At 62.6% G+C, this 454,540-nt stretch carries 418 protein-coding genes, 11 tRNA genes, 3 rRNA genes, 1 pseudogene and 1 riboswitch (1 of these 434 running past the window's edge); of the genes and pseudogenes, 236 read left to right on the top strand and 197 right to left on the bottom strand.

The genetic code is table 11. The features are described 5' to 3' along the window. Positions 1-52: 52 nt before the first annotated feature. A complete protein-coding gene (locus AB1N67_RS23675; protein WP_043208202.1) occupies positions 53-295 on the top strand; it encodes a DUF2789 domain-containing protein in 243 nt (80 codons plus the stop codon). Between the two features lie 70 nt (positions 296-365). Then, positions 366-1,004, top strand: coding sequence for a hypothetical protein (locus AB1N67_RS23670; RefSeq protein ID WP_043208204.1), 639 nt, complete (start codon positions 366-368; stop codon positions 1,002-1,004). Between the two features lie 88 nt (positions 1,005-1,092). On the opposite strand, the gene AB1N67_RS23665 is transcribed toward AB1N67_RS23670, so the two are convergent. From AB1N67_RS23665 to AB1N67_RS23595, 15 genes are all read right to left on the bottom strand, one after another. Continuing rightward, entirely contained in the window at positions 1,093-1,530 is a 438-nt protein-coding gene (locus AB1N67_RS23665; protein ID WP_043208206.1) for a CBS domain-containing protein, read from the bottom strand. Between the two features lie 114 nt (positions 1,531-1,644). Then, positions 1,645-2,919, bottom strand: coding sequence for a VWA domain-containing protein (locus AB1N67_RS23660; RefSeq protein ID WP_367863429.1), 1,275 nt, complete (start codon positions 2,917-2,919; stop codon positions 1,645-1,647). A gap of 8 nt (positions 2,920-2,927) precedes the next feature. Continuing rightward, positions 2,928-4,169, bottom strand: coding sequence for a VWA domain-containing protein (locus AB1N67_RS23655; RefSeq protein WP_367863428.1), 1,242 nt, complete (start codon positions 4,167-4,169; stop codon positions 2,928-2,930). A 42-nt stretch (positions 4,170-4,211) separates the two neighbouring features. Further along, on the bottom strand, positions 4,212-4,715 hold the full coding sequence (locus AB1N67_RS23650; protein ID WP_070572065.1) for a hypothetical protein: 504 nt from the start codon (positions 4,713-4,715) through the stop codon (positions 4,212-4,214). 10 nt (positions 4,716-4,725) lie between these two features. After that, on the bottom strand, positions 4,726-5,472 hold the full coding sequence (locus tag AB1N67_RS23645) for a hypothetical protein (protein WP_232095262.1): 747 nt from the start codon (positions 5,470-5,472) through the stop codon (positions 4,726-4,728). A 17-nt stretch (positions 5,473-5,489) separates the two neighbouring features. Then, positions 5,490-7,037, bottom strand: coding sequence for an SUMF1/EgtB/PvdO family nonheme iron enzyme (locus tag AB1N67_RS23640; RefSeq protein WP_182816741.1), 1,548 nt, complete (start codon positions 7,035-7,037; stop codon positions 5,490-5,492). Continuing rightward, entirely contained in the window at positions 7,027-8,250 is a 1,224-nt protein-coding gene (locus AB1N67_RS23635; RefSeq protein WP_182816739.1) for an ABC transporter permease, read from the bottom strand. The genes AB1N67_RS23640 and AB1N67_RS23635 overlap by 11 nt, the downstream gene beginning before the upstream one ends. Further along, positions 8,234-8,932 carry an ABC transporter ATP-binding protein gene (locus AB1N67_RS23630; RefSeq protein ID WP_182816737.1) on the bottom strand — a complete coding sequence of 233 codons (699 nt, stop codon included), beginning with the start codon at positions 8,930-8,932 and terminating at the stop codon, positions 8,234-8,236. The genes AB1N67_RS23635 and AB1N67_RS23630 overlap by 17 nt, the downstream gene beginning before the upstream one ends. A 6-nt stretch (positions 8,933-8,938) precedes the next feature. Continuing rightward, positions 8,939-10,891: a vWA domain-containing protein gene (locus tag AB1N67_RS23625; protein ID WP_070572061.1), complete on the bottom strand. Its 1,953-nt coding sequence runs from the start codon at positions 10,889-10,891 to the stop codon at positions 8,939-8,941. After that, positions 10,888-11,934 (bottom strand): hypothetical protein, encoded by a 1,047-nt coding sequence (locus AB1N67_RS23620; protein ID WP_367863427.1) that lies wholly within the window; start codon positions 11,932-11,934, stop codon positions 10,888-10,890. The genes AB1N67_RS23625 and AB1N67_RS23620 overlap by 4 nt, the downstream gene beginning before the upstream one ends. A gap of 5 nt (positions 11,935-11,939) precedes the next feature. Further along, complete coding sequence (locus AB1N67_RS23615) at positions 11,940-14,648, bottom strand: putative virulence factor (RefSeq protein ID WP_182816730.1); 2,709 nt, start codon at positions 14,646-14,648, stop codon at positions 11,940-11,942. Continuing rightward, positions 14,645-17,725: a virulence factor SrfB gene (locus AB1N67_RS23610; protein ID WP_367863426.1), complete on the bottom strand. Its 3,081-nt coding sequence runs from the start codon at positions 17,723-17,725 to the stop codon at positions 14,645-14,647. The genes AB1N67_RS23615 and AB1N67_RS23610 overlap by 4 nt, the downstream gene beginning before the upstream one ends. A 17-nt stretch (positions 17,726-17,742) precedes the next feature. Next, positions 17,743-19,182 carry an SrfA family protein gene (locus AB1N67_RS23605; protein WP_196167971.1) on the bottom strand — a complete coding sequence of 480 codons (1,440 nt, stop codon included), beginning with the start codon at positions 19,180-19,182 and terminating at the stop codon, positions 17,743-17,745. A 211-nt stretch (positions 19,183-19,393) separates the two neighbouring features. Then, the gene (locus AB1N67_RS23600; RefSeq protein ID WP_367863425.1) at positions 19,394-21,127 is read right to left on the bottom strand and encodes a dipeptidase; all 1,734 of its coding nucleotides are present in this window, start codon (positions 21,125-21,127) and stop codon (positions 19,394-19,396) included. Positions 21,128-21,324: 197 nt separating this feature from the next. Then, a tRNA-Arg gene (locus AB1N67_RS23595) sits at positions 21,325-21,401 on the bottom strand. A 185-nt stretch (positions 21,402-21,586) separates the two neighbouring features. Here AB1N67_RS23595 and AB1N67_RS23590 point away from each other — a divergent pair. The 8 genes from AB1N67_RS23590 to AB1N67_RS23555 all read left to right on the top strand — a co-directional run bounded on the left by AB1N67_RS23590 (position 21,587) and on the right by AB1N67_RS23555 (position 28,838). Next, positions 21,587-22,336 carry a GntR family transcriptional regulator gene (locus tag AB1N67_RS23590; protein WP_367863424.1) on the top strand — a complete coding sequence of 250 codons (750 nt, stop codon included), beginning with the start codon at positions 21,587-21,589 and terminating at the stop codon, positions 22,334-22,336. Continuing rightward, positions 22,333-24,057, top strand: a complete 1,725-nt coding sequence (locus AB1N67_RS23585) for a fumarate reductase/succinate dehydrogenase flavoprotein subunit (protein WP_367863423.1) — start codon at positions 22,333-22,335, stop codon at positions 24,055-24,057. The genes AB1N67_RS23590 and AB1N67_RS23585 overlap by 4 nt, the downstream gene beginning before the upstream one ends. Before the next feature lie 113 nt (positions 24,058-24,170). Continuing rightward, on the top strand, positions 24,171-24,416 hold the full coding sequence (locus AB1N67_RS23580; protein WP_043208219.1) for a ferredoxin family protein: 246 nt from the start codon (positions 24,171-24,173) through the stop codon (positions 24,414-24,416). A gap of 123 nt (positions 24,417-24,539) precedes the next feature. Continuing rightward, positions 24,540-25,946 (top strand): ABC transporter substrate-binding protein, encoded by a 1,407-nt coding sequence (locus AB1N67_RS23575; protein ID WP_324722973.1) that lies wholly within the window; start codon positions 24,540-24,542, stop codon positions 25,944-25,946. Between the two features lie 15 nt (positions 25,947-25,961). Beyond that, positions 25,962-26,744 carry an ABC transporter permease gene (locus AB1N67_RS23570; protein WP_250034189.1) on the top strand — a complete coding sequence of 261 codons (783 nt, stop codon included), beginning with the start codon at positions 25,962-25,964 and terminating at the stop codon, positions 26,742-26,744. Beyond that, complete coding sequence (locus AB1N67_RS23565; protein WP_043208223.1) at positions 26,744-27,601, top strand: ABC transporter ATP-binding protein; 858 nt, start codon at positions 26,744-26,746, stop codon at positions 27,599-27,601. The genes AB1N67_RS23570 and AB1N67_RS23565 overlap by 1 nt, the downstream gene beginning before the upstream one ends. Further along, positions 27,598-28,563, top strand: coding sequence for a HEAT repeat domain-containing protein (locus tag AB1N67_RS23560; protein ID WP_043208225.1), 966 nt, complete (start codon positions 27,598-27,600; stop codon positions 28,561-28,563). The genes AB1N67_RS23565 and AB1N67_RS23560 overlap by 4 nt, the downstream gene beginning before the upstream one ends. Beyond that, positions 28,563-28,838: a gamma-butyrobetaine hydroxylase-like domain-containing protein gene (locus AB1N67_RS23555; protein ID WP_043208227.1), complete on the top strand. Its 276-nt coding sequence runs from the start codon at positions 28,563-28,565 to the stop codon at positions 28,836-28,838. The genes AB1N67_RS23560 and AB1N67_RS23555 overlap by 1 nt, the downstream gene beginning before the upstream one ends. 84 nt (positions 28,839-28,922) lie before the next feature. Here AB1N67_RS23555 and AB1N67_RS23550 read toward each other — a convergent pair whose 3' ends face one another. Further along, entirely contained in the window at positions 28,923-29,786 is an 864-nt protein-coding gene (locus AB1N67_RS23550) for an ABC transporter ATP-binding protein (RefSeq protein WP_182816710.1), read from the bottom strand. Further along, positions 29,783-31,375, bottom strand: coding sequence for an ABC transporter permease (locus AB1N67_RS23545; RefSeq protein ID WP_367863422.1), 1,593 nt, complete (start codon positions 31,373-31,375; stop codon positions 29,783-29,785). Before AB1N67_RS23545 ends, AB1N67_RS23550 begins: the two co-directional genes overlap by 4 nt. A gap of 299 nt (positions 31,376-31,674) precedes the next feature. On the opposite strand from AB1N67_RS23545, the gene AB1N67_RS23540 reads away from it, so the two are divergent. Together AB1N67_RS23540 and AB1N67_RS23535 are read left to right on the top strand one after the other, a co-directional pair. Next, positions 31,675-32,736 carry an ABC transporter substrate-binding protein gene (locus AB1N67_RS23540; protein WP_102081130.1) on the top strand — a complete coding sequence of 354 codons (1,062 nt, stop codon included), beginning with the start codon at positions 31,675-31,677 and terminating at the stop codon, positions 32,734-32,736. A 34-nt stretch (positions 32,737-32,770) separates the two neighbouring features. Beyond that, positions 32,771-33,676 (top strand): TauD/TfdA family dioxygenase, encoded by a 906-nt coding sequence (locus tag AB1N67_RS23535; RefSeq protein WP_102081129.1) that lies wholly within the window; start codon positions 32,771-32,773, stop codon positions 33,674-33,676. 169 nt (positions 33,677-33,845) lie between these two features. On the opposite strand, the gene AB1N67_RS23530 is transcribed toward AB1N67_RS23535, so the two are convergent. Continuing rightward, entirely contained in the window at positions 33,846-34,760 is a 915-nt protein-coding gene (locus tag AB1N67_RS23530) for a LysR family transcriptional regulator (RefSeq protein ID WP_043208237.1), read from the bottom strand. A 193-nt stretch (positions 34,761-34,953) separates the two neighbouring features. Between AB1N67_RS23530 and AB1N67_RS23525 the strand changes: the two genes are divergently transcribed. From AB1N67_RS23525 to AB1N67_RS23505, 5 genes are all read left to right on the top strand, one after another. Beyond that, on the top strand, positions 34,954-37,299 hold the full coding sequence (locus tag AB1N67_RS23525; protein ID WP_182941990.1) for a TonB-dependent receptor: 2,346 nt from the start codon (positions 34,954-34,956) through the stop codon (positions 37,297-37,299). 16 nt (positions 37,300-37,315) lie between these two features. After that, positions 37,316-38,992, top strand: a complete 1,677-nt coding sequence (locus tag AB1N67_RS23520; RefSeq protein WP_367863421.1) for an aryl-sulfate sulfotransferase — start codon at positions 37,316-37,318, stop codon at positions 38,990-38,992. A gap of 300 nt (positions 38,993-39,292) precedes the next feature. After that, complete coding sequence (gene gabD / locus AB1N67_RS23515) at positions 39,293-40,735, top strand: NADP-dependent succinate-semialdehyde dehydrogenase (RefSeq protein ID WP_043208245.1); 1,443 nt, start codon at positions 39,293-39,295, stop codon at positions 40,733-40,735. A gap of 180 nt (positions 40,736-40,915) precedes the next feature. Next, on the top strand, positions 40,916-42,193 hold the full coding sequence (gabT, locus tag AB1N67_RS23510) for a 4-aminobutyrate--2-oxoglutarate transaminase (protein ID WP_043208247.1): 1,278 nt from the start codon (positions 40,916-40,918) through the stop codon (positions 42,191-42,193). A 138-nt stretch (positions 42,194-42,331) separates the two neighbouring features. Further along, entirely contained in the window at positions 42,332-43,540 is a 1,209-nt protein-coding gene (locus AB1N67_RS23505) for an HDOD domain-containing protein (RefSeq protein ID WP_367863420.1), read from the top strand. 14 nt (positions 43,541-43,554) lie between these two features. On the opposite strand, the gene AB1N67_RS23500 is transcribed toward AB1N67_RS23505, so the two are convergent. After that, complete coding sequence (locus AB1N67_RS23500; protein ID WP_043208359.1) at positions 43,555-44,586, bottom strand: sensor domain-containing diguanylate cyclase; 1,032 nt, start codon at positions 44,584-44,586, stop codon at positions 43,555-43,557. Between the two features lie 98 nt (positions 44,587-44,684). Then, entirely contained in the window at positions 44,685-45,869 is a 1,185-nt protein-coding gene (desA, locus tag AB1N67_RS23495; protein ID WP_043208250.1) for a delta-9 fatty acid desaturase DesA, read from the bottom strand. Between the two features lie 150 nt (positions 45,870-46,019). Here desA and dibA point away from each other — a divergent pair, with 150 nt between their 5' ends. Continuing rightward, positions 46,020-47,915: a phosphodiesterase DibA gene (gene dibA / locus AB1N67_RS23490; protein WP_043208252.1), complete on the top strand. Its 1,896-nt coding sequence runs from the start codon at positions 46,020-46,022 to the stop codon at positions 47,913-47,915. A gap of 98 nt (positions 47,916-48,013) precedes the next feature. Here the strand turns inward: dibA and AB1N67_RS23485 are convergent, their stop codons facing one another. The 9 genes from AB1N67_RS23485 to tcyJ all read right to left on the bottom strand — a co-directional run bounded on the left by AB1N67_RS23485 (position 48,014) and on the right by tcyJ (position 56,919). After that, positions 48,014-48,658 carry a methionine ABC transporter permease gene (locus tag AB1N67_RS23485; protein ID WP_043208255.1) on the bottom strand — a complete coding sequence of 215 codons (645 nt, stop codon included), beginning with the start codon at positions 48,656-48,658 and terminating at the stop codon, positions 48,014-48,016. After that, positions 48,648-49,754, bottom strand: coding sequence for a methionine ABC transporter ATP-binding protein (locus AB1N67_RS23480; protein ID WP_090344305.1), 1,107 nt, complete (start codon positions 49,752-49,754; stop codon positions 48,648-48,650). Before AB1N67_RS23480 ends, AB1N67_RS23485 begins: the two co-directional genes overlap by 11 nt. A 1-nt stretch (position 49,755) precedes the next feature. After that, positions 49,756-50,556 (bottom strand): MetQ/NlpA family ABC transporter substrate-binding protein, encoded by an 801-nt coding sequence (locus AB1N67_RS23475; RefSeq protein ID WP_043208259.1) that lies wholly within the window; start codon positions 50,554-50,556, stop codon positions 49,756-49,758. Further along, complete coding sequence (locus tag AB1N67_RS23470) at positions 50,549-51,937, bottom strand: LLM class flavin-dependent oxidoreductase (RefSeq protein ID WP_336201944.1); 1,389 nt, start codon at positions 51,935-51,937, stop codon at positions 50,549-50,551. The genes AB1N67_RS23475 and AB1N67_RS23470 overlap by 8 nt, the downstream gene beginning before the upstream one ends. Beyond that, the gene (locus AB1N67_RS23465; protein WP_090344310.1) at positions 51,937-53,142 is read right to left on the bottom strand and encodes an SfnB family sulfur acquisition oxidoreductase; all 1,206 of its coding nucleotides are present in this window, start codon (positions 53,140-53,142) and stop codon (positions 51,937-51,939) included. The genes AB1N67_RS23470 and AB1N67_RS23465 overlap by 1 nt, the downstream gene beginning before the upstream one ends. Before the next feature lie 97 nt (positions 53,143-53,239). After that, the gene (locus AB1N67_RS23460; protein WP_367863419.1) at positions 53,240-54,466 is read right to left on the bottom strand and encodes an SfnB family sulfur acquisition oxidoreductase; all 1,227 of its coding nucleotides are present in this window, start codon (positions 54,464-54,466) and stop codon (positions 53,240-53,242) included. A 235-nt stretch (positions 54,467-54,701) separates the two neighbouring features. Then, on the bottom strand, positions 54,702-55,457 hold the full coding sequence (gene tcyN / locus AB1N67_RS23455) for an L-cystine ABC transporter ATP-binding protein TcyN (RefSeq protein WP_043208268.1): 756 nt from the start codon (positions 55,455-55,457) through the stop codon (positions 54,702-54,704). A 2-nt stretch (positions 55,458-55,459) separates the two neighbouring features. Continuing rightward, entirely contained in the window at positions 55,460-56,128 is a 669-nt protein-coding gene (gene tcyL / locus AB1N67_RS23450) for a cystine ABC transporter permease (RefSeq protein WP_043208270.1), read from the bottom strand. After that, on the bottom strand, positions 56,125-56,919 hold the full coding sequence (gene tcyJ, locus AB1N67_RS23445) for a cystine ABC transporter substrate-binding protein (RefSeq protein WP_043208272.1): 795 nt from the start codon (positions 56,917-56,919) through the stop codon (positions 56,125-56,127). The genes tcyL and tcyJ overlap by 4 nt, the downstream gene beginning before the upstream one ends. A 292-nt stretch (positions 56,920-57,211) precedes the next feature. On the opposite strand from tcyJ, the gene epsC reads away from it, so the two are divergent. Together epsC and betT are read left to right on the top strand one after the other, a co-directional pair. After that, a complete protein-coding gene (gene epsC / locus AB1N67_RS23440; RefSeq protein WP_043208361.1) occupies positions 57,212-58,144 on the top strand; it encodes a serine O-acetyltransferase EpsC in 933 nt (310 codons plus the stop codon). 335 nt (positions 58,145-58,479) lie between these two features. Further along, on the top strand, positions 58,480-60,441 hold the full coding sequence (betT, locus tag AB1N67_RS23435) for a choline transporter BetT (RefSeq protein WP_178113783.1): 1,962 nt from the start codon (positions 58,480-58,482) through the stop codon (positions 60,439-60,441). A 74-nt stretch (positions 60,442-60,515) separates the two neighbouring features. Here betT and tauD read toward each other — a convergent pair whose 3' ends face one another. The 4 genes from tauD to tauA form a co-directional block, all read right to left on the bottom strand. After that, on the bottom strand, positions 60,516-61,349 hold the full coding sequence (gene tauD, locus AB1N67_RS23430) for a taurine dioxygenase (RefSeq protein ID WP_090344316.1): 834 nt from the start codon (positions 61,347-61,349) through the stop codon (positions 60,516-60,518). A 41-nt stretch (positions 61,350-61,390) separates the two neighbouring features. Next, positions 61,391-62,230 carry a taurine ABC transporter permease TauC gene (gene tauC, locus AB1N67_RS23425; RefSeq protein ID WP_090344319.1) on the bottom strand — a complete coding sequence of 280 codons (840 nt, stop codon included), beginning with the start codon at positions 62,228-62,230 and terminating at the stop codon, positions 61,391-61,393. Then, positions 62,227-63,021, bottom strand: coding sequence for a taurine ABC transporter ATP-binding subunit (gene tauB, locus AB1N67_RS23420; RefSeq protein WP_043208280.1), 795 nt, complete (start codon positions 63,019-63,021; stop codon positions 62,227-62,229). Before tauB ends, tauC begins: the two co-directional genes overlap by 4 nt. A gap of 162 nt (positions 63,022-63,183) precedes the next feature. Beyond that, positions 63,184-64,155, bottom strand: coding sequence for a taurine ABC transporter substrate-binding protein (tauA, locus tag AB1N67_RS23415; protein WP_367863418.1), 972 nt, complete (start codon positions 64,153-64,155; stop codon positions 63,184-63,186). A gap of 498 nt (positions 64,156-64,653) precedes the next feature. Between tauA and AB1N67_RS23410 the strand changes: the two genes are divergently transcribed. The 10 genes from AB1N67_RS23410 (at position 64,654) to AB1N67_RS23365 (ending at position 73,775) form a co-directional block, all read left to right on the top strand. Continuing rightward, complete coding sequence (locus AB1N67_RS23410; RefSeq protein WP_043208282.1) at positions 64,654-65,970, top strand: OprD family porin; 1,317 nt, start codon at positions 64,654-64,656, stop codon at positions 65,968-65,970. Positions 65,971-66,132: 162 nt separating this feature from the next. After that, positions 66,133-66,771 (top strand): peroxiredoxin, encoded by a 639-nt coding sequence (locus tag AB1N67_RS23405; protein ID WP_043208283.1) that lies wholly within the window; start codon positions 66,133-66,135, stop codon positions 66,769-66,771. Positions 66,772-66,898: 127 nt separating this feature from the next. Further along, a protein-coding gene (locus AB1N67_RS23400) for an IS3 family transposase (RefSeq protein ID WP_102081846.1) occupies positions 66,899-68,118 on the top strand; the annotation gives its coding sequence in 2 pieces (ribosomal slippage) (positions 66,899-67,247 and positions 67,247-68,118; 1,221 coding nt in all). Between the two features lie 418 nt (positions 68,119-68,536). Continuing rightward, positions 68,537-68,788, top strand: coding sequence for a DUF3077 domain-containing protein (locus tag AB1N67_RS23395; RefSeq protein WP_043208284.1), 252 nt, complete (start codon positions 68,537-68,539; stop codon positions 68,786-68,788). A 266-nt stretch (positions 68,789-69,054) separates the two neighbouring features. Beyond that, complete coding sequence (gene ssuE, locus AB1N67_RS23390; RefSeq protein ID WP_070090814.1) at positions 69,055-69,648, top strand: NADPH-dependent FMN reductase; 594 nt, start codon at positions 69,055-69,057, stop codon at positions 69,646-69,648. 92 nt (positions 69,649-69,740) lie between these two features. Beyond that, a complete protein-coding gene (locus tag AB1N67_RS23385) occupies positions 69,741-70,706 on the top strand; it encodes a sulfonate ABC transporter substrate-binding protein (protein WP_070572025.1) in 966 nt (321 codons plus the stop codon). A gap of 59 nt (positions 70,707-70,765) precedes the next feature. Next, positions 70,766-71,914, top strand: coding sequence for an FMNH2-dependent alkanesulfonate monooxygenase (gene ssuD / locus AB1N67_RS23380; protein ID WP_367863417.1), 1,149 nt, complete (start codon positions 70,766-70,768; stop codon positions 71,912-71,914). A 10-nt stretch (positions 71,915-71,924) separates the two neighbouring features. Continuing rightward, positions 71,925-72,719, top strand: a complete 795-nt coding sequence (gene ssuC / locus AB1N67_RS23375) for an aliphatic sulfonate ABC transporter permease SsuC (RefSeq protein WP_043208290.1) — start codon at positions 71,925-71,927, stop codon at positions 72,717-72,719. Beyond that, a complete protein-coding gene (gene ssuB, locus AB1N67_RS23370) occupies positions 72,716-73,528 on the top strand; it encodes an aliphatic sulfonates ABC transporter ATP-binding protein (protein ID WP_043208292.1) in 813 nt (270 codons plus the stop codon). Before ssuC ends, ssuB begins: the two co-directional genes overlap by 4 nt. A gap of 31 nt (positions 73,529-73,559) precedes the next feature. Continuing rightward, positions 73,560-73,775 (top strand): molybdopterin-binding protein, encoded by a 216-nt coding sequence (locus AB1N67_RS23365; RefSeq protein WP_003255829.1) that lies wholly within the window; start codon positions 73,560-73,562, stop codon positions 73,773-73,775. A gap of 113 nt (positions 73,776-73,888) precedes the next feature. Here AB1N67_RS23365 and AB1N67_RS23360 read toward each other — a convergent pair whose 3' ends face one another. From AB1N67_RS23360 to AB1N67_RS23345, 4 genes are all read right to left on the bottom strand, one after another. Further along, complete coding sequence (locus AB1N67_RS23360) at positions 73,889-74,515, bottom strand: TetR/AcrR family transcriptional regulator (protein WP_250034172.1); 627 nt, start codon at positions 74,513-74,515, stop codon at positions 73,889-73,891. Next, positions 74,515-76,092: a glutamate--cysteine ligase gene (gene gshA, locus AB1N67_RS23355; protein WP_167358080.1), complete on the bottom strand. Its 1,578-nt coding sequence runs from the start codon at positions 76,090-76,092 to the stop codon at positions 74,515-74,517. Before gshA ends, AB1N67_RS23360 begins: the two co-directional genes overlap by 1 nt. A 274-nt stretch (positions 76,093-76,366) precedes the next feature. Continuing rightward, positions 76,367-76,750, bottom strand: coding sequence for a PaaI family thioesterase (locus AB1N67_RS23350; protein ID WP_052352403.1), 384 nt, complete (start codon positions 76,748-76,750; stop codon positions 76,367-76,369). Continuing rightward, positions 76,750-79,071 carry a Tex family protein gene (locus AB1N67_RS23345; RefSeq protein WP_043208296.1) on the bottom strand — a complete coding sequence of 774 codons (2,322 nt, stop codon included), beginning with the start codon at positions 79,069-79,071 and terminating at the stop codon, positions 76,750-76,752. Before AB1N67_RS23345 ends, AB1N67_RS23350 begins: the two co-directional genes overlap by 1 nt. A gap of 231 nt (positions 79,072-79,302) precedes the next feature. On the opposite strand from AB1N67_RS23345, the gene ompR reads away from it, so the two are divergent. Beyond that, positions 79,303-80,043 carry a two-component system response regulator OmpR gene (gene ompR / locus AB1N67_RS23340; protein ID WP_043208299.1) on the top strand — a complete coding sequence of 247 codons (741 nt, stop codon included), beginning with the start codon at positions 79,303-79,305 and terminating at the stop codon, positions 80,041-80,043. A gap of 123 nt (positions 80,044-80,166) precedes the next feature. Then, positions 80,167-81,480 (top strand): ATP-binding protein, encoded by a 1,314-nt coding sequence (locus AB1N67_RS23335; RefSeq protein WP_070572020.1) that lies wholly within the window; start codon positions 80,167-80,169, stop codon positions 81,478-81,480. Positions 81,481-81,511: 31 nt separating this feature from the next. Here the strand turns inward: AB1N67_RS23335 and rimK are convergent, their stop codons facing one another. Both rimK and AB1N67_RS23325 read right to left on the bottom strand, forming a co-directional pair. Beyond that, positions 81,512-82,417, bottom strand: coding sequence for a 30S ribosomal protein S6--L-glutamate ligase (gene rimK, locus AB1N67_RS23330; RefSeq protein WP_043208300.1), 906 nt, complete (start codon positions 82,415-82,417; stop codon positions 81,512-81,514). Then, the gene (locus AB1N67_RS23325; RefSeq protein ID WP_043208301.1) at positions 82,414-82,896 is read right to left on the bottom strand and encodes an ATP-dependent zinc protease; all 483 of its coding nucleotides are present in this window, start codon (positions 82,894-82,896) and stop codon (positions 82,414-82,416) included. The genes rimK and AB1N67_RS23325 overlap by 4 nt, the downstream gene beginning before the upstream one ends. A gap of 109 nt (positions 82,897-83,005) precedes the next feature. Here AB1N67_RS23325 and AB1N67_RS23320 point away from each other — a divergent pair, with 109 nt between their 5' ends. Further along, the gene (locus tag AB1N67_RS23320) at positions 83,006-83,407 is read left to right on the top strand and encodes an RNA-binding S4 domain-containing protein (RefSeq protein WP_043208302.1); all 402 of its coding nucleotides are present in this window, start codon (positions 83,006-83,008) and stop codon (positions 83,405-83,407) included. Between the two features lie 31 nt (positions 83,408-83,438). Here the strand turns inward: AB1N67_RS23320 and AB1N67_RS23315 are convergent, their stop codons facing one another. Further along, positions 83,439-84,239 carry a phosphatase PAP2 family protein gene (locus AB1N67_RS23315; protein WP_043208304.1) on the bottom strand — a complete coding sequence of 267 codons (801 nt, stop codon included), beginning with the start codon at positions 84,237-84,239 and terminating at the stop codon, positions 83,439-83,441. A gap of 108 nt (positions 84,240-84,347) precedes the next feature. On the opposite strand from AB1N67_RS23315, the gene hslO reads away from it, so the two are divergent. The 3 genes from hslO to AB1N67_RS23300 all read left to right on the top strand — a co-directional run bounded on the left by hslO (position 84,348) and on the right by AB1N67_RS23300 (position 87,582). Next, the gene (gene hslO / locus AB1N67_RS23310; protein WP_043208307.1) at positions 84,348-85,247 is read left to right on the top strand and encodes an Hsp33 family molecular chaperone HslO; all 900 of its coding nucleotides are present in this window, start codon (positions 84,348-84,350) and stop codon (positions 85,245-85,247) included. A 179-nt stretch (positions 85,248-85,426) separates the two neighbouring features. Continuing rightward, the gene (locus tag AB1N67_RS23305; RefSeq protein WP_367863416.1) at positions 85,427-86,968 is read left to right on the top strand and encodes a phosphoenolpyruvate carboxykinase; all 1,542 of its coding nucleotides are present in this window, start codon (positions 85,427-85,429) and stop codon (positions 86,966-86,968) included. Positions 86,969-87,147: 179 nt separating this feature from the next. Next, on the top strand, positions 87,148-87,582 hold the full coding sequence (locus tag AB1N67_RS23300; protein ID WP_250034168.1) for a thioesterase family protein: 435 nt from the start codon (positions 87,148-87,150) through the stop codon (positions 87,580-87,582). A 66-nt stretch (positions 87,583-87,648) separates the two neighbouring features. Here AB1N67_RS23300 and AB1N67_RS23295 read toward each other — a convergent pair whose 3' ends face one another. Further along, entirely contained in the window at positions 87,649-88,131 is a 483-nt protein-coding gene (locus AB1N67_RS23295) for a glycine zipper domain-containing protein (protein WP_043208314.1), read from the bottom strand. 245 nt (positions 88,132-88,376) lie between these two features. Continuing rightward, positions 88,377-89,216 carry a formate dehydrogenase accessory sulfurtransferase FdhD gene (fdhD, locus tag AB1N67_RS23290; protein ID WP_043208317.1) on the bottom strand — a complete coding sequence of 280 codons (840 nt, stop codon included), beginning with the start codon at positions 89,214-89,216 and terminating at the stop codon, positions 88,377-88,379. A gap of 173 nt (positions 89,217-89,389) precedes the next feature. Between fdhD and lysM the strand changes: the two genes are divergently transcribed. Then, entirely contained in the window at positions 89,390-89,830 is a 441-nt protein-coding gene (lysM, locus tag AB1N67_RS23285; RefSeq protein WP_043208319.1) for a peptidoglycan-binding protein LysM, read from the top strand. 78 nt (positions 89,831-89,908) lie between these two features. Here lysM and yrfG read toward each other — a convergent pair whose 3' ends face one another. Beyond that, entirely contained in the window at positions 89,909-90,571 is a 663-nt protein-coding gene (gene yrfG / locus AB1N67_RS23280) for a GMP/IMP nucleotidase (RefSeq protein WP_043208322.1), read from the bottom strand. 64 nt (positions 90,572-90,635) lie between these two features. Between yrfG and nudE the strand changes: the two genes are divergently transcribed. Further along, positions 90,636-91,202, top strand: a complete 567-nt coding sequence (gene nudE / locus AB1N67_RS23275) for an ADP compounds hydrolase NudE (RefSeq protein ID WP_043208324.1) — start codon at positions 90,636-90,638, stop codon at positions 91,200-91,202. Then, on the top strand, positions 91,199-92,032 hold the full coding sequence (cysQ, locus tag AB1N67_RS23270; RefSeq protein ID WP_367863415.1) for a 3'(2'),5'-bisphosphate nucleotidase CysQ: 834 nt from the start codon (positions 91,199-91,201) through the stop codon (positions 92,030-92,032). Before nudE ends, cysQ begins: the two co-directional genes overlap by 4 nt. A gap of 39 nt (positions 92,033-92,071) precedes the next feature. Here the strand turns inward: cysQ and AB1N67_RS23265 are convergent, their stop codons facing one another. From AB1N67_RS23265 to AB1N67_RS23230, 8 genes are read right to left on the bottom strand one after another with little or no spacing between them, the layout of a single operon-like run. Then, positions 92,072-92,527, bottom strand: coding sequence for a YiiD C-terminal domain-containing protein (locus tag AB1N67_RS23265; protein ID WP_367863414.1), 456 nt, complete (start codon positions 92,525-92,527; stop codon positions 92,072-92,074). After that, entirely contained in the window at positions 92,524-93,933 is a 1,410-nt protein-coding gene (locus AB1N67_RS23260) for a sigma-54 dependent transcriptional regulator (RefSeq protein WP_070572010.1), read from the bottom strand. The genes AB1N67_RS23265 and AB1N67_RS23260 overlap by 4 nt, the downstream gene beginning before the upstream one ends. After that, on the bottom strand, positions 93,930-95,744 hold the full coding sequence (locus tag AB1N67_RS23255) for an ATP-binding protein (RefSeq protein WP_043208333.1): 1,815 nt from the start codon (positions 95,742-95,744) through the stop codon (positions 93,930-93,932). Before AB1N67_RS23255 ends, AB1N67_RS23260 begins: the two co-directional genes overlap by 4 nt. Positions 95,745-95,781: 37 nt before the next feature. Then, the gene (gene rfbD, locus AB1N67_RS23250; RefSeq protein WP_367863882.1) at positions 95,782-96,642 is read right to left on the bottom strand and encodes a dTDP-4-dehydrorhamnose reductase; all 861 of its coding nucleotides are present in this window, start codon (positions 96,640-96,642) and stop codon (positions 95,782-95,784) included. Positions 96,643-96,647: 5 nt separating this feature from the next. After that, complete coding sequence (gene rfbC, locus AB1N67_RS23245; protein ID WP_043208335.1) at positions 96,648-97,193, bottom strand: dTDP-4-dehydrorhamnose 3,5-epimerase; 546 nt, start codon at positions 97,191-97,193, stop codon at positions 96,648-96,650. Beyond that, positions 97,190-98,065 carry a glucose-1-phosphate thymidylyltransferase RfbA gene (gene rfbA / locus AB1N67_RS23240; protein ID WP_043208337.1) on the bottom strand — a complete coding sequence of 292 codons (876 nt, stop codon included), beginning with the start codon at positions 98,063-98,065 and terminating at the stop codon, positions 97,190-97,192. Before rfbA ends, rfbC begins: the two co-directional genes overlap by 4 nt. After that, entirely contained in the window at positions 98,062-99,144 is a 1,083-nt protein-coding gene (gene rfbB, locus AB1N67_RS23235) for a dTDP-glucose 4,6-dehydratase (protein ID WP_102081114.1), read from the bottom strand. The genes rfbA and rfbB overlap by 4 nt, the downstream gene beginning before the upstream one ends. A gap of 39 nt (positions 99,145-99,183) precedes the next feature. Then, positions 99,184-99,360, bottom strand: coding sequence for a hypothetical protein (locus AB1N67_RS23230; protein ID WP_180962687.1), 177 nt, complete (start codon positions 99,358-99,360; stop codon positions 99,184-99,186). On the opposite strand from AB1N67_RS23230, the gene AB1N67_RS23225 reads away from it, so the two are divergent. The 3 genes from AB1N67_RS23225 (at position 99,359) to AB1N67_RS23215 (ending at position 103,942) form a co-directional block, all read left to right on the top strand. Continuing rightward, positions 99,359-102,259, top strand: a complete 2,901-nt coding sequence (locus tag AB1N67_RS23225; RefSeq protein ID WP_367863413.1) for an aminotransferase — start codon at positions 99,359-99,361, stop codon at positions 102,257-102,259. The genes AB1N67_RS23230 and AB1N67_RS23225 overlap by 2 nt on opposite strands. A 196-nt stretch (positions 102,260-102,455) precedes the next feature. Continuing rightward, positions 102,456-103,562: an agmatine deiminase gene (gene aguA / locus AB1N67_RS23220; protein WP_043208342.1), complete on the top strand. Its 1,107-nt coding sequence runs from the start codon at positions 102,456-102,458 to the stop codon at positions 103,560-103,562. Between the two features lie 182 nt (positions 103,563-103,744). Then, positions 103,745-103,942 carry a hypothetical protein gene (locus AB1N67_RS23215; protein WP_043208344.1) on the top strand — a complete coding sequence of 66 codons (198 nt, stop codon included), beginning with the start codon at positions 103,745-103,747 and terminating at the stop codon, positions 103,940-103,942. Between the two features lie 96 nt (positions 103,943-104,038). Here the strand turns inward: AB1N67_RS23215 and AB1N67_RS23210 are convergent, their stop codons facing one another. Further along, positions 104,039-106,126 (bottom strand): TonB-dependent receptor, encoded by a 2,088-nt coding sequence (locus tag AB1N67_RS23210; protein WP_367863412.1) that lies wholly within the window; start codon positions 106,124-106,126, stop codon positions 104,039-104,041. 484 nt (positions 106,127-106,610) lie between these two features. On the opposite strand from AB1N67_RS23210, the gene AB1N67_RS23205 reads away from it, so the two are divergent. Continuing rightward, positions 106,611-107,897, top strand: a complete 1,287-nt coding sequence (locus tag AB1N67_RS23205; RefSeq protein WP_043208349.1) for an OprD family porin — start codon at positions 106,611-106,613, stop codon at positions 107,895-107,897. A 30-nt stretch (positions 107,898-107,927) separates the two neighbouring features. Here the strand turns inward: AB1N67_RS23205 and AB1N67_RS23200 are convergent, their stop codons facing one another. From AB1N67_RS23200 to AB1N67_RS23165, 8 genes are all read right to left on the bottom strand, one after another. Continuing rightward, entirely contained in the window at positions 107,928-109,592 is a 1,665-nt protein-coding gene (locus AB1N67_RS23200; RefSeq protein WP_250034160.1) for an FMN-binding glutamate synthase family protein, read from the bottom strand. 119 nt (positions 109,593-109,711) lie between these two features. Continuing rightward, positions 109,712-111,097 (bottom strand): flavin-containing monooxygenase, encoded by a 1,386-nt coding sequence (locus AB1N67_RS23195; RefSeq protein WP_367863411.1) that lies wholly within the window; start codon positions 111,095-111,097, stop codon positions 109,712-109,714. Positions 111,098-111,460: 363 nt separating this feature from the next. Beyond that, positions 111,461-111,661, bottom strand: a complete 201-nt coding sequence (locus tag AB1N67_RS23190) for a DUF3079 domain-containing protein (RefSeq protein WP_043210996.1) — start codon at positions 111,659-111,661, stop codon at positions 111,461-111,463. Between the two features lie 126 nt (positions 111,662-111,787). Further along, positions 111,788-111,863, bottom strand: a tRNA-Thr gene (locus AB1N67_RS23185). 87 nt (positions 111,864-111,950) lie between these two features. Then, the gene (locus AB1N67_RS23180; RefSeq protein WP_043210998.1) at positions 111,951-112,199 is read right to left on the bottom strand and encodes a hypothetical protein; all 249 of its coding nucleotides are present in this window, start codon (positions 112,197-112,199) and stop codon (positions 111,951-111,953) included. A gap of 21 nt (positions 112,200-112,220) precedes the next feature. Continuing rightward, positions 112,221-112,601 carry a hypothetical protein gene (locus AB1N67_RS23175; RefSeq protein WP_367863410.1) on the bottom strand — a complete coding sequence of 127 codons (381 nt, stop codon included), beginning with the start codon at positions 112,599-112,601 and terminating at the stop codon, positions 112,221-112,223. An 18-nt stretch (positions 112,602-112,619) separates the two neighbouring features. Next, a complete protein-coding gene (locus tag AB1N67_RS23170) occupies positions 112,620-112,826 on the bottom strand; it encodes a helix-turn-helix transcriptional regulator (protein WP_043211003.1) in 207 nt (68 codons plus the stop codon). A gap of 9 nt (positions 112,827-112,835) precedes the next feature. Continuing rightward, positions 112,836-113,417 carry a hypothetical protein gene (locus tag AB1N67_RS23165; protein WP_043211005.1) on the bottom strand — a complete coding sequence of 194 codons (582 nt, stop codon included), beginning with the start codon at positions 113,415-113,417 and terminating at the stop codon, positions 112,836-112,838. 447 nt (positions 113,418-113,864) lie between these two features. Here AB1N67_RS23165 and AB1N67_RS23160 point away from each other — a divergent pair, with 447 nt between their 5' ends. Together AB1N67_RS23160 and mdtI are read left to right on the top strand one after the other, a co-directional pair. Next, on the top strand, positions 113,865-114,224 hold the full coding sequence (locus AB1N67_RS23160; protein WP_043211007.1) for a multidrug/spermidine efflux SMR transporter subunit MdtJ: 360 nt from the start codon (positions 113,865-113,867) through the stop codon (positions 114,222-114,224). Next, positions 114,218-114,535, top strand: coding sequence for a multidrug/spermidine efflux SMR transporter subunit MdtI (gene mdtI / locus AB1N67_RS23155; RefSeq protein ID WP_043211010.1), 318 nt, complete (start codon positions 114,218-114,220; stop codon positions 114,533-114,535). Before AB1N67_RS23160 ends, mdtI begins: the two co-directional genes overlap by 7 nt. 223 nt (positions 114,536-114,758) lie before the next feature. On the opposite strand, the gene AB1N67_RS23150 is transcribed toward mdtI, so the two are convergent. The 5 genes from AB1N67_RS23150 to AB1N67_RS23130 form a co-directional block, all read right to left on the bottom strand. Then, positions 114,759-115,985, bottom strand: coding sequence for a methyltransferase (locus tag AB1N67_RS23150; RefSeq protein ID WP_367863881.1), 1,227 nt, complete (start codon positions 115,983-115,985; stop codon positions 114,759-114,761). Between the two features lie 135 nt (positions 115,986-116,120). Beyond that, the gene (locus tag AB1N67_RS23145; RefSeq protein ID WP_043211013.1) at positions 116,121-116,810 is read right to left on the bottom strand and encodes an ABC transporter permease; all 690 of its coding nucleotides are present in this window, start codon (positions 116,808-116,810) and stop codon (positions 116,121-116,123) included. Next, positions 116,810-117,502: an ABC transporter permease gene (locus tag AB1N67_RS23140; protein ID WP_043211015.1), complete on the bottom strand. Its 693-nt coding sequence runs from the start codon at positions 117,500-117,502 to the stop codon at positions 116,810-116,812. Before AB1N67_RS23140 ends, AB1N67_RS23145 begins: the two co-directional genes overlap by 1 nt. A 55-nt stretch (positions 117,503-117,557) precedes the next feature. After that, positions 117,558-118,310 carry an ABC transporter substrate-binding protein gene (locus AB1N67_RS23135; protein WP_043211016.1) on the bottom strand — a complete coding sequence of 251 codons (753 nt, stop codon included), beginning with the start codon at positions 118,308-118,310 and terminating at the stop codon, positions 117,558-117,560. Between the two features lie 11 nt (positions 118,311-118,321). After that, positions 118,322-119,095 carry an ABC transporter ATP-binding protein gene (locus tag AB1N67_RS23130; RefSeq protein WP_043211018.1) on the bottom strand — a complete coding sequence of 258 codons (774 nt, stop codon included), beginning with the start codon at positions 119,093-119,095 and terminating at the stop codon, positions 118,322-118,324. 605 nt (positions 119,096-119,700) lie between these two features. Between AB1N67_RS23130 and gabP the strand changes: the two genes are divergently transcribed. After that, a complete protein-coding gene (gene gabP / locus AB1N67_RS23125) occupies positions 119,701-121,101 on the top strand; it encodes a GABA permease (protein ID WP_043211020.1) in 1,401 nt (466 codons plus the stop codon). Positions 121,102-121,232: 131 nt separating this feature from the next. Here gabP and AB1N67_RS23120 read toward each other — a convergent pair whose 3' ends face one another. The 8 genes from AB1N67_RS23120 to AB1N67_RS23085 all read right to left on the bottom strand — a co-directional run bounded on the left by AB1N67_RS23120 (position 121,233) and on the right by AB1N67_RS23085 (position 127,734). After that, positions 121,233-121,676 (bottom strand): hypothetical protein, encoded by a 444-nt coding sequence (locus AB1N67_RS23120; protein ID WP_043211022.1) that lies wholly within the window; start codon positions 121,674-121,676, stop codon positions 121,233-121,235. Between the two features lie 90 nt (positions 121,677-121,766). Further along, the gene (gene ppk2, locus AB1N67_RS23115) at positions 121,767-122,774 is read right to left on the bottom strand and encodes a polyphosphate kinase 2 (RefSeq protein WP_090346356.1); all 1,008 of its coding nucleotides are present in this window, start codon (positions 122,772-122,774) and stop codon (positions 121,767-121,769) included. Between the two features lie 143 nt (positions 122,775-122,917). Next, positions 122,918-123,238: a hypothetical protein gene (locus AB1N67_RS23110; protein ID WP_043211028.1), complete on the bottom strand. Its 321-nt coding sequence runs from the start codon at positions 123,236-123,238 to the stop codon at positions 122,918-122,920. 79 nt (positions 123,239-123,317) lie between these two features. Then, positions 123,318-123,779, bottom strand: coding sequence for a DUF4234 domain-containing protein (locus AB1N67_RS23105; protein WP_043211030.1), 462 nt, complete (start codon positions 123,777-123,779; stop codon positions 123,318-123,320). Between the two features lie 216 nt (positions 123,780-123,995). Then, positions 123,996-124,071, bottom strand: a tRNA-Phe gene (locus AB1N67_RS23100). An 89-nt stretch (positions 124,072-124,160) separates the two neighbouring features. Continuing rightward, positions 124,161-124,433 carry an oxidative damage protection protein gene (locus AB1N67_RS23095; protein ID WP_043211032.1) on the bottom strand — a complete coding sequence of 91 codons (273 nt, stop codon included), beginning with the start codon at positions 124,431-124,433 and terminating at the stop codon, positions 124,161-124,163. Beyond that, positions 124,430-125,497, bottom strand: a complete 1,068-nt coding sequence (gene mutY, locus AB1N67_RS23090; protein ID WP_090346353.1) for an A/G-specific adenine glycosylase — start codon at positions 125,495-125,497, stop codon at positions 124,430-124,432. Before mutY ends, AB1N67_RS23095 begins: the two co-directional genes overlap by 4 nt. Then, entirely contained in the window at positions 125,494-127,734 is a 2,241-nt protein-coding gene (locus AB1N67_RS23085) for an AsmA family protein (RefSeq protein WP_367863409.1), read from the bottom strand. Before AB1N67_RS23085 ends, mutY begins: the two co-directional genes overlap by 4 nt. Positions 127,735-127,998: 264 nt before the next feature. Here AB1N67_RS23085 and hisB point away from each other — a divergent pair, with 264 nt between their 5' ends. Genes hisB through hisF form a run of 5 tightly spaced genes read left to right on the top strand, consistent with a single transcriptional unit; the run spans position 127,999 to position 131,036 of the window. Next, positions 127,999-128,592, top strand: a complete 594-nt coding sequence (hisB, locus tag AB1N67_RS23080; protein WP_043211130.1) for an imidazoleglycerol-phosphate dehydratase HisB — start codon at positions 127,999-128,001, stop codon at positions 128,590-128,592. Then, positions 128,592-129,230, top strand: a complete 639-nt coding sequence (gene hisH / locus AB1N67_RS23075) for an imidazole glycerol phosphate synthase subunit HisH (RefSeq protein WP_043211039.1) — start codon at positions 128,592-128,594, stop codon at positions 129,228-129,230. The genes hisB and hisH overlap by 1 nt, the downstream gene beginning before the upstream one ends. Further along, positions 129,231-129,491 carry a DUF2164 domain-containing protein gene (locus tag AB1N67_RS23070; RefSeq protein ID WP_367863408.1) on the top strand — a complete coding sequence of 87 codons (261 nt, stop codon included), beginning with the start codon at positions 129,231-129,233 and terminating at the stop codon, positions 129,489-129,491. It begins immediately after the preceding gene. 27 nt (positions 129,492-129,518) lie between these two features. Beyond that, on the top strand, positions 129,519-130,256 hold the full coding sequence (gene hisA / locus AB1N67_RS23065) for a 1-(5-phosphoribosyl)-5-[(5-phosphoribosylamino)methylideneamino]imidazole-4-carboxamide isomerase (RefSeq protein WP_043211043.1): 738 nt from the start codon (positions 129,519-129,521) through the stop codon (positions 130,254-130,256). Between the two features lie 9 nt (positions 130,257-130,265). Further along, entirely contained in the window at positions 130,266-131,036 is a 771-nt protein-coding gene (gene hisF / locus AB1N67_RS23060; protein WP_043211046.1) for an imidazole glycerol phosphate synthase subunit HisF, read from the top strand. 123 nt (positions 131,037-131,159) lie between these two features. Here hisF and choV read toward each other — a convergent pair whose 3' ends face one another. From choV to AB1N67_RS23045, 3 genes are all read right to left on the bottom strand, one after another. Then, on the bottom strand, positions 131,160-132,338 hold the full coding sequence (gene choV / locus AB1N67_RS23055) for a choline ABC transporter ATP-binding protein (protein ID WP_043211048.1): 1,179 nt from the start codon (positions 132,336-132,338) through the stop codon (positions 131,160-131,162). Further along, positions 132,335-133,183 carry a choline ABC transporter permease subunit gene (gene choW, locus AB1N67_RS23050; protein WP_177343688.1) on the bottom strand — a complete coding sequence of 283 codons (849 nt, stop codon included), beginning with the start codon at positions 133,181-133,183 and terminating at the stop codon, positions 132,335-132,337. The genes choV and choW overlap by 4 nt, the downstream gene beginning before the upstream one ends. Before the next feature lie 90 nt (positions 133,184-133,273). Beyond that, the gene (locus AB1N67_RS23045) at positions 133,274-134,221 is read right to left on the bottom strand and encodes a choline ABC transporter substrate-binding protein (protein WP_043211054.1); all 948 of its coding nucleotides are present in this window, start codon (positions 134,219-134,221) and stop codon (positions 133,274-133,276) included. Between the two features lie 442 nt (positions 134,222-134,663). Between AB1N67_RS23045 and AB1N67_RS23040 the strand changes: the two genes are divergently transcribed. After that, positions 134,664-136,040 (top strand): L-serine ammonia-lyase, encoded by a 1,377-nt coding sequence (locus AB1N67_RS23040; protein WP_102081072.1) that lies wholly within the window; start codon positions 134,664-134,666, stop codon positions 136,038-136,040. Between the two features lie 389 nt (positions 136,041-136,429). Beyond that, positions 136,430-137,536 (top strand): GlxA family transcriptional regulator, encoded by a 1,107-nt coding sequence (locus AB1N67_RS23035; RefSeq protein ID WP_043211058.1) that lies wholly within the window; start codon positions 136,430-136,432, stop codon positions 137,534-137,536. Between the two features lie 90 nt (positions 137,537-137,626). Here AB1N67_RS23035 and AB1N67_RS23030 read toward each other — a convergent pair whose 3' ends face one another. The 5 genes from AB1N67_RS23030 to choX form a co-directional block, all read right to left on the bottom strand. Next, positions 137,627-137,884: a hypothetical protein gene (locus AB1N67_RS23030; protein ID WP_043211060.1), complete on the bottom strand. Its 258-nt coding sequence runs from the start codon at positions 137,882-137,884 to the stop codon at positions 137,627-137,629. A 362-nt stretch (positions 137,885-138,246) separates the two neighbouring features. Next, entirely contained in the window at positions 138,247-138,717 is a 471-nt protein-coding gene (locus AB1N67_RS23025; protein WP_253131283.1) for a thioesterase family protein, read from the bottom strand. A gap of 10 nt (positions 138,718-138,727) precedes the next feature. Then, entirely contained in the window at positions 138,728-139,693 is a 966-nt protein-coding gene (locus AB1N67_RS23020) for an L-carnitine dehydrogenase (protein ID WP_043211065.1), read from the bottom strand. A 17-nt stretch (positions 139,694-139,710) separates the two neighbouring features. Next, positions 139,711-140,595, bottom strand: a complete 885-nt coding sequence (locus AB1N67_RS23015) for a 3-keto-5-aminohexanoate cleavage protein (protein WP_043211067.1) — start codon at positions 140,593-140,595, stop codon at positions 139,711-139,713. A gap of 164 nt (positions 140,596-140,759) precedes the next feature. Further along, the gene (choX, locus tag AB1N67_RS23010; protein WP_043211069.1) at positions 140,760-141,704 is read right to left on the bottom strand and encodes a choline ABC transporter substrate-binding protein; all 945 of its coding nucleotides are present in this window, start codon (positions 141,702-141,704) and stop codon (positions 140,760-140,762) included. Positions 141,705-141,850: 146 nt separating this feature from the next. Between choX and AB1N67_RS23005 the strand changes: the two genes are divergently transcribed. Continuing rightward, entirely contained in the window at positions 141,851-142,795 is a 945-nt protein-coding gene (locus AB1N67_RS23005; protein WP_090346336.1) for a GlxA family transcriptional regulator, read from the top strand. A gap of 48 nt (positions 142,796-142,843) precedes the next feature. Here AB1N67_RS23005 and AB1N67_RS23000 read toward each other — a convergent pair whose 3' ends face one another. Beyond that, entirely contained in the window at positions 142,844-143,245 is a 402-nt protein-coding gene (locus AB1N67_RS23000; protein ID WP_043211074.1) for a lysozyme inhibitor LprI family protein, read from the bottom strand. 275 nt (positions 143,246-143,520) lie between these two features. Here AB1N67_RS23000 and AB1N67_RS22995 point away from each other — a divergent pair, with 275 nt between their 5' ends. The 6 genes from AB1N67_RS22995 to AB1N67_RS22970 all read left to right on the top strand — a co-directional run bounded on the left by AB1N67_RS22995 (position 143,521) and on the right by AB1N67_RS22970 (position 151,325). Continuing rightward, positions 143,521-144,498, top strand: a complete 978-nt coding sequence (locus AB1N67_RS22995; protein WP_043211075.1) for a dipeptidase — start codon at positions 143,521-143,523, stop codon at positions 144,496-144,498. A 77-nt stretch (positions 144,499-144,575) separates the two neighbouring features. After that, positions 144,576-145,106 (top strand): DUF5943 domain-containing protein, encoded by a 531-nt coding sequence (locus AB1N67_RS22990; RefSeq protein WP_043211077.1) that lies wholly within the window; start codon positions 144,576-144,578, stop codon positions 145,104-145,106. Between the two features lie 15 nt (positions 145,107-145,121). Further along, positions 145,122-147,182 carry a dimethylglycine demethylation protein DgcA gene (gene dgcA / locus AB1N67_RS22985; RefSeq protein ID WP_043211079.1) on the top strand — a complete coding sequence of 687 codons (2,061 nt, stop codon included), beginning with the start codon at positions 145,122-145,124 and terminating at the stop codon, positions 147,180-147,182. Positions 147,183-147,359: 177 nt separating this feature from the next. After that, positions 147,360-149,312 (top strand): dimethylglycine demethylation protein DgcB, encoded by a 1,953-nt coding sequence (dgcB, locus tag AB1N67_RS22980; protein ID WP_367863407.1) that lies wholly within the window; start codon positions 147,360-147,362, stop codon positions 149,310-149,312. Continuing rightward, on the top strand, positions 149,312-150,544 hold the full coding sequence (locus AB1N67_RS22975; RefSeq protein WP_043211083.1) for an electron transfer flavoprotein subunit alpha/FixB family protein: 1,233 nt from the start codon (positions 149,312-149,314) through the stop codon (positions 150,542-150,544). Before dgcB ends, AB1N67_RS22975 begins: the two co-directional genes overlap by 1 nt. 10 nt (positions 150,545-150,554) lie before the next feature. Beyond that, positions 150,555-151,325 (top strand): electron transfer flavoprotein subunit beta, encoded by a 771-nt coding sequence (locus AB1N67_RS22970; RefSeq protein WP_102081070.1) that lies wholly within the window; start codon positions 150,555-150,557, stop codon positions 151,323-151,325. A 759-nt stretch (positions 151,326-152,084) separates the two neighbouring features. Here the strand turns inward: AB1N67_RS22970 and gbcA are convergent. Beyond that, on the bottom strand, positions 152,085-153,377 hold the full coding sequence (gbcA, locus tag AB1N67_RS22965; RefSeq protein WP_043211087.1) for a glycine-betaine demethylase subunit GbcA: 1,293 nt from the start codon (positions 153,375-153,377) through the stop codon (positions 152,085-152,087). A gap of 293 nt (positions 153,378-153,670) precedes the next feature. Here gbcA and gbcB point away from each other — a divergent pair, with 293 nt between their 5' ends. Continuing rightward, complete coding sequence (gene gbcB / locus AB1N67_RS22960) at positions 153,671-154,774, top strand: glycine-betaine demethylase subunit GbcB (RefSeq protein WP_043211132.1); 1,104 nt, start codon at positions 153,671-153,673, stop codon at positions 154,772-154,774. 104 nt (positions 154,775-154,878) lie between these two features. Here gbcB and AB1N67_RS22955 read toward each other — a convergent pair whose 3' ends face one another. After that, the gene (locus AB1N67_RS22955; RefSeq protein ID WP_182816651.1) at positions 154,879-156,504 is read right to left on the bottom strand and encodes a methyl-accepting chemotaxis protein; all 1,626 of its coding nucleotides are present in this window, start codon (positions 156,502-156,504) and stop codon (positions 154,879-154,881) included. A 269-nt stretch (positions 156,505-156,773) separates the two neighbouring features. On the opposite strand from AB1N67_RS22955, the gene AB1N67_RS22950 reads away from it, so the two are divergent. The 3 genes from AB1N67_RS22950 to AB1N67_RS22940 all read left to right on the top strand — a co-directional run bounded on the left by AB1N67_RS22950 (position 156,774) and on the right by AB1N67_RS22940 (position 159,514). Beyond that, entirely contained in the window at positions 156,774-157,004 is a 231-nt protein-coding gene (locus tag AB1N67_RS22950; protein ID WP_070090739.1) for a hypothetical protein, read from the top strand. Beyond that, positions 157,001-157,303: a cell division protein ZapA gene (locus AB1N67_RS22945; RefSeq protein WP_043211094.1), complete on the top strand. Its 303-nt coding sequence runs from the start codon at positions 157,001-157,003 to the stop codon at positions 157,301-157,303. Before AB1N67_RS22950 ends, AB1N67_RS22945 begins: the two co-directional genes overlap by 4 nt. 273 nt (positions 157,304-157,576) lie before the next feature. Then, a complete protein-coding gene (locus AB1N67_RS22940) occupies positions 157,577-159,514 on the top strand; it encodes a methyl-accepting chemotaxis protein (RefSeq protein WP_090346327.1) in 1,938 nt (645 codons plus the stop codon). Positions 159,515-159,580: 66 nt separating this feature from the next. Here AB1N67_RS22940 and AB1N67_RS22935 read toward each other — a convergent pair whose 3' ends face one another. Further along, entirely contained in the window at positions 159,581-160,621 is a 1,041-nt protein-coding gene (locus AB1N67_RS22935; RefSeq protein ID WP_043211099.1) for a low specificity L-threonine aldolase, read from the bottom strand. A 324-nt stretch (positions 160,622-160,945) separates the two neighbouring features. On the opposite strand from AB1N67_RS22935, the gene glyA reads away from it, so the two are divergent. The 8 genes from glyA (at position 160,946) to AB1N67_RS22895 (ending at position 170,659) form a co-directional block, all read left to right on the top strand. After that, on the top strand, positions 160,946-162,199 hold the full coding sequence (gene glyA, locus AB1N67_RS22930; protein WP_043211101.1) for a serine hydroxymethyltransferase: 1,254 nt from the start codon (positions 160,946-160,948) through the stop codon (positions 162,197-162,199). 15 nt (positions 162,200-162,214) lie between these two features. Then, positions 162,215-163,465 (top strand): sarcosine oxidase subunit beta family protein, encoded by a 1,251-nt coding sequence (locus tag AB1N67_RS22925; RefSeq protein ID WP_043211104.1) that lies wholly within the window; start codon positions 162,215-162,217, stop codon positions 163,463-163,465. 16 nt (positions 163,466-163,481) lie between these two features. Next, entirely contained in the window at positions 163,482-163,814 is a 333-nt protein-coding gene (locus AB1N67_RS22920) for a sarcosine oxidase subunit delta (RefSeq protein WP_043211106.1), read from the top strand. Next, positions 163,811-166,828: a sarcosine oxidase subunit alpha gene (locus tag AB1N67_RS22915; protein WP_090346323.1), complete on the top strand. Its 3,018-nt coding sequence runs from the start codon at positions 163,811-163,813 to the stop codon at positions 166,826-166,828. The genes AB1N67_RS22920 and AB1N67_RS22915 overlap by 4 nt, the downstream gene beginning before the upstream one ends. 141 nt (positions 166,829-166,969) lie before the next feature. Further along, the gene (gene soxG, locus AB1N67_RS22910; protein ID WP_043211110.1) at positions 166,970-167,602 is read left to right on the top strand and encodes a sarcosine oxidase subunit gamma; all 633 of its coding nucleotides are present in this window, start codon (positions 166,970-166,972) and stop codon (positions 167,600-167,602) included. Positions 167,603-167,616: 14 nt separating this feature from the next. Continuing rightward, entirely contained in the window at positions 167,617-168,474 is an 858-nt protein-coding gene (gene purU, locus AB1N67_RS22905; RefSeq protein ID WP_043211119.1) for a formyltetrahydrofolate deformylase, read from the top strand. 250 nt (positions 168,475-168,724) lie between these two features. Beyond that, positions 168,725-169,924: a formaldehyde dehydrogenase, glutathione-independent gene (gene fdhA / locus AB1N67_RS22900; protein WP_043211122.1), complete on the top strand. Its 1,200-nt coding sequence runs from the start codon at positions 168,725-168,727 to the stop codon at positions 169,922-169,924. Positions 169,925-170,077: 153 nt separating this feature from the next. Further along, positions 170,078-170,659 (top strand): DUF2780 domain-containing protein, encoded by a 582-nt coding sequence (locus AB1N67_RS22895; protein WP_043211124.1) that lies wholly within the window; start codon positions 170,078-170,080, stop codon positions 170,657-170,659. Between the two features lie 182 nt (positions 170,660-170,841). Here AB1N67_RS22895 and AB1N67_RS22890 read toward each other — a convergent pair whose 3' ends face one another. Both AB1N67_RS22890 and AB1N67_RS22885 read right to left on the bottom strand, forming a co-directional pair. After that, the gene (locus tag AB1N67_RS22890; protein WP_367863406.1) at positions 170,842-172,203 is read right to left on the bottom strand and encodes an APC family permease; all 1,362 of its coding nucleotides are present in this window, start codon (positions 172,201-172,203) and stop codon (positions 170,842-170,844) included. A gap of 184 nt (positions 172,204-172,387) precedes the next feature. After that, complete coding sequence (locus tag AB1N67_RS22885) at positions 172,388-173,275, bottom strand: acyltransferase (RefSeq protein ID WP_367863405.1); 888 nt, start codon at positions 173,273-173,275, stop codon at positions 172,388-172,390. Between the two features lie 182 nt (positions 173,276-173,457). Between AB1N67_RS22885 and AB1N67_RS22880 the strand changes: the two genes are divergently transcribed. The 4 genes from AB1N67_RS22880 (at position 173,458) to creD (ending at position 177,717) form a co-directional block, all read left to right on the top strand. Beyond that, complete coding sequence (locus AB1N67_RS22880; RefSeq protein WP_043212593.1) at positions 173,458-173,958, top strand: ATP-dependent zinc protease; 501 nt, start codon at positions 173,458-173,460, stop codon at positions 173,956-173,958. Positions 173,959-174,141: 183 nt separating this feature from the next. Beyond that, entirely contained in the window at positions 174,142-174,822 is a 681-nt protein-coding gene (gene creB / locus AB1N67_RS22875) for a two-component system response regulator CreB (RefSeq protein WP_090346315.1), read from the top strand. Then, on the top strand, positions 174,822-176,255 hold the full coding sequence (creC, locus tag AB1N67_RS22870) for a two-component system sensor histidine kinase CreC (protein ID WP_367863404.1): 1,434 nt from the start codon (positions 174,822-174,824) through the stop codon (positions 176,253-176,255). Before creB ends, creC begins: the two co-directional genes overlap by 1 nt. 133 nt (positions 176,256-176,388) lie before the next feature. Then, positions 176,389-177,717: a cell envelope integrity protein CreD gene (creD, locus tag AB1N67_RS22865; RefSeq protein ID WP_090346309.1), complete on the top strand. Its 1,329-nt coding sequence runs from the start codon at positions 176,389-176,391 to the stop codon at positions 177,715-177,717. Between the two features lie 142 nt (positions 177,718-177,859). On the opposite strand, the gene AB1N67_RS22860 is transcribed toward creD, so the two are convergent. The 5 genes from AB1N67_RS22860 to aceE all read right to left on the bottom strand — a co-directional run bounded on the left by AB1N67_RS22860 (position 177,860) and on the right by aceE (position 186,632). Continuing rightward, a complete protein-coding gene (locus AB1N67_RS22860) occupies positions 177,860-178,483 on the bottom strand; it encodes a glutathione S-transferase (RefSeq protein ID WP_197852582.1) in 624 nt (207 codons plus the stop codon). Positions 178,484-178,492: 9 nt separating this feature from the next. After that, positions 178,493-179,161, bottom strand: coding sequence for a peptide-methionine (S)-S-oxide reductase MsrA (gene msrA, locus AB1N67_RS22855; RefSeq protein WP_043212604.1), 669 nt, complete (start codon positions 179,159-179,161; stop codon positions 178,493-178,495). A 144-nt stretch (positions 179,162-179,305) separates the two neighbouring features. After that, positions 179,306-181,999 carry an EAL domain-containing protein gene (locus AB1N67_RS22850; protein WP_043212606.1) on the bottom strand — a complete coding sequence of 898 codons (2,694 nt, stop codon included), beginning with the start codon at positions 181,997-181,999 and terminating at the stop codon, positions 179,306-179,308. A 324-nt stretch (positions 182,000-182,323) separates the two neighbouring features. Further along, complete coding sequence (gene aceF / locus AB1N67_RS22845; RefSeq protein ID WP_090346303.1) at positions 182,324-183,973, bottom strand: dihydrolipoyllysine-residue acetyltransferase; 1,650 nt, start codon at positions 183,971-183,973, stop codon at positions 182,324-182,326. A 13-nt stretch (positions 183,974-183,986) separates the two neighbouring features. Then, positions 183,987-186,632 carry a pyruvate dehydrogenase (acetyl-transferring), homodimeric type gene (aceE, locus tag AB1N67_RS22840; RefSeq protein WP_043212611.1) on the bottom strand — a complete coding sequence of 882 codons (2,646 nt, stop codon included), beginning with the start codon at positions 186,630-186,632 and terminating at the stop codon, positions 183,987-183,989. Positions 186,633-187,016: 384 nt separating this feature from the next. Between aceE and glnE the strand changes: the two genes are divergently transcribed. From glnE to AB1N67_RS22800, 8 genes are all read left to right on the top strand, one after another. Further along, on the top strand, positions 187,017-189,950 hold the full coding sequence (gene glnE, locus AB1N67_RS22835) for a bifunctional [glutamate--ammonia ligase]-adenylyl-L-tyrosine phosphorylase/[glutamate--ammonia-ligase] adenylyltransferase (protein WP_367863403.1): 2,934 nt from the start codon (positions 187,017-187,019) through the stop codon (positions 189,948-189,950). 133 nt (positions 189,951-190,083) lie between these two features. Further along, positions 190,084-191,133 carry a lipopolysaccharide heptosyltransferase II gene (gene waaF / locus AB1N67_RS22830; protein WP_367863402.1) on the top strand — a complete coding sequence of 350 codons (1,050 nt, stop codon included), beginning with the start codon at positions 190,084-190,086 and terminating at the stop codon, positions 191,131-191,133. After that, positions 191,134-192,192: a lipopolysaccharide heptosyltransferase I gene (waaC, locus tag AB1N67_RS22825; RefSeq protein WP_090346296.1), complete on the top strand. Its 1,059-nt coding sequence runs from the start codon at positions 191,134-191,136 to the stop codon at positions 192,190-192,192. Continuing rightward, complete coding sequence (locus AB1N67_RS22820; RefSeq protein ID WP_043212619.1) at positions 192,192-193,316, top strand: glycosyltransferase family 4 protein; 1,125 nt, start codon at positions 192,192-192,194, stop codon at positions 193,314-193,316. Before waaC ends, AB1N67_RS22820 begins: the two co-directional genes overlap by 1 nt. Then, a complete protein-coding gene (gene rfaP, locus AB1N67_RS22815) occupies positions 193,313-194,119 on the top strand; it encodes a lipopolysaccharide core heptose(I) kinase RfaP (RefSeq protein WP_043212621.1) in 807 nt (268 codons plus the stop codon). The genes AB1N67_RS22820 and rfaP overlap by 4 nt, the downstream gene beginning before the upstream one ends. Continuing rightward, positions 194,119-194,862, top strand: a complete 744-nt coding sequence (locus tag AB1N67_RS22810) for a lipopolysaccharide kinase InaA family protein (protein ID WP_043212623.1) — start codon at positions 194,119-194,121, stop codon at positions 194,860-194,862. Before rfaP ends, AB1N67_RS22810 begins: the two co-directional genes overlap by 1 nt. Next, positions 194,859-195,611 carry a lipopolysaccharide kinase InaA family protein gene (locus AB1N67_RS22805; RefSeq protein WP_102081062.1) on the top strand — a complete coding sequence of 251 codons (753 nt, stop codon included), beginning with the start codon at positions 194,859-194,861 and terminating at the stop codon, positions 195,609-195,611. Before AB1N67_RS22810 ends, AB1N67_RS22805 begins: the two co-directional genes overlap by 4 nt. Then, the gene (locus AB1N67_RS22800) at positions 195,611-197,053 is read left to right on the top strand and encodes a lipopolysaccharide kinase InaA family protein (RefSeq protein ID WP_182941936.1); all 1,443 of its coding nucleotides are present in this window, start codon (positions 195,611-195,613) and stop codon (positions 197,051-197,053) included. Before AB1N67_RS22805 ends, AB1N67_RS22800 begins: the two co-directional genes overlap by 1 nt. A 90-nt stretch (positions 197,054-197,143) precedes the next feature. On the opposite strand, the gene AB1N67_RS22795 is transcribed toward AB1N67_RS22800, so the two are convergent. From AB1N67_RS22795 to AB1N67_RS22765, 7 genes are all read right to left on the bottom strand, one after another. Next, entirely contained in the window at positions 197,144-197,323 is a 180-nt protein-coding gene (locus AB1N67_RS22795; RefSeq protein WP_317847685.1) for a hypothetical protein, read from the bottom strand. Further along, positions 197,320-198,432: a PepSY-associated TM helix domain-containing protein gene (locus AB1N67_RS22790; protein WP_367863401.1), complete on the bottom strand. Its 1,113-nt coding sequence runs from the start codon at positions 198,430-198,432 to the stop codon at positions 197,320-197,322. Before AB1N67_RS22790 ends, AB1N67_RS22795 begins: the two co-directional genes overlap by 4 nt. 83 nt (positions 198,433-198,515) lie before the next feature. Continuing rightward, a complete protein-coding gene (locus tag AB1N67_RS22785; RefSeq protein ID WP_090346286.1) occupies positions 198,516-200,948 on the bottom strand; it encodes a TonB-dependent siderophore receptor in 2,433 nt (810 codons plus the stop codon). Between the two features lie 161 nt (positions 200,949-201,109). Continuing rightward, entirely contained in the window at positions 201,110-202,066 is a 957-nt protein-coding gene (locus AB1N67_RS22780; protein WP_043212635.1) for a FecR domain-containing protein, read from the bottom strand. Next, positions 202,063-202,581 carry an RNA polymerase sigma factor gene (locus tag AB1N67_RS22775; RefSeq protein ID WP_182941930.1) on the bottom strand — a complete coding sequence of 173 codons (519 nt, stop codon included), beginning with the start codon at positions 202,579-202,581 and terminating at the stop codon, positions 202,063-202,065. The genes AB1N67_RS22780 and AB1N67_RS22775 overlap by 4 nt, the downstream gene beginning before the upstream one ends. Positions 202,582-202,779: 198 nt before the next feature. Beyond that, positions 202,780-203,493: a PolC-type DNA polymerase III gene (locus AB1N67_RS22770; protein WP_043212639.1), complete on the bottom strand. Its 714-nt coding sequence runs from the start codon at positions 203,491-203,493 to the stop codon at positions 202,780-202,782. Further along, on the bottom strand, positions 203,490-205,427 hold the full coding sequence (locus tag AB1N67_RS22765; protein WP_043212641.1) for a DUF294 nucleotidyltransferase-like domain-containing protein: 1,938 nt from the start codon (positions 205,425-205,427) through the stop codon (positions 203,490-203,492). The genes AB1N67_RS22770 and AB1N67_RS22765 overlap by 4 nt, the downstream gene beginning before the upstream one ends. 214 nt (positions 205,428-205,641) lie before the next feature. Between AB1N67_RS22765 and AB1N67_RS22760 the strand changes: the two genes are divergently transcribed. Beyond that, positions 205,642-206,091, top strand: a complete 450-nt coding sequence (locus tag AB1N67_RS22760; protein WP_232092056.1) for a response regulator — start codon at positions 205,642-205,644, stop codon at positions 206,089-206,091. A 33-nt stretch (positions 206,092-206,124) separates the two neighbouring features. On the opposite strand, the gene AB1N67_RS22755 is transcribed toward AB1N67_RS22760, so the two are convergent. Further along, complete coding sequence (locus AB1N67_RS22755) at positions 206,125-208,302, bottom strand: malate synthase G (RefSeq protein WP_090346271.1); 2,178 nt, start codon at positions 208,300-208,302, stop codon at positions 206,125-206,127. Positions 208,303-208,762: 460 nt separating this feature from the next. On the opposite strand from AB1N67_RS22755, the gene AB1N67_RS22750 reads away from it, so the two are divergent. Then, positions 208,763-209,281, top strand: coding sequence for a glycine cleavage system protein R (locus AB1N67_RS22750; RefSeq protein WP_043212645.1), 519 nt, complete (start codon positions 208,763-208,765; stop codon positions 209,279-209,281). A gap of 238 nt (positions 209,282-209,519) precedes the next feature. On the opposite strand, the gene rarD is transcribed toward AB1N67_RS22750, so the two are convergent. From rarD to AB1N67_RS22730, 4 genes are all read right to left on the bottom strand, one after another. Then, positions 209,520-210,407 (bottom strand): EamA family transporter RarD, encoded by an 888-nt coding sequence (gene rarD / locus AB1N67_RS22745; RefSeq protein WP_090346268.1) that lies wholly within the window; start codon positions 210,405-210,407, stop codon positions 209,520-209,522. Positions 210,408-210,470: 63 nt separating this feature from the next. Beyond that, positions 210,471-211,445, bottom strand: coding sequence for a serine/threonine protein kinase (locus AB1N67_RS22740; RefSeq protein WP_090346265.1), 975 nt, complete (start codon positions 211,443-211,445; stop codon positions 210,471-210,473). 72 nt (positions 211,446-211,517) lie between these two features. Then, positions 211,518-212,282 (bottom strand): TOBE domain-containing protein, encoded by a 765-nt coding sequence (locus tag AB1N67_RS22735; RefSeq protein ID WP_182816618.1) that lies wholly within the window; start codon positions 212,280-212,282, stop codon positions 211,518-211,520. Positions 212,283-212,378: 96 nt separating this feature from the next. After that, entirely contained in the window at positions 212,379-213,116 is a 738-nt protein-coding gene (locus tag AB1N67_RS22730) for a ComF family protein (protein WP_043212655.1), read from the bottom strand. An 89-nt stretch (positions 213,117-213,205) separates the two neighbouring features. Here AB1N67_RS22730 and bioB point away from each other — a divergent pair, with 89 nt between their 5' ends. From bioB to AB1N67_RS22685, 9 genes are all read left to right on the top strand, one after another. Continuing rightward, positions 213,206-214,264: a biotin synthase BioB gene (gene bioB, locus AB1N67_RS22725; RefSeq protein WP_043212657.1), complete on the top strand. Its 1,059-nt coding sequence runs from the start codon at positions 213,206-213,208 to the stop codon at positions 214,262-214,264. A 1-nt stretch (position 214,265) separates the two neighbouring features. Beyond that, entirely contained in the window at positions 214,266-215,438 is a 1,173-nt protein-coding gene (bioF, locus tag AB1N67_RS22720) for an 8-amino-7-oxononanoate synthase (protein WP_070571961.1), read from the top strand. Next, positions 215,431-216,162 (top strand): alpha/beta fold hydrolase, encoded by a 732-nt coding sequence (locus AB1N67_RS22715; protein ID WP_090346257.1) that lies wholly within the window; start codon positions 215,431-215,433, stop codon positions 216,160-216,162. Before bioF ends, AB1N67_RS22715 begins: the two co-directional genes overlap by 8 nt. Continuing rightward, positions 216,155-216,979: a malonyl-ACP O-methyltransferase BioC gene (bioC, locus tag AB1N67_RS22710; RefSeq protein WP_367863400.1), complete on the top strand. Its 825-nt coding sequence runs from the start codon at positions 216,155-216,157 to the stop codon at positions 216,977-216,979. Before AB1N67_RS22715 ends, bioC begins: the two co-directional genes overlap by 8 nt. Before the next feature lies 1 nt (position 216,980). Further along, positions 216,981-217,661, top strand: a complete 681-nt coding sequence (gene bioD / locus AB1N67_RS22705) for a dethiobiotin synthase (protein WP_090346251.1) — start codon at positions 216,981-216,983, stop codon at positions 217,659-217,661. 117 nt (positions 217,662-217,778) lie between these two features. Then, complete coding sequence (locus tag AB1N67_RS22700; RefSeq protein WP_043215853.1) at positions 217,779-218,075, top strand: hypothetical protein; 297 nt, start codon at positions 217,779-217,781, stop codon at positions 218,073-218,075. 315 nt (positions 218,076-218,390) lie between these two features. Beyond that, positions 218,391-220,196 carry a phenylacyl-CoA dehydrogenase gene (locus AB1N67_RS22695; protein WP_043215854.1) on the top strand — a complete coding sequence of 602 codons (1,806 nt, stop codon included), beginning with the start codon at positions 218,391-218,393 and terminating at the stop codon, positions 220,194-220,196. Positions 220,197-220,376: 180 nt separating this feature from the next. Continuing rightward, the gene (locus tag AB1N67_RS22690) at positions 220,377-221,663 is read left to right on the top strand and encodes a diguanylate cyclase (protein ID WP_090346249.1); all 1,287 of its coding nucleotides are present in this window, start codon (positions 220,377-220,379) and stop codon (positions 221,661-221,663) included. A gap of 131 nt (positions 221,664-221,794) precedes the next feature. Then, positions 221,795-223,573: an acyl-CoA dehydrogenase C-terminal domain-containing protein gene (locus tag AB1N67_RS22685; RefSeq protein WP_043210343.1), complete on the top strand. Its 1,779-nt coding sequence runs from the start codon at positions 221,795-221,797 to the stop codon at positions 223,571-223,573. A 318-nt stretch (positions 223,574-223,891) separates the two neighbouring features. Here AB1N67_RS22685 and AB1N67_RS22680 read toward each other — a convergent pair whose 3' ends face one another. Next, complete coding sequence (locus tag AB1N67_RS22680; RefSeq protein WP_043210345.1) at positions 223,892-224,815, bottom strand: LysR family transcriptional regulator; 924 nt, start codon at positions 224,813-224,815, stop codon at positions 223,892-223,894. 187 nt (positions 224,816-225,002) lie between these two features. Here AB1N67_RS22680 and AB1N67_RS22675 point away from each other — a divergent pair, with 187 nt between their 5' ends. Both AB1N67_RS22675 and AB1N67_RS22670 read left to right on the top strand, forming a co-directional pair. Continuing rightward, positions 225,003-226,280: an aspartate aminotransferase family protein gene (locus AB1N67_RS22675; RefSeq protein WP_182816604.1), complete on the top strand. Its 1,278-nt coding sequence runs from the start codon at positions 225,003-225,005 to the stop codon at positions 226,278-226,280. Between the two features lie 165 nt (positions 226,281-226,445). Then, positions 226,446-226,604 (top strand): YqaE/Pmp3 family membrane protein, encoded by a 159-nt coding sequence (locus tag AB1N67_RS22670; protein ID WP_009681539.1) that lies wholly within the window; start codon positions 226,446-226,448, stop codon positions 226,602-226,604. An 82-nt stretch (positions 226,605-226,686) separates the two neighbouring features. Here AB1N67_RS22670 and AB1N67_RS22665 read toward each other — a convergent pair whose 3' ends face one another. From AB1N67_RS22665 to AB1N67_RS22620, 10 genes are all read right to left on the bottom strand, one after another. Further along, positions 226,687-228,519: a S9 family peptidase gene (locus AB1N67_RS22665; RefSeq protein ID WP_102081052.1), complete on the bottom strand. Its 1,833-nt coding sequence runs from the start codon at positions 228,517-228,519 to the stop codon at positions 226,687-226,689. Then, positions 228,485-229,615 carry a pyrroloquinoline quinone biosynthesis protein PqqE gene (gene pqqE, locus AB1N67_RS22660; RefSeq protein WP_182943383.1) on the bottom strand — a complete coding sequence of 377 codons (1,131 nt, stop codon included), beginning with the start codon at positions 229,613-229,615 and terminating at the stop codon, positions 228,485-228,487. The genes AB1N67_RS22665 and pqqE overlap by 35 nt, the downstream gene beginning before the upstream one ends. Before the next feature lies 1 nt (position 229,616). Next, positions 229,617-229,892, bottom strand: coding sequence for a pyrroloquinoline quinone biosynthesis peptide chaperone PqqD (pqqD, locus tag AB1N67_RS22655; protein ID WP_182941918.1), 276 nt, complete (start codon positions 229,890-229,892; stop codon positions 229,617-229,619). Then, the gene (pqqC, locus tag AB1N67_RS22650) at positions 229,889-230,644 is read right to left on the bottom strand and encodes a pyrroloquinoline-quinone synthase PqqC (protein WP_182941916.1); all 756 of its coding nucleotides are present in this window, start codon (positions 230,642-230,644) and stop codon (positions 229,889-229,891) included. The genes pqqD and pqqC overlap by 4 nt, the downstream gene beginning before the upstream one ends. Before the next feature lie 88 nt (positions 230,645-230,732). Continuing rightward, a complete protein-coding gene (gene pqqB / locus AB1N67_RS22645; protein ID WP_043210355.1) occupies positions 230,733-231,644 on the bottom strand; it encodes a pyrroloquinoline quinone biosynthesis protein PqqB in 912 nt (303 codons plus the stop codon). 78 nt (positions 231,645-231,722) lie between these two features. Then, complete coding sequence (gene pqqA, locus AB1N67_RS22640) at positions 231,723-231,794, bottom strand: pyrroloquinoline quinone precursor peptide PqqA (protein ID WP_003243383.1); 72 nt, start codon at positions 231,792-231,794, stop codon at positions 231,723-231,725. 167 nt (positions 231,795-231,961) lie between these two features. Beyond that, complete coding sequence (gene pqqF, locus AB1N67_RS22635; RefSeq protein ID WP_367863399.1) at positions 231,962-234,280, bottom strand: pyrroloquinoline quinone biosynthesis protein PqqF; 2,319 nt, start codon at positions 234,278-234,280, stop codon at positions 231,962-231,964. An 84-nt stretch (positions 234,281-234,364) separates the two neighbouring features. Continuing rightward, positions 234,365-235,159, bottom strand: a complete 795-nt coding sequence (locus AB1N67_RS22630) for a carbon-nitrogen hydrolase family protein (protein WP_367863398.1) — start codon at positions 235,157-235,159, stop codon at positions 234,365-234,367. A 14-nt stretch (positions 235,160-235,173) separates the two neighbouring features. Continuing rightward, positions 235,174-236,856, bottom strand: a complete 1,683-nt coding sequence (locus AB1N67_RS22625) for an NAD(P)/FAD-dependent oxidoreductase (protein WP_043210361.1) — start codon at positions 236,854-236,856, stop codon at positions 235,174-235,176. A 208-nt stretch (positions 236,857-237,064) separates the two neighbouring features. Then, the gene (locus AB1N67_RS22620; protein ID WP_070571947.1) at positions 237,065-237,526 is read right to left on the bottom strand and encodes an Lrp/AsnC family transcriptional regulator; all 462 of its coding nucleotides are present in this window, start codon (positions 237,524-237,526) and stop codon (positions 237,065-237,067) included. Between the two features lie 156 nt (positions 237,527-237,682). Between AB1N67_RS22620 and AB1N67_RS22615 the strand changes: the two genes are divergently transcribed. Continuing rightward, positions 237,683-238,231, top strand: coding sequence for a serine acetyltransferase (locus AB1N67_RS22615; protein ID WP_043210363.1), 549 nt, complete (start codon positions 237,683-237,685; stop codon positions 238,229-238,231). 10 nt (positions 238,232-238,241) lie between these two features. On the opposite strand, the gene AB1N67_RS22610 is transcribed toward AB1N67_RS22615, so the two are convergent. The 6 genes from AB1N67_RS22610 to rpsU all read right to left on the bottom strand — a co-directional run bounded on the left by AB1N67_RS22610 (position 238,242) and on the right by rpsU (position 247,488). Next, the gene (locus AB1N67_RS22610) at positions 238,242-239,018 is read right to left on the bottom strand and encodes an LPS biosynthesis protein (protein WP_043210365.1); all 777 of its coding nucleotides are present in this window, start codon (positions 239,016-239,018) and stop codon (positions 238,242-238,244) included. A 106-nt stretch (positions 239,019-239,124) separates the two neighbouring features. Beyond that, positions 239,125-239,201, bottom strand: a tRNA-Ile gene (locus AB1N67_RS22605). A gap of 15 nt (positions 239,202-239,216) precedes the next feature. Beyond that, positions 239,217-242,960, bottom strand: coding sequence for a bifunctional diguanylate cyclase/phosphodiesterase (locus AB1N67_RS22600; RefSeq protein WP_043210367.1), 3,744 nt, complete (start codon positions 242,958-242,960; stop codon positions 239,217-239,219). Between the two features lie 123 nt (positions 242,961-243,083). Further along, positions 243,084-244,937 carry an RNA polymerase sigma factor RpoD gene (rpoD, locus tag AB1N67_RS22595; protein ID WP_043210369.1) on the bottom strand — a complete coding sequence of 618 codons (1,854 nt, stop codon included), beginning with the start codon at positions 244,935-244,937 and terminating at the stop codon, positions 243,084-243,086. Positions 244,938-245,004: 67 nt separating this feature from the next. After that, positions 245,005-246,987: a DNA primase gene (gene dnaG, locus AB1N67_RS22590; protein WP_090346221.1), complete on the bottom strand. Its 1,983-nt coding sequence runs from the start codon at positions 246,985-246,987 to the stop codon at positions 245,005-245,007. 285 nt (positions 246,988-247,272) lie between these two features. Further along, a complete protein-coding gene (rpsU, locus tag AB1N67_RS22585) occupies positions 247,273-247,488 on the bottom strand; it encodes a 30S ribosomal protein S21 (RefSeq protein WP_003255575.1) in 216 nt (71 codons plus the stop codon). Positions 247,489-247,694: 206 nt separating this feature from the next. Between rpsU and tsaD the strand changes: the two genes are divergently transcribed. After that, on the top strand, positions 247,695-248,720 hold the full coding sequence (tsaD, locus tag AB1N67_RS22580; protein WP_043210373.1) for a tRNA (adenosine(37)-N6)-threonylcarbamoyltransferase complex transferase subunit TsaD: 1,026 nt from the start codon (positions 247,695-247,697) through the stop codon (positions 248,718-248,720). 23 nt (positions 248,721-248,743) lie between these two features. On the opposite strand, the gene plsY is transcribed toward tsaD, so the two are convergent. Next, positions 248,744-249,313: a glycerol-3-phosphate 1-O-acyltransferase PlsY gene (plsY, locus tag AB1N67_RS22575; protein ID WP_043210374.1), complete on the bottom strand. Its 570-nt coding sequence runs from the start codon at positions 249,311-249,313 to the stop codon at positions 248,744-248,746. Between the two features lie 74 nt (positions 249,314-249,387). Here plsY and folB point away from each other — a divergent pair, with 74 nt between their 5' ends. Both folB and folK read left to right on the top strand, forming a co-directional pair. Further along, positions 249,388-249,744, top strand: a complete 357-nt coding sequence (folB, locus tag AB1N67_RS22570) for a dihydroneopterin aldolase (protein ID WP_367863397.1) — start codon at positions 249,388-249,390, stop codon at positions 249,742-249,744. Next, on the top strand, positions 249,735-250,253 hold the full coding sequence (gene folK / locus AB1N67_RS22565) for a 2-amino-4-hydroxy-6-hydroxymethyldihydropteridine diphosphokinase (RefSeq protein WP_043210376.1): 519 nt from the start codon (positions 249,735-249,737) through the stop codon (positions 250,251-250,253). Before folB ends, folK begins: the two co-directional genes overlap by 10 nt. Before the next feature lie 85 nt (positions 250,254-250,338). On the opposite strand, the gene AB1N67_RS22560 is transcribed toward folK, so the two are convergent. From AB1N67_RS22560 to AB1N67_RS22510, 11 genes are all read right to left on the bottom strand, one after another. Beyond that, positions 250,339-251,466, bottom strand: coding sequence for a multifunctional CCA addition/repair protein (locus tag AB1N67_RS22560; RefSeq protein WP_367863396.1), 1,128 nt, complete (start codon positions 251,464-251,466; stop codon positions 250,339-250,341). 56 nt (positions 251,467-251,522) lie between these two features. Then, complete coding sequence (locus AB1N67_RS22555) at positions 251,523-253,091, bottom strand: SpoVR family protein (RefSeq protein WP_043210380.1); 1,569 nt, start codon at positions 253,089-253,091, stop codon at positions 251,523-251,525. Beyond that, complete coding sequence (locus tag AB1N67_RS22550; RefSeq protein WP_043210382.1) at positions 253,088-254,359, bottom strand: YeaH/YhbH family protein; 1,272 nt, start codon at positions 254,357-254,359, stop codon at positions 253,088-253,090. Before AB1N67_RS22550 ends, AB1N67_RS22555 begins: the two co-directional genes overlap by 4 nt. 133 nt (positions 254,360-254,492) lie before the next feature. Further along, positions 254,493-256,415, bottom strand: coding sequence for a PrkA family serine protein kinase (locus AB1N67_RS22545; RefSeq protein WP_043210384.1), 1,923 nt, complete (start codon positions 256,413-256,415; stop codon positions 254,493-254,495). A gap of 286 nt (positions 256,416-256,701) precedes the next feature. Further along, positions 256,702-257,031 (bottom strand): thiosulfate sulfurtransferase GlpE, encoded by a 330-nt coding sequence (glpE, locus tag AB1N67_RS22540; RefSeq protein ID WP_043210386.1) that lies wholly within the window; start codon positions 257,029-257,031, stop codon positions 256,702-256,704. A 40-nt stretch (positions 257,032-257,071) separates the two neighbouring features. Further along, positions 257,072-257,911: a symmetrical bis(5'-nucleosyl)-tetraphosphatase gene (locus tag AB1N67_RS22535; protein ID WP_043210389.1), complete on the bottom strand. Its 840-nt coding sequence runs from the start codon at positions 257,909-257,911 to the stop codon at positions 257,072-257,074. Further along, entirely contained in the window at positions 257,911-258,291 is a 381-nt protein-coding gene (gene apaG, locus AB1N67_RS22530) for a Co2+/Mg2+ efflux protein ApaG (RefSeq protein ID WP_043210391.1), read from the bottom strand. The genes AB1N67_RS22535 and apaG overlap by 1 nt, the downstream gene beginning before the upstream one ends. 160 nt (positions 258,292-258,451) lie before the next feature. Then, on the bottom strand, positions 258,452-259,258 hold the full coding sequence (rsmA, locus tag AB1N67_RS22525) for a 16S rRNA (adenine(1518)-N(6)/adenine(1519)-N(6))-dimethyltransferase RsmA (RefSeq protein ID WP_367863395.1): 807 nt from the start codon (positions 259,256-259,258) through the stop codon (positions 258,452-258,454). Continuing rightward, positions 259,255-260,244 carry a 4-hydroxythreonine-4-phosphate dehydrogenase PdxA gene (gene pdxA, locus AB1N67_RS22520; protein WP_317847674.1) on the bottom strand — a complete coding sequence of 330 codons (990 nt, stop codon included), beginning with the start codon at positions 260,242-260,244 and terminating at the stop codon, positions 259,255-259,257. The genes rsmA and pdxA overlap by 4 nt, the downstream gene beginning before the upstream one ends. Then, positions 260,241-261,560: a peptidylprolyl isomerase SurA gene (surA, locus tag AB1N67_RS22515; protein ID WP_043210397.1), complete on the bottom strand. Its 1,320-nt coding sequence runs from the start codon at positions 261,558-261,560 to the stop codon at positions 260,241-260,243. Before surA ends, pdxA begins: the two co-directional genes overlap by 4 nt. Then, positions 261,541-264,360, bottom strand: coding sequence for an LPS-assembly protein LptD (locus AB1N67_RS22510; RefSeq protein ID WP_367863394.1), 2,820 nt, complete (start codon positions 264,358-264,360; stop codon positions 261,541-261,543). Before AB1N67_RS22510 ends, surA begins: the two co-directional genes overlap by 20 nt. Before the next feature lie 130 nt (positions 264,361-264,490). Between AB1N67_RS22510 and AB1N67_RS22505 the strand changes: the two genes are divergently transcribed. Genes AB1N67_RS22505 through AB1N67_RS22495 form a run of 3 tightly spaced genes read left to right on the top strand, consistent with a single transcriptional unit; the run spans position 264,491 to position 266,944 of the window. Beyond that, positions 264,491-265,510, top strand: coding sequence for an aminoglycoside phosphotransferase family protein (locus AB1N67_RS22505; RefSeq protein WP_182941897.1), 1,020 nt, complete (start codon positions 264,491-264,493; stop codon positions 265,508-265,510). Next, positions 265,507-266,178 carry an N-acetylmuramate alpha-1-phosphate uridylyltransferase MurU gene (murU, locus tag AB1N67_RS22500; RefSeq protein ID WP_182941895.1) on the top strand — a complete coding sequence of 224 codons (672 nt, stop codon included), beginning with the start codon at positions 265,507-265,509 and terminating at the stop codon, positions 266,176-266,178. The genes AB1N67_RS22505 and murU overlap by 4 nt, the downstream gene beginning before the upstream one ends. 1 nt (position 266,179) lies before the next feature. Beyond that, positions 266,180-266,944: a TerB family tellurite resistance protein gene (locus AB1N67_RS22495; protein ID WP_043210406.1), complete on the top strand. Its 765-nt coding sequence runs from the start codon at positions 266,180-266,182 to the stop codon at positions 266,942-266,944. Positions 266,945-267,001: 57 nt separating this feature from the next. Here the strand turns inward: AB1N67_RS22495 and AB1N67_RS22490 are convergent, their stop codons facing one another. Further along, positions 267,002-268,000, bottom strand: coding sequence for an alpha/beta hydrolase family protein (locus AB1N67_RS22490; protein WP_090346203.1), 999 nt, complete (start codon positions 267,998-268,000; stop codon positions 267,002-267,004). 95 nt (positions 268,001-268,095) lie between these two features. Here AB1N67_RS22490 and AB1N67_RS22485 point away from each other — a divergent pair, with 95 nt between their 5' ends. The 9 genes from AB1N67_RS22485 to trpE all read left to right on the top strand — a co-directional run bounded on the left by AB1N67_RS22485 (position 268,096) and on the right by trpE (position 279,002). Beyond that, complete coding sequence (locus AB1N67_RS22485; protein WP_367863393.1) at positions 268,096-270,483, top strand: PAS domain S-box protein; 2,388 nt, start codon at positions 268,096-268,098, stop codon at positions 270,481-270,483. A gap of 12 nt (positions 270,484-270,495) precedes the next feature. Continuing rightward, a complete protein-coding gene (locus AB1N67_RS22480; RefSeq protein WP_043210412.1) occupies positions 270,496-271,125 on the top strand; it encodes a response regulator transcription factor in 630 nt (209 codons plus the stop codon). Between the two features lie 303 nt (positions 271,126-271,428). After that, positions 271,429-272,553, top strand: coding sequence for an ABC transporter ATP-binding protein (locus AB1N67_RS22475; RefSeq protein WP_043210413.1), 1,125 nt, complete (start codon positions 271,429-271,431; stop codon positions 272,551-272,553). Positions 272,554-272,593: 40 nt separating this feature from the next. Beyond that, positions 272,594-273,628 (top strand): ABC transporter substrate-binding protein, encoded by a 1,035-nt coding sequence (locus AB1N67_RS22470; protein ID WP_102081039.1) that lies wholly within the window; start codon positions 272,594-272,596, stop codon positions 273,626-273,628. 66 nt (positions 273,629-273,694) lie between these two features. Next, entirely contained in the window at positions 273,695-274,942 is a 1,248-nt protein-coding gene (locus tag AB1N67_RS22465) for an ABC transporter permease (protein ID WP_043210418.1), read from the top strand. A gap of 11 nt (positions 274,943-274,953) precedes the next feature. Then, positions 274,954-275,781, top strand: a complete 828-nt coding sequence (locus AB1N67_RS22460) for an ABC transporter permease (protein WP_043210420.1) — start codon at positions 274,954-274,956, stop codon at positions 275,779-275,781. 179 nt (positions 275,782-275,960) lie between these two features. Beyond that, the gene (gene rpe, locus AB1N67_RS22455; protein WP_367863392.1) at positions 275,961-276,635 is read left to right on the top strand and encodes a ribulose-phosphate 3-epimerase; all 675 of its coding nucleotides are present in this window, start codon (positions 275,961-275,963) and stop codon (positions 276,633-276,635) included. After that, positions 276,632-277,450, top strand: coding sequence for a phosphoglycolate phosphatase (locus tag AB1N67_RS22450; RefSeq protein ID WP_043210424.1), 819 nt, complete (start codon positions 276,632-276,634; stop codon positions 277,448-277,450). The genes rpe and AB1N67_RS22450 overlap by 4 nt, the downstream gene beginning before the upstream one ends. Before the next feature lie 70 nt (positions 277,451-277,520). After that, positions 277,521-279,002 carry an anthranilate synthase component I gene (gene trpE, locus AB1N67_RS22445; RefSeq protein WP_043210427.1) on the top strand — a complete coding sequence of 494 codons (1,482 nt, stop codon included), beginning with the start codon at positions 277,521-277,523 and terminating at the stop codon, positions 279,000-279,002. A gap of 193 nt (positions 279,003-279,195) precedes the next feature. Here trpE and estP read toward each other — a convergent pair. Beyond that, a pseudogene (gene estP / locus AB1N67_RS22440) lies at positions 279,196-281,047 on the bottom strand (esterase EstP). Between the two features lie 375 nt (positions 281,048-281,422). Between estP and AB1N67_RS22435 the strand changes: the two are divergent. From AB1N67_RS22435 to AB1N67_RS22420, 4 genes are all read left to right on the top strand, one after another. Next, a complete protein-coding gene (locus AB1N67_RS22435) occupies positions 281,423-282,016 on the top strand; it encodes an aminodeoxychorismate/anthranilate synthase component II (RefSeq protein ID WP_367863391.1) in 594 nt (197 codons plus the stop codon). Between the two features lie 9 nt (positions 282,017-282,025). Then, the gene (gene trpD / locus AB1N67_RS22430) at positions 282,026-283,075 is read left to right on the top strand and encodes an anthranilate phosphoribosyltransferase (RefSeq protein WP_070571925.1); all 1,050 of its coding nucleotides are present in this window, start codon (positions 282,026-282,028) and stop codon (positions 283,073-283,075) included. Continuing rightward, positions 283,072-283,908 (top strand): indole-3-glycerol phosphate synthase TrpC, encoded by an 837-nt coding sequence (trpC, locus tag AB1N67_RS22425; protein ID WP_043210439.1) that lies wholly within the window; start codon positions 283,072-283,074, stop codon positions 283,906-283,908. Before trpD ends, trpC begins: the two co-directional genes overlap by 4 nt. A 128-nt stretch (positions 283,909-284,036) precedes the next feature. After that, positions 284,037-284,741, top strand: a complete 705-nt coding sequence (locus AB1N67_RS22420; RefSeq protein WP_090346190.1) for a lipoate--protein ligase family protein — start codon at positions 284,037-284,039, stop codon at positions 284,739-284,741. Here the strand turns inward: AB1N67_RS22420 and crp are convergent. Next, positions 284,738-285,382: a cAMP-activated global transcriptional regulator CRP gene (gene crp / locus AB1N67_RS22415; RefSeq protein WP_367863390.1), complete on the bottom strand. Its 645-nt coding sequence runs from the start codon at positions 285,380-285,382 to the stop codon at positions 284,738-284,740. The genes AB1N67_RS22420 and crp overlap by 4 nt on opposite strands. A gap of 190 nt (positions 285,383-285,572) precedes the next feature. On the opposite strand from crp, the gene AB1N67_RS22410 reads away from it, so the two are divergent. Continuing rightward, entirely contained in the window at positions 285,573-285,995 is a 423-nt protein-coding gene (locus AB1N67_RS22410; protein ID WP_028689009.1) for an OsmC family protein, read from the top strand. Between the two features lie 37 nt (positions 285,996-286,032). Here the strand turns inward: AB1N67_RS22410 and AB1N67_RS22405 are convergent, their stop codons facing one another. The 5 genes from AB1N67_RS22405 to hemJ all read right to left on the bottom strand — a co-directional run bounded on the left by AB1N67_RS22405 (position 286,033) and on the right by hemJ (position 289,528). Further along, positions 286,033-287,073, bottom strand: coding sequence for a DUF2157 domain-containing protein (locus tag AB1N67_RS22405; protein ID WP_367863389.1), 1,041 nt, complete (start codon positions 287,071-287,073; stop codon positions 286,033-286,035). An 11-nt stretch (positions 287,074-287,084) separates the two neighbouring features. Next, on the bottom strand, positions 287,085-287,732 hold the full coding sequence (gene coq7, locus AB1N67_RS22400; RefSeq protein WP_043210450.1) for a 2-polyprenyl-3-methyl-6-methoxy-1,4-benzoquinone monooxygenase: 648 nt from the start codon (positions 287,730-287,732) through the stop codon (positions 287,085-287,087). Between the two features lie 65 nt (positions 287,733-287,797). Continuing rightward, positions 287,798-288,136, bottom strand: coding sequence for a histidine triad nucleotide-binding protein (locus tag AB1N67_RS22395; protein WP_009408519.1), 339 nt, complete (start codon positions 288,134-288,136; stop codon positions 287,798-287,800). A 64-nt stretch (positions 288,137-288,200) separates the two neighbouring features. After that, complete coding sequence (locus AB1N67_RS22390) at positions 288,201-288,983, bottom strand: SDR family oxidoreductase (RefSeq protein ID WP_043210455.1); 783 nt, start codon at positions 288,981-288,983, stop codon at positions 288,201-288,203. Between the two features lie 119 nt (positions 288,984-289,102). Continuing rightward, complete coding sequence (hemJ, locus tag AB1N67_RS22385) at positions 289,103-289,528, bottom strand: protoporphyrinogen oxidase HemJ (RefSeq protein ID WP_043210459.1); 426 nt, start codon at positions 289,526-289,528, stop codon at positions 289,103-289,105. Positions 289,529-289,669: 141 nt separating this feature from the next. Here hemJ and argC point away from each other — a divergent pair, with 141 nt between their 5' ends. Together argC and erpA are read left to right on the top strand one after the other, a co-directional pair. Beyond that, complete coding sequence (gene argC, locus AB1N67_RS22380) at positions 289,670-290,704, top strand: N-acetyl-gamma-glutamyl-phosphate reductase (RefSeq protein WP_090346183.1); 1,035 nt, start codon at positions 289,670-289,672, stop codon at positions 290,702-290,704. 166 nt (positions 290,705-290,870) lie between these two features. Continuing rightward, positions 290,871-291,221 carry an iron-sulfur cluster insertion protein ErpA gene (erpA, locus tag AB1N67_RS22375; protein ID WP_043210464.1) on the top strand — a complete coding sequence of 117 codons (351 nt, stop codon included), beginning with the start codon at positions 290,871-290,873 and terminating at the stop codon, positions 291,219-291,221. A gap of 61 nt (positions 291,222-291,282) precedes the next feature. Here the strand turns inward: erpA and AB1N67_RS22370 are convergent, their stop codons facing one another. Both AB1N67_RS22370 and AB1N67_RS22365 read right to left on the bottom strand, forming a co-directional pair. Beyond that, positions 291,283-292,374 carry an anhydro-N-acetylmuramic acid kinase gene (locus AB1N67_RS22370; RefSeq protein WP_253131263.1) on the bottom strand — a complete coding sequence of 364 codons (1,092 nt, stop codon included), beginning with the start codon at positions 292,372-292,374 and terminating at the stop codon, positions 291,283-291,285. A 3-nt stretch (positions 292,375-292,377) separates the two neighbouring features. Continuing rightward, the gene (locus AB1N67_RS22365) at positions 292,378-293,808 is read right to left on the bottom strand and encodes a peptidoglycan DD-metalloendopeptidase family protein (protein ID WP_090346178.1); all 1,431 of its coding nucleotides are present in this window, start codon (positions 293,806-293,808) and stop codon (positions 292,378-292,380) included. Positions 293,809-294,021: 213 nt separating this feature from the next. Here AB1N67_RS22365 and tyrS point away from each other — a divergent pair, with 213 nt between their 5' ends. The 56 genes from tyrS (at position 294,022) to bfr (ending at position 337,642) form a co-directional block, all read left to right on the top strand. Continuing rightward, positions 294,022-295,221, top strand: coding sequence for a tyrosine--tRNA ligase (gene tyrS, locus AB1N67_RS22360; protein ID WP_043210472.1), 1,200 nt, complete (start codon positions 294,022-294,024; stop codon positions 295,219-295,221). 580 nt (positions 295,222-295,801) lie between these two features. Then, a 16S ribosomal RNA gene (locus tag AB1N67_RS22355) occupies positions 295,802-297,338 on the top strand. An 85-nt stretch (positions 297,339-297,423) separates the two neighbouring features. Next, positions 297,424-297,500, top strand: a tRNA-Ile gene (locus tag AB1N67_RS22350). A gap of 22 nt (positions 297,501-297,522) precedes the next feature. Then, a tRNA-Ala gene (locus AB1N67_RS22345) sits at positions 297,523-297,598 on the top strand. A gap of 233 nt (positions 297,599-297,831) precedes the next feature. Then, positions 297,832-300,722, top strand: a 23S ribosomal RNA gene (locus AB1N67_RS22340). Positions 300,723-300,849: 127 nt separating this feature from the next. After that, positions 300,850-300,965 (top strand): 5S ribosomal RNA (gene rrf, locus AB1N67_RS22335). Together the 16S, 23S and 5S rRNA genes with 2 tRNA genes alongside form the textbook arrangement of a ribosomal RNA operon. A gap of 169 nt (positions 300,966-301,134) precedes the next feature. Continuing rightward, positions 301,135-302,094 (top strand): bifunctional biotin--[acetyl-CoA-carboxylase] ligase/biotin operon repressor BirA, encoded by a 960-nt coding sequence (gene birA, locus AB1N67_RS22330; protein ID WP_102082513.1) that lies wholly within the window; start codon positions 301,135-301,137, stop codon positions 302,092-302,094. Continuing rightward, entirely contained in the window at positions 302,084-302,833 is a 750-nt protein-coding gene (locus AB1N67_RS22325; protein ID WP_043215919.1) for a pantothenate kinase, read from the top strand. The genes birA and AB1N67_RS22325 overlap by 11 nt, the downstream gene beginning before the upstream one ends. A 7-nt stretch (positions 302,834-302,840) precedes the next feature. Next, a complete protein-coding gene (locus AB1N67_RS22320; RefSeq protein ID WP_043215917.1) occupies positions 302,841-303,266 on the top strand; it encodes a hypothetical protein in 426 nt (141 codons plus the stop codon). Between the two features lie 144 nt (positions 303,267-303,410). After that, positions 303,411-303,495, top strand: a tRNA-Tyr gene (locus tag AB1N67_RS22315). Positions 303,496-303,518: 23 nt separating this feature from the next. After that, a tRNA-Gly gene (locus AB1N67_RS22310) sits at positions 303,519-303,592 on the top strand. A 28-nt stretch (positions 303,593-303,620) separates the two neighbouring features. Beyond that, a tRNA-Thr gene (locus tag AB1N67_RS22305) sits at positions 303,621-303,696 on the top strand. Positions 303,697-303,776: 80 nt separating this feature from the next. Further along, positions 303,777-304,970: an elongation factor Tu gene (gene tuf, locus AB1N67_RS22300; protein WP_099593972.1), complete on the top strand. Its 1,194-nt coding sequence runs from the start codon at positions 303,777-303,779 to the stop codon at positions 304,968-304,970. A gap of 55 nt (positions 304,971-305,025) precedes the next feature. After that, positions 305,026-305,101 (top strand) — tRNA-Trp (locus AB1N67_RS22295). 43 nt (positions 305,102-305,144) lie between these two features. After that, positions 305,145-305,513: a preprotein translocase subunit SecE gene (secE, locus tag AB1N67_RS22290; RefSeq protein ID WP_043215359.1), complete on the top strand. Its 369-nt coding sequence runs from the start codon at positions 305,145-305,147 to the stop codon at positions 305,511-305,513. A 9-nt stretch (positions 305,514-305,522) separates the two neighbouring features. Further along, positions 305,523-306,056, top strand: coding sequence for a transcription termination/antitermination protein NusG (nusG, locus tag AB1N67_RS22285; RefSeq protein WP_011531880.1), 534 nt, complete (start codon positions 305,523-305,525; stop codon positions 306,054-306,056). Positions 306,057-306,175: 119 nt separating this feature from the next. Beyond that, complete coding sequence (gene rplK / locus AB1N67_RS22280) at positions 306,176-306,607, top strand: 50S ribosomal protein L11 (RefSeq protein WP_043215356.1); 432 nt, start codon at positions 306,176-306,178, stop codon at positions 306,605-306,607. Continuing rightward, positions 306,607-307,302 carry a 50S ribosomal protein L1 gene (gene rplA, locus AB1N67_RS22275; RefSeq protein ID WP_043215354.1) on the top strand — a complete coding sequence of 232 codons (696 nt, stop codon included), beginning with the start codon at positions 306,607-306,609 and terminating at the stop codon, positions 307,300-307,302. The genes rplK and rplA overlap by 1 nt, the downstream gene beginning before the upstream one ends. Before the next feature lie 200 nt (positions 307,303-307,502). After that, positions 307,503-308,003 carry a 50S ribosomal protein L10 gene (rplJ, locus tag AB1N67_RS22270; RefSeq protein WP_043215352.1) on the top strand — a complete coding sequence of 167 codons (501 nt, stop codon included), beginning with the start codon at positions 307,503-307,505 and terminating at the stop codon, positions 308,001-308,003. 80 nt (positions 308,004-308,083) lie between these two features. Further along, positions 308,084-308,455 (top strand): 50S ribosomal protein L7/L12, encoded by a 372-nt coding sequence (gene rplL, locus AB1N67_RS22265; RefSeq protein WP_043215349.1) that lies wholly within the window; start codon positions 308,084-308,086, stop codon positions 308,453-308,455. 219 nt (positions 308,456-308,674) lie between these two features. Continuing rightward, the gene (rpoB, locus tag AB1N67_RS22260; RefSeq protein ID WP_043215345.1) at positions 308,675-312,748 is read left to right on the top strand and encodes a DNA-directed RNA polymerase subunit beta; all 4,074 of its coding nucleotides are present in this window, start codon (positions 308,675-308,677) and stop codon (positions 312,746-312,748) included. A 64-nt stretch (positions 312,749-312,812) separates the two neighbouring features. Further along, the gene (gene rpoC / locus AB1N67_RS22255; RefSeq protein ID WP_043215343.1) at positions 312,813-317,012 is read left to right on the top strand and encodes a DNA-directed RNA polymerase subunit beta'; all 4,200 of its coding nucleotides are present in this window, start codon (positions 312,813-312,815) and stop codon (positions 317,010-317,012) included. Between the two features lie 210 nt (positions 317,013-317,222). Further along, entirely contained in the window at positions 317,223-317,594 is a 372-nt protein-coding gene (rpsL, locus tag AB1N67_RS22250; RefSeq protein ID WP_003257088.1) for a 30S ribosomal protein S12, read from the top strand. Positions 317,595-317,699: 105 nt separating this feature from the next. Beyond that, positions 317,700-318,170: a 30S ribosomal protein S7 gene (gene rpsG, locus AB1N67_RS22245; protein WP_003246741.1), complete on the top strand. Its 471-nt coding sequence runs from the start codon at positions 317,700-317,702 to the stop codon at positions 318,168-318,170. Positions 318,171-318,200: 30 nt separating this feature from the next. After that, positions 318,201-320,348: an elongation factor G gene (fusA, locus tag AB1N67_RS22240; RefSeq protein WP_043215341.1), complete on the top strand. Its 2,148-nt coding sequence runs from the start codon at positions 318,201-318,203 to the stop codon at positions 320,346-320,348. A gap of 30 nt (positions 320,349-320,378) precedes the next feature. Further along, the gene (gene tuf / locus AB1N67_RS22235) at positions 320,379-321,572 is read left to right on the top strand and encodes an elongation factor Tu (protein ID WP_099593972.1); all 1,194 of its coding nucleotides are present in this window, start codon (positions 320,379-320,381) and stop codon (positions 321,570-321,572) included. 141 nt (positions 321,573-321,713) lie between these two features. Continuing rightward, positions 321,714-322,025, top strand: a complete 312-nt coding sequence (gene rpsJ / locus AB1N67_RS22230; protein ID WP_003186070.1) for a 30S ribosomal protein S10 — start codon at positions 321,714-321,716, stop codon at positions 322,023-322,025. Positions 322,026-322,106: 81 nt separating this feature from the next. Further along, positions 322,107-322,742, top strand: a complete 636-nt coding sequence (rplC, locus tag AB1N67_RS22225) for a 50S ribosomal protein L3 (protein WP_043210317.1) — start codon at positions 322,107-322,109, stop codon at positions 322,740-322,742. A gap of 12 nt (positions 322,743-322,754) precedes the next feature. Continuing rightward, positions 322,755-323,357, top strand: coding sequence for a 50S ribosomal protein L4 (gene rplD / locus AB1N67_RS22220; RefSeq protein WP_043210315.1), 603 nt, complete (start codon positions 322,755-322,757; stop codon positions 323,355-323,357). Next, positions 323,354-323,653, top strand: coding sequence for a 50S ribosomal protein L23 (gene rplW, locus AB1N67_RS22215; RefSeq protein ID WP_003255484.1), 300 nt, complete (start codon positions 323,354-323,356; stop codon positions 323,651-323,653). Before rplD ends, rplW begins: the two co-directional genes overlap by 4 nt. A 14-nt stretch (positions 323,654-323,667) precedes the next feature. Next, positions 323,668-324,492 carry a 50S ribosomal protein L2 gene (rplB, locus tag AB1N67_RS22210; protein ID WP_043210313.1) on the top strand — a complete coding sequence of 275 codons (825 nt, stop codon included), beginning with the start codon at positions 323,668-323,670 and terminating at the stop codon, positions 324,490-324,492. 16 nt (positions 324,493-324,508) lie between these two features. Further along, positions 324,509-324,784, top strand: coding sequence for a 30S ribosomal protein S19 (gene rpsS / locus AB1N67_RS22205; protein WP_010486981.1), 276 nt, complete (start codon positions 324,509-324,511; stop codon positions 324,782-324,784). An 11-nt stretch (positions 324,785-324,795) separates the two neighbouring features. After that, positions 324,796-325,128 carry a 50S ribosomal protein L22 gene (gene rplV / locus AB1N67_RS22200; RefSeq protein WP_003103908.1) on the top strand — a complete coding sequence of 111 codons (333 nt, stop codon included), beginning with the start codon at positions 324,796-324,798 and terminating at the stop codon, positions 325,126-325,128. Positions 325,129-325,141: 13 nt separating this feature from the next. Continuing rightward, on the top strand, positions 325,142-325,828 hold the full coding sequence (gene rpsC, locus AB1N67_RS22195; RefSeq protein ID WP_003255481.1) for a 30S ribosomal protein S3: 687 nt from the start codon (positions 325,142-325,144) through the stop codon (positions 325,826-325,828). A gap of 12 nt (positions 325,829-325,840) precedes the next feature. Beyond that, on the top strand, positions 325,841-326,254 hold the full coding sequence (rplP, locus tag AB1N67_RS22190; RefSeq protein ID WP_009397508.1) for a 50S ribosomal protein L16: 414 nt from the start codon (positions 325,841-325,843) through the stop codon (positions 326,252-326,254). Continuing rightward, the gene (rpmC, locus tag AB1N67_RS22185) at positions 326,254-326,445 is read left to right on the top strand and encodes a 50S ribosomal protein L29 (protein WP_002555481.1); all 192 of its coding nucleotides are present in this window, start codon (positions 326,254-326,256) and stop codon (positions 326,443-326,445) included. The genes rplP and rpmC overlap by 1 nt, the downstream gene beginning before the upstream one ends. A 2-nt stretch (positions 326,446-326,447) precedes the next feature. Next, positions 326,448-326,714 carry a 30S ribosomal protein S17 gene (rpsQ, locus tag AB1N67_RS22180; protein WP_043210310.1) on the top strand — a complete coding sequence of 89 codons (267 nt, stop codon included), beginning with the start codon at positions 326,448-326,450 and terminating at the stop codon, positions 326,712-326,714. A 23-nt stretch (positions 326,715-326,737) separates the two neighbouring features. Beyond that, the gene (gene rplN, locus AB1N67_RS22175; RefSeq protein WP_008089810.1) at positions 326,738-327,106 is read left to right on the top strand and encodes a 50S ribosomal protein L14; all 369 of its coding nucleotides are present in this window, start codon (positions 326,738-326,740) and stop codon (positions 327,104-327,106) included. A gap of 11 nt (positions 327,107-327,117) precedes the next feature. Next, positions 327,118-327,432: a 50S ribosomal protein L24 gene (gene rplX, locus AB1N67_RS22170; RefSeq protein WP_013970637.1), complete on the top strand. Its 315-nt coding sequence runs from the start codon at positions 327,118-327,120 to the stop codon at positions 327,430-327,432. A 20-nt stretch (positions 327,433-327,452) separates the two neighbouring features. Continuing rightward, positions 327,453-327,992, top strand: coding sequence for a 50S ribosomal protein L5 (rplE, locus tag AB1N67_RS22165; protein ID WP_043210306.1), 540 nt, complete (start codon positions 327,453-327,455; stop codon positions 327,990-327,992). A gap of 13 nt (positions 327,993-328,005) precedes the next feature. Next, entirely contained in the window at positions 328,006-328,311 is a 306-nt protein-coding gene (gene rpsN, locus AB1N67_RS22160) for a 30S ribosomal protein S14 (RefSeq protein WP_013970638.1), read from the top strand. 209 nt (positions 328,312-328,520) lie between these two features. Then, entirely contained in the window at positions 328,521-328,913 is a 393-nt protein-coding gene (rpsH, locus tag AB1N67_RS22155) for a 30S ribosomal protein S8 (RefSeq protein WP_043210304.1), read from the top strand. Positions 328,914-328,925: 12 nt separating this feature from the next. Then, positions 328,926-329,459 (top strand): 50S ribosomal protein L6, encoded by a 534-nt coding sequence (gene rplF / locus AB1N67_RS22150; protein WP_043210302.1) that lies wholly within the window; start codon positions 328,926-328,928, stop codon positions 329,457-329,459. Positions 329,460-329,469: 10 nt separating this feature from the next. Next, the gene (gene rplR, locus AB1N67_RS22145) at positions 329,470-329,820 is read left to right on the top strand and encodes a 50S ribosomal protein L18 (protein WP_011531893.1); all 351 of its coding nucleotides are present in this window, start codon (positions 329,470-329,472) and stop codon (positions 329,818-329,820) included. Between the two features lie 3 nt (positions 329,821-329,823). Continuing rightward, positions 329,824-330,324 carry a 30S ribosomal protein S5 gene (gene rpsE / locus AB1N67_RS22140; RefSeq protein ID WP_023382626.1) on the top strand — a complete coding sequence of 167 codons (501 nt, stop codon included), beginning with the start codon at positions 329,824-329,826 and terminating at the stop codon, positions 330,322-330,324. A gap of 2 nt (positions 330,325-330,326) precedes the next feature. Then, the gene (gene rpmD, locus AB1N67_RS22135) at positions 330,327-330,503 is read left to right on the top strand and encodes a 50S ribosomal protein L30 (protein WP_009397493.1); all 177 of its coding nucleotides are present in this window, start codon (positions 330,327-330,329) and stop codon (positions 330,501-330,503) included. A 3-nt stretch (positions 330,504-330,506) separates the two neighbouring features. After that, the gene (gene rplO, locus AB1N67_RS22130) at positions 330,507-330,941 is read left to right on the top strand and encodes a 50S ribosomal protein L15 (protein ID WP_003257107.1); all 435 of its coding nucleotides are present in this window, start codon (positions 330,507-330,509) and stop codon (positions 330,939-330,941) included. Then, a complete protein-coding gene (gene secY / locus AB1N67_RS22125) occupies positions 330,942-332,273 on the top strand; it encodes a preprotein translocase subunit SecY (RefSeq protein WP_043210294.1) in 1,332 nt (443 codons plus the stop codon). A 28-nt stretch (positions 332,274-332,301) separates the two neighbouring features. After that, positions 332,302-332,418: a 50S ribosomal protein L36 gene (rpmJ, locus tag AB1N67_RS22120; RefSeq protein ID WP_011531897.1), complete on the top strand. Its 117-nt coding sequence runs from the start codon at positions 332,302-332,304 to the stop codon at positions 332,416-332,418. 131 nt (positions 332,419-332,549) lie between these two features. Then, positions 332,550-332,906, top strand: a complete 357-nt coding sequence (gene rpsM / locus AB1N67_RS22115) for a 30S ribosomal protein S13 (protein ID WP_003255457.1) — start codon at positions 332,550-332,552, stop codon at positions 332,904-332,906. Between the two features lie 18 nt (positions 332,907-332,924). Further along, complete coding sequence (gene rpsK / locus AB1N67_RS22110; protein ID WP_003255454.1) at positions 332,925-333,314, top strand: 30S ribosomal protein S11; 390 nt, start codon at positions 332,925-332,927, stop codon at positions 333,312-333,314. A gap of 15 nt (positions 333,315-333,329) precedes the next feature. Beyond that, positions 333,330-333,950 carry a 30S ribosomal protein S4 gene (gene rpsD / locus AB1N67_RS22105; protein WP_043210292.1) on the top strand — a complete coding sequence of 207 codons (621 nt, stop codon included), beginning with the start codon at positions 333,330-333,332 and terminating at the stop codon, positions 333,948-333,950. A 22-nt stretch (positions 333,951-333,972) separates the two neighbouring features. After that, positions 333,973-334,974: a DNA-directed RNA polymerase subunit alpha gene (gene rpoA, locus AB1N67_RS22100; RefSeq protein WP_003255452.1), complete on the top strand. Its 1,002-nt coding sequence runs from the start codon at positions 333,973-333,975 to the stop codon at positions 334,972-334,974. 42 nt (positions 334,975-335,016) lie between these two features. After that, the gene (rplQ, locus tag AB1N67_RS22095; protein WP_043210290.1) at positions 335,017-335,403 is read left to right on the top strand and encodes a 50S ribosomal protein L17; all 387 of its coding nucleotides are present in this window, start codon (positions 335,017-335,019) and stop codon (positions 335,401-335,403) included. 170 nt (positions 335,404-335,573) lie between these two features. Next, entirely contained in the window at positions 335,574-337,013 is a 1,440-nt protein-coding gene (locus tag AB1N67_RS22090) for a catalase (RefSeq protein ID WP_043210287.1), read from the top strand. Positions 337,014-337,177: 164 nt separating this feature from the next. After that, on the top strand, positions 337,178-337,642 hold the full coding sequence (gene bfr / locus AB1N67_RS22085) for a bacterioferritin (RefSeq protein WP_028690240.1): 465 nt from the start codon (positions 337,178-337,180) through the stop codon (positions 337,640-337,642). Positions 337,643-337,714: 72 nt separating this feature from the next. Here bfr and uvrA read toward each other — a convergent pair whose 3' ends face one another. Beyond that, positions 337,715-340,549, bottom strand: coding sequence for an excinuclease ABC subunit UvrA (gene uvrA, locus AB1N67_RS22080; RefSeq protein WP_043210283.1), 2,835 nt, complete (start codon positions 340,547-340,549; stop codon positions 337,715-337,717). A 129-nt stretch (positions 340,550-340,678) separates the two neighbouring features. Between uvrA and AB1N67_RS22075 the strand changes: the two genes are divergently transcribed. Both AB1N67_RS22075 and AB1N67_RS22070 read left to right on the top strand, forming a co-directional pair. Further along, complete coding sequence (locus tag AB1N67_RS22075; RefSeq protein WP_043210280.1) at positions 340,679-342,073, top strand: MFS transporter; 1,395 nt, start codon at positions 340,679-340,681, stop codon at positions 342,071-342,073. A gap of 9 nt (positions 342,074-342,082) precedes the next feature. Next, the gene (locus AB1N67_RS22070; protein ID WP_043210277.1) at positions 342,083-342,628 is read left to right on the top strand and encodes a single-stranded DNA-binding protein; all 546 of its coding nucleotides are present in this window, start codon (positions 342,083-342,085) and stop codon (positions 342,626-342,628) included. An 84-nt stretch (positions 342,629-342,712) separates the two neighbouring features. On the opposite strand, the gene AB1N67_RS22065 is transcribed toward AB1N67_RS22070, so the two are convergent. Next, positions 342,713-344,095 (bottom strand): PLP-dependent aminotransferase family protein, encoded by a 1,383-nt coding sequence (locus AB1N67_RS22065; protein WP_182816577.1) that lies wholly within the window; start codon positions 344,093-344,095, stop codon positions 342,713-342,715. A 273-nt stretch (positions 344,096-344,368) separates the two neighbouring features. Here AB1N67_RS22065 and AB1N67_RS22060 point away from each other — a divergent pair, with 273 nt between their 5' ends. The 8 genes from AB1N67_RS22060 (at position 344,369) to AB1N67_RS22025 (ending at position 354,447) form a co-directional block, all read left to right on the top strand. Continuing rightward, the gene (locus tag AB1N67_RS22060; protein WP_367863388.1) at positions 344,369-345,139 is read left to right on the top strand and encodes an SDR family NAD(P)-dependent oxidoreductase; all 771 of its coding nucleotides are present in this window, start codon (positions 344,369-344,371) and stop codon (positions 345,137-345,139) included. A gap of 165 nt (positions 345,140-345,304) precedes the next feature. Then, positions 345,305-348,373, top strand: coding sequence for a formate dehydrogenase-N subunit alpha (fdnG, locus tag AB1N67_RS22055; protein ID WP_367863387.1), 3,069 nt, complete (start codon positions 345,305-345,307; stop codon positions 348,371-348,373). Next, positions 348,373-349,323 carry a formate dehydrogenase subunit beta gene (gene fdxH / locus AB1N67_RS22050; RefSeq protein WP_043210267.1) on the top strand — a complete coding sequence of 317 codons (951 nt, stop codon included), beginning with the start codon at positions 348,373-348,375 and terminating at the stop codon, positions 349,321-349,323. Before fdnG ends, fdxH begins: the two co-directional genes overlap by 1 nt. Further along, complete coding sequence (locus tag AB1N67_RS22045) at positions 349,320-349,976, top strand: formate dehydrogenase subunit gamma (RefSeq protein WP_367863386.1); 657 nt, start codon at positions 349,320-349,322, stop codon at positions 349,974-349,976. The genes fdxH and AB1N67_RS22045 overlap by 4 nt, the downstream gene beginning before the upstream one ends. 4 nt (positions 349,977-349,980) lie before the next feature. Then, positions 349,981-350,901 carry a formate dehydrogenase accessory protein FdhE gene (gene fdhE / locus AB1N67_RS22040; protein WP_043210263.1) on the top strand — a complete coding sequence of 307 codons (921 nt, stop codon included), beginning with the start codon at positions 349,981-349,983 and terminating at the stop codon, positions 350,899-350,901. A gap of 97 nt (positions 350,902-350,998) precedes the next feature. Further along, positions 350,999-352,426 (top strand): L-seryl-tRNA(Sec) selenium transferase, encoded by a 1,428-nt coding sequence (gene selA, locus AB1N67_RS22035; RefSeq protein ID WP_090346914.1) that lies wholly within the window; start codon positions 350,999-351,001, stop codon positions 352,424-352,426. Beyond that, a complete protein-coding gene (selB, locus tag AB1N67_RS22030; RefSeq protein ID WP_367863385.1) occupies positions 352,423-354,345 on the top strand; it encodes a selenocysteine-specific translation elongation factor in 1,923 nt (640 codons plus the stop codon). The genes selA and selB overlap by 4 nt, the downstream gene beginning before the upstream one ends. Positions 354,346-354,351: 6 nt before the next feature. After that, positions 354,352-354,447: transfer RNA gene (locus tag AB1N67_RS22025), tRNA-Sec, on the top strand. Between the two features lie 74 nt (positions 354,448-354,521). Here AB1N67_RS22025 and AB1N67_RS22020 read toward each other — a convergent pair. Beyond that, positions 354,522-355,511 (bottom strand): asparaginase, encoded by a 990-nt coding sequence (locus AB1N67_RS22020; RefSeq protein ID WP_090346916.1) that lies wholly within the window; start codon positions 355,509-355,511, stop codon positions 354,522-354,524. Between the two features lie 70 nt (positions 355,512-355,581). Continuing rightward, entirely contained in the window at positions 355,582-357,024 is a 1,443-nt protein-coding gene (locus AB1N67_RS22015; RefSeq protein ID WP_043210256.1) for a sodium:alanine symporter family protein, read from the bottom strand. 175 nt (positions 357,025-357,199) lie between these two features. On the opposite strand from AB1N67_RS22015, the gene AB1N67_RS22010 reads away from it, so the two are divergent. The 3 genes from AB1N67_RS22010 to AB1N67_RS22000 all read left to right on the top strand — a co-directional run bounded on the left by AB1N67_RS22010 (position 357,200) and on the right by AB1N67_RS22000 (position 359,979). After that, positions 357,200-358,012 carry a helix-turn-helix transcriptional regulator gene (locus AB1N67_RS22010; RefSeq protein WP_043210254.1) on the top strand — a complete coding sequence of 271 codons (813 nt, stop codon included), beginning with the start codon at positions 357,200-357,202 and terminating at the stop codon, positions 358,010-358,012. A 157-nt stretch (positions 358,013-358,169) separates the two neighbouring features. Then, positions 358,170-359,054: a sugar nucleotide-binding protein gene (locus tag AB1N67_RS22005; RefSeq protein WP_043210252.1), complete on the top strand. Its 885-nt coding sequence runs from the start codon at positions 358,170-358,172 to the stop codon at positions 359,052-359,054. Continuing rightward, positions 359,047-359,979 carry an NAD-dependent epimerase/dehydratase family protein gene (locus tag AB1N67_RS22000; RefSeq protein WP_367863384.1) on the top strand — a complete coding sequence of 311 codons (933 nt, stop codon included), beginning with the start codon at positions 359,047-359,049 and terminating at the stop codon, positions 359,977-359,979. The genes AB1N67_RS22005 and AB1N67_RS22000 overlap by 8 nt, the downstream gene beginning before the upstream one ends. A 26-nt stretch (positions 359,980-360,005) precedes the next feature. Here AB1N67_RS22000 and AB1N67_RS21995 read toward each other — a convergent pair whose 3' ends face one another. Then, positions 360,006-360,452, bottom strand: coding sequence for a helix-turn-helix domain-containing protein (locus AB1N67_RS21995; protein ID WP_090346918.1), 447 nt, complete (start codon positions 360,450-360,452; stop codon positions 360,006-360,008). Positions 360,453-360,588: 136 nt separating this feature from the next. Here AB1N67_RS21995 and AB1N67_RS21990 point away from each other — a divergent pair, with 136 nt between their 5' ends. Further along, positions 360,589-361,806 carry an MFS transporter gene (locus tag AB1N67_RS21990; protein ID WP_367863880.1) on the top strand — a complete coding sequence of 406 codons (1,218 nt, stop codon included), beginning with the start codon at positions 360,589-360,591 and terminating at the stop codon, positions 361,804-361,806. Here the strand turns inward: AB1N67_RS21990 and AB1N67_RS21985 are convergent. The 5 genes from AB1N67_RS21985 to AB1N67_RS21965 all read right to left on the bottom strand — a co-directional run bounded on the left by AB1N67_RS21985 (position 361,794) and on the right by AB1N67_RS21965 (position 365,657). After that, positions 361,794-362,477 carry an OmpW family protein gene (locus AB1N67_RS21985; protein WP_043210247.1) on the bottom strand — a complete coding sequence of 228 codons (684 nt, stop codon included), beginning with the start codon at positions 362,475-362,477 and terminating at the stop codon, positions 361,794-361,796. The two genes, AB1N67_RS21990 and AB1N67_RS21985, sit on opposite strands and share 13 nt — an antisense overlap. Positions 362,478-362,586: 109 nt before the next feature. After that, positions 362,587-363,099, bottom strand: coding sequence for a DUF3299 domain-containing protein (locus tag AB1N67_RS21980; protein WP_043210245.1), 513 nt, complete (start codon positions 363,097-363,099; stop codon positions 362,587-362,589). Positions 363,100-363,108: 9 nt separating this feature from the next. Beyond that, positions 363,109-364,374 carry an ABC transporter permease gene (locus AB1N67_RS21975; protein ID WP_043210242.1) on the bottom strand — a complete coding sequence of 422 codons (1,266 nt, stop codon included), beginning with the start codon at positions 364,372-364,374 and terminating at the stop codon, positions 363,109-363,111. Further along, complete coding sequence (locus AB1N67_RS21970) at positions 364,374-365,084, bottom strand: ABC transporter ATP-binding protein (RefSeq protein ID WP_043210239.1); 711 nt, start codon at positions 365,082-365,084, stop codon at positions 364,374-364,376. The genes AB1N67_RS21975 and AB1N67_RS21970 overlap by 1 nt, the downstream gene beginning before the upstream one ends. After that, positions 365,085-365,657 carry a DUF2796 domain-containing protein gene (locus AB1N67_RS21965; RefSeq protein ID WP_090346919.1) on the bottom strand — a complete coding sequence of 191 codons (573 nt, stop codon included), beginning with the start codon at positions 365,655-365,657 and terminating at the stop codon, positions 365,085-365,087. A gap of 134 nt (positions 365,658-365,791) precedes the next feature. Here AB1N67_RS21965 and AB1N67_RS21960 point away from each other — a divergent pair, with 134 nt between their 5' ends. Continuing rightward, positions 365,792-366,136, top strand: a complete 345-nt coding sequence (locus tag AB1N67_RS21960; RefSeq protein ID WP_043210236.1) for a hypothetical protein — start codon at positions 365,792-365,794, stop codon at positions 366,134-366,136. Between the two features lie 96 nt (positions 366,137-366,232). On the opposite strand, the gene trxA is transcribed toward AB1N67_RS21960, so the two are convergent. From trxA to AB1N67_RS21945, 3 genes are read right to left on the bottom strand one after another with little or no spacing between them, the layout of a single operon-like run. Next, positions 366,233-367,105, bottom strand: coding sequence for a thioredoxin (gene trxA, locus AB1N67_RS21955; RefSeq protein ID WP_043210233.1), 873 nt, complete (start codon positions 367,103-367,105; stop codon positions 366,233-366,235). Between the two features lie 31 nt (positions 367,106-367,136). After that, positions 367,137-367,796, bottom strand: coding sequence for a methyltransferase (locus AB1N67_RS21950; protein WP_070573927.1), 660 nt, complete (start codon positions 367,794-367,796; stop codon positions 367,137-367,139). Then, on the bottom strand, positions 367,797-368,252 hold the full coding sequence (locus AB1N67_RS21945) for a hypothetical protein (RefSeq protein WP_070573929.1): 456 nt from the start codon (positions 368,250-368,252) through the stop codon (positions 367,797-367,799). It abuts the gene before it with no gap. A gap of 105 nt (positions 368,253-368,357) precedes the next feature. On the opposite strand from AB1N67_RS21945, the gene nrdR reads away from it, so the two are divergent. The 12 genes from nrdR to AB1N67_RS21885 all read left to right on the top strand — a co-directional run bounded on the left by nrdR (position 368,358) and on the right by AB1N67_RS21885 (position 377,069). After that, complete coding sequence (gene nrdR, locus AB1N67_RS21940; protein WP_043210325.1) at positions 368,358-368,822, top strand: transcriptional regulator NrdR; 465 nt, start codon at positions 368,358-368,360, stop codon at positions 368,820-368,822. 2 nt (positions 368,823-368,824) lie between these two features. Next, positions 368,825-369,955 (top strand): bifunctional diaminohydroxyphosphoribosylaminopyrimidine deaminase/5-amino-6-(5-phosphoribosylamino)uracil reductase RibD, encoded by a 1,131-nt coding sequence (ribD, locus tag AB1N67_RS21935; protein WP_090346921.1) that lies wholly within the window; start codon positions 368,825-368,827, stop codon positions 369,953-369,955. Positions 369,956-369,998: 43 nt separating this feature from the next. After that, a complete protein-coding gene (locus AB1N67_RS21930) occupies positions 369,999-370,664 on the top strand; it encodes a riboflavin synthase (protein WP_043210224.1) in 666 nt (221 codons plus the stop codon). 18 nt (positions 370,665-370,682) lie between these two features. Then, entirely contained in the window at positions 370,683-371,774 is a 1,092-nt protein-coding gene (ribBA, locus tag AB1N67_RS21925) for a bifunctional 3,4-dihydroxy-2-butanone-4-phosphate synthase/GTP cyclohydrolase II (RefSeq protein WP_043210223.1), read from the top strand. Between the two features lie 91 nt (positions 371,775-371,865). Next, entirely contained in the window at positions 371,866-372,342 is a 477-nt protein-coding gene (ribE, locus tag AB1N67_RS21920) for a 6,7-dimethyl-8-ribityllumazine synthase (RefSeq protein ID WP_043210219.1), read from the top strand. Then, positions 372,339-372,839, top strand: a complete 501-nt coding sequence (gene nusB, locus AB1N67_RS21915) for a transcription antitermination factor NusB (RefSeq protein ID WP_043210218.1) — start codon at positions 372,339-372,341, stop codon at positions 372,837-372,839. The genes ribE and nusB overlap by 4 nt, the downstream gene beginning before the upstream one ends. A gap of 18 nt (positions 372,840-372,857) precedes the next feature. Next, positions 372,858-373,820 (top strand): thiamine-phosphate kinase, encoded by a 963-nt coding sequence (gene thiL / locus AB1N67_RS21910; protein WP_102082504.1) that lies wholly within the window; start codon positions 372,858-372,860, stop codon positions 373,818-373,820. After that, on the top strand, positions 373,817-374,320 hold the full coding sequence (locus tag AB1N67_RS21905; RefSeq protein WP_043210214.1) for a phosphatidylglycerophosphatase A: 504 nt from the start codon (positions 373,817-373,819) through the stop codon (positions 374,318-374,320). Before thiL ends, AB1N67_RS21905 begins: the two co-directional genes overlap by 4 nt. Before the next feature lie 15 nt (positions 374,321-374,335). Further along, positions 374,336-375,085, top strand: coding sequence for an ABC transporter substrate-binding protein (locus AB1N67_RS21900; RefSeq protein WP_043210212.1), 750 nt, complete (start codon positions 374,336-374,338; stop codon positions 375,083-375,085). 141 nt (positions 375,086-375,226) lie between these two features. Further along, positions 375,227-375,841 (top strand): GTP cyclohydrolase II, encoded by a 615-nt coding sequence (ribA, locus tag AB1N67_RS21895; protein WP_043210209.1) that lies wholly within the window; start codon positions 375,227-375,229, stop codon positions 375,839-375,841. After that, the gene (locus tag AB1N67_RS21890) at positions 375,838-376,257 is read left to right on the top strand and encodes an MFS transporter (protein WP_090346923.1); all 420 of its coding nucleotides are present in this window, start codon (positions 375,838-375,840) and stop codon (positions 376,255-376,257) included. The genes ribA and AB1N67_RS21890 overlap by 4 nt, the downstream gene beginning before the upstream one ends. Then, positions 376,257-377,069: a cobalamin-binding protein gene (locus AB1N67_RS21885; RefSeq protein ID WP_043210206.1), complete on the top strand. Its 813-nt coding sequence runs from the start codon at positions 376,257-376,259 to the stop codon at positions 377,067-377,069. Before AB1N67_RS21890 ends, AB1N67_RS21885 begins: the two co-directional genes overlap by 1 nt. Here AB1N67_RS21885 and AB1N67_RS21880 read toward each other — a convergent pair. From AB1N67_RS21880 to AB1N67_RS21865, 4 genes are all read right to left on the bottom strand, one after another. Next, complete coding sequence (locus AB1N67_RS21880; RefSeq protein ID WP_367863383.1) at positions 377,047-378,897, bottom strand: TonB-dependent receptor plug domain-containing protein; 1,851 nt, start codon at positions 378,895-378,897, stop codon at positions 377,047-377,049. The two genes, AB1N67_RS21885 and AB1N67_RS21880, sit on opposite strands and share 23 nt — an antisense overlap. A gap of 108 nt (positions 378,898-379,005) precedes the next feature. Then, positions 379,006-380,901, bottom strand: coding sequence for a 1-deoxy-D-xylulose-5-phosphate synthase (gene dxs / locus AB1N67_RS21875; protein WP_043210202.1), 1,896 nt, complete (start codon positions 380,899-380,901; stop codon positions 379,006-379,008). A gap of 175 nt (positions 380,902-381,076) precedes the next feature. Then, on the bottom strand, positions 381,077-381,964 hold the full coding sequence (gene ispA, locus AB1N67_RS21870; RefSeq protein ID WP_090346926.1) for a (2E,6E)-farnesyl diphosphate synthase: 888 nt from the start codon (positions 381,962-381,964) through the stop codon (positions 381,077-381,079). After that, a complete protein-coding gene (locus AB1N67_RS21865; protein WP_011531978.1) occupies positions 381,961-382,203 on the bottom strand; it encodes an exodeoxyribonuclease VII small subunit in 243 nt (80 codons plus the stop codon). Before AB1N67_RS21865 ends, ispA begins: the two co-directional genes overlap by 4 nt. A 243-nt stretch (positions 382,204-382,446) precedes the next feature. Between AB1N67_RS21865 and AB1N67_RS21860 the strand changes: the two genes are divergently transcribed. Genes AB1N67_RS21860 through AB1N67_RS21850 form a run of 3 tightly spaced genes read left to right on the top strand, consistent with a single transcriptional unit; the run spans position 382,447 to position 386,114 of the window. Further along, positions 382,447-383,850 carry an MBOAT family protein gene (locus AB1N67_RS21860; protein ID WP_367863382.1) on the top strand — a complete coding sequence of 468 codons (1,404 nt, stop codon included), beginning with the start codon at positions 382,447-382,449 and terminating at the stop codon, positions 383,848-383,850. Beyond that, positions 383,837-384,916 carry an SGNH family hydrolase gene (locus AB1N67_RS21855; RefSeq protein WP_197853731.1) on the top strand — a complete coding sequence of 360 codons (1,080 nt, stop codon included), beginning with the start codon at positions 383,837-383,839 and terminating at the stop codon, positions 384,914-384,916. The genes AB1N67_RS21860 and AB1N67_RS21855 overlap by 14 nt, the downstream gene beginning before the upstream one ends. 1 nt (position 384,917) lies before the next feature. Then, a complete protein-coding gene (locus tag AB1N67_RS21850; RefSeq protein WP_367863381.1) occupies positions 384,918-386,114 on the top strand; it encodes an SGNH/GDSL hydrolase family protein in 1,197 nt (398 codons plus the stop codon). 132 nt (positions 386,115-386,246) lie between these two features. Here AB1N67_RS21850 and ribB read toward each other — a convergent pair whose 3' ends face one another. Beyond that, a complete protein-coding gene (gene ribB, locus AB1N67_RS21845) occupies positions 386,247-386,897 on the bottom strand; it encodes a 3,4-dihydroxy-2-butanone-4-phosphate synthase (protein WP_317847554.1) in 651 nt (216 codons plus the stop codon). Between the two features lie 79 nt (positions 386,898-386,976). Continuing rightward, a riboswitch (FMN riboswitch) is annotated at positions 386,977-387,118 on the bottom strand. A gap of 95 nt (positions 387,119-387,213) precedes the next feature. Here ribB and AB1N67_RS21840 point away from each other — a divergent pair. Continuing rightward, positions 387,214-388,419 (top strand): RtcB family protein, encoded by a 1,206-nt coding sequence (locus AB1N67_RS21840; RefSeq protein ID WP_090346934.1) that lies wholly within the window; start codon positions 387,214-387,216, stop codon positions 388,417-388,419. Between the two features lie 560 nt (positions 388,420-388,979). Here the strand turns inward: AB1N67_RS21840 and AB1N67_RS21835 are convergent. The 9 genes from AB1N67_RS21835 to AB1N67_RS21795 form a co-directional block, all read right to left on the bottom strand. After that, positions 388,980-389,657: a S24 family peptidase gene (locus AB1N67_RS21835; RefSeq protein WP_317847651.1), complete on the bottom strand. Its 678-nt coding sequence runs from the start codon at positions 389,655-389,657 to the stop codon at positions 388,980-388,982. A gap of 186 nt (positions 389,658-389,843) precedes the next feature. Continuing rightward, complete coding sequence (ppa, locus tag AB1N67_RS21830; RefSeq protein WP_043210184.1) at positions 389,844-390,371, bottom strand: inorganic diphosphatase; 528 nt, start codon at positions 390,369-390,371, stop codon at positions 389,844-389,846. 92 nt (positions 390,372-390,463) lie between these two features. Further along, positions 390,464-391,279 (bottom strand): zinc-dependent peptidase, encoded by an 816-nt coding sequence (locus AB1N67_RS21825; RefSeq protein WP_043210182.1) that lies wholly within the window; start codon positions 391,277-391,279, stop codon positions 390,464-390,466. A gap of 6 nt (positions 391,280-391,285) precedes the next feature. Then, the gene (locus AB1N67_RS21820) at positions 391,286-391,933 is read right to left on the bottom strand and encodes a DedA family protein (RefSeq protein WP_043210180.1); all 648 of its coding nucleotides are present in this window, start codon (positions 391,931-391,933) and stop codon (positions 391,286-391,288) included. Positions 391,934-392,180: 247 nt separating this feature from the next. Continuing rightward, positions 392,181-392,639: a GNAT family N-acetyltransferase gene (locus AB1N67_RS21815; protein WP_043210178.1), complete on the bottom strand. Its 459-nt coding sequence runs from the start codon at positions 392,637-392,639 to the stop codon at positions 392,181-392,183. A 107-nt stretch (positions 392,640-392,746) separates the two neighbouring features. Continuing rightward, positions 392,747-393,565: an ethanolamine ammonia-lyase subunit EutC gene (eutC, locus tag AB1N67_RS21810; RefSeq protein ID WP_043210319.1), complete on the bottom strand. Its 819-nt coding sequence runs from the start codon at positions 393,563-393,565 to the stop codon at positions 392,747-392,749. An 8-nt stretch (positions 393,566-393,573) separates the two neighbouring features. Then, complete coding sequence (locus tag AB1N67_RS21805; protein ID WP_070573965.1) at positions 393,574-394,968, bottom strand: ethanolamine ammonia-lyase subunit EutB; 1,395 nt, start codon at positions 394,966-394,968, stop codon at positions 393,574-393,576. Between the two features lie 48 nt (positions 394,969-395,016). Then, complete coding sequence (gene eat, locus AB1N67_RS21800) at positions 395,017-396,465, bottom strand: ethanolamine permease (protein WP_070573967.1); 1,449 nt, start codon at positions 396,463-396,465, stop codon at positions 395,017-395,019. 184 nt (positions 396,466-396,649) lie between these two features. Continuing rightward, a complete protein-coding gene (locus AB1N67_RS21795; protein ID WP_070575988.1) occupies positions 396,650-398,170 on the bottom strand; it encodes an aldehyde dehydrogenase family protein in 1,521 nt (506 codons plus the stop codon). Between the two features lie 267 nt (positions 398,171-398,437). Here AB1N67_RS21795 and AB1N67_RS21790 point away from each other — a divergent pair, with 267 nt between their 5' ends. From AB1N67_RS21790 to AB1N67_RS21775, 4 genes are all read left to right on the top strand, one after another. Beyond that, positions 398,438-400,408, top strand: a complete 1,971-nt coding sequence (locus tag AB1N67_RS21790) for a sigma-54-dependent Fis family transcriptional regulator (protein WP_367863380.1) — start codon at positions 398,438-398,440, stop codon at positions 400,406-400,408. 66 nt (positions 400,409-400,474) lie between these two features. Next, positions 400,475-401,824: a UDP-N-acetylmuramate:L-alanyl-gamma-D-glutamyl-meso-diaminopimelate ligase gene (gene mpl, locus AB1N67_RS21785; protein WP_102082035.1), complete on the top strand. Its 1,350-nt coding sequence runs from the start codon at positions 400,475-400,477 to the stop codon at positions 401,822-401,824. Next, on the top strand, positions 401,821-402,450 hold the full coding sequence (gene ubiX / locus AB1N67_RS21780) for a flavin prenyltransferase UbiX (RefSeq protein WP_043211143.1): 630 nt from the start codon (positions 401,821-401,823) through the stop codon (positions 402,448-402,450). Before mpl ends, ubiX begins: the two co-directional genes overlap by 4 nt. Beyond that, positions 402,447-402,734, top strand: coding sequence for a YceK/YidQ family lipoprotein (locus tag AB1N67_RS21775; RefSeq protein ID WP_367863379.1), 288 nt, complete (start codon positions 402,447-402,449; stop codon positions 402,732-402,734). Before ubiX ends, AB1N67_RS21775 begins: the two co-directional genes overlap by 4 nt. A 74-nt stretch (positions 402,735-402,808) precedes the next feature. Here AB1N67_RS21775 and AB1N67_RS21770 read toward each other — a convergent pair whose 3' ends face one another. The 3 genes from AB1N67_RS21770 to AB1N67_RS21760 form a co-directional block, all read right to left on the bottom strand. Beyond that, a complete protein-coding gene (locus tag AB1N67_RS21770) occupies positions 402,809-403,453 on the bottom strand; it encodes an oxidoreductase (RefSeq protein ID WP_043211149.1) in 645 nt (214 codons plus the stop codon). A gap of 28 nt (positions 403,454-403,481) precedes the next feature. Next, positions 403,482-405,215: a C13 family peptidase gene (locus AB1N67_RS21765; RefSeq protein WP_367863378.1), complete on the bottom strand. Its 1,734-nt coding sequence runs from the start codon at positions 405,213-405,215 to the stop codon at positions 403,482-403,484. A 193-nt stretch (positions 405,216-405,408) separates the two neighbouring features. Then, positions 405,409-405,864, bottom strand: a complete 456-nt coding sequence (locus AB1N67_RS21760) for a MaoC family dehydratase (RefSeq protein ID WP_043211153.1) — start codon at positions 405,862-405,864, stop codon at positions 405,409-405,411. Between the two features lie 160 nt (positions 405,865-406,024). Here AB1N67_RS21760 and AB1N67_RS21755 point away from each other — a divergent pair, with 160 nt between their 5' ends. From AB1N67_RS21755 to AB1N67_RS21745, 3 genes are read left to right on the top strand one after another with little or no spacing between them, the layout of a single operon-like run. After that, the gene (locus AB1N67_RS21755) at positions 406,025-406,387 is read left to right on the top strand and encodes a CidA/LrgA family protein (RefSeq protein WP_070092174.1); all 363 of its coding nucleotides are present in this window, start codon (positions 406,025-406,027) and stop codon (positions 406,385-406,387) included. Beyond that, a complete protein-coding gene (locus tag AB1N67_RS21750; RefSeq protein ID WP_043211158.1) occupies positions 406,384-407,100 on the top strand; it encodes an LrgB family protein in 717 nt (238 codons plus the stop codon). Before AB1N67_RS21755 ends, AB1N67_RS21750 begins: the two co-directional genes overlap by 4 nt. A 9-nt stretch (positions 407,101-407,109) precedes the next feature. Further along, positions 407,110-407,700 carry an LON peptidase substrate-binding domain-containing protein gene (locus tag AB1N67_RS21745; protein WP_043211231.1) on the top strand — a complete coding sequence of 197 codons (591 nt, stop codon included), beginning with the start codon at positions 407,110-407,112 and terminating at the stop codon, positions 407,698-407,700. Positions 407,701-407,844: 144 nt separating this feature from the next. On the opposite strand, the gene AB1N67_RS21740 is transcribed toward AB1N67_RS21745, so the two are convergent. Both AB1N67_RS21740 and AB1N67_RS21735 read right to left on the bottom strand, forming a co-directional pair. Beyond that, positions 407,845-409,161, bottom strand: a complete 1,317-nt coding sequence (locus tag AB1N67_RS21740; protein ID WP_090346799.1) for a bifunctional DedA family/phosphatase PAP2 family protein — start codon at positions 409,159-409,161, stop codon at positions 407,845-407,847. 4 nt (positions 409,162-409,165) lie between these two features. Then, complete coding sequence (locus AB1N67_RS21735; RefSeq protein WP_090346798.1) at positions 409,166-409,858, bottom strand: DNA-3-methyladenine glycosylase; 693 nt, start codon at positions 409,856-409,858, stop codon at positions 409,166-409,168. Between the two features lie 295 nt (positions 409,859-410,153). Here AB1N67_RS21735 and AB1N67_RS21730 point away from each other — a divergent pair, with 295 nt between their 5' ends. The 13 genes from AB1N67_RS21730 (at position 410,154) to AB1N67_RS21670 (ending at position 422,551) form a co-directional block, all read left to right on the top strand. After that, a complete protein-coding gene (locus AB1N67_RS21730; RefSeq protein WP_102082032.1) occupies positions 410,154-411,425 on the top strand; it encodes a glutamate-5-semialdehyde dehydrogenase in 1,272 nt (423 codons plus the stop codon). A 1-nt stretch (position 411,426) separates the two neighbouring features. Then, positions 411,427-412,086: a nicotinate-nucleotide adenylyltransferase gene (gene nadD, locus AB1N67_RS21725; RefSeq protein WP_367863377.1), complete on the top strand. Its 660-nt coding sequence runs from the start codon at positions 411,427-411,429 to the stop codon at positions 412,084-412,086. A 43-nt stretch (positions 412,087-412,129) separates the two neighbouring features. Next, on the top strand, positions 412,130-412,549 hold the full coding sequence (rsfS, locus tag AB1N67_RS21720; RefSeq protein ID WP_043211169.1) for a ribosome silencing factor: 420 nt from the start codon (positions 412,130-412,132) through the stop codon (positions 412,547-412,549). A gap of 9 nt (positions 412,550-412,558) precedes the next feature. After that, positions 412,559-413,026 (top strand): 23S rRNA (pseudouridine(1915)-N(3))-methyltransferase RlmH, encoded by a 468-nt coding sequence (gene rlmH / locus AB1N67_RS21715; RefSeq protein ID WP_043211172.1) that lies wholly within the window; start codon positions 412,559-412,561, stop codon positions 413,024-413,026. Between the two features lie 17 nt (positions 413,027-413,043). After that, positions 413,044-414,933 (top strand): penicillin-binding protein 2, encoded by a 1,890-nt coding sequence (gene mrdA / locus AB1N67_RS21710; protein ID WP_043211174.1) that lies wholly within the window; start codon positions 413,044-413,046, stop codon positions 414,931-414,933. A gap of 38 nt (positions 414,934-414,971) precedes the next feature. Beyond that, positions 414,972-416,075 carry a rod shape-determining protein RodA gene (rodA, locus tag AB1N67_RS21705; RefSeq protein ID WP_052352461.1) on the top strand — a complete coding sequence of 368 codons (1,104 nt, stop codon included), beginning with the start codon at positions 414,972-414,974 and terminating at the stop codon, positions 416,073-416,075. A gap of 5 nt (positions 416,076-416,080) precedes the next feature. Next, complete coding sequence (mltB, locus tag AB1N67_RS21700) at positions 416,081-417,103, top strand: lytic murein transglycosylase B (protein ID WP_180962724.1); 1,023 nt, start codon at positions 416,081-416,083, stop codon at positions 417,101-417,103. Then, complete coding sequence (locus AB1N67_RS21695; protein WP_043211179.1) at positions 417,103-418,101, top strand: septal ring lytic transglycosylase RlpA family protein; 999 nt, start codon at positions 417,103-417,105, stop codon at positions 418,099-418,101. Before mltB ends, AB1N67_RS21695 begins: the two co-directional genes overlap by 1 nt. A gap of 238 nt (positions 418,102-418,339) precedes the next feature. Beyond that, entirely contained in the window at positions 418,340-419,500 is a 1,161-nt protein-coding gene (locus AB1N67_RS21690) for a D-alanyl-D-alanine carboxypeptidase family protein (protein WP_043211181.1), read from the top strand. Positions 419,501-419,573: 73 nt separating this feature from the next. After that, the gene (locus AB1N67_RS21685) at positions 419,574-419,849 is read left to right on the top strand and encodes a DUF493 domain-containing protein (RefSeq protein WP_043211184.1); all 276 of its coding nucleotides are present in this window, start codon (positions 419,574-419,576) and stop codon (positions 419,847-419,849) included. Beyond that, on the top strand, positions 419,849-420,496 hold the full coding sequence (gene lipB, locus AB1N67_RS21680; protein WP_090346793.1) for a lipoyl(octanoyl) transferase LipB: 648 nt from the start codon (positions 419,849-419,851) through the stop codon (positions 420,494-420,496). Before AB1N67_RS21685 ends, lipB begins: the two co-directional genes overlap by 1 nt. Positions 420,497-420,498: 2 nt before the next feature. Beyond that, positions 420,499-421,518 (top strand): lipoyl synthase, encoded by a 1,020-nt coding sequence (lipA, locus tag AB1N67_RS21675; protein WP_043211188.1) that lies wholly within the window; start codon positions 420,499-420,501, stop codon positions 421,516-421,518. A 94-nt stretch (positions 421,519-421,612) separates the two neighbouring features. Continuing rightward, positions 421,613-422,551 (top strand): LD-carboxypeptidase, encoded by a 939-nt coding sequence (locus tag AB1N67_RS21670; RefSeq protein WP_090346792.1) that lies wholly within the window; start codon positions 421,613-421,615, stop codon positions 422,549-422,551. An 84-nt stretch (positions 422,552-422,635) separates the two neighbouring features. Here the strand turns inward: AB1N67_RS21670 and AB1N67_RS21665 are convergent, their stop codons facing one another. The 5 genes from AB1N67_RS21665 to leuS all read right to left on the bottom strand — a co-directional run bounded on the left by AB1N67_RS21665 (position 422,636) and on the right by leuS (position 428,687). Beyond that, the gene (locus AB1N67_RS21665; protein WP_043211191.1) at positions 422,636-423,952 is read right to left on the bottom strand and encodes a lytic murein transglycosylase; all 1,317 of its coding nucleotides are present in this window, start codon (positions 423,950-423,952) and stop codon (positions 422,636-422,638) included. 60 nt (positions 423,953-424,012) lie between these two features. Next, positions 424,013-424,177, bottom strand: coding sequence for an alternative ribosome rescue factor ArfA (gene arfA, locus AB1N67_RS21660; RefSeq protein ID WP_043211193.1), 165 nt, complete (start codon positions 424,175-424,177; stop codon positions 424,013-424,015). Between the two features lie 156 nt (positions 424,178-424,333). Then, complete coding sequence (gene holA, locus AB1N67_RS21655; protein WP_043211196.1) at positions 424,334-425,371, bottom strand: DNA polymerase III subunit delta; 1,038 nt, start codon at positions 425,369-425,371, stop codon at positions 424,334-424,336. 42 nt (positions 425,372-425,413) lie between these two features. Next, positions 425,414-426,019: an LPS assembly lipoprotein LptE gene (gene lptE, locus AB1N67_RS21650; protein ID WP_043211198.1), complete on the bottom strand. Its 606-nt coding sequence runs from the start codon at positions 426,017-426,019 to the stop codon at positions 425,414-425,416. A 61-nt stretch (positions 426,020-426,080) separates the two neighbouring features. Then, positions 426,081-428,687 carry a leucine--tRNA ligase gene (gene leuS, locus AB1N67_RS21645; protein WP_043211200.1) on the bottom strand — a complete coding sequence of 869 codons (2,607 nt, stop codon included), beginning with the start codon at positions 428,685-428,687 and terminating at the stop codon, positions 426,081-426,083. A gap of 231 nt (positions 428,688-428,918) precedes the next feature. On the opposite strand from leuS, the gene AB1N67_RS21640 reads away from it, so the two are divergent. Both AB1N67_RS21640 and AB1N67_RS21635 read left to right on the top strand, forming a co-directional pair. Then, positions 428,919-429,230 (top strand): hypothetical protein, encoded by a 312-nt coding sequence (locus AB1N67_RS21640; protein ID WP_043211202.1) that lies wholly within the window; start codon positions 428,919-428,921, stop codon positions 429,228-429,230. 132 nt (positions 429,231-429,362) lie between these two features. Further along, positions 429,363-430,124, top strand: a complete 762-nt coding sequence (locus AB1N67_RS21635) for a YdcF family protein (RefSeq protein ID WP_090346790.1) — start codon at positions 429,363-429,365, stop codon at positions 430,122-430,124. Positions 430,125-430,157: 33 nt separating this feature from the next. Here AB1N67_RS21635 and lnt read toward each other — a convergent pair whose 3' ends face one another. The 5 genes from lnt to miaB form a co-directional block, all read right to left on the bottom strand. Further along, a complete protein-coding gene (lnt, locus tag AB1N67_RS21630; protein ID WP_043211206.1) occupies positions 430,158-431,675 on the bottom strand; it encodes an apolipoprotein N-acyltransferase in 1,518 nt (505 codons plus the stop codon). Between the two features lie 8 nt (positions 431,676-431,683). Further along, a complete protein-coding gene (locus AB1N67_RS21625; RefSeq protein ID WP_043211207.1) occupies positions 431,684-432,523 on the bottom strand; it encodes an HlyC/CorC family transporter in 840 nt (279 codons plus the stop codon). A gap of 21 nt (positions 432,524-432,544) precedes the next feature. Further along, the gene (gene ybeY, locus AB1N67_RS21620; RefSeq protein ID WP_043211208.1) at positions 432,545-433,018 is read right to left on the bottom strand and encodes an rRNA maturation RNase YbeY; all 474 of its coding nucleotides are present in this window, start codon (positions 433,016-433,018) and stop codon (positions 432,545-432,547) included. Then, positions 433,011-434,009, bottom strand: coding sequence for a PhoH family protein (locus tag AB1N67_RS21615; RefSeq protein WP_043211210.1), 999 nt, complete (start codon positions 434,007-434,009; stop codon positions 433,011-433,013). Before AB1N67_RS21615 ends, ybeY begins: the two co-directional genes overlap by 8 nt. Before the next feature lie 189 nt (positions 434,010-434,198). Next, positions 434,199-435,527 carry a tRNA (N6-isopentenyl adenosine(37)-C2)-methylthiotransferase MiaB gene (miaB, locus tag AB1N67_RS21610; RefSeq protein ID WP_043211212.1) on the bottom strand — a complete coding sequence of 443 codons (1,329 nt, stop codon included), beginning with the start codon at positions 435,525-435,527 and terminating at the stop codon, positions 434,199-434,201. A 125-nt stretch (positions 435,528-435,652) separates the two neighbouring features. Between miaB and AB1N67_RS21605 the strand changes: the two genes are divergently transcribed. Beyond that, positions 435,653-435,979 (top strand): DUF1820 family protein, encoded by a 327-nt coding sequence (locus AB1N67_RS21605; RefSeq protein ID WP_043211213.1) that lies wholly within the window; start codon positions 435,653-435,655, stop codon positions 435,977-435,979. 9 nt (positions 435,980-435,988) lie between these two features. Here the strand turns inward: AB1N67_RS21605 and AB1N67_RS21600 are convergent, their stop codons facing one another. From AB1N67_RS21600 to AB1N67_RS21585, 4 genes are all read right to left on the bottom strand, one after another. Then, positions 435,989-436,540, bottom strand: coding sequence for a tetratricopeptide repeat protein (locus tag AB1N67_RS21600; protein ID WP_043211215.1), 552 nt, complete (start codon positions 436,538-436,540; stop codon positions 435,989-435,991). Positions 436,541-436,775: 235 nt separating this feature from the next. Beyond that, positions 436,776-438,059 carry a glutamate-1-semialdehyde 2,1-aminomutase gene (hemL, locus tag AB1N67_RS21595; protein ID WP_043211216.1) on the bottom strand — a complete coding sequence of 428 codons (1,284 nt, stop codon included), beginning with the start codon at positions 438,057-438,059 and terminating at the stop codon, positions 436,776-436,778. A 15-nt stretch (positions 438,060-438,074) separates the two neighbouring features. Further along, entirely contained in the window at positions 438,075-438,698 is a 624-nt protein-coding gene (gene thiE, locus AB1N67_RS21590; RefSeq protein ID WP_043211218.1) for a thiamine phosphate synthase, read from the bottom strand. A gap of 17 nt (positions 438,699-438,715) precedes the next feature. Next, the gene (locus tag AB1N67_RS21585) at positions 438,716-439,516 is read right to left on the bottom strand and encodes a hydroxymethylpyrimidine/phosphomethylpyrimidine kinase (RefSeq protein ID WP_043211219.1); all 801 of its coding nucleotides are present in this window, start codon (positions 439,514-439,516) and stop codon (positions 438,716-438,718) included. A 265-nt stretch (positions 439,517-439,781) separates the two neighbouring features. Here AB1N67_RS21585 and AB1N67_RS21580 point away from each other — a divergent pair, with 265 nt between their 5' ends. From AB1N67_RS21580 to AB1N67_RS21565, 4 genes are all read left to right on the top strand, one after another. Continuing rightward, positions 439,782-441,773 (top strand): hybrid sensor histidine kinase/response regulator, encoded by a 1,992-nt coding sequence (locus tag AB1N67_RS21580; RefSeq protein ID WP_182816495.1) that lies wholly within the window; start codon positions 439,782-439,784, stop codon positions 441,771-441,773. A gap of 94 nt (positions 441,774-441,867) precedes the next feature. Continuing rightward, positions 441,868-443,520 (top strand): acyl-CoA dehydrogenase family protein, encoded by a 1,653-nt coding sequence (locus AB1N67_RS21575; protein ID WP_102082028.1) that lies wholly within the window; start codon positions 441,868-441,870, stop codon positions 443,518-443,520. 138 nt (positions 443,521-443,658) lie between these two features. Next, a complete protein-coding gene (amn, locus tag AB1N67_RS21570) occupies positions 443,659-445,146 on the top strand; it encodes an AMP nucleosidase (protein ID WP_167358127.1) in 1,488 nt (495 codons plus the stop codon). A 6-nt stretch (positions 445,147-445,152) separates the two neighbouring features. Next, positions 445,153-445,788, top strand: a complete 636-nt coding sequence (locus AB1N67_RS21565; protein WP_043211222.1) for a pseudouridine synthase — start codon at positions 445,153-445,155, stop codon at positions 445,786-445,788. Between the two features lie 53 nt (positions 445,789-445,841). Here the strand turns inward: AB1N67_RS21565 and AB1N67_RS21560 are convergent, their stop codons facing one another. Then, positions 445,842-446,045, bottom strand: a complete 204-nt coding sequence (locus AB1N67_RS21560) for a DUF2788 domain-containing protein (protein ID WP_023378567.1) — start codon at positions 446,043-446,045, stop codon at positions 445,842-445,844. Between the two features lie 54 nt (positions 446,046-446,099). After that, a complete protein-coding gene (locus AB1N67_RS21555; protein WP_003249795.1) occupies positions 446,100-446,576 on the bottom strand; it encodes an Lrp/AsnC family transcriptional regulator in 477 nt (158 codons plus the stop codon). Between the two features lie 395 nt (positions 446,577-446,971). Between AB1N67_RS21555 and AB1N67_RS21550 the strand changes: the two genes are divergently transcribed. Then, positions 446,972-447,793 (top strand): DUF6515 family protein, encoded by an 822-nt coding sequence (locus tag AB1N67_RS21550; protein ID WP_367863376.1) that lies wholly within the window; start codon positions 446,972-446,974, stop codon positions 447,791-447,793. Positions 447,794-447,816: 23 nt separating this feature from the next. Here AB1N67_RS21550 and AB1N67_RS21545 read toward each other — a convergent pair whose 3' ends face one another. Beyond that, the gene (locus AB1N67_RS21545; RefSeq protein WP_090346786.1) at positions 447,817-448,686 is read right to left on the bottom strand and encodes a cation diffusion facilitator family transporter; all 870 of its coding nucleotides are present in this window, start codon (positions 448,684-448,686) and stop codon (positions 447,817-447,819) included. Between the two features lie 21 nt (positions 448,687-448,707). Then, positions 448,708-449,127: a hypothetical protein gene (locus AB1N67_RS21540; RefSeq protein WP_043211235.1), complete on the bottom strand. Its 420-nt coding sequence runs from the start codon at positions 449,125-449,127 to the stop codon at positions 448,708-448,710. A 118-nt stretch (positions 449,128-449,245) separates the two neighbouring features. Here AB1N67_RS21540 and hrpB point away from each other — a divergent pair, with 118 nt between their 5' ends. Beyond that, a complete protein-coding gene (gene hrpB, locus AB1N67_RS21535; protein WP_367863375.1) occupies positions 449,246-451,774 on the top strand; it encodes an ATP-dependent helicase HrpB in 2,529 nt (842 codons plus the stop codon). A gap of 59 nt (positions 451,775-451,833) precedes the next feature. On the opposite strand, the gene AB1N67_RS21530 is transcribed toward hrpB, so the two are convergent. The 4 genes from AB1N67_RS21530 to AB1N67_RS21515 all read right to left on the bottom strand — a co-directional run. After that, entirely contained in the window at positions 451,834-452,358 is a 525-nt protein-coding gene (locus tag AB1N67_RS21530; RefSeq protein WP_324725012.1) for a hypothetical protein, read from the bottom strand. Positions 452,359-452,474: 116 nt separating this feature from the next. Next, complete coding sequence (locus AB1N67_RS21525; protein ID WP_090346783.1) at positions 452,475-453,548, bottom strand: endonuclease/exonuclease/phosphatase family protein; 1,074 nt, start codon at positions 453,546-453,548, stop codon at positions 452,475-452,477. A 61-nt stretch (positions 453,549-453,609) separates the two neighbouring features. Further along, positions 453,610-454,104 (bottom strand): hypothetical protein, encoded by a 495-nt coding sequence (locus AB1N67_RS21520; protein WP_090346782.1) that lies wholly within the window; start codon positions 454,102-454,104, stop codon positions 453,610-453,612. 124 nt (positions 454,105-454,228) lie between these two features. After that, positions 454,229-454,540: the final stretch of a YciC family protein gene (locus AB1N67_RS21515; protein ID WP_090346781.1), read on the bottom strand. It continues 345 nt past the right edge of the window; 312 of the gene's 657 nt are visible here — the last part of the coding sequence; its start codon lies off the right edge, out of view; the stop codon is at positions 454,229-454,231.

Genomic DNA, 454,540 nt, shown 5'->3' with positions numbered 1-454,540 from the left:
AACCCACTGCCGGGCCGGCGTCGTGGACGGCCGCCCGGCCCGAGGAGGCACCATGGAAGCACCGAACCATCCATTCGCCGAACTGTTCAAGCAACTGGGGCTGGCGGACGATGCCGAGAGCATCGACAAGTTCATCACCACGCATTCACCACTCAAGAACGAGATCAAACTGGTGGATGCGCCGTTCTGGACCGAGGCCCAGCGGGCCTTTCTCAAGGAGAGCGTGATAGAGGATGCCGATTGGGCCGTGCCGTTCGATCAACTCAACGAGGCCTTGCGTCGCCCCCGCAAATAAAGCGCCGAGCGGCACCTGATGGGTGAATTGGCCGTTGCTATGCTCAGGTAAAACAACAGGGGATAGCGCGATGAAAGATCCCTACGCATCAGGCTTCTGGTGCTCCGTGACGATCCTGGGCACGCTGACGGCCGGTTACTTCTACGGCATCCGCCACGTCCACTCCATGGACCACGCGCTGCAGTTCATGTATGCCGCCGCCGCCATCACGGCGGCGGTGGCGCTTTGCGCTCTGGCCTGGAGCGCCTGGCAACAGTTGCGCTTGAACAAGCGCGAGGTGATCCAGGGGCATACGTTGGTGACCATCTGGAACACCAAGGTCGCCCTGCGTCGGGTCGAGACGGTTTTCGATCGCTATTTCTGGGGTAGCTACTGGCATTCAGGGCGGACCTTCGAAGAGGTCATGGGTGAGCTCAAGGGCACACCCCTGGAGCAGAGTCTGGACGCGCTCAAGCGTCAGTGCCGGGAACTGGACCGCGAGATCCGTGACCATCAACACCGCTGGTTGGCCAACGCCCGCGACCTTTCCAGCGTAGCCACGGCCATGGCGCGCGAGCGCTATCAGCTGGACCTGTGCGACCCCCAGGGCCGCGATGGCGGCAATACCGCGGTGCTCAATCGGGACCTTGAGGTGTTGGTGTACACCTGGTCAGCGCGCCTGCGCAGCTTCGACCACCAGTTGGACGAGCTGGAGCGCGCATACCACTAGCGTCTGGGAGCCAAGCGCCATGGAGTCGCTGCGAGGGAGCACAGCAGCCCTGAGAACCGGACGGACGAGTGCGGCCACTCAGCGGGTATCAATCACCGCGGATGTACTGCTCCAACTGCATGATGAGATTGGCCTGTTCGGCGATGGTTTCCTTGACCAAGTCGCCGATCGACAGCAGGCCGAGCAACTCGCCGTTGCTCACCACTGGCAGGTGGCGCAGGTGCCGGTCGGTCATCAGGTTCATGCAGTACTCCAGGCTCTGCCTGGGCTCGACCGTGACCACCGGCGCACTCATGATCTCGCGCACTGGCGTCGCCGCCGATGAGCGCCCCTTGAGCACCAGCTTGCGGGCGTAGTCGCGCTCACTGACGATCCCCACCACTTGGTTGTTTTCCACCACCGGCAAGGCACCGACGTTCTTCTCCGCCAGCAGCTTCAGGGCGTCGAGCACCGAGTCGTCAGGGCCGATGGTGTAGACGGTCTGATGCTGGGACTTGGTCTTGAGGATTTGTTCGACGTTCTTCATACGGGCCTCTGCGGGGTGAAAACCGATGTGTCGGAATAACTAAAGCATCCGGCACGCCAGCCTGCACGGCAATGCAGGAAACGGCATGGACTCGATTGAAAAACGTCATGGGCGTCAGGAACAACCCCCCGCACTCACCTCCCGGCTGGCCTGCTTGAGCGCCTCTGCCACTGCGGCAGCGTCATTGGCGGTATAAACGCGACCGCCGGTATTGCTGGCCGCGCAGTTGGAGCCGGTGGCCGCACTGATGTTGACCACGTTGATGCGCAGGCGCGGCTGGAGTTGGGCGATCTGTTCGGACACTTCGCACACACTGGTGCCGCAACTGTCGCGACCGTCCACGAACATGACGATCACGCCATCTCGATCCCGGCCATTCATTGTCAAGGCGGCGGCGCCCAGGCTGTCCCCCAGGGCGGTGCCACCTCGGGCCTTGAGTGCCGCGACCTTGTCGATCAGCACGGCGCGCTGGCGCTGGCCGAACACGCCGTGGTCGAGCGGTCGGCCACAGCCCTCGAACGTCACCAGGCGCATGGCCACGCTGTTGTCCAGGTTCTCGATCACCGATGTCAGCGAGGTTTTTGCCATGTCCATGCGGGTGACCCGCGCGGGAACGCTGCTGGGCAGGAGTTCCTCGACGATCGGGATCTTCGCCAGCAGGCTCATGTACCACGGGTCAATTTCGCGCTTGACGCGGATGCGGGTGTCCATAGAGCCGGACGTGTCCAGCACCACGACGAATTCGGACGGCTCGAAGGTATCCCCGGGTGTGCAAACCTGGGCTATCTGGCGGTAGGCCTGCCAACGCTGGTAGAGGTCTGGCCAGCTGAGGTAGAGGCCATAGAGCAGGGCCAGCAGCAGGCCGAGCAGCAGCCCGGGCCACAGCCGCAGGGGCCTGCGTTCCACGGCGATTACTTTTGTCACCGGAGCCGGCGTGGGCTTTGCCGGTGGCGGTTCAGTTACAGGTGGCGGCGCAGGCGGTGGTGGAGAAACCACAAGCGCCACTTGCCCCCAACGAATCACCAGCGGCTCGTCGTTGATGCTGTAAAGGTTGTTCAGATCAGGAGGGCCGATCAGCGTGCGCAGCGCCGCCGAAGCGCTTGCCTGGCCACGCCGCTCAAGCTCCTGAGCCAGTTGCTCGACGGCGGCCTGCCGTTGATTGTAGCGTTCGAGCAGCGCCGCTTGCCGGTCGCGGTCGAGGGTGGCGAACAGATGGGGCTGTCCGGCAAGTTCCGACCACCACTCTAGTACGCCATCGCGCCCTTGCCTGGGAATGGCGTACAGGTGCGCGATGCTCGGTGGAAAGTGCTGGCGAATCAGCGCTACCGTCTGTTCCAGGGCGGTGGCGGCGCTTTGGCTGGCGTGGGTGTCGCGTAGTACCCGTTGCATGGCGCGTCCTAATCACAATTGGCCGAGCTGGAGACTTCCTGGCTGGCCTGCTTGAGCGCGGCCGCCATCTGCGAGGCATTGTCGGCGGAATAGACCCGGCCGCCGGTGCTCTCGGCGATGCAGTTGGCTTGGCTGTTGTTGCTGATGTTGATCAAGTTGACTCGCAGCCGGGGTTGCTCGCGGGCGATCCGCTCGGCCACCGCGCAGGCGTTCTGCCCGCAACCGTCCGGGCCATCGACGAACATCACGATCATGCCGTCACGGGTGCGTCCGTCCATGGCCCGGGCCGCCACATCGAGGCTGGCGCTGAGTGCAGTGCCATCGTTGGGCTCCAGGGCCTGGATGCCCTGGATCAGCGTCGGACGCTGGGCAGGGGTGAACATGCCATGGTCCAAGGGCGCGCGACAGCCATCGAAGGTCACCACGCGCATGTCGATGGCCGGGTGCAGGTCCTCGATCAGGTGCGTCAGGCTGGCCTTGGCGACGTCCATGCGCACCGGTGCGCGGGTGATCTGCGCCAAGCGCTGCGGGTCGACGGCCAGATCGTTGATGTACTGGAAGAACCATTGCTCGTCTTCAGCCGTGGCTTCGACGCTCAGGCGCATAGAGCCTGACGTGTCGAGCACTACAGCGAATTCCGGTGGCTGCACCTGGGCGTCCGTGACGCAGGCGTAGGGCTGCTGCACGGACCGGGTATCCAACCAGCGCTGCAGGTAGGGCCAGCCGAACCACAGGGCCAGTGCCAGGAGCAGCAAACCTAGCAACGGCAGCAGGAGCCATGGCAGCCAGATCCAGCGCCGGCGCACCGGCACGGGCGCAGGTGGCGGCGGTGGCGGCACGGGGGCTGTGGCGGAAGGGGGAACCGGTTGACCCCAACGGACCACCAGCGGGTAGCCGTTGATGCTGTAGAGGTTGTCCACATTCGCGGGCCCGATCAGGCGCTGCAGGACTGTGGCCTCTTCATGCTGGCCGCGCCCCTGCAGTTCGCCGATCAACTGGCGCACGGCGTCCTGGCGCTGTTCGTACAGCGCCAGCAATGCCTGTTGCTGGTCGGCATCGAGTTCATGGAAACGGCGGGGCTGTCCCTCCAGTTCCGACCACCATTCACGCACGCCGCCCTGGCCGGTGCGCGGGGTCGCGAACAGGTGCGCGATGCTGGGAGGGAAATGCCTGACGATGATCGCCATGGCGTGTTCTAGCGGCTTCGGGTCATCCTGGGCCGGGCTGGTGTCACGGGTGACCCGCTGCATGTCGGTATCCTGAAAAGCCGGCAGCCGAAGCTGCCGGGGGACTTACTCGTAACCCAGGCTCAGTTGCAGGCGGCTGACCTGCTGCTGCAGCGCCTTGAGCTCCTGCTTGCGGGCTTCGACCTGGGCACTGCTGGCATTGCTCGCCGGCGCCGCCTGGCTGGCCTTGAGACGTTGCTCGAGCCCGGCGATCTGTTGTTGCACGTCGGCCTTGTTGGCGTGGCGCTTCTTGAGTGTGGCGAGCAGGCCATTGAGCGATTGCTCCAGGCTCGCCTGCTGACGGCGCTGGGTTTGCAGGTCCTGGCGAGTGGAGGCCTGCAGGGCACTGAGCTGGTCATACACTTGGTTGAACTGGCGGTTCTGCTCCTGGGCCGCGCGCAAGTCCTGTTCGCTGCTGCGCACTTCATCGGCGTAGCCGCCGCCATAGTCGCAGTTGAGCTTGCCAATCAGGCTGGCGCTGCTGTCGGAGGCCTTGCACTGGGACGCGGTGGTGGCGCAGCCGGTCAGGCCGGCGAGCAGCAGCAGGCATAGGCAGTGACGTACGAACATAGGCCCGTCCTCAACCCAGGGTGATGGCCGAACGCTGGTTGTAGAGGCCATCGACCTCTTGCTGCAGCGAGGCGACCTTGGCGTTCATCTTGGCGATCTCCGCCTCGACCTTCTGGACCTCCTCGGGGTTGGCGCCGTTCTGGCGTTCGAGTTGGGCCACTTTTTCGAATTCGCTGACCGTCGCCTTCATGTTGGTCACGTCTTTGCGCATCCGGGTGATGTTCTGGTCGATGTTGGCGATGTCCTGCTGGGCCTTGGCCTTGTTGACGGTCTTGCTCTGTATGTCCTTCTGGATGGCCGCGATCTGTGCCTTGTCATCGGCGATGACCCGTTGCAGCGTGTTGGTACGTTCGGCGACCTGGGCAGTCTTGTTCTGTACGTCGGTGGTCATGACGTTCAGGCGTTGGGTCGTGTCGGCGTACTGGCTACGGCGTTGGTCCAGGTAGTAGTTGGCGCCCATGGCCACACCGCAGGCGGCAAGGCCGGCGACCACCGCGCAGGCGGCTTTGTTGCCGGAGTTCGACAGGGCACAGGCCAAGACACCGGCACCGGCGGCCACGGCGCAGGCCTGGTAGCCGGAGGTGCTGAAGAACTTGGCGTCATTGCCTGCGCTCAAGCGCGGGTCAGCGGTGCCGCCGTTGCCGCCGAGCATGGAGCTGCCAGTGCTGGCGCAGCCGGTCAGGACGAGGGTGGCGGCCAGGGCCAGGCTGATCCACTGGCTGATACTTCCGGGTTTGTTGTGCTTCACGGTTTCGATTCCTTGCGGTGTTGTTGTCAGTGCGCCACGGCTTTGCAGCTGTCGAGCCATGCGGTGGTATCGATTTTCTGGGTCTTGAGGAATGACACCTGGTTGGCCCAGTGGGTACGCAGGTAGGGCGTCAGTTCCTTGAGGTTCTTGTTGGCTGTCAGCACCCCTTCGAGCACAGGAACCTGTGCCTGCAACAGGTCCTGGCCATACAGCGAGCCGGACTCGACCAGCGAACTTGCGTAGTAGCGGCTGAGCTTGTGCAGGCGCGCGCTCTGTTCGTCGAGCTTGGTCTTGCGCATGCCGCAGGTAGGGTCTTCTTCGCCGGCCTTGCAGTTGCTGGCGTAGTTCTTCTGCAAGAAGTCCAGGTACTGGCCATCGTCGAGCATCTTGGTGCAGAGGAAGGCGCCCAGGTTGAGGCTGGCGCGGATCGCCTGGTCGCGGGCTTCCTGCTGTTGTTGGTTGCTGGCGCGCAGCTGGTTCTCGACGTTCTTGAGCTGGTTCTTGAGCGCCTGGTCCTCGACACCGGAGGCCAGTTCTTCAAGCGCCTTGACCGTGCCTTTGTCCTTGCTTTGGGGCGCCGGCTGGTCACTGCCCAGGGATGCCCAGCTCTTCTCGATGTTCTTGACCCGCTCGCGCGAGGTCAGGGTCGGCGAGACCAGGGCCAGGCGCAGGCCGTTGGTCTTTTTCGCCACCGGGCCTTCGGCGTTGTAGTAAGGCTCCTCTTGGCGCAGGGCGGTGCGCAGTTCGCCCTCGCTGGTCAGGTAGTTGCCGCCGCGGACCACGAAACCACCGGCCTGACCGTGCTGGCGGTCGAGCTTGTTCAGGCGGAAGGGCTCGAACATCATCTCGCTGGCATTGCCGAGCATGTCGTGCAGGCCCAGGGGGTTGGGCTTGAGCAGGCCGCTCAGTTGCAACTGGCCGTTGGCCGATTGTGCCCCGGCGAACCATTCGTAGGCGTTCAGGCCTTCGGCCATGGGGTAGCGATTGTCGCGAAACTCGGCAGTGCTGACCTGCAACCCACCACGGGCAGCAAACTCCCACTCTACCTCGGTGGGCACGCGCAGGAAGCCCAGCGCGCCGTCTTCACGGGGCAGCTTGTCGGCGGCGTTGGCCCGCAACCAGCGGTTGTATTTGTCGGCGGCCTGCAGGGCGTCGAGCCAACTGACCGAGACGATTGGCAGGCGCTGCTTGTTCGAAGGCGTCGGGCAGGTTTCGTCCATCAGGGCGCGATACTGCAGCTGGGTCATCTCGTACTTGGCCAGCAGGTAGTAGCGCGACTTTTCGCCCTTGGCGCTGGTGAAGCTGCCGGCGATGAACGCAGGGCGGGTCTGCTCCACGTAACCCCATTCGGCGCTGTCCTGGCCGATGTTGATCGGGTAATCGTCCAGCGGCCCGGCCACAGGGATCAGCACCTTGCGAAACACCATGGCGCCGTCGCAGGGCATGGGCAAGACCACGTCGTCGGCCTCGGCCATCGGGTTGTAGTACTTCTCGTCCCAAGTTGCCGCAGACGCTTGCAGCAGGAAGCCGAGACCCAGTGGCGCCAGGAGCAGGCGGCAGGCTTTAGAGTTCACGCAGACTCTCCGCAGGTTGAATCCGTATTGCCCGCAAGGCACCGATCAAGGCGACCAGGCCCGCGACCAGGAAGGCGAGCAGCAAGGCCACCAGGCCATGCCAGACGGTGATGTGACAAATGAAGGCGCCAGTGGCCTGGCTGGTGCTCAGCAATTGGTCGAACAGCAGGCTGCCGGTGTAGTAACCGCCCAGCCCGCCCAGATAGCCGCCCAGGCTCAGCACCAGTGCTTGCAGCACGACGTAGCCGGCCACGGCGCAGCTGCCGAAGCCCAGCAGTCGCAGCACCGCTAGGTGGCGGCGCTTGCGATCGATGTTGGCCAGGAAGGCCCCGACCAGCGAGGCGATGCAGCCGACCAGCGCCGCACCGGCGATGACGCCGAAGATCAGCCCCAGCACATGGTTGATGGCCCGCACGCTTTCGATCTCCGCCAGACGGCTGGCGGTTTCGATGCGCTGCTCATTCAACCAGCGCTCCAGCGGGGCGACGCTGTCGATGTCCTTGGCGTAGACGCGGGCGCGGGCGTAACCGATCTTGACCCCGTCCAGCGCTTGCCCGGTGCTGGCGCCCAGCGTTGCCACGCGGTAGCCATCGCGGTAGCGCTCCAGCTCCAGCAGCAGCTGCGGGCTGACGAATGCCGCTGGCCGGGCGAAGCGCACGCTGTCGACGATGGCCTGCACCTGCAGGGTGCGTTCTCCGCGCTCGTTGACCTCGTCCAGGCGCCGGGCCACGTGCAGGCGGACCGTGCTGCCGACCTTGGCGCCCAGGCGCTGGGCGGCGCGCTCGCTGAGGATCACCTGGTCGCCCTGCAAGGCGCTCAGCCCGCTGTCCAGCAGCGGGTCGCCGGCTGCGGTTGGGATGACCTCGACGTTGTCGGCAAAGCGGCCATGCTCACCGAGCAGGTCGGCCTGGGTGTTGAGCGAGCGGGTCTGGCCGATGGCGAAGCCCACGTCCGGACGCTGTTGCAGGCGCTCGAGCCAGGCCTGGTGGTAGTGGCCGCTGCTGAGCATCTTCACTTCAAGGTTGCGTGGGTCACGCAGCAACTCGTCCTGCAACTGGCTGACCACCCCATGCTTGAGGCCGAACAGCAATAGCAACGGGGCGATCACCGCCATCAGCGAGGCGGCCATGCACAGGGAGACGTTACGGTCGTGCCAGAGGTCGGCCAGGGTCAGGCGCACCAGCAGGCCAAGGTGCTCATGCCATGGGTTCAAAGCGCGTCTCCCCCTCGCCGTTGATCGCGCCCAGGCGCTTGAGGCCGAAGCGCTCGACCAGTGCCCAGTCGTGGGATACCACCAGGGCGGCGATACCCAGCTCGGCCACCAGGTTCAGCAACAGCTCGAACAGGCGCTGGGCATTGTGCGGGTCGAGCGCTGCGGTGGGTTCGTCGGCCAGCAGCACGCGCGGTTCATGGGCGATCGCCCGGACACAGGCCACCCGCTGGCGCTCGCCGATGGACAAGGCCTGGGGCAGCTTGCCCAGCAAGGGCTCCAGACGCAGGGCGGCGATGGCTTTGTCCACGGCGGCGCTGTGGGCGGCAAGGCCCAGCAGGCGCCGGGGCAGGAGGATGTTCTCGCGTACGCTCAGAAACGGCAGCAGGCCGCCGTTCTGCAGGACGAAACCCAGCGCCCGCGAGCGCAGGGCGGCCAGCGCAGGCTCCCGGTCTTCGGCCAGCAGTCGGGCGACATCCTCTCGTTGCGGCCCCAGGCGGTAGTGCGTCAGCCGCTCAGGCTTGAGCAGCAGGCCGATGGCTTCGAGCAGGGTGCTCTTGCCACAGCCGCTTTCGCCAGTGATCGCTCGCACTTCGCCTGGGCGCAGGTGCAGTTCGTCCAGGTGTACCCGGTGCGATTGTGGTCCGTCGCCACGGACCACGCTCAGTCCCTTGATTTCGAGCATGGTGGGTCAGGGCATCATTTCCAGTGGCACCGGGTAGACGTTGTCGCGACTGTCGGCGCCTGGCGCCAGGGCCACCCAACGGTCCACGTCGGCGTTGTAGCGTTGGTAATGGCGCAGTTTGGTGCTCAGGTTGCGGATGAATTTTTCCTGGGCCAGGCCGTCCCAGCCTTTCCAGGTTTCTTCGTCCAGGTTGAGCACTTCGCTCTGGTAGGGCAGGTCCTGCAGGTACTCGCCGAGTACGCCCAGGTCGGCTACGCGGGTGGTCGCGCCTTGCTTGAGTTGGTTCGGGTCGGCGCCCATGGTCGCGGCCACCGAGCGCAGCCGGGCGAACATGTCGCTGGGCGAGATCATGCCTTCGTTGGCGGCATCGAGGATCTGCTTGAGCACATCGCTCAGGTCGCTGAGCTGGGCCTTGGTCAACAGCACCCGCACGTCGGTGGTCGGTACGTTCTGCTTGATCAGATCGCGGTCACTGATCCAGGCCTGGAACACCGGCGGTGCCTGGGTCCCGGTGGTCTTGCCCAGGTAGGCCAGTTGCATGGCGTGGCCGATCAGCGCGGCATCTTCGAGCATCTTCTTGTCGGCCGGATCGGCCTTGGCGTTGGTTGCGCTGCCGATGGCGTCCTCACCCAGGTAGGCCGATTTGACCTGCTGGGTGATGGCCGCGGCCAGGCTGTCGACCTTGCGGCCGAAGGCCTCCACGTCGCCGGCATTGACCGGGTAGTACAACGAGGTATTGGTGCCGGGGTAGTTCGACAGGGTGCGGTACTGAGCCTCGGCGGCACTGTGGTTCTTGGCGCCGCTCGGGGTCTTCAGGTGCAGGGTGTAGAGCGCAACGCCTGGGTTGCTTGCCTCGATCTTCACCTGCTCGGCCCCCAGGCCGGTGCTCGACAGCTTGTCGCCGCCATCGATGGCGCCTGCGTCGGTGATCAGCACCACGTAGCGCGCGCCGAACTGGCTCCAGTCGACCTTGTCCACGGCATGCATGACGCCGGCATAGGCGTCTTCGTCGAAGGCGCTGCTGGAGACTTTCGCCTGCTTGAGGTCGGCGACCTTGGACAGGAAGTCGGCGCCGTCTTTCACGGTGTTGGGGTCGGCGTACATCTTGCTGACGTACTCCAGGCCCGGTACCGCCTTGGTGCTGGAGCGGTAGGCGACCAGGCCGAACTTGACCTGCTGACCGAGGTTTTCCTTTTCGATCTGCGCGTAGACACGTTTGATCGCCTCACGGGTGCGGTCGATGTACGGGTCCATGGAAATGGTCGAGTCGATGACGAACACCACCGCTGCGCTGAAGGCCTTGAGCTGGGTCTTGGTCGTCGGGCTGGCCGCCCCCGCGGTCTGCGCGCCCTGCTCCTGGGCTTTGCTCACCGAGGCCACATTGAGGATGCGGGTGCGGAAGCCTTCCTCGGTCATCACCTCTTCGCCGCTGAGCACGGGCAGCAGGTAGAAGTTCTTCTGCATGTCGACAAAGAACTCAGGCTCCTGGGCCAGTACGCCAGGGGCTTCGGTGTTGTGCTTGAGTTTGGCGCGAATCGGGGCGATCTGGCTGACCGGGTCCGGCGCGTCGAGGATGCCTTCGAGCTGGCTGCGCTCTTTGAAGAACAGCAAGCGGTCGCGGTTGGCCGGGTTGGTGAAGGCCAGGGTCAGCTGCATCTTCCAGGCGACGGTGCAGTCGCCGGGCAGCCAGCCGATGCTCTTGCCTTGGGTGTCGGGACCGACCCGCAGCCATTCATGGCCGTCAGCTTGGGCGCGTTCGTAGACATAGAAACGGCTGAAGGCTGGCTGCGCAGCGCCGGGCGCCGCACCGGCGGCATCGCTGAGCTTGCAGCCTGGGGTGGTCAGCACGCGTTGGAACAGGGTTTTCTTGCCGTCCTGCAGCAGCGGTTTATCCGCTGCCTGCAGGGCCGGGCTCAGGCTCAAGGCCAGCAGGGCGACGCCGAGGCCGCGCAGGCTCATGGCTTGAGCTCCTCGAAGCGCGCCTTGGCTTCGGCGTTGTTCTCATCGAAACCGAGGATGGTTTCGTACCAGTAGGCGGCGGTGGCGTTGTCTGGTGCCTTGAAGCATTCGCTGGCCTGGTGGTACTTGGGGTCGTACTCATGGGCATAGGCCATGGCGATCTGCACGTCCCCGCCTTGGGCGCGGTTAGCGTACAGGCGTTGGGCCACGCCGCAGTGGTTGTTGGCCTTGGCGGTATTGATGACGTCGAGCAGCTTGGCGCTGTCCGGTGCCTGCTGAATGCAGCTCTGGACGAAGGCCAATTCTGCCTGGCCTTGCATGCTTTCCAGGGTGCAGGGCGCGGCAGCGGCGCTGGCCGGCTCCGCCGCCGGTGCAGCCTGTTGCTCGGCCGCTGGCGGCTCCAAGGGTGCTGGCTGCTGGCGCTGGGTGAACCACCACCAGGCCGCTGCAGCGGCCGCGGCGATCAGAATCAGCAGGATCAGCGGCAGCAGCCAGCGATTGCCGGATTTCGCAGGGGCCGGTGCCACCGGGGCATAGGACGCAGAGGCTGGCTCCGGCTGGGGAGCCGGCGCTTCGACGACCGGCTCTACGGTCTCCACAGGCGGGGCGACGACTTCGACCGGTGCTGCAGGTGGTGGTGGCGTGACAGGGGCGACAGGTTGCCCCAGTGCAGGCCCACCGGACGCCGAGCCGATGACGGCAGGGTTGATCCGCACCATGCCCATGTCGCTCTGTCCTTGCTCGGGATGGCTCACCTCGATGCGGAAGTTTGCCGTGCCGCTGGCTTCGAGCAAGGGGTCGATCAGGTCAGGGCCGATGCGGGTTTCGATCGCTTCGGTGCCTTCGACGGCGACCAGGCTGTCCAGCCTGAACCAGTGGGCGATATTGCCCCAGCGTTTGCCTTCATGCAGGAAGTCGTGGGTCTGGCTGCTCTGCAGGGAGCACTGCAACCCTTCGCTCGCACCCTCCCAGCCGGTGATCCGCAGCAGGCCGTGGCCTGGCGTGTTCACATCCAGTGGCAGCACATCAACTCTGATACCCATTGCACTCAACTCGCTTCGAAGGTGTTCAGCAGCACAGCCAGCTGGCGTCGCTGCTCGGTGGTGATTTCCGGATCGGCGCCGTTCTTGGCGTTTTCCTGGGTCAGCCAGGCCAGGCCCGACAGCCAGTCCACCAGGAAGCGCTGTTCCTGATGCGAGGGCTGTTCAGGCAGGTTGGGCAATTCGCCTTCGGCAACGGTCCGGTAGAAGCTGAACACCGGCTCCTTGGCCCCCAGCAGACTGTTGGGGCGTGCCGAGAGCGGCTTGCCCAGCAGGCCGAACCAGCAGAGGAAGTCGCGCATCACCAGCTGCACGGCCATGACCTGACGCTGGACCATCTGGTCGCGACGGGCGCCGCTGACGATGCGCTGCATGACGGCGGCGTCCAGTTGCTCGAGGAAGGCCGGGCGGCGTACCGCGCTGACCAGTTCCTCGGTCAGGGCTTCGACCAGCTCGCGGGTCATGCGCAGGCTCGCCAGGCGCAGAGGCTGCGTGCTCAGGTCGCGCATGTGCTTGATCCAGGACTTGAGCGCGGCGCGGGCAAAGCGCTGTTCGGACGTCAGGCGCTTGGCCAGCGGTTTGACCGGGGCTGCGGCGGGGGCGGCCTCGGTGCTGGCGAACAAGTTGCCGAAGCTGATTGCCGGCGCCTTGTTGGCAGGCGCCTTGGTGGCTTGCTCAGGCTCGGCGACGGCCTCATCGTCCAGGCCGTCGATTTCGTACACGCCGCTCAGGTACAGCTCTCGCAGCTGTTCGACAGGCAGTTGCAAGGCATGGATGAGCTCGCTGATGGCGTCCGGGTCGGCCCCCAGGTTGTCGAGCAGGTACTGGGTCTTTTCGCGCTTTTTGCCCAACAGTTGCTCGAAGTCTTCTTCACGCCAGGCGTGTAGACCATGCTCCAGCAAGTCGGTACGGCATTGCTCCAGTTGTTCCTGGATGCGCGTGAGCTTGAAGTCGATGTCACTGACCGCTTGGAAACTGCCGCTGAAGCGACTGATGCCGCCGTCGTTGAGCGCGAGCATCGCACCCCAGGCTGTAGCGGGGTCTTTGACGTGGCGTTCGACCGAGGGGCTGGCGGCAAAGCACTGCTGCAGTTGTTGCAGACGGGGCGCATGGCGCTCGTTGAACTGGGTTTCATCGCCGTTGGCGTGGTCACGCTCGATGAACGCGGTGTCCAGGCGTGGCTTGCGCACCAGGTAGGTGTTGTTGAATGGCACGCCCGACCAGTCCTTCATCCATTCCTGGGTGCCGAAGCGTTCGATCATGGTCAGCTTCATCATGTTCTCGCAGCCTTCGGGCAGTTGCCCTTCGCTCAGGCTGAGGGTGTTGCTGATGAAACCATCGAGCATGGTCAGGGCCCAGATCAGGCCGGGGGCACGCTGGGCGCGTTCTTTCGGGGTAGCGCCCTGGGTCTTGTGGATCCAGCGGGTCAGCACAGGGCCGACGCTGACCACCTCGCTCTGCTTGAACGAGCTGGTGCACAGCACCAGGGCGTTCATCTGCTGGGCATCGGTGTAGCGCTCGAACAGGTAGGCCACCTTGCCACGCAGGATCAGGCTCGAGGCCGGGTTGACCTCTTCGACGGCATCGGGGCTGGCGGCATCTTCGATGCGCAGCAACTTTTGCCGGGTGCGATAGCCGGGGAAGTCGAGCAGATCGACCTGATCCACCACCGGGTCCTTGGGGCTGTTGATCAGGCGGAAGGTCATCTCGGTGGTCAGCGCGGCCAACTGGGCGATTGTCAGACCGACGCGGCCCTGAGGCTGGCCGTCTTGCAGCGGACGCACGTCCACCTGCATGTCACGACCGGTGCCCAGGCGACCGAGGATGTCCACGTTCATGATGCTGTTGGCCTGGGTGTAGGTCCCGTTTTCTTCCTTGACGAGCACGCTCAGCGGCGCCAGCACGGTATCGGCGAAGCCCAGCTTTTGCAGGCCACCGACCAGCAGCTCGTAGACATCGGTCAGGGCCTGTTGCTCGCCCCAAAGCACCGAGAACAGCTTGGCCCGCTGGCGGTAGTTCAGGCGTGGCGCCAGCTTGATCACCCGTGGCCAGTACAGCTCGTTGAGCTTGCGCACTGACTTCTCGTAGTTGCCTTTGAGGTAGTCCCACAAGGCAACCACGTCGTCCCCGGTCACGCCCGGTTGCAACTGCTCGTGCTCGCGGCCTTCGTAACCCTTGAGCAGCGCCTGGATGCTTTCGTCGGTGAAGCTGTAGTCGAGCTTCTCCTGGTCGAAATCTTCGAACCAGGCGTTGGAGAGGATCTTGGCGACTTCGATTTCGCTGAACAGCTTCAGCTCGACAGGGTAGTCGGCGTCAGGGCTCGGCGTGGCCCGACGGCTGAAGCGGGTGACCAGACCTGTAGCCTCCTTGCCGAGCCCTGTCGGGTTGACGTGCTCGATGAAGTCGAGGGTCTTGCCGCCGAAGTCGGTTTCAAGGCGCCCGGAACGGTCCGCGGCCAGGGCCGAGATCAGGTACGACTTGCCCGCCTGGGACAGCCCGAAGAAACCGATCACCATGGGCGTGGAGGCCGCGCGCTGCAAGTCACGGGCCCGGTTGCGCGCCTGGCGCAGGCGCAGGCTCAGGCCATCGGCCTCAGCCTCGACGCTGGCGGCATTGCCGCGCACCTGCTCGATCCAGTCCAAGGCTTGGCCGGCGCCTTTGTGAATGGCGCCCCAGGCACCCATCAGTTGCTGTTGCTTAGGGGTAAGGTCGCTCATTTTCCTTTGACATTCCCGCTGTCGAGCCAATAGTCGCTGTCACTCAGGCTCATGGTCGGCATGGTGTTGAGTGACAGTTCCAGATCCCGGTCGTAATCGAAATCGGCATCCTGGATGTTCGATTGCAGGTCGCAGATGACCAGTTTGTCGCTGACCAGCCCTCGCTCGAGCAGCAGGTCCGAAGGTTCTTCGACCTCCAAGCGGATGCGCAGTACCGGCGCTTCGCCGTTCTTGCCGATGGCACGGGAGAACGCGGCGCTGCCCTTGGGCGTGAAGCGCAGGGTGTAGAGCGGCGAGGCCGACCAGCGCTCGGCGGACAACTGCCGGTAGCCCAGGTGCATGTCGCCGCGCATTTCCAGCCAGGGCGTACCACGGGTTTCGCCTTCGCCGACGATGGGCAGCTCGATGCGGCCTTTGTCGGACTTGAGGTCGCGATAGAGCACATCGCCATGCTTGATGGTGCCGGCATTATCGATCTGGCCGAAGTGCTTGATGATCGAGTACGGCTTGAGCGCGGTGGTGCGGAAGTAGAAGTTCGGCACGCTGTGCTTGGAGCACAGCAGGCAGATCATCGCGCCCACAGAGGCGGTGCTCTTTGGGTCGTCGATCAGGCCGTTGCGGTGGAACGGGTACCAGCCGCCGGTGCGGTAGTTCTGCAGGGCCAGGATACGCCCCGGAGGCAGCGGCAGGCGCTGGCGGATGAACGCCTGGATGCCTGGCAGGCGCGAGGGGCGGCCGGTCAGCAGCAGGACGTCGCAGGGGTAGTGGAAGATCACTTCGCACAATTCGGCGAGGATCTTGGTGATGTTGATCTGTCCGCCCAGGAAGGCGGTATGCACCTGCTCAAGGTCAAACGTGATCGGCGTGCCGAGCAGGTCCAGGGTGCCCTCGCGGCCCACTTCGCGACGCACCGCGGCATTGACGAACTCCACCACGCTGTCGTTGACCGCGTCGCTTCCCAGCACCTGTTGCCAGGTCTGCTCGATCGTCTCCTGGGGCTGCGCCGGGTCGTAATGTTCATAGGCCTTGAGCAAGGCCAGGCCCAAGGGCACGAACACCTGCAGGTTCAACTGCTGACGCAGGATGCGCTCCTGGGCGGTGGCGTCACCGTTGCCGCACAGGCGCGACATGAGCTCATCGGGCGCTGGTACGCCAGCATTGTGCAAGGCACTGCGGAACGACGGCAGGACGAACTCCTGGATCACGTCCAGCAGGATGTCGTCACCGGCGATCTTGAAGCCATCGCGAAAGCGCTGGTTCGGAATGATGTGTACGTTGCTGCCAGTGCCGCCATTGTTGCCGCGGTCCAGGCGATAGTCGGTGATCACCAGGTCTGTGGTGCCACCGCCGATGTCGATGGTCGCCAGAGTGATCTGCTCGGCTTCCTGTTTGTCCGGGCGGGCCAGGGCTGCGAAGAACTCTTCGGGGTGTCCGGCGAAGTTTTCGTTGACCTCGTTGTAGAGGTAGACGAGCTGGCCGCAACTGGCTTCGTCCCACTCCACGCGGATGCTCGGCAACGGTGTGCGCGGCACCACGCTCTTGTCCTTGAACGGGTTGCTCTCGCCGGCGTGCCAGCCCAGGCTCTTCCACACCAGGCCCACGGCTTCGTACAGGCGGTTGCTGAGAATGCTGCGCTCGGCCTGTGGCATGCCTGGCGGCACGGTGAGGGTGATGCTGCTCAGCTGGCGCGGCACGCGGGCGTGGCCTTGGCGCGAGCGCTGGGCCGGGCTGTTGATCTGCGATAGGGCCTGGGTGACCACCTCGGCCAGCATGAAGGTCATCAGGTTGCTGCGCGAATAGCGCGGCGTGAAAACCGGCATGTCGTTCTTGGGCGGCAGGTACAGGGCCTGGCCCAGGTCGTTGATCAGGTGAGCAAAGGGCGCGGCGGTGGCCAGCGGCTCCTTGTCGGTCTTGACGTAGGAGGTGTTGAAGCGCCAGCCGTGGCCGTAGGCCTTCTCATCCCACAGGTAGCGTTTGGGGCTGGACAGACCGGTGGAGCCCTCGGTGCCGCGACGGCGGCTGGCCAGGCGCCCGGCTTCACCGCCGACCCGGGCGATGGTGGCCCACTGGAAGGCGTTGTGGCGGCCGCTCTTGACCGAGTAGTGGTCCTTGCCGAAATAGGCCTGGGCGAATTCGACACGGCTCTCGAAGGCCTGGTTGTAGACCTTTTCCGGTTCGCTCAGGTCGCGCAGTTCGAGCACATAGTTGTGTTTCATGCCCGAGCCGGACTGGCCGTGGTCTTCGATGAGGATGCCGCAGGTGCGCGAGTTGCCCACATCCAGCACCAGGTCCACCGGGATTGGTTTGACCACGCCTTGGGTTTCGTTGGCGATCACCTTGATTTCCGGGATCTCGACCTTGGGCTTTTCGGTGCTCTGCTCGGCGGGCGTCGGCCGGCGTAGCAGGCTTAGCACGTTCAGGTAGTGAGCCAGGTGGCGGTTGCCCTGCAGGTCGCGGTCCAGGCGCTCTCGGGTCCAGTCGGCACGGGCCTCGCCATAGAGCTCGGCCAGCCATTCGCGGATCCAGCCGTGGGTCAGGAACCAGCCATATTCACGGGCACTGCAGGCGAGCTTGAAGGCGACGCCGGCACGCACGTCCTCTTCGTTGGGGGCCAGGTAGGCCGCGCCATTGATAGTCGGCATGATGCGGCTGTCGAAGGCCAGGGTCAGGCGGTGGGTATTGCCGTCTACGTCAGGCTCGGCCAGCTTGACCAGGCGCATGCGCGCCCAGTTGTTGGGGCCTTCGTCGAAGCGATAGGGCGGCATGAAACGCAGGAACGGGATCGGCAGCCAGGTGCCATTGAACAGCTTCAGGCTTTCTTCCATGGGCACGCGGAAGTGGTTGTCCTCGGTGGTGTCGAACTCCACCTGCACCACTTTGTCCGGCTCGGGCTCGTAGAAGTCTTTGTACTCCTTGGACCACAGCAGCCGGGTGGGAACCATGCCGTTGTTCAGTTGCACGAACTTGCCGGCTTGCTCGCCATCCGGGCCCAGACGCAGGGCGAAATCCATGAATTGAATGCCGGTATCGCTGACCAGCGTGACCGTTTCTTCGAACTGGGTGATTTCGGGCAACATCTTCTGCGTTTTCCGTGTTATTGGCCGGCTTGTTTCATCAGCATCGGGAAGGCTTGCGACCCGTAGTTGCCGCTGCAGTCAGCGACGCCCTGGGCGCCAGGCTTGCAGTTCACCTGAGGGAGGTCGTAGCTGCTGCCGTCGGCACAGGTGGCTTGGCCTGAACTGTTGATCGACAGCAGGCCGCCGTTCATGGCCGCTTCGACAGGGGCATCGCAACGCACGCCGTCGGAGCGGCTGACCGTAGCCTGACCCTTGCCGTTCTGGAAGTCATACTTCAGGCGCAGGGGCTTGCCGGTGCCAACCTCCTGGATACCGGCACCGGACCAGTCGCCATTGAGGAAGTCCGCGGTGCCGTTGCCAGCGCCTGGCGGAATGCTCAGCAGATTCGGTTGGGCGTTGGCCTGGGGCTCTTGCGCCAGTTCAGGCGGTGCAGGTGGCGCCGCGTTGCCGGTGGCGGTCGACTCGCCGGGCGCGGCCTGACTGCCTTCGGGCGTGGATGTCGGACTTGGGACGGCAGGCGCTTCGGCCGTGGTGGGCGCTGGGATGGCCGTGGGAGCTTGGATCGCACCTACGCCGGCGGGCGCGACGGGCTCACTCGGTACGGCGCCGACGCCTGCTCCGGTCGTAGGCATGGCGCTCAGCGTCCCGGCCGGGAGTACGGGGGCGACGGTCTGGCCAGGGTTGAGGGTTGGCAATTGGCCGTCCAGCGCCGGTACGCTCAGTGGAGGGATGCCCAGGGCCGGAATGCCACAGCTGCGCAGGCCGAACAGCAGCAGGAGCAACAGCAGCAACAGAGGCAGCAGCCACCACCAGCGCCGCCACCAGGAGGGCCTTGACGGTTGCACGGCCAGCGGCGGCACGGGCGCAGCCGGGGCCAACGGTGGCGGCTCGATCGGCGGGGGTGGCATCACCGGTTCGGCAGCCTTGGGTGTGCGGGGGTAGAGGCAATGCAAAGGCTGACGACTGCGTTCGGCGCCAGCGTGGATGAAGCCCCAGAACGTCAGGACCGGGCGGCCATCGACCAGGTAGACGAAGTTCTCGTCAGGGAAGGGCACCACGCAGGTCAGCAGTTTGCCGAACACCGTGCGATCGCCCTGGGCACCGGCTTTGGCGCCGGCCAATGGTTGGCCATGGGCGTCCAGGCCGAGCAGTTCATTGCTCAGGTCGTTGATTCTGGCTTGGAGGATTTCCAACTGTGCGCGGGCTGGGGCGCGTTCTTCCTCGGTAGCGCTGCTCCAGGGGATGACATCCCCGGGGCGATCGCTGTACCAGTCGATGGTGCTGCCCAGCTCATCGGTTTGCGGGATGGCCAGGTGCTCGACCAGATCAGGATGGGCCGGGTGCTTGCGGCGGATCGCCTCGCGGATCTGCAACGCAGCACGGTAGACCGGTTGGCCCGTTTCTCCCAAAGCGGTGAAATCTTCACTTTTACCGCTGCGTAGCAATACTCCGCGCATCCCTGACGACCCTGCCTAGTCTTTAGTTCCGAATCCATGCGGTATCCATGCCTTGATACCGAAAATCCGGGCAACACTACTGGCAAAATGATTTCGTCGTCAATTCAGGTGGATGGCTTTTTGATATTTAAGCGCCATAGTCGATAGGGGCGCTACAGTTCAGGTCGTTTCCATGGCTGGGCGAAGGGGCCGCGACGCGGCCCCGAACCGCTTACAACTTGGGCATCTGTCCTATCCGCGCGATCATCTCACTGACGATCTGCAGATCCAGCATGAACTGCTCCACGGTCTTGAACTCGTTGTCGTTGTGCCCGGTGTACTTCACGTTGGGCATCGCCAGGCCGAACTGCACGCCATTAGGCAGGTCATGCACCGAGGTGGCGCCAGCAGAGGTGCCGAACTCGTGAGGCAGGCCCAGATTCTGGCTGGCCACATCGAGCAGGGCCTTGACCCATTCACCCTCGGGGTTGCGGTACATCGGCTCGTCGAGGCTGTACTCGAAGGCCACCGAGGTGTGGCTGCCGCGCGCCCAGTTGCCCAGCTTGTCGGCCAGCTCGTCCTTGAGGTTGGCCAGCGGCTTGCCTTTGGGGATGCGCAGGTTCACCGCAAGCTTGAGGGCTTTCTGGTCGAGCCCGACGTAGGTCAGCGAGGCGGTGAGCGGGCCCATGAACGGGTCTTCGAAATTCACGCCCAGTTGCTTGCCCAGGTAGTCCAGCCCCCAGTTGTCCGCCGCATAGCGTGCTGCATCGGTGATGTGGTTCTGCTTGAGCGGTACTTGGTCGCCCAGGCCGTTGAGGAAGACCAGCATCCGCGCCACCGGATTGACCCCCGATTCAGGCTCCGAAGAGTGCGCCGAGACGCCGGTCACTGTCAGGATCACTTCCTTGCCCGCTACCTTGGCATCGATGGTGAAGTCGCCACCGTTGCGCTTGGCGTACTCGGCGCCGGCCTTTTGCAGGGCCTCGGCCAGCGCAGTTGGGTTGTCGCCCAGCAGGGTCGCTACCGACGTGGTGGGGATCTGGTTGGTGGCCAGGCCGCCGGTGAGTGTGGTGACTTCCGCGCCCGTGCCGGTGGCCGGACGCCGATGGAAGCTCGCCATAACGGTGCCGTAGCCTTTTTCGGCGATCACCACTGGATAGCCGCCATCGAGCGCCAGGTTGTAGTTGGGCACCGGGTTGCGAGCGAAGTAGTAGGGGATGGCGTCACCAGTGGTTTCTTCAGTGGTGTCCACCAGCAGCTTGAACTGCCGGGCCAGCGGCAGTTTTTCGTCCTTGGCCACCTTGAGCGCGTACAGCGCCACGACGATGCCGTTCTTGTCGTCCTCGGTGCCACGCCCGTACATGCGGTCCCCTACCAGGGTCACCTTGAACGGGTCCAGGCGCGTGCCGTCTTCGAGTTTCCAGTTATCCGGGTTCACCGGCACCACATCGGCGTGGGCGTGGATACCGACGACTTCCTTGTCGTTGTCGCCCAGGGAGATTTCATAGACCCGGTTGTCGATGTTGCGGAATTTCAGACCGAAGCCCTCGGCCAGGGTCTTGATTTTTTCGGCGATCTTGAGGAACTGCGGGTTCTCGTGCTGTGGCACGCCCTCGACCTGGAAGGTCGGAATGGCCACCAGCTCGCGCAGGGTTTCGGTGGCTGCCTTGCCGTATTTGATCCGGGTGTACAGGCCGAGCAGTCGGTTGATCTCGTTTTGCTGATCAGCGTTGAGCGGCTTGCCGGCCAGGTAGGTGGTCAGCGTTTCGTTCAGCGTGTCGGCCTTGGCCAGGTTGCTGCCGGCCAGCTTGCTGAGAAAGTGACGGAAATCAGTCGGATCGCTGCCGTCGTAGGTCTTGAGGATCGCCGCCGATTGCTGTGGCGTGAGGTTGGCCTGGGCCTGGTTGGCGAACAGCCCGAGGCTGGCCAGCAGCAGGGTGGCGGTCGTGAGTTTTTTCAGAGTCATGAGTCAGCGCAGTCCTTCGCGGATCGTTGATAGAGGTCCCCGCTCTGTAGGAACGGGATAACCCCACGCTAACACCAATGGAGAGGTTGTAGGGAGAGGCACAGTGGCACTAGTGTGCAACTGGAACGGGGAAGCAAACTCGCCGAAATTCCAGCCCAAATGAAAAAGCCCCGGGAGATCTCCCAGGGCTTCAGGTATGGCGCACTCGGCGGGATTCGAACCCACGACCCCTGCCTTCGGAGGGCAGTACTCTATCCAGCTGAGCTACGAGTGCAACGGGGCGCAATGATACCCATCTCGTGGGGTTGCGTCCATCGCCTTGATCTGTAGCTGTTTTTGCCACAACGGCATGGTCGCGGAAAATATCCATATTCGAAAACGATATTTCTCACATAACGCTTATGCGTTATCCTCTGGTCACAACTTGTTATAACAAGTCACGTCAGAGTGAAGAGAATCATGGCCGAATTGCTCCCCCTGTCCCCGGTACCGCTGTACAGCCAGCTCAAGGAGCTGCTGCGTGAGCGCATCCTCGACGGTACCTATCCGCCCCACAGCCGCATGCCCTCCGAAGCCGAGCTGGGCAAGGCCTTCGACGTCAGCCGCATCACTGTGCGCCAGGCCTTGGGCGATCTGCAGAAGGAGGGTCTGATCTTCAAGATCCATGGTAAAGGCACCTTCGTTGCCAAGCCCAAGGCGTTCCAGAACGTCACCACCCTGCAAGGCCTGGGCGAATCCATGAGCCAGATGGGTTACGAGGTGATCAACCGCCTGCGCAGCTTCCGTCATGTACCGGCCAGTGCACTGGTGGCCGAGCGTTTGCAGGTGGCGGAGGGCAGCTTGGTCACTGAGATCCGCCGGGTGCGGCTGATCAACCGTGAGCCGGTGTCGCTGGAACTGACCTGGCTGCCCAAGGCCGTTGGCGAAAAGCTCGAAAAGGCTGACCTGGTCACCCGCGACATCTTCCTGCTGCTGGAAAACGACTGTGGCATCGCCCTGGGCCACGCCGACCTGGCCATCGATGCAGTGCTGGCCGATGCCGACCTGACCCAGGCGCTGGAAGTGGAGGAGGGCTCGCCAATCATGCGCATCGAGCGTCTGACCCACGCCGCCGACGGCACGCCGCTGGACTTCGAACACCTCTACTACCGCGGCGATGCCTTCCAGTACCGCCTGCGCATCGACCGCCAGAAGGGAGCCAAGGCATGAGCATCGAGACCCGCGACTACGACATCATCGTCATCGGCGGCGGCACCGCAGGGCCTATGGCCGCGATCAAGGCCAAGGAACAGGACAAGTCCTTGCGCGTGCTGCTGCTGGACAAAGCCAACGTCAAGCGCAGCGGTGCCATCAGCATGGGCATGGACGGCCTGAACAACGCGATCATTCCAGGCCACGCCACGCCCGAGCAGTACACCAAGGAAATCACCGTAGCCAACGACGGTATCGTCAATCAGGCCGCTGTGTATGCCTACGCCACCCACAGCTTCGAAACCCTCGAGCAACTGGACCGCTGGGGCGTGAAGTTCGAGAAGGACGAGACCGGCGACTACGCGGTGAAGAAGGTCCACCACATGGGGGCATACGTGCTGCCCATGCCCGAGGGCCACGACATCAAGAAGGTCCTCTATCGCCAACTCAAACGCGCGCGGGTCGAGATCACCAATCGCATGGTCTGCACCCGCGTGCTGCTCGATGGCGAAGGTGCCGCTGCCGGGGTCATGGGCTTCGATTGCCGCAGCGCAGAGTTCCAGGTGATCCGCGCCAAGGCGGTGATCCTCGCCTGTGGTGCGGCCGGACGGCTGGGCCTGCCCTCGTCGGGCTACCTGATGGGCACCTATGAGAACCCGACCAATGCCGGCGATGGCTACGCCATGGCCTATCACGCGGGGGCGGAGCTTGCGAATCTGGAGTGCTTCCAGATCAACCCGCTGATCAAGGACTACAACGGCCCGGCCTGCGCCTACGTCACCGGCCCCCTGGGTGGTTACACCGCCAACAGCAAGGGCGAGCGCTTCATCGAGTGCGACTACTGGAGCGGGCAGATGATGTGGGAGTTCCACCAGGAGCTCGAAGGCGGCAACGGTCCGGTGTTCCTCAAGCTCGATCACCTGGCCGAGGAAACCATCCAGAACATCGAAGAGATCCTGCACAGCAACGAGCGCCCCAGCCGTGGGCAGTTCCACGCCAACCGTGGCACCGATTACCGCCAGCACATGGTCGAGATGCACATCTCCGAGATCGGCTTCTGCTCCGGGCATTCAGCCTCTGGTGTGTGGGTCAACGAAAAGGCCGAAACCAGTGTTCGCGGCCTGTATGCCGCCGGTGACATGGCTGCAGTGCCGCACAACTACATGCTCGGCGCTTTCACCTATGGCTGGTTCGCTGGGGTCAACGCTGCCCGCTACGTCGCTGGGCGCCCCTTCGCCGAGGTGGACACGGCTCAGGTCGAGCGCGAGCGCGAACGGGTGTTCGCGCCTTTGCACCGCGAACACGGCCTGCCACCGGCCCAGGTCGAGTACAAGCTGCGGCGCATGGTCAACGACTATCTGCAGCCGCCGAAGGTGACCAAGAAGATGGAGATCGGCCTGGCCCGCTTTGCTGAGATCGAGCGTGACCTGTCGCAGATGAAGGCCAACAACCCCCATGAGCTGATGCGTGCCATGGAAGTGAGCGTGATCCGCGACTGCGCCGAGATGGCCGCAAGGGCTTCGCTGTTCCGCGAGGAGAGCCGCTGGGGGCTGTATCACCATCGGGTGGATTTCCCGGAGCGCAACGATGGCGAGTGGTTCTGCCATTGCCACCTGAAGAAAGGCGAGGACGGCCAGATGACCAGCTTCAAGAAACCCATCGAGCCCTACCTGATTGCCCTGGATGCCCAGGAGCAGACTGCCTATGACCGGCTGCGGGTCAAAGCCGACGCTGCCTAGGCATCGACGAACCCAGTGGGAGCGGCTTTGCCCGCGAACAAGGCACCGCCGGGCAAGACCGTTGCCCCCGCAGGACGGTGCAGAGGCTCAACGAACCCCGAGGACTCCGTGAAATGGCCTACCAACCCCAAGAGATTTTCTTTCGCAGCAACGCCCCGGTCACCATCGACGAAGACAAATGCATCGCCGAGAAAGGCTGCACCGTCTGCGTCGAGGTCTGCCCCATGGACCTGCTGGCCATCAACCCGGCGACCCAGAAGGCCTACATGGCCTTCGACGAATGCTGGTACTGCATGCCGTGCGAGAAAGACTGCCCGACCGGCGCGGTGAAGGTGGATATTCCCTACCTGCTGCGCTGAACCACGCCACACGCCATCCGGCCCACCACCGGACGCCCATTCGAAATGCCCCCTCGTTTCCCACCACCGCGCCAGGTGGCGGAGACGACGCCAACACCTAAAAACGATTCGAGGGGAAACACCATGCGCCTTGCAGCAACCGTGGCCGGCCTCGCGCTGGCAACCATTGGCCTGAATGCCAACGCCGAAACCATCCGCATCGCCATCGGCACCCAGGACACCACCATCAACTGCGCCACTGGTGGCCTGCTGATCCGAGAGCTGGGCCTGCTGGAGAAGTACCTGCCCCATGACGGCAAGTACAAGGACGCGACCTACCAGGTCGAGTGGAAGAACTTCACCAGTGGCGCGCCGCTGACCAACGAAATGGTCGCGGGCAAGCTGGACTTCGGCGCCATGGCCGACTTCCCCGGCTCGTTCAATGGCGTCGCGCATCTGGATGCTGGCAAGCGCAGCCTGTTCGTCAGTGTGCTGTCCGGCAGCGTACAGGGCAGCGGCAACGGCATCGTGGTGCCGGCGGCGTCTACCGTGCAGGCACTCTCCGAACTCAAGGGCAAGACCATCTCGGTGCCGTTCGCCTCCACCGCCCATGGCATGCTGCTGCGCGCCGTCGCCGCCCAGGGCTGGGACCCGCAAAAAGACGTGCGCATCATCGCCCAGGCCCCAGAGATCGCAGGCTCGGCGTTGCGCAGCAACCGCATCGAGGCGCACGCCGACTTCGTGCCCTTCGCCGAGCTGTTCCCCAACCGTGGTTTCGCCCGCAAGATCTACGACGGCGCCCAGGCCAACGCACCGACCTTCCATGGCGCCCTGGTCGATGCCGACTATGCCAAGCAGTACCCAGAAGTGGTCACCGCCTACCTGCGCGCCAGCCTCGAAGCCGACCGTCTGATCGCCGCCGAGCCCGAGAAGTACAGCGAGCTGATCGAGAAGGTCACCGGCATCGAAGCCGAGGTGAACTACCTGTTCCACGGCCCGCTGGGCCTGCAGACCCGCGACCTGACCTGGAAACCTGAGTACCGCCAGGCCGTGGCCACATCCATCGATACCCTCAAGCTACTGAAGAAGACCGACCGAGGCCTGGACACCGCCCAGTTCATCGACGATCAGTACATCCGCGCCGCCTTCAAGCAGGCTGGCCTGGACTACGACAAGGCGCTGAAGAACTACGCTCCACTGCCGCTCAGTGCCACCGATGCGCTGACTGGCCAGCCGATCAAAGATTTCAGCCGCCTGGCGCAGATCTGGGTGCGCGGCGAAGACAAGGTCCGCCACTACGCCTCGCCAGAGGCCGCCCTCGGCGCCCTGGCGCAACTGGAACAGGAGGGCAAGGACATCCGCGCGATCTACGCCCAGGCCGCCGACAGCGGCATCAAGCTGCTGGCCAACCAGGCCTGGTTCGTGCGCAACGCCAAGGGCGAGCTGGCGGCCTTCCTGCTCAAGGACCAGGCCGAACAGTACGCCAAAGCCCACGGCGGTGAGGCGCTGGACTTCGTCAGTGCCAACCGCAAGCTGCTCGCCCAGCGCTGATCCGGAGGCAATGTCATGACCCGCGACCTCACGCGCTGGCCGCTGCGCCTGGCGTCCTTGCTGGCCTGCCTGCTTTTCTGGCAGGTGGCGGCCAGCCATAAGCTGGACCTTGGCCTGTTCACGTTCACCTATGTGCCCACGCCGAGTGCCGTGCTCGAGGCCGCCTGGCAGCTGTTGGCATCGAGCGCCTTGCTGGCGCATGTGTCCAGCAGCCTGGCGCGGGTATTCGCCGGTTATCTGGCCGCCGCAGTGTTGGGCGTGGCGCTAGGGCTGTTGATCGGTCGCTCGACGTGGGCCGAGGACACCCTGTTGCCACCGCTGGAAGTGCTGCGGCCGATCCCGGCGGTGGCCTGGATTCCGCTGGCGATCCTGATGTTTCCGTCGTCTGAGCTGTCGATGGTGTTCATCACCTTCACCGGCGCGCTGTTTCCCATCCTGCTCAATACCGTGCACGGCGCAGAGGCGGTCGACCCGCGCCTGGTGGCCTCGGCGCGCAGCCTAGGCGCAGGACGCGGCGCGATCCTGCGTGAGGTGGTATTGCCGGGCGCGCTGCCGAGCATCGTCACCGGGCTGGCCATCGGCATGGGCACGTCGTGGTTTTGCCTGGTCACCGCCGAGATGATCTCCGGACAGTTCGGCATCGGCTATTACACCTGGGAGTCCTACACCTTGCAGAACTACCCGGACATCATCGTCGGCATGCTGTTGATCGGCGTGCTGGGCATGGGCAGCAGCACCCTGGTCAAGCGCCTGGGCGCGCTGGCCACTCCCTGGTACTGCGCGCGGAGGGCAGCCTGATGAACAGCTATCGACAGGCGCCGCAGGCCGGACGCATCGAGGCGCATGGCGTGTCGATCCGCCTGGGCCAGGGGCGCGATGCCTTCGAGGCGGTGCAAACCTTGGACTTTGCCGTCGCTCCAGGCGAGTTCGTGTGCATCCTCGGGCCTTCGGGCTGTGGCAAATCAACCCTGCTCGGCGCCTTGGCCGGCCACCTGGCGCCCAGCGCCGGGCGGCTCGAGGTCGATGGCCAGGCAGTCGAAGGCCCTTCGCCCCAGCGCGGCATGGTGTTCCAGCACCACACCTTGCTGCCCTGGCGCAGCGTGCTCGACAACGTCGCCTTCGGCCTGAAGATGCAGGGCGTGGGCAAGGCCGAGCGCCAGCGCCGCGCCCAGGACATGTTGCAACGGGTGGGGCTCGCCGACTTCGCCGAGCGCTGGCCGAGCCAGCTTTCCGGCGGCATGCAGCAACGCGCCGAAATCGCCCGCGTGCTGATCAACCGCCCACATCTGCTGTTGATGGACGAACCCTTCGGCGCGCTCGATGCCCAGACCCGCTCGCGCATGCAAGAGCTGTTGCTGGAAGTCTGGAGTGGCATTCGCACCACCGTGGTGTTCGTCACCCATGACATCGACGAGGCGCTGTTCCTCGCCGATCGCATCCTGGTGATGAGCCCGCGACCCGGACGCTTCATCGAGGACCTGCCACTGAGCTTCCCGCGGCCACGTCGCGCAAGCCTTTTGACCAGCCCCGAATTCACCCATCTCAAGCGCCATTGCCTGGCGCTGCTGCGCCACGAAGAAGGCCGCGAACTGCCGCGCCTGACCCCGCTGGGCCTGCCCGGCACCGATCATCCACCGCTGCGGATAGCCCTATGACCGAACGAATCACTGATAACCCTGACATCCTCCCGCTGCTGCCACGCCTGGCCGATGCCGATGCTGGCGTGCGGCGTATCGCCCTGATCGAACTGGCCGACCTGGAAGACCCGGACGGCCTGCCCTGGCTGACCGATGCCCTGCTGGTCGATCCGCATGTCGAGGTCCGCGCCGAAGCCGCGCGCCTGCTGGAAGCCTGGGAAGAGCCCGAAGTGGTGCAGGCGTTGTGTGCCGCCTTGGCCGATGTCGCCGAGCCGGTGCGCCTGGCGGCGGCCCAGAGTCTGAGCGAACTCAAGTCCCTGGAGGCGGGCACGCTCATCCTGCCGTGGGCCAGTCATGCCGACGCTTTCGTTCGCGCCAGTGCCTTGCGGGCATTGCGTGAGCTGCGCCTGGAGGACGCTGCAGGTCCTGCGCTGCTGGCCCTCGATGACGCCGACGCTTCGGTGCGTCGAGAGGCCGTGGGCATCCTCGGCTGGCTCAAGCATGCCCCCGCCTTGCCGGCGCTGGCGCGGCTGGCCGGGGAAGAGACTGACACCGAAGTTCGCCGTGCTGCCATCGGCGCTCTGGGCCTGGCCCGCGATACCAGCGTGCTGCCGGCATTGGTCGCAGCGCTAAGGGACGAGGCCTGGCAAGTACGCGAAGAAGCTGCCACCACGCTGGGCAAGGTCGGCTTGGGCGCTGCCGGGCCTGCATTGATCGCGGCCTTGGACGACAGCTACTGGCAGGTGCGCCTGCGTGCGGCACGGGCGTTGGGCCGCCTGCGGCATGGCGAGGCGTTGGATGCCCTGGCCCAGCTGCTTGGGCATGCCATCGCCAATCTGCGCAAAGAGGCAGCGCTGGCCCTGGGCGAGTTGGGCCAGGCCCGGGCGTTGCCAGCGCTGCAGGCCGCCGAGGCCGATGGCGACCCCGAGGTGCGCAAGGCCGTGCGCATTGCCCTGGCGCAACTGCAAGGGGCGGCGTGATGAACGCGCCCCAGTCGCTGCGCAACCTGCATGGGCGAGGCGAATTGGCCGTGCACTGGCCCGATGCGTTGCAGATCGTCAGCCATGCCCGCCTGCGCGGCGCCTGCCCCTGCTCGCAATGCCGCGCGGCGAAGTTGCGCGGTGGCATCGCCGTGGTACGTGAGGATGTGCGTGTAGAGCGGATCGAGGTGCAGGGGTATGGCGTGCAGCTGGTGTTCAGCGATGGGCATGAGCGCGGGATCTTCCCTTGGGCATACCTGCGGGACCTAGGGTGAGGCTGCCGGCGCGTTCGCGGGTAACTCGCTCGTATTTGGTCCGTGCGGGCCGCTGTAGCGGGTCACCCGCGAACACGCCGTGACTCACAGCGCGATCAATTCCGGCCGCAGCCCTTCCACGCGCGCTGCCGCTGGTTTCAGATAACCGCCATCGCCTGTGATCTGATGCAACACCTTCTCGCGCAGATGGTGCAGCGCCACGCCGGTGCGTTGGCGCGGATGTGGCAGGTCGATATCCACCACTGACTTGATCCGCCCCGGTCGCGGCTCCAGCACCACTACCCGGTCAGCCAGGTACGTCGCCTCCTCGGCATCATGGGTGACCAGCAAAGTGGTGATGCCTGAGCGCTCGCGAATCGCCAGCAGCTCGTCCTGTAATTGCTGGCGGGTCAGGGCATCGAGGGCGCCGAAGGGTTCGTCCAGCAGCAGGATGCGTGGGCTGGCGACCAGTCCGCGGGCGATTGCCACGCGTTGGGCCATGCCGCCGGAGAGCTGGTGCGGGTAGGCCGACTCGAACCCTGCCAGCCCCACCAGTTGCACGAACTCATGGACCCGACGTGCCCGCTCACCTTGGGTGAGCGGCTCGTTGACCAGGCCCAAGGCAATGTTCTGCTGCACCGTCAGCCACGGAAACAGCCGGTGCTCCTGGAATACGATGCCGCGTTCGCCACCGATGCCGCTGACCGGCTGGCCATCGACGCGGATGCTGCCGCTGTAGTCGGTGTCCAGCCCCACCAGCAGGCGCAGCAGGGTGGACTTGCCGCAGCCGGAGGCGCCGACGATGGCGATGAACTCGCCCTCGTTGATCGCCAGGTTGAAATTACGGATGGCCTCGAACGGCTGACCATCGACACTGAAGACTTTGCCGACGCCGTCGAAGCTGACCAGCGGCGGCGTGGTTTCGGGTTGATTGGCCGCGTGCAGGGCCGAGGTGTTGAAAGCGTTCATGCGGTTCTCCAGCGCGTGGCGCGCGATTCGAGGCGTTGTCCAAGGGTGCCCAGCAGGGCGCCGACCAGGCCGATCAAGACCATGGCCGCCATGACCTGGTCCATGCGAAACAGTTGCTGCGCGCCGAGCATCAGGCTGGCGATACCGCCATCGGAGGGCATGAAGTATTCGGCGCCGATGGTGCCCAGCCACGCGTAGATCAGCGACAGGCGCAGGCCGGCGAAAATCGCCGGCGCCGCCCCGGGAAGCACCAGCAGATGCAGGCGTCGTGGCAGGCTCAGGCGCAAGACGCGAGCCGCCTCGCCCAATTGCGGCGAGAGGCTGGCGATGCCGCGCTGGGTGGCGATGAACAGCGGAAAGAACGCCGCCAGGCCCACGAACACGGCCTTGGCCTCTTCACCCAGGCCGAACCAAGCCGTGAGCAGCGGCACCCAGGCGAACAGCGCCACCTGGCGCAGCGCCGACAGGCTTGGTCCGAGCAGGCGCTCGGCCGGTTGCGACAGGCCGAGCAGGACACCCAGCGCAAAACCCGCGCCGCCGCCGAACAACAGCCCGACAAGGGTGCGCTGCAGGCTCAGGTAGAGGGCCTCGGGCAGTGAGCCGTCCGCCAGCCCCGCCAGCAGGCTGCGCAGGACTTCCCAAGGTGAAGTGAGAATGTTGCCGTCGACCCAGCCGAAGCTGTTGGCGGCCTGCCATAACGCCAGCAGCGCAACCGGTAGCAACAGACCTTGCCAGGCGGATGCGTGGGCGCTGCGTTGTTGCTCACCGGTTGCCGGTTGCGGCCAATACAGCAGGCGCCGCTCCAGTGCCGAGAAACCGCGGTCCATGAAGGCGCCGACCAAGCCGATCACCAGGATGCACAGGAACACCAGATCAAGCATGAACAGCTGCCGACCCCAGACCATCAGGTAGCCGATCCCTTCGCTGGAGGCCAGCAGTTCCACGGCCAGCAGCGAGGTCCAGCCCGTGGCCAGGGCCAGGCGTATACCGGTCAGGAAGGCCGGCAGGGCGGCGGGCAGCAGCAGGCGCAGGAATAGCAGGTGTGTCGGCAAACGTAGAGCAGCGGCGGCTTCGCGCAGTTTGGGCTGGGCATCGCGTACGCCGACCAAGGTATGCAGGGCCACCGGCACGATCACCGCCTTGATCAGCACCACCAGCTTGAGCATTTCACCGATACCGAAGAACAGCATGAACAGTGGGATCCATGCCAGCGTGGGGATCTGTGCCAAGGCCACGAAGGTCGGCAATACCCAGGCCTGAGCCCTGCGTGAGGCGCCCAGCCAGGTGCCCAGCAGCAGGCCACTGGCGATGCCGGCGAGCAGGCCGAGCAGCAGGCGTTGCAGGCTTATCCACAGGTGGCTCCAGAGCTCACCGGAGCCGAATTCCAGCGCGCTCTGCCAGACCACCGACGGGGCTGGCAGGATCTGCTCACTCATCCAGTGCCAATGGCTGGCGATGACCCATAGCGCCGCCACCCCCAATGGCACCAACCATGGCAGCAGAGGTTCCTGTAAGCGGCCCTGTGTCGCGAAAGGGGGGCGCAGCGGCCCCAGAAGGCCTTGTCCACGCTTGCTCAAAACCTCGCTCATCCAGGCACCTCTTGAATCATTCCTTGGTTATGCGCTTATGGAATTAAAAATTCATAAGTACGTTCATCAAGGGATAAGAACATGTCTTCAAGACGCCACGAAAGCCCTGCGCCGTTGCGTTTTCCTCATATTTTCCATGCGTTTTCCGCAAGCCGTCCGGCAGCGCCCGTGACGCTTGGGTTATGACTTTTGGTTACTAAAAAATGAAGTTTTGGTCTTTGTGGGTTTTAACTCGCCCGGCCTAGCTTCTGGCCAAAGCGCCGGCCATCGCCGGTGGCAGCCTGCCAAGGAGCCTGGTCATGAAAATCCCATTCCGACGTTTGTTCACTACGTTCGCCTCGCCGCTGTTGGCGGGCCTGCTGGCGGCCAGCGTGCTGAGCGCTCAAGCGGCCCAGGCGGACGCACCCCATAGCATCCGCATTGCCGTGCCGGACCTCAGTGCCGGCAGCCAGCCCAGCGCGGGCGGGGTGGTGGATGTGCTGCGTAGCCAGCAATTGCTGGAGCAGGAGTTTGCCAAGGACGGCATCCACATCGACTGGCGCTTCTTCAAAGGCGCGGGGCCGGTGATCAACGAAGCCCTGGCCAACGGCCAGGCCGATTTTGCCTACCTGGGCGACCTGGCCGCGATCATCGGCAAGGCCAACGGCCTCGACACCCGGGTACTGTCTGCCGGCGTGCGCGGGGTGAAGAGCTATCTGGCCGTGGTTCCAGGCTCTGGTATCCACAGCCTGCAGGATCTCAAAGGCAAGCGCGTGGCTGTGTTCCGCGGTACCGCCAACCAGCTGTCGTTCGCCAGCGCCCTGGCCAGCCAAGGGCTGTCCGAGCGTGACCTGAAGATCATCAACCTGGATTTCAACGCCGCCAATGCTGCCATCGCGGCCAAGCAGATCGACGCCACTTGGGGCCTGTCGACCCTGTTGTCCCTGCGCGAACGGGGGTTGGTGGAGCTACCGGTGAACTCCCGCGACCTCAAGGGGGCGGGTAGCACCCAGGCGGTACTGCTGGGCACCGGGGCCTTCATCGACCAGCACCCGGACCTGGTGGCGCGCCTGGTCACGGCCCAACAGAAGGCGGTGAAGTGGCTGCGCGATGAGAACAACCGCAAGGCTTATGTGGACCTGGTCGCCAGCACCGCCAACTACCCCCGGGTGATCCTCGAAGGCGACCTGGCCCAGGAGAACCTCGCCCATTACTTCGACCCACGCCTGGACGCCGAATTTGTCGGCCTGCTGCAGCAGGGTGTGGACCTGGCTGCCAAGGAGCGTTTGATCCGCCGTGGCTTCCAGGTGAGCGACTGGATCGAACCGCGTTTTCTCGATGCCGCCCTACAGCAGGACCAAGCCGTCCAGGCCGCCCGCTGAAACCCCTATCCATCCCCATCGCAAGGACATGACCATGAGCAATGCCGCACTGGCCCGCGCGCCACACACCGCTGCACTCGACATCCATCCGATCGCCGGGCGCATCGGCGCCGAGATTCGCGGCGTGACATTGTCCGCCGACTTGGACGCCGCCACCATCGACGCCATTCAGGCGGCCCTGGTCCAATACAAGGTGATTTTCTTCCGCAACCAGACGCAGTTGGACGACCAGAGCCAGGAGGCCTTCGCCAAACGTCTTGGCGAGCCGATCGCCCATCCCACCGTGCCGGTGGTCGACGGCACGGACTACCTGCTGCAGCTCGATGGTGCCGAAGGTCAACGGGCCAATTCCTGGCACACCGATGTGACCTTCGTCGAAGCCTACCCCAAGGCTTCTATCTTGCGCAGTGTGGTGGCGCCGGCCTTTGGTGGCGACACTGTCTGGGCCAACACCGCAGCGGCTTACCAAAGCCTGCCCGAGCCGCTGCGCGAGCTTGCCGACAAGCTCTGGGCGGTGCACAGCAACGAATACGACTATGCCGGTACCAAGCCCGATGTGGACCCGGCCAAGCTTGAGCGCTATCGCCAGGTGTTCACTTCCACGGTGTACGAGACCGAACATCCAGTGGTGCGGGTGCATCCGATCAGTGGCGAAAGGGCCTTGCAGCTGGGGCATTTCGTCAAGCGCATCAAAGGTTATTCACAGGCGGACTCGGCGCACCTGTTCAATCTGCTGCAAGGGCATGTGACGCGCCTGGAAAATACCGTTCGCTGGCGCTGGCAGGCCGGTGACGTGGCCATTTGGGACAATCGCGCGACCCAGCATTACGCGGTGGACGATTACGGCACCCAGCCGCGCATCGTGCGTCGGGTGACATTGGGCGGGGAGGTGCCGGTGGGTGTGGACGGACAGCAGAGCCGGACCCTTCGCAAAGGCTGATCTATTGCAGGCCTGTGCCGCCATCGCGGAATCGAAGAGACAACTAGGTGGGCTGCTTGCGCTGGCGCTATTCGCGGATAAACCCGCTCCTACAAGGGGCGGTGTTTCTTGTGGGAGCGGGTTCACCCGCGAAGCAGGCGGCGCGGTGCAATGGCACCATACTGCCCGGTCATGACTCGCTGTCACAGGCAATCAACTGCCTCACCAATCCCTGGGCCAACGCCGACAGTCCATACCCCACGCGGCTCACCACGCCATAGCGGGTGTAGAACGCCTCTTCATGCTCCGGCGCAAGGTCGGCGAGCGTGAGCGCTACCAACCCGCCTTCTCGTTGATAGGGCCGCAGATTGGCATTGCAGGCAATGCCGATGGTGTCCGATTGCTGCACCACGTTGAGCAGCGCATAGCCGTGTTCACACTCCACGCTGGGCAAGAAATCCTGGCGGCCGCTCAGGTCGCTCAGCACCTTGCGGATGTTCGGCGGGCGGAAGGTCGTGGCCAGCGGGTAGTCGAACAGATCACGCGCACGGACCTCGGCGCGCTCGCTCAACGGGTGCCCGGCGCGGCAGCAGAAGTGCCAGCGCTGAGGCTTGAGCTTGTGCACTTGGTAGTCCGGATCGGCTTCGAACTGACGGGTGTCTGCAACGAAAAACTCGATCTCCTCGGCTACCAGCCGGCGGTTCAGTGCCTGCCAGTTATCCACCTGAAAGCAGGTGCGCGCAGCGGGATACTCGGCCACGAAACGCGCCACCGCTCTTGGAACCAGCCCGCCTGCCGGTGCCGGCCCGGAGCCGAACCGCACGACACCCGTGGTGGCGCCATTGAACTGGTTGATTTCGTTGGCCAGGTGATGGGCTCCATGCACCAGGCGGCGCGAGTGCTCCAGCACCAGCAGGCCTTGCCGGGTAGGGGACAAATCCTTGCTGGCGCGATCGACCAGGCGGCAGCCGACGTTGTGCTCGAGCGTCTGGATGCTCCGGCTGAAGGCCGATTGCGACAGGTTCACCGCAGCCGCCGCAGCGACGAAGCTGCGGTGATCGACCAAGGCGATGAAGTGACGAAGCTGACGGAGATCTATATGCATTTTCTACATGAAAACTTTCGGTGAAATGCAATTGCTGACAAGGGTTACGAACCTTATAAAGGGAGTCACTTATTCCACAAAATATGAATTAAAAATATTTATATCTCTTAAAAGAATATAGCCCGACTGTCCGCGATTCGGTTCCGCCAACGGAAATGCTCGCCCCAGGGCCCATGCCTCAAGGAGCATTTGCATGTCCCGACTTCCCCGATGGCCGGCGTGCGCGTCGCTGTTCACCTTGCAACCCTTGGCCGCAGGCGTGCTACTGGCTGTCGCCGGCACCAGCCTGCCTAGCCTTGCCGAAGAGACCGTCGTTGCCACGCCAGTGCCCGAGCAGCAAGCCACCCTCGGCACTGTCACGGTCAATGCTCGACGCCGCGAGGAAAGCGCCCAGAGCGTCCCCACGCCGATCAGTGTGCTCGACAGCGAGACCCTGGAGACCCAGCGCATTTACCGTGTGCAGGATCTGCAACAACTGGTACCCAGCACCAACGTCGCCTATGTCCATGCTCGCCAGTCGAGCATCTCGATCCGCGGCCTGGGCAACAACCCGGCCAGCGATGGCCTCGAAGGCAGCGTGGGTATCTACCTGGACAACGTCTATCTGGGTCGCCCTGGCATGGCCGTGTTCGACCTGCTGGATGTCGAGCAGCTCGAAGTGCTGCGCGGCCCGCAAGGCACGCTGTTCGGCAAGAACACAACCGCCGGGGTGCTCAACATCACCACCCGCAAACCGACGTTCCACCGCGAAGGCAGCGTCCAGTCGTCACTGGGCGAGGATGGTTACTGGCAGACCCAGGGCAGTTTTTCCGGGCCGATCAGCGAAACCCTGGCCGGGCGCATCAGCGCTTACCACACCGAGGACGATGGCTACGTGAAGAACGTCTACAACGGCCACGACCTCAACGGCGGCAAGCGCCAGGGTTTTCGGACCCAGTTGCTGTTCGAGCCGAGCGAGACCTTCAACTTGCGCTGGATCGGTGAGTACAACGAAGAGGACTCCGACAACGGCGTATTGGCGCTCTACAGCACCGGCCCGACCATCAACGGTGTCAATCGCTACGAAAGCCTGGCGGCCCAAGCCGGCGCTACCCTGGTGTCGGGCAAGGATCGCAAGGTCAACTTCGACGCCGACCAGCAGGTGACGGTGTTCCAGGGCGGCACTTCGGTGGAGGCCAACTGGACCTTGCCCAACGACTTCACCCTGACCTCCATCACCGCTTACCGCTGGTGGGACTTCACCCCGCGCAACGACGACGGCCTGAACGTGCCGGTCTACCGCAACGTCGGGGTGTCGGTGCGCGACAAGCAGTACTCCCAGGAGATCCGCCTGGCATCGCCCACCGGCGGCTTCTTCGACTATGTGCTCGGCGCCTATTACTTCAAACAGGACCTGGATAACCAATCATTCTTCTACTACGGCCCCCAGGCCGATATCTGGAGCGGCACGCCCCCAGGCGCGCTGGCCAACGTCACCAGCCTGGGTGACGGGCACATCGACACTGACAGCTATGCGTTGTTCGCTCAGGGTACCTGGCACCTGACCGACCGCCTGGACTTCACCGCCGGGGTGCGCGGCACCTATGAAGAAAAAAGCGCCTGGGTCACCCGGGATGCGCCTGTCGGCGGCGCAGCGGTCACCGGCGGTGCGGCTGCGGCGCGCAATGGTCGGGCCGGTGCCTACGACTCGGGCGATCTGAACCAGTACAGCTTCAGCCCCTCCGGCCTGCTGAGCCTGAGCTACCGCTTCAACGAGCAGGTGCTCGGCTATGCGAGCCTCAGCCATGGCGAAAAGTCCGGCGGCATCAATCTCACCGTGGGGGCAGCGCCGCGCCTGGGCACCGACTCGTTGCTGGTGGGCACCGAGCGGGTCAACAACGCCGAGCTGGGGGTCAAGAGCACGCTGCTGGACAACCGCCTGCAGCTCAACGCCAACCTGTTCTGGGCCGAGGTACATGGCTACCAGGCCAACGTCTACGACGAAGCCAACCGCGTGCAGTACCTGGCCAACGCCGGCAATGTCCGCTCCCGTGGCCTGGAGTTCGAGGCCACGGCGCTGCCGGTGCGCGGCCTTACGCTCAACTTCAACGGCTCGTGGAACGATGTGCGCTACACCGAGTACGACGACGCCCCGTGCCCGCCGGAGGTGGGTCTGGCCAACCCCGGCGCGACCTGCGACCTCAGTGGCCATCAGGTGGTTGGCGCCTCCAAGTACATCGCCAACCTCAACGGCCAGTACAAGTGGCAGTTGGCCGAGCGCATCGAGCCCTACGTCACCGCCAGCTACGCCTTCCGCTCCCGCGCGGTGGGCACCATCGACGATTCCGACTACGGCCAGATCCCCAGCTACGCCATCGTCAACCTCTCTACCGGCGTGCGCCTGGACCAGGGCGACGGCGTGCTCGACCTGTCGCTGTGGGTGAAGAACGCCGGCGACAAGACCTACTTCACCAGCCTGTGGAACGCCGCCAACGGTGGCTATTCCGGTGTGCTCGGCACCCCGCGCACCGTGGGTGCAACCGCCCGTTACGACTTCTGAGAAAAGGAGCTTTGCCATGAATGCCAAGACCGAAACGCCCGCATTGCCCGAAGGCGCCTGCATTACCGCCAAGGTCCCGGATCACGACGAGGCCCTGCTTGGCGATGTCGTGGTCAACCCGTACCGCCTGGCGCCGCTGACCGCGATCATCCGCGACGGTGGCCGCACGCTCAGTGCTGTCCACGTTCGGGTGCTGGGCCGTGGCGAGCGCGGCGTGGACATCGCCTATGAGGTGTCTGACCGCTCTCTGTGGACCTACGGCGGGATCCCGGTGTTCGGCCTGTACCCGGACTACGTCAACCAAGTGGAAGTGACCTACAAGCTCGACGGCGAGCGCATCCGCGAGCGTTTCGAGATCTACGCCCCGGCCGTGCGTCTGCCGGTGGTGGCCAAGCAGACTGCGGCCCTGCCTGAAGTGGAGCCGGTCAAGGTGTCGCCGGGCTTCGAGAAGCGTCTGTACCTGTTCAACCACCTGCAAGGGGATATCCCCGGTGCGCGTGCCTTCAAGTGGAACGGCCTGGGTGGCGCCGCCGAGTGGGACCAGGTGGGCAACAACTGGATCGCCGACAGCAATGGCGATGTGCGCTGGTACCTGGACATCGAACAGATCCACGACTCCAACCGCCGCGACGGCCTGGGCGGGACCATGGGCTTCCAGCAGACCCGCGACGGCAAGCTGATCTGGGGCCAAGGCCAGACCTATTCCAAGTACGACCTGCTGGGCCGGCGCATCTGGCAGCGTAGCCTGCCGGACAAGTTCGCCGACTTCTCCCACGAGATCCGCGAAACCGTGAACGGCACCTACCTGTTGCGCGTGGGCACCAGCGATTATCGACGTCCGGACGGCAAGCGCGTGCGTTCGATCCGTGACCACATCATCGAAGTGAACGAGGCGGGCGATGTGCTGGACTTCTGGGACCTCAACCAGATCCTCGACCCGTACCGCGGCGACTTGCTCGAAACCCTGGGCAAGGCGGCGATCCAGCTGCCCGCAGACGTGGCGCGCCAGGACAGCACCCTGGCCAACGAGCTGGCCGAAGGCGACCTGCCATTCGGCGATGCTCCGGGCGTCGGCACTGGACGCAACTGGGCCCATGTCAACGCCATCGACTACGACCCGGCCGATGACAGCATCATCATCTCTGCCCGCCATCAGGGCGTGGTGAAGATCGGTCGCGACAAAATGGTGAAGTGGATCCTCGCCTCGCCGCAAGGATGGCCGGCACGCCTGCAAGACAAAGTGCTCAAACCTGTGGCGAGCGAGGACTTCGACTGGTCCTGGACCCAGCACACGGCCTGGCTGACCGGTCGCGGCACGCTGACCGTGTTCGACAACGGCTGGGGACGTGACTTCGCGCCGACCAAACTGTCGGGCAACTACAGCCGTGCGGTGGAGTACCGCATCGACGAAGCCAAGGGCACCGTCGAGCAGGTCTGGGCCTACGGCAAGGAGCGAGGCGATGAGTGGTACAGCCCGATCACCTCGGTGGTGGCCTACCGTCCGGAAACCGATACCCAGTTCATCTACTCGGCGTCGGTGGGTTTCCTCACGCCGGAAAAACTCACCACCTCGGTGCTCAACGAGGTGCGCAGCGGTACCCAGGAGGTTCTGGTGGAACTGAAAGTACACAGTCGCCAGCCGGGTAGCGTCGGCTACCGCGCACTGGTGATCGACCTCGACAACGCGTTCTGATCCTGCCGGGAGGGCCGTCGGTCCTCCCATCGACCCTCCTTCAGGCCTTTGGACTAACCTGAACTTCTTCCCTGCACCGATCCGGAAATCCGGCTCGGTGTTCAACCGTTCGTTCTTTTTTTCGAACAGCCTATTGTCCAACACCCCAGCACCCGCTTAGCATTCCGTTTGAGATTTCAAACGCTCGATGCCCAGGCGTTGAACACCCCTGGTGCAAGAATTCCTGATGGCGCCCTTGGGCGCCTTTCAACAATCAATAATTAGCGCCGTCCGTGCACGGTGCTCTCAAGGGAATCCGACATGCAGCTCAAAGACGCTCAGTTGTTCCGCCAGCAAGCCTTCATCAACGGTGAGTGGCTGGACGCGGACAACGGTCAGACCATCAAGGTGACCAACCCGGCTACCGGTGAAGTCATCGGTACCGTGCCGAAGATGGGCGCCGCCGAAACCCGCCGCGCCATCGAAGCTGCCGACAAGGCCCTGCCGGCCTGGCGCGCACTGACCGCCAAAGAGCGTGCTGGCAAGCTGCGTCGCTGGTTCGAGCTGATGATCGAGAACCAGGACGACCTGGCCCGCCTGATGACCACCGAGCAGGGCAAGCCACTGGCCGAAGCCAAGGGCGAGATCGCCTACGCTGCCTCGTTCATCGAGTGGTTCGCCGAAGAAGGCAAGCGTGTCTACGGTGACGTGATTCCTGGCCATCAGCCAGACAAACGCCTGATCGTCATCAAGCAGCCGATCGGTGTCACCGCCGCCATCACTCCGTGGAACTTCCCGGCCGCGATGATCACCCGTAAAGCCGGCCCGGCCCTGGCCGCTGGCTGCACCATGGTCCTCAAGCCTGCTTCCCAGACCCCATACTCCGCCCTGGCCCTGATCGAGCTGGCCAACCGTGCCGGCATCCCGGCTGGCGTGCTGAGCGTGGTCACCGGCAGCGCTGGCGAAGTCGGCGGTGAGCTGACCGGCAACGCCCTGGTTCGCAAGCTGTCCTTCACCGGCTCGACCGAAATCGGTCGCCAGCTGATGGAAGAATGCGCCAAGGACATCAAGAAGGTCTCCCTGGAGCTGGGCGGCAACGCGCCGTTCATCGTGTTCGACGACGCCGACCTGGACAAGGCGGTCGAGGGCGCGATCATCTCCAAGTACCGCAACAACGGCCAGACCTGCGTCTGCGCCAACCGTATCTACGTTCAGGACGGCGTTTACGACGCGTTCGCCGAGAAGCTCAAGGCCGCTGTCGCCAAGCTGAAGATCGGTAACGGCCTGGAAGAAGGCACCACTACTGGCCCGCTGATCGACGGCAAGGCTGTCGCCAAGGTCCAAGAGCACATCGAAGACGCAGTCTCCAAGGGCGCCAAGGTGCTGTCCGGCGGCAAGCTGATCGAAGGCAACTTCTTCGAGCCGACCATCCTGGTCGACGTACCGAAGAGCGCTGCCGTGGCCAAGGAAGAAACCTTCGGCCCGCTGGCGCCGCTGTTCCGCTTCAAAGACGAAGCCGAAGTCATCGCTATGTCCAACGACACCGAGTTCGGCCTGGCTTCGTACTTCTATGCCCGTGACATGAGCCGAGTGTTCCGTGTCGCCGAGGCCCTGGAGTACGGCATGGTGGGTATCAACACCGGCCTGATCTCCAACGAAGTGGCACCGTTCGGTGGCATCAAGGCCTCGGGCCTGGGCCGCGAAGGTTCCAAGTACGGCATCGAGGACTACCTCGAGATCAAGTACCTGTGCATCAGCATCTGATCACGTACTGAATTTCCCTCTGCCAGCGGGGCGCGAGAGCGACGTCTCGCTGGCCTTTTTGACACCGTAGTACCTGGTGACCAGGGTGTTCGCGACAGTCGATCAACGCATGCTGATCGTGAACGACCCCAGCCACCCCCGAATAACAGCGCCATTATCGTCGGCGCGAATGAGGGCATTATGAGCAAGACCAACGAATCTTTGATGCAACGCCGTGTCAACGCCGTCCCACGTGGCGTTGGCCAGATCCACCCGATCTTCGTCGACACCGCGAAGAACTCGACCGTGATCGACGTTGAAGGCCGCGAACTGATCGACTTCGCCGGCGGCATCGCAGTACTGAACACCGGCCACCTGCACCCGAAAGTGGTTGCCGCCGTTCAAGAGCAGCTGACCAAAGTCAGCCACACCTGCTTCCAGGTTCTGGCATACGAGCCCTACGTAGAGCTGTGCGAGAAGATCAACGCCATGGTCCCTGGCGACTTCGCCAAGAAGACCCTGCTGGTCTCCACCGGTTCCGAGGCCGTCGAGAACGCCGTGAAGATCGCCCGTGCCGCCACTGGCCGTGCCGGCGTGATCGCCTTCACCGGCGGCTACCACGGTCGTACCATGATGACCCTGGGCCTGACCGGCAAGGTCGTGCCTTACTCCGCTGGCATGGGCCTGATGCCAGGCGGCATCTTCCGCGCCCTGTTCCCGAGCGAACTGCACGGCATCAGCGTTGACGACGCCATCGCCTCGGTCGAGCGCATCTTCAAGAACGACGCCGAGCCACGCGACATCGCTGCCATCATCCTCGAGCCGGTACAAGGCGAAGGCGGCTTCCTGCCAGCACCGAAAGAGCTGATGAAGCGCCTGCGCGCCCTGTGCGACCAGCACGGCATCCTGCTGATCGCCGACGAAGTCCAGACCGGCGCTGGCCGTACCGGTACCTTCTTCGCCATGGAACAGATGGGCGTCGCGCCTGACCTGACCACCTTCGCCAAGTCCATCGCTGGCGGCTTCCCGCTGGCCGGTGTGTGCGGCAAGGCCGAGTACATGGACGCCATCGCTCCAGGCGGCCTGGGCGGCACCTACGCCGGTTCGCCGATCGCCTGCGCTGCGGCCCTGGCCGTCATCAAGGTGTTCGAGGAAGAGAAACTGCTGGACCGCAGCAAGGCTGTCGGTGAGCGTCTGACCACTGGCCTGCGCAAGATCCAGGAAAAGCACCCGATCATCGGTGACGTGCGTGGCCTGGGCTCGATGATCGCTGTTGAAGTCTTCGAGAAAGGTACCCACACCCCGAACGCCGCTGCCGTTGCCCAGGTCGTGGCCAAGGCACGTGACAAGGGTCTGATCCTGCTGTCCTGCGGTACTTACGGAAACGTCCTGCGTATCCTGGTTCCGCTGACCGCCGAAGACGCGCTGCTGGACAAAGGCCTGGCAATCATCGAAGAGTGCTTCGCTGAGCTGGCTTGAATCTGACGCGATGCATAAAAAAACCCGCTTCGGCGGGTTTTTTTATGCCCAAGCCAGGCACGGGACGCTATCGTTGTCCGAGGATTTGCCCAGGATGCTGCAACGGATTGCGTGTCAAGGATTACCAGGAGCCCGCCGATGAGCGCTGCCAACCCCATCCCGCCTTGCGTACTGATTGCCGAAGGCGATCCTTGGGTGCGCGACATGCTCCGCGACATGCTGCTCAGCGTCCGCTGTGATGCTCGTTTGCAGGTCTGTGCCAACGGACCGGAGGCTTTGGCCGCGCTGGCGAGCAAACCCGACCTGATCATCGCTGCTCGCGAGCTGGCCGGCGGCGACGGCCTAGACTTGCTGCGCAACGTGCGTGCCCAGCAACAAACCGCTACCTTGCCATTCATCCTCATGAGCGAGCGCAGCGACAGTGCCAGCGTGCATGAGGTGCTGCCGCTGCATCCCACCGCTTACCTGAGCAAACCTCTGGATCTGGACAATCTGCGCAAACGCTTGGAGAAACTCCTGCTGGAGGTGGGGGAGCAGGTCGCCTGCCCGGCTCCGGCCTTGCAGCCGGGGATCAAGCTGCCGACCTACTTAGAACAACGCCGCGCCAGCGCCGATGGCGGGCCGCTGCTGGCCGATGTGCAGGTGGCAATCAAGCGTGCGCTCAACCCCCAAGGGCTGAACCTGAAGGCGCTGGAAGAAGAAGTGCGCAACGATCCGCAGATCACGGCGGTGCTGATTGCCGCTGCCAACAGTGCCGCCCTGCATAGCGAAATACCGGTGCAGACCCTGTTGCAGGCGTTGAACAAACTCGGCAGCACCCAAAGCATGAACCTTATCCTGGGCCTGGCCCTCAAGCGCAGTGCGCGCCTGAGTGACCCGTTGCTGGCGCGGCACGCGGCGCATTTCTGGGACCTTTCGCTGCACACCGCAGAGTACGCCCGCAGCCTGGCGCGCCTGCTCGAAATCGATGAAGAACGCTGCTACTGCGCGGGCTTGCTGCATTGCCTGGGCGATCTGGCCGTGCTGCGTTGCCTGCAGGAGTGGTGCCTGGCGGGCGGTGAGCTGGACGAGGACCAGGTGCAACTGTCGCTCAATGAATTTGGCGCTGCTTTTGGCTCGGCGCTGCGCACGCGATGGCGCCTGCCGCTGAGCCTGCGTGAGCTGATCGCCGCGATCTATCAGCTTGGCGGCGGGGTCTATTCGCGGGAAATCCTGGCCATGAACCTGGCCGGGCAATTGTCGCGCCTGTCCGAGGAACAGGGCCTCGAGAAAGTCGCCAGCGGCAAGACGGCTCGCCTGCTCAAGCTAGGAATGGCGCAACTGAGCCGGCTGCGCAGGCAGGAGTGAGGTCGCGCCGAGCCTCAGCCACGCACGATCTGGTTCTTGCCCTGGCGCTTGGCCTGGTACATGGCGGCGTCGGCGCGGGCGAAGAGGGTGTCGATCAGGTCGTCCGCATCGGTGAGCTCGGTCACGCCTTGGCTGACCGTGACGCCATACACTTGCTGCCCATGGCTGAAGCTCAAGTGCTGGATCTCCCGTTGCAGCCGTCCGGCGATCTGTTCGGCGATCTGGGCGGTGCAGCCTGGGAACACGGCAGCAAACTCCTCGCCGCCGATCCGCCCGAACAGATCGCCTCGGCGTAGCACGGCGCGGCCGCTGTCGGCGATGCGCTGAAGCACCTGGTCACCTTCCTGGTGGCCATAGGTGTCGTTGATCTGTTTGAAGTCATCGATGTCCAGCAGCAGGAAGGCCAGGGGCTTGCCTTCCTCCCGGGCGGTTTCCAGGGCCTGGCGGGCGCACTCGAAGAAGTGGCGGCGATTGCTGCTTTGGGTCAGCACATCGGTGGTGGCCAGACGTTGCAGCTCGCCTTCGAGCTGCTTCTTCTCGGTGATGTCCTCGGCGATGCCGACGATGATCACGCGTTGGTCGCTGTCGCGCTGCTGGTTGACGTAGCACTTGTCGCTCAGCCAGCGCACTTGGCCGGCGGCGTTGATGATGCGGTATTCGCGATCTTCCACCGAACCTGTGTCCAGCACTTGCGCCAGGCTGCGCTCGGCGTATTCCAGGTCGTCCGGGTAGATGCTGTCGCGCCAGGCGTTGTAATCGGCCAGTACCAGACTGGCCGGACGACCGAAGATCCGCTCATAGGCGGGGCTGACATAAAGCACCCGGCGGGTTTCCCAGTCGAACGCCCACAGCACAGCGTTGACGCTGTCGAGCAGCGAACTGTAGAGCTGCTCGCGTTCGCTCAGGCGGGCGACTTCGCCCTGGGCATGGAGGAGGGCGAGCAGGGTCTGTGCAGCTTCCGGCGGTGGATTGCCGAAGAGGGTCGAGGTGAGGTCTTTGGCCATGAGCACGAAGCGATTCTCGGCGTGAAAGCGTGCGGCCACGATCCGGCCCGCCACGCGGGCGATATGCCGGATTTGAGTCGGGAAGGGGAGTGAAGTTCCGGTCGGCACGCCCCAGGGCGAGGCGTGCCGATCAACGGTGCTCAGGCGCCGGAAGGGCGCAGGGAGTAGGTTTTCAGCTGGTCGGCGAAGTCGCGCAGCGCCTGGATGCCACTGGCCTCGGCCTCGTGGACCCAGTCCTTCATGGCGGCCAGCATGTCGTGGCCGTTGGCGCTGGTGCGCGCCCAGATCTGTTGCAGGGCCAGGCGTTTTTCATAGATGGTCTTGAGCGACTGGCTGTGGGCGAGCATGGACTCGATGCGCACGTGATGGCGGTCCTGCAGCAGGCTCGTTTCACGCGACAGCAGGCGCTTGGCACGGCGGAAGTGGTGGCGCACCGAGGTGTCGACACGATCCAGCTCTTGCTTGACCAGTGGCGCGATGACCAGCTTGCGGTACTGGGCCATGATCTGGAAGCGGTTGTTGAGGATCGCCATGGCGGTGTCCATGTCCAGATGCGCCTTGCCCTCGACCCGATGGGCGATCGGCGCCACGCGCTGGACCTTGGCCAGGCGCAGCAGGCACAGCAGACGAATCCACATCCAGCCCATGTCGAACTCCCAGCGCTTGACCGAGAGCTTGGCCGAGTTGGGGTAGGTGTGGTGGTTGTTGTGCAGCTCCTCGCCACCGATCACGATGCCCCAGGGCACCAGGTTGGTAGCTGCGTCCCGGCACTCGAAGTTGCGATAGCCCAGCGCATGGCCCAGGCCATTGACCACCCCCGCGGCCCAGAAGGGAATCCACATCATCTGTACTGCCCAGATGGTGATGCCGATGGTGCCGAACAGCAGCAGGTCGATCACCGCCATCATGGCCACGCCGCCGAGCTTGTAGCGCGAATAGAGGTTGCGCTCGATCCAGTCGTCCGGGCAGTTCTTGCCATAGATGCGCAGTGTCTCGGGGTTGCGTGCCTCTTCGCGATAGAGCTCGGCGCCCTTGCGCAACACGGTGCCCAGGCCCTTGTAGACCGGGCTGTGGGGGTCGTCCGGCGTTTCGCACTTGGCGTGGTGCTTGCGATGGATGGCGGTCCATTCACGGGTGTTCTGCGCCGTGGTCAGCCACAGCCAGAAGCGGAAGAAATGTTTGAGCCCGGCGTTGAGCTCCAGGGCGCGATGGGCGGAATAGCGATGCAGGTAGAGGGTGACGCTGATGATGGTCACGTGGGTCATCAGCAGGGTGACGCCGACCAGTTGCCAGGCCGACAGATCGAGAAAACCGGAGTACCACATAGGTGTTGAGACCCTCAAAAAAACAGGGGAACCGCGCGGGCATTATCGCCGGGTGAGGAAATAAAACCAGTCACCCTTTCCGATAGGAAGTCACGGCATGTTTCAGCCTTTATAATGCCCCATTCTTTTTCAGGGGCTTATCCACCCGACATGTCTGTTTCCGTTCGCGACGCCTTGCGCATGGCCGCGCTGTACTTGGTGTTCTCGTTGCTCTGGATGGTGGTGTCCGAGCAGGTGTTGCAGGGGCTTTTCGATGATTCCGAGATGCTGGCGGTCGCGCGGCAGGTCAATGCGTTCGTCTGGATACTGCTCACCACCGGGCTGATCTTCGTCACCCGTGCCCGCCTGCTCAATTTCATCGGCATCGGTGCACAGCTGCGCAGCGAGGATCGCGAGCGTCTGCGCATGGCCGCGGCGGTGTTCGACAGCACCCTCGAAGGGGTGCTGGTGACCGACAGCAATGGTCTGATCGTGCACGTCAACCGCGCCTTCATGCGTATCACCGGCTACGCCCAGGACGAAGTCCTCGGCCAGCGTCCGAGCAAGTTCAAGTCCGGACGCCATGGCTTGCCGTTCTACCAGCAGATCTACGCTTCCCTGGCCGAGAAGGGCGAGTGGAGCGGAGAGATCTGGAACCGCCGCAAGAGCGGCGAAATCTACCCGCAGTGGCAGACGATCTGCGCCATTCGCGACGATGCCGGTGCGCTCACTCATTACGTGGCGGTGTTCAGCGACATCAGCGCGATCAAGCACACCGAGCAGGAACTCGCCTACCTGGCGCACCACGACCCGCTGACCGGGCTGCCCAACCGCCTGCTGTTCAACGACCGCGCCGAGCAGGCCTTAGCGTCCGCCCAGGCCAACAAGCGCGGGTGTGCGTTGCTGCTGCTGGACCTCGACCATTTTCAAAGCATCAACGATGGCCTGGGCCATACGTTGGGCGACCAGTTGCTCAAACTGGTGGGCGAGCGCCTGCGCGAGTTGCTGGGCAGTGGCGTGACTCTGGCGCGCCTGGGTGGGGACGAATTCGGCGTGTTGGCCGAGAACTGCCGACAGGTAGGCCAGGCCGCAACCTTGGCCCAAGGCATCATTGAACGCCTGCGCGAGCCGTTCGTCTTCGAGGGGCATCGCCTGTTCATCAGCGTGAGCGTTGGTATCAGCCTGTTCCCAAGCGATGCGCAGAGCGCCGCGCAACTGCTGCGCAACGCCGATGCGGCGCTGTTCAAGGCTAAGAACAACGGTCGCGCCTGCTATGCCTTGTACACCGAAGAATTGACCGCCCACGCCCAGCAACGTGTGCAGACCGCTGGCGATCTGCGTCGAGCGCTGGAGCAGCAGGAGTTGCGGGTGTTCTACCAGCCGGTGCACGACTTGCTGACCAACCGGTTGGTGGGCGTCGAGGCACTGGTGCGTTGGGAGCACCCCACCCGTGGGATGGTCTCACCGGGCGAGTTCATTCCTATTGCCGAGAGCACGGGGTTGATCGCCGAAATCGACGCCTGGGTACTGCGCCAATCGTGCCGGCAGATGGTGCAATGGCAGGTCGAAGGGCGTGGTCTGCAGTTCGTCGCCGTGAACATCTCCAGCCGCCTGTTCGGTCAGCGCGAGCTGTACCTGCAGGTGGCCGAGGTGCTGCACGATACCGGTCTGGACCCCGCCCTGTTGGAGCTGGAAGTCACCGAGAGCGCGGTGATGGAAGACCCGGAAGTGGCACTTGAACAGTTGCATCGGCTGCGCGAGCTGGGGCTTAGCCTGGCCATCGATGATTTCGGCACGGGTTATTCCTCGCTGCTGCGGCTCAAGCGTCTGCCGGTGCAGAAGCTCAAGATCGACCAGGGCTTCGTGGCGGGCCTGCCGTGCGACGAAGACGACATTGCCATCGTCCGGGTGATCATCGCCCTGGCCAGGAGCATGGGCATGCAGGTGCATGCCGAAGGGATCGAACAGGCCGAACAGGCGCGCTTTCTGCTCGAGCAACAGTGCGACCTGGGGCAGGGCTACTGGTACGGGCGGCCGGTGCCGGCGGTGGACTTGCGCTGGAGCTGAAATGCTTGGGGCTGCGTTGCAGCCCATTGCAGGCTTCGCACTTCCCACAGACCTGTAGGCGCTGGCGGAGCCTGCGTTGGGGCGCGGCGGTCCCCAAGCTAACGTTTGTTCAACCCCTTGGCCAGGCGGTCCCCGCCCAGCTGAATCACCGCCACCAGCGCCACCAGCATGGCGATCACGGTCAGCATGATCTGGCTGTCGAAGCGCTGGTACCCATAGCGATAGGCGATATCGCCCAATCCTCCCGCCCCGATGGCGCCCGCCATGGCTGAGGAGTTGATCAAGGTCACCAAGGTGATGGTGAAGCCGCCTACGATGCCTGGCAGCGCCTCGGGCAGCAGCACATGCCAGACGATGTGCCAGCGTCGGCACCCCATGGCCTGCGCCGCCTCGACCAAACCATGGTCGACTTCGCGCAGGCTCACCTCGGCGATCCGTGCGAAGAATGGCGTGGCGGCGATGGTCAGCGGGACCACGGCGGCCCACACGCCATAGGTGGTGCCGACCACCAGGCGGGTGAAGGGAATCAGCGCGACCATCAAGATCAGGAACGGGATCGAGCGGAACAGGTTGACGATCGCGCCCAGCGTTCGGTTCAGCACAGGCGCTTCGAAGATCCCACCTTTGTCACTGGTGACCAGCAGCACCGCCATCGGTACACCGACCAACAGCGCGATGAACGACGACACGCCCACCATCAACAGCGTATCGAGCAACCCTTCGAGCAGACGATCAAGCCACATAACCCAGTACCTCCGCGTTCTCGGCCCAGCGTCTGGCGCGCTCGAGCAATTGGTGCGAGCTATGGGGCGAGCCCTGCACGGAAAGCACCAGTTGCCCCAGGGCGTGGGCACCGATGGTCTCGATGCCGCCTTGAAGCAGGCGTATCCGCCCGCCCAAGTCGTTGAACACCTCCGACAGTTGCGGTTCGCCCAGCAGGTTCAAGCGCAGGACCACGGCATCCCCAGGGCCAGTCGGGCTGGCGCGCAGATTGGCCTGCAGGGCAGCGGGTAGCCTGGCCTGCAAGGGCGCGAGCAAGGTGCGGGTCACCTCGTGGCGCGGAGAGCCGAATACCCGCCAGACCTCGCCCTGCTCGACGATCTCGCCGCGCTCGAGCACTACGACGCGGTGGCAGATATCACGGATCACCGCCATCTCATGGGTGATCAGCACCACGGTGAGCCCCAGGCGCTGGTTGATGTCACGCAGCAGATCGAGGATCGAGGCGGTGGTTTCAGGGTCCAGTGCCGAGGTGGCCTCGTCGCACAGCAGGATTTCGGGGTCATGCACCAGCGCCCGGGCGATGCCGACGCGTTGTTTCTGCCCACCCGACAGCTGCGCCGGGTACACGTGATGCTTGTGCGCCAGGCCCACCAGCTCCAGCAGCTCGCTGACCTTGCGCTGGCGCTCGGCCTTGGGCACGCCGGCGACCTTCAAGGGCAACTCGACGTTCTGCCATACGGTCTTGGCCGACATCAGGTTGAAGTGCTGGAAGATCATGCCGATGCGTCGGCGCAGGGCGACCAGGCGCTCTTCGTCAAAGGGGGCGATGTCGGTCTGGTCGATCAGCACCCGGCCCTGGCTGGGTTGCTCTAGGCGATTGATGGTGCGCAGCAGGGATGACTTGCCGGCGCCGCTGCGGCCAATGATGCCGAAGATCTCGCCGCGACGGATGTTCAGGTCTATGCCCTGCAAGGCAGGTTGCGCCTGGCCGGGGTAGGTCTTGCCCAGGCCGATGAAGCGCACATGGGCCTGATTGACCTCCGGGCGCAGGGCCTGCTCGCGGGCAGGCGGCGACGTATGCGGGACAGGCGCCTTGAGGGCGCTGGCGTTGCTCATCTCAGCCCTCCCAGCCGGCCTGGTACAGGCTGCCGTGGGCTTTGTTCAGCGCGGCGCGCACGGTCGGCGAGTGCTGGTAGATGTCGACGAACTTCGCCAGACGCGGGTCGTCCTTGCTCTGTGGGCGGATCACGAACTGGATCACGTACTCCTTGTTCTCCAGGCCGTCGAACAGCAGGGCCGAGGTGGGATCGAAGCTGTTGGCCAGGCGGATGTAGGCCGGGTAGCCCTGGACCAGGTCGGCGTCGTCATAGGCCCGCACCAATTGCACGGCCTCGACCTGCAAGATCTTCAGTTTCTTGGGGTTGGCGACGATGTCGTCCTCGGTGGCTTTGTAGCCCACGCCTGGCTTGAGGGTGATCAACCCCGCCTTGGCCAGCAATTGCAGGCCGCGCCCACTGTTGATCGGGTCGTTGGCGATGGCCACGCTGGCGCCTTCGGGCAGCTCGGCGAAGCTTTTGTAACGCTTGGAGTAGAGCCCGACGTTGTTGATGATGCCGGGGGCGTAGGGCACCAGGTTGAAGCCGGCGGCGGCCTTGGCATTTTCCAGGAACGGGATGTGCTGGAAGTAGTTCACGTCGATGTCGCCGCTGTTGAGGCTGACATTGGGGGCGATCCAGTCGCTGAACTCGATCAGCTTCACCTCCAGGCCTTGCTTGTGGGCTTCTTCCACCGCCGCTTCCAGCGGGATGGCGAAAGCTGCGGTGGTGCCGATCTTCAGCGGCTCGGCGGCCAGGGCGACGCCGCTCAGGCCCAGGGACAAGACAGCGGCCGCGACGGGCCGGAACAGTTTCTCAAGCATGGTGCAGGGCTCCAGTCGGGGCAGGGATCGGGTTGCGGTAGGTGGCGCCGGGGTGGCCGGCGGGAAGGTAGGCGTGACGAGCGCCGAACAGTTTTTCGCGCAGCGTGCCTTCGCTGTAGGCGGTCTTGTAGCGGCCACGCCGTTGCAGCTCCGGCACCACCAGGTCGATGAAGTCTTCGAAGCTTTCCGGGGTGACAGTGCGGGTCAGGTTGAAACCATCCAGGCCGGTTTGGTCGATCCAGTCAATCAATTGCTCGGCGACCTGCTCGGGCGCGCCGACCAGCGTCACGTAGCGCCCGCCCAGGGCGTGCTGTTGCAGCAGGCGGCGGCGCGTCCAGACGTTGTCCTGCAGCTGGCGGGTGGCGGACTGAATCGCGTTGCCCTTGGCAAAGCCGATCGGTTCGTCCAACCCATAGGCGGCGAAGTCGATACCCGTGGAGCTGGCAAAGTGCGCCACGCCGGCTTCGGGGCTGGCATGGCGCAGGTATTCGGCGTGCTTGGCACGAGCCTGGGCTTCGGTGGGCGCGACGATCACGGTGATGCCCATGAACACCTTGATCGCTCGTGGGTCGCGGCCAGCGGCGCGGGCGGCGGCACGGACCTTGTCGACCTGTGCGCGGGTGGCGGCTTGGTCCTGGCCGCTGATGAAAACGCACTCGGCGTGCTGGCCGGCGAACGCCAGGCCCCGGGGCGAACTGCCGGCCTGGAACAAGACCGGTGTGCGTTGCGGCGAAGGCTCGCACAGGTGGTAGCCCTCGACCTTGTAGAACTCGCCCTGATGCTGGACTTTGCGCACTTTGCCCGGTTCGGCATAGACCCGCCGCTCACGGTCAGCGACCACGGCGTCGTCATCCCAGCTGCCTTCGAGCAGTTTGTACAGCACTTGCAGGTATTCATCGGCTTGGTCGTAACGCCGGTCGTGCTCGGGTTGCTGGGCCAGGCCCATGGCCCGGGCGGCGCTGTCCAGGTAACCGGTGACGATGTTCCAGCCGACCCGGCCGTTGCTCAGGTGGTCGAGTGTGGAAAGGCGCCGGGCGAACAGGTAGGGCGCCTCGTAGGTGAGGTTGGCGGTCAGGCCGAAGCCCAGGTGGCGGGTGACCGAGGCCATGGCCGAGACCAGCAGTAACGGGTCATTGACCGGCAGCTGGATCGACTCCTTGAGCGTCACGTCCAGCGACTGCCCATACACGTCGTAGGTGCCGACGATATCGGCGATGAACAGGCCATCGAACAAGCCGCGCTCCAGCAGGCGGGCAAGATCGGTCCAATAGGCCAGGGTCTTGTACTGGGTCGAGGTGTCCCGTGGATGGGTCCACAGGCCATGGTTGATATGCCCGACGCAGTTCATGTTGAAGGCGTTGAGCAGGATCTCTTTGGCCATCAGATGGTCCCCCGACGCGGCGGGTTTTCCCCATTGAGGTAGTAGTTGCCGATGGCGTGGTACTTCCAGCGCACCGGGTCGTGCAGGGTGTGCACTCGGGCGTTGCGCCAGTGCCGGTCGAGGTTGTGCTCGGCCAGGGTGGCCTGGCTGCCGGCCAGTTCGAACAGGGTGGTGCCAGCGGCGAGGGAGACCTCGGTGCTGATCGCCCGGGCTTCTGCCACGGCAATGGAGGCGGCGGCGACATTGTCGGCGCTGCTGTCGTCGCGGGCCCGGTCGAGGAATTCCCCGGCCCGCTCCAGCAAGGCCTCGGCAGCGTGCAGGCGGATGGCCAGATGACCGAAGCTTTTGAGTGTGAGCGGGTCGTCACTGGCCTTGTCGATCCCCGCGTCGACCCACGGCCGACTGCGGGTGCGCACGAAGTGCAGAGCGTCCTCGAGGGCAGCGCGGGCGATGCCGGTGTCGATGGCGGCATGGAGGATCTGCGCCAGGGGGCCGACGGGGGTCGGGCGGTCGAAGGCGCTCTGGAACGGCACCACGTCTTCATCGCGCACCGGCACGTTGTCGAACACTACCGAACCGCTGCCGGTGGTGCGTTGGCCGAAGCCGCTCCAGTCGTCGATCACTTGCAGGCCTGGACTGTCGGCGGGTACGAACACCAGCTGCTGAACGCCGGCATCATCGACCACCGAGGTGGGAATGCGCTGGGCATACAGGGCGCCGGTGGCGTAGAACTTGCGACCGTTGATGCGCAGGCCATCGCCGTCGCGGCTCAGGCGGGTGGTGCGGTCGTGGGCGGTCTTGGTGCCCAGCTCGGCCAATGCGTTGCCGAAGCGTCGGCCCGCCAGGACTTCAGCGTAGAGACGCTGTTGTTGCTCGGGCGTGCCGTTTACCCGCAGCACTTCCAAGGCATAGAAATGGTTCTGCGGAATTTGGCCCAGGGCGGCGTCGGCCTGGGCAATACGCGCGACGACCTTGGCCAGGGTCACGTTGGATACGCCAGCGCCGCCAAAGGCCTTGGGCACGCTGATGCCCCACAGGCCGGAGCGGGTGAACAGCTCGAGTTCGGCGTAGGGCAGCAGGCGTTCGCGGTCGCGTTGGGCGCTGTCGCGCTGCAGTTGCTGGGCGAGGTCCTCGGCGACGGCCAGAGCCTGGGCATCGCTGGTGATGACCGCCGCCTTGGGGGTGGGGTGGGTCAGTGCGTTCATGTGTTTCTCCAGTGCGGATCGTAAGGGGCTGCTCCGTGCCCCATCGCAGGCTGTCGCCAGCCCTGCAGGTTCAGTGCAGGTGCTGGCGCAGGCTCACTCAAATCCAGGAATGACGGGCAGGGCGGGTACCGTTGAGGTGCCAGGCGCCGACAGCGTGGTATATCCAGCGCACCGGGTCGTGCAGCGTATGCACGCGGGCATTGCGCCAGTGGCGGTCGAGGTTGAATTCGGCGAGGGTGGCGCGGCTGCCGGCCAGCTCGAACAGCTTCTCGCTGGCCTGCAGGGCCACTTCGGTGGTCAGCACCTTGGCCTCGGCCACGGCGATCGAGGCGCGAGCTGCCGACGCTTCGTCCACCGGACCTGCATTGACCTCGTCGAGTACCTGGGCGGCCTTGCGCAGCAAGGCCTCGGCGGCATGCAGCTCCAGCTTCAGACGGCCGATGTCGGCGATCACATAGGGGTCATCGCTGGCTCGATCCACCTTGGCTTCGATCCAGGGGCGGGATTTTTCCCGCACGAAGGCAATGGCATCGTCGATGGCCGCCTCGGCGATACCGGCATCGATGGCGGCCTGGATCAACTGCGAGGCCGCGCCCTGGGTGTTGGGCACCTCGCGCTGGCGCCAGTTGTCCACCACCAGCTCGGCGTCCACCGGGACTTTATCCAGCAACACGGTGCCGCTGGCGGTGGTGCGCTGGCCGAAGCCGGACCAGTCGTCGACGATGCGCAGGCCCGGGCTGCCCCGGCGGACGAAGGCCAGGCGCTGGCGGCCCTCTTCATCCAGGGCTTTGACCGCGACCCAATGGGCGAACAGGGCGCCGGTGGAATAGAACTTCTCGCCGCTGATGCGATATTGCTCACCGTCACGGACGATCCGTGCCTTGAGGGTGAGGGTGTCCTTGGTGCCACGTTCAGGCCCGGCATTGCCGATGCGCCAGCCGTCGAGCACGGAGCGGAACAGCACGGCTTGCTGGGCCTCGGTGGCGGTCAGGCGCAGCAGTTGAATCATGCCGAATTGGTTCTGTGGGATCTGTCCCAGGGCCGGGTCGGCGGCGCTGATCACGCGGAAGACTTCGGCGATGGTCTGGAACGAGACCTCGGGTCCGCCAAAGGCTTTGGGAATGCTGATGCTGCCCAAGCCGCTGCGGGTGAATTGTTCGATCTCGGCCCAGGGCAGCTTGCGCTGCTGGTCGCGGCGCGAGGCCTGTTGGCGGGCCGCGTCGGCCAGTTCCCGAGCAGCCTGGAGGGCCTCGGCGTCGTTGCGCAATACCTTGGCTGGCAGTAGCGGGGGTGAGCTGTCGAGATCGCTTGTGGACCAGACCATTCCTTACCTCACAAAAGTTGAAAGCGTCGCTGGCGGCGACTGACGTTTGCTGGTCCGGTGGTCCGGTTTATATACCCTATTCGCTTATAAAAACTTTATGAACTAACTTTTTGGACTATGTATAGAAGCCATGCTTTTGTGTCGCGCACGCGAACGCATTCGCGGGCAAACCCGCTCCTACAGAACTGTGGGAGTGGGTTTACCCGCGAATAGGTAAGGGGGACAGCGAGAAAAATCAGCCGGCTGCGGTGCCCAGGAACTTTCGCAGGAACTGCCGCGTCCGCTCTTCCTTGGGATTGGCGAACAGCGCCTTGGCTTCACCCTGCTCCACGATCACGCCCTTGTCGAAGAAGATCACCCGGTTGGCCACGTCCCGGGCAAAGCTCATCTCGTGGGTGACAATGATCATGGTGCGCTTTTCCTCGGCCAGGCCGCGGATGGTCGCCAGCACCTCGCCGACCAGCTCAGGATCGAGCGCAGAGGTCGGTTCGTCGAAGAGGATCACTTCCGGCTCCATGGCCAAGGCCCGGGCGATGGCCACCCGTTGCTGCTGGCCACCGGACAGCCGCCGAGGGTAGGCGTCTTCCTTGCCCGCCAGACCGACCTTGGCCAGCAGGCGCCGGCCCAGTTCGACGGCTTTGTCCCGGGGCGTCTTCTTGACGATCACCGGCCCTTCGATGACGTTCTCCAGGGCGGTGCGGTGGGGGAACAGGTTGAAGTTCTGGAACACGAAGCCGGCCTGCTGGCGCAAGCGCCGGATCGCACCTTGCTGGCTGCCCAGCGAGCGGTTGGCGTCGATGCTGATGTCGCCGATCTGGATGCGTCCGGCGTCGGGCGTTTCCAGCAGGTTGAGGCAACGCAGGAAGGTGGTCTTGCCCGAACCACTGGGGCCGATGATGGCCACCACTTCGCCGGGCTGGACGGTCAGGTCGATGCCGTTGAGCACGGTCTGGCCCTTGAACTGCTTGGTCAGGCCTTCTACTACGATCATCTTCAGTGCTCCTGGTCGTGCTGGTTGACCCGCGCTTCCATGCGGTTCTGGAAGTGCGCAAGGATGGTGCACAGGATCCAGTAGATCACTGCCACAGCCAGGTACATGGTGAAGACTTCGAAGGTCCGGGCGGTGATCAGCTGCGCCTGGCGGAACAGCTCAGGCACCTGGATGGTCGCCGCCAGGGCGGTGTCCTTGACCAGGGAAATGAAGCTGTTGCCCAGCGGCGGCAAGGCGGTGCGCATGGCCTGGGGCAGGATCGCTCGGCGCATGGCCTGGGTGCGGGTCATGCCGATGCTGGCGGCAGCCTCCCATTGGCCACGGTCGATCGAGGAGATCGCCGCGCGCAGGATTTCGCAGATGTACGCGGCCATGTTCAGCGAAAGGCCGATCAGCGAGGCCGGGATCGGGTCGAGTTCGATACCGATCTGCGGCATGCCGAAATAGATCACGAACAGCTGCACCAGCAGCGGCGTGCCACGGAAGAACGACACATACACTCGGGCCAGCCAGTCCAGCGGCAGGATCTTCGAGCGGCGCATCAGGGCCAGGGCAAAGCCCAGGACCAGGCCGAAGAACATGCCGCCGACACTCAGCAGCACCGTATAACCCGCGCCCTTCAACAGGAAGGGCGTGGAGTCGATGACAAGTTGCAGGCTTTCGGAAATCATTTAGTGACGTCGGCACCGAAATATTTCTCGGACAGCTTGGCCAGGGTCCCGTCGGCCTTGAGCTTGTCCAGCGCCTTGTTGATCGCCTCGAGCAGTTCAGGCTCGCCCTTGCGCAGGGCCACGCCCGACTCCAGGCGCGAGAAGGCTTCACCGGCGAGTTCGGTGTCCTTGGCTTTCTGGGCGTATTCCAGGGCGGCCAGGCGGTCGATTAGGATGGCGTCGATGCGGCCGTTGCGCAGGTCGGCGAATTTGCTCGGGTCGTCTTCATAGGTGCGCACGTCGGCTTGAGGAACGTCCTTCTTCACCCACTGCTCGTAGTTGGTGCCCAGGCCTACGCCGACCTTCTTGCCGGCGAGGTCCGCGGCCTTGTGAATGTTCAACTGGTCGGCTTTCTTCTTCAGGATCAGGGCCTGGATGCCGGAGATGGTGTAGGGCTCGGAGAAGTCATACTTCTTCTTGCGCTCGTCGGAAATGGTCACTTGGTTGATCACCACGTCCAGGCGCTTGGACTCCAGCGCGGCGAGGATGCCGTCCCACTTGGTTGGCTGCAGCTTGGCTTTCACGCCCAGTTCTTTGGCCAGCAGTTCGGACAGTTCGACCTCGAAGCCGGCGAGCTTGCCGTTTTCGTCAACGAAGCTGAAGGGTGGGTAGGTGCCTTCCAGGCCGACGCTGATGCTGCCTTTTTCCTGGATGGTCTTGAGCTGCTCGCCTGCGAATGCATGGCTGAACAGGCCGGTACCAAGCACAAGGGCCAGGCTGGCATTGAGAAGGGGTTTGGCGAATTTGGTCATGTAGGGCCCCGCGCTTGTTGTGGAAGTAGTGGGTGGCGACTATAGAGGTGGCCTTTATAGGCCTGGAAATAATAAAAATTTATTTTGTTATTTCTTTTTATAAGCTTTGTCGAATTGGACAGCATTGAGGGTAGGCGAGGATTACACACTCTGTCAGCGCTGCTTATACCCGACTTAGCGCAGGATGGAATAAAGCGTTGTTTTTTCCAAGCACTGGATTTGCCGTACAGTTGAATCCATAACGCGGCCCGCTTCCATGAAGGCCCGCACAGCCTCGATCCAGGAGACCACCGTGAGCGAACATCCATCCACCGGACACTGGCAACTGCAGACCATCGTCAGCGACCTGCGCAGCGCCCGCGAGCAATGGCGAACCCGCAATGGCCGCAGCAGCGGCGAACAGGGCGGGCGCGAGCTGCCTTCGCGCGAGGCGATGCGCCAGATTCTCGAGCAACTGTGCGGGGCGTTGTTCCCCATGCGTTTGGGCCCGGTGGACCTGCGTGAAGAGAGCGAAGACTTCTATGTCGGGCATACCTTGGATGCCGCACTCACTGCGTTGCTGGCCCAGGCGCGCCTGGAACTGCGCTATGCCTCGCGCCATGGCAAGGCCGAGGTGGAGGACGTCGACGCCCATGCCCTGCAGCTGATCCAAGGCTTTGCCGCCGCACTGCCAAACCTGCGTGTACTGCTCGATACCGACGTGCTGGCCGCTTATCAGGGCGACCCGGCGGCGCGCAGCGTCGATGAGGTGCTGCTGTGCTATCCGGGGATCCTGGCGATCATCCATCACCGCCTGGCTCATCACCTGTACCGGGCCGGGCTGCCGTTGCTGGCGCGGATCAGTTCGGAGCTGGCGCATTCGGCCACCGGCATCGATATTCACCCTGGCGCCCAGATCGGTCCGAGTTTCTTCATCGATCATGGCACCGGCGTGGTGATCGGCGAGACCGCGATCATCGGCGAGCGGGTGCGCATCTACCAGGCCGTGACCCTGGGCGCCAAGCGCTTCCCGGCGGACGAGACCGGCATGTTGCACAAGGGCGAGCCGCGCCACCCGATCGTCGAGGACGATGTGGTCATCTACGCAGGAGCCACCATCCTTGGGCGGATCACCATCGGCAAGGGTTCGACCATCGGCGGCAATGTCTGGTTGACCCGCAGTGTGCCGGCCGAGAGCAACATCACCCAGGCGAATCTGCAGTTGGAGTGTGAAGGGCAGAAATAGCCCGTAACCGATGCCTTCTATGGCGCCCCATTCGCGGTTGTAACCGCGCCTACAGGTCCGGGCCAGGATCGAGCTGGACTTATAGGCGCGGGTTCAACCGCGAACGTGTCGGAATTCACTGCAAATGACCGGTTCAGCGGTCGGGCAAGGTCGCGTTGAAAGCCGATCCGTGTTTAACTTGAACGCTTGTTCAAAGTAAAAACGCTGGTCCATTGCCGGTGTTCAACAGGAGGATCCCCTTTGCTGAACCCGTTCAATCCGAGTCTTTCAACGCTTCATGAGGTGCGCGCCCAATGAGTGCACCTACCCCCTCACTTGCCAATGGCAAGATCCGCATGAACCCTCCGGTGTTCTACTTCGCGGCAAGTTTCATCCTCATCTTCGGCCTGGTGGTCATCGCCAACCCCAAAGCGGCGGGCGACTGGTTGCTCGCGGCGCAGAATTGGGCGGCCAACACGGTCGGCTGGTACTACATGCTGGCCATGACTCTGTACCTGGTCTTCGTGGTGGTCACCGCCTTGTCGGGCTACGGCAAGATCAAGCTCGGTGCCGACCATGACGAGCCCGAGTTCAGCTACCTGTCCTGGGCCGGCATGCTGTTCGCCGCTGGCATCAGCATCACCTTGTTCTTCTTCTGCGTCTCCGAACCGCTCACCCACATGCTGCAACCGCCCCAGGGCGAGGGTGGCACGGTGGAGGCCGGGCGCCAGGCAATGGAACTGCTGTTCCTGCACTGGGGCCTGCATGGCTGGGGCGTGTTCGCCTTTGTCGGCATGGCCCTGGCGTATTTCGCCTATCGCCACAATCTGCCATTGGCGCTGCGTTCGGCGCTGTATCCATTGATCGGTAAACGCATCAACGGGCCGATCGGCTACGCCGTCGACGGCTTCGGCATCATCGCCACGGTGTTCGGCTTGGGCGCCGACATGGGCTTTGGTGTGCTGCACCTGAACGCGGGCCTGGATTACCTGTTCGACATCAGCCACAGCCAGTGGATACAAGTCGCGCTCATCGTCCTGATGATGGGCGCCGCGGTGGCTGTGGCGGTCGCCGGGGTGGAAAAGGGCGTGCGGGTGATGAGCGACATCAACCTGTTCCTGGCCTGTGCGCTGCTGCTGTTCGTGCTGTTCGCAGGCCCCACCCAGCACCTGTTCAACACGTTGATCCAAAACCTGGGCGACTACCTCGGCGCCTTGCCGCGCAAGAGCTTCGATGTCTATGCCTACGGCGAGAACCGCGACTGGCTGGGCGGCTGGACCGTGTTCTACTGGGCCTGGTGGATCGCCTGGGCGCCGTTCGTGGGGTTGTTCATCGCGCGTATTTCCCGTGGCCGGACCATCCGCGAGTTCGTCTTCGGCGTGCTGTTGATCCCGCTGGGCTTCACCCTGGCGTGGATGTCTATCTTCGGCAACAGCGCCATGACCCAGGTGCTCGACCACGGCATGACCGCCCTGGGCCAATCGGCCCTGGAAAACCCGTCCATGAGCCTGTACCTGCTGCTGGAGACCTACCCGTGGAGCAAGACCGTCATCGCGGTGACGGTGTTCATCAGCTTCGTGTTCTTCGTCACGTCGGCGGATTCCGGCACCGTCGTGCTCTCCACGCTGTCGGCCAAGGGCGGCGATGCTGACGAGGATGGCCCGAACTGGCTGCGCGTCTTCTGGGGCGCCATGACCGCGCTGATCACCAGCAGCCTGCTGTTCGCCGGTAGCATCGACTCGCTCAAGTCGGCGGTGGTGCTGACGTCGCTGCCGTTCTCGCTGATCCTGCTGTGCATGATGTGGGGGCTGCACAAAGCGTTCTACCTGGAGTCCCAGCGGCAGATCGCGCAGATGCACTCGCTCGCACCGTTCGCCGTTTCGCGCCGTGGCCGGGGTGGCTGGCGCCAGCGCCTGAGCCAGGCGGTGCACTTCCCGTCACGCGATGAGGTGTACCGCTTCATGGACGACGTGGTGCGCCCGGCCATTGGCGAGGTGACTGAAGTCTTCGTGCAGAAAGGCTTGAACGTGATCACCCAGGACGACCCGAGCCACGACAACGTGAGCTTGAAGATCGGGTTGGGCGAGGAGCAGCCGTTCATCTACCAAGTGCAGATGCGCGGGTACTTCACCCCGTCGTTCGCCTTGGCCGGGTTGGGCACCCAGGAGCTGAAGAACCGCCGTTACTACCGCGCCGAGGTGCATCTGTCCGAAGGTAGCCAGAACTACGACCTGGTGGGCTACAACAAGGAGCAGATCATCAACGACATCCTCGACCAGTATCAGCGGCACATGCAGTTCCTGCATCTGGTCCGCTAGCCGCTTCATTGCAGGTAAACCCGTTCCCACAAGGATCGTTACAAACCCTGTGGAAGCGGGTTTACTCGCGACTTTCAGAACGGCGCATCCCCCAGGATGGTCGCCCGATGCATCACCCGCCGGCTCGGCCGGTAGTCATCCACCGCATAGTGCTGGGTCACCCGGTTGTCCCAAAACGCTACGTCGTTCTCTTGCCACCGCCAGCGGATCGTGAACTCGGGCCGGGTCGCATGGGCGAACAGCAGCTTGAGCAGCGCCTCGCTCTCCTGCTCGCTCAGTTCGTTGATCCGCGTGGTGAATCCTTCGTTGACGAACAGCGCCTTGCGCCCGCTGACCGGGTGGGTACGCACCACCGGATGCGACAGCGGCGGGTTGTTGCGCCGGGTGGTCTCCCAGCGCGCCAGGTCTTCGGGCGTGGTGCCGAAGCGCTCTAGCGGGAAGGACTTGGTGAAGTCGTGGGTGGCGGTCAGGCCGTCGAGCAACTGCCGCAGCGGCGCCGATAGCGCCTCGAAGGCCGCGATGCCGCTGGCCCACAGGGTATCGCCGCCGAAGGTGGGTAACTGCTTGGCGCTGAGCACCGCGCCCAGGGCGGGCGTGGGCAGGAACGTCACGTCGGTGTGCCAGACCGCATTGTCGCGCACGTCGGTGACCGCAGTGTCGAGCACCAGCACCTGCGGGGTATCCGGCACGTTGGGGTAAATCGGGTGGATGTGCAGGTCGCCGAAGCGGGCGGCGAAGCGGGCCTGTTGCTCAGGGGTGATGGGCTGGTCTCGGAAGAACAGCACCTGGTGTTTGAGCAAGGCCTGCTCGATGGCATCGCGTTGCTCGACGCTGATATCGCAGGAGAGGTCCACGCCACTGATCTGGGCGCCGAGCGCTGGGCTTAGGGGGGTGATGGTCAGGCTCATGTCGGTCTCGCTTGAATGTTTTGTGCCGGAGCAGGTGTTCATCAGTGGCTTTGCCCGTGCCAGGGCACCAGCTTGCGTTGCAGGGCGCGCAGGCCCATTTCAAGGGCGAAGGCGATCAGGGCGATCAGCAGGATCCCCAGTACCACCACGTCGGTGACCAGAAACTGCGCCGCCGACTGCACCATGAAGCCCAGGCCGCTGGTGGCGGCGATCAGCTCGGCGGCCACCAGGGTCGACCAGCCGACCCCAAGGCCGATACGAATGCCGGTGAGGATGTCGGGCAGTGCACTGGGCAGGATCACATGACGGATCAACTGCGCCCTGGTCGCGCCCAGGGATTGGGCGGCGCGCAGCTTGGCCGGGTCGACCGTGCGCACGCCGGTGGCGGTGGCGATGGCGATCGGGGCGAAGATGGCGAGGTAGATCAACAGCACCTTCGACAGCTCGCCGATGCCACACCAGATCACGATCAGCGGCAGGTAGGCCAGCGGCGGGATCGGCCGATAGAACTCGATCAGCGGGTCGAGAATGCCGCGGGCGACGCGGTTGTGGCCGATGGCCAGGCCCACCGGGATGGCCGTCAGGGCGGCGGCGACCAGGGCCAGGCCGATTCGTCCGAGGCTTGCACCCAGGTGCTGCCAGAGGCTGGCGTCCATGTAGCCCTGCGTGAGCAAGGTCCAGGCCTTGGCCAGGATATCGGCGGGCGAGGGCAAAAACAGCGGCTCGATCCAGCCGGCGGCGGTCACCAGCCACCAGGCCAGCAGCAGGCTGGCCAGGGTCAGGGCGCTGATCCAGCGGGTGGGCAACGGGCGGCGTACCTTGGCGGTTGGGGTTGGCCGGGCGACAGGTTTGTCGGCGGCCGTCAGGTCCAGGCTGCTCATGCGGACTCCTGCCGACGGGCGGCTTCGCGTTGAGAGAACACCCGCGCCAGGACGTGCTCGCGGGTCTCGATGAAACGTGGATCGGACTTGATCGCCCGGGCCGATTCACCCGCGGCGTAGCGTTGGCCGAAATCCAGGTGCAGGCGTTCGACCACCCGTCCAGGATTGGGCGCCAACAACACCAGCTCGCTGGCCAGGAACACGGCTTCCTCGATGTCATGGGTGATCAGGAACACCGGCTTGGCGGTGCGCTGCCAGACCTGCAGCAGTAGCTCCTGCATCTGCTCGCGGGTGAAGGCGTCGAGGGCGCCGAAGGGTTCGTCCATCAGCAGCACGCGCGGGTCGGCGGCCAACGCACGGGCCAGGCCCACGCGCTGCTTTTGCCCGCCGGAAAGTTGCCAGATACGTCGGTCGCCGAATCCCGCGAGGTCGACCAGCGCGAGCATTTCGCGGGCTTTGGCTTCGCGTTCTGCGCGGGCGACGCCTGCCAGCTCAAGGCCGAAGGCGACGTTGCCCAGGACGTTCTGCCAAGGCAGCAGTGCGTCATCCTGGAACACCACGCCGCGCTCGGCACCCGGGCCTTCGACCGGCTTGCCGTCGAGGGTGATGCGACCGGCGCTGGGGGCGACGAAGCCGGCGATGAGGTTGAGCAGCGAAGTCTTGCCGCTGCCGGAGGGGCCCAGAGCCACCAGCAACTGGCGTGGCCCCAGGCTCAGGTTGATGTCGGTCAGCACCGGGGCATCGGTGCCGGGGTACTGTGCGCTGATACGCTCCAGTTCGAGCAAGGCCATGGCAGGCTCCGTCGTGACGTGTCGTGCGAGGGTGGGGCGTTGCGCGGTCTTGTGGGACCGGGGTTGCCCGCGAATGCTGTTTCGAACTGACTGGCACATTCGCGGGTACCCCGCTCCCTCATGCAGTGCGCTGCTCTCGTGGGAGAGCGGCCCCCATTTGGATCAGTTGGGCAAGTACTGGGCGCTGACGTACGGTGAGTAGTCCGGCAGCACCGCCTCGACCTTGCCCTGTTGCTTGAGGAAGTTGGCCGTGTCGGTCAGTGCCTGGGTGGTCGGAGCACCCAAAGCGCTGGCCTGGTCGCTGGCCAACGGGTAGACGTTGCCCTGCAGCAGTACCGGGATGTCGGTGGGCTTGGCGCCAGACAGCTTGGCCAGCTTGCTGACGTTGTCGGGATTGGCCAGCCAGGCTTTCGGGTCCTTGCGGTAGTCGGCGTAGGCGTCGAGGGTGACCTTGGCGAACGATTTGACGATGTCCGGGTGCTTGGCGGCGAAGTCTTTACGCACGATCCACGCATCGAAGGTCGGGGCGCCTTTGCTGGCCAACTCGCCGGAGGTGATCAGTACTTTGCCGGTCTCCTTGGCCACGCCCAGGGCGGGGTCCCAGACGTAGGTGGCATCGATGTCGCCACGCTTCCAGGCGGCGATGATCGCAGGCGGGGCGAGGTTGAGGATCTGCACCTTGCTCGGGTCGATGTTCCAGTTCTTGAGGGCGGCCAGCAGGCTGTAGTGGCCGGTGGAAACGAACGGCACGGCGACTTTCTTGCCGACCAGATCCTGCGGCGTCTTGATGCTGTCGCGGGCGACCAGCGCTTCGCCTGCGCCAATCTGGGTGGCGATCAGGAAGGTCTCCACCGGCAGCTTGCGGGTGGCCGCGGCGGCCAGAGGGCTGGAGCCCAGGTAACCGATTTGTACGTCGCCCGAGGCCACGGCGGTGATCACGTCGGCGCCGTTGTCGAACTTGCGCCAGTCGATGCTGGCCTTGCTGGCTTTTTCATAGGTGCCATCGACCTGGGCGACCTTGGCCGGGTCGACGGTGGTCTGGTAGGCGACGGTCAAGTCGGCGGCCTGGGCAAGCCAGCTGGCGCTGGCGAGGGTCAGGGCGGCGAACAGGCGCAACGGAGTGTGCGGGATCATGGATGAGCTCCTCGTCAGGCAAATCAGGGCTGGGTTGACGAAGAGACTAAGTGATCTAAGAAATCAAAAATAAATAACTTTTTAGAATTAGCTTAGGAGCCAATGGCTGGTTTTCTTGATCGGAGGGTCAGCTTCACTGGCAAAGCCAGAAATGGCAGCTACGCTTTTTCGGTTTTGCGAGGACGTGAAGTCAGTTATGGGCAAACGTTTGCAAATAACCATTAGGAATAAGTAAATATGGTTTATACAACGAAGGGGAGTAAAGGTTCCAAATATATTCCTTAAAAATCTTAAAAAGTCATAAAACGGTCATTTTGGATTTATAGGATTGTCATTATCCTGTGGCGCAAGCGGCGTCTTAGACCAAAGTCGCGAAACGATTGGTAACGATTGACTTCGCAGACACTGTTTGGTGCTAAATCGCCCAATCCATGGCGAGCGGGGCAACAGATCCTGCCGCTTGAGATACACAAGAATTAGAACGTAGAGGAGCAAAACATGTACAAGTCCAGCCTGGCCCTGGCCGTGGCACTGGGGGTTCTCGCCCAACAAGCAGGCGCTGCCGGTTTCGTTGAAGACAGCAAGCTGTCTGTGAGCTCGCGCACCATGTATTTCAATAACGATAACCGTGAACCTGGCGGGAGCGACAACCGTGAATCGGGTCAGGGCTTCAAGCTTGACTACTTGTCCGGTTTCACCGAAGGCACCGTTGGTTTCGGTGTTGATGTTCAGGCCCTGTGGGGTATCCATCTGGATGGTGGCAAGGGGCATCACCCGGATAACAGCAGCTTCTTCCCAAGCGACAGCGACGGCTCCGCAGTGGGCCAATGGGCACGCATTGGGGGTAACGCGAAAGCACGGTTCTCCAAGACCGAAGCGCACTTCGGTAGCGCCCTGGCACCGAACCTGCCGATCCTTGTCTCCAACGATGGCCGTCTGCTGCCGCAGACCTTCGAGGGTGGCACCATCACCTCGAAGGAAATCGACAACCTGACCATCAACGCAGGTCAACTGACCCATGCGATGGGCCGTGCTTCCAGCAACCGTACAGGTCTCTCTGTCCAGGGTGCTACCCAGGAAAGCAACAAGTTCCGTTACGCCGGTGCTGACTGGAAGGTCACCAAAGACCTGACCCTGCAGTATTACTACTCCAACCTCGAAGACTTCTACAAACAGCACTTCCTGGGCGCGACACACGTGTTCCAGATCGCTGATGACCAGTCGTTTAAGACCGACCTGCGCTATTTCGACAGCAGCAAGGATGGCCGCAACGGCGAAGCGGGTTACGAGTTCAAGAACAACAACGGCTACGCCAAGAACCCTGGCGAGGTTGATAACAAGACCTGGTCCGCCATGTTCACCTACACCCTCGGTGCCCACTCTCTGATGCTCGGTCATCAGCAGGTCAGCGACGATGGCGGTTTCGTATGGCTGAACCAAGGCAGCCTGGTCGACGAAGGTGCTGGTGGGTCGAGCTTCTATCTGTTCACCGACAGCATGATCAACCAGTTCGCCAAGGCTGGTGAGAACACTACCTTCGGTCAGTATTCCTATGACTTTGCGCGGCTGGGCGTGCCGGGCCTGAAGGCTTCCGTGGCCTACTTGCGTGGCGAGGATGGCCGCAGCTCCGATGGCCATGGCACCTTCAGTGAATGGGAGCGTGACGCACGGATCGATTACGTGCTGCAGGAAGGTACCCTCAAAGGTCTGGGCTTCAGCCTGCGCCAAGGTGTCTACCGCGGCACCGGTTCGGGATCGGCGAAGGACCAGGATCAGACTCGCTTCATCGTGAACTACACTTACAACTTCCTGTAAGTCGTAGCTGCACAAAAAGCCTCGCCTAGCGCGAGGCTTTTTTATGTCTGCAACTCGAAATGCCTAATGGTTATAAATAAATCAATATTTATTCTTTTTGTTTTTAATCGAATGCAGGCACATTGAATCCATCGACCAGACACAGCACAGGAGCCCACCCCCATGAGCCTCAAACTCGGTGACATCGCCCCCGATTTCGAACAGGAATCCAGCGCCGGCAAGATCCGTTTCCACGAATGGCTGGGCAACAGCTGGGGTGTGCTGTTCTCCCACCCGGCCGACTTCACGCCGGTATGCACCACCGAGCTGGGCCTGACTGCCAAGCTCAAAGACGAATTCGCCAAGCGCGGCGTCAAGGCCATCGCCCTGTCGGTGGACCCGGTCGACTCCCACACCCGCTGGATCGATGACATCAACGAGACCCAGAACACCGTGGTCAACTTCCCGATCCTCGCCGATGCCGATCGCAAGGTGTCCGACCTGTACGACCTGATCCACCCCAACGCCAGCGACACCCTGACGGTGCGCTCGCTGTTCGTCATCGACCCCAACAAGAAGGTGCGCCTGACCATCACCTACCCGGCCAGCACCGGGCGCAACTTCAATGAAATCCTGCGGGTGATCGACTCGCTGCAACTGACCGACAACCACAAGGTGGCCACGCCAGCGAACTGGCAGGATGGCGACGAGGTGGTGATCGTGCCTTCGTTGAAAGACGAAGATGAAATCAAACAGCGCTTCCCCAAAGGGTACCGGGCGGTCAAACCCTATCTGCGCCTGACCCCGCAACCGAATCGTTAAGGAATCCTCGTTGCATTGCTCTTAGCCATAGCAGGGATCTTTGGGCCGTTTCGACGGCCCTTTTTTATGCGCGGTGTCCCGTCCTGAATAAGGTTTACACCTTTCCCCCGAGAATCTGGAGACCTCGATGGTGCATGGTGTGAAGCGAACACAGCGTGATTACTCGCTGACTTTTAAATTGGCTGTAGTGGATCAGGTCGAAAAAGGTGAATTGACCTGTACTCAGGCCCAGGAGCGGTACGGTATCCAGGGCAAATCTACAGTTCTGGTATGGTTGCGTAAGCATGGTCGGCAGGATTGGAGCCAAGGGGCGTCGATCCGGGCCGAGAGGAGCTTCGCGATGTCCGACCCCAAAACGCTCACTCCAGAGCAGCGGATCAAAGAGCTTGAGCAGCAGCTTGAGCTGATGAGCCAGAAGGCTCAGTTCTTTGAGACCGTCGTTGATGTCCTGAAGAATGACTACGGTGTATCGGTCGTAAAAAAGCGATCCGGCAAGTCCTCTCGCAAGGTCAAGTCGCAGGACTGAGCATTGCCAGGGCTTGTCAGTTTCTAGGCATTAGCCGGCAGGCTTATTACAAGCGCAATCGAGCTGCCGACAGTAAAGCGCATCAGGCAGATCGGGTTGTCGAGTTTGTTCAGAAAATCCGGATGCGTCAGCCGCGACTGGGAACACGGAAACTGCACTATCTGCTGCATTGCCAGCCTGATAAACGAGTCCAAGTTGGCCGAGACCGGCTGTTTGAGGTTTTGGGCGAGCGCCGCTTGCTGGTGCTGCCCAAGCGGGCGTATCACAAGACAACCCAAAGCTATCATCGCTTCTACCGTCATCCCAATCTTCTCAAAGCAGGCCCAAATCAGGTAGTTCCGTCAGGGCCAGAGCACGTCTGGGTGGCGGATATTACCTACCTGCCCTCCAGAAGCGGCCCGCTGTACCTGAGCCTGGTAACGGATGCATATTCCAGAAAGATTGTTGGCCATCATGTCCATGAAAGCCTACATGCCGAGTCGGTTGCACAAGCCTTTAGACAGGCCCTGCGCAAGCGGCGGCGCCACCAGCCGTTAGTCCATCACTCCGACCGCGGTATTCAATACTGCTCAGCGCTATACCAGTCGCTGCATACAAGGCACGGAGTTCATTGCTCGATGACTGACGGGTACGACTGCTACCAGAACGCTCTAGCCGAGCGCATCAACGGAATCCTCAAAACAGAGCTGTTGCTGAGTAACCCAGAAGATCTGGAGCAGGCACGGAAGATGGTTGATGAGGCCGTGCAGATCTATAACACGGAGCGGCCTCACATGGCCCTGAAACACAAAACGCCCGATGCGGTGCATCGGGCGTTTTGAGGCCTACCGGCCTACCTGAACAGGTGTAAACCTATTTCAGGACTAGACACGGAGATTAGTGGTGTCCCCTGTAGGAGCGTGCCGACCTCCAATGTGTCGGATATTTCCGAACCTCAAGCCAAGCGCTTCAGGCCTTTGCAGGTAACGACCTATCCTACGCACCTGCCGGAAGCCGCTGCATTGTTGGGGCAACACCCCGGGGATAACGTCGCCGGGTCGTCCTATTTGGCGACCGGGTGTGAGAACCCGACTGCGTAGAGAGCTGGCCTTCCTGTTATGGCAGCCGTGCCCGGGCAAACTTCGGTCTGGCCGAGTTCCTCTTGCGCCTCGGTTTCTCACCCCGCGTGTACGGCTGCCACCCTACCTCGTGAGAAAGGCTCTGGTGGTGGTGATCCTGTAACCGCGCAGAGAGCTGACCATGGAAAAGCCCATTATCTGGAAAACCGCAGGCGTCCAGACCTGCCTGGACTTGTACCGCATCCAACCCGACATCCCCTTCCAACAAGCCTTCGACGAACTCTCCGTGTTGCTGGGGTGCATCCGCCATCTGACCTGCGAGGCGGAGATGGAAGGCGACCAGATGTCAGGCAGCGCCGCCCGGATCCTCAGTGCCATGGCCAAGGCCTTGATCGACGATATGGAAGTTGGGATGAATCGGGGCTGTGATTAGTTGCTCCGAAGCACCTCTTCGCGGGTAATCCCGTGCCTAAAAGGATCACCGCCCACCCTGTGGAAGCGGGTTTAGCCGCGAATGCGTCAGTGCATTCCCCATCGCATCCACAGGAGTACCCAGCGAAATCACTGAATCGACAAAATGGAATAAACAAATGAAAAAATATGATTTCTAGATATATATGACTGCCTGTTAATGTCGATTCCATTCCAGCGAGGCCAACTCCTCGCGGCCCTGCAATCGAATCGAAGGAAGCGTTTTTCATGCTGGTTGTTTCTCTCGGTGGTAGCCCCAGTACCCGTTCACGCTCCGGCGTGCTGCTCGAGCGCTCGCGCCAGTGGCTGCAGGATCGCGGCGTGGAGGTGGTGACCTTCCAGGTGCGCGAATTCCCGGCCGAGGACTTGCTCCACGCCCGCTTCGACAGCCCACAGGTCCAGCACTTTCAGCAACTGGTCGCCCAGGCCGACGGCCTGGTAGTCGCCACGCCGGTGTACAAGGCGTCTTTCGCCGGTGCGCTGAAAACCCTGCTCGACCTGCTGCCTGAGCGCGCGCTGGAGCACAAGGTGGTCTTGCCGATTGCCACTGGCGGCAGCATCGCCCACATGCTGGCGGTGGATTACGCCCTCAAGCCGGTGCTGTCGGCACTCAAGGCGCAAGAGACCCTGCAAGGGATCTTCGCCGACGACAGCCAGATCGCCTACGGCGAGCACGGCAAGCCCGCGCAACTGGCCGCCGCACTCGAGGCGCGGCTTGAGGATTCACTGGAACTGTTCCACAGCGCCTTGGCCCGACGGCCCAAACCCGTGGCCCCGGGCGTGCTCAACGAACGCCTGCTCACTGCCCGCTGGAGCATCTGAGCCGGCATCACCGCTTCACCGTTTTCCCACCTTACTCGCCCGCCAACGGGCAAGCAGGTGCAACCCGAACCCAACTCGCACAGGAGAGCGCCATGCGCACAGTCTTCTTGCGTCGTGGTCTGGTCGCCCTGTTTGCGGCGGCTGTGTCCTTCGGCGCCATCACCCAGGCCCAGGCAGAAAGCCTGCGTATCGGTTATCAGAAATACGGCACCCTGGTGCTGCTCAAGGCCAAGGGGTCGCTGGAGAAGCGCCTGGCCGAGCAAGGCATCCAGGTGCAGTGGACCGAATTCCCCGGCGGCCCTCAGTTGCTCGAAGGGCTGAACGTCGGCTCCATCGACTTCGGCGTAACCGGCGAGACCCCACCGGTGTTCGCCCAGGCCGCCGGTGCCGACCTGCTCTACGTGGCTTACGAGCCGCCAGCACCGCACAGCGAGGCGATCCTCGTGCCCAAGGGCTCGCCCGTGCAGTCGGTGAAAGACCTCAAAGGCAAGAAGGTCGCCTTCAACAAAGGCTCCAACGTCCACTACCTGTTGGTCCGCGCCCTGGAAGACGCAGGCCTCAAGTACAGCGACATCCAACCGGTCTACCTGCCGCCGGCCGACGCCCGCGCCGCCTTCGAGCGTGGCAGTGTCGATGCCTGGGTCATCTGGGACCCGTACCAGGCCGCTGCCGAACAGCAGCTGCAAGCCCGCACCCTGCGTGACGGCAAGGGCCTGGTCGACAACCACCAGTTCTATCTGGCCACCCGCAAGTACGCCACTTCACACCCGGCGGTGATCCAGACCTTGGTCGACGAGGTGCGTGCCATCGGCCAGTGGTCGCAGGCCAACCCGCAGGAGGTCACCGACCAGGTCGCCCCGCTGCTCGGCCTGCCTGCCGACATCACTCTCACCTCCGTCAAGCGCCAAGGCTTCGGTGCCAAGCCGCTCACGCCTGAGGTGGTCGCCGCCCAGCAGAAGATCGCCGACACCTTCCAGGCGCTGAAGCTGATTCCCAAGCCCTTGAGCATCAAGGACGTGATTTGGACACCCCCCGCCAAGGTCGCCACCGCGCCTTGATCGATTCGCTGCGGCCGGGGCTGCTCCCGGCCCGAGCCACCCTTGAGGAGACAACTCCAATGAGCCTTAACATTTTCTGGTTCCTCCCGACCCACGGTGACGGCAAGTACCTGGGCACCAACGACGGCGCCCGCGCGGTCGACCATGGTTACCTGCAGCAGATCGCCCAGGCCGCTGACCGCCTGGGCTTTGGTGGCGTGCTGATCCCCACCGGGCGTTCCTGCGAGGACTCCTGGCTGGTGGCCGCCTCGCTGATCCCGGTGACCCAGCGCCTGAAGTTCCTGGTGGCCCTGCGCCCAGGCATCATTTCGCCGACCGTGGCCGCACGCCAGGCCGCGACGCTGGATCGCCTGTCCAACGGTCGCGCGCTGTTCAACCTGGTGACCGGCGGCGACCCTGAAGAACTGGCCGGTGATGGTCTGCACTTGAACCATCAGGAGCGCTACGAAGCCTCCGTGGAATTCACCCGCATCTGGCGCAAGGTGCTCGAGGGTGAGGTGGTCGATTACGACGGCAAGCACATCCAGGTCAAAGGCGCCAAGCTGCTCTATCCGCCGATCCAGCAACCGCGTCCGCCGCTGTACTTCGGCGGATCCTCCGACGCTGCCCAGGACCTGGCTGCCGAACAGGTCGAGCTGTACCTGACCTGGGGCGAGCCGCCGGCTGCGGTGGCGGAAAAGATCGCTCAGGTACGTGAGAAAGCTGCCGCGCAGGGTCGCGAGGTACGCTTTGGCATCCGCCTGCACGTGATCGTCCGCGAGACCAACGAAGAGGCCTGGGCGGCCGCCGACAAGCTCATTTCGCACCTGGACGATGACACCATCGCCCGTGCCCAGGCATCCCTGGCACGTTTCGATTCTGTGGGCCAGCAGCGTATGGCCGCCCTGCACGGCGGCAAGCGCGACAAGCTGGAGGTCAGCCCCAACCTGTGGGCCGGCGTCGGTCTGGTGCGCGGCGGTGCCGGTACCGCGCTGGTGGGCGATGGCCCGACCGTGGCGGCACGGGTCAGGGAATATGCCGCGCTGGGCATCGATACCTTCATCTTCTCCGGGTATCCGCACCTGGAAGAGTCGTATCGGGTCGCCGAGCTGCTGTTCCCGCACCTGGATGTGCAGCGCCCCGAACAGCCCAAGAGCGGTGGTTACGTGAGCCCGTTCGGCGAGATGGTCGCCAACGACATCCTGCCCAAGTCCGTGGCGCAGAGCTGAGGGCCTGGCCATGAGTCGAGCAACTTCTTCCTGGTCGAAGCGCCTGGCACCCTGGGCCTTGCCACTGCTGCTGTTGGCGGTGTGGCAGTTGGCGGTCGCCAGCGGCTGGCTGTCGACCCGCATCCTGCCGGCGCCGAGCGCGGTGGTCAGCGCCGGCGTCGAGTTGGTGCGCAGCGGCGAGATCTGGACGCACCTGGCCATCAGCGGCTGGCGCGCGGCCTTGGGCTTTGTGATCGGCGGCAGCATCGGCCTGGTGCTGGGCTTCATCACGGGTCTGTCGAACTGGGGCGAGCGTCTGCTCGACAGCTCGGTGCAGATGATCCGCAACGTGCCGCATCTGGCGCTGATTCCCCTGGTGATCCTGTGGTTCGGCATCGATGAGTCGGCCAAGATCTTCCTGGTGGCGCTGGGGACGCTGTTCCCCATCTACCTCAACACCTACCACGGCATCCGCAACGTCGACCCGGCGTTGGTTGAGATGGCGCGCAGCTATGGCTTGTCGGGCTTCGGCCTGTTCCGCCAGGTGATCCTGCCGGGCGCGCTGCCATCGATCTTGGTGGGCGTGCGCTTCGCCCTGGGCTTCATGTGGTTGACGCTGATCGTCGCCGAGACCATCTCGGCCAATGCCGGTATCGGTTACTTGGCGATGAATGCCCGTGAGTTCCTGCAAACCGATGTGGTGGTCCTGGCCATCGTCCTGTACGCCGTGCTCGGCAAGCTTGCCGACCTGGCCGCCCGTGGCCTGGAGCGTGTCTGGCTGCGCTGGCACCCGGCCTATCAACCGGCGAAGAAGGAGGGCGCATGACCGTGCTCAAGGAACAACCGCCGCGCTTGCTGCGCGGTATCCCCCTGGCGGTTCAGGGCGTGCGCAAGGCGTTTGGCCAGCGCGAGGTGCTGCGAGGCATCGACCTGCACATTCCGGCCGGCCAGTTCGTCGCTATCGTGGGGCGCAGTGGCTGCGGCAAGAGCACCTTGCTGCGCCTGCTGGCGGGCCTCGACCAGCCCAGCGCCGGCCAGTTGCTCGCCGGTGCCGCGCCCTTGGATCAAGCCCGCGAGGAAACCCGGCTGATGTTCCAGGACGCGCGCCTGCTGCCCTGGAAGAAGGTGATCGACAACGTCGGCCTGGGGCTGTCCGGCAACTGGCGCGCCGATGCGTTGCAAGCCTTGGAAGCGGTCGGCCTGGCCGAGCGCGCCCATGACTGGCCAGCGGCGTTGTCGGGCGGCCAGAAGCAACGTGTGGCCCTGGCCCGGGCACTGATTCACAAACCGCGCCTGTTGCTGTTGGACGAGCCACTGGGGGCGCTCGATGCCTTGACCCGGATCGAGATGCAGCAACTGATCGAACGGCTGTGGCACCAGCACGGTTTCACCGTGTTGCTGGTTACCCACGACGTCAACGAAGCCGTCGCCGTGGCAGATCGGGTGATCCTCATCGAAGACGGCGCCGTCGGCCTGGACCTGACTGTCGACCTCTCGCGTCCGCGAGCGCGTGGATCGCACCGCCTGGCGGCGCTGGAAAGCGAAGTCCTCAACCGTGTTCTCGCCGTACCGGGCACGCCGCCCGAGCCGGAACCTGTAGCCCCTTTGCCCACGCAGCTGCGTTGGGCGCACTGAACCCAAGAAGCCCTAGAGAAGGAATCACATCATGACCATCAAAGCCATCAACGTTCGCAACCAGTTCAAAGGCACCGTGAAGGAAATCCTCGAAGGCCCGGTGCTTTCGGAAATCGACGTACAGACCGCCTCTGGCATCGTCACCTCGGTGATCACCACCCGTTCCGTGCGTGAGCTGGAACTGCAGGTGGGCAGCGAAGTGATCGCCTTCGTCAAATCCACCGAAGTGTCCATCGCCAAGTTGTAAGGGTGATGGGGCGCTGTGCGCCCCTCGCGCGACGCAAGGCCGCTCCTGCAGGGTGCACGATGCCCGGCAGCAGTGGCCTTGTGTCGTGAGAGGATCCGCAGCGGTCCTGTGGTTCAGCGCTTGGGCAGGAACGGCGGCAGGTACAGCCCCAGGTACGCCTCGAACACTCGCTTGCCTTCCTCGGCCATGCGTGGGGTGATCTGTTCGTGCAGTTGCATCGAGCGCGCATAGACCCGGTCGCTCAGCTCCATGGCCAGGGCGAATACATCCACATCCCTGGGCATCGCCGGTAACTGGAAGTGCTGGTCGAACAGCTTGTGCATCAGTTCGCCCAGCTCCAGGTCGTGCTGGCGGTCGGCCTGCACCACTTCGCTCAGGCCATGTTGGGCGAGGATCAGTTGGCGTGCGGCCGCATCTTCGTTGTAGATGTCCAGCATGCGCTGCTCGATCAGCCGTGACAGGTCGTGCCAAGTGCTGAACGCGCTGCTGTCGATAGGGGCGCTCAGGGCTTCGCGAAACGCCAGATGCACGTCAGCGGTCAAGGCTTCGAGCAGCGCCGGTACGCTGGCGAAGAAGTGGTACACCGAAGACGGCGGGATCTGTGCCCGCTCGGCCACACTGTAGATCGACAGGCCCGCCACGCCTTGATCGGCCAACAGTCCGCGCGCCGCGGCGAGGATCGCGTCGATCCTGGCCTGGCTGCTGGCGCGTGGCTTGCGCGGGCTGGTGGCGCGGCTCATCAGTTGCTGATGGCCAGGATACTGGCCTGATAGGCACCCACGAACAGGTCGAAGTCACCGACTTCCTGCTGCTCCAGGCGCGACTGCTCGGCCAGCGACTCGCGCGCCAGGGTCTCGAAGGCCTGCTGGCGCTCGACGCTCAGCGGTTGCTCGCGGAAGGTTCCGGCATGCAGGCGGCTTTGACGCAGGGAGAACTGGACAAAGGTTTCGTTGTGTTCGGCCATGCGCGCCAGCACCTGGGCCGACGGCGTCAGGGAGGCATCGTCGACCTTGGCCTGCTGTGCGGCCAACGCCTTGGCGTGTTCTTCGCCGCCCTGGGCACGGTCGAGCAGTTCGGCCAGTGGGGCGATACGGGCGATCAGCTCGCTGGCCCAATCCTTCAGCCCGATGGGCTGGCCGTTGCGACGAAGTTCGAGGCCCGGACGGCGGCCTTCCTTGACCACGGTGAGGAAGTTGTTGGTGCACTGGCCGCATTCGCCACTTTCGAGCAGCGGGCTGTCGTCCAGGGCGCAGAACAGCAGGAAGGCATCGAGGAAACGTGCCTGGGGAAGATCGATACCCACTGGCAGGAACGGGTTGATATCCAGGCAACGCACTTCGACGTACTGCACGCCGCGGGAGGTCAGGGCCTGGATCGGACGTTCGCCGGTATAGGTGACGCGCTTGGGGCGAATGTTCGAGTAGTACTCGTTCTCGATCTGCAGGATGTTGGTGTTCAGCTGGACCCACTCGCCATCCTTGTGCGTGCCGATCTCGACATAGGGCGGGTAGGGCGTGCCGACCGCCTTGCGCAGGCTGTCGGTGTAGCTGGCCAGGTTGTTGTAGCAAGGCGTCAGGCCAGCCTGGGCATTGCTCTGGTAGCCCAGGTCGCTCATGCGCAGGCTGGTGGCGTAGGGTAGGTACAGGGTTTCGGCATCCAGCTCTTCGAGCTGATGCGGGTGGCCACGCAAGAAGCCTTTGTCCAGGGCGGGCGATGCGCCGAACAGGTACATCAACAGCCAGCTGTAGCGGCGGAAGTTACGGATCAGGGCGATGTACGCCGCCGACTGATAGTCGCGGTCGTTTTCCTCGCTGCCTTCGGCTGCGCGCAGCAGCGGCCACAGCGCCTCGGGCAGGGAGAAGTTGTAATGGATGCCGGCGATGCACTGCATGGTGCGGCCGTAGCGCAGGGCAAGGCCCTTGCGGTAGACATGCTTGAGCTTGCCGATGTTGGAGGTGCCGTACTCGGCGATCGGGATGTCCTCCTCGGCCGGCAGCGTGCAGGGCATGGACGGGCTCCACAGGTACTCGTCGCCGAGCTTGGCATAGACGAAGCGGTGGATCTCGTCGAGGCTCTCGAGCACCTTGGCCGGGTCCGCCAGGGCGGGGGTGATGAACTCCAGCAGCGACTCGGAATAGTCAGTGGTGATCTGCTCGTTGGTCAGCGCCGAACCCAGGGCCTCCGGGTGCGGCGTTTGGGCCAGGCGACCTTCGTCGGTCACACGCAGGCATTCGCGCTCAATACCGTGCAGGCACTGCTTGAGCAGGGGGAGATTGGCGCCGAGCAGGCTCAGGCGGCGGTTGAGGAGTTCGCTCAAGATGTATTCCTTCACGCGTCAGTCGCCCCAATATGGGGGTAGGGATGACGGTCTACAAGGGTAGTTTGAAAAGGAACTGGCGTTGTCGCCTGGTTTGTCTGGGTTTTCAGCAGTGCCAGTGCCGACCGCGGCCGCGTCGCAGCCCATCGCAGGCCTCGCCACCACCCCCAGGACCTGATGTTTAGCCTGTGGACGCGGGCGAGGCCTGCAATGGGGCGCGCAGCGGCCCCGATACTCGATAACACCGAAAATACCGCAGATAAGCCTTGGTGAGCTAGAGAACCGCGAAGGTTCCTTGTGCCTTGGCCACGCGCTTGTCGCCCTGGAATACGTCGGCGTCGACCACCAGTGTGCGGCGCCCGGCGTGCAGCACCTGGGCGGTGCACACGACTTCACCGTCACTGACTGCGCGCATGTAGTTGATCTTGCATTCGATCGTCACGCTCTGCTGATCGAAGCCATGGCTGGCCGAGCAGGCCAGGCCCATGGCGATGTCCACCAGGCTGAAGATCGCCCCGCCGTGCAGCTTCTGGCCGCGGTTGCGTAAGTGCGGCTCCAGCGTCAGGGCCACCTCGGCTACGCCCGTCTCCAGGCGTTGCAGGCGGCAGCCCAGGAGTTGGCTGAAGGCGCTTTCAACGTATTCGGCCGGGATCTGCATCACTTCTTCTTCAACTGCTTGGCGTTGGCGAACAGCGCGGCCATGGCGTTGTTGGCCGGTGCGGCTGCGGTTTCACGCGGGCGCGGTGCCTGTTGCTGGCGGTTGCCGCCATTGCCACGATTGCCACCACGGTTGCCTTCGACCTTCTCGCCGGGTGTGTCGCTCATGCGCATGGACAGGCCGACCCGCTTGCGCGGGATGTCCACTTCCATGACCTTGACCTTGACCACGTCGCCGGCCTTGACCGCCTCGCGCGGGTCCTTGACGAACTTTTCCGACAGCGCCGAGATGTGCACCAGGCCGTCCTGGTGCACGCCGATGTCGACGAAGGCGCCGAAGTTGGTGACGTTGGTCACCACACCTTCGAGGATCATGCCGGGCTCCAGATCCTTGAGGTCCTCGACCCCTTCCTGGAAGGTCGCGGTCTTGAACTCAGGGCGTGGATCGCGACCGGGCTTGTCCAGTTCCTGAAGAATGTCGGTGACCGTTGGCAGACCGAAGGTCTCGTCGGTGAACTTCTTCGGGTCCAGGCGCTTGAGGAACGCGCTGTCGCCGATCAGCGAGCGGATGTCGCGGTCGGTATCGGCGGCGATGCGCTGTACCAGCGGGTAGGCTTCCGGGTGCACCGCCGAGGCGTCTAGCGGGTTGTCGCCGTTCATTACCCGCAGGAAGCCTGCGGCCTGTTCGAAGGTCTTCTCGCCCAGGCGGCTGACCTTCTTCAGCGCCGCACGGGTGGTGAACGGGCCGTTGGCGTCGCGATGGGCGACGATGTTCTGGGCCAGGGTGGCATTCAGGCCGGAGATGCGGGTCAGCAGGGCCACGGAGGCGGTGTTGACGTCCACGCCCACGGCGTTCACGCAGTCCTCGACCACCGCGTCCAGGCCGCGCGCCAGCTTCACCTGAGAGACGTCGTGCTGGTACTGGCCGACGCCGATGGATTTGGGGTCGATCTTCACCAGTTCGGCCAGCGGGTCCTGCAGGCGGCGGGCGATGGAGACCGCGCCACGGATCGAGACGTCCAGGTCTGGGAACTCGCGGGCTGCCAGCTCAGAGGCGGAGTAGACCGACGCGCCGGCCTCCGAGACCATGACCTTGGTGATCTTCAGGGCGGGGTATTTCTTCACCAGCTCGATGATCAGCTTGTCGCTCTCGCGGCTGGCGGTACCGTTGCCGATGGCGATCAGCTCCACCGAGTGCTTGGCGCACAGCGCGGCGAGAATGGAAAGGGTGCGGTCCCAGTCATTCTTCGGTGCGTGAGGGTAGACCGTGGTGTGGTCGAGCAGCTTGCCGGTGGCATCGACCACCGCGACCTTGCAGCCGGTACGCAGGCCCGGGTCGAAGCCCAGGGTGGCGCGAGGACCGGCGGGCGCAGCGAGCAGCAAATCGTGCAGGTTATGGGCGAAGACGTTGATCGCCTCGCTCTCGGCGTTGTCGCGCAGCTCGCCGAACAAGTCGGTTTCCAGGTGGGTGTACAGCTTGACCTTCCAGGTCCAGCGCACCACTTCGGCCAGCCACTTGTCGGCCGGACGGTTGCGGTTTTCCAGGCCAAAGTGGTTGCCGATCATCAGCTCGCAGGGGTGCAGTGTGCCTGGCAGTTCCTCGCCTACCTTCAGCGAGGCGGTCAGCACGCCTTCGTTGCGACCGCGGAAGATCGCCAGGGCGCGGTGCGAGGGCACGCTGCGCAGCAGTTCGTCGTGGGCGAAGTAGTCGCGGAACTTGGCGCCTTCTTCTTCCTTGCCGGCGACCACGCGGGCGCTGAGCACCGCTTCCTGCTTGAGGAACACGCGCAGCTTGTCGAGCAGGGCGGCGTCTTCGGCGAAGCGCTCCATGAGGATGTACTTGGCCCCTTCCAGGGCGGCCTTGACGTCGGCCACGCCCTTGTCGGCATCGACGAAACGCGCCGCTTCGGCTTCCGGGGTCAGTTGCGGGTCGTTGAGCAGACCGTCGGCCAGTTCGCCCAGGCCGGCTTCCAGGGCGATCTGGCCCTTGGTGCGGCGCTTTTGCTTATAGGGCAGGTAGAGGTCTTCAAGGCGGGTCTTGGTGTCGGCCAGCTTGATCTCGCGGGCCAGCTCCGGGGTCAGCTTGCCCTGCTCCTCGATGCTGGCCAGGATGCTGGCGCGGCGCTCGTCGAGTTCGCGCAGGTAGCGCAGGCGCTCCTCCAGGTGACGCAGCTGGGTGTCATCCAGGCTGCCGGTGACTTCCTTTCGGTAACGGGCGATGAAAGGCACCGTCGAGCCTTCGTCCAACAGGGCCACGGCCGCTTCGACCTGCTGCGGGCGAACGCCCAGTTCCTCGGCGATACGGCTGTTGATGCTGTCCATGAGAACCACCTGACAAATAATGAATGCTGGAGGCCGCAAGGGGGCATTCAGGCCCGGCGGCGCAGGGTGAAAGCGGCGCATTATACCCATCGTGCCGGGCTTGCGGTGATAGCGCCGGGCCAGCCTCGGCCAGGCGGGAAGTGGCGCCATGGGAAAAATCTGCTAACAATGCACACGGCACGCGTTGTCATGGCTACGCCATAATGCGCGGCGATACCAAAGGAGTTATTCATGACCAGCACCGCAAATACCGCTGAAGGCGAGAAGATTCTCATCGTCGATGACGATCCGGGGCTGAGCAGCCTGCTGGAACGTTTCTTCACCAGCAAGGGCTATCGTGCCCGCGCGGTGCCCAACACCGAGCAGATGGACCGCCTGCTGGCCCGTGAGGTCTTCAACCTGGTGGTGCTCGACCTGATGCTGCCCGGCGAGGACGGCCTCTCTGCCTGCAACCGCCTGCGCAAGGCCAACAACCAGATCCCGATCATCATGCTCACCGCCAAGGGCGACGAGCTCAGTCGCATCAAGGGCCTGGAGCTGGGGGCCGACGATTACCTGGGCAAACCTTTCAACCCGGACGAGCTGATGGCGCGAGTCAAGGCCGTGTTGCGTCGCCAGGCCCCGAGCGTACCGGGTGCCCCTGGCAGCGAGGACGAGACCGTCACGTTCGGCGACTACGAACTTTCACTGGCTACTCGCGAGCTCAAGCGTGGCGATGAAGTGCACATGCTGACCACCGGCGAGTTCGCCGTGCTCAAGGCGCTAGTCATGCACGCTCGCGAGCCGCTGACCCGCGACAAGCTCATGAACCTGGCTCGCGGCCGCGAGTGGGATGCGTTGGAGCGGTCCATCGATGTGCAGATCTCGCGCCTGCGCCGCATGATCGAGCCGGACCCTTCCAAACCGCGCTATATCCAGACCGTGTGGGGTGTAGGCTACGTCTTCGTGCCGGACGGAAACGCCAGCAAATGAACATGAGCCTGCAGGCTTGCCATCACGCACCAGGGCGACCCGATGGGGTCGCCCTGTTTGCGTCTGGATCAGGCCCGCACCCTGTCGAGCCCCGCCCGTGAGCGCAGCGCAGTAGTTGTCCAGATGAAAACGCCTCTTTGGTTCCCGCAAAGCTTCTTCGCCCGCACCCTGTGGCTGGTGCTGATCGTCGTCCTGTTCTCCAAGGCCTTGACGCTGGTGTACCTGCTGATGAACGAGGACGTGCTGGTCGATCGCCAGTACAGCCATGGCGTGGCCCTGACATTGCGCGCCTATTGGGCCGCCGACGAGGAGAACCGCGACAAGATCGCCGAGGCGGCAGGGTTGATCCGGGTCACCGGCTCCGGTGTGCCGGAGGGTGAGCAGCATTGGCCCTACAGCGAGATCTACCAACGCCAGATGCAGGCCGAACTTGGCGATGACACCGAGGTGCGGTTGCGCATCCACGCGCCGCCTGCCTTGTGGGTCAACGCGCCGAGCCTGGGCCCCGGCTGGTTGAAGGTGCCCTTGTATCCGCACCCGCTGCGGGGGCAGAAGATCTGGAACGTGCTGGGCTGGTTCCTGGCCATCGGTTTGTTGTCCACCGCTTCGGCGTGGATCTTCGTGCGCCAGCTCAACCAGCCGCTCAAGCGATTGGTGTTCGCTGCCCGGCAGCTGGGCCAGGGGCGCAGCGTGCGGTTGCCGATCAGCGACACACCAAGCGAGATGACCGAGGTGTACCGGGCCTTCAACCAGATGGCCGAAGACGTCGAGCAGGCCGGACGCGAGCGTGAACTGATGCTGGCGGGAGTGTCCCATGACTTGCGCACCCCCCTGACCCGCCTGCGCCTGTCGTTGTCATTGATGGCCAACGACAGTGAGCTGACCGATGACATGGTCCGCGACATCGAGGATATGGATGCGATCCTCGACCAGTTCCTGGCCTTCATCCGCGATGGTCGGGACGAGCCGGTGGAAGTGGCCGATCTGGGCGCACTGGTTCGCGAAGTCGTGGCGCCTTACAACCAGCCGGAGGAGCGGGTGCGCCTGTGCTTGGAGCCGATTCCGCCATTCCCGCTGCGTCGGGTGTCGCTCAAGCGCATGCTGGGTAACCTGATCGGTAATGCCTTGCATCATGCGGGCAAAGGGGTCGAAGTGGCGGCGTACGTGTCCGGTGACCAGAGCGCGCCCTATGTGGTGCTCAGCGTACTGGACCGAGGGACGGGGATAGACGAGTCGGAGTTGGAGACCATCTTCAACCCCTTCATCCGCGGAGATCGTGCCCGAGGCGGCAAGGGCACCGGGTTGGGGCTCGCGATCGTCAAGCGGATCGCGGCCCAGCACGGGGGCAATGTCGAGTTGCGCAATCGTTCCGGTGGCGGAATCGAAGCGCGGGTAAGGTTGCCATTGGGGTTGCTGTTGCCCCGTAACGCCGTTTGATGCCCTGTCATGGCTCCGCGGCTGTGTTGGCTCAGCCCTTGCCTTTGGTTCGTGTCTGGTTCGGCCCGCCGTTCTTCTCCAGGTGTTCGATGATCATCCCGGCCACGTCCTTGCCGGTGGTGACTTCGATCCCCTCGAGCCCCGGCGAGGAGTTCACCTCCATCACCAGTGGCCCGTGATTGGAGCGCAGGATGTCCACCCCCGCCACGCTCAAACCCATGACCTTGGCCGCACGAATGGCGGTCATGCGCTCTTCGGGGGTGATCTTGATCAGGCTGGCGACGCCGCCGCGGTGTAGGTTGGAGCGGAACTCGCCAGGCTTGGCCTGGCGCTTCATCGACGCGATGACCTTGTCGCCGACGACGAAGCAGCGGATGTCGGCACCGCCCGCTTCCTTGATGTATTCCTGGACCATGATGTTCTGCTTCAGGCCCATGAATGCCTCGATCACCGATTCGGCGGCCTTGGTGGTTTCGCACAGCACCACGCCGATGCCCTGGGTGCCCTCGAGCACCTTGATCACCAAGGGGGCACCGTTGACCATCTGGATCAGGTCGGGGATGTCATCCGGCGAATGAGCGAAACCTGTGATCGGCAGGCCGATTCCGCGACGCGACAGCAGTTGCAGGGAGCGCAGCTTATCGCGTGAGCGGGCGATGGCCACCGACTCGTTGAGCGGGTAGACACCCATCATCTCGAACTGGCGCAGCACCGCGCAGCCATAGAAGGTGACGGACGCGCCGATGCGCGGTATGACTGCGTCGAAACCTTCCAGCGGTTTGCCGCGATAGTGGATCTGCGGTTTGTGGCTGGCGATGTTCATGTATGCGCGCAGGGTATCGATCACCACCATCTCGTGACCACGCTGGGTACCGGCTTCGACCAGGCGGCGGGTGGAATACAGACGCGGATTGCGCGACAGCACAGCGATCTTCATGCAGCACCTGTGACAGGGGAAAGGGTGGCCGGAAAGGCCGGTTTGTCCTGAACGTACTTAAGGCCAGGATTGACTACCAGCTGGCCGTGAATCAGCGCCTTGGAACCGAGCAGCAGGCGATAGCGCATGTTTTTGCGACAGGCAAGGGTGAACTCCACCTCCCAGACCCGGTCGCCCAACGCCAGCGGCGTACGGATCACATAGCGGACCTGGGCTTGGCCGTTGGAGCTCTTGATGGTTTTCATCGTGACCAACGGGGCTTCGCAGCGACGGTGGCGAAGTTGCACCACTGACCCCAGATGAGCGGTGAAGCGCACCCAGGACTGGCCGTCGCGCTCGAACGGTTCTACGTCCGTGGCGTGCAGGCTGGAGGTGCTGGCGCCGGTATCGATCTTGGCGCGCAGGCCCGCCAGGCCGAGGTCGGGCAAGGCGACCCACTCGCGCAGGCCGATTACAGTCAGATGGTCAAATGTCTTCACGAAACACGCCCTGCGAATGAGGTGGTGAACTGTAAGCACGGCACGGACTTTTTGCATCCGCAAGTTACGGTAGTACAGTTCCGTGAAAGACAGAATTCGAGGTAATGGGATGGCCCACAAAGCGGAAGAAGACGACAAGGTACGCCTGGATAAATGGCTATGGGCGGCGCGGTTCTACAAGACCCGGGCCCTGGCCAAGGCGGCCATTGAGAGTGGCAAGGTGCATTGCCGGGGAGAACGCTGCAAGCCGGGCAAGGAGCCTCGGGTAGGTGACGAATTCGTGCTGCGTACCGGATTCGATGAACGTACCGTAGTGGTCAAGGCCTTGTCGGATGTACGTCGCGGAGCGCCGCAGGCGCAGGCCTTGTACGAAGAGACCGAAGAAAGCGTACGGCGTCGTGAACAGGCTGCCCAGATGCGCAAGGCTGGCGCGCTCGGTGTGACCACCGATGGGCGGCCGACCAAGAAGCAGCGGCGCCAGATTCATCAGCTGCATGGCAGTTATGAATGAGTAGGGGCCGCAGCGCGGCCCCGAAGGCCATTCAGGCCGTGCGAATGACGCTCATCCTGCCCACCAGCGGCAATCGTGCCAGCCAGCTGAACAACGGGGCGGTCCATCGCAGCAACGCCGCACTGGCTTTTGCCGCCAGCGGTGTGTAGCAGCTCCAGCCCAAGGCCAGCACGGCCATCAGCAATCCGCCGATATAGTCGTCCTGCCCCCAATGGGCGCCTGCCACCAGGCGCGGCAGCATGAACAGCAATGCCAGGCCCCAGATCACCAGCCGCTGCAGCAGGGTGCGGCTGAACAGGGTCATGAACAGCGCCCAGATCAACAGCACCGAAGCGTGATCGCCCGGGAAACTCTGGCTGGAGCGATCCTTCAGTTCCCACTTGGCTTCCAGATTCGGGTAGTAGTCGCTCAGATGGACTACGTTGTCGAAGACCATCGATGGGCTGTTGTGTTGCCAGCCCATGATCGCTACCCACTTGGAAAACAGTACGCGAACCACCACTAAGAGGAGCAGCGTTACCAGAAAACCAAAGAAGGCTTCGCGCACCTGGGTCGCCTTGAACACCCAATTGCCCCGGATCAGCAGGGCCAGCAAGATCAAGCCGACGACAATATCGAAAGGACGCAGACTGCCGATCGTCCAGACGTATCGCCAGAGGGTGTTGTCGGCCAACGGCGCGTTGAGGCTGTGGAACAGCCACTCGTCTAAAGTCAGACATAGGATCTGGCCAAAAGGCCATAACCAGAAACACAGTAGAGCAACAGGCAGCAGGGTACAGGCTACGAGGGGTCCCCAGGACCACCTTGCTTGGAACAGTGGTCGATTGTCCATAAAATACCTCTATTACCAACGGGGTTAAGAGCGTCTCGTGGACGCTCTGCCACGGGAGTCGTAATTCCCTGTAACCATTTTGTCATCATTTTTAGATAGCCAAAACCTATGAGCGATTTGCCGGATACCGACTTCACCCAGCGTTTCATCTTCGACGACCGCGATATCCGCGGCGAGTGGGTGGCGCTCGAGCAGAGCTATGCCGACGTGCTGGCCCGTCATCCTTACCCTCAGCCGGTCGCCGTGCTGCTGGGTGAACTGATGGCGGCGACCGCGTTACTCGTGGGCGCACTCAAGTTCGATGGCCTGCTGGTGCTTCAGGCGCGCTCCCAGGGGCCGATTCCGCTGTTGATGGTCGAGTGCTCCAGCGATCGCGATATCCGCGGCATGGCGCGCTACGAGGCGGACCAGATCCCGGCCGACGCGACCCTGGCCCAGCTGATGCCTGACGGTCACCTGACCTTGACCATCGATCCGGTCAAGGGCCAGCGTTACCAGGGCACCGTGGACCTCGATGGCGCCAACCTGTCGGAGTGCTTCACCAATTATTTCGTCCAGTCCCAGCAGCTCAACACGCGCTTCTGGCTCGACGCCAAGGGTGGCAAGGCCCGTGGCCTGCTGCTGCAGCAGTTGCCGGTCGATCGCCAGCGCGACGAAGAAGAGCGCGAGGGCAGTTGGCAGCATGTCGTGGCCCTGGCAGGCACCCTCAAGCCTGAGGAGTGGTCTCTGGACAACGAAACCCTGCTGCACCGCCTCTACCATGAGGACGCCGTGCGTCTGTTCGACATCGAGCCCCTGCGCTTCCATTGCAGCTGCTCGCGCGAGCGTTCCGGCAATGCATTGGTGAGCCTTGGAGAAGAGGATGCCAAGGCATTGGTGGAAGAGTGTGGTGGCAAGGTCGAGATCGATTGCCAGTTCTGCAACGAGCGCTATTTCTTCGACGCGAGCGATGTGGCGCAATTGTTTGCAGGTGGTGGCACCGAGGCACCGTCAGATACTCAGCACTGAAACGGTTCACTACAGGAGAAACTCCTGTCGAATTGCGCAAAAGCGCAGTTCTGACAGGAGGGGCCTACTTTTTTTGGGCTTTTCTGGCATAATCCGGCCACTTTTTTCGCTGTAGTAGTTTGAAATAGACAACTACAAAACGTTTGGAGCACTCGGCCTTGGGCCGGATGGGGTATCTCATGACGCAAGCCAACAACACCGTGTACACCGACCTGACCGTCGATGAGCTGGTAAAAGAAGCGCTGTCCCGCGGTGAAGGCGAGCTGGCCGATACTGGCGCACTGGTTGTGAAAACCGGTCATCGTACCGGCCGTTCGCCGGCTGACCGTTTCATCGTCGACGAGCCCAGCACCTCCGGTGCCATTGCCTGGGGGCCGATCAACCGCAAGTTCCCGGCTGACAAGTTCGATGCTCTGTGGGCTCGCGTCGAGGCGTTCAACAACGCCCAAGAGCACTTCGTTTCCCACGTTCACGTAGGCGCTGCCGCCGAGCACTACCTGGCGGTCAAGATGACCACCCAGACTGCCTGGCAGAACCTGTTCGGCCGTTGCCTGTTCATCAATCCGGCCCAGTACAACCCGGCCGGTCGTGAAGAGTGGCAAGTGCTCAACGTCGCCAATTTCGAATGCGTTCCAGAGCGTGACGGCACCAACTCCGATGGTTGCGTGATCATCAACTTCGCCCAGAAGAAAGTGCTGATCGCTGGCATGCGTTACGCCGGCGAAATGAAAAAAGCCATGTTCTCTGTGCAGAACTTCCTGCTGCCAGCTGCCGACGTTCTGCCGATGCACTGCGCCGCCAACATCGGCGAAGCAGGTGATGTGACCCTGTTCTTCGGTCTGTCCGGCACCGGCAAGACCACCCTGTCGGCCGACGAGAGCCGTTACCTGATCGGTGACGACGAGCACGGTTGGGGCGAAGGCGTTGTCTTCAACATCGAAGGCGGCTGCTACGCCAAGTGCATCGACCTGTCCGAGAAGAACGAGCCGGTCATCTGGAAAGCCATCAAGCATGGCGCGGTGCTGGAAAACGTCGTTCTCGACGACGCCAAGCACGCCGACTACGCCGATGGCAGCCTGACCCAGAACAGCCGCGCCGCCTACCCGTTGGAGCACGTCGAGAAGCGTTCCGAGAAGAACCTGGGCGGCGAGCCGAACGCGGTCATCTTCCTGACCTGCGACCTGACTGGCGTTCTGCCTCCGGTTTCGATCCTGAACAATGAGCAGGCGGCCTACCACTTCCTGTCCGGCTACACCGCGCTGGTTGGTTCCACTGAGATGGGTTCGGGCGGCGGCATCAAGTCCACCTTCTCCACCTGCTTCGGCGCTCCGTTCTTCCCACGTCCGGCTGGTGAGTACGCTGAACTGCTGATCAAACGCATCAAAGGCTTCGGCTCCAAGGTCTACCTGGTCAACACCGGCTGGACCGGTGGTGGCTATGGCGTTGGCAAGCGTTTCAGCATCCCGACCACCCGTGCCGTGATCGCTGCGATCCAGAGCGGTGCCTTGATCGGTGCCGAGACCGAGCACCTGAACATCATCAACCTGGATGTGCCGAAGGCCGTTCCGGGCGTCGAAACCGTCCTGCTCAACCCACGCAACACCTGGGCTGACTCGGCTGCCTACGACGAGGCCGCCAAAGGCCTGGCCAATCTGTTCATCGAGAACTTCAAGAAGTTCGACGTCTCCGAGGCCATCAAGGCCGCTGGCCCGCAGCTGTAAGCACGCGAGCACGGACGAAAAAGCCGCCCCTCGGGGCGGCTTTTTTGTTTCTGGTCCTGAGCCGATGGTATGGTCACTGGAGCAATCGAGGGCTTGTCCGGTGATTGGGCTGCTGGGCAGCCCAACTGCTCCTAATGACGGCCGCAACCTCCACTCGCGTAACCAAGCCTGGGTAACCTATGACCGAATCCCCTCAGCGCAGCCATTTCAACCACTTCCATCCTATCCTCACCCGCCCCCACGACAACGACATCAATGGTCATATTGCCGGCGCGACGGTGCATGGCTACTTCGAGACGGCCATCCAGGCGTTTCTCGTCGAGCAGGCCGAGCTGGACTTGCGCGAGGGTGAACTGGTGGGCGTGGTGATCAGCTCGGCGGCGCAGTTCTATGCCTTGCCAGGGTTTCCCGATGTGCTCGAAGTGGGGTTGGGCGTGGTGCGCCTGGCAGGTAGCACGGTGGAGTACCACCTGGCGCTGTTCCGTCCAGGCGAGCCGCAAGCCTGTGCGGCGGGGACGGTGGTGCAGGTCTTCGTGGAGCGTGCCTCCGGCAACCCGGTGACCTTCCCCGACGCCCTGCAGGCGTCCCTGGCGGGCTTGCAGTTCAACCGCTGAGCCGCAAAGTCGACACCAACGAAAAGGCCCTGCCGGTCAGGGCAGGGCCTTTGCTTGACTGAATGATCAGTCGTCGTAACGCCAGTGGCGTTTGTGCTTGCGATGGCCGTAGTGATGGCCACGGTCCCAGTGACGGCGGCCGTCGTAGTCACGACGGTAGCGGCGGTCGTGACGATCGTCATCGTCGGCCTTGTTGCCCAGGTAGTTACCCAGGGCACCACCGGCACCACCACCTGCGGCTGCACCGATATGGCTACCGGTAGTGCCGCCCATCGAGCGACCGATTACGTTACCGCCGGCCGCGCCCAGTGCGCCACCGATGGCGGCCTCACCGCGCTGACGCTTGTCGGCACCCAGGGCACCGCCGGCCGCACCGCCCAGGCCGGCACCGATGGCGCCGCCGGTGCTACCACCGATGGAGTTACCTACTACGGAGCCGAGTACCCCACCCAATGCGCCGCCAATGCCGGCCTCGGTATTGCCACCGGCCATGGCAACGCCGCTGAGCAAGCTGAAAGACAACAACAGAATCGAGGAGTACTTCTTCATCGAGAGAGCCTCATAGGGATGACGAGGCGAATTTGAGGCTCGGCGAGGCGGCTGGCAATGGAAATCCGACGAGTAGCACGACTTGTACACAATTCTCTAACTTCTTGTTTTTTAGGTGAAACTTTCTCAAATTTTGCTTGTCTGAAGCTACTTGAGACAAAGCCCTGGCCGTTGCGCACAGGGCTTTTTTTATGGCTGTTCGCCAGCTTTCGAACAGAGGGGGGAGGCCGCGGTCTCGGGCGCGTTCATCCCTGCGACTGCTGCGCCACAGGGCTGTATACCCGTGGTGCGCTGTGTTTGGGCAAGTGGATGAGATTGAGATTGTGCTTACGCGCCCATTGCAGGGCCAGGCCGGTCGGTGCCGAGAGGCTGACCAAGGTCTGGATGCCGGCACGCAGGACTTTCTGGATCAGTTCGAGGCTGCAACGGCTGGTGACGATGGCCAGGCCACCCTCAGTATCGATGCGTTGGCGCAGCAGCGCGCCGATCAGCTTGTCCAGCGCGTTGTGGCGCCCGATGTCCTCACGGCCTAGTAGCAGCTCGCCGTCACGGTCCATGAACAGCGCCGCATGCACCGCGCCGCAGTGCTGCCCCAGGGGCTGGAAGGCATCGATGCGCTGGCGCAGCCCGGCCAACCAGTGCGCAGGAGGCAGGGGCGCACCGGGCAGCGTGGCCAGCTCGGGTAGCGCCTGCTCCAGGGCTTCGACGCCGCACAGACCGCAGCCGCTGGTGCCGGCTAGCTGACGGCGCTGGTTCTTCAGATTCCAGAAGGCGCGGCTGGAAATTTCCAGGTCGGCGTAGAGCGCCGAGCCACTGCCGGAGAGCTTCACGTCATAGATTTCGTCGGTGCTGGCGACGATACCGCTGCCGACGCTGAACCCGACGGCGAAGTCTTCCAGATGGGTAGGGCTGACCAGCATCACCGCCTGGTTCAGACCGTTGTAGACGATGGCCAGAGCCACCTCTTCGGCGAGCGGCGTGCTGTCGCGCACCTCGTCGGTGAGTTGTACGTAGTCGTAGGTATTACTGGCGGCAGGCAAGGCAAGAGGCATGGACGCCGCACAGACTGGGGGTTTGCTGTTCATCAGAGCGGATTACCGGCGGCTTGTTACCTGCACAAGCCTAGGCTTGCAGGCGGGCGACGTCTAGTCGCTAGGTTCTATCCCCTGATAGAGGACGTCGATTGGCTTGGCGAGGCGGATTGGCCAAGTCTGTCCTAGACTCCTGCTTCCCATGTTTGATCATCAAGGAGAGCGACATGAGCCTGTTCAGTTTCGTGAAGGAAGCCGGTGAAAAACTGATCGACTTGCTGACGCCCGGAAACGCCAACGCCGAGGCGCAGCTCAAGAAGCACGTCGAATCCGTCGGCTTGGGTAACCCGAACATCTCCGCCACCGTCCAGGGCGATACGATCGTGCTCAAGGGCGAGGTGGCGAGCCAGGAAGAAAAGGAAAAGATCATCCTGGCGGCGGGCAACATCGATGGCGTGGCATCAGTGGACGACCAGATCACCGTCACAGGGCCCGTGGCCCAGGCGGCACGCTTCGTCACGGTCAAGAAAGGCGATACCCTGAGCGCCATCGCCAAGGCCGAATATGGCGATGCCAACAAGTACAACAAGATCTTCGAGGCCAACAAGCCGATGCTCAAGCATCCGGACAAGATCTATCCGGGACAGGTGCTGCGCATTCCTGACTGATTGCCTGTTGTCCCGATGCGCGGATAAGCCCGCTCCCGTGTGATCGTCGTGGGAGCGGGTTCATCCGCGACTGCATGCTCACAGACCTTCCAGCAGTTGCCGGTAATCCTCCACCGCGGCGAACTCCTGAGTATCACGCGGTCCCGCCTTGCTGTCGGGCTGGCGCACGGCCAGCAAATGCTCCACGCCGAAGCGTCGCGCACTGCGCAAGATCGCCAGGGTGTCGTCGATGAACAGGCTGCGCGCAGGATCGAAGCCGATGTCCGCCTGCAGGGCGTCCCAGAACTGCGGGCTTTCCTTGGGAAATCCGTAGTCGTGGGAACTGATCAGCCGCTCGAAATAGGGCGCCAGCTCCACACGCTCGAGCTTCAGTGACAGCGAGTCGCGATGGGCATTGGTGATCAGCACCACGCGTTTGCCGGCTTGGCGGATTGCGGCGAGGAAGGTATCGGCGTCCGGGCGCAGCGCAATCAGGTCGGCGATTTCCTGTTTGAGCTCGCGGATCGGCAGGTTCAGCTCGCGGCTCCAGAAATCCAGGCAGTACCAATTGAGAGTGCCTGCATTGCGCTCGAACAGCGGCTGCAGCTCAAGTTCGGCCATGGCCCGGCTGACACCGTGCAGCTCGGCGTAGCGCTGGGGCAGGTGCTCCAGCCAGAACTGGTTGTCGTAGTGCAGGTCGAGCAGGGTGCCATCCATGTCCAGCAGGACGGTATCGATGGCGGACCAAGGAAGAACGGGCATGGGAAACTCTCGTTAGGTCGGCAAGCCACGGTATAGTAACCCGTTCACGCCAAGGAGCCGCCCCATGCGCCAGAAACCCACCGTCCTCGCCCGCGAGATCGTCGCCAGCAGCCGTCTGTTCCGCGTCGAAGCCGTGCAGTTGCGTTTTTCCAACGGTACCGAGCGGACCTACGAACGCCTGGTCGGTCGCGGCAATGGCTACGGCGCGGTGATGGTGGTGGCCATGCTCGATGCCGAGCACGCGGTGCTGGTGGAAGAATACTGTGGTGGCACCGATGAGTATGAATTGTCCTTGCCCAAGGGCCTGATCGAGCCTGGCGAGGACGTGCTGGCCGCAGCCAACCGTGAGCTCAAGGAAGAAGCCGGCTTCGGCGCGCGCCAACTGGAGCATCTCACCGAGCTGTCCCTCTCGCCTGGCTACATGAGCCAGAAGATCCAGGTGGTACTCGCCACCGATCTCTACGAAGAACGTCTGGAAGGAGACGAGCCCGAGCCGATGCGCGTGGACAAGGTCAATTTGCGTGAACTGTCGGCGCTGGCCATGCATCCGCAATTCTCCGAAGGCCGGGCGCTCGCAGCGCTGTACCTGGCCCGCGACCTGATGATCCAGCGGGGGTTGCTCAGCGTATGAACGATCAGCAATTGATGGACGAAGTCGTGAAACTGGCCCGTCTGGCGGGTGAGGCGATCTTGCCGTTCTGGCGCGCCGATGTGGCGGTGACGGCCAAGGCTGATGACTCGCCGGTGACCGCTGCCGACCTCGCCGCTCATCAGGTCATCGCGGACGGCTTGCAGGTGCTGGCCCCGCATATCCCGGTGCTGTCGGAGGAGGACTGCGAGATTCCGCTGGCCGAGCGCCAGGCCTGGCGCCGCTGGTGGTTGGTCGACCCGCTCGATGGCACCAAGGAGTTCATCGCCGGAAGCGAGGAGTTCACTGTCAACATCGCCTTGATCGAGGAGGGCGAAGTGGTGTTTGGTGTGGTGGCGATGCCGACCAATGGCCGCTGCTACTTCGGCGGCCGGGGGCTGGGCGCGTGGCGCGCCGAGGTGAATGGTTCTGCCGAATCGATCCGGGTGCGTCGGCAACCGCCGGAGGGCGGGCGCTTCACGGTGGTCGCCAGCAAGCGACATTCCAGCCCTCAGCAGGAAGCGCTGTTGGGCGGGCTGGGCAGCGCCGTTGGCGAGCTTGAACTGGCCAATGTCGGCAGTTCGCTGAAATTCTGCCTGTTGGCCGAAGGGGCCGCGGATTGCTATCCGCGACTGGCGCCGACCTCCCAGTGGGATACCGCTGCTGCCCAGGGTGTGTTGGAAGGTGCCGGGGGCGAGGTCATCGGGCTGGATGGCCAGCCGTTCCGCTACCCGGCGCGTGAAACCCTGCTCAATGAATTTTTCCTGGCCTTGCCTGGCGCGGCTGCGTGGCGCCCGGCCTTGTTGCAACTGGCAGCGGCGATCGGTCGCTGAGTCCTTGGGGACGCAAGGCGTCCCCCGGCAGCGGCAAGCCTAGCGATGCAACACGTATTGTCCGCTGAACTTCACGGCGGGCTCATCGCTGCCCGCGTTGCAGACGATCGTCTCGAGGGTCAGGCGAGCCCGTCCGCGGCGCTGGTACATCGCCACGAAACGCTCCCAGGTATTGTCTTCCGGTGCTTCGCAGCGTGCCACGGCCGTGTCGGTTACCGGCAGCGGGTAGCTGATCTGGCCTTCCTGGATGACGATATGCCCGTCATCGATTCCCAGCTCACGCAAGCGCAGGTGCAACCAGCCCCATCCCACCAGCACCGCACCGCAATACAGGCTGCCACCGAACATGGTGCTCTTGTGATTGACGTTGGGCGCCAACGGCAATTGCAGGCGCAGGCAGTGGTTCTCCCAGCCAATGACTTCCATGCCCATCTCCCGGGTCAGGGGAATGTCGCTGTGCAGTACGGACTGCAGGTACTGGCTGTCGGTGGTCATGGGCGGGTTTCCTCCTGATCGTCGTGTCCGCTGGCGCCGCCTTCGAAATTCAGGCCATGCTTGCGCAGCTTGTCGTGCAGAGTCTTGCGCGGGATGCCGAGGGCTTCGGCGAGGCTGCGCAGGGAGTTGTGGGGTTGGGCCAGCTCGGCGGCGATCAATGATCGCTCGAACTGTTCGACCTGTTCGCTGAGCGTGCCGCTGCGCTCAGCTTCGTGGGCTGTGTGAGTGCTGGGCGCCTGGCCGTCGAGGGCCAGCTCCAGACCCAGTGCGAAGCGCTCCGCAGCGTTCTGCAGCTCGCGCACGTTCCCTGGCCAGTCGTGACGCAGCAGCAGGGCACGCTGGGCCGGTTGCAGGCTATGGGCCGGCAGGCCATGGCGTGCGCTGGCGGCATCGGCGAAGTGCTGGAACAGCACCAGGATATCGTCACCACGCTCGCGTAGCGGCGGGATGCGCAGCGGTGCCACATTCAGGCGGTAATACAGGTCGGCGCGAAAGCGCCCTTGGTCGGCGGCTTGGCGCAGGTCTTCCTTGGTGGCGGCGATGATGCGGATGTCCAATGGGATGAGCTGGTTGCCACCCAAGCGCTCCACCACCCTCTCCTGTAAAAGGCGCAACAGCTTGACCTGCACATCCAGGCTCATGCTTTCGATTTCATCGAGGAACAACGTCCCACCATTGGCGAACTCGAACTTGCCGATGCGGCGCTTCTGCGCGCCGGTAAAGGCGCCGGGTTCATGGCCGAACAGCTCGCTCTCGACCACCGACTCGGCCAGGGCACCGGCGTTGATCGCCACGAAAGGCCCCTCGCGGCGGCTCGACAGGTCGTGCAGCGCACGGGCCACCACCTCTTTGCCGGCGCCGGTCTCGCCGAGGATCAGCACGTCCGCGCGGGTGGCGGCCAGGGCGCCGATCTGCTCGCGCAGGCGCTGTATGGCCGGCGACTGGCCAACCAGACGCGTGGACAGCTCCTGGCGGTCGCTCAGGGCCAGGCGCAGGCTACGGTTGTCCAGCACCAGACGGCGCAAGGCCAGGGCGCGGCGTACGCTGTCGAGCAGGGCATCGCTGGCAAAGGGCTTTTCGAGAAAATCATAGGCCCCGGCGCGCATGGCCTGCACGGCCAGCGGCACATCGCCGTGGCCGGTGATCAGCAGCACCGGCAGGTCGCTGTCACGCCCATGCAGTTGCTCCAGCAGTTGCAGGCCATCGATGCCGGGCATGCGGATGTCACTGACCACCACGCCAGGCCAGTCCGCAGCGATGCGCTCGGCCAAGCCCTGGGCGTCGGCCAGCGTCACGACTTTCAGGCCGGCCAGGTCCAGGGTCTGCCCCAGGGCCTGGCGCAGGTGCGGGTCATCGTCCACCAGGATGACCTGGGTGCGGCTGTCGATGAGTGTCTCGGTCGTCATGCCGAGGGGTCCTCCGAAGGTTGCAGGTTCGCGCCGGGCGTGGCCACGCGCAGCTGCAGGGTGAGCAGTGCGCCGCCTTCCGGGTGGTTGCCGAGCAGCAGTTCGCCACCCAGGGCTCGCATCAGGCTTTCACAGATCGCCAGGCCCAGGCCCAGGCCTTGGGTGCGGGTCTTGGTGGTGAAGAAGGGTTCCTTGGCGTGCTCCAGGGCCTGGCTGCTGAAGCCTGGGCCGTTGTCGCGGATGTACAGGTAGACGTAGCCGTCGCGGGTTTCGGCACTGAGCCACAGCTTGCGCGGGTTGGCTTTCTCGGTCAGGGCGTCGAGGGCGTTGGCCAGCAGGTTGCCGAGCACCTGGCGCAGGCGGGTTTCGCCGGCCTGGACCCAGAGTGTGGCGTCGGGTAGGTCGCGGACCAGCTCCACGGCCATGGCCCGGCGGCGCTTGGCCAGCAACGCCAGGGCGTCATCGAGCGCCGGTTGCAGGGCGACGCTTTCCGGGGCGTGGCGGTCGCGACGGGCGAAGGCACGCAAGTGGGTGATGATCGAGGCCATGCGCCCGGTCAGCTCGCCGATCAGCTTGAGGTTGCCACGGGCATCTTCGATGCGTTGATGATCGAGCAGGATCTCGGCGTTTTCGGCATAGCTGCGGATAGCGGCCAATGGCTGGTTGAGCTCATGGCTGATGCTGGCCGACATGGTGCCCAGCACCGACAGCTTGCCGGCCTGGACTAGCTCGTCCTGAGCGCGGACCAGCTCCTGTTGGGCCTGTTCTCGCTCAAGTACTTCCTTCTTCAGACGGGTGTTGAGGCCTTCGAGGTCGGCGGTGCGCTCCATTACGCGCTTTTCCAGCTCCTGGCGGCCGCGGGCTTCGAAGTCGATACGGTCGATGTAGTGGCGTCGGCGCTGCATCACCAGGCCTGCCAGCAGCATCAGCACCAGCAAGGCGGCCGCACCGATGGCCATGACCGTCTGCACGGAGCGGTCGACCAGCGTGCGCGGGGCAAGGATGCTGACTTGCCAGCCGGTTTCGTTGATGCTGCGGGTCTGGATCAGCCAGGCAGCGGTGTCGAGGTTGAGCGGCTGCGGGGCCTGGGTCGGGTAGGGCTGGATGGCGATGATCGCCTCGCGCTCGGCGGCGGTCAGCGCCCGGGTGGCGCGAAAGCGCCAGTCAGGTCGCGAGGTCAGCACCACCACGCCATTCTGGTCGGTGAGCAGCAGTTGCTCTGGGGTGCGACCCCACAGGGTTTCGGTGTGGTCCAGGTCAACCTTGACGACCAGCACGCCGACGATCTTGTCCCGCTCGTGCACGGCAGCGGCGAAGAAATAGCCACGCTTGGCCGAGGTGGTGCCCTGGCCGAAGAATCTTCCCAGGCGCCCCTGCATGGCTTCGAGGAAGTACGGCCGGAAGGCGAAGTTGCGGCCCACGAAGCTGTCGTGTTTGTCCCAGTTGGAGGCGGCCAGGGTATTACCGCTGACGTCCATCAGATACATGACCTCGGCGCCGGTTTGCTCGACGATCTCCTTGAGCAGGCGGTTGGCGTTGGTCACCGCTTCGGTCTTGAACGGGTCGTGGAGCGCACCGCGCAGGGCTGGCAGGTCGCCTAGGATCTGCGGCAAGGTCTCGTAGCGGTGCAGGGTGCCCAGCAGGTTGGCGACATAGAGGTCGAGGGTCTGGCGGTTTTGTGAGGCCAGTTCCTCCTGGTAGTAACGCTCGGCCAGGTGATGCAGCGGCCAGAGCAGAGGAGCCAGGCACAGGGCCAGCAGGGCGAGGCTGCGCCAGCGGGGACGGCGTGGAGGCGTGGAGGTCGAAATCATCAAGGGATGCGCCAGAAGGATCTGGCGCAATTATGCGCTACTTGAGGCAGTCGATCAGCGCTTGGTGCCAGTGCGGTTGTTGGACCTGCCACTCACGGGCCAGGCGCGAGCAGTCCAGGCGCGAGTTCAGCGGCCGGCGCGCAGGTGTCGGGTACTCGCTGGACGGGATCGGCAGCAACTCGGCGCAGGGCAGGCCTTGGGCACGCAGGTGTTCGGCAATGGCCTGGGCAAAGCCGAACCAGGACGTCTCGCCTTGCGCTGTCAGGTGGTAGAGGCCCCAGGCGCCGGCCTGGCCTGCCTGCCAACGCTCGATGAGTGCGCGGGTGCTGACGGCAAGGGTGCCGGCCCAGGTCGGCGCGCCGACCTGGTCGTCGACCACCCGCAGCTGCGGGCGCTCTTGCAGCAGGCGTTGCATGGTCAGCAGGAAGTTGCGCCCATGCCGCGAGTAGATCCAGCTGGTGCGCAGGATCAGGTGCTTGCCGCCCACCGCGCTGATGGCCTGTTCGCCAGCCAGCTTGCTGCGCCCATAGACGCCCAGCGGGTTGGGTGTGTCCGCCTCGGTGTAGGGAGTGGGCTTGTCGCCGTCGAAGACATAATCGGTGGAGTAGTGGATCAGCGGCACGCCAAGTCGCGCTGCTTGCTCGGCCAACACGCGCGGGCCTTCGGCGTTGATGGCGAACGCCAGCTCCGGCTCGCTCTCGGCCTGGTCCACTGCGGTGTGGGCGGCGGCGTTGATGATCAGGTCGGGGGCCAATCGGCGCAGCGGTTCACGCAGTTGCTCGGGATTGGCCAGGTCGAGCTGGTCGCGTCCGAGCAGCAGTACCTCGCCCAGGTCGGTCAACTGCGGGCGCAAGGCTTGGGCGAGTTGGCCGTTATGGCCACAAACGAGTATCTTCAATGGTTTCATGGCAGCAGGTCGAGCTCGCTGAACAGCTTGCCAAGCTGGTCCTTGGCCGACAGCTGCGGCGGCGCCTGCAGTTGCCAGTCGATGTTCAGGGTCGGGTCGTCCCAGCGGATGCAGCGCTCGGCTGCGGGGTTGTAGTAGTCGGTGGTCTTGTAGAGGAACTCGGTTTCTTCACTCAGTACCACGAATCCATGGGCGAACCCTGGCGGCACCCACATCTGGCGGAAGTTCTCGGCCGACAGGCGCGCGGCGACCCAGCGGCCGCAGGTAGGGGAACTGCGACGTACGTCGACGGCCACGTCCAGGACCTCGCCGCGCACCACGCGCACGAGTTTGCCCTGGGTATTCTCGACCTGATAATGCAGGCCGCGCAGCACGCCTTTGCGCGAATAGGAGTGGCTGTCCTGGACGAAGGTGATGTCCAGGCCGGTGTGAGCTGCGAAATCCCTGGCGTTGAAGCTCTCGAGGAAAAAACCCCGGCTGTCGCCGAACACCTTGGGTTCGATGATCAGCACGTCGGGGATGTCGGTGTGGATGATGTTCATGCGGGCTCTTCGGCGATTTTGCTCAGGTACTGACCGTAACCAGTCTTCTTCAGTTCGTTTGCCTTGGCCAGCAGCTGCTCGCGGGTGATCCAGCCTTTCTGGTAGGCGATTTCTTCCAGGCAGGCAACTTTAAGGCCTTGGCGGTTCTCGATGGTCTGCACGTACTGCGAGGCTTCCAGCAGGCTCTCGTGGGTTCCGGTGTCCAGCCAGGCGAAGCCACGACCGAAACGCTCCACGCGCAGGTCGCCGCGTTTGAGGTAGGCATTGTTGACGTCGGTGATCTCCAACTCGCCACGAGGGGAGGGGCGCAGGCCCTTGGCGATCTCGATCACGTCGTTGTCGTAGAAATACAAGCCGGTGACGGCATAGCTGGACTTGGGCTCGGCAGGCTTTTCCTCGATCGAGAGTGCTCGACCTTGCTCGTCGAAATCGACCACACCGAAGCGCTCCGGGTCCTTGACCCAGTAACCGAACACCGTCGCGCCCGTGGGATGGCTGGCCGCACGGGTCAGCTGCTCGGTGAAGCTTTGACCGTGGAAGATGTTGTCGCCCAGGATCAGGCACACCGGATCGTTGCCAATGAACTGCTCGCCAATCAGGAAGGCCTGGGCCAAACCGTCGGGGGAGGGTTGCTCGGCGTAGCTGATACGCAGGCCGAACTGGCTGCCGTCGCCGAACAACTGACGATACTGTGGCAGGTCCCGGGGGGTGGAGATCAGCAAGATGTCACGGATGCCGGCCAGCATCAGCACCGAGACCGGGTAGTAGATCATCGGTTTGTCGTAGATGGGCAGCAGCTGCTTGGAAACGCCAAGCGTGATGGGATGCAGGCGGGTGCCGGAGCCCCCCGCCAGTACGATGCCTTTGCTCATGCGATCAGGTCCTTGAAATTGGAATGTCCCAGGCGCTCACCCTGGTAGCTGCCATCCTGGACATGGCGGCACCACTGGAGGTTGTCCAGATACCACTGTACGGTCTTGCGCAGTCCGCTCTCGAACGTCTCTTCCGGTACCCAGCCCAGCTCCCGCTCGATCTTGCTGGCGTCGATGGCATAACGCAGGTCGTGGCCTGGGCGGTCGTGGACGAAGGTGATGAGGTCAGTGTAGCGGGCCACGCCCGCCGGATGTTCAGGCGCCAGTTCCTCGAGCAGCGCGCAGATGGCGTGCACGACATCGATGTTCTTCTGCTCATTGTGGCCACCGATGTTATAGGTCTCGCCGACCTGGCCTTCGGTCACCACCTTGAGCAGGGCACGGGCGTGGTCGTCGACGTACAGCCAGTCGCGCACCTGCTGGCCATCGCCGTACACCGGCAGCGGTTTGCCGGCGAGGGCGCTGAGAATCATCAGTGGGATGAGCTTCTCGGGGAAGTGGTACGGGCCGTAGTTGTTCGAGCAGTTGGTAACCAGCACAGGCAGCCCGTAGGTCCGGTGCCAGGCGCGTACCAGATGATCGGACGCTGCCTTGCTTGCCGAATAGGGCGAGCTTGGCGCGTAGGGCGTGGTCTCGGTGAACAGGTCGTGTGCACCATGCAGGTCGCCGTAGACCTCATCAGTAGAGATGTGGTGGAAGCGAAACGCCGCGCGTGCCTGCGATGGCAGGCGGCTCCACCAGGCACGGGTGGCTTCGAGCAGGGTGTAGGTGCCGACGATGTTGGTCTGGATGAACTCCGCCGGGCCATCGATGGAGCGGTCCACGTGGGATTCGGCGGCCAGGTGCATGATCGCGTGGGGCTGGAAACGCTCCAGCACGGCGCTGACCGTAGCCGCATCGGCGATATCGGCCTGGACGAGTTCGTAGCGGGTATTGCTGGCGATGCGTTGCAGCGACTCCAGGTTGCCGGCGTAGGTGAGTTTGTCGAGGTTCAGGACCTCGTGCTCGGTATTGTCGATCAGGTGGCGGATCAGGGCAGAGCCAATGAAACCGGCGCCACCGGTGACGAGAATTCGCATCTGAAAGAACCTCTGGTCTGAAGGAAGCTCCAGTGGAGCTTAGCGTGTCGGCCGGGTCGCTGCGGTCTGGCCCTTTGTTCGTGCGGCGGCATTGTCCGGCAAGGCCGGACAGTTTGGAACTGCCTTGCTGTAACCAAGGCTTTTATCGCCAGCCTCTTGTATATCGGCAGCAGCAGTGGCGATATAAGCGACAAAAAAACCGAGGTTCCACTCCATGCCCTTGAGCACCCTGATCCAGCGTTCCCGCCAGCCCAACCCTTCGCTGAGCGAAGCCCAGGCCCATGCCCTGCTGCGCGCGCACTACGACCTGGACGGACCCTTGCAGCCGTTGGGCAGTCAGCAGGACCTGAACCTACTGCTCGACAGCGAACAAGGCCGCTTCGTGCTCAAGGCCTGCCACGCCAGCTATGCGCAGGTGGAGCTCGAAGCGCAGCACGCGGCACTCGCCTACCTGCGGGAGCAAGGCTTGCCAGTGCCGGCCGTGCGTCGGGCAGGCGATGGCCAGGATCTTTTAGCGGTGGACATCGATGGCCAGTCTTTGCGGGTGCGCCTGCTCGACTACATCGAGGGCCAGCCACTGACGCGTCTCAAACACATGGAGCCGCGCCTGATCGCTGAACTGGGCGAGCTGTGCGCGCGTGTCGACCGGGCATTGGCCGATTTCGATCATCCCGGCCTCGAGCGCACCCTGCAGTGGGACCCGCGCCACGCTAAGGCACTGATCGAGCATTTGCTGCCGGTACTGCAAGACCCGTCCCGTCGAGCCCGTGTGCAGCAACTCACCGGGCTGGCCGCCGAACGCTTGCAGCCATTGGCCGATGACCTGCCGGCCCAGGCCGTGCACCTGGACATCACCGATGACAATGCGGTCTGGGCGCGTGATGCCGGGCGCCAGTGGCAATTGCAGGGCGTCATCGACTTCGGCGATCTGGTGCGTACCTGGCGTATCGCCGACTTGTCCGTGACCTGTGCTGCCCTGCTGCACCACGCCGAAGGCGACCCGCTGCGTATCCTGCCGGCGATCCAGGCGTACCAGGCGATCAATCCGCTGCAGGAGGCCGAGCTGCGAGCCTTGTGGCCATTGGTGCTGATGCGCGCGGCCGTGCTGGTGCTCAGCAGCGAACAGCAGTTGCAGGTAGAGCCTGGCAACCAGTACATCCTCGACAACATCGCCCATGAGTGGGAAATCTTCGACACCGCCAGCGCCGTGCCTTTTGCCCTGATGGAGGCTGCGATTCTCCAGGCCGCAGGGCACGCCCTGGCGCCGCTGACCCTTTCGGACTGTGCGCCGCTGATGCCGGCCTTGGCCGGCGAGGCGGTGGCGCGCATCGACCTGGGCGTGCTCAGCCCTCATTGCGAAGCCGGTAATTGGGAGCAGCCCGGTTTCGACCAGCGGCTGCTGACCGGGCAGGCCGGGCCGGCGTGCACCCTGCACGGGCAGTACCGGTTGTCACAGACGCACATCGATCGTCCCGAGGAGCCCGCCACCTGCGCTTTGGGTGTGGAACTGAACGTGCCCGCCGGCACCGCGTTGCAGGCACCGCAGGCAGGTGTCTGGGAGCGCACCGGCGAGGGCCGTGGTCGGCTGCGCACACCCGACTGGAGCCTATGGCTGGCAGGGCTGGAAGAAGCGCCGCAGGACGGCCAGGCATTGGCCAAGGGGCAGACCCTGGGGCTGACCTGCGGCTTCCTGAGCGTCCAGTTGAGCCGGGATCACCAACATCAGCCGCCGTTCTTCGTCAAACCATCCCATGCCCAGGCCTGGTTGGCGGTGTGCCCGTCCCCCCGCGCCTTGCTGGGCTTCGATTGCGACGCCGAGCCCTTGGTCGACGCCCAGGCCCTGCTGGCTCGCCGTGACGCCAGCTTTGCCCGCTCGCAGAAGCACTACTACGCGCAGCCACCCCATATCGAGCGGGGCTGGCGCAACTACTTGATCGACATGCAGGGCCGCTCCTACCTGGACATGCTCAATAACGTCGCAGTGCTGGGCCATGGGCATCCGCGCATGGCCGCCGAGTCGGCGCGCCAGTGGTCGCTGGTCAACACCAACTCGCGCTTCCACTATGCGGCGATAGCCGAGTTCTCGGAGCGACTGCTGGCGTTGGCGCCGGAAGGCTTCGACCGGGTGTTCCTGGTCAACAGCGGCACCGAGGCCAACGACCTGGCAATCCGCCTGGCCTGGGCCTACAGCGGTGGGCGCGATTTGCTCAGTGTGCTGGAGGCCTATCACGGCTGGTCGGTGGCTACCGACGCCATTTCCACCTCCATCGCCGACAACCCGCAGGCGCTGGAAACCCGGCCGGACTGGGTGCATCCGGTGGAGGCACCGAACACTTTCCGCGGGCGTTTCCGTGGGCCGGACAGCGCACCTGATTACCTGCAGGATGTCGACGCCAAGCTGGCCGATCTCGATGCCCGGGGGCGGCAGCTGGCCGGATTCATCTGCGAGCCGGTATACGGCAATGCCGGGGGGATCTCGCTGCCGGCGGGCTACCTGCGCGAGGCCTACGCGAAGGTCCGTGCCCGGGGCGGGGTGTGCATCGCTGACGAGGTGCAGGTCGGCTATGGTCGCCTCGGCGAATACTTCTGGGGCTTCGAGGAGCAGGGCGTGGTGCCGGACATCATCACCATGGCCAAGGGCATGGGTAACGGTCAGCCACTGGGCGCGGTGATTACCCGGCGGGAGATTGCCGAGGCCCTGGAGGCTGAGGGTTACTTCTTCTCATCGGCCGGTGGTAGCCCAGTCAGTTGCCGGATCGGCATGGCAGTGCTGGATGTCATGCAGGAGGAAGGCCTTTGGGAGAACACCCGCGAGGTGGGCCGTTACTTCAAGGCGCGCCTGGAGGCATTGGTCGATAAACATCCACTTGCGGGGGCTGCCCACGGCTCCGGGTTCTACCTGGGTCTTGAACTGGTGCGCGATCGCCAGACGCTGGAGCCTGCCACCGAAGAGACCATGACCTTGTGCAATCGCCTGCGCGATCTGGGCATCTTCATGCAGCCCACCGGGGACTACCTGAATATCCTCAAGATCAAGCCGCCCATGTGCACCACCCGGGCGAGCGTGGATTACTTCGTCGACAGCGTGGACCGCATTCTGTCCGAAGCGCTTTAAGTCGAGGTCATCGAGCCACCTGAGTCGATTGTTATCGGCTTAGGTGGCTTTTTTATGACCAAATAAATTGTCGTTCAGCTTTTAAGTTCGATTTTTATCGAGTATATAATGGTGTAAGCACGGCCGCTTCTGAGTAAGCTGCCCTCTTTATCAATGACCTGGCGCAGTCGGCGCCGGGCCCTCGCAGAGGTTACCGATGAAAACCCTCAACTCGACCCCGCGTGCCGACGGTTTCCATATGCCCGCCGAATGGGCGCCGCAAACCCAGGTCTGGATGGTCTGGCCAGAGCGCCCGGACAACTGGCGCCTGGGCGGCAAGCCGGCGCAAGCTGCGCATGTGACGCTGGCCAAGGCCATCGCCCGCTTCGAGCCGGTTACCGTCGCCGTCTCTGCCGGCCAGTACGAGAACGCCCGTCGTCAGCTCGATGTCCCCAACATCCGCGTGGTGGAAATCAGCAACGACGACGCCTGGGTGCGTGACACCGGCCCGACCTTCGTCATCAACGACCATGGCGAAGTGCGGGGTGTGGACTGGGGCTTCAATGCCTGGGGCGGCTTCGACGGCGGCCTGTACGCGCCCTGGAACCGTGACGAGGAACTGGCGGCCAAGGTCCTGGAAATGGAGCGCTGCCAGCGTTACCACACCGAGGGCTTCGTACTCGAAGGCGGTTCGATCCATGTGGACGGTGAAGGTACGCTCATCACCACCGAAGAGTGCCTGCTCAACCGCAACCGCAACCCGCACCTCAATCGCGAGCAGATCGAAGACATTCTGCGTGAGCATCTGGCCGTCGAAACCATCATCTGGCTGCCGGACGGGCTGTACAACGACGAGACCGACGGGCACGTCGACAACTTCTGCTGTTACGTCAGCCCAGGCGAAGTGTTACTGGCCTGGACCGATGATTCCAACGACCCCAACTATGCGCGTTGCCACGCCGCATACGAGGTATTGAAAAACAGCCGCGATGCCAAAGGCCGTGAATTCGTCGTGCACAAAATGCCGATCCCGGGCCCGCTGTACGCCACTGAGCAAGAGTGCGCAGGCGTCGACCATGTGGCTGGCAGCCAGGAGCGTGACCCGTCCGTGCGTCTGGCCGGCTCCTATGTCAACTTCCTGATCGTCAATGGCGGCATCATCGCCCCGAGCTTCGATGACCCCGCTGATGCCCAGGCCAGAGCGATCCTGGCCAAGGTCTTCCCGGACCACGAAGTCGTCATGATTCCAGGCCGTGAGCTGCTTCTGGGTGGCGGCAACATCCACTGCCTGACCCAGCAACAGCCGGCGCCGGTCAAGCGCTAAACCCCCGATCACAAAAAAGCCCGTCCATTGACGGGCTTTTTTGTGGCTGCCGATTACCGGAGGGGGGCGATGGCATATGTCTTGTATTGTTTTTCAGGTGTTTCAGTCAGATAGCAGCTTTGCTGTTCTGTAATAAAACCAACGTAAGTTAGCCGCTCACGGCACCTGGAGTACGTGTGGACATGAATGCAGCAAGTGAGTCGGCTATGCCTTCCTCGGTGATGGACCACGAATCGCTCAAGATTCTGGCCCAATGGTTGAAAAGCCATGGAGGCTATCGCTTCAAGTCGGACGATCCACGGCGTCTACTGGATGGGCGATATCCGCAGGGCCTGATCAGCGAGGCTGAGCTGGAAGCGTTGATGGCCGTCTGGCACTGATTGGGTGCACGCTCGCCCAAACGAAAACGCCACCGTGTTTATCGCGGTGGCGTTTTTTTTCGGCCTTGGCTGGCCTGACGAGATCGGATACCTGAATCAGAAGCTGTAGGTACCGGTCACCACCAGGCTGCGTGGATCACCGAACTGGATTTGGCTGGCACTGGTGGCCGAGCTGTAGTAGGTCTTGTCGGTGAGGTTGCTCAAGGCCGCGCGCACATCCCAATCGTGGGTGCGGTAGCCCGCCAGCGCATCCCAGCGGCCATAGCCGGGCAGCTTGACGGTGTTCTGGTTGTCGGCGAATCGATCGCCTACCAGCGTCAGGCCGGTTTCGGCGTACCAGCCGAGCTCTGGTTTCCAGGTGACGAAGAGGCTGCCGTTGCGTTTGGCCACATCGTTGATGCGGTTGCCTTGCTGGCCATTGTTGTCCTTGACGATGGTCGCATCCTGCAGCCCCATGCCGCCGCGCACGTACCAGTTGCCGGTGACATTGCCCATGACAGTCAATTCGATGCCTCTTGAGCGCTGCTCGCCGCTGAGCTGGATGAGCTCGGGGTTGTTCGGGTCGCGGGTACGGCGGTTGTACAGCTCCAGCTCGTAGAGGGCGAGAGTGGTGCTCAGGCGTTCGTCGAACCAATCGCTCTTGACCCCGATCTCCTTTTGCCGAGTGAGCTCAGGGCCTGCATCGTTGCCATTGCCCGGAGCGCCAGGTGTGATGCCGATCAGGCCTCCACCGACCGGTGAGAAGGTCTTGCTCCAGGACGCATAGAACGAGTGCTCGCGCCATGGGGAATAGACCACGCCCACGCGCGGGCTGGTGCTGGTGCTCTCTTGGGTTTCCGTGAGGTTCTTCACTTTGCTCGTAGTCTGCACCTCGAAGCGATCGAAGCGCACGCCTGCCAGCAGTTGCCATTGATCGTTCAGGCGTATCTGGTCCTGCACATAGAGGCCAGCGCTTTCCACGCGGGTGTGGTTGTTACTCGATACCTTCAGCGCACCGGTGTGCTGGTGTTGCCCACTGGAGCCTCCCAGCGGTACGGAAGGCACGCCGACCCCTTGATGCAACAACGAATTGCGGCGCTGTTCGCCCAGCTCCAGGCCCACCAGTAGGGTGTGCTCGAGATCGAAGGTTTGCAGATGACCTTCGGCCTCGAAGGTATTGAATAGATTGCGAGTGCTCAGGTCCTGCTGCCAGCGCTGGCGACTCACCAGGCCGGTGGAAGGGATGTAGCCGGTGAGGTAGGTGTTGTCGAAGTCGCTCTCCAGATTGAACAGGCTGAACGTATGGCGCAGTTGCCACTGGTCATTGAGCTCGTAGTTCAGGCGCGAGCGCAGCGACTGGGCACGGTCATCGATGAAGTCGCGCTGGGTATCACCGTAGGTGGTATGACGGCTGACATCGACGGGGCGCCCGGTCTGCGGATCGCCAGGAATGCCGCGGTCGGGGGTGCGGTTGTAGCGGCTGTATTCGTATTGCACCAGCCAGTTCAGCTGCGGGGTCAGCTGCCAGCTCATGGACGGTGCGAACAGTTGGCGGCTGCCGTCGATGCCGTCGCGGAAATTGTTGTTGTCGGCATTACCGAGGTTCAGGCGCAGGCTGAGGGTATCGGTCGGGTCAGCGCTCAGATCGGCATACAGGCTGCGCAGGTCTTCGCTACCGCCCTGGGCCTCGATGCTCGAGCGCCGGCCGTGCTCCGGGGCCTTGCTGACCCGGTTGACGATACCGCCCTGGCTGCCACGGCCATAGAGAACCGCCGCTGGCCCCTTGAGTACTTCGACCCGTTCGATGTTGTGCAGGTCGCGCACGTATTGGCTGTCATCGCGTACGCCGTCCAGATAGAAGTCGTTGCTGGCGTCGAAGCCACGGATGCGCAAGCTGTCGAAGCGGGTATCGGCACCACTGCTGACGTTGGGAATGCCCTCCAGTGCCTTGCCCAGGCTGAAGCTGCCGTAGTCGAGGACGTTGTGGGTCTTCACCGTGTCGATGGCCTGTGGCACGTAGCGAACCGGGGTAGAGGTGCGGGTTGCCGTGCTGACTTCGTGAACCCGAGGATTGTCGTCTTCGCGCTCGCGGTCGGCGGTGACCGAGAGCTCCGGCAGGGTGGTGGTGGCGGCGCTGGCCAGGCTTGCTCCAAGCAGTAGCGACAGGCCAAAGGATAAAGAGGGAAGGTGGGAGGGTACCGACATTGAGAATCCGCAAAACAATAAATGAAAATTGAGTGCGAATGATAACGAGTGCTATTAATGGCCGCTTGGGTAATTTGTAAGGTGTTGTCTTTACAGGTGTTTCTATTTGTAAAAAATATTCAACCCACTTTCGGGGCTACCGCGAGCGTTGGAAGCGCAAGATGGCAACACAGGACGGGCCTGCGCCATAGGGAAAAAACCTAATGCTGTGCGGATTTCTCCAGAAATTCACGGGTTGTTGTCGTGAATCTGGTTATAAGCATCTGCCTTTCACGATTTTTTGACATCTCGAATCAGCCGGGGCTAGGATTCGCCCAACGCCTGCTGGCCATGACTTGGCCATGCTGTTGTACAAAGCCCGCTGCATGTCACATGACGGGCTTTTTTCAGTTTTGGATCCGCATAGCGTCGAACCTACGAAGGGGCGTTGGTTCCTGGCGTCAGGTTGCAGAGCGTTTAAAAATTCAGAAATAAGGAAAACAAGATGTTGAAAACCAGGATCAGCCTGGTCGCTCTGGCGATGATCGCCGCGACCCAGGCCCAGGCCAACGACCAGGCCGAAAGCAAGGGCTTCGTTGAAGACAGCCAGCTGAACGTCTTGCTGCGCAATGCCTACATGAACCGCGACTACAAGGACGGCAACAAGGACAAATCCGAGTGGGGCCAGGCGGCGATCGGTACTTTCTCGTCCGGTTTCACCCAAGGCACCGTGGGCGTTGGTGTTGATGCATTCGGTCTGTACGCAGTGCGCCTGGATGGCGGCAAGGGCCACTCCGGCGCGCAAGGGATCGACTTCTTCAAGAAAGGCGACAGCGGCAACGCTGCCGATGACCTCTCCAAGGGTGGCGCAGCGGTCAAGTTCCGTGTCTCCAACACTGTACTGAAGTACGGTGACCAGATGCCTACGCTGCCTGTTCTGAACTACGACAACGCGCGTCTGCTCCCGGAAAGCTACACCGGTACCCTGATCACCTCCAAGGAGATCAAAGGTCTTGAGCTCAATGCCGGTCGCTTCACTGCTGAATCGCGCAAAAGCGCCGAAGGTCGTGACAGCGGTGGCCTGAAGTCGATCAACGTGTTGGGCGGTAGCTACAAGTTCACCGACCAGTTCACTGCTGCGCTGTATGCCTCCGATGTCGAAGACGTGCTGAAGAAGCAATACGTGGGCGCCAACTACGTATTCCCGATCAGCAAGGATCAGTCCTTGACCCTGGACTTCAACGGCTACCGCACCAAGCTGGACAACTCCTATGTCCGCGAAAACGGTATCACCGGCGACGACAACAAGATCTGGAGCCTGGCAGCGACCTTCGCCACCGGTCCGCACTCGTTCACCTTGGCCCATCAGCGCTCGACCGGCGACAGCAACCTGGGTTACGCCTACGGCGGTTACCAGAAAGACCAACGCCGCGTAGGCGATGGCGGCAGCACCATCTTCCTGGCCAACTCCTACTGGTCCGACTTCAACGCCGAAGACGAGCGCAGCTGGCAGCTGGGCTACGGTCTTGATTTCACCGCCTTCGGTGTTCCAGGCCTGACCTACAACGTTGCGTACGTTCGTGGCGATAACATCACCACTTCGACCAGCACCGGCGGTACCGAGCGCGAGATCTTCAACCAGCTCAAGTACGTGGTACAGAGCGGTGCAGCCAAGGACCTGAGCGTCAAACTGCGCAGCTCCATCCTGCGTGTCTCGCAGAAATCCAGCGAGTACAACATCAGCGGTAACGAAGTCCGCGTCTTCGTCGAGTACCCGATCAACGTCTTCTGATCCCGTACTCGCGTCCCGAACAGCCCTGGCTCATGCCGGGGCTGTTTCCTTTCGGCGTACCGCTGCCATTGGCGCAACGCTGTCTGCGGTTTGCGGCGCGAAGCTGTCGCTGCGGGCCATCCGCCACATCCGCGCATAGAACTCGTTCTCGATCGAGCCGCTGAGCAATTCGCCGGGCTTGAGGAACTGGTGCAACTGGGAAAACAGGCTGATCTCGCTCGGGCTGATACGCCTTGCCAGGTGTTTGGGTTTGAGCTGCGAAGGATGCTCCAGGCCTGCCGCCGCAAGCATCTCGGCCAAGGCATGCAGGGTATTGCGATGAAAGCTCGCCACCCGTTCGGCTTTTTCCGGCACCACCAGGGCGCGCTGGCGCAGCGGATCCTGGGTGGCCACGCCGGTAGGGCACTTGTTGGTGTGGCAACTCTGCGACTGGATGCAGCCAATGGCGAACATGAAACCCCGTGCCGAGTTGACCCAGTCAGCACCGATGGCCAGCGTACTGGCGATATCGAAGGCACTGACGATCTTGCCGGCTGCACCGATACGCACGCGGTCACGCAGGTTCAGGCCGACCAGTGTGTTGTGCACGAACATCAGCCCTTCACGCATGGGTACGCCCATGTTGTCGCTGAACTCCCGCGGTGCGGCACCGGTGCCACCTTCCTTGCCGTCGACGACGATGAAGTCGGGCGTGATCCCGGTGGCCAGCATGGCCTTGGCGATGGCCATGAACTCCCAAGGATGGCCCAGGCAGAACTTGAAGCCCACCGGCTTGCCGCCAGACAGCTCACGCAGGCGGGCGATGAAATGCAGCAGCTCCAGCGGCGTGTGGAAGGCACTGTGGGCGGCTGGCGAAATGCAGTCCTCGCCGACCCGCACACCACGGGTGGCGGCAATCTCGACACTGACCTTGTGCCCAGGCAGGATGCCGCCATGACCGGGCTTGGCGCCTTGGCTTAGCTTGAGTTCGATCATCTTCACCTGGGGATCGCGCGCCTGTTCGGCAAAACGCACCGGGTCGAAGCGGCCCTCTTCGGTACGGCAGCCAAAGTAGCCGCTGCCGATCTCCCAGATCAGATCCCCGCCGTGCTGGCGGTGGTAAGGGCTGATGCTGCCTTCGCCGGTGTCGTGGGCGAAGCGGCCCAGGCGCGCGCCCTTGTTCAAGGCGCCGATGGCATTGGCGCTGAGCGCGCCGAAGCTCATGGCCGAGATGTTGAAGATCGACGCCGAATACGGCTGCCGGCAGTGCGGGCCACCGATGTCGATGCGAAACGACGCCGGGTCGGGCGTCTGCACCGGTACCATCGAATGGCTGATGAATTCGAAGCCCGGCTTGTAGGCATCGTTGAGTGTGCCGAAGGCCTTCTCGGCGCTCTCGTTCTTGGCGCGGGCATAGACCAGTGAGCGCTGCGAGCGGGAGAACGGCAGCTTGTCGTCGTCGCCCTCGATCAGGTACTGGCGGATCTCCGGCCGAATGGTCTCGATCAGGTAACGGATGTTGCCCAGGATCGGATAGTTGCGGCGCACGGCATGATGGCTCTGGCGCAGGTCATTGAGACCGACCAGGCTGAGCAGGGCAGTGAGCAGGGTGAGCGGCCAGAGCCAGCTGTGCTGGGCAAGAAATGGAATGCTGGCGAAGGTGAACAACAGGCAGGCGGCCAGACAGGCGTAGCGGGTGGGGAGCGCGTCTTTCATGGGTCCATCGCTGACAGGATGACCCGCACTAGGATAGGCAAAGGCCGCGCGCGGAAAACCAAGGGATTCGGTAAAAGACTATTACCTGCGCGCGGCTTGTGTTCGGTCGCGGGCGCGCGTCAGCGCTTGTCCTGCCTCAGGACCTGCACATCACCGGGCTCTGCCGTCTCGCGCAGGTATTCCTCCAGCGAATCGTCCAGCGCCTGCAGCCAGCGAGTATGGTGCGGCACCGCAGCGGTACCGGTCATCACCGAACGGTAGGAGCGGTCCCGATAGCCCATGATGTCGTGCTTCTTGTCGTGCTTCCATTTGAGGAAGATGCGGTTTACTGCATCGATGTCGAAGCTTGGGTAATCGGTTTGTCCGATCAGGTGCTGAATGTAGCGCCCCTGGAATTGGTACATCGAGGCGGTGCTCTCCAAGGCTTCTTCCTCGGCACGCCAGCGCGCACTGTCGGCCTGCATGGCGGCTTGGTCCGGCAGTTGGATGCGGCCAAGCATCAGATCACGGGCGAACCAGGCCTGGGCATCGAACAGGTTGAAGCTGTACCAGAGATCTTGCATGCCCAAATACAGCAACTGCGGGTTGGCCTCCCAGACCACGCCTTGGTAGAGGCCCAGCGGCCACAGACGATTGTCGGTGCGCAAGGTCAGCTCGTCAGGCAGGAACGGGAAGTGATGCTGGTAGCCGGTACACAGGATGATCGCATCGACCCGCTTGCTGGAGCCGTCGGCGAAGTGCGCCACGTCGCCTTCGACCCGCTGTAGCTGCGGTCGCTCTTCCCACCCTTTGGGCCACTGGTAGCCCATCGGTTGGGTGCGATAGGCGCTGGTGATCGAGCGGGCACCGTACTTGTAGCACTGCGAGCCGATGTCCTCGGCCGAGTAGCTGCTGCCGACGATCAGCACGTCCTTGCCGGCGAACTCCAATGCATCGCGAAAATCGTGGGCATGCAGGATGCGTCCTGAAAAACGCTCGAAGCCCGGGAACGACGGCACGTTCGGCGTGGAGAAGTGCCCGCTGGCCACCACCACGTAGTCGAACACCTGCTCGATGCCCTGACCCTGAGCGTAGTCATGGGCAGTGACAGTGAATGTGCGGCTCTGGTCATCGAAGCGCACGGCCTTGACCACGGTGTTGAAGCGAATGTACTGGCGCACACCGGCCTTCTTCACTCGGCCCTGGATGTAGTCCCACAGCACCTCGCGAGGAGGATACGAAGAAATCGGCCGACCGAAATGCTCATCGAAGCTGTAGTCGGCGAACTCCAGGCACTCCTTCGGGCCGTTCGACCAAAGGTAGCGATACATGCTGCCGTGGACCGGTTCGCCATGCTGGTCCAGGCCAGTGCGCCAGGTGTAGTTCCACATGCCGCCCCAGTCAGCCTGTTTTTCGAAACAGACCACTTCGGGCATAGGTGCGCCCCTGGCATGGGCGGATTGGAAAGCACGCAGTTGCGCCAGGCCTGACGGGCCGGCGCCGATGATGGCAACGCGAATAGTCATGAGGATGTCCTGTAAACACGAAAAAAGGCAAAACCTCCCCAACCCCGAACGGCAATAGGCCTAGGGCTGTGGATGGGTGAAGACTTCAGGTGTCAGCAGGCAGGTGGAGGCACGGGGCGCTTGCGCTTGTGCGCCAGCAGCATGTCTCGAGGTGGAATCGACAGCGTGTGGAACAGCGTCGAGAGAGGAGAGCAGCCGAGGGTAGAGCGGACAACGGCAGGGAAGGGCCCGGTGGCCTTGCCAAGCAGAGCGGCAAGCGGGCCATGGGACCGATAGATACGTGTGATCTCGTGCATGGGGGCTTGTAGTGCCTCTTTTCTTTATGAATGCCTTTTTAGCTATAACGCATCGAGGGAAAGCATTTCAAGGTTTGTCATCGGCATGCGGCAGTAGCGCCTGGTTCTGCTGGGGCTGGCGCTCCCAGTCTTCACCGAACAGTTCCGCCGGGTGCTGGGTCCGTTCAGAACCATTGCCACAGGCCAGCGCTTTTGCCGGGCAATACAGGTCGCAGCCCCAGCAGATGCGCTCGGGGTGGCTGGGGTTGTGTGGGAATTTCTTGGCCATGGCGCATGCTCCGTTCTGGCCTGGGGATTTCAGGCTAAGGGAGATGCGGGGGGAGAGGTTGATGGGCGTCAATGGCGGAAATAAAAAAGGCCCACCGTGAAGGTGAGCCTTTTTTGATACTGCGTATGGTGCCGGCACCAGGAATCGAACCCGGGACCTACTGATTACAAGTCAGTTGCTCTACCAGCTGAGCTATACCGGCAATGGGGCGTCATTATAGCGATCGGTTGGCGCGTGTAAACCTATTCCTTCCAATAGGTTACGCCATTGCCGGGAAAGCAGAGTTTTCCTACCAGCCGCGGTGGATGCTGTTGACGCTGGGCTCGGCCTGGGCGGGGTTGAAGAACAGCTTGTCGTTGTCGCAGCCGCGCTTGCGGCAGGGTGTTTCGGCGCGCAGGGGCAGGCCTCTGTCGCCGCCCAACTGCATGCCGGGCATGTCCCAGTCGAGGGACGAGGTCTTGGGTGAGTGGGTGTTGCTGGCGCAGCCGCTCAGGGCCAGGGCGCAGCACAGCAGGGCAAAGGGCTTGGTCTGGATCACGTTGTCGATGTCCGTTCTGGGTCAGTCGTTGTTCAGAATTCGCTGGATGGTGCCGCCGCAGGCCATGTAGCAGCTGTCGTAATCAGGCTGGCATTCGGAGCCTGCGGAGTTGAAAAACGGATAGCTGGGATAGGGGCAACTATGACGCGTGTTCTTGTTCGGCTTGCTGTCCTTGCAGTACTGGTAGGCCCTCAGCTCGGCCTGGTACAGGGCGCGCTGGCTGTTTTCTTCCAGGCGGGCCAGTTGTTTGCAGTGATTGCGTTGCATCGCGCAGTTATTGATGCAAGCGAGCCCATGTGGGCTGGGCGGTGGCGAATACCTATACGTGTAGGATGGGCCGCAGCCGCCGAGCAGCAGGCTCGCCAGCACCAGGATGGCGAAGCGTTGGTATGGGGTGTCCACGGGTACAACGGTCCTTGATCATTCCTCGCTGAACTCCAGCAGGTCGCCCGGTTGGCAGTTCAGCGCGCGGCACAGCTTCTCGAGGGTCTCGATCTTGAAACCCTTGATCTTGCCGTTCTTCAGCAGTGACAGGTTCGCTTCCGTTATGCCGATGATTTCCGCCAGGTCCTTGGAACGGATCTTGTTCCTGGCCATGACGACGTCGAGGCGGATGATTATCGGCATAGGGGGCGGCTAGACATAACAGTTGTGTTCATCGCTGAGGGTCTTGGCGTCACGCATGAGCAGCGAGAAGGCGCAGAGCAGGATGCCTTTCATGATCTCGTAGACAGCCTCGGATGATACACCGATCGACACGACGAAGCTTCTCTCCCCGGCGGGCAGGTCGATGGCCAGGGCCAGGCCTTGGAGGGTATCGATCACTGGCCACAGCAGCGGAGCGCCGATGCACAGCAGCCCGACTCGCCAGAGCATGCGGATGTTGGCCAGGCTCCAGGTGTGCCCCTTGGACAAGCGCAAGAAGAACAAGCCTGTGAGTAGCAGGCTCAGCACAGAGAGCCCTGTCGGAATCATCTCCAGCGCCAGTACCAGACCCATGGCGAGCCTCGAGGGTTGGTAGCCGTCTTCCAGGAGCAGAGGCATGTTGATGCCATGGCCCTGCAGGTAGGCCGCGACTGTGTCGGGATAGTCGAAGACCCAGAGCAGCGGTGTGCCGAAAAGCTCGACTGCACCGGTGGCCCAGGCCAGAAAAGCGGCAAAGACGCCGATGATGCGCAAGCGCGAACGCGCGTAGGCCACTGATCTGCTGTCGTTCATGGGGTGCCTCCGTACTGTGATGAACGGGGCGGATTATTGGTGAAAAATTATCGTTACACAATAATTAATTTCATTTTGTTTAAGCTGGCGACGCTTTGCCGCAGGGGAATCAGTCACTTGGTAGCGGCAGCGTTTTGTATAGGATGAATAATATAATTTACGAACCTTTCAGCAGGCTTTACGGGGCTTTGTCCTGGGAATGCTTGCCTCGACGCGAAATTTCGTTAGTCTCAGTCTATCGTTTTGACTTATTCGATCAGCTCAGCTAATGTGCTGTTCATTATGTTGAACAGCAAAGCTTTCAAGCTACTCTCCACTTCCCGCCTGGTTTCCCGTGAGCGTCACTGGACCGGCGACCTCTAGCCCCTCCCTCGACCTGCAGCCTTAAACGTTGTGTCTCGTGCCGATGCCTGTGCGCTCGGCCGCTGTCGCCCATGGGAGGGCACCATGCGTTCCTGGATCTATTTGTTCGTCGCGATCACCGCAGAGGTGATCGGTACGGCGTCGATGAAACTCGCCGCCACACATTTCCCCGTCATGGGGCATGTCGTCATGTACGTCATGATCTGTCTGTCGTATTTCTTCCTGGCCCTTGCGGTAAAGCGTGTGCCGGTTGGCGTGGCTTATGCCTTGTGGGAAGGAATCGGTATCGTCCTGATCACCGTGGTCAGTGTGGTCTGGCTTGGTGAAAGCCTGGGTTGGACCAAGGCCCTGGGCCTGGCGGTGATGATCGCCGGCATCCTGCTGGTCAAGGCCGGTACCCGCAGCACTCCTGCTGTGCGCGAAGCGGAGGGCCTGCCATGTTGATCCCCTTTGCCTGGCTGGGTTTGGCCATCGTGTTGGAAGTACTGGCCAACCTTCTGCTCAAATACTCAGACGGTTTCCGTCGCAAAGGCCTGGGTTTTGCCTCGATCCTGAGTGTACTGGCGGCGTTCACCGCTTTGGCCCAGGCCGTTCAGGACATCGAACTGTCGCTCGCCTACGCCATCTGGGGCGGCTTTGGCATCCTGGCGACTGTGGCGATGGGTTGGGCGTTGTTTGGTCAGCGCCTGGCTGGCCGCGGATGGCTGGGCCTGGCTTTGCTCTTGCTAGGCATGAGCCTGCTGAAAATGGCCTGAAAATCACGCGATTGGCACGAGTCCGGCGCGTTTATGCACAAGCGGCATGCCAACATTGCGCGAAAGGCATGCCACTTGACTTATCCGCTGGTCTTTGCGCAAAGGCCTGTTTTTACTGGTTTTGGCTCGCTGCCTGGAATAAGCGAACGCGCTGAAATAGCGGTTGGATCCCCGTTTTCGTGATATTCATCACAAGCTTGTTCACAGAGTTATCCACAGGCTTTCAACTGGACGGCACGTCTTCTTTGCGCTCTGCAATCAGCAACAGATTGCGAGGCGTGAGGGGGTAGTCGCAAAACACACCCATGCGCACGTCATAGCCGCGCTCGTGGAGAAACAGGGCCCTGTCCAGCACCAGCCACATTTCCAACGGGCGGCGAAACAGGTTGCGCAGCAGCTCCAGATTGCGCACCTGTGCCAGGCGTTGCCAGCCGGCGGCCTCAAGCGCCGCCCAGTCGGGCGCATCATGGATCTGGACGTGCCGAAGCTCGGCCAGATCGCGGCAGTACTGTTCGAAAGGCTTGTCCAGCCAATTAGTCGGCAGCGAGGGTGTTGGCAAGTACTCGTCGATGGCCCGCTGCTGGCGTTGCAGCAGGTCAAAGCCCAAGCGGCGGGCCATCGAGATGTCACGCTGACGTCGGACACGGGCGCTGGAAGTCACCGCTTCGTTGAGCGGCAAGCCCAGGTCTTCCTGGCTCAACTGCAAGGCCGAGGCCTGGGCCGCCGAAGACATCGGCTGATACACCTTCCCCGGAATGCGGTTGTAGCAGCAGGGCGCGACGGCAATCTGCCGACAACCTTGCTGGCTGGCCAATTGCAGCAGCCGCACATGCAACTCCCCACACGCATGCAGGGCGACGGCGCTCTTGCTGCTGTCCAAGTGACGGTGGCTGTCTGGTGCCAGCACATCTTGGTGTACATGAGTGGCCGGCAGGTGATGATGTTCGCTCAGGGCGCTTCCCGCAGTGACCAGTTCGACGTCGTACTCCAGGCAGGTCAGCCGTTGGCCGGGCTGCAGTAGGCGTCGGCCTAGGTGGCCTTTGCCTGAACACCAGTCCAACCAATGACCGGTGGGCTGGTGGAAGGCCAGGCGACGGGTGAAGGCTTCGATCTGTTGCCACTTGCGTCCCGGGACATTCACGTCCAGACGATGGCCGGCCGGGTGCAGGCCAGCATCGGGCAGCTCGCCCAGAGCGGACAACTGCGAGGCGCGAGTGGCCAGTTGTGCGAAGGGCGCTGGCGCCGGCAGCTGTTCGGGATTCTGCTGGACGGCTTCGGCTTGTTCCAGGGTGCGCTGGCGCAGCCAGGTGGCAAGTTCAGGGTGCTGGGCCTCCCAGTCCAGATGCAGCTGAGTGAAGGGGCGCGGGCGCCATAGCTGCTGATGCTGGAGAAGGAAATGGTCGAGTGCCTTGAAGCGCTCGAGCAGGTGAGGGCCGTGAAGGTAGGGGATGGTTTGCATTCAAGCACCGCAGCGCTGTTGAAAGGGGAGCGCGTTGCGCTCCTTCGCAGGCTTCGCCATTTCCTACAGGTTCAGACGATGCGGAGCCTGCGGTGGGCCGCAAGGCGGCCCCCGGGTTTTACAGTTTCAACGCCCCTGGCAGGCGTCCACGCGTAACCAGCGCTCGAGCACCTTGAAGCCCTGGACCAGTACGAAGGAGATGACCAGATAGAACACGCCTGCAGCAAAGAAGATCTCCACCGGCAGGTAGGTGCGGGCGATGATGGTCCGCGCCATGCCGGTCAGCTCCAGCAGGGTGACGGTACTGGCCAAGGCACTGGCCTTGAGCATCAGGATCACTTCGTTGCTGTAGGCTGGCAGGCCGATGCGCGCGGCGCGCGGCAGCATGATGTAGAACATGGCTTTGCCCCTCGACATGCCCAGCGCCCGTGCCGCCTCGATTTCACCTTTCGGGATGGCCTGCAGTGCGCCACGCAGGATCTCGGCGATGTAGGCGGCGGTGTGTAGGGTCATGGTCAGTACGGTGCACCAGAACGGATCGCGCAGGTACGGCCACAGCGCGCTGCTGCGCACCGCATCGAACTGGGCCAGGCCGTAGTACACCAGGAACAGCTGCACCAGCAGCGGTGTGCCGCGGAAGAAGAAGATGTAGCCGTAGGGCACTGCGCGTACATACCAATGGCGCGAGGAGCGGGCGATGCCCAGTGGAATGGCCAGGATCAGCCCGGCGATAACAGCGATGGCGACCAGCTCCAGAGTCAGGGTCGCGCCCTGGGCCAGGCGTGGCAGCCACTTGATGATGACTTCCCAGTTCATTACTCGGCCCTCACGAAGCCGCGAGCGGCGCGTTTTTCCATGAAGTGCATACCGGTCATGGCAATGATGGTCAGGCTCAGGTAGATGCACGCGGCGACCGCATAGAAGGTGAACGGTTCTTTGGTCACGGTCACGCCGATCTGCGCATGACGCATGATTTCCTCGAGGCCGATCACCGACACCAGCGCCGTGTCTTTCATCAGGATCATGAACAGGTTGCCAAGGCCGGGCAGGGCGATGCGCCACATCTGCGGCAGGATGATCTTCGAGAGGATGCGGCCTTTGGACAGGCCCAGCGCCAGGCCCGCTTCGCGGTGCCCTTTAGGGATGGCCAGGATCGCGCCGCGGAAGACTTCCGTGGCGTAGGCGCCGAAGCACAGGCCCAGGGCGATCACGCCGGCGGCGAATGCGCTGAGCTCGAGGCCCGGCATGTTCAAGGCTTCGCCAAGGCTGTTCATCAGCCCGACGGTGCCGAAGTAGATGAGCAGTACCCAGAGCAGTTCGGGCACACCGCGCACCAACGTCGAATAGGTGCTGCCAAGCCATTGCAGCGGCTTGACTGGGGATGTCTTGGCCAGGGCGCCGAGCAGGCCCAGGACCAGCCCCAGCAGCAGGGCGCAGAGCGCCAGTTTTACGGTCATCAGGGTGCCGGCCATCATGGCCGGACCGAATCCGTGCAGGTCGATATTCATGGGCAGGTGCATTCAAGGGACCGGCGCCGCGCAAGGCGGCGCTGGTCTGGGTGAATCATTCGATGCTGAACGGGAAGTACTTGTCGTTGATTTTCTTGTACGTGCCGTCGGCCTTGATTTCGGCCAGGGCCTTGTTCAGCTTCTCGCGCAGCGGGTCGCCTTTGCGCACGGCAATGCCGATCTTGTCGCTGTCGACCACAGGCTCGCCCTTGAACTCGAAGTTCTGGCCGTCCTTGCTCTTGAGCCACTCGTACTGCACGTACTTGTCGGCCAGGATGCCGTCGATGCGGCCGGCGATCAGGTCCAGGTAGGCGTTTTCCTGGGTGTCGTAGAGTTTGACTTCGACGTCATCGCCGTAGTTGTCTTCCAGCCAGGTGCCGGACAGGGTCGCGCGCTGGGTGCCGATCACCTTGCCCTTGAGCGAAGCCTTGTCGGTCTTGAAGTCGACGTTCTTCGGGGCGATGAACTGCAGCTTGTTGGAGTAGTAGGGGTCGGTGAAATCGACGGCCTGCTTGCGCTCGTCGGTGATCGACAGCGAGGACACCAGGAAGTCGAACTTCTTGGCGTTCAGTGCAGGGATGATGCCGTCCCAGTCGGAGGTGACGACCGAGCACTCGACTTTCATCTTGGCGCACAGGGCGTCGCCGATGTCCTTGTCGAAGCCGACCACGTTGCCGCTGGCATCCTTGTTGTTGAACGGCGGGTAGGCCGCCTCGATACCCATGCGCAGTTTTTCCGCGGCCATGGCATTGGCCGAGAAGACCAGCGTGGCGGCAGCGGCCAGGAGGAATTTCTTATAGGTCTGCATGTGTTGCTCCGTTAGCGGTGGCTGGACATGAATTGCTTGCAACGCGCCGAGGTCGGGTTTTCGAACACCTGCTGCGGCGATCCCTGCTCTTCGACCAAGCCCTGGTGCAGGAAGACGATTTCACTGGACACCTGGCGGGCAAAGTTCATCTCGTGCGTCACCAGCAGCATGGTACGGCCTTCTTCGGCCAATGCGCGGATAACGTTAAGCACTTCTTGGACCATTTCCGGATCGAGCGCCGAGGTCGGCTCGTCGAACAGGATGACCTTGGGCTTCATGGCCAGGGTCCGGGCAATGGCCGCGCGTTGCTGCTGGCCACCGGAAAGCTGGGCGGGGTAGCTGTGGCGCTTGTCATGGATGCCGACCTTGGCCAGCAGTGCCTCGGCGGCCTCGATGGCCTCGGCCTTGCTCAGGCCCAGCACGCGACGTGGCGCCTCGATGATGTTGTCGAGGATCGACATGTGCGGCCACAGGTTGAAATTCTGGAAGACGAAGCCGATTTCGCTGCGCAGACGGTTGATCTGGCGGTTGTCGGCGGCGATCAGGTCGCCGGTCTTGGTCGCCTTGAGCTTGAGCTCTTCACCGGCGACGAGGATCTGCCCTTGGTGGGGATTCTCCAGCAGGTTGATGCAGCGCAGCAGGGTGGACTTGCCGGAACCGGACGACCCCAGGATCGAGATCACGTCACCGTCGCGTGCGGTCAGAGAAATGCCCTTGAGAATCTCCTGCTCGCCGTAGCGTTTGTGCAGGTTGCGGATTTCCAGCGCGGGCGTGGCCTGGGCCATGTGCGGTCCTCATGTGTTCGGGTGCGTTCCCAGCTGTTGGCGGCCTTCCTGGCGAGCGCCAAGCTAGCATAGCGGCGTAATGGCGGCCAACCAGGTCGCAAGTGGCTCGGGTCGCTGGCGGGATACTTTGTCGCATCGTTGCAGCGGACTGTCGCGAGGATGTCCGCGCGCACGTCCCCAGCACCGGAGCCTTGATGAAAAAAGGCGCGATGGTGCCAGCTTTGGACGTGTGTGGGAAGCCGTTTTTGGCCGGGTAGTACTTTGCGCGTGAGTGTGCGGGGCTTGGGTTGCTCCTTAAGGTTGCACTTTCTGTTGATCGTTTTTTGTGCACGGGTGTTACCGTGGGGCACCTTTGGTGCATTTGTAAGTGGGTATTTCAGTAATCAGGGCTTGGCAAGAAAATTTGACGACCTTTCGGTCAAGGCATGGCCGAAAGGCCTGCGAGGCCCGGAGCGCTTGGCCATCAGCGAATTCTGACGAGCGTGATTCGCGGCTGGCCCGCTTATTGCCATACGGAAACCACCGAATGCAGCGACGCCTACCTCAACCCCGGGCGCGCTCCGTTTAAGCATTTCGGGTGGTCCACTCCTTACAAAGGTAGTTTTATGAGCGGTAAGCACAATTCCAATGACCTCGCTCAGGGGCTCAAGCAACGGCATGTCACCATGCTGTCCATCGCTGGCGTAATCGGCGCCGGTCTGTTCGTTGGCTCCGGCCACGCCATCGCTGCGGCAGGTCCTGCCGTTCTGCTCGCCTATGCTGCGGCGGGCACCCTTGTGGTGTTGGTGATGCGCATGCTCGGCGAGATGGCCATCGCCTCGCCGGATACCGGTTCCTTCTCCACATATGCCGACCGCTCCATCGGGCGCTGGGCAGGCTTTACCATCGGTTGGCTGTATTGGTGGTTCTGGGTCCTGGTGATCCCACTGGAGGCCAATGCTGCGGCGGCCATCCTGCATGCCTGGTTCCCCGCCGTGGACCTCTGGGCCTTCTCGCTCATCATTACGCTGGCGCTGACCCTGACCAACCTGTGCAGCGTGAAGAACTACGGTGAGTTCGAGTTCTGGTTCGCCCTGCTCAAGGTACTGGCCATCATCGGCTTCATCGTCGTTGGCTGTGTGGCCATGTTCGGCCTGGTGCCCAATAGCCAGGTCAGCGGTGTCAGCCATCTATTCGATACCCAGGGCTTCATGCCCAACGGTCTGGGCGCGGTGCTGGCCGCCATGCTGACCACCATGTTCTCGTTCATGGGGACCGAGATCGTCACCATCGCCGCCGCCGAATCCAAAGACCCGGGCAAGCAGATCAGCCGCGCCACCAACTCGGTGATCTGGCGTATCTGCCTGTTCTACCTGGTGTCGATCTTCCTGGTCGTGGCCCTGGTGCCATGGAACGACCCAGCCCTGGCCGAGACCGGTTCCTACCAGACCGTCCTGAGCCGCATCGGCGTGCCGAATGCCAAGTTGATCGTCGACATCGTCGTGCTGATCGCCGTGACCAGCTGCTTGAACTCGGCGCTGTACACCTCTTCGCGCATGCTGTTCTCCCTGAGCAAGCGCGGCGATGCGCCGGCCATGGCGCAGCGCACCACCAAGGCGGGGACTCCGCACTGGGCGGTCCTGCTGTCCACAGCGGCGGCGTTTCTGTGCGTGTTCGCCAACTTCGTGGCTCCGGCTGCGGTGTTCGAATTCCTGCTGGCCAGCTCCGGCGCCATCGCGCTGCTGGTGTACCTGGTGATTGCTGTGTCGCAACTGCGCATGCGCAGCCAGCGTGAAGCTCGGGGCGAGAAGATTGCCTTCAAGATGTGGCTGTTCCCGGGGCTGACCTGGGCGACCATCGCGTTCATCGTCGCGATCTTGGTGGTGATGGCGCTGCGCGAAGACCATCGCGCCGAGATCATCGCCACCGCATTGCTCAGCATTGGCGTGGTCGCTGCCGGCCTGCTGGTGCAGCGTAAGCGCAAGGCCGAAGGCCAGGCAGCGGGCCAGGTGGCGCTGGATAACTGATCCGGGCTGTTGAACAAAAAAGGCCGTGTCCTGTGAAGGGCACGGCCTTTTTGTTTGTCTGTATCGGCGTTTTCGCAGGTAGATCCACTCCCACAGAAGCTTGTGGGGCGGGTTTGGGCTGCCGGCGATCTTCAGCCGAACTGCTTCTGCTGTTGTTGCTGCTTGGCGACCGCTTCGGAGGCTGCCACATAGGCCTCTTGGAACTCGTCGCTTTCCAGCCAGGCCATGGTGGCATCTTCGTCGCTGCCGTCGAGCCATTTGCGATAGGCAGTGAAGACCATGACGATGTAGTCGGTGGCGTGTTCTTCCTTGTGGCCCTTGAGCACCAGGGCCAGCAGCGGATCGACCAGGAACACCGAGATCATCGGCACCAGGCCGTTCTGCTGGGCTTCCTTCATCTTGTCAAACAGGCTGTTGTAGCTGCCTGAGTCCATGGCTTTGTTGAAGACCTGCTCGACGCTGGCGCTGTCGCCGGCGCTGGCCTTGACCGCCTGGCCGCTGCGCACCATGCGGTTCTGCTTGGCCTTGGTGGCGGCGCGCTTGGCGCGTTTTTGCTGCTTGGTGTTGGAGGCCATTGGGGCGAATCCTTGGGGGTGTCTGGAAAAATGCGCGTATTGAAGCGTAATTGCCGAAGAAACCCAAGGGGCCGGCTTGCGGCCCAAGGCTCAACTGACGAGCGAGGGAGGCTCATCCTCCTCGAATCCCCGCGAGGCCCGTCCGACCAGCAACGGATCCGGTGCATGGGCGATGCTATGGTCCTTGCCCGGGTAGTCCAACGAATGCAGAAAATGCCGGATGCAGTTGATCCGCGCACGCTTCTTGTCATCGGACTTGATCACCGTCCACGGCGCGTCGGCGGTGTCGGTGTGGAAGAACATGGCTTCCTTGGCGGCGGTATAGTCCTCCCACTTGTCCAGCGACTTGATGTCGATGGGCGAGAGCTTCCAATGCTTGAGTGGATCGTCCCGGCGCGAGATGAAGCGGCGCAGCTGCTCTTCGCGATTGACCGAGAACCAGTACTTGAACAGCAGGATGCCGCTGTTGCACAGCATCCGTTCAAGCTCCGGTGTCTGGCGCATGAACTCCAGGTACTGCAACGGGGTACAGAACTCCATCACCCGCTCGACGCCGGCGCGGTTGTACCAAGAGCGGTCGAAGAAGACCATTTCGCCCGCGGTCGGCAGGTGCTGGATATAGCGCTGGAAGTACCATTGGCCCTTCTCCTGCTCGGAGGGCTTTTCCAGGGCGACGATCCTCGCCCCGCGTGGGTTCAGGTGTTCCATGAAGCGCTTGATGGTACCGCCTTTACCCGCCGCGTCGCGTCCTTCGAACAGAATGACCACGCGTTGGCCGGTTTCCTTGACCCAGCTCTGGACCTTGAGTAGCTCGATCTGCAGGGCGTGCTTGGCCTTCTCATAGTCCTGGCGGCGCAGGCGCGTGCGGTAGGGGTAGCTGGCCGGCAGGCGCGCCGAGGTGCTGTCTTCATTGCTGCCGCGCCGCGCCGAGGCCACCTCCAGCGCTGCCGGCTGCTGGCTGATGGCGCTGATGCTCGGCTCTGGGGTCGTCTTGGCGGCAGTCTGGCGTCTGCGAGGTGGGCGGTTGCGGACGATTGGCGTGATGCTGGGCGTCGCATCGGCAGTGGGAGGGGGCAGAGGCGTGGCGTCGTCGCTCATGGCAGTCCTTTGGGGTGGGTTCGAATGTCCACCCGATAGGCTAGGGCGCGGCGAGCGATGGCTGTTTGATGTCGATCAACGTCGCGCACTTTGCGCTGTGCTGCCGTAACCCCATGGCTAGCTAGCCATGGGGTACAGGAATCTCAGGCTGCGGTCAGCGCGGGGATTTGCAGGCCGAGTTTGGCGGCGGCGTAGTCCATGTCGCCCTTGGAGATCGACTGCGCCTGGAAACCGGCACCGATCAGGTCCTTGATGTACAGCTTGTTGTAGATGAAGCAGAACACCAGCGAGCTCAGGCCCATGGTGAGCATCTGCAGTACGAACTGGATCGCACCGAACTTCCAGTCACCACGGAACAGCGCCGGGAAGAAACCGAAGAAAAAGGTGGTCCAGGAGAAACCGACCGGGGCTTCTTTCAGCGCGCCGGTTTTCGGGTTCTTGAACATGATCGACGTGTAGGCCATTTATCTCTCCTTGTACACCCGCTTTTCAATGCATGGGCGGGCTGACATGCAAATCCTTGTGCCGGTTGGCGTTCGTGGATCAGGGCTGTGCCGGCTGCGCATGGATCGGTTGCTGGCGCTGCGCGTTCTCGCCCAGTTCGTTGATGCAGTAATTGATGTAGTACGCGTTGAACAGGAACGTGTAGAAGGCGTTCATCGAGAAGTAAGGCTGCTGCTGGGCGTTGGCGTAGGTCATCAGCAGGCTGCGGGCATTGAATGCCCAGACGATGAACAATACGCCGCTGGCGATGCTCAGCAGGGCGCCGATGCCGACCAGGAAGGGTTCGGGATTGTCGATGAACACTCCGCTCAGGCCCATGCAGACGCAGATCCAGATAATGTAGGTCTCGCTGCAGACCGTCTGCCCAGTGGCTTCGCGCAGGTGTTGGTTGGTCTTGTACAGCCAGATCAGCAGGTACAGGCCGCCGGTGGCCGCGCACAGCAGTACCAGGTGCAGCGTTTTGCGATTGACCTTGTTCATGAGTTCGGCAGGGGATGTCATGGCGCTTCCGATTTTCGAGAGGAAAAAACGGGCTGAGGCATCGGCTGTCTGATGAGGCATTCCTTGCTCAACCATCGTCCTTGGGGTGTGCGCTGCAAGGCGGGGGCAGCGCGGCGCGAATGATAGCACATGGCTATTTTGACGCCAGACTTTCGTTGCAAAAGTCGCGGGCATTAAAAAACCCCAGGCAACTTGCGTTACCTGGGGTTTGGCACTTGGTGCCCAGAGACGGAGTCGAACCGCCGACACGAGGATTTTCAATCCTCTGCTCTACCGACTGAGCTATCTGGGCGACGGGGCGAATTAAAAAGGTTTTCAGACCTTCCGTCAACGACTTTTTTGAAAAATTTTTAAATTAATTCCGTCGCTTACGTTTTTCGGTCATTCGCTGGGCGGAACGTAGCCTTCGGCCTGAGCGTACTCCTCGCCAGCGAAGAACTTGTCCATCTCCGCCTGGAGGAATTTGCGGTCCTCGGCGTTCATCATGTTCAAACGCTTTTCGTTGATCAGCATGGTCTGGTGCTTCTGCCACTCATCCCAAGCCTTTTGCGAGATGTGATCGAAGATGTCCTGGCCTTTGGCGCCCGGGTAGGGAGGGCGTGGCAGGCCAGGGAGCTCTTCGTTGTACTTGCGGCACTTCACGGTGCGGGTCATCGGGACTCTCCTGCAATCAATTCATCGGCCGCGCGTTTGAGCAGCTTCTTGACCGGGGCGGCGAGGCCCAGGCGCGGCGGGGTGGCGAGGTTATACCAGAGCCAGTCGGGCTCAGTCACGGTCGTGCCCAGCGAGTCGACACGCACCAGCCACGGCTCGATGGCCAGCTGGAAATGGCTGAAGGTATGGGTCAGGCCATCCAGGGCTTGGCTGCCGGTCGCGCGCAGGCCGTGCTGGTAGGCCAGGTCGTCGAGCTGTTCCAGGTTGTCCAGCTCCGGCAAGCTCCACAGCCCGCCCCATAGGCCGCTCGAGGGGCGGCGATAGAGCAGGATGGCGCCCTCATGGTTGGCCAGCATCGGCATCAATGTGCGGCGCTGCGGCAGCGTCTTGCGTGGCTTGGGCTCGGGGTATCGGGTTTCCTCCCCGAGCAGGTGGGCTTGGCAGCCGGTCTTGAGCGGGCAGATCAGGCAGCTGGGCTTGCTGCGGGTGCAGAGGGTCGCGCCCAAGTCCATCATCGCCTGGGTGTAGTGGTTGGCCCTGGCGTACGGCGTGAAGCGCTCGGCGTTGGCCCACAGCGCGTTGGCCACCTTGGGCTCGCCAGGATAGCCGGCCTGGGCGGTGTAGCGGGCCAGCACGCGCTTGACGTTGCCATCGAGGATCGGTGCGCGAATGCCCATGCTGATGCTGGCGATGGCACCGGCAGTGGAGCGGCCGATGCCCGGCAACGCCGTTAGTTGCTCGACGCTGCGTGGAAACTCGCCGCCATGCTGCTCGACCACGATTTTCGCGGCCTTTTGCAGATTGCGCGCCCGGGTGTAGTAACCCAGGCCCGTCCACAGGTGCAGCACCTCGTCCTCCGGCGCCTCGGCCAGGGCCTGCACGGTCGGCAGGGCCTGCATGAAGCGATCGAAGTAGTTGAGCACCGTGCTCACCTGGGTCTGCTGCAACATGATTTCCGACACCCACACCCGATAGGGCGTGATGCCCTGTTGCCAGGGCAGGTCATGACGGCCGTGCTGGTCGTACCACTGCAAAACGGCATGGGAGAACTGCTCGGGACTCATCGTTTGAACAGCCCCTTGAGTGCATCCTTGAGCTCCGGGCTGACCTTGTCGCCAAGCTTCTCGTCGAGTTTTTCTTGCAGGCGGTTGCCGGCCAGCTTGGCTGCGACCTTACCCAGGCCTTCCTGGTCCAGGCGGCAAGCCTTGGCGCCAAGTTCCAGCGGGCCACGGCAGCGCACCGGCACCTCGATACCGACATAGCGCTCGTTGACCTGGCAGGCCGGGTCCGGCATGGCGCGCTGGTCACCTTCGACGATCACGCCCAGGTTGTAGTCCATGCCCAGTACGCGCAGGTCCACATCGCCATGGCCGTTGACGGTCAGGCCTGGAATGCTTGCCTTCAGGTTCGGGTTGCTGGCGACGCCATTGCGCACCACCAGGCTGCCGCGCAGTTCCTGGAAGGGGGTGTCCTTGCCGCGCGGCTCGCCGCTCAAGGTCTTGCGGTTGAGGGTCGCGATGGCATGACACAGCTGCTGTTCGAGGTTGGCGTTGACCAGCACGCCATCGTTGAGGGTGAAGCTGGCATTGCCGTTGAGGGTGTCGACCAGTGCTTTCTGACTGTTGCCGGTGGCGGTCAGGTCGCTGGTCAGCGTCAGCAGGCCCTTGACCGGGGGCGCCTTGTCCGGGGTGTCGGACTTGATGAAGTGTTCCACCGGCACGCGGTTGATCCGGGTCTTCATGCCGATCTGTGGCACGGCCGGGCGCACGTCGAGTGTTCCGTTGGTCTCGAAGCTGCCGTCGTACAGGCCCCCTCGGAGGGTCTCGAGGGTCAACAGGCCTCCCTGGCCGTTGGCCTTGAGCTGGGCATCGGTGATCGGCAGCTTGTCTAGGGTCAGGGTGCCGAACGATACGTCTGCCTGCAGATCGAGCTGGCGCAGGCGATCCACCGGCAGCAGCTTGTCACTGCTCCAGGCCACCTGGGTCGGCGCGTTGGGCAGCGGAGTCGTGCTCGGGCCGCTGACGGCGCTGGCTTCCTGCTGCTGGACCTCGGCCTGGCGCGCGGCGCTGGCGCCCTTGGCTTGTTCGCTCTTGGCCTGCAGGTAACGGTCAGCGTTGAACGTGTCGCCTTTAAGGCGCAGGCGAAGGGCCTGCTTGGCGAAGTCGTCGATGGCGATGCGGCCGCTGAAGGTGCTCTCGTCGAGCTTCACGGCCAAGTCTTCCAGGGCCAGGCTGGTTGGATTGGCCTGCAGGCGGGTGACCAGTTCCAGCTTGCCGAACGCGGCCGGGTCGGCAGTGGCAGGCAGCGGATGGCCGATGCTGTCGAGGAAGGTGCGCAGGTCGAACTGAGCGATGGACAGGCCGCCGCTCAGTTGCGGGGTCTTGTCCAGGTCGCGCAGGTTCAGCTCGCCCAGGGCGCGCAGCTGGTTGGCGGAGAGCTTCAAGCCATTCCAGGAGGCCACGTTGGCGGCGAGGTCGACCAGTAGCTGGCCTTGGGCGGCGAAGGTCATGGTCTTGCCGGCCAGCGGTTCGCCAGAGGTCTCGCCCGACAGGCGCATGTCCTCGATGTTGTAGCGCTTGAGCTTACGGTCGAAACGCAGCTCCCCCGTCAATTCGGTGCGTGCCTTGAGGCTCGGCTGGCCAACGGTGAGGAAGGCACTGGCCTTGAGCGGGATGTTCACGCCCTCATGGACTGCACCGGTGCTCAGCTGGATGCTTTGGGCGCTGAAGGTCTGGCCGGTCTTGGCATCGGTGTACTGCACCTGGGCGTTGTTGACCGTCAGGCTGTCGATGTCCAGCTTGACCATGCGCTCGCGGGAGTCTTCCTTGTTGGCCGGCGTATCGGCCGTGGCGGGGGCCTCGGTCGTGCTGGTCGACGGCGTGCCGGCAGGCTGCGGCAGTGGTTTGCCGATGTCTTCCCAGTTGCCGTGGCCGTGTTCGTCACGGTTCAGGATCAGGTTCAGGCCCTCGACGCGCACATCGCTCATCTGCACCTCGCGGCGCAGCAGCGGCAGTACACGGACCGACAAACCCAGCATCTGCAGGTCGGCGAATGGCTCCTTGGGCTTGTTCAGCGTGGCGATGCTGGCCTCGTGCAGTTCCAGGCCCAGCCAGGGGAACAGGCTCCAGCCGATATCGCCATTGAGCGTCAGCTCGATGTGGGCCTTGTCGCGGGCCAACTGGCGAATCTCGTCTTTGTAGTCGTTGGGATCGAAGAGGTGGGTCAGGGCGAAGCCCAGCGCCACGATGATCAGCAGCAACCCGAGAAGCCCCAGCCCCAGGATTTTGCCGAACGCTTTCATGGGCGAGTCCTTGTAGTCCGTTTTTGAAATTCAAGCCTGGGAGTATAGCGCCGTGGGTAGGACCTCGGCGTAATCAATAGTGGCGGACGGCAGGGCCAGGGCAGTCCGTGTCGGCAGGGCTTGTCCCGCGAGCGAGCGCCCTGTCGCTTCAAACAGCAGAAATTACACATATGCGACATTGCCATATGTCATCCGCGTTCCAAGCGGGCGCGATCTGGGCCTATAATGGCAGCCTTTTCGCCCAATGATTTTGCGGAGCTGGTGATGGTCGAACGTAAGGCTTCCGTCGAGCGCAATACCCTGGAAACCCAGGTAAAAGCCTCGATCAACCTCGATGGCAGTGGCAAGGCCCGATTCGATATCGGTGTGCCTTTCCTCGAACACATGCTCGACCAGATCGCCCGGCATGGGCTGATCGATCTGGACATCGAGTGCAAGGGTGACCTGCATATCGACGACCACCATACCGTCGAAGACGTCGGCATCACCCTCGGCCAGGCGTTCGCCCAGGCCATCGGTGACAAGAAGGGCATCCGTCGCTACGGTCATTCGTACGTACCGCTGGACGAAGCGCTTTCGCGTGTGGTCATCGACTTCTCCGGCCGTCCGGGCCTGCAGATGCACGTGCCGTACACCCGCGCCAGCGTGGGCGGCTTCGATGTCGACCTGTTCCAGGAGTTCTTCCAGGGCTTCGTCAACCATGCCCTGGTGACCCTGCACATCGACAACCTGCGTGGTCACAATACCCACCACCAGATCGAAACCGTGTTCAAAGCCTTTGGCCGCGCGCTGCGCATGGCCGTCGAGCAGGACGAGCGCATGGCCGGGCAGATGCCTTCCACCAAGGGATGCCTGTGATGCAGACCGTCGCCGTAATCGACTATGGCATGGGCAACTTGCACTCGGTGGCCAAGGCCCTGGAGCATGTGGGGGCTGGCAAGGTGCTGGTCACCAGCGACGCGGCCGTGATCCGCGAGGCCGACCGTGTGGTGTTCCCTGGCGTTGGCGCGATCCGCGACTGCATGGCCGAGATCCGTCGCCTGGGCTTCGACAGCCTGGTGCGTGAAGTCAGCCAGGACCGTCCGTTCCTCGGTATCTGCGTGGGCATGCAGGCCCTGCTGGACCACAGCGAGGAGAACGACGGCGTCGACTGCATCGGCCTGTTCCCCGGTCAGGTGCGTTTCTTCGGCAAAGACCTGCAGGAAGACGGCGAGCACCTGAAGGTGCCCCACATGGGCTGGAACGAAGTCAGCCAGACCATCGACCATCCCCTGTGGCATGACATTCCCGACCGCGCGCGCTTCTATTTCGTGCACAGCTACTACATCAATGCCGGCAAGCCTGGGCAGGTTGCAGGCCGCGGCCACTACGGCGTCGATTTCGCCGCGGCCCTGGCCGAGGGCTCGCGCTTCGCCGTGCAGTTCCATCCCGAGAAGAGCCATACCCATGGCCTGCAACTGCTGCAGAACTTCGTCAGCTGGGATGGACGCTGGTAAATGAGCAAATCGCGGACTAAGGCCCCGATCATCACCCTGGCGCCCGAGCAGGAGCGCCAGGCGCTCGACACCTTGAAGCGCTTTCTCGAAGACCGCTTCGAGCTGACGCTTGGGTCGTTCGAGGTGGCCGAGGTCCTCGAGTTGTTCAGCAAAGAAATTGCACCTCACTACTACAACAGGGCGATTGCCGATGTTCAGCTGCACCTCAAGGAGCGGTTCGAGAGCATCGAGAGCGACCTGTGGGCACTCGAGAAGCCCTGAATTTCACTGATTAGACAGGTTCCCAAGATGCTGATTATCCCCGCTATCGATCTGAAGGACGGTGCCTGCGTGCGTCTGCGCCAGGGCCGCATGGAAGACTCCACGGTATTTTCCGACGACCCGGTGAGCATGGCCGCCAAATGGGTCGAGGGTGGCTGCCGTCGCCTGCATCTGGTCGACCTCAATGGCGCCTTCGAAGGCCAGCCGGTCAACGGCGAAGTGGTCACTGCCATCGCCAAGCGCTACCCGAACTTGCCGATCCAGATCGGCGGCGGCATCCGCTCGCTGGAGACCATCGAGCACTACGTCAAGGCTGGCGTGAGCTACGTCATCATCGGCACCAAGGCGGTCAAGCAGCCTGAATTCGTCGCCGAGGCGTGCAAGGCGTTCCCAGGCAAGGTCATCGTTGGCCTGGATGCCAAGGACGGCTTCGTCGCCACCGACGGTTGGGCCGAAGTCAGCTCGGTGCAGGTCATCGACCTGGCCAAGCGCTTCGAGGCCGATGGCGTCTCGGCGATCGTCTACACCGACATCGCCAAGGACGGCATGATGCAGGGCTGCAACGTGCCCTTCACAAAGGCCCTGGCCGAAGCCACGTCGATTCCGGTGATCGCGTCCGGCGGCATCCACAACCTGGGCGACATCAAGGCCCTGCTGGATGCCAAGACCCCGGGCATCATCGGTGCCATCACCGGCCGCGCCATCTATGAAGGCACCCTCGATGTCGCTGAGGCCCAGGCCTTCTGCGACAACTACCAAGGCTGAGGACAGAACATGGCACTGGCCAAGCGCATCATCCCTTGCCTGGACGTGGACAACGGCCGGGTGGTCAAGGGCGTCAAGTTCGAGAACATCCGCGATGCCGGCGACCCTGTGGAAATCGCGCGTCGCTACGACGAGCAGGGTGCTGACGAGATCACTTTCCTGGACATCACCGCCAGTGTCGATGGCCGTGACACCACCCTGCACACCGTCGAGCGCATGGCCAGCCAGGTGTTCATCCCGCTGACCGTGGGCGGTGGCGTGCGTACCGTGCAGGACATCCGCAACCTGCTCAACGCCGGCGCCGACAAGGTGTCGATCAACACCGCAGCAGTGTTCAACCCCGAGTTCGTGGGTGAGGCTGCCGAGCGTTTCGGTTCCCAGTGCATTGTCGTCGCCATCGACGCCAAGAAGGTCTCCGGCCCCGGCGAGGCGCCGCGTTGGGAGATCTTCACCCATGGCGGGCGCAAGCCGACCGGTCTGGATGCAGTGGCCTGGGCCAAGAAGATGGAAGGGCTGGGGGCCGGTGAGATCCTGCTCACCAGCATGGACCAGGACGGCATGAAGAGCGGTTTCGATCTGGGCGTGACCCGGGCCATCAGCGATGCAGTGGGTATTCCGGTGATCGCCTCGGGCGGTGTCGGCAACCTGCAACACCTGGCTGACGGCATCCTGGAAGGCCATGCCAGTGCGGTACTGGCGGCGAGCATCTTCCACTTCGGTGAGTACACCGTGCCGGAAGCCAAGGCCTACATGGCTGCGCGCGGGATCGTCGTTCGCTGAACCACTGCCGGGAAGGCTTTGCCCTCCTGAAAAGACACAAGGCCGCTGTCACAGAGAGGGTGCAATACCTCCCCTGTGGCAGCGGCCTTGTGCCGTGACAGGGCCGCACAGCGGCCCCTGTCATTACCCGTGGTTCTTGCCCAGCAGCGCGTGATACAGCTCGCTGTCGCCGAGAATCCCCACCACCTTGTCGTTCTCCTGCAGCACCAGTTTGTTGCCGGTGTGGTAGCGGATCTGCAAGGCCTCGCGCATGCCGATATTGGCATTGACCAAGGTCGGTTTGCGGCCCAGGGTTTCCACATCCTGGCCCGGTACCCAGTTCTGCAGGTCCAGGCCGTTCTGGCCTTGGCGGGCGCGTTTGATCGAGTTGCCTTCGCCCAGGTCCAGCCAGGAATCACCGCCTGGGTCCAGGCATACCGAGCCGTTGACCCGCTTGCAGTTGTCCAGGCTGCGCATCAGGCTGCGACCGCACAGCACGTTGAGCGGATTGGTGTGGGCCACGAAGGTGCGTACATAGTCGTCGGCCGGGTTCAGGACGATTTCTTCAGGCTTGCTGTACTGGATGATCCGGCCATCTTTCATGATGGCGATACGGCTGCCCAGCTTGAGCGCCTCGTCCAGGTCGTGGCTGACGAACACGATGGTCTTGCTCAGCTTGTTCTGCAGCTCCAGCAACTCGTCCTGCAGGCCTTGGCGGATCAGCGGGTCGAGGGCCGAGAAGGGTTCATCCATCAGCAGGATGTCTGCGTCCATGGCCAGCGCCCGGGCCAGGCCCACGCGCTGCTGCATGCCGCCGGAGAGCTCGTCGGGCTTTTTGTTGCGCCATTGGGTCAGGCCCACCAGCTCGAGCTTCTCATCGACCAGCTTGCGCCGCTCTTTCTCGGGACGGCCCTGCATTTCCAGGCCGAAGCTGATGTTCTCGCGCACGGTCAGCCAGGGCATCAGGGCGAACTTCTGGAACACCATGGCGATGCGCTTGGTGCGCATCATCTTCAGTTCCGCCGGGGTGCAGTGGGCGATGTCGATGTGCTTGCCTTCATGCTCGACGAACAGCTTGCCGCGGCTGACGGTATTCAGGCCGTTGATGCAGCGCAGCAGGCTCGACTTGCCCGAGCCGGACAGGCCCATGAGCACGCAGATCTCGCCTTTGTTGATGTCCAGGTTGGCTTTCTCGACGCCGACCACAAGGCCGGTCTTCTTTAGGATCTGCTCGCGGGTCTGGCCTTGGTCCAGCAGCGCCAGCGCTTCGCGTGGCTTGTTGGAGAAGATGACGTCGACGTCTTCGAAACGAATGATGCTCATGACTCACCTCGTGCCGGCAGCTCCGGTTGCTTGCAGATACGGTCCAGCATGATCGCCAGCAGCACGATCGCCAGGCCCGCCTCGAAGCCCAGGGCGATATCGGCGGTGTTCAGTGCGTTGACCACAGGTTTGCCGAGGCCGTCAGCGCCCACCAGGGCGGCGATCACGACCATCGACAACGACAGCATGATGCATTGGGTAACGCCCGCGGCAATGCTGGGCATCGCATGGGGCAGTTCGATGCGGGTCAGCAGCTGGCGGCGCGAGCAGCCAAAGGCCTTACCGGCGTCGAGCAGTTCCTGGGGCACATCGCAGATACCCAGGTAGGTGAGGCGGATCGGCGCGGCGATGGCGAACACCACCGTGGAGATCAACCCTGGCACCACGCCCAGGCCGAACAGGGTCAGGGTGGGGATCAGGTAAACGAAGGTAGGCACCGTCTGCATCAGGTCCAGGACGGGACGCATGGCGGTGTAGAACATCGGCTTGTGCGCAGCGACGATGCCCAGCGGCACGCCGATGGCCACGCATACCACGGTGGCGAAGGTGACCTGCGCCAGGGTCTCCATGGTTTCCTGCCAGTAGCCGAGGTTGAAGATCAGCAGGAAGGACAGCGCGACAAATGCCGTCAGCGCCCATTTGCGCTGGATCAGGTGCGCCAGGGCGGCGAACAAGGCGATGAGGATGTAGGGGTTGAACCAGGTCAGGGCGCTGGTGACCCCATGGATCATGAATTCCAGGCCCTGGGCGATGGCGTCGAAATAGTTGGCGCCGTTCTGGGTCAACCATTCGACGAATGAGGCGATGTACTGCCCCAGAGGTATTTTCTGATCGATAAGCATGATAGCGAGCTTCCACCTGCAAAGATTGAAATCAGTCCGGGGCGGGCGTTGGCCTGCCCCGAGGTAGTGCCAATTGCTACTGCATCCTTGTTGTTATTGCGTCAGTTTGGCCTTGGCCGCCTCCAGCCCGGGTTTGCCATCCACGGTCGTCACTCCGGCCAACCAGGTGTCGAGCACTTGCGGGTTGTTCTTCAGCCACGCCTTGGCGGCTGCATCGGGTTTCATCTTGTCGTCCAAGACATTGCCCATCAGGGTGCTTTCCATGTCCAGGGTGAACGACAGGTTCTTCAGCAGTTGGCCGACGTTGCTGCATTCCTGCGTATAGCCCTTGCGGGTATTGGTCAGCACGGTCGCCTTGCCGAACTCGGGGCCGAAGAACTCGTCACCGCCGGACAGGTACTGCATCTTGAAGCGCTTGTTCATCGGGTGCGGTTCCCAGCCCAGGAACACCACCGCCTCGCCACGTTTCTGCGAGCGATCTACCTGCGACAGCATGCCTGCCTCGCTGGACTGCACCAGCTTGAAGCCGGCGTCCTTCAGGCCAAAGGCGTTCTTGTCGATCATGCTCTGGATGGTGCGGTTGCCGTCGTTGCCCGGCTCGATGCCGTAGATCTTGCCGCCCAGTTCGTTCTTGAACTTGGGAATGTCGGCGAAGTCCTTGAGGCCCTTGTCATACAGTGCTTGGGGTACGGCAAGGGTGTACTTGGCGTTCTCCAGGTTGGCACGCACGGTTTCGACCGTGCCGGCGTCACGGTACTGCTTGATGTCGTTCTCCATGGTCGGCATCCAGTTGCCGAGGAACACATCCAGGTCCTTGCCGGCAGCCAGCGATTTGTAGGTCACCGGTACCGAGATCATGGTGGTGTGAGTCTTGTAGCCCAGGGCTTCGAGTACAACGCTGGTGACGGCGGTGGTCACGGTGATGTCGGTCCAGCCGACGTCGGAGAACCGTACCGTCTGACACTGCTCGGGCTCCACGGCCTGAGCCAGCAGAGGTGTTGCGAGCATCGCGACCAGCAAGAGCGAGGGTGAACCTTTCATGGATGGACTCCTGTGATTTTTCTTCGGGTTTCCCGCGGGGCGCCGGGCTTTCTCTAGGCTCCGGTCGACCAGGCCTGCAGAGGGCAGGATGCGAGGCCGTGCAATACGAGTCGCTTTCGATAATCCCCCAGCGTTCGGCAATCGCCTACTGGTGGGGTCGTAACCAGTACAGGACGGGTCGCATCCAGTAAGGGCAATGTCGCATATGGATTTTTCCACCCTCTACCCTGCGTTTTTACGTCACCGGACCCCTCGAAAGCGGCGCGCAAGGCGCCTGGAGCGGGCGGCGTTGCTGGACAAAAGTACGTCGGTTGCAGACGGCGGGTAGTGGGGCAAAAGCCTGATGATGCGTGCATTCGTGGCAACTCGCGGTATCAGCCTAGCAGTTGCGCAACCCGCCATACGCCGCGGGGAGACAAGCCCATCAAGAGGTGATTCGACAATGGCCATCAGCGTGTTCGACCTGTTCAAGATCGGTGTCGGGCCTTCCAGCTCCCACACCGTCGGCCCCATGCGTGCCGCCGCCCTGTTCGTCCAAGGGCTGCGCCAGCGCGGCGAGCTGGAACAGGTCAGGCGAGTGGAAGTCCGGTTGTATGGCTCGCTGTCGGCGACCGGCGTCGGCCACGGCACCGACAATGCCACCATCATGGGCCTGATGGGTGAGTGGCCCGACTCCATCGACCCTACGGTGATTGCCCCGCGCATCGCCGAACTGCGCGAAACCAGCACCTTGCAGCTCGATGGCCACCTGCCGGTCGAGTTCGTCTGGAGCCGCGACATGCTGCTGCTCGACGAGAACCTGCCGTACCACCCCAACGCCATGACCCTTATCGCCGAAGGCGCGCAAGGTGAGCTGCACCGTGACACCTACTACTCGGTCGGCGGGGGCTTCGTGGTCGACGCCGCCCAGGCCGCCAGCGGTGTGCTGGACGCTGACGAGACGGTGTTGCCCTACGATTTCAACAGCGCGGCCGAACTGCTGAGCCTGTGCAAGCAAAACGACCTGCGCGTGTCGCAATTGATGATGGAGAACGAAAAGGCCTGGCGCAGTGAGGAAGAAATCCGCGCTGGCCTGCTCAAGCTCTGGCACGCCATGCAGGAATGCGTGAACAACGGCCTCAAATACGAGGGCACCCTGCCTGGGGGGCTCAACGTGCGACGCCGTGCCGCCAAGCTGCACCGCAGCCTGCAGGAGCTCGGCAAGCCCAATGTGATTGGCTCGACCATGAGCGCCATGGAGTGGGTCAACCTGTTCGCCCTGGCCGTCAATGAAGAGAACGCCGCGGGCGGGCGCATGGTGACTGCGCCTACCAATGGCGCGGCGGGCATCATTCCGGCGGTGTTGCACTACTACATGCGTTTCTCGGATGCAGTCGATGAATCCAACGTGGTGGATTTCTTCCTCGGCGCTGCCGCGGTGGGCATCCTGTGCAAGAAGAACGCTTCGATCTCCGGTGCCGAGGTCGGTTGCCAGGGCGAAGTCGGTTCGGCCTGCGCCATGGCCGCAGCCGGCTTGGCGGAGGTGTTGGGCGCCACCCCGCCGCAGTTGGAAAATGCTGCCGAAATCGCTCTGGAACACAACCTGGGCCTGACCTGCGACCCGGTCGGTGGTCTGGTCCAGGTGCCGTGCATCGAGCGCAATGCCATCGCTGCGGTCAAGGCGATCAACGCCGTGCAGATGGCCCTGCGCGGTGACGGCGAGCACTTCATCTCTCTCGACCAGGTGATTCGCACCATGCGTGATACCGGGGCCGACATGCACGACAAGTACAAGGAAACCTCGCGCGGCGGTCTGGCTGTCAGCGCCATCGAGTGCTGATGCCGTTCTTGCCCCTTCTGCGGTCGGTGCGCCCCAAATTGGCGCACCGATCGTTCCCTACCGGCTGTCAGTTGTCGCTACCAGAGGTGTCGTTGTCGGTGACACTTATGGATGTCGCTTCTGGGCATCCTTCCCAAAAGTGCTACTTAACTGCTCAGGGGTTACACGCAAAGGCGCTAGCGCGCCTGTTCTCGTTTTCCTACAAATCTGATGGAAAAGCTCTGACAGCCCTGACACGACGTCGTTTTTGGTTTTTTTTGAATGGTCGTTCAATTTCAGGCACGACCTTTGCGTTGTAGTTGGCAAAGCCCCTGCATACGAACTGGGGCCATGACAATAAAACAGTGCCAGCCTGAGGCACACCCTGCATTGTGTGAGGAGAAATCGCGATGACGTCGTACACCTCCGGGACCCCAACCCAGAACCGCACAGCTCCCCAGTCCATCGGGTTTCTCCTGCTGGATAATTTCACCCTGATTTCCCTCGCATCCGCCGTCGAGCCGCTGCGCATGGCCAATCAACTCTCCGGCCGTGAGCTGTACCGTTGGCACACCCTGACCGTCGATGGTGGTCAGGTCTGGGCCAGCGACGGTCTGCAGATCACGCCGGACGCGGCCATGCACAGCGCGCCGCCGATGGACACCGTGATCGTCTGCGGTGGTGTCGGCATCCAGCGCACCGTCACCCGCGAGCACGTCACCTGGCTGCAAGCCCAGGCGCGTCAGTCGCGTCGCCTTGGCGCGGTATGTACCGGTAGCTGGGCGCTGGCGTGTGCCGGGCTGCTCGATGGCTTCGATTGCAGCGTGCATTGGGAGTGTCTTGCTGCGATGCAGGAAGCCTTCCCGCGGGTGAACATGAGCACCCGCCTGTTCACCCTGGACCGTAACCGTTTCACCAGCTCCGGCGGCACCGCGCCGCTGGACATGATGTTGCACCTGATCAGCCGTGACCATGGCCGTGAGCTGTCGGCGGCGATCTCCGAGATGTTCGTCTACGAGCGCATCCGCAACGAACAGGACCACCAGCGCGTGCCGCTCAAGCACATGCTCGGCACCAACCAGCCGAAGCTGCAGGAGATCGTCGCGCTGATGGAGGCGAACCTGGAAGAGCCAATCGATCTGGATGAACTGGCGGTGTATGTATCGGTGTCGCGGCGCCAGCTCGAGCGGCTGTTCCAGAAGTACCTGCACTGCTCGCCGTCGCGGTACTACCTCAAGCTGCGCCTGATCCGCGCGCGGCAGCTGCTCAAGCAGACGCCGATGTCGATCATCGAAGTGGCTTCGGTGTGCGGGTTCGTTTCCACGCCGCACTTCTCCAAGTGCTATCGCGAGTACTTCGGTATTCCGCCGCGTGACGAGCGCGTGGGCTCCAATACCGCCCAGCAGGTGGCGATGATGCCGATCCCGCAGGCCATGGCACTGACCCCGCACAGCGGTCCGATGGCTTCGCTGAGCCAGGCGCGCAACGAGTCGACGTTTGCCAGCGTAAGGCTCTGACAAGCATTGCCGCTTCGCGGATAAACCCGTTCCCACAGGGATCATGTCGAGCCCTGCGGGAGCGGGTCGATCCGCGAAGCGATTCTGCAGTCAGGCGCGGTTCTTGAACTCTGCCAATGCTGGCAGCAGCTGCTTCTCGATGGCCTGGCGCACGGCCGGGAGGATGGTGGCGCTGCCGGTGTACATCTGCTCGACCATGCCTTTGAGCGCGCGTGCGTTGGGCTCGGTCAGCCCCCGCACCACGGCCTCGCAGGCCTGCTCGGCACTGGCGCCCGCCGGAATTTCGAAGCCCCTGGAGCGCAGTTGGCCCAGCAGGTCTTCCTGATCAATCAAATCCGCATGCATCATGGCTGTTGTCCCTTTTATCGCTAAGAGAGTGCTGCTGTGATCTGCAACCGATTCTCTGACCAAGCCGACAGGGCGGCAAGGACAGAATGTCGCAATGGCTTCTTTGGCTAAGAACAGGTCGTTCCCGGCTAAATCCAGCAACCCGGGCTGCCCCACACTGGACGCATTCACGGCAAACGAGGGTTTGGTCACCCTCACTCGTGCAAAGTGGATGTTGCTCGCTCTCTTGGCCCCGGATGCTCACGGCTTTCCGGGGTTATTTTTTTGCCTGCGGGAAACCCTCGCGGGACAAGCCGCTCCTCCTGGACCGGAAGGAGCGGCTTGTCCCGCGATAGGGGGTGCAGTGCCCCAAGGGCCGTGTTTCAGCCAGGCAGTCGCATCACCCGCCCGACAAACGCTGCCGCTGGCAGGTCCCGTTGCTCATCCACCAACCCCTGAAGCAGGCCTGCGCTGCGTTCACTGAACGTTGCCGATTTCGGCCCCGCCAGGTCCACGTGCAGGAGCATCTGTTCGCTGGCCGCCAGGGCCTCGTCGAACCCCGCCCGGTGCAGGCTGTGATACACGTGCAGGCGCTTGCGATCGAAGCCGATGATCTGTGTCTGCACCCACACTTCGGTGCCCAGCTTCACTTCGTGCAGGTAGTTGATGTGCGCCTCCAGGGTGAACAGTGAATTGCCGCTTTGCCCGCGGCTGTCGGCATCCAGGCCGATGCGCTCCATCAGCGCATCGGTGGCGTAGCTGAAGATCAGCAGGTAATAGGCATCGCGCAGATGCCCGTTGTAGTCGACCCAGTCTTCCTGGACGGGGGTGCGGTAGGTGATCAGTGCAGGCATTGCCGTTTCCTCAATCGCCGAAGGCCATGCCGTGGCGGGCCTTGCTGTTCTTCACTGCGTCGAGCACAGCGAGCAGGGTGTCATCCCGGTAGCGTTCCAGCGCGGCGATGCTGCGATCACCCAGTTGCTCCGAGGTGCCCTCGACCACATCGTCGATCAGCTTGTCGGTCAGCTCCGGCGCCGGCAGGTAGGTCCAGGGCAGCTTGAGCGCTGGGCCGAACTGCGCCATGAAGTGCCGCATGCCTGCGTCGCCCCCGGCCAAGGTATAGGTGAGGAAGGTGCCCATGAACGACCAGCGAAGGCCTGCGCCGAAGCGGATCGCATCGTCGATCTCGCCGGTGCTGGCCACCCCGTCGTTGACCAGGTGCAGGGCCTCTCGCCACAGCGCTTCAAGCAGTCGGTCCGCAATGAAGCCCGGCACTTCCTTGCGCACATGCAGCGGGCGCATGCCCAAGGCGGTGTAGATGGCCTTGGCCGCCTCGATGGCTTCGGGGGCGGTGTGCTGGCCACCGACGATTTCCACCAAGGGCAGCAGGTACACCGGATTGAACGGGTGGCCCACCACGCAGCGCTCGGGGTGTGTGGCGGACTCATAGAACTCGCTGGGCAGCAGGCCCGAGGTGCTGGAGCCGATGATCGCGTTGGGCTTGGCCGCGGCGCTGATCTTGGCGTGCAGGTCGAGCTTCAGGTCCAGACGCTCCGGGGCGCTTTCCTGGATGAAATCGGCGTCACGTACGCATTCCTCGATGGTGGCCACGAACCGCAGGCGATCTTGTGAGGCGCCTGGCGCCAGGCCTTGTTTTTCCAAGGCTGGCCAGGCATTGGCGATACGTTTGCGCAAGGCCTGCTCGGCGCCTGGGGCTGGGTCCCAGGCGATCACGTCCAGGCCGTGGGCCAGGGCGCGGGCAACCCAGCCGCTGCCGATCACGCCGCTACCGAGGGCGGCGAAGGTCTTGATCTCGGTGATGAAGGTCATGGCGATTCTCCGGGGGCTCAGCGGCGTTTGAGGTTCATTTTTTCGCGGCCTTCGGCCGGGGTCAGGACGCGAGCGCCCATGCGGGTGATGATCTCCACCGCGCGTTCGACCAACTGGCCGTTGCTGGCCAGCACGCCACGGTCCAGATAGAGGTTGTCTTCCAGGCCGACCCGCACGTTGCCGCCGAGCAGCACAGCCTGGGCCGCCATCGGCATCTGCATGCGGCCGATACCGAAACCGGCCCAGGTCACGCCGGCGGGCAGGTTGTCGACCATGGCCTTCATGGTGGTGGTGTCGGCTGGCGCGCCCCATGGGATGCCCAGGCACAGCTGGAACAGCGGATCGTCCAGCAGGCCTTCTTTCATCATCTGCTTGGCGAACCACAGGTGGCCGGTGTCGAAGATTTCAAGTTCGGCTTTCACGCCCAGTTCGGTGATGCGCTTGGCGCCGGCACGCAGTTGGCTCGGGGTCGAGACGTAGATGGCGTTGCCATCGCCGAAGTTGAGCGTGCCGCAGTCCAGGGTGCAGATTTCCGGGAGCAGGGCCTCGACGTGTGCCAGGCGCTCCAGCGGGCCGATCAGGTCGGTGCCTGGGCCGAATTCCATGGGCTTTTCGCCAGGGCCGATCTCCAGATCGCCACCCATGCCGGCGGTGAGGTTGACGATCACGTCCACATCGGCTTCACGAATGCGCTCCATCACTTCGCGGTACAACGCCACGTCGCGGCTGAAGCGGCCAGTCTGTGGATCGCGGACGTGGCAGTGGACCACGGTGGCGCCGGCCTTGGCGGCTTCGATGGCGGACTCTGCGATCTGTTTGGGTGTGACCGGGACGAGGTGGCTCTTGGCGACGGTGTCGCCGGCGCCGGTCAGTGCACAGGTGATGATGACGTCATGGTTCATGGCGCGGATCCTTCAGGGTATGTCTGTGAGGTCGGTGGTGTGGCTTTCGCGGGTGGACCCGCTCCCATTGGGCCTAGGTGAGCCCTGGGGGCGCGGGGCAACCTCGCTTCCACAGGCGCAGCATCGTGTGTTGTGGAGAGCGGGTTACCCGCGAACCGGTAGAGTCAGTTGGCGCTGAGACTCAGGTTCTCAGCCGCCGGCTTGCCGTCGAAGGTGGTCACGCCTTCGAGCCAGCGTGCCTTGTCCTCGGGGTGGTCCTTGAGCCACTGGCGGGCGGATTCCAGCGGATCCTTGTGATCGAGCAGCGGCTGCATCATGCGGCTCTCGTCCTCGGCACTGAAACTCAGGTTGGCCAGCAGCCGGTGGGCGTTGGGGCAGCGCTCGGCGTAGTCGGGCGCGGTGACGGTCCAGACCGTGGCGCGGCCTTCGTCAGGGCCCAGGGCGTCCTGGCTGCCGCCCAGGTAGACCATATCGAGGTTCACGTTCATTGGGTGCGGCGCCCAGCCGAAGAACACCACCGCCTGCTTGCGCCGCACGGCGCGGTCGACGGCGGCGAGCATGCCGGCCTCGCTGGACTCGACCAGCTGGAACTTGCCCAGGCCGAACTGGTTCTTGGCGATCATCGCTTTGATCTGGGTGTTGGCGCCGGAGCCGGGCTCGATGCCGTAGATCTTGCCGCCCAGCTCCTTCTCGAACTTGTGGATGTCGGCGAACGTCTTCAGGCCCTTGTCGGCCAGGTATTTCGGTACCGCCAGGGTGGCTCGCGCATCTTCCAGGCTGGGCTTGTCGAGGACCTTGACCTGCCCGGCCTGGACGAACGGTGTGATGGTCTGGGTCATGATCGGGTTCCAGTAGCCCAGGAACATGTCCAGGCGCTTGTCGCGGATACCGGCGAAGATGATCTGCTGCGACGCGCTGGTCTGTTTGGTCTGGTAACCCAACCCATCGAGCAGGACCTGGGCCATGGCGCTGGTGGCGATGACATCGGTCCAGTTGACCACGCCAAGGCGCACGTCTTTGCAGGCGGCGGGCTCGGCGGCCAGGAGGGGAGTGGCGAGGGTGCTGCTCAACGCGAGGGACAACAAGCTGCGGCGGATGAAGCTGTGCATGGTGGCTCTCCAACGGCAGTGCATATTGTTATTGGGGCCGGCCTCTGCGGGCCGTGTGAACACGCTACGCTGGTGGCGGGGTGGAAATTCGCACTCTGACGACCAAGAGTTGCACGGAAGCGACCACTTTTCCCGTGGAGCATGCAATGTCTGAAATCATTCACTTTCTGCTGTTGCCCGGCTTTTCGGCAATGGGCTTCATCAGTGCCCTGGAGCCTCTGCGCGTGGCCAACCGCTTCCGTGGCCCGCTGTACCGCTGGCGCGTGTTGAGCCTCGATGGCGGTGCAGTGCAGGCCAGCAACGGCATGTCGGTGAACGCCGATGGCGTGCTGGGGGAGGGGGAGGCGGCGCGCATGCTGCTGATCGTGGCCGGCTTCGAACCACTGGCCTGCTATGGCGCGCAATTGCACCAAGTGCTGCGCCGTCTGGACCATGAAGGCGTGTTGCTGGGTGGCATCGATACCGGGGCGATGGTGCTGGCCGAAGCCGGGCTGCTCGATGGGCACCGGGCGACCGTGCATTGGGAGGCGTTGGAAGCCTTCAAGGAGCGCTACCCCAGGTTGCAGGCCACCCAGGAGCTGTTCGAAATCGATCGACGACGCATCACCTGCGCCGGCGGCACCGCGTCCATCGACCTGATGCTCGACCTGATCGCCCAGACCCATGGCAGTGAATTGGCGGTGCAGGTGTCGGAGCAGTTCGTGCTCGGACGTATCCGTCCGCGACAGGATCACCAGCGCATGCAGATCGCGTCGCGCTACGGCATCAACAACAAGAAGCTGGTGCGGGTGATCGGCGAGATGGAGCGCAACACCGAGCAGCCGCTCAATACCGAGATCCTGGCCGATGCCGTGCAGATCACCCGGCGTCAGCTGGAGCGACTGTTCCGCCTGCACCTGGACGACACGCCCAGTGGTTTCTATTTGCGACTGCGCCTGGACAAGGCCAGGCAGCTGTTACGCCAGACCGACATGAGCGTGCTGGAGGTGAGCATCGCCTGTGGATTCGAGTCGGCGTCGTATTTCACCCGTTGCTATCGGGCGCGGTTCGAGCGATGTCCGCGGGAGGATCGGTTGGTCAAGGTGACCTGATCTCGGGATTGTGACCGCTCAACCCAGGGCCGCGCAGCGGCCCCAGGATCACTGCTGTCCGATGGACTGCAAGTACTCGGAACGGTCATCGCTGCGCTGGGCCACGCAGGTGTTCCAGGCTGCCTCGAAGGCCTTGCTGCCGGGCTTCTCGGCAAAGGTCTCGACTTTGCAGTCGGCGTCGCGCAATTGGGTCCACAGGGTCTCGGCTGCCTGCAGGCGGGCGGTCAATTGCTGGACCTTGTCGTTTTCGTCCGGGTATTGGTCGGTAATGCGCTGGATGAGATCGTCAAAGGCCGATTTGAGCTCCCGCTCGGCGGTCTGCTTGTTGTAGGCAGCGCAGGCGTAGTTCTGCGCGTCGGTCTCGACGTTGTCGCAGGGCGTGCTGTCTTCCTCGCTCGCCTGGGCGCCCAGGGCGACGGCCACCAGGGCCAGCCATGCCATTGATTTCATCCGTTTTCTCCTCAACAGGCTGACGAATCGCAGGGATTCTCGCTCAGCGCGAAGCGCTGCGGTAGATCCCTGAAGAAAAGTTCATGGAAGGCGCTTATCGAGACTCGCTCTCATTGCCAAATCCCGCGGCAGCGGAGGCCTTTGAACGTCTTGACGCTTTCGGCAAACCCCCTGTCGTTTTTGCATCGGGGCGCCTCGGGCCGCAGGCATATGCTGGCCCCAAAGCGCCGGCACAAGGTTTGGCGCAAGCGAACTCTATAAAAGGGGACAGCCTGATGAGCCCAGCCGAACTGCACGCCGACAGCATCGTCATCGACGGTCTGATCATTGCCAAGTGGAACCGCGAACTGTTCGAGGACATGCGCAAAGGTGGCCTCACCGCGGCCAACTGCACGGTATCGGTCTGGGAAGGCTTCAAGGCGACTGTCGACAACATCGCCGCCAGTCAGAAGCTGATCCGCGAGAACAGCGACCTGGTCATGCCGGTGCGCACCACCGCCGATATCCGCAAGGCCAAGGAGCTGGGCAAGACCGGCATCCTGTTCGGCTTCCAGAACGCCCATGCGTTCGAAGACCAGATCGCCTACGTCGATGTGTTCAAGCAGTTGGGCGTTGGCATCGTGCAGATGTGCTACAACACCCAGAACCTGGTAGGCACCGGCTGCTACGAGCGTGATGGTGGCCTGTCGGGCTTCGGTCGCGAGATCGTCGCCGAGATGAACCGCGTCGGCATCATGTGCGACCTCTCCCACGTCGGCTCCAAGACCAGCGAGGAAGTCATCCTCGAGTCGAAGAAGCCGGTCTGCTACTCCCACTGCCTGCCTTCGGGCCTCAAAGAGCACCCGCGCAACAAGTCCGACGAAGAGCTGAAGTTCATCGCCGACCACGGTGGTTTCGTGGGTGTGACCATGTTCGCGCCGTTCCTGGCCAAAGGCATCGACTCGACCATCGACGACTACGCCGAGGCGATCGAGTACACCATGAACATCGTCGGTGAAGACGCCATCGGTATCGGTACCGACTTCACCCAGGGCCACGGCCAGGAGTTCTTCGAGTACCTGACCCACGACAAGGGGTACGCCCGTCGCCTGACCAACTTCGGCAAGATCATCAACCCGCTGGGGATCCGCACTGTCGGCGAATTCCCGAACCTCACCGAGACCTTGCTCAAGCGCGGCCACTCCGAGCGTGTGGTACGCAAGATCATGGGTGAGAACTGGGTAAACGTATTGAAAGACGTCTGGGGCGAGTAAGCCGCTCTCCAAGCCTGAAAGCCCCGGCCAGCAACGTCGGGGCAACCCAATAAAAATTTTGATGGAGTTGAGTTTCCATGGCCAAGATCGCCCCGCAATTGCCAATCGAAGTCGATACCGAGACTGGTGTCTGGACCACCGACGCCCTGCCGATGCTGTATGTGCCGCGTCATTTCTTCGTCAACAACCACATCGGCATCGAGGAAGTGCTGGGCGCTGACGCCTACGCCGAGATCCTCTACAAGGCCGGTTACAAGTCCGCCTGGCACTGGTGCGAAAAAGAGGCCGAGTGCCATGGCCTGGAAGGCGTCGCGGTGTTTGAGCACTACATGAAACGCCTGTCCCAGCGTGGTTGGGGCCTGTTCGAGATCCAGGACATCGACCTGGATAAAGGCACCTGCAGCGTCAAGCTCAAGCACTCGGCTTTCGTCTACGTCTATGGCAAGTGCGGCCGCAAGGTCGACTACATGTTCACCGGCTGGTTCGCTGGCGCCATGGATCAGATTCTCGCCGCGCGCGGCAGCTCCATTCGGACCGTGGCCGAGCAGGTCTACGGTGGTTCGGAAGAAGGCCACGACGACGGCCTGTTCATCGTCAAGCCGTTGTAAGTCGGAGAGAGCGTCATGGCATTCGAAGCAATGTTCCAGCCGATCCAGATCGGCAAACTGACCATCCGCAACCGCGTGCTCAGCACCGCGCACGCCGAGGTCTACGCCACCGACGGCGGCATGACCACCGAGCGTTACGTCAAGTATTACGAAGAGAAGGCCAAGGGCGGCATCGGCCTGGCCATCTGCGGTGGCTCGTCCGTGGTGGCGATCGACAGCCCGCAGGAATGGTGGTCTTCGGTGAACCTGTCCACCGACCGGATCATCCCGCACTTCCAGAACCTGGCCGACGCCATGCACAAGCATGGCGCCAAGATCATGATCCAGATTACCCACATGGGTCGTCGTTCGCGTTGGGACGGCTTCAACTGGCCGACCCTGATGTCGCCGTCTGGCATTCGTGAACCCGTGCACCGCGCTACCTGCAAGACCATCGAGGTCGAAGAGATCTGGCGTGTGATCGGCAACTACGCCCAGGCCGCACGCCGGGCGAAGGAAGGTGGACTGGACGGCGTCGAGCTGTCGGCTGTGCACCAGCACATGATCGACCAGTTCTGGAGCCCGCGGGTCAACAAGCGTACCGACGAATGGGGCGGTACCTTCGAAGGCCGCATGAAGTTCGGCCTGGAAGTGCTCAAGGCCGTGCGTGCCGAGGTAGGCCCTGACTTCTGCGTGGGCATGCGTATCTGTGGTGACGAATTCCATCCCGATGGCCTGAGCCACGAGGACATGAAGCAGATCGCCGCCTACTACGACGCCACCGGCATGATCGATTTCATCGGCGTGGTCGGCTCGGGTTGCGACACCCACAACACCCTGGCCAACGTCATCCCGAACATGAGCTACCCGCCGGAGCCGTTCCTGCACCTGGCGGCCGGCATCAAGGAAGTGGTCAAGGTCCCGGTGCTGCATGCGCAGAACATCAAGGACCCGAACCAGGCGACCCGCATCCTGGAAGGCGGCTACGTGGACATGGTCGGTATGACCCGCGCCCACATGGCCGACCCGCACCTGATCGCCAAGATCAAGATGGGCCAGATCGACCAGATCAAGCAGTGCGTCGGTGCCAACTATTGCATCGACCGCCAGTACCAAGGCCTGGACGTACTGTGCATCCAGAACGCCGCGACCTCCCGTGAATACATGGGCGTGCCGCACATCATCGAAAAGACCACCGGGCCCAAGCGCAAGGTGGTGGTGGTCGGCGCCGGTCCTGCCGGTATGGAGGCCGCACGCGTGGCCGCCGAGCGTGGCCACGATGTGACCCTGTTCGAGAAGAAGGACCAGATCGGCGGGCAGATCACCATCGCCGCCAAGGCACCGCAGCGCGACCAGATCGCCGGTATCACCCGCTGGTACCAGCTGGAGCTGGCGCGTCTGAAGGTCGACTTGCGCCTGGGCACCGCCGCTGATGCCGAAACCATCATGGACCTGCGTCCGGATGTGGTCGTGCTGGCTGTGGGCGGGCACTCGTTCCTGGAGCAGAACGAACACTGGGGCGCCGCCGAAGGGCTGGTGGTCAGCAGCTGGGATGTGCTCGACGGCAAGGTTGCGCCGGGCAAGAACGTGTTGGTGTACGACACCATCTGCGAATTCACCGGTATGTCCGTCGCCGACTTCATCGCCGACAAGGGCAGCCAGGTGGAGATCGTCACCGATGACATCAAGCCGGGCGTCGCGATGGGCGGTACCACCTTCCCGACCTACTACCGCAGCATCTACCCCAAAGAAGTGATCATGACCGGCGACATGATGCTGGAAAAGGTCTACCGCGAAGGCGACAAGCTGGTGGCGGTGCTGGAGAACGAATACACCGGCGCCAAGGAAGAGCGCGTGGTCGACCAAGTGGTGGTGGAAAACGGCGTGCGTCCCGACGAGCAGCTGTACTACGCACTGAAGGAAGGTTCGCGCAACAAGGGCCAGATCGATATCGAAGCGCTGTTCGCCATCAAGCCGCAGCCGATCCTCAGCCAGCCGGGCGAGGGCTACCTGCTGTATCGCATCGGCGACTGCGTGGCCCAGCGTAACGTCCACGCGGCGATCTACGACGCCTTGCGCCTGTGCAAGGACTTCTGATCGTTAACAGTCGTCGCCACTGAGCGCGGCCCCTGTGGGAGCGGGTTTACCCGCGAAAGCGTCAGCACGAGCAACATGGTTGTCTGATCTGACGCATTCGCGGGTAAACCCGCTCCCACAAGGGGCCGATCCAGCCTCCAGGGCGGTGCAAGAATCCAGCTGTTGTGGGAGCCTCCCATGTTGAACACCCTTCTACCCATCCTGCTGTTCGCTGCCCTTGGCCTGGCGGTGCTCGGCGCCCTGCGCCGGGTGCGCATGTGGCGGCGTGGTCGACCTTCGAAGGTCAACCTGATCGGCGGCCTGCTGGCCATGCCGCGGCGCTATCTGGTGGATCTGCACCATGTGGTCGAGCGCGACAAGTACATGTCCAAGACCCACGTGGCCACCGCCGGCGGCTTCGTGCTGTCGGCCGTGCTGGCGATCCTGGTCCATGGCTTTGGCCTGCAGAGCAAGATCCTCGGCTACCCCTTGCTGGCGGCCACGGTGCTGATGTTCTGTGGCGCCCTGTTCGTCTTCAAGCGTCGTCTGAACCCGCCTTCGCGCCTGTCCAAGGGCCCGTGGATGCGCCTGCCCAAGAGCTTGCTGGTGTTCGCCGCGAGCTTCTTCATCGCCACGCTGCCTGTTGCCGGCATCCTGCCTGAAGGTACTGGTGGTTGGCTGCTGGTCGCCGTGCTGGGCGTGGGCGTGCTGTGGGGCGTGTCGGAACTGTTCTTCGGCATGACCTGGGGCGGCCCGATGAAGCACGCCTTCGCCGGTGCCCTGCACCTGGCCTGGCACCGCCGCGCCGAGCGTTTCGGTGGTGGTCGCTCCACCGGCCTCAAGCCGCTGGACCTGGAAGACCCGAACGCGCCGCTGGGCGTGGAAAAACCCGTGGACTTCACCTGGAACCAACTGCTCGGCTTCGATGCCTGCGTGCAGTGCGGCAAGTGCGAGGCGATGTGCCCTGCATTCGCCGCCGGCCAGCCGCTGAACCCGAAAAAACTCATCCAGGACATGGTCATTGGTCTTGCCGGTGGCACCGACGCACAGTTCGCCGGCAGCCCTTATCCGGGCAAGCCGATCGGCGAGCATGGCGGTCACCCGCATCAGCCGATCGTCAATGGCCTGGTCGACGCCGAGACCCTGTGGTCGTGCACCACCTGCCGCGCCTGCGTCGAGGAATGCCCGATGATGATCGAGCACGTCGATGCCATCGTCGACATGCGCCGTCACCTGACCCTGGAAAAAGGCGCGACCCCGAACAAGGGCGCCGAGGTGCTGGACAACCTGATCGCCACCGACAACCCTGGCGGCTTCAACCCAGGCGGTCGGATGAACTGGGCGGCCGACCTCAATCTCAAGCTGATGTCCGAGGTCAAGAGCACCGAGGTGCTGTTCTGGGTCGGTGATGGTGCCTTCGACATGCGCAACCAGCGCACCCTGCGGGCCTTCGTCAAAGTCCTCAAGGCCTCCGGTGTGGACTTCGCCGTGCTCGGCCTGGAAGAGCGTGACAGCGGCGACGTGGCGCGCCGGCTGGGCGATGAGGCGACTTTCCAGCAACTGGCCAAGCGCAACATCCAGACACTGAACAAGTACCGCTTCCAGCGCATCGTCACCTGCGACCCGCATAGCTTCCATGTGCTGAAGAACGAGTACGGCGCCTTGGGCGGTGAGTACCAGGTACAGCACCACAGCACCTACATCGCCGAACTCATTGCGGCCAACAAGCTCAACCTGGGCCAGCACAAGGGTGGCAGCGTCACCTATCACGATCCGTGCTACCTGGGCCGTTACAACGGCGAGTACGAGGCGCCTCGCGATGTGCTCAAGGCCCTCGGCATCGAGGTTCGCGAGATGGAACGCTCCGGCTTCCGCTCCCGTTGCTGTGGCGGTGGCGGCGGTGCACCGATCACCGACATCCCGGGCAAGCAGCGTATCCCTGACATGCGCATGGACGATATCCGCACGACCGAGGCAGAGCTGGTGGCCGTGGGTTGCCCACAGTGCACCGCGATGCTCGAAGGCGTGGTCGAACCCCGTCCGCAGATCAAGGACATCGCCGAGCTCGTCGCCGACGTGCTGATCGAGGACGACGCTCCTGCCAGCGCCAAATCCCAAGCGGCCAAACGTGAACCTGCGGAGGTGCACTGATGAGCGACATCATCCGCCGCGACCCTCGTGCCGAGTGGATCGCCCGTAACCGTCTGCATCCGCTGCACGCGGCGATGCAGACGCAACAGACCCGCTGGATGGGGCCCAACGGCCTCATCCGCAAGAACCCCCATGCGATCGCCGCCGGCTTCATCGGCCCCAACGGCCTCAAGCGCATCGACCGAAGCGGCGCCCAACAGGGCACCGCTGGCGGCGGTCGCCGCACTGCAGCGGCCGAGGTGCAGCTGCCGCTGCATCAGGTCGCGCAGCCGGCGTTCTATATCGCCGTGGTTCCGGACATGGTCGGTGGTCGCCTGGGCAGCCACGACCGCGACCTGCTGGGCCTGGCCCACAGTCTGGCCGGCAGCGACGGCGCCGTCCTGGCGATCGTGTTCGGCGAACACAAGGAAAGCAACTTTTCCACAGCCGGCGTCGACCGGTTGCTGGTCATCGAAGGCGAAGCGTTCGAAGGTTATGCACCGGAGCAGTTGGTGCAGGGTCTGCGCGCTGTGGATAACCAGTTCACCCCGCGCCACTGGCTGCTGCCAGACAGCCGCACCGGTGGTGGCGAGCTCGGCCGGCGCCTGGCCGCCGCGTTGGGCGAACGCCCGGCGACGCGGGTATGGCAAGTCAAGGACGGCCAGTGCATCGGCCGAGCCGGGGCGGGCCAGCAGGACCTGCAGCGCGGTTTGCCGCGCCTGATCCTGGCGGCGGCCGAATGCTCCGACCCGGTCAGCGAAACCCGTCACGAAGCGCTGCCGGTGGAGTTGTCCACAAGCGTGGCGCGCAGCCTGTCGCGTATCGAAGACCTGGGCCCGGTGGCGGTGGATCCTGCGGCCATCGCCATGGCCGAATCGGAGTTCATCGTCTCCGGCGGCAACGGCGTCAAGGATTGGGATCTGTTCCACAAGGCGACCGCCGCCCTCGGTGCTACCGAAGGCGCTTCGCGGGTGGCGGTGGACGATGGTTTCATGCCCCGCAACCGCCAGGTGGGTGCCACCGGTACCTGGGTCACGGCACGTGTCTATGTGGCTGTGGGTATCTCCGGGGCGATCCAGCACCTGCAGGGCATCGGTGCCTGCGACAAGGTGGTGGCGGTGAACATGGACCCAGGCTGCGACATGATCAAACGGGCGGACCTGTCGGTGATTGGCGACAGTTCGGCGATTCTCCAGGCGTTGATCGAGGCTGTGGACAACTACCGCAGCGCCGGTCAGCGCGACGCGGCATAAGGGCACGAGCATGAGTACGAAAGTCATCAGCCTGGTCTCCATCGGCGCTCACCCCAGCTCCGGCCGCACCCGTCGTGCCGAGCAGGACTCACGTGCCGTCGAGCTGGGTTTGCAGCTGGCTGGGGATAACTTGCAGGTGGTGCATGCCGGCGATCCTCGCGAGGAAGCGCTGCGCGCATACCTGGGCATGGGCCTGGATCATCTGGATGTGCTGGAGCAGCCAGCAGGTGCCGATGTGCTCGGCGTGCTGGGCGATTACCTGCGCGACGCCGGGGCACAACTGGTGCTGACCGGCAGCCAGGCGGAAACCGGCGAAGGCTCGGGCATGTTGCCGTTCTTGCTGGCCGAGCGCCTGGGCTGGCCACTGGTGGTGGGCCTGGCTGAAGTCGAGTCCATCGACAACGGCACCGCGCAAGTCCTACAGGCCTTGCCACGTGGGCAGCGGCGTCGGCTGAAGGTGCGCCTGCCGCTGTTGGCGACTGTGGATAACGCGGCGCCCAAGCCACGCCAGAGCGCCTTTGGCCCCGCGCGCCGGGGCGTGTTGGCGGCGCGCAACGTGACGGTGGTCGAGGATGAACTGCTGGCCGATGCCGAGCTGCAGCCGGCCCGTCCACGGCCCAAGCGGCTGAAGGTGATCAAGGCCAAGAGTGGCGCCGACCGCATGAAAGCCGCTACGGCCAAGGCCAGCGGTGGGGGCGGCAAGGTGCTCAAGGATGTTTCTCCACAAGAAGGCGCCGAGGCGATCCTGAAGTTGCTGGTGGAAGAAGGGGTGCTGCGCTAGCGGTTGCCCGTTCAAGAGCCAAAGCCCACGTTGCATGGCCTGCAGCGTGGGCTTTTTTCATGGTGTTTCGCAGCCCTTCGCAGACTTGGTCAGCGACCCTTAGGTTTTTACACACCGAATCTGTTTGCCAACCTGTTGATAAAGTGTTCGCGCCTCTCTACAGGCCCCGTCATATCAAGCCTGCAGAGAGCTGGTTGTTATTTGACCACCCCAGCCGATCAACGCCACACGGTCTTTTCATTCCAAGCGGCCCAGGTTGCCCACAATCGCTGTTGGCGTCTCTGTGGATAATCTGTTTGGTAGCGGCGCAATCCCTTGATCTGCCTGGGGTGCAGAGGTTTGGTCAATAATTGATCAATTGCTGCGCAACGGCTGTGCAGCACGCTTGTGTCGGGCGCTCTGGAGGTCTATCCACAGGCATTGGCCGCACGCCTGCATATTGCCCACAAAGTCTGTTGGCCGCTCTGTGGACAACGTGTTCGGCGAACGCTAGAGCCCTTGTAATCAAAGGCTTGTAGAGGAATGGTCAAATAATGATCAAAGCGTCCGGCTACTGCTCGGCCCACGTTTCCACAAATACTGTGCGCCAGGCTGTGGATAAAATGTTGGTCGGTGGCTGCAGGCCTTGGGAGGCCTTGGCTGGGGGAAGGTTGATCAAGAATTGATCATCGCTCTTCATGACCGGACTGTGCTGTTGGCCCGATTCGAGCAAAAAAAAGAGCAGCCACCTGGCTGCTCTTTTCGTTTCGCGTCGATGCCTTACTGCGCTTTGACTTCCTTCAGGTACGGCGCTGGCTCCGCCCCCAGGTTGTTCAGCACGCGCTGGGAGTACCAGTCGATGAAGTTGACCACGCCGAACTCGTAGGTCTTGGAGTACGGGCCGGGCTGGTAGGCGGTGGAATTGATGCCGCGCTGGTTCTCTTCAGCCAAACGGCGGTCCTGGTCGTTGGTGGCGTCCCAGACCTTGCGCATGTTTTCCGGGTCGTAGTCGACACCTTCGACGGCATCCTTGTGCACCAGCCACTTGGTGGTGACCATGGTTTCCTGGGCGCTGATGGGCCACACGGTGAACACGATCATGTGGTCGCCCATGCAGTGGTTCCAGGAGTGCGGCAGGTGCAGGATACGCATCGAGCCCAGGTCCGGGTTCTTGATGCGGCCCATCAGTTTCTTGCACGCCTGCTTGCCGTCCATGGTCATGGACACGGTGCCCTTGAGCAGCGGCATGCGCACGATGCGGTTACGCAGGCCATGGCTCTTGTGCAGGTACGGGATCTTCTCGGCTTCCCAGGCTGCAGCGGAGGCGGCGACGTGATCCTTGAACGCCTGGTCGGCGCGTGGGTCGTTGGTATCGTCCCACTCCAGCAGTGTCTTGAGCAGCTCAGGGTGCGAACCGTTGCAGTGATAGCACTCACGGTTGTTCTCCAACACCAGCTTCCAGTTGGCTTTTTCCATCAAGGTGGTCTGCACCGCCACCTTGGTGTTCTCCATGTCGTACGGTTCCATGTAGTGATCGAGCGTTGCCAGGAACTCGTCGATCGCTGGCGGGTTCTCGGCCAGGCTGATGAAGATATAGCCACCGGCGGTCTTTACGTGCACTGGCTTGAGGCCGTACTGCTTCATGTCGAAGTCGGCGCCCATCTCGGTGCCGGCGAACAGCAGGCGACCGTCGATTTCATAGGTCCACTGGTGGTATGGGCAGACCAGCTTGGCCACCTTGCCCTTGTCGCTGGTGCACAGGCGCGAACCGCGGTGACGGCAGACGTTGTGGAACGCATGCACTTGGCCTTCGGCGCCACGGATAACGATGATCGGGTTCTTGCCGATCTGCAGGGTCAGGAAGTTGCCCTTGGTCGGAATCTCGCACGTCATGCCGGCGATCAACCACTCCTTGTGGAAGATCTCCTGCATGTCGATCTGGAACAGACGCTCGTCGGTGTAGAAAGGCTGGGGCAGCGAGTAGGTGCGCTCGCGGGTCTGCAGCATCTCGGCGGTGGCCTTGCGTGCAGCTTCCAGTGGATCGCCCAGGCTCAGGGTTGCGGTGACGTCCATCGTTTGGTCCTCAGGGCCGTATGCGGCCGGCGAAAGTGGCTAATCGTTGTTGTGGTTTGCCGCAAGGCTGCTTGCTAAAAACAGCTGTTTCATTTGCCGTGGAGTGTGCGTTCGCCGCCGACAGGAACCATATCCACGGGCGACATGGCCGAATCCGATTCCGACGCGCCAGCCCTTGTAGCGCGGGGCTGGTCGCGATAAGCACGCCGATGTCGCTGATAGGAATGTACTTCGTCGCCGGCTTGCGCATTATCGGAGCCATGAAGGCCGGTAGTCGGCCGCTGGAGAAGAACATGTCCGATACCTTCCTCAATCCGGTCACGACCCAGACCTGGGCCAACGGCCGCCATGTGGTGCGCTGCGTCAAGGTCATCCAGGAGACCTGGGACGTACGCACCTTCTGTTTCATGGCCGACCAGCCGATCATGTTCTTCTTCAAGCCTGGGCAGTTCGTCACCCTGGAACTTGAGATCGATGGCAAACAGGTGATGCGCTCGTACACCATTTCCAGCTCGCCATCGGTGCCCTACAGCTTCTCGATCACCGTCAAGCGGGTACCCGGCGGGCAGGTGTCCAACTGGCTGCACGACAACATGCACGAGGGCTTCGAGCTGGCGGTGCACGGACCGGTGGGGCTGTTCAACGCCATCGACTTCCCGGCGCCGAAGGTGCTGTACCTCTCCGGCGGCGTCGGTATCACCCCGGTGATGTCCATGGCCCGTTGGTTCTACGACACCAATGGCAATGTCGACATGGTCTTCGTCCATAGCGCCCGTTCGCCGAAGGACATCATCTATCACCGCGAACTGGACCAGATGGCCTCGCGGATCCCCAATTTCAGTCTGCACATCATTTGCGAGAAGCACGGTCTGGGCGAGCCCTGGTCGGGCTACCGTGGCTACCTGAATCAGCGCCTGATGGAGCTGATCGCGCCTGACTACATGGAGCGGGTGGTCTTCTGCTGCGGCCCGACGCCTTACATGAACGCGGTCAAGCGCATGCTCGAGGCGGTGGGCTTCGACATGCGCAACTACCACGAAGAGTCGTTTGGCGCGACCCCGGCGGAGGCCAAGGCCGATGCTGTGGAACATGCCGAGCAGGCGGCCGAGGCGGCCGAGGAACTCGACGCGGCCGACCTCAACCTGGTGGAGTTCGTCGGCAGCGACAAGAGCATCCGTATCGCCCCGGGCGAGACGGTGCATGCGGCTGCGGCGAAGGTCGGGCTGATGATCCCCAAGGCCTGCGGCATGGGCATCTGCGGTACCTGCAAGGTACTCAAGCTCGGCGGCGAAGTGGTCATGGACCACAACGGCGGCATCACCGAGGAAGACGAAGCCGAAGGCTACATCTTGTCGTGCTGCAGTGTCCCGCAAGGGGATGTGCGGATCGACTACTGATCCAGCCCACTACTACATTTTGCGGGTCAACCCGCTCCAGCAGGTCGATGCAGAACCTGTGGGAGCGGGTTTATCGAGGCGTCGAACCGCCGCGAATGTATTCATCAAGTGCGAAAACGCGCCACCAGGCCGTTGAGGTCCACCGCCAGACGGGAAAGGTCGGCGCTGGCCACGCTGGTCTGATGTGCCCCGGTCGCGCTCTGCACCGACAGATCATTGATGTTCACCAGGTTGCGGTCCACCTCCCGAGCCACCTGGGCCTGCTCTTCGGCGGCGCTGGCGATCACCAGGTTGCGCTCGTTGATCTGCGCCACCGCGCTGGCGATGCTGTCCAGTGCCAGGCCGGCACCACGGGCGATGTTAAGGGTCGATTCGGCACGTTCGGTGCTGGTGCGCATCGACGTGACCGCTTCTTCGGTCCCGCCCTGGATGCTGGCGATCATCCGTTCGATCTCGCTGGTCGACTGCTGGGTGCGGTGGGCCAGGGCCCGTACCTCGTCAGCCACCACGGCAAAGCCGCGGCCAGCCTCGCCGGCACGGGCGGCTTCGATCGCGGCATTGAGTGCCAGCAGGTTGGTCTGATCGGCCAGGCCACGGATCACATCCAGGACCTTGCCGATATCCCGGGACTGGGATGCCAGACGGGTGACCAGTGTCGCGGTGGCTTGCACATCGCTGCTCATGCGCTCGATGGCGCCCACCGTCTCCAGCACCAGATCGCGTCCATCGCCCGCCGAACGGCTGGCCTCGCTGGAGGCTTCGGAGGTGCTCACGGCATTGCGCGCCACTTCTTCCACCGCGCTGGTCATTTCGGTGACTGCGGTGGCGGCTTGTTCGATCTCGTTGTTCTGCTGCTGCAGGCCGCGAGCGCTTTCGTCGGTGACGCAGTTGAGCTCTTCGGCGGCCGAGGCCAGCTGGGTAGCCGAGCCTGCGATCAATTGCAGGGTGTCGCGCAGCTTGTCCTGCATCCGCGCCATGGCGCGCAGCAGGCGGGCGGCTTCGTCGTTGCCCTCGGCGCGGATCACTTGGGTCAAGTCACCGTCGGCGACCTGTTCGGCGGCTTTGAGCGCTTCATCGATCGGCTTGACGATGCTGCGGGTCAACAGGAAGGCGCACAGCAGGGTCAGCACGGTAGCGGCCACCAGCAGGCCGATGACCAGGGTGAAGGCGGTGTCATATTGGCTGGCGGCTCTGGCATTGGTGGCTCGGGTCTGGTCGGTGTTGATGCGCACCAGGTCCGCCATGGCTTGGTTGATCTGCTCGGCATTTTCGAACAGCTCGCGGTTGATCAGATTTTGCAGCTCTTCCACGCGATCGGCCTGGCTGAAGCTGCGCATGCGCGCTTCTAGCTGGCGGTACTGGCCCAGCAGTTGGTTGTAGCGATCGAAGGCGGCTTGTTCCTGAGGGCCTTCGACCAGCGTGCGGTAGGTAGCGCGTATCTTGTCGATCTGCGCGTTGCGCTCGTCCATCTGGCGTTGGGTGTCTTGCTGGAACTGTGGGTCGCGGTTGAGCACCAGGCGGTAGGCGAGGGTGCGCATGCGCAGGTTGAGCAGGGCCAGTTCATCGAGCGTCTTGATGCTGGGCACGCTCACCGCTTCGATGGCCAGGCCAGCCTGGCGGATGTTGCCCATCTGGATGAGGGAGAAGGTGCCAAGGCCAAGCATCAGCGCGCCGATCAGGGCAAAGCCCAACAGCGCACGCGGGGCAATGTTCATATTGCGTAGGGACATGGGTTGTAATCCGGGCAAGGAATAAAATGCGCGTTCCCTGCGACAGAATGTGACCTTCTCGGGTTATCGGTAGAAACGGGCCGCGCTTGAATGAAATTGTGAGCCTGCTATCGAGTTTCCGGACAGGTGGTTGACCCAGGTCGGAACAAGCCCGGCCCAGGCCTGTCAATCTGCCCAGGCTAAAGCCTTTGTGTCCCGATATTTAATGGCGAGGACGCGCGCTTTTCTTTATCGTGTGCGCCCTTTGCAACAACCCGAGATAGACCCCCATGTTGGAAGCTTCCCTGAATCAACTCGAGCAACTGGTCAACGACCTGATGCAGAAAAACGCTCAACTCACCGAGCAGAACACCGCCCTCGGCCAGGAACTGGCCCAGGCCAAGGAAGAGAATGAAACCCTGCAGCTGTCGCTGATGGAGCAGGAAGAGAAACACGGCGCCACCGCGGCCCGTATCCAGGCGCTGGTAGAGCGCGCCAGCGCAGGTGTCGTCAACGCATGAGACTGCAAGCGCAGCCGATCAATGTCGTGTCCATTCTGGGCAACGACTATTCGATCAAGGCGCCCCAAGGCCAGGAAGAGACCCTGGCGCAAGCCGTGCGGATGCTCAACACCGCCTTGGCCGAAACCAAGCGTCAATACCCCACCCTGATCGGTGACAAGCTGCTGGTGCTGGCAGCCCTGAATCTGTGTTCCAAGCAGGTCGAGTTGCAAAAGGAACATCAGCAGACCCTCGAGCGGACCCAGGCGCAGATCGACGCAACGGTGGACGCTATCGTTCGGACCATCGCCGAACAGTAATTGCCTGACCTCGGGTTTGCCGCGAATGCATCGGTGAGTTTCGCATCGCATTCGCGGGTAAACCCGCGCCATCGTCTGGCGTCATCCCAGGATTCGAAGTGAGCCGGGCGCGTGCGAGCGTGTTCGCCCGCCACCGCGCCAGTCGCTTTAGCATCGGATCTTGCGGCAAAAACGACGCGCCACGGGTCGTGGACATTGTTTTAGATCACTGGAATAACCGGATACGTAAGTGTATACAATCACCCAAAATAATAATGATTGGGGAGTTGGGGCATGCGGATCTGGCGGCGGAGTATCCAGTGGCAGTTGATTGCGAGCATGGGCGCAGCCCTGCTGGCGAGCATCCTGGTGGTGGTAGGGGTGTATACCGAGGCGGTCAACCGCCTGACCGAACGTTACCTGGTGGATACGGCACTGCCGGCCAGCGTCGAAGCGATCCGCAACGACATCGAGCGCATGCTCGGCAAGCCGCTGGTGGCGGCGGCCGACATTGCCGGCAACACGCTGCTGCGTGATTGGCTCGCAGCCGGCGAAGACCCCGCCCAAGCCCCCCGTTTTCTCGAGTACCTGGAGGCTGCTAAACAGCGCAACCAGGCCTTCACTACGTTGTTCGCCTCCACGGCGACCGGCCACTACTACAACGAGAAAGGCCTGGATCGCACCCTCAGCCGTGATAATCCGAAGGACAAATGGTTCTACGGCTACATCGACAGCGGCGCCGAACGCCTGATCAATATCGACATCGATGGCTCCACCGGGGAGTTGGCGCTGTTCATCGATTACCGGGTCGAAAAAGACGGACAACTGGTGGGCGTGGCGGGTATGGGTCTGCGCATGACGGCGTTGTCGAAACTGATCCATGACTTTAGTTTCGGTGAGCGCGGGCGGGTGTTCCTGGTGCGCAACGACGGCCTGATCCAGGTCCACCCGGATCACGAATTCAGCGGCAAGCGCCAGCTGGCCGAGCAGGTCGGCGAGCAGGCGACCCAAGCCGTGTTGGGTAAGGGTGAAGGCCTGCGCAAGGTGCGTTTCAGCCGCGACGGCGAAGCGTTTCTTGCGCTGGGCCTACCGCTTCGCGATCTGAACTGGACGTTGGTGGCCGAGGTGCCGGAAGACGAAATCTACGCACAGATGCACGAGGCGGTGTGGCTGACCAGCCTGATCGGTGGCGCGGTGGCGTTGGTGTCGTTGCTGTTGGTGGTGTTGCTGGCGCGTGGGCTGGTACGTCCGATCCGCCAGGTCACCACGGCGCTGACCCAGATCGGCAGCGGGGCTGGCGACCTCAGTCAGCGGCTGGACGATACGCGTGAGGACGAGCTGGGCGACCTGGCCCGCGGGTTCAATCGGTTCCTCGACAGCCAGCGGGTGCTGATCGGCGAGGTGCTGCGCACCACCGAGCGCCTGCACCGGTCGGTCGAGCAGGTGACCCGCGTGGTGGACAACACCGCCGACCGTTCCAGCCGCCAGCAGGAGATGACCGAAATGGTCGCCACCGCCGTGCACGAAATGGGACTGACCGTGCAGGACATCGCGCAGAACGCCGGCAATGCCGCCCATGCCTCGCAGTCGGCGCGCGACGAGGCCCTGCAGGCGCGCGAGGTGGTGCGCCGGTCGATCCACAGCATCGAAGGCATGTCCGGGGAAATCAGCCGGGCGGCGGAGGCGGTGAGCCAGCTGGCCGACGAAGTCGCCTCGATCGACGAGGTCTTGGCCGTGATCCGCAGTATTTCCGAACAGACCAACCTGTTGGCCCTCAATGCGGCCATCGAGGCGGCGCGAGCGGGTGAAATGGGGCGCGGCTTTGCCGTGGTCGCCGATGAAGTGCGCACGCTGGCGCGGCGTACTCAGGTGTCCACCGACGAGGTGCAACAGATGATCCAGCGCCTCAAGCAAGGCGCTGGCACCGCTGTGGCGTCAATGAATGCCGGGCAGCAGGCGACCGGGGGCGGGGTAGAGTCCAGCCAGCGCACCGGTGCCTCGCTGGGGGCGATCACCGATCAAGTGGAGCACATCAGCGACATGAACCACCAAGTAGCCACGGCGACCGAAGAGCAGTCGGCGGTGACCGAGGAGATCAACCGGACTGTGCAGGGGATTTCCGACCTGGCCCGGGAGACGGCGGCCGAAGTGCAGGCCTGTCGGGACGAGTGCCAGGCGTTGCGTGGCCTGGCCGATGACCTGGCGCGGCAGATGGGCGGGTTCAAGCTCTAGGTCGGTGTTGGACGCTTCGCGGGTAAATCGGGGCGCCCAACCGCCGCTCCGATTTACCCGCGGACATCAGGCGCCGACGACGGCGCGGATGTCCTGCGCCAGTTCACGCACTCGCGCTTCTTGCGTATCCCACGAGCACATGAACCGCGCGCCACCGCTGCCGATGAAGGTGTAGAAGCGCCAACCCTTGGCGCGCAGCGCCTCCAACGCGGCTTCCGGCATTTGCAGGAACACGCCGTTGGCCTGCACCGGGAACATCAGCTCCACGCCCGGCAGGTCGCTCACCAGCGAGGCCAGCAGTTGTGCGCAATGGTTGGCGTGGCGGCCATAGCGCAGCCAGGCGCCGTCTTCGAGCAGGCCGACCCAGGGCGCGGAGAGAAAACGCATCTTCGACGCCAGCTGGCCCGCCTGTTTGCAGCGGTAATCGAAGTCATCGGCCAGGGCGCGGTTGAAGAACAGGATCGCCTCGCCCACGGCCATGCCGTTCTTGGTACCGCCGAAGCACAGCACATCCACCCCGGCCTTCCAGGTCAGCTCCGCCGGTGTGCAGCCCAGGGAAGCGCAGGCGTTGGAAAAGCGGGCGCCGTCCATGTGCAGGTTCAGCCCCAGCTCCTTGCAGGTGGCGCTGATCGCCCGCAGCTCGTCGGGGTTGTACACCGTGCCCACTTCGGTGGCCTGGGTGATGGTCACCACGCGTGGCTTGGGGTAGTGGATGTCCTGGCGCTTGAGCGCGACTTCGCGGATCGATTCGGGCGTCAGCTTGCCGTCTACACTGCGTGCGGTGAGCAGCTTGGAGCCGTTGGAGAAGAACTCCGGCGCACCGCACTCGTCGGTCTCGACGTGGGCGGTCTCGGAGCAGATGACGCTGTGGTAGCTCTGGCACAGGGAGGCCAGGGCCAGGGAGTTGGCGGCGGTGCCGTTGAAGGCGAAGAACACCTCGCAGTCGGTTTCGAACAGCTCGCGGAAATACTCGGCGGCGCGTTCGGTCCATTGATCGTCGCCATAGGCGCGCTCGTGGCCCAGGTTGGCTTTTTCCATCGCGGCCCAGGCTTCGGGGCAGATGCCGGAATAGTTGTCGCTGGCGAATTGTTGGCTGTTATCAGTCATGACATCTGTCCTTTTTACGACGCAGATCCGCACTCTAAACCATCGATTCAGCGGTTGCCTATACAAGGCCTGTTCGAGCAACTGGCTGTATTGATCTTGCGGGCTTCTTCGCGGGTAAACCCGCTACCACAGGGATTGCACAGCCCCTGTAGGAGCGGGTTTACCCGCGAAGGGCCCCGCACAGGCACCAGGCAGATGCGAATGTCGTAAACGCGCCATTGCAAGGCGTGCGCAGGCATCTGAGTCGCCCTCGCCGGTCATACCATCGCCTCAAAGGGCCACAGTGCCTCAAGACAAGAAATGATCGCTGCCGGGAGAAACAAGATGTTCAGCAAGCAAGACCAGATCCAGGGTTACGACGACGCACTGCTGGCGGCGATGAATGCCGAAGAACAGCGCCAGGAAGATCACATCGAGCTGATCGCCTCGGAGAACTACACCAGCAAGCGCGTCATGCAGGCCCAGGGCAGCGGCCTGACCAACAAGTACGCCGAAGGCTACCCAGGCAAGCGCTATTACGGTGGCTGCGAGTACGTCGACAAGGTCGAGGCGCTGGCGATCGAGCGCGCCAAGCAGCTGTTCGGCGCCGACTACGCCAACGTCCAGCCGCACTCCGGCTCCTCCGCCAACAGCGCCGTCTACCTGGCCCTGCTGCAGCCCGGCGACACCATCCTGGGCATGAGCCTGGCCCATGGCGGTCACCTGACCCACGGCGCCAAGGTGTCGTCCTCGGGCAAGCTGTACAACGCGGTCCAGTACGGCATCGACAACACCACCGGCCTGATCGACTACGACGAAGTCGAGCGCCTGGCGGTCGAGCACAAGCCGAAGATGATCGTCGCCGGCTTCTCCGCCTACTCCAAGACCCTGGATTTCCCACGGTTCCGCGCCATCGCCGACAAAGTGGGCGCACTGCTGTTCGTCGACATGGCCCACGTTGCCGGCCTGGTTGCCGCTGGCCTGTATCCGAACCCGATTCCGTTCGCCGACGTGGTCACCACCACCACCCACAAGACCCTGCGTGGTCCGCGTGGCGGCCTGATCCTGGCCAAGTCCAACGAAGAGATCGAGAAGAAGCTCAACGCTGCCGTTTTCCCGGGCGCCCAGGGTGGCCCGCTGATGCACGTGATCGCTGCCAAGGCCGTGTGCTTCAAGGAGGCGCTGGAGCCTGAATTCAAGACCTATCAGAAGCAGGTCATCGCCAACGCCCAAGCCATGGCCAAGGTGTTCATCGACCGCGGCTACGACGTGGTTTCCGGCGGCACCGACAACCACCTGTTCCTGGTCAGCCTGATCCGTCAGGGCCTGACCGGCAAAGACGCCGACGCCGCCCTGGGTCGCGCCCATATCACCGTCAACAAGAACGCCGTACCTAACGACCCGCAGTCGCCGTTCGTCACCTCGGGCCTGCGCATCGGTACCCCGGCCGTCACCACCCGTGGCTTCAAGGAAGCCCAGTGCGTTGCCCTGGCTGGCTGGATCTGCGATGTGCTGGACAACCTGGGTGATGCCGACGTCGAAGCCGACGTTGCCAAGAACGTCGCCGCCCTGTGCGCGGATTTCCCGGTCTACCGCTGAGTGGAGTAACCAACCATGCAACGCTATTCGGGCTTCGGCCTTTTCAAACACTCCCTCAGCCACCACGAGAACTGGCAGCGCATGTGGCGCACGCCGACGCCGAAGAAGGTGTACGACGTGGTCATCGTCGGCGGTGGCGGCCATGGCCTGGCCACGGCCTACTACCTGGCCAAGGAGCACGGCATCACCAACGTCGCGGTGATCGAGAAGGGTTACCTGGGCGGCGGCAACACCGCCCGTAACACCACCATCGTGCGTTCCAACTACCTGTGGGACGAGTCGGCCAAGCTGTACGAACACGCCATGAAGCTGTGGGAAGGCCTGTCCCAGGACATCAACTACAACGTGATGTTCTCCCAGCGTGGTGTGTACAACCTGTGCCACACCCTGCAGGACATCCGCGATTCCGAGCGTCGGGTCAACGCCAACCGCCTCAATGGCGTGGACGGTGAGCTGCTCAACACCGAGCAGGTCGCCGCCGAAATCCCGTACCTGGACTGCTCGAAGAACACCCGCTACCCGATCCTCGGTGCGACCGTCCAGCGCCGTGGCGGCGTGGCCCGTCACGATGCCGTGGCCTGGGGCTACGCCCGTGCCGCCGACGCCCTGGGCGTCGATCTCATCCAGCAGACCGAAGTGATCGGCTTCCGCAAGGAAAACGGCGCGGTCATCGGCGTGGAAACCAACAAGGGCTTCATTGGCGCCAAGCGCGTCGGTGTGGTCACCGCCGGTAACTCCGGTCACATGGCCAAGTTGGCCGGCTTCCGTCTGCCGCTGGAATCGCACCCGTTGCAGGCGCTGGTATCGGAGCCGATCAAGCCGATCATCGACAGCGTGATCATGTCCAACGCCGTGCACGGCTACATCAGCCAGTCCGACAAAGGCGACCTGGTCATCGGCGCCGGTATCGACGGCTGGGTCGGTTACGGCCAGCGCGGTTCGTACCCGATCATCGAGCACACCATGCAGGCGATCGTCGAGATGTTCCCGATCCTCTCGCGCGTGCGCATGAACCGTCAGTGGGGCGGCATCGTCGATACCTGCCCGGACGCGTGCCCGATCATCTCCAAGACCCCTGTGAAAAACCTGTTCTTCAACTGCGGCTGGGGTACCGGCGGCTTCAAGGCGACCCCGGGTTCGGGCAACGTCTTCGCCGCGAGCCTTGCCAAAGGCGAGATGCACCCATTGGCCAAGCCGTTCTCGATCGATCGCTTCTACACCGGCGCGCTGATCGACGAACACGGCGCCGCGGCCGTCGCCCACTAATCGGAGACAATTCGTCATGTTGCATATTTTCTGTCCCCACTGCGGCGAGCTGCGCTCCGAAGAAGAGTTCCACTCCTCCGGCCAGGCGCACATCGCCCGTCCGCTGGACCCTAGCGCCTGCACCGACGAGGAATGGGGTACCTACATGTTCTTCCGCGACAACCTGCGCGGTATTCACCATGAACTGTGGGACCACGTTGCCGGCTGCCGCCAGTACTTCAACGTCACGCGTAACACCGAGACCTACGAGATCCTGGAAACCTACAAGATCGGCGAGAAGCCGCAGGTCACCGCGAACAAGCTGAACCCCGCGCAGTCGGCCGTCAAAGGCCAGGGAGAAAAAGTATGAGCCAGGTCTATCGCCTCGCCAGCGGCGGTCGCATCGATCGCAGCAAGGTCCTGAACTTCACCTTCAACGGCAAGACCTACCAGGGTTATGCCGGTGACAGCCTGGCCGCTGCGCTGCTGGCCAACGGCGTCGACATCGTCGGTCGCAGCTTCAAGTACTCGCGTCCTCGCGGCATCGTCGCCGCAGGCCCGGAAGAGCCGAACGCCATCCTGCAGTTGGGCTCGAGCGAGGCCACCCAGGTACCGAACGTGCGCGCCACCCAGCAAGCCCTGTACTCGGGCCTGGTTGCCACCAGCACCAACGGCTGGCCGAACGTCAACAATGACGTCATGGGCATCCTTGGCAAGGTCGGCGGCAGCATGATGCCGCCCGGGTTCTACTACAAGACCTTCATGTATCCCAAGTCGTTCTGGATGACTTACGAGAAGTACATCCGTAAAGCGGCAGGCCTTGGCCGTGCTCCGTTGCAGAACGACCCGGACAGCTACGACTACATGAACCAGCACTGCGACGTGCTGATCGTCGGTGCCGGCCCTGCTGGCCTGGCCGCGGCCCTGGCCGCCGGTCGCAGCGGCGCCCGCGTGATCGTCGCCGATGAACAGGAAGAGTTCGGCGGCAGCCTGCTCGACACCCGCGAAACCCTCGACGGCAAGCCTGCCGCGGACTGGGTTGCTGCCGTCGTCGCCGAGCTGCAATCGCTGCCGGAAGTGACCCTGCTGCCTCGCGCCACGGTCAACGGCTACCACGACCACAACTTCCTGACCATCCATGAGCGCATGACCGACCACCTCGGTGACCGCGCCCCGATCGGCCAGGTCCGTCATCGCGTCCACCGCGTGCGTGCCAAGCGTGTGGTACTGGCCACCGGTACCCACGAGCGTCCGCTGGTGTACGGCAACAACGACGTGCCGGGCAACATGCTCGCCGGCGCCATCTCGGTGTACGTGCGCCGTTACGGCGTGGCACCGGGCCGCAAGCTGGTGCTGTCGACCAACAACGATCACGCCTATCGCACCGCTCTGGACTGGCACGACGCCGGCCTGCAAGTGGTCGCCATCGCTGATGCGCGCCACAACCCGCGCGGCTCGCTGGTCGAGGAAGCGCGCGCCAAGGGCATCCGCATCCTGACCTCCAGCGCCGTGATCGAGGCCAAGGGCACCAAGCACGTAACCGGCGCCCGCGTCGCTGCGATCGATGCCGTGGCGCATAAGGTCACCAGCCCAGGCGAATGGCTCGAGTGCGACCTGATCGGCAGCTCCGGTGGCTACAGCCCGGTGGTTCACCTGGCCTCGCACCTGGGCGGTCGTCCGATCTGGCGTGACGACATCCTCGGCTTCGTGCCGGGCGATGCGCCTCAGAAACGTGTCTGCGTGGGTGGCGTGAATGGCGTCTATCCGCTCGGCGACGCGATTGCCGATGGTTTCGAAGGCGGCGTTCAGGCAGCCACCGAAGCAGGCTTCAAGGCGACCGCCGGCACCCTGCCGAAAGTCGTTGCCCGCAAGGAAGAGGCCACCGTGGCGCTGTTCCAGGTGCCGCACGACAAAGGCACTGCCCGTGCGCCGAAGCAGTTCGTCGACCAGCAGAACGACGTCACCGCGGCCGCCATCGAACTGGCCACCCGCGAAGGCTTCGAGTCGGTCGAGCACGTGAAACGCTACACCGCGCTGGGCTTCGGTACTGACCAGGGCAAACTGGGCAACATCAACGGTCTGGCCATCGCTGCGCGCTCGATGGGTATCACCATCCCGCAGATGGGTACCACCATGTTCCGCCCCAACTACACGCCGGTGACCTTCGGCGCGGTAGCGGGCCGTCACTGTGGCCACCTGTTCGAACCGGTACGCTTCACCGCGTTGCACGCCTGGCACTTGAAGAACGGCGCCGAGTTCGAAGACGTTGGCCAGTGGAAGCGTCCGTGGTACTTCCCTAAAGCCGGCGAAGACATCCATGCCGCCGTGGAGCGTGAGTGCAAGGCCGTGCGTGACAGCGTGGGCCTGCTCGACGCCTCGACCCTGGGCAAGATCGACATCCAGGGCCCGGATGCGCGTGAGTTCCTCAACCGCGTTTACACCAATGCCTGGACCAAGCTCGATGTGGGCAAGGCCCGTTACGGCCTGATGTGCAAAGAAGACGGCATGGTCTTCGACGACGGCGTGACCGCCTGCGTCGGCGACAACCACTTCATCATGACCACCACCACCGGCGGCGCTGCCCGCGTATTGCAGTGGCTGGAGCTGTACCACCAGACCGAATGGCCGGACCTGAAGGTGTACTTCACCTCCGTGACCGACCACTGGGCCACCATGACCCTGTCGGGCCCCAACAGCCGCAAGCTGCTGGCCGAGCTGACCGACATCGACCTGGACAAAGAAGCCTTCCCGTTCATGAGCTGGAAGGAAGGTCTGGTCGGCGGTGTGCCGGCCCGGGTGTTCCGTATCTCGTTCACCGGTGAGCTGTCGTACGAGATCAACGTCCAGGCCAACTACGCCATGGGCGTGCTGGAGCAGATCGTCGAGGCGGGCAAGAAGTACAACCTGACCCCGTACGGCACCGAGACCATGCACGTGCTGCGCGCCGAGAAGGGCTTCATCATCGTCGGTCAGGACACCGACGGCTCGATGAACCCGGACGACCTGAACATGGGCTGGTGTGTCGGTCGCAACAAGCCGTTCTCCTGGATCGGCGCACGCGGCATGACCCGTTCGGACTGCCTGCGCGAAGACCGCAAGCAACTGGTGGGCCTCAAGCCTGTCGACCCGACCAAGTGGCTGCCCGAAGGCGCCCAGCTGGTGTTCGACCCGAACCAGCCGATTCCGATGGACATGGTCGGTCACGTGACCTCCAGCTATGCCTCCAACTCCCTGGGCTATTCGTTCGCCATGGGTGTGGTCAAAGGCGGCCTCAAGCGTATGGGCGAGCGTGTCTACTCGCCGCAGGCTGACGGCAGCGTGATCGAGGCAGAGATCGTGTCTTCGGTGTTCTTCGATCCGAAGGGTGAGCGGCAGAACGTCTAAGGCCCCCGCAAGGCAGTGCTGGAGCTTGTGGAGGCGGGGTACCCGCGAATGCGATGTTGGCCTCACCGGCCCATTCGCGGGCAAGCCCGCTCTCCCAGATCCAGCGCCGTTCGGCACAACAGAATTCAAGGCAGGTAAGAAATGAGCGTAATCAACGTCTTCCAGCAAAATCCGGGCTCCAACGCCCGGGCCGAGTCGCCACTGCACCACGCTGACCTGGCCAGCCTGGTCGGCAAGGGCCGCAAGAACGCAGGCGTGACCCTGCGCGAGCACAAATTCCTCGGCCACCTGACGATCCGTGGCGACGGCCACGACGCCGCCTTCGCCGCAGGCGTGAAGAAGGCTCTGGGCCTGGAACTGCCGGTCGCCCTGACCGTGGTCGCCAACGACGAGATGTCGCTGCAGTGGGTCGGACCGGATGAGTGGCTGCTGATCGTCCCGGGCGGTCAGGAGTTCGCCATCGAGCAGAAGCTGCGCGAGGCCCTCGAAGGCCAGCACATTCAGGTGGTCAACGTCAGCGGCGGGCAAACGCTGCTCGAGCTGCGCGGCCCCAACGTACGCGACGTGCTGATGAAATCCACCAGCTATGATGTACACCCGAACAACTTCCCGGTCGGCAAGGCCGTCGGCACCGTGTTCGCCAAGTCGCAACTGGTGATTCGCCGCACTGCCGAAGACACTTGGGAACTGGTGATCCGCCGCAGCTTCTCCGATTACTGGTGGCTGTGGCTGCAGGACGCTTCGGCCGAGTACGGCCTGGCCATCGAGGCTTAAAAAGGAGAACACGCATGAGTCGGGCACCGGACACTTGGATTCTCACTGCCGACTGCCCGAGCATGCTCGGCACCGTCGACGTAGTGACGCGTTACCTCTACGAGCAGCGCTGCTACGTCACGGAGCACCACTCCTTCGACGACCGGCTCTCGGGGCGGTTCTTCATTCGCGTGGAGTTCCGCCAGCCGGACGACTTCGACGAGGCGGGCTTCCGGGCCGGCCTTGCCGAGCGCAGTGACGCCTTCGGCATGACCTTCGAGCTGACCGCGCCCAATCACCGCCCCAAGGTGGTGATCATGGTGTCCAAGGCCGACCACTGCCTCAACGACCTGCTGTATCGCCAGCGCATCGGCCAATTGGCCATGGACGTGGTGGCGGTGGTGTCCAACCACCCCGACCTCGAGCCCCTGGCGCAGTGGCACAAGATCCCTTACTACCACTTTGCCCTGGACCCCAAGGACAAACCTGCCCAGGAGCGCAAGGTGCTGCAGGTGATCGAGGAGACCGGCGCGGAGCTTGTGATTCTCGCCCGCTACATGCAGGTGCTGTCGCCTGAGCTGTGCCGCCGCCTGGACGGCTGGGCGATCAACATCCACCACTCCTTGCTGCCCGGCTTCAAGGGCGCCAAACCGTACCACCAGGCCTACAACAAGGGCGTGAAGATGGTCGGCGCCACGGCCCACTACATCAACAACGACCTGGACGAAGGCCCGATCATCGCCCAGGGCGTGGAGGTGGTGGACCACAGTCACTACCCTGAAGACCTGATCGCCAAGGGGCGCGACATCGAGTGCCTGACCCTGGCGCGGGCGGTGGGGTACCACATCGAGCGCCGGGTGTTCCTCAACGCCAATCGCACCGTGGTGCTCTGACAGTCCTCATTGTCTTGTTCGCGGGTAAGCCCGCTCCCACAGGTTCTGCGTAGCCTTGTGTGGGGGCGGGCTTACCCGCGAATGGATTCACCCTTTTTAACCTGCCGTTAACAGGCAATCCTCTGTCGCTTCCAGTCACTGCGACAAGTTGTATCAGGCCCACAATTCCCTGCATTCCAGTAACACATGCCGCCCACGGAAGGCGGCGCTTTCCACCGCTGCATAAATACAAATCAAGCGAGGTAAGAGCATGTCTGGTAATCGTGGAGTGGTGTATCTCGGTGCCGGTAAGGTCGAGGTGCAGAAGATTGACTACCCCAAAATGCAGGACCCACGCGGCAAGAAAATCGAGCACGGCGTGATCCTGAAGGTGGTCTCCACCAACATCTGCGGCTCCGACCAGCACATGGTCCGTGGCCGTACCACCGCCCAGGTCGGCCTGGTCCTCGGCCACGAAATCACGGGTGAAATCGTCGAGAAGGGCCGCGATGTCGAACGCCTGCAGATCGGCGACCTGGTATCCGTTCCGTTCAACGTCGCCTGCGGTCGTTGCCGTTCCTGCAAAGAGATGCACACCGGTGTCTGCCTCACCGTCAACCCGGCCCGCGCCGGTGGTGCCTACGGTTATGTCGACATGGGCGACTGGACCGGCGGCCAGGCCGAATACGTGCTGGTGCCGTACGCTGACTTCAACTTGCTGAAACTGCCCGATCGCGACAAGGCCATGGCGAAGATCCGTGACCTGACTTGCTTGTCCGATATCCTGCCAACCGGTTACCACGGCGCCGTGACTGCCGGCGTCGGCCCAGGCAGCACCGTCTACGTGGCTGGTGCCGGCCCGGTCGGTTTGGCCGCCGCTGCCTCGGCGCGCCTGCTGGGCGCGGCCTGCGTCATCGTCGGTGACCTGAACCCGGCTCGCCTGGCCCATGCCAAGGCCCAGGGCTTCGAAGTGGTCGACCTGTCCAAGGACACCCCGCTGCACGAGCAGATCGTCGATATCCTCGGTGAACCGGAAGTGGACTGCGCCATCGACGCCGTCGGCTTCGAAGCCCGTGGCCATGGCCATGAAGGTGCCAAGCATGAGGCGCCGGCTACCGTCTTGAACTCCCTGATGCAGGTGACCCGCGTTGCCGGCAACATCGGTATTCCAGGCCTGTACGTGACCGAAGATCCGGGCGCGGTCGATGCCGCCGCCAAGATCGGTGCACTGAGCATCCGCTTCGGCCTGGGCTGGGCGAAATCGCACAGCTTCCACACTGGCCAGACCCCGACCATGAAGTACAACCGCCAGCTGATGCAGGCGATCATGTGGGACCGTATCAACATTGCCGAAGTGGTTGGCGTGCAGGTGATCAACCTGGACCAAGCGCCGCAAGGCTACGGCGAGTTCGATGCAGGCGTACCGAAGAAGTTCGTGATCGACCCTCACAAGATGTGGGGCGCGGCTTAACCTTCAGACTCAACGCCCCTGCGGGGGCGTTGTGCTTTAAGCGGCTTCAGTCACAAGGCCTCGGCAGGCCGATAACCGGCCTGGAACAAACCCCTGCAGCTCCAGTCCAATGCCTCGTTTCCCCGGCCATCCCGGCCGACGAGGTCCCTCCCGATGAAAGCATTCACCCTGGCAACCCTGATGACCCTGGCCGCAAGCCCGGTGTTCGCCTTCAATTTGAGCGATGCGGCCAATGCCGTGTCGGCGATGCAGAACCAGAATTCAACTCAACAGGGTCAGGTACAGGCTCCAGCGGGCCAGGCCAACCTGCTCAATACCTTGGGTAGCGAGCTGAAGATCACCCCTGAACAGGCCATTGGCGGCGCCGGTGCGATGCTGGGGCTGGCGCGCAACAACCTGAGCGAGGCCGACTATGGCCAGCTGACCCAGGCTGTGCCCGGCCTGGACCTGCTTTCCGGCGCCAACGCCCTGGGTGGGCTGAGCGGTCTGGGTGAGTTGCTCGGCAAGAGCAGCGAGAGCCCATCGCCTTTGAGCAATGCGTTGGGCAACGTCGAGAACCGCAGCGACCTGGATAACGCCTTCAGGTTGCTGGGCATGGATACGAACATGATCGGCCAGTTTGCCCCGCTGATCCTTCAGTACCTGGGCCAGCAGGGCCTTGCCGGGTCGCTGTTGCAGAATCTGGGAAGCCTGTGGATGACCCCTGCGGCGCCAGCGGCCGTTCCGTCTGTTTGAGCTTTCTTCATGGGTGCACACGGGCTGAGCCCGTGCCCTCTACCGAGGCGTTTGCTTCGTGGATGAACCCGCTCCCATAAGGTCACCGTCGGCCCTATGGGAGCGGGTTTACCCGCGAATACGACGGCCGATTCACCACCTTGTCGCCGGTAAGATCCGCTCCCCCAAAGGGCAGTGGCGCATCAGGCCGCTTCGGAGAAATCCACCAGGCGCATCGGGCGGCGGAAGCCGGAGGTGAGCACTGCCAGATAAGCCAGGCCCAGGGCGAACCAGCACAGGCCGATCACCAAGGTCAGCGCCGACAGGCTGGTCCACAGCCACAGGGTCAGGCCCAGACCGACCAGCGGCACCACGCCATAGCACGCCAGGCCCTTGAGGTTGCGGTGGGTGCGCTCGTTGATCAGGTGGGTGCGCACCACTGCCAGGTTGACGGCCGAGAACGCCACCAGGGCGCCGAAGCTGATCAGCGATGCCAACGTGGCCAGGTCGATCACCAGGGCCAGCAGCGAGAATGCCGACACCAGCACGATGGCGAACACCGGGGTGCCGAAGCGCGGCGACAGCTGGCCGAAGGTGCGCTGTGGCAGCACCTTGTCGCGGCCCATGGTGTAGAGAATGCGCGACACCGCCGCCTGGGACGCTAGGGCCGAACCCAGGCTGCCGGCGACGAAGGCTGCGGTGAAGAAGTTGGCCAGGAACTGGCCGCCAGCCTTGAACATCACTTCGTTGGCCGCGGCATCGGCATTGGCGAACGTGCTGCCTGGCAGCACCAGTTGGCTGATATAGGCCAGCAGGGTGAACAGCAGGCCGGCGCCAAGGGTGGTGAGGATGATTGCGCGGGGTACGTCGCGGCGGGCGTCACGGGTTTCCTCGGCCAGCGTCGAGACCGCATCGAAGCCCAGGAACGATAGGCACAGCACTGCTGCACCGGCCATCAGGTGACCGAAGCCTGGCTGGTTGCCATCGCCCAGCAGCGGCGAGAGCAGGTCAACCGGCTGGCCTGCCAGCGACTGGTAGGACAAGGCCACGAACACCCCGATGAAGACGATCTGCGCGCCGACGATCAAGTTGCTGGCCTTGGCCACCGAATGGATGCCGACCACGTTGAGCACGGTCACCAGGGCGATCGAGGCCAGGACGATGGTCCAGGCCGGAATGGCCGGGAAGGCGATGTTCAAGAACAGGCCGATGAGCAGGTAATTGATCATCGGGATGAACAGGTAGTCGAGCAGCAGCGACCAGCCGGCCAGGAAGCCCACGTTGGGGCCGAACGCCAAGTTGGTGTAGGAGTAGGCCGAGCCTGCCACCGGGAAGCGCTTGACCATGAAACTGTAGGACGTGGCGGTGAACAGCATTGCCAGCAGGGTCACCAGATAGGCGCCAGCGGTGCGGCCCCCGGTGATCTCGGTGACGATTCCGTAGGTGGTGAAGATGGTCAACGGGACCATGTACACCAGGCCGAAGAACACCAGGGCGGGCAGCCCGAGGACGCGGCGAAGTTGGGCGGGAGCTGCCTCGGCAGCGGGGCGAGGTTGTTTGGCCATCGATCGATCCAAGCATTTTTGTAGTTGTGCGTTGATCGATTTTTATCCACCTGGGTAGGTGAAGACAAACAAAGAGTTGCTAATGTCGATTATAAATCTGGATTTTAATCGGCATCTTATTGTGTACAGCCCACGGTAGGCGCGGGCTTGCTCTTCTGCAAGAGCCGCCCAGGCCACGCACCTCTTAGCGCATTTCGGCGCGCAACTGCTCGATGCGCTGGTCCTTTTCGACCCACAGCTGGTTCACCCAAGCCTGCACGGTCTGGCGGAATGCCGGATCGTTCTCGTAATCACCCGCGCACAGCGCCGGGTCCAGTTCACGCACGCGGATGTCGATGATCACCCGGCTGATGTTGCCGCTGAGCAGGTCCCAGAACCCCGGCGCCCTGTTGCCGGGATAGACGATGGTGACGTCCAGCAGGGCGTCGAGCTGCTCGCCCAGCGCGGCCAGTACGAACGCCACGCCACCTGCCTTGGGCTTGAGCAGATGCTGGTAGGGCGATTGCTGGGCCTGACGTTTGGCCTCGCTGAAGCGCGTGCCTTCGAGGTAGTTGACCACGGTCACCGGTTGGCGCTTGAACAGCTCGCAGGCTGCCTTGGTGATCTCCAGGTCCTTGCCCTTGAGCTCCGGGTGCTTGTCCAGGAAAGCCTTGCTGTAGCGCTTCATGAAGGGGTAGTCCAGCGCCCACCAGGCCAGGCCCAGCAGCGGAACCCAGATCAGCTCTTTCTTGAGGAAGAACTTGAAGAACGGCACCCGGCGGTTGAGGCTCTCGATCAGGGCCGGGATGTCCACCCAGCTCTGGTGGTTGCTCACGCACAGGTAGGAGGTGTCCTGGCGCAGCTTCTCGATGCCGCGGATGTCCCAACGTGTCGGGATGCACAGGGCGAAGATCGCCTTGTCGATTTCCGACCAGGTCTCGGCGATCCACATCACCGCCCAAGAGGCATAGTCGCGGCCACGCCCCGGCAGCACCAGTTTGAGCAGGGCGAACACCATCAGCGGGCAGATCAACGCCAGGGTGTTGAGCAGCAGCAGGACAGTGGTGAGGATGCCGGTGAGCAGGCGACGCATAAAGAGACTCTTGTTGTGGGATAAAAACGGTTGGCAATGATAAGTGGGGCACCGGCCTTCGCCAAATGCGCATTGGCCAATTACTGGGACAAATGTTTCACATTGTGTTGGATAAGCTTTGACAACGAACCTATCGTGCCCGGGTAGTCTAAGTGCTGTCCCACCTCAAGGAAGCCTAACCTGTGAAATCACTGCTTGCCCTGCTGTCGATCCTCGCCCTTCCGGTCATGGCCGCCGAGCCAACCCTGTATGGCCGCTACGAGAACATTGCCCTGCCGGAGCTTGGCGAAACCCTCAAGGCCAAGATGGACACCGGTGCCTACACCGCCTCGCTGTCGGCCAAGGACATCGAGCTGTTCACCCGCGATGGCAATGAGTGGGTGCGTTTCCGTCTGGCGACCAAGAACGCCGACGGCAAGGTCTACGAACATGAGCTGTCGCGCATCAGCAAGATCAAGAACCGCGTAGACGAGGACGAAGAAGGGGACGTCCCGGAAGTCTCCAAGCGTCCAGTGATCGATTTGGAGCTGTGCCTGGGTGACGTCAAACGTACGGTGGAGGTCAACTTGGTCGACCGCAGCCACTTCAACTACCCACTGCTGATCGGCTCCAAGGCCCTGAAAGAGTTCAAGGCGGCGGTGAACCCGGCCAAGAAGTTCACTGCCGGCAAGCCGGACTGCTAGTTCAGACGTATGCACCGGCATTGCCGGTGTTGGGAACCCGCTCCCACTGGGCTGGCAATGAACCCTGTGGGCGCGGGGTGACCCATGAAGCGGTCCGCACTTGGCCCAATGCCCCCACAGGGGTTGCGTGATGCCTGCTGATCACCTACAAGTCCAGCATTTGTCCAAGCAAGGCCGGACGCCATGCCCCACATTCTCATCGTCGAAGACGAATCCGCCATTGCCGATACGTTGGTCTATGCCTTGCAGGCCGATGGCCACAGCACCGACTGGGTAACGCTCGGTAGCGCAGCCCTCGAGCAGCAGCGTCTGCATCCTGCGGACCTGGTGATTCTCGACATCGGCCTGCCTGACATCAGCGGTTTCGAAACCTGTCGGCAGTTGCGCCGTTTCAGCGACGTACCGGTGATGTTCCTCAGTGCCCGCGATGCCGAAATCGACCGGGTGGTGGGGCTCGAAATCGGCGCCGACGATTACGTGGTCAAGCCGTTCAGCCCGCGGGAAGTGGCCGCGCGCGTCAGGGCGATCCTCAAGCGCCTGGTGCCCCAGGCCCAGGCTTCGGCCCAGGCCACGGTGTTCCAGCTCGACACCTTGCGCATGCAGATCAGCTACCACGCCCAGCCGCTGGCCCTGACCCGTCATGAATTTCGTCTGTTGCAATGTTTGCTGGAGCAACCCCGGCGGGTGTTCAGCCGCGAGCAACTGCTCGATGCGGTGGGTGTAGCCTCCGATGCTGGCTACGAACGTACCATCGACAGTCATATCAAGAGCCTGCGTGCCAAGCTGCGCCAGGTCGCTGCCGATGCCGAGCCCATCCAGACCCATCGTGGCCTGGGTTACAGCTATAGCCCGGATCACGCCTGATGCGCCTGGGCATCCGCATCTTCCTGGTGTATTTCCTGTTCGTCGGGTTGTCTGGTTACTTCCTGCTCAGCACCGTGCGCGAACAGATCCGCCCGGTCGTGCGTCAGTCCTCCGAGGAGACCCTCGTGGACACTGCCAACCTGCTCGCGGAAATTCTCCATGACGACGTCAAAGCCGGCACTCTGAGCCAAAGCCGGCTGCCTCAGGTATTGGCGTCTTACGGCGAGCGCCGTCCAGGCGCGCAGATCTGGGGGCTGGCGAAGAACCAGATCAGCCACCGCATCTATGTCACCGACGCCCAAGGGACCGTGCTGCTGGACTCCAGCGGCCAGGACGTGGGCAAGGACTACTCTCGCTGGAACGATGTCTACCTCACCCTGCGCGGCCAGTATGGCGCGCGCTCCACGCGCAGCGATCCGGCTGACGAAACCACCTCGGTGATGCACGTGGCGGCGCCGATCCTCGACCAGGGCCGGATCATCGGCGTGGTGACGGTGGCCAAGCCCAACAGCTCGCTGCAACCCTACATCGACCGCGCCGAGCAGCGGCTGCTGAATCTGGGCCTGGGCCTGATCGGCCTTGGCCTGTTGGTGGGGGCGGCGCTGTCGTGGTGGCTGGCGCGCTCGCTGCGTCGGCTGACGCGCTATGCCCAGGCCGTCAGCGAGGGCCAGCGCGCAGCCTTGCCCCACTACAAAGGGGGCGAGTTGGGGCAGTTGGCCACAGCGATAGAGCGCATGCGGACCCAGCTCGAAGGCAAGGCCTATGTCGAGCGCTACGTGCACACCCTGACCCATGAACTCAAGAGCCCGCTGGCGGCGATCCGTGGAGCCTCCGAGCTGCTTCAGGGCGATATGCCGCAAGACCTGCGGATGCGTTTTGCCAGCAACATCGAGCGCGAGAGCGGGCGCTTGCAACAGATGATCGAGCGCTTGCTCAACCTGGCGAGGGTCGAGCAGATGCAGGCATTGGAAGACGAACAGTATGTCGCCCTGGCGGCGCTGATCGATGAGTTGCTGTTGAGCCATGCGGCGCGCATTGAAGGCGCGAGCTTGCAGGTTCGCCAGCGGGTGCCGGTGGAGCTGAGGTTGCTGTGTGATCCTTTCCTGATGCGCCAGGCGCTGGCCAACCTGCTGGACAATGCGCTGGATTTCTCGCCGGCAGGCGGAGCGTTGCTGTTCGAGCTGGAACGCGACGGCGAGCGGATGGCGCTGAGTGTGTTCAACCAGGGCGAGCCGATCCCGGATTACGCCATCGGGCGGGTCAGCGAGCGCTTCTATTCACTGCCACGGCCAGGCAGCGGGCGCAAGAGCACGGGGCTGGGGCTTAACTTCGTGGCGGAGGTGATGCAGCTGCATGGCGGCGCGTTGGCCGTGGAGAACGTCGAGGGCGGGGTGCGCGTGCGGTTGTGGTTGCCGGCGCGACGTGTGAATTGAGCCGACGGTCTTCAGCGCAGCCCCTTCGCGAGCACAGGTGTTGCTGAAAACACCACCCAATCTCCACACGCACTTCACAAAGGCTCCACGCAGTGGCTCCACACTGCGCCCATCGCAAACGGAGCCCTAGCCCATGACCAAAACCTTGAGTTTCAAGCTCGGCATGATTGCCCTGCTGATGCTGCTGTTGTTGATTCCGCTGTTGATGATCGGTGGCCTGATCGGTGAACGACAGGCCTTGCGCGATAGCGTGCTGCAGGACATCGCCCAAAGCTCAAGCTTCAGCCAGCAGATCAGTGGCCCGCTGCTGGTGGTGCCCTACCGCAAGTATGAGCGGCGCTGGATCGAGAAGAACGGCCAGAGCGTCGAGCAGACGATCATGCTCAATGGCCAACTGTTCTTCCTGCCTGAAACCTTCCACGTAGACACCGATATCGATACCGAACTGCGCGCTCGGGGCATCTACCAGGCCCGGTTGTTCCACGCCAAGAGCAGGGTGAGCGGACGTTTCAAGGTCCCGGCGCGCTGGGGTATCGAGAAGGACTGGGAGGATTACCGCTTCGACAGGCCCTATCTGGTGGTGGGCATCAGTGACATTCGCGGCATCGAGAACGCCCTGGCACTGACGTTGGATGACCAGCGATTGCCGTTCGAGCCCGGCACTGGCCTGGATTGGCTGGGCGGGGGCGTGCATGTCGCCTTGCCGATGCTCGAGGATGGCCAGGCCCGTGAGTTCACCTATGGCTTCGATCTGGCCTTGCAGGGGACTGGCCAGTTGCATGTCGTGCCGGTGGGGCGCAGCAGCAGGGTGGACATGCGCGCCAACTGGCCGCACCCAAGCTTTGTCGGCAATTACCTGCCCAGCCGTCGAGAAATACACGATCAAGGCTTCAAGGCCCATTGGCAGACCTCGTTCTTCGCCACCAACCTCGAGGATGCGCTGCGCCAATGTACCGGCCAGGGTCAGTGCACGGATTTCAATGCGCGCGCCTTTGGCGTGAGTTTCGTCGACCCGGTGGACCAGTACCTCAAGAGTGAGCGGGCGATCAAGTACGCGCTGTTGTTCATCGCCTTGACCTTCGCGGGTTTCTTCTTGTTCGAGGTACTGAAGAACCTTCGCGTGCACCCTATGCAGTACATGCTGGTGGGGGTGGCGCTGGCCTTGTTCTATTTGTTGCTGCTGTCGTTGGCCGAACACCTGGGCTTTGGCCTGGCCTATGGGTTGTCGGCCTCGGCGTGCGTGCTGCTGATTGGCTTCTACCTGAGCCATGTGCTGGGCAGCATGAGGCGGGGGATCGGCTTTGCGGCGGGGCTGAGTGGGCTGTACGGGCTGCTCTTCGGCCTGCTCAGTGCCGAAGACTATGCGCTGCTGATGGGCTCGCTGCTGTGCTTTGGCCTGCTTGGCGTGTTCATGGTGCTGACCCGTCGCCTGGACTGGGCGCGGGTGGGGAGGGCGGCATGAGAGAGGATCGGGAAGCGGGGCGGTGGTTGGCCTATCGGATCGGGATGCTTGTTCAGTGGCACCGGAATGAGGCTTTCGCGGGAAAACCCACGCCCACACGGCTGGATCCTAGTGGGCGTGGGTTCATCTGCGGACCGGTCCGTCAGATCACCGGAGCCGTTGCAGCCATCGACGGCCGCTTGGTCACGTCGGCATACCACGTGGCAAGGCCGGGCTGCTGCTCACGCCAGCCGAACTGCGGCTGGCGCAGGTCCAGGTAGCCCAGTGCACAGGCCACGCCGATGGCGGCGATGTCGAAGGTCGAGGCGAGCTCCGCCAAGTGTGCCTGCTCCAGGTTGGCCAGGCTGCGGCGGATCTTCTCGCCTTGGGCCTGGACCCAGCCGTCCCAGCGTTTGTCTTCTGGGCGCAGGAAGGTCTCGTAACGGGTCGAGACCGCTGCATCCATGATCGCATCGGCCTGGGAGGCCAGGGTCAGGCGCCGCCAGCGGGCAGAGCCTTCGCGGGGGATCAGCGGGTTGCCGACGTGCTGCAGGTCGAGGTACTCGCAGATCACCCGGCTGTCGTGCAATACCGTGCCGTCTTCCAGGCGCAGCGCCGGGATTTTGCCGATCGGGTTGTCTTGGTTGAGCTGGTCATCGCCATTGACAGGGCTGACGTTGACGGCTTGCAAGGTCACGCGGTCGAGCTGACCGGTCTCGTGCAGCACGACCATCACCTTACGGACGAACGGCGAGAGCGGCGAGTGGAACAGGGTCATGGTCGTCATGGCCAGGCCTCATTTGCCTTGCAGGCTGGGAGGTAGGCAGACGCCGGTGCCGGCGATGCCGCAGTAACCGTCGGGGTTCTTGGCCAGGTACTGCTGGTGGTAGGCCTCGGCGAAGTACACGGTCGGTGCCTGGTCGATCTCGGTGGTGATCTCGCCGAAACCTGCCTTGGTCAGCTCGGCCTGGAAGGCGTCACGGCTGGCCTTGGCCTGTTCCAGTTGCTCGGGGCTGGTGCAGTAGATGGCCGAGCGGTACTGGGTGCCGATGTCGTTGCCCTGGCGCATGCCTTGGGTCGGGTTGTGCAGTTCCCAGAACATCGCCAGCAGCTCGCGATAGCTCACTTTGTCCTTGTCGAACACCACCAGCACCACTTCGGTGTGGCCGGTCAGGCCCGAGCAGACTTCTTCGTAGGTCGGGTTGGGGGTGAAGCCGCCGGCATAGCCGACCACGGTGCTGACCACGCCTTCGCGCTGCCAGAAACGCCGTTCGGCGCCCCAGAAGCAGCCCAGGCCGAAGATGGCGAAATCGATGCTGCCCTCGAAGAAGGGGCCCAGCAGCGGCGTGTCCTTGAACACGTAGTGGAACTCGGGCAGGGGCATCGGGGTGTCGCGACCAGGCAGCGCCTGTTCCGCGGTAGGCATGACGTTTTTGTTCACCAGGATTTCCGAACGCAGGACCATGGCCGTTCCTCTGTATGTCAGGTGGATGAGTGTTGACCGCTTCGCGGGTAAACCCGCTCCCATCAGCAGCGTCGTGCCTACGGAAGTGGGCGCACCGTGAAATGTCTCGAATGGGGCTTATAGTGCCCGAGCTTGGCGTCGCTGTCAGGCCACCGGGCCACGTGGATATCGCTTGAGCCGCTCGGCCAGCTCGCGCCCCGGAATCGGCTTGTCGAACAGGTAGCCTTGGCCGACATCGCAGCGATGCCGCCGCAGGAAAGCCAACTGCTCGGCGGTCTCGATGCCTTCGGCAACCACCTTGAGCTTGAGGTTGTGAGCCATCGCCACCACCGCCGAGGTGATTTCCATATCGTCCTGGTTGTCGGGGATCTCGTTGATGAAGCTGCGGTCGATCTTGATGATGTCGATCGGAAACTTCTTCAGGTAGCTCAGCGATGAATAGCCGGTGCCGAAGTCGTCCATGGCCAGGATCAAGCCGAGGGCCTTGAGCTCGTCGAGCTGGCGGTGGGTATCGACGGTCGCTTCCAGCAGCAGGCCCTCGGTCAGTTCTAGCTCCAGCAGGTGCGGTGGCAGTGCTTCTTCCTTGAGGATGGTGTCGATCGAGGCCACCAGTTCCGGGTCGGAGAACTGCTTGGGCGACAGATTGATGGCCACGTGCAGGTCGCCTAGGCCGACCTGGCTCAAGTGCTGGCTCATGCGGCAAGCCTGGCGCACGACCCATTTACCGATCGGGATGATCAGCCCGGTTTCCTCGGCGACGCTAATGAACTGATCGGGGCGGATCATGCCTTTTTCGGGATGGTTCCAGCGCAGCAGGGCCTCCAGGCCCAGCAGGCGGCCACTGCGCAGGCACAGCTTGGGCTGGTAGAACACCTCCAGCTCGTTCTGGGTCAGGGCGCGGCGCAGGTTGTTCTCCACGAACAGCTTGTAACTGGCCTCGGCATTGAGCACTTCGGTGAAAACCTGGACCTGGTGCTTGCCGTTGGCTTTGGCCTTGTGCAGGGCAAGGCCTGCGTTCTTCATCAGGCTTTGCGGGTCGCTGCCGTGCAGGGGGGCACAAGCCAGGCCCACCGAGGCGGTGACGTTGATCAGCTGGTTGTCGACGAACATGGGTTTGTCGAGGGTGTGCAGCAGTTGCTGGGCCACTTGCTGGCCGGTCTCCAGGCTCGCATCGTCGAGCAGCACGGCGAATTCGTTACTGGCAAAACGCGCCAGGATATCGCTGCTGCCCAGGCTGTTGCGCAGGCGCCGGGCCAGGCTGACCAGAAGCTTGTCGCCGGTCTGATGGCCGAGGCTGTCGTTGATCCGCTTGAAGTTATCGATGTCCACCAGCAGCAGGCACAGGGGCCGGTCGCCGATGTGTTCGAAGCGCTCATCGAGGTTGCGGATGAACGAGGGACGGTTGCCCAGGTTGGTCAGGTTGTCCGTGTAGGCCAGGCGTTCGATGCGCTGTTGGGCCAGCTTGCTTTGGGTGATGTCTTCGTAGATGCCGATGTAGTGCGTCAGCTCGCGGTTGTCGCCAAAGACCTTGGAAATCGACAACTGGCCCCAGTAGGGTTCCAGGCTCTTGCGTCGGCTCTTGAACTCGCCTTGCCAGCTGTTGCCCATGGCCAGGCTCGAGGGCGAGTGGAACAGCAGCTCGCTCAGGTTCTCCAGCGCAGGCAGTTCTGCCAGATGGCGCCCCTGCACTTCATCGGTGCTGTACTGGGTGATGGCGGTGAAGCTTGGGTTGACGTATTCCACCACGCCGTCGCGGTTGACCAGCAAGAAGGCACTGGCGCTCTGCTCCACGGCCCGCTGGAACAGGTGCAGGGCACTGGCCGCCGTGCGTCGATTGTGGTTGGTGATCACCTGGGCGACCTGGTCGGCCAGTTCCCCGGCGAAGGCGATTTCGTCGGCCTGCCAGGCACGGGCCTTGCCGATCTGTTCCAGGCACAGCACGCCAACGACCTGGCCATCGACGCGAATGCTGGCGTCGAGCATGGCATTGTTGGTCGCTGCGTACAGGGTCTCGGCCATGTCGCGGGTGCGAGGGTCCTGGCCGGCGTTATGGGCATCGATGGCGCGGCTGGCGTGCAGGGCATCGAGGTAGTCCGGGAAACAGCTGGCATCGATGGGCTGGGGCAGGTAGTGACGCTGATCCAGGCTGTGCCAGGCACTGATCGGTTCCAGATGCTGATCCTGCAGATGCCAGAGGCTGGCGCAATCGACCTTGTAGATTTCGCAGGCACTGCGGGTGATCAGTTCGGCCGCCTCCTGCAAGGAGTTTTCAGCGCTGTAGCGCTGCCGGGCCAGGCGCAGGATAAGGTCCTGCTGGGCGCGCACACGCTCAAGGTGCAGCAACTGCTCCTGCTGGGCGCGCTGGTTGAGCTGCAAGGCCAATTGCAGACGGCTGTTGCGAGACTCCAGATCGTCCTCGCCAAGCTCTGGCTCCTGGTCCTGCTGATCATCGAGCACCATGAGATAGCCGCGCAACAGCTGGCGGTTGTGCTGGCGGTAGGCTTCGCCGATCTCCAGCAAGCGCAAGGCTGCGCCGCTGGTGTGCAGGGTGTAGCGGATCCGGTAGTGGTTACGCTGTGCCAGTTGCAGCTGAATCTCGTCATGCAGCCTGTAGCGCGCCTCTGGCTCCATGAGGCTGGCATAGGGTGAGCCGATCAGGGCGCAGAGGTCGGCGGCAGGCAGGCCGAACTGGCGCTCGCAGGCAGGATCCAGATAGAGCATCGCCCAGCTGGCTTCGTTGAGCCGTTCGAAACGCAGCATACCGAGCCGTGAAGGCACGGGGAGCTGCGTGACGACCTCGGCCGCCACTCGGCTGGCGGCATCGGGTTGGCTTTTCATCGAAGACTCGCTTGAAAGGGCGGTTGGCGCGGCGGGCCACGAGCTATGCGGCGGTGCCTAGGGCAAGGTTGCATCATGTCCCGAGGGCTGGCAAGCGGCCATGCGGGAAGCTATGTACAGCTTGTCGGCGGTTGTACGGAAATCTGAAGGCCAGAAGGGGTGGTGGGAACGGGTTCGCCTGCGAAGGGTTGCGAGCTTGACGGCGTATTCGCGTCTTTGGCATCAGGCAAAAAAAGCCCCGCCAGAGTGGCGGGGTTGAGGTACGAGCGTGGCAGCTCGAAACAGGCTTGCCTCACCCCTTGGAGGGTGAGGCAAGGGGCTGCGTTACAGCAGCATGGTGCGGATGTCCGCCAGCACGTCGCCCAGACGCTTGGTGAAGCGCGCGGCGGCGGCGCCGTTGATCACACGGTGATCGTAGGACAGCGACAGCGGCAGCATCAGCTTGGGCTGGAACGCCTTGCCATCCCAGACCGGCTGCATGGTGGCCTTGGAGACACCCAAGATCGCCACCTCAGGCGCGTTGACGATCGGCGTGAAGCCGGTGCCGCCAATGTGGCCGAGGCTGGAGATGGTGAAGCAAGCGCCCTGCATTTCGTCGGAAGACAGTTTCTTGGTGCGGGCCTTCTCGGCCAGCGCCGCGGCTTCGGCAGCCAGTTGCAGCAGGCTCTTCTGGTCGACGTTCTTGATCACAGGGACCAGCAGGCCGTCCGGAGTATCCACGGCGAAGCCGATGTGCACGTACTTCTTGCGGATGATCGCCTTGCCGCTGGGTGCCAGCGAGCTGTTGAAGTCCGGCAGTTCCTTGAGCAGGAAGGCGCAGGCCTTGAGCAGCAGCGGCAGGACGGTCAGCTTCACGCCAGCCTTCTCGGCCACGGCCTTCTGCGCAACGCGGAAGGCTTCCAGCTCAGTGATGTCGGCGGAGTCGAACTGGGTGACGTGCGGCACGTTCAGCCAGCTGCGGTGCAGGTTGGCGGCACCGACCTGCATCAGGCGGGTCAGGGCGACTTCTTCCACTTCACCGAACTTGCTGAAGTCCACAGCCGGGATCGGCGGGATGCCTGCACCACCGGTCGCGCCAGCGGCTGGAGCTTCCTTGGCTTTCTGCATCATGGCCTTGACGTAGACCTGCACGTCTTCTTTCAGGATACGGCCGTGCGGACCGGTCGCGGCGACCGCGCCCAGGTCGACGCCGAACTCACGGGCCAGCAGACGCACGGCAGGACCAGCATGGACCTTGGCGTTGCTGCCAGCAGCCGGCGCGGTGGCGACCGGAGCCGGTGCAGCAGCCGCAGCTGGCGCTGCAGCAGGCGCGGCGGCTGGCGCCGACTCGGCCTTGGCAGGGGCCGGTGCGGCAGCGGCTGGAGCGGCAGCCGGGGCGGCGCCCGCGACTTCCAGCTTCAGGATCAGGTCACCGGTGCCAACTTCGTCGTCCAGCTTGGCGATCACTTCCTTCACCACGCCAGCGGCGGGGGATGGGATCTCCATGGAGGCCTTGTCGGACTCCAGGGTGATCAGCGACTGGTCGGCTTCGACGGTGTCGCCGGCCTTGACCAGTACTTCGATGATCTTGGCCTTGCCCGACGAGCCGATATCCGGCACATGGATGTCCTGCACGCTGGCGGCAGCAGGCGCAGCAGGCGCAGCAGCCGGGGCAGGGGTGGCGGCTGGCGCAGGTGCGGCAGCCGGTTGCTCTGCGGCAGCCGGGGCAGCAGCGGCCGGAGCCTCGGGCGCCGCAGCGGCACCCTCGACTTCCAGGACCATCAGCTCGTCGCCTTCTTTCAGGCGATCACCCAGCTTGACTTTCAGTTCCTTGATCACGCCGGCCTTGGGTGCTGGGATCTCCATGGAGGCCTTGTCGGACTCCAGGGTCAGCAGGCTCTGGTCAGCCTCGATACGGTCACCGACCTTGACGAACAGCTCGATGATTTCACCTTCACCGCTGCCGATGTCAGGTACGCGAATGAGTTCGCTCACTTAAAAATACTCCTCAGCAGTCCAGTGGGTTGCGCTTGTCCGGATCGATGCCGAACTTGACGATGGCGTCGGCCACCACCTTCGGTTCGATCTCGCCACGGTCAGCAAGGGCTTCCAGGGCAGCCAGCACGACGAAGTGACGGTCGACTTCGAAGAAGTGACGCAGCTTCTTGCGGCTGTCGCTGCGACCGAAGCCATCGGTACCCAGGACCTTGTACTCCTTGCTCGGGACCCACTGACGGATCTGTTCGGCGAAGAGCTTCATGTAGTCGGTGGACGCTACAACCGGGCCTTTGCGGCCGGCCAAGCACTGCTCGACGTAGGTCTGCTGTGGCTTCTGGCCAGGCTTGAGGCGGTTGGCGCGTTCCACGGCCAGGCCGTCACGACGCAGTTCGTTGAAGCTGGTGACGCTCCAGACGTCGGCGCCGACGTTGTATTCCTCGCGCAGGATCTTGGCCGCTTCGCGGACTTCGCGCAGGATGGTGCCCGAACCCAGCAGCTGCACGTGGTGCGCGGCCTCGCGGGTGTCTTCCTCGAGCAGGTACATGCCCTTGATGATGCCTTCCTCGGCGCCGGCCGGAATGGCAGGCTGGGTGTAGGCTTCGTTCATCACGGTGATGTAGTAGAAGACGTCCTGTTGCTCTTCGGTCATCTTCTTCATGCCGTCCTGGATGATCACCGCCAGCTCGTAGCCGTAGGTCGGATCATAGGTGCGGCAGTTCGGGATGGTGGCAGCCATCAGGTGGCTGTGACCGTCTTCGTGCTGCAGGCCTTCACCGTTGAGGGTAGTACGGCCGGCGGTACCGCCGATCAGGAAGCCACGGGTGCGGCTGTCGCCAGCGGCCCATGCCAGGTCACCGATACGCTGGAAGCCGAACATCGAATAGAAGATGTAGAACGGCAGCATCGGCTGGTTGTGGTTGCTGTACGAGGTACCGGCGGCGATGAACGACGACATGGCGCCGGCTTCGTTGATGCCTTCCTCGAGGATCTGGCCCTTCTTGTCCTCGCGGTAGAACATCACCTGGTCCTTGTCGACCGGCTCGTAGAGCTGGCCCACGGACGAGTAGATGCCAAGCTGGCGGAACATGCCTTCCATACCGAAGGTACGGGCTTCGTCCGGGATGATCGGAACGATGCGCTGACCGATCTCCTTGTCCTTGACCAGCTGCGCCAGGATACGCACGAAGGCCATGGTGGTGGAGATTTCGCGGTCGCCCGAACCGTCCAGGATCGCCTTCAGGGTTTCCAGCGGCGGAGTCGGGATGCTGAAGCTCTTTGCACGGCGCTGCGGTACGAAGCCACCCAGGGCTGCGCGGCGCTCGGCCAGGTACTTGGCTTCGGCGCTGCCTTCTTCCGGACGGAAGAACGGCAGGTTTTCCAGGTCGGCATCCTTGACTGGGATGTCGAAGCGGTCACGGAAGTGACGCAGGCTGTCGACGTCGACCTTCTTGGTGTTGTGCGCGGTGTTCTTGGCTTCGCCGGCACCGGTACCGTAACCCTTGATGGTCTTGGCCAGGATGACGGTCGGCTGACCTTGATGGTTGACCGCCTGGTGGTAGGCCGCATAGACCTTGTACGGGTCGTGGCCGCCACGGTTGAGCTTCCAGATCTCGTCGTCGGACAGGTCTTCGACCATTGCCTTGAGTTCTGGGGTGTTGAAGAAGTGCTCACGGACGTACGCACCGTCCTTGGCCTTGTAGTTCTGGTACTCGCCGTCGATGACTTCGTCCATGCGGCGCTGCAGGGCACCGTTGGTGTCCTTGGCGAACAGCGGATCCCAGAAGCGGCCCCAGACGACTTTGTTGACGTTCCAGCCACCGCCACGGAACACGCCTTCGAGTTCCTGGATGATCTTGCCGTTGCCGCGGACCGGGCCGTCGAGGCGCTGCAGGTTGCAGTTGATGACGAAGATCAGGTTGTCCAGCTTCTCGCGGCCAGCCAGGGCGATCGCGCCCAGGGATTCTGGCTCGTCGCACTCGCCGTCGCCCATGAAGCACCAGACCTTCTGCTTACCGGCCGGGATGAAGCCACGGGCTTCCAGGTACTTCATGAAGCGTGCCTGGTAGATCGCCTGGATCGGACCCAGACCCATGGAAACGGTCGGGAACTGCCAGAAGTCAGGCATCAGCCATGGGTGCGGGTAGGAGGACAGGCCCTTGCCGTCCACTTCCTGACGGAAGTTGTTCATCTGGTCTTCAGTGATGCGACCTTCGAGGAAGGCGCGGGCATAGATGCCTGGGGAGGCGTGGCCCTGGAAGAAGATCAGGTCGCCACCGTGCTCCTCGGTAGGAGCCTGGAAGAAGTAGTTGAAGCCGATGTCGTACAGGGTGGCGCTGGAGGCGAAGCTCGAAATGTGGCCGCCCAGGTCCGAGTCCCGCAGGTTGGTACGCATGACCATGGCCAGGGCGTTCCAACGTACCATCGAGCGGATGCGGCGTTCCATGAACAGGTCGCCAGGCATGCGTGCTTCGTGGGTAACGGGGATGGTGTTGCGGTATGGCGTGGTGATTGCGTACGGCAGCTGAGAGCCACTACGGGTGGCCAGCTCGCCCATACGGGTCATCAGGTAGTGAGCGCGGTCTTCGCCTTCTTTGTCGAGGACCGACTCCAAGGCATCCAGCCATTCCTGGGTTTCGACGGGATCGAGGTCTTGCATGGCTTGCTCCAGGGCGGAAAGGCCACCAGAATCGGGGGCCTGAGTTTGCGACTGGCCTTTTGGGCAGACGTCGTGAATTCTTGGATTAGCCGGACAGTCATCCGGCGCCGTGTAGTTTTACTACAAATGGTTTGGCATTTCATGCTTTTGAACAGCCGGGGTAGTAGTAAAACTACAGAAAAGCGGCATTTTGTCGCATGCCGGGTTGTGGGGAAAAACGTTCCCGTAGGTTTGGACTGGGCTTTGATTGGGTGAATCTTGATGTTTTTTACCAATGATTCGTTTATTTCAGCTATTTCCAACTTTTGTATGACAGTCCAACCGTCATTCGGCATCCCCTCGGCCGCCTCTACCCCTCCCACTCACGCCGATCAAGGATAGACCATGCGCCTGCCTTTGCCGCTCGATCTGCCCGCCGTCCTGCAACCGCTGGTCGTCCGTAACCAACAATCCCTGCGTGAGGCCATCGCGGGTATCGAGGGGCTGGACTTCGATGCCTGGAGCTCCGCCCAGCGCCATGCGTTCGAACAAGTGGCTGCAGTCAGCGACTTCGTTTTGGAAGTGGCCCTGCGCGAGCCGGCCATGCTCTTTACGCTGCAGGCCAGCGGTGAACTGGAGCGGCCTTTCGCCCCTGGCGAGCTGCGCGCGCGCATCGCTGCCGCCGCCGAAGCGGCGCAGAGCGAGGAGGAGCTTGCGCGCAACCTGCGTCGCGAGCGCAACCGCCAGCAGGTGCGCATCATTTGGCGCGACATCACCCGCCGGGCCGCGCTGGAAGAAACCTGCCGCGACCTTTCCGACCTGGCCGACGCCTCCATCGACCAGGCCTACCAATGGTTGTATCCGCGCCATTGCCAGCAGTTCGGTACGCCCATCGGCAACCGCAGCGGCCAGGCGCAGCACATGGTGGTGCTGGGCATGGGCAAGCTGGGCGCGGTGGAGCTGAACCTGTCTTCGGACATCGATCTGATCTTCGCCTTTCCCGAGGGCGGCGAAACCGAAGGGGTCAAGCGCTCGCTGGACAACCAGGAGTTCTTCACCCGTCTGGGCCAGCGTCTGATCAAGGCGCTGGATCCAGTGACCGTCGATGGTTTCGTGTTCCGTGTCGACATGCGCCTGCGCCCCTACGGCTCGGCCGGTGCCCTGACGTTGTCGTTCAATGCCCTGGAGCAGTACTACCAGGACCAAGGCCGCGATTGGGAACGCTACGCCATGATCAAGGCACGGGTCGTGGCCGGCGACCAGGTGGCCGGCGCCCAGCTGCAGAATATGCTGCGCCCGTTCGTCTACCGGCGTTACCTGGATTTCTCGGCCATCGAGGCGCTGCGCACCATGAAGCAGCTGATCCAGCAGGAAGTGCGGCGCAAGGGCATGTCGGAGAACATCAAGCTCGGCGCGGGCGGTATCCGCGAAGTGGAGTTCATCGCCCAGGCGTTCCAGTTGATCCACGGCGGGCGCGACCTGAGCCTGCAGCAGCGGCCACTGCTCAAGGTGCTGGCGACCCTCGAAGGCCAGGGCTACCTGCCGCCGGCGGTGGTGGCCGAGTTGCGTGAGGGCTATGAGTTCCTGCGTTATACCGAGCATGCGATCCAGGCCATCGCCGACCGCCAGACCCAGATGTTGCCGGAGGACGAAAAGGATCGCGAGCGCGTGGCGTTTATCCTGGGCTTTGCCGACTGGCAGAGCTTCCATGACCAGCTCATGCACTGGCGTGGCCGGATCGACTGGCATTTCCGCCAGGTGATCGCCGACCCCGACGACGAGGAAGGCGAGGGCGAGCTGGTCGTCGGTGGCGAATGGTCGCCGCTGTGGGAGCAGGCCCAGGATGAAGAGGCCGCCTGCCGTCAGTTGGAGGAAGCCGGCTTCAAGCAGCCCGCCGAGGCCTTGCGACGCCTGGCGTTGCTGCGCTCCAGTCCGTCGCTGCGCTCCATGCAGCGTATCGGTCGCGAGCGCCTGGACGCCTTCATTCCGCGCCTGCTCGCCCAGGCTGTGGAGCACGATGACCCGGACCTGGTCCTGGAGCGCGTGTTGCCGCTGGTCGAGGCGGTGGCGCGACGTTCGGCCTACCTGGTGCTGCTGACCGAGAACCCAGGTGCTTTGCGCCGGTTGCTGACGCTGTGCGCGGCTAGCCCGTGGATCGCCGAACAGATTGCCCGCTACCCGTTGCTGCTCGACGAACTGCTCAATGAAGGCCGGCTGTTCAGCCCGCCCCTGGCGCCGGAGTTGGCCTGCGAGCTGCGCGAGCGCCTGACGCGCATTCCCGAGGACGATCTGGAGCAGCAAATGGAGGCTTTGCGTCACTTCAAGCTGGCCCACAGTCTGCGGGTAGCCGCCTCGGAGATCACCGGCAACCTGCCCCTGATGAAAGTCAGCGACTACCTGACCTGGCTGGCCGAGGCGATCCTCGATCAGGTGCTGGCCCTGGCCTGGCGCCAGACGGTGGCCCGTCACGGCCAGCCCAAGCGCAGCGATGGCAGCCTGTGCGATCCGGGTTTCATCATCGTCGGCTACGGCAAGGTCGGCGGCATCGAGCTGGGGCATGGCTCGGACCTGGACCTGGTGTTCATCCACGATGGCGATCCCCAGGGCGAAACCGACGGCGCCAAACCCATCGACGGCGCGCAATTCTTCACCCGGTTGGGGCAACGCATCATTCATATGCTGACTACCCAGACCAACTCCGGTCAGCTCTATGACGTGGACATGCGCCTGCGTCCTTCCGGCGCCTCGGGGCTGCTGGTCAGTTCCGTGGGTGCCTTCGAGCGCTACCAGCAGGGCGAGGCCTGGACCTGGGAGCACCAGGCTCTGGTGCGGGCGCGAGTGCTGGTGGGCTGCAAGCAGGTCGCGGCGGCGTTCGAGGACGTGCGCGCCCGGGTGCTGGGCAAGCCGCGCGAGTTGGACAAACTGCGCCAGGAAGTGAGCGAGATGCGCGCCAAGATGCGCGACAACCTTGGCACCAAGAGCACCGCCGCCGGCACTGCCGCCAATGCGTTCGAGGCCGGCATGCCCTTCGATATCAAGCAGGATGCCGGCGGTATCGTGGATATCGAATTTATGGTGCAATACGCCGCTTTGGCCTGGTCCCACGACCACCCGGCCCTGCTGCGCTGGACCGACAACATCCGCATTCTCGAGGAGCTCGAGCAGGCTGGGCTGATGCCGGCCGACGATGCGGTGCTGCTGCGCGAGGTATACAAGGCGTTCCGCTCGGCCTCGCACCGCCAGGCCCTGCAGAAGCAAGCCGGGGTCGTCGATGCCGGTCAGTTTGCCGATCAGCGTCGCCAGGTGCGGCGGATCTGGAGCGAGCTCGGGCTGACCTGAGGCCCTCCGCCAGCCCTGTAGGGGCGATCAGCGGTAGAAATGCCTGGGTGTTACACTGTCCGCCACATAGCCTGAATATAAAGAGGGGAGGCCAGGCCAACGCTGAGCCTCCCCGAGCGTTTCTGGACTAAGCATGAGAATACTGATCATTGGGCCCAGCTGGGTCGGCGACATGGTGATGGCGCAGACCTTGTTCCAGTGCCTGAAACAGCAGCACCCCGAATTCGTGATCGACGTGCTGGCGCCCGAGTGGAGCCGGCCGATACTCGAGCGCATGCCCGAGGTGCGCCAAGCCCTGAGCTTCCCGCTCGGCCATGGCGCGCTGGAGCTGGCCACGCGCCGGCGCATCGGCAAATCCCTGGCGGGTCAGTATGACCAGGCGATCCTCCTGCCTAACTCGCTGAAATCGGCATTGGTACCGTTTTTCGCTGGCATCCCCAAACGCACCGGCTGGCGCGGCGAAATGCGCTTCGGCCTGCTCAACGATGTGCGCAAGCTGGACAAAACCCGCTATCCGCTGATGATCGAGCGCTTCATGGCCCTGGCCTATGCGCCAGGGGCCGAGCTGCCACAGCCCTATCCACGCCCAAGCCTGCGGATCGAAGCCCAGAGCCGTGACGCCGCGCTGGTCAAGTTCGGCCTGGCGCTTGATCGACCGGTGCTGGCGCTGTGCCCTGGCGCCGAGTTCGGCGAGGCCAAGCGCTGGCCGGCCGAGCACTACGCCGAGGTCGCTGACGCGATGATCCGTCAGGGCTGGCAGGTGTGGCTGTTCGGCTCGAAGAACGACCACCCAGTGGGTGAGGCGATCCGAGATCGGCTGATTCCAGGGTTGCGCGAGGAGTCCTACAACCTTGCAGGGGACACGTCCCTGGCCGAGGCCATCGACCTGTTGTCCTGCGCCGATGCCGTGGTGTCCAACGACTCCGGGCTGATGCACGTGGCCGCCGCCTTGAATCGCCCGCTGGTGGCCGTCTACGGCTCCACCTCGCCGGGCTTCACCCCGCCTTTGGCCGAACAGGTTGAGATCGTGCGCCTGGGCATCGAATGCAGTCCTTGCTTCGATCGCACCTGCCGCTTCGGTCACTACAACTGCCTGCGTCTGCTCGAGCCCGGCAAAGTGATTGCCGCGCTCACGCACCTGGGCGGGCCGAACCTGATCGATGTCCTGGCCGAGGTCGACTAAGTGCGGGTCCTGATCATCAAGACATCTTCGCTGGGCGACGTGATCCACACGCTGCCTGCGGTCACCGACGCCGCGCACGCTCTTCCTGGTATCCGCTTCGACTGGGTGGTGGAGGAAGGTTTCGCCGAGATCCCCAGCTGGCACCCGGCGGTCGACCAGGTCATTCCGGTGGCCATCCGGCGCTGGCGCAAGAATCTCTGGCAGACGATCAAGAGCGGCGAATGGAAGGCGTTCAAGCAGCGTCTGCGCGCGCAAAAGTACGACTTGGTGATCGACGCCCAGGGGCTGGTCAAATCGGCCTGGCTGACGCGCTACGTGAAGGCGCCGGTGGCTGGGCTCGACCGCTACTCCGCGCGCGAAGGCTGGGCCAGCCGCTTCTATGACCGACGGTTATCGGTCGCCGTCGGCCAGCATGCCGTGGAGCGGGTGCGTCAACTGTTCGCCCTGGCCCTGGCCTATGACCTGCCCGAAGGCATCGGCCGCTATGGCCTGGACCTGGATCGCCTGCAACTGCCGCCTGCCGCGCCATACGTGGTGTTCCTGCATGGCACCACCTGGGCCACCAAGCACTGGCCTGAGGCCTATTGGCGCGAACTGGCCGAGCGCCTTGGGCGGCGCAATCTGCAGGTTCGCCTGCCGTGGGGTAACCCGGCCGAGAAAGCCCGCGCCGAGCGTATCGCCCAGGGCTTGAAGAATTGCGAAGTCCTGCCCAAGTTGAACCTGGCAGGTGTCGCCCGCGTACTGGCGGCGGCCAAGGCCTGCGTGGCGGTGGATACCGGCTTGGGCCATCTGGCGGCGGCACTGGATGTGCCGACCATCTCCCTGTTCGGCCCAACCAACCCTGGCCTGACCGGCGCCTACGGGCGTGTGCAGGTCCATCAGGCCAGCGACTTCCCCTGCGCGCCCTGCCTGCAGAAGAAGTGCACCTACAAACCGAGCGCCGAGGACCTGCGCCGGTTCGATCTCAAACGCGAGTGGCCACTGTGCTTCACTCGCCTGAATCCCGAGCATGTGGCGAGCCGCTTGAGCGCGCTGCTGCTGGCTGAGGATGTTCGTTGATGCAACTGGCTTTCGTGCTTTACAAATATTTCCCCTTCGGCGGGCTGCAGCGCGATTTCATGCGCATTGCCTTGGAGTGCCAGAAGCGGGGCCACCAGATCCGTGTCTACACGTTGATCTGGGAAGGCGACATTCCGCCGGGCTTCGAGGTGCTGGTGGCGCCGGTCAAGGCACTGTTCAATCACCGCCGCAACGAGAAGCTCAGTGCCTGGATGGCCGCGGACTTGGCCAAGCGCCCAGTCGATCGCCTGATCGGTTTCAACAAGATGCCTGGGCTGGACGTCTACTACGCCGCCGACGGCTGCTTCGAGGACAAGGCCCAGACTCTGCGCGGCGGCCTGTACCGCCGCTGGGGCCGCTACCGGCATTTTGCCGAGTACGAGCGCGCCGTGTTCGCCAAGGACGCCCGCACCGAGGTGCTGATGATCTCCGAGGTGCAGCAGCCGCTGTTCATCAAGCACTACGGCACCCCGCTTGAGCGCTTCCACCTATTGCCGCCGGGGATTTCCCAGGACCGCCGCCGCCCGGCCGACGCCGAGGCGATCCGCGCGCAGTTTCGCAAGGAGTTCGGGCTGGGCGAGGACGATCTGCTGTTGGTGCAGATCGGCTCGGGCTTCAAGACCAAAGGCGTGGACCGCAGCCTCAAGGCGCTTGCAGCGTTACCCTCGGCGCTGCGCAAACGCACCCGGCTGATGGTCATCGGCCAGGACGATCCGAAGGTGTTCCAGTTGCAGAGCGCCACGCTGGGCCTGGGCGAGCAGGTGCAGTTCCTCAAGGGGCGCAGCGATATCCCGCGCTTCCTGCTCGGGGCCGATCTGCTGATCCACCCGGCCTATAACGAAAACACCGGCACCGTGCTGCTGGAGGCCCTGGTGGCCGGCTTGCCGGTGCTGGTTTCCCAAGTGTGCGGCTATGCCCATTACATCGCCGAGGCCGACAGCGGCCTGGTGCTGGACGAGCCGTTCGAGCAGGAGCAGCTCAACCGCTACCTGCAACGCATGCTCGAAGACGGCCAGGCGCGTGCCGCCTGGGCGCGCAACGGGCTGGCCTTCGCCGATACCGCGGACCTTTACAGCATGCCGCAGCACGCCGCCGACGTGATCCTCGGGCAGGAGCAGGCATGAAGCTGATACTGGCCGAGCCGTTCAAGCGCCTGTGGGCAGGGCGCGATCCCTTCGAGGCCGTGGAGGCCCTGCAGGGCGAGGTGTTCCGTGAACTGGAAGGCCGCCGCACGCTGCGTACCGAGGTCGAGGGCGAGGGGTACTTCGTCAAGATCCACCGCGGCATCGGCTGGGGCGAGATCTTCAAGAACCTGTTCAGCGCCAAGCTGCCTGTCCTCGGCGCCGGCCAGGAGTGGCGCGCCATCCAGCGTCTACACCAAGCCGGCGTGCCGACCATGACCGCCGTGGCCTACGGCGAGCGCGGCAGCAACCCGGCGAGTCAGCATTCGTTCATCGTCACCGAAGAGCTGGCACCGACCATCAGCCTGGAAGACTTCAGCATCGACTGGGTCAAGCAACCGCCCCAGGCACGTCTGAAATGGGCCCTGATCGCCGAGGTGGCGAAGATGACCGGCGGCATGCACCGTGCCGGGGTCAACCACCGCGACTGCTACATCTGCCACTTCCTGCTGCACACCGATCGACCGGTGACGCCGGAAGATTTCAAGCTGTCGGTCATCGACCTGCACCGGGCCCAGACCCGTGACAAGATCACCCGCCGCTGGCGCGACAAGGACCTGGCTGCCTTGTATTTCTCGGCCCTGGACATCGGCCTGACGCGCCGCGACAAGCTGCGCTTCTTGCGTGGATACTTCCAGCGCCCGTTGCGCCAGGTGTTGGCCGATGAGGCCGCGCTGCTCGCCTGGCTCGAGCGCAAGGCGCAGAAACTCTACGATCGCAAGCAACGCTATGGGGATGCGCTCTGATGGCGGGTTGGACACTGGCACCAGGCTACGAAGGCCTGGCGGCGGATTTCGGCAGTCTCGATGCGGTGTTCGCCCTTCAAGGTGAACGCCTCACCCGTGACCCGCTCAGCGAAGTGGTGCGCATCGAGCGGGATGGGGTCAACTATTACGTCAAACGCTACACCGGTGCCGGCAAGGCCCTGCGTCGCTACGTGGGGCGGCCGCGCATCAAGGCCGAGTGGCAGAACCTCAAGCAATTTGCCAAATGGGGGATCCCCACCGCCGAAGTGGTGGCCTGGGGCCTGGAACGCAACGGCCTGGGTTTTGGCCGCGGTGCGATGATCACCCGCGAACTACCCAATACCGAGGATCTGTCCGCCCTGGCCGAACGCAAGGACCCGCGCCTGGCCGACCGCACCTGGGTCGACCATGTCAGCCGTCAACTGGCCAGGCATACCCGGGTCATGCACGATCACAACTTCGCCCACAACGATCTGAAGTGGCGCAACCTGCTGGTGGACGACAAGGCGACGCTGTTCTTCATTGACTGCCCGACCGGCGACTTCTGGCGCGGTTGCCGTGCCCTGATGTTGCGTCACCGCCTGATCAAGGACCTGGCGTGCCTGGACAAGGTCGCCAAATACCACCTGTCGGCAACCCAACGCCTGCGCTTTTACCTGCAGTACCGCGGTCACCAGCGCCTGGATTCCAGGGACAAGCGACGGATCCGTGAGGTGGTGAGCTTCTTCGAGGGAAGGGAATGACCGATTACCTGGCCAGTGCCGACGAGGCGTTGCTGCAACGTCACGGGCTAAATGACTTCGAGGCGCTGTGGGCGCTGCAGCTCGACGCCGTGGACGAGCCCAACACCGGCCGTGGCGGTTGGAGCAGCGTGTTTCGCCTGGAGCTCGAGGGCAAGGGCTTCTACCTCAAGCGCCAGAGCAACTACCTCACGCGGACCCTGCACCGGCCGTTTGGCGAGCCGACCTTCGCCCGTGAGTTCCGCAATATCAGCCGTTACCAAAAGCTCAGGATTCCCGCCTTGCAGGCGGTGTTCTATGGTGAACGCAAGGGCAACGGCCAGCACCGCGCCATTCTCATGACCCGAGCACTGGATGACTGGCGCGATCTGGATAGCCTGCTGGCCCAGTGGCCGCAACTGGCAGCCGGGCAGCGCGAGGGTATCCTCAAGGCTTGCGGCCAGCTGGCCCGCACTCTGCACGCGGCAGGCCAGGTGCACGGCTGTTTCTACCCCAAGCACATCTTCCTGCGTGAGCGTCGCGAAGGCTGGCAGGCCCAGTTGATCGATCTGGAGAAGACCCGCCCGCTGTTAATGGGCATGCGTGACCGGCTCAAGGACCTGGAACCCTTGCTGCGCCGTGCCCCCGCCTGGGGCGAGGCGGACGTACGCAGCCTGCTGGCGGCCTACCTCGAGCAGCCTGGCGACAGCAGCCTGGTCGATACTTGGTTGCAACGCTTGGTGCGTCGTCGCCGTGAAAAGGAGGCGCGTTGATGCGTTTGTCTGAACTCAAAAGCGCCGGGCGCAGCCCGTCGTTACCGCTGAGCGTGACGCTGGCCGATGCGGCCGGCAGCGCGGACCTGCAATTGCTCAGTCTGCTGCGCGTGCTGCCGGGGCAACGCTATGTCGGCGCCGGCATCTGGCGTGGCACGCCGGTGTTGGCCAAGCTGTTGGTCGGTGGCAATGCCGCCCGACACTTCCAGCGCGAACTCGAAGGTGTGAAGTTGCTTGGCGCACAAGGCCTGACGACACCCCAGTTGTTGGCAGATGGCCTGAAGGAAGGCGAAGGCGGCTGGTTGCTGTTCGAGTTACTCGAAGGCGCCCAGAGCTTGGGCGACGCCTGGGCAGCGGTGGAGAACCTGCCGGTGCTGGCCGACGAGCAGCAGCAGGTGCTGGGCGAAGCGCTCGCCGCTGTGGCGCACATGCACGCCAAGGGCCTGTGGCAAGAAGACCTGCACCTGGACAACCTGCTGCGTCATGGCGGTCAGCTGTACGTGATCGACGGCGGCGGCATCAAGGCCGAGACCCCGGGCCAGCAACTGTCGCGCCAGCGTGTGCTGGAAAACCTCGGCGTGTTCTTCGCCCAGTTGCCCAAGCGCCTGGAGCCTTTCATCGAAGAGCTGCTGGTCCATTACTTGTTGGCCAATGCCGAACATGCCCTGCCGTTGGAAGCCTTGCAGAAGCAGATCGACAAGGTGCGCAACTGGCGCTTGAAGGATTACCTGGAAAAGGCCGGGCGCGAGTGCACGCTGTTCAGCGTCGAGCGCAGCCTCTCGGGCCTGCGCGCGATTCGTCGCGCCGAAGTGCCGGCCATGCTGTCGGTGCTGCAGAACGCCGATGCGTTGATCGATGCGGGGCATCTGTACAAGACCGGCGGTGCAGCCAGCGTGGCGCGTATCGAGGTCGATGGCCGCACGTTGGTGCTCAAGCGCTACAACATCAAGAACACCGCTCACTGGTTCAAGCGCTTCTGGCGCCCCAGCCGCGCCTGGCACTCCTGGATCGAAGGGCACCGTCTCGAGTTTCTCGACATCGCCACGCCGCGGCCGCTGGCGGTGCTGGAGCAGCGGGTCATGGGCCTGCGCAGCCGAGCCTTTTTGGTCACCGAGTATGCCGATGGGCCGGATCTGATCGAGTGTTTCCAGCCGTACGTCGAGAGCGGCGAGGCGCCTGAGGAACAGGTGCAGGCGTTGGTGCACCTGATGCAGCAGCTGATTCGCGAGCGCATCAGCCATGGCGATTTCAAAGGACACAATCTGTTCTGGCAGGACGGCCAGTGGTCGCTGATCGACCTGGATGCCATGTGCCAGCACGCCACCCAGCTCAGCTTCGCACCAGCCTATGCCCGTGACCGGGCGCGGATGTTGCGCAACTGGCCAAGCGGCAGCGCGTTGCACCAGCGGCTGGATGCGCTGTTGCCGCGCATCGATCAGTAGCCCGGACACCGCGCGGCCGACAGGCACGACAGGGCTCTGGGTGGCGACTCAGGCCCTGTCGGGGGACGACGGTGCCCAATTCCACGGTACTCAGGCGCGGCCGATCAGCCCTCGCAGCCCCAGCGCCGCGGGCACGCCCAATCCCACCCAGGACAACACGTCCCACCCGCCATCCCCCAATAACGCGGCAAACAGCCCTGCCGCGCCCAGAACGGCGATGAGCGCCGGCCAGGCGAAGATTCGCCGGGTCGATTGCGACCTGTGGCTCATGCCGTCACCTCCCGACCCTTGCGCTGCTTGGCCCACCACAGGTAAAGGCCGCTGCCCAGCACGACGATTGTCAGCACGTCGAGCACCGCCCAGAGGATCTGCATGGGACGCCCGCCGTAGTCGCCGAAATGCAGTGGCTGCGACAACCCCATGGCATCCATGTACCAAGGCCGATCACCGATGGCAGTGACTGATAGTGTGCGAGCGTCGATCAGCACCGGGGTCCACGTGTGGGAGGTCAGGTGGGTGGCGCCTTTCATGAACACCGCGTAGTGGTGCTCACTGGAAAAGCGCGTGCCGGGGAAGGCGATGAAGTCCGCCCGCATGCCAGGCGTCGCCTCGGCAGCGATGTCCAGCAGACGGCTGGCCGGTGCGCGCTCGGTGAGCGGTGGTGCGTCCCGGTAAGGGGCGACCATCGCTGCCAGGCTGTCGTTGCGCCAGGCGGCGATGACCACATCGGAGAGGGCGCTGATCACCCCGGTGACGCCGACCACCAAGGCCCAGGTCAGGGTGACGATGCCGATCAGGTTGTGCAGGTCGAGCCAGCGAAGGCGGTGCGAGCGATCATGGCGCACCGTGGCGAACCCCAGGCGGCGCATGAAGGGGGCGTAGAGCACGGTGCCGGAGATGATCGCCACCACGAACAACACCCCCATGAACGCCAGCAGCAGCTTGCCGGGCAGGCCGGCGAACATGTCTACATGCAGGCGTAGCAGGGTCATCATCAGCCCGCCGTTGGCCGCAGGCATCGCCACCGCTTCACCCGTGCGGGCGTCGAGCATGAAGGTGTGCGAGGCATCGGGTTCGGTGCCAGCGGTGGCAGCCGTTATGGCAACCACGCCGTCAGGTTCGTCCTCGTCGTAGCCGAAGTACTGCACCACCTCGCCAGGACGATGGGCCTGGGCCTTGAGCACCAGGTGCTGCAGGTCCAGGTGCGGCGTGCCCTCGGGCATATGGCGCAGTTCGGGGGCATCGCCGAGCAGGTGCTCGAGTTCGTGGTGGAAGATCAGTGGCAGGCCGGTGAGGGCCAGCAGCATCAGGAACAGGGTGCAGACCAGGCTGGTCCAGGTGTGGATGAAGGACCAGCGGCGGATGGTTGAGCTTTTCATTTCATGTTGTTTCTCTGCGTCCGGAAAGACCAAAAGTCGTCTTCCGGGGACGGCTTGATCGATGAGCGAATGACGTCAGGCCATCACCATTTGTAGGTGGCACTGGCGACGACGCTGCGTTGGTCTCCGAAATAGCAGTAGTACGCATCGCAGGTGGAGATGTAGTCCTTGTTCAACAGGTTGGTGGCGTTGATGGCCACCGATGCGCCTTTCAGGCTGTTGTCGAGACGTCCCAGGTCGTAGTGCACGGCGGCATCGAACACGGTGTAGGCGTCGGCCTTGCCCAGGTAGGTGTTGGCCTGGTCGCCATAGGTATTGCCGGTGTAGCGCGCACCGGCACCGATACCGAAGCCATCGAGCACGCCGGTGTGCCAGGTGTAGTCGGCCCACAGCGAGGCTTGCTGGTTCGGCATCCGCTGCAGGCGATTGCCTTTGTAGAGGCCGTCCTGCACTTCGGATTTGGCCAGGGTATAGGCGGCGATCACCTTCAGGTTTTCGTTGACGTCGGAGACGGCCTCGAGCTCCAGACCACGGACTTTCACTTCGCCGGTCTGGCTGGTGACGGTCACGTTTGCGACAGTGTCGGTGACCGAGACGTTCTTCTGGGTCAGGTCATAGATCGCGGCGGAGAGCAGGGTGTTGGAACCAGGAGGTTGGTACTTGATGCCAAGTTCCCACTGCTGGCCTTCGGTCGGCTTGAACGACTCCGTGGCTTTAGGGCTTGGATCACTGGTCGGCTGGAAGGATTCGGCGTAGGACAGGTAGGGAACAAAGCCTGAGTCGAACACGTAGCTGATGGCGGCGTTGCCACTGAATTTCTTGTCGCGCTGGGTAGTGGTCGCGTCATTGTCGTTGAAGTACTTAGTGCCGGTGTGCACCCAGTCCTCACGCCCGCCAATGGTCAAGCGCCAGTTGTCCAGGGCCATCTGGTCCTGGACATACAGGCCCGTCTGGCGGGTTTTCTGGTTGTAGTCGTAATAGGCGTCGGCGCGGGGCGGGCGGGTGATCGGCAGCCCATACACCGGGTTGTTGACGTTGGTGTCGGGCACGTTGAAGCCGTAGATCGCCAGGTAGTTGGTGTTGGTGCGCTGGTGATCCAGGCCGATCAACAGGGTATGGCTGATGTCGCCGGTGTCGAAGTTGCCCTGGAAGTTGTTGTCGACGGCGAACTGGCTGATGTCCTCATCGACATTGGTGGACATGCGGCTGGTGTTGCCTTGGTTGTCCACCGGCGGGTTGGTGGGGTTGTAGCTGCTGACCGTAATCGTTTGGAAAGCCAGGTCCGACTTGGTGTAGCGCAGGTTCTGTCGGAACTGCCAGACATCGTTGAAGCGGTGCTCGAAGGCATAGCCCAAGGCGTAATAGGTGCGGTCGTAGAACTCGTAGTTTGGGTCGCCTAGGTTCTTGTGATGCGAGATCTTGCCGAACGGCATGTCGATCTTGGTGCCCTGGATCGGGCGGAACTGGCTCGTGACGCCGGTATCGTCGCGGGTGAACTGAGACAGAAAGGTCAGCGAAGTGTCTTCGTCGATGTTCCAGGTCAGGCTAGGGGCAATGTTGTAGCGCTTGTCGTCGATGTGGTCGATCTGGGTGCCGCCGTCGCGCAGCACCCCGCTCAGGCTGTACAGGAACTGACCTTGGTCATCGATCTTGCCGGTGCTGGCGAAGTTGATCTGTCGGTGGTTATCGCTGCCGTACTGCAGTTCGATTTCATGGGCGCTTTCGGCCTGCGGGCGGCGGCTGACCATGTCCAAGAGGCCGCCGGGTGGAGTCTGCCCGTAGATCGAAGAGGACGGGCCGCGTAGCAGCGCCAGACGGTCCAGGTTCCAGGTCTCGGCTTTGGGGTTGGCGTAGACGCCACGAGGCAGTGGCAGTCCGTCGAGGAACTGGGTCGGCTCGAAGCCGCGCACGAGCATCCAGTCGTACCGTGTATCACTGCCGAAACTCGCCGAAACGATCCCTGGCATGTAGCGCACGGCATCGTCGAGGCTGTGCACGCTCCGGTCATTCATCTGCTGACGGGTCGCGACGGAGATGGAACGGGGGACTTCGACAAGTGCCGTATCGGTCTTGGTGCCTGCGGCGGTGCGGGTGGCGGTATAGCCTTCTACCGGGCCCCAGGCCGTTTCCAAGTCGCCGCTGGCATGGATGGCGGTTTCCGGAAGTGCCAGGGTGCCGTCGGGGGTGGCCACCAGGCTGTAGCTGCCGACGCTGCTTTGCTGCAGTTGCAAGCCTGTGCCGCGCAGCGCTGCATGCAGGGCGCCCAAGGCGTCGTACTGGCCGCTGACCCGGGCCGAGGTGCGGCCATCGACCAGCGCCGGATCCAATGCCAGAGCGATACCGGCCTGGCTGGCGATCTGGTTCAGGGTGCTGGCCAGCGGTGCGCTGGGCAGATCGTAGGTACGCAGAGCCGTCTGTTCGGCGGCCTGCACGGCAGGGCTGCCCAGCGGGATGGCCAGAGCAACGGCCAGGGCCATCAGGCTAGGGCGCAGGAAAGAATCTACGGCACGGGACATGCAGAGGCTCCTCGACGAATAAGTGCTGATTGCTTCCTTGCCGAGCGAGATGTGAAAAGTGACAGAGGGTGATGGAAAAAATGTGCAAGGGGACTGGGGCTGTTTCGCAGCCCCTCGCAGGCTTGGCCAGTTCCCAAGCAGGGAGACTGAGTGTCGTGAGTCTATTTGGCGGTGACGGTCACCCACCACGGCGTATGCAGCTCGATCTTCACCGGTAACGCCGGGGTGAGCGATGCCAGGGCCAGGTCGGTGTCGGTCAGCGGGAAACTGCCGCTCACACGCAGATCGGCCACTTCGGCGGCAACCCCCAGGTGGCCGTTGCGGTAGTGGGCGAGCGTGGCGACCAGATCGGCCAGGCGTACGTTGTCCACGACCAGCATGCCGCGGGTCCAGGCATCGGCACCGACCGCGACGGGGTCGACCTGGCCAAGACCGTCGGCGGTCATCAGTACCTGCTGGCCTTCGCGCAGGACCTGCTCATCGCTGCTGTTCAGTGGCCTGGCCGCTACCTGGGACTTGAGCACCTCCAGGCGGGTGCCGTCGCCTTCGCGCTTGACCAGAAATCGCGTTCCCAGCGGTCGCAGGCGGCCATCATCGGTACGCACCAGCAACGGACGGGCATCCCTATGGCCGGTTTCGACGGAAATCTCGCCTTGGTGCAGGACGATGACCCGCTGCGTGCCGGTAAAGTCGATGTCTACCGCAGTGCTGGTATTGAGGCTCAGCACGGTGCCGTCTTCGAGGCGCAGGGTGCGCAGCTCGCCGGTGCCGGTGCGCTGGTCGGCCAGCCAGTAGCCCGGGGACAACGAAGGTGCACCAACACCGATCAGCAATGCGCCTACCAGCAGCAAACCAGCCAGGCCGCCACCGAACCTGCCCAGCCGCTGGCGCAAACTTGCTCGCGATTGCACCAGGGCTTTGCGTGCCGGGCCTGCCGCGGCACTGACGCGCTGATCGAGCATGCCCAGTTGCTGCCAGGCACGGGCATGTTCCTCACTGGCGGCATGCCAGCGCATGAACTCGATGCGTTCATCTGCGGTGCCGTCGCCGCCATCGAGGCTCAGTTTCCAGGCAATGGCGGCGTCCAGCACTTTGGCCGATACGGGCTTGGTGTTCACGTCGGCTCTCCATAGAGCGCCACGTAGCACTGGCGCATGCCTTGGGCGATGTACTGGCGCACCCGTGAGACCGACACGCCCAAGCGCTCGGCGATTTCGGCATGGCCCATGCCATCGAGGCGATTGTGCAGGAAGGCCGCCCGCGCCTTGCTCGACAGCTTGCCCAGGAGCCGGTCGATGGCCTTGAGGTCTTCGAGGATCAGGTGCTGGATTTCTGGGGAAGGCTGCTCGGCCTCGGGCCGGCTGGCCAGCTCGGTCAGGTAGGCCTGCTCCAGAGCCGCACGGCGGAAGTGGTCGAACAGCAGGCCCTTGGCCACGGCGACCAGAAAGGCACGGGGCTCGCGCGGAACGTCGAGCTGCTCGCGACCGAGCAGGCGCACGAAGGTGTCCTGGCTCAGGTCTTCGGCACGCTGGCGGCAGGCTGTGCTGCGTTGCAGCCAGGCCAGCAGCCAGGTGCGATGGTCGCGGTACAGCGTACCGACCAGCTGGGCATGTGGGCTGTGCGCAGACGACAAGAAGCGTCCCCCGAAAAGAATGCGTTAACTAACGATAATTATTCGCGATTGTGGCAGAGCGGAGGTGCCCGGTGCAATTGACGCTGATCGGATTGTGAAGGCGGGTTTTCCTCCACACAGGAGGTCAGGCTCCCCTGGGGCCTGCGAGCCAAGGGAGCGGGTCCATCCGCGCACGAGCAGACGCGAGCGATGTAGGGGCTACAAGCTGTATTGCTGGGTCTTACGCCGGCGCCACTGCTGCAGGCGCAGGTTCAACTGCAGGGGGCTGTCGAGCTGCTGGCGGCGGGCCTGGCTGAGCAGGATGAGGGCCAGTTCGGCTGTGACCAGGGCATCGGCGCTGGCGTGATGGCGTTCTTCTGCCTGCAGGCCGAAGCGGGCGATCCAATCGTCCAGGCTGGCTTCGCGCAGCACGGTATCGGGGTTGAGCATCGGGGCCATGTCGGCCACATCGAAGAAGTGATGCTGCAGACGATAGCCGAGGCTGTCCTTCAGGGCGCGAGCCAGCATGCGCTGATCGAAGGGGGCGTGAAACGCCAGCACGGGACTGTCGCCAATGAATTCCAGCAAGTCGAGCAGTGCAGTGGCCGGGTCGCAGCCAGCGGCCAGGGCGCTGGGGCCCAGGCCATGAATCAGGACGCTGGGGTTGGTCTTCTGCGCCGGGCGGTGCAGGGTGCGCTCGAACTGTTGGCGGAAATCGATGGCGCCATCCTCGATGGCGACCGCGCCGATCGACAGCACCTGGTCACGGTTGACGTTCAGCCCGCTGGTCTCCAGGTCCAGCACCACCCAGCGCTGCTCGCGCAACGACAGCACGCCCAGTGTCGGCGCGGTCTTGGGTAGACGCGCAATGCGCTGGCACAAGTCGGCGTCCAGCGACGGCTGGGTCGGTCGCAGCCAGGCGAACAGGCTCATAACTGGTACCGCAGGGCCAGGCTGCTTTGCAGGCGCTGAGCCTGGCGCAGGGACTCACGCAGGATGCGTCGGTCCAAGTGGTTAAGGCTGTCCGGGTCGAGCCGGTTGGAGTAGGGCAGGTTGTCACGGCTTTGGCGCTGGTGCTGCTGCATGCGGGTCTGCTGGATGAAGTGGTAGGCCTCCTCGTAGGCGGCGCCATCCAGTGGCTCGATGATGCCCCGGGCTACCAGGTGGCGCAGACGTTCCAGGGTATTGCAGGCCTTGATGCCATTGGCCAGCGCCAGCAGGCGTGCGCCATCGACGAAGGGGGTCAGTCCCTGGACCTTGAGGTCGAGGGTCGCGGCCTTGTCGTTGCCCTGACGGGTCAGCACGAACTCGCGCAGGCGGCCTACCGGCGGGCGTTGGCGCAGGGCGTTGTCGGCCATCATGCGCTGGAAGATACGGTTGTCAGCGACCTGCTCGAGAATACCGCGGCGCAGTTGTTCGCAGCCCTGTTCGTCGCCCCAGACCACCCGCAGGTCGAAATAGATGCTCGAACCCAGCAGGTTTTCGGGGCTGGCCTCACGGATGAAACCGGCGAAGCGGCGCGCCCATTCGCTGCGCGACAGGCACAACTCGGGATTGCCGGCCATGACATTGCCTTTGCACAGGGTGAAGCCGCACTGGGCCAGGCACTGATTGATGTACTGGGCAAGTGGCAGCAGTCGGGCGCGAATCGCCTCGGCCTCGGCGGCGTCATTGGCTTCGAAGAGAATGCCGTTGTCCTGGTCGGTGTGCAGGGTCTGCTCGCGGCGGCCTTCGCTGCCAAAGCACAACCAGCTGAACGGCACGCCCGGATCGCCGCGCTCGGCCAGGGCCAGCTCGATTACCCGGCACACGGTATGGTCGTTGAGCAGGGTAATGATCTGGGTGATCTGCGTCGAAGAGGCGCCGTGGGCAAGCATGCGTTCGACCAGTTGGCCGATCTCGCCGCGCAGCGATACCAGGTTCTCCAGGCGTGGGGCGTGGCGAATGGTGCGGGCCAGGTGCACCAGGTCGACCCGTTGCAAGGAGAACAGGTCCCGCTCGGACACTACGCCGCACAAGCGTTGGTTATCCACCAGGCAGACGTGGGCGATATGCCGTTCGGTCATGGCCATGGCGGCGTCGAAGGCGCTGGCCTGGGGGCTGAGGTAGAACGGCTGGGCGGTCATGTAGCGCTCGATCGGCGCGGTCAGTTCGGCGCTGGCGTCGGCCACTACCTGGCGCAGGTCGCGCAGGGTGAAGATGCCGAGGGGGAAGCGCTGTGGATCGACGATGACGATGCTGCCGACCTGCTGTTCGTGCATCAGCCCCACGGCTTCGCGCAAAGGGGTGTCCGGTGTGCACACCACCGGGTGACGCATGGCCAGCTCGCCTAGCGGCGTATTGAGGGAATACTGGGTCCCCAGGGTTTCCACGGCGCGCTGGCGTACTTGCTGGTTGACCTGGTCGAGCAGGCTGCTGACGCCACGCAAGGCGAAATCGCGAAATGGCTCGGACAACGAGAACACGCGGATGAACGCGCTCTTGTCCAGTTGCAGGCAGAAGGTGTCCTCACCGGCCAGGTGCTCGGTGCGCGTGGCCCGCTCGCCCAGCAGCGCTGCCAGGGGAAAGCACTCGCCACTGGCGATCTCGAAGGTGGTTTCCATGCCCGGCTTGGTGACGTGCTGGCGCTCGCCGACCACTCGGCCTTGCTTGACGATGTAGAAGTGTTCGACCGGGCCGTCGGCCGGTTTGATGATGCTCTCGCCGCTGGCGTAGAAGCGCAGCTGGCATTGCTCCACCAGGTAGGCCAGGTGGCTGGGCTCCATCTGATTGAACGGCGGGAAGCGCTGCAGGAACTGCAGGGTACCCTGGATGTTCTGCAGCACTGCCGTTCTGCCGGCCTGGCTGTAGGCGTCCTTCTTGCTCATGGAACTGACCGCATTTAGGGGGCACTAGGCGCAGGCCCTGTTGTTCTAAGGCTCCATGGTCGGCCGCTGGCCTTGCGGTGCCCATTGGACGTAAGTCTATAAGGCACGGCACGCCCCGCCTGGCAGGCGCCTGGGTGTCAAATAGACGACGAAAGGTGCCTTGCATAGCGTTGTTTTGCGGTCTGAACTCTTAGAACGGGATTTTTTTGACGAGATGAACATGGCCGAGCATGACGACATCCTCAGTGACGACGAGCGCGAGGCATTGGCCACGCTGACCGCTCCGGCTGCGCCTGCGCAACGGGTGCTGGTCGTGGACGATGATGACGCGAACCGTGAAGCGTTGTGTCTTTACCTCAAGTCCAAGGGAATCGACTGCATCACTGCTGACGGTGCCCAGGCGGCGCTGAGCCTGCTCAAGCGCAGGGCCAACATCGGCCTGATGATCACCGACCTGCGCATGGAGCCCAAGGACGGGCTGGAACTGATTCGGCAGGTGCGTGAATCGCAGTGTGCGGCGCTTTCGATCATCGTGGTGTCGGGCGACACCGATGTGAAGGAGGCGGTGGACGTGATGCACCTTGGGGTGGTGGATTTCCTGCTCAAGCCAGTGGACCTGGACAGGTTGCTGGAGCTGGTGAGAAAGGAACTGGGAATCGAATAAAGCATTGGGGCCGCAGAGCGGCCCCAAAAGGTTTTACAGCCCGTTGCGTGCCTTGAACTCGCGGCGACGACGGTGCAGCACCGGCTCGGTGTAGCCGTTCGGCTGCTTGGCGCCTTCGATGACCAGCTCGATAGCGGCCTGGAACGCGATGTTGTCATCGAAGTTCGGTGCCATCGGGCGGTACAGGGCGTCGCCGGCGTTCTGCTTGTCGACCACCGCCGCCATGCGCTTGAGGCTTTCAAGAATCTGCTCCTGGCTGACGATGCCATGGCGCAGCCAGTTGGCCAGCAGCTGGGCGGAGATACGCAGGGTGGCGCGGTCTTCCATCAGACCGACATCGTTGATGTCCGGCACCTTGGAGCAGCCTACGCCCTGGTCGATCCAGCGGACCACGTAACCCAGGATGCCCTGGGCATTGTTGTCCAGCTCGTTGCGGATTTCTTCTTCCGACCAGTTGGTGTCGGTCGCCAGCGGAATGGTCAGGATGTCGTCCACCGAAGCCGGTGTGCGCTTGGCCAGCTCGCGCTGACGCTCCTGCACGTTGACCTTGTGGTAGTGCAGGGCGTGCAGGGTGGCGGCGGTCGGCGACGGTACCCAGGCGGTGTTGGCGCCGGCCAGTGGGTGAGCGATCTTCTGCTCAAGCATGGCGGCCATCAGGTCCGGCATGGCCCACATGCCCTTGCCGATCTGGGCGCGACCTTGCAAACCGGTGGCCAAGCCGATGTCGACGTTGTTGTTTTCGTAGGCGCCGATCCACTTCTCGTTCTTCATGGCGCCTTTGCGCACCACGGCACCGGCTTCCATGGAGGTGTGGATTTCATCACCGGTACGGTCGAGGAAGCCGGTGTTGATGAATACCACGCGCTCGGCGGCAGCCTTGATGCAGGATTTGAGGTTGACCGTGGTACGGCGCTCCTCGTCCATGATGCCGACTTTGACGGTGTTGCGCTTCATGCCCAGCAGGTCTTCGACGCGGCTGAAGATCTCGGCGGCGAAGGCCACTTCCTCCGGACCGTGCATCTTCGGCTTGACGATGTAGACGCTGCCGGTGCGGGTGTTCTTGCGGGTGGTATTGCCCTTGAGGTTGTGCAGGGCGATCAGGTTGGTGAACAGACCGTCCTGGATACCTTCGGGAATCTCGTTGCCTTGGGCGTCGAGGATCGCCGGGTTGGTCATCAAGTGACCGACGTTGCGCACGAACAGCAGCGAACGACCGTGCAGGGTGACGGTGCCACCGGCGGCTGCGGTGTACTCACGGTCAGGGTTCATGGTGCGGGTGAAGGTCTTGCCGCCTTTGGTCACGCTTTCGGACAGGTCGCCTTTCATCAGGCCCAGCCAGTTGCGATAGACCACGACCTTGTCGTCGGCATCGACCGCGGCGACGGAGTCTTCGCAGTCCATGATGGTGGTCAGAGCCGACTCCATCAGGATGTCCTTCACGCCGGCTGCGTCGGTGCTGCCGACCGGGGTGCTGGCATCGAACTGGATTTCGAAGTGCAGGCCGTTGTGCTTGAGCAAGATGGCGGTCGGGGCGCTGGCATCACCACGGAAACCGATCAGCTGAGCGTCATCGCGTAGGCCGCTGTTGCTGCCGCCCTTGAGGGCGACGATCAGCTTGCCACCGTCGATGCGATAGCCGGTGGAGTCGACGTGGGAGCCGGCCGCCAGGGGCGCGGCTTCGTCGAGGAAGGCGCGACCGAAGGCAATGACCTTGTTGCCGCGGACCGGGTTGTAGCCTTGGCCTTTCTCGGCACCGCCTTCGTCGCTGATGGCGTCGGTGCCATAGAGCGCGTCGTACAACGAACCCCAACGAGCGTTGGCGGCGTTGAGGGCGAAGCGGGCATTCATTACCGGCACGACCAGCTGTGGGCCGGCCATGTGGGCGATTTCTTCGTCCACGTTCTCGGTGGTGGCCTGGAAATCGTCGGCTTGTGGCAGCAGGTAGCCGATTTCCTGGAGGAAGCTCTTGTAGGCCACGGCGTCATGGGCCTGGCCTTTGCGTGCCTGGTGCCAGGCATCGATCTTGGCTTGCAGTTCGTCGCGCTTGGCGAGCAGGGCTTTGTTCTTTGGAGCGAGGTCATTGATGATCTTTTCCGCACCGGCCCAGAACTGCTCGGCGACGATGCCGGTCCCTGGAATGGCTTCGTCGTTGACGAAGTCGTACAGGACCTTGGCGACCTGAAGGCCACCGACTTGAACGTATCCAGTCATTGCTTGCCTCACTCTGCTCAGCTATTTCGCTCTTCTGTATTAAGCCTGTAGCGCTTCTCTAAACACGGCACCAGTACTTGCCCTCGTCTGAGCGCGGCTGGGTGCGGCTCGCCAGACGGGCTGGCGGGCGGGTTGCGTATTTTCACAGGCGCCTTGGCAGACATCCAAACGACGTTTTGTAGTCCGCACCGAGGCATACTACATGAGGCAGTAGGCTGGTGAACATCAGACTAAAAGCGTCGTTGTGCGACCAATCGGTCGCGTATGGTCACGCTGGGAGAGGATATGTTCGCAAAAAACAGGTGGATTGTTCCAGATAAATCTTGAAACAGTACACGATTCGTTGTGCGAACCGCCCTGCGGCAGGTTGCCGCGCCTTGCCTATACTGAGGCGATGCCCCCGTATTTCGCCGCGCGCAGCGGTGTCCTAGACCTAACAGCAGAGCTCAGGAGCGGCCCCGTGGACCATCTCGTACTGACAGTGATCGCCCCCGATAAAGCCGGGCAGGTCGAGCGTATCGCTCAATGCATCGCCGAGCATAACGGTAACTGGCTGGAGAGTCGCATGTCGCGGATGGCCGGGCAGTTTGCCGGGATCTTGCGTGTGGCGGTGCCGGCCGAGTCCTATGACGACTTGGTGGAGGCCCTGCAAAAGCTTTCCAGCCACGACATTCGCGTGCTGATCGCCGAGAGCGGTATCGAGCCTTCCTGCACCTGGAAACCGATCGCCATGGAGCTGGTGGGCAACGACCGGCCCGGGATCGTGCGCGATATCACCCGGTTGCTGGCCGAGCAGGGCGTGAATCTGGAGCGCTTCACGACCGAGGTGCGCCCGGCGCCGATGAGCAGCGAGCCGCTGTTTTGTGCCGATGCATTGTTGGCGCTGCCGCTGACGTTATCCCTGGATGACCTGCAACGGCGGCTGGAGAGCCTGGCGGATGATCTGATGGTCGAGCTGAAGTTGCGGCCCGAAGAGTGAATGCTGGCGGGTAATCCCGTGGAAGGGTTATCCCAGATTCGTGGGGGCGGCGCTGTGGATAACCTGGGGGTGCACCGCTGTAGCCCAGGCTTGTCAGGGCTTCCGGCGCTTTGAGCAAAAAATGTCCAGATTTCAGTGCGTTGTGCACAAAGCGCGGGGACGAGGGTGTGGATAACCTTTGGAGACATCGCTGCAGGCCACGTCGTACTTGGCTTGCAGCGGGCTGTTCGTTTTTTGATCAGGCGCGTTTGCGCAGGCTCAGCCAGGCATCCACGCTGTAAAGGGCCAGGCCTGCCCAGATGAAGACGAACGCCAGCAGGGTGCTGGACGACAGGTGTTCACCGAACAGCAGTACCGCCTGCAGCAGAACCAGAGTCGGCGCCAGGTACTGCAGGAAGCCCAGGGTGGTGTAGGGCAGGTGACGCGCGGCGGCGTTGAAGCACACCAGCGGAACCAGGGTGACCGGCCCGGCTGCCATCAGCCAGAGGGCTTCGCTGCTGGTGTAGAAGCTGGCATGGGCGCTGGTCGCCTCTGGATTGAGGAGCAGCCAACCGGCGGCCAGGGGGACCAGCATCCAGGTTTCCACCACCAGGCCAGGCAGGGCTGCGACCGGTGCCTGTTTGCGGATCAGGCCATAGAAGCCGAACGACAACGCCAGCACCAGCGACACCCACGGCAGGCTGCCGACTTGCCACACCTGCTGGGCCACACCCACCGCCGCCAGGCCCACTGCCAGCCATTGCAGGCGACGCAGGCGCTCGCCGAGCAACAACATGCCCAGCAGGACGTTCACCAAGGGGTTGATGTAGTAACCCAGGCTGGCTTCGAGCATGCGTCCGTTGTTCACCGACCACACATAGGTCAGCCAGTTGCCGGCGATCAACGCCCCGCTCAGGGCCAGGATGCCCAGGCGGCGCGGGTTTTCACGCAGTTCGCGCCACCAGCCCGGGTGCTTCCAGACCAGCAGCAGGAGCGAGCCGAACAGCGCCGACCAGAGTACGCGGTGGACGATGATTTCCACCGCCGGGACGCTCTGGATGGCTTTGAAGTACAGGGGGAACAGGCCCCAGATGATGTAGGCGCTCAGGCCCAGGATGTACCCGCGGCGCGGGTTGGCGGCGTGCATGGAGAGTCCTTGCTTAGGTAACTAAATACTGCACGCCTATTGTAGACAGACCACCTGTCGCTTCTAAAACAATTTCAGCGGTTCTTCATCCAGCGCTGCGATCTGTTCGCGCAGGGCGAGGATCTGATCGCCCCAGTAGCGCGGCTGGCCGAACCAGGGGAAGCTCGGCGGGAATGCCGGGTCGTCCCAGCGCCGGGCTAGCCAGGCGCTGTAGTGCAGCTGGCGCAGGGCACGCAGCGGTTCGATCAAGGCCAGTTGGCGCGGGTCGAAGTCGTGGAATTCGTTGTAGCCGTCGATCAGCTCCGCCAACTGGCCCATGCGCTCCTCGCGGCTGCCGGCGAGCATCATCCACAGGTCCTGGACCGCAGGCCCCATGCGGCAGTCATCCAGGTCGACGATATGGAAGGCCTCATCGCGGAACATCAGGTTGCCTGGGTGGCAGTCGCCGTGCAGGCGAATCATTTCATGCGGGGTGCGGGCGTAGAGGCGTTCGACCCGTTGCAGCACGTCCCGGGCAACGGATTCGAAAGCCGGTCGCAGTTCTTTGGGTACGAAGTTACCTTCGAGCAAGGTGTTCAGCGAGGCATGACCGAAGTTATCCACCGCCAGCGTTTCGCGGTGCTCGAAGGGGCGGGCAGCGCCGACCGCGTGCAGGCGTCCGAGCAGTTGGCCCAGGCGGTAGAGCTGATCGAGGTTGCCCGGCTCCGGTGCGTGGCCGCCTCGGCGAGGAAACAGCGTGAAACGAAAGCCCTGGTGTTCGAACAGGCTGCGGCCTTCGTGCAGCAGGGGAGCTACCACCGGTACGTCGCATTCGGCCAGCTCGGCGCTGAAGCGGTGTTCCTCGAGGATCGCATCGTCCGTCCAGCGTCCGGGGCGGTAGAACTTGGCGATCAGCGGTTGCGCGCCTTCGATGCCCACTTGGTAGACCCGGTTCTCGTAGCTGTTGAGGGCCAGCACCCGGGCATCGCTGAGAAAGCCCAGGCTTTCCACGGCGTCCAGGACCAGGTCGGGGGTGAGGGTGTCGAAGGGGTGGGACATGAAGGCTCCGGGCACGGCGGCAGGATAAGGTGCCATGGTAGCGCAGGTTGACCAGAGGCTGCCCTGGCCCTGTTACACCGGAACCCCCAGCAATACATAAGAGGGATGAAACTGCACACGCACTTGGCTACCGGCATCCAGCTCATGCTGTGTAAGCCAGTGCTCATCGGCAAAGGCGCACAGGGTCTGCCCGTTACCCAGCACCAGCCGCACTTCGCTGGGCCCGTCTTCATCGGTCAGTACCTGTTCGACGGTGGCCATAAGGCAATTGCTGCCCGCTTCGACGTGATCGCCCTCGAGGAGCAACTGCACCCAGCCGGCCTTGAGCAGCGCGACCACGGTGGTATCGAGCGTCAGCTCCAGACGCTCGGTGCTGCCTCGGGTGATCAGCGCCTCGATCTGTAACCCGCCGCCAAGATCGAGGCTGACCCGGTCGTGCCGCCCTTCGCGGCGCAACCCGCTGATGCGTCCTTGCAGCTGGTTGCGGGCACTGGTGCGCAGCATCAGGCGGCCGAGCAGATCGAGGTCACTGCTTTCTTCGGCGGCGTCCAGCAACTGGGCCTGCAGGGTTTGCAAACGTCGATACAGGCGCAACACCCGCTCGCCTTCGGCCGACAGACGCGCACCGCCACCCCCACGTCCGCCCGTGCTGCGCTCCACCAAGGGTTGGGTGGCCAGGTTGTTGAGCTCATCGATGGCGTCCCAGGCAGCTTTGTAGCTGATGCCGGCCGCCTTGGCAGCGCGAGTGATCGAACCTTGTTCGGCAACATGTTGCAGCAAGGCGATGCGCTGAGGACGACGGGCGATGTGCTGGGTGAGCAGGGCAGGTAGTGACATGACGGAGGTCGGTCTCGGTGAAGATGCTGTGACGGTGCCGGTGGCCTGTTGGCAAGTCAAGACAAGGTGCCCTCCCTGCGATGGTGCCAGCACCACTCACACCTGCCCTGGTTTGGGCGTGCGCGCCAGGCAATACACGTCGACCCGCCGGGCACCGGCTTTGCGCAGCAGTGTGGCGATGGCCTGGGCGGTGGCGCCAGTGGTCAATACGTCATCGATGATGGCCAGGTGAAGGCCATCGAGCCGGGCATCGGGTGCGAGCCCGAACGCCTGGCGCAGGTTGCGCTGCCGGGCCTTGGCGCCGAGGGTCTGTTGGGCAGGGGTGTCGCGGGGCCGGCGCAGCAATTGCTCGTTGCACGGGATGTTCACTTGCGCGGATAACCACCGTGCCAGCAAGGCAGCCTGGTTGAACCCTCGTCGGCGCAGTCGACGAGCAGCCAGGGGTACGGGTAACAACTGGTCAGGTTTTGCCAGCCCCTCGGCGAAGCGATGCGACAGCGCCTGGCCCAGCAAACGGGCCATCAATCGGCCAAGCGGCCACTGGCTGTGATGCTTGAAACGGCTCACCAGCGTGTCGATGGGAAATCCGAAGTACCAGGGCGCCACGACGTGGTCGAAGGCCGGCCTATAGCGGCTGCAATGGCCGCAGGTCAAACCGGCCATCGGCAGGGGTAGGGCGCATCGGATGCAGTGATCGTCCAGCCAGGGCAGTGCGTGCTCGCATTCGGTGCACAGGGGATAGGCCTGGTCGGCGGGCTCGTCACAGAGCAAACAGTGCTGGCTAATATTTATACACTTGTAAACCAAGTGTTTTGCGAGTGGTTGACAGTGCATGGGCCTTCCATGAGTATGCGAGCTATCCGTGATGCGCTGGCGGACTTTCCTGTCCCGGCGCCAGCAAGAGCCTAAACAAGGAAACACCGATGAGCGCCAGCACAACTGCAACAACACGTCACGACTGGTCCCTGGCCGAGGTCAAGGCCCTGTTCCAGCAGCCGTTCAACGACCTGCTGTTCCAGGCGCAGACCGTGCATCGCGCGCACTTCGACCCAAACCGCGTGCAGGTTTCCACGCTGCTGTCGATCAAGACCGGCGCCTGCCCGGAAGATTGCAAATATTGTCCGCAGTCCGGCCACTACAACACCGGCCTGGAAAAACAGAAGCTGATGGAAGTGCAGAAGGTGTTGGAAGAAGCCGCTCGGGCCAAGGCCATCGGCTCCACCCGCTTCTGCATGGGCGCTGCCTGGAAGCACCCGTCGGCCAAGGACATGCCCTACGTCCTGGAGATGGTCAAAGGCGTCAAGGCCATGGGGCTGGAAACCTGCATGACCCTCGGCAAGCTCGATCAAGAGCAGACCAAAGCCCTGGCCGACGCCGGCCTGGACTACTACAACCACAACCTGGATACCTCGCCGGAGTTCTACGGCAGCATCATTACCACCCGCACCTATGCCGAGCGTCTGCAGACCTTGGCCTATGTGCGCGATGCGGGGATGAAGATCTGCTCCGGTGGCATCCTTGGCATGGGCGAGTCGCTCGATGACCGCGCCGGCCTGCTGATCCAGCTGGCCAACCTGCCGGAGCATCCGGAGTCGGTACCGATCAACATGCTGGTCAAGGTCGCTGGTACACCGCTGGCCGAAGAGGAAGACGTCGACCCGTTCGATTTCATCCGCATGCTCGCGGTAGCGCGCATCCTCATGCCCAAGTCCCACGTGCGTCTCTCCGCTGGCCGCGAGCAGATGAACGAACAGATGCAGGCCCTGGCCTTCATGGCTGGCGCCAACTCGATCTTCTATGGCGAGAAGCTGTTGACCACCGCCAACCCGCAAGCTGACAAGGACATGCAACTGTTCGCCCGTCTCGGTATCCAGCCCGAAGCGCGCGAAGAGCACGCCGATGAGGTGCACCAGGCGGCCATCGAGCAGGCACTGGTCGAACAACGCAGCAACGAGCTGTTCTACGACGCAGCACAGGCCTGACATGGCGTTCGACCTGGCGGCGCGCCTGGCCGAACGGCGCGCCGCGGATCTGTACCGGCAGCGGCCATTGCTCGAAAGCCCCCAAGGGCCGGAGGTGGTGGTCGATGGCCAGCCGCTCTTGGCCTTTTGCAGCAACGATTACCTAGGGCTGGCCAACCACCCGGAAGTGATCGCCGCCTGGCGTGCAGGCGCCGAGCGCTGGGGAGTGGGGGGAGGTGCCTCGCATCTGGTGGTCGGTCACAGCACGCCTCATCACCAGGTGGAAGAAGCCCTGGCCGAACTGACCGGGCGCCCACGCGCGCTGCTGTTTTCCACCGGCTACATGGCCAACCTCGGCGCCATCACCGCCTTGGTGGGGCAAGGCGACACGGTGCTGCAGGATCGTCTCAATCATGCCTCGCTGCTCGATGGCGGCCTGCTCAGCGGTGCGCGTTTCAGCCGTTACCTGCACAACGACCCCGTGAGCCTGGCCAACCGCCTGGAGAAGGCGACCGGCAATACGCTTGTGGTCACCGATGGCGTGTTCAGCATGGACGGCGACCTGGCCGACCTGCCTGCGCTGGCCAAGGCCGCCCGCACTCATGACGCCTGGCTGATGGTCGATGACGCCCATGGACTGGGCACGCTCGGTGCCCAGGGTGGCGGCATCGTCGAGCATTTCGGCCTGGGCGTTGAGGATGTTCCGGTGTTGATTGGTACCCTGGGCAAGGCGTGCGGCACCGCTGGTGCTTTCGTGGCCGGCAGCGAGGAGTTGATCGAGGCGTTGGTGCAGTTCGCCCGTCCCTATATCTACACCACCAGCCAGCCGCCAGCGCTGGCCTGCGCCACGCTCAAGAGCCTCGAGCTGCTGCGCCGCGAGACCTGGCGCCGCGAGCACCTGGCGGCATTGATCCGCCAGTTCCGCGCGGGCACCGAGCAGATCGGGCTGGCGCTGATGGACAGCCCGACCGCGATCCAGCCGATCCTGATCGGCGACAGCGCACGCGCCCTGCAGTTGTCCCGGATGCTGCGCGAGCGGGGCTTGCTGGTGACTGCGATCCGCCCACCGACCGTCCCCGCCGGCAGTGCACGCCTGCGCGTGACCCTGAGCGCGGCCCACAGCGAGGCGCAGGTCCAGCTATTGTTGAATGCATTGGCCGAGTGTTACCCACTGCTGGAGTCCGCCGATGCGTAACCGACTGATCCTCTTGCCCGGCTGGGGCCTGGGCACTGCTGCACTTGAACCGCTGGCTGCAAGTCTCAGGGCCCAGGATTCACGTCTGCAGGTCGAGCTGATGCCGCTGCCGGAGCTCGCCGATGCCGATGTCCAAGCCTGGATCGATTACCTGGACCGCAAGCTGCCCACCGACAGTTGGCTGGGCGGCTGGTCGTTCGGGGGCATGCTCGCCAGTGCCCTGGCGCACACACGTGGCGATCACTGCTGTGGTCTGGTGACGCTCGGCAGCAACCCGAGCTTCGTCCAGCGCGCTGATTGGCCCCATGGCATGGCAGTGGACACCTTCGGTACGTTCCTCGACGGCTGTCGCAGCCATCCGCAGGTGACCCTCAAGCGTTTTCGCAGCTTGTGCAGCGATGGCGCGCAAATGCCGCGCACGCTACTGCGCCAGTTGGGTGTCGGCGTGCCGGACACCGATCCGCTCTACCTGGCCACAGGGCTGGAAGTGCTGGCCAAGCTGGACACCCGCAATGCCCTGGAGCAGTACGGCGGGCCGCAATTGCATCTGTTTGCCGGCAGCGATGCGCTGGTGCCGGCGGAGGCAGCCAAGGCCTTGAGCGAGTTGTTGCCGGATGTGGAAGTCGGCCTGGTCGAAGACAGTTCCCACGCCTTCCTGCTGGAGTATCCACAGGAGCTGGCGGCGGGTATCAAGAGTTTCCTGCATGAGAGTGGTGATGACTGACCTTTCCCGTCCGACCCCGCCCGGCACTCTGCCGGACAAGCGCCAGGTGGCGGCCTCGTTCTCCCGCGCTGCAGCCAGCTACGACAGCGTGGCGGCCCTGCAACGGGCGGTGGGCCTGGCGCTGCTCGGCCAGCTCCCTGCTGACCTGCAGCCTGAGCGCTGGCTTGACCTGGGCAGCGGCACGGGGCATTTCAGCCGCGCCCTGGCCGAGCGCTTCAGCGCTGCGACGGGTGTGGCAGTGGACATCGCCGAAGGCATGTTGCGCCATGCCCGTGAACAGGGCGGGGCGCATCATCATGTGGCGGGCGATGCCGAGCGGCTGCCGTTGCGCGATGACAGTGTCGACCTGGTGTTCTCTAGCTTGGCGGTGCAATGGTGCGACCAGTTCGGCAGCGTGCTGAGCGAAGCCCGCCGTGTGCTGCGGCCGGGCGGGGTGCTGGCATTCAGCAGCCTGTGCGTCGGCACCCTCGATGAGCTGCGTGCCAGTTGGCAGGCGGTGGACGGCCTGGTCCACGTCAATCGTTTCCGACGCTTGGAGGACTATCAGCGGCTGTGTGGCCAGAGTGGCCTGCAGGTGCTTGGCCTGGAGCGTCGCCCGCATGTCCTGCATTACCCAGACGTGCGCAGCCTGACCCACGAGCTCAAGGCCCTGGGGGCGCACAATCTCAACCCTGGACGGCCTTCGGGCCTGACCGGGCGGGCGCGGATGCAGGGCCTGTTGCAGGCCTATGAACGCTTCCGCCAGCCCGAGGGCCTGCCGGCCACCTACCAGGTGGTCTATGGCGTACTGCGCAAACCCTTGGCAGACGAGGCGTGACATGAGCCAGGCCTATTTCATCGCGGGCACCGACACCGATGTCGGCAAGACCACCATCGCGGCCGGGCTGCTGCATGCGGCGCGGTTGGAGGGCTTGAGCACCCTGGGCGCCAAACCGGTGGCATCCGGCTGCACGCCAGGCGCCAAGGGCCTGCGCAACGCCGACGCCTTGGCCTTGATCGCCGAAAGCTCGGTGAAGCTGCCCTACGAGCAGGTCAATCCATTCGCATTCGAGCCGGCCATCGCTCCGCATGTGGCGGCCCGTGAGGCAGGGGTCAGCCTGGACGTACCGGTGCTGCTGCAGGCCATGCAGCATGTACTGGCCCAAGGGGCCGACTTCACACTGGTGGAGGGGGCAGGGGGCTGGCGGGTGCCGTTGTCCGCCCATGCCCATCTGTCGGACCTGGCTATCGCCTTGAAGCTGCCGGTGATCCTGGTGGTGGGCGTGCGCCTGGGCTGCATCAACCACGCTTTGCTGAGCGCTGAAGCCATCGCCCGTGATGGGCTGCCACTGGCAGGATGGGTGGCCAATATCATCGACCCGCGGACGTCGCGTCTGGAAGAAAACCTCGCCAGCCTCGCCGAGCGATTGCCGGCGCCTTGCCTGGGACGGGTGCCGAAGCTCAAGCAGGCCACAGCCGAGGCAGTGGCGGAGCACCTGCACCTGGATCTTCTGGATTGACGCGCTCAACATTGTCTATTAAGTGGCACAAGGCTATTAGGTATTTAAACGGGCCTTTTACGCTTTCGGCTGCTTTAATAAGCCTGACCTCGCATCCTGCGTCTTTGGAGTCCTGACATGGAAATCACCGGTAGCACTGCCTATTACGCTGGCCTTGGCGCCATCCAGGCCGGGCAGAACCGAGTCGACCAAGCCGCCAGTCAAATCGCCAGCAGCACCGTCGAGCGTGCCGCCACCAGCCAGTCCAGCGACTATCAAGCCGAACGCCTGCGAGCGGTCGATCGCAGCCAGCAGATGGACCTGGCCACCAGCACCGTCGAGTTGGCGCTGGGCAAGCATGAAGTCGCATTGGGCGTGAAAGTCGCCAAAGCCTCGGACGAGATGCTTGGCCGGTTCATCGATACTTACGTCTGATCCAACCCCCATCCACCGCCTAGACTCCTTGTAGAGCGGCGGTTCTATCCGCTGATTTTCTGACCTCAACCAGACGGCTCCGTTGTCTGTGTCGTCCTATTCGCGGTTAAACCTGCGAACAGGCTGCGGCATCCAGGGTCGCTTCGGCGCTTATGGCGTTTATGTCGTGTTTCGCGGCGTAAATGGCACCATAGTCCATCCTTGACATTGGGCGGGGCTAAACGTAAGTTTCAAACAACTGTTTGACCGAAAGCCGCCAAGAGCTGGTTGGTACCTGCGGTCTCTCCACTGGACTCATCACAGAGGTTCATCGCTATGCCTGATTACAAAGCCCCCTTGCGTGATATTCGCTTCGTCCGTGACGAGCTGCTCGGCTACGAGGCGCATTATCAGAGCCTGCCGGGTTGCCAGGACGCCACGCCGGACATGGTCGACGCGATCCTCGAGGAAGGCGCGAAGTTCTGTGAGCAGGTGCTGGCGCCCCTGAACCGTGTCGGTGACTTGGAAGGCTGCACCTGGAGCGAGTCGGGCGTTAAGACCCCGACCGGTTTCAAGGAGGCCTACCAGCAGTTCGTCGAAGGCGGCTGGCCGAGCCTTGCGCATGACGTGGAACATGGCGGCCAAGGTTTGCCTGAGTCCCTGGGCCTTGCCATCAGCGAAATGGTCGGTGAGTCCAACTGGTCCTGGGGCATGTACCCAGGCCTGTCCCACGGCGCCATGAACACCCTGTCTGCCCACGGCACCGCCGAGCAGCAGCACACCTACCTGACCAAGCTGGTGACCGGTGAGTGGACCGGCACCATGTGCCTGACCGAGCCGCACTGCGGTACTGACCTGGGCATGCTGCGCACCAAGGCCGAGCCCCAGGCGGATGGTACCTACAAGGTGTCCGGCACCAAGATCTTCATTTCCGCTGGCGAGCACGACATGGCCGACAACATCGTCCATATCGTCCTGGCCCGCCTGCCCGATGCCCCGGCGGGCACCAAAGGCATCTCGCTGTTCATCGTGCCGAAGTTCCTGCCCAACGCCGAAGGCGGTGTTGGCGAGCGCAACGCCGTGAGCTGTGGCTCCATCGAGCACAAGATGGGTATTCACGGCAATGCCACCTGCGTGATGAACTTCGACGGCGCCACCGGCTTCCTGATCGGCCCTGCCAACAAGGGCCTGAACTGCATGTTCACCTTCATGAACACCGCCCGCCTGGGCACCGCGCTGCAGGGCTTGGCCCACGCCGAAGTGGCTTTCCAGGGTGGCCTTAAGTATGCCCGCGAGCGTCTGCAGATGCGTTCGTTGACCGGCCCGAAAGCGCCAGACAAAGCAGCCGACCCGATCATCGTCCACCCGGACGTGCGCCGCATGCTGCTGACCATGAAGGCCTTCGCCGAAGGCAACCGCGCCATGGTCTACTTCACCGCCAAACAAGTGGACATCGTCAAGTACAGCCAGGACGAGGAAGAGCGCAAGAAAGCCGACGCCCTGCTGGCCTTCATGACTCCGATCGCCAAGGCCTTCATGACCGAGGTTGGCTTCGAGGCTGCCAACCACGGTGTGCAGATCTACGGTGGCCATGGCTTCATCGCCGAGTGGGGCATGGAGCAGAACGTACGCGACAGCCGCATCTCCATGCTGTACGAGGGCACCACCGGTATCCAGGCCCTGGACCTGCTCGGTCGTAAGGTGCTGATGACCCAGGGCGAGGCGCTCAAAGGCTTCACCAAGATCGTGCACAAGTTCTGCCAGGCCCAGGAAGGCAACGAAGCCGTCAAGGAATTCGTCGAGCCGCTGGCCGCGCTGAACAAGGAGTGGGGCGAGCTGACCATGAAGGTGGGCATGGCCGCGATGAAAGACCGCGAAGAAGTCGGTGCTGCCTCGGTGGACTACCTGATGTATTCCGGCTACGCCTGCCTGGCGTACTTCTGGGCCGACATCGCCCGCCTGGCTGCCGAGAAGCTGGCCGCCGGCACCAGCGAAGAGGCGTTCTACACTGCCAAGCTGCAAACCGCGCGCTTCTACTTCCAGCGTATCCTGCCGCGCACCCGTGCGCACGTGGCGGCCATGCTGTCCGGCGCGGGCAACCTGATGGCCATGAAGGAAGAAGACTTCGGTCTGTCCTGCTGAGCCAAGCGGTAACCAGGAAAAACCGCCTGCCTTCACCGGCAGGCGGTTTTTTTTTGCCTGGCGCTGCAAGCACACATCCAGCAATCGTTTAAACGTTCCGTGTATTCATCTATTCATGTGCGCTGCCGATGAACTAGAGGCACAATGCTATTATTGATCTGCCGGGTCGGAGATTGCCTTTTGTTTCGTCTATCCGCTGTACGCGCGAGCCATTTCCTGCCTTCGTTGTTCCTGTTGCTGTCGGGGCTGGCGGCAGCTTATGTGAGGGACCTCAGCGTCTTCTTCACCTCCCTGTTCAATGTACTGCCGACATTGGTGTTGTTGCTCGGCGGTGCCTATTGCGCCGTGTACCGTCGCCAGCGCGAGCTGTTCTTGATGGTCACGGTGTACATCGCCTACTTCCTGCTCGACACGCAGACCGATTTCTATCGCGACAACGGCCGGGTCCGAGAGGATGCGGCGGTCGTGTTCCATCTGGTCTGCCTGCTGTTGCCCCTCCTGTTCGGGCTGTTCGCGGCGTGGCAGGAGCGCACCCACCTGGCCCAAGACCTGCTCGCCCGCTTCGCCGTGCTGTTCGCCGTCGGCAGCGTGGCAGTGGCGTTGGAGCAGAGTTTTCCCCAGGCACTGCTGAGCTGGTTGGCGGAGATTCGCTGGCCATCGCTGCATGGTCAATGGATGAGCCTGATCCAGCTGGCCTATCCACTGTTCCTGGGGATGTTCGTGCTCTTGGTGGTGCAGTACCTGCGCCAGCCACGGCCCTTGCATGCGGCGCAGATCATCGGTCTGATCGGCATCTTCTGGATGCTGCCCAAAACATTCATCCTGCCGTTCACCCTCAACATCATGTGCAGTCAGGTCATGCTGATGATCGCAGCGGCGGTGTCTCACGAGGCCTATCAAATGGCCTTTCGCGATGAGCTGACTGGCCTGCCGGGGCGCCGCGCTCTGAATGAGCGCATGCAGCGGCTGGGGCGCAACTACGTGATCGCCATGACCGATGTGGACCACTTCAAGAAATTCAACGACACCCATGGTCACGATGTCGGTGACCAGGTGTTGCGTCTGGTGGCCAGTCGCTTGGGGCGCGTGACCGGGGGTGGGCGCGCCTATCGCTACGGTGGCGAGGAGTTCGCGCTGGTCTTTGCCGGCAAGACGGTCGAGGAGTGCACGCCCCACCTGGAAGCGGTGCGGGAAATGATTGCCAACTATGCGATCCAGCTGCGTGACCAGAACAGCCGCCCACAGGACGATTCGACCGGACGTCAGCGCCGCGCGGGCGGCGCGGGCAGTACGGTCTCGGTGACCATCAGCATTGGGGTTGCGGAACGCCAGGTGGATCATCGTTCACCGGACGAGGTGCTCAAGTCCGCCGACGAGGCGCTCTACAGCGCCAAGGGAGCCGGTCGTAACTGCGTCATGGTTTTCGGGCAGCATTCCCGGCGCGGGGCGGTTCGCATGGCGTCGTGATCGTGGTGACTGAAACTGACTTGTCAGTCGCATGATGACCCTATGTCTCGTAAAAGTTGTTCGGTTACACTGGCTCCAACCTAGTGTCGCGATCCTGAGGGATCGCCCCGACCTGATAGCGAGAGGTTGTCATGGCTGAGTACAAAGCGCCGCTGCGCGACATGCGTTTCGTTCTGAATGAAGTCTTCGAGGTGGCCAAGCTCTGGTCCCAACTGCCGGCCCTGGCCGAGGCGGTCGATCAGGATACCGCCATGGCTGTTCTGGAAGAAGCGGGCAAGGTCACCGGCAAGACCATCGCTGGGCTGAGCCGTAGCGGCGACGAAGAAGGCTGCCATTGGGACAACGGCACCGTGCGCACCCCGGCTGGCTTCATCGAGGCCTACAAGACCTACGCCGAAGGCGGCTGGGTGGGCGTGGGCGGTGACCCGCTGTTTGGCGGCATGGGCATGCCCAAAGCCATTTCGGCGCAGGTCGAAGAGATGGTCAACGCCTCCAGCCTTGCCTTTGGCCTATACCCGATGCTGACCGCAGGTGCCTGCCTGTCGATCAACGCCCACGCCAGCGAGGCACTGAAGGAAAAGTACCTGCCCAACATGTACGCCGGTGTCTGGGCCGGCTCCATGTGCCTGACCGAGCCCCATGCCGGTACCGACCTGGGAATCATCCGTACCAAAGCCGAGCCCCAGGCTGACGGCAGTTACAAGGTCAGCGGCACCAAGATCTTCATCACCGGCGGCGAACACGACCTGACTGAGAACATCATCCATTTGGTGCTGGCCAAGCTGCCGGATGCGCCGGCGGGTCCCAAAGGCATCTCGCTGTTCCTGGTGCCTAAGTTCCTGGTCAACGAAGATGGCAGCCTGGGGGCACGAAACCCGGTCACCTGCGGCTCGATCGAGCACAAGATGGGCATTCAGGCCTCGGCCACCTGCGTGATGAACTTCGATGACGCCACCGGTTACTTGGTGGGCGAGCCGAACAAAGGCCTGGCGGCCATGTTCACCATGATGAACTACGAGCGCCTGGGTGTTGGCATCCAGGGCCTGGCGTCGGCCGAGCGCTCCTACCAGAACGCTGTCGAGTATGCCCGCGAGCGCTTGCAGAGCCGGGCACCGACCGGCCCGCAGGCCAAGGACAAGGCCGCCGATCCGATCATCGTCCACCCCGATGTGCGTCGCATGTTGCTGACCATGAAGGCGCTGATCGAAGGCGGGCGTGCCTTCTCCACCTATGTCGCCCTGCAACTGGACAGCGCCAAGTACAGCGAAGATGCCGCCACGCGCAAGCGCAGCGAAGAGTTGGTAGCGTTGCTGACCCCCGTGGCCAAGGCCTTCCTCACCGACCTGGGCCTTGAGTGCACCGTTCACGGCCAGCAGGTGTTCGGCGGTCACGGATACATCCGCGAATGGGGGCAGGAGCAACTGGTCCGCGATGTGCGCATCACCCAGATCTACGAAGGCACCAACGGCATCCAGGCCCTGGACCTGATGGGACGCAAGGTGATCGGCAGTGGCGGCGCGTTCTACCGCCTGTTCTCCGATGAGATCCGTCAGTTCATTGCCAGCGCCGGTGCCGAGCTGGATGAGTTCACCCAGCCACTGGCCACCGCGCTCGACGAGCTGGACGGGTTGACCGAATGGGTACTGGCGCAGGCCAAGGGCAACCCCAACGAGATCGGTGCGGCCTCGGTGGAGTACCTGCAGGCGTTCGGTTACGTGGCTTATGGTTACATGTGGGCTTTGATGGCGCGCGCTGCTCGGGCCGGCAAGGACGACGAGGCGTTCTATGGTGCCAAGCTTGGCACCGCGCGCTTCTACTTTGCCCGTCTGCTGCCGCGCGTGAATTCGCTGGTGGCATCGGTGAAAGCCGGTAGCGAGACGTTATACCTGCTCGACGCCGCACAGTTCTGATATCGCCCATGTAAGCCCGCTCCTACACGGTCACCACGGCCAGGTAGGAGTGGGCTTTTTTTCGAGTGCGAATCCACAGCATGTCGTCTTTTGAGACTTTTGTGTAAGTGATTTCTTACACGACGCGGTGGCTTTTTTCCTCTTTTCTGAAATTGGATCCAGGGCTAATCTTCACCCCATGGACGTAGCGCAGGATGCGCAATGGACAGAACAGGGACAACGTAGGATTTCCTGCCAGGGTGGCGGGGCGATAAGGATGTCAAGGGAAACAGTCTGGAAAACCCCGCTTCGGCGGGGTTTTCTTTGTCCGCTCGTTTTTCAGCCAAGCACGTCCAAGGGCGAAACGCCTGGCAGGCGGGCGTCGGTCTCTTCCTCCAGCAGTGTACGCAGCAGTTCCACCGAGGCCTGCTGGCGCTGGGCATCGCGGAACACCAGGCCGACCTTCAGCGGCACCCTCGGTTCGCTCAAAGGCTTCCACAGCAAGTCCTGGTCATCTTCGGTGGCATCCTTCGCCCGGCCGGGCAGGATGGTTGCCAAGGCGGTATGGGCCAGGCTGTCGAGAATCCCCGCCATGTTGTTCATCTCCGCCTGCACTTGCGGCCTGCGCCCTAGGCTGGCCAGTTGCGCCTGCCAGATCTGCCGAATCTGGAACTCTTCGCCGAGCATCAGCATCGGCAACTCAGCCGCCTGGCGCAACGAGACTTTCTTGAAGTCCTTCAAGGGGTGGGTATTGGGGATGACCAATTGAAGTTCATCTTCGTACAACAGCAATCCATGCAAGCCCGGTTGGCGTGGCGGCAGGTAGCTGATGCCGATATCCAGGCTGCCATTAAGCAGGCGCCGCTCGATTTCTAACCCTGACAACTCATAGATCTGCACCACCAGGTGCGGTTGAGCCCGGCGCACGCGCTCCAGCAATTGCGGTACCAAACTCGGGCGCACGGTCTGCAGTACGCCGATGGCCAGCGTACGCAGAGACTGGCCTTTGAAGTTGCGCATCGCTTCATGGGCGCGCTGCAGGCCGTCAAGCAAGGGCAGGGCGTGGTTGTACAAGGTATGGGCGGCGAGGGTCGGCAGCAGGCGTTTGTTGCTGCGCTCGAACAGACTCAGGTCGAGGCTGTGTTCAAGTTGGCGGATCTGCTGCGACAACGCCGGCTGGGACAGCGACAGGCGCTCGGCGGCCCTGCCCACATGGCCTTCTTCATACACCGCGACGAAATAGCGCAGTTGTCGAAAATCCATAAGATCTACTTATCGAAAAAGCTGGAAAAACGGAATGGCCGAATGTCGGCTTGAAGCCTAGTCTATCGCCGTATTCCAAAGGGTTACAGCGCTCGCCGAGCTGATTGTTACCTGCAGGGAAAAATACTTTTGATAGGCAAGGCAAAATAAACCGCTGCCGACCCTGACCCAGATGGCTGGAGCCCCAATGAACCTGTTCAACCTGCGCCGTTCGGCCCCTGCCGCTGCCGAGCCCAAGCCTGCTCCGGTGAGCGCGCCAGCGGCGTCGGAGCCGACCCGCGAACGGCTGATGCCAAGCGCCGAGCGGGCGCCGCAGGTGTTCGTACGAGGCCAGGGCTCTTGGCTGTGGGACCACCAAGGCCATGCCTACCTGGACTTCACCCAGGGCTGCGCCGTCAACAGTCTTGGCCACAGCCCAAGCGTGCTGGTCAAGGCCTTGGGCAACCAGGCCCAGGCGCTGATCAACCCTGGCGCGGGGTTCCACAGTCGTGGCTTGCTGAGTCTGGTCGATCGCCTCTGCCAGAGCACCGGCAGCGATCAAGCCTACCTCCTCAACAGCGGTGCCGAGGCCTGCGAGGGCGCCATCAAGCTGGCGCGCAAATGGGGGCAGCTGCATCGCAACGGCGCCTATCACATCATCACTGCCAGCCAGGCCTGCCATGGACGCAGCCTGGGGGCGCTGTCGGCTTCCGACCCGTTGCCCTGCAATCGCTGCGAGCCTGGCCTGCCAGGTTTCAGCAAGGTGCCCTTCAACGACCTCGCGGCCCTGCACGCCGCCGTGGACTCGCGCACCGTGGCGATCATGCTCGAGCCGATCCAGGGCGAAGCGGGGGTGATCCCGGCGACTCGCGAGTATCTGCAAGGGGTCGAGCGTCTGTGTCGCGAACTCGGCATCCTGCTGATCCTCGACGAGGTGCAGACGGGCATCGGCCGTTGTGGCGCCCTGCTCGCCGAGCAGACCTACGGCGTGCGTGCCGACATCATTACCTTGGGCAAAGGCCTGGGTGGTGGTGTGCCGCTGGCGGCCTTGCTGGCCCGCGGCAGCGCATGCTGCGCCGAGCCGGGCGAGCTGGAGGGCAGCCATCATGGCAACGCGCTGATGAGCGCGGCCGGCCTTGCGGTACTGGAGACTGTGCTCGAGCCAGGCTTCTTCGAACACGTGCAGGACAGCGGTCGCCACCTGCGTGACGGCCTCAGCCGCCTGGCCGGTCGTTATGGCCAGGGCGAAGTGCGTGGCCAAGGGCTGCTCTGGGCGCTGCAGTTGCACGAGGACCTGGCCCGCGAGCTGGTCGAGGCGGCGCTGCACGAGGGGCTGCTGCTCAACGCACCGCAGGCCGATGTAGTGCGCTTCTCACCAGCGCTGACCGTGAGCAAGGGCAACATCGACGAGATGCTCCTGCGCTTGGCCCGCGCCTTTGCCCGCCTGCATGCCCAGCAACACAGTCGCCGCGAGGTTTCGGCCTGACCGGCCCCGGGCGCCACGAATTTCACCGAACCGTCTCGCGTTCCTGCGCATCGCCCTTGGCCAGCAGTATTTGGCTCGGGGCGTTTTTTTTGCCTGGCGCTTGGTCATGGAACCCTGGCGTGGCCCGGCTAGTCTCTTTTGAAACCCTTCCAAGGAGAGACGAACATGGATTTCATCCGCATCATCATCGCTATCATCCTGCCGCCACTGGGCGTATTCCTCCAGGTCGGGTTCGGCGGCGCGTTCTGGCTGAACATTCTGCTGACATTGCTGGGTTACATTCCGGGCATCGTGCACGCGGTGTATATCATCGCCAAGCGCTGACACTTCGCGGGTAAGCCTGCTCCCCCACGGCTCATTGCCCGTCTTGTGGGAGCGGTTTTACCCGCGAAAAGGCCTCCGATGTCTATCGCCCCAGCACCCGGCAATAGAACTTCCATTCTTCCTCCAACGCGTGCGCCAGGTTCTGCGCCTTGCGCAGCCCGTGCCGCTCACCGGCATAGAAGTGCCCTTCGGCTTCGATGCCATTGGCCTTGAGCGCGGCCAGCATGGCACGGGTCTGTTCGGGCACTACCACGGCGTCCAGCTCGCCCTGGAAGAAGATCACCGGCACCTTGATCTGGGCAGCGTGTAGCAACGGCGTGCGTTGGCGATAGCGTTCATGGTCGAGCTGCGGATCACCGATCAGCCAGCCCAGGTAATCGCCTTCGAACTTGTGGGTGGCCTGGTCGAGGGCGACCGGGTCGCTGACCCCATAGAGGCTCGCCCCCCCGCGGAACACATCATGGAAGGCCAAGGCACACAGCGTGGTGTAGCCCCCGGCACTGCCGCCGCGGATGAAGGCTTGACGCGGGTCGACCAGGCCGAGTTTGGCCAGATGGTCGACGGCGGCGCAGGCATCCTGCACATCGAGCTCGCCCCAGTTGAGGTGCAGGGCCTGGCGATAGGCACGGCCATAGCCGGTACTGCCCCGGTAGTTGAGGTCGGCCACGGCGAAACCGCGCTGGGTCCAGTACTGGATGCGTGCATCGAACACCGGGTAGCAGGCCGAGGTCGGTCCGCCATGGATGAACACCACCAGTGGCGAAGGGGTTTCGGCGCCAACGGCAGGATAGAAGAAGCCATGGGCCTGGCCATCGCCACTGGGGTAGTGGATGGGGCGCGGGCGGCTGACCCGGTCGGCGGGTAACGCAAGGCCACCGCCGGCAAGTACCCTGCTCCGGCCGGTGTGCCGATCGAACGCGACGACCGCAGGCGGGGTCAGGGGCGAGGCGGCGATGGCATAGACATGCCCGTCATCCGCGGCGAGGCTGCGAAAGCGCGTGTATTCACGGCCCAGGCGCTGAACCTGACGATCTTCGCCGTACAGTCCCAGCAGCCCGAATCCATCCTCGAACCAGCTGGCGAGGTACGCTTGCGGCCCGATCGGCAGCCAGGAGCTGGCGCCCAGTTGCCAAGGTGCGGCGGCATGGTCGGCGGCGGCGGCAGGCAAGGCTTGCCAGGTGCCACCCAGCTCGCCCCAGGGTTGCCAGAAACCATTTTGGTCAGAGAGACAGTAGAGCTGCCCTTGGGCATCGAAGCGCGGTTGTTGCAGTGAAACCTCCCGCGTCCCATGCCCTGCCAGGCAAAACGCTGCTCCCCAACGACCGTCATGGTTGCGCGCCCGGCACATCAGGCGTGTTTGGGTCCAGGGCTGCGCGGGGCGGTCCCACTCGATCCAGGCCAGGCGCTGTCCATCGTCGCTGAGGGTGGGCGAGGCATAAAAATCAGCCCCTTCGGCCAATACTTCGCGCCCCTCGGGCCCGATGGCCACGAGCCGATGCTCGACCGACACACCATGGCGCTCCTCGACCGCCAGTACCCGTTGCGCATGCCACAGCACATCGCCATAGCGGCACTGCGCATCCTGGGTCAGCGGACGCGGTGGGGAGCCATCGAGGGCCTGGGTATAGAGTTGCTGGTCGGCTTCATTGACGAACACCACGCCGTCGCCGCCAAGGCAGAAGCTGCCGCCGCCGTATTCATAGACGCGGCTGCGGGCGCTGAAGCCGTCCGGCGTCAGGCAGTGGGCCTGCTCGTTGCGCCAATGCCAGAGGCGGCAGGCGCCATCGGCGGGGCGGAATTCGTTCCAGAATACGCCGTTGGCACCGACCTTGAGCTCAGCGAAATCGGTGCTGGCCGCGACCGCCTGGGCGGCGCTGAAATCAGCCGCGGGTGATGATTCGTGAATTGCGCTCATTGCGGAAGGTCATCTCTTCGATGGTCAACTGGGCGGTTTGCGCTTCTTCACGGGCCTTGAGAATGATGCCGTGATCAGGGGATTTGGCGCACACCGGGTCGGCGTTGCTGGCATCGCCTGTGAGCATGAAGGCCTGGCAGCGGCAGCCGCCGAAGTCCTTTTCCTTCTCGTCGCACGAGCGGCAGGGCTCGGGCATCCAGTCGTAGCCACGGAAGCGGTTGAAACCGAAGGAGTCGTACCAGATATGCCGCAGATCGTGGTCGCGCACGTTGGGGAATTGCACCGGCAGTTGACGTGCGCCGTGGCAGGGCAGGGCGGTGCCATCGGGCGTGATGGTCAAGAACAGGCTGCCCCAGCCGTTCATGCAGGCCTTGGGGCGTTCCTCGTAGTAATCCGGGGTGACGAAGATGAGCTTGCAGGGGTTGCCCGCGGCCTTGAGTTGCTCGCGGTATTCGTTGGTGATGCGCTCGGCCCGTTCCAGTTGGGCGCGGGTCGGTAACAGCCCCAGGCGGTTGAGGTGCGCCCAACCGTAGAACTGGCAGGTGGCGAGTTCTACGAAATCCGCCTCCAGGGCGATGCACAGCTCGATGATGCGGTCGATCTTGTCGATGTTGTGCCGGTGGGTGACGAAGTTGAGCACCATGGGATAGCCATGGGCCTTCACTGCGCGGGCCATCTCCAGCTTCTGGGCGAAGGCCTTCCGGGAGCCTGCCAGCAGGTTGTTCACCTGCTCGTCGCTGGCCTGGAAGCTGATCTGGATGTGGTCCAGCCCGGCCTGCTTGAAGGCGGCGATCTTCTGCTCGGTCAGGCCGATGCCGGAGGTGATCAGGTTGGTGTAGTAGCCCAGGCGGCGGGCTTCGCCGATCAGCTCGGGCAGGTCCGGGCGTACCAGCGGCTCGCCGCCGGAGAAGCCCAGTTGGGCCGCTCCCAGCTCGCGGGCCTCGGCCATCACCCGGAACCACTGTTCGGTGCTGAGCTCCTGACCCTGCCGGGCGAAATCCAGCGGGTTGGAGCAGTACGGGCATTGCAAAGGGCAGCGGTAGGTGAGCTCGGCGAGCAGCCACAGCGGCAGACCGACTTCGGGCTTGGCTGGCATTTCAGGCGAGGACGATCCAGTGTTCGGCACGGGCCACCTCCATGAACTGCTCGATGTCTTCGGCGACTTGCGGGACATCCGGGAACTGACCCTCGAGCTCGGCGATGATCGCTGCCACATCGCGCTCACCGTCGATCAGCGCGCCGATCAGGCCAGCGCTCTCATTGAGCTTGATCATGCCTTCGGGGTATAGCAGGACATGGCCTTTTTGCGCAGGCTCGTACTGGAAACGATAGCCCGGGCGCCAGGCGGGGACTTGCTTGCGGTCGAAATTCATAGGGCGATCCCCTTGTGCCAGACCCGCTCAGCCGTGACGGTGTGGTAAGGCGGGCGGTTCAGTTCATAGGCCATGCTCATGGCATCGAGCATGCTCCAGAGAATATCCAGCTTGAATTGCAGGATCTCCAGCATGCGGTCCTGCCCCTCGCGGGTCGTGTAGTGCTGCAGGGTGATCGCCAGGCCGTGCTCCACGTCGCGCCGGGCTTGGCCCAGGCGGGTGCGGAAATAGTCGTACCCGGCCGGGTCGATCCAGGGGTAGTGCGTGGGCCAGCTGTCCAGACGCGACTGGTGGATCTGCGGGGCGAACAGCTCGGTCAGCGAACTGCTGGCGGCCTCCTGCCAACTGGCGCGGCGGGCGAAGTTGACGTACGCGTCCACGGCAAAGCGCACGCCCGGCAGTACCAACGCCTGGGAGCGCAATTGGTCCGGGTCCAGGCCCACGGCCTGGCCCAGGCGCAGCCACGCTTCGATGCCGCCGTCCTCGCCCGGTGCGCCATCGTGGTCGAGCAGGCGCTGGATCCACTCGCGGCGTACTTCGCGGTCGGGGCAGTTGGCCAGGATCGCCGCATCCTTCATCGGGATGTTGACCTGGTAATAGAAGCGGTTGGCCACCCAGCCCTGAATCTGTTCACGGGTGGCGCGGCCTTCGTACATCGCCACGTGGTAGGGGTGGTGGATGTGGTAATAGGCGCCCTTGGCGCGCAGGGCCTGCTCGAATTCGGCAGGGGACATGGGTCGTGCATCGTTCATCAATTGACTCCCATAGAACGCACTATCGGCTGACTTCGCCGCCTGTGGGAGCGGGTGAACCCGTTCCCACAAGGGCCGAGCAGCTTCGTTACAGCTCGATGCTCATGCCGTCGTAGGCCACTTCCACGCCGCGGCGTTGCACTTCGGCCCGCTCGGGTGAGTCCTCATCGAGAATCGGGTTGGTGTTGTTGATGTGGATGAGCACCTTGCGCTGACGCGAGAAGCCGTCCAGCACCTCGAGCATGCCACCCGGACCGTTCTGCGCCAGGTGGCCCATCTCGCGGCCGGTACGGGTGCCGACACCGCGGCGTTGCATTTCATCATCCTCCCACAGGGTGCCATCGACCAGCAGGCAATCGGCGCCCTGCATCATCTGCAGCAATTTGTCGTCGACCTGGCCCAGGCCCGGGGCATAGAACAGCTTGCCGCCGGTGCGGGTGTCTTCCACCAGCAGGCCGAGGTTGTCTCCCGGATGTGGATCGAAGCGGTGGGGCGAATAGGGCGGCGCGGCGCTGCGCAAGGGGAAGGGGGTGAACCGTAGGTTCGGGCAGGCTGGGATGACGAAGCTGCCTTCGAGCTCGATGCGGTTCCACACCAGACCGCCATTCCAGTGGCTGAGCATGGTGAACAGCGGGAAACCGGTGGTCAGGTCCTGGTGGACCATCTCGGTGCACCAGACCTGGTGCGGGCAGCCTTCGCGCAGGCTGAGCAGGCCGGTGGTGTGGTCTATCTGGCTGTCGAGCAGGACGATCGCGTCGATACCGGTATCGCGCAGTGCGCGGGCTGGCTGCATTGGCGCGAAGGCCTGGAGCTGGGCACGGATGTCCGGCGAGGCGTTGCACAGGACCCAGTGCTCGCCATCGTCCGACAGTGCAATGGAGGACTGGGTACGCGCTGTGGCGCGCAAGGTGCCATCGCGGTAGCCCTTGCAGTTGGCGCAATTGCAGTTCCATTGAGGAAACCCGCCACCGGCGGCGGAACCGAGAATCTGGATGTACATGGCTGCTCTCTATCCGAAAAACCGTTGCCAAAAAACGCAAACGCCCCGGCGGACCGAGGCGTCTGATCGCAGCGATGCTTAGCGGTTGGCGAAGTACATGGTCACTTCGAAGCCGATACGCAGGTCAGTGTAAGCAGGTTTGGTCCACATGGGCGTTCTCCTTCCGGATGGGGTTGGGTGGTCAGTTACTTGTTTGGCGCCGCCTTGGGGAGGAGGTTCCATTGACTGAGATTGCGCTATCTTACAAGAAAAATTTGTACCGAAAGGTTAATTATTCGAAAAGTGCCGTTGCAGTCTCCGTAACAATCCGGCTGGGTTCAGTGCCAACTGGCATCCGGCGCCGGGGCGTTGGCCAGGCACACCCAGCCATGCTCGGCTGTCAGCAGGGCCTGCCTGAGCCGATCCAGATGCATTTGCTCTGTCGTCAGGATAGACCGCCTTAGCGCAGCAAGATCGTCGGCTTGTATAGCCAGGTGTGTCTGCCATGCCCATTGCGCGACATCGCCATTGTTCATGGCATTTTCTTCAAATTGAGCGGCGAGGTTTTCGCGGGCTTGCACGTCGAGCGGCAGGTTCTGCCCGAGCAAATGCAGGATATGGTCGAGGATCTGTGCATGGCTGGCCTTGGGCGACTGCACGCCGAAGAGCAGCCCGCAGACACCTTCGACCTGACGAAAGGTACTGAACACGGCGTAGCCCAACTGCAATTCGACTCGCAGACGCTGATAGTACGGGCCTTGCAGCAAGTGGGCGAGCAGACGGCCAGCGGCTTGCTGGTGCGCGGGCAGTGGGCAGAACAGCAACAGCGCCGGTTCGCTGCCTGGGGTCTGTAGCGCATGCCAACGACGACCCATGAGCGATGGAGGGGCATGGCGCGTTTCAGGCGTGCCCATCACTCCCTGCAGTGCTGCAGCCAGCGCTGACTGCTCGGCCGCGGCGAACCCCACCGCCAAGCCCTGCCAGCGAGCGGTTTGCCAGAGCACGTCAAGCGAGGCTTGGTCCAGCACTGTGTCATCGGGCTGTCGAGACGGGTCGTGCCGGATCGCATCGGGCAGGGCCTGAAGCAACGCGCGGATCGGAACCAACGCAGGCTTGGACGCCGATGGTGATATCCAGTCATCCACGCCAGGTCGGCGTAGCAGCGGGAGGGCTTCGTCGAGTGCGCGTATCACCGCTTGTGGTGCACCTGCGCAGTGCAATTGCCAGGCATTGCCGCTCGCCGTGAAATCCAACTGCAATGACGCCCGCTTGGCGCGTTCGACCAGCGGCTGTAGCGAATGCTCGAGCAGGGGTTGGAAGCGCTGGCCCAAGGGAGAGCTGACGTGCCAGTGCAGGTAGAGCGCGGCAAAGCGGCGTGAAGCGGGCAAGGCATCGCTGATCGCGAGGCTCGCGGGCAGGGCTACGCGCGCATGGCGAGGCAGGGTTGCCAGCAAAAGGGGGTCCGCGGGCGCTAGTTGCCAGTGGCCATGGTCGCGGTGCGGCAGGCTGTCCAGCAGCGTGCGCAAGGCCGCGAGGCCCTGCTCGTCAAGGTGGCGAAAGGGCAGACCTGTGCTATCCCGGCGCGCCAGTTCCAGAGCGCTGGCCGTGTATGCGCGACGTTGCTGCAACTGGGCATGTGTGCGGTTCAGTGCGTTGTGATCGGTCTGGCGCAGAAAGCCCAGCCAGCCTTGGAGCGAGGCCAGGATCTCATCTTGCGAGGCGTCTTCGCTTACCTGTAGCTGGGCGCTCCAAAGCAACTGCCCGGCATGAACATAAAGGGGCTCGGCCTTGAAGCTGCGCAGCCAGCCGCGCTGGCGCAGATAGGCCAGCCAGCCGCCAGGCCGGTTGTCGCCCAGACAGGCGAGCAGCAACTCCAGGGCGGCTTCGGTGCCCTCGGGCAGATGCTCGTGGGCAAACAGCAGGTCGAGACGATCATCGACTCTGACAGCGGCCGGCTCCGCACGCTGCAAGAGCCTCGGCGGCAGGGCTTGCGCGGTGGGATCGCCAGAGGCCAGCAACAGGCCAAAGCGAGTGCCCAACGTTTGAAGGTCATCCAACGACTGGGGCCCGCACAGGCTGAGCACCATTTGCCCGCCGTGGTAATAGCATCGATGGAAGTCGCGCAGCGCCAACTGGAATGCTGGCGCCTGTATGGCCAGTGTGTATCGATTGCCAGCGTGAAAGCCGCCCAGCGGATGTGCAGGGGCTGCGCTCTGCAGCAGGGCGAAATGCCGTTGGGCTTGCCGGTTGCGCGCCCAGGCGATGAACTCTGCATGGATCACTTCCCGCTCACGGCGTTGGCGCTCGATGCTAAGGTCAGGTTCCGCCAGCATCTGGCACAGTCGCTCAAGGCCACCTGCCAACGCGTGGGGCGGGACTTCGAAGAAAAAATCGGTGGTGCGTTCGCGGGTACTGGCATTGACCTGACCGCCCAGGCCCTGCACGTAGCGCATCAGGCCATCTGCCAGGGGAAAGCGCTCGGTGCCGAGAAAGAACAAATGTTCGAGAAAGTGCGCCAGCCCAGGCCATTGGGCTGGAGCGTCATGGCTTCCAGCATGCACCCGGATGGCCGCGGCAGCGCGTTTGAGGCGCGGGGCGTGGCGCAGGGTGAGCTGCAGGCCATTGGAGAGGGTGAGGTGGCGGGTGGCGTCAGGCATGGCGTAATCCTAACGCATCGGCCGGCCCTGAGCTGCAGGCGTGGGCCTGCTTAGTGCCAGGCCGCATCCGGCCCCTCGCAGGTTTCAGGTGTTACGAAGATGCAGCTCGCAGCGCAGGTCGGTCAAATAAGGAAATGCCTTGCGCCCTTGCTCCACGCATGCGTGGTCAAGGTCCGCCACCAACTGGCATTCCTCCTGGCCGGCCATCGCCAGAACGCTGCCGTCCGGCCCGATGATGCTGCTTTGGCCGCAGTAGTGGATCTCACCCTCGGCCCCGCAATAATTGGCATAGACGAGGAAGCACTGGTTTTCCTGTGCCCGCGAGCGCACGGTGACCTGGCAAGTGAAGTCGTACGGCTGCATGTTGGCCGTCGGCACCACGATCAGTTCGGCGCCGCCCAGCGCCAGGCGCCGGGCGTTTTCCGGGAACTCGATGTCGTAGCAGATCAACATACCCAGCCTCCAGCCCCCCAGCTCGACCACTGGAAAGTGATCAGGGCCTGGGCTGAACATCGAACGGTCCAGTTCGCCGAACAGGTGCGTCTTGCGGTAGTTGCACAGGCTGCGACCGTGGCTGTCGATCAACTGCACGCTGTTGTACAGCGCGCCATCCTCGCCTCGCTCCGGATAGCCATAGGCGATGGCGATGCGATGGGCCTGGGCGATATCGACCACGCTCATGGCCGACGGGCCATCGTTGGGCTCAGCCAGGCGCTGTACGGCGCCCAGGCCGATGTTGTAGCCGGTCAGGAACATCTCCGGGCATACCAGCAACTGCGCGCCGCCAGCGGCGGCCAGTTGCGCCTGCTGTTGCAGGCGCTCGAGGTTGCCGGGTACGTCCAGTGGCCTTGGCGCGCCTTGGTACAGGGCGATGCGCATGGTGCGTCCTCGTGTCAGTCCGGCAGGGCGATCGGGCCGAGGTCATGGAAGACATCGCCTGGGCCCGGGTTTTCAGGATGGGTCTTGCCGCCGAAGTGGTTCATGATACCCCACACCGCATTCAGCGATGTCTGCACCGCGCCTTCCACCCAGGCTGGGGTCCACGACACATCGTCGCCAGCAATGAAGATGCCGCGCTGCTCGGCAGGCATGTCCTGCTGCATGAAGTGCGCGTACATGCGCTGGTTGTAGCGGTAGTGCCCTGGCAGCGCGCCTTTGAAGGCGCCGAGGAAGTACGGGTCGGCCTCCCAGGAGATGGTGATCGGATCGCCGATGATATGCCCCGCAATATCGGTTTTCGGGTAGATCTTCTTCAGAGCATCGAGGGCCAGCTGCACACGTTTTTCAGTCGGGTGCGGCAGCATCTTCAAGGCATCGCTCATCCACGCGTAGGACAGGCAGATGACCCCCGGCTTGTCGTCGCCGTTATCGAACAGGTAGGTCCCACGGGTCAGGCGGTCGGTGAGCGTCATGCTCATCAGATCGCGCCCGGTTTCCGGGTCCTTGTCCTTCCAGAACGGCCGGTCGACCATGACGAAGGTTTTCGACGACTGCATGTAGCGGGTGCGGTCCAGGGCCATCCACATCTTTTGCGAGAACAGCGACTCCTCGCAGTCGATCTGGGTGGTCAGCAGCCAGGTCTGGCAGGTCGCGAGCACTGCGGCGTAATTGCGGGTATCGCCCCAGGTATCGGTGACCGCCAGGCTGCCATCGGCCGCTCGGTGGATGCGCTTGACGCCGCCGCGTGGCGCGCCGCCATGCAGCGAGCTCAGGCTGGTGCCGGCTGGCCAGTGGGCGCAACGCTCGGGTACGTGACGCCAGATGCCCTGAGGTACTTGCTCGACGCCGCCGACCACCAGATGCTGATGGTCGTCGCAGTTGGTCATCACCACGCGGAAGATTTCCAGCATCGAGTTGGGGAAGTCCGAGTCCCAGCCGCCCGTGCCGAAACCGACCTGACCGAAGACTTCGCGGTGCTGGAAGCTGAGCTTGGCGAAGGAGCGCGAGGTGGCGACGAAATCATAGAAGGTGCGATCGTCCCACAGCGGAACCAGGGTGTTCCACAGCTCTTTCAGGCGCGGTACATCGCGGTCACGGATGGCTTGCTGGATCTCGCTGAACTGGGCGCCGCTTTCCAGAGCATCGGCCCAGGCATCGGCCACTTCCTGGAACAATGCCGGCAGGTCGGAAATCTTCTCGGCGTAATAGGTCTGGCCTTCCAAGTCGATGACCGTGCTGCCGGAGGCTGGGGTCAGCGGGTTGGGGAAAGGTTTGGTTTCCAGACCCAGTTTGTCGACATAGTGATAGAACGCCGTGGACGAGACCGGGAAGCGCATGCCGCCCAGTTCGGCGACGATGCCGTCAGTGCCGTTGAAGGCCTGCGAGCGCAGACGCCCACCCAGTTTCGAGGCTTCGTACACCACCGGCTTGAGGCCCAGCTTCATCAGCTCGTACGCCGCCACCAGACCTGCGATGCCGCCACCGACGATCGCCACTTCCTCGCCATGACGCTCGGCCGGGATGCTGCCCAAGCCAGCCGGGTGCTCCAGCCAATCGTCAAAGCCGAAGGGAAAGTCCGGGCCGAAGATGGTGACAGGTTTCTTGCCGTCGACGGGGTGGCGGTTTTTCTTGTTCATGTGATGACCTTGCCAGGGAGGCTACGCAGAAGGCGGAGCCTGAGTATAGAAAATGTCTGGAGGCCATTTTATGAAGCGGGACGTTCGTAATTAAGGTGCAGAGTGGCGTCGTTATGTGAAATTTGTCGTCTTAATGACGGCTTGGGCATGCAGAGTGACGAGTGCTGATCGCCAGGGGCAAGCTCGCCTTGGTTACGAGGCTGAATGATCAGCCCGGTTGGCCCCGGTCGACCTTGCTGCTGAGAATGATGGAAGTCGTGGTTTTCTCGACCCCTTCGAGACTGCCGATCTGATCGAGCAGCTGGTCCAGTTGTTCCGGCGAGTCGCTGCTCAGCCAGGCCACGTAGTCGAATTCGCCACTGACCGCGCACAGCTGCTGAACCTGGCCCATGGCGCTGAGGCGGCGCACGATGTCTTTGCCTGAGCGCGGCTGTGCCTTGATGCCCACATAGGCCTGCAACCCCCCTCCACGCATCCGCTGGCCCAGACGCACACCGTAGCCTGTGATGATCTTGCCCTTCTCCAGCCGCTCCAGGCGGGAATTGACGGTAGTACGGGCAATACCCAAGTGCCGAGCGAGGGTGGCGACGCTTTCCCGGGCGTTGATCTGCAGCAGGGAGATCAACTGGCGGTCGATTTCGTCGAGGGTGATGGAGCGAGCGTCGGGCATGGCGAATCTCTTTGATAGGCGGTTCAGCGGGGTGGGAGTGCTGTGCAGGAGGAAAAGTGCCTGCCTGGGCCGCCTTTTATCATAAGAGCGCAGCCGCTATGCTGACCAGCAGTTGGGAAGAGGGATAATCTTGGAAATGGTCAAGCGGGGCGGAAAGTGAGTTTTGAAGAGTTGCTCGAGTGCTGGCGTGCAGAAGTGTCAAACAAGAAAAAACCAGGGCGCCGTGTCAGTTTGTTTTTCAATATTCTCAGGCGTGCACGCCGAAACAATAAGCTGCGCTATTTGTTGTGGTTTCGTTTCGCCCAATACCTTCATCGAAAGAAAGGGCTACGCGCAGCTTATGCTCGCCGGCTCAACCAGCGTTTGAATCTCAAGTACGCTGTCGACATAAGTCTGGACGCTAGCATTGGACCAGGGCTGCGAATTGCCCATTTGCCGGGTATCGTCATCAGCGGCTACGCCCGGATTGGTCGGAATTTGTTCATTCGCCAGAACAGCACCATTGGGATAAAGACCCTTGGCCTAGAACGTTACCAACTGGAAATTGGTGACAATGTGAGCATTGGTGCCAATAGTTGCATCATTGGCGATACGCTTTCCATCGGCGACAACGTGACCATTGGCGCGATGTCGTTGGTCAATAAAAGTGTGCCTGCCAATAGCATTTATTACACGCAGCGCAGTGGCGTTCTGGTCGAGAAATGAGCTTCAGGCGTCAGATCATCGATCTGAACGCCTCGATGCTGATCTTCGGAATGACTTCATGGGGAATTCTGGAGTTGGCCGAAAGGTTATAGACCTGGAACTGCTCGCTGACGACTTGCCGTGCGGCGAGCTCGAAGGAGGGCAGAATCCGGCCTTCGAAATGTTGATCCAACCCACACGGTGATTTACGCGAGTCGTCATTTTCATAGAAGCGGGCGACAGCCTGATGCAAGTCGACGCCTAAGAGAAACACACGCGAGAACCCCAAGTGGTAAGCAATCTGCAGCGCAAGGTACGCAACCGTCCGGGCGTCGAAATAGCCGTGTTCGAGATTTTTGCTGAAGCCGAGGGAGCGCACTCGCTTATTCAGACTATTGCGGTTGCGGATCAGCACCGGATCATTGTCGATCATGCGTTGAAGAAAAGTGAGATTCCTGGCTTTTTTCAGAAAATACACTTCACCCTTCGGCTGCCGTTGAAGGCGTTCGTATTGATCCTGCCAAATCGCTACCCGTTGGCTCTTCTCCATCGCCAAAGCGAACAGCTCCGGTTGTTGGCGCGCGAATCCCTTATCAGAGCATACGTAGAAGAATGGGCGTATACCGGCCTCGCTCAATAGCGTGATCGAGCCATTCATCGCAATGACTGGTATATGGGCAAATTCGGTGATCGGGAAATTTTTCGCCGACGCCCCGGATGCCAAGATAATGACCGCCCCTTCTGCGATATTTCGGCAGGCCCCGAATTCCCGAAGGGAAGACGTAGGGCTGGGGGTGACTGCAAGCATGCATAGAGTTCCGTCTGGTAGGCGCATTCGATGTTACATAATCTTGGGAGCACCAGCCAATCACCCAGATAGCAAAAAGCCGCGCAATGCGCGGCTTTGTCGTATCTGGTGGGCCCACACGGACTCGAACCGTGGACCAAAGGATTATGAGTCCTCTGCTCTAACCAACTGAGCTATAGGCCCCAGAGGTGGCGGGGATTATAACGAGGGTTTGAGGTGGGTGCCATCTGAAAGATCTGATAGTGCTATGCGAAGGAAGGTGGCAGCGAATTCCTCCGCAGGCAGGGGCAGGCTGACGATGTAGCCCTGAATCTGTTCGCAGCCTTCGCAGGCCAGAAAGTTTTGCTGCGCCTGGTTCTCGACACCTTCGGCAATGATGGTCAATTGCATGCTGCGTCCCAGGGCGATGATTGCGCGGGTGATGGCGACGTCATGGGGATCGCTGGGCAGGCCGCGAATGAATGACTGATCGATCTTGAGAATGTCCAGGGGTAGACGTTTGAGGTAGCTCAGGGACGAATAGCCGGTGCCGAAATCATCGATGGCCAGTTGCACGCCGAGCGCCTTGAGCTGATGAAGGATGGCCAAGGCTTCCTCGGCCTGGCTCATGATGAAGTTCTCGGTGATCTCCAGCTGCAGGTCCCCGGCCTTGAGCTGGTAAGTCTTGAGCAGGTGTTCTATGCGTCTGGCGAGGTTGGGCTGGCGCAGCTGGGCGCCGGCGAGGTTGATCGACAAAGGGCCAAACGGCTCGTAGGTGCTCTTCCATTTGTACATCTGCCGGCAGGCTTGTTCCAGCACCCAGTCGCCCAACTGCAAAATGGTGCCGTTCTCTTCGGCCAGGTGGATGAACTGCTCTGGCGGGACGTCGCCTAGGGTGGGGTGACGCCAGCGGATCAAGGCCTCTGCGCCAACCAGGTTTTGGGTCTTGAGGCTGAACTTGGGCTGAAAGCACAAGCTCATTTCGTTGCGCTCGATGGCCCGACGCAGTTCGTGTTCCAGAGCGATGCGCTCGCTGGCCTGGGCGGTCAGGTCGCGGGTATAGGCCTCGACCCGGTTGCGGCCCTTGGCCTTGGAGCGGTACATGGCCGCGTCGGCGTTGCGAATCAGGTTGGCGACGTCGGTGCCATCCTGTGGATAAAGGCTGATGCCGATGCTGGCGCTGGTGAAGAACTCATGTTCACCGGCCTCGAACGGGGCATGGAAGCAGGTCAGCAGCTTGTTGGCGATGGCGCTGGCATCGCTTGGGCGATGCAGGCCGGGCAGGAGGATGATGAACTCATCGCCACCTAGCCGCGCCACGGTGTCCAAGTCGCGTACCTGCTCTCTCAGGCGTTGGGCGATGCCTTTGAGCAGTAGGTCGCCGACCGGATGGCCGAGGCTGTCGTTGATGTGCTTGAAGCGGTCCAGATCCAGAAACAGCACCGCACCCTGTCGGTTGGCCTCTTGCGGGCAAGTAAGGGCGGCCTGCAGGCGCTTTTCGAACAGCGCACGGTTGGGTAGGCCCGTCAGCGGGTCGTGGTGGGCCTGGTAATCGAGCTTGGCTTGGGCGAGCTTGAGGCTGGAGATATCGGCGAACACAGCCACGAAGTGGGTGATCTCATGATCGCGGTTGCGCACGGCGCTGATGGTCAGCCAGCCGGGGTAGAGCTCGCCATTCTTGCGCTTGTTGTAGATTTCGCCTTGCCAATGGCCTTCGGCAGTCAGTTGATGCCACATGGCCGCGTAGAACGCGCTGTCGTGCTGCCCGGACGCGAGCAGGCGTGGGGTTTGTCCAAGGGCTTCGATCTCGCTGTAGCCGGTGATCTCGCTGAAGGCGCGATTGACGGCACTGATGCGCTGGTCGGGATCGGTGATCAGTACCCCTTCGGCGGTGTTCTCGAACACAGTGGCGGCCAGTTGCAGTTTTTCCTGCATCAGATGGCGCTCGGTGATGTCCCGGGCGATGGTCAGCATGCAGTCGGTGCTTTCGATCGGCAGCGGCCTGGCGGAGAGTTCACACAGGCGGATCTGCCCATCGCTGCGTCGGATATGACAACTGAAGTCACGCACGAAACCGTCGCGCTGCAATTGCTCGATCAGGCGCTTGCGCTCGTTGAGATCGACCCAGATACCCAGGTCCAGGGAGGTCTGGTCCATGGCTGGATTGATGTCATAGCCGGTGAGGCGGCAGAACCCTTCGTTCACTTCGAGCAACAAGCCGTCGCTCTGGCGCGACAGCAACAGGCCGTCGGGGGAGGCATGGAAGGCCTTGGCGAACTTTTCTTCGGAGGTCTGCAGTTGTCGCTGGGTTTCCTTCAGTTGGCTGATGTCGCGCACCGCCACGACCATGGCCCGGGTGCCGTCGAGGTCGAACGTCTCGGCCGAGGTCAGGCCGGTGAACACCTGGCCGTTGCTGCGGCGAAAGCTCATTTCCAAGTTGCGGATGCCGCCTTGCTGCAGGCGCTCGAGCAGAGCGGGGCCGGCGCCAGCCAAGGCCCACAGGTCTAGTTCGGTGGCGGTGCGACCGATCACCTGGCCTGGGCTCAGGCCGATCTGTTCCTCGAAGGCTTCGTTGACTTCCAATAGGCAACCGTCGCTATGGCGAGCAATCACCAGGATGTCCGGGCATTGCTGGAACACCGAGGCGAACTTCTGTTCCGACAGGCGCAGGGCATCTTCCGTACGTTTGGTTTCGCTGATGTCGATCATCAAGCCCCGCAGCAACGGGCGGTGGCCGTGTTCGATCATGCTGACGATATTGCGTACCCAGAGGGCGTGGCCGTCCGCGCGGATCACTCGATAGTCGAGGCTGTGGTCGCGCCCCGCGGCGGTTTCGCTGTCGCAATAGGCCTGGGCCCAGAGCGCGTCCTCAGGATGCAGGATGCTGCGCCAGAAACCGGGGCGCAGCCAATCACTCAAGGGGTAGCCGAGCAGGTCTTCGGCATGGGGGGAGACATAACTGTATGTGAAGTCGTTGGCATCGGCTTCCCAGGCGATGGCGGACAGGCTTTCGACCAGGCTGCGGTAGTGGTACTCGCTGCTGCGCAGTTCCTGTTCGAGGGCGATACGCCGCGAAATTTCTGAACTCAGGCGCCGGTTGATGCGAATGACCACCGCCAGACCGGCAAGCAGCAGCAAGACCGCAGGCAGGCCGTAGATCAGCATGTCACTCCAGAACGACCGCTGGTCGACGACGTTCCCGACCCAGCGTTGCTGGATGTGGCTGATTTCTGCCGTGGTCATGTCGGCCATGACCTTGTCGAGAAGGCCGACCAGTATCTTGTTGTCCTTCTGGGCCGCCATGGCCAGTTGATAGCGATAGGGCGTCTCACCGCTAACGTACAGGCCGTCGAGCTTGAGCTGACGCAGGGCCCAGATGCTCGAGGCGAGGTCCCCGACCACTGCGTCCACTTCATCTGTCGCCAGGGCCTGAAGGGAGGAGCTGACGTTGGGCAGTGCCACCAGGTTCAGGTCCGGGTGGTGAGTGCGCAGCAGCTCATGGGGGGCGTAGTTTTCAACCACGGCCACCTTCAGCCCATACAGGTCTTCGAGGGTGCGGGGCTGTGGGCCGCCCTTGTGTGCCAGGATGACGATGGGGAAGTCCAGGTAGGGGCGGGTGAAGGCGAGGTATTGCTGGCGTTCGGGCGTCGACATGATGCCGGGGAGCAGGTCGATGCGTTTTTCCCTAGCCTGCTGCAATACCTCGGTCCAATTGCTGGGCTCGATCGGTTTGAGCGATATGCCCAGACGCTCCTGGATCAAGGCAACGTAATCGGCGGCCAATCCCTGGTAACGGCCTTCCTGGTCGCGAAACTCGAAAGGCGGCCAGGAGGCATCGACGCCCAGGCGCACGTGTGGGTGAGCGCTGAGCCAGGCTTTTTCTTCATCAGTCAGGGTCAGGGCGCCGGCCGTTGCGTTCCACGCAAGCAGGATTAGCAACAGAAGGGCCGGCACAAAGGACATAGCGGCCTCTCATTCAGGTGGTCTGAATCGAGTGTAGACGGGCAATGGCCGAGGGGAGAGGCGATCAGTGGGGTTTGTCGCGTGCCTGAAAAGAAAAACCCCGGCCTAGGCCGGGGTTTGTCATCACTCGTCGAGGAAGGAGCGCAGGTGCTCGCTTCGCGTCGGATGGCGCAGCTTGCGCAGCGCCTTGGCTTCGATCTGACGGATCCGCTCGCGGGTCACGTCGAACTGCTTGCCTACCTCTTCGAGGGTGTGATCCGTGTTCATGTCGATACCGAAACGCATGCGCAGCACTTTGGCTTCGCGTGCGGTCAGACCGGAGAGCACGTCACGCGTGGCTTCCTTGAGGCTTTCGACCGTGGCCACGTCGATCGGGGACTGCATGGTCGAGTCCTCGATGAAATCGCCCAGATGCGAATCTTCGTCGTCACCGATCGGCGTTTCCATGGAGATCGGTTCCTTGGCGATCTTCAACACCTTGCGGATCTTGTCCTCAGGCATTTCCATGCGCTCGCCCAGCTCTTCCGGCGTCGGTTCGCGACCCATTTCCTGCAGCATCTGGCGGGAAATACGGTTGAGCTTGTTGATCGTCTCGATCATGTGCACCGGAATACGGATGGTGCGTGCCTGGTCGGCGATCGAGCGGGTGATCGCCTGGCGGATCCACCAGGTGGCATAGGTCGAGAACTTGTAGCCGCGACGGTATTCGAACTTGTCCACCGCCTTCATCAGACCGATGTTGCCTTCCTGGATCAGGTCCAGGAACTGCAGGCCACGGTTGGTGTACTTCTTGGCGATGGAGATCACCAGACGCAGGTTCGCCTCGACCATTTCTTTCTTGGCGCGACGGGCCTTGGCCTCGCCGATCGACATGCGACGGTTGATTTCCTTGATCTCGGCGACGGTCAGGCCGGTTTCGTTCTCAAGGTCGATCAGCTTCTGCTGGCAGGCGACGATCGCAGCGTCTTTCTCACCCAGGGCGGCAGCCCACTTGGTGTTGCGCTTGGACAGGTCACCGCTCCAGGTCTGGTCGGTCTCGTTGCTTGGGAACAGGCGCAGGAAGTCGGCACGAGGCATGCGTGCATCACGTACGCACAACTGCATGATGGCGCGTTCCTGGGCGCGCAGGCGATCCAGTGCACTGCGCACGCGCTCGACCAGAACGTCGAACTGCTTGGGTACCAACTTGATCGGCATGAACAGGTCTGCCAGGGCCTGGAGGGCTTCGATGCTCTCCTTGCCGCTGCGCCCGTGTTTCTTCAGGATCTTGCCGGTGATCTGGAGCTGGTCGGCGACGGCGCCGAAACGCTGGCGGGCGACTTCTGGATCCGGGCCGCTTTCGCCCTCGTCCTCGCTGTCGTCGCTGCTTTCTTCGCTCTCTTCGTCTTCGTCCTCTTCTTCCTTGGCAGCTGCGGCCTTGGCGCCCGGGATCGGGACTTCTTCGGTCGGCGCGGCAATGTTGTCGTCAGGGTCGATGTAACCGCTGAGGACATCGGACAGACGGCCACCTTCGGTGGTGACACGATCGTATTCGCTGAGGATGTAGTCGACAGTCCCCGGGAAATGGGCGATGGCGCCCATGACTTCGCGAATGCCTTCCTCGATACGCTTGGCGATCTCGATCTCGCCTTCGCGGGTCAGCAGTTCGACGGTACCCATTTCGCGCATGTACATGCGCACCGGGTCGGTCGTGCGGCCGATATCGGTTTCGACTGCCGCCAACGCTGCGGCGGCTTCTTCGGCTGCGGCTTCGTCGGTGTCGGCTTCCGCCAACAGCAGGGCATCCGCATCCGGAGCACTCTCGAATACGTTGATCCCCATGTCGTTGATCATGCGGATGATGTCTTCCACCTGTTCCGGATCTGAAATATCCTCAGGCAGGTGGTCGTTGACCTCCGCGTAAGTCAGGTAGCCCTGCTCACGACCGCGGGTGATCAACTCTTTGATACGAGATTGCTGTTGCGCTTTTCCGGACATAACACCCTATCCACTGAAGGTCTTGGCGGGCAAAAAACAAGCCGAGGATTATACCCGAGCATGGACCTCACGCGCCAGATGAGGTCGGGGTTTGTGCGGGAACATTCCGGCTCAGCAGTGCGAGGAGCTGCGATTTTTCCTCGGTGCTCAACTCGCTTTGACGTGCTTTCCTGAGCAGATGTTCCAGGCTGCGCTCGCGTTGGCGGGCGGACAAGCTAGTTATAGTGTCGAAAAACTGTTGTTCAAGGTTATCGGCATCGATCAGCCATTCCTTTTCCGCCAGAGCCCGCAGCAGGCGGCCTTGTTCGGTGCCGTGCCAACGTGCGATCAGCTGCATTGAGCTTAGCTTAGGATTCTTCTGCGCGGCCTCGATCAGTGCGACCAACAGCTGGCTGTAGATATGCTCTTCGTCGGCAAAATGGCTGGCATCTTCCACCTTTCCGGCCAACAACGGGTAATGCAGCAGGGTGCGCAGGGCCGACAGGGTCGGCGGCTCGACCGGGGCGGGGACACGCGGTGGTGCTTCGCCGCGCTGGCCATCGCGTTGCCAGGGTTTGCCGCCTTTTTTGTCCCAGGGCTTGCCATCCCACGGTTTCTTTGCGCCCTTGTTCGGGGTCCATGGGCGCTGCTCCTGCTGGGCGGGCGCGTAGTCGGGCTGATGCGCGTCGCTGTAGTCAGGGGCGTAGCTGGCCATGGCGTCGTAGTCATAGCCTGGGTCGTAATCGGGCACGTTGGGTGCCGGCGCGTGCTGTGCCAACTGCTCGACCTGCTGAGGGTCGAGACCGGTAATTTCCTTCAAGCGATTGCGCATGAGCTGACGCAAATTGGCGCCCGGAATCTTTTCGATCAGCGGTGCAGCCAATGTAGCCATGTGCGCCTTGCCTTCCAGCGACCGAGGGTCCGCCTCGTTGCTCAGTTGCTCGAAGAAGTAGTCCGCCAGCGGTTGGGCGTGCTGGTTGATGCGGGCCATGAAAGCGTCGGTGCCTTCGGCGCGGACCAGGCTATCCGGGTCTTCGCCCTCGGGCAGGAACAGGAAGCGCGCCCGGCGCCCATCCTGCAGGCTGGCCAGTGTGGACTCCAAGGCGCGCCAGGCAGCCTTGCGACCAGCCTGGTCACCGTCGAAGCAGAACAGGACACTCGGCACCACGCGAAACAGGCGCTTGAGATGTTCCTCGCTGGTTGCGGTGCCGAGGGTTGCCACCGCGTTGCGCAGGCCTTGCTGGGCCAGGGCGATGACGTCCATATAGCCCTCGACCACGATGATCTCATCGAGGTTGCGGTTGTGCTTTCGCGCTTCGAACAGGCCGTAGAGTTCCTGGCCTTTGTGAAAGACCGGGGTTTCCGGGGAGTTCAGGTACTTGGGCTTGTCATCGCCCAGGACCCGGCCGCCAAAGGCGATGACCCGCCCCCGGCTGTCACGGATCGGGAACATCACCCGGTCGCGGAAGCGGTCGTAGCGCTTGCCGCTCTCGGCGTTCTCGATCAGCAGGCCTGCGTCGATCATCACTTTCTGTTGCAGGCTATCGGCGCCCAGGTGTTTGAGCAGGTTGTCCCAGCCCGGCGGCGCGAAGCCCAGGCCGAAGTCGCGGGCGATCTCGCCGGACAGCCCGCGGCCCTTGAGGTAGTCCACCGCTGCCTTGCGGGTCGGGTGAGCGCGCAGGGCCTGGCGATAGAACTCGGCAGCGGCCTCGAGCAACGGGTAGAGGGGTGAATCGGTGGGCTGACGGGGCTTCTGACCTCGGCGGCCTTCTTCTCGCGGCACTTCCATGCCAGCGGCGCGTGCCAGTTCTTCCACGGCCTGGGGGAAGTCCAGGTTGTCGTGGTCCATGACGAAGCCGAGCGCGTTGCCGCCAGCGCCGCAGCCGAAGCAGTAATAGAACTGTTTGTCTGGGCTGACGGTGAAAGAGGGGGTTTTTTCTTTGTGGAACGGGCAGCAGGCGGAGAGATTCTTGCCGGTTTTCTTCAGTTGGATACGCGAACTCACCACATCGACGATATCGGTGCGGTTGAGCAGGTCATCAATGAAGCTTTGGGGAATCAGCCCGGCCATGGCAGTCTCGTCATCTGGCAGCTGGCAAGTCTAATCGCTACGCGCGGGTTAGGGGCGAGTAGTGCGGTGCGGGAAGTATGAGAAAAAATGTGCTCGTCAGCCACGGAGGGCTCGTCAGTCAGGACGTGCACGACTGGTCGAGGACCAGCTCTGACGTGTTCAGGCAGGTTGCCCCGGAGTTGTTGCGAGGGGCGCCTCGGACGTGAATCTGAGGATTGAAACAACCGCTGCCATCAACCCGGCACAGGGCCGGGCGGGGCAGAAGCTTTGCGTAGAACGTCTGTATTAGTACAGACGAACGGCGCGGCGCTGTTCGCGCTGAACCTTCTTGGCGTGACGCTTTACAGCGGCAGCAGCTTTGCGCTTGCGCTCGGCAGTCGGCTTCTCATAAAACTCGCGGCTACGAACTTCAGCCAGTACACCGGCTTTTTCGCAGGAGCGCTTGAAACGACGCAGAGCTACGTCGAAGGGTTCGTTCTCTTTAACTTTGACGGCTGGCATCCAGGGCTACCTTCATTCATTACCGGGGTAGACGTGCTCCTGGCAAAACAAAAAGGTGTGCTGGAGAACGTCGGTTTTCAAGGGTTGCGGATGTTAACCCTTAGCTGGCCGGAATGCAAAGCCTCTGATCGAAAACCGCTGGTCGGCATGGGGTACGAGGACTATCATGCGCGCCTTCGAATTCAGCCTCGACAAGGCACGGACCCATGCTAGTACTGGGATTGGAAACATCCTGCGACGAAACCGGCGTCGCATTATACGACAGCGAACGTGGCCTGTTGGCCGATGCGCTGTTCAGTCAAATCGACCTGCACCGCGTCTATGGCGGCGTGGTGCCGGAGCTGGCCTCGCGTGATCACGTCAAGCGCATGCTGCCCTTGATCCGCCAGGTACTGGCCGAGGCCGGCTGTGTCGCCACCGAGATCGATGCGATCGCCTACACCGCTGGCCCCGGGCTGGTCGGCGCGCTGCTGGTCGGCGCTTCCTGCGCCCAGGCGCTGGCGTTCGCCTGGGACATCCCGGCGATCGGCGTACACCATATGGAAGGTCACCTGTTGGCGCCCATGCTGGAAGAAACCCCACCAGAGTTCCCGTTCGTCGCTTTGTTGGTCTCCGGCGGTCATACCCAGCTGGTGCGGGTCGATGGCATCGGCCAGTACGAGCTGCTAGGCGAAAGTCTGGACGATGCGGCAGGCGAGGCGTTCGACAAGACGGCCAAGCTGATCGGCCTGAATTACCCCGGAGGCCCGGAAATCGCCCGTCTGGCCGAAAAAGGCGTGCCGGGCCGCTTCGTGTTCCCACGGCCGATGACCGACCGCCCAGGCCTGGAGTTCAGCTTCAGTGGTCTGAAGACCTTCGCCCTGAATACTTGGCAGCAATGCCGGGATGCCGGCGATGATAGCGATCAGACCCGCTGCGACCTTTCGCTGGCGTTCCAGCAGGCGGTGGTCGAGACGTTGACCATCAAGTGCAAGCGCGCGCTCAAGCAGACTGGCCTCAAGCGCCTGGTCATCGCCGGTGGTGTGAGCGCCAACAAGGCCTTGCGCGCCTCGCTGGAAACCATGCTCGCCAGTCTCCATGGCAACGTTTACTACGCACGTCCCCAGTTCTGCACCGACAACGGCGCGATGATCGCCTATGCCGGTTGCCAGCGGCTGCTGGCCGGGCAACGCCAGGACCTGGCGATCAGCGTGCAGGCGCGCTGGCCGATGGAGCAGTTGTCGGCCTTATGAGGCGGGGTGTTGCCGGGCAGGCGTTAGAAATGTCGTTCGCGCCCGGCAAACAGGTCGCGTAGATTGCTGCGGTGGCGCCAGACGATGAGTACTGTAAGCACGGTGATTGGCAGCAGTGCCTCAGGTTCGCGCCAGGCCAGCAATGGCAGTGTCAGCGGTGTGGCAATCAATGCGGCGAGGGAACTGGTGCGGGTCAGGTAGAAGGTCAGCAGCCAGGCGGCGATGGCCAGCAAGGCGGCCGGAAAGTACAGGCCCATGAGCATGCCGGCTGCGGTGGCCACGCCCTTGCCGCCCTTGAAGCAGAAGTAAAGCGGGAACAGATGACCGATGACCGCGCATAGGCCGATCCAGGCTTGCTCCTGAAGGCCGAGGCCGGCCAGTTGGGCGAGCAGCACGGGCAACAGCCCCTTGCACAGGTCGCCGAGCAGGGTCAGGATCGCCAGCTTGCGGCCCGCCAGGCGTAGCATGTTGGTCGCGCCGGCGTTGCCTGAGCCGCTCGAACGCGGGTCCGGGCTGCCGCTGAGGCGGCTGAGGACGATGGCGAAGGACAGAGAGCCGAGCAGGTAGGCAAGCAGCGCCAATAACCAAAACATGCTAACTATTCCGGGCGAGGACGCCTTGATTCTAACGGCGCCAGTCGCCCTTGTCGTGCTGTGGAGAGAAGTGCTTGGACAGAGTGTTCATCGAAGGCCTGGAAGTCGAGACCGTCATCGGTGCCTATGACTGGGAGCGGGATATTCGCCAGTGCCTGCGCCTGGACCTGAGTTTCGCCTGGGACAACCGCCCGGCGGCAGCAGGCGACGACCTGAACCTTGCCCTGGACTACGCCAGTGTGAGCGCGCGTATTCAGGCGTTCGCCGAGCAGTCGCGCTATGAGCTGGTGGAGACCTTCGCCGAACGCTTGGTTGCGGCGCTGATGGAAGAGTTCAACATCCCTTGGGTACGCCTGAAGCTGACCAAGCCCGGCGCCGTGCCGGCTGCCCGCGGTGGTGTTGGCGTGGAGATTGAGCGCGGATGTCTTTGAGCACGGTTTACCTGGGCCTGGGCAGCAATATCGACCGGGAGGCGCACCTGTGCGCCGGGCTCGATGCGCTGGCGAGCTTTCTGCAGGGCATGCACTGCTCTCCAGTGTTCGAGAGCCAGGCGGTGGGCATCAAGAGTGGGCCTTTCTATAACCTGGTGGTGACCGGCAAGACCGACTTGCCGCTGCTGGAGCTGGACCGTCGGCTCAAGTTCATCGAGGCGGACAATGGTCGCTATGCGCCTGAGCGCAAAGGCCTGCCGCTGGATATCGATGTGCTGATGTATGACGACTTGTTGGGGACGTTCAATGGCTTGGTGCTACCACGGGCCGAGATTCTGAAGAACGCGTTCGTGTTGTGGCCGCTGTCGCTGATCGCGCCGCAACTGGTGCATCCCGGTGAAGGCAAAAGCATGGCTCAGCTGTGGCAGGAGGCGCGGATCGAGCAGGTGCTGGCGCCGGTACCGTTCGAGTGGCGCGGGTTGCAGCTGACGCCACTGCAGCCGATCTGAAGCCATCTGCGTGGGAGCGAGGGCACCCGGTGAATGCGGTATTAACCCAGCGCTCATCGTTGCGCCCGCTCCCATGGCCAGCCATTCAGCGTTGCCTGTAGGCCTCAAGCGCCGTCAGCCGGGCCTCCTTCAGCGCCTCGCCCAGAGCCTGTCCGGTCAGGCCTTTTTCCACCAACCCCTTCACATCGACCGCCTTGGCCACTGCTGCCGCGCCGCGTAGGTAGTCAGCTTGTGGATAGGCCTGGTTCTCGCCTCGGCTTCGCGCTTGTGCCTGGCAGGCGGCGATGAAGTCCTCCAAACGCTGGGGACGACGGTACACATCGAACTTCTGCAGTAACTCCAGAAGCTCAGCAGCGCTCAGTTCCAGAGCACCATGGCACAGGGTTTGGCATTCCACGACCAGCAAGGCTAGTTCCTGGGACTCCCGGGGCGCCTTGAACCGCCGGTTGAGGGCCTTGGCCTGGTCCAGGTCGGTAAGTTCATGCAGCAGGCAGGCCCAGCGTACGTGGAGCGGTAACTGCTCGCCGGCGGCCTGTTCCAGTGCTTGCAGGGTATGGCTTTGCTGCTTGTCCAGCAGTGCGTCCACCTCTGGCATCAGGACCTTCAGGGCGCCGCAGTCGCGCAGCACCTGGATGAATACCTGGGGTTGATCCTCCATCAGCGCGCGCTCTATCTCCTTCCAGCTGCGCTCGGCGGTAAGCGCCTGCAATTCGCCGGATGCGCTGATCCGGCGCATCAGCTCGCGCGTTTCGTCGGCGACCCGAAACCCCAGCGGCGCATAGCGGGCGGCGAAGCGGGCCACCCGCAGTACGCGCAGCGGATCTTCGGCGAAAGCCGGAGAAACATGACGCAATAAGCGCTGATCCAAATCCTTCTTGCCATGATAGGGATCGTACAAATTGCCTAGTTCGTCTTCGGCCATGGCGTTGATGGTAAGGTCCCGGCGGATCAGGTCCTCTTCGAGGGTTACATCGGGGCTGGCATGGAAGGTAAACCCACCATAACCCCGCCCGCTCTTGCGTTCGGTACGCGCCAAGGCGTACTCCTCGCCCGTGCGCGGATGAATGAACACCGGGAAATCAGCCCCGACCGGGCGGTAGCCCAGGGCCTGCATCTGGTCGACCGTAGCGCCGACTACCAGCCAGTCGATATCGCTGACCGGGCGCCCGAGCAGGCGGTCGCGTACCGCGCCACCGACTTTATAGATCTGCATGAAAAACCTCCGTGACTGCCGACAGGATACCCTGTCGACAGCTACGGAAGGGGGCTCTAGAGGTGGTGGACCACTGCCAGGTCCATGCGACCGTACTCTCCCGCTTCGCTCTGGTCGCCCCGGGGAGGCATGTGATGGGTCTTCATGACTTGGTCGCCTTGCACGGTTTCCAAGTGGATATCGAAGCCCCACAGGCGATGAAGGTGCTTGAGCACTTCCTCGGTGGAGTCGCCCAGCGGCTTGCGATTGTGCTGCTGGTGGCGCAGGGTCAGGGAGCGGTCGCCGCGACGGTCGATGCTCCAGATCTGCACGTTGGGTTCGCGATTGCCCAGGTTGTACTGGGCGGCCAGTTGCTCTCGGATGATCCGGTAGCCAGCTTCGTCGTGGATCGCCGGTACCAACAGGTCGTCGCGCTGGTCGTCATCCAGGATGCTGAACAGCTTGAGGTCTCGTATCACCTTGGGCGAGAGGTATTGCAGGATGAAGCTTTCGTCCTTGAAGCTGCTCATGGCGAACTTGAGGGTGGAAAGCCAGTCGCTGCCGGCGATGTCAGGGAACCAGCGACGATCTTCTTCCGTAGGGTGTTCGCACATGCGACGGATGTCCGTGTACATCGCAAAACCCAGAGCATAAGGGTTGATACCGCTGTAGTAAGGGCTGTCGAAGCCCGGCTGGAACACCACGCTGGTGTGCGACTGCAGGAACTCCATCATGAAGCCTTCGGTCACCAGGCCTTCATCGTAGAGGTCGTTCATCAGGGTGTAATGCCAGAACGTCGCCCAGCCTTCATTCATGACTTGGGTCTGTCGCTGCGGGTAGAAGTACTGGGCAATCTTACGCACGATACGCACCACTTCGCGCTGCCAGGGCTCGAGCAGCGGCGCGTGTTTTTCGATGAAATAGAGGATGTTTTCCTGCGGTTCGGCGGGGAAGCGCACATCATCGCGTTCATTGCCTTTTTCCGAACCCTTCGGGATGGTGCGCCACAGGTCGTTGATCTGCCGTTGCAGGTGCTCCTCGCGCTCTTTCTGCCGCCGACGCTCTTCCTCGGCAGAAATGGGGTAGGGGCGCTTGTAACGGTCGACGCCGTAGTTCATCAGGGCGTGACAGGAATCGATGAGGTCTTCGACGGCATCGATGCCGTGGCGCTCCTCGCATTGGGCGATGTACTGCTTGGCGAACACCAGGTAATCGATGATCGAGCTGGCATCGGTCCAGGTGCGGAACAGGTAGTTGCCCTTGAAGAAGCTGTTATGGCCATAGCAGGCATGGGCGATCACCAGCGCCTGCATGCACATGGTGTTTTCTTCCATCAGATAGGCGATGCACGGATCGGAGTTGATCACGATCTCGTAGGCCAGGCCCATCTGGCCACGGCTGTAGGACTTCTCCGTGCTGAGGAACTGCTTGCCGTAGGACCAATGGTGATAGCCCAGCGGCATGCCGACGGAGGCATAGGCGTCCATCATCTGCTCGGCAGTGATCACCTCGATCTGGTTGGGGTAGGTGTCCAAGGCGTAGCGCTCGGCCAGGCGGCTGATTTCGCGGTCATAGGCCTGGATAAGCTCGAACGTCCACTCGGACCCGGTGGAAATGGGTTGGCGTCTCTGCTCTCTGGCGGTCATGTGGCTAACCTGCGCTGGAAGAGTTCACGGAAGACCGGGTAGATATCACCGGCCGATACCAACTGCTGCTGGGCGAAGGTATCTGGGAAAGCCTCGCCGATGCGCTCGTATTCATACCAGAGCGCCTGGTGTTCGCGAGGAGTGATCTCGACGTAAGTGTAGTACTGCACATGCGGCATGATCTGCTTGGAGAGGATGTCGCGGCAGATCGGCGAGTCGTCGTTCCAGTTGTCGCCGTCCGAGGCCTGGGCGGCATAGATGTTCCAGTCGCTGGCCGGGTAGCGTTCGGCCATGATTTCCTGCATCAGCTTGAGTGCGCTGGAAACAATGGTGCCGCCGGTTTCACGGGAGTAGAAGAACTCTTCTTCGTCCACCTCGCGCGCGCTGGTGTGGTGGCGAATGAATACCACCTCGATGCGATCGTAGTTCCGCTTGAGGAACAGGTACAGCAGGATGAAAAACCGTTTGGCGATGTCCTTGGTGGCCTGGGTCATGGAGCCGGACACGTCCATCAGGCAGAACATCACCGCTTTGGAGCTGGGGTTGGGCTGCTTGACCAGCAGGTTGTACTTGAGGTCGAAAGTGTCGAGGAAGGGCAGGCGGTTGATGCGTGCCTTGAGGCGTTCAATTTCGGCCTCGGTGGCCTGGATATCGGTGAAATTGTCCGGCTCCTCGACCTTGAGGCGGGCGAGCTCAGCCTGGGCCTCGCGTAGCAGGGCACGGCTGCTGCCGGTCAGGGCAATACGCCTGGCGTGGGCCGAGCGCAGGGTGCGGACAATGTTGATGCGCGAGGGGTTACCTTCGTTGGCGATGCCTGCACGCACGGTCTTGAAGGTGTCGGCGCCGGTCAGGTGACGCTTGACCAGGTTAGGCAGTTCCAGGTCCTCGAACATGAATTCGAGGAATTCTTCCTGGGTGATCTGGAACACGAAATCATCCATGCCCTCCCCGGAATTGCCGGCCTTGCCGCGGCCGCCACCCCCTCCGCCACCCTGTGGCCGGGGGATATGCTCGCCTGCGGTGAACTCTTTGTTGCCGGGGTGGATGATGGTCTGTTTGCCGCCACGACCATGGTGCAGCACGGGTTCGTCGATATCACGACCCGGAATGCTGATCTGCTCGCCATGCTCCATGTCCATGATGGAGCGGCGGCTCACGGCCTCTTCGACGGCTTTCTTGATGTGCTCACGGTACCGCCGCAAGAAGCGTTGGCGGTTGACCGTGCTCTTGTTCTTGCCGTTCAGGCGTCGGTCGATTACGTAGCTCATGGTCCCTCCGGTGACTGGATGCAGCTGCAAGCCTCAAGCTGCAAGAATGAGCAGCCACCGCTGCTGCAAGCTGTGGCGCGAGACGTCGCCTGGCGCCGGACAGCTTGCAGCTTGCGGCTTGTCGCTTGCCGCTTTATTGCGATTTCCTGACCCGCAGATACCATTCCGACAGCAGGCGAACCTGTTTGTCGGTGTAGCCACGCTCCACCATCCGGGTGACGAAGTCGTTGTGTTTCTGTTGATCCTCCTTGCTGGCCTTGGCGTTGAAGCTGATGACCGGCAGCAGGTCTTCGGTGTTGGAGAACATTTTCTTCTCGATCACCACGCGCAGCTTCTCGTAGCTCAGCCAGCTGGGGTTCTTGCCGTTGTTGTTGGCTCGCGCCCGCAGCACGAAGTTGACGATCTCGTTGCGGAAATCTTTCGGGTTGCTGATGCCGGCCGGCTTCTCGATCTTCTCTAGCTCTTCGTTGAGGGCAATGCGGTTGAGGATCTCGCCGGTTTCCGGGTCGCGGTACTCCTGGTCCTGGATCCAGAAGTCGGCGTACAGCACGTAGCGGTCGAAGATGTTCTGGCCGTATTCGCTGTAGGACTCCAGATAGGCGGTCTGGATCTCCTTGCCGATGAACTCGATGTAGCGGGGAGCCAGGTATTCCTTGAGGTAACGCAGGTAACGCTCGCGTACTTCGGCAGGGAACTGCTCCTGTTCGATCTGCTGTTCGAGCACATAGAGCAGGTGCACCGGGTTGGCGGCGATTTCATGCGGATCGAAGTTGAACACCTTGGAGAGGATCTTGAAGGCGAAGCGGGTCGACAGGCCGTTCATGCCTTCATCGACACCGGCGGCGTCGCGGTATTCCTGGATCGACTTGGCCTTCGGATCGGTGTCCTTGAGATTCTCACCGTCGTAGACGCGCATCTTCGAGTAGATGTTGGAGTTCTCCGGCTCCTTCAAGCGTGACAGCACGGTGAACTGCGCGAGCATCTTGAGGGTGTCCGGTGCGCAGTGGGCCTTGGCCAGCGAGCTGTTGATCAACAGTTTGTCGTAGATCTTCACTTCGTCGCTGACACGCAGGCAGTACGGCACCTTGACGATGTAGATCCGGTCGATGAACGCCTCGTTATTCTTGTTGTTGCGGAAGGTGTGCCATTCCGATTCGTTGGAGTGGGCCAGCAGAATCCCGGAGTAGGGGATCGCTCCGAGGCCTTCGGTGCTGTTGTAGTTGCCTTCCTGGGTGGCGGTGAGCAGCGGGTGCAGGACCTTGATCGGCGCCTTGAACATCTCGACGAACTCCATCAGGCCCTGGTTGGCCCGACACAGCGCGCCCGAGTAACTGTAGGCGTCGGCGTCGTTCTGCGGGAATTCCTCGAGCTTGCGGATATCCACCTTGCCGACCAAGGCGGAAATGTCCTGGTTGTTCTCATCGCCTGGTTCGGTCTTGGCGATGGCGATCTGGTTGAGGATGGAAGGATAGAGCTTGACCACCCGGAACTTGGAGATGTCGCCGCCGAACTCCTGCAGGCGCTTGGTGGCCCACGGGGACATGATGGTGTTCAAGTAGCGGCGCGGGATGCCGAATTCTTCTTCAAGAATGGCGCCGTCTTCGCTGGCATTGAACAGCCCCAGGGGCGATTCGAACACCGGGGAGCCCTTGATGGCGTAGAAAGGGACCTTCTCCATAAGCTGCTTGAGCTTCTCGGCCAGGGACGATTTGCCGCCACCCACCGGGCCCAGCAGGTACAGGATCTGTTTCTTCTCTTCCAGGCCCTGTGCGGCATGGCGGAAGTACGAGACGATCTGGTCGATGCATTCTTCCATGCCGTGGAAGTCGGCAAAGGCCGGATAGCGCCTTATTACCTTGTTGGAGAAGATTCGCGACAGCCTGGAATTCGTTGAGGTATCGACCAGCTCTGGTTCGCCTATGGCCAGCAACAGCCGTTCGGCCGCCGATGCATAGGCACTGCGATCCTCTTTGCACAGCTCGAGGTACTCCTGCAGCGAGAATTCTTCCTGGCGGGTTGACTCGAAACGTTGTTGGAAGTGGCTAAAAATGCTCATGACGTCACCTCGCTCGATACGTTGGAGCCGACGCCGGATCAGTCAGCATGATGCTGGCATGCAACCGGGCTGGCCGATTGCTGTATACCCCCCAGAACACCCGTAGAAACGCTACCGATGACCCGCACGCCGGTGTACCGGCTCTCCCCTTTTTTGGATGGCCTGGGCTTAAGGATAGTTGGTTATACGGGAGGTCAAGGGCGCGAGGCCGAGAAGATACTCACGACCGTTCGTCAGGAAAGGCCCAAGCCCGCACGTGGCGCGGGCTGCGGGAAAATGAAAAATTTTATTCGGCGCCGCCTTGAGCGGTTTCAGCCGGGTAGGTGTTGCGCCACAGCTCGAAGCCGCCATCGAGGCTGTACACCTCGGAAAAGCCCTGGCCCACCAGATAGGCCGCGGCGCTCTGGCTGGAATTGCCGTGGTAGCAGACCACCAGGGTCGGTGCATCGAGGTCGGCATTGCGGATGAACTCCGCGACCGAATGGTTATCCAGATGTGTGGCGCCGCTGATATGGCCGGCAGCAAACGCCTGTGGGTCGCGAATGTCGACGACCACCGCACCTTGCTCACGCAAGGCCAGGGCCTGCTCGGGAGGGATGCGCTTGAATTCGCTCATGGGTCGGTTTCCTTCGGGGCTGATCGTTAAGTCTAGTCGGTTATGCCGATTGGCGTGGGGTGCCATCGTCGGCGCACTCGCAGCGGTGGAATTCGCCGCTGTCGACGTTGTACAGCGTCATGGCGCCACCCCAGACGCATCCGGTGTCCAGGCCGATGACATCGGGGACATCGACACGACCTTCCAGGGCGGCCCAGTGGCCGAAGAGGATCTTCACATGACGTGAGCGGCGGTCCTTGTGGGCGAACCAGGGCTTATAGCCCTTGGGGGCGCTGTCCAGGCCTTCCTTGCTCTTGAGGTCGAGCTTGCCCTCGGCAGTGCAAAAGCGCATGCGGGTGAAATAGTTGGTGATGACCCGCAGGCGTTCGACGCCGGTCAGGTTCTTGCTCCATTTGTTCGGCTCGTTGCCGTACATGCCATCGAGAAAGAGCTGCAGGCGAGTGTCGTCGCGCAGCACTTCCTCCACTTCGGCCGCCAGTTCGAGCGCCTTGCCCAGGGTCCACTGGGGCGGGATGCCGGCGTGGACCATGGCGATACCGCGTGCCTCGTCATAGTGCAGCAGCTTCTGCTGGCGCAGCCAGTCGAACAGCTGGTCGGCGTCTGGTGCTTCGATGATCTCGCGCAGGGTGTCGCTCTTCTTCAAGCGCTCGACGTTGTACCAGGCTGCCAGCAGATGCAGGTCATGGTTGCCCAGCACACACACCAGCGACTGGCGGATCGAATACAGAAAGCGCAGGGTCTCGAGGGACTCGGGGCCGCGGTTGACCAAGTCGCCTACCAGCCACAGGCGGTCCACGGCGGGGTTGAAGTGCACGCGTTCGAGCAAGCACTTGAGCGGCTGCAGGCAGCCCTGCAGGTCGCCGACCGCGTACACCGCCATCAGTGCAGTGCTCCAGGCACGGCCAGGCGGAACGGCGCGATAGGCGCATCGAAGTGTTTGCCGTCCTCGGCGAACATCTGGTAGCTGCCCTGCATGGTACCGACACGGGTCGTGAGCACCGCGCCGCTGCTGTAGGTGTGGCTGTCGCCTGGCTCGATGAGCGGTTGCTGGCCGACCACACCCGCCCCGCGAACCTCTTCGACTTCCCCGTCACCGTTGGTGATCAGCCAGTGGCGTGAGACCAGGCGGGCCTTGAGCGTGCCGTTGTTTTGCACAGTGATGGTGTAGGCGAAGGCAAAGCGGTCGTTGTCGGGATCGGATTGTTCTTTGAGGTAACGGGTCACGACGCTGACGTCGATCTGATAGCGGGGGTCTGACATGCAAAGGCCTTGGACGAGCGGACGCAAATACTGCAATGGTTGCAGTCTAGGCCATGGACGGGGCTTGAGGCCAGTTATGCAGGGCCTGGCGTCGCTTGTAGACATTATCGGCCCCATCGCGGGTTTGTCTGCGCGATGGGGCCACACCAATGGCGTGTGCTTAGCTGGCGCTTGGCTGCTCGGCCAGCTTGTCGGCCAGGCGTACGAACGCCGCGAGATCCAGTTGTTCTGGACGCAGGCTGCCATCGACACCCGCGGCCTCGATGGCCTGGCTGTCGAGCAGCCCTTTAAGGGTGTTGCGAAGGGTCTTGCGACGCTGGTTGAAGGCCTCGCGCACGATGCGTTCTAGCAGGCGTGGATCCTTGGCCGGGCGCGGCAGGGTTTCATGCGGTACCAGGCGGACGATGGCTGAGTCCACTTTCGGCGGCGGGTTGAAGGCGCCAGGGCCGACGTTGAACAAGTGTTCCACGCGGCAGTGGTACTGCACCATGATCGACAGGCGGCCCCAGTCGCCGCCTCCTGGGCCGGCGGCCAAACGCTCGACCACTTCCTTTTGCAGCATGAAGTGCATGTCGCGGATCAGGTTGGCGTGTTCCAAGAGGTGGAAGATCAGCGGGGTGGAGATGTTATAGGGCAGGTTGCCCACCACCTTGAGGCTGCGCTCAGGCACGCCCAACTGATTGAAGTCGAACTTCAAGGCATCGCCCTGGTGAAGGCGGAAGTTGTCCCGGTCTGCAAACTTGTGCTGGAGAATCGGCACAAGGTCCTTGTCCAGCTCGACGACGTCCAGTTGGGCGCCGCTGCCCAGCAGGCCTTCGGTCAGGGCGCCTTGGCCCGGGCCGATTTCCAGCAGATGCTCGCCGGGTTTGGCATTGATGGCACGCAGGATGCGGTCGATGATGCCGGCGTCGTGCAGGAAGTTCTGGCCGAAGCGCTTGCGCGCCCGGTGTTGGTATTGCTCGGTCATGGTCGGTTCTCGGCCATCTGGTAGGCGGTTTCCAGGGCGACACGCAGGCTGCCGGTGTCGACTTTGCCGCTGCCAGCCAGGTCCAGGGCGGTGCCGTGGTCGACCGACGTGCGGATGATCGGCAGGCCCAAGGTCACGTTGACTGCGGCGCCAAAGCCTTTGTACTTGAGTACCGGCAGGCCCTGGTCGTGGTACATCGCCAGCACCGCATCGCAGTGCTCCAGATATTTGGGGGTAAACAGGGTATCGGCCGGTAGCGGACCACGCAGGTCCATGCCTTGGCTGCGTAGGCGCTGCAAGGCGGGCTCGATGATGTCGATTTCTTCGCGGCCCAGGTGACCGCCTTCGCCGGCATGCGGGTTGAGACCGCAAACCAGGATGCGGGGCTGGGCGATACCGAACTTGTCGCGCAGGTCGGCATGCAGGATCCGCGTGACCCGCTCCAGGCGCTCGGCGGTGATGGCGTCGGCGACGTCACGTAGGGGCAGGTGGGTAGTCACCAGCGCCACGCGCAATCCATGGGTGGCCAGCATCATCACCACCTGGTTGGTGTGGGTAAGGTCAGCCAAAAATTCGGTATGGCCGGAGAAAGCGATGCCGCTTTCATTGATCACGCCCTTGTGCACCGGTGCGGTGATCATGCCGGCGAAATGCCCATCCAGACAGCCTTGGCCAGCGCGGGTCAAGGTCTGCAGCACGAACGCGGCATTAGCCTTGTCCAACTGCCCGGGTACAACCGGGGTGGCCAATGGCGTATCCCAGACATACAGGCTGCCGGCGGGGGCGGGTTGGTCGGGCCAGGCGCCTTGGATGACCGGCAGCAGATTGACAGCCAGCCCCAGCTGCGTGGCCCGCTCGGCGAGCAGGTCACGGCTGGTGATGGCGATCAAGGGATGAGGCTGAGCCTCGGCGGCCAGCAGCAGGCACAGGTCTGGGCCTATGCCGGCCGGCTCGCCGGGCGTGACGGCGAAGCGCAGGGGCTTCACTGGGCGGCCTGGTCGGCGCCAGGCAGCTTGATTTCAACGTAGGCTTCGTCGCGGATCTGACGCAGCCAAGTCTGCAGCTCTTCATCGTACTTACGGTTGCGCAGCACGCTCAGGGCCTGCTGTTCACGCGCTTGCTCGGTGCTGTCGGTAGCGCGGCGGCCCAGCACTTCCAGTACGTGCCAGCCGTACTGGGTACGGAACGGACGGGTCACTTCGCCCTGGGGGGCGTTGGCCATCTGTTCGCGGAACTCCGGCACCAGGCTGTTGGGGTCAACCCAGTTGAGGTCGCCACCGTTGAGGGCCGAACCTGGGTCTTCCGAGAAGCTCTTGGCCAGCTCGCCGAAGTCTTCGCCGTTCTTGATGCGCTCATACAGGCGCTCGGCCAGTTGCTCGGTGGCCGCATCGCTGCGGATCTCGCTTGGCTTGATCAGGATATGGCGAACATGGACTTCGTCACGCAGCACGCTGGCATTGCCCCCACGCTTTTCCTCGAGCTTGAGGATAATGAAGCCGTTGGGGATGCGGATTGGCTGGGTGATGTCGCCGTCGGCCATGCTGCTCAACATCTTGGCGAAATCAGGCGGCAGTTGGCCGGCTTTACGCCAGCCCATCTCACCGCCTTCCAGGGCGTTCTCGCTGGCGGAGCGGGCGATGGCCATCTGGCCGAAGTCCGCACCTTGCTTGAGCTGCTGGTAAACGTCACCGGCTTGGCGGGCGGCCGCCTGGATCGCCTCGGAGTTTGCGCTTTCCGGGGTCGGGATCAGGATGTTGGCCAGGCGGTACTCTTCCGACAGTTGCATCTTGCCCAGGTCGGAGTTGAGGTAGTTCTTCACTTCCTGTTCGGAGACCTGGATACGCTCGGCCACACGGCGCTGGCGCACGCGGCTGATGATCATCTCGCGCTTGACCTGGTCACGGGCGTCGTCGAACGACAGGCCATCGTGGGCCAGGGCGGCACGGAACTGATCGAGGCTCATGCCGTTGCGCTGGGCAATGGTACCGATGGCCTGGTTGAGCTCTTCGTCAGTGATGCGGATGCCCGAACGTTCGCCGATCTGCAGTTGCAGATTCTCGACGATCAGGCGCTCCAGCACTTGCTGCTCCAGGGCTCCGGCCGGGGGCACGCCGCCGCCGCGCTTGGCGATGGTCTGCTGCACTTCGCGGATGCGTTGATCCAGTTGGCTTTGCATGACCACGTCGTTGTCGACGATGGCCACCACGCGGTCCAGAGGTTGTACCGCGGCATGCACCGCGCCACTCAGCAATGCAGCGCCCAGCAGCAGCGGGCGCAGTCGATCAATAAGCTTGGTCTTCACGTGTACGGTAACCTTGAATGCCTTCGTCGAGGAACGTCTCGACCTTGTTGCCCACAACGCCGCCGAGGCCTTTGAGGACGATTTGCAAGAAGACGCCGTGGTCGCCCTTCTCGTTTTGCGGCAGTGCCTGGCTGAAGTCGTCGTAGTCGATCCAGTAACGGTTGATCAGACGCAGCTTCCAGCAGCAGTTGTCGTACTCGAAACCACCCATGGCTTCCAGGGTGCGGTTACGGCTGTAGTCATGCTGCCAGCGACCGATCACGCTCCACTGGGGGACGATCGGCCAGATGATCGAGAAGTCGTGCTGCTGGATCTTGTAGTAGTCCTTGACGTAGTTCGGGCTGCCTGGAGTGCCATAGTCGGGGTTGCCTCCTGCGTTCCAAGTGCCTGTGAGCGAGTCGTAGCGCACCAGGTCGTTGCGGTAGCGGTAGCCAGCATTGATGACCTTGTTCGGGTTGTCTTCCGGCTGGTAGTGGAACATGGCGCTACCGGAGCGTGGCCTGCGACTGTCCGGATCCCAGTTATATTCGGAGTTGAAACGCCAGTCGCGGTTGAAGGCAAACAGGTACTCCAGGGCGTAGGGCGATACGTCCGACTGCGAGTCGGCACGTGTACGCCAGTCTATGCCTGGCATCTGCACCTTACGATCTCGGAAGTATAGGGCCTGGCCGATGCTGAAGCGCTGACGCTCGAAGCCGTTTTCCTCGATCCAGCGGTTGGTCACACCCAGGGAGAGTTTGTTCTCATCGCCGATGCGGTCGGAGCCGCTGAAGCGGTTGTCGCGGAACAGTGAAGCGTAATTGAAGTAGGTTTCGCCAGTGTCGAAGACAGGGATGTCCTTCTGGTCCTCATAAGGGACGTAGAGGTAGAACAGGCGCGGTTCTAGGGTTTGACGGTAGTTTTTGCCAAACCACTGGGTATTGCGGTCGAAGTACAGACCGCTATCGATGCTAAAAATAGGCACACTACGGTTCTGGCTGCTGGAGAAGTCGCCTCGCAGATCACGCGTTTGCTGGCTGGCATTCGCGAGATCGGTTTTGCCTTTGCTATCCAGGTCGAGGTCATAGTGCGTGTAAACATACTTCAGTTTTGGCGTGAGGAAGCCGTAGCTGGCTTCCATTGGCAAACTGATGGCTGGTGCTGCAGTTAGGCGAGTACCATTCGAGCGAGCAAGCCCGAAAACGTTCTGGTCAAGGCGTCTTCCTGGTGCCCCGGCGGAGGTATCAGGTAGGCCGTCTTCATTTAAAACGAAATCGTCCTTCAGATCCCGATCGAACCGCACGGCTTCGGTATGGTAGCTGAGGTCGAACCCTCCAGGATGATATGGCAGAAGGCCGTCGAAGGTGATCTGTGGCAGCCTGTTGTATGGCGTTACTCGCGAGAGAGTAGCCATTTCGTAGGCGTGGAGATTCAAGCGTGCCTGGTAGCTATCACCACGATAGGTGAGGGTACCGCGCTGGTTGACCACATCCCGACTTTCAACACCAATCTGACCGGTTTCCAGATCCTGGAAGTAGAACGGGTCGCTGATGTCGGTGTAGTCAACCTCGCTCATCAAGCGCGAATCCAGCCCGCCCTTGTGCTGCCAGTTGTACATCCAGCGCTGTTCTTTGTAGTCGGTCTGATCTTTACGATCGTCGTTCTTGTCGTTCAGGTACGCAGCACCGAGCTGGCCTTCGCTGGACTTGGTGAGGTAGCGGAATTCGCCTTCCATCAACATGCCGCGTTTGGCCATGTAGCGCGGGTACAGCGTGGCGTCGTAGTTTGGCGCCAGGTTGAAGTAGTACGGCGTGACCAGCATGAAGCCGGTGTCGCTGCTGGTGCTGAACGACGGCGGCAGGAAGCCGGACTGGCGACGGTCGTCGATCGGGAAGTAGATGTACGGTGTATAGAACACCGGGAAATCCTTGACCCGCAGGGTGACGTTGGTCGCGGTACCGAAGCCGGTGGCCGGGTTCAGGGTGATGTTGTTGCCCTTGAGCTGCCATGCGTTGCTGCCCGGCTCACAGGTGGTGTAGGTACCGTCCTTGAGGCGGATGATGGCGTTTTCGCCACGCTTGGCGTACAGCGCGTTGCCGCGAATGTGCGACTTGTGCATCACGTATTCGGCGTTGTCGACCTTGGCCTCGCCGGTATCCAGCTGGATTTCGGCCTGGTCGCCGACGACCAGCGAGCCATTGTCGCGCAGCTTGACGTTGCCCTTGAGCTCGCCGCGGTTCTCGGCCTGGTACAGGTTGGCCTCGTCGGCCTGGACCTGCATGCTGCCCTGGCGCATGACCACGTCACCGGCGAGGGTGGCGATCTGCTGCTCCTGCTGGTAGCGGGAGACCTTGGCGTTCAGGTAGGTCGGCGCTTCGTCCTTGGGCGTGGTGTCATCCATGCCAGGACGCGACGGCTCGATGTAGGCGCCACCGCAGTACGGACCGGTCTCAGCCAATTGGGCGGCGGTGAGTTTGTCGCGGGGAACCCAGTCAAGGTGGCTGTAGTCTTCGCTACGCGACTTCAGGCCGCGGCCCTTGCTCTCGGTGACCAGCACCGGCTTGGGTTCGCCATCGGCGTCGGTCTCGGCGACCTGGGCGTCACCGCCCGAGCTCAGCGCGGCGCCTTCATGCACTGGGCGCGGCGGCAGGTTGTTGGCCGTGGTCTTGGGCTTGCAGTCCCAACCACCGGAGGCGGACACTTGGCAGTCGAACTGCTCGGCTGCCACCACGTATGACGTGGCCAGAGGTTGCAGAGCCAGCAGACCGCCAGTCACCAGCAACGGAAACTTTCTACGAAACGCGGGGGATTTCAATGCCATCTTATTAGTCCGGGCTTCCTGCGTGCCATCTGCCCGCGTGTGGGGCCGCACGCCTCTCGATGGTCTGAAAAAGATGCTGGATAATAAAGCATGACCCGCTTGACGGCTAGGGCCGTCGGAGACCCTTGTAATGCCCGATCACGATGTACGCCTGCAACAACTGACCGCTTGGCTCGATGAGCAGCTTGACCGTCTTTTCCGTGAAAACGCCTGGGGCGAGGTGCCAGAAGGCGCCCTGACCGCCGCCAGCAGCGACGCGAGCTTCCGTCGCTACTTCCGCTGGCAGGGGGGCGCACGCAGCTTCGTGATCATGGATGCGCCGCCGCCACAAGAGAATTGCCGGCCCTTCGTCGACATCGATCATCTACTGGCCAGGGCCGGCGTGCACGTGCCGGCCATCCACGCCCAGGATCTGGAGCGTGGCTTCCTGTTGCTGGGGGATCTGGGCCGTCAGACCTACCTGGATGTCATCGATGCCGGCAATGCCGATGCCCTGTTCTCCGATGCCATCGACGCCTTGCTGGCCTTCCAGCGCCTGCCGATGGACGCGCCGTTGCCCAGCTACGATGTCGCCCTGCTGCGCCGCGAAGTGGAGCTGTTCCCCGAATGGTACGTCGGGCGCGAGCTGGGCCTGACGTTCACCGATTCGCAGCAGGCGACCTGGCAGCGGGTGAGTCAGTTGCTGATCGACAGTGCCCTGGCCCAGCCCAAAGTCCTGGTGCATCGCGACTATATGCCGCGCAATCTGATGCAGAGCACACCGAACCCTGGCGTGCTGGACTTCCAGGACGCCGTCTACGGCCCGGTGACCTATGACATCACCTGCCTGTTCAAAGACGCGTTCGTCAGTTGGCCCCAGCTGCGAGTCGAGGGCTGGCTACGCGATTACTGGCAGAAAGCCCAAGCGGCCGGCATCCCCGTGCAGGCCGACTTCGAGGACTTCCACCGCGCCAGTGACCTGATGGGCGTGCAGCGTCACCTGAAGGTCATCGGCATCTTCGCCCGTATCTGCCACCGCGACGGCAAGCCGCGATATCTGTCTGACGTGCCGCGATTCTTCGCCTATATAGATGAAGTGATCAGCCGTCGTCCCGAGCTGGCCGAACTGGGGCAACTGATCGCCGAGCTGAAGGCCGGAGCGCGTTCATGAAGGCTATGATCCTGGCAGCGGGCAAGGGCGAGCGCATGCGTCCCCTGACCTTGCATACTCCCAAGCCACTGGTGCCAGTGGCAGGCCAGCCATTGATCGAATATCACCTGCAGGCGCTGGCCAAGGCGGGCTTCACCGAGGTGGTGATCAACCACGCCTGGCTGGGCCAGCAGATCGAGGATCACCTGGGCGACGGTGCCCGGTTCGGCCTGCACATTCGCTACTCGCCCGAGGGCGAACCGCTGGAAACCGGTGGCGGGATCTTCAAGGCGCTGCCGTTGTTGGGCGATGCGCCGTTTCTGCTGGTCAACGGCGATATCTGGACCGACTACGACTTCGCCCGGCTGCGCGTGCCCATGAGGCGGCTTGCGCACCTGGTACTGGTCGACAATCCAGGCCATCACGGCCGTGGTGACTTTCGTCTGGATGGCGATTCGGTTGTCGATGGCGACGAGGCACCTGGCACCCTGACCTTCAGCGGCATCTCCGTACTCGATCCTGCATTGTTCGAAGGCTGTGAGCCCGGCGCGTTCAAGCTCGCGCCATTGCTGCGCCATGCAATGGCCAAGGGGCGGGTGAGCGGTGAGCACTTCCAGGGGCGCTGGGTCGATGTCGGCACCCTAGAGCGCCTGGCCGAGGTCGAGCGTTTGATCGGCGAGCGCGTTTGATATGTGGTGGCCAAGCACATTGATAGGTGCCGGCGCCGGTTTCGCCGTGGCCAGCATCCCCGGTGCGTTGCTCGGGGCCTTGCTTGGCCAGGCCATGGACCGGCGCTTGCGTCTGGAGGGCTGGGAAGACCTGCGTGAGCGTCTGGGCGGACGCCCGGCATTGCGTGACGAGGAATTGCTATTCGTCCTGCTCGGGCGACTGGCCAAGAGCGATGGCCGTGTCGTGGATGGACACATCCAGCAGGCCCGCCAGGAAATGACCCGTCTGGATATGGCCGAGCCGGCTCGGTTACGGGCAATCGCCGCCTTCAATCGTGGCAAGTCGGGCAAGGTGCGTGTGGGGCGCTATTTGCAGCGGATCAAGCAACAGCCCCATGCCGCTGAAGGCACCCTACGCGCCTGCTGGCGGATGGTCTGGGCGGATGGCAAGGCGGGGATGCGTGAGCGCGAGCTGCTGCTGGAGTGGGGGCGCCGGCTAGGCCTGTCGCGGACTCAGATCCAGGCGCTGGCTCTTGAATACGAACCGCGCAAGGCGGCTCCGGAGGGCGCCGTGTTGACCTACGCAGCAGCCCTGCGCCTACTCGGGGTCGAGGCGGACAGCGAGATCGAGCACGTCAAACAAGCCTATCGCCGGCTAGTCAGCAAGCATCATCCGGACAAGCTCGCCGGCAGCGGGGCCAGCGACGCGCAAGTGCGCGAGGCGACCGAGCGCACCCGTGAGCTGCACCAGGCCTATGCCCTGGTGCGCAAGCGGCGCGGGCTTTGACGCCTCTGACCTGGGGCGGGCGCGCGGCCGCGATGGGCTGCAAGGCAGCCCCTCCGATCACTCCTGAGGCATCAGCCACCCACGTACCCGGCGGAACAGCTGCTCCTGCTGCGCCGCCGCATTCCCCGGCATGGCAATCAGCGACAGCTGCCGATACTGGCTGTCCTTCTGCCGCTTGCTGGCCTGCAGGCGCTGCTCGGCAGCACGGCGGTCACGCGGCTGCGTGCTGTAGTAGACGTCGGCGGTCGGCACCTTCACGGTGGGCGCCAGAGCTTCGAGGTCCTGTTCCACCTGGGCCGGTGTCTGCGCGGCGATCATCACCAGCTTTTGCACCTGTGGCGGCTGTCGCTCGCTGAGGTAACGCGCGGCCCAATAAGCGCCGCTGCCATGGCCGACCAGGGCGATGCTGCGCGCATTGTGCTGCTGGGCAAAAGCCACTGCGGCGTCGAGGCGGGCGAAGATGCGCTCGGCATCGGCCGGATCGTTTTGCTCGGCGGCTTCCTTGGCATCGGTGCTGTCGGCCGCATCGGCTTCGGCGGCCGTGGCCTGGGCAACGTTGGCGTTGGCATCTTCCGGCGTGTCCTTGGCGGGCGCCGACTCGCCTTCGCCCTTTTCAGGTTCAGGGGCAGGCTTGCTCTCGGCTCGCGGCTGCGGGCTCTCGCTGACAAGGTCCGGCAGGCTGATGCTCAAGCTGTGCCAGCCGACATCGGGAAACTTGCGCCGCAGCGGCCCGACAGCATTGGGCCAGTCGGCGTTTTCACCGGCACCCGGGACGATGATCACAGCGCCCTTGGGGTCGGCATCGTTGGCCGGCTTCCACAAAGCGAGGAAGCTTTCGGCGCCCGCCTGCAAGGTTTGCTGTTCGGCCTTGGGCACGGTACGTTCGAGCGCCTGGGCATCTTCCTGGCTGCGTTCGGCCAGGGGTGGGCGAGGTGCGGGCGCCGTGGGCGACTCTGCGGCGGCGGGAGGTGTTTGAGGTTCGGCGGCCTGTGTGCCGAGCGGTAGGATCGTGGCCAGGCAGCAAATGGCCAGCGTCGTGCGATAAAGTGTGAACATGAATCAACCCAAGGCCAGAATGATACCGGCAGCCTAATAGTATTTGTCCGTGACGGCCATGCGCATCGGCCGTCCTTGCCCAGACGAGCGTGTAGATGAAGCGAATGCGTTGCCTGTTGGTTATCGGCTGGTTGCTGCTGCCCTTGATCGCCTTGGCAAGGCCCGCGCCTGAGCCTTCGGTGGTGTTGGAGCCGGCTCAGCAGCAATGGCTGGATGACCATCGCAACCTGCGGGTCGGCCTGGTGCTGCAGGCGCCCTATGCCCAGTTCGATCGTCGGCTGCAGCAGTTCTATGGTGCCAATGTCGAGATCGTGAATGCGCTGGCGCGGCTGCTCAGGCTGGACCTGACGTGGCGCAACTTCCCGGATCAGGCAGCACTCGAACATGCCCTGCAAGCCGGTGAGATCGATTTCGCGCCCGGTCTGACCCAGACCCCGGCCAGCTTGCGCCTCTGGTCGTTCAGCGATCCCTACATGCGTGTGCCGCAAATGGTCGTCGGGCTGCGCACCGGAGCGGTGGCGGTCGAGCTGGAAAACCTGGGCGCCAACGACCGGGTGGCGGTGCGCATGCCCAGCGCCTTGGCCGATTACCTGCGGGCCAACTACGTCAACCTCAACCTGCAGGGCGTGCCCAACGAGCGCCAGGCCCTGCAATTGGTGCTCGGTGGCCAGGCCAGTTTCGCGGTCATGGATGAAGCACGCCTGAGCGGGTTGTCTCGGGAAAGCGAGTTCGGCGAACTGGCGGTGGTCGGTGACATTGGCCTGCCGCAACTGCTTCGGGTCGGCTCGCGGCGCGACTGGCCGATCCTGGCCGATGTCCTGGAGCGCGGCTTGCAGGGCATTCCTGCCAAGGAGCTGGAACAGCTGCACCAGCGCTGGCTGCAACCGAAATACCCACGGCTGAGCGACACCGCAGGCTTCTGGCAGAACCTGGCGTCGTTGTTCGGCCTGTTGCTCATCTGTGCAGTGGTCACGCTGCTCTGGCAACGGCGTCAGCAGCACCAGCTTGAGCGCAACCTGCTGGCCACGCGGGAAACCCTGGCCGAACGCCAGACGCGCGAAGAGGCGCTGCGCCTAAGCCAGTTTTCCATCGACCAGAGCACGGTCGGCATTCTCTGGGTCAACTGGGACAGCCATGTGCGCTACGCCAACCACGCCGCCGAGCGCATGCTCGGCAGGGGTGAGGGCGAGTTGCTGGACCGGCCGCTGATCGACTTCGAGCCCAACCTGCACATGGACCGCTGGTTGCAGTTGTGGAAACGCGTGCGCACCGGCGATGGAGGGGTCGAGCCGTTCGAGACCCAATGCCTGCGCAGCGATGGCAGCCTGTTACCGGTGGAACTGTCGCTGAGCTTTCTGCGTTTTCGCGATGCCGAGTACCTGGTGATGTTCATCACCGACATTACCGAGCGCCGCCGCGCCCTGGCGGCGTTGCGCGAAAGCGACGCCCGGCTCAAGGGCATCGCAGGCAACGTCCCTGGGCTGGTGTTCCGTCTGGAGCGCGATCCGGCCGAAGGTGATCTGGAGTTTCCATACATCAGTGAGGGCAGCGAAGCGCTGGTTGGCTATGCGCCAGCCCAGATCCAGCATCCGGACATGGGCCTTCGCAACTTGGTCCATCCCGAGGACCGTGCCGATTACCACCGGGTCCAGGACTTGGCACTGGCCACCGACCAAGACTGGTCCTGGCAGGGGCGGATCCTCACCCGTCAGGGCGAACAGCGCTGGGCCGACATCAAGGCCAGCACCCGGCGCCTGGCCGACGGCCGGGTGGTGTGGGACGGCATTGTCTGGGACATCACCCAGAGCAAGCGGGTCGAGCTGGAGCTGGCGCGGTCCCAGGAGCAGTTACGTGAGCTCTCGGCGCACTTGGAGAGCGTGCGTGAAGAGGAAAAAGCGCGGATTGCCCGGGAAGTCCATGATGAACTGGGGCAGATGCTCACCGTGCTCAAGCTCGAAGTGTCCATGTGCGAGCTGGCCTATGCCCAACTCGACCCTGGCCTGAATGAGCGTCTGGACAGCATGAAGCGCCTGATCGCGCAGTTGTTCCAGCTGGTGCGCGACGTGGCCACGGCCTTGCGTCCGCCGATCCTCGATGCCGGCATCGCCTCGGCCATCGAATGGCAGGCACGGCGCTTCGAGGCGCGTACGCAGATTCCCTGTCTGGTCCAGGTGCCGGACAATCTGCCAGCATTGAGTGACGCCAAGGCCACCGGCCTGTTCCGGATCCTGCAGGAGGCACTGACCAATGTCATGCGCCACGCCCAGGCCCATACCGTGCAGATCGAGCTGGCGCGCGAGGAGGGCTGTCTGCGCATGACGGTCATCGACGATGGTGTGGGGTTCAGCTGCGATCAGGCCAGGCCAACGTCCTTCGGCCTGGTGGGCGTGCGCGAGCGGGTCCTGATGCTGGGCGGCGGCATGACGCTGGACAGCGAGCCGGGTGAAGGTTGTAGCCTGAGTGTGACCATTCCGTTGGGGTAGGGGAGAACGACTGTGATACGCGTGCTAGTGGCCGAAGACCACACGATTGTCCGCGAGGGCATCAAACAGCTGATCGGCCTGGCCAAGGACATGCAGGTGGTGGGCGAAGCCGGCAACGGCGAGCAACTGCTCGAGACCCTGCGTCATACGCCCTGTGAGGTGGTGCTGCTGGATATTTCCATGCCTGGGGTGAACGGCCTGGAGGCGATCCCGCGTATTCGGGCGCAGCACAACCCGCCCTCGATCCTGATGCTGTCCATGCATGACGAAGCGCAGATGGCCGCCCGAGCCCTGAAGGCCGGCGCCGCAGGCTATGCCACCAAGGACAGCGACCCGGCCCTACTGCTCACCGCTATCCGGCGGGTGGCCGCTGGCGGACGCTACATCGACCCGGCGCTGGCGGACCGCATGGTCTTCGAGGTCGGTCTGACCGAGACCCGGCCCTTGCATACGCTGCTGTCGGAGCGCGAGTTCTCGGTATTCGAACGCCTTGCCCAAGGCGCCAACGTCAACGACATCGCCCAGCAGCTGGCGCTCTCGAGCAAGACCATCAGCACCCACAAGGCGCGCTTGATGCAGAAGCTCAAGGTGAACTCCCTGGCGGAGCTGGTGAAGTACGCGATGGAGCACAAACTGGTGTGAGTGTTCTGGTTGCGACAGCTGTGCTCTTATGCCCGGCCCTTCGCTTGTGGGAGCGGGTTTGCCCATGAAAGGGCTGGGCCTGCGATTCGCGTTGCCTGGGCTGATCTCGTCGGGGGTATAGCCGCTCCCAGAGCGGGGGATGCTGGGCTGGCGCACTGTCCCAATCCCGCCACTCTTGTAGGGATCGCCCTACAACAAATCTTCCATCCGGATGATGGCATTCTCTCAGCACCCCCGATTTTCCCGGGCTTGCGCCTTCTCTAGTCTTTGCCTACGCAGTCATTCCAACAAGAAGGTGCAGGCATGAGCGAGGCGAATTCGAACGCTGCCACCGGCGAGATCCTGGTCAGCTTCCGCGGTGTGCAGAAAAGCTACGACGGCGAATCGCTGATCGTCAAAGACCTCAACCTGGACATCCGCAAGGGTGAGTTCCTGACCCTGCTCGGTCCGTCCGGCTCGGGCAAGACCACCAGCCTGATGATGCTGGCCGGTTTCGAGACTCCTACCGCGGGTGAAATCCAGCTGGCCGGGCGCTCGATCAACAACGTGCCGCCGCACAAGCGTGACATCGGCATGGTGTTCCAGAACTACGCGCTGTTCCCGCACATGACCGTGGAGGAGAACCTGGCGTTTCCTCTGACCGTGCGCAACCTCAGCAAGACCGACATCAGCGAGCGGGTCAAGCGCGTGCTGACGATGGTCCAGCTCGATGCTTTCGCCAAGCGCTACCCGGGCCAGTTGTCCGGTGGCCAGCAGCAGCGTGTGGCCCTGGCCCGCGCACTGGTGTTCGAGCCGCAATTGGTGTTGATGGACGAGCCGCTCGGCGCGCTGGACAAACAGCTGCGTGAACACATGCAGATGGAGATCAAGCACATCCACCAGCGTCTGGGCGTGACCGTGGTCTACGTGACCCACGACCAGGGCGAGGCGCTGACCATGTCCGACCGGGTAGCGGTATTCCACCAAGGCGAGATCCAGCAGATCGCCCCGCCGCGCACCCTCTACGAAGAGCCGCGCAATACCTTCGTGGCCAACTTCATCGGCGAGAACAATCGCCTCAACGGCACCTTGCTGTCCCGTGATGGCGAACGCTGCCAGGTTCAGCTGGCCCGTGGGGAGCGGGTCGAGGCCTTGGCGGTGAACGTCGGCGAGGCGGGTGATCCTGTGACCTTGTCGATCCGCCCCGAGCGCGTGCGCCTCAACGGCCACAGCGAAAGTTGCGTCAATCGCTTCTCCGGCCGCGTGGCCGAATTCATCTACCTGGGCGACCACGTGCGGGTTCGTCTGGAAGTCTGCGGCAAGGGTGACTTCTTCGTGAAGCAGCCGATCGCCGAACTCGACCCGGCCCTGGCTGTGGGCGATGTGGTACCGCTTGGCTGGGAGGTGGAGCACGCCCGCGCGCTCGATCCGATTGCCGAAGCCCATTGATGGTTTGCTTCACCAACCCTTAACTGTGGAGAGAACAATAATGCACAAGCAGTTGAAACTGACCGCCCTGGCCCTCGGCTTGTTCGCCGCCGGCCAAGCCCTGGCTGCGGATCTGACCGTGGTGTCCTTCGGCGGTGCCAACAAGGCTGCCCAGGTCAAGGCGTTCTATGAGCCATGGGAGAAGGCAGGCAAAGGCAAGATTGTCGCCGGTGAATACAACGGCGAGATGGCCAAGGTCAAAGCCATGGTCGACACCAACAGTGTCTCCTGGAACCTGGTGGAAGTGGAGTCGCCGGAACTGGCCCGCGGTTGTGACGAGGGCATGTTCGAGGAGCTGGACCCGGCCTTGTTCGGCAACGAGGCCGACTACGTGCCGGGCGCCATCCAGCCGTGCGGCGTGGGCTTCTTCGTGTGGTCCACGGTGCTGGCCTACAACGCCGACAAGCTCAAGACCGCACCTACCAGCTGGGCTGACTTCTGGGATACCCAGAAATTCCCGGGCAAGCGTGGCCTGCGCAAGGGCGCCAAGTACACCCTTGAGTTCGCCCTGATGGCCGACGGCGTGGCGCCCAAGGATGTGTACAAGGTGCTGGGCACCAAAGAAGGCCAGGATCGCGCCTTCAAGAAACTCGACCAGATCAAGCCAAGCATCCAGTGGTGGGAGGCGGGCGCCCAGCCGCCACAGTATCTGGCCTCCGGTGACGTAGTCATGAGCTCGGCCTACAACGGCCGGATCGCCGCGGTGCAGAAAGAGAGCAACCTCAAGGTCGTCTGGAACGGCGGCATCTACGACTTCGACGCCTGGGCCATCCCGAAAGGCGCCAAGGATACCGACCTGGCGAAGAAGTTCATCGCCTTCAGCGTCCAGCCCGAGCAGCAGAAGACCTACTCCGAGAACATCGCCTACGGCCCGGCCAATACCAAGGCTGTCAGCCTGCTGTCGGACACGGTGAAGAAGGACATGCCGACCACGCCTGAGAACATCGCCAACCAGGTGCAGATCGACGTGGCCTTCTGGGCCGACAACAGCGAGCAGCTGGAGCAACGCTTCAACGCTTGGGCGGCGAAGAAGTAAGCCGCGTTGACGGAGCGCCGGCCTTTAAGGCGGCGCTCATCGTTCCCCAGATTTTCGGAGTTCGCCATGGCCATTGCAGTGCCCCTGAACGAAGGCGCAGGTAAAAGCCTCAAGCAGCGCCTCAAGCATGCCGAGCGGGTCAACCGTTGGAAGGCGCAGGCGTTGATCGCGCCGCTGGCGCTGTTCCTGTTGCTGGTGTTTCTGGTGCCGATTGCGGCACTGCTGTACAAGAGCGTCGGCAACCCCGAGGTGGTCAACGGCCTGCCGCGCACCGTCGAGGCCATCGCGCAATGGGATGGCAAGGGCCTGCCGGGCGAGGACGTGTACAAGGTGCTCAGCCAGGACCTGGCGGAGTCACGCAAGAAACAGACCCTGGGCGATCTCTCCAAACGCCTGAACATGGAGTTGGCCGGCTACCGCAGCCTGCTGGCGAAGACTGCACGGGCGTTGCCGTTCAAGGCCGAGCCTAGTTCTTATAAAGATGCCCTGCAGACGCTCGACGAGCGCTGGGGCGACCCTGCGTACTGGCAGGCGATCCGTCGCAATACCAGTGCAGTGACACCGTTCTACCTTCTGGCGGCGCTGGACCATCGCATCGACGACCTGGGCGAACTGGCCAAGGCCACGCCAGACCAGGCCATCTATCTGGACATCTTCACCCGAACCCTTTGGATGGGGGTGGTCATCACCGCAATCTGCCTGGTGCTGGCCTACCCGTTGGCCTACCTGCTGGCCAACCTGCCGACCCGGCAGAGCAATTTGCTGATGATCCTGGTGCTGCTGCCGTTCTGGACCTCGATCCTGGTGCGGGTGGCTGCTTGGATCGTGCTGTTGCAGTCCGGTGGCTTGATCAACAGTGCGTTGATGGCCATGGGCATCATCGATGAGCCGCTGGAGTTGGTGTTCAACCGCACCGGTGTGTACATCGCCATGGTGCACATCCTGCTGCCGTTCATGATCCTGCCGCTGTACAGCGTCATGAAAGGTATCTCGCCCAGCTATATGCGTGCGGCGATCTCCCTGGGCTGCCATCCGTTCGCCAGCTTCTGGCGCGTGTACTTCCCGCAGACCTATGCGGGTGTGGGGGCCGGTTGCCTGTTGGTGTTCATCATCTCCATCGGCTACTACATCACCCCGGCGCTGCTGGGCAGCCCGAACGACCAAATGGTCAGCTACTTCGTGGCCTTCTACACCAACACCAGTATCAACTGGGGCATGGCTACCGCCCTGGGCGGACTGTTGCTGCTGGCCACCGTCGTGCTGTACCTGATCTATAGCTGGCTGGTCGGCGCCAGCCGCCTGCGCCTGAGCTGAGGAGCCCTGTCATGCTGAGCCCTTACATGTCGCCCGTGGAGCGGGTCTGGTTCTACAGCCTGCGTATTCTCTGCGGTTTGATTCTGTTGTTCTTGGTGTTGCCGGTGCTGGTGATCGTGCCGTTGTCATTCAACAGCGGCAGCTTCCTGGTGTACCCATTGCAAGGCTTCTCGCTGCACTGGTACCAGGACTTCTTCGCCTCGGCCGAATGGATGCGATCACTCAAGAACAGCATCATCGTCGCCCCGGCCGCCACCGTGCTGGCGATGGTATTCGGCACCCTGGCCGCCATCGGCCTGACCCGCGGGGACTTCCCGGGCAAGTCGTTGGTCATGGCCCTGGTGATTTCGCCGATGGTGGTGCCGGTGGTGATCATTGGTGTGGCCAGCTACTTGTTCTTCGCGCCACTGGGCATGGGCAACAGCTTCGTTTCGTTGATCCTGGTGCATGCGGTGCTGGGCGTGCCCTTTGTCATCATCACGGTGTCGGCCACGCTGCAGGGCTTCAATCAGAACCTGGTGCGGGCTGCCGCCAGTCTCGGTGCCTCGCCGCTGCTTACCTTCCGTCGGGTGACCCTGCCGTTGATTGCCCCAGGTGTGATCTCCGGCGCGCTGTTCGCCTTCGCCACCTCCTTCGACGAAGTGGTGGTGACGCTGTTTTTGGCCGGCCCTGAGCAAGCGACCTTGCCACGGCAGATGTTCAGCGGCATTCGCGAGAACCTCAGCCCGACCATCGCCGCGGCCGCGACCTTGCTGATCGCTTTCTCTGTGGTGCTGTTGCTCACCCTTGAGTGGCTGCGCGGGCGCAGCGAGAAGCTGAGGACCCAGCAGCCGACCTGACGGTTCCGAATCAATACCCGCTCTCACAGGGCTACGCTGAAACTGTGGGAGCGGGTTCACCCGCCAAGCGTTTGCACCGCATTGAAGCAACTGGTCGACACCCATTGATACCAATCAGCCTTCATTGGCTTGCCTGAGTTACAATGCGCGCCACCGTGATTTCTGCCAACAGGTGCGCCATGCAGCCCTACGCTATTGCCCCCTCCATCCTCTCCGCCGATTTTGCCCGTCTGGGCGAGGACGTCGACAAGGTGCTGGCCGCCGGGGCCGACATCGTTCACTTCGATGTGATGGACAACCACTACGTGCCCAACCTGACCATCGGCCCGATGGTCTGCAGCGCCCTGCGCAAGTACGGCGTGACCGCGCCGATCGACGTGCACCTGATGGTCAGCCCGGTCGATCGCATCATCGGCGACTTTATCGAGGCAGGCGCCACTTACATCACCTTCCATCCTGAAGCGTCCCAGCACATCGACCGCTCCCTGCAACTGATCCGCGATGGCGGCTGCAAGGCCGGCCTGGTGTTCAACCCGGCCACCAGCCTGGATGCCCTCAAATACGTACTGGACAAGGTCGACATGGTGCTCTTGATGAGCGTCAACCCAGGCTTCGGTGGCCAGAAGTTCATTCCTGGCACCCTCGACAAACTGCGCGAAGCCCGCGCGCTGATCGACGCCAGCGGCCGTGATATCCGCCTGGAGATCGACGGTGGCGTCAACGTCAACAATATCCGCGAAATCGCCGCCGCCGGTGCCGATACCTTCGTGGCCGGCTCGGCGATCTTCAATGCGCCGGACTACCAGGAAGTCATCGGTAAAATGCGCGCCGAACTGGCCCAGGCGCGCCCATGAGCGGCTTCGAGCAGCTGTTCCCGGGAGCGCTGCCAAGGCTGGTGATGTTCGATCTGGATGGCACGTTGATCGATTCGGTCCCTGACCTTGCCGCCGCCGTGGATCGCATGCTGCTCCAGATGGGGCGCCCACCCGCGGGCCTGGAGGCCGTACGCCACTGGGTCGGCAATGGCGCCCAGGTCCTGGTCCGTCGGGCCTTGGCCGGTGGCCTGGACCACGATGCCGTGGACGATGCGTTGGCCGAACAGGGCCTGGCCCTGTTCATGGAGGCCTATGGGCAAAGCCATGACCTGACGGTGATCTACCCCGGTGTACGCGACACCTTGCGCTGGCTGCGCAAGCGCGGCGTGGAAATGGCGCTGATCACCAACAAGCCCGAGCGCTTCGTCGGGCCACTGCTCGATCAGATGAAGATCGGTCGTTATTTCCGCTGGATCATCGGCGGCGACACCCTGCCTCAGAAAAAACCCGATCCGGCCGCGTTGCTGTTCGTCATGAAGATGGCCGGCGTGCGCCCCGAGCAGGCATTGTTCGTGGGCGACTCGCGCAGCGATGTGCTGGCGGCCAAGGCGGCGGGCGTCAAGTGTGTAGGACTGAGCTATGGCTACAACCATGGCCGGCCGATCGACGAGGAGTCGCCCAGCCTGGTCATCGACGATCTGCGTGCCTTGCTGCCAGGTTGCTTAGTCCCGGCCACTGGGATAACGTTGGCGGACCTTCAAGCCTCACAAGACAGAGAGTCCACCGTGGCGGTCATCGGCAAATTCTGGATGAAAGTCATCAAGGCCCTGGCCCGCTGGCGCTGGCGCGCCTGACTTCTGCCCGCCGGCGCCTGCCGGCCCGTCCGCTTGCCCGACCCCATTGCCGCTTGCCACGAGGCTACCCATGACCCGCGAAGAATTCCTGCGCCTGGCCGCTGCCGGCTACAACCGCATTCCCCTGGCCTGCGAAACCCTGGCTGACTTCGACACGCCGCTGTCGATCTACCTGAAGCTTGCCGACCAACCCAACTCCTATTTGCTCGAGTCCGTTCAGGGCGGCGAGAAGTGGGGGCGATATTCGATGATCGGCCTGCCATCGCGCACCGTGCTGCGTGTGCATGGCTACCACGCGAGCGTCCTGCAGGACGGCGTGCAGGTGGAAAGCCATGACGTAGAGGACCCTTTGGCGTTCGTCGAGACCTTCAAGGATCGCTACAAGGTCGCTGACATCCCGGGCCTGCCACGCTTCAACGGTGGTCTGGTCGGTTACTTCGGCTATGACTGCGTGCGTTACGTGGAAAAGCGCCTGGGTGCCTGCCCGAACCCGGACCCGCTGGGTGTACCGGACATCCTGCTGATGGTCTCCGATGCCGTGGTGGTGTTCGATAACCTCGCGGGCAAGATGCACGCGATCGTGCTGGTGGACCCGGCCGAGGAACAGGCTTACGAGCAAGGCCAGGCGCGGCTGCAGGAGCTGCTGGCCAAGCTGCGCGAGCCGATCACCCCGCGTCGCGGCCTGGACCTGAGCGGCCCGCTCGCCGCCGAGCCCGCATTCCGCTCCAGCTATACCCGCGAGGACTACGAGAACGCGGTCGGGCGCATCAAGGAATACATCCTGGCCGGTGATTGCATGCAGGTGGTGCCGTCCCAGCGTATGTCCATCGACTTCAAGGCCGCGCCGATCGACCTGTACCGAGCGCTTCGCTGCTTCAACCCGACGCCTTACATGTATTTCTTCAACTTCGGTGACTTCCATGTAGTGGGCAGCTCGCCAGAAGTGCTGGTGCGTGTCGAGGACAATCTGGTCACCGTGCGACCGATCGCCGGAACCCGTCCACGCGGCGCCACCGAAGAAGCCGACCGGGCACTGGAAGACGATCTGCTGTCCGATGATAAGGAAATCGCCGAGCACCTGATGCTCATCGACCTGGGTCGCAACGATGTGGGCCGGGTATCGTCCACCGGCAGCGTGCGCCTGACCGAGAAAATGGTTATCGAGCGCTACTCCAACGTCATGCACATCGTCTCCAACGTCACAGGCCAACTGCGTGAAGGCCTGACCGCGATGGACGCGCTTCGCGCGATCCTGCCGGCTGGCACCCTGTCGGGCGCCCCAAAGATCCGTGCCATGGAAATCATCGACGAGCTGGAACCGGTCAAGCGTGGCGTCTATGGCGGCGCCGTGGGCTACCTTGCCTGGAATGGCAACATGGACACCGCTATCGCCATCCGCACCGCGGTGATCAAGGACGGCGAGCTGCATGTGCAGGCTGGTGGCGGCATCGTCGCTGACTCGGTACCGGCGCTTGAGTGGGAAGAAACCATCAACAAGCGTCGGGCCATGTTCCGCGCGGTGGCCTTGGCGGAGCAGACGCCACAAGCCTGACGGGCAGTAGATGAGTGAACGGCGCCCTGGTGGCGCCGTTCTTCTTTGGAGGGCCTGTGCGGAGCCTGTTGCGACAGCGGCGCTCAGGCCTGTTTCGCGGGTTCTCGAGTGCTTTTGACGAGTCCGCTGTCCTGCAGGAGCGGGATTACCCACAAAACAGGCAACGGGATCTGCCGCAGGGCGCCAGTTCCGTTCAAAAGTCCAAGCTCAGCGCCAGGCCGACGCCTTGCTGGGTCAGCGCATCGCTCTTGCGCCAATTGTAGTTGCTCCGCAGGTGCACACCGGGCACCAGTTCATGGGTCAGCCCCAGGCTGGCACGGGTCAGGTTGCTGTCCGGCGTGTAGCCGGTGAGTGTGAAGTCATGGGCTGGCAGGCTGGTGAGGTGCAGGCTCAGGTCTTGGCGGTCGTCTTCGAATTCGTGCTCTCGGGCGATTTCGACAAATAACCGGGTACCTGCCGCAAACTGATAGCCACCTTGCAGGCCTATCCCCAGACGCCGCGAGCTGCGTTCCTGGTCATCGTAGGTCAGGGCTGTGGAGCGCCCGCTCTTTTCCTCGTAACCGTCGACCTTGACCCGGGCATAGTCGGCGCTGAGGAAGGGCGACAGCTGCCAGACACTGTGCTCGCTCGCCAGGTTGTAACCCAGCCGGCCGGTCGCCATCCGTGTCGCCTTTCTCGCTGCGCTCCCCCACGCCGAGCGTGAAGGTACGCTTGAGGTCGTGATAGTCCAGGTGCCCTGCGGTCAATGCCGCGTCGGCCCACCAGCGGTGCTGGCGATATTGGGCAAAGACCGTGGCGAGATAGCTGTCGAGCTTGTAGTCCGAGTCGTATTCTCCGACCTCGAGCTTCTGCCGGTTCACGCCAGCCGCCAAGCCGATGCGCCACGCGTCGTCGAGGCGGTAGCTGCCGCCCAGGGTCAGGTTGTAACCGCGTCCATCTGCGCTGGCGGCACCGCGCTGGTCGTCGAAGTCGAGGTCCTGAGCGCCCGTGGCGACAAAGGGCTGCCATTGGCCAACGGCCTGCCAGGGTGTCTGCCATTGGTTGCGCAGCTCGTCCTGATGGGCCCGTAGGTTGCCGTGGGCCATTTCCGGCAGTAGCGTCAGCTCCCAGGGTGCAGCAAGGATCGAATAGCCGTAGTCGGCGATCAGTTTCTGACCGGCGATGGTCGGATGCACCGAATCGTTGAACAGCAGTTTGGTGGGATCCGGTGTGATGCCGTTGGCCCCGTACACCGGGTTACCCACGCAGCCTTCGCCGCTGTAGCAGGTGCCGACCAGGTTCTGGCCGGTGGCCAGCCCGAAGTCGGCTGGATTCGCCAAGGCCTCCTGAAGCAGGGCTGGAATGTTCAGAGGGATGATCTGTGCGTCGATCTGGCCGAGCTGGTTCAGCAATGATTGATTGAACACGCCAGACAATTGCGACAGCGGGCCTTCCAATGGCGTGCCGCTGTAGTTGGGTGTCTGCCCCAGATCCGGCAACAGCCAGACCATGATGTAGCGCGCACCACCCTGTTGCAGGGCCTGCGCACTGGCTGCCAGGCGCGCGCCGGCGGCAGCGGCGTCGCCCGGGGTATTGACCAGCCCTTGAAGGAAGTCGTTGCCGCCGCCGGTCAGGTAGTACAAAGCGTTAGGGGCGGCGCGCAAACCATTGGCCAGGTAGCCGTCACGCTCGCGCAGCACCGTACCCGCACCCGGACGTCCCGGCGGGATGATGGTGCGTGAGGTCTCGGTGATCGAGTCGAGTATCTGCTGCGTTGTGTAGCCTCCGACCGCCCAGTTGTTGCCGTCGGGGCGGGTGCCGATGGAAGTGGAGGGGTTGAGCTCGTCGGTGGGTACACCCAGCCGGTTCCCCAGGATCATCGGCGTGACCGGTGCATAGCTGCCATCGGCATTGCGGTTGGTGAAGCGCAGCCCGAACTGTCCGGCATCGCTGAGGCTGTCGCCAAACACGATGAGCGAGGAGTAGGGCGAGGGCGCTGCCATGGCCTGGCTGCAGGAAAGGGCCAGAAGCCCCATCAGGGGACGAATGAAGCGTGTTTTGCGCATTGGAGAAGGTCCTTTTCTTTATTTTTGTCGGAACAGCCCGATTGACCTTAACAAAGCTGAGGGAATTCGATCCAAGTGGATTCGTTTCTCCGTATTTACGGGCATATTGCACCCGCCGGCCCGGTAGGCTACTGTGCCGTGACGTACAAGCGAGACCTACTTCTGTGTTGATCGTCAGCAAACTCTTGATGCGCGTTATCAAGGCCCACGCCCGTTGGCGTTGGCGCGCCTGACTTTATCTCCTGCCGGCCCGTCCGGCCCGCCCCCGTTTGCCTTCCAGTCGCTTCATCCACCGCTCGCTGCGGGACAGCCCGCGCTTGCACCGGCATTGGAAGGTTCGAATTCAAAGTCAGTAGATTCAAGAGGTTCAGCCCGATGTTACTGATGATCGACAACTACGACTCCTTTACCTACAACGTCGTCCAGTACCTGGGCGAGCTGGGCGCCGAGGTCAAGGTCATTCGCAACGATGAAATGACCATCGCCCAGATCGAAGCCCTCAAGCCCGAGCGCATCGTCGTCTCCCCTGGCCCTTGCACGCCGAGCGAGGCCGGGGTCTCCATCGAGGCCATCCTGCACTTCGCCGGCAAGCTGCCGATCCTCGGCGTCTGCTTGGGCCACCAGTCCATCGGTCAGGCCTTTCGCGGTGATGTGGTTCGCGCCCGCCAGGTGATGCACGGCAAGACCAGCCCGGTCCATCATCGCGACCTGGGCGTGTTCGCCGGCTTGAACAACCCGCTCACCGTGACCCGTTACCACTCGCTGGTGGTCAAGCGCGAAACCCTGCCCGAGTGCCTGGAAATCACTGCCTGGACGGCCCATGCCGATGGCTCGGTCGACGAGATCATGGGCCTGCGCCACAAGACGCTGAACATCGAAGGGGTGCAGTTCCACCCCGAGTCGATCCTCACCGAGCAGGGCCACGAACTGTTCGCCAACTTCCTCAAGCAGACCGGCGGCCATCGCTAAGGAGCGAACATGGATATCAAGAGCGCGTTGAGCCGTATCGTCGGCCACCTGGATCTGTCCACCGAAGAAATGCGCGCTGTCATGCGCCAGATCATGACGGGCCAGTGCAGTGAGGCGCAGATCGGTGCCTTCCTGATGGGCATGCGCATGAAGAGCGAGAGCATCGACGAGATCGTCGGTGCCGTATCGGTGATGCGTGAGCTGTGCAGCAAGGTAGAACTGCAAACCCTCGACGGTGTGGTCGACATCGTCGGCACCGGCGGCGATGGTGCCAATATTTTCAACGTGTCCACCGCGTCGGCGTTTGTCCTCGCGGCAGCGGGTTGCCCGGTGGCCAAGCATGGCAACCGCGCAGTATCCGGCAAAAGTGGCAGTGCCGACCTGCTGGAGGCCGCTGGAATCTACCTGAACCTGACGCCCGTGCAGGTCGCCCGCTGCATCGACAGCCTGGGGATCGGCTTCATGTTCGCCCAGACCCACCACAGCGCCATGAAGCATGCTGCCGGCCCGCGCCGTGATCTGGGGCTGCGCACCCTGTTCAACATGCTGGGCCCGCTTACGAATCCGGCCGGTGTGAAACACCAGGTGGTCGGGGTGTTCACCCAGGCCCTGTGCCGCCCGTTGGCCGAAGTGCTGCAACGCCTGGGCAGCAAGCATGTGCTGGTGGTGCACTCCAAGGACGGTCTGGATGAGTTCAGCCTGGCTGCACCGACCTTCGTGGCCGAACTGAAGAATGACCAGATCTCCGAATATTGGGTCGAGCCCGAAGACCTTGGCATGAAGAGCCAGAGCCTCCACGGTCTGGCTGTCGAAGGTCCGCAGGCCTCGCTGGAGCTGATCCGTGACGCCCTAGGCCGGCGCAAGACCGAGAATGGCCAGAAGGCCGCCGAGATGATCGTGCTCAATGCTGGCGCGGCGCTGTACGCCGCCGACCACGCCATGAGCCTCAAGAGCGGTGTAGAACTTGCCCATGACGTGCTGCACACAGGCCTTGCCTGGGAGAAGCTGCAAGAGTTGGGCGCTTTTACCGCGGTATTCAAGCAGGAGAACGAAGCATGAGCGTACCGACGGTGCTGGAGAAAATCCTTGCCCGCAAGGTCGAGGAAGTGGCCGAACGCAGTGCCCGCGTCGGCCTGGCCGAGCTGGAGCGAATGGCCAAGGCGGCCGACGCCCCGAGAGGCTTTGCCAACGCCATGCTCGCACAGGCCAAGCGCAAGCAGCCGGCAGTGATTGCCGAGATCAAGAAAGCCTCGCCCAGCAAAGGCGTGATCCGCGAGCATTTCGTTCCGGCCGACATCGCCGTCAGCTATGAAAAGGGCGGGGCGACCTGCCTTTCGGTACTGACCGATGTGGATTACTTCCAGGGCGGCGATGCCTACCTGCAGCAGGCCCGCGCGGCATGCAAGCTGCCGGTGATCCGCAAGGACTTTCTCATCGACCCTTACCAAGTGGTCGAGGCCCGGGCCCTGGGCGCCGATTGCGTCTTGCTGATCGTCGCCGCGCTGGATGACGTACGCATGGCTGAACTGGCTGCTACCGCCAAGTCTGTCGGGCTCGATGTTCTGGTCGAGGTGCACGACGCTGCTGAGCTGGAGCGCGCGTTGAACACCCTCGATACTCCGCTGGTCGGGGTCAACAACCGCAACCTGCATACTTTCGAGGTCAGCCTGGAGACCACGCTGGACCTGCTACCACGCATTCCGCGTGACCGCCTGGCGATTACCGAGAGCGGTATCCTCAACCGTGCCGATGTGGAGCTGATGGAAATCAACGAGGTCTATTCGTTCCTTGTCGGTGAGGCGTTCATGCGTGCCGAGCAGCCTGGGCTGGAGCTGCAGCGACTGTTCTTCCCCGAGCGCGCGGTGAAAACCGTGGTTCAGGAACTGGACTGATCGATCGAAGCCGGCGTTTGCCGGCTTTTTTGTATGCCTGCTCTTCGCAGCCTGAACGCAACGAAAATCCCATGGGAGCGGGTTTGCCCATGAAAGGGTTTGTGCAACCAACATCTTTAGGTGGATCAATGACCGAACGACCGCTGGCGCTGACCGTCGAACAAGGCCTGCACGCCGAGCAGGAGCTGCTGGCGGCGGTATGCCGTGGCGAGCGTGACGCGGGTGTGCTGTTCTGGCGCCCGACCGACCACGCCCTGGTGATGCCTCGACGCATGAGCCGCCTGGACAACTTCGAGGCCGCCTGCTCTGAGCTGGCCATTGCCGGGTGGCCTGTGCTCTTGCGCGAAACGGGCGGCGAGCCGGTGCCTCAGTCCCATTCGACAGTGAATGTGGCGTTGGTCTACGTTGCGCCGCGCAGTGAAGGAGATCACGGGCGCATCGAAAATGCCTATGAGCGCCTGTGCCTACCACTGTGCGATGTGCTGCGCGAGTGGGGCGGCGTGGCTTCGGTCGGCGAGATCGACGGCGCGTTCTGCGACGGTCGGTATAACGTCAATCTCAATGGTCGCAAGCTGGTCGGTACTGCCCAGCGCTGGCGCCAGGGCTTAGGCGGAAAGCGTGCGGTGGTGCTGGTGCACGGCGCGCTGTTACTGGACAACGAGCGAGAATCGATGGTCGCGGCGGTCAACCGCTTCAATGAATGCTGTGATCTGGAGCAGCGTTGCCGTGCCGACAGCCATATCGCTCTGCACGAAGTGGTGCCCGAGGCGCCGTGGTTCGAGCGCCTGAGTCAGGCCTACAATGAGGTGATCGCGGCGATCCCTCGCGACTAACGGGTGCCGTGGACCACCATGGTCTTGCCCTTGACCTGCACCAGGCTGCGCTCTTCAAGGTCCTTGAGCACGCGGCCGACCATCTCCCGTGAGCAGCCGACAATGCGGCCGATCTCCTGACGGGTGATCTTGATCTGCATGCCGTCCGGGTGGGTCATGGCATCGGGCTGCTTGCACAGGTCAAGCAGGCATCGGGCCACTCGGCCGGTGACATCGAAGAAAGCCAGGTCGCCCACCTTGCGGGTGGTATTTCGCAGGCGCTGGGCCATCTGGCTGCCCAGGGCGTAGAGGATGTCCGGGTCCTGGCGGGCCAGATCACGGAACTTGTCGTAGCTGATTTCAGCTACCTCGCACTCAGTCTTGGCGCGGACCCAGGCGCTGCGCTGCTGCTCTTGTCCTGCGGACTCGAACAAGCCCAGCTCACCGAAGAAATCCCCGCTATTGAGGTAGGCGATGATCATTTCATGGCCATCGTCATCCTCGATCAAGATAGTCACCGAACCCTTGATGATGAAGGACAACGTTTCAGCCCGGTCGCCTGCGCAGATGATGTTGCTTTTGGCGGCGTAACGGCGGCGCTGGCAGTGGGCGAGCAGCTTGTCGATATTCTTGATCTTGGCAGGTAGAGCGGAGGCAACCATCACGAAATCCTGTTCGGGGCGAGGCATTGCACTTTTTATAGGACGTTGGCGACGAGCGCCAGTCATTTGGCGTCAGCTTATCAGACACTGCCACTTGCAATGGCTTTAAAGGCGCTCGCATTGCGCTTTTCCGAGAGCGCCACAAAGACTAAGCTGACGACCTTTCTCAAGCATCTTGGAGTCCAGATACATGAAGGCACGCATCCAGTGGGCCGGTGAAGCGATGTTCCTCGGCGAATCGGGGAGCGGCCATGTCGTGGTCATGGATGGCCCGCCCGAGGCAGGCGGACGCAACCTGGGTGTACGCCCCATGGAAATGTTGCTGCTCGGCCTGGGCGGCTGCAGTAGCTTCGACGTGGTGAGCATCCTCAAGAAGTCCCGCCAGGCCGTGGAGAGCTGCGAGGCCTTCCTGGAAGCCGAGCGCGCCAGCGAAGACCCCAAGGTATTCACCAAGATCCACCTGAACTTCGTGGTCAAGGGGCGCGGGCTTAAGGAAGCTCAGGTCAAGCGCGCGGTGGAACTGTCGGCGGAGAAGTACTGCTCGGCCTCGATCATGCTCGATCGCGCTGGCGTGGAAATCACACACGGCTACGAGATCGTCGAGCTGGGTTGAATGACCGGTCGGGGCTGCTTTGCAGCCCCAAGCCTGTTCAGTTACGAAGTGCGGGCAGCGCTTGCTGCAACCATCTTGGCAGGTGTGCCCGTAGCGACTGGCTCAGTTGCTCACGCTTTTTCTGGTACAGCAAACCCAGCCCGATCACGCCCAGGCCGATCACGGTCAGCACCAGCGGGAAGAGCAGCGACTCGGCGAACACGTCATAGGAGAGGTAGCCCAGGTAGGCCGCCACGCCCATGGAACCAAAAACCATGAACACCGGCCGACGCAACAGTACCGCCAAGCCCATCAGGCCAAGATTGACCAGGCAATACAACGCCTTGCCCAGCTCGCTGCCGCTGTCCATCAGCGTCAGTCCGCCCCAGAATGCCGCCAGTCCCGCCAGATAGCCCCAGCCTGCGTAGTCCCGGCGGGTTCGCCCATCGATCACGATGAAGACCGCCAGTAGCGTCAGACCGAACCACAACGAGACCGTGCGACGCTGTTCCCAGCTGAACGGTGAACCGAAGAACCATTCGCTGAGGTCCATGGACATGAACCACAGGGCCACGGCCATCGGCATCACGATGAAGGGAAAGGGGACCAGGCGCAGCATCAACAAGCCCGCCACCACCGTGGCCGCCTCCATCAGTACCCAGCCGCCCTGTACGTAGGTGTAGTACTGGTGATACTCGCTCTGGGTATCGTCGAGTGGCCACCAACCGGCAAGGCGCTCGATGGCGAACACTGCCAAGGGCACGATGCTCACGGCGACTGCGGCCAGCACGCCAGCGGCAATGGGTTGCTTCCGGCTTTGCAGCCTAAGGGCGAGCAGCGTCAACAAGGCGATGTAGAGCGAGGAAACGCCCAGCAGCGCCGAATCGCCGATGCTCATCCAGGCTTCGGTGAGCAGCCAGCCCATGGCGCCCATGATCAGTAATGCGCCGAAGTAGAACGCCACATGGGCAAGCTGGAAAGTACCGCGGGTATGCGGTTGCTGGCGCAGGAAGGCTAACAAGGCCTGGTCCTGGCCCGGTTGAAGAACACCTGCGCCCACCGCGCGAGCCAGGTCCTTGGCGTCGAAACGTTCCGTCATGTTCGTGCCCTTCAGATGCGGTAGGTGCTTTTGGTCATCACCTTGGCCATCAGGCTCATGCCGAAGCGCACAGGGGCTGGGAAGCGGTAGCCGCCGGCTTCGAGTGCAGACTCGGCGTGCTGTTCTTCATCGACACGCATCTGTTCGAGAATGGCCCGGGACTTTTCATCCTCCTGGGGCAGTTGCTCAAGGTGCTCGTCCAGGTGCTTGCATACCTGGTGTTCGGTCGCTGCGACGAAGCCGAGACTGACCTTGTCGCTGACCAGGCCGGCAAGGGCGCCGATGCCGAAGGACATGCCATAGAACAGCGGGTTGAGCACGCTCGGGTGGCTGCCAAGCTGGCGGATGCGTTGCTCGCACCAAGCCAGGTGGTCGACTTCTTCTTCGGCGGCATGCTCCATGGCCTTGCGCACCTCAGGCAACTTGGCGGTCAAGGCTTGGCCTTGGTACAGCGCCTGGGCGCAGACTTCACCGGTATGGTTGATCCGCATCAGGCCGGCAATATGGCGGGTTTGGCTTTCGTCCAGTTCGGCATCGGGTTGGACGATGGCCGGGGATGGGCGGGCAGGTTGGCCGCTGAAGGGCAGCAAGGTGCGCATGGCAGTATCGGCCTGCAGCAACAAGCGGTCGAGCGGCGAGTAGTGACGTTCGGTAGCCATCGGGCACCTCCGCTAGAGTGTGCCCGACAGTTTACCGCAATCGGGAAGGGGACGGTTGCCCTGGATCAGCCCGGCGGCCAGTGCATCTGGCGCTGGCCGAGCACGTGCATGTGGATGTGGTAGACCGTCTGGCCGCCCAGCTCATTGCAGTTCATGACCACACGGAAGCCATCCTCGCAGCCGAGTTCCTTGGCCAGGCGCTGGGCCGTGAACAGGATATGGCCGGCCAGGCCTTTGTCTTCCTCGGTCAGGTCGTTGAGGGTGCGGATGGGCTTTTTCGGGATGACCAGAAAATGCACAGGTGCCTGCGGGGCGATATCGTGGAAGGCCAGAACCTGGTCGTCCTCGTAGATGATCTTCGCCGGGATCTCCCGGTTGATGATCTTGGTGAAGATAGTCTCCACAGCTCGTACTCCATGGTGAGTGTCCGGGCCGAGTGTACCCAGCACGACGACGCTCGCCCAGTGGCTATTCGACGCCGACCGGGCAGTAGCGCCGATGGATGACGCCGGCCAGCTTGCGCGTGAGCCAGCGTGGCATCAGGCGAGGCATCGCCGCCAGCCAGCGGTTGCGTCGTCCAGGCATGATCAGGGCGCGGTTCTTGTCCAGCGCGCGTACGGTATAGAGCGCCACTTCTTCCGGGCTCAGGCAGCGCGCGCTGTCGTCCAGCCGAGGGATGCGTCGGCGCGAGGATCGCACAGGCCCGGGGCACAGGACCGAGACTTTGATTCCGGTGCGCTTGAGCTCCTCGCGAAGCGCCTCGGAGAAACTCACCACATAGGCCTTGCTGGCTGCGTAGGTGGCCATCCACGGGCCGGGCGCGGCGCTGGCCAGGGCTGCGACATTGAGGATTTGTCCGCCTCCGTGCAAAGCCATCAGGTTGCCAATGGCATGACACAGGCGGCTCAGGGCGAGGACGTTGACCTCCAGCAGATCTTGTTCGTCGGCCCATTCATGGGCGAGAAACGGCCCATAGGTCCGCTGGCCGGCACAATTGACCAAAAGGTCGATGTGTCGCTCGCCTTCTTCGAGCTCCAGGACGAAGCCCGACAGGCGTAGGGGTTGGCTCAGGTCGCAAGCCCGGAACAGCACTTCGACGCCGAAGCGCTGGGTCAGCTCGATGGCGACCGGCTCCAGGGTCTCGCGGTGGCGTGCCACCAAGATCAGGTTGCGCCCACGCCGTGCCAGGGCTTCCGCCAGGGCAAGCCCTAGGCCGCTGGAAGCACCGGTAATCATGGCGTAACGGGTCATGCAAGGCTCCTGAGGCCGAAAAAGGGCGACTAGTGTACAGCGTGGCCGGAGAAGGTGTTGCCTTTTGCTACCGGCTCAGCCCCGAGCCTCAGGGCCTGCCAGCACATGATCCTTCGGGCTCAGAACGGCTTGACCACTACCAGGATCACGATGCCCAGCAGAAACAGCACCGGCACTTCGTTGAACCAGCGGTAGAACACATGCCCGCGAGTATTGGTGCCAGCAGCGAAGCGTTTGCGCTGGGCGCCGCACATATGGTGGTAGACGGTCAACAGCGCCACCAGGGTGAGCTTGGCGTGTAGCCAGCCCTGGCTCAGCCAGCCAGGATTGAGGTAGAGCATCCAGGCGCCGAAGACGTAAGTGGCGATCATCGCTGGGTTCATGATGCCGCGATACAGCTTGCGTTCCATGGTGACGAAGCGGTCCAGGCTGAGGCTGTCCTGACTTTGGGCGTGGTAGACGAACAGGCGCGGGAGGTAGAACAGCCCGGCGAACCAGCAGACCACGCTGACGATATGCAGGGCCTTGATCCATAGATAAAGCATGGGGGAGTTCCTTCAGGATTCACGGTCGTCAGATAGTAACGGTCAAGCGTCCAATGGGGCATCCGAAGAGTTGTTACAGAGGCCCCGCACCCCTATTATCGTGCGCTTTCCAGTGGGCTCGTTGAAGAAGGGGCAAGCGTTATGATCAAGGTCGGTATCGTTGGCGGCACGGGTTACACCGGTGTCGAACTGTTGCGCCTGCTGGCACAGCACCCACAGGCCGAGGTCGCTGTCATCACGTCGCGCTCCGAGGCGGGCGTCGCGGTCGCCGACATGTATCCGAACCTGCGCGGTCATTATGATGGCCTAGCCTTCAGCGTGCCGGACAGCAAGACCTTGGGCGCCTGTGACGTGGTGTTCTTCGCCACGCCCCATGGGGTTGCCCACGCACTGGCTGGCGAATTGCTGGCTGCCGGGACCAAGGTCATCGACCTGTCCGCGGATTTCCGTCTGCAGGATGCCGTGGAGTGGGGCAAGTGGTACGGCCAGCCCCATGGTGCGCCGGAACTGCTCAAGGATGCGGTGTATGGCCTGCCAGAGGTCAACCGCGAGAAGATCCGCCAGGCCCGCCTGATCGCAGTGCCCGGTTGCTATCCGACCGCCACTCAGCTGGGTTTCCTGCCGCTGCTGGAGGCAGGCCTGGCTGATCCATCGCGACTGATTGCGGACTGCAAGTCCGGGGTGAGCGGGGCGGGGCGTGGCGCAGCCGTAGGTTCACTGTTCTGTGAAGCAGGCGAAAGCATGAAGGCATACGCGGTCAAGGGCCATCGCCATCTGCCGGAGATCAGCCAGGGCCTGCGTCAAGCCGCTGGCAAGGAAGTCGGGCTGACCTTCGTGCCGCATCTCACGCCGATGATTCGCGGTATTCACGCGACCCTTTACGCGACCGTCGCCGACACTTCCGTCGATCTACAGGCGCTGTTCGAGAAGCGCTATGCCGATGAGCCGTTCGTCGATGTGATGCCGGCTGGTAGCCATCCTGAGACCCGCAGCGTACGTGGTGCCAATGTCTGCCGCATCGCTGTACATCGTCCTCAGGGGGGCGACCTGGTGGTGGTGCTGTCGGTGATCGACAACCTGGTCAAGGGCGCTTCCGGCCAGGCGGTACAGAACCTGAATATCCTGTTCGGTCTGGACGAGCGCATGGGGCTCTCCCATGCGGGTCTGCTGCCCTAAGCGCAGCGGTAAGCTGCAAGCCTCGAGCTACAAGTGAGCACGCCGGGATTGGCTTTCCGCTTGTAGCTTGTCACTTGCAGCTTTCGTATTGTTGACCAATTTTCTCGGAGAAGCGGATAATGCGCGTCATCGAGTTTTATGGCGACACTGCGCCGGGAGAGTCAACATGAGCGTCGAAACCTTCACCCCCACGGCTTTGGAATTTACCCAAGGTGCTGCGAACAAGGTGAAGACCCTGGTCAGCGAGGAAGGCAATGATCGCCTGAAGCTGCGTGTGTTCGTGACGGGCGGCGGTTGCTCTGGCTTCCAGTACGGCTTCACCTTCGATGAAGAAGTGGCCGAGGACGACACCATCGTCGAGCGCGAGGGTGTATCCCTGGTAGTGGACCCGATGAGCTTCCAATACCTGGCAGGCGCCGAGGTGGACTACCAAGAAGGCCTTGAAGGTTCGCGTTTCGTGATCAAGAACCCCAATGCCACCACCACCTGCGGTTGCGGTTCCTCGTTCTCGATCTGAGGCCGGGCCCTGCAACGAAAACGCCGCGCAATTGCGCGGCGTTTTGCGTTGTGCAGGTTCGTCAGGCTGGATAGATCGCCCCGAGAACGCGCAGCCCCCGGGCGGCGGTCACGCTGGGGCGGTTGGCCGGGATGCGTTCGAGGCAGCAATGGGCCAGCCATGCGAAGGCCATGGCTTCGACCCAGTCCGGGTCCACGCCATGGGCGGCTGTGCTGCTGACCTGGGCACAAGGCAGCAGCGCTGCCAGGCGACCCATCAATGCGCTATTGCGAGCACCACCACCACAGACTAGCAGGGCCTCGGTGCCTGATTGGGCGCCAAGCAGCGAGTCAATGATGCTGCGGGCGGTCAGTTCCAGCAGCGTGGCCTGTACATCTTCGTCCCGATAGGCTGGCAGCGCTGCCAGATGGGCGTCCAGCCAGGGAAGGTTGAACACTTCACGGCCGGTGCTCTTGGGGCCGCTGCTTGCAAAGAAGGGGTCCGCCAGAAGCTTGTCCAACAACGTATCGATGATCTGGCCGCTGGCGGCCCAGGCGCCATCGGCGTCATAGGTTTGGCCGCGCTTGCGTTCGATCCAGGCGTCCAGCAGCACGTTGCCTGGGCCGCAGTCGAAACCACGGACCGGTTGGTCTTGCTCGATCAGGCTGAGGTTGCTGAACCCGCCCACGTTCAGAATGGCCACGCGTTGCCCCAGGTGGCTGAACAGCGCCTCATGGAATGCAGGCACCAACGGGGCGCCTTGGCCTCCCGCGGCCACGTCACGACGGCGGAAATCACCGACAACGCAGATGCCCGTCAGCTCGGCCAGCAATGCCGGATTGCCAATCTGTACAGTGAATCCACGGGCCGGCTCGTGGCGGATGGTCTGACCGTGGCTGCCGATTGCACGGATGGCGCTGGCGCCCAGGCCTTGGCTTGCCAAGAGCTGTTTTATGCCTTCGGCGGCGAGGCTAGCCCAGCGGTTCTCCGCCAATGCGGCACGCGCGATCTCGTCAGGGCCGCTGGCACAGAGGGCAAGCAGCGCCTGACGAAGATCAGAAGGCATGGGGGTGTAGTGAGTGGCGAGCAGGTGGGTCTGCTCGCGTTGTTCGATCAGTGCGATGTCCAAACCATCTAGGCTGGTTCCGGACATCACACCCAGATAAAGCGCCATGGTTCAGCGCTTGTTGGCGGCGAGCAGGGTGGCCTTTTCCTGATCCATGCGGGCGATCAGGGGTTGGCTCTGCTGCAGGAAGCGCTGGCGCTCGGAGCGGGCAATCGGGTCGGCCATGGGCACCTTCTGGCTCAACGGGTCGACGTGAACGCCATTGACCTGAAACTCGTAGTGCAAGTGTGGACCCGTGGACAGGCCGGTGGTGCCGATGTAACCGATCACCTGGCCTTGCTTGACCGAGCTGCCGGTCTTGATGCCCTTGGCAAAGCCCTGCATGTGACCATAAAGGGTCTTGTAGGAGTTGCCGTGGGCGATGATCACGGTATTGCCATAGCCACCGCGGCGGCCTGCCAGAAGTACCTTGCCGTCGCCGGCGGCCTTGATCGGCGTGCCCCGTGGTGCGGCGTAGTCCACACCCTTGTGAGCGCGGATCTTGTTGAGGATCGGGTGCTTGCGGCCAGCGGAGAAGCGCGAGCTGATGCGGGCGTAATCCACCGGCGTACGGATGAAGGCTTTGCGCAGGCTGTTGCCGTCGGCGGTGTAGTAGCTGGTGTTGCCCTGCTTGTTGGTGTAGCGCACAGCGGTATAGGTCTTGCCGCGGTTGGTGAAGCGCGCGGACAGGATGTTGCCGGTGCCGACCACCTTGCCGTCCATGACCTTCTGCTCGTACACCACGTCGAATTCATCGCCAGGGCGGATGTCCTGGGCGAAGTCGATGTCGTAGCCAAGGACGCGGGCCATGTCCATGGTCATGCTGTGGGACAGGCCGGCGCGCTTGGCGGAAGCCGACAGCGAGCTTTTGATCACGCCATGGGCATAGGCAGTGCGCACCACCGGCTTGCTGATTTCCCGGTTGAAGCTGTAGCCCTTGGCTGTTTTGGTCAGGCGTATGGTCTCGAGGTTGCTGATCTTGCTGTGCAGGCTGGCCAGTTGGCCGTCTTCGTCGAGTTCGAACTGCAGGACCTGCCCATGCTTTAGCTGACTGAACTGCTTGGCCTGCTTGCCGCTTGCCAGGACGTCATGGACTACGTTGGCTGGCAAACCAACCTTGGCGAACAGTGTGGAGAGGGTATCGCCGCGCGCGACCGCGACTTCACGATGGCCGGGCAGCTTGGCCTCGGCGGTCTCCTTGGCTTTTTCCTCGGTAGCTGGCGCTTGTTGCTCAGCCTGCTTGGTGGGTGGTTCGCCCTCTTCGACTTGGGCAAAAGGAGAGCCTTCGTCGTTCTCGGCTTGAACCAGCGGGGCGGCCTTGGACTCGTCCTTCAACTGCTCGGCCGGCGTTTCCAGCTCCAGGCTGAGGGTGGTCTTCTTGGCTTCGACTTCGCTGGAGGGAAATACCAGCAAAGCCAGGCTGAGCAAGGCGGCAATGCCGCTGGCGGCCAACAAATGGCTTTTCGGATAAAGCGGGGGCGCTTTAGGCGTCTCGTTGGTCATAGGTGAGGTGACTTTGAAAAAGGTGAAATGGAAAAGATGAATGACATGATGAAGATGAAATAACTGTATAAAATATAACCAAATCCGGTTTCGCGCAAGGGCGCGTAGACGCCGCAATGCGTCATCCGGGTCACATTCCTTTGCGAAACTTGTAATTGATGGCCGATCTTGTATGGTTGGCTCCCCTTGAATCTGAGCCTTGCGGGTCTGTCTATGAAGTCGGTTGAAGAGCAGCTGGCGCTTATCAAGCGCGGTGCGGAAGAGGTATTGGTCGAGTCGGAACTGGTGGAGAAGCTCAAGCGCGGCCAGCCCCTGCGTATCAAGGCGGGCTTCGACCCGACTGCGCCGGACCTGCATCTGGGCCATACTGTGCTGATCAACAAGCTGCGCCAGTTCCAGGACCTTGGGCATCAGGTCATTTTCCTGATCGGTGACTTCACTGGCATGATCGGTGACCCGAGTGGCAAGAGCGCGACCCGCCCGCCGTTGACCCGGGAGCAGGTGCTGGATAACGCCGAGACCTACAAGCAGCAGGTATTCAAGATCCTTGATCCGGCCAAGACCGAAGTCGCGTTCAACTCTACCTGGATGGACAAGCTGACGCCGGCCGACTTCATTCGACTGGCCTCCCAGTACACTGTTGCGCGCATGCTCGAGCGCGATGACTTCGACAAGCGCTATAGCAGCAACCAACCGATTGCGATCCATGAATTCTTGTATCCGCTGGTGCAGGGATACGACTCGGTTGCGCTCAAGGCGGACGTGGAGCTTGGTGGTACCGATCAGAAGTTCAACCTGCTGATGGGGCGCGAGTTGCAGCGTGCCTATGGCCAGGAGGCGCAGAACATTGTCACCATGCCTTTGCTTGAAGGGCTTGATGGCGTCAAGAAGATGTCCAAGTCTCTGGGCAACTATGTCGGCATCCAGGAAGCTCCGGGGGTGATGTACAGCAAGCTGGTCTCCATTCCGGACACCTTGATGTGGCGTTATTTCGAGCTGCTGAGCTTCCGCTCCATGGAAGAGATCAACCAGTTCCGAGCCGATGTGGAGAAGGGTGCCAACCCGCGCGACATCAAGATCAAGCTGGCCGAAGAGATTGTGGCGCGCTTCCATGGTGAAGAGGCTGCGGCCAATGCCCATCGTGCTGCGGGCAACCGCATGAAGGATGGCGAGCTGCCGGAGGACCTGCCAGAGATCGAGGTGGCCGCACCAGAAGACATGCCGATCGCCGCGGTGCTGAACAAGGCGGGGCTGGTGAAAAACTCTGCCGCTGCTCGCGATCTGCTCAATGCAGGTGGGGTGAAGGTGGATGGCGTGGTTGTCGATCGTGGTTTCGTCTTTGCCATCGGGGCGACCCATGTTTGCCAGGCGGGTAAGAAAGCTTTCGCTCGCATTACCTTGAAAGCCGAGTAAGGGCGGCTTCCAAATTTTTGGGAGTAGCTATATAGAAGCGGGGAGGCCGTCAGGCCTCCCCGTTTTGCTTTTCAGCCGGATTAAGGTTTTTTGAAAATAAGTGTTGACGGGGTTTCGAATCCCCTTATAATGCGCCCACTTCCGACGCAGTCGAAACGCAAAACTCCTTGATAATCAACGAGTTGAACGCTTCAGGTAGTATCGGAAGGGCTTCGGTCTTCTGATCGGCAGCGGTGAAAAAGGCAGTTGACAGCAGGTTTTAACGCTGTATGATTCGCCTCCCGCTACGAGAGATCGCAGCGAGTTAAGCGGTTGAAGTTGAACGGGTTTCTCGGAAAAAACTTCAAAATAAACGCTTGACAGACTTAGAGGAAAGCGTAGAATGCGCGGCCTCGGTTGAGCAAAGCGCTTAACCAACTCGCTCTTTAACAATCGAATCAAGCAATTCGTGTGGGTGCTTGTGAGTACGGACTGATCGTCGCCAAGATTATCAGCATCACAAGTGGCCATGCGAGAAATCACATAGTCATTTGAGATTGCTGAGCCAAGTTTAGGGTTTCTTAAAAACCCAAGCAGTATTGAACTGAAGAGTTTGATCATGGCTCAGATTGAACGCTGGCGGCAGGCCTAACACATGCAAGTCGAGCGGATGACGGGAGCTTGCTCCTTGATTCAGCGGCGGACGGGTGAGTAATGCCTAGGAATCTGCCTGGTAGTGGGGGACAACGTTCCGAAAGGAGCGCTAATACCGCATACGTCCTACGGGAGAAAGTGGGGGATCTTCGGACCTCACGCTATCAGATGAGCCTAGGTCGGATTAGCTAGTTGGTGAGGTAAAGGCTCACCAAGGCGACGATCCGTAACTGGTCTGAGAGGATGATCAGTCACACTGGAACTGAGACACGGTCCAGACTCCTACGGGAGGCAGCAGTGGGGAATATTGGACAATGGGCGAAAGCCTGATCCAGCCATGCCGCGTGTGTGAAGAAGGTCTTCGGATTGTAAAGCACTTTAAGTTGGGAGGAAGGGCAGTAAGTTAATACCTTGCTGTTTTGACGTTACCGACAGAATAAGCACCGGCTAACTCTGTGCCAGCAGCCGCGGTAATACAGAGGGTGCAAGCGTTAATCGGAATTACTGGGCGTAAAGCGCGCGTAGGTGGTTCGTTAAGTTGGATGTGAAAGCCCCGGGCTCAACCTGGGAACTGCATCCAAAACTGGCGAGCTAGAGTATGGTAGAGGGTGGTGGAATTTCCTGTGTAGCGGTGAAATGCGTAGATATAGGAAGGAACACCAGTGGCGAAGGCGACCACCTGGACTGATACTGACACTGAGGTGCGAAAGCGTGGGGAGCAAACAGGATTAGATACCCTGGTAGTCCACGCCGTAAACGATGTCAACTAGCCGTTGGAATCCTTGAGATTTTAGTGGCGCAGCTAACGCATTAAGTTGACCGCCTGGGGAGTACGGCCGCAAGGTTAAAACTCAAATGAATTGACGGGGGCCCGCACAAGCGGTGGAGCATGTGGTTTAATTCGAAGCAACGCGAAGAACCTTACCAGGCCTTGACATGCAGAGAACTTTCCAGAGATGGATTGGTGCCTTCGGGAACTCTGACACAGGTGCTGCATGGCTGTCGTCAGCTCGTGTCGTGAGATGTTGGGTTAAGTCCCGTAACGAGCGCAACCCTTGTCCTTAGTTACCAGCACGTCATGGTGGGCACTCTAAGGAGACTGCCGGTGACAAACCGGAGGAAGGTGGGGATGACGTCAAGTCATCATGGCCCTTACGGCCTGGGCTACACACGTGCTACAATGGTCGGTACAGAGGGTTGCCAAGCCGCGAGGTGGAGCTAATCTCACAAAACCGATCGTAGTCCGGATCGCAGTCTGCAACTCGACTGCGTGAAGTCGGAATCGCTAGTAATCGCGAATCAGAATGTCGCGGTGAATACGTTCCCGGGCCTTGTACACACCGCCCGTCACACCATGGGAGTGGGTTGCACCAGAAGTAGCTAGTCTAACCTTCGGGGGGACGGTTACCACGGTGTGATTCATGACTGGGGTGAAGTCGTAACAAGGTAGCCGTAGGGGAACCTGCGGCTGGATCACCTCCTTAATCGAAGACATCAGCCTGCTGATGAGCTCCCACACGAATTGCTTGATTCCTTGAAGAAGACGATGCTGTAACGCGACCCTGTTATAGGTCTGTAGCTCAGTTGGTTAGAGCGCACCCCTGATAAGGGTGAGGTCGGCAGTTCAAATCTGCCCAGACCTACCATTAGCTTGGTGCAGATGACTACGGGGCCATAGCTCAGCTGGGAGAGCGCCTGCCTTGCACGCAGGAGGTCAGCGGTTCGATCCCGCTTGGCTCCACCACTTGCCGTTACCTGCAGAACTTAGAAATGACATTCCAATGTGAATGTTGATTTCTGACTTTTGTCAGATCGTTCTTTAAAAATTCGGATATGTGATAGATAGACTGATGACCACTTTCACTGGTGGGCCATCAGGCTAAGGTAAAATTTGTGAGTTCTGCTCTTTATTGAGCAACATGCGAATTTTCGGCGAATGTCGTCTTCACAGTATAACCAGATTGCTTGGGGTTATATGGTCAAGTGAAGAAGCGCATACGGTGGATGCCTTGGCAGTCAGAGGCGATGAAAGACGTGGTAGCCTGCGATAAGCTTTGGGGAGTCGGCAAACAGACTGTGATCCAGAGATCTCTGAATGGGGGAACCCACCTAGGATAACCTAGGTATCTTGTACTGAATCCATAGGTGCAAGAGGCGAACCAGGGGAACTGAAACATCTAAGTACCCTGAGGAAAAGAAATCAACCGAGATTCCCTTAGTAGTGGCGAGCGAACGGGGACCAGCCCTTAAGTTGATTTGAGATTAGTGGAACGCTCTGGAAAGTGCGGCCATAGTGGGTGATAGCCCCGTACACGAAAGTCTCTTATCAATGAAATCGAGTAGGACGGAGCACGAGAAACTTTGTCTGAACATGGGGGGACCATCCTCCAAGGCTAAATACTACTGACTGACCGATAGTGAACCAGTACCGTGAGGGAAAGGCGAAAAGAACCCCGGAGAGGGGAGTGAAATAGAACCTGAAACCGTATGCGTACAAGCAGTGGGAGCCTACTTTGTTAGGTGACTGCGTACCTTTTGTATAATGGGTCAGCGACTTATATTCAGTGGCGAGCTTAACCGAATAGGGGAGGCGTAGCGAAAGCGAGTCTTAATAGGGCGTTTAGTCGCTGGGTATAGACCCGAAACCGGGCGATCTATCCATGGGCAGGTTGAAGGTTAGGTAACACTGACTGGAGGACCGAACCGACTACCGTTGAAAAGTTAGCGGATGACCTGTGGATCGGAGTGAAAGGCTAATCAAGCTCGGAGATAGCTGGTTCTCCTCGAAAGCTATTTAGGTAGCGCCTCATGTATCACTCCAGGGGGTAGAGCACTGTTTCGGCTAGGGGGTCATCCCGACTTACCAAACCGATGCAAACTCCGAATACCTGGAAGTGCCGAGCATGGGAGACACACGGCGGGTGCTAACGTCCGTCGTGAAAAGGGAAACAACCCAGACCGTCAGCTAAGGTCCCAAAGTCATGGTTAAGTGGGAAACGATGTGGGAAGGCTTAGACAGCTAGGAGGTTGGCTTAGAAGCAGCCATCCTTTAAAGAAAGCGTAATAGCTCACTAGTCGAGTCGGCCTGCGCGGAAGATGTAACGGGGCTCAAACCATGCACCGAAGCTACGGGTATCACTTAGGTGATGCGGTAGAGGAGCGTTCTGTAAGCCTGTGAAGGTGAGTTGAGAAGCTTGCTGGAGGTATCAGAAGTGCGAATGCTGACATGAGTAACGACAATGCGAGTGAAAAACTCGCACGCCGAAAGACCAAGGTTTCCTGCGCAACGTTAATCGACGCAGGGTTAGTCGGTCCCTAAGGCGAGGCTGAAAAGCGTAGTCGATGGAAAACAGGTTAATATTCCTGTACTTCCAGTTATTGCGATGGAGGGACGGAGAAGGCTAGGCCAGCTTGGCGTTGGTTGTCCAAGTTTAAGGTGGTAGGCTGAAATCTTAGGCAAATCCGGGATTTCAAGGCCGAGAGCTGATGACGAGTTGCCTTTAGGCGACGAAGTGGTTGATGCCATGCTTCCAAGAAAAGCTCCTAAGCTTCAGATAACTGGGAACCGTACCCCAAACCGACACAGGTGGTCGGGTAGAGAATACCAAGGCGCTTGAGAGAACTCGGGTGAAGGAACTAGGCAAAATGGCACCGTAACTTCGGGAGAAGGTGCGCCGGCGAGGGTGAAGGACTTGCTCCGTAAGCCCATGCCGGTCGAAGATACCAGGCCGCTGCGACTGTTTATTAAAAACACAGCACTCTGCAAACACGAAAGTGGACGTATAGGGTGTGACGCCTGCCCGGTGCCGGAAGGTTAATTGATGGGGTTAGCGCAAGCGAAGCTCTTGATCGAAGCCCCGGTAAACGGCGGCCGTAACTATAACGGTCCTAAGGTAGCGAAATTCCTTGTCGGGTAAGTTCCGACCTGCACGAATGGCGTAACGATGGCGGCGCTGTCTCCACCCGAGACTCAGTGAAATTGAAATCGCTGTGAAGATGCAGTGTATCCGCGGCTAGACGGAAAGACCCCGTGAACCTTTACTATAGCTTTGCACTGGACTTTGAGCTTGCTTGTGTAGGATAGGTGGGAGGCTTTGAAGTGGGGACGCCAGTTCTCATGGAGCCATCCTTGAAATACCACCCTGGCAACCTTGAGGTTCTAACTCAGGTCCGTGATCCGGATCGAGGACAGTGTATGGTGGGTAGTTTGACTGGGGCGGTCTCCTCCCAAAGAGTAACGGAGGAGTACGAAGGTGCGCTCAGACCGGTCGGAAATCGGTCGCAGAGTATAAAGGCAAAAGCGCGCTTGACTGCGAGACCCACACGTCGAGCAGGTACGAAAGTAGGTCTTAGTGATCCGGTGGTTCTGTATGGAAGGGCCATCGCTCAACGGATAAAAGGTACTCCGGGGATAACAGGCTGATACCGCCCAAGAGTTCATATCGACGGCGGTGTTTGGCACCTCGATGTCGGCTCATCACATCCTGGGGCTGAAGCCGGTCCCAAGGGTATGGCTGTTCGCCATTTAAAGTGGTACGCGAGCTGGGTTTAGAACGTCGTGAGACAGTTCGGTCCCTATCTGCCGTGGACGTTTGAGATTTGAGAGGGGCTGCTCCTAGTACGAGAGGACCGGAGTGGACGAACCTCTGGTGTTCCGGTTGTCACGCCAGTGGCATTGCCGGGTAGCTATGTTCGGAAGAGATAACCGCTGAAAGCATCTAAGCGGGAAACTTGCCTCAAGATGAGATCTCACTGGGATCTTGAATCCCCTAAAGGGCCGTCGAAGACTACGACGTTGATAGGTCGGGTGTGTAAGCGCTGTGAGGCGTTGAGCTAACCGATACTAATTGCCCGTGAGGCTTGACCATATAACACCCAAGCAATTTGCTTCTGCAGATTGCGGTGGTGAAGACGAAAGAACCGAAAGTTCGCAACCACAACGATCACATATCCGAATTGGCTGGAGTGTCATAAGACAGTCTGGCAACAGAATTTCTTGACGACCATAGAGCATTGGAACCACCTGATCCCATCCCGAACTCAGCAGTGAAACGATGCATCGCCGATGGTAGTGTGGGGCTTCCCCATGTGAGAGTAGGTCATCGTCAAGATTCATTTCACAAAACCCCTATCTGCGTGAGCAGGTAGGGGTTTTGTCTTTTCTGGTTCCGACCATTTTCTCCCTCTGTTGCTCGAGTACTGCCTTTCTGTGGGCCCTTTTCCTATGCAAGCCCCCGGGCCGTGGCTATCATGCCAGCCTAATTCCAAGTCGAGACTGGCATGCTGAAGTTGTTGAATCTCCTCAAGGATGGCCGGTTCCATTCCGGGCAGGCCCTAGGGGAAGCAATGGGGGTGAGTCGCAGCGCCGTGTGGAAGCAGCTGCAGCACCTGGAAAGCGAATTGAACCTTGTTATTCACAAGGTGCGTGGTCGTGGCTATCAATTGGCCGTACCGCTGACTTTGCTCGAGTCTGAGGTTATCCATGAGCACGGCCGGGGCGATCATTGGCCGCTTTGGATTCACGAGACAATAGATTCCACCAATGCCGAAGCTCTACGTCTTATTGCTCGGGGCGAATCCGCGCCGTTTCTCGTTTTGGCGGAGCAACAGACAGCTGGCCGGGGTCGGCGCGGGCGCCAATGGGTGAGTCCTTTCGCTGAGAATCTCTATTACAGCCTGGTTCTGCGGGTCGAAGGCGGCATGCGCCAGCTCGAAGGGCTGAGCCTGGTCGTAGGATTGGCGGTCATGCGCACCTTGCAGGTGTTCGGTTTGGATGCTGCCGGCTTGAAATGGCCGAATGATGTGCTGGTGGGAGAGCGGAAAATTGCGGGCATCCTGTTGGAGTTGGTCGGCGATCCTGCAGATGTATGTCATGTAGTGCTGGGTATCGGTATCAATGTGAACATGCAGAGCAATGACCGGGTCGATCAGCAGTGGACTTCGATGAAGCGTGAGGTAGGTGGGTCAATCGACCGCAACCGTCTGGTCGCGCAACTCAACCAGCAACTGCAGCATGAGTTGGCCCGTCATCGTCGTTACGGGTTTGCGGCATTCCAGGAAGAGTGGGAGCAGGCAAACCTGTGGCAGGGGCGCACAGTGTCCCTGATTGCAGGTAGTAACCGTATCGATGGTGTGATGCTTGGGGTTGATGGGCTAGGCGCCTTGCGTCTCGAGGTCGAAGGTGTGGAAAAGAGCTTTAGTGCTGGAGAGCTCAGTTTGAGGTTGCGTGATGATTCTTGAGCTCGACTGCGGAAATAGTTTCATCAAGTGGCGTGTAATTCATGCCGGCGATGCGACCATTGTGGGTGGAGGCATAGTCGATTCTGATCAGGCACTGCTGGCCGAAGTGTCAGCGTTGCCTTCCGTGCGCCTCAGTGGTAGCCGGATGGTGAGTGTGCGCAGCGAAGAAGAAACCGACGCGCTTTGCCTACAGTTGGCACAGCATTTCGGTGTCCGGGTGCTAGTCGCTCATCCTGCCCGTGAAATGGCGGGCGTGCGCAATGGATACGACGATTATCAGCGACTGGGTATGGATCGCTGGTTGGCGGCACTGGGTGCGTACCATCTGGCAAAAGGGGCGTGCTTGGTCATCGACTTGGGCACCGCAGCCAAGGCGGACTTCGTCGCTGCGGACGGGCAGCATTTGGGCGGTTACATTTGCCCGGGTATGCCGCTGATGCGTAGCCAATTGCGCACCCACACCCGTCGGATTCGTTACGACGATGCTTCAGCTGAGCGAGCTTTGATCAGTCTCGTGCCGGGACGCTCCACCGTGGAAGCTGTCGAGCGCGGGTGCGTGTTGATGTTGCAGGGTTTTGCGCGTACGCAGATTGAGCAAGCACAGGTGTTATGGGGTGAGTCATTCACGGCGTTCCTTACCGGTGGGGATGCGCCTTTGGTAAGAGATGCCGTTCCTCAGGTTCGGGTGGTGCCCGATCTGGTCTTTGTCGGTCTGGCCATTGCCTGTCCACTGGGTTGAGGTGCCTATGCGTTGGTTGTTTCTGCTATTGGTGGTGCTCAATATCGCTTATTACGTCTGGCATCAACAGGAGGCGCCTCTGAAGGCCAAGGAGGTTGCGCCTCTTTCCTTGTACAAAGGTAGTCAGCAAGAAATCCGCCTATTGCGTGAAACAGGCGCTTCAGCGCCGGCCAAGCGCCGCGATGAATGCCTGGTTGTCGGAGGGGTTCAGACTCAAGAGCAGTTGGACGCGCTACGTCAGCGCCTGGTAAGCCTGGATATTTCGACAGCGGAGGTGCCAGGCCAATTGCCAGGTGCTGATGGGCGCTGGCTCAAAGTTGCGGCCGAAAGCGAGCGTTTGCTGGACTCTGCGGTGCTCTCAAGTCTTTCCAAGGATTTCAAAGACTTAAAACACAAAATTATTTTATGCGAGGGTATTGCAACTGGTGAATAGCTTGATAGAATGGCGCCCGCTTCGCAGGGAACACCACTGAGGTGGTAAGACCGGAAGCTGTTGTCAAAGTAGCTAACCTCAAGATTTTAATGAGAAAAAGCTTGACAGCAGGACGGCAAGAGTTGAAAATGCCGCCCACACTCAGGAGGGGTTCCCGAGTGGCCAAAGGGATCAGACTGTAAATCTGACGTCTTCGACTTCGAAGGTTCGAATCCTTCCCCCTCCACCAGTTTAGCGAGAGCTGCAAGCTCCGCGGGTATAGTTTAGTGGTAGAACCTCAGCCTTCCAAGCTGATGATGCGGGTTCGATTCCCGCTACCCGCTCCAAGTTTGCTGTTGTTGCACAAAGTGTTGCGCTCTTGTAGCTCAGTTGGTAGAGCACACCCTTGGTAAGGGTGAGGTCAGCGGTTCAAGTCCGCTCAAGAGCTCCATATTAACAAGGCAGATATGAAAATATCTGCCTTTGTTTTATCAGTTGTAGTGACTATTTCTTCTGCGGAGGACTGTATCGATGGCTAAGGAAAAGTTTGATCGTTCCCTTCCCCACGTTAACGTCGGCACTATCGGCCACGTTGACCACGGTAAGACCACTCTGACTGCAGCTCTGACCCGCGTCTGCTCCGAAGTCTTCGGTTCGGCCGTCGTTGAGTTCGACAAGATCGACTCGGCTCCAGAAGAAAAAGCACGCGGTATCACCATCAACACCGCTCACGTCGAGTACAACTCGAACATTCGTCACTACGCTCACGTTGACTGCCCAGGTCACGCTGACTACGTGAAGAACATGATCACCGGTGCTGCCCAGATGGACGGCGCGATCCTGGTTTGCTCGGCCGCCGATGGTCCGATGCCACAAACCCGTGAGCACATCCTGCTGTCCCGTCAGGTTGGCGTTCCGTACATCGTGGTCTTCCTGAACAAGGCTGACCTGGTAGACGACGCTGAGCTGCTGGAACTGGTCGAGATGGAAGTTCGCGACCTGCTGTCCACCTACGACTTCCCAGGCGACGACACTCCGATCATCATCGGTTCGGCTCGTATGGCTCTGGAAGGCAAAGACGACAACGAAATGGGTACCAGCGCTGTTAAGAAGCTGGTTGAGACTCTGGATGCCTACATCCCTGAGCCAGTTCGTGCCGTTGACCAGCCGTTCCTGATGCCGATCGAAGACGTCTTCTCGATCTCGGGTCGTGGTACCGTTGTTACCGGTCGTATCGAGCGTGGTATCGTCCGCGTTCAGGACGCCCTGGAAATCGTTGGTCTGCGTCCAACCACCACCACCACCTGCACCGGCGTTGAGATGTTCCGCAAGCTGCTGGACGAAGGTCGTGCTGGCGAGAACTGCGGCGTCCTGCTGCGCGGCACCAAGCGTGACGAAGTTGAGCGTGGCCAGGTTCTGGTCAAGCCAGGTTCGGTCAAGCCGCACACCAAGTTCACTGCAGAAGTCTACGTTCTGTCGAAGGAAGAAGGCGGTCGTCACACTCCGTTCTTCAAAGGCTACCGTCCTCAGTTCTACTTCCGTACCACTGACGTGACCGGTAACTGCGAACTGCCGGAAGGCGTTGAAATGGTAATGCCAGGTGACAACATTCAGATGACTGTTACCCTGATCAAGACCATCGCAATGGAAGACGGTCTGCGCTTCGCTATCCGTGAAGGCGGTCGTACCGTCGGCGCCGGCGTCGTAGCAAAAATTATTGAATAAGTAGTTGATTTCTCATGATCAGGCCGGCATAATGGCCGGCCTGATACAGCGTTAAAGGTCAGTAGCTCAATTGGCAGAGCGACGGTCTCCAAAACCGTAGGTTGGGGGTTCGATTCCCTCCTGACCTGCCATTCACCTCGGTGTGATGGCTTTCTTCTCACAGGATCCTCCTCGATGACTCCCAAAACTGAAGCCCAAGAATCGCGTTTTGATCTGTTCAAGTGGCTGGCTGTTGTTGTATTGGTAGTCGTTGGTGTTGTGGGTAATCAGTATTACTCCGCAGCTCCAATCCTGTATCGCGTCCTTGCGCTTCTTGCTCTGGCTGCCGTTGCGGGCTTTGTCGCCTTGCAGACTGCGAAGGGTAAGTCGTTCTTTGCGCTGGCGAAGGAAGCTCGTACCGAGATTCGTAAAGTCGTGTGGCCGACCCGCCAGGAAACCACTCAGACCACGCTCATTGTTGTGGTTGTCGTGTTGGTTATGGCGTTGCTGCTGTGGGGTCTCGATTCCCTGCTCGGCTGGGCGGTCTCCTTGATTGTTGGCTAAGGGTGTCCCGTGGCTAAGCGTTGGTACGTCGTGCATGCTTACTCGGGTTACGAGAAGCATGTGATGCGCTCCCTGATCGAGCGCGTCAAGCTGGCTGGCATGGAAGACGAGTTCGGCGAGATCCTGGTCCCGACCGAAGAAGTTGTTGAAATGCGCAATGGCCAGAAGCGCAAGAGCGAGCGCAAATTCTTCCCTGGCTATGTGCTGGTCCAGATGGAAATGAACGAAGGGACTTGGCACCTCGTCAAGGACACCCCTCGTGTCATGGGTTTCATTGGTGGTACCGCAGACAAGCCTGCGCCGATCACCGATAAAGAAGCTGAAGCTATCCTGCGTCGCGTTGCCGATGGTAGTGACAAGCCTAAGCCCAAGACGCTGTTCGAGCCGGGTGAAGTGGTTCGAGTCATTGATGGTCCGTTTGCTGACTTCAATGGCAGTGTCGAAGAAGTTAACTACGAAAAGAGCAGGCTGCAGGTTGCAGTGCTCATTTTCGGTCGCTCTACTCCGGTAGAGCTCGAGTTCAGCCAGGTCGAGAAGGTCTAGGCGAACGACGCATCCCATACCCCGCAGCCCTATGTGCTGCGGGGTTTTGTCGTCACTGGGATAAAACGCAAGTCATACGGGGAGCCATCTGGCGTTCGTACCCGATTTTGGAGTAGCTCATGGCTAAGAAGATTCAGGCTTACATCAAGCTGCAAGTTAAGGCCGGCCAGGCCAACCCAAGCCCACCCGTTGGTCCAGCACTGGGTCAACACGGTGTTAACATCATGGAATTCTGCAAGGCCTTCAACGCCCGTACTCAGGGTCAAGAGCCAGGTCTGCCGACTCCAGTGATCATCACTGTCTACAGTGACCGTAGCTTCACCTTCGAAACCAAGAGCACTCCTGCCTCGGTTCTGCTGAAGAAAGCTGCTGGCCTGAGCAGTGGTTCGGCTCGCCCGAACACCGTCAAGGTTGGTACCGTTACCCGTGCTCAGCTGGAAGAGATCGCCAAGACCAAGCAGGCTGATCTGACTGCCGCTGACCTGGATGCAGCTGTGCGCACCATCGCCGGCTCTGCCCGCAGCATGGGCCTGAACGTGGAGGGTGTGTAATGGCTAAGCTGACTAAGCGCCAAAAGGCTATCGCCGAGAAAATCGAAGCAGGCAAGGCCTACAACTTCGAAGAGGCCGCGACTCTGCTGGCTTCGCTGCCGGCCGCCAAATTCGTCGAGTCCTATGACATCGCCGTCAACCTCGGTGTTGACCCGCGTAAATCCGACCAGGTCGTTCGCAGCGCTACCGTGCTGCCGCATGGCACTGGCAAGACCGTTCGCGTTGCCGTCTTCACCCAGGGCCCAGCTGCTGAAGCTGCTCTGGCTGCCGGCGCTGACCGCGTAGGTATGGACGATCTGGCTGCCGAAATGAAAGGCGGCGACCTGAACTATGACGTCGTAATCGCATCGCCTGATGCCATGCGTGTTGTAGGTCAGCTGGGTCAGGTCCTGGGTCCTCGCGGCCTGATGCCGAACCCGAAAGTGGGTACTGTAACTCCAGACGTAGCCGGCGCCGTCAAGAACGCCAAGGCTGGTCAGGTTCGCTACCGTACCGACAAGAACGGTATCATCCACACCTCCGTTGGCAAGGTCGGCTTCGAAGCTGGCAAGCTGAAGGAAAACGTTGAAGCCCTGATCGCCGATCTGAAGCGTATCAAGCCGGCTTCCTCGAAAGGTATCTACGTCAAGCGCGTCACCCTGAGCACCACCATGGGCCCAGGTCTGATCATCGATCAGAGCTCGCTGAACGTGTAATGCTCGGCCGGTGCGGCCCTGTCCGCACCGGCTGCTGAAAATTGGGGTCCCTGCCTGGCGGGGGCTATCCAAGACCGTAGGCGGCGCAAGCCTTAAACCACAAGCCTACGCAGATGGTGCTCCCGATTCGTTACCGAATCAGACACCAAAACGACATCCGGCCTCGGCTGGATGAAACGGTAGAAACCAGGAGTAAACCCGTGGCAATTAAACTCGAAGACAAGAAGGCCATCGTCGCTGAAGTCAACGAGGCTGCCAAAGTCGCTCTGTCCGCTGTCGTGGCTGATGCCCGTGGTGTGACTGTAGGCGCAATGACCGGACTCCGTAAAGAGGCCCGCGAAGCTGGCGTTTACGTACGTGTCGTACGTAACACCCTGCTCAAGCGCGCTGTTGAAGGCACCGAGTACTCGATCCTCAACGACGCGTTCAAAGGCCCGACCCTGATCGCCTTCTCCAATGAACATCCGGGCGCTGCTGCTCGTCTGTTCAAAGAGTTCGCCAAGGGTCAGGACAAGTTCGAGATCAAGGCAGCTGCGTTCGACGGCAAGTTCCTTGCCGCTAACCAGATCGACGTGCTGGCAACTCTGCCAACTCGCGACGAGGCTATCGCACAGCTGATGAGCGTAATCCAAGGTGCAACCAGCAAGCTGGCTCGTACCCTGGCTGCTCTGCGCGACCAGAAAGAAGCTGCTGCTGCCTAAGGCCGCGTAGCTTATTTCGAAATCAAACGTTTAATTTGATGGCCGCGTAGGCTGTCACCCCAATACAGGAATTCATAGTCATGTCTCTGACTAACGAGCAAATCATCGAAGCGATCGGCCAGAAAACCGTTCTGGAAATTGTTGAACTGATCAAAGCGATGGAAGAAACCTTCGGCGTTACCGCTGCTGCCGCCGTTGCTGCTGCCCCTGCTGGTGGCGCTGCTGCCGCTGCTGAAGAGCAGACCGAGTTCAACGTCGTTCTGGCCGAAGCTGGCGACAAGAAGGTCAACGTGATCAAGGCAGTTCGTGAACTGACCGGTCTGGGCCTGAAAGAAGCCAAAGAGAAAGTAGACGGCGCTCCTGCTGTCATCGCTGAAGGCGTTTCGAAAGAAGCCGCTGAAGACGCGAAGAAGAAGCTGGAAGAAGCAGGCGCTAAAGTCGAGCTGAAGTAATTTCGACTTTGCGACTCCAGCCCAAGCGTTGAGCGAAAGGCTGACGGCTGGTGGCTTATGCCACCGGCCTTTTTCCGTTATTGGTGGCCGATCAGGTCGGCCCCGATAACGAGCTGTAAAACACCCAAGAGGGTGTGCAAACCATGGGGTTTGCAGATTTTCTGGCTGCTTCCGCTCGGAAGGAGCCAAACAAGCAGGTGACCAAGCTGGGGAACGCTGATGGCTTACTCATACACTGAGAAAAAACGTATCCGCAAGGACTTTAGCAAGTTGCCGGACGTCATGGATGTGCCTTACCTCCTGGCCATCCAGCTGGATTCGTATCGCGAATTCCTGCAGGCGGGAGCATCCAAGGATCAGTTCCGCGACGTCGGCCTGCACGCGGCCTTCAAATCGGTATTCCCGATCATCAGCTACTCCGGCAATGCTGCCCTGGAGTACGTCGGCTATCGCCTGGGCGAGCCGGCTTTCGATGTGAAGGAATGTGTCCTGCGCGGTGTGACATTCGCTGTTCCGCTGCGTGTGAAGGTGCGCCTGATCATCTTCGACAAGGAATCGTCGAACAAAGCGATCAAGGACATCAAAGAGCAAGAAGTCTACATGGGTGAAATCCCCCTGATGACTGAGAACGGTACCTTCGTTATCAACGGTACCGAGCGTGTAATCGTTTCCCAGCTGCACCGTTCGCCAGGTGTGTTCTTCGACCACGATCGTGGCAAGACCCACAGCTCCGGCAAACTGCTGTACTCCGCCCGTATCATTCCTTACCGCGGTTCCTGGCTGGACTTCGAGTTCGATCCGAAGGACTGCGTGTTCGTTCGTATCGACCGTCGCCGCAAGCTGCCGGCCTCGGTACTGCTGCGAGCGCTGGGCTACAGCACCGAAGAAATCCTCAACACCTTCTACACCACCAACGTGTTCCACGTTTCCGGCGAAAAACTCAGCCTGGAACTGGTGCCTCAGCGTCTGCGTGGTGAAGTCGCGGTCATGGATATCCATGACGGCAGCGGAAAGATCATCGTTGAGCAAGGCCGTCGTATCACCGCGCGCCATATCAACCAGCTCGAAAAAGCCGGCGTCAAGCAGCTGGACGTTCCAATGGAGTACGTCCTGGGCCGCACCACTGCCAAGGCCATCGTGCATCCGGCCACCGGCGAGATCCTTGCCGAATGCAACACCGAGCTGACCACTGAGCTGCTGATCAAGGTCGCCAAGGCTCAGGTTGTACGCATCGAGACGCTGTACACCAACGACATCGATTGTGGTCCGTTCATCTCGGATACTCTGAAGATCGACACCACCAGCAACCAGCTGGAAGCCTTGGTGGAAATCTACCGCATGATGCGTCCAGGTGAGCCGCCAACCAAGGATGCCGCCGAGACCCTGTTCAACAACCTGTTCTTCAGCGCCGAGCGTTACGATCTGTCCGCTGTTGGCCGCATGAAGTTCAACCGCCGTATCGGTCGTACCGAGATCGAAGGTTCGGGCGTGCTGAGCAAGGAAGATATCGTCGACGTCCTCAAGACCTTGGTCGATATCCGTAACGGCAAAGGCATCGTTGACGACATCGACCACCTGGGTAACCGTCGTGTCCGTTGCGTTGGCGAGATGGCCGAGAACCAGTTCCGTGTCGGCCTGGTGCGCGTCGAGCGCGCGGTCAAGGAACGTCTGTCGATGGCGGAAAGCGAAGGCTTGATGCCGCAGGACCTGATCAACGCCAAGCCGGTCGCGGCGGCGGTGAAGGAGTTCTTCGGTTCCAGCCAGCTCTCGCAGTTCATGGACCAGAACAACCCACTCTCCGAGATCACCCACAAGCGCCGTGTCTCCGCGCTCGGCCCAGGTGGTCTGACCCGTGAGCGTGCAGGCTTCGAAGTCCGTGACGTACACCCGACTCACTACGGCCGTGTGTGCCCGATCGAGACCCCTGAAGGTCCGAACATCGGTCTGATCAACTCCCTGGCGGCCTATGCCCGCACCAATCAGTACGGCTTCCTGGAAAGCCCGTACCGCGTGGTGAAAGAAGGCGTGGTCACCGACGAAATCGTGTTCCTGTCTGCCATCGAAGAGGCCGATCACGTGATCGCCCAGGCTTCCGCTGCGATGAACGAGCAGAAGCAACTGGTCGATGAGCTGGTCGCCGTACGTCACCTGAACGAATTCACCGTCAAGGCGCCGGAAGACGTCACCCTGATGGACGTTTCGCCGAAGCAGGTTGTTTCCGTCGCTGCCTCGCTGATTCCGTTCCTCGAGCACGACGACGCCAACCGTGCATTGATGGGTTCGAACATGCAGCGTCAGGCTGTTCCGACCCTGCGCGCCGACAAGCCGCTGGTAGGTACCGGCATGGAGCGCAACGTTGCTCGTGACTCCGGCGTCTGCGTCGTTGCTCGTCGCGGTGGTGTGATCGACTCGGTCGACGCCAGCCGTATCGTCGTGCGTGTAGCCGATGACGAAGTAGAAACCGGCGAAGCAGGTGTGGATATCTACAACCTGACCAAGTACACCCGTTCGAACCAGAACACCTGCATCAACCAGCGTCCGCTGGTGAGCAAAGGTGATGTGGTCGCGCGTGGCGACATCATGGCCGACGGCCCGTCCACCGACATGGGTGAGCTGGCGTTGGGTCAGAACATGCGCATCGCGTTCATGGCGTGGAACGGCTTCAACTTCGAAGACTCCATCTGCCTGTCCGAGCGTGTGGTTCAGGAAGACCGCTTCACCACTATCCACATCCAGGAACTGACCTGTGTGGCGCGTGACACCAAGCTTGGCCCAGAGGAAATCACTGCGGACATCCCGAACGTGGGTGAGGCTGCGCTGAACAAGCTGGACGAAGCCGGTATCGTCTATGTGGGTGCTGAAGTCGGCGCTGGCGACATTCTGGTCGGTAAGGTCACTCCGAAAGGCGAGACCCAGCTGACTCCAGAAGAAAAGCTGCTGCGTGCGATCTTCGGTGAGAAGGCCAGCGACGTAAAAGACACCTCCCTGCGCGTGCCGACCGGCACCAAAGGTACTGTCATCGACGTCCAGGTCTTCACCCGTGACGGCGTTGAGCGCGACAGCCGCGCCCTGGCCATCGAGAAGATGCAACTGGACGAGATCCGCAAGGACCTCAACGAAGAGTTCCGCATCGTCGAGGGCGCGACCTTCGAGCGTCTGCGTGCAGCCCTGAACGGCCAGGTGGTCGATGGTGGCGCGGGCCTGAAGAAAGGCACCGTGATCACTGACGACGTACTGAACGGTCTGGAGCACGGCCAGTGGTTCAAGCTGCGCATGGCCGAAGATGCTCTGAACGAGCAGTTGGAAAAGGCTCAGCAGTACATCGTCGATCGCCGTCGTCTGCTGGACGACAAGTTCGAAGACAAGAAGCGCAAGCTGCAGCAGGGCGATGACCTGGCACCGGGCGTGCTGAAGATCGTCAAGGTCTACCTGGCTATCCGTCGCCGCATCCAGCCGGGCGACAAGATGGCAGGCCGTCACGGTAACAAGGGTGTGGTCTCCGTGATCATGCCGGTCGAAGACATGCCGCACGACGCCAACGGTACTCCAGTCGACGTCGTTCTGAACCCGCTGGGTGTACCTTCGCGTATGAACGTCGGTCAGATCCTTGAAACCCACCTGGGCCTCGCGGCCAAGGGCCTGGGCGAGAAGATCGATCGCATGCTCGAAGAGCAGCGCAAAGCCGCTGAGCTGCGCAGCTTCCTGACCGAGGTCTACAACGAGATCGGTGGTCGTCAGGAAAACCTGGACGAGTTCTCGGACGAAGAGATCATCGCGCTGGCCAACAACCTGAAGAAAGGCGTGCCGATGGCTACGCCGGTCTTCGACGGTGCCAAGGAGCGTGAAATCAAGGCCATGCTGAAGCTGGCCGACATGCCTGAGAGCGGCCAGATGGTCCTGTTCGATGGCCGTACCGGCAACAAGTTCGAGCGTCCTGTGACCGTTGGTTACATGTACATGCTCAAGCTGAACCACTTGGTGGACGACAAGATGCACGCGCGTTCCACTGGTTCGTACAGCCTGGTTACCCAGCAGCCGCTGGGTGGTAAGGCGCAGTTCGGTGGTCAGCGTTTCGGGGAGATGGAAGTGTGGGCGCTGGAAGCATACGGCGCGGCATACACCCTGCAAGAAATGCTCACAGTGAAGTCGGACGACGTGAACGGCCGTACCAAGATGTACAAGAACATCGTGGATGGCGATCACCGTATGGAGCCGGGCATGCCCGAGTCCTTCAACGTGTTGATCAAAGAGATCCGTTCGCTCGGTATCGATATCGATCTGGAAACCGAATAACACGTGACGCGAAGGGGAGCGGGGCAGGTATTGCCCGCTTCCTGCTCCGCCAGGAGGAAAGGCCTTGAAAGACCTACTGAATTTGCTGAAAAACCAGGGTCAAGTCGAAGAGTTCGACGCCATCCGCATCGGTCTGGCGTCGCCTGAAATGATCCGTTCGTGGTCGTTCGGTGAAGTTAAGAAGCCGGAAACCATCAACTACCGTACGTTCAAACCTGAGCGTGACGGCCTGTTCTGCGCCAAGATCTTTGGCCCAGTCAAGGATTACGAGTGCCTGTGCGGAAAGTACAAGCGCCTCAAGCATCGCGGCGTCATCTGCGAGAAGTGCGGCGTTGAAGTCGCTCTGGCCAAGGTTCGTCGTGAGCGCATGGCGCACATCGAGCTGGCCTCGCCGGTTGCCCACATCTGGTTCCTGAAGTCGCTGCCGTCCCGTATCGGCCTGCTGATGGACATGACCCTGCGTGACATCGAGCGCGTGCTCTATTTCGAGAGCTACGTCGTTATCGATCCGGGCATGACCACCCTCGAGAAGGGTCAGCTGCTCAACGATGAGCAGTACTTCGAAGCACTGGAAGAGTTCGGTGACGACTTCGACGCCCGTATGGGTGCCGAGGCTGTTCGCGAGCTGCTGCACGCTATCGACCTGGAGCACGAAATTGGTCGCCTGCGCGAAGAGATTCCGCAGACCAACTCGGAAACCAAGATCAAGAAGCTGTCCAAGCGCCTGAAGCTGATGGAAGCTTTCCAGGGCTCGGGCAACCTGCCTGAGTGGATGGTCCTGACCGTTCTGCCGGTTCTGCCGCCGGATCTGCGTCCGCTGGTTCCGCTCGATGGCGGTCGCTTCGCGACTTCCGACCTGAACGACCTGTACCGCCGGGTGATCAACCGTAACAACCGTCTGAAGCGCCTGCTCGATCTGTCGGCGCCGGACATTATCGTGCGCAACGAAAAGCGCATGCTGCAGGAAGCGGTCGACGCCCTGCTGGACAACGGCCGCCGCGGTCGCGCCATCACTGGCTCGAACAAGCGTCCGCTGAAGTCCCTGGCTGACATGATCAAAGGTAAGCAAGGTCGCTTCCGTCAGAACCTGCTCGGTAAGCGCGTGGACTACTCCGGTCGTTCCGTAATTACCGTAGGTCCGACCCTGCGCCTGCACCAGTGCGGTCTGCCGAAGAAGATGGCGCTGGAGCTGTTCAAGCCGTTCATTTTCGGCAAGCTGGAAATGCGCGGTCTGGCGACCACCATCAAAGCTGCCAAGAAGATGGTCGAGCGCGAGCTGCCGGAGGTGTGGGACGTCCTCGCCGAGGTGATCCGCGAACACCCCGTACTGCTCAACCGTGCACCGACCCTCCACCGTCTGGGTATCCAGGCGTTCGAGCCGGTGCTGATCGAAGGCAAGGCTATTCAGCTGCACCCGCTGGTGTGTGCTGCGTACAACGCCGACTTCGACGGTGACCAGATGGCCGTTCACGTGCCGCTGACGCTGGAAGCCCAGCTGGAAGCGCGCGCGCTGATGATGTCGACCAACAACATCCTGTCGCCTGCCAACGGTGAGCCGATCATCGTGCCGTCCCAGGACGTGGTTCTGGGTCTGTACTACATGACCCGTGAAGCCATCAACGCCAAAGGTGAAGGCCGTGTGTTCGCCGACCTGCAGGAAGTCGACCGCGTATTCCGCGCCGGCGAAGCTGCGCTGCACGCCAAGATCAAGGTCCGTATCAACGAGACCGTGAAAGAGCGTGACGGCAGCATCGTCAAGAACACCCGTATCGTCGACACTACCGTCGGCCGTGCGCTGTTGTTCCAGGTAGTGCCAGCTGGTCTGCCGTTCGACGTCGTCAACCAGTCGATGAAGAAAAAGGCGATTTCCAAGCTGATCAACCAGTGCTATCGCGTGGTGGGTCTGAAGGAAACCGTCATCTTTGCCGACCAGCTGATGTACACCGGTTTTGCCTACTCGACCATTTCCGGCGTTTCCATCGGTGTTAACGACTTCGTTATCCCAGATGAGAAGGCGCGCATCATCGGTACCGCTACCGATGAAGTGAAGGAAATCGAGAGCCAGTACGCCTCCGGCCTGGTAACCCAGGGCGAGAAGTACAACAAGGTCATCGACTTGTGGTCCAAGGCGAACGACGAAGTGTCCAAGGCGATGATGGCCAACCTCTCGAAAGAGAAGGTCATCGATCGTGATGGCAACGAAGTCGAGCAAGAGTCCTTCAACTCGATGTACATGATGGCTGACTCCGGTGCGCGGGGTTCCGCTGCCCAGATCCGTCAGCTGGCCGGTATGCGTGGCCTGATGGCCAAGCCGGACGGCTCCATCATCGAGACGCCGATCACCGCGAACTTCCGTGAAGGTCTGAGCGTACTGCAGTACTTCATCTCGACCCACGGTGCTCGTAAAGGTCTGGCGGATACCGCATTGAAGACCGCGAACTCCGGTTACCTGACCCGTCGTCTGGTTGACGTGGCACAGGATCTGGTCGTGACCGAAATCGACTGCGGCACTGATCAGGGTCTGCTGATGACCCCGCACATCGAAGGCGGTGACGTTGTAGAGCCGCTGGGTGAGCGTGTACTGGGTCGTGTCATCGCCCGTGACGTGTTCAAGCCAGGCACCGAGGACGTCATCGTTCCGGCCGGTACCCTGGTCGACGAGAAGTGGGTCGAGTTCATCGAGCTGAACAGCATCGACGAAGTGGTCGTGCGTTCCCCGATCAGCTGCGAAACCCGCTACGGCATCTGCGCCAAGTGCTACGGTCGTGACCTGGCTCGTGGTCACCAGGTGAACATCGGTGAAGCTGTCGGCGTTATCGCTGCCCAGTCGATCGGTGAGCCGGGTACCCAGCTGACCATGCGTACGTTCCACATCGGTGGTGCTGCAAGCCGTACCTCGGCTGCCGACAGCGTCCAGGTGAAGAACGGCGGTATGGTTCGTCTGCACAACCTCAAGCAGGTCGAGCGTGCCGATGGCAACCTGGTTGCCGTTTCGCGTTCCGGCGAGCTGGCCATCGCCGACGAATTCGGTCGCGAGCGTGAGCGCTACAAGCTGCCTTACGGTGCGGTGATTTCGGTCAAGGAAGGTGAGAAGGTCGAAGCTGGCGCCATCGTCGCCAAGTGGGACCCGCACACCCACCCGATCGTTACCGAACTCAAAGGTACCGTGACCTTCGTGGGCATGGAGGAAGGCATCACCATCAAGCGTCAGACCGACGAGCTGACCGGCCTGACCAACATCGAAGTGATGGACGTCAAGGATCGCCCTGCCGCAGGTAAGGAAATCCGTCCAGCGATCAAGATGGTCGACGCTGCTGGCAAGGATCTGTACCTGCCGGGTACCGACGTTCCAGCCCAGTACTTCCTGCCGGCCAACGCCCTCGTCGGTGTGGCTGACGGTGCACAGATCGGTGTAGGTGACGTTATCGCGCGTATTCCGCAAGAAACGTCCAAGACCCGAGACATCACCGGTGGTCTGCCGCGCGTTGCCGATCTGTTCGAAGCGCGTCGTCCGAAAGAAGCCTCGATCTTGGCTGAAGTCAGCGGCACCATCGCGTTCGGTAAGGAAACCAAGGGCAAGCGTCGCTTGGTCATCACGCCGACCGATGGCAGCGAGCCGTACGAAGAGCTGATTCCGAAGTGGCGCCACTTGAACGTCTTCGAAGGCGAACAGGTAAACCGCGGCGAAGTTATCTCCGACGGTCCGAGCGATCCGCACGACATCCTGCGTCTGCTGGGTGTAAGCGCGCTGGCCAAGTACATCGTCAACGAGATTCAGGATGTTTACCGCCTGCAGGGCGTGAAGATCAACGACAAGCACATCGAGACCATCCTGCGTCAGATGCTGCGTAAAGTTGAGATCACCGAATCCGGCGATTCCAGCTTCATCAAGGGCGACCAGATGGAACTGACTCAGGTGCTGGTCGAGAACGAGCGTCTCGCCGCCGAAGATAAGTTCGTCTCGAAGTTCTCGCGTGTACTGCTGGGTATCACCAAGGCCTCGCTGTCGACCGAGTCGTTCATTTCCGCGGCTTCCTTCCAGGAAACCACGCGCGTCCTGACCGAAGCGGCCGTCACCGGCAAGCGCGACTACCTGCGCGGCCTGAAAGAGAACGTGGTCGTGGGTCGTCTGATCCCGGCAGGTACCGGTCTGGCCTACCACAGCGAGCGCAAGCGCCGCCGTGATGCCGACAAGCCGCTGCGTGTAAGTGCCAGTGAGGTGGAAGCCGCACTGACCGAAGCGCTGAACTCCAGCGGTAACTAAGAACAGGGCTAGGCCCCGGTTCATCCTCCACGTCATTGGCGACATGAATTGTTGCCGATGACCGGGCGGGGAGGGCCGGGGCCTCGTCTTGACTGGGTGCAAGATCCTCTTTAGACTTTTGTACCCTTAAATTTGGTGAGGCTCCGTCTCGCCAATTTTTGGCTTTCTTGCAAGACAATAGCGTCGCAAGACAATCAGTGGAGCTAGTAGATGGCAACTATCAACCAGCTGGTACGTCAGCCGCGTAAGCGTACCGTCGAGAAATCCGACGTACCTGCGCTGCAGAACTGCCCGCAGCGTCGTGGCGTGTGCACCCGTGTGTACACCACCACGCCGAAAAAACCTAACTCGGCACTGCGTAAAGTATGCCGTGTGCGTCTGACCAACGGTTTCGAGGTTTCCTCGTACATCGGTGGTGAAGGCCACAACCTGCAAGAGCACAGCGTCGTTCTGATCCGTGGCGGCCGTGTAAAAGACTTGCCAGGTGTTCGTTACCACACCGTTCGCGGCTCTCTGGATACTTCGGGCGTTAAAGGCCGTAACCAGGGTCGTTCGAAGTACGGTACCAAGCGTCCGAAGTAATCGGCCGTTTGCAGACATCCATTTTTTGAGTCGATAAGAGTAAGGTCGGGCAGGGGTCGAAGACCCGCGTCCCGGGCTAACCTGAAGACCGTTTGAGGGCTTATCATGCCAAGACGTCGTGTAGCAGCAAAACGTGAGATCCTGGACGATCCGAAGTACGGATCCCAGATTCTCGCCAAGTTCATGAACCACGTGATGGAAAGCGGCAAGAAGGCCGTAGCCGAGCGCATCGTTTACGGTGCCCTGGATACCGTCAAAGCACGCAAGAACAGCGACCCCCTGGAAATCTTCGAGAAAGCTCTCGACGCCATCGCTCCGCTGGTCGAAGTAAAGTCCCGCCGTGTAGGCGGTGCCACTTACCAGGTTCCGGTTGAAGTTCGTCCGTCCCGTCGTAATGCTCTGGCAATGCGCTGGCTCGTAGACTACGCCCGCAAGCGTGGCGAGAAGTCCATGGCTCTGCGCCTGGCCGGTGAACTGCTGGATGCTGCTGAAGGCAAGGGTGCTGCAGTCAAGAAGCGTGAAGACGTGCACCGTATGGCCGAGGCCAACAAGGCGTTCTCGCACTACCGCTTCTAATTCAAGCATCAATCTTTTTGCGAGGGCTTTATGGCTCGTACTACAGCAATTAACCGCTACCGTAACATCGGTATCTGCGCGCACGTTGACGCGGGCAAGACTACCACTACCGAGCGGATCCTGTTCTACACAGGTCTGAGCCACAAGATGGGCGAGGTGCATGATGGCGCCGCGACCACCGACTGGATGGTGCAGGAGCAGGAGCGCGGTATCACCATTACCTCCGCTGCCGTTACCACCTTCTGGAAAGGCTCCCGTGGTCAGTACGACAACTACCGCGTAAACGTCATCGATACCCCCGGCCACGTTGACTTCACCATTGAAGTTGAGCGTTCGCTGCGCGTACTCGACGGCGCGGTCGTCGTATTCTGCGGTACCTCTGGCGTTGAGCCGCAGTCCGAAACCGTATGGCGTCAGGCCAACAAATACGGCGTTCCACGTGTTGTTTACGTGAACAAGATGGACCGTGCTGGTGCCAACTTCCTGCGCGTTGTCGGCCAGATCAAGAACCGTCTGGGTCACACCCCGGTTCCAATCCAGCTGGCTATCGGTTCGGAAGACAACTTCCAGGGTCAGGTTGACCTGATCAAGATGAAGGCCATCTACTGGAACGATGACGACAAGGGCACCACCTATCGCGAGGAAGAAATTCCTGCCGATATGCTGGAGCTGGCTGAAGAGTGGCGCGCCAATATGGTCGAGTCCGCTGCTGAAGCCAACGAAGAGCTGATGAACAAGTACCTTGAAGAAGGTGACCTGTCTGTCGAAGAGATCAAGGCCGGTCTGCGCGCCCGTACTCTGGCGAGCGAAATCGTTCCTGCCGTCTGCGGCTCCTCGTTCAAGAACAAGGGCGTTCCCCTGGTTCTCGATGCCGTGATCGACTTCCTGCCTGCTCCGACCGAGATTCCTGCGATCAAGGGTATCCACCCTGATCTGGCTGATACGCCGAAGGAAGAGATCACCGAAGAGCAGCAGGACGAGCGTCATGCCGACGACAACGAGCCGTTCTCGGCTCTGGCGTTCAAGATCGCTACCGACCCGTTCGTTGGTACCCTGACCTTCGTTCGCGTCTACTCGGGCGTTCTGACCTCTGGTGACTCGGTCATCAACTCGGTCAAAGGCAAGAAAGAGCGCGTTGGTCGTATGGTGCAGATGCACGCCAACCAGCGTGAAGAGATCAAGGAAGTTCGCGCTGGCGACATCGCGGCCCTGATCGGCATGAAAGACGTTACCACTGGTGAAACCCTGTGCGACGCCGACAAGCCAATCATCCTTGAGCGCATGGACTTCCCTGAGCCTGTAATCTCGCTCTCCGTTGAGCCGAAGACCAAGCAGGATCAGGAGAAGATGGGTATCGCTCTGGGCAAGCTGGCTCAGGAAGACCCGTCGTTCCGCGTCAAGACCGACGAAGAGACTGGTCAGACCATCATCTCCGGTATGGGTGAGCTGCACCTGGACATCATCGTTGACCGCATGAAGCGTGAATTCAACGTTGAAGCCAACATCGGCAAGCCGCAGGTTTCTTACCGCGAGAAGATCACCAAGTCCGGTGTCGAGATCGAAGGCAAGTTCGTTCGTCAGTCCGGTGGCCGTGGTCAGTTCGGTCATTGCTGGATCCGCTTCTCCGAGCCGGACCAGGATGCCAACGGCAACATCACTGAAGGCCTGGTCTTCACCAACGAAGTCGTTGGCGGTGTTGTTCCGAAGGAATACATCCCTGCGATCCAGAAGGGTATCGAAGAGCAGATGAAGAACGGCGTCGTTGCCGGCTATCCTCTGATCGGCCTGAAGGCTACCGTGTTCGACGGTTCGTACCACGACGTCGACTCCAACGAGATGGCGTTCAAGATCGCGGCCTCCATGGCGACCAAGCAGCTGGCTCAGAAGGGCGGCGGTGTTGTGCTTGAACCGATCATGAAGGTTGAGGTAGTAACCCCTGAGGATTACATGGGTGACGTGATGGGTGACCTGAACCGTCGTCGTGGTCTGATCCAGGGTATGGATGACTCGGTCTCCGGCAAGGTTATCCGTGCAGAAGTCCCGCTGGGAGAAATGTTCGGTTATGCAACCGACGTCCGTTCCATGTCTCAGGGTCGCGCAAGCTACTCCATGGAATTCTCCAAGTACTCCGAAGCTCCGTCGAACATCGTCGAAGCACTCGTTAAAAAACAAGGCTAATCCAGCCCTTTAGGCAAGAGGTTCACTGTCGTGGCTAAAGAAAAATTTGATCGTTCCCTTCCCCACGTTAACGTCGGCACCATCGGCCACGTTGACCACGGTAAGACCACTCTGACTGCAGCTCTGACCCGCGTCTGCTCCGAAGTCTTCGGTTCGGCCGTCGTTGAGTTCGACAAGATCGACTCGGCTCCAGAAGAAAAAGCACGCGGTATCACCATCAACACCGCTCACGTCGAGTACAACTCGAACATTCGTCACTACGCTCACGTTGACTGCCCAGGTCACGCTGACTACGTGAAGAACATGATCACCGGTGCTGCCCAGATGGACGGCGCGATCCTGGTTTGCTCGGCCGCCGATGGTCCGATGCCACAAACCCGTGAGCACATCCTGCTGTCCCGTCAGGTTGGCGTTCCGTACATCGTGGTCTTCCTGAACAAGGCTGACCTGGTAGACGACGCTGAGCTGCTGGAACTGGTCGAGATGGAAGTTCGCGACCTGCTGTCCACCTACGACTTCCCAGGCGACGACACTCCGATCATCATCGGTTCGGCTCGTATGGCTCTGGAAGGCAAAGACGACAACGAAATGGGTACCAGCGCTGTTAAGAAGCTGGTTGAGACTCTGGATGCCTACATCCCTGAGCCAGTTCGTGCCGTTGACCAGCCGTTCCTGATGCCGATCGAAGACGTCTTCTCGATCTCGGGTCGTGGTACCGTTGTTACCGGTCGTATCGAGCGTGGTATCGTCCGCGTTCAGGACGCCCTGGAAATCGTTGGTCTGCGTCCAACCACCACCACCACCTGCACCGGCGTTGAGATGTTCCGCAAGCTGCTGGACGAAGGTCGTGCTGGCGAGAACTGCGGCGTCCTGCTGCGCGGCACCAAGCGTGACGAAGTTGAGCGTGGCCAGGTTCTGGTCAAGCCAGGTTCGGTCAAGCCGCACACCAAGTTCACTGCAGAAGTCTACGTTCTGTCGAAGGAAGAAGGCGGTCGTCACACTCCGTTCTTCAAAGGCTACCGTCCTCAGTTCTACTTCCGTACCACTGACGTGACCGGTAACTGCGAACTGCCGGAAGGCGTTGAAATGGTAATGCCAGGTGACAACATTCAGATGACTGTTACCCTGATCAAGACCATCGCAATGGAAGACGGTCTGCGCTTCGCTATCCGTGAAGGCGGTCGTACCGTCGGCGCCGGCGTCGTAGCCAAAATCATCGAGTAATCACTCGGTCGATTGAAAAAGCCCCCGCTCAGCGGGGGCTTTTTTTATTGGGTTGACACTAAATAGGGGCGTCTATAGAATCACGCCTCCTTTTAACGGGCGTAGTGCGCCCGATGGGAACAGCCTGGAGTCTGAAATCCAATGCAAAATCAGCAAATCCGTATCAGGTTGAAGGCTTTTGACCATCGCCTGATCGACCAATCCACCCAGGAAATCGTGGAAACCGCGAAACGTACTGGTGCACAAGTGCGTGGTCCAATTCCACTGCCAACCCGCAAAGAGCGTTTCACCGTTCTGGTTTCCCCGCACGTCAACAAAGACGCGCGTGACCAGTACGAGATCCGCACTCATAAGCGTGTTCTGGACATCGTCCAGCCAACGGATAAAACCGTTGACGCGCTGATGAAGCTTGACCTTGCGGCAGGCGTGGAAGTACAGATCAGCCTCGGCTAAGACTTCGGTCTGAGTCGTGTAACGCTCTGAAATGGGCGGCCATAGCGGGTGAAAGCCCCGTACACTCATGAGGTTTACAACATGACTATTGGTGTAGTCGGTCGCAAGTGCGGTATGACCCGCATTTTCACCGAAGAAGGTGTCTCCATTCCGGTCACGGTCATCGAGATCGAGCCGAATCGCGTCACCCAGTTCAAAACTGAAGAAACCGATGGCTACCGTGCAGTGCAAGTCACTGTTGGTGAGCGTCGTGCTTCGCGCGTGACCGCCGCTCAGGCAGGTCACTTCGCCAAGGCTAACGTTGCCGCTGGTCGCGGTGTCTGGGAGTTCCGTCTTGAAGAAGGCGATTTCCAGGCTGGCGATCTGATCAAAGCTGAACTCTTCACTGCAGGCCAGCTGGTAGACGTAACCGGTCAGTCCAAAGGTAAAGGCTTCGCCGGTACCATCAAGCGTTGGAACTTCCGTGGTCAAGACAACACCCACGGTAACTCTGTATCGCACCGTGTCCCTGGCTCCATCGGCCAGTGCCAGACTCCTGGTCGTGTATTCAAGGGCAAGAAGATGTCCGGTCACATGGGCGCCGAGCGCGTGACTGTTCAGTCCCTGGAAGTAGTACGCGTAGACGCAGAACGCAACCTGCTGCTGGTCAAGGGTGCCGTTCCAGGCGCTACTGGCGGCGACGTGGTTGTGCGTCCAGCTGTCAAGGCTCGCGGTTAAGGGGAAACTGACATGCAACTTAATGTAAATGACGCTCAGGCGATCGAAGTTTCCGAACTGACTTTCGGTGGCGAATTCAACGAGACGCTGGTACACCAAGCAGTCGTGGCCTACATGGCCGGCGGCCGTCAGGGCACCAAGCAGCAGAAGACCCGTTCCGACGTAGCTGGTGGCGGCAAGCGCCCGTGGCGTCAGAAAGGCACCGGCCGCGCTCGTGCCGGTACCACTCGCGGCCCAATCTGGCGCGGCGGTGGTGTCACCTTCGCAGCTCGTCCGCAGGACCACTCGCAGAAGCTCAACAAGAAGATGTATCGCGCAGCCCTGCGCTCCATCCTCTCCGAGCTGGTACGTAGCGAGCGTCTGGTCGTAGTTCAGGACTTCGCTGTTGAAGCTCCGAAGACCAAAGACCTGCTGAACAAGCTGAACGGCATGGGTCTGAACGACGTACTGATCGTTTCCGACGCTGTTGATCAGAACCTGTACCTGGCTGCTCGTAACCTGCCGCACGTCGACGTACGTGACGTTCAGGGTTCCGATCCGGTCAGTCTGATCGCATACGAGAAAGTGTTGATCACTGTCTCGGCCGTGAAGAAATTCGAGGAGCTGCTGGGATGAACCAGGAACGCGTATTTAAAGTCCTCCTTGGCCCGCACGTTTCCGAGAAGGCTACCGTTCTGGCTGAGAAGAAAGGCCAGTTCGTATTCAAGGTTGCTACTGACGCAACCAAGCTGGAAATCAAGAAAGCTGTCGAAGGCCTGTTCAACGTAAAAGTTGAAAACGTGTCGACTGTTAACGTTCTGGGTAAAACCAAGCGTACCGCACGTGGTCTGGGCAAGCGTAATGACTGGAAGAAGGCGATCGTCTCCCTTCAGCCAGGCCAAGATCTCGATTTCAGCAGCAGTGCTGAGTAAGGAAGGGGTGCATCATGGCAATCGTTAAATGCAAACCGACTTCCCCTGGCCGCCGTTTCGTGGTCAAGGTGGTCAACAAGGAGCTGCACAAAGGCGCTCCTCACGCACCGCTGATCGAGAAGAAATCGAAGTCTGGTGGTCGTAACAACAATGGCCGCATCACCACTCGTCACGTTGGTGGTGGTCATAAGCAGCATTACCGTCTGGTTGACTTCCGTCGCAACGACAAAGATGGCATCCCAGCCACCGTCGAGCGTATCGAATACGACCCGAACCGTACTGCTCACATCGCCCTGCTGTGCTACGCAGACGGCGAGCGTCGCTACATCATCGCCCCTAAAGGCGTTGTTGCTGGCGACCAGCTGATCGCAGGCGCTCTGGCCCCAATCAAGGCCGGTAACTCCCTGCAACTGCGCAACATCCCAGTAGGTAGCACCATTCACGGCATCGAACTGAAGCCGGGCAAAGGTGCTCAGATCGCTCGTTCCGCTGGTGCTTCGGCTCAGCTGATCGCTCGCGAAGGCGCTTACGTGACCCTGCGTCTGCGCTCTGGTGAAATGCGTAAAGTACTGGCTGAGTGCCGTGCGACCCTGGGCGAAGTCTCGAATTCCGAGCACAGCCTGCGTTCGCTGGGTAAAGCTGGTGCCAAACGCTGGCGCGGCGTTCGCCCAACCGTTCGTGGTGTTGCCATGAACCCGGTTGACCACCCACATGGTGGTGGTGAAGGTCGTACCTCCGGTGGTCGTCATCCGGTATCGCCATGGGGCTTCCCGACCAAGGGTGCGAAGACCCGTGGTAATAAGCGTACCGACAATATGATCGTCCGTCGTCGCAAGTAACTAGAGGGATACGACAGTGCCACGTTCTCTGAAAAAAGGTCCTTTTATCGATCTTCACCTTCTGAAGAAGATCGAAGTGGCGGTGGAGAAGAACGATCGCAAGCCAGTTAAAACCTGGTCGCGCCGTTCGATGATCCTGCCACAAATGGTCGGTCTGACCATCGCGGTACATAACGGTCGCCAGCATGTCCCAGTTCTCGTGAACGAAGACATGGTCGGCCACAAACTGGGCGAGTTCGCCGGTACCCGCACCTATCGCGGGCACGTGGCTGACAAGAAAGCCAAGCGTTAAGGGGTAAGGAAATGGAAGTAGCCGCTAAGTTGTCGGGCGCTCGAATCTCCGCCCAGAAAGCCCGCTTGGTCGCCGACCAGATCCGCGGGAAGAAGGTGGGCGAAGCGCTCAACCTGTTGGCCTTCAGCAGCAAAAAAGCCGCTGAAATCATGAAGAAAGTCCTCGAGTCGGCCGTAGCCAACGCCGAACACAACGAAGGCGCAGACGTTGATGACCTGAAGGTCTCCACCGTCTTCGTCAACGAAGGGCGTTCGCTGAAGCGCATCATGCCGCGTGCCAAAGGCCGCGCTGATCGCATCGTCAAGCGGTCTTGCCATATCACTGTCAAGGTTGCGGACAAGTAACGGAGTCGATCAGATGGGTCAGAAAGTACATCCCACTGGCATTCGCCTGGGAATCGTCAAGGAGCACACCTCCGTCTGGTATGCAGACGGCGCTACTTACGCAGATTACCTGTTGAAGGATCTGAAAACGCGTGAGTACCTCCAGGACAAACTAAAAAGCGCGTCCGTAAGCCGTATCGATATTCATCGTCCGGCCCAAACTGCACGCATCACCATCCACACCGCTCGTCCCGGTATCGTTATCGGCAAGAAGGGTGAGGACGTTGAGAAGCTGCGTCAGGACCTGACCAAGCAGATGGGTGTGCCTGTGCACATCAACATCGAAGAGATCCGCAAGCCGGAACTCGACGCAATGCTGGTTGCCCAGAGCGTAGCTCAGCAGCTGGAGCGCCGCGTAATGTTCCGTCGCGCCATGAAGCGCGCCGTTCAGAACGCCATGCGTATTGGTGCCAAGGGCATCAAGATCCAGGTTAGCGGTCGTCTCGGCGGTGCCGAGATCGCTCGTACTGAGTGGTATCGCGAAGGTCGTGTGCCTCTGCACACCCTGCGTGCCGATATCGACTACAACACCTACGAAGCTCACACCACTTACGGTGTGATCGGTGTGAAGGTTTGGATCTTCAAAGGCGAAGTTATTGGTGGTCGCCAGGAAGAGCTGAAGCCTCAAGCACCAGCGCCTCGTAAAAAAGCTGCTAAGTAAGGGGTACGCCAAATGTTGCAACCAAAGCGTACAAAATTCCGTAAGCAGATGACCGGCCACAACCGTGGTCTGGCACTGCGCGGTAGCAAGGTCAGCTTCGGCGAATTCGCCCTGAAGGCTGTTGCTCGCGGTCGTCTCACCGCCCGTCAGATCGAGTCGGCACGTCGTGCCCTGACCCGTCACGTAAAACGTGGCGGCAAGATCTGGATCCGCGTCTTCCCGGACAAACCGGTTACCAAGAAGCCTCTCGAGGTTCGTATGGGTAAAGGTAAGGGTTCCGTGGAATACTGGGTTGCCCAGATTCAGCCAGGCAAAGTCCTGTACGAGATCGAGGGTGTTTCTGAAGAGCTGGCGCGCGAGGCCTTCGCCCTGGCTGCTGCAAAGCTGCCACTCGCCACCTCCTTTGTTAAGCGGACGGTGATGTGATGAAAGCGAATGAACTTCGTGAAAAATCGGCACAGCAACTGAATGAGCAACTGCTCGGCTTGCTGCGCGACCAGTTCAATCTGCGTATGCAGAAGGCAACTGGCCAGTTGGGGCAGTCGCACCTGCTCTCGCAAGTTAAGCGTGACATCGCTCGCGTGAAAACTGTGCTCAACCAGCAGGCAGGTAAGTGATCATGGCTGAAGCTGAAAAAACCGTCCGTACGCTGACTGGCCGTGTCGTCAGCGACAAAATGGACAAGACCATCACCGTTCTGATCGAGCGTCGCGTCAAGCACCCGATCTACGGTAAATACGTTAAGCGTTCGACTAAGCTGCACGCGCACGACGAGACTAACCAGTGCAAGATCGGCGACAAGGTTTCCATTCGTGAAACCCGTCCGCTGGCCAAGACCAAGTCCTGGGCACTGGTTGAAGTCATCGAACGCGCTGTTGAAGTCTAAGGGCGAAGGGTCGGAGAAATTTTATGATTCAGACTCAATCCATGCTCGATGTGGCCGATAACAGCGGCGCTCGTCGCGTCATGTGCATCAAGGTGCTCGGCGGTTCCCACCGCCGTTACGCCGGTATCGGTGACATCATCAAAGTTACCGTCAAGGAAGCAATTCCTCGCGGTAAGGTCAAAAAAGGCCAGGTGATGACTGCCGTTGTCGTTCGTACCCGTCATGGTGTACGTCGCGCTGACGGTTCCATCATTCGTTTCGACGGCAACGCTGCTGTTCTGCTGAACACCAAGCAAGAGCCGATCGGCACTCGCATCTTCGGGCCAGTGACCCGTGAACTTCGTACCGAGAAGTTCATGAAGATCGTCTCGCTCGCCCCTGAAGTGCTCTAAGGAGATCCGACATGCAAAAGATTCGTCGTGACGACGAGATCATCGTGATCGCCGGCAAGGACAAAGGTAAGCGCGGTAAGGTGCTGAAGGTTCTCGCTGACAACCGTCTGGTTGTTGGTGGTGTCAACCTGGTCAAGCGTCATACCAAGCCTAACCCAATGGCGGGCGTCCAGGGCGGTATCGTCGAGAAAGAAGCGCCTCTGCACGCTTCCAACGTTGCCATTTTCAATGGTGAAACCAACAAGGCTGACCGCGTTGGCTTCAAGGTTGAAGACGGCAAGAAAATTCGTGTCTTCAAGTCGACCCAGAAAGCGGTTGATGCTTGAACACTGCTAGGTAGAAGACAATGGCACGACTGAAAGAGATTTACCGGAACGAAATCGCTCCCAAGCTTAAGGAAGAACTTAAGCTGGCGAACGTGATGGAAGTTCCTCGCGTAACCAAGATCACCCTGAACATGGGTCTGGGCGAAGCGGTCGGTGACAAGAAAGTCATCGAGAACGCCGTTGCCGACCTGGAAAAGATCACCGGCCAAAAAGCCGTTGTGACTTTCGCTCGCAAGTCGATTGCGGGCTTCAAGGTTCGTGAAGGTTGGCCGATTGGCGTCAAGGTAACCCTGCGCCGTGATCGTATGTACGAATTCCTGGACCGCCTGCTGGCGATCTCCCTGCCTCGGGTTCGCGACTTCCGCGGCCTGAATGCCAAGTCCTTCGACGGTCGTGGCAACTACAGCATGGGCGTGAAAGAGCAGATCATCTTCCCGGAAATCGACTACGACAAGATCGATGCTCTGCGCGGTCTGGACATCACCCTGACCACCACTGCTCGTACGGATGACGAAGGTCGCGCTCTGCTGCGTGCTTTCAAATTCCCGTTCCGCAACTGATTGGAGTAGGAAAATGGCCAAGAAGAGCATGAAGAACCGCGAGCTGAAGCGTCAGCTCACGGTAGCCAAGTACGCTAAGAAGCGTGCTGAGCTGAAAGCGACCATCGTCAACCTGAACGCCTCTCCTGAAGAGCGTTTCGCTGCCGTAGTCGCTCTGCAGAAGCAGCCACGCGACGCTAGCGCCTCGCGCCTGCGTAACCGTTGCCGCCTGACCGGTCGTCCTCACGGTGTATACCGTAAGTTCGGCCTGGGCCGTAACATGCTGCGTCAAGCTGCAATGCGTGGCGACGTACCGGGTCTGGTCAAGGCCTCCTGGTAATCGCTGCAGGTGTAGAACCGGCGGAAGGGGAGCGATCTTCCGACCGTCGGTAACTTCGCCAACGAACAAGCCCCTTCATGGGGCTTGTTTCGTTTCTGCCTTGTGTCTAGAATGACCGGCTCACCTGAGCCTGGGTTTTTTACCCTGCCCGCTCGGGTGGTTGTGATAGCCGCAAGGCTAATAATTCTTGTATCAGGAGCATCTAGCCCATGAGTATGCAGGACCCGTTAGCGGACATGCTAACTCGCATCCGTAATGCCCAGATGGCTGAAAAGTCCGTCGTAAGCATGCCTTCCTCCACCCTGAAGGTCGCGGTTGCCAAAGTTCTGAAGGACGAAGGTTACATCGCTGGCTACCAGGTAACTGGTGAGGCCAAGCCTTCCCTGTCGATCGAACTGAAGTACTTCGAAGGCCGTCCGGTCATCGAGGAACTGAAGCGCTCCAGCCGTCCAGGCCTGCGCCAGTACAAGTCCGTCGCAGACCTGCCGAAAGTACGTGGCGGCCTGGGCGTGTCTATCGTCTCCACCAACAAAGGTGTGATGACTGATCGCGCTGCGCGCGCTGCCGGTGTCGGCGGCGAAGTTCTGTGCACAGTGTTCTAAGGGGAGATAGGCATGTCTCGCGTCGCTAAGAACCCCGTTAAGCTGCCAGCTGGCGTCGAAGTCAAATTCGCCGGCCAACAGCTTTCGGTTAAGGGTGCCAAAGGCACTCTCGAACTGAACGTTCACTCGTCTGTTGAAGTTACCGAAGAGTCTGGTGAGCTGCGTTTCGCCGCTCGCAACGGTGACCAGCAAGCCCGCGCCATGGCCGGTACCACCCGTGCTCTGGTCAACAACATGGTTCAGGGCGTAAGCCAAGGCTTCGAGCGTAAGCTCCAGCTGATCGGTGTTGGTTACAAAGCACAGGCCAAGGGCTCCGTCCTGAACCTGGCTCTGGGCTTCTCGCACCCAGTGGACTACGAACTGCCAGCCGGCATCACCGCTGAAACTCCCAGCCAGACCGACATCCTGATCAAGGGTATCGACAAGCAGCTGGTTGGTCAGGTGGCCGCTGAAATCCGCGACTTCCGTCCGCCAGAGCCTTACAAAGGCAAGGGTGTGCGTTACGCGGACGAAGTAGTCCGTCGTAAAGAAGCCAAGAAGAAGTAGGGCCTAGCAAATGACCGACAAAAAAGTTACTCGACTGCGTCGCGCTCGCAAAGCACGCCTGAAAATGCACGAGCTCGAAGCCGTGCGTCTCTGCGTGTTCCGCTCCTCGCAGCACATCTACGCCCAGGTCATTTCGGCCGACGGCAGCAAGGTTCTGGCAAGCGCCTCTACCTTGGACAAAGAACTGCGTGATGGCGCCACCGGCAACATCGACGCGGCCACTAAGGTTGGCAAGCTGGTAGCTGAGCGCGCGAAAGCCGCCGGCGTCTCTCAAGTTGCTTTCGACCGTTCTGGCTTCAAGTACCACGGCCGCGTCAAGGCGCTGGCTGATGCTGCTCGTGAAGGCGGGCTGGAGTTCTAAGTTATGGCAAATAACGACCAAAAGCGCGACGAAGGCTACATCGAGAAGCTGGTTCAAGTTAACCGCGTTGCAAAAACCGTCAAAGGCGGCCGTATCTTCACCTTCACCGCGCTGACCGTGGTAGGTGATGGCAAGGGCCGTGTCGGCTTCGGCCGTGGCAAGTCGCGCGAAGTACCTGCTGCGATTCAGAAAGCCATGGAAGCTGCCCGTCGCAACATGATCCAGGTTGACCTGAAGGGCACTACCCTGCAGTACGCCACCAAGGCCGCCCACGGCGCCTCGAAGGTTTACATGCAGCCTGCCTCGGAAGGTACCGGTATCATCGCCGGCGGCGCAATGCGTGCTGTCCTGGAAGTTGCTGGTGTCCAGAACGTTCTGGCCAAGTGCTACGGTTCGACCAACCCAGTGAACGTGGTTTACGCCACCTTCAAGGGTCTGAAAGCCATGCAATCTCCTGAGTCCATTGCTGCCAAGCGCGGCAAGAGCGTTGAGGAGATCATCTGATCATGGCAACCGTAAAAGTAACGCTGATCAAAAGCACCGCCGGCCGCCTGCCTAACCACAAACTGTGCGTTAAGGGTCTGGGTCTGCGTCGCATCGGTCACACTGTAGAAGTCCAAGACACTCCCGAAAACCGCGGGATGATCAACAAGGCTTACTACATGCTGCGCGTCGAGGGTTAATCGATGAAACTCAATGATCTGAGTCCAGCGCCGGGTTCCCGTCGCGAGAAGCATCGTCCGGGTCGTGGTATCGGTAGCGGTTTGGGCAAGACCGGTGGCCGCGGCCACAAAGGTCAAACCTCCCGTTCCGGTGGTTCGATCGCTCCGGGCTTCGAAGGCGGTCAACAGCCGCTGCACCGTCGTCTGCCGAAGTTCGGCTTCGTTTCCCTGAAAGCTATGGATCGCGCTGAAGTGCGTCTGTCCGAGCTGGCCAAGGTGGAAGGCGACGTGATCTCCGTGCAATCCCTGAAGGATGCCAACGTGATCGGCCAGAACGTACAGCGTGTGAAAATCATGCTGTCGGGCGAAGTCACTCGCGCAGTCACCATCAAGGGTATCGCAGCCACCAAGGGTGCGCGTGCGGCTATCGAAGCAGCTGGCGGCAAGTTCGAGGAATAAATGGCTAAGCAAGGTGCTCTCTCTTCGCTCGGTAAGGGCGGGATGTCGGAACTCTGGGCTCGTCTGCGCTTTCTGTTCATGGCGATCATCGTCTATCGAATTGGCGCGCATATCCCGGTGCCTGGCATCAACCCGGACCGTCTGGCGGATCTGTTTCGGCAGAATGAGGGGACCATTCTTAGCTTGTTCAACATGTTTTCCGGTGGTGCGCTGGAGCGCATGAGCATCTTTGCACTGGGGATCATGCCGTACATTTCGGCATCGATCATCATGCAGCTCATGACCGCGGTCAGCCCACAGCTGGAGCAGTTGAAGAAGGAAGGTGAAGCTGGCCGTCGCAAGATCAGCCAGTACACCCGCTACGGCACCGTTATCCTGGCACTGGTTCAAGCCATTGGCATGTCCATCGGCTTGGCCAACCAGGGCGTGGCGTTTTCTGCAGGCCTGAGCTTCTATGTTGTCGCCGTTGCCACCTTCGTGGCCGGCGCGATGTTCATGATGTGGCTGGGCGAGCAGATCACCGAGCGCGGTGTGGGCAACGGTATCTCGATGTTGATCTTCGCAGGTATCGTTGCCGGTCTTCCGAGAGCAATCGGGCAGTCTTTCGAGTCTGCGCGTACAGGCGATATCAACATCTTCGCCCTGGTCGCTATCGGTTTGCTGGCAGTAGCGATTATCGGCTTCGTGGTGTTCATTGAGCGTGGTCAGCGTCGTATCGCCGTTCACTACGCCAAGCGTCAGCAGGGCCGTAAAGTCTTTGCTGCGCAGACTAGCCACTTGCCGCTCAAGGTGAACATGGCGGGGGTTATCCCGGCTATTTTCGCCAGCAGCATTTTGCTGTTCCCGGCTTCGCTGGGTGCCTGGTTCGGTCAGTCCGAAGGTATGGGCTGGCTGCAAGACATCTCGCAGTCGATCGCTCCTGGTCAGCCGTTGAACATTCTGCTGTTTAGTGCAGGGATCATTTTCTTCTGCTTCTTCTACACAGCATTGATGTTCAATCCGAAAGACGTAGCGGAAAACCTGAAGAAGTCCGGTGCCTTTATTCCGGGTATCCGTCCTGGTGAGCAGTCGGCGCGCTATATCGATGGCGTTCTGACTCGTTTGACCATGTTCGGTGCTCTTTACATGATGGCCGTCTGCCTTCTGCCCCAGTTCCTGGTGGTGGCAGCAAACGTGCCGTTCTACCTTGGCGGGACCTCGTTGCTGATTGTGGTAGTGGTTGTGATGGACTTCATGTCCCAAGTACAATCGCACCTCGTTTCGCACCAGTACGAATCCCTGATGAAGAAAGCCAACCTGAAAGGCTACGGTGGCAGCGGCCTGCTGCGCTGATAGTCCCCTAAGGTTCGAGGAGTCGGTAATGAAAGTTCGTGCATCGGTGAAAAAGCTGTGCCGCAACTGCAAGATCATTCGTCGCGAAGGTATCGTGCGCGTGATCTGCAGCGCGGAACCGCGTCACAAGCAGCGCCAAGGCTGAGTGTGATCCGCGCTTCAAACCCAGCAGCTAGTGTGCTGCTGGGTTGATTATTCGTTTCTACAGCGATATTATCTCGCGCCCTATTTCTTGGCTTCCGGGGCGTAGGTAGCTGTCAATTGGAGTCCCACTGAATGGCCCGTATTGCAGGCGTCAACATTCCAGATAACAAGCACACTGTTATCTCGCTGACCTACATCTATGGTGTCGGTCGCACAACTGCACAGAAGATCTGTGCAGACGCTGGTGTAAATCCAGCCGCTAAGATCAAGGATCTGAGCGACGAGCAAATCGAAACCCTGCGTGGCGAAGTCGCGAAGTTCACCACCGAAGGTGACCTGCGCCGTGACATCAACATGAAGATCAAGCGCTTGATGGACCTGGGTTGCTACCGCGGCCTGCGTCATCGTAAAGGTCTGCCGGTTCGCGGTCAGCGCACCAAGACCAACGCACGCACCCGTAAGGGCCCGCGTAAGCCGATCCGCAAGTAATCGCCCAGGAATATAGACATGGCAAAACCTGCTGCTCGTCCTCGTAAGAAAGTCAAAAAGACAGTGGTTGATGGCATCGCCCACATCCATGCGTCTTTCAACAACACCATCGTGACCATCACCGACCGTCAGGGCAACGCACTGTCCTGGGCTACTTCCGGTGGTTCGGGTTTCCGTGGTTCGCGCAAATCCACCCCGTTCGCAGCCCAGATCGCTGCTGAGCGTGCTGGTCAAGCTGCGCTGGAATATGGCCTGAAGAACCTCGACGTCAACGTCAAGGGTCCAGGTCCAGGTCGTGAGTCCGCCGTTCGTGCACTGAACAGCTGCGGCTACAAGATCGCCAGCATCACCGACGTGACGCCAATCCCGCACAACGGGTGCCGTCCGCCGAAGAAGCGTCGCGTGTAATCAGGAGACAGATAAATGGCACGTTACATTGGTCCAAAATGCAAACTGTCTCGTCGTGAAGGCACCGACCTGTTCCTGAAGAGCGGCGTTCGCGCTCTGGAATCGAAGTGCAACATCGAAGCAGCCCCAGGTATCCACGGTCAGCGCCGTGGCCGTCAGTCCGACTACGGTACCCAGCTGCGCGAGAAGCAAAAAGTTCGTCGTATCTACGGTGTACTGGAGCGTCAGTTCCGCGGTTACTACCAGACTGCTGCCTCGAAAAAAGGCGCTACCGGTGAAAACCTGCTGCAACTGCTCGAGTGCCGTCTGGACAACGTTGTCTACCGTATGGGCTTCGGTTCCACTCGTTCGGAATCGCGTCAGCTGGTTTCGCACAAGGCAATCAGCGTCAACGGCAAGACCGTAAACATTCCATCCTACCAAGTTCGTCCGGGTGACGTGGTCGCGGTTCGCGAGAAGTCGCAGAACCAGCTGCGCATTGTTCAAGCCCTTGAACTGTGCGCCCAGCGTGGCCGCGTTGAGTGGGTTGACGTGGATGCTGCCAAGAAGTCGGGCGTTTTCAAGAACGTTCCTGCTCGCAGCGACCTGTCCGCCGACATCAACGAAAACCTGATTGTCGAGCTCTACTCCAAGTAAGGGCTAGAAAATAGGTGCATCCATGCAGATTTCGGTAAATGAGTTCCTGACACCCCGCCACATTGATGTGCAGGTTGTCAGTCCGACCCGCGCCAAGATCACGCTCGAGCCTCTCGAGCGTGGTTTCGGCCATACCCTGGGCAACGCGCTGCGCCGCATCCTGTTGTCCTCCATGCCTGGCTGTGCAGTAGTCGAGGCCGAGATCGATGGCGTACTCCACGAGTACTCCGCGATCGAAGGTGTACAGGAAGATGTCATTGAAATCCTGTTGAACCTCAAAGGCCTGGCTATCAAGCTGCACGGTCGTGACGAAGTTACGCTGACCTTGTCGAAAAAGGGTTCGGGGGTGGTTACCGCTGCCGATATTCAGCTGGATCACGATGTCGAGATCGTCAATCCCGATCACGTAATCGCGAACCTGGCGTCCAACGGCGCCCTGAACATGAAGCTCACCGTAGCTCGTGGTCGCGGTTACGAGCCGGCCGACTCCCGTCAGACTGACGAAGACGAAAGCCGCAGCATCGGCCGTCTGCAGTTGGACGCTTCGTTCAGCCCGGTGCGTCGTATCGCCTATGTGGTCGAGAACGCCCGTGTTGAGCAGCGTACCAACCTGGACAAGCTGGTCATCGATCTGGAAACCAACGGCACCCTGGACCCTGAAGAGGCTATCCGCCGCGCCGCGACCATCCTGCAACAGCAGCTGGCCGCGTTCGTCGACCTCAAAGGTGACAGCGAGCCTGTTGTAGTCGAGCAGGAAGACGAGATCGATCCGATCCTGCTGCGTCCGGTTGACGATCTGGAACTGACCGTACGTTCGGCCAACTGCCTCAAGGCGGAGAACATCTACTACATCGGCGACCTGATTCAGCGTACCGAAGTAGAGCTGTTGAAGACTCCTAACCTGGGCAAGAAGTCCCTGACTGAAATCAAGGACGTCCTGGCCTCTCGTGGTCTGTCTCTCGGCATGCGCCTCGACAACTGGCCGCCTGCAAGTCTTAAGAAAGACGACAAGGCGACCGCCTGATCGTCGTAATCACCGAACGTAGTGTTTGGTAAGGAATGAATCATGCGTCATCGTAAAAGTGGACGTCACCTGAGCCGTACCAGCTCTCACCGCAAGGCTATGTTCCAGAACATGGCAGTGTCGTTGATCGAGCACGAGCTGATCAAAACCACCCTGCCGAAAGCCAAGGAACTGCGCCGCGTTGCCGAGCCGCTGATCACCCTGGCCAAGGAAGACAGCGTCGCCAACCGCCGTCTGGCTTTCGACCGTACCCGTTCGAAAGCTGCCGTTGGCAAGCTGTTCAACGATCTGGGCAAGCGCTACGCCACCCGTCAGGGCGGCTACCTGCGTATCCTGAAGTGCGGTTTCCGCGCTGGCGACAACGCGCCTATGGCGTACGTCGAGCTGGTTGATCGTCCGGTCGGTGGTGCTGTAGAAGCCGCCGAGTAAGACGTCAGTCTGCTACAAGAAACCGGGCCTAGTGCCCGGTTTTTTGTGCTTGCGAGGATTATCAATTTCTATTGATGTGAATCAATCAATGAATTAGTTCTTGTAACCAGGGTTGCCCATACTTGTCAGCACGCCGATCAGCGGCAGCTAAAAACTGATAAGGAGAGCCCATGAGCAAGATTCTCACCACCGCCAGCGGTGCCCCAGTAGCAGACAACCAGAATTCCCGTTCGGCCGGGCCGCGCGGCCCGCTGTTGCTCGATGATTTCCATCTGATCGAGAAACTCGCCCACTTCAACCGGGAGAACATCCCGGAACGCCGTGTACACGCCAAGGGCTCTGGCGCATACGGTACCTTCACTGTCACCCGCGATATCACCCAATACACCAGCGCCAAGCTATTCGAGCGTATCGGCAAGGAAACAGAGACCTTCCTGCGTTTCTCCACCGTAGGCGGAGAGCGCGGCTCTGCAGACACCGAGCGTGATCCGCGTGGCTTTGCAGTGAAGTTCTATACCGAGGAAGGCAATTGGGACATCGTTGGCAACAACACACCTGTATTCTTCATTCGCGATCCGCTGAAATTCCCGGACTTCATCCATACCCAAAAGCGGCACCCGCAGTCCAATTTGAAGAATGCCCAAATGATGTGGGACTTCTGGTCTCATTCGCCGGAGGCGCTGCACCAGGTCACCATTCTGTTCTCTGATCGAGGCATTCCGGATGGCTACCGCCACATGCACGGCTTTGGCAGTCATACCTACAGCCTGATCAACGCCAAGGGCGAGCGCACTTGGGTCAAGTGGCACTTCAAGACCCAGCAAGGCATCAAGAACCTGTCGCCCGTCGAGGCCGCCCGTTTGGCAGGTACAGACCCGGACTACGCTCAGCGTGACCTGTTCGAGGCCATCGAGCGTGGTGATTACCCGCGCTGGACTGTATGCATTCAAGTGATGAGCGAGGCAGAGGCAGCAGCTCGGGAGGAAAACCCCTTTGATGTGACCAAGACTTGGTCGCAGAAGGAATACCCGTTGATCGAAGTTGGTGTGTTGGAGCTCAACCGTAACCCGCTCAACTATTTCGCTGAAGTCGAGCAGGCCGCCTTTGGCCCGAGCAACATGGTCCCAGGTGTGGGCCTCTCGCCGGATCGGATGCTGCAAGGGCGCGTGTTCGCCTATGCCGATGCGCACCGCTATCGCGTTGGCACCAACCATCAGCAGCTGCCAGTCAATGCGCCGCGTTGCCCTGTGCACAGCTACCAGCGCGATGGCGCGATGGCCTTCGGTAACTATGGCAGTGCGCCGAACTACGAGCCCAACAGCTACAGTGATGCGCCCAAACAGTCGTCGCGTCACGCCGAGCCGGCACTGGCCCTGCAGGGCGCCGCTGATCGCTATGATCACCGTGAAGACACGGACTACTACAGTCACGCGGGTGCACTGTTCCGCTTGATGAGTGACGAGCAAAAGGCACTGCTCATCAGCAATATCGCCGGGGCGATGGCGGGGGTTAGCGATGATGTAGTGCAACGTCAGTTGCAGTACTTCTTCAAGGCGGATCCTGCCTATGGCGAGGGCGTTGCAAAGGCTCTGGGCGTCAATCTCGCCTAAGTCGAAGTGATAAGAAGAACCGCCCTCATTTGGGCGGTTTTTCAATGAATATCACTACTGTTTAACCGATTTTTTGCTTCTAATTGCGCCTTTGTCCGTGACCGTAGACAAATCCTGGTTCAAACTATGAGCCATAAGCCGTTTTCACAGGGAGAAGCAGGGCGATGCAAGGTCACCCGGACGTAATCAACTACCTCGTCACGTTGCTGAAGGGCGAACTGGCAGCACGCGATCAATACTTCATCCACTCTCGCATGTATGAAGATTGGGGCCTGACCAAGCTCTACGAGCGAATCAACCACGAGATGGAAGAGGAGACGCAGCACGCCGATGCTCTGATGCGTCGGATCCTCATGCTCGAAGGTACGCCCGACATGCGCGCCGACGATCTGGAGGTCGGCAGCACCGTGCCGGAGATGATCGAGGCCGATTTGAAGCTCGAGTACAAGGTGCGTGCCGCACTGTGCAAAGGCATCGAATTGTGCGAGCTGCACAAGGACTACATCAGTCGCGACATTCTGCGTGCGCAACTGGCCGATACTGAAGAAGATCACACCTATTGGCTGGAGAAACAGCAAGGCCTGATCAAAGCGATCGGCCTGGAGAACTACCTGCAGTCGCAGATGTAATGCCCCACGCCTTCCGCGAGGAGGTGGCGCCAAGCAAAGCCCCTGGCATCAACATGCCAGGGGCTTTTTTCATCACACTCGGTCACGCTCCAGCAGCGGCTTGAGGTAATGGCCGGTATAGGACTGTTTCATCTCGGCCAGTTCTTCAGGCGTACCGCAGGCGATGATTTGCCCGCCCTTCGAGCCTCCCTCCGGACCAAGGTCCACAAGCCAGTCGGCGGTCTTGATCACATCCAGGTTGTGCTCGATCACCACCACGGTGTTGCCGTGATCGCGCAAGCGGTGCAGCACATCGAGCAGTTGCTGGATGTCAGCGAAGTGCAGGCCCGTGGTCGGCTCGTCGAGGATGTAGAGCGTCTTGCCGGTGTCGCGCTTGGACAGCTCTCGGGACAGCTTGACCCGCTGCGCTTCGCCGCCGGATAGCGTTGTAGCCGATTGCCCGAGCTTGATGTAGGAAAGCCCGACATCCATCAGCGTTTGCAGCTTGCGCGCCAGGGCGGGGACCGCGTCGAAGAATTCACGGGCGTCCTCGATGGTCATTTCCAGGACCTCGTGGATGTTCTTGCCCTTGTACTTGATCTCCAGCGTCTCGCGGTTGTAGCGCTTGCTCTTGCACACATCGCACGGCACATAGATGTCCGGCAGGAAATGCATTTCCACCTTGATCAGACCATCGCCCTGGCAGGCTTCGCAGCGACCACCCTTGACGTTGAACGAGAAGCGCCCTGGGCCATAGCCGCGGGCGCGCGACTCCGGCACGCCGGCGAACAGCTCGCGGATCGGGGTGAAGATACCGGTGTAGGTCGCCGGGTTGGAGCGCGGCGTGCGGCCGATAGGGCTCTGGTCGATATCGACCACCTTGTCCAGGTGTTGCAGGCCGTCGAGGCTGGTATGAGCAGCCGCTTCCAGGCTGCTGGCGCCATTGAGGGCCGTGGCCGCCAGTGGGAACAGAGTATTGTTGATCAGTGTCGATTTGCCCGAGCCGGAAACCCCGGTGACGCAGGTCAGCAGGCCGATCGGCACTTCGAGATCAACGTTTTGCAGGTTGTTCCCGCGGGCGCCTTTGAGCTTGAGGGCAAGCTTCTTGTCGCGGGGGGTGCGCTTGGCCGGCACGACGATTTTCTTGCGCCCGGACAGGTATTTGCCTGTGAGCGAGTCGGGGTGAGCCATGACTTCCTCAGGCGAGCCTTCCGCGACGATCTTCCCTCCGTGCACGCCCGCGCCAGGGCCGATGTCCACCACATAGTCGGCTAGACGGATCGCGTCCTCGTCGTGCTCCACCACAATCACGGTATTGCCAAGGTCCCGCAGGTGATTGAGGGTCGCCAGCAAGCGGTCGTTGTCGCGCTGGTGCAGGCCAATGGAGGGTTCGTCGAGAATGTACATCACCCCCACCAGGCCAGCGCCGATCTGGCTGGCCAGGCGGATGCGCTGGGCTTCGCCGCCGGAGAGGGTCTCGGCGCTGCGGTCCAAGGTGAGGTAGTCGAGGCCGACGTTGACCAGGAACTGCAGTCGCTCGCAAATCTCCTTGAGGATCTTCGCCGCGATTTCGCCGCGTCGGCCTGTCAGGGTCAGGTCGCTGAAGTAGTCGCTGGCTTCGCCGATCGGTAGGTTGGTGACGGCCGGCAAGGTCTTCTCGCCCACCCACACGTGACGCGCTTCACGACGCAGGCGAGTGCCGCGGCAGTCCGGGCAGGGTTGGGTGCCCAGGTACTTGGCCAGCTCTTCGCGCACAGTGGCTGATTCGGTCTCGCGGTAACGCCGCTCCAGGTTGGGCACGATGCCCTCGAACGGGTGCGAGCGCTTGACGATGTCGCCACGGTCGTTGAGGTACTTGAAGTCGACGCTTTGCTTGCCACTGCCGTGCAGAATGACTTTCTGGTGCTCGGCCGACAGCTCACCGAATGGCAGTTCGAGACTGAAACCGTAGTGTGCCGCCAGGGAGCCGAGCATCTGGAAGTAATAGACGTTGCGCCGATCCCAGCCACGAATGGCGCCCTCGGCCAGGGTCAGTTCAGTGTTGACCAGGCGCTTGGTGTCGAAGAACTGCTTGACCCCCAGGCCGTCGCAGGTCGGGCAAGCGCCGGCCGGGTTGTTGAAGGAGAACAGCTTCGGCTCGAGCTCGCTGATGGCATGCCCGCACACCGGGCAGGCGAAGCGCGCGGAGAAGATCATCTCTTCTCCTGTCTCGTCGTCCATAGGCGCTACCAAGGCGATGCCGTCGGCCAGCTTCAAGGCCGTTTCGAACGACTCCGCCAGGCGCTGCTGCAAGTCTTCGCGGACCTTGAAGCGGTCCACCACCACATCGATGCTGTGCTTTTTCTGTTTATCCAGCTTGGGCAGCTCGTCCAGCTCGTAGAGCTTGCCGTTGACTCGGGCGCGCACGAACCCCTGGGCGCGCAGTTCGTCGAACACCGCCAGATGCTCGCCCTTGCGTTCGCGCACTACCGGCGCCAGCAGCATCAGTTTGGTGCCTTCCGGGCGCTCGAGCACTAGGTCGACCATCTGGCTGATCGTTTGCGCCTCCAGCGGAATGTCGTGGTCCGGGCAGCGTGGCGTGCCGACGCGGGCATAGAGCAGGCGCAGGTAATCGTAGATCTCGGTGATGGTGCCGACAGTGGAGCGTGGGTTGTGGGAGGTCGATTTCTGTTCGATGGAGATGGCCGGCGACAGGCCTTCGATGGTATCGACGTCAGGTTTTTCCATCATCGACAGGAACTGCCGGGCATAGGCCGACAGGGATTCCACATAGCGCCGCTGGCCCTCGGCGTAGAGGGTATCGAACGCCAGGGACGACTTGCCGGAGCCGGACAAGCCGGTGATCACGATCAGCTTGTCCCGGGGCAGGGTCAGGTCGATGTTCTTCAGGTTGTGGGTACGTGCCCCACGAATCAGGATCTTGTCCACTGCGGCCTCGCTCGGCGGGCATAAACAAGGGAGTATAAGGCGCGCTGCCAGTACGCGGCAAAGCGTCGCGTAGATGCTGTTACGCTGTCGGACTGATAGAATCGCCGCCGGTTCACACGAGGTTATTCCATGCACGACACGCACAACGAGCGCATGAGTGGCAGCGAAACCCGCGCTGCTGGCGGCCTGGCCCTGGTCTTTGCCTTTCGTATGCTGGGCATGTTCATGGTCCTGCCGGTGCTGGCGACCTACGGCATGGACCTGGCCGGTGCCACGCCGGCGCTGATTGGCCTGGCCATCGGGGCCTATGGCCTGACTCAGGCTGTCTTGCAGATCCCGTTCGGGATGATTTCCGATCGCATCGGCCGCCGTCCGGTCATTTACCTCGGATTGGTGGTGTTTGCGCTCGGCAGTTTGCTGGCGGCCCAGGCGGACTCCATCTGGGGCGTGATCGCCGGTCGCATCCTGCAAGGTGCCGGGGCGATTTCGGCCGCCGTCATGGCGCTGTTGTCCGACCTGACCCGTGAACAGCACCGCACCAAAGCAATGGCCATGATCGGCATGAGCATCGGCCTGTCGTTCGCGGTTGCCATGGTCGTCGGCCCGTTGCTGACTCGTGCCTTCGGCCTGTCAGGATTGTTCCTTGCCACGGCAGGACTTGCCCTGGTGGGTATCGTGCTCATCGCCTTCGTCGTGCCTAGCGCACACAGTGCCCTGCAGCACCGAGAGTCGGGCGTGGCCCGCAAGGCGCTCGGCCCGACGCTGCGTCATCCGGACCTTCTGCGCCTGGATGTGAGCATCTTCATCCTCCACGCCATCCTCATGGCCAGCTTCGTCGCGCTGCCCTTGGCCTTCGTCGAGCGTGGCGGCCTGCCGAAAGAGCAGCATTGGTGGGTGTACCTGACCGCGTTGCTCGTTTCATTTTTTGCAATGATCCCCTTCATCATCTATGGCGAGAAGAAGCGCAAGATGAAACGGGTGTTGCTCGGCGCGGTCAGTGTGCTGCTGATGGTCGAGGTGTTCTTCTGGCAGTGGGCTGACAACTTGCGCGGACTGGTGATCGGCACCGTGGTATTCTTTACGGCATTCAACCTGCTGGAGGCATCGCTGCCTTCGCTGGTGAGCAAAGTGTCGCCCGCAGGCGGCAAAGGGACGGCCATGGGGGTATATTCCACCAGTCAGTTCCTAGGCGCCGCACTGGGAGGAATCATCGGTGGCTGGTTGTTCCAGCACGGTGGTCTGGGCATGGTGTTCCTCGGTTGCGCAGGGCTGTGCGCCATCTGGTTGGCCACGGCATTGAGCATGAACGAGCCGCCGTATGTAACCAGCCTGCGCATGCCGCTGTCGCCTGAAGGTGTCCGGGAAGCCGGGCTGACCGAGCGCCTGCTGGCTGTGCCGGGTGTGACCGACGCCGTAGTGGTGGCGGAAGAAGCCGCCGTCTATATCAAACTGGATACGAAAATTTTGGACCGTGCGACCCTTGAGCGTCTGGTGAACCCAGCGTCTTCGGCGTGCGAAGCCTAGGAGAACGTTATGGCCCGTGGGGTTAACAAAGTCATTCTGGTCGGCACTTGCGGTCAGGATCCCGAAGTCCGCTACCTGCCCAACGGTAACGCCGTGACCAACCTGAGCCTGGCCACCAGCGAGCAGTGGACCGACAAGCAGTCCGGCCAGAAAGTCGAGCGCACCGAGTGGCACCGTGTTGCCATGTTCGGCAAAGTCGCCGAAATCGCTGGCGAATACCTGCGCAAAGGTTCCCAGGTGTACATCGAGGGCAAGCTGCAGACCCGCGAGTGGGAAAAAGACGGCATCAAGCGCTACACCACCGAAATCATCGTCGACATGCAGGGCACCATGCAGCTGCTGGGCGGTCGTCCGCAGAACCAGCAACAGGGCGGCGACCCATACAACCAAGGTGGTGGCAACTACAACCAAGGTGGTGGCCAGCAGCAGTACAACCAGGCGCCACGCCAGCAGGCTCCGCGTCCACAGCAGGCTCCACAGCGTCCTGCGCCACAGCAGCCAGCTCCGCAACCGGCCGCTGACTTCGACAGCTTCGACGACGATATTCCGTTCTAACGGATCGCTGCCCGATCAGTACTCGAAAAAAAGCCGCAGCCAGGCAACTGGCTGCGGCTTTTTCATGCGCGCTCTAAAACGGGGTCAATAGAACAACCGTGGCTCTGGTGAGTCCAGCAAGCTGGCCAGTTTGGTCAGCGCAAAAGCGAGCTCGTCCCGGGTGGGGGCCATCAGCGCAATGCGCACGCCGTTGGGCGCGTCGCTGCGTTGAGGCAGGAACTGGCTACCGCTGACGACAGTTACGCCGTTGCTGCGTGCCAGGTGGGCGAATTCATCGCTGGTCCAAGGGGCTGGGAGTTCGAGCCAGAGATGGAAACTGTGGGGTTGGCTGCGGATCGAGTACTTGCCGAGGATGTTCTTGGCCATCTGCTGGCGTGCGGCGGCTTCCTCCTGCTGGGTTCTTAACAGTTGGTCCGCCCTGCCGCTGTTGATCAAGTTGCTGGCGAGCTGGGCCATCAAGGGCGAGGGCATCCAGACGCTGCTGCGCACCATCGAGGACAAGCGCGACAACATGTGTGGCGGTGCATACAGATAACCGATGCGCAGCGCCGGCAACACGCTCTTGGACAGGCTGGTCAGGTAAATGGAACGCTCCGGTGCATAGGCGGCCAGGGGCTTGTAGCTGGACGTCGGCGCCAGGAATCCGTAGATGTCGTCATCGATGATGACCAGGTCGAACTCGCGGGCAATAGCGGCGATGGCCTCACGCCGGGCGTGGGGCATGATCGAGTTGGTCGGGTTCTGGTGTGTAGTTACACAAACCAGCAGGGTAGGGCGATGCTCGAGGCAGGCGGCGCGCAGCGCCTCAGGAATCAGGCCATGCTCATCCACGGCCACGCCCTGAAGGCGCCGGCCCAGGCTGTGGGCCAAGGAAATGATACCGGGGTAGCAGAAGGATTCGCACAGAATCACATCGTCGGTTTTCGACAGGCTGCTGAGGGCGACCAGCAGGCCGTGCTGGGCGCCGGAGGTCAAGACCACCTGCTGCCAGCTGGCATCCGGCAGCCAGCGCCTGATCCAGGCCGCGCCCGCTTCCTTGTGGACGGCATGACCACCGTCGGTGACGTAATCGAGCGCCTGGATCAGGTCGGCGGCGTCGGCCAGCTCGTGGAGCGAGCCGCGCAACCACTGTGTCATGTGGGCGTCGTTTGGCTTGATGATCGACAAATCGATCTGGCCGTTTTCATTGCTGATGCCCGTGCTGCGAGTTGCCGGGGCAGCAGGGGCTTTTGAGGCGCGTACAAAGGTGCCGCGTCCTACTTCGCCGATCACCAGACCCCGCTTGGCCGCCTCATCATAAGCCCGGCCAATGGTGCCTGGCGTCACGCTCAGGCGCTCGGCCAAGTCCTTGAGCGTCGGCAATCGGTCGCCGGCTACCAGCTTCCCGCTGGCAATGTCCTGTTCAAGGGCATCGGCGATCATCAGGTAAACCGGTTGCGTCAGGGCGCTGTAATGAGGAACCCACATGAAATGGCACCAGTATAGGGTGAGCGGGCAAGCCTAGCATGAATGCAATAGGGGTGTAATCAAGGTGAATTACTCCCCAAGTCCATTACATGAAGTCACTTGATTTCGCATATACAGACAATAATTACTTATCAATCAAAGGGTTGTGCGAATTGGTAAGATCAAGGAAATAAAGTAATTGAATCGATGATATTTTCCTGATTACCATCATTGGATCGATGTAATCTCGCCGTAACAAGCACCTGACCTGATGTTCGACCTCTGGAGATCCTTATGAAAACCGCATTTGTAACTGGCGCTTCCGCAGGCTTTGGCCGCGCCATCTGCCGTACGCTGGTCGCAGAGGGCTACCGGGTCATCGGTGGCGCTCGGCGCATGGACAAACTCAAGGAGCTCGAGAGCGAACTGGGCGACTCGTTCATCCCGCTGGCGCTGGATGTCACTGATCCGGCCTCGGTGGACGCGGCTGTCGAGTGGATGGGCAAGGCCTCGTTGAACATCGATGTGCTGGTCAACAATGCCGGGCTGGCGCTGGGCATTGATCGGGCGCAGCAGGCCAGTGCCGAGAACTGGCAGCGGATGATCGACACCAACATCACCGGCCTGACGATGGTCACACATAAAATCCTCCCCCGCATGGTCGAGGCCGACAGCGGCCTGATCGTCAATATCGGCTCCATCGCCGGCACCTATCCGTACCCGGGCGGTAACGTGTATGGCGCCAGCAAGGCATTCGTCCGACAGTTCAGCCTCAACCTGCGCGCCGACCTCGCCGGCACCCGGGTACGGGTGAGCAACATCGAGCCGGGCCTGTGTTCGGGTACCGACTTCTCGGTGGTTCGACTCAAGGGCGACCTGGACGCCGTGGAAGCGCTGTACCGCGACGTCGAGGCGCTTCTGCCCGAGGACATCGCCGCCACCGTAGCCTGGATCGCAGCCCAACCGGCGCATGTGAACATCAACACCATCGAGATCATGCCGGTGGCGCAAAGCAGCGCGGGGCTGAACGTGGTGCGTAATCTGCCTCGTACCGCGCAGGCGTGAGGGGCAAGGGCTGTTTCACTGATGAAACAGTCCTTTGAGCCATGTCATCGCGTATTCAGGATTCTTGGCTAGAGTTAGGGTTGGTGGCCATCCGTTGGCCGCCACCGTGAAGTCCTTGAGGCGTCGGCGATGTCCCGACGTCCAGAACCTGATCAGGAGTGCACGATGGACCTCAACCGTCGGCAGTTTTTCAAGGTCGCCGCGATCGGCCTTGGAGGCTCGAGCCTTGCGGCGTTGGGCATGGCCCCGACCCCCGCGTTCGCCGAGCAGGTGCGCCACTTCAAGCTGGCGCACACCAAAGAAACCCGTAACACCTGCCCCTACTGCTCGGTCGGCTGCGGCCTGATCATGTACAGCCAGGGCGATGCGGGCAAGAACGTCAAACAGAACATCATCCACATCGAGGGCGATGCGGACCATCCGGTCAACCGCGGGACCTTGTGCCCGAAAGGTGCGGGCCTGCTGGACTTCATCCACAGCCCGAACCGCCTGCAATACCCCGAAGTTCGCAAGCCTGGCAGCAAGGAGTGGACCCGGATCAGCTGGGACGAGGCGCTCGATCGCATCGCCGATCTCGTGAAAAAGGACCGCGACGCCAACTTTATCGAGAAGAACGCCCAAGGGCAGACGGTCAACCGTTGGCTCAGCGTGGGCTTTCTCGCAGCGTCCGCCGCTTCCAGCGAAGCTGGCTATCTGACGCATAAGGTCATTCGTTCATTGGGTGTTCTGGGGTTCGATAACCAAGCGCGTGTCTGACACGGCCCGACGGTGGCAAGTCTTGCCCCGACGTACGGCCGTGGTGCCATGACCAATCACTGGTCCGATATCGCCAATGCGAATCTGGTCCTGGTGATGGGTGGCAACGCAGCAGAAGCGCACCCGTGCGGCTTCAAGTGGGTGACCGAGGCCAAGGCGCACAACAAGGCGCGGCTGATCGTGGTCGACCCGCGGTTCACGCGTACCGCCTCGGTGGCGGACTATTACGCGCCGATCCGTACCGGAACCGACATCGCCTTCATGGGCGGGTTGATCAACTACCTGCTGAGCAACGACAAGATCCAGCACGAATACGTGCGCAACTACACTGACGTGTCGTTCATCGTCAAAGAAGGCTATGGCTTCGAGGACGGGCTGTTCAGTGGCTATGATGCGGATAAACGCATCTACGCCGACAAGTCCGGCTGGGGCTATGAGTTGGGCGAGGATGGTTTTGCCAAAGTCGATCCGACCTTGCAGCACCCGCGTTGCGTCTACCAGTTGATGAAGCAGCATTACAGCCGCTACACCCCGGAAGTGGCGAGCATGACCTGCGGCATGCCCCAGGACGCCATGATGAAGGTCTGGGAAGAGATCGCCACCTGCTCGCAGCCGGGCAAGACCATGACGATCCTGTATGCACTGGGCTGGACGCAGCATTCGATCGGTGCACAGATCATCCGTAGCGCGGCCATGGTCCAGCTGCTGCTGGGCAACGTCGGCATGCCGGGGGGCGGGGTCAACGCCCTGCGCGGTCACTCCAACATCCAGGGCCTGACCGACCTGGGGCTGCTGTCCAACTCGCTGCCCGGTTACCTCACCCTGCCCGGCGATGCCGAGAAGGACTACGCCGCCTTCATCGACAAGCGCGCCTCCAAACCGCTACGCCCAGGGCAGTTGTCCTACTGGCAGAACTACGGCAAGTTCCATGTCAGCCTCATGAAGGCCTGGTACGGCCCCAACGCTACCGCCGAGAACCACTGGGGCTATGACTGGCTGCCCAAGCTCGATGTGGGCTCCTACGACGTGCTGCGCATGTTCGAGATGATGAGCCAGGGCAAGGTCAACGGCTACTTCTGCCAGGGCTTCAATCCGATCGCCGCGTTGCCGGACAAGAACCGCGTCACCGCTGCGCTGGCCAAGCTCAAGTGGCTGGTCGTGATGGATCCGCTGGCCACCGAGACGTCCGAGTTCTGGCGCAATGCCGGGCCCTTCAACGACGTCGATACCGCCAATATCCAGACCGAAGTGATCCGCCTGCCCACCACCTGTTTTGCCGAGGAGGATGGCTCGCTGGTCAACAGCAGTCGCTGGTTGCAGTGGCACTGGAAGGGCGCCGATGGGCCGGGCGAGACCCGCACCGATGTGCAGATCATGAGCGAGCTGTTCCTGCGCTTGCGTCATCGCTACAAGACCGAGGGCGGTGCGTATCCTGATCCGCTGCTCAACATCAACTGGCCTTACAAGATTCCCGAAGAGCCTTCGCCTGAGGAGTTGGCCAAGGAAATGAACGGCTGGGCGGTCAGCGACTTCACCGACCCTACCGGTGCCACGCTCAAGGCTGGCCAGCAACTGGCAGGCTTCGGCCAGCTCAAGGACGACGGCAGTACGGCGTCCGGCTGCTGGATCTTCGCCGGTAGTTGGACCGAGCAGGGCAACCAGATGGCCCGGCGCGACAACAGCGACCCTTACGGCATGCATCAGGTGCAGAACTGGGCCTGGGCCTGGCCGGCCAACCGCCGCATCCTCTACAACCGCGCCTCCAGCGACCCGCAAGGCAAGCCTTGGGATCCGGAGAAAAAACGCCTGGTGTGGTGGAACGGCAAGGCCTGGACGGGGACCGACGTGCCGGACTTCAAGGTCGACTCGCCGCCGGAAGCGGGGATGAACCCGTTCATCATGAACCCCGAGGGGGTAGCGCGGTTCTTCGCCATCGACAAGATGGCCGAGGGGCCGTTCCCCGAGCACTACGAGCCGTTCGAGACGCCCATCGGCATCAACCCGCTCAACCCGCAGAACAAGAAGGCCATCAGCAACCCGGCCGGGCGCGTGTTCGACTCGGTATGGGACACCCTGGGCAAGGCCGACGAGTTCCCTTACGCGGCGACCACCTACCGACTGACCGAGCACTTCCACTTCTGGAGCAAGCACTGCCGCCTCAACGCCATCGCCCAGCCCGAGCAGTTCGTCGAGATCGGCGAGGTACTGGCCAACGAGAAAGGCATCAAGGCGGGCGACCGGGTGCGGGTCAGCTCCAAGCGCGGGCATATCGAGGCGGTGGCGGTGGTGACCAAGCGGATCCGTCCGCTGAAGGTCAACAACCAGACCGTTCACCAAATTGGCATTCCGCTGCACTGGGGCTTCACCGGCATCACCCGGCACGGCTACCTGACCAACACCCTGGTGCCGTTCCTGGGTGATGGCAATACCCAAACGCCGGAGTCCAAGTCGTTCCTCGTCAACGTGGAGAAAATCTAATGGCCCAGCAAGACATCATCGCCCGCTCGGCCACCACGACCGTACCGCCTTCGGTGCGCCAGCAGCAGGAAGTCGCCAAGCTGATCGACACTACCAAGTGCATCGGCTGCAAGGCCTGCCAGGTGGCGTGCTCGGAGTGGAACGAACTGCGTGACGAGGTCGGCCACAACCATGGCACTTACGACAACCCCCAGGACCTGACCGCCGAAACCTGGACCCTGATGCGCTTCACCGAGCACGAACGCGACGATGGCAACCTGGAGTGGCTGATTCGCAAGGACGGCTGCATGCACTGCGCCGAGCCAGGTTGCCTGAAGGCCTGTCCGAGCCCGGGGGCGATCATCAAGCACGCCAACGGCATCGTCGACTTCAACCAGGACCACTGCATCGGCTGCGGTTATTGCATCACCGGCTGCCCGTTCAACATCCCGCGGATTTCGCAGAAAGACCACAAGGCCTACAAATGCAGCCTGTGTTCCGACCGCGTGGCCGTGGGCTTGGAACCGGCCTGCGTGAAGACCTGCCCGACCGGGGCGATCGTCTTCGGCAGCAAGGATGAAATGAAGGTGCATGCCGCCGAGCGCATCGTCGACTTGAAGTCCCGGGGCTTCGACAAGGCCGGGCTGTATGACCCGGATGGCGTCGGCGGTACCCACGTGATGTATGTGCTGCACCACGCCGACACGCCCAAGTTGTACGCCGGGCTGCCGGATGCGCCGGTAATCAGCCCGTTGGTGGGGTTGTGGAAAGGCATCAGCAAACCGCTGGCGCTGCTGGCGATGGGCGCGGCAGTGCTGGCGGGGTTCTTCCACTATGTGCGGGTCGGCCCGCAGCGGGTCGAGGAGGACGACGCCCTGGCGCCTGCCGATGACAGCGTGCATCAGGTGGACCCGTCGGTGCATGTCTATGATCCGACCAAGCCGGGTGGGCAAGGGGGGCCGCGGCCATGAGCGACAACAAACCGATCCTGCGCTACAACGCCAACGAGCGCAGCAACCACTGGGTCGTCGCGATTCTGTTCGTGATGGCCGGGCTGTCGGGGCTGGCACTGTTCCATCCGGCGCTGTTCTGGCTCAGCCATCTGTTCGGCGGTGGTCCGTGGACGCGCATCCTGCACCCATTCCTGGGCGTGGCGATGTTCGTGTTCTTCCTGGGGCTGGTACTGCGGTTCTGGCGAGCCAACTTCATCACTGCCAATGATCGTTTGTGGCTGCGCCGTATCGACCGGGTGATGCGCAACGAGGAGGAGGGCGTACCTCCGATCGGCAAGTACAACGCTGGGCAAAAGCTGCTGTTCTGGACCCTGCTGCTGTGCATGCTGGTGCTACTGGTCAGTGGCGTGGTGATCTGGCGCGCCTGGTTCAGCCAATACTTCAACATCGGAGCGATTCGCCTGGCGACCTTGCTTCATGCGCTGGCGGCGTTCGTGCTGATCCTCAGCATCATCGTGCATATCTATGCCGGCATCTGGATCAAAGGCTCGGTAGGCGCCATGCTGCATGGCTCGGTCAGCCGCGCTTGGGCACGCAAGCACCATGAGTTGTGGTATCGCGACGTGACCGGCGACAAGACTCCGGGCAATCACGGCAGAAAAGAAGGATGAGCGCTTGAGCACGATACTTGAACCCGGGCAGATCGAAGCGTCGGCCGTGGCGCCGCCGTTTCTGAACCTGCCGCCCGCCAACCTGTTCGAACGGCGCGCCGAGCGCCTGGAGCACCTGGCCGAGGGCAATGCCCTTGGCCAGTACCTGATGCTGGTCGCGCGGTTGTGCCGCCTCCAGCAGCAGCTTGTGGATAACCCGCCCGGTGACTTGCCGGTGGCGCACGAGCGCCAGCGCCTGTGCATAAGTCATGGCTTGCCGCCGCTGGCAGCCGACAGCCTGGTACGCGAGGGGTCTTGGCTGGCTTGGCTGCAGGCGCTGCTCGAGCGCTTCGATGAGGCGTCCGACGGGCCCTTGGGCGAGGCGCTGCGGACCTTGCGGGAAAGCGACGACAGTCAGCGCAAAGGCTGGGCCATTGCCCTGCTGGCCGGCCAGTACGATGCCGTGCCGGCGGCTCTGGTGCCCTTTATCGGCGCTGCGCTGCAGGCGGCCTGGTCCTATTGGCTGCTGGCGCTGCCGGAGGCTGAACTCAAGCCCGCCGACAGCCTGGCCCAATGTCCGGCCTGTGGATCACCGGCCATGGCTGGGGTGGTGCGCAACCGCGGCAAGCACAATGGCCTGCGATACCTGGTCTGTTCACTGTGTGCCTGCGAGTGGCATGTGGTGCGGGTCAAGTGCGTGTACTGCGAATCGAGCAAGGACTTGCGTTACACCAACCTCGAGGATGACCGGCACGCGCCAGGCAAAGCGCCACTGCGCGCCGAATGCTGCCCTGGATGCCAGCGTTACCTAAAGCAGAGCTACTTGGAGAACGACGCTGCGGCCGAGCCGCTGGCCGATGACCTGGCGAGCCTGGCGCTGGATATCCGCCTGGACGAGGAGGGCTTCCAGCGGCTGGCGCCGAACCTGATGCTGGCGCCGGGATAGAGGAGAGTGTCTACACTGCAACATCGAGTTGCCCTGTTCGCGGGTAAGCCCGCTAGCAGGGCACAACAGACTAAGGATCAGTTTAAGGTAGTACTGCATGTCCTCGAGCCCCGCCAGCGGCACCCCACGCCTGCCGTCCATCGACACCCTGCTACGCCACCGAACCTGCGAGCCGCTGATCGAGCGCCATGGCCGCGAGGCCGTACTAGCCACCCTGCGTCAGCTGCTTGGCGATCTGCGCGAACCCGCTCGCCTTGGCCAGATGAGTGCAGTCGAGCTGGCGCCGGATGTCCTCAATGGCCGCGCCGGCGAACGCCTGGCCATCCAGCAGCGCAGCCAGGTCCGCCGTGTTTTCAACCTTACCGGCACGGTGCTGCACACCAACCTGGGCCGAGCGCTGTTGCCTGAGGAGGCAGTGGAGGCCATGCAGATCGCCGCGCGCCACCCGCTGAACCTGGAGTTCGACCTTGCCACCGGCAAACGTGGTGATCGCGACGACCTGATTGAAGGTTTGATCCGCGAGCTCACCGGGGCCGAGGCCGTGACGGTGGTCAACAACAATGCCGCTGCCGTGCTGCTGGCACTCAACAGCCTGGGCGCGCGCAAGGAGGGCGTCATCTCCCGGGGCGAGCTGATCGAAATCGGCGGCGCCTTCCGTATCCCCGACATCATGGCCCGCGCTGGTGTCCGCCTGCATGAGGTCGGCACCACCAACCGCACCCACGCCCGTGACTACGAAGGTGCGATCAACCCGCGTACCGGCTTGCTGATGCGGGTGCATTGCAGCAACTACAGCATCCAAGGCTTCACCACCCAGGTATCGACCGCCGAGCTGGCAGCCATCGCCCACGCCCATGGTTTGCCTCTGCTGGAGGACCTGGGCAGCGGCAGCCTGCTCGACCTCACCCGCTGGGGCCTGCCGGCTGAGCCCACGGTGCGCCAGGCCCTGGCCGACGGCGCCGACATCGTCACCTTCAGCGGCGACAAGCTGCTCGGTGGACCCCAGGCCGGCATCATCGTCGGGCGCAAGGAGCTGATCGCCAAGATCAAGAAGAACCCCCTCAAGCGCGCTCTGCGGGTCGACAAGATCACCTTGGCCGCGCTGGAGGCCGTGCTGGCGCTGTACCGCAATCCGGATCGGCTGGCCGAGCGCTTGCCCAGCCTGCGCCTGTTGACTCGCCCTCAGGAAGAGATTGCGGCCCAGGCCGAGCGCCTGGCTCCGGCACTCGCAACCTGCCTGGGGGCGCAATGGACCGTGAGCGTCGAGCCGGCCTTGGGCATGATCGGCAGTGGTAGCCAGCCGGTGGCGCGTCTGCCCAGCGCCGCCCTGTGCCTGCGTCCGCAGGTGTCGAAGAAGCTGCGTGGGCGCAGTTTGCACGTGCTGGAGCGCGCCTTGCGCGATCTGCCGGTGCCGGTGCTCGGACGCATCGACGACGACGCCCTGTGGCTCGACCTGCGTCAGCTCGACGATGAGGCCCACTGGCTGGCGCAACTGCCAGCACTGCGCCTGGGGCCGGTCCAGTGATCGTCGGCACCGCCGGCCATATCGATCATGGCAAGACTGCATTGCTCCAGGCCCTGACCGGCCAGGCCGGTGACCATCGCCAGGAAGAGCGCGCCCGGGGCATGACCATCGATCTCGGCTACCGCTATGCTGCGCTGGCCGAGGGGGCGCCCTTGACGGGTTTCATCGACGTCCCCGGACACGAGCGCTTCATCCACAACATGCTCGCCGGTGCCCATGGCATCGACCTGGTGTTGCTGGTGGTGGCCGCGGACGACGGCGTCATGCCGCAGACCCGTGAGCACCTGGCGATCATCGAGCTGCTGGGCATCCCCCAGGCCTTGGTGGCGATCAGCAAGTGCGACCGGGTCGAGCCGCAGAGGGTGACGCAGGTCCAGGCTCAGGTGTCGGCGCTGCTGGCGCCCGGACCCTATGCGCAGGCGAAGCAGTTCCCGTTGTCCAGCGTCACCGGGGAGGGCGTCGAGGCGTTGCGCCAGGCGCTGCTGGACGCTGAACACACTGTAGGTCAACGCAGCGCACGCGGCGGTTTCCGTCTGGCCGTGGATCGGGCGTTTGCCGTGGCCGGCGCCGGCGTCGTGGTCACCGGCACCGCCTTGGCCGGGCAGGTCAGCGCGGGCGATACCTTGCTGCTGGGCAAGGCCGGCAAGCCGGTACGGGTGCGCGGGCTGCACGCGCAGAACCAGGCCGCGTTGGTGGCCCAGGCCGGCCAGCGAGTGGCGCTTAACCTCCACGCCGAGCGCCTGGCGCTGGAGCAGATCCATCGGGGCGACTGGCTGGTACCGGACTGGCTGCATGCACCCAGCATGCGGGTGGATATCGATCTCACGTTATTGCCCAGCGAGACGCGTACCTTCGAGCATTTCAGCGCCGTGCACGTGCATCTGGGCACTCAGGATGTCACGGCGCGTGTCGCGTTGCTTGAGGGGGAGAAACTGCAGGCAGGCCAACGGATGTTCGCCCAGTTGCTGCTCAACGCACCTTTGCAGGCGGTGCATGGCGATCGGCTGGTGCTCAGGGATCAGCGCGCCCAACGTACCTTGGGCGGTGGGCGTGTGCTCGACCCCTTTGCCCCGAGTCGGCAGCGGCGAAGTGAAATGCGCCTGCGGCAGTTGCAGGCTCTGAGCGAGGCCCAGGCCTTGGAGCAGGCCTTGCCGGCCTTGCTCGATGCCGCTCCTGGCGGGCTGGATCCGCAACGCTTGGAGCGTCAGTTCAACCGACAGCGCGAAACCTGGGCATTACCTGAAACGGTCCAGGTCATCGCCACGCGGCAAGGGCCATTGCTATTCGCCAGGCACCACTGGCAAGCGCTGAAAGAGCGGATCACGATGCAGTTGGCGCTGTTCCATGAGCAGGAGCCTGACCAGCTGGGGCCGGATCGCGACCGCCTGCGCAGGTTCGCCGCGTTGCCCATGGAGCGTTCGGCGTTCGTCAGTTTGCTGGAGGCGTTGCTCGAAGCCGGCGTAGTCGTCAGTAGCGGGCCGTGGTTGCATCTGCCGGAACATAAAGTGCAATTGAGCGACGCCGACGCTGTCTTGTGGGCGCTGCTGGAGCCTGAGTTGTCGAGGGGGGAGTACGATCCGCCCTGGGTCAGGACGTTGGCCGCGGCGCAAGGACGCGATGAAGCCGACGTGCGCCTGTTGCTGCGCAAGCTGGCGCGGCTGGGGCTGGTGCACCAGGTGGTGCGCGATCTTTTTTACCCTGAAGCGACTGTCCGGCGCATGGCAGACATGCTGTTGCAGCTGTCGGCCAGTACGCCGATAGTGCAGGTGGCCGCGTTTCGCGATATGTTGGGCATCGGTCGCAAACGCAGTGTTCAGATCCTCGAATACTTCGACCGAATCGGCCTGACCCGGAGGGTCGCCGACCAGCGTTACATCCGAGCCGACAGTGCACTGGCCGAGCAGCAGACCAGGCACTGACTACAAGGAAGGCAATCGCGCCCGGTGGCGCGGCCGGGCTTCAAACCCGGTTGGGGACGGCATCCGTTCCCGGGCAGGTTCGACTCCCGCTGCCTTCCGCCATTTCTCCGAGAACCTCTGGGGAGCGGGTTTATCGAGGCGTCGAACCGCCGCGAATGCGTCAGTCTGGGCGACCTTCAGGCCCGCTCACCGCACAGGTCCAGGGCAAACCAGTGTTCTGCCGCCTGCACATCCAGCCCTGCGCCCAGCAGTGCGAACAGCTTGCCCAGCGCCGCCTCGCGGGTCATGCCGCCGCCGCTGACCAACCCGGTATCGCGCAGGCGGCTGCCAGCGGCATAAGTATCGAACACCACCGAACCTTCAGGGCACTGGCTGATCGCAACGATCATTACCCCGCCTGTGCGGGCTTCGTGCAGCGCGTCCAGCAGCGCCTGGTCATCCGAAGGGCCGGTGCCGCTGCCATAGCATTCCAGCACCAGACCCTGCACGCCGGTAGCGAGCATCGCCTGCACGAAGCCGGCCTGCAGGCCAGGCACGACCGGCAGCACCGCAAGGCGCACCGGCTGGCGGCGTTGGCGATAATCCAGTGTCGGCGGGATCGCCGTGGCGCGCTCGCCTTCGCGGTGGCGGGGCAGAGCTGCGAAGGCATCGAAGGCTTCGCTGCGCAGCTTCGAGGCCCGGCAGCCATGCAGCAATTGGCCATGGAAGTACAACTGCACGCCATTGCCCAGGCCGCTTTCGAACAAATTCAGGGCGCCAAGCAGGTTGTCCCAGGCGTCGCTGTCCGGCGCACCGGCCGGCAGCATCGAGCCGGTCAGCAACACCGGTACAGGCAAGCCCAGCAGCAGGAACGACAATGCCGCCGCGCTGTAGGCCAGGGTATCGGTGCCATGCAGCACCAGCACACCGTCATGGCCGTCGTGTTCCACCGCCTCGACGATGGCATCGCGCATGGCCAGCCAGTTGGCCTGTTGCATGTTGGCGCTGTCGATCAATGGGTCGAGTTCGCGCAGCGACCACTGAAGGCGGGGCGCCACGGCGTGCAGCGCCAGGTGCTCGCGCATTCGCGCCTCGAAGCCGCTGGCCGGCGCCAGGCCCTCAGGGGTCTGCAGCATGCCGATGGTGCCACCGGTATAGAGGACGAGAAGATTCTTGACTGCACGCATGGAAAGCATCCGTAGCGATGAGCGGAGAAGGAAAGCCGCCCCGGACGGGGCGGCTGGGCAGCAGAGGATATCAGCGCTGTGGCTGAGCTTGGGCGACGGCTTTGTCAGCGGCGGTTTCAGCCTGAGGATTGGCCGGCCAGGCGTTGCGGTCCAGGTCCAGGTCAGCGAACTTGCTGGAGTCGAACACCGGCTGGTCGATGCCCGCGCGGCGCTGTTCGTCGTAGTCGCGCATCACGCGCAGACCGACCTTGAATAGCAGGGCCAGAGCGATCAGGTTGACGAACGCCAGGCAGGTCATGGTGATGTCGGCGAAGGCGAACACGGTCGACAGGTCTTGCATCGAGCCCCATACCACCAGCGCCAGTACCAGGCCGCGGAAGATCATCAGCACCACGCGGTTGCGGCTGAGGAACTGCAGGCTGTTCTCGCCCAGGTAGTAGTTGTAGAGGATGCAGGTGAAGACGAACAGCGACAGGGCGATGCTGACGAACAGACGGCCCCAGTCACCGACCACGGCGGCCAGCGAGTTCTGGGTCAGGACGATGCCATCACCTTCGAAGCCCGGGGTGTAGAAGCCCGACAGCAGGATCAGCAGCGCGGTGCAGGTGCAGATCACGAAGGTATCGAGGAACACGCTGAAGGCCTGGACCACGCCCTGGGCGCCCGGGTGCTTCACGGCGGCCACGGCGGCGACGTTCGGCGCACTGCCCAGGCCCGCTTCGTTGGCGAACACGCCACGCTTCACACCCATGACGATGGCGCTGCCGAGCAGGCCGCCGAACGCAGGGTCGAGGCCGAAGGCGCTCTTGAAGATGGTTTCCAGCATGGCGGGGACGTGTTCGATCTGGGTGCCGATCACGTACAGGGTCACGCCGATGTAGGCCAGGGTCTTGATCGGGACCAGCAGGTCCGACACCGCGGCGATGCGCTTGATGCCGCCGATGAAGGTAATGGCCAGCAGCACGGCCAGGACGATGCCGGTGTGCTTTGGATCGAAGGCAAAGGCGTTCTGCAGCGAGTGGGTCACGGTGTACGACTGCAGGCCGATGAAGGCGAAGCCGTAGGTGACCAGCAGCAGGATCGAGAACACGATCGCCATGCTTTTGAGCTTCAGGCCGTGCTGGATGTAGTACGCCGGGCCGCCTCGGTACAGGCCGTCGCCGTCGGCGCGCTTGTAGACCTGGGCCAGGGTGCATTCGAAGAAGCTGCTGGACATGCCCACCAGCGCGGTGACCCACATCCAGAACACGGCGCCTGGGCCACCGAGGGTCACGGCGATGCCGACGCCCGCGATGTTACCGGCGCCTACACGGCCGGCAAGGCTCAGCATCAGGGCCTGGAACGAGCTCAGTTGGCCTGCCTGGCCGCGGAGGGATTCCTTGAAGACCCCGAACATGTGGCCGAAATGACGGAACTGGACGAACCGAGAACGGATGGTGAAGTAACCGCCGAGTCCGACGATCAGCACGATGAGGAGTTTCCCGGAAAGGAAATCGTTGAGTGCTTCGAGCATTGAAAAATGACCTCGATTCTTATTGTTCGTGTGGAAAGACCAGCGGGCGGCAGGCGCACCGCTATTGGGGGCGCATGGTTGGCCATGACAACAACGGTTACAATTTCGCGTGTTGCTCTGACTTGATGCGACTTGATGCTAAACTTGCACCACTCGCATCATCTGGACCCTTCTCATGGGCGATCATTTCGCTATCAATCTCAAACTGGCGTGCAGTCATTACCGCTCTATTTCAGAGGTTTGCCGACAGCTTTCGATCAACCGCGCGCAGTTCAACAAGTACCTCAGCGGCCAGAGCCGTCCGACGGCTTACAACCTCAAGCGCATCGGCGACTTCTTCGGTGTCGAGGAATACGAATTGGGTCTGCCGCCCGAGCAGTTCGCCCGCCTGATCGGGGCTCGCAATCTGTCGGCCGAATCCGGACCGCAGAACGACCCGATCAGCGAGCTGTTCAAGCCGCTGCATGCCCATGCGGGCAATCTGTCGCGTTATTGCGGCTATTACTTCGAATATTCCAACTGCATGTCGGTCCCAGGCTCGATTCTGGTGTCGCTGGTGCACCTGTGGGAGGAGCGCGGCAGCTTTCTGTTCGAGCGCCAGGAGCGACAGGAGCGCTCCAGTGCCACCGATCTGCATGCAGAGGTACGTTGCCGCTACCTCGGCGCAGCCTTCCAGTTGCAGGACCGGGTCTTTCTGATCGACTACGAATCACTGACGCTCAACGAGATGAGCCAGACCGTGCTCATCCCCAGCTTCAAGAGCCGCATCACCCGGCTCAACGGTTTGAAGACCGGAGTCTCCAGTGGGGATCGGCGCAACCCGGCCTGTACCCGCGTGGTATGGGAGTACCTGGGCGAGGAGATCAACCGCATCAACGCCTACCGCCAGGTGAGGCTGTACCGCCCGGACGACCCGCGCATCGATGACGACGTACGCGAGCGCCTGAAGGCAGGGCCGATCAGCAACGGCTTGTTCGAGATCGAGTGAGCGCGGTCCCGCGACGCATGCGCCGCGCTGCTTGGCAATTCGTCATCGACGCCGGATGTCCTGTCGCGCCCAGGCATGTGCTGTGGTTGGACTTCCCCGAGAGGAACCCGCAAAATGTCCGCTTCCTTCTATCAACCTGTTCGGATCTGCTGACTCTATGCGTATGCGCCTGATGCTGTTGGGTGGTGGCAATGCCCTCGGGCAAGCGCTGATTCGTCTCGGGGCCGAAGAGGACATCGGATTCCTGGCGCCGCGCCCACCGGAGAACGGCTGGGGGCCGGCCAGTCTTACGCAATTGCTTGACGATCACCGTCCCGATGTCGTGGTCAACCTGGCGTACTATTTCGACTGGTTCCAGGCCGAGTCGGTCAGCGAACAACGCCTGGCGTTGCAGGAGCGGGCCGTTGAGCGGCTGGCCGAGCTCTGCCAGCACCACCAGATCATTCTCGTGCAGCCTTCGAGCTACCGAGTGTTCGATGGCTCAAGGGCCACGGCCTACAGCGAAAAGGATGAGCCGGTGCCCTTGGGCCTGCGTGGCCAGGCGCTCTGGCGGATCGAACAGAGCGTTCGGGCGACCTGTCCGCAGCATGTGCTGCTGCGTTTTGGCTGGGTGCTCGACGAAAGCATCGACGGCGTGCTCGGCCGCTTCCTCACCCGCGCCGAGCAACCCCAGGAGCTGCTGCTGGCCGATGACCGCCGCGGCAATCCGACGCCGGTCGACGACGCCGCACGGGTGATTCTCTCGGTGCTCAAGCAGCTCGATTGCGACGCACCCCTGTGGGGTACCTACCACTACGCCGGCAACGAGGCGACCACGCCGCTGGCGCTGGGCCAGGCGATCCTCGGCGAGGCGGCGCAGTGGCACAAGCTGGCCGTGCAGGCCCCTACGCCCCAGGCCCATGCCGCGCGCCCCGATGCCAGCGAGGAACCGCAGAACGCGGTGCTGGCCTGCAAAAAGATTCTTCACACCTTCGGCATCAAGCCCCGCGCCTGGCGCGCCGGCTTGCCGTCTCTACTGGACCGGTTCTACCGACATGGCTGACGCCCCCATCCTGATCACCGGCGGTGCCGGCTTCATTGGCTCCCACCTGTGCGATGCGTTGCTGGATAAAGGCTATGCGGTACGGGTGCTCGATGACTTCTCCACCGGCAAGCGCGCCAACCTGCGTCTGGACCATCCCGGCCTGGACCTGATCGAAGGCGACGTCGCCGATGCCGAACTGGTACGCCGGGCCACGGCAGGCTGTCGCGCCGTGGTGCACCTGGCCGCGGTCGCGTCGGTACAGGCGTCGGTCGAAGACCCGGTGCGTACCCACCAAAGCAACTTCATCGGTACCCTCAATGTCTGCGAAGCCATGCGCCTGGAAGGCGTGCGGCGTGTGTTGTTCGCCTCCAGCGCGGCGGTTTATGGCAACAACGGCGAGGGCCAATCGATTGCCGAGGACACGCCCAAGGCGCCGCTGACCCCTTATGCGGTGGACAAGCTGGCCAGCGAGCAGTACTTGGACTTCTATCGTCGTCAGCACGCGCTGGAGCCGGTGGTGTTCCGTTTCTTCAATATCTTCGGACCGCGCCAGGATCCATCTTCGCCCTATAGCGGGGTCATCAGTATCTTCTGCGAACGTGCTACCCAAGGCCTGCCGATCACGGTCTTCGGCGATGGCGAGCAAACGCGAGACTTCCTATACGTGGGCGATCTGGTCCAGGTGATGGTCCAGGCGCTGGAACTTGAACAGGTCGAGGAAGGCGCGGTGAACATTGGCCTGAACCAGGCGACCTCGCTGAACCAGTTGCTGGCGGCGCTGGAAAAGGTAGTCGGCAGTTTGCCTGCCATCCATCACGGGCCGGCGCGCTCGGGCGACATCCGCCATTCACGGGCGGACAACTCCCGCCTGCTGGCGCGTTTCGACTTCCCGCAGCCTACCTCGATGGTCGACGGATTGGCCCGGCTGTTGGGCAAAGCCTGATCTCCTTGATCAGCGCGCGTCACGGGTCATTGCCCATGGCGTACGCGCTGGCGATGGCAGTCCTGCGGGCCGAGTAAACGGCCATCCTTGGCCCGCACCTGCAGGCGTTCGATGGGTTGGCCGTTGACGTTGTCCAGCAGCACCGAGCGCTCATCCCCCGCCTTGAACAGGAAGCGCTCTCCCCACTGGCGTAAGCCAATGACCACAGGAAAGACCGCGCGCCCTTGCTCGGTCAGCACGTATTCCTTGTAGGCACTGCCATCGGACGCCGGCTGCAGTTCGAGCAATCCGCTTTCCACCAGCAGCTTCAGCCGCGCGGCCAGGATGTTCTTCGCCAGTCCCAGGTTTTTCTGGAACTCACTGAAACGTCGCAGGCCATCGAAGGCGTCTCGCAGGATCATCATCGACCAACGGTCGCCGATTACGTCCAGGGCACGGGCCACCGGGCAGGGGTCGTTTCTCTCGTCGGGCATGGGCGTACTCTGTGCGGGATAACTGGTTGCAGATTAAAACCAGCTTTGCTAAATAGCCAGCAGCTGGTTTCTATTTGAAACCAGATTGCCTGAGGAGCTTGCCATGCCTTCCCTGACATCCGCGTCGCCTGGCCACATGCAGCCAAGCCGGGCGCTGACCTTGCTGCTCGCGGCCGCCTGTGCCCTGGCGGTCGCGACGGTGTACTTCGCCCAACCTTTACTCCAATCCATGGCGCGCAGCCTGGCGATACCCCAGGCCTACATCGGCTTAGTGGTGGGCGCGACCCAGGCGGGGTACGCCATTGGCTTGCTACTGATTGTTCCGTTAGGCGATCTGCTTGATCGCAAGCGCCTGATTCTTGGTCAGTTGCTGATGTCGGCGTTGGCTTTGCTGGCAGTGAGCATGGCCTGGGATTGGGCCGTGCTGCTGGCAGCCATGGGAATGGTCGGGCTGATGGCGGTGGTGGTTCAGGTAATGGTCGCTCATGCCGCAACCTTGGCTTCGCCGTCCAGACAAGGACAGGTGGTGGGCACGGTCACCAGTGGCGTGGTGGTGGGTATCCTGCTGGCGCGTCTGGTCGCAGGTGGCCTTGCCGACCTGACCGGCTGGCGTGGTGTCTATGTCGGGGCGGCCGGCTTGTCGCTGGCGATGGCATTGCTGTTGTGGCGGGCGTTGCCTGCTGTCGCGCGCAATCAACAGGGGCCGGGGTACTGGAGACTGCTGGGCTCGCTGGTCGGGTTGTATCGGCATGATCGGCTGTTACGCCAGCGTGGCCTGTTCGCGTTGCTGGTCTTCGCCGTCTTCAGCGTGTTCTGGAGCGCCATGGTATTGCCCCTGAGCGTTGCGCCCTTGGCCCTGAGCCCTACCCAGGTTGGCCTGTTCGGTCTGGCGGGCCTGGCCGGTGCTTTGTCGGCGTCGTGCGCTGGACGCCTGGCCGATCGCGGGCTGGGCAACCGTACCACTGGCCTGGCATTGGGGCTGCTGGCATTGTCATGGCTGCCGAGCGCCCTGCTCGAGCAATCACTATGGGCCTTGGTGGTGGGGGTGTTGATTCTGGATTTAGCAGTGCAGGCGGTGCATGTGACCAACCAGAGCCTGCTGCTGGCCGGACGTGGCGAAATGGCGAGTCGGCTGATCGGCGCCTACATGTGCTGTTATTCGATCGGCAGTGGGTTAGGGGCGGTGGCCGCGACCTGGGTATATGCCCGATGGGGCTGGCTGGCGGTGTGTGGCCTGGGCGCGTCGATCAGCGCTTTGGCCTTGGGCTACTGGGGGTGCCTGGAGTTTGGCGGGAGCGTGAAGCGTGACATGGCGGCCGAGGCCGCCATGTCGGGTGGGGATCAGAACTTGTAGCCCAGGCCCACCATGTAGACCCACGGATCGACATCCACGTCGACCTTGGTCTTGCCCACGCTCAGGGCGCTTGGGCCGTCCACGGTGGCCTTGGTGTCGATGTCGATGTACCAGACCGAGGCGTTGACCAGCAGATTCTCGGTGAGCATGTAGTCCATGCCCAGCTGGGCAGCCAGACCCACCGAATCTTGCAGCTTCAGGTTGCTGAAGCCCTGCTTCTTGCGGGAGCTGCTGAGGTCTTCATCGAAGAAGGTGGTGTAGTTGATGCCAACGCCCGCGTAAGGCTGGAACTTCGAGGAAGGCTCCATCGGGTAGTACTGCAGCGACAGGGTCGGCGGCAGTTGCTTGATGTCGGCCAGCTTGCCATCCAGGCCAGGGCCAAGGCCTTTGACAGCCACGGTGTGGTTGAACGGCGTGGCAGCCAGCAGCTCCAGGCCGACGTGGTCGGTGAGCATGTAGGCGAAGGTCAGGCCCAGCTGGGTGTCGCTGTCCAGGGTCGCCTTGGTGCCCGATACCTTGGTGCCATCGAGCTTGAGGTCGCTGCTGTCTTCGTTCGGCGCTACGGTGATGGCACCGGCACGCATGATGAAGTCACCGGCCTGGTGGGCATGGGCGACGGGGGCAGCGAGCGCCAGTGCAATGAGCGAGGCGCCGAGCAAGGACTTGTTCATGGAAGCTCCCAAAGGACGTAAGTAATCGAGTAGTCCAATGGTAAGGAGCCGGCCGAAACGAACTGTTGATTCAGCTCAACGAAGACGTGTCACAACGCCTAAACAGCGCTCATTGAAGCTCGTAGGCGTAGATCTTTTCAGCTTCCATCTGGTAACCGGCATCGGCCAGTTCACTGCTGGTGGCTTTGACCTGCATCCGGCCTTCGATCCAGTAGGGCTGGTAGAGGTCTTCGATGCGCACGCCCATCTCGCTGACGATATGCACGATCTGGTTCGGCGGTGGCGGCGGCACGTGGATGCAGGCGCCGTAATAGGGCACCAGGAGGAACTCGGTGGTACGGCCTTCCTCGCTCACTTCCAGCGGCACGATGTAGCCGGGCAGCTTGACCCACTGCCCATCCAGCGCCTTGACCACCGGAGCGTGGGGCGCCTGCTGGCGCGCGGCAGGGGCTGATTCGGCCAGGGCGTTACCCAGTTGTGACAGATCATGCAGCGGTGCCATCTGGGCTGGGACCACCGGCGCCCCCTCCGGGATCAAGGCAGGCCAGTCCAGGGTTCTGGGCTCGTCGCCCCAGGCAGGGGACAGAATGAACAGCAGCAACAGCACAAGTTTGCGACGCATGATCGATTCTCAGAGATGGATCGACAGGCCATCGGCCAAAGACTGACGATAGGCACGCCAGGCCGGCACGCTGCCCATCAGCAGCGCGGCACCCAGGATGATCGCCAGCAGCGTCCATTCATGGGCGCTCGGCCAAGCCAGCGGCAGGTAGAGGCCATAGTTGGCCTGCACGTAACCTTGGGTCAGGGCGATTCCCGCATACAGCAAGCCTAGCCCGGCACCGATACCGGCCAGTGCCAGGGTGAGCGCTTCGAGCACCAACAGCCCGGCTATGTGCCAGGGGCGCGCGCCCACCGAGCGCAGGATGGCCATTTCCCGGCGGCGCTCGTTGAGGCTGGTGAGGATCGCCGTGAGCATGCCAATCAAACCCGTCAGTACCACGAACAGCGACACCACGAACAATGCCTGTTCGGCTGTGCCCATCAGGCTCCAGAGTTCCTGCAGAGCAACCCCAGGGAGGATTGCCAGCAGCGGCTCGCTACGGAATTCGTTGATTTCTCGCTGCAGGCTGAAGGTGGCGATCTTGTTGTTCAGGCCCAGCATGAACGCCGTGATCGCGGCGGGTTGCAAGTCCATGCCGCGCGCCTGGTCGGCGCTGATGCGTCCGGCGCCACGGGCTGGAACGCCGTTGTGCCAATCGACGTGGATTGCCTCCATGCCGGCCAGGCTGATGTGCAGGGTGCGGTCCACCGGCGTGCCGGTGCGTTCGAGGATGCCGACGACGGTAAAGGGTTTGTCGTCGTGCTTGACCAGGCTGATGGCGGCCACGCCGTGGGCCAGCACCAGCTTGTCACCGAGTTTGTAGTGCAGCGCCTCGGCCACTTCGGCGCCCAGCACCACTTCGAATGGGTCCGCTGCGAAGGGCCGGCCTTGGCTCAGGGCCAGATGTTGCTGGCGTGCGAACTGGTAATGGTCGAAGTAATCGCCTGTGGTACCCATCACCCGATAGCCGCGATGGGAGTCGCCGAGGGAAATCGGGATGGCCCATTTCACCCGCGGGTCCTTGGCGTAGTGTTCGAAGCTGTCCCAGCGGATGTTGTTGGTGGCATTGCCGATGCGAAACACCGAGTACAGCAACAGGTTCACCGACCCCGAGCGGGCGCCGACGATCAGGTCGGTGCCGCTGATGGTGCTGGCGAAGCTGGCGCGGGCCTCCGTGCGCACACGCTCGACAGCCAGCAACAGGCACACCGACAGTGCGATGGCAAAGGCCGTCAGGAAGGCGGTGAAGCGGCGGTTGGCCAGGCTGGCCAGGGCAAGGCGGAGCAAGTACATCAGGCCTCCTGGGGCTTGGCCGCGCGATTGAGTTCGACCAAGGACAAGTGACGGTCGAACAGCGGAGCCAGGCTCTGGTCATGGCTGACGAACAGCAGGCTGGAGCCGGCCGCACGGCATTCGTCGAACAACAGGCGGATGAACGCCTCGCGGGTATCGGCATCCAGCGCCGAGGTGGGCTCGTCGGCGATCACCAGCTCGGGCTGGCCAATCAGCGCCCTGGCGGCGGCGACCCGCTGTTGCTGGCCGATCGACAGGCTGTCTGCACGCCGGGCAAGTAGCGCCGGGTCAGTCAGGCCCAGGTGGGCCAACAGCGTGGCGGCCGCCTGGTCGATGCTGCCATGGCGCTGGACCGCCCGTGCGGCGCGGCTGCGTGAGAAGCGGCAGGGCAACTCGACGTTCTCCCGTACCGAGAGAAACGCCAGCAGGTTGAACTGCTGGAAGATATAGCCGGTGTGGTCGACCCGAAACCGATCACGGGCGCCCTGGCCCAAGGCGGCGAGGTCCTGGCCGAGCAGCAGGATCCGGCCTTGATCGGGGCGATTCACTCCGCCCAGCAAGCCGAGCAATGTAGTCTTGCCGCTACCGCTAGGGCCCTTGAGGAACAGCGCTTCACCGGCTTGCAGGCGAAACGCGGGGATGTCCAGCAAAGGTGGCTGGCCGGGCCAGGCGAACCGCAGCCCTTGCAGGTCGATCAGCGCCTGGCTCATTCAGAACGCGACCACGCTGTTGGTGGGGGAGGCTTGCAGGCCTTTCTGGCCGTTCGGGCCGATCAATTGCACATTGATCTTCTGGGTCGCCGGGAAAGCCCGGAACAGCGGGGCGAGGTCTACCTGGGCGAGCTTGCCAGGCGCTACGCATTTGAATTGGTAATGGGCGTTGACGTCGGCGTGTTCATGCCCGTGCTCGTGACCATGCTCGTCATCGTCGTGGGCGTGTGGTGCATCGCCAAACAGCGGGCTGCCGAGTTCCTGGGCGTCCTCCGTGCAACCGGCGGCCTGGTCCACGCCGAATAACTTCAACGGTTGCTCAAGTTGCTGGCGTACGGCGGCGACCTTGGCCTTGTCGGTGTCGCGGGTGGCTGCATGCTCGAAGCCGACCAGGTTCATCGCCGGGCTGTCCAGCTCCAGTTCCAGGGTATTGCCATCGAGCACCACGTTGAGCGTGGCCACACCATGTTCATGGGCGCCGAGGGTACCGTGGGCATGATCGTGATCATCGTGGGCCTGGGCTGCAACCAAGGGAAGCAGGGCGAAGGGTAGGGCGAGAAGCAAGCGGCGCATGGAGGACTCCAGGGGCGGGCAAGAAATGGTTTCGTAATGTTATAACAAGTTTTTCGGCGCTGACCACCTGCCTGGCGCAGGTTTCATGTTCATGGGAGCATGAAGCCATCGACCCTGTAGGTAAGGAAGGTAGCGTGAGAATACGTGGACAAATCGGCGATTGGCCGGTGGACCTGACCATCGAGCTGGAGCCTGCGGAGTGGGCGCAGTTGGGACGTCAACTGGAGGCGCCGGCCATTGCCGAAGCGGCGGCTACGAACGCAACCACCCCACCACAGCAGGACGATGGGCAATGGTTGGCTGCCTGTGAGCTGCTGCGTCAGGCCGTGCAGATCAGCGGGCCGGAGTTGCTGGGGCGCCTGGAAGGACTCGCCGGCAGCACGGCAGCGGGCAAGCGGCTGTTGGTGCGTTTGCGCCACAGCAATGAGGTGAAGGTGGAAAGCGGCCCGGACGCGCCGGTGTATCACTGGGTAGGATGAGCGAGGGCCGCTGTGCGGCCCATCGCAGGCCATCCCGACAGCACATTGGGAGCTGGCGTAGCCTGCGCTTGGGCTGCAAAACAGCCGCAATGACGATCAGAACATCGCCGCCGACAGCTTACGCCGATAAACGCTCACCAGCGGATGATCATTGCCCAGCAGCTCGAACACCTGCAGCAACGCCTTCTGCGGCAGGCCATCTTCGTAGCCGCGGTTGCGCTGGAATAACTTGAGCAGGCCCTCGAGCGCTGGCTCGTACTGCTGGCGAGCCAATTGCTGGATGCACAGCTGGTAGGTTGCTTCGTCATCCTGCGGGTTCTGCGCCAGGCGGCTCTTGAGCTCGGCAACTTCCGGCAGGCTGGCGGCCTGGCGCAGGAAGGTCAGCTGGGCCTTGGCGCCGGCCAGGGCGGCCTTGTGCTCGTCGGTCTTGACCGCATCCAGCACCACCTGGGCTTCGCCCAGCTCGCCTCGCTCGGCCAGGCAACGGGCATAGAGGATCAGCCCCTCGACATTGCTGTTGTCTTCGCTCAGCAGCGCCTGGAGCAGCGCTTCGGCTTCGCTGAAGCGGCTTTCGGCGAACAGTGCCTTGGCCTGCTCCAGCGGCGAGGCGGTCGGTGCGGCGGGCATTTGCACGTGGGGTTCGAGCATCGCGCGGATGGCCGACTCAGGCTGGGCGCCGGCAAAACCGTCGACCGGCTGACCGTCCTTGAACAACACCACGGTCGGCAGGCTGCGGATACCGAACTGGGCGACGATCTGCTGCTCCACATCGCAATTGACCTTGGCCAGCAGCAACTCGCCCTGGTAACCCTCGGCGATCTTGGCCAGCAACGGCATCAGCGCCTTGCACGGCGCGCACCATTCGGCCCAGAAATCCACCAGCACCGGCTTGTGAAAAGAATTCTCGATGACCAGTTGCTGGAAGGTGGCATCGCTGGCATCGAAAATGTACGGCGTGTCTTGGTTCATCGCGACTCTCGCAAATCCTTGAATGGCACCACTATAAAGGCTCGCGGCTGGCGTGGTACAGGCTGACCCGGCGGAATTCGTGTGGCTCGGCCAGGTCCGGCAGGGTCAGCGCCTCGAGCACGCCAAGCGCCTGATAGCGCGGATGATCGAAGTTGCGCACCCGGGAATCGGCCACCAAGGCCTGGCGACCGCGGCTGAGGAATTCATCGAGCAGTGGCAGGTTGGCGCGGTCGTAGAGCACGTCGGCGACGAGAATCAGGTCGAAGCGGTCTTGTTCTGCGAAGAAATCGCCGCTGTAGCCAAGTTTCACGCCGTTGAGCGCGGCATTGGCGCGACAGGCATCCAGTGCCAATGGGTCGAGGTCGCAGGCCACGACTTCCAGTGCGCCTGCACGTGCGGCGGCGATACCGGCGATACCTGAGCCTGCGCCGAAGTCCAGCACCCGCTTACCGCGTACCCAGTGCGGTTGCTCGGCCAGGTAGCGGGCCATGGCCAGGCCGCTGGCCCAGCAGAAGCTCCAGTACGGCGGTTCGTCGAGGATGCGCCGGGTTTCCTCGGGGCTGAAGGCGCGGTCCATGTTGTCGGCGTCGATCAGCCATAGCTTCAGTTCGCAGTCAGGTAGCTCGCTCTCGACCAGACGCGCCTCGCCGATCAGACCGCTCAGGGCCCGCTGCAGATGCAATGGGGGCATCTAGGGCGCCTTCTCGAAGCGCAGGGGACCAGTGGCCTGGGTGGTGGCCTGGGCGATACGCAGAGGTGGCAGGTGCAAGATCAACTGCCCAGAGCGACTGGCCCGGCCGCGCAACTCCACGCGAGCGCCGGCAGGGAAGGCTTCGGGGCTGAAGCGCAGGCGATAGGGCAGGTCCTGTCCGGTACCGGTGAGGTTGCTGCTCGCCAGCAGGCGCTGCGGACGGCCACGCTCATCGATGACCAGCAGCGCCAGTTCCACTTCGGCGCCGGCCGGCACTTGTAGCAAGGTGCCGCTCAGTTCGCGCTGATAGGCCGGCAGCGGGCCCAGCTCCTCGCCTTTTTTCTTCACGGCCTTGGCCGGGGGCGCGGTGACAGTTTGCTCGGGCTTGGGTTGGTCGCTGCCGCAGGCGGCGAGCAGGCCGGTGAGGCACAGCACGACGAGCGCTCGGTAGTGCATGGGGTAATCCTTCGCAGGCAGAATTCCATGGATGGTAACCCCTTTGGCTTGTCTTGCCAGTGGGATGCGCTACCATGGCCCTCCCTTTTTTTGTTGCCTGCCACCATGCACTGTCCCTTTTGCGGTGCCAACGACACCAAGGTCATCGACTCGCGCCTGGTCGCCGAGGGCGAACAGGTGCGCCGCCGCCGTGAATGCGTCGCCTGCGGCGAGCGCTTCACCACCTTCGAGACCGCCGAGCTGGTCTTGCCCCGGCTGATCAAGCAGGACGGCACCCGCCAGCCCTTCGATGAAGAAAAACTGCGCGCTGGCATGCAGCGAGCGCTGGAAAAACGTCCGGTCAGTGTCGAGCGCCTGGAAGCGGCGCTGGCGCACATCAAGCACAAGCTGCGCGCCACCGGTGAGCGCGAGGTCAAGTCGCTGGTGGTGGGCGAACTGGTGATGGCCGAGCTGCGCAAGCTCGACGAAGTCGCCTACATCCGTTTCGCATCGGTCTACCGGCGCTTCCAGGATCTGGACGAGTTCCGCGAAGAAATCGACCGCCTGGCCCGAGAGCCCGCCAAAGAATGACCATGCCAAGCCAAACCGCCATTCTCGATGCCCACTACATGGCGCGAGCCCTGGAATTGGCCCGCAAGGGCCTGTACAGCACCCATCCCAATCCGCGTGTGGGGTGTGTGATCGTGCGTGACGGCGAGGTGGTCGGCGAAGGCTGGCACGTGCGAGCCGGCGAACCCCATGCCGAAGTCCATGCCCTGCGCCAGGCCGGCGAGCGCGCACGAGGTGCGTGTGCCTACGTGACGCTCGAGCCTTGCAGCCACCATGGCCGCACCCCCCCATGCGCCGAGGCGTTGGTGCAGGCTGGCGTGGCCCGGGTCGTGGCGGCGATGCAGGACCCCAACCCGCAGGTGGCAGGCAAAGGCCTGCGTCGCTTGGCCGAGGTCGGCATCGAGGTCAGCAGCGGCGTGCTCGAGACTGAGGCCCGGGCGCTCAATCCGGGCTTTCTCAAGCGCATGGAGCATGGACTGCCATTCGTACGGGCCAAGCTCGCCATGAGCCTGGACGGTCGCACTGCCATGGCCAGCGGCGAGAGCCAGTGGATCACCGGCCCTGCAGCGCGCGCCGCGGTACAGCGCCTTCGCGCCCGTTCCAGCGTGGTGCTGACCAGCGCCGAAAGCGTGCTGGCCGACAACGCCCGCATGACCGTGCGCGGCGCCGAACTGGGCCTGGACCCAGACACCACCGCCCTGGCCCTGGCACGTCCGCCATTGCGTGTCCTGATCGACGGACGCTTGCGTCTGCCGCTGGACGCTCCGTTCTTCCAGGCCGGCCCGGCCCTGGTGGTGACCGCCGTCGCCGCCGACCCTCGCTACGCCCAGGCTGGCCACGAACTGCTGAGCCTGCCAGGCGAGCATGGCAGGGTCGATCTCCTAGCCTTGCTGCGCGCCCTGGCTGCCCGTGGTGTCAACGAAATCCTGCTGGAGGCCGGCGCTGGCCTGGTCGGCGCCTTCGCGAGCCTGGGTTTGGTGGATGAGTTCCAGTTGTTCGTCGCTGGCACCTTCCTGGGCAGCAGTGCTCGCCCGCTGCTGGACTGGCCGCTGGCAAAGATGAGCGAGGCCCCGCGTTTGAAAATCACCGAGGTGCGCGCAGTCGGCGATGACTGGCGGATCACGGCCATTCCCTTGCCGGCGTCCGGCGTATAATGCCTGGCTTGCCACGCGCAGCCCTGTTCCCGAGGAGGACACCATGTTCACCGGCATCATCGAATCCATCGGCACCATCCGCAGCCTGACGCCCAAAGGCGGTGACGTGCGCGTCTATGTAGAGACCGGCAAGCTTGACCTGGCCGACGTCAAGCTCGGCGACAGCATCGCCGTCAACGGTGTCTGCCTGACGGCCGTGGAACTGCCAGGTGACGGCTTCTGGGCCGATGTCAGCGTCGAAACGCTCAAGCGCACCGCCATGGTCGATCTCAAGAGTGGCAGCCGGGTCAACCTGGAAAAAGCCCTGACCCCCACCACCCGCCTGGGCGGTCATCTGGTCAGCGGCCACGTCGACGGCGTCGGCGAGATCATTTCGCGCAGCGATAACGCGCGCGCTATCCAGTTCCGCGTGCGTGCGCCCAAGGAGCTGGCCAAGTACATCGCCCACAAAGGGTCGATCACCGTCGACGGCACCAGCCTGACGGTCAATGAGGTCGATGGCGCTGAGTTCGAGCTGACCATCGTCCCGCACACCCTGTCCGAAACCATCATGGCCGACTACCGCGCAGGTCGTCGGGTCAACCTTGAGGTCGACCTGCTGGCCCGTTACCTGGAGCGTCTGCTGCTGGGCGACAAGGCTGCCGAGTCGAGCAAGGGCAGTGGCATCACCGAAAGCTTCCTGGCCGCCAACGGCTACCTGAAATCCTGATTGAGAAGGGGGTGCCGAGTGGCGCTCAACAGCATCGAAGAGCTGGTGGAAGACATCCGCCAGGGCAAAATGGTCATTCTCATGGACGACGAAGACCGTGAGAACGAAGGCGACATCATCATGGCCGCCGAGTGCTGCCAGGCCGAGCACATCAACTTCATGGCCAAGCACGCCCGTGGCCTGATCTGCATGCCGATGACCCGCGAGCGCTGCGAAACGCTCAAGCTGCCGCTGATGGCGCCACGCAACGGTTCGGGCTTCGGTACCAAGTTCACCGTATCGATCGAAGCGGCCGAAGGCGTCACCACCGGCATCTCCGCCGCCGACCGCGCGCGCACCGTGCAGGTGGCCGCCGCTCGCGATGCCAAGGCCGACGACATCGTCAGCCCAGGCCATATCTTCCCGCTGATGGCCCAGGCCGGCGGCACCCTGGCCCGCGCCGGGCACACCGAAGCGGCCTGCGACCTGGCGCGCATGGCTGGGTTCGAGCCCAGCGGTGTGATCTGCGAAGTGATGAACGACGACGGCACCATGGCCCGTCGCCCGGAACTCGAGGCCTTCGCCGCCGAGCACGGCCTGAAGATCGGCACCATCGCCGACCTGATCCACTACCGCATGATCCACGAGCGCACCGTGCAGCGCATCGCCGAGCAGCCGCTGGACAGCGAGCTGGGTCAGTTCAATCTGGTCACCTACCGCGACGCGGTGGAGGGCGATGTGCATATGGCCCTGACCCTGGGCACCATCTGCGCCGAGGAGCCGACCCTGGTGCGGGTGCACAACATGGACCCGCTGCGTGACCTGCTGATGGTCAAGCAACCGGGCCGCTGGAGCTTGCGTGCAGCGATGAGTGCCGTGGCCGAGGCCGGCAGTGGCGTGGTACTGCTGCTGGGCCACCCGCTGGATGGTGACGTGCTGCTGGCGCACATCCGTGAAAGCGCCGGTGACGCCCAGCCCAAGACCCCGACCACCTACAGCACCGTCGGTGCCGGCTCGCAGATCCTGCGTGACCTGGGGGTGCGCAAGATGCGCCTGATGAGCTCGCCGATGAAGTTCAACGCGATATCCGGATTCGATCTGGAAGTTGTAGAATACGTGCCCTCCGAGTGACACAGGCGTAACTGTCGTCCTGCCGCTCGTGTCCAAACCCTCCCGCAGGCCGCGTGTGCGCGGCCTCGCTCTTTAAGATGAGAACACCGGAATGACCCTGAAGACCATCGAAGGTACCTTCATCGCCCCCAAAGGTCGCTATGCTTTGGTGGTTGGCCGCTTCAACAGCTTCGTCGTCGAAAGCCTGGTGAGCGGTGCCGTTGATGCCCTGGTACGCCATGGCGTCAGCGAAAGCGACATCACCATCATTCGTGCCCCGGGCGCCTTCGAGATCCCGCTGGTTGCACAGAAAGTCGCCCAACAAGGCGAATACGACGCGATCGTCGCCCTGGGCGCGGTGATCCGCGGCGGTACCCCGCACTTCGAATACGTGGCGGGCGAGTGCACCAAGGGCCTGGCCCAGGTGTCCATGGAGTTCGGTGTTCCGGTGGCCTTCGGTGTTCTGACCGTCGACTCCATCGAGCAAGCCATCGAGCGTTCCGGCACCAAGGCCGGCAACAAAGGTGCCGAAGCTGCCCTGTCCGCCCTGGAAATGGTCAGCCTGCTGGCGCAGTTGGAGGCCAAGTGATTAGCGACGAAAGCGATCGTTTCAACCCGCGCGAGCCACGCGCGGCGGATGCCGGCAAGCCCTCGAAGAGCGCCAAGCGCCGCGAAGCCCGCAAGCTCGCGACCCAGGCGCTGTATCAGTGGCACATGGCCCAGCATTCGCTGAACGAAATTGAGGCTCAGTTCCGGGTCGACAACGATTTCTCCGATATCGATGGCGCCTATTTCCGCGAGATCCTGCACGGGGTTCCGGCAATCAAGGGCGAGATCGACAAGGCCCTGGCTCCGTGCCTGGACCTGCCGCTTGAGGAACTCGATCCGGTCGAGCTCGCGGTGCTGCGCCTGTCCACCTGGGAGTTCATCAAGCGCGTCGACGTGCCGTACCGCGTCGTGATCAACGAAGGCGTGGAACTGGCCAAGGTCTTCGGTGCCACCGATGGTCACAAGTTCGTCAACGGTGTGCTGGACAAGCTGGCTCCGACGCTGCGTGACGCGGAAGTCAAGGCGAACAAGCGCTGATCGCGGCGCTTTCCGACCATGGGTGAGTTCGAGCTGATCCGCCATTACTTCGCTGCCGCGTCCTGTGCGCAGGGCGGCGAAGGTGTGGTCCTCGGCATCGGTGACGACTGCGCCCTGCTGGAACTACCGGTCGGCGAGCAGTTGGCGGTGTCCACCGACACCCTGGTCGAAGGCGTGCATTTCCCTGCGGCCTGCGACCCACTGCTACTTGGCCAGCGTTCCCTGGCGGTAGCCGTCAGCGACTTGGCGGCCATGGGCGCCGACCCGATCGGTGTCACCCTGGCCCTGACATTGCCCAGGGTTGGCGCCGACTGGCTCAGGCAGTTTGCCGACGGCCTCAACCTCATGGCCCACCGATGCGGTGTCAGCCTGATCGGCGGCGACACCACCCGCGGCCCCTTGAGCATCACCGTCACCGTGTTCGGCAAAGTGCCCGCCGGGCAGGCCCTGCGCCGTAGCGGCGCCCGGCCGGGCGATTTGCTGTGTGTCGGCGGTCATCTGGGCAATGCCGCAGGTGCCTTGCCGCTGGTGCTGGGCCAGCGCCAGGCGCCGGTCGAGGTCGCCGAGCCGCTGCTTGCCCACTACTGGTCGCCGATGCCCCAGCTTGTCTTGGGGCGGCGGCTGCGCGGTCTGGCCACGGCAGCACTGGATATCTCCGATGGGCTGCTCGCCGACTGCGGCCACATTGCCAAGGCTTCGGGCGTTGCCTTGGAGGTGAACGCCGAGCAGGTGCCCGTCTCGCCGGCCCTGGAAGCCTTTCTGGGGCGCGAGGCGGCCCTGTACGCCGCGCTCACCGGTGGTGACGACTACGTACTGGCGTTCACCCTGCCTGAAGCACTTCTTTCATCCTTGCCTGAAACGGGCGTCATCCATGTCATCGGTCGCGTGCGCGAAGGGCAGGGTGTGAGCCTGCGCGACCGGCAGGGCCAGGACATCACCCCGACGCAACGGGGCTATCAACATTTTAGGGAGACACCGTGACCGACCACCCCAACCAGGTGCCTGCGGAGTTCGTTCCGCCTTCGGTCTGGCGCAACCCCTGGCATTTCATTGCCTTTGGCTTCGGTTCCGGCACTTTGCCCAAGGCGCCCGGCACCTGGGGCTCGCTGGTCGCCTTGCCGTTCATCCCGCTGTGGCAGATGCTGCCGGACTGGGGTTACTGGCTATTGCTGGGCATCACCATGCTGTTTGGCTTCTGGCTGTGCGGCAAAGTCGCCAATGACTTGCGGGTGCACGACCATGAGGGCATTGTCTGGGACGAGATGGTCGGGATGTGGATCACCCTGTGGCTGGTGCCAGAAGGCTGGCAATGGCTATTGGCGGGGTTCTTGATGTTCCGCTTCTTCGACATCCTCAAGCCGTGGCCGATCCGCTGGGTCGACCGTCACGTGCACGGCGGTGTCGGGATCATGCTCGACGACATCCTGGCTGGTGTGTTCGCCTGGCTGGGCATGCAGGTGTTGGTATGGGTGGTTGCCTGACTTAAGGAGTGGGTCATGGGCATAAGGACGGTGCTGCTGGCAATGGTGTTGCTGCTTGGCCCAGGGGCGAGCGCGGTCATGGCTGAAAGCCTGCCCAGGCAGATCCATCTGGTCAGCGAAGAGTGGCTCGACTACACCAACGCCGATGGCACCGGCGTGGCGTGGGATGTGCTGCGCAAGGTCTTCGAGCCCGCAGGCGTGAAGGTACTGACCCAGAGCGCGCCTTACAGCCGGGCGGTAGGGTTGGTCAAGCGCGGCGAAGCCGATGCCTGGGTGGGCTCCTACCACGAGGAAAACGACGACAACCTCTATCCCCGCTGGCATTTCGATGTGGATCACATCTATGCCCTGGGCCTGGTCAGCAAGCCTGTGCCGACGCCCGAGAGCATCGGCCAGTACCGGCTGGCCTGGGTACGCGGCTATGAGTTCCAGAACTACCTGCCTCATGTCAAAAGGTACCGCGAGGTCCAGCGCCGCGAAGGTATCCTGCCGATGCTCGAGCACGATCGTGTGGACTTCTACATCGATGCCTTGACCGAGGTCGACTATGTCTTGGACCGGGCATCTGATCCTGACCGCTGGCGTCGTACCCATGTTGCAGAGCTGCCGCTGTACCTTGCCTTCGCTCGCAACGACAAGGCCAAGGCGCTGAGCGAACTGTTCGATCGGCGCATGCAGGAACTGGTGCGCAGCGGAGAGCTCAAGCCTATTTTCGAGCGCTGGCAGCAGCCGTACCCTTTCACGCCAGAGAGCCAGCCGTACTGATATGGCGTGAGACGCTGTGAGAGCGCCGGCGTCTGAACATCGAACTTTTCGATCTTAAGCGGCGATATTCAGCCTGCGCATGCTCTGCAGCCTGCTGATACAATCGGGCCATTGAAAATTGCCTACTTTTAGGAGCACAACGTGCCCGTCGTCTTTGTCGCCGCCTCGAAACTCCCGACTCCCTTCGCGATCTTCACCATGCATGGTTTTCTCGATGAAGCCACGGGCCGCGAGCACGTGGTGCTCAGCCTGGGTGATATCGCCGATGGTCAGCCGGTGCTGGGGCGCCTGCATTCCGAATGCCTGACCGGCGATGCGTTGTTCAGTCAGCGCTGCGACTGCGGCTCGCAACTGGAGGCCGCCCTGCAGGCCATCGCCCGCGAAGGCCGTGGCGTGCTGCTGTACCTGCGCCAGGAAGGTCGCGGGATCGGCCTGTTGAACAAGATCCGCGCCTATGAACTCCAGGACGGTGGCGCCGATACCGTCGAAGCCAACGAACGCCTGGGCTTTGCTGCGGACCAGCGCGACTACGCGATGTGCCTGCCGATGCTCGAACACCTGGGCGTACAGTCACTGCGTCTGATGACCAACAACCCGCGCAAGGTCAAGGCACTGACCGACATGGGCATCAAGGTCGCCGAGCGCGTCCCGCTGCACACTGGGCACAACCCGCACAACCGTCACTATCTGGCCACCAAGGCCGGCAAGCTCGGCCACATGATGGGCAACGAGCACCAGGGCGAGCCCCAGGCGTGACCCGCGGCCAGGTGAAGCGGCGCCTGGCGCTGGCCTGGTGGCAATACCTGGCGGTGGGCCTGGTGCCGTTGCCAGTGATGGCCTGGGCCTTTGGCGGCGGCGATGCCTTGATTCCCGTCTTGGCGATGCCCCTGTTCATTGCCGGTGCTGCGACCATGTTCCTCAGCCTGCCGCGCTTTGGCGCGTATAAGCGCGCCTTGATCGCGACGTCCAAGGCGCTGGGTTCGCCGGAGGAGCCGCAGGCCTGGATCGTACTGGCCCAGGTGCGGCGCATGGCCATGCTGTTCGCCTGCTTCCCGGCCTGGGTAGCGGCGCTGTCGGTGCTGGTGGGCCTGGAGACAGTGCCTCAGGTGCTGCTGGCGCTTTCCACGGTGGTACTGCTCTACCTCTACCGCATCCCTCGCCAGCTGGGGTGATGCGCGTACTTCTCTGCCTGTTGGCCCTGCTGGCCTTCGGCGCCCTGGCCGAAGACAGGCCAAGGGTCATCAGCCTGGCGCCCTCAATGAGCGAAATCATGCTCGAACTGCACGCCGAGGACTTGCTGGTGGGTGTGCTTGATGGCGGTGAGCGGCCTGCGGCGTTGTCTGGCCTGCCATCGGTGGGACGCCATGGGCAATTGGACATGGAGCGCCTGCTCAGCCTCAAGCCTGATCTGTTGCTGCTGTGGCCCGACAGCGTGGCCCCGGCCCAGCGCGATCAACTCAGGCACCTTGGGATCGCGACGTTCGTCGGTGAACCCAAGGACATCGACCAACTCATCGGGCAGATCGAAACCATCGGACAGCGGGTCGGCCGAGCGGAGCAAGGCCGGCAATACGCACAGGCCCTGCGTGAGCGGCTGCGCAGCTTGCGCGAGCAGTACCATCGTGAACGACCGCTGCGAGTGTTCTACCAGGTTTGGGACAAACCGCTGTACACCCTCGGCGGGCGGCAGATCGTCAGCGACGCTTTGACGGTTTGCGGTGCCAGCAACCTGTTCGCCGACCTTCCCCAGCCTGCACCACAGGTGAGCGTGGAGGCCGTACTGTTGCGCGATCCTGACGTGATCCTGGCCGGTGATCCGGCGCAACTGGCGAGCTGGAAGGCCTGGCGTACGCTCAGTGCGGTGAAGGCCGACCGCCTGCTGGTGGTGCCCGACAAAGGCCTGGAGCGCCCCAGCGGTCAGATGATCGACGCCACGGCACGTTTGTGCGCGTTGCTGGAGGCTAAAGCACCGGTGTCCAGGTGACGCTCAGCAGCCAGGTGCGGCCTTCTTCGCGATACCCGTAGTTGGCGCCCTCATAGTTGTAATGGGTGCGGCTGTATTGCTTGTCCAATAGGTTGTCCAGCTTCAGGTCGAACTTCACCTCATTGGTAGCTGCCCAGCTGCCGCGCAGTCCCAGTAGACCGTATCCGCCAACAGTGTCGGTGTTCGCTTCATCGTTGTAGCTGCTGCTGACCGCCTGCCAACTGGCGCCCAGCGCGAAACGTTCGAACTGCCGATCGAGGTCCAGGCTCACGGTACGTCGGGCACGGCGGGAGAGGGTGTGGCCGCTGTCGCGGTCGCGTGGATCGATCAGCGAGAGGCCCAGTTGGGAGGTCCAGCCGTCCCAGTCCTGGCTCAGAGCCATCTCGAAACCATTGACCCGCGCGGAATCGACATTCTCCGGGCGTACGCTGTAGTTGATAGCGTCCTGCAGGTCGGTGCGATACAGCGAGGCTTCCAGCTTACTGCGCTCGCTCAGCTGGCTGCGCCATTGCAGCTCGTAACTCTTGGAACGTTCAGGCTTGAGATCCGGATTGTTGTAGCCCGGGAAGTACAGGTCGTTGAAAGTCGGTGCCCGAAAACCTTCGCTGTACGAGAGCAGCACATCGTTATTCACGTTGAGCGGTACTGTCAGGCTACCGCTCCAGCTGGTCTGGCCGCCGAACTGCTGGTTGCGGTCATGACGTACGCCAAGCTCGGTGGAAAAGTATTCGCCACGGAATCGGTGCTGGGCGAAGGCGGCGCGGTTCCAGCGGCTGTCTTCGGTGAAATCGGCACTGGCATGGACACGATCTTCGTACCAGTCGCCTCCCAGCAGCAGGCTGTTGCGGTCATCCAGTGTCAGGTCGTTCTGCCAGGTGGCTTGGTCGCGGTAGGTATTGAATGGATAGCGGGTCCCGGCGAGTTTGTCGCGGCTTTCGTCGCGATTCTCGCTATGGGCCAACTCCAGCCGACTATTCCATCCCTCGCTGACCTGAGCGTCCAGATAGCTGCCGATGCTGCTGACGGAAAAGTCCGAATAGGGCTCTTGTGCGCTGAAACCACGAGGCTCGTCGTACTCGCGGCGTCCACGGCTATCGAGCACATTCAGCCCTGTCTCGAAACGTTCGCTGAAGGTGTGGCTTAGACTCAGGTTGAATGACTTGTTGCGGTAGGCGTCATGATCCGCGTCGCTGGCAAAGGATGGCCCGGTCGAATCGATGCCTGCCGTCTCATCCAGGCTGGCGCCGAGGTTGAAGCGGGTCGCCTCGCTGCCGCCGGAGAGCCCGAGGCTGCGCTGGAAGCTCTGGTTGCTGCCCGCCGCCAGGCGCAGGCGTGGTTGCAGGCCAGGACCTGTGCCGCGACGGGTGAAAATCTGGATGACCCCGCCAATGGCATCGCTGCCATAGATCGCCGAGCGTGACCCGCGCAGCACTTCGACCCGCTCGATCTGGTCGACGTCCAGGTATTGCAGGGCGCTGTCCCCGGATGTGGCATTGGCGATGCGCACGCCATCGACCAGCACCAGGGTCTGGGCCGCCTTGGTGCCGCGGATGAAGATCCCTGGCAGGCTGCCGCGTCCACCGGTGGGCGCTACCTGAAGGCCAGGCACACGGGTCAGCAGGTCGGTGACATTGGAGGGTTGCAGGCGATCAATGTCGTGACGGGTGAACACGGTATTCGCGGCGCTGGTGGCGCTGCGCGACTCGACCTGGCGACTGGCGCTGATCAGCACGTCGGGGAGTTTGAGGGCATCGTCGCGGTCCGGTTCGGCGGCCAGTAAGGCGGTGGGCAGGCAGAAAACTGCAGTGGCGAGGGACGAAATCTTCATCGGTAGTTCCATAACATTCGCGGGCAAGCCCCGCTTCCCCAGGGCTTGAGAGCAACCCTGTGGAAGCGGGGCTAGCCCGCGAATGCGTCAATCAGACAGCGTAAAGGCTTACAGGCCGAGCTTGGCCATCCGGGCCTTCACCGAGGCTTCGATACCGGCGGCATCGAGCCCGCACTCGGCCAGCATCTGCGCAGGCTTGGCGTGTTCGACGTAAATGTCCGGCAGGCCCAGGTGCAGCATCGGCTTGAGCACGGCTTCCTGGGTCAGGAACTCACTGACCGCAGCCCCCGCACCGCCCATGATGGCGTTCTCTTCGATGGTCACCAGCAGATCATGGTGGGCGGCCAGTTCCAGCACCAAGGCCTCATCCAAGGGTTTGACGAAGCGCATGTCGACCACGGTGGCGTTGAGGCCGTCGGCGACCTTCATGGCCTCGGCCAGTTGCACACCGAACACCAGCAGGGCGACTTTCTCGCCTTTGCGGCGAACCACGCCCTTGCCGATTGGAAGCGGCTCCAGGTCGCCACTGATCGGTGCGTTGGGGCCGGTACCACGAGGGTAGCGCACTGCCGCCGGGCCGTTGTACAGGTGGCCGGTGCTGAGCATCTTGCGCAGTTCGTTCTCGTCGCTTGGGGTCATCACCAGCATGCCCGGGATGCAACGCAGGTACGAGAGGTCGAAGCTGCCCGCGTGCGTCGGGCCGTCTTCGCCGACCAGGCCTGCGCGGTCGATGGCGAACAGCACGTCGAGGTTCTGTACCGCCACATCGTGGATCAACTGGTCATAGGCACGCTGCAGGAAGGTGGAGTAGATCGCCACCACCGGCTTGGCACCTTCGCAGGCCATGCCTGCGGCCAGGGTGACCGCGTGCTGCTCGGCAATCGCCACGTCGAAGTAGCGCTCCGGGTAGCGTTCGCTGAAGGCCACCAGGTCCGAGCCTTCCTTCATTGCGGGGGTGATGCCCACTAGGCGATTGTCGGCCGCGGCCATGTCGCACAGCCATTGGCCGAACACCGCCGAGTACTTCGGCCCGCTGACCTTCTTCGGTGCGACCGGTTTGTCGGCAGGTTCGAGCTTGGTGATGGCGTGGTAGCCGATCGGGTCCACTTCGGCCGGGGCGAAGCCTTTGCCTTTTTTGGTGATCACGTGCAGGAACTGCGGGCCCTTGAGGTCACGCATGTTGCGCAGAGTGGCAATCAGGGTCGGCAGGTCGTGGCCGTCGATAGGGCCGATGTAGTTCCAGCCCAGTTCCTCGAACAAGGTGCCGGGCACCAGCATGCCTTTGGCGTATTCCTCGGTGCGGCGGGCGATTTCCCAGGCGCCGGGCAGGCGCGACAGGACCTTCTTGCTGCCCTCGCGCATGCTCGCGTAGGTGCGGCTGGACAGGATCTTGGCCAGGTAGTTGGACAGGCCGCCCACGTTGCGCGAGATCGACATGTCGTTGTCGTTGAGGATCACCAGCATGTCGGCGTCGACTTCCTGGGCGTGGTTCAACGCCTCGAAGGCCATGCCGGCGGTCAGCGCGCCGTCCCCGATCACCGCGATCGACTTGCGTGGGTCGTTCTGCAGGCGGGCGGCAATGGCCATGCCCAATGCGGCACTGATCGACGTGCTGGAGTGGCCGACACCAAAGGTGTCGTACTCGCTCTCGCTGCGCCGCGGGAAGGCGGCGATACCGTCCTTCTGGCGCAGGCTGAGCATACGTTGGCGGCGGCCGGTGAGGATCTTGTGCGGGTAGGCCTGATGGCCCACGTCCCAGACCAGACGGTCGTCCGGCGTGTCGAAGACGTAGTGCAGGGCGATCGTCAGCTCGATGACGCCCAGGCCGGCGCCGAAATGCCCACCGGTCTGACCAACGGTATAGAGCAGCTCCTGGCGCAGCTCGTCGGCCAGGGTCTCCAGGTCGGCTTCAGCCAACCGGCGCAGGCCGGCAGGCGTGTCGGCGCGGTCCAGCAGCGGCGTGACCGGGCGTTCGCGGGGGATCTCTTGAAACGTCGTGGGCATCAGGCGAGTCGTTATAGATGTGAAGACGCGGCAGTTTACCCCATTGTAGGAATTACTGCCCATTCAGACGCAGGTTGCATGCCCCCTGTGCGGGCCGGCTCACCCGCGAATGCGCAGGTCAATTGAGCATCGCATTTGCGGGCTAGCCGGCTCTCACAGTCGAGGTGTCAGGGTTTCAGTGGCGACGTTCGACGATGTAGCGGGCCAATGCGCGAAGGGGGGCTGCGCTGTCACCGAAGCCTTCGAGTGCTGCCAGCGCCTGGTCGCGCAGCTCGAGCGCGTAGGCCTTGGCCGCTTCCAGGCCGAGCAGGGCCGGGTAGGTCGGTTTGTCGCGGGCGATATCGGCCCCCTGGCGTTTACCGAGGGTGGCGGTGTCGCTCTCCACGTCGAGAATGTCGTCCTGCACCTGGAAGGCCAGGCCAATGGCCTGTGCATAACGTTGCAAGGCCTCGAGCTGCGCTTGGCTGGCGCGGGCGCTGGCCAGGGCGCCAAGGCGCACGCTGGCTTCGATCAGGGCGCCAGTCTTGTGCCGGTGCATGTATTCAAGGGCGCGCTGGTCGAGCTTGAGGCCCACCGAGCCCAGGTCGATGGCCTGGCCGCCGACCATGCCCGCTGGCCCAGCAGCCTTGGCCAGAGCCTGGACCATGGCCAGGCGAGTGGCGTCGTCCTGAGGGCTCAGGCGCGCATCGAGCAGGGCGCTGAAGGCCAGGCTCTGCAGGCCGTCGCCGGCCAGAATGGCGCAGGCCTCGTCAAAGGCTTTGTGAGTGGTGGGCTGGCCACGACGCAGGTCGTCGTCGTCCATGGCCGGCAGGTCATCATGCACCAGTGAATAAGCGTGGATCAGCTCCACAGCGCAGGCGGCGCCATTGGCCTGCTCGGCCGGGGCACCGAAGGCCTCGCAGGCAGCGTAGGCCAGCAGTGGGCGTACGCGCTTGCCGCCGTTCATCACGCTGTAGCGCATGGCGGCGTAGAGGCGTTCGAGCTCCTTGGAAGGCGCCTGGAACAGCGGTTCGAGCGCAGCATCGACACGTGCCTGGCAGTTGGCCTGGTAGGCGCTGATCATGCTTCGGGCTCCGCATCGAAAGGCTGGGCCGCCAGTTCGCCATCGCGTTCGAGCAGGATCTGCACCTTCTGTTCGGCCTGTGCCAGGGCGCCCTGGCAGTCACGGGTCAAGGCAATGCCTTGTTCGAAGGCGGCCAGCGACTCTTCCAGCGACAACTCGCCGTTCTCCAGGCGCTCAACCAAGGCTTGCAGGTCGGCGAGGGATTGCTCGAAATCGATGGAGGCTTTTTTGCGGGCCATGGCGACTGTCTCGGTGGCATTCAGAACGGCGCGACACTAGCAGAGCGGGGCAGGGGGAGCAAACCGGGGAGGGTAATCATTCGTCGCATTTTGTTGCATTTGTGTCGGAGGCGGCAGCTTGCAAATTGCAAAGCGCTCAGATTGTGAGCGTTTTGGCCCTCTGCCATAATCCCGCGCGCTCTGCGCCGCGGCCTACAAACCGTCGGCATCTCTCCTACTCGATGTCACGTAACGGATTACGTTGTGAGCTTCCTTTCGATCGAATTCGGCCTCTGCTTCACGCTGTTCTTCATTGTCTATTGGAGCCTGTGCTGGAGCATACGTCTGCAGAACGTGCTGCTGCTGGCGGCCAGCTATGGGCTGGTGGCGAGTTTCAGCCTGCAGTCGCTCTACATACTGCTGGGTTACAGCGTGCTGGTGTACCTGCTCGGGTTGCTGGCGGCGCGTTACCCGGGGCGCTGGTTCAGCCGGGCTTTGTTGCTGGGGTTGGTGCTGGGCTGCTTCTACCTATTCAAGTACCAAGCGTTCTTCGTCGAAGGCGTGCAGGCCGCCCTTGCCCAGTCGGGATGGCGCGTGTCCTTGCCGGTGCTGGAAGTGCTGGTGCCGATTGGCATGTCGTTCTACATCTTCCATTCGGTGAGTTACTTGGTGTCGATCAACCGGTGCGAGCTGGCGCCAGCCGCGCCACTGAATCTTGCGTTGTACCTGGCATTCTTCCCAAGCCTCGTGGCTGGCCCGGTCAACCGTGCCCTGGACATGCTGCCCCAGATCTGTCCAACTGCGATCCGCCAAGTGCTGGAGCCCCAGCGGGCCTTGGGGCTGATTGCCCTGGCAGTGGTCAAAGTTTTTTTACTCGGTGGTTGGCTGGCCAGCGAATGGGTGGATCCGGTGTTCGACACGCCTGGCAGCTTCACGCCCGAGCAGGTGTTGCTGAGTGTGTATGGCTACAGCTTCCTGATCTATTTCAACTTCAGCGGTTACACCAACCTGGTGACCGGCATCGCCCTGCTGCTGGGTTTTCGCCTGCCGGAGAACTTCAACGCGCCCTATGCGGCGCACAACCTCAAGGCATTCTGGGGGCGTTGGCATATCAGCTTGTCGCGCTTCATCCGTGACTATGTCTATATCCCCTTGGGCGGCAATCGCCAGGGCGTGTGGCGCGGCAACCTGAACATGTTGCTGGCCATGTTGGTGTCCGGCCTTTGGCATGGTGCGAGCCTGAACTTCATTCTCTGGGGCGCGCTTCATGGTGTGGGGCTGGCGGTCTACAAGCTGTTCGATCAACTGCTGCCTGGGGCCAAGGCACTGCCGGGGGCAGGGCTGGCTGCGCGATTGCTGACCTTCCACTATGTGGCATTCGCCTGGGTGTTCTTCCGCAGTACGACACTCGAGGACGCCTGGGAAATGCTCGGCAATGTCGCCCAGGTGAGCATCGCCGGATTGTCGTCCTCCACGGGTTTGGCGGTGCTTGGCTGCGTGTTGTGCGTGGCGACTTATCCACAGTGGCTGGCGATCTTGCGCCAGGGCTTTGCCGCCAGCCAGCGCCTGCCATGGCCGTTGTATCCGGTGCCGCTGGCGGTATTCGTGTCGTTGGTGATCTTTGCATCGCAATCGGGCGTGCCGGGGTTCATCTATGCCAGTTTCTGATATCCGACAGTTGTTCCAGGCGCAGTTGGGCGCTGCCCGGGTGCTTTACGCGTTGGTCATCGCTACGCTGCTGCTGTGCTGGCTGAACCAGGACTCGATCAAGCTGTATTGCCAGCAGAAATACCACCAAGGTTGTGAGCTGCCGGTCATCGGCCAATCGCCTGCCTGGCGCTTTGGCGCAAGCCTTACCTTGGCACTGGAAGACGCACGCGACAGCTTTGTCGACAGCCTGCGGCGCAATACGCAGGTGGCCGCGACCCCGGCGCCTGTCGTCCTGCCGCCGACCATGCCGGTGGTGACCGTGGATCTGCAATCGGTCGCTCCGCCTGCCAAGCCTCGGCCAGCGCCCACGGTACAAGCGCCGTCGGCCAAGGCCGTGCTGCCGATCGTAGCGCCCTCCGGCACGCTGGCGAGCCTAGCCACCGGCGATGAAGTCTTTCTGGTGGGGGACTCGCTGATGCAGGGCGTGGCGCCGCACCTGGCCAACAGCCTGCGCAAGCGCTACCAGATCAAGACGGTCAACCTCAGCAAGCAAAGCACCGGCCTCGCCTACCCGGGGTTTTTCAATTGGCCCAAGACCGTGACCGACACCCTGGCTGCCAATCCGAACATTCGCCTGATGATCGTGTTCATGGGGCCGAACGATCCCTGGGACATGCCCCAGGGCAAGGGCAAGCCGTTCCTGCGTTTCAAGTCGCCTGAGTGGGAGGCGATCTACCGCTCGCGGATCGACGCGATCCTCGAGCAGGCCCGCCAGCGCAAGGTCCAAGTGATCTGGGTTGGCCCGCCGAATATGGAACAGCCTCGGCTGTCCACGGCGATGGCTTACCTCAGTGGTCTGTATCAAGAGCGTACGGCGTTGTTCGGCCAGCACTATGTCTCGGCCAACCCTTTCCTTGGCTACCCTGACGAGCAGTTCGCCTATGCAGTGCAGACACCAGAGGGGCAGCGGGTCAAGGTGCGGGGCGACGACGGCATTCATTTCACCATCACCGGTCAGAAGATGATCGCAGCACAGGTGCTGTCGCTGATCGCCTTCCCGGGTTTGACTGTTACAGGACATTGAAATGCGCCAATGGCATCACCTGCTGGGCCTGACCCTGCTGATCTGCGCCCTGCCAGGCTGCAGCACCGGTGCGGGGGCTGCCGCGCAGGCACAGCCTGCGGCCAGGACGGTTCCCGCACAGCCGGCGCGTCAGGATGGCAACATCGCGCTGCTGGCGAACAAACTGCGCGGCGCCAATCGAGCGGGCGTCTCCATCGTCCAGTTCGGTGACTCGCATACCGCCGCCGACCTGTTCAGCGGCGAGCTGCGTCGGTTGTTGCAGCAGCGCTATGGCGATGGGGGTATCGGCTTGATACCGGCATCGTCCGTGCCGGGAATCCGCAACGACCGGGTGATCGTCGCCAGTGCGCGGCAACAGTGGGAGTTGGTGTCGGCGCGCAATCAGCAGAGCAGCCAGTTTCCCCTGGGTGGATACTTGTCGCGGCCGGTGCTGGCAAACGCCAGCGTGACGCTTCAGGCCCGCGACCCCGATACGCAGCGCTACCGAATCTCGGCGTTGTACCAGGCAGCAGGCAACAGCACGCTGGTGGCCAATGGCAACCAGCGGCGCATGCTCCCGGCCAGCAATGGGCAGTGGCGCTTCAGTCCGGCGTTCACCAATCTGAGCTTGCCGGTGCGGCTCGGCGTGGAAGACAGTCAAGGTGTGATACTGGGTGGCTGGTACATCCAGGGCCAGAAGAACGCCGGCGTGACCTATTCGTCCCTGGGCATCAACGGTGCTCGGCTGGAGGTGGTGAACAAGTGGCAACCCGGTTGGCAGGAGAGCCTCAAGACCCTGCGACCGGACTTGGTGATCCTCGCCTACGGCACCAACGAAGCCTTCGATGACACCCTCGACCTGAGTCTCTACCAATCGCAGTTGGACGCGGCCCTCAGCGGACTGCGCCAGGCGCTGCCGCGTGCGGCGATCCTGTTGATAGGCCCGCCCGACTCGATCAAGCATCGCAAGGCTCGCACCTGTACGGCCCGCCAGCCGCAGCCGTTGGCGTCGGTGATTCGCATCCAGCGCCAGGCCGCGCAGAAGCACAAGGCGCTGTTCTGGGACTGGCAGGCATACATGGGTGGGCCGTGCTCGATCGCGGCCTGGCAAGCGAGTGGGCTGGCGCGTCCGGATCTGGTGCACCTGACCGCCGAGGGGTATCGCAAAAGCGCGGCGGGGCTGTATCAATTCTTGAAAGGGCCGCTGCAGCTGCGCTGACAGCGGCAGCATTGTGAGCGCCGAAGACGGCCCGCTCCCGCAAAAACCACGATGCTCTCGAGAGCGCCTAGGATCTAGTGGGAGCGGGTTCACTGCGCAGAAGTCGCCGCGCAGCAAGCATGTTGCGCTGACTCAGGCCGGCACGGCTTCGCGCTCGGCCATCGCCTCGCGATAGCGCGCCAACTCCTCGATGGTCAGCACCGGCAGGTTGTACTGGCGGGCATAGACCGCCACCTGCTCGCCCCGGGCCATGCTGCCGTCGGGGTTCATCAGTTCGCACAGCACCGCCGCCGGGCGCAGGCCGGCCAGGCGTGCCAGGTCCACCGAGCCTTCAGTGTGGCCACGACGTGTCAGGACGCCGCCATTGCGCGCACGCAGCGGGAACACATGCCCGGGGCTGACGATGTGGCGCTGCTCGGCAGTGGAGCGCAGCGCGGCTTCGATGGTGGTGATGCGGTCCTGGGCGGACACGCCGGTGCTGACGCCCTCAGCCGCTTCGATGCTGACGGTGAAGCCGGTGCCATGGCGCGCCTGGTTGTTCTGCACCATCGGCGCCAATTGCAGGGCGTCGACCGTGGCTTCGTCCAGGCACAGGCAGACGATGCCGCTGCAGTCGCGGATCATCATGGCCATGGTCTGCAGCGAGATGTTCTCGGCGGCGGCGATGATGTCCGCTTCGTCCTCGCGGTCGTCATCGTCGAGCAGCAGCACAGGACGCCCGGCCTGGAAGGCGGCGATGGCAGCGGTGACATTGGGGAATTGGGGATGATGCGTGGTGGACATGAAACGCTCCTCGTAAATGATCGATGAACGTCTCGGGGCGAACAAAATGCGCGCGCAGGAGCACCGGATGGCCCCCGCCTGACGCCTTCTTTCATCCGGACTATGACCGTCGGCCCTGGAATCTCACCAGGTCTGCTGACCCCCGGCATGGCCGGGGCGCTCGCGGGCTTATCTTTCGATTTACCGCCGGTGGGGACTTTCACCCCGCCCTGAAGACCGGGCAAGCATACCCCACTGTGCCACCCCGCTGGCAAGCCGGCGGTGTACGACCTTCGGCGGTATCATGGCCACCAAGGCTTTTGTGAGGCAGTACATCATGGACATTCTCGACGTCGCCGGCGGCAAGCCGGTCAAGCTGTGGACCGAAGGCGTGCCGGTGGAGGACGACGCCCGCAAACAACTGATGAATACCGCGCGCATGCCGTTCATCTTCAAGCACCTTGCGGTGATGCCGGACGTGCACTTGGGCAAGGGCTCGACCATCGGTAGCGTCATCCCTACTGTCGGGGCGATCATCCCGGCTGCGGTGGGGGTGGACATCGGTTGCGGCATGATCGCCGCGCGCACCTCGCTGCACGCCCGTGACTTGCCGGATAACCTGCACGGCCTGCGCAGCGCCATCGAAAAAGCCGTGCCCCATGGCAAGACCTTCGGGCGGCGTGACCAGGGCGCCTGGGACGCGGTGCCTAACCATGCCGACCAGGCTTGGCGCGGGCTGGCCGCGCGTTTCAAGGCGATCACAGACAAGTACCCGCGCTTGGAGAAAACCAACAATCGCCATCACCTGGGCACCCTGGGTGGCGGCAACCATTTCATCGAGGTTTGCCTGGATGAGGCCGACCGCGTGTGGTTCATGCTGCACAGTGGCTCGCGCGGTGTCGGCAACGCCATCGGCAACCTGTTCATCGAACTGGCCCAGGCCGACATGCGCCAGCACTTGGCGAACCTGCCCGACAAGGACCTTGCCTACTTCGAAGAAGGCAGCCGGCATTTTGCAGACTACGTGGAGGCGGTGGAGTGGGCCCAGGACTTCGCACGGCACAACCGCGAGCTGATGATGCAGGCGGTGATTGCCACCACGCGCAAGGTCTTGGGCAAGCCTTTCGAAGCGAATCTCGAGGCGGTCAATTGCCACCACAACTACGTGCAGCGTGAGCAGCACTTCGGCCGTGAGGTATTGGTCACCCGCAAAGGCGCGGTGTCAGCGCAAAAAGGCCAGTTGGGTATCATTCCCGGATCCATGGGCGCCAAGAGCTTCATCGTGCGTGGGCTGGGCAACGAAGAGTCGTTCTGCTCCTGTAGCCATGGCGCAGGTCGGGTGATGAGCCGCACCAAGGCCAAGAGCCAATTCACTGTCGAGGACCAGCGGCGGGCCACGGCACACGTGGAGTGCCGCAAGGACAAGGACGTGATCGATGAGATCCCGATGGCCTACAAGGACATCGATGCGGTGATGCACGCCCAGCGAGAGCTTGTGGAAGTGCTTCACACCTTGCGTCAGGTGGTGTGTGTCAAAGGCTAAGCCTTGTAGGTGCGGGTTCGGATGATGATTGCGCCGAGCCCTTGATTGGGTGCGGAGAATCCTCCACCGGCGAAAAAAGTAGGATCTCGAGCACCCCTCGTTCTCTTTTCGGAGAGAAGCTTTTAGGACCCTTCCCAAACCACTGAACACCTACCTACGGCCCGATTACCTGTTGGTTTAATCCCGCCCCTACTGGATATCGGATGATCAGAAGGGGCACAGGGATGTCGCATGTTTTTTCGGCCTGGGTGCTCGTTGCCGTTGGCTGCACGAGCTTGATCATTGCCGCAGCGCCCATGTCACGCAGGGGATAGGAGCATTTGCGGACAATTAAAAAGCCGGCTTGTGGCCGGCTTCTCGGGGACGGTCTTGGCTAATTTTTGGTAAGCCGCAACCGCCTTAACGGGATGGCCATGAAGGCCTGAAAAGAGATGGCGGACGGCTGTGTGAGGCGTCGCCAGGCCCTCTGGATCGCGGCTTGCGCCGGCCGGGGCTGAATGTGCGGCGTAGCATACTAGGGCTGGCGCGGGTTGCCCAGCAAAAAGTGGCGCCGGGGTGTTTCAGCAAGGGCGGCGTAGGCTGAAACATGACCAGTGGAATACCCAACCGAGGATCTGCATGCCCTGGGCCTGGCGCTGGCGGGGGGTGTAACGCTCTGTGGGCTCATGACCGTGCAGGTACAGGTTGTCCAGTCGATCGCGGCTCAGGCGATGAACCCTCAAGCGGCCATTGTGCATCAACACGTAGGTCTCGCCGTCCACGACCCATGTCAGGCTCCGGTCGATGACCAGGGTGGCGTCGGTGGGGATGATCGAAGCGATGCCGGTCATGGGCATCGGGATGCAGGCGGCATCTTCTGGGGCAACGCCCAGCATCTGCAGCATTTGTTCGGAAAACGACAGGTATTTGTCTTCGTCGGGCTGGAGCGTTCCATTGCGCAGCAGATGGATCGGGAGGCGGATGAAGGTCCCTTCTTGATTGGCTGGTTGCGCCATGTTGAGGTGCGAGGGGTATGGGTTCGCGAGTGGATTGACGTGCTTGGGCCCTTCGCCCGTGCGCAGCCAGCGCCGATGTACGCAGAACAGTTCGGCGATATCGTCCAGCCGGGCCAAGGGCACGCCGCGCCTGAACCAGTTGTTGACGTGCTGGGGTGTGACACCGCGAAGGATGGCAAAGTCGGAAGGGGTCAGGTGGCACTCCTGGAGGAGGACTCTGAGACGGTCACCGGAAGTATTCATGGAGGCCGAGTCTAGCGAGTCGGTGCGGGGGCGGGAATGAACCGGGAGTTGATGAGTTTTGTAGGAAATAAATGCAATTGTCGGAGCTTTGCGTAGGGCAAAGTAGGCCGTTTCGCGTGAAGGTGCCGTGCATTTCAACCAGGCAAAAAAAACCCTGCCGAAGCAGGGCTTTTCTTCAATCCGGTCTTAGCCCTTGTAGGCGGCAACCGACTTGGTGATCTCGGCACGGGCGGCATCAGCGCCTTCCCAGCCCTTGACCTTGACCCACTTGCCTTTCTCCAGATCTTTGTAGTTCTCGAAGAAGTGCTTGATCTGTTCCAGCAGCAGGGCTGGCAGGTCGGTGTATTCCTTCACGTCGACGTACAGCTGGCTCAGCTTGTCGTGCGGAACGGCCAGGACCTTGGCATCGCCACCGCTCTCGTCGTCCATGTGCAGGACGCCGACCGGACGGGCGCGGATGACCGAACCTGGAGCGACCGGGTACGGGGTCACGACCAGCACGTCCAGCGGATCACCGTCGTCGGCCAGGGTATTCGGGATGTAGCCGTAGTTGGCTGGGTAGAACATCGGGGTGGCCATGAAACGGTCGACGAACAGGGTGTCGCTGTCCTTGTCGATCTCGTACTTGATCGGCGCGTGGTTAGCCGGGATCTCGATGGCGACGTAGATGTCGTTCGGCAGGTCTTTGCCCGCCGGAATCTTGCTGTAGCTCATTGGGCAGTGCCCCCGTGTTTGACCAAAAAGTGGCGGCGATTATAGGCACATTCCTACCGGGCATGCCACGCCCCGCCGGATGTGCGGCCCCGTCAGGCCTGGGTTTCGCGGTACAGAGGGTGCTCGGCCTGCAACCGGTCCAGGCGTGCGAGCGGGTCCTGGCGATAGAACAGCGCCAGTTGCTGGTACACCTGTGGATAAACCTGGTGCAGCAGGTCGGGCGCACTGAAGAAGTACTCGCTGGTGACGGCGAAGAATTCCGCCGGGTTTTCGGCGGCGTACGGGTCGATGGCGGTCTCGGCGTCGGGATTGGCGTCCAATTGCCGGTTCATGTCGTCATAGGCCTGCTGCATGGCGCTGGCCCAGTCTTCCACGCGCATGCCCTTGTGCAGCGGCGGCAGACCATTGGCATCGCCATTAAGCATGTCGAGCTTGTGGGCCAGTTCGTGGATCACCAGGTTGTAGCCTTCCCAGCCGCCACTGGCCAGCACCCCGGGCCAAGCCAGGATCACGGGGCCCTGTTGCCAGGCTTCACCGCTGTGCTCGGCGTCCCAAGTGTGTTCGACACCGCTGGCGTCGCGGTGGCGCTGGGGGCTCACGAAGTCGTCGGGGTAGAGGATGATTTCGTGGAAGCCCTGGTACCAGTTCAGCTCGCCTAGATGCAGCAGCGGCAGTTGGGCCTGGGCGGCGAGGAACAGACGCTGTTCGTCGTCCAACTGCACCCCGGGCAAGGCGGTCAGGTGCTTGTCGTGCAGAAACAGCACACAGGCTTCACGCAGGGTGCGGTCTTCTTCGTCACTGATGCCGTCGAGCATGGGCAGGCGCTCGCGAATCACCTGCCACAGCTGCGGATCGACGGGGTATCGAGCCAGGGTACGTCGGCGACGCCAGGCGCGCAGCGACCACATGACCGGTCAGTGGGCCTTCGCCGTGCGGCCCAGGCGGCCACGCAGCAGACCCAGGATCATCGGCACCAGCGACAGGATAATGATGCCGACGACCATCAGCGACAGGTGCTGCTTGATGAACGGGACGTTGCCGAAGAAGTAGCCCAGGGTCACCAGGCCGCCGACCCACAGCAGCGAACCTGTGATGCTGAAGGCCAAAAAACGCGGGTAGAGCATGTGTGCGATGCCAGCGACGAATGGCGCGAAAGTCCGCAGGATCGGCAGGAAGCGCGCCATGGTCACGGTCTTGCCGCCATGGCGCTCGTAGAAGTCATGGGTACGCTGCAGGTAGTCGCGGCGGAAGATTTTCGAGTTGGGATTGCGGAACAGTCGCTCGCCCGTGGTTCGGCCGATGACGTAGTTGGTGCTGTCGCCCAGGATCGCCGCCGCCATCAGCAGGCCGGCCAGCAGTACCGGATCCATGCCACCGCCTGCAGCGACGGCGCCAGCGATGAACAGCAAGGAGTCGCCCGGCAAGAAGGGCATCACCACCAGGCCGGTTTCGCAGAAGATAACCGCGAAGAGAATCGCGTAGATCCAGGGGCCGTAGTTGGTGACCAGCAGATCGAGGTAAGCATCGAGATGCAGGATAAGGTCCAGCGGGTTGAATTCCATGTACAACACCTGTGTTCTTGACCCGCAGCTACGGGCGCACGATGACGGACTGTGCCAAGGGCGTAGGCTTTTTTACCTGCGGATGGGTAAATTTTCACACATGACAGGAAGGGCATTATACGGCGATGGCAGGAATGTGCCCGGGGAGTTTGTAGCGGCGGGTTTCGAGGGGCGTTGCTCAGGGAATCCAAGCGATTCATCCCCCTGTGGGAGCGAATAAACTCGCTCCCACAGGATAAGGCGGTGCTCAGTCCTGAGTGATCGGCAAAATGTAGTTTTCGAACTCGGTGTCCTTGCGAAAACCGATCGATTCATAGGTCTTGCGTGCCACGTCATTGTCGCTGCTGGTAGAGACCCGCATGCGCACGGCGTTGGTGTCCTTGGCCATCTTCTTGGCTTCACGCATCAGATGATCGGCCACCAGCATGCGCCGGGAATCTTCGGCCACGTAGATGTCGTTGAGGATCCACACGCGCTTGAGCGACAGGGAGGAAAAGCTCGGGTACAGCTGGCAGAAGCCAAGCAGGCGACCCTCTTCGTCATCCGGTAGGGCCAGGTAGATCACCGATTCGCCCCGCTTGAGGCGTTTTTCCAGAAAACTGCGTGAGCTGTCCGGGTAGGGCAACTGCCCATAGAACTCGCGGTACTTCACGAACAATGGGGTCAGCAGGTCGAGGTGTTCCAGGGTTGCCTTGATGATGCGCATGTGCGGCCCTCAGTGTCCATTTGGGGATACGGCGGATTGCCAGCAGCTTCAATCGCATGCTGCCCAAAGCAGGTTAGAAGCGCAATCCGCCTTCCATTACATGTTTTTTACCGCTCTCCCAGCAGGAAGTTTCCGTTTTTGCCTGAAGCCGCCTCGCTCTCGATGCTGTGCACCTCGGCTTCGTCCTTGAGGTTCACCCCGGAGAGCTGGCGCCGGCAGGCCTCGCGCATCAAGTACAGCAGACGGTGGGCCGCCATGCCGTAGCTCAGGCCCTCCAGGCGGACGTTGGAGATGCAGTTGCGGTAGGCATCGGTAAGGCCGACCTTGGGCGCATAGGTGAAGTACAGACCCAGACTGTCGGGCGAGCTCAGGCCCGGGCGTTCGCCAATCAGCATGACCGTCATGCGCGCGCCGAGCAGTTCACCGACTTCATCGGCCACTGCCACACGACCCTGTTCCACCAGCACGACGGGTGCACAGCGCCAGCCGTCGGCTGCGGCCTGCTCTTCGAAGCGGGCCAGGAAGGGCAGGGTATGGCGATGCACGGCCAGGGCCGACAGACCATCGGCGACCACGATCGCAAGATCGACGCCGCCCGGGTTGGTCTGGGCGTGTTCACGCAGGCGCTGGACGGAATCCTCGTCCAGGCGCCGGCCCAAGTCGGGCCGCTGCAGGTACTGGTGGCGGTCGCTGGCCGCGCTGTGCACCAGCAGGGTTTCGCGCCCACGGGCATTGAGTTGCTCGCGCAGGCCAGCGTGGTCGAAGGGCAGGTGCACGGCGTCGCGGGCCTGGGCGTGGGCGAACTGGAAGTCCAGCTGCGCGCCGGTCGGCAGGCTGGTGCCGGTGCGGCCGAGGGCGATGCGTGCTGGGGTCAGGTTGCGCAGGGCCAGCCAGGGATTTTCGGGAGTGGGTGTCTGTCGGTCCATGGTCATCCCTATGCAAGCTGTGCCAGTGCCTGGCGGAAGGCTGGCGGCAGTTGGTCACCGAAGCGTACCCGGCCATCGGCCTGGGTGAAGATCCCGGTGCGTTCCAGCCAGGCCTCGAACTCAGGCCCAGGTTTTAGGCCCAGGGTCTGGCGCGCATAGAGCGCGTCATGGAAGGAGGTGGTCTGGTAATTGAGCATGATGTCGTCGGAGCCGGGGATGCCCATGATGAAGTTGATCCCGGCCACGCCCAGCAAGGTCAGCAGCGTATCCATGTCGTCCTGGTCGGCTTCGGCATGGTTGGTGTAGCAGATGTCGCAGCCCATGGGCACGCCCAAGAGCTTGCCGCAGAAATGATCTTCCAGGCCGGCGCGGATGATCTGCTTGCCGTTGTACAGGTACTCCGGGCCGATGAAACCGACCACGGTGTTGACCAGGAACGGGTTGAAGTGACGCGCCACGGCGTAGGCGCGGGTTTCGCAGGTTTGCTGGTCCACGCCATGGTGGGCGTTGGCCGATAGCGCGCTGCCTTGGCCTGTCTCGAAGTACATCAGGTTCTGCCCGACGGTACCGCGCTTGAGCGACAGGCCTGCCTCGTAGCCTTCCTTGAGTACGTTGAGGTTGATGCCGAAACCGGCGTTGGCAGCCTCGGTGCCGGCGATGGACTGGAACACCAGGTCCAGCGGCACGCCACGGTTGATCGCTTCGATCGACGTGGTGACGTGGGTCAGTACGCAGGATTGGGTCGGAATCTGATAGCGCTGAATGATGGCATCGAGCATTTCCAACAGGGTGCAGATCGAGGCGATGCTGTCGGTGGCCGGGTTGATGCCGATCATGGCATCGCCGTTGCCATACAGCAGGCCGTCGAGAATGCTCGCCGCGATACCGGCCGGTTCGTCGGTAGGGTGGTTGGGTTGCAGGCGGGTCGAAAGACGTCCGCGCAGGCCCATGGTGCCGCGAAACTTCGTTACCACGCGGATCTTCTGCGCGACCAGCACCAAGTCCTGGACACGCATGATCTTCGACACCGCCGCGGCCATTTCCGGAGTCAGGCCGGGGGCGAGGGCCCGCAGGCTCTGTTCATCGGCAGCCTCGCTAAGCAGCCAGTCGCGAAACCCGCCGACGGTCAGGTGGCTGACCGGGGCGAAGGCTTGCTTGTCATGGGTGTCGATGATCAGCCGGGTGACTTCGTCCGCCTCGTAAGGGATCAACGCCTCGTTGAGAAAGTGCGTCAGCGGGATGTCGGCCAAGGCCATCTGCGCGGCGACACGCTCGCCATCGTTGCTGGCCGCGACGCCTGCCAGGTAGTCGCCCGAGCGGGCCGGGCTGGCCTTGGCTAAGACGTCCTTGAGACTGTCGAAGCGGTAGATCTGGTTGCCTACCGTGTGTACGAAACTTGCCATACAGAATCTCCAGAGCGCCGCGGGTCGGCCCGCGGCGTAAGTCGGCGATCAGTGCAGGGCCTCTTCGGCCTTCTGGATCGCAGCGAATTCTTCTTCCGGCGTCCCCGCCACGAGGTGGTGACGGCTGTAGAAAGCAAAGTAGGCAATTAATACCCCATAGATCACGGCAGCGCCAATCACCACGCGTGGGTCCACCAGGAAACCGGCGACCACGGCCACGCAGGCCAGCACCAGGGCCACGCCCGAGGTGAAGACTCCGCCTGGGGTGCGGTAAGGACGCTCCATCTTAGGGCGGCGGATGCGCAAGGTGATGTGCGCGGCCATCATCAGCACGTAGGAGAGCGTGGCGCCGAACACGGCTACCAGGATCAGCAGGTCGCCCTGGCCGGTCAACGAAAGACCAAAGCCGATGATGCCGGGGATCACCAGCGCCAGTACCGGCGCCTTGCTCTTGTTGGTTTCCGAGAGCTTGCGCGGCAGGTAGCCGGCGCGCGACAAGGCGAAGATCTGCCGCGAATAGGCGTAGATGATCGAGAAGAAGCTGGCGATCAGGCCGGCCAGGCCGACCAGGTTGACGAAGCTGCCCATCCAGGTGGAACCACCATAGGCCTTGGCCAATGCCTCGACCAGTGGGTTGCCGGAAGCCTTCAAGGCTTCGGAACCGGCGCCGCCGGGGCCGATCACCAAGATCAGCAGGGCGAAGGCGACCAGCACCAGCATGGCGCCGATCAGGCCGCGTGGCAGGTCACGGCGAGGGTTCTTGGTTTCTTCGGCTGCCAGGGGAACGCCTTCGACCGCGAGGAAGAACCAGATGGCGTAGGGGATCGCCGCCCAGATGCCGACGTAGCCAAAGGGCAGGAAGCTGCTGGCACCGGCCGCGTCGGTCTGGGCGATGTCGAACAGGTTGGATGCCTCGAAATGGGGCACCATGGCCACCAGGAAGACCGCCAGGGCGATCGCGGCGACGGCGGTGATGATGAACATCAGCTTGAGCGCTTCACCGACACCGAAGATATGGATACCGATGAAGATGATGTAGAAGGCCAGGTAGACCATCCAGCCGCCGATGCCGAACAGTGACTGGCAATAGGCGCCGATGAAGGTAGCGATGGCCGCGGGCGCGATCGCGTATTCGATCAGGATCGCCGTGCCCGTCAGGAACCCGCCCCAAGGCCCGAAGGCACTGCGCGCGAAACCGTAGCCGCCACCGGCGGTGGGGATCATCGAGGACAGCTCGGCCAGGGAAAAGCACATGCACAGGTACATGGTGGCCATCAACAAGGTGGCGAGGAACATGCCACCCCAGCCGCCTTGGGCCAGGCCGAAGTTCCAGCCGGCATAGTCACCGGAGATGACATACGCCACGCCCAGGCCGACCAGCAGGACCCAGCCGGCGGCGCCTTTTTTAAGTTGTCGGTGCTGGAAATAATCCGCGTCGACTTTCTCGAAGTCGACCGAAGAGCTCGCCGGCGCGCTGCCGGAGTGATCGCTTGGCATAGTGTTCACCTGTTGTTTTTCTTGGTGGCCAGAAGCATTCCGGCCCTTGGTGATTGGTCTGGCAAGAAGCGAGCCAGAGCGGTGGTGCACGCCATCGCCCTGGTTGTTGGGCCGTACGGGTAAACCCAGCCCCACAGCACAAGCACTGCAGAAGCAGGTTCACCCGCGAAAAAGGCAACGCGATTTAGAAGAAGCCCAGCGGATTGATGTCGTAGCTCACTAGCAGGTTCTTGGTCTGCTGGTAGTGGTCGAGCATCATCTTGTGGGTTTCACGGCCGACACCGGACTTCTTGTAGCCCCCGAATGCAGCGTGAGCCGGGTACAGGTGGTAGCAGTTGGTCCATACGCGACCGGCCTTGATGCCGCGGCCCATGCGGTAGGCGCGGTTGATGTCGCGGGTCCATACGCCGGCGCCGAGGCCGAACTCGGTGTCGTTGGCGATCGCCAGGGCTTCGGCTTCGTCCTTGAAGGTGGTGACGCTGACCACCGGGCCGAAGATCTCTTCCTGGAACACGCGCATCTGGTTGTTGCCCTTGAGCAGGGTCGGCTGGATGTAATAGCCGGTGGCCAGGCTGCCTTCGAGTTTCTCCACCTTGCCGCCGGTCAGCAGCTCGGCGCCTTCCTTCTGGGCGATGTCCAGGTACGAGAGGATCTTCTCGAACTGCTGCTGGGAGGCCTGGGCGCCGACCATGGTGTCGGTGTCCAGCGGGTCGCCGCGCTTGATCTGCAGGACCTTTTTCATCACCACTTCCATGAACTGCGGGTAGATCGACTCCTGCACCAGGGCGCGCGATGGGCAGGTGCACACCTCGCCCTGGTTGAAGAACGCCAGCACCATGCCTTCGGCGGCCTTGTCGATGAAGGCAGGCTCGGCCTGCATGATGTCCTCGAAATAGACGTTCGGCGACTTGCCGCCCAGCTCCACGGTGGACGGGATGATGTTCTCGGCGGCGCATTTCATGATGTGCGAGCCGACCGGGGTGGAGCCGGTGAAGGCGATCTTGGCGATGCGCTTGCTGGTGGCCAGGGCTTCACCGGCCTCGCGGCCGAAGCCTTGCACCACATTGAGCACGCCCTTGGGCAGCAGGTCGCCGATCAGTTCCATCAGCACGGCAATGCCCAGCGGGGTCTGCTCGGCGGGCTTGAGCACCACGCAGTTACCGGCGGCCAGCGCCGGCGCGAGCTTCCAGGCGGCCATCAGCAGCGGGAAGTTCCACGGGATGATCTGCCCGACCACGCCCAGCGGCTCGTGGATGTGATAGGCCACGGTGTTTTCGTTGATTTCGGCGGCGCCGCCTTCCTGGGCGCGGATGCAGCCGGCGAAGTAGCGGAAGTGATCGACCGCCAGCGGGATGTCGGCGTTGAGGGTTTCGCGGATCGGCTTGCCGTTGTCCCAGGTTTCGGTGATGGCCAGGATCTCCAGGTTCTGCTCGATGCGGTCGGCGATCTTGAGCAGCACATTGGAGCGGTCTTGCACCGAGGTGCGGCCCCAGGCGTCGGCGGCGGCGTGGGCGGCATCCAGGGCTTTGTCGATGTCTTCGGCAGTGGAGCGTGGGAATTCGGCGATCGGCTGGCCGTTCACCGGGGAGGTGTTGGTGAAGTATTCACCCTTGACCGGAGGAACGAACTCACCGCCGATGTAGTTGCCGTAGCGGCTCTTGAAGGAAATTTTCGCGCCTTCGGTACCCGGATGTGCGTAACGCATGGTGTGTCTCCTGGCTATTGTGTTTGTTGCGGAGTTGAAAAGCGTAGAGCAAAGGTCGGGCCAGTGCCGTGCGCCCCTTGTAGATCAAGGGCTTTGCCTGATGCGGTGAGGAAGTGGGGGGCGCGGCTGTGGCAACAGTGGCACGCCTGTCGTGACATTTTGTACCGCTCCCGGTACAGCATATGACTCAGTGGTCAGCGTGTCGTTGCAATGCGCTGACAGGTGGAGGATGCTGGCGCAACGCTCTATCTGCGGAGAAGAACAACAATGCAGAGCAACTCGTTCAGCCGCCATGCCCACCAGGTGCTCACGGTCGCCAGTGGCCAGGCCAGTGGGCCAGGCAGCGACCCTTCGATCGCGCGCTCCTGGCTGCGTTGCCTGGAGGACTATCATCTCGACCCGGCCCAGGCCCAGGCGCCTGTGGTGCTGGAGCATGGTCGCCTGCTGGAAAGCCGCGAACGCCTGCAGCAGGTGCTGCAGATCGCCGACACTGAGATGAACAGCCTGCACCAGCAGCTTTCCGGCGCTGGCCATGCCGTGCTGCTGACCGATGCTCGCGGCGTGATCCTCAACTGCGTGACCGCCCCCACCGAGCGGCGCATTTTCGAGCGTGCCGGGCTGTGGCTGGGCGCCGACTGGAGCGAGGCTCGCGAAGGCACCAATGGCATCGGCACCTGCCTGGTCGAGCGCCAGGCCTTGACCATTCATCAAGGCGAGCACTTCCGCGGCCGGCATACCGGCCTGACCTGCTCGGCGAGCCCGGTGTTCGATCCACACGGAGAGCTGCTGGCGGTACTCGATGTGTCTTCGGCCCGCCCGGAGGTCTCGCGACAGAGCCAGTTCCACACCATGGCGCTGGTCAACCTGTCGGCAAAAATGATCGAGAGCTGCTACTTCCTGCGTCATTTCGAGCATCGGTGGCTGCTGCGCTTCCACCTGCAGGCCGAGTCGGTCGGGCTGTTCAGTGAAGGGCTGGTGGCATTCGACGGTGAAGGCCGGATCTGCGCGGTCAACCAGAGCGCGCTGAACCTGCTGGGCACCATCCGCGGCGGTATGCTCGGCAAGCCGGTGGGAATGTTCTTCGCCTGTAGTCATGACGAACTGTTCAGTCGTGCCACACCCCAAGGCAGTACGGCCTGGCCGCTGCATACCCGCGATGGCCGCCAAGTGTTCGCCACCCTGCGTGGCCAGGCGCGGGCATCCGCCTGGTCGGTGCCGGCGAGCCTGCCCGAGATCCGGCGTGACATCCCTACGGGTATTTGCGTGGTCGACCCTGCACTGGAGCAGGACTTGCGCCGTGCCGTGCGAGTGTTCGAACGTGACGTGCCGCTGCTGCTGTGCGGCGAGACCGGCTGCGGCAAGGAGGCGTTCGCCCAGGCCGTGCACCAGGCCAGTCAGCGTCGCGACAAGCCATTCGTGGCCATCAATTGCGCGTCGATCCCCGAGAGCCTGATCGAGAGTGAGCTGTTCGGCTATCGCGGTGGCAGTTTCACCGGGGCACGTAAGGAGGGCATGCGCGGCAAGCTGCTGCAGGCCGATGGTGGCACCTTGCTGCTCGACGAGATCGGCGATATGCCGCTTGCCCTGCAGACTCGCCTGCTGCGGGTGCTGGAGGAGCGCCAGGTGGTGCCGATTGGGGGGGAGCCCCAGGCGGTGGATGTACGGATCATCAGCGCCACCCACCGTGACCTGTTGGAACGGGTGAGCGAGGGCAGCTTCCGCGAGGACTTGTATTACCGGCTCAACGGCCTGGAAGTGGCGCTGCCGGCGTTGCGCGAGCGTAGCGACAAGGCGCAGTTGCTCGACTTCCTGTTGCGCCAGGAGGCCTCTGGCGAGGCCATCGACCTCGCACCGTCCGCTCGCCAGGCGTTGCTGAAGTTTGCTTGGCCGGGCAACGTGCGGCAGATGCGCAATGTGCTGCGCACGCTGGTCGCTCTGTGTGAAGACAATCGCATCGAGTTTTCCGACTTGCCAGCCATCGTGAAAGCGGGCGCCGACTCGATGGGAGCGGGTTTGGCCCACGAACGTGTCAAGGATGTCGACCCTGCTGGCGCCACTGCGGGGCAGGCCCGATCCCACAGAGATCCCGCCACGCTCGAGCATGCCGAGCGGGACGCGCTGCTGACCGTGCTAGAGGCAAAACACTGGCACATGACACATGTCGCCGAGCATCTGGGCATCAGTCGCAACACCTTGTATCGAAAACTGCGCAAACACGGCATCGCCAGGGCGGGTTGAGCGAAACAGCGAGTGCGATTTCCCTCGCCCTGGGCTAACCTGCCCCGAAGTTTTGCGAGGTCGACCATGCACATTCACATTCTCGGTATTTGCGGCACTTTCATGGGTTCGCTGGCGGTGCTGGCCAAGGAGCTGGGCCATCGGGTCACCGGCTCCGACGCCAACGTCTACCCTCCCATGAGCACTCAGTTGGAGGCCCAGGGCATCCAGTTGACCCAAGGGTACGATCCGGCCCAGCTGGAGCCAGCGCCTGACCTGGTGGTGATCGGCAACGCCATGTCCCGGGGCAACCCGGCCGTGGAGTACGTGCTGAACAAGGGGCTGCCCTATGTCTCCGGCCCTCAGTGGTTGGCCGATCACGTGCTGCAGGGCCGTTGGGTGCTGGCAGTGGCCGGGACCCACGGCAAGACCACCACCAGCAGCATGCTGGCCTGGGTGCTGGAACATGCAGGCATGAGCCCGGGCTTCTTGATCGGCGGCGTGCCGCAGAACTTCTCGGTATCGGCACGCCTGGGCGGCACGCCGTTCTTCGTCGTCGAAGCCGACGAGTACGACAGCGCCTTCTTCGACAAGCGTTCGAAGTTCGTCCATTACCACCCCCGTACGGCGATCCTCAATAATCTTGAGTTCGATCATGCGGATATCTTCCCAGATCTGGCGTCCATCGAGCGGCAGTTCCACCATTTGGTGCGAACCATCCCTAGCGAAGGCCTGGTCATCCACCCCACCACAGAACAGGCCTTGGAGCGCGTCATCGGCATGGGTTGCTGGACGCCGGTGCAAACCACAGGCGAGGGCGGCCAATGGCAGGCGCGCCTGCTGAGCGCCGATGGCTCGCACTTCGAGGTGTTGTTCGAAGGCGTGGTCCAAGGAGCAGTCCAGTGGGAGTTGACCGGCCAGCACAACGTCGCCAACGCCCTGGCCACCTTGGCTGCAGCTCGCCATGTGGGGGTGGCGCCGGCCATGGCCATTGAGGGCCTGAGCGCCTTCAAGAGCGTCAAGCGACGGATGGAAAAGGTCGCCGAGGTTCAAGGCGTGACCATCTATGACGACTTCGCCCATCACCCGACCGCCATCGCCACCACCCTCGACGGCCTGCGCAAGCGCGTCGGCGAGGCGCCGGTGATTGCGGTGATCGAGCCGCGTTCCAACTCCATGAAGTTGGGTGCCCACCGTGACGGCCTGCCGGACAGCGTCGAGCACGCCGACCAAGTGATCTGGTACGCCCCCCCCAACCTGGGCTGGGACCTGGCGGCCACCGCAGCGCAGTGCAAGGTACCCTCGGTAGTGGCCGACAGCCTCGAGGCGATCATCGAGCGGGTCAAAGGCCAGGCGCGCCCAGGCACCCACGTGGTCATCATGAGCAACGGCGGCTTTGGCGGGCTGCACGGCAAACTGGCCGAGGCCCTCAAGTGAGCGGTCCGGAGCGCATCACCCTGGCCATGACCGGCGCCTCCGGCGCGCAATATGGCCTACGCCTGCTCGATTGCCTGGTGCGCGAGGACCGGGAGGTGCACTTTCTGATCTCCAAGGCCGCGCAATTGGTGATGTCCACCGAGACCGACGTGGTACTGCCGGCCAAACCTCAAGCGATGCAGACCTTCCTCACCGAGTACACAGGCGCTGCCGACGGGCAGATCCGCGTGTACGGCAAGGAAGACTGGATGGCGCCGGTGGCCTCCGGCTCCGGCGCGCCGGCGGCGATGGTGGTGGTGCCGTGCTCCACCGGAACGTTGTCGGCCATCGCCACGGGAGCCTGCAACAACCTGATCGAGCGTGCCGCGGACGTCACCCTCAAGGAGCGCCGCCAGTTGATCCTCGTGCCCCGCGAGGCGCCGTTCTCGACCATCCATCTGGAGAACATGCTCAAGCTGTCGCAGATGGGCGCGGTGATCCTGCCGGCGGCCCCAGGCTTCTATCACCAGCCCCAGACCATCGACGATCTTGTCGACTTCGTCGTGGCGCGCATCCTCAATCTGCTGAACATCCCCCAGGACATGCTGCCGCGCTGGGGTGAGCATCATTTCGGGGCTGACGATTGAGCCGACTGCTGGTGGGAATGCTGGCGGTGGTGCTGTTCAGCGGCTGCGCGACCGTGCGCACCTTGGATGCCAACAAACCCGGGGCACCGGTCGTGTATGCAGGAACGCGGCTGGACCTGTATGTGATGAACGGCGGCTGCTGCCCCGAGGATCGCTTTGGCGCCCAGGCGCCGGCTTACCCGGGGCTGGACCTGCCGGGTAGCGCATTGCTGGACACATTGTTATTGCCACTGTCGTTGCTGACCGCGGCAGGGGTGGGGTTCAACGCCACGGGCGGTCTGTGAGGGCGTTTATCGGGTGAACCCGCTCCCAACGGGCCTTGCGCAGGTCAGGTGGGAGCGGGTTTGCCAGCGCTAGGCTATTTCTTGCCCAGCTTGCGCAACTCGTCGGACTCGACGATCCGAATCCCGTCCTCTTCCTCCAAAGCCAGGCGCCACAGTGCTCGGGCCAGGGTGCAGGCTTCAATGCCCCGGTACTTGCCAGGGATCAGGCGGGCGAAGGGGGCGGCAATGCGTTCGCTTGCCCGGGGTTCGACACGGTCTCCCAGCAGCAGCGAAGGTCGGACGATGGTCAATTGTGGCCAGTCCTGGGCCTTGAGTGCTTCTTCCATCTCGCCCTTGACCCGGTTGTAGAAGATCGACGATTTGGGGTCGGCGCCCAGGGCGCTGACCACCAGCAGGTGACGGGCGCCCATTTCCCGGGCTCGTTTGCTGAAGGCGACGACCATGTCCAGGTCTACGGCGCGGAACGCGGTTTCCGAGCCTGCCTGCTTGAGCGTGGTGCCCAGGCAGCAGAAAGCGATATCGACGCGACCGGCCAGTTGCGGGAGAAACACGGCCGGATCACCCACGGGGTTTTCCAAGTGTGGATGTTCGGCCAGCGGGCGGCGGGTCGGCGCCAGCACCCGGCTGATGGTGGGCTCGTTGAGCAGGCGGTCGAGCAGGTGTTCACCCGTAAGACCCGTGGCTCCGGCAAGCAGGACATGCTGAGGCGTCAAGTACATGATGTCTCTCCCTTTGTTACTACCAAGCTTAGTGGGCCTCAGGTGTTTTTGCCTGGTCCCCACGCACTGGTTGGGCTTCATTGCGCAAGGCTTCCTCGGCCTGTTGCCGGCGCAGGCTCTGCCAGTGTGCAAGCACTGCAGGCGGCGCCCAGAGCTGCGGCTCGGAGGCTTCGAAACCTTCCCTTCTTTCACGTTCGGCAACACTGGCGCGCGCCAGTTCGAAGGCCTGCTTGAGGTCGTCGGTCTGATTCAGCGCTTCGGCGAACAGGGCGTCGCCGAAATAGGTGAAATCAGCCTCTTCCGAACAGCCGAAGGACACCCGGTCGGGGCGCGCCGCAGTCATGATCAGCGTGCGGTCGTCCTTGAGCGGGGCGATATAGCCACCTGAATAGCAGGCCGAGATCACAATGACCTTGTCGCGCTCCTTGAGCGGAGCCAAGGCGCTGGCTAATTCGTCGGCGGACAGGTCCGCCAGTTGCAGGCGGGGCTGGTCGAATACCAGTTGGTGGTCAGGGCTGCCATGGCTGGTGAGGTAGATGAAAATCAGGTCTTCAGGGCCGCTGCGCTCGGCCAGGGTGCGCGCGGCACGGGTAAGGTTCTCGCGAGTGGCCATGGGACGGTCGGCCATATGGTCGCGGTGGTTGACCAAGGTGATCTGGCCATGGGCGCCGAAGCGGATCTTGAGCATATTGCTCACGTAGTCGGCCTCACGCAAAAACACGCTCTGCTGGCCGTCGCCAGCCACAACCAGGCTATACAGCTGGATCGGCGGCTGGGAAGGCGGCACGCTGGCCAGCGACCGCCCGAGCAGTTGGCCTTGGTTGAGCAGGGCCAGATCCAGCGGGTCGGGGAGCAGTTTGTTCTTCTCGTCGCGTACCCGTACGCCCTTGACCCAATACCCGCCTTCGACCTTGCCGTTGGCCTGGATCAGCCGGCCATGGCCCTGGTAGGTGTCGTTCTCGAAATTGCCCACATACTGGCTACCGTCGGCGAGTTGCAGGTGGCCTTTGCCGCTGAACTGCCAGTCGCGAAAGCCGCCTTTGTAGCGGCTGCCATCGCTGCCGAGCATCTCGCCCTGGCCGTCGAGGGTGCCGTCTTTGAAGTCACCGATCCATACATCGCCCTCGGCGTTCTCGTAACGTCCGCGGCCTTCGAGGCGGTTGTCCTTGAACTCGCCGATGTATTGCTCGCCTTCGACGCTGTCGTAGGTGCCGGCTCCCTGGAGCAAGCCGTCGACGAAGTGGCCACTGAACTGATTGCCGCTGGCATCGCTGCGGACGCCGGCGCCGTTGGGTTTGCCTTTGGCGAACAAGCCCTGGTAGCGGCTGCCGTCGGCCAGCTCCAGTTCGCCGGCGCCTTCGTACTGGTCGTTGGCGAACTGGCCGCGGTAGGTCTGGTCGTTTTGCTTGAGGGTGCCTTCGCCGTCGCGCCGGCCATGCTTGAAAGTGCCCGCGTAGTGGCTACCGGGTGTGGTCAGATCGCCCAAGCCATGGAACAGGCCTTCGGCGAACTGACCTCGGTAGATCTCGCCATTACTGCCGTGCCACTCGCCCTGGCCATGCCATTGGCCGTTGAGGAAAGTGCCGGCGTACCAACTCCCATTGGGGTAGTCGATGCGCCCTTCGCCCTGCAGCAGGCCGTCGACCACCTGCCCTCGGTAGCGGCCCCCATCGGGCAGACGAGCATCCGGTGGCGACAAGGGTTCGCCTTCGCCACAAGCGGCGAGCAGCAGGATCAAGGTGAAGGGCAGCAGTGCGCGCATGGCGGATTCCGGGCAAACGATGCGTCGAGTATGCCGCAGAATGCGCCGGCGAAGGTACTGGGCGCCGCACGCCTATGGCCTGTGCGGCCCCTTCGCGGGTAAAGCCGCTCCCACAGGTTTTGCGGTGCTTTTGATGGAAGCGCCGCGCCTGTGGGAGCGGTTCACTCGTGAAGGGCTGGCGGGTTGTCCCGAGTCAGACGAAGCACAACGAGAGTGGCTCGGCAATATAGGCCGGTTTTTCCTCGCCTTCGATTTCCAGGGTGGCGGTGATCTTGAGCAGCCATTGCCCGGGCTTTTTCTCGGTGGCGTCGGCCAGCTCGACTCTCAGGCGCACCCGGCTGTCCACCTTTACCGGCTGGATGAATCGCACGCTGTCCAGCCCGTAGTTGAGCGCCATCTTCAGACCTTCGGGCAGGACGAGAATGTCCTCCATCAACTTGGGAATCAGCGATAGGGTCAAGAAACCGTGGGCGATGGTGCCGCCGAATGGCGTCTTGGCGGCCTTGTTCGGGTCGACATGGATGAACTGGAAGTCCCCCGTGGCCTCGGCAAACAGGTTGATGCGCTGCTGATCGATCTTCAACCACTCGGAACGTCCCAGTTCCTTGCCGACATACTGCGATAACGCGCTAACAGGTACATAGGGCATCGCGACTCTCCAGGTTGTCTTGCTGCTCGATTTGGTACGGCAGTGCAAGATCATCACGGCCGTCCGTTACAGTCAAGTTGTCATCTTTTCGCCGCAAATCGGCTTACTAGGGCTGCGGGGCGCATGCTTATAATGGCCGCACTGCCTGGAGGAGATCCTTATGCTGTTGCGTGGTTTGACCTGGCTGGTGTTGTTTCAACTGCTGGGGACGGCGATCAATCATCTGTTCGTACCCATCTTGCCGGGACCGATCATTGGCCTGCTGCTGTTGCTGGTATCGCTGATGGTGCGAGGGGAAGTGGGCAAGCCTTTGAGTGAGGCGTCCGGTAGCCTGCTGCGCTACCTTCCGTTGCTGCTGGTGCCGCCGGCGGTGGGTGTGATGGTCTATGCCAAGGACATCGCCGCGGACTTCTGGGCCATCGCCGGCGCCTTGGTGATTTCCTGCCTGGTGACCCTAGTGTTCGTCGGTGTGCTGATGCAAAAGCTCATCAACCGCCAAGGCAAGCACAAGGAGCAGCCATGATGTTCGACTGGCAAGGCGCGCTCGACGCGGTCATCCACCATCCTCTGTTCGGTATTGGCATCACCCTGGGGGCCTACCAGGTGGTGTTGGCAGCCTACGAGAAAACCCGCTGGATCTTCCTGCAACCGGTATTGATGTCGATGGTGCTGGTCATCGGCGTACTGCTGGCGTGTGGCATCGATTACACCGAATATCGCAAGAGTACCGAGATCCTCTACATCCTCCTGGGCCCGGCCACCGTGGCCTTGGCTGTGCCGCTCTACCTGAACCTGCGGCGGATCCGCCAGCTGTTCTGGCCGACATTTACTACGCTGGTAATCGGAGGCCTGTTCGCCACCGTGGCGTGCCTGGCGCTGGGGTGGTGGTTTGGGGCCGAGCACATGATCCTGATGACCATGGCGCCAAAGTCGGTGACATCACCCATTGCCATGCTGGTGGCCGAGCAGATTGGTGGCGTTGCGGCTCTGGCAGCGGTGTTCGTGCTGATCACCGGGGTGATCGGGGCAATCTTCGGCCCGGCTTTGCTGACCCGCTTTGGCGTGCTCAGCCCCGAGGCGCGCGGCATGTCTCTGGGCATCACCGCTCATGCGGTAGGCACCTCGGTTGCCTTGCAGGAAAGTGACGAATGCGGCGCCTTCGCCGCGCTGGCGATGAGCCTGATGGGCGTGGCCACGGCGGTGTTCCTGCCGTTGGCGGTCAGCCTGCTGGTGTGAGGAATGAAGATGACGCTACCGCTGTTTCCCCTCGATACCGTGCTGTTTCCCGGCTGCCTGCTCGATCTGCAGATTTTCGAGGCGCGCTACCTGGACATGATCAGCCGTTGCATGAAGCAGGGCGGTGGGTTCGGCGTGGTGTGCATCCTTGAGGGCGAGCAGGTCGGCAAGGCGCCGCCGGTGGTGGCCTCGGTCGGCTGCGAGGCGCTGATCCGCGACTTCGTGCAGCAGGAAAACGGCTTGCTGGGCATCCGTGTGGAAGGCGTGCGGCGTTTCCGCCTGGAGCAGACCGAGGTGCAGAAAGACCAGTTGATGGTTGGCGATGTGCACTGGCTGCCGGAGCTTGCGGACAGCGCGTTGTCCGAGCGGGATGACGATCTGCTGGCGCTGCTGCAAGCGCTGGGTGAACACCCGATGGTGGCGGCGCTGGATATGCCGCGGGCCGTGGATGGATGCCAGTCCCTGGCCAACCAGCTGGGCTACCTGTTGCCGTTCATGGAAGAAGACAAGCTCGACCTGTTGGCCATCGACTCGCCGCAGTTGCGGCTTGAGGCCATCCAGAACCTGCTGGACCGCATCCAGGGCGAGCTGTTTGCTTGAATTGCCCGGTGCAGCGCAGTAGATGCAACGGTCCGTTGCATTGCTTGTCTGGGCCCTTTCGCGGGTAAACCCGCTCCCGCAGAAATAACGCACAAGCGGGTTTACCTGTGAATGCGGCGGCGAGTACACCGAACCGGTCGCGTCTCAATATTGGTAGCGCAACAGCGCCTGGGGCAGGGCGTGCAGGGCGAAGAACGCCAACAGGGCAACGCAGGCCGGCAGTACCAGCCACCACACGCGCAGCGGCAAGGCCTGAAGGGGTTGGCGATGCTGCACCAGGGTCAGGCTCAGCGCGCAGACGCAACACGCCAACAGCGCTCCGGCAAGGATATCGGTCGGCCAATGGGCCCCAAGATATACCCGCGACAAGGCGATCGCCAGTGCCGGCAGGCAGCCCAGCATCACCCAGGTCAGGCGCATGCGCGGTGGCTGGCCGCGTCCGGCCAGCACTGCCAGCACCAGGAAGAACGCAAACGACGCCGAGCTGTGGCCGCTGGGCATGCTGTAGCTGGTCAGTGGGTCGGTCAGTACTTCGGGGCGTGCGCGAGCGAATAGCCATTTCAACGTGCCGTTGGCGATCGCCGTACCCATCAGCGCGCCACCGGCGAACAGGGCATGACGCCACTGCCGTGCCAGCAACAGAAGCCCGGTGAGCAAGCCACCCAGGAACAGCTGTGTACGAAAATCTCCCAAGCGGGTGATCAGCACCACGGCGCCATCGACTGCCTGGCTACGGTGCTCCTGCACCAGGGTCATGATTCCTTGGTCGAATTCGTGCAGAAATGGCCAGCCCAAGAAGATGCCTGCCAGGGCGAGGAGGCTCAGGCCGGCGATCAGGCGTGTGCCGTAGCGCTGGTCACGCAGGCTGCTGTTGAGGCTAAAGCCGATCAGCACCGCCAACGTGCCGGCGATGACGCCTGCATCCAGCCAGAACCCTTCCGGCAGAGGTAGACGCATAGCCGCCCCGGTGGCCCAGCCCGGCAACAGGTAAGCCACCGACCAGCCGGCGCCGGCCAGCAGGCTGACGGCGATGAAGCGCGGCAGCGGCATGTCGAACATGCCTGCGACCATGGGCAGCATCGGTCGCAGCGGGCCGATGAAGCGTCCTACCAGCAAGCTGGCGATACCATAACGCTGGAAGTAGGCCTCGGCGCTGCCGATCCATTCCGGATGATGGCGCAATAGCGGCAGGCGGCGGATGTTCTGATGGAACCGCTTGCCCAGTGAGTACGACACCGCGTCCCCCAGCAGCCCGCCGAGAAAGCCCAGCAGCAATGTCTCGCCGAGGCTGAAGGCGCCGCTGCCGGCCAGCACGGCCACGGCGAATAGCAGAACGGTCCCCGGCACGATGATGCCGGCGATGGCCAGGCATTCCACGCAGGCCACCAGGAAAATCGCCAGGCCAAGCCACTGGGGGTTGGCGCTGAGCCAGCCGGTCAGGCTGTCGAGCCATTGGCCCATGGGGTCAGCTTCCTTGTTTCAGGATGGAAAAATCACGCCCTTCGACTTGGCCCCGGCGCAGCGGGTTCCGTGTACAAAAGCGCGCGTATTCGGCATCGACGAAGCGGTAGGGGAGATGTTCGTCGCGGCCATGGGGGATGCCCAGGCGGGTGGTCTGGATCACCTGCGCTACCACTGCACCGCAGTCCTCGACATACAGGCGCTCAGGGTCGAAACGCTTGGCGTCCCAGTCCGGCACTTTCAGGCCCAAGGCTCGACATAGCAGGGTCTGCCCCGCGCACAGGCGCTCGGCCGGACGCAGGTTGCCGCTGGCATCGGGATTGTTCAGTTGCATCTGCGCCAGGCTGTTGGCATCTGAAATCGCGTCCACCCAGGGGTAGGCGGATTTTATCAGCACGGCATTGCCCGGGCCGTGGGCGCTGAAGTTCAGCGAGTCGCCGCCGCGGGCGTAGTACATGTAGATGTGCCCACCATCGAGGAACAGCGCCTTGCGCTTTTCGGTGTAGCCGAGCGAGGCGTGGCTGCCTTTGTCGGTGAGGTAATAGGCCTCGGTCTCGATGATGCGTGCCGCGAGCCAGAGATTGCCCTGGCGGTGGCGGATCACCTTGCCCAAAAGGTCCCGGGCCAAGGTCTGGGCGTCTCGGTCGAAGAAGCTGTCGGGCAGGGCGCGGGCCGGGCAGGGGGCGGTGTCTGGCATGCGGTCGGCTCGTGGTGGTCGGGGCGCAGATGATAGCAATTAATGGCTTAATCGAGGCTGAACCGAGGGGTAGCAGTGCCCCTTTCGCGGATAAAGCCGTTTTCGCATGCGCTGTGTCGTTTTCTGGGGGCAGCAGGTTGCCCCATGATCGGTTTAGCAAAATTTCGATATGGGTAGTTACATCTTTCCTACAGATCCTGTCGCTCATTTTCGACCATCCGCCACCCGCCGCTGGGCGTACCCGAGCGTGCCAGTTATAATCAGCCGATTTCCCCTTCGCCAAGACACCGAGCCCATGACTGAGTCCGTTCTTGACTACATGACCCGCCTGGGTCGCGCCGCCCGTGAGGCCTCGCGCGTGATCGGCCGTGCCAGCACCGCGCAGAAGAACCGCGCCCTGCAGGCCGCCGCAGACGCCCTGGATGCCGCCCGTGCCGAGCTGACAGCAGCCAATGAACAGGACCTGGCCAATGGCCGCGCCAATGGCCTGGAGCCGGCATTGCTGGATCGCCTGGCCCTGACCCCGGCGCGCATCGACGGCATGATCACCGGCCTGCGCCAGGTGGCCAGCCTGCCGGATCCGGTCGGTGCCATCCGAGACATGAGCTACCGCCCGTCGGGCATCCAGGTCGGCAAGATGCGCGTGCCGCTGGGCGTGATTGGGATCATCTACGAGTCGCGCCCGAACGTGACGATCGACGCCGCCAGCCTGTGCCTGAAGTCCGGCAACGCCACCATCTTGCGTGGCGGCTCCGAAGCCATTCATTCCAACCGCGCAATCGCCGCCTGCATCCAGCGGGGCCTGGCCGAGGCCGGCTTGCCGGCGGCCGTGGTCCAAGTGGTCGAGACTACCGACCGCGCGGCCGTGGGCGCGCTGATCAGCATGCCTGAGTTCGTCGATGTGATCGTGCCGCGTGGCGGTCGTGGCCTGATCGAACGCATCAGTCGCGATGCCCGGGTACCGGTGATCAAGCACCTGGACGGCATCTGCCACGTCTATGTCGACCAACATGCTGACCTGGACAAGGCCTGGCGCGTCGCGTTCAACGCCAAGACCTATCGCTACGGCATCTGCGGCGCCATGGAAACCCTGCTGGTGGATGCCACTGTCGCCGAGGCGTTCCTCCCGGAGATGGCCCGCCGCTTCCAGGAGAAGGGCGTCGAACTGCGCGGCTGCGAACGCACCCGAGCGATCATCGCCGCCAATCCGGCCAGCGAAGACGACTGGCACACCGAATACCTCGACGCGATCTTGTCGATCCGTGTCGTCGAAGGCCTGGACGCGGCCATCGAGCACATCAACCACTATGGCTCGCACCACACCGATTCGATCATCACCGAGCATCAGGGCCAGGCCCGGCGTTTCATGGCCGAGGTCGACTCGGCCTCGGTGATGCTCAACGCCCCGACCTGCTTCGCCGATGGTTTCGAGTATGGCCTTGGCGCGGAGATCGGCATCTCCACCGACAAGCTGCATGCCCGCGGACCGGTCGGCCTGGAAGGGCTGACCTGCGAGAAGTACGTGGTGATCGGTGACGGCCAGCTGCGCGGTCAGGAGTCCTGCTGAGTTGAGCAAGGCCCAGGCAGTCCGGCGCATCGGCATTCTCGGCGGCACTTTCGACCCTGTGCACATCGGTCACCTGCGCAGCGCGTTGGAAGTGGCCGAGTTCATGGCGTTGGATGAGCTGCGCCTGCTGCCCAACGCCCGGCCACCGCACCGCGACACCCCGCACGTGGCACCCCAGGACCGCCTGGCCATGGTGCGTTGCGCCGTGGCCGGGGTCGAGCGGCTGAGTGTGGATGCGCGGGAGCTTTCGCGGGACAAACCGTCTTACACCATCGATACATTGGAGTCGATCCGCGCCGAACTCGGCGCTGACGACCAGCTGTTCCTGGTGCTGGGTTGGGACGCATTCTGCGGACTGCCCAGCTGGCATCGCTGGGAAGAGTTGCTGCAACACTGTCACATCCTGGTGCTGCAACGCCCGGATGCCGATGTCGAACCCCCTGACGAGCTGCGCAACCTGCTGGCTGCGCGCTCGGAGAGCGATCCCACCGCCATGTCCGGCCCGGCGGGGCACATTTCGTTCGTCTGGCAGACGCCGCTCGCGGTGTCCGCCACGCAGATCCGACAGCTGCTGGCCAGCGGCAAGTCGGTACGGTTCCTGGTGCCGGACGCAGTACTGGCCTATATCGAGGCGCACGACCTTTACCGTGCGTCGCACTGACGGCGCCACCAGGCGCCTCATTCATGAATTGAACGAGTTTCTTATGAGCAAGCAGAAAATCAACGGCGAAGAGCTGGTCAACCTGGCCAAATCGGCTTTGGAAGACGTCAAAGCCCAGGACATCCAGGTCATCGACGTGCGTGAAAAGCACAGCCTGACCGACTACATGATCATCGCCACCGGTACTTCCAACCGGCAGATCAACGCGATGGCCGAAAAGGTCCGCGAAATCGTCAAGCTCCAGGGTGTGCAACCGCTGGGCGAAGAAGGCAAGGGCGACAGCGACTGGGTCCTGCTGGACCTCAACGACGTCATCGTGCACATGATGACTGCCGCTGCGCGTCAGTTCTACGACCTCGAGCGCCTGTGGCTGGGTGCCGAGCAGAGCCGCTCCGCCGATGGCAAGCACCACAGCCCGGAAAACGCTCACAGCTATTCCGAAAACCTCAAGGACCGGGGCTGAGGAAACGCTGTGCGCCTGCGCCTGATCGCGGTCGGCTCGCGCATGCCCCGCTGGGTCGAGGAAGGCTGGCATGAATATGCCAAGCGCCTGCCCCCGGAGCTGTCGCTGGAGCTGGTGGAGATTCCGCTGAATACCCGTGGCAAGAATGCCGACGTCGCCCGCCTGATTCGCCAGGAGGGGGAGGCCATGCTGGCCAAGGTTCAGCCCGGGGAACGCATCGTCACCCTCGAGGTCCATGGCAAGCCCTGGAGTACCGAGCAACTGGCGGGCGAGCTGGATCGTTGGCGCCTGGATGCGCGTACGGTCAATCTCATGGTGGGAGGCCCGGAAGGCCTGGCGCCGGAGGTCTGCGCACGCGCCGAACAGCGTTGGTCGCTGTCGCCACTGACCCTGCCGCACCCGTTGGTAAGGATACTGATCGGCGAGCAGATCTATCGCGCCTGGACCGTACTGTCCGGGCACCCCTACCACAAATGAGCCTGTAAGCCCGTCCGATGTCGCAGCCGATTCGTCTGAAGGACCATGAGAAAGACGCCCGCCTGGTGCGCAGCCGCGTCGTGGTCGGCGCGGTGGCGGTCGTGCTGCTGGTGTGCGTCCTGATCGCCCGGCTCTACTACCTGCAGGTCATCCAGTACGACTACCACTCCACGCTTTCGGAAAATAACCGGGTGCACGTGCAGCCGATCCCGCCGACCCGCGGGCTGATTTTCGACCGCAACGGGGTGATCGTCGCTGACAACCGTCCCAGCTTCAGTCTCACCATGACCCGTGAGCGCTCAGGTGACTGGCGCCAGGTGCTCGACACCATCGTCGAGGTGCTGGAGCTGACGCCCGATGACCGGGCCCTGTTCGAAAAGCGCATGAAGCAGGGGCGCAGGCCATTCGAGCCGGTGCCTATCCTGTTCGAGCTCAACGAAGAGCAGATCGCCCGCATTGCGGTGAACCAGTTCCGTCTGCCGGGTGTGGACGTGGCGGCGCAGCTGGTGCGCCATTACCCACAGGGCGCGCATTTCGCCCATTCGGTGGGCTATGTCGGGCGCATCAACGAGAAGGAGCTCAAGAGCCTCGACCCGGTCAACTACAGCGGCACCCACCATATCGGCAAGACCGGCATCGAGCGTTTCTACGAGGCCGAGCTGCACGGCCAGGTGGGCTACGAGGAGGTCGAGACCAACGCCCGAGGCCGGGTTCTGCGGGTGCTCAAGCGCACCGACCCGGAGCCTGGCAAGGACATCGTACTGAGCCTTGACATCAAGCTGCAGGAGGCTGCCGAGGCTGCCTTGGGCGGACGTCGCGGCGCGCTGGTGGCCTTGGATCCGCGCACCGGCGAGGTGCTGGCGATGGTCAGCCAGCCGAGTTTCGATCCCAACTTGTTCGTCACCGGCATCAGCTTCAAGGCCTATGCCGAGCTGCGTGACTCGATCGATCGGCCGCTGTTCAACCGTGTCTTGCGCGGGCTCTATCCGCCCGGCTCGACCATCAAGCCGGCAGTGGCCATCGCCGGGCTGGACAGCGGTGTGGTGACCGCGAGCAGCCGGGTGTTCGACCCCGGCTACTACCAATTGCCCAACTACGACCACAAGTACCGCAACTGGAACCGGACCGGTGACGGCTGGGTCGATCTGGACACCGCAATCATGCGCTCCAACGACACTTACTTCTACGATCTTGCCCACAAGATGGGTATCGATCGCCTGTCCAGCTACATGAACAAGTTCGGCATCGGCCAGAAGGTTTCCCTCGACATGTTCGAGGAGTCTCCCGGGCTGATGCCATCGCGCGAATGGAAGCGCGCCACCCGTCGCCAGGCCTGGTTCCCTGGCGAGACTCTGATCCTCGGTATCGGCCAGGGCTACATGCAGGCTACGCCCTTGCAGCTGGCCCAGGCCACCGCATTGATCGCTAACAAGGGCAAGTGGAACCGTCCCCACCTGGCCAAGACCATCGAAGGCAAGCCGCCGGTGGACGAGAACCCGATGGAGGACATTGTCCTGCGTGACAAGTCCGACTGGGCCAAGGTCACCCATGGCATGGAGCAGGTGATGCATGGCGCCCGGGGTACCGCCCGCAAGGCCGCGCTCGGCTCCCAGTACCGCATCGCCGGCAAGAGCGGCACCGCTCAGGTGGTGGCGATCAAGCAAGGCGAGAAATACGACCGCAACAAACTCCAGGAGCGCCACCGTGACCACGCCTTGTTCGTCGCCTTTGCCCCTGCCGAAGATCCGAAGATCGTGGTCTCGGTGATGGTCGAGAACGGCGAATCCGGCTCCGGCGTCGCAGCGCCTGTCGTGCGCCAGGTGATGGACGCCTGGCTGCTCGACGAGAACGGCCGGCTCAAACCTGAATTCGCGCCTGCCACCGTTGTCCAGGAATCGGCCCAGTGAAGAACAATTTCGATCGCATGCTCTCCAGCGAGGACGTGATGCGTCGGCGTGCGAGCTTTCTGCAGCGCATCCATGTCGACGGCCCTTTGCTGGTCATCCTGCTGACCCTGGCGGCCGGCAGCCTGTTCGTCCTTTATTCGGCCAGTGGCAAGAACTGGGACTTGCTGCTCAAGCAGGCCACCTCGTTCGGCATCGGCCTGGTGTCGATGTTCGTCATCGCCCAGCTCGAGCCGCGCTTCATGGCGCGCTGGGTGCCCTTGGCCTATGTGGTCGGGGTGCTGCTGCTGGTAGTAGTGGACGTCATGGGGCACAACGCCATGGGGGCCACGCGCTGGATCAACATCCCGGGGGTGATCCGCTTCCAGCCCTCGGAATTCATGAAGATCATCATGCCGGCGACCATTGCCTGGTACCTGTCCAAGCGCACTTTGCCGCCGCACCTCAAGCATGTGGCGATCAGCCTGGTGCTGATCGGCGTGCCGTTCATTCTCATCGTGCGCCAGCCGGACCTCGGGACTGCGCTGCTGATCCTGGCCTCGGGCGCCTTCGTGCTGTTCATGGGGGGGCTTCGCTGGCGCTGGATCATCAGCGTGATCGCCGCAGCGGTGCCGGTGGCGGTGGCGATGTGGTTCTTCGTCATGCACGACTACCAGAAGCAGCGAGTCCTGACCTTCCTCGACCCCGAGAGCGATCCATTGGGCACGGGCTGGAACATCATCCAGTCCAAGGCGGCGATCGGCTCGGGCGGTGTGTTCGGCAAAGGCTGGCTGCTGGGCACCCAGTCGCACCTGGATTTCCTCCCGGAAAGCCACACCGACTTCATCATCGCCGTGCTCGGCGAGGAGTTCGGTCTGGTCGGCATCTGCCTGTTGCTGTTGATTTACCTGTTGCTGATCGGTCGTGGGCTGGTGATCACCGCCCAGGCCCAGACATTGTTCGGCAAGTTGCTCGCAGGCAGCTTGACCATGACGTTCTTTGTATATGTATTCGTCAATATCGGTATGGTCAGTGGCCTTCTGCCCGTGGTTGGCGTGCCGCTGCCCTTCATTAGCTATGGCGGAACTTCGTTGGTGACGCTGCTGTCAGCGTTTGGCGTTCTGATGTCGATCCATACGCACCGCAAATGGATTGCACAGGTTTGAATAAGGTGAAGAATTTCATGCAAGTAGTGCGTGGCTGGGCTGCCCGTTGTGCGCCGTGGATTGGCGCGATGGGTTTGTTCGGCGCAGTCCAGCAGGCCAATGCCGGTGATTATGATGGCTCGCCCCAGGTGGCAGAGTTCGTCGGCGAAATGACCCGCGACTACGGCTTCGCCGGTGAGCAATTGATGGGCGTGTTCCGTGAGGTGCAGCGCAAGCAGTCGATTCTCGATGCGATCTCGCGTCCGGCCGAGCGGGTCAAGCCGTGGAAGGAATATCGCCCGATGTTCATCACCGACGCGCGCATTGCCCGTGGCGTGGACTTCTGGCGCCAGCACGAGGAGGCGTTGGCCCGCGCCGAGCAAGAATACGGTGTGCCGGCTCAGGTGATCGTCGCGATCATTGGCGTCGAAACCTTTTTCGGTCGCAATACCGGCAACTACCGGGTGATCGATGCCTTGTCGACCTTGGGCTTCGATTACCCGCCCCGGTCTGAGTTCTTCCGCAAGGAACTGCGAGAGTTCCTCCTGCTGGCTCGTGAAGAGCAACTCGACCCGCTGACCTTGAAGGGTTCCTACGCCGGGGCCATGGGCCTGCCGCAGTTCATGCCCAGCAGCTTCCGCAGCTATGCCGTGGATTTCGACGGCGACGGCCACATCAATATCTGGAACAACCCCACCGATGCCATCGGCAGCGTCGCCAGTTACTTCAAGCGTCACGGTTGGGTGGCCGGTGAGCCGGTGGTCAGTCGCGCCCTGGTGCTCGGCGAGCGCGCCGACGAGGGGCTGACCACGGGTATCGAGCCGGTCAAGACCGTTGGGGAGTTGCGAGCCCTGGGTTGGTCGAGTCATGATGCGCTGCGCGATGATCTGCCTGTGACCGCCTTCCGCCTGGAGGGCGACAATGGCCCTGAATACTGGATGGGCCTGAAGAATTTCTACGCGATCACGCGTTACAACCGCAGCGTGATGTACGCCATGGCGGTGCATCAGCTTTCGGAACAGCTGGTTCAAGCACGGGGCGTCAAGTAATGCGCGCAAAGATCTCTGCCAACACTCTCAAACTGCTGACCTGCATGACTGTCGCCGTGCTGCTGGTCAGTTGTTCGTCCAACCGACCGACTCAGCAGAGCGGCAATGTCGTTCGCTCCAAGCCAGGGTTGGACATCAACCGTGCCCACAAGGACGGTGCGCCCTGGTGGGACGTGGACGTCAACAAGATTCCCGATGCCACGCCGACCGTACATACCGGTCCTTACAAAGCCAACCCCTACACCGTGCTGGGCAAGACCTACTACCCGATGCAGGACTCGCGCAACTACCGCGCCGAGGGGACGGCGTCGTGGTATGGCACCAAGTTCCATGGCCAGAACACCGCCAATGGCGAGCTCTACGACCTCTATGGCATGAGCGCGGCGCACAAGACCTTGCCGCTGCCTGCCTACGTGCGGGTGACCAACCTGGCCAACGGTCGCAGCGTGATCCTGCGCGTCAACGACCGTGGCCCGTTCTATTCCGACCGTATCATCGACCTTTCCTACGCCGCGGCGAAGAAGCTCGGCTACGCCGAGATCGGCACGGCGCACGTGCGCGTCGAAGGCATCGACCCGCAGCAGTGGTGGGCCCAGCGGGGCCAGCAGCCACCGATGGTGCTCAAGGAGCCCCAGGTCGCCCAGACCCAGGCGATTCCGGCCAACACCGGCCGGGTCGAGCAATGGACTCCGCCGCCGCAGCAACACGCGGCACCCGTCGTGCCGGTCCAGGTGGGCGGCAACAATGTGCCTGCCGGCAACGGTGGCAGCTTCCTGCAGGTGGGCGCCTTCGCCAACCCCGATGCCGCCGAGTTGCTGCGCGCCAAGCTGAGCACCATGGTCAGTGCGCCGGTGTTCATCAGCTCCATCGTGCGCAACCAGCAGACTCTGCACCGTGTGCGCCTTGGACCAATCAACAGCCAGGGCGAGATTCAGCAGGCCCAGGACAGCATTCGCCTGGCCAACCTGGGGCAGGCCAAGCTGGTCACTGCCGACTGAGCTATCCGAGCGGCTAGCGACCAGCGGCAAGCGCCAAGCTGAGAGGGGCTTGCCACTCAAGCTGTCGGTTTTGTCATGAATTGCCGGGCGCTCCCATGTACAATGTTGGCTTTTGCCCGCCGCGACACAAAGCCGCATTTCGCGGGCCAGGCCCATGGCCGCAAAACCAGCCTGACTGGCGCTGGGCACATGACGTGTCCCAGGGAACATCAGACCATTAGCGATTTTCGAGAGACGGATGAACATCACCAACCTTGCCAAACGACTTTGCCTGCCCGTTCTGCTGATGATCATGCCTGCTGCGTTCGCAGCAGAGCAGATGATGCCAGCGCCACCGCAACTGGCCGCCAAGTCCTATGTACTGATGGATGCGTCCAGCGGCAACGTGCTGGTCGAGAACAACGGTGACGAACGCCTGCCGCCGGCCAGCCTGACCAAGCTGATGACCGCCTACATCGCCACCCTGGATATCCGTCGTGGCCAGATCGGCGAGAACGACCCGGTCACCGTCAGCGAGAATGCCTGGCGCACCGGCGGCTCGCGCATGTTCATCAAGGTCGGCAGCCAGGTCAGCGTCAGCGACCTGCTGCACGGCATCATCATCCAGTCGGGCAACGACGCCTCCGTCGCCCTGGCCGAGCACATCGCCGGCAGCGAAGATGCCTTCGCCGACATGATGAACAAGACCGCCGCCGACCTGGGCATGAGCAACAGCCACTTCATGAACCCCACCGGCCTGCCGAACCCGGAGCACTATTCCTCGGCCCACGACATGGCCCTGCTGGCGCGCGCGATCATCGACGAAGATCCGGCCCACTATGCGATCTACTCGCAGAAGGAGTTCTACTGGAACAACATCAAGCAGCCGAACCGCAACCTGTTGCTGTGGCGTGACAAAACCGTCGACGGCCTGAAGACCGGCCACACCGACGAAGCCGGCTACTGCATGGTGGCTTCGGCCGTCCGCGACGGCCAGCGTCTGATCGCCGTGGTGTTCGGCACCAACAGCGAACAGTCCCGCGCCGCCGAGACCCAGAAGCTGCTGACCTACGGCTTCCGCTTCTTCGAAACCCAGACCTTCTACCAGAAGGGCACCGAGCTGACCCAATCCCCGGTCTGGAAAGGCGCCACCAGCCAGGTGAAGGCCGGCCTCGCCAACGACCTGACCCTGACTATGCCTAAAGGCCAATTGAAGCGCCTGCAGGCTTCGATGACCATGAACCCGCAACTGACCGCCCCGATCGCCAAAGGTGACGTGATCGGTAAAGTTGAAGTCAAACTGGACGAGAAAGTGGTTCACAGCGCCGACCTCATCGCCCTCGACGGCGTCGAGGAAGGTGGTTTCTTCCGCCGTATGTGGGATAGCATCCGTCTGTTCTTCTACGGGTTGTTCAACTGATACGTGACCTGCACGCCCCTGCGTATCCTGCAGGGGCGTTGTTGTTGCCACGGCTTACGAGGCCGTTTCCGCCATGAGCGAACCTGACGTCAAGTCGCACAAGATCGAATTCCCCTGCGACGATTACCCGATCAAGGTAATCGGCGATACCGTGGTCGGTTTCAAGGACACCGTGATCGAGATCCTGAGCAAGTATGCCAAGGTCGATCTGTCCACCCTGGCCGAGCGCCAGAGCAAGGAAGGCAAGTACACCACGGTGCAGTTGCACATCGTTGCTGAAAGCGAGAACCAGTTGCACGATATCAACAGCGCCCTGCGCGCGACCGGCATCGTTAAAATGGTGCTCTGATGCCTTCCTGCCTCGGTTTTCGCGATCTTGGCCTGCAGCCCTATGAACCGGTGCTGGAGGCCATGCGGCGCTTTACCGAGCAGCGCAGCCCGGACAGCCAGGACGAAATCTGGCTGGTCGAACACCCCTCGGTCTTTACCCAGGGCCAGGCTGGCAAGGCCGAGCACCTGTTGGTCCCCGGCGACATCCCGGTGGTGCAGACCGACCGTGGCGGCCAGGTGACCTATCATGGCCCCGGCCAACTGGTGGCCTACCTGTTGCTGGATGTTCGTCGCCTGGGGTTTGGTGTACGCGAGCTGGTCACCCGGATCGAGCACAGCCTGATCGACCTGCTGGCCAGTTATGACGTCCAGGCCGTGGCCAAGCCCGATGCGCCTGGCGTCTATGTCGACGGGGCGAAGATCGCCTCCCTCGGCCTTCGAATCCGCAATGGCCGTTCGTTCCACGGCCTTGCCCTGAACGTGGACATGGACCTTGCGCCATTCCGCCGAATCAACCCCTGTGGGTATGCGGGGCTGGCGATGACCCAGTTGCGTGACCTGGCAGGTCCGATCGAACTCTCCGAGGTCAGGACAAGGCTGCGCGGACAGCTGGTCAAGCACCTCGACTATGCTGAGCAGACGACCCTCACGGGCGGAATCGACTGAATATGACAACAACTGTGCAAGAAGCCGTGCCGAACCCGGTACCCACCCAGGACGCCGCCGCGCGTCCCGCGCCAAAGAAAGTCGAAGCAGGCGTGAAGCTGCGCGGTGCTGAAAAGGTCGCGCGTATCCCGGTCAAGATCATCCCTACCGAAGAGCTGCCGAAGAAGCCGGACTGGATTCGCGTGCGCATTCCGGTTTCCCCGGAGGTCGACCGCATCAAGCAACTGCTGCGCAAGCACAAGCTGCACAGCGTGTGCGAAGAAGCCTCCTGCCCGAACCTGGGCGAGTGCTTCTCCGGCGGCACCGCGACCTTCATGATCATGGGTGACATCTGCACCCGTCGCTGCCCATTCTGTGACGTCGGCCACGGCCGGCCGAAGCCGTTGGACCTCGACGAGCCTAAGAACCTGGCCGTGGCCATCGCCGACCTGCGCCTGAAGTACGTGGTCATCACCTCGGTGGACCGCGATGACCTGCGTGACGGCGGTGCCCAGCACTTCGCCGACTGCATCCGCGAAATCCGCGCCCTGTCGCCTGGCATCCAGCTGGAGACCCTGGTGCCGGACTACCGTGGGCGCATGGACGTTGCCCTGGAAATCACCGCCCAGGAGCCGCCGGATGTGTTCAACCACAACCTTGAGACCGTACCGCGCCTGTACAAGGCTGCGCGTCCGGGTTCGGACTACGACTGGTCGCTGGACCTGCTGCAGAAGTTCAAGCAGATGGTCCCGCATGTACCGACCAAGTCTGGCCTGATGCTCGGTCTTGGCGAGACCGACGAAGAAGTCATCGAAGTAATGCACCGCATGCGCGAGCATGACATCGACATGCTGACCCTGGGCCAGTACCTGCAGCCTTCGCGCAGCCACTTGCCGGTGCAACGTTTCGTGCACCCGGATACCTTCGCCTGGTTCGCCGAGGAAGGGTACAAGATGGGCTTCAAGAACGTTGCCTCCGGCCCGCTGGTGCGCTCTTCGTACCACGCCGACCAACAGGCCCACGAAGCCAAGATCAAGCTCTGAGCCTGGTTGAGTGATCGATGCCGATGCACGCCGGAAGGCGGCATCGGCATTTTTGTTTCCGAGAGCTGCCCCTGTACGTGCAAGGAGTTGTTCGATGAACTGCGTTGAAACCTTGGATGCATCTCTGCCTGCAGCGCTGCCCGGCAATGCCTGTTTTGCCATCGTCGCCCCGGCCGGCCCGGCCCGGCTGGACGGGCGCAAGGCAAGCCAGTGGTTTGCCGACCGAGGCTACCAGTGCCGCCTGTTTCCGGGCGTCGGTCAGGCCGAAGGCTATTTGGCCGGACCAGACCAGCAGCGTCTGGATGACTTGCATGGGGCGTTTGCCGATCCTGCAATCGACGCCATCCTGTGCATGCGCGGTGGCTATGGCAGCATGCGGCTGTTGGATCGGCTCGATTTCGACCTGATCCGCCAACACCCCAAGCCGCTGGTCGGCTATAGCGATATCACTGCCCTGCACACGGCGCTCCAGCGCCACGCTGGGCTCATCACTTTCCATGGCGGCATGCTCAATGCCGATCTGCTCGGCGCGAAGCAGGAGCCGACCGTCAGTTCATTGTTCGATCAACTGCACGGCAAGGTCCATCAGGGCGATGTACTGGCCCATCCCGATGCTTATCCACTGACCTGCGTGGCCCCTGGCATGGCCAGCGGGCGTTTGCTGGGCGGCAATCTATCGGTGCTGTGTGCGACCTTGGGGACGGTGGGCGAGATCGACAGCCAGGGCTGTATCCTGTTCATCGAGGATGTCAACGAGCCGCTGTACCGCGTAGACCGGCTACTCACCCAATTGCGTCTTGCCGGCAAACTGGACGGGATTCGCGGTGTGCTGGTGGGCGATTTTGCCGGAATCACCGTGCCGGCGATGACGCCGCTGCTGAAGGATATCTTCGGGCCGTTGGGTATCCCGGTATTGGCGGGGTGGCGCAGTGGGCATTGTGATCCCAACCTGTGTCTGCCGCTGGGGGCCAGGGTAAGGCTGGACAGTCAGGCCATGCGGCTGTCATTGGAGCAGTCGTTGTTTGAGCGCTAAGGCCTGGGCGCTGGCCTTGAGGCTTGCATAAGCTTGTGGGAGCGGGTCTACCCGCGCTCCCACAGGGCTGCGCTCGTTGCCAGGTTAGCGACGACGCAGGCTGTCGAGCAGCTTGTGGGTCGGGTACCCATCTGCCGGCCAACCCAGCGCCTGCTGGGCATTGCGGATGGCCTTGCGGGTATTGGCGCCGATGATGCCGTCGGCATTGCCGGCCTCGTGGCCGCTGGCGTTGAGCAGATCCTGTAGTTCGATGCGCTCGCTACGGCTCAGCGGCAGATCGTCCTTGGGCCAGCTACCGGCGATGAAGCCCCAGCCATAGAAGCGATCACCCAGCAGACTGACCGCCAGGGCGTAGGACGAGGAATTGTTGTACTTCAGGATCGCCCGGAAGTTGTCCAGCACCAGGAACGCCGGGCCACGAGCCCCTGCCGGCAGCAGCAGGGCGGCGGACAGCTGGCTGCTGCCTGCAGGCAGCTGGGTGCCGGCTGGCAGTTTCACGCCCAGTTGCAGCCATTCACTGACGCTCTTGCGCTGCACGCCATCGGCCAGCCAATAGTCGAAGCCTGCGGGCACTTGGACTTCGAAGCCCCACGGCTGCCCACGTTTCCAGCCCGAGCTTTGCAGGTAGTGGGCGGTGGATGCCAGGGCATCGGCTGTGCTGTTCCAGATATCGCGACGGCCATCGCCGTCGAAGTCCACCGCGTGGGTGTTATAGGTGGTCGGAATGAACTGGGTCTGGCCCATGGCGCCGGCCCAGGAGCCGCGCATGGCCTCGGGCTGGATGTCGCCGTTCTGCAGGATCTGCAGGGCGGCGATCAGTTGGTCCTGGGCGAAGGTCGGACGACGGCCTTCGTAGGCCAGGGTGGCCAGGGAGCGGATCACTGATTTGTTGCCCTGGAACTGGCCGAAGTTGCTTTCCATGCCCCAGACCGATACCAGCACCTGGCGGTCGACGCCATAGCGCTGCTCGATGCGCGACAACAACTCGGCATGTTGCTCGAGCAGCTTCTTACCGTTGCGCACACGCAGCGGCGACAGGGCGCCGTCGAGGTATTCCCACACCGGGCGGGCGAATTCGGGTTGGCTGCGGTCGGCCTTGATCACGTCCATGTCGGGTGTGACGCCTAGGAAGGCGCGATCGAAGGTGTTGGCACTGATGCCGGCTTGCAAGGCCTGCTGGCGGAAGCCTGCCTGCCATTGGGCGAAGGTTTGCAGGGGCTGGATGTCGTTGCTGGTGTCAGGCGTGGTGCCCGGCAGGGACACGTTCGGCGCAGGCTGCGCGGGGGCCAGCGGCAAGGCGTCGGCGGCGGTGGGTTTTTCCGCACAGGCGACGAGCAGGATGAAGCTGGAGGCTGCGATCAGCTGGCGAGACGGCCAGCGCAGGGACAGACGAAAGGGCATGCACAGATCCAGAATTGCGGTTCAGGTGCCGACCATATCATGACTGGGGGTTTCCTGCCTTCATGCGGCCAAAAAGCAAGAAGCCTCCCAATCTCTCGATTGGAAGGCTTCGCGGCGGTAGCTGCCTTTGCCCTTGTTCGGTCGTTCCTGGCGGCAGCGGAACAGTGGCTGGGCGATGATGGACTTGGCCTTGTTCGGCCCGTGCTTCTTCGGCTTCTTGCTCATGGCGATACCCCGGTTGGGTGGATGTCGGGGCGCACTGTAAGACCAGGGTAGGGCAGGAGCCAATTGATTGTATGTATGGGCAGATAGGGGCTGTCTTGCAGACTTTTTCAGCCCATTGCTGGCTTCGCCAGCCCCTACAGGAATAGTGCAGATAGCTTACTCGCCAGGCAACGCCAGGCGTTGCCCGGCCATCAGCAGCGCCAGCCGCGCCAGCCCCGTCCAGGGGGAACCTTCGGCCTGACCTTTGATCTGGGCGTCGATGCGCTGAGCATCCTGCAGCAACTGCGCCCAACGCTGCGCGGACAGGCGCTGGAGAGCTTTGCTGACCAGTGGTCGGCGTTTATCCCACACAGGTGGTCGTGCCTGGCTGAAGGCCTTGTCCAGCGGCACGCCTTGGCTGAATTGCTGGGCAAGCCCAGCCAGCAGGCGCAACTCGCGCGCCAGGGCCCAAAGGATGACTGGTGGCTCGACCCCTTCGCCGCGCAAGCCTTCCAGCATGCGCAGGGCGTGGGCCGCCTCGCCGTTGAGGATGGCATCGACCAGCCCGAACACGTCGAAGCGAGCGCTGTCGGCTACGGCAGCCTGCACGGTTTCCACCGTGATCTGGTTGCCTTCGGCTAACAACTTGAGTTTTTCGATCTCTTGGGCGGCTGCCAGTAGGTTGCCTTCGACCCGCGCGGCGATCAGGTCGACCGCGTCACGTTGGGCGGACAGTCCGGCCTGGGACAGGCGCTGATTGATCCACTGTGGCAGTTGCTGCGCGTCGACTGGCCAGATCTGGATGAATTGGCAGTGCTGGCCTTCGATCAGCGCCTTGCCCCATTTGGTCTTCTGCGCGCTGCCGTCGAGTTTGGGCAGGCTGACCAGCAGTAATGTGTCTTCGGCCGGGTTGGCGCAGTACTCCATTAACGCGGCAGCGCCCTTGTCGCCGGGCTTGCCCGATGGCAGGCGCAGCTCCAGCAGGCGCCTTTGGGCGAACAAGGAAAGGCTGGCGCCGGCCTGGAGCAGGGTGCCCCAATCGAAATTGGCGTCGGCACTGAACACCTGGCGTTCGTCGAAGCCCTGCTGGCGAGCCGCGGTACGGATGGCGTCGGCGGCTTCCTGACAAAGCAGCGGATCGTCGCCGCTGACCACGTAGACCGGGGCCAGGGCACCTTGCAGGTGTTTGTTGAGTTGGGCGGGGGAGAGCTTCATGGTGGATGCGGGGGCACCCGAAGGTGCCCCGTTCGGCCTCGGTCAGTTGGCCGGAACTTCCATTGGGGATTGCTGCGGCGTTTCGTCCTGCTGGCGGCGGGCCGCCTCCTGGGCCTGGGCTTCGGCCTTGGCGCGTTCTTCTGCTTCGCGCTGCAGCTCGTCCAGGTGGCCCGGGGTCAGCATTTGCAGGCGAACGAGCATGGCCTGGACCAGATCGCGGCGCATTTCTTCGCGGGCTTGGGTGGCTTCCTGGTCGGAGCCTGTGATGTTGTCGCCGTCATGCACGTAGATCTTGCGCACTTCGATCTTGTCGCTCAGCAGCGGGATGTCGTTCAGGCCCAGCATGCTGTAATTGAGCACGGTGGTGAGTTCATATTCGACCGACCGGTTGCCGCCGCTATAGGTGGCGGCGCGCTGGGTTTGCTGCTCGTCGGTCAGCACCAGGCGGTAGGGGGCGCCTGAGTGGACATTGACGCCGTTGCGCTTGAGGGATTCGCGCAGCTCGGTCACGGTCTCGCCATAAGCATTGCGCGCGCGCAGGTCCATTTCCTTGATGCTCAGCTCGGTGGTGCCGGTGCCGCGCAGCTGGAAACCGCAGGCGCTGAGCACGACGGCCAGGCCCATTACCAGCAGATTGCGTTTGATCATGTTGTAGCTCCCTTGTGGGCCAATTCCGCCCGCCCGCAACATGCGCGGGCGGGCGTTGCCATCAGTTGGCGACGATGTTGACCAGCTTGCCCGGCACCACGATGACCTTGCGGATGGTCAGGCCATCGATGAAGCGCAGGACGTTCTCGTTGCTGCGGGCGGCGGCTTCGATCTCTTCACGGCTGGCGCTGGCGGGCATTTCGACCTGGCCACGCAGCTTGCCGTTGACCTGGACCACCAGAGTGATGCTGTCCTGGACCAAGGCGCTTTCGTCTACGCTTGGCCAAGTGGCATCGATCACGGCCTGGTCGTGACCCAGGTGCTTCCACAGCTCATGGCTGATGTGCGGCGTGATCGGGGCCAGCAGCAAGGTCACGGCTTCCAGGCCTTCGTGCAGCAGGGCGCGGTCCTGCTCGGTGGCTTGCGGGGCTTTTTCCAGCACGTTCATCACGGTCATCACCTGGGCGATGGCGGTGTTGAATTTATGGAACTGGCCCACGTCGGTGCTGGCCTGCTTGATGGCGGCATGGATGGCGCGGCGGATGGTTTTCTGCGCATCGTCCAGTACGGCGACGTCCAGCTTGCCCGGCAGGCCCTGGCTCACGTGGGCCTGGGCCAGGCGCCATACGCGGCGCAGGAAGCGGCTGGCACCCTCGACGCCGGAGTCGGACCACTCCAGGCTCATGTCGGGCGGCGAGGCGAACATCATGAACAGACGGCAGGTGTCGGCGCCGTAGGCGTCGATCATGGCCTGTGGATCCACGCCGTTGTTCTTGGACTTGGACATCTTCTCGGTACCGCCGATTTCCACCGGCAGGCCATCGGTCTTCAGGCGGGCACCGATGATCTTGGCCTTGGCGTCACGCTCGACCTCGACGTCCGCCGGGTTGAACCAATCCTTGCCGCCGTTGCTGGCGGTACGGTAGTAGGTCTCGGCGACCACCATGCCCTGGGTCAGCAGGTTCTTGAACGGCTCGTTGGAAGTTACCAGGCCTTCGTCGCGCATCAGCTTGTGGAAGAAGCGCGCATACAGCAGGTGAAGGATGGCGTGCTCGATACCGCCAATGTACTGATCGACCGGCAGCCAGTGGTTGGCCGCTTTCGGGTCGACCATACCGCCTTCGTAGTTTGGCGAGGCGTAGCGGGCGAAGTACCAGGACGACTCGACGAAAGTGTCCATGGTGTCGGTTTCGCGCTTGGCCGCGGCGCCGCATTTCGGGCAGCTGCATTCGTAGAATTCAGGCATGCGCGCCAGTGGCGAGCCAGCGCCGTCCGGCACCACGTTTTCGGGCAGGGTGACCGGCAATTGGTCTTCCGGTACCGGCACATCGCCGCAGGTCGGGCAGTGGATGATCGGGATCGGGCAGCCCCAGTAGCGCTGGCGGCTGATGCCCCAGTCGCGCAGGCGGAACTGGGTACGCGATTTGCCCAGCTGCTTGCGGATCAGGGCGGCTTCGATGGCGTCGAAGGCGCCTTCGAAATCCAGGCCGTCGAACTCGCCGGAGTTGATCAGCTGGCCGTGCTCGCCGTAGGCGGCCAGCCACTCGCTGCCCACGTCGTCGCCGGCGCTGGTGCGGACCACAGCCTTGAGCGGCAGGTTGTACTTGTGGGCGAACTCGAAGTCACGCTCATCGTGGGCCGGAACAGCCATCACGGCGCCATCGCCATAGTGCATCAGCACGTAGTTGGCGACCCAGACCGGGAGCTTCTCGCCGGTCAGCGGGTGCTGGACGAACAGGGAAGTGGGCATGCCCTTCTTCTCCTGAGTGGCCATGTCGGCCTCGGCGACGCTACCGCTCTTGCATTCATCGATGAACGCCTGCAGTGCCGGGTTGCCCTGGGCGGCCTGGGTGGCCAACGGGTGCTCGGCGGCGACTGCGACGTAGGTCGCGCCCATCAGGGTGTCCGGACGGGTGGTGAAGACCTTGAGGGTGCCTTCGTGGCCGACGCTCGCCTGGTCGTAGGGGAACTGCACTTCCATGCCGCGGGATTTGCCGATCCAGTTGCGCTGCATGGTCTTGACCTGCTCAGGCCAGCCCGGCAGCTCGTCGAGGCTTTCAAGCAGCTCGTCGGCGTAGTCGGTGATGCGGAAGTAGTACATCGGGATTTCGCGCTTCTCGATCAGCGCGCCCGAACGCCAGCCGCGGCCGTCGATGACTTGCTCGTTGGCCAGTACGGTCTGGTCGACCGGGTCCCAGTTGACGGTGCCGTTCTTACGGTAGATGACGCCTTTTTCGAACAGGCGGGTGAACAGCCACTGTTCCCAGCGGTAGTAGTCCGGCTTGCAGGTGGTGACTTCACGCGACCAGTCGATCGCCAGGCCCAGGCTCTTGAGCTGGGACTTCATGTAGTCGATGTTCTCGTACGTCCACTTGGCCGGGGCGACGTTGTTCTTCATCGCGGCGTTTTCGGCCGGCATGCCGAACGCATCCCAACCCATTGGCTGCAGGACGTTCTTGCCCTGCATGCGCTGGTAACGGGCGATCACGTCACCAATGGTGTAGTTGCGCACGTGGCCCATGTGTAGCTTGCCGCTCGGGTACGGGAACATCGACAGGCAATAGTAGGTGTCCTTGCCTGGCTGTTCGGTGACAGCGAACGATTGTTGCTCGTCCCAGAAGGTCTGGGCGGCGGCTTCTATATCACGGGGCGTGTATTGTTCGTGCATGGCTACTTTGTGCTGAGAGAGATAAGGACCCTGTTTCCAGGCAGCGCAACCTCGCTGCGTCCGGCACTGCGGTGTCGTTGGAGTGAACGCCGTAGCATACATGAGCGCCGCGCATCGTGGGAAACCTTGAATGCGGCTCCGGGGCCGTTGGTCGCGGCACCGGGCTGCTTTTCAGAGTGACGCTAAGCTCATCTTTGGGGGAGATATTCTTATCTTCAATGAGGTGAACGGATGGGAGAGTCGCAGCTACCCGCAATCAAACCGGAGCTATACGAACGCTTGATCGACCGCCTGGGCTTGGCACTCGAAGTGGCCAGGACCTCCGTACGATTACGCGACGAGATGCCAGCTGAACTGGAACTGCGTGGCCTGAGCCACGCCGAGTTCGAAGTGATCAAGGCCTACCTGGAAACCCTCCCGGAAGGTCGTTTCGCCAGCGCCGGTGCTTACCAGCAACCGGAGCCGACGTCGGCGAAGATCGTCTGGCTCAAGGACAAGAAACGCCCCGCCACCACGGCGAGATCCCGGACGCTGTCCCGCTAGCCGTTCTGGATTCCAGGCGCAGACCGTCGTGCGCCGGTACTCAACTTAAACTGCTCATGATCGGCGCCGGACGCGCACTTGTTGCCCGGCGCCGATCCTCTTAGGCTGCACTCCTTTCCAGGAGGACCGTGCATGCCGCTTCGCTATTTCATCAAACAATGGTTGCTGCCTCCCGGCGTGCTGTTTTTGCTCTTGCTGGCAGCTTGGTGGCTGCGCACGCGACGCCCGCGCCTGGCGGCCTTGTGCTTTGCCCTTGGCCTGGGTGGTTTGTGGCTGATGAGCTTGCCGCTGGTGGTGGAACGGGCGGCCCGGCAGTTGGAGACCGAGGCGCCATTGCCGATGGCGCAATGGGCGACCCTGGCAGGGCGAGCCGACGCGATCGTGGTGCTGGGCGCCGGGCGTGAGCGTGGCGACCCGGCCTGGGGAGCAGAGGACCAGCCGACCGGCACCGCTCTTGAGCGCATGCGCTATGCCGCGCAGCTGGCCAAGGCCTCGGGGCTGCCGGTATTGACCACCGGTGGGCTTCACTACGGCACGCCGCCGAGCGAGGCCCAGTTGATGGCCGATCGCATGAAGTCGGACTTCGGCGTTGACGTGCGCTGGAAGGAAGAGGCCAGCCGCACTACTTGGGAGAACGCCCAGTTCAGCGCGCGGCTGGTGCAACCCCAAGGCGTGCGCCGCGTGGTGCTGGTGACCCAAGCCTGGCACATGCAGCGCTCGCGCTGGAGTTTCGAGCAGGCAGGGTTCGAGGTGGTGCCGGCACCGGTCGGATTCCTGGGCAAGGACCATGCGCAGCCGTTCGCCGGCTTGCTGCCCGATAGCCGGGCGGTGTGGCGCAGCGGACAGTTGCTCAACGAGGCGGTGGGGTTGGTGGGGTATCGGTTGTTTTACTGACCACCGCGGGGCCGCAATGCGGCCCCTGGAAGGTCACACGGTCTTGGCGATCCGGCTCGCCAAGAGCGCCCATCCCAGCAGTAGCGCACAGAGAATCGCCAGCGGCCAGGAGCGCCATTGCAGGTAGGGCGTCAGTTGCTGCATTGGCACCACATCCCCGTAGAGGACGGCTTGCTGGAACTGCGGGATCTGCGCAGTGATCTTGCCGAAGGGGTCGATCAACGCGGTGACGCCATTGTTGGTGGCGCGGATCATCCAGCGCCCGGCCTCCAGGGCACGCATCTGGGCCATCTGCAAGTGTTGCAGGGGGCCGATGGAGGTGCCGAACCAGGTGTCGTTGCTGATGGTCAGCAGCAAGTCGCTGCGTGCGGCCAGGCCCGCTGCGAACTCGGGATAGACCACCTCGTAGCAGATGAACGGCGCAACCTGATAGCCCTTGGCCTGCAGCAAGGGCTGGTCCGCTGGGCCGCGGGCGAAGTCCGACATCGGCAGGTTGAAGAACTCGATCAGCCCACGGAGCATGTCCTGCAGCGGTACGTATTCGCCAAAGGGCACCAGCTTCTGCTTGAGGTAGGTGCCGTCGCCCTCTCCGGTCACGGTGATGCCGTTGTAGTAGCGGCGCTGGTGGTGCACCACTTCACGCACCGGCACCCCGGTGATCAGCGCCGAATGCCGATCGGCGGCAAAACGCCCCATTACGTCGATGTAGCCTTGGGCCTGGTCCTTGAGTACGGGGACGGCGGTTTCCGGCCAGACCAGCAAGTCCACTGGCTTGGAGCTGAAGCTCATGTCGCGGTAAAGCGCCAGTTGCGCATCGATGTGCGCCGGGTCCCATTTCAGGTCCTGCTCGACATTGCCCTGCAACGCTGCGACCTTCAGTGGATCACCGGAGGGTTGTGTCCAGGCATGCCCTTTGAGCGCCATGCCGATCACCCAGGGCGCCAACAGCACTATCACGCCCACCGCCAGAAACGAGGGACGCTCACGCAGGCGGTGCAGGTTGCACAGCAGCGCAGCGCTCAGTGCCAGGACAAAGGAAATCAGCCACACGCCACCCAGCGGTGCCAGACCGGCCAGGGGGCCATCGAGCTGGCTGTAGCCTGCGTACAACCACGGGAAACCGGTCAGGAACCAGCCGCGGAAGGCTTCCTGCAGCAGCCACAGAGCGGCGAAGCACAGGGCATCGGCCAGGGGAGCCTCATTGCGACGCAGCCAGCGCGCCCATAGCCAGGTGGGCAGGGCGAAGAACCAGGCCAGGGCGGCGAAGAACGCCACCAGCAGCGCGATCGCCAGCGCCGGGGAGGCGCCGCCGTAGGTGTTCATGCTGACGTAGATCCACCAGGTGCCGGCACCGTACAGGCCGAAACCGAACCACCAGCCACGCCACATCGCCTGGCGCGGGCTGAGCTCGCGCAGGCCGAGGTAGAGCAGGGCGATGGACAGCAGCGCCAGAGGCCAGATGTCGAACGGCGCCAGGGCCAGGAGGGTCGATGCGCCGGCCGCCAGGGCCAGCAGGTTACCGGGCCAGCCGGGGCGGGTGATCCAACGCATGTTTGTCCTTAACGGGTGATCGGAGTCAGGCGCAGCAAGTGTATCCGCCGGCTGTCGGCGTTGAGAATACGGAACTTGTAGGCCCCGATCTCGGTGGTCTCGTTGCGCTTGGGCAGGTGGCCGAAGGCACTCATCACCAGGCCGCCCACAGTATCGAACTCATCGTCGGAGAACTCCGAGTCGAAGAACTCGTTGAAGTTCTCGATCGGGGTCAAGGCCTTGATCAGGAAGTCGCCACTGGGCAGTGGCTTGATGTAGCTGTCTTCCTCGACATCGTGCTCGTCCTCGATGTCGCCGACGATCTGCTCGAGCACGTCCTCGATGGTCACCAGGCCCGCCACGCCGCCATATTCATCGATGACGATGGCCATGTGGTTGTGGTTGGCGCGGAATTCGCGCAGCAGCACGTTCAGGCGCTTGGACTCCGGCACGAAGGTGGCCGGGCGCAGCAGGTCCTTGATGTTGAAGCTGTCGCCGTTCTCCTTGAGGATCAGCGGCAGCAGGTCCTTGGCCAGGAGGATCCCGAGCACATCGTCATGGCCTTCACCGATCACCGGGTAGCGCGAGTGCGCGGCATCGATCACCGCTGGCAGGAATTCGCGTGGAGACTGGCTGGCCTTGATGCTGATCATCTGCGAGCGCGGCACCATGATGTCACGCACCTGCAGGTCGGCGACCTGGATGGCGCCTTCGACGATGGTCAGCGCTTCGCTGTCGAGCAGCTTGTTCTGATGGGCTTCGCGCAGCAGCTCGAGAAGCTCCTGGCGGTTTTTCGGCTCATGGGCAAAAGCCTGGGTCAGTTTACCCAGCCAGGACTTCTGCCCATTGCTCGATCGGTCTTCGCTCATGGCGGTTACTCGTGATCCTTTTCAGTTGTCAGGTTGTGTGATTTCGTCGTCGGCGTAAGGGTCCGGGTGACCCAATTCCGCCAGCAAGGTTCGTTCCAGGGCTTCCATCTCCTCGGCTTCGTCGTCCTCGATATGATCGTAGCCAAGCAGGTGCAGGCAGCCATGGATGACCAGGTGCGCCCAGTGGGCTTCGAGCGACTTGCCTTGCTCGGTGGCTTCCCGCTCGACCACTGGCACGCAAATGACCAAGTCGCCCAGCAGGGGGATGTCGAGCAGGTCATCGGGAACGTCGGCGGGGAAGGACAGCACGTTGGTGGCGTAGTCCTTGTGCCGGTAGGTGTGGTTCAGCTCACGGCCTTCGGGTTCATCGACCAGGCGAATGGTCATTTCCGAGTCGGCGGTGCGCTGGCGCAGCGCCAGTTCGCACCAGCGACGGAAGGCAGCGTCATCCGGGGCGGCAGCATCCGTGGCCCGTTGCAGGTCGAGTTCAAGCATCTTTGCCGGGGACCTCGGGCTTTGCCTGGCGCGCGTCGAAGCGGTCGTAGGCTTCGACGATACGCTGCACCAACGGGTGGCGGACCACATCCTTGGGCTGGAAGTGGGTAAAGCTGATGCCCGGCACGTCCTTGAGCACTTCGATCACATGGGCCAAGCCCGACTTGGTGCCGCGCGGCAGGTCGACCTGGGTGATGTCGCCGGTGATCACCGCCGTCGAGCCGAAGCCGATGCGGGTGAGGAACATCTTCATCTGCTCAAGGGTGGTGTTCTGGCTTTCGTCGAGGATGATGAAGCTGTTGTTCAGGGTACGACCGCGCATGTAGGCCAGCGGGGCAATTTCGATGACTTGGCGCTCGATCAGCTTGGCCACGTGTTCGAAGCCGAGCATCTCGTAGAGCGCGTCGTACAGCGGGCGCAGGTACGGGTCGATCTTCTGGGCCAGATCGCCAGGCAGGAAGCCGAGCTTCTCGCCGGCTTCCACTGCCGGGCGCACCAGCAGGATGCGGCGCACCTGTTCGCGCTCCAAGGCATCCACGGCGCAGGCTACAGCCAGATAGGTCTTGCCTGTACCGGCCGGACCGATGCCGAAGTTGATATCGTTGGCCAGGATTTCCTTGACGTAGCGCTGCTGGTTGACCCCGCGCGGGCGGATGTTGCCCTTGCGCGTGCGTAGCGACACGCTGACCTCGTTGACCGCTGGGTTGTCTAGGTTCTCGACGGTCGATTCCTGCAGGTACAGGTGGACGGTTTCCGGCGACAGCTCGGAAGCCTTGGCTTCGCGATAGAGGCGACGCAGCAATTGCTCGGCGGCAGAAGTGGTCTTGGGTTCGCCAATCAGTTCGAACTGGTTGCCGCGGTTGCGGATTTCGATGGCCAGGCGTTGTTCGATCAGGCGCAGGTGCTCGTCGAACTGGCCGCACAAGTTGGCGAAGCGGTGGGCCTCGAAGGGTTCGAGGATGAAACGATGAGGTTGTATGGGTGCGTTCAAGGTCGTTTTTAGCCGCTCGACGGCAATGGAGGTGAACTCAAGAATAACCCCTGAAGGGCAGTGGCGAAAGCACTGAAACGATCAAGGGACAGGTATCTGTGGTGGCGCATTGGCGGGTAGACCCACTCCCACGAGGTTTACCGCCATTCGGTGGGAGCGGGTTCCCCGGCGAACAGACCACCACCATCATCATTCAATCAATGAGCCGACCAGCGAATGGGGCTTGGCCTCTTCGATGCGTACATCCACCAGTTGGCCGATCAGCGCTGGATTGTCGCAGTGGAAGTTGACGATTCGATTATTCTCGGTACGGCCTTGCAGCTTGCCTGGGTCACGCTTGGAGAAGTCGGTGACCAAGATGCGCTGGACACTGCCGACCATGCGTCGGCTGATTTCGAAACCCTGCTGGTCGATGCGGTGCTGCAGCAGTTGCAGACGCTGTTTCTTGACCTCCTCGGGCGTATCGTCCACAAGCTCCGCGGCCGGGGTGCCGGGACGTGCGCTGTAGACGAAGGAGAAGGAAAAGTCGAAACCGACCTCGGCCACCAGCTTCATGGTTTGCTCGAAGTCCTTCTCGGTCTCGCCGGGGAAGCCGACGATGAAGTCCGAGCTGATGCAGATGTCCGGCACCGCAGCCTTGAGCTTGCGCAGCTTGGACTTGTACTCGAGGATCGTGTGGTTGCGCTTCATGGCCGCCAGCACGCGGTCGGAGCCTGCCTGTACCGGCAGGTGCAGGTGCTTGACCAGCTGTGGCACCTCGGCGTGGGCCTGGATCAGGCTGTCGGAGAATTCCAGTGGGTGCGAGGTGGTGTAGCGGATCCGTTCGATTCCGTCGACTGCCGCCACCACACGGATCAGCTCGGCGAGGTCTGCCAGACGGCCATCGTGGGTCAGGCCGCGATAGCCGTTGACGTTCTGGCCCAGCAGGGTGATTTCGCGCACGCCATTCTCGGCCAGGTGGATGACCTCGGCCAGTACGTCGTCGAAGGGGCGGCTGACCTCGGTGCCACGGGTATAGGGCACCACGCAGAAGGTGCAGTACTTGCTGCAGCCCTCCATGACCGAGACGAATGCCGTCGGGCCGTCGATGCGGGGCTCGGGAAGGTGGTCGAACTTTTCGATTTCAGGGAACGACACATCGACTTGCGGTACCCGAGTGATGCGCGCGGCGTCGATCATTTCTGGCAGACGGTGCAGGGTCTGCGGACCGAACACCACATCGACGTAAGGCGCGCGCTTGCGCAGGGCCTCGCCTTCCTGGCTGGCCACGCAACCCCCGACGGCGATGACCATGTCTGGGTTGCGGTCCTTCAGGGCGCGCCAGCGGCCGAGCTTGGAGTACACCTGATCCTGTGCTTTTTCGCGGATCGAACAGGTGTTGAGCAGGATGACATCGGCGTCGTCGGGGCGCTCGGTGACTTCCAGGGCCTGGTGTTCGCCCAACAGGTCGATCATGCGCGAGCTGTCGTACTCGTTCATCTGGCAACCGTGGGTTTCAATGTAAAGCTTCTTGGCCATGGCAAATCATCTGCTGCGGGTGCTGAAAGGCCGCACATTATAGAGGTGGCACCGGGTGCTTAACAGGGCAAGCGGTCTGCTATGATGCCGGCCATTTTCCTAACACGGTGTCGTCTTCTTCGATCATGAGCAAACGCGAACCCGCCATCTATAAAGTGATCTTTCTCAACCAGGGCCAGGTCTTCGAGATGTATGCCAAGCAGATCTACCAGAGCGACCTGTGGGGCTTTCTTGAAATCGAGGAGTTCGTTTTCGGCGAGCGCACCCAGGTCGTAGTCGACCCCAGCGAAGAGAAGCTCAAGGCGCAGTTCGAAGGTGTGGTGCGCAGTTTCGTGCCGATGCATTCGATCGTGCGTATCGACGAGGTGGAGCGATTGGGGACGGCGAAGATCAGCGAGGCCAAGGGTGGCGGTAACGTGATGCCGTTCCCGATGCCAATGCCGGAGAAGTAGGTCGGCCCGTCAGGGCAGGGGGGAGAAGGGTGTGCGCCCTTCGGCGTTTTGCAGCTCCAGCAGGTATTTGCGGAAAATCTGGCCGAGCACCTGGGTAGCGTGTTCGAGTTCGTCGCGGGGCATCTGCTCGGTGACTTCGTCGGCCAGGTCCAGGGCGTCTTCGTCGCCATTGACCGCTGCCATTTTCAGCAGAATGTAAGCCTGAACGTTGTTGGCCGGAACGCCTTCGCCATGGAAGAACATCGAGCCGAGACGGTATTGCGCCTGGGCCTGGCCTTGCAATGAGGCCTTCTCGAACCAGTTGACGGCCTTTTTCAGGTCTTTGGGTGCCTGGTTGCCACTGTAGTAGAACTCACCCAGCTCGTATTGCGCCTGGGCATCGCCCGACTCCGCCGTCCGTTCGCAAGCCTTCAGGGCGTTCTGCAGGTCCTCTGGCTGTGTGTCGAAGGTGCAGCGTCCCGTCGCTGGAATCAGCAACGAGTTGCCACCCTCTGCCAAGGCCAGCAGGGGCTGAAGAAGCAGCAGGCAGCCCAGGGTAAGGGCGCGGCCGGTGCGGTTCATGGGGATCGACTTACCTCTGCAAAGCTGCGGCCAATGTCTCTGGTGGCACATTATGGGATAAGCAGCGCCTACCTTACAAAGTTTTACTCGAAATTCTGTATTGAGAAGCCTTTGTCGATTGCACAGCGTTTATCGCCTGCCTCGGCTTCTTCGCGGCTGTACCCGCTCCTACAAGTTATGCGTTGAACCTGTGGGGGCGGGTATGCGTGCGCAGAAGCCGATGCAAGGCGGGCAATCACTTCAGTGCAGCGAAGGCTTTTTCGGCGGCGTCCAAAGTGATCTGCAGCTCCTTGTCGCCGTGGGCAATGGAGGTGAAACCCGCCTCGAAGGCGCTTGGCGCCAGGTACACGCCGCCCTCGAGCATCAGGTGGAAGAAGCGCTTGAAGCGTTCCACGTCGCTGCCCATCACGTCATCGAAGGTGACGATGTCGTCGGCACCGCTGAAGTACAGGCCGAACATGGCACCGGCCTGGGTGGTGACGAACGGTACGCCAGCGGCATCGGCACGCTGTTGCAAGCCATCCAGCATGCGGGAGGTGAAAGCGGTCAGTTCGTCGTGGAAGCCTGGGCGGCTGATCAGCTTGAGCGTGGTCAGGCCTGCCGCCATGGCCAACGGGTTACCCGACAGGGTACCGGCCTGGTAAACCGGGCCGAGCGGGGCGATGCATTCCATGATCTCGCGCTTGCCGCCGAAGCAGCCAACCGGCATACCGCCGCCGACGATCTTGCCGAAGGTCGACAGGTCCGGCTTGATGCCGTAGTAGCCCTGGGCGCCGCCGAGGGAGACACGGAAACCGGTCATCACTTCGTCGAAGATCAGCACCACGCCGTGTTTGTCGCACTGCTCGCGCAGGCCTTCGAGGAAGCCCGGAGCCGGCGGTACGCAGTTCATGTTGCCAGCGACGGGTTCGACAATGATGCAGGCGACGGTCTGGCCGACTTCGCTCAGGGTCTTCTCGACGGCGGCGATGTCGTTGAACGGTAGGGTCAGGGTGTGCTTGGCGAAGTCCGCCGGCACACCGGCCGAGCTCGGTACGCCCTGGGTCAGCAGGCCGGAGCCGGCCTTGACCAGCAGGCTGTCGGAGTGGCCGTGGTAGCAGCCTTCGAACTTGATGATCGCATCGCGGCCGGTGTAGCCACGGGCCAGGCGGATGGCGCTCATGGTCGCCTCGGTACCTGAGCTGACCATGCGCACCATCTCCATGGACGGCACGATCGAGCAGACCAGGTCGGCCATCTCGGTTTCCATGGCGGTCGGGGCGCCGTAGGACAGGCCGTGTTCGAGTTGCTTGCGTACCGAGGCCAGGACGTCCGGATGGCCGTGACCCAGAATCATCGGGCCCCAGGAGCCTACGTAATCAACGTAGCGCTTGTCGTCTTCGTCGACGACATAGGCGCCTTCGGCATGTTTGAAGAACAGCGGGGTGCCGCCGACGCTGCGGAAGGCGCGGACCGGCGAGTTCACACCACCAGGGATGTGCTTCTGGGCTTGGGCGAACAGGGATTCGGAACGGGACATGGGATTTCTCTCGAATCAGGAAGCGAACAGGGCATTGAAGGCGCGGGCGCGGCGGGTGACTTCCTGCGCGCTGTCGACACCGAACAAGCCATGGATCACCGCCAAAAGGTCGGCGCCATGGGCGACCAGGGGGGCGGCGTTGTCGAGGGTGATGCCGCCGATCACGGCGATCGGCAGTTGCACGCGGGCACGGGCCTGGGCGAGCAGGGCGATGTCGGCCGCTGGCGCGCCGGGCTTGGTGACCGAATTGAAGAAGCGACCGAAGGCCACATAGCTGGCGCCCTCGGTGGCGGCCTGCTCGGCCAGCTCGAGCTGAGCATGGCAGGTGGAGCCGATGATCGCATCGCGGCCGAGCAGGGTACGGGCCGGGGTCAGGGGGCCGTCGGTCTGGCCCAGGTGCACGCCGACGCCCAAGTGCGCGGCCAGTGGGGCGTCGTCGTTGATGATCAGTTGCGTGCCGTAGCGCTCGCAGAGCTTGAGCAGGCCTTCGGCTTCGTGCAGTCGGCGTGCTGCGTCGTCGCTCTTGTCACGATACTGCAGCAGGCAAACACCGCCTTCGAGGGCTGCCTCGACGTGGGAGAACAAGCGACCGGCGAGCAGTTGGCTGTCGGTGATCGCGTACAGACCGCGTAACTTCATCTGTCAGGCCTCATGGATCAGGAGCAGAAGTCCAGGGGCAGCCGGCGAGGGACGAACTGCCCCTTGCCCAGTTGCTCGGCGTCGCGCAGCGTGCGCCAGGTGTAGTCCAGGGCGCTGCGCACTGCACTTTGCAATTGCTCACCCAGCGCCAGTCGGCCCGCCAGGGCGCTGGCCAGGGTGCAACCGGAGCCATGGTAGCTACCCGGCAGGCGTTCGCAGGTCCAGGTGTGCTGTTGACCGTCGCGGCTATAAAGGCGGTTATGGATTTGTGCCTCGTCACCGTGACCGCCGGTAATCAGAAGATGTCTACAGAACGGCAAAAGTTTCTCGGCGCATTCGTCCGCGGTGCCTTCGGGCAGTTCAGCCAGGATCCGGGCTTCGGGCAGGTTCGGCGTGGCGATGGTGGCCAGCGGCAGCAGGCGTTCGCGCAGCGCATAGCCGACTTCGTCCTTGCCCAGCCGGCCACCGCCACCGGCGCGCAGAACCGGATCGCAGACCAGTGGCAGGTGCGGATGGGCGGCCAGCAGTTCGGCGACGGTATCGACCATTTCGATCGAGCCGAGCATGCCGAGCTTGACCGCTGCCACGGTGGAGTCGGCCAGCACGGCGTTGGCCTGTGCCAGAACCCACTCGCGGTCCAGCACGCGGAAGTCGGAAACGTTGACGGTATCCTGCACGGTCAGGGCGGTCACGGCAGGTGCGGCGTGACAGCCTTGGGCGATCAGGGCTTCGATATCTGCCTGCAGGCCGGCGCCGCCACTGGGGTCGTGGCCGGAAAGACAGAGGACAACGGGGCGGGAGCTGTAGGTCATGTTCATGGTCGGCGAGCTTACCACCAAACCTGTGGGGGCGAATCGCCCTGCTGATGGCTTTTGTTGATCAAGTGGTCAGATTTTTGTGTTTTGTCTTTCTGTAAGCATTGAGATAGAGCCTTTACTTTGAAATTTGAAGTGGCTGGTTGCCCTGTCCGAAGGCTATGCTAGAGTGCTCGGATAACTCGACAAATAGGCGCTGCCGGAATTCGTCGTCTCAAAGGGAAGGGAGGCCACCACGACGCGACTGGACAGGCCATGCTGGGGCTGTATGCGCTACTTGCTGATCATGCTTTTGGGCTGTGTGCCCCTGTTCGCCGGAGCGGTCGATTTCGACAGCGCCACCCGGTACCTTCCATTGGGTCAAGTCATGCAGGTCTTCGAAGACCGCGATGGCAGCGCCAGCATCACCCAGGTCAGTTCGCCGGCGTTCGCCAGCCGTTTCCGGCAGCATCGTGAGGATGTCCTGAACGCGGGCTATTCCACTTCGGTGTTCTGGCTGAAGATCGACCTGCGCAACATCAGCCCACCTACCGCACCTTCCCGTCAGTGGCTGTTGGAGTTGGCCTATCCACCGCTGGATCACCTGGATCTCTATCTGCCTGATGGCCATGGCAGTTATCGTCTGGTTCAGCGCACAGGCGATGCCTTGCCCTATGCCAGCCGGCAGATCCGCCAGAACAACTATCTATTCGAGCTGCCTTTGAACCCAGGTCAGGCGACCACGGCCTACCTGCGTTTGCAAAGCCAGGGATCGATCCAGGCACCGGTGGCGTTATGGTCAACCGAGGCTTACATGGAAGAGCAGCCAACTCGCCTCTATGTACTGGGCATGATCTACGGCGTATTGCTGGTGATGCTGGTTTACAACCTCTTCATTTACCTCAGCGTCCGCGACGTCAGCTACCTGTATTACATCCTCTATATCGCCTCATTCGGGCTCTACCAAGTCTCGGTCAACGGCGCGGGTGTCGCTTATTTTTGGCCGGACAGCCCTTGGTGGGCCAATGCCGCCACGCCGTTGTTCATTGGTGCAGCGGGGCTGTTCGGCTGCCAGTTCGCCCGGCATTTCCTGCAATTAGGCGGCCTCAGCCGTGGCTTCGACCGGCTGTTGCTGGGATTGATGGCCGGTGGAGGGCTGGTCATGGTGCTGGCAGTCACCATGCCCTACGGCCTGGCTTTGCGTATGGCGACGCTGTTGGCGCTGCTGTTCACTGTAAGCATCTTCACCGCCGGGCTTTATGCCTGGTGGCATGGAGTACGGGTGGCGCGCTGGTTCATCATCGCCTGGACCGCGTTCCTCCTGGGCGGGCTGGTCAATACCTTGATGGTGCTCGGTTACCTGCCGAACGTATTCCTGACCATGTATGCCAGCCAACTGGGCTCGGCCTTGGAAGTGGCGTTGCTGTCCCTGGCTCTGGCCGATCGTATCAACAGCCTGCGCGAACAGCAGGCCCAGGCCTTGCGCGACACTGGCCGCACCCTGGAGCAGCTCAACCAGCAACTGGCCCGAAGCAACCGTCTGAAGGACGAGTTCCTGGCCACGGTCACCCATGAGCTGCGTACACCGATGAACGGCGTGATCGGCTCGCTGGAGCTGATGCACACCCTGCCGATGACGGCCGAGCACGCCCAGTATCACCGCACCGCCACAGGTTCCGCCCAGGACATGATGGCTATGGTCGACGACATCCTCGTGCTCACCGAGCTGCAGGCGGGGCGTCTGCGGCCCCATGCCGCGCCCTTCAGCCTGCGCCGGCAGTTGCAGGAGCTGCGGGCAGGCTTCGCCGGGCGTGCCCTGGGCAAAGGCCTGTACCTGAGCCTGGATATCCCAGCGGAGCTGCCCGACGAGCTGCTTGGCGATGCGCAGAAACTGCTGCGCTGCCTGGCCTGTCTGGTGGACAACGGCCTGAAATTCACTCACCAGGGCGGCGTGGTGATTCAGGTGCGGGGGCGCAGGCTCGGGCCAGACAACCTGGCGTTGACCTTCACCGTCAGCGACAGCGGCATTGGCTTCGACGACTTGGACCAGGCCATCCTCTACCAGCGCTTCTTCCAGGTCGATGGCTCGATGACCCGCCGTTATGGGGGGCTGGGCATCGGGTTGTCGATCTGCCGTCAGCTGGGCGAGCTGATCGGCGCCCGCTTGGCCCATGAGTCGACCCGCGGGCTGGGCAGCCGCTTCGAGCTGTCCTTGAACCTGTCCGTAGCCCAGGCGCAATGGCCGTCCGGCCGGTTGGCCTCGGGGGCAATGGGCGGTTAAGGACGGGCGAGTTAGTCGTTTTTGACACTTTGACTGACCTTCAAGGAGTGCTTCACTGGGGCTTTCAGGCATGACCGGATCCAGGGAGCCCCCGATGAACCTGCACCAGTTCGCTGAAACCCACGAAGTCACTAACCAGCCGCCGTCGCTCGACGGCGCCAACCTGTACCGCCTCGACCAGCCATTGCAGGAGTGGTCCCGGCGCTTCGGTGCCGGCTGGGCCGAGTCGCGGATCGACGCCTACGGTGCCTTGGCCGGCGGCCCACTGATGGCTGCGGGTTTTCTGGCCAATGCCCACAAGCCGGAGTTCAGCAGTCATGACCGTTATGGTCACCGCATCGACCTGGTGACATTCCATCCGGCCTATCACGAGCTGATGCGCACGGCGGTCGAGCATGGATTGCCTTCTTTGCCCTGGGCCGAACCTCGTCCCGGCGCCCATGTCGCGCGCGCTTCGATGACCTACCTGCACAGCCAGGCAGAAGCAGGCACTGGCTGCCCCCTGACCATGACCTTCGCTGCGGTGCCGGCCTTGAGACTGCAGCCGGAGCTGGCCGAATACTGGTTGCCCAAAGTACTGGCGCGCGAGTACGACCCGCGAAACGTGGGCGACCGGCACAAAGCCGGAGTGACCCTCGGCATGGCCATGACCGAGAAGCAGGGCGGCACCGATGTGCGGGCCAACACCACCCGGGCCTATCCGGTCGGAGCCCCGGGCCCGGGCCAGGCGTACGAGCTGGTCGGCCACAAGTGGTTCTGCTCGGCACCAATGTGCGATGCCTTCCTGACGCTGGCCCAGACCGACAAGGGCTTGAGCTGCTTCCTGCTGCCACGCCACCGCCCCGACGACACGCACAATCAGTTCTATATCCAGCGTCTGAAGAACAAGCTCGGCAACTGCTCCAATGCTTCCAGCGAAGTGGAGTTTCGCGGCGCCCTGGCGTGGATGATCGGTGAAGAGGGGCGTGGAGTGCCGACCATCATCGAAATGGTGGCCATGACTCGTTTCGATTGCATGGTCGGCTCCAGCGCTTTGATGCGACAGGCGCTGACCCAGGCCGCGCACCATTGCGCCCATCGCAAGGTCGGTGGGCGCATGTTGAGCGAACAGCCATTGATGCAGAACGTGCTGGCCGACCTGGCATTGGAAAGCGAAGCGGCACTGGCGTTGAGCCTGCGCATGGGACAGGCGCTGGACCAACTGGACGATCCACAGCAGGCGCATTTTGCACGCCTGGTGACCGCCGTGGGTAAGTACTGGATCTGCAAACGCGCTCCGGCAATGATCAACGAAGCTGCCGAATGCCTGGGCGGTGCGGGCTACGTGGAGGACAGCATCCTGCCGCGCCTTTACCGCGAGGCACCGGTCAACTCCACGTGGGAGGGCTCGGGCAATGTGCAATGCCTGGATGTGCTGCGCGCTTTGTCCAAAGAGCCGGGCGTGCTCGACGCATTGTTCGCCGAACTTGGCGATGGCCACGGCGACCCGCGCCTGGCGGCGCATATCGGCAACCTGAAGGGCGCATTCGCCGATACCGGTGATATCCAGTACCGCGCCCGGCAACTGACTGAAGACATCGCCGTGGCCTTGCAGGCCAAGTTGTTGATCGAAGCGGGCAATACGACGGTCAGTGACGCCTTCATCGCCAGCCGGTTGGGCGCGGGTGGGCGGGTCTATGGGGCATTGCCAAGGGGTGTCGATGCGCAGGCGTTGGTGGCGCGGGCGACGCCGGTCTGGTCGGCCTGAGGCGCCCTGTTCGCCGGCAGGCCCGCGCCCACAGGGACCCCGTGCGGACCAGGTAGGAGCAGGTGTGTCAGCGGTGAGGGCGAATACGATTGTCAAGGATGTAATTGCAACAGAAGGCAGGCAAGATGGAAGCCATGCATGTCAGAAGACAGGAAGACCAGCGTGAGCCAAGCGTTTGTAGTCGTTGATACACCTGAACAGGCCGTCGATCGTCTGGCGGCCTTGCATGAACAGGCCACCGGCGCCCTCAGCCAGGCCCTCAAGCGCTACCTCAAGGACCGCACCGAGCCGGACGACGACCAGCGGGCGCTGTTTCGTTATCCCGCCCTGCGCCTGACCTACTACAGCCATGGTGAAGTGGCCGCCACCACCCGGGCCTATGCCAAGGTGCAGGTGGCAGGTACCTACAGCGTCACCATCACTCAGCCGGCGGCGTTTCGCGGTTACCTGCTCGAGCAACTGCGACCGCTGATGCACGATTACACCGTGACCCTGGAAGTGGGCGTCAGCGAACAGAACATTCCTTACCCTTATGTGGTCGACCAAGGCGATGAGCTGGCCGGCAGTGGCATCACTGCCGCCGAGCTTGCGCGGGTCTTCCCCAGCACCGACCTGTCGGCGGCCACCGACAACATCGCCGACGGGTTGTGCGACTGGGGCAGCGCCGAAACCCTGCCACTGGCACTGTTCGATGCCGCCCGCGTGGACTTCTCCCTGCGCCGCCTGGTGCATTACACCGGCAGCGACTGGCGGCATGTCCAACCGTGGATCCTGCTGACCAACTACCATCGCTACGTCGACCAATTCATCGGTCATGGCCTGGAGCAACTGCGTCAGGATTCGCGCTTCGTGCGTATGGTCCTGCCGGGCAATGTCATCATCGAAAAGGGCATGGACGACGACGAGACCCAGGCCTTGGTGGCCAGTGTGGTCTGGCACCGTTACCAGATGCCGGCTTACCACCTCATCGCTGCCGATGGCGATGGCATCACTCTGGTCAATATCGGCGTCGGCCCGTCCAATGCCAAGAACATCACCGATCACCTGGCCGTGCTACGCCCGCATTGCTGGCTGATGATCGGCCACTGCGGAGGCCTGCGCCAATCGCAGACCATCGGCGACTATGTGCTCGCCCACGCCTACATGCGTCGCGATGGCATTCTCGATCGGGTGGTGCCGCCGAATATCCCGATCCCGGCCCTGGCCGAAGTGCAGTTGGCACTGCAGGAGGCCGCGGCGCAGGTGACCGGCGAGCGTGGCGAGCAATTGAAAAAGCGCCTGCGCACCGGCACCGTGCTGACCTACGATGACCGCAACTGGGAGCTGCGCTGGGCCCAGGAGCGACCGTTGATCAACCTGTCCCGCGCCGTGGCGGTGGACATGGAGAGCGGCACGATCGCTGCCCAGGGGTATCGCCTGCGGGTGCCTTACGGCACCTTGCTGTGCGTTTCGGACAAACCGCTGCACAGCGAGATCAAGCTGCCGGGGTCGGCCAATGCCTTCTATAACCGTGCGGTCAGTCAACATCTTAAGATCGGCATCGCGGCCCTGGATTTGCTGCGTACCGAGCTCAATTCGCTGCACTCGCGTAAACTGCGCAGCTTCGATGAGCCGCCGTTCCGCTGAGGATCCATGTCCCTGCCACCCCGTTCCAAGCCGCGCCGTCCCCAGGCGCGGCCCACAGGTCCGCGCCGCCAGCCCAAGGCGCCGCCGGCCGAACCCCGCCTTATCCTGTTCAACAAACCCTTCGACGTGCTGACCCAGTTCAGCGATGGCGAGGGGCGCGCGACGCTCAAGGACTACATCGACATTCCTGGCATCTATCCGGCCGGGCGCCTGGACCGTGACAGCGAAGGCCTGCTGTTGTTGACCAATGACGGTCGGCTGCAAGCGCGCATCGCCGATCCCAAGCACAAGTTGCCCAAGACCTATTGGGTGCAGGTGGAAGGTGAGCCGAGCGAGGCGCAACTGCAGCAGTTGCGCGAGGGGGTCGAGCTCAACGATGGGCCGACACTGCCCGCCGAGGCCCGGTTGCTTGAGGAGCCAGTGCTTTGGCCGCGCAATCCACCGGTGCGGTTTCGCAAGAGCGTACCGACTCATTGGCTTGAGCTGGTGATTCGGGAAGGGCGCAACCGCCAGGTGCGACGCATGACGGCGGCAGTGGGGCTGCCCACGCTACGGTTGGTGCGGGTGAGGATCGGCGATTGGGCGCTGGATGGGCTGGAGCAAGGGTGCTGGCGGGAGGTTGCGCCGAAGCTACTTCGTTAGGCGGCTACTGCGCAGCCCATCACAGTCTCTGGCCAGCGCTCCTCCCCGTGCGGCTAGACCCCTTCGAGGAACCCTACCACCACGCTCTTGATGATGAAGGCCAGCACACCCAGGCCCAGGACGAAAAACAGAATCAAGGTGCCGAAGCGGCCTGCCTTGGACTTCTTTGCCAGGTCCCAGACGATGAATCCCATGAAACCGATCAGCACGGTCACCAGAACGATCATCATCCATTCTTCGAATACGGCGGGATCCATCAGTGTTCTCCAGGCAGGCTGAGCGCCGATTATAAGCGGGGCGGCAGGGGACGGTCAGCGCAGATGCGTCAACGGCAGTTCAGTGCTGGCCAGCACTTGGTTGAGCACGAAGCTCGAGCGCACGCTGGTGACGCCTTCGATGCGAGTCAGGCTGCCGAGCAGCAGTTTCTGGTAATGGTCCATATCCGGGACCACGACTTTCAGTTGATAGTCGGCATCCATCCCAGTGACCAGGCTGCATTCGAGCACCTGGGGCAAGTTGCGAATGGCGGCCTCGAAAGTCTCGAAGCGCTCGGGGGTGTGGCGGTCCATGCCGATCAGCACATAGGCGGTCAGGCTAAGGCCGAGCTTCTTGCGGTCCAGCAAGGCTACTTGGCGGGAGATGTAGCCGTCGTCTTCCAGTTGCTTGACCCGCCGTGAGCAAGGGGAGGGGGACAAGCCGATACGTTCGGCCAACTCCTGATTGGAGATGCGGGCGTCGCGCTGCAATTCGGCAAGGATGCTCAGGTCATAGCGGTCGAGCTTGCTCATGGAAATGGCCTTTTCTGTTCGGATTGCTGCGAATTATCAATCCAGGGTTAAAAATTGCGCAAGTGCTATTTATCTGAGCAATATTCGCAATCCTCTGCTCCGCCGCCTCCCGTATCGTTACCAACAGAATCACTGCCCGGACAACAGTCCACGGCGACCGGCCTCAGGAAGGCCGTCGCGGCCAGCCATCCAACAGGATCCGCCAGGCCCCCGGGCTACGCACCGTCCAGAAGACGATGTGAGGTGAGCCGACGCCACAAGCGCCGAGCACGGACGACAATTCCCAAAGGGAGGCCATGGCCTCCCTTTTTTCATGCCCGGAATCATCTGCATCTGCCCTCGCCGCGATAGACTGCATGCAGTTCCAATGCAGTTCTTACCATCGAGAGGGCAACATGAGGTCGCGCATCCGGCAATGGGCAGGTGTTGGTTTGCTGGGCCTGGGCATCAGCCTGGGCGCATGGGCCCAAGGGGCAGGCGAGGGGCAGGGCGCGCAGGACCCCAACGGCGCGACCATGGGCCGCTCGCCACTCAATTCGCGTGACGAGGTGCGCCAGACCCAGCCGCCGCGCCAGGGGTATTACCAGGACATCCCCCGGCGCAATGGCGGCTCTCACTGGGAAGCGGGTGGGCCTGGGCAGCGTCCAGGTGGAGACTGGCCCGGGCGTCCCGACGGCCATGGCGATGGCTGGGGGCCTGGCCCGCAGTACCATCCCGGACACAGGATCGACCACTTCCCGGACCGTTATTGGAAGGTGCCCCATCAGGGGCAGGACTACTACTATTCCAGCGGCTACTGGTATCGCCCGCAAGGCGGCGCGTATGTGCTGGTAAGGCCACCCTATGGCGTGCGGGTCGGCTACCTGCCGGTCTACGCCCAGGAGGTCTGGTTCGATGGCACGTTGTTCTTCCAGGTCTCGAACACCTATTACCAATACCTGAGCGACAGCCAGGAATATGTGGTGGTCAATCCCCCCAACATCCTGCCCGCGCCGGGGCCGCAGTTGAGTACTGGATATGACGTGATCGCCCATCCGTTGTCCGGGCAAACGCCTCGGCAGCAGAACCAGGACCGTTATGAGTGTCATCGCCAGGCCGTGCAGCAGTCCGGTTTCGATCCGGCCGCGGCGGCCGTCGCGCCACCGGCCCATGTGGCCGATGCCTACCATCGGGTACTGGCCGATTGCCTCAGTGCCCGGGACTACAGCGTGAATTGAAGGCTGCGGACCTGATCGACGGGTTACACCGGATCGGCATGCACCATCACGTCCGCTCGCGGGTAACGCTGGCGGATGGCAGCTGATGCCTGCACGCACAATTCGTGGGCGTCATGTAGTTTCAGCTCGCCGGGAAGCTCCAAGTGAAGTTGGACGAACCAGCGGTTGCCCGATACTCGGGTGCGCAGGTCGTGGGCGCCTTTGACGCCGGGGATGGCGCAGACCAGTTCGAGCATGCGCTCGCCGATATCGGCCGGCAGTTCCTGGTCCATCAGGATCGCCGTGCTCTCGCGGGCGATCTGCACGGCGCTCCAGAGGATATACAGGGCGATCCCCAGACCGAACAAGGCATCCAGTTGTGGCCAGCCAAAGCGCGCCAGCATCAGGGCGAGCAGGATGCTGCCATTGAGCAGCAGATCGGAGCGGTAGTGCAGCGAGTCGGCGCGCACCGCGGTGGAGCCGGTGGCGCGGATGACCTTGCGCTGGAACGTGAGCAAGGCCAGGGTCAGGACAAGCGACAGCAGCATCACTGCGATGCCGGCAGCGGTATCGCCCAGCGGTTGCGGCGATTGCAGGCGATCGACTGCCTGCACGCCGATCAGCACCGCACTGACGCCTATGAACAGCGCCTGGGCCATGCCGGCCAGCGCCTCGGCCTTGCCATGGCCGAAGCGGTGATCGTCGTCGGCCGGGCGCAGGGCGTAGTGCACGGCCAGTAAGTTGAGGAAGGAGGCGACGGCGTCGAGGGCCGAGTCGGTCAGGCCGGCCAGCAGACTGACTGAATCACTCAGCCACCAGGCGACCGCCTTGCTCACGACGAGGATCGTGGCCACGGCCAGGGACGCGCGCGTGGCCAGGCGTAGCAGGCGTTGGTGTTCGGCGCTCGAAGTCATGCCGCAGGTGCGTTCCCTGGATCAGGCGGCCGGTACCAGGCCATAGGCGGCCAACTGCTCGACGCTGCCCCGGTGCTGGATCAGCCGAGGGTCGTTCAGCGGCAGGCGTTGGCCCAGTTCGCTTTCGAGGATAGCTTGCAGCTTGGCCTTGTCGACCTGGCCATCGGCATTGATGGCTGGTTTGAGCTTGACCGGGTCGATGTGGGCGGTGACGCCGGGCGGGTAATAGATGGCCCCGCTGGCGAAGTCGACGCCGAAGGCGATCAGGCCGGGGATGACATAGAACAGAAGACCCACAGCGTCGAGCGCGGCGATCACGGGGTCGATCTTACCTTCGATCTGGCCGCGCCGGTCGGGGTAGAACAGCGTGCCGCAAGCGGTCAGTTGGGTGAGCAGGGTGACGATGAGCGCGCCACCGATGACGCGGGTAGGGATGCGCATTGGGATCTCCGCAAAGTGACCAACGAGGACCAGGCCGGTCGCCTGGTCCTGATGTTTAAGACCATGATAAGGCAGGCTCGGTTCGCCGTTATACTCGGACGATTGTTCGAGGACCACCATGATTTCATTACCAATCGATGCCGTACTGCCCGCTCTGCGTCAAGCCCTGAGCGAGCGCGATGAGGCCGTACTCGAAGCCCCGCCCGGCGCCGGCAAGACCACCCGGGTACCCTTGGCCCTGCTCGATGAGCCCTGGCTGGCCGGGCAGACCATCCTGATGCTCGAACCCCGCCGTCTGGCGGCCCGGGCGGCGGCCGAGCGCCTGGCCAGCGAGCTGGGCGAAAAGGTCGGGGAGACTGTCGGCTACCGCATCCGCCTGGACAGCAAGGTCGGGCCCGATACCCGCATCGAGGTCGTCACTGAAGGCATTCTTACCCGTCGCCTGCAGGCCGACCCTGCGCTGGAGGGGGTGGGTCTGCTGATCTTCGACGAGTTCCACGAGCGCAGCCTGGACGCCGACCTGGCCTTGGCGTTGAGCCTCAATGGCCGGGAACTGCTGCGCGACGAGCCGCCGCTGAAGATTCTACTGATGTCCGCCACCCTGGAAGGTGAGCGGCTGTCGCGCCTGCTCGACGATGCCCCGGTAGTGAGCAGCGAGGGGCGCATGCACCCTGTGGATATTCGTTGGAGCAGGCCGTATCAGCCAGGCGAGTTCGTCGAGCCGCGGGTGGTCGATTGCGTGCTCCAGGCGCTGGCCGAACAGCCCGGCAGCCTGCTGGTGTTTCTGCCGGGGCAGGCCGAGATTCGGCGGGTCCATCAGTCGCTGCAAGAGGCATTGGGCGAACGCTCGGATGTGCTGCTGTGCCCATTGCATGGCGAACTCGAGCTCAATGCTCAGCGCGCCGCCATCGAGCCTGCGCCCAAGGGCCTGCGCAAGGTGGTGCTGGCCACCAACATCGCCGAGACCAGTCTCACCATCGACGGTGTACGCGTGGTCATTGACGCCGGTCTGGCGCGTGTTCCTCGGTTCGACCCCGGCAGCGGCATGACGCGTCTGGAGACCCAGCGCATTTCTCGCGCCAGCGCTACCCAGCGCGCCGGTCGAGCAGGGCGTCTGGAGCCTGGGGTGTGCTACCGGCTGTGGTCCGAGGCTCAGCACGATCAGTTGCCGGCCCACGGTAGCGCCGAGATCCTCCAGGCCGATCTGGCCGGTCTGGCCCTGCAACTGGCGCGCTGGGGTGTCTGGCCCGATCAGTTGCGTTGGCTGGATCCACCTCCGAGCGCTGCCCACGCCCAGGCCTGCGACCTGCTCGCCCGGTTGGGGGCGTTCAAGCCGGGCAGTCGCGAGAGCCTGAGCGAACACGGCCAGGCCATGGCTGAACTACCTGCGCACCCGCGCATTGCCCATCTGTTATTGCGTGGCCAGGCACTGGGCCTGGCCGACATGGCCTGCGATGTGGCCGCGCTGCTCGGTGAGCGCGACATCCTGCGCGGGGCAGGCGCCGACCTGCACAGCCGGTTGGCCCTGCTCAGCGGCGAGACTAAAGCGACCCGTGGTGGTCAGGGGGGCGTGCAGCGCGCCCGGCAATTGGCGCGCCAGTACCGGGGCCTGCTGCGCGGCATGCGGGGCGCTGCTGTCGTCGATGTCGATCACCCCCGCTGGTTGGGGGCATTGCTGGCGCTGGCCTATCCCGACCGGGTGGCCCAGCAGCGGCGCGAGGGTAGCGCCGAGTACCGATTGGCCAATGGACGCGCGGCGCTGTTCGCCGAGGTGGATGCGCTCATGAAGTGTCCCTGGCTGGTCGTCGCGGACCTGGGCAGCCGTCAAGGGCAGCGCGAGGAGCGCATCTACCTGGCAGCTGAGTTCGATCCGGGCCTGTTCGAGGGGGTGCTGGCCGAGCAGGTGGAGACACTCGATGTCCTGGACTGGGACGAACGCGAGCAGGTGCTGCGCGCCGAGCGCCAACGCAAGGTCGGCGAGCTTGTGCTCAGTCGCGAACCCTTGCCAGGGTTGGATGACGAGGCCCGCGCCAAGGCATTGCTGGGCCTGGTGCGACGCAAGGGTTTGAACCTGCTGAGCTGGACACCTGAACTGCGTCAATGGCAGGCGCGGGTCGCGCTGTTGCGTCAGTTGGACATCAACAAGGACGGCCACAGCGAGTGGCCCGATTTGAGTGACGAAGCCCTGCTTACCAGCCTGGAAAGCTGGCTGCAGCCGTATTTGGGCAAGGTGTCTCGCCTCAGCCACTTCGCCCAGCTGGACCTGCCGTCGATCCTGCGCAACCTGTTGCCCTGGCCGCTTCCGCAGCGCCTGGAGGAGCTGGCCCCTGCGCACCTGACCGTGCCATCCGGCTCGAGCATTCGCCTGGACTACAGCGAGAACCCGCCGATTCTGGCCGTGCGCCTGCAGGAGTTGTTCGGCCTGGCCGATACGCCGCGCATCGCCCAAGGCCGTCAGCAGGTCAAACTGCACCTGCTGTCCCCGGCGCGCCGCCCGGTCCAGGTGACCCAGGATTTGGCCAACTTCTGGCGTACCACCTATGCCGAGGTGAAGAAGGACCTCAAAGGTCGCTATCCCAAGCATTATTGGCCCGACGACCCGCTCGTCGCCGAAGCCACGGCGAGGGCCAAGCCCAGAGGGACCTGATGAGGTCTAGAGGCGCTGCGTGTTGACACGATAGAGCCGGGCGGGCAGTCATCCGGCAGTCATTGCTGCCGGGTGATGATGAATGTTGCGTCCTCCCCGGCTTGCACGTTCAGGTAGACCTGCCATTCGTATGCGATTTTCACGGTGTGCCCCAGGTGATCCCGGATCCGGCAGGTCAGTGTGTTCTCAGTCCATTCCAGCGGCTCGAGTTTCAACACATCAACGTTCGAATCACCCCGGTAAAGCCCGAGATAACCATTGCGGCTGATCTCGACTTGCCTGTTGCTGTCGCCGCCAGTGCCCTTTATGCGGACATGCAGGCGATTAGTCGTTTGCGAGTCGAATGTAATGTTGAAAGTCGTGGCTGTTCCACCCGCCCCGGTAATGAGCCAGCCTTCATTGATGTCGGGGCCTTTGCTCAGGCGCACAGGGGAGGGTGGGAGTGAAGGCGCCCCGTCCCCAAAAAACTGAAACTCCTTCCAGTCGTTGGAAAGACCGTCCCAGTATTTTGTTACCCCATAGCAATGTATGTGGGCGTCGAAAGATCCAGCTGCTGCGATCCAGTTAGTGAAGTCGTTGCTCATGAAAATACTCTGCGGTTCTGTTGATCAAGGGCTCGTGGCCCACGAACAGAACACTACCCAGGCGTCGATCTGGGACGAAGCAGGAGGTCTTTCCGTGCTTTCACGCTCACCCTGCGTCAATGAGGCACTTTCAGGATGGCCATGAGCGGCAGATGGTTTGAGATCTGCAGCGTGTCCTGTCGCAGTACCTGGGCCTGGATGCGCTGAAGGCGAGGGCTGTGAAGTACATAGTCGAGGGTGCGGTCAGGACCGTTGACTGCCGGGTCGTTGGGGTAGTGGGTGAGCCAGGCGGCGCGCTCGGCACCGCTGGCTTCGGCGTTGCTAGGAATCATCGGGTACTTGTCCCACAACAGGTGCAGGTCGCTGTCGGCCGGGTAGTTGCCGCGCTGTGCCGGCGGCAGGCGACGGTACTGCCCCAGGGGCAGTAGGTTGAGGTCGCCGCCGATCAGCCAGGGCGTGCCTTGGCTTTCCAGGCGATCAAGCACCTTGGCCAGATGCTCTACCTGTCGGCGTTGCAAGTCGCTGCCGGGCTGGTAGGGCGAGAGCCGGGTGTTGAGCACCGCCAGGCGTCCCCCGTCAGCCAGCGGCAGGTAGCTGACCAGCAGTGCCGGCTGGGGGCGTTGCAGGCGGGTCAGGGCATTGCTCGCCGCGTTGGGCAATTGCAGGCGCTCGGCCTTTTCGATCGGGTAGCGGCTGAGGGTGGCCAGGGTGCGGCCAACACTGCCGAAGATATGCCGGTCAGGCACGAAATCGGCTTTCCACTCGTAGGTCTGGACGGTGCAGGGGTAGAGGTCGGCCAAGCGTTCACGCAGCAGCGCCAACTGGTCCTGGTAGCCGGTGGCCTTGGCGTTGTTGTCCAGCTCCTGCAACAGGATGACATCCGGCGTTTCGGCACGGATCACGCGGGTGACTTCGTCGAGATTGAAGGCGAGGTCTTCTGCGCTGGGGCGGGTGTCGCTGCCCTGCCCTTGGTCGTACCAGAACACGTAGCGCTTGCCGGCCAGGTATTGCACGTTCCAGGTCATGACCTTCAGGGGCTGGCCAGGTTGCAGCGACCGGGGGCTGCCTTGGCAGGCGATCGGCAGCGGTTCGCGGGGGGAAGGTTGCCAGCCCAGGTAGTCGGCGAACAGCCAGGGCAGGGGCAACAGCAAGAGCAGGGAGAGCAAGACGTTGCGCAGTAGTCGGATCATCGGCTCGGCTTGTCGGTGCAGGTCGCGCCAGCATAACCGAGCCGTTCGTCGGTCGGCCAGCTTACGACGTTCGTACGACCAAGAACTCGAGGATGTTCCCTTTGTTGACCGTCAGGTGGTGAGGCGAGCTTGCCAGCACTTTCACTTGCTGGCCCTGATGGTCACGAATGCGACAGTGAAGGGTGTTTTCGCTCCAGGCCAGAGGTTCGACCTTCCAGAAGTCGTCGATGTTCGAATACGTGTAGAGGCCTAGGTAACCGTTGCGGCTGATACCCAGTTTTCGGTTCCGGTCGCTGTCGAGCGAAAGCATGAAATTCAACCGGTTCAGGGTCTGGGAGTGATAGTGGAAACGCAGCGTCATGGCTGTCTGCGCGGGGTTCAACCTGAGCCAGCCGTCGTCTGTCGTCCCCTGTTGAAGGGCGCCGGTGCTGCCTAGCGGGGCATAGAACCGGGAGAGATGGCTGACGGGGATCCTCTGGACGCCATCGAGCGCGAAGAGATGGGCCGAGAAGGAGAGTTCGTCCGCCCAGCTCGGTATAGCAGTGTTGTCGCTCATGCGTTCATCCTCTGAGTGTGGATTGCCAACCCCTGTCCATCGACAGGGGCTGGGTCACTCTAGAGGTCCGCTGATTGAACAGCAGATCGAAGTCGTTCCCTGAGAGGACTCACTCGTTGAGGCCTCAGGCGAGCGCGTCATTCTCCAGCAGCATGAACAGGCGGTACAGCACCACGCTGCTGAACAGTTGCAGGAAACCGCTGAGGCTATCCAGTGCCAGTTGCACGCCCGGCTGCGGCTCGGGGAAGGCCATCAGCAGCAAGCCGTCGAGCAGCCACAGCGGTGCCAGAACTGCAACGACACAGACCAAGATGCGCATGAAATGCCCGGTGGTCATCCTGGCGCTTTCGCGCATGGCCTGAACCACTGGCAGGCCACGCAAGACCAGCAGGTATTCGGCGAATACCAGATTGATCATGATCCACACGCCCGGGAA

The sequence above is a fragment of the Pseudomonas guariconensis genome, from assembly GCF_040822035.1.
Lineage (GTDB): Bacteria > Pseudomonadota > Gammaproteobacteria > Pseudomonadales > Pseudomonadaceae > Aquipseudomonas > Aquipseudomonas guariconensis.
The sequence above is the reverse complement of the archived record's forward strand: the minus strand, read 5'-3'. Positions and strand labels throughout refer to the sequence as shown.

Bases quoted from the DNA above. Each gene is read 5' to 3' on its own strand.
- AB1N67_RS23675 (WP_043208202.1), top strand. From the start codon at position 53: ATGGAAGCACCGAACCATCCATTCGCCGAACTGTTCAAGCAACTGGGG.
- AB1N67_RS23670 (WP_043208204.1), top strand. From the start codon at position 366: ATGAAAGATCCCTACGCATCAGGCTTCTGGTGCTCCGTGACGATCCTG.
- AB1N67_RS23665 (WP_043208206.1), bottom strand. From the start codon at position 1,530: ATGAAGAACGTCGAACAAATCCTCAAGACCAAGTCCCAGCATCAGACC.
- AB1N67_RS23660 (WP_367863429.1), bottom strand. From the start codon at position 2,919: ATGCAACGGGTACTACGCGACACCCACGCCAGCCAAAGCGCCGCCACC.
- AB1N67_RS23655 (WP_367863428.1), bottom strand. From the start codon at position 4,169: ATGCAGCGGGTCACCCGTGACACCAGCCCGGCCCAGGATGACCCGAAG.
- AB1N67_RS23650 (WP_070572065.1), bottom strand. From the start codon at position 4,715: ATGTTCGTACGTCACTGCCTATGCCTGCTGCTGCTCGCCGGCCTGACC.
- AB1N67_RS23630 (WP_182816737.1), bottom strand. From the start codon at position 8,932: ATGCTCGAAATCAAGGGACTGAGCGTGGTCCGTGGCGACGGACCACAA.
- AB1N67_RS23625 (WP_070572061.1), bottom strand. From the start codon at position 10,891: ATGAGCCTGCGCGGCCTCGGCGTCGCCCTGCTGGCCTTGAGCCTGAGC.
- AB1N67_RS23620 (WP_367863427.1), bottom strand. From the start codon at position 11,934: ATGGGTATCAGAGTTGATGTGCTGCCACTGGATGTGAACACGCCAGGC.
- AB1N67_RS23615 (WP_182816730.1), bottom strand. From the start codon at position 14,648: ATGAGCGACCTTACCCCTAAGCAACAGCAACTGATGGGTGCCTGGGGC.
- AB1N67_RS23610 (WP_367863426.1), bottom strand. From the start codon at position 17,725: ATGTTGCCCGAAATCACCCAGTTCGAAGAAACGGTCACGCTGGTCAGC.
- AB1N67_RS23605 (WP_196167971.1), bottom strand. From the start codon at position 19,182: ATGCGCGGAGTATTGCTACGCAGCGGTAAAAGTGAAGATTTCACCGCT.
- AB1N67_RS23600 (WP_367863425.1), bottom strand. From the start codon at position 21,127: ATGACTCTGAAAAAACTCACGACCGCCACCCTGCTGCTGGCCAGCCTC.
- AB1N67_RS23590 (WP_367863424.1), top strand. From the start codon at position 21,587: ATGGCCGAATTGCTCCCCCTGTCCCCGGTACCGCTGTACAGCCAGCTC.
- AB1N67_RS23585 (WP_367863423.1), top strand. From the start codon at position 22,333: ATGAGCATCGAGACCCGCGACTACGACATCATCGTCATCGGCGGCGGC.
- AB1N67_RS23580 (WP_043208219.1), top strand. From the start codon at position 24,171: ATGGCCTACCAACCCCAAGAGATTTTCTTTCGCAGCAACGCCCCGGTC.
- AB1N67_RS23575 (WP_324722973.1), top strand. From the start codon at position 24,540: ATGCGCCTTGCAGCAACCGTGGCCGGCCTCGCGCTGGCAACCATTGGC.
- AB1N67_RS23570 (WP_250034189.1), top strand. From the start codon at position 25,962: ATGACCCGCGACCTCACGCGCTGGCCGCTGCGCCTGGCGTCCTTGCTG.
- AB1N67_RS23565 (WP_043208223.1), top strand. From the start codon at position 26,744: ATGAACAGCTATCGACAGGCGCCGCAGGCCGGACGCATCGAGGCGCAT.
- AB1N67_RS23560 (WP_043208225.1), top strand. From the start codon at position 27,598: ATGACCGAACGAATCACTGATAACCCTGACATCCTCCCGCTGCTGCCA.
- AB1N67_RS23555 (WP_043208227.1), top strand. From the start codon at position 28,563: ATGAACGCGCCCCAGTCGCTGCGCAACCTGCATGGGCGAGGCGAATTG.
- AB1N67_RS23550 (WP_182816710.1), bottom strand. From the start codon at position 29,786: ATGAACGCTTTCAACACCTCGGCCCTGCACGCGGCCAATCAACCCGAA.
- AB1N67_RS23545 (WP_367863422.1), bottom strand. From the start codon at position 31,375: ATGAGCGAGGTTTTGAGCAAGCGTGGACAAGGCCTTCTGGGGCCGCTG.
- AB1N67_RS23540 (WP_102081130.1), top strand. From the start codon at position 31,675: ATGAAAATCCCATTCCGACGTTTGTTCACTACGTTCGCCTCGCCGCTG.
- AB1N67_RS23535 (WP_102081129.1), top strand. From the start codon at position 32,771: ATGAGCAATGCCGCACTGGCCCGCGCGCCACACACCGCTGCACTCGAC.
- AB1N67_RS23530 (WP_043208237.1), bottom strand. From the start codon at position 34,760: ATGCATATAGATCTCCGTCAGCTTCGTCACTTCATCGCCTTGGTCGAT.
- AB1N67_RS23525 (WP_182941990.1), top strand. From the start codon at position 34,954: ATGTCCCGACTTCCCCGATGGCCGGCGTGCGCGTCGCTGTTCACCTTG.
- AB1N67_RS23520 (WP_367863421.1), top strand. From the start codon at position 37,316: ATGAATGCCAAGACCGAAACGCCCGCATTGCCCGAAGGCGCCTGCATT.
- gabD (WP_043208245.1), top strand. From the start codon at position 39,293: ATGCAGCTCAAAGACGCTCAGTTGTTCCGCCAGCAAGCCTTCATCAAC.
- gabT (WP_043208247.1), top strand. From the start codon at position 40,916: ATGAGCAAGACCAACGAATCTTTGATGCAACGCCGTGTCAACGCCGTC.
- AB1N67_RS23505 (WP_367863420.1), top strand. From the start codon at position 42,332: ATGAGCGCTGCCAACCCCATCCCGCCTTGCGTACTGATTGCCGAAGGC.
- desA (WP_043208250.1), bottom strand. From the start codon at position 45,869: ATGTGGTACTCCGGTTTTCTCGATCTGTCGGCCTGGCAACTGGTCGGC.
- dibA (WP_043208252.1), top strand. From the start codon at position 46,020: ATGTCTGTTTCCGTTCGCGACGCCTTGCGCATGGCCGCGCTGTACTTG.
- AB1N67_RS23485 (WP_043208255.1), bottom strand. From the start codon at position 48,658: ATGTGGCTTGATCGTCTGCTCGAAGGGTTGCTCGATACGCTGTTGATG.
- AB1N67_RS23480 (WP_090344305.1), bottom strand. From the start codon at position 49,754: ATGAGCAACGCCAGCGCCCTCAAGGCGCCTGTCCCGCATACGTCGCCG.
- AB1N67_RS23475 (WP_043208259.1), bottom strand. From the start codon at position 50,556: ATGCTTGAGAAACTGTTCCGGCCCGTCGCGGCCGCTGTCTTGTCCCTG.
- AB1N67_RS23470 (WP_336201944.1), bottom strand. From the start codon at position 51,937: ATGGCCAAAGAGATCCTGCTCAACGCCTTCAACATGAACTGCGTCGGG.
- AB1N67_RS23465 (WP_090344310.1), bottom strand. From the start codon at position 53,142: ATGAACGCACTGACCCACCCCACCCCCAAGGCGGCGGTCATCACCAGC.
- AB1N67_RS23460 (WP_367863419.1), bottom strand. From the start codon at position 54,466: ATGGTCTGGTCCACAAGCGATCTCGACAGCTCACCCCCGCTACTGCCA.
- tcyN (WP_043208268.1), bottom strand. From the start codon at position 55,457: ATGATCGTAGTAGAAGGCCTGACCAAGCAGTTCAAGGGCCAGACCGTG.
- tcyL (WP_043208270.1), bottom strand. From the start codon at position 56,128: ATGATTTCCGAAAGCCTGCAACTTGTCATCGACTCCACGCCCTTCCTG.
- tcyJ (WP_043208272.1), bottom strand. From the start codon at position 56,919: ATGACCAAATTCGCCAAACCCCTTCTCAATGCCAGCCTGGCCCTTGTG.
- betT (WP_178113783.1), top strand. From the start codon at position 58,480: ATGAACCCTCCGGTGTTCTACTTCGCGGCAAGTTTCATCCTCATCTTC.
- tauD (WP_090344316.1), bottom strand. From the start codon at position 61,349: ATGAGCCTGACCATCACCCCCCTAAGCCCAGCGCTCGGCGCCCAGATC.
- tauC (WP_090344319.1), bottom strand. From the start codon at position 62,230: ATGAGCAGCCTGGACCTGACGGCCGCCGACAAACCTGTCGCCCGGCCA.
- tauB (WP_043208280.1), bottom strand. From the start codon at position 63,021: ATGGCCTTGCTCGAACTGGAGCGTATCAGCGCACAGTACCCCGGCACC.
- tauA (WP_367863418.1), bottom strand. From the start codon at position 64,155: ATGATCCCGCACACTCCGTTGCGCCTGTTCGCCGCCCTGACCCTCGCC.
- AB1N67_RS23410 (WP_043208282.1), top strand. From the start codon at position 64,654: ATGTACAAGTCCAGCCTGGCCCTGGCCGTGGCACTGGGGGTTCTCGCC.
- AB1N67_RS23405 (WP_043208283.1), top strand. From the start codon at position 66,133: ATGAGCCTCAAACTCGGTGACATCGCCCCCGATTTCGAACAGGAATCC.
- AB1N67_RS23395 (WP_043208284.1), top strand. From the start codon at position 68,537: ATGGAAAAGCCCATTATCTGGAAAACCGCAGGCGTCCAGACCTGCCTG.
- ssuE (WP_070090814.1), top strand. From the start codon at position 69,055: ATGCTGGTTGTTTCTCTCGGTGGTAGCCCCAGTACCCGTTCACGCTCC.
- AB1N67_RS23385 (WP_070572025.1), top strand. From the start codon at position 69,741: ATGCGCACAGTCTTCTTGCGTCGTGGTCTGGTCGCCCTGTTTGCGGCG.
- ssuD (WP_367863417.1), top strand. From the start codon at position 70,766: ATGAGCCTTAACATTTTCTGGTTCCTCCCGACCCACGGTGACGGCAAG.
- ssuC (WP_043208290.1), top strand. From the start codon at position 71,925: ATGAGTCGAGCAACTTCTTCCTGGTCGAAGCGCCTGGCACCCTGGGCC.
- ssuB (WP_043208292.1), top strand. From the start codon at position 72,716: ATGACCGTGCTCAAGGAACAACCGCCGCGCTTGCTGCGCGGTATCCCC.
- AB1N67_RS23365 (WP_003255829.1), top strand. From the start codon at position 73,560: ATGACCATCAAAGCCATCAACGTTCGCAACCAGTTCAAAGGCACCGTG.
- AB1N67_RS23360 (WP_250034172.1), bottom strand. From the start codon at position 74,515: ATGAGCCGCGCCACCAGCCCGCGCAAGCCACGCGCCAGCAGCCAGGCC.
- AB1N67_RS23350 (WP_052352403.1), bottom strand. From the start codon at position 76,750: ATGCAGATCCCGGCCGAATACGTTGAAAGCGCCTTCAGCCAACTCCTG.
- AB1N67_RS23345 (WP_043208296.1), bottom strand. From the start codon at position 79,071: ATGGACAGCATCAACAGCCGTATCGCCGAGGAACTGGGCGTTCGCCCG.
- ompR (WP_043208299.1), top strand. From the start codon at position 79,303: ATGACCAGCACCGCAAATACCGCTGAAGGCGAGAAGATTCTCATCGTC.
- AB1N67_RS23335 (WP_070572020.1), top strand. From the start codon at position 80,167: ATGAAAACGCCTCTTTGGTTCCCGCAAAGCTTCTTCGCCCGCACCCTG.
- rimK (WP_043208300.1), bottom strand. From the start codon at position 82,417: ATGAAGATCGCTGTGCTGTCGCGCAATCCGCGTCTGTATTCCACCCGC.
- AB1N67_RS23320 (WP_043208302.1), top strand. From the start codon at position 83,006: ATGGCCCACAAAGCGGAAGAAGACGACAAGGTACGCCTGGATAAATGG.
- AB1N67_RS23315 (WP_043208304.1), bottom strand. From the start codon at position 84,239: ATGGACAATCGACCACTGTTCCAAGCAAGGTGGTCCTGGGGACCCCTC.
- hslO (WP_043208307.1), top strand. From the start codon at position 84,348: ATGAGCGATTTGCCGGATACCGACTTCACCCAGCGTTTCATCTTCGAC.
- AB1N67_RS23305 (WP_367863416.1), top strand. From the start codon at position 85,427: ATGACGCAAGCCAACAACACCGTGTACACCGACCTGACCGTCGATGAG.
- AB1N67_RS23300 (WP_250034168.1), top strand. From the start codon at position 87,148: ATGACCGAATCCCCTCAGCGCAGCCATTTCAACCACTTCCATCCTATC.
- AB1N67_RS23295 (WP_043208314.1), bottom strand. From the start codon at position 88,131: ATGAAGAAGTACTCCTCGATTCTGTTGTTGTCTTTCAGCTTGCTCAGC.
- fdhD (WP_043208317.1), bottom strand. From the start codon at position 89,216: ATGAACAGCAAACCCCCAGTCTGTGCGGCGTCCATGCCTCTTGCCTTG.
- lysM (WP_043208319.1), top strand. From the start codon at position 89,390: ATGAGCCTGTTCAGTTTCGTGAAGGAAGCCGGTGAAAAACTGATCGAC.
- yrfG (WP_043208322.1), bottom strand. From the start codon at position 90,571: ATGCCCGTTCTTCCTTGGTCCGCCATCGATACCGTCCTGCTGGACATG.
- nudE (WP_043208324.1), top strand. From the start codon at position 90,636: ATGCGCCAGAAACCCACCGTCCTCGCCCGCGAGATCGTCGCCAGCAGC.
- cysQ (WP_367863415.1), top strand. From the start codon at position 91,199: ATGAACGATCAGCAATTGATGGACGAAGTCGTGAAACTGGCCCGTCTG.
- AB1N67_RS23265 (WP_367863414.1), bottom strand. From the start codon at position 92,527: ATGACCACCGACAGCCAGTACCTGCAGTCCGTACTGCACAGCGACATT.
- AB1N67_RS23260 (WP_070572010.1), bottom strand. From the start codon at position 93,933: ATGACGACCGAGACACTCATCGACAGCCGCACCCAGGTCATCCTGGTG.
- AB1N67_RS23255 (WP_043208333.1), bottom strand. From the start codon at position 95,744: ATGATTTCGACCTCCACGCCTCCACGCCGTCCCCGCTGGCGCAGCCTC.
- rfbC (WP_043208335.1), bottom strand. From the start codon at position 97,193: ATGAACATCATCCACACCGACATCCCCGACGTGCTGATCATCGAACCC.
- rfbA (WP_043208337.1), bottom strand. From the start codon at position 98,065: ATGAGCAAAGGCATCGTACTGGCGGGGGGCTCCGGCACCCGCCTGCAT.
- rfbB (WP_102081114.1), bottom strand. From the start codon at position 99,144: ATGCGAATTCTCGTCACCGGTGGCGCCGGTTTCATTGGCTCTGCCCTG.
- AB1N67_RS23225 (WP_367863413.1), top strand. From the start codon at position 99,359: ATGCCCTTGAGCACCCTGATCCAGCGTTCCCGCCAGCCCAACCCTTCG.
- AB1N67_RS23230 (WP_180962687.1), bottom strand. From the start codon at position 99,360: ATGGAGTGGAACCTCGGTTTTTTTGTCGCTTATATCGCCACTGCTGCT.
- aguA (WP_043208342.1), top strand. From the start codon at position 102,456: ATGAAAACCCTCAACTCGACCCCGCGTGCCGACGGTTTCCATATGCCC.
- AB1N67_RS23215 (WP_043208344.1), top strand. From the start codon at position 103,745: ATGAATGCAGCAAGTGAGTCGGCTATGCCTTCCTCGGTGATGGACCAC.
- AB1N67_RS23210 (WP_367863412.1), bottom strand. From the start codon at position 106,126: ATGTCGGTACCCTCCCACCTTCCCTCTTTATCCTTTGGCCTGTCGCTA.
- AB1N67_RS23205 (WP_043208349.1), top strand. From the start codon at position 106,611: ATGTTGAAAACCAGGATCAGCCTGGTCGCTCTGGCGATGATCGCCGCG.
- AB1N67_RS23200 (WP_250034160.1), bottom strand. From the start codon at position 109,592: ATGAAAGACGCGCTCCCCACCCGCTACGCCTGTCTGGCCGCCTGCCTG.
- AB1N67_RS23195 (WP_367863411.1), bottom strand. From the start codon at position 111,097: ATGACTATTCGCGTTGCCATCATCGGCGCCGGCCCGTCAGGCCTGGCG.
- AB1N67_RS23190 (WP_043210996.1), bottom strand. From the start codon at position 111,661: ATGGCCAAGAAATTCCCACACAACCCCAGCCACCCCGAGCGCATCTGC.
- AB1N67_RS23170 (WP_043211003.1), bottom strand. From the start codon at position 112,826: ATGCCGATAATCATCCGCCTCGACGTCGTCATGGCCAGGAACAAGATC.
- AB1N67_RS23165 (WP_043211005.1), bottom strand. From the start codon at position 113,417: ATGAACGACAGCAGATCAGTGGCCTACGCGCGTTCGCGCTTGCGCATC.
- AB1N67_RS23160 (WP_043211007.1), top strand. From the start codon at position 113,865: ATGCGTTCCTGGATCTATTTGTTCGTCGCGATCACCGCAGAGGTGATC.
- mdtI (WP_043211010.1), top strand. From the start codon at position 114,218: ATGTTGATCCCCTTTGCCTGGCTGGGTTTGGCCATCGTGTTGGAAGTA.
- AB1N67_RS23145 (WP_043211013.1), bottom strand. From the start codon at position 116,810: ATGAACTGGGAAGTCATCATCAAGTGGCTGCCACGCCTGGCCCAGGGC.
- AB1N67_RS23140 (WP_043211015.1), bottom strand. From the start codon at position 117,502: ATGAATATCGACCTGCACGGATTCGGTCCGGCCATGATGGCCGGCACC.
- AB1N67_RS23135 (WP_043211016.1), bottom strand. From the start codon at position 118,310: ATGCAGACCTATAAGAAATTCCTCCTGGCCGCTGCCGCCACGCTGGTC.
- AB1N67_RS23130 (WP_043211018.1), bottom strand. From the start codon at position 119,095: ATGGCCCAGGCCACGCCCGCGCTGGAAATCCGCAACCTGCACAAACGC.
- gabP (WP_043211020.1), top strand. From the start codon at position 119,701: ATGAGCGGTAAGCACAATTCCAATGACCTCGCTCAGGGGCTCAAGCAA.
- AB1N67_RS23120 (WP_043211022.1), bottom strand. From the start codon at position 121,676: ATGGCCTCCAACACCAAGCAGCAAAAACGCGCCAAGCGCGCCGCCACC.
- ppk2 (WP_090346356.1), bottom strand. From the start codon at position 122,774: ATGAGCGACGACGCCACGCCTCTGCCCCCTCCCACTGCCGATGCGACG.
- AB1N67_RS23110 (WP_043211028.1), bottom strand. From the start codon at position 123,238: ATGGCCTACACGTCGATCATGTTCAAGAACCCGAAAACCGGCGCGCTG.
- AB1N67_RS23105 (WP_043211030.1), bottom strand. From the start codon at position 123,779: ATGACATCCCCTGCCGAACTCATGAACAAGGTCAATCGCAAAACGCTG.
- AB1N67_RS23095 (WP_043211032.1), bottom strand. From the start codon at position 124,433: ATGACCCGCACCGTGAAGTGCCGCAAGTACAACGAAGAGCTCCCTGGC.
- mutY (WP_090346353.1), bottom strand. From the start codon at position 125,497: ATGAGTCCCGAGCAGTTCTCCCATGCCGTTTTGCAGTGGTACGACCAG.
- AB1N67_RS23085 (WP_367863409.1), bottom strand. From the start codon at position 127,734: ATGAAAGCGTTCGGCAAAATCCTGGGGCTGGGGCTTCTCGGGTTGCTG.
- hisB (WP_043211130.1), top strand. From the start codon at position 127,999: ATGGTCGAACGTAAGGCTTCCGTCGAGCGCAATACCCTGGAAACCCAG.
- hisH (WP_043211039.1), top strand. From the start codon at position 128,592: ATGCAGACCGTCGCCGTAATCGACTATGGCATGGGCAACTTGCACTCG.
- AB1N67_RS23070 (WP_367863408.1), top strand. From the start codon at position 129,231: ATGAGCAAATCGCGGACTAAGGCCCCGATCATCACCCTGGCGCCCGAG.
- hisA (WP_043211043.1), top strand. From the start codon at position 129,519: ATGCTGATTATCCCCGCTATCGATCTGAAGGACGGTGCCTGCGTGCGT.
- hisF (WP_043211046.1), top strand. From the start codon at position 130,266: ATGGCACTGGCCAAGCGCATCATCCCTTGCCTGGACGTGGACAACGGC.
- choV (WP_043211048.1), bottom strand. From the start codon at position 132,338: ATGAGCATCATTCGTTTCGAAGACGTCGACGTCATCTTCTCCAACAAG.
- AB1N67_RS23045 (WP_043211054.1), bottom strand. From the start codon at position 134,221: ATGAAAGGTTCACCCTCGCTCTTGCTGGTCGCGATGCTCGCAACACCT.
- AB1N67_RS23040 (WP_102081072.1), top strand. From the start codon at position 134,664: ATGGCCATCAGCGTGTTCGACCTGTTCAAGATCGGTGTCGGGCCTTCC.
- AB1N67_RS23035 (WP_043211058.1), top strand. From the start codon at position 136,430: ATGACGTCGTACACCTCCGGGACCCCAACCCAGAACCGCACAGCTCCC.
- AB1N67_RS23030 (WP_043211060.1), bottom strand. From the start codon at position 137,884: ATGATGCATGCGGATTTGATTGATCAGGAAGACCTGCTGGGCCAACTG.
- AB1N67_RS23025 (WP_253131283.1), bottom strand. From the start codon at position 138,717: ATGCCTGCACTGATCACCTACCGCACCCCCGTCCAGGAAGACTGGGTC.
- AB1N67_RS23020 (WP_043211065.1), bottom strand. From the start codon at position 139,693: ATGACCTTCATCACCGAGATCAAGACCTTCGCCGCCCTCGGTAGCGGC.
- AB1N67_RS23015 (WP_043211067.1), bottom strand. From the start codon at position 140,595: ATGAACCATGACGTCATCATCACCTGTGCACTGACCGGCGCCGGCGAC.
- choX (WP_043211069.1), bottom strand. From the start codon at position 141,704: ATGCACAGCTTCATCCGCCGCAGCTTGTTGTCCCTCGCGTTGAGCAGC.
- AB1N67_RS23005 (WP_090346336.1), top strand. From the start codon at position 141,851: ATGTCTGAAATCATTCACTTTCTGCTGTTGCCCGGCTTTTCGGCAATG.
- AB1N67_RS23000 (WP_043211074.1), bottom strand. From the start codon at position 143,245: ATGAAATCAATGGCATGGCTGGCCCTGGTGGCCGTCGCCCTGGGCGCC.
- AB1N67_RS22995 (WP_043211075.1), top strand. From the start codon at position 143,521: ATGAGCCCAGCCGAACTGCACGCCGACAGCATCGTCATCGACGGTCTG.
- AB1N67_RS22990 (WP_043211077.1), top strand. From the start codon at position 144,576: ATGGCCAAGATCGCCCCGCAATTGCCAATCGAAGTCGATACCGAGACT.
- dgcA (WP_043211079.1), top strand. From the start codon at position 145,122: ATGGCATTCGAAGCAATGTTCCAGCCGATCCAGATCGGCAAACTGACC.
- dgcB (WP_367863407.1), top strand. From the start codon at position 147,360: ATGTTGAACACCCTTCTACCCATCCTGCTGTTCGCTGCCCTTGGCCTG.
- AB1N67_RS22975 (WP_043211083.1), top strand. From the start codon at position 149,312: ATGAGCGACATCATCCGCCGCGACCCTCGTGCCGAGTGGATCGCCCGT.
- AB1N67_RS22970 (WP_102081070.1), top strand. From the start codon at position 150,555: ATGAGTACGAAAGTCATCAGCCTGGTCTCCATCGGCGCTCACCCCAGC.
- gbcA (WP_043211087.1), bottom strand. From the start codon at position 153,377: ATGGACGTCACCGCAACCCTGAGCCTGGGCGATCCACTGGAAGCTGCA.
- gbcB (WP_043211132.1), top strand. From the start codon at position 153,671: ATGTCCGATACCTTCCTCAATCCGGTCACGACCCAGACCTGGGCCAAC.
- AB1N67_RS22955 (WP_182816651.1), bottom strand. From the start codon at position 156,504: ATGTCCCTACGCAATATGAACATTGCCCCGCGTGCGCTGTTGGGCTTT.
- AB1N67_RS22950 (WP_070090739.1), top strand. From the start codon at position 156,774: ATGTTGGAAGCTTCCCTGAATCAACTCGAGCAACTGGTCAACGACCTG.
- AB1N67_RS22945 (WP_043211094.1), top strand. From the start codon at position 157,001: ATGAGACTGCAAGCGCAGCCGATCAATGTCGTGTCCATTCTGGGCAAC.
- AB1N67_RS22940 (WP_090346327.1), top strand. From the start codon at position 157,577: ATGCGGATCTGGCGGCGGAGTATCCAGTGGCAGTTGATTGCGAGCATG.
- AB1N67_RS22935 (WP_043211099.1), bottom strand. From the start codon at position 160,621: ATGACTGATAACAGCCAACAATTCGCCAGCGACAACTATTCCGGCATC.
- glyA (WP_043211101.1), top strand. From the start codon at position 160,946: ATGTTCAGCAAGCAAGACCAGATCCAGGGTTACGACGACGCACTGCTG.
- AB1N67_RS22925 (WP_043211104.1), top strand. From the start codon at position 162,215: ATGCAACGCTATTCGGGCTTCGGCCTTTTCAAACACTCCCTCAGCCAC.
- AB1N67_RS22920 (WP_043211106.1), top strand. From the start codon at position 163,482: ATGTTGCATATTTTCTGTCCCCACTGCGGCGAGCTGCGCTCCGAAGAA.
- AB1N67_RS22915 (WP_090346323.1), top strand. From the start codon at position 163,811: ATGAGCCAGGTCTATCGCCTCGCCAGCGGCGGTCGCATCGATCGCAGC.
- soxG (WP_043211110.1), top strand. From the start codon at position 166,970: ATGAGCGTAATCAACGTCTTCCAGCAAAATCCGGGCTCCAACGCCCGG.
- purU (WP_043211119.1), top strand. From the start codon at position 167,617: ATGAGTCGGGCACCGGACACTTGGATTCTCACTGCCGACTGCCCGAGC.
- fdhA (WP_043211122.1), top strand. From the start codon at position 168,725: ATGTCTGGTAATCGTGGAGTGGTGTATCTCGGTGCCGGTAAGGTCGAG.
- AB1N67_RS22895 (WP_043211124.1), top strand. From the start codon at position 170,078: ATGAAAGCATTCACCCTGGCAACCCTGATGACCCTGGCCGCAAGCCCG.
- AB1N67_RS22890 (WP_367863406.1), bottom strand. From the start codon at position 172,203: ATGGCCAAACAACCTCGCCCCGCTGCCGAGGCAGCTCCCGCCCAACTT.
- AB1N67_RS22885 (WP_367863405.1), bottom strand. From the start codon at position 173,275: ATGCGTCGCCTGCTCACCGGCATCCTCACCACTGTCCTGCTGCTGCTC.
- creB (WP_090346315.1), top strand. From the start codon at position 174,142: ATGCCCCACATTCTCATCGTCGAAGACGAATCCGCCATTGCCGATACG.
- creC (WP_367863404.1), top strand. From the start codon at position 174,822: ATGCGCCTGGGCATCCGCATCTTCCTGGTGTATTTCCTGTTCGTCGGG.
- creD (WP_090346309.1), top strand. From the start codon at position 176,389: ATGACCAAAACCTTGAGTTTCAAGCTCGGCATGATTGCCCTGCTGATG.
- AB1N67_RS22860 (WP_197852582.1), bottom strand. From the start codon at position 178,483: ATGACGACCATGACCCTGTTCCACTCGCCGCTCTCGCCGTTCGTCCGT.
- msrA (WP_043212604.1), bottom strand. From the start codon at position 179,161: ATGGTCCTGCGTTCGGAAATCCTGGTGAACAAAAACGTCATGCCTACC.
- AB1N67_RS22850 (WP_043212606.1), bottom strand. From the start codon at position 181,999: ATGAAAAGCCAACCCGATGCCGCCAGCCGAGTGGCGGCCGAGGTCGTC.
- aceE (WP_043212611.1), bottom strand. From the start codon at position 186,632: ATGCAAGACCTCGATCCCGTCGAAACCCAGGAATGGCTGGATGCCTTG.
- glnE (WP_367863403.1), top strand. From the start codon at position 187,017: ATGCGCCTGCCTTTGCCGCTCGATCTGCCCGCCGTCCTGCAACCGCTG.
- waaF (WP_367863402.1), top strand. From the start codon at position 190,084: ATGAGAATACTGATCATTGGGCCCAGCTGGGTCGGCGACATGGTGATG.
- AB1N67_RS22820 (WP_043212619.1), top strand. From the start codon at position 192,192: ATGCAACTGGCTTTCGTGCTTTACAAATATTTCCCCTTCGGCGGGCTG.
- rfaP (WP_043212621.1), top strand. From the start codon at position 193,313: ATGAAGCTGATACTGGCCGAGCCGTTCAAGCGCCTGTGGGCAGGGCGC.
- AB1N67_RS22810 (WP_043212623.1), top strand. From the start codon at position 194,119: ATGGCGGGTTGGACACTGGCACCAGGCTACGAAGGCCTGGCGGCGGAT.
- AB1N67_RS22805 (WP_102081062.1), top strand. From the start codon at position 194,859: ATGACCGATTACCTGGCCAGTGCCGACGAGGCGTTGCTGCAACGTCAC.
- AB1N67_RS22800 (WP_182941936.1), top strand. From the start codon at position 195,611: ATGCGTTTGTCTGAACTCAAAAGCGCCGGGCGCAGCCCGTCGTTACCG.
- AB1N67_RS22795 (WP_317847685.1), bottom strand. From the start codon at position 197,323: ATGAGCCACAGGTCGCAATCGACCCGGCGAATCTTCGCCTGGCCGGCG.
- AB1N67_RS22790 (WP_367863401.1), bottom strand. From the start codon at position 198,432: ATGAAAAGCTCAACCATCCGCCGCTGGTCCTTCATCCACACCTGGACC.
- AB1N67_RS22785 (WP_090346286.1), bottom strand. From the start codon at position 200,948: ATGTCCCGTGCCGTAGATTCTTTCCTGCGCCCTAGCCTGATGGCCCTG.
- AB1N67_RS22770 (WP_043212639.1), bottom strand. From the start codon at position 203,493: ATGAGCCTGTTCGCCTGGCTGCGACCGACCCAGCCGTCGCTGGACGCC.
- AB1N67_RS22765 (WP_043212641.1), bottom strand. From the start codon at position 205,427: ATGAGCAAGAAGGACGCCTACAGCCAGGCCGGCAGAACGGCAGTGCTG.
- AB1N67_RS22760 (WP_232092056.1), top strand. From the start codon at position 205,642: ATGAACATGGCCGAGCATGACGACATCCTCAGTGACGACGAGCGCGAG.
- AB1N67_RS22755 (WP_090346271.1), bottom strand. From the start codon at position 208,302: ATGACTGGATACGTTCAAGTCGGTGGCCTTCAGGTCGCCAAGGTCCTG.
- rarD (WP_090346268.1), bottom strand. From the start codon at position 210,407: ATGCACGCCGCCAACCCGCGCCGCGGGTACATCCTGGGCCTGAGCGCC.
- AB1N67_RS22740 (WP_090346265.1), bottom strand. From the start codon at position 211,445: ATGTCCCACCCCTTCGACACCCTCACCCCCGACCTGGTCCTGGACGCC.
- AB1N67_RS22735 (WP_182816618.1), bottom strand. From the start codon at position 212,282: ATGTCACTACCTGCCCTGCTCACCCAGCACATCGCCCGTCGTCCTCAG.
- AB1N67_RS22730 (WP_043212655.1), bottom strand. From the start codon at position 213,116: ATGCACTGTCAACCACTCGCAAAACACTTGGTTTACAAGTGTATAAAT.
- bioB (WP_043212657.1), top strand. From the start codon at position 213,206: ATGAGCGCCAGCACAACTGCAACAACACGTCACGACTGGTCCCTGGCC.
- bioF (WP_070571961.1), top strand. From the start codon at position 214,266: ATGGCGTTCGACCTGGCGGCGCGCCTGGCCGAACGGCGCGCCGCGGAT.
- AB1N67_RS22715 (WP_090346257.1), top strand. From the start codon at position 215,431: ATGCGTAACCGACTGATCCTCTTGCCCGGCTGGGGCCTGGGCACTGCT.
- bioC (WP_367863400.1), top strand. From the start codon at position 216,155: ATGACTGACCTTTCCCGTCCGACCCCGCCCGGCACTCTGCCGGACAAG.
- bioD (WP_090346251.1), top strand. From the start codon at position 216,981: ATGAGCCAGGCCTATTTCATCGCGGGCACCGACACCGATGTCGGCAAG.
- AB1N67_RS22700 (WP_043215853.1), top strand. From the start codon at position 217,779: ATGGAAATCACCGGTAGCACTGCCTATTACGCTGGCCTTGGCGCCATC.
- AB1N67_RS22695 (WP_043215854.1), top strand. From the start codon at position 218,391: ATGCCTGATTACAAAGCCCCCTTGCGTGATATTCGCTTCGTCCGTGAC.
- AB1N67_RS22685 (WP_043210343.1), top strand. From the start codon at position 221,795: ATGGCTGAGTACAAAGCGCCGCTGCGCGACATGCGTTTCGTTCTGAAT.
- AB1N67_RS22680 (WP_043210345.1), bottom strand. From the start codon at position 224,815: ATGGATTTTCGACAACTGCGCTATTTCGTCGCGGTGTATGAAGAAGGC.
- AB1N67_RS22675 (WP_182816604.1), top strand. From the start codon at position 225,003: ATGAACCTGTTCAACCTGCGCCGTTCGGCCCCTGCCGCTGCCGAGCCC.
- AB1N67_RS22670 (WP_009681539.1), top strand. From the start codon at position 226,446: ATGGATTTCATCCGCATCATCATCGCTATCATCCTGCCGCCACTGGGC.
- AB1N67_RS22665 (WP_102081052.1), bottom strand. From the start codon at position 228,519: ATGAGCGCAATTCACGAATCATCACCCGCGGCTGATTTCAGCGCCGCC.
- pqqE (WP_182943383.1), bottom strand. From the start codon at position 229,615: ATGCCAGCCAAGCCCGAAGTCGGTCTGCCGCTGTGGCTGCTCGCCGAG.
- pqqD (WP_182941918.1), bottom strand. From the start codon at position 229,892: ATGAATTTCGACCGCAAGCAAGTCCCCGCCTGGCGCCCGGGCTATCGT.
- pqqC (WP_182941916.1), bottom strand. From the start codon at position 230,644: ATGAACGATGCACGACCCATGTCCCCTGCCGAATTCGAGCAGGCCCTG.
- pqqB (WP_043210355.1), bottom strand. From the start codon at position 231,644: ATGTACATCCAGATTCTCGGTTCCGCCGCCGGTGGCGGGTTTCCTCAA.
- pqqF (WP_367863399.1), bottom strand. From the start codon at position 234,280: ATGCCTGACGCCACCCGCCACCTCACCCTCTCCAATGGCCTGCAGCTC.
- AB1N67_RS22630 (WP_367863398.1), bottom strand. From the start codon at position 235,159: ATGCGCATCGCCCTGTACCAAGGCGCGCCAAGGCCACTGGACGTACCC.
- AB1N67_RS22625 (WP_043210361.1), bottom strand. From the start codon at position 236,856: ATGAACAAGAAAAACCGCCACCCCGTCGACGGCAAGAAACCTGTCACC.
- AB1N67_RS22620 (WP_070571947.1), bottom strand. From the start codon at position 237,526: ATGCCCGACGCTCGCTCCATCACCCTCGACGAAATCGACCGCCAGTTG.
- AB1N67_RS22610 (WP_043210365.1), bottom strand. From the start codon at position 239,018: ATGCTTGCAGTCACCCCCAGCCCTACGTCTTCCCTTCGGGAATTCGGG.
- AB1N67_RS22600 (WP_043210367.1), bottom strand. From the start codon at position 242,960: ATGTCCTTTGTGCCGGCCCTTCTGTTGCTAATCCTGCTTGCGTGGAAC.
- rpoD (WP_043210369.1), bottom strand. From the start codon at position 244,937: ATGTCCGGAAAAGCGCAACAGCAATCTCGTATCAAAGAGTTGATCACC.
- dnaG (WP_090346221.1), bottom strand. From the start codon at position 246,987: ATGGCCGGGCTGATTCCCCAAAGCTTCATTGATGACCTGCTCAACCGC.
- rpsU (WP_003255575.1), bottom strand. From the start codon at position 247,488: ATGCCAGCCGTCAAAGTTAAAGAGAACGAACCCTTCGACGTAGCTCTG.
- tsaD (WP_043210373.1), top strand. From the start codon at position 247,695: ATGCTAGTACTGGGATTGGAAACATCCTGCGACGAAACCGGCGTCGCA.
- plsY (WP_043210374.1), bottom strand. From the start codon at position 249,313: ATGTTTTGGTTATTGGCGCTGCTTGCCTACCTGCTCGGCTCTCTGTCC.
- folK (WP_043210376.1), top strand. From the start codon at position 249,735: ATGTCTTTGAGCACGGTTTACCTGGGCCTGGGCAGCAATATCGACCGG.
- AB1N67_RS22560 (WP_367863396.1), bottom strand. From the start codon at position 251,466: ATGCAGATCTATAAAGTCGGTGGCGCGGTACGCGACCGCCTGCTCGGG.
- AB1N67_RS22555 (WP_043210380.1), bottom strand. From the start codon at position 253,091: ATGACCGCCAGAGAGCAGAGACGCCAACCCATTTCCACCGGGTCCGAG.
- AB1N67_RS22550 (WP_043210382.1), bottom strand. From the start codon at position 254,359: ATGAGCTACGTAATCGACCGACGCCTGAACGGCAAGAACAAGAGCACG.
- AB1N67_RS22545 (WP_043210384.1), bottom strand. From the start codon at position 256,415: ATGAGCATTTTTAGCCACTTCCAACAACGTTTCGAGTCAACCCGCCAG.
- glpE (WP_043210386.1), bottom strand. From the start codon at position 257,031: ATGAGCGAATTCAAGCGCATCCCTCCCGAGCAGGCCCTGGCCTTGCGT.
- AB1N67_RS22535 (WP_043210389.1), bottom strand. From the start codon at position 257,911: ATGGCGGTGTACGCGGTCGGCGACCTGCAGGGCTGCCTGCAGCCGCTC.
- apaG (WP_043210391.1), bottom strand. From the start codon at position 258,291: ATGTCAGACCCCCGCTATCAGATCGACGTCAGCGTCGTGACCCGTTAC.
- rsmA (WP_367863395.1), bottom strand. From the start codon at position 259,258: ATGACCGAGCAATACCAACACCGGGCGCGCAAGCGCTTCGGCCAGAAC.
- AB1N67_RS22510 (WP_367863394.1), bottom strand. From the start codon at position 264,360: ATGGCATTGAAATCCCCCGCGTTTCGTAGAAAGTTTCCGTTGCTGGTG.
- AB1N67_RS22505 (WP_182941897.1), top strand. From the start codon at position 264,491: ATGCCCGATCACGATGTACGCCTGCAACAACTGACCGCTTGGCTCGAT.
- murU (WP_182941895.1), top strand. From the start codon at position 265,507: ATGAAGGCTATGATCCTGGCAGCGGGCAAGGGCGAGCGCATGCGTCCC.
- AB1N67_RS22495 (WP_043210406.1), top strand. From the start codon at position 266,180: ATGTGGTGGCCAAGCACATTGATAGGTGCCGGCGCCGGTTTCGCCGTG.
- AB1N67_RS22490 (WP_090346203.1), bottom strand. From the start codon at position 268,000: ATGTTCACACTTTATCGCACGACGCTGGCCATTTGCTGCCTGGCCACG.
- AB1N67_RS22485 (WP_367863393.1), top strand. From the start codon at position 268,096: ATGAAGCGAATGCGTTGCCTGTTGGTTATCGGCTGGTTGCTGCTGCCC.
- AB1N67_RS22475 (WP_043210413.1), top strand. From the start codon at position 271,429: ATGAGCGAGGCGAATTCGAACGCTGCCACCGGCGAGATCCTGGTCAGC.
- AB1N67_RS22470 (WP_102081039.1), top strand. From the start codon at position 272,594: ATGCACAAGCAGTTGAAACTGACCGCCCTGGCCCTCGGCTTGTTCGCC.
- AB1N67_RS22465 (WP_043210418.1), top strand. From the start codon at position 273,695: ATGGCCATTGCAGTGCCCCTGAACGAAGGCGCAGGTAAAAGCCTCAAG.
- AB1N67_RS22460 (WP_043210420.1), top strand. From the start codon at position 274,954: ATGCTGAGCCCTTACATGTCGCCCGTGGAGCGGGTCTGGTTCTACAGC.
- rpe (WP_367863392.1), top strand. From the start codon at position 275,961: ATGCAGCCCTACGCTATTGCCCCCTCCATCCTCTCCGCCGATTTTGCC.
- AB1N67_RS22450 (WP_043210424.1), top strand. From the start codon at position 276,632: ATGAGCGGCTTCGAGCAGCTGTTCCCGGGAGCGCTGCCAAGGCTGGTG.
- trpE (WP_043210427.1), top strand. From the start codon at position 277,521: ATGACCCGCGAAGAATTCCTGCGCCTGGCCGCTGCCGGCTACAACCGC.
- AB1N67_RS22435 (WP_367863391.1), top strand. From the start codon at position 281,423: ATGTTACTGATGATCGACAACTACGACTCCTTTACCTACAACGTCGTC.
- trpD (WP_070571925.1), top strand. From the start codon at position 282,026: ATGGATATCAAGAGCGCGTTGAGCCGTATCGTCGGCCACCTGGATCTG.
- trpC (WP_043210439.1), top strand. From the start codon at position 283,072: ATGAGCGTACCGACGGTGCTGGAGAAAATCCTTGCCCGCAAGGTCGAG.
- AB1N67_RS22420 (WP_090346190.1), top strand. From the start codon at position 284,037: ATGACCGAACGACCGCTGGCGCTGACCGTCGAACAAGGCCTGCACGCC.
- crp (WP_367863390.1), bottom strand. From the start codon at position 285,382: ATGGTTGCCTCCGCTCTACCTGCCAAGATCAAGAATATCGACAAGCTG.
- AB1N67_RS22410 (WP_028689009.1), top strand. From the start codon at position 285,573: ATGAAGGCACGCATCCAGTGGGCCGGTGAAGCGATGTTCCTCGGCGAA.
- AB1N67_RS22405 (WP_367863389.1), bottom strand. From the start codon at position 287,073: ATGACGGAACGTTTCGACGCCAAGGACCTGGCTCGCGCGGTGGGCGCA.
- coq7 (WP_043210450.1), bottom strand. From the start codon at position 287,732: ATGGCTACCGAACGTCACTACTCGCCGCTCGACCGCTTGTTGCTGCAG.
- AB1N67_RS22390 (WP_043210455.1), bottom strand. From the start codon at position 288,983: ATGACCCGTTACGCCATGATTACCGGTGCTTCCAGCGGCCTAGGGCTT.
- hemJ (WP_043210459.1), bottom strand. From the start codon at position 289,528: ATGCTTTATCTATGGATCAAGGCCCTGCATATCGTCAGCGTGGTCTGC.
- argC (WP_090346183.1), top strand. From the start codon at position 289,670: ATGATCAAGGTCGGTATCGTTGGCGGCACGGGTTACACCGGTGTCGAA.
- erpA (WP_043210464.1), top strand. From the start codon at position 290,871: ATGAGCGTCGAAACCTTCACCCCCACGGCTTTGGAATTTACCCAAGGT.
- AB1N67_RS22370 (WP_253131263.1), bottom strand. From the start codon at position 292,374: ATGGCGCTTTATCTGGGTGTGATGTCCGGAACCAGCCTAGATGGTTTG.
- AB1N67_RS22365 (WP_090346178.1), bottom strand. From the start codon at position 293,808: ATGACCAACGAGACGCCTAAAGCGCCCCCGCTTTATCCGAAAAGCCAT.
- tyrS (WP_043210472.1), top strand. From the start codon at position 294,022: ATGAAGTCGGTTGAAGAGCAGCTGGCGCTTATCAAGCGCGGTGCGGAA.
- birA (WP_102082513.1), top strand. From the start codon at position 301,135: ATGCTGAAGTTGTTGAATCTCCTCAAGGATGGCCGGTTCCATTCCGGG.
- AB1N67_RS22325 (WP_043215919.1), top strand. From the start codon at position 302,084: ATGATTCTTGAGCTCGACTGCGGAAATAGTTTCATCAAGTGGCGTGTA.
- AB1N67_RS22320 (WP_043215917.1), top strand. From the start codon at position 302,841: ATGCGTTGGTTGTTTCTGCTATTGGTGGTGCTCAATATCGCTTATTAC.
- tuf (WP_099593972.1), top strand. From the start codon at position 303,777: ATGGCTAAGGAAAAGTTTGATCGTTCCCTTCCCCACGTTAACGTCGGC.
- secE (WP_043215359.1), top strand. From the start codon at position 305,145: ATGACTCCCAAAACTGAAGCCCAAGAATCGCGTTTTGATCTGTTCAAG.
- rplK (WP_043215356.1), top strand. From the start codon at position 306,176: ATGGCTAAGAAGATTCAGGCTTACATCAAGCTGCAAGTTAAGGCCGGC.
- rplA (WP_043215354.1), top strand. From the start codon at position 306,607: ATGGCTAAGCTGACTAAGCGCCAAAAGGCTATCGCCGAGAAAATCGAA.
- rplL (WP_043215349.1), top strand. From the start codon at position 308,084: ATGTCTCTGACTAACGAGCAAATCATCGAAGCGATCGGCCAGAAAACC.
- rpoB (WP_043215345.1), top strand. From the start codon at position 308,675: ATGGCTTACTCATACACTGAGAAAAAACGTATCCGCAAGGACTTTAGC.
- rpsL (WP_003257088.1), top strand. From the start codon at position 317,223: ATGGCAACTATCAACCAGCTGGTACGTCAGCCGCGTAAGCGTACCGTC.
- rpsG (WP_003246741.1), top strand. From the start codon at position 317,700: ATGCCAAGACGTCGTGTAGCAGCAAAACGTGAGATCCTGGACGATCCG.
- fusA (WP_043215341.1), top strand. From the start codon at position 318,201: ATGGCTCGTACTACAGCAATTAACCGCTACCGTAACATCGGTATCTGC.
- rpsJ (WP_003186070.1), top strand. From the start codon at position 321,714: ATGCAAAATCAGCAAATCCGTATCAGGTTGAAGGCTTTTGACCATCGC.
- rplC (WP_043210317.1), top strand. From the start codon at position 322,107: ATGACTATTGGTGTAGTCGGTCGCAAGTGCGGTATGACCCGCATTTTC.
- rplD (WP_043210315.1), top strand. From the start codon at position 322,755: ATGCAACTTAATGTAAATGACGCTCAGGCGATCGAAGTTTCCGAACTG.
- rplW (WP_003255484.1), top strand. From the start codon at position 323,354: ATGAACCAGGAACGCGTATTTAAAGTCCTCCTTGGCCCGCACGTTTCC.
- rplB (WP_043210313.1), top strand. From the start codon at position 323,668: ATGGCAATCGTTAAATGCAAACCGACTTCCCCTGGCCGCCGTTTCGTG.
- rplV (WP_003103908.1), top strand. From the start codon at position 324,796: ATGGAAGTAGCCGCTAAGTTGTCGGGCGCTCGAATCTCCGCCCAGAAA.
- rpsC (WP_003255481.1), top strand. From the start codon at position 325,142: ATGGGTCAGAAAGTACATCCCACTGGCATTCGCCTGGGAATCGTCAAG.
- rplP (WP_009397508.1), top strand. From the start codon at position 325,841: ATGTTGCAACCAAAGCGTACAAAATTCCGTAAGCAGATGACCGGCCAC.
- rpmC (WP_002555481.1), top strand. From the start codon at position 326,254: ATGAAAGCGAATGAACTTCGTGAAAAATCGGCACAGCAACTGAATGAG.
- rpsQ (WP_043210310.1), top strand. From the start codon at position 326,448: ATGGCTGAAGCTGAAAAAACCGTCCGTACGCTGACTGGCCGTGTCGTC.
- rplN (WP_008089810.1), top strand. From the start codon at position 326,738: ATGATTCAGACTCAATCCATGCTCGATGTGGCCGATAACAGCGGCGCT.
- rplX (WP_013970637.1), top strand. From the start codon at position 327,118: ATGCAAAAGATTCGTCGTGACGACGAGATCATCGTGATCGCCGGCAAG.
- rplE (WP_043210306.1), top strand. From the start codon at position 327,453: ATGGCACGACTGAAAGAGATTTACCGGAACGAAATCGCTCCCAAGCTT.
- rpsN (WP_013970638.1), top strand. From the start codon at position 328,006: ATGGCCAAGAAGAGCATGAAGAACCGCGAGCTGAAGCGTCAGCTCACG.
- rpsH (WP_043210304.1), top strand. From the start codon at position 328,521: ATGAGTATGCAGGACCCGTTAGCGGACATGCTAACTCGCATCCGTAAT.
- rplF (WP_043210302.1), top strand. From the start codon at position 328,926: ATGTCTCGCGTCGCTAAGAACCCCGTTAAGCTGCCAGCTGGCGTCGAA.
- rplR (WP_011531893.1), top strand. From the start codon at position 329,470: ATGACCGACAAAAAAGTTACTCGACTGCGTCGCGCTCGCAAAGCACGC.
- rpsE (WP_023382626.1), top strand. From the start codon at position 329,824: ATGGCAAATAACGACCAAAAGCGCGACGAAGGCTACATCGAGAAGCTG.
- rpmD (WP_009397493.1), top strand. From the start codon at position 330,327: ATGGCAACCGTAAAAGTAACGCTGATCAAAAGCACCGCCGGCCGCCTG.
- rplO (WP_003257107.1), top strand. From the start codon at position 330,507: ATGAAACTCAATGATCTGAGTCCAGCGCCGGGTTCCCGTCGCGAGAAG.
- secY (WP_043210294.1), top strand. From the start codon at position 330,942: ATGGCTAAGCAAGGTGCTCTCTCTTCGCTCGGTAAGGGCGGGATGTCG.
- rpmJ (WP_011531897.1), top strand. From the start codon at position 332,302: ATGAAAGTTCGTGCATCGGTGAAAAAGCTGTGCCGCAACTGCAAGATC.
- rpsM (WP_003255457.1), top strand. From the start codon at position 332,550: ATGGCCCGTATTGCAGGCGTCAACATTCCAGATAACAAGCACACTGTT.
- rpsK (WP_003255454.1), top strand. From the start codon at position 332,925: ATGGCAAAACCTGCTGCTCGTCCTCGTAAGAAAGTCAAAAAGACAGTG.
- rpsD (WP_043210292.1), top strand. From the start codon at position 333,330: ATGGCACGTTACATTGGTCCAAAATGCAAACTGTCTCGTCGTGAAGGC.
- rpoA (WP_003255452.1), top strand. From the start codon at position 333,973: ATGCAGATTTCGGTAAATGAGTTCCTGACACCCCGCCACATTGATGTG.
- rplQ (WP_043210290.1), top strand. From the start codon at position 335,017: ATGCGTCATCGTAAAAGTGGACGTCACCTGAGCCGTACCAGCTCTCAC.
- AB1N67_RS22090 (WP_043210287.1), top strand. From the start codon at position 335,574: ATGAGCAAGATTCTCACCACCGCCAGCGGTGCCCCAGTAGCAGACAAC.
- bfr (WP_028690240.1), top strand. From the start codon at position 337,178: ATGCAAGGTCACCCGGACGTAATCAACTACCTCGTCACGTTGCTGAAG.
- AB1N67_RS22075 (WP_043210280.1), top strand. From the start codon at position 340,679: ATGCACGACACGCACAACGAGCGCATGAGTGGCAGCGAAACCCGCGCT.
- AB1N67_RS22070 (WP_043210277.1), top strand. From the start codon at position 342,083: ATGGCCCGTGGGGTTAACAAAGTCATTCTGGTCGGCACTTGCGGTCAG.
- AB1N67_RS22065 (WP_182816577.1), bottom strand. From the start codon at position 344,095: ATGTGGGTTCCTCATTACAGCGCCCTGACGCAACCGGTTTACCTGATG.
- AB1N67_RS22060 (WP_367863388.1), top strand. From the start codon at position 344,369: ATGAAAACCGCATTTGTAACTGGCGCTTCCGCAGGCTTTGGCCGCGCC.
- fdxH (WP_043210267.1), top strand. From the start codon at position 348,373: ATGGCCCAGCAAGACATCATCGCCCGCTCGGCCACCACGACCGTACCG.
- AB1N67_RS22045 (WP_367863386.1), top strand. From the start codon at position 349,320: ATGAGCGACAACAAACCGATCCTGCGCTACAACGCCAACGAGCGCAGC.
- selA (WP_090346914.1), top strand. From the start codon at position 350,999: ATGTCCTCGAGCCCCGCCAGCGGCACCCCACGCCTGCCGTCCATCGAC.
- AB1N67_RS22020 (WP_090346916.1), bottom strand. From the start codon at position 355,511: ATGCGTGCAGTCAAGAATCTTCTCGTCCTCTATACCGGTGGCACCATC.
- AB1N67_RS22015 (WP_043210256.1), bottom strand. From the start codon at position 357,024: ATGCTCGAAGCACTCAACGATTTCCTTTCCGGGAAACTCCTCATCGTG.
- AB1N67_RS22010 (WP_043210254.1), top strand. From the start codon at position 357,200: ATGGGCGATCATTTCGCTATCAATCTCAAACTGGCGTGCAGTCATTAC.
- AB1N67_RS22005 (WP_043210252.1), top strand. From the start codon at position 358,170: ATGCGTATGCGCCTGATGCTGTTGGGTGGTGGCAATGCCCTCGGGCAA.
- AB1N67_RS22000 (WP_367863384.1), top strand. From the start codon at position 359,047: ATGGCTGACGCCCCCATCCTGATCACCGGCGGTGCCGGCTTCATTGGC.
- AB1N67_RS21995 (WP_090346918.1), bottom strand. From the start codon at position 360,452: ATGCCCGACGAGAGAAACGACCCCTGCCCGGTGGCCCGTGCCCTGGAC.
- AB1N67_RS21990 (WP_367863880.1), top strand. From the start codon at position 360,589: ATGCAGCCAAGCCGGGCGCTGACCTTGCTGCTCGCGGCCGCCTGTGCC.
- AB1N67_RS21985 (WP_043210247.1), bottom strand. From the start codon at position 362,477: ATGAACAAGTCCTTGCTCGGCGCCTCGCTCATTGCACTGGCGCTCGCT.
- AB1N67_RS21980 (WP_043210245.1), bottom strand. From the start codon at position 363,099: ATGCGTCGCAAACTTGTGCTGTTGCTGCTGTTCATTCTGTCCCCTGCC.
- AB1N67_RS21975 (WP_043210242.1), bottom strand. From the start codon at position 364,374: ATGTACTTGCTCCGCCTTGCCCTGGCCAGCCTGGCCAACCGCCGCTTC.
- AB1N67_RS21970 (WP_043210239.1), bottom strand. From the start codon at position 365,084: ATGAGCCAGGCGCTGATCGACCTGCAAGGGCTGCGGTTCGCCTGGCCC.
- AB1N67_RS21965 (WP_090346919.1), bottom strand. From the start codon at position 365,657: ATGCGCCGCTTGCTTCTCGCCCTACCCTTCGCCCTGCTTCCCTTGGTT.
- trxA (WP_043210233.1), bottom strand. From the start codon at position 367,105: ATGAACCAAGACACGCCGTACATTTTCGATGCCAGCGATGCCACCTTC.
- AB1N67_RS21950 (WP_070573927.1), bottom strand. From the start codon at position 367,796: ATGCCCCCATTGCATCTGCAGCGGGCCCTGAGCGGTCTGATCGGCGAG.
- AB1N67_RS21945 (WP_070573929.1), bottom strand. From the start codon at position 368,252: ATGCACTACCGAGCGCTCGTCGTGCTGTGCCTCACCGGCCTGCTCGCC.
- nrdR (WP_043210325.1), top strand. From the start codon at position 368,358: ATGCACTGTCCCTTTTGCGGTGCCAACGACACCAAGGTCATCGACTCG.
- ribD (WP_090346921.1), top strand. From the start codon at position 368,825: ATGCCAAGCCAAACCGCCATTCTCGATGCCCACTACATGGCGCGAGCC.
- AB1N67_RS21930 (WP_043210224.1), top strand. From the start codon at position 369,999: ATGTTCACCGGCATCATCGAATCCATCGGCACCATCCGCAGCCTGACG.
- ribE (WP_043210219.1), top strand. From the start codon at position 371,866: ATGACCCTGAAGACCATCGAAGGTACCTTCATCGCCCCCAAAGGTCGC.
- thiL (WP_102082504.1), top strand. From the start codon at position 372,858: ATGGGTGAGTTCGAGCTGATCCGCCATTACTTCGCTGCCGCGTCCTGT.
- AB1N67_RS21900 (WP_043210212.1), top strand. From the start codon at position 374,336: ATGGGCATAAGGACGGTGCTGCTGGCAATGGTGTTGCTGCTTGGCCCA.
- AB1N67_RS21885 (WP_043210206.1), top strand. From the start codon at position 376,257: ATGCGCGTACTTCTCTGCCTGTTGGCCCTGCTGGCCTTCGGCGCCCTG.
- AB1N67_RS21880 (WP_367863383.1), bottom strand. From the start codon at position 378,897: ATGAAGATTTCGTCCCTCGCCACTGCAGTTTTCTGCCTGCCCACCGCC.
- dxs (WP_043210202.1), bottom strand. From the start codon at position 380,901: ATGCCCACGACGTTTCAAGAGATCCCCCGCGAACGCCCGGTCACGCCG.
- ispA (WP_090346926.1), bottom strand. From the start codon at position 381,964: ATGATCAGCGCCTACCAGGCCAACTGCCAGGCACGTGTCGATGCTGCG.
- AB1N67_RS21865 (WP_011531978.1), bottom strand. From the start codon at position 382,203: ATGGCCCGCAAAAAAGCCTCCATCGATTTCGAGCAATCCCTCGCCGAC.
- AB1N67_RS21855 (WP_197853731.1), top strand. From the start codon at position 383,837: ATGCCAGTTTCTGATATCCGACAGTTGTTCCAGGCGCAGTTGGGCGCT.
- AB1N67_RS21850 (WP_367863381.1), top strand. From the start codon at position 384,918: ATGCGCCAATGGCATCACCTGCTGGGCCTGACCCTGCTGATCTGCGCC.
- ribB (WP_317847554.1), bottom strand. From the start codon at position 386,897: ATGTCCACCACGCATCATCCCCAATTCCCCAATGTCACCGCTGCCATC.
- AB1N67_RS21840 (WP_090346934.1), top strand. From the start codon at position 387,214: ATGGACATTCTCGACGTCGCCGGCGGCAAGCCGGTCAAGCTGTGGACC.
- AB1N67_RS21835 (WP_317847651.1), bottom strand. From the start codon at position 389,657: ATGAATACTTCCGGTGACCGTCTCAGAGTCCTCCTCCAGGAGTGCCAC.
- ppa (WP_043210184.1), bottom strand. From the start codon at position 390,371: ATGAGCTACAGCAAGATTCCGGCGGGCAAAGACCTGCCGAACGACATC.
- AB1N67_RS21825 (WP_043210182.1), bottom strand. From the start codon at position 391,279: ATGTGGTCGCTGCGCGCCTGGCGTCGCCGACGTACCCTGGCTCGATAC.
- AB1N67_RS21820 (WP_043210180.1), bottom strand. From the start codon at position 391,933: ATGGAATTCAACCCGCTGGACCTTATCCTGCATCTCGATGCTTACCTC.
- AB1N67_RS21815 (WP_043210178.1), bottom strand. From the start codon at position 392,639: ATGCGCATCATCAAGGCAACCCTGGAACACCTCGACCTGCTGACCCCA.
- eutC (WP_043210319.1), bottom strand. From the start codon at position 393,565: ATGGACCGACAGACACCCACTCCCGAAAATCCCTGGCTGGCCCTGCGC.
- AB1N67_RS21805 (WP_070573965.1), bottom strand. From the start codon at position 394,968: ATGGCAAGTTTCGTACACACGGTAGGCAACCAGATCTACCGCTTCGAC.
- eat (WP_070573967.1), bottom strand. From the start codon at position 396,465: ATGCCAAGCGATCACTCCGGCAGCGCGCCGGCGAGCTCTTCGGTCGAC.
- AB1N67_RS21795 (WP_070575988.1), bottom strand. From the start codon at position 398,170: ATGCGTTACGCACATCCGGGTACCGAAGGCGCGAAAATTTCCTTCAAG.
- AB1N67_RS21790 (WP_367863380.1), top strand. From the start codon at position 398,438: ATGCAGAGCAACTCGTTCAGCCGCCATGCCCACCAGGTGCTCACGGTC.
- mpl (WP_102082035.1), top strand. From the start codon at position 400,475: ATGCACATTCACATTCTCGGTATTTGCGGCACTTTCATGGGTTCGCTG.
- AB1N67_RS21770 (WP_043211149.1), bottom strand. From the start codon at position 403,453: ATGTACTTGACGCCTCAGCATGTCCTGCTTGCCGGAGCCACGGGTCTT.
- AB1N67_RS21765 (WP_367863378.1), bottom strand. From the start codon at position 405,215: ATGCGCGCACTGCTGCCCTTCACCTTGATCCTGCTGCTCGCCGCTTGT.
- AB1N67_RS21760 (WP_043211153.1), bottom strand. From the start codon at position 405,864: ATGCCCTATGTACCTGTTAGCGCGTTATCGCAGTATGTCGGCAAGGAA.
- AB1N67_RS21755 (WP_070092174.1), top strand. From the start codon at position 406,025: ATGCTGTTGCGTGGTTTGACCTGGCTGGTGTTGTTTCAACTGCTGGGG.
- AB1N67_RS21750 (WP_043211158.1), top strand. From the start codon at position 406,384: ATGATGTTCGACTGGCAAGGCGCGCTCGACGCGGTCATCCACCATCCT.
- AB1N67_RS21745 (WP_043211231.1), top strand. From the start codon at position 407,110: ATGACGCTACCGCTGTTTCCCCTCGATACCGTGCTGTTTCCCGGCTGC.
- AB1N67_RS21740 (WP_090346799.1), bottom strand. From the start codon at position 409,161: ATGGGCCAATGGCTCGACAGCCTGACCGGCTGGCTCAGCGCCAACCCC.
- AB1N67_RS21735 (WP_090346798.1), bottom strand. From the start codon at position 409,858: ATGCCAGACACCGCCCCCTGCCCGGCCCGCGCCCTGCCCGACAGCTTC.
- AB1N67_RS21730 (WP_102082032.1), top strand. From the start codon at position 410,154: ATGACTGAGTCCGTTCTTGACTACATGACCCGCCTGGGTCGCGCCGCC.
- rsfS (WP_043211169.1), top strand. From the start codon at position 412,130: ATGAGCAAGCAGAAAATCAACGGCGAAGAGCTGGTCAACCTGGCCAAA.
- mrdA (WP_043211174.1), top strand. From the start codon at position 413,044: ATGTCGCAGCCGATTCGTCTGAAGGACCATGAGAAAGACGCCCGCCTG.
- rodA (WP_052352461.1), top strand. From the start codon at position 414,972: ATGCGTCGGCGTGCGAGCTTTCTGCAGCGCATCCATGTCGACGGCCCT.
- AB1N67_RS21695 (WP_043211179.1), top strand. From the start codon at position 417,103: ATGCGCGCAAAGATCTCTGCCAACACTCTCAAACTGCTGACCTGCATG.
- AB1N67_RS21690 (WP_043211181.1), top strand. From the start codon at position 418,340: ATGAACATCACCAACCTTGCCAAACGACTTTGCCTGCCCGTTCTGCTG.
- AB1N67_RS21685 (WP_043211184.1), top strand. From the start codon at position 419,574: ATGAGCGAACCTGACGTCAAGTCGCACAAGATCGAATTCCCCTGCGAC.
- lipB (WP_090346793.1), top strand. From the start codon at position 419,849: ATGCCTTCCTGCCTCGGTTTTCGCGATCTTGGCCTGCAGCCCTATGAA.
- lipA (WP_043211188.1), top strand. From the start codon at position 420,499: ATGACAACAACTGTGCAAGAAGCCGTGCCGAACCCGGTACCCACCCAG.
- AB1N67_RS21670 (WP_090346792.1), top strand. From the start codon at position 421,613: ATGAACTGCGTTGAAACCTTGGATGCATCTCTGCCTGCAGCGCTGCCC.
- AB1N67_RS21665 (WP_043211191.1), bottom strand. From the start codon at position 423,952: ATGCCCTTTCGTCTGTCCCTGCGCTGGCCGTCTCGCCAGCTGATCGCA.
- arfA (WP_043211193.1), bottom strand. From the start codon at position 424,177: ATGAGCAAGAAGCCGAAGAAGCACGGGCCGAACAAGGCCAAGTCCATC.
- holA (WP_043211196.1), bottom strand. From the start codon at position 425,371: ATGAAGCTCTCCCCCGCCCAACTCAACAAACACCTGCAAGGTGCCCTG.
- lptE (WP_043211198.1), bottom strand. From the start codon at position 426,019: ATGATCAAACGCAATCTGCTGGTAATGGGCCTGGCCGTCGTGCTCAGC.
- leuS (WP_043211200.1), bottom strand. From the start codon at position 428,687: ATGCACGAACAATACACGCCCCGTGATATAGAAGCCGCCGCCCAGACC.
- AB1N67_RS21640 (WP_043211202.1), top strand. From the start codon at position 428,919: ATGGGAGAGTCGCAGCTACCCGCAATCAAACCGGAGCTATACGAACGC.
- AB1N67_RS21635 (WP_090346790.1), top strand. From the start codon at position 429,363: ATGCCGCTTCGCTATTTCATCAAACAATGGTTGCTGCCTCCCGGCGTG.
- lnt (WP_043211206.1), bottom strand. From the start codon at position 431,675: ATGCGTTGGATCACCCGCCCCGGCTGGCCCGGTAACCTGCTGGCCCTG.
- AB1N67_RS21625 (WP_043211207.1), bottom strand. From the start codon at position 432,523: ATGAGCGAAGACCGATCGAGCAATGGGCAGAAGTCCTGGCTGGGTAAA.
- ybeY (WP_043211208.1), bottom strand. From the start codon at position 433,018: ATGCTTGAACTCGACCTGCAACGGGCCACGGATGCTGCCGCCCCGGAT.
- miaB (WP_043211212.1), bottom strand. From the start codon at position 435,527: ATGGCCAAGAAGCTTTACATTGAAACCCACGGTTGCCAGATGAACGAG.
- AB1N67_RS21605 (WP_043211213.1), top strand. From the start codon at position 435,653: ATGAGCAAACGCGAACCCGCCATCTATAAAGTGATCTTTCTCAACCAG.
- AB1N67_RS21600 (WP_043211215.1), bottom strand. From the start codon at position 436,540: ATGAACCGCACCGGCCGCGCCCTTACCCTGGGCTGCCTGCTGCTTCTT.
- hemL (WP_043211216.1), bottom strand. From the start codon at position 438,059: ATGTCCCGTTCCGAATCCCTGTTCGCCCAAGCCCAGAAGCACATCCCT.
- thiE (WP_043211218.1), bottom strand. From the start codon at position 438,698: ATGAAGTTACGCGGTCTGTACGCGATCACCGACAGCCAACTGCTCGCC.
- AB1N67_RS21585 (WP_043211219.1), bottom strand. From the start codon at position 439,516: ATGAACATGACCTACAGCTCCCGCCCCGTTGTCCTCTGTCTTTCCGGC.
- AB1N67_RS21580 (WP_182816495.1), top strand. From the start codon at position 439,782: ATGCGCTACTTGCTGATCATGCTTTTGGGCTGTGTGCCCCTGTTCGCC.
- AB1N67_RS21575 (WP_102082028.1), top strand. From the start codon at position 441,868: ATGAACCTGCACCAGTTCGCTGAAACCCACGAAGTCACTAACCAGCCG.
- amn (WP_167358127.1), top strand. From the start codon at position 443,659: ATGTCAGAAGACAGGAAGACCAGCGTGAGCCAAGCGTTTGTAGTCGTT.
- AB1N67_RS21565 (WP_043211222.1), top strand. From the start codon at position 445,153: ATGTCCCTGCCACCCCGTTCCAAGCCGCGCCGTCCCCAGGCGCGGCCC.
- AB1N67_RS21560 (WP_023378567.1), bottom strand. From the start codon at position 446,045: ATGGATCCCGCCGTATTCGAAGAATGGATGATGATCGTTCTGGTGACC.
- AB1N67_RS21555 (WP_003249795.1), bottom strand. From the start codon at position 446,576: ATGAGCAAGCTCGACCGCTATGACCTGAGCATCCTTGCCGAATTGCAG.
- AB1N67_RS21550 (WP_367863376.1), top strand. From the start codon at position 446,972: ATGAGGTCGCGCATCCGGCAATGGGCAGGTGTTGGTTTGCTGGGCCTG.
- AB1N67_RS21545 (WP_090346786.1), bottom strand. From the start codon at position 448,686: ATGACTTCGAGCGCCGAACACCAACGCCTGCTACGCCTGGCCACGCGC.
- AB1N67_RS21540 (WP_043211235.1), bottom strand. From the start codon at position 449,127: ATGCGCATCCCTACCCGCGTCATCGGTGGCGCGCTCATCGTCACCCTG.
- hrpB (WP_367863375.1), top strand. From the start codon at position 449,246: ATGATTTCATTACCAATCGATGCCGTACTGCCCGCTCTGCGTCAAGCC.
- AB1N67_RS21530 (WP_324725012.1), bottom strand. From the start codon at position 452,358: ATGAGCAACGACTTCACTAACTGGATCGCAGCAGCTGGATCTTTCGAC.
- AB1N67_RS21525 (WP_090346783.1), bottom strand. From the start codon at position 453,548: ATGATCCGACTACTGCGCAACGTCTTGCTCTCCCTGCTCTTGCTGTTG.
- AB1N67_RS21520 (WP_090346782.1), bottom strand. From the start codon at position 454,104: ATGAGCGACAACACTGCTATACCGAGCTGGGCGGACGAACTCTCCTTC.